This window comes from Chlamydophila parapsittaci (genome assembly GCF_006385615.1).
Lineage (GTDB): Bacteria > Chlamydiota > Chlamydiia > Chlamydiales > Chlamydiaceae > Chlamydia > Chlamydia psittaci.
This window is the reverse complement of the sequence record NZ_CP041038.1, coordinates 461371-922743: the sequence shown is the minus strand read 5'-3', so window position 1 is coordinate 922743 and position 461373 is coordinate 461371. Positions and strand designations below refer to the sequence as shown.

Sequence of the window (461373 nt, the reverse complement as noted above, 5' to 3'; positions counted from 1 at the left end):
ACGGAGGATATCAAGCCTCTATCGGAATCAACTATCCTGACGAAGCTTCTATAGGACTCGCTTTTGGTCAGCTCTATGGTCAAGTAAAGAGTAAACCTTACGATACACATAGCACAGAGCAAATCAGCTTATTCGCTTTCTTCGGGAAGTTTCCTGTAGCTACAGAAAATACGGCAACGAGTATCTCCTGGGAAGCCGCTTATGGTTACACAGTAAACCATATGAAAACAAATTACCTAAACCCTATCACCCAAAAAACGAGAAAATCTAAAGGACGTTGGCACAATAACACCTATTATGCCTCGGTATCTGTAGAACATCCGTTCTTAACCTGGTGCACACTCACACGTAAAGTGGCTCGTGACTTTGATTTCTCAGGGTTCATATCCGCAGAATTTATGGGTGGTTGGCAAAATGCATTTGCAGAACAAGGATATCTGCCAAGGAGTTTCTCCCGAGGTCGTGGTCATAACATCACACTACCTATAGGATTCACTTCAGAATGGCATACACCATTTAAGAAAGCTCCTTCAACACTCACATTAAAACTCGCTTACAAGCCAGATATTTATCGTGTGAATCCTCATAACGTAGTCACCATTCTAGCGAACAACGAAAGCATTCCTATATCAGGAGCGCATATCACTCGTAATGGATTCTATCTACAGATTCATGACAGTGTAGAGCTTTCCGAATATACAACAGGATTCTTAGACTACGTCTTTGACTCCAAGAAATCTTTCGCAAGCCATCGTGTCATCACAGGTTTGCAAGGAAAATTCTAAATCAACTACCGAGAGAAATTTTCTTTGCCCTAGGGGAATTTCTCTCCTTTCCTTTAACAACTCCTTCTGTACACCATCCTCCACCTCAGAATCCTATCCCAAGCGTTTTCCAAAGAAACGTTCTCTGCATCTAGACACGTCAATCAACATCTGAAAGCCCTCTCAGCACTATAATAGCGAATCGTCTGAAACGAAAATAACGATAAGCTGCAATCAATATAAATCTAAAGTGGCAAATACTTTTAAACTCATCGATATACACAATTTAAAAAACTTTTAATAAACAATGCTGCTTAGAACAAACAAAATATAATCTATATATTCCCAAAATGTTTGATTATCTGTAGATTGTTTAAGAGAAATCCCCCAAAACTCACACGACCCTCTCAGCACGACTATCCACAACACGATTATCTAAGGGGATTACGTTGATAATTTACATAAGCCCTAAGAGAACGACATGAAATCCACAATTACAAAATACTTAACATCTATTAGTCTGACTTTTGCATTATGCACTAATCTATACGCTGATGATGCCTCTCAAACTTCCGAAATCCAAGAAAATCAAGATACACAAATACAAATCGATCACAAAAGTGATTCCGTAAGCAATATCTTCTGGCAATCTACTTATGCAACCATGTGTGGAATGAATGCTGGTAGAGTATCTGTAGACTCTCTGAGCGATCGTGCTTTTAATATTGAAGGTGGTGCTTTAGGTCTCTGTCTTTACCAAAAAGATGACATAGAAAAGCGCGGATTCCATATGGATGGGACCGGATTCTACACAGGAATCTCTGCAGAAGCAGCTTCTCGATATAAAGTTGGCTTTCATTTTGTAGCTCAGAATACTCATGCCATGGCAAACGCTAGTCATAATGAAGTCACAACAGATTACCTATCTTTAGGAAGTCAATGGCAAATCAACTGTTTCCAAGGGAAACTCATCCTAGTAGGAAATTATCTCTATACCCTGGGAAATCATCAGATAAATCCTACGGATAGTCAGCGTGTAGAAGATTGTTGTGATGCCTTTGAAAGTCAAACAATAGGAAACTCACTTTCCTGTTACTTCCCTATAAAAGCTAAAACAAATCATCGCCTCACTGTCACTCCTTTTGTCTGCTATCAAGCGTTTTCCTCTAGGCTAAACAAAATCCAAGAACAAAGCACTTACCTACAGACTTTATTAGCATCTGATGTTTTTCTTGATGTGAGCTTACCCTTCGGATTACATAATGCTCTCGTCTTCCACGGATGTTGTCCATCAGTTTGGGAACTACAAGTTGCGTATAAACCTACCGTCTTCCGCACAGTACCTGTCGTTGACTCGATAGTCGTTGCAGATAACAGCTCTTGGACTTCTTCACCTATAGACGTAAGCTACCACGCATTTTCTATAAATTTCAGAAATAATATCCAACTACTGAAACACCTGCATATCAACTGCAATTATCAGTGTGATATCTCCTCGTCTACATGTAACCATTATCTACTTGCTGGAGGAAAACTCTCCTTCTAAAGTCTCTACAGACTCTAAAAAAGACAGAATCTTTAGCCTGTATTGAAAAATACGAATGCAGGCTGTCTAAAAAAGTTTGTTTTGCGGAAAAACAAACTTTTTTTATTTGCTTGAATGCTATCCCCCATGAATAAGGCACCGTTCTTGATAACAAGAGCTGATTCAAAGTGCCGAGATCTTTCCACACGATACTGAAAAGTACAGATTATCATAGCTCTATAAAAAACTAGACAATCTTACATTCATTGCAGTATAGGGAGAATATGTGTGGTCTCTGATCTTTGTTGTCCCAGTATGTGCCCCTATCGTCGTTCTTTATTTTACTTGATCAGTTTTAGTCTTTGCTCGTACGAGCTCATTTGCCTTGCTAAGGATAAAACCATCCCCTCTTCCTATACCGTCTCCAAATCTGGCTACAGCCATCCGTTGTCACCATTTTTTGGAATTGACGGGAGTATCTATACGCCTCCGGCAAACTATGGCCTTCTCCATAATGCGGAGATGGACATAGATATCTCAAACCAAAAGTATTTTTACATTAACTACCAATACTTCCAAGACAATGGAGGCGCGGTCACAGCTAAAACTCTAAACATCTCCAAGAATACCGGGCCTCTAGTATTTCGAGAAAACACTACTAACAACAATGGCGGAGCTATATTCTCTACAAATTGTAATATTACAGATAATAAACAACAGTGTTGCTTTATCAATAATGCGACTACTGTAATCAGCTCACCATCTAATAAATCTGGAGGTGCTATCCAGTGCTCACAACTCAGCATCTCTAATAATCAAGGCCCCTGTAAGTTCATAAATAATGTTAGCATGCAACAGGGGGGGGCTATTTCTTCTAACAACGTACAGATTACTGATAATTACGGCCCGATCATTTTAATCAGTAATAAATGTACTATGAACCAAAGTAAAGGGGGGGGCATCTATGGTGAGAATTGTTATATTACGTCGAATCATGCTCCTATAACATTTATGGACAATCAATCTGGTTGTAGTGGGGGGATTTTTTCAGAAGAGGATTGTAATATTTCATACAACTCCGAAATTATCAAGTTCCTCTATAACTCAAGCCTATACCAAGACAAAATAGGGAAGGAAACTGGGGGTGGGGCCATTTTTTGTACTTCCTGTACCATTACCAATAACCTTAAAGGAGTTATTTTTGAAAATAACGATTCAAAACGCAGTGCAGGAGCCATATTAGCTCAGAATCTGACCATCCAAGATAATGGTCCCGTATTATTTTTAAACAACACGGCCAGATGGGGGGCGGCTCTCCAAAGTCATGGAGACGCACCCAAGTTTTATCTATCAGCAGATTACGGAGATATTGTATTCAAAAGAAATATATCGTCAAAACCTGGGACAGTTTATAGAAATGCCCTCCACTCAACCCCTAATATGAATCTGAAAATAGGGGCTAGACAAGGTTATGAAGTCAAATTCTATGACACTATTGAAAACGAACATCCTAGCACATCAGTTGTCATATTTAATCCAGAAAATTACCATTTAGGAACGGTTTTATTCTCAGGAGCGGATCTCTCTCCAGATGAAACTAATGAAAGAAGCTATTACAGCTTCCTAAGAAATACATATCAAATCGCCCACGGAGTAGTTGCTGTAGAAGATAAAGCTGGTTTAGGAATTTATAAAATCTCGCAAGAGGAAGGTATTTTACGCCTAGGCAATAATGCAGTAATTAGAACCTTAAAAACCGGTACCAGTTCTGATTCGAACAATGAGACATCTGTTGGTTCTGTTCTAAGCTTTACTAAACTAGCTTTAAACCTGCCTTCTATTCTTGTTCAAGGTGCGAATGCTCCAAAAATTTGGATGTATCCCAATAACCAGACAAGCAATGGAAGTACAACATACGTTGAAGACAATAACCCAACAATAACCCTTTCCGGCCCCCTGCTTCTCCTTGATAGCGATAATCAAGACCCTTACGATTCTCTAGATCTTTCCAGTGGCATCACACGTGTCCCTCTGCTCTATCTTTGTGATAACGAAAACAAAAAGATTAATATTGAAAATCTAGATATCCAAGCCATGAATGAGACACATCACTATGGTTACCAAGGTATCTGGTCTCCATATTGGGAAGAATATACAACTGAAGCAAATAACACATCTCCTGAAACAGCAAACACAAGCCATAGATACCTCTACACAGATTGGACACCCACAGGATACATTCCCAATCCCATATATCGCGGAGATCTTGTTGCTAATGCTCTTTGGCAATCCGCCTATAATGTTACAACAGGCTTACACACTTTAGAACACTTCCCTCACAAAATACCAAATAGAGAAATTTCTGGAGGCGGTTTAGGTGCCTATGTCTTACAAAAAACACGCAACTCCCAACAAGGATTCCAGCTATTCTCCAAAGGTTACTCTACAGAAATCGCAGGATCTACAGAAACACATCATAATTTCGCTTTGAGTTTCGCTCAATTCTACAGCGAAATAAGAGAAGCTAAATTCAAAAATAAGGTCTCCTCTAATTGTTACTTTGCTGGAGCACAAGTACAGATCCCTCTATTTGATGAGAATATTCTCACTTCTGCTTCTCTAGGTTATGTCTATTCTCATAGTCATGTAAAAACAAAAAACCCAACACTCAAGACAACTTCAGAAGGGCATTTTCATGGCCATACTATAGGAAGTGAAATCTGCTGTATGCTTCCCGAAAGTGACATATCTCATCTACAGTTCCGGCCTTTCATAAAAGCTCTTGGCATTCATGCTATACAAGAAAGTTTTAAAGAAACTGGAGAACAAATCCGTAGTTTTGAAATAAAACACCCTTTAATCAATGTGACTCTTCCTATAGGAATCTCTTGTCAGACACAACATGAAGCCAATCTAAAAACTGATTGGAAGTTCCAACTTGCTTATACCCCAACCATCTACAGACAAAAACCTGAAATTCTTACTACACGATGGATAAGTAAAGGCTCATGGACAACTTCTGGAACGCCTGTCGATTACCATGCAGGTTCTATAGCTATAAACAACACCACAAGCCTCTTTGACAGAATAAGCTTGAGCATCAATTATCGTGGTGATTTTTCTAAATCTACATTATGCAACTTCTTAAACATAACAAGTGAACTACAATTTTAGACCTAGAAAATAAGTATCTCTATGGAAATTAAATCATCTACTCTCTTTAGCACTTGTCTTCTTACTTCGCTCTTATCTTACTTACCACTATTCTCAGAAGTCGATCTAAAAGATATAGATGCTTTAACTGCCCAACTTCTCGGATATGAACAACTTTTTGATCCAGGAATATTCTCTGATATCCTGGAATCACAAAACACTCTAAATGGTTCGAGATTTTCTTCTGATGCCTGTATTATTGAGAATTACAATAACATTGTCTGTACGAAACAAATAACTAATTCAAGCGGAGCTGTTTTCAATACATCATCTCTTACTTTAAGAAACAATACCGGCGATATAAAATTTATCTATAATATTGCAAATAATAAAGGCGGTGTTATCTATACTACAGCAAGCTGTAGTATTCGTGAGAATTCATCGACACAATACTTCATTGGTAACCAAGCTATTTCTATCGAATATGCTGAAGACCTAGGTACTAACTTTGGTGGATCTATATGCTGCAACGGGTTTGAATTAACCAAAAATTCTGGTCCCATTTGCTTTGCCTATAATAAAGCAAGAGTAAAAGGCGGCGCCATATCTTCAGATTCTTCATTAAAAATAAGCGAAAATTCTGCGCCGATTTTATTCTTAAATAATCGTTCTTTTTTTCATGCAAAGAACTTACGTTCAGCAATCACAAAAGCTATAGGCGGAGCCTTATCCTGTACAAATTGTGAGATCTCAGCAAACTCCGCCCCGTTGTACTTAATTGCTAACTCTTCCCCTCTTGGAGGAGCCTGTTATGTCGAGCAAACCTGTACAATTAAAAACAATACGGATTTGATTCTCTTCGCGAATAACTTTAGTTCATGTGTATATTCTCGATCAGATATTAGCTCCGGGGGAGCTATTACTTGTGCACAATTAACAATAGAAGATAATCCTGGATCTATTTCCTTTAATAACAACTCTGCAGACCTTAACGGTGGAGCTATATATTGTAGTCAGTTAATGATAAACAATAGCGGCCCTATTCAATTTACTAATAATCAAAGTACATGGGGCGGAGCTATACTCATTAAACAAAACGGATCTTGCACTATATCAGCAGATCATGGCGATATTCTCTTCACCAATAACTCTGGTATTAAATCCTCGGTATCACATAGAAATGCAATACATTGCACTGAAAACATAACACTAAAAATTGGTGCTAAGAAAAACTATGCTGTGAGATTCTATGATCCTATTGAATGCATCTACTCAGCGAGGAGTATTATCTTCAATGAGCAAGAAGATCAGCAAGGGACTGTTCTCTTTTCATCCAAGTTTCTTCCTTCTTCTGTAACAGAAGAAAAGAGTTATACTAGCTATATATCCAACCCTATAGAAATCAAAAACGGTGTCTTGGCTATTGAAGACGGCGCTCATGCAGCTGTTTATAAAATTACTCAAGGCAAAAGTATTTTACGTCTCGGCAATAACGCAGTTATCCAAACTAAAGCGGCAACTACAACTCGAACAGTATCCCAAGACGATCCAGCAGAAACAGAAGCTGAGGATGGAGCGGTTCTCAGTATCCTCCCTCAACCATCGGCACTACCACGATCTCTAACAGCACCAAAGCAATCAGAACCTAGTCTACTATCCGTGGGTGCTGAATTCCAAATTAAGAGTCTTGCTTTAAACCTTCCTTCGCTTTTACAAAAAGGTGCTAAAGCTCCAAAAATTTGGATTTATCCTGTAGCGGTTTCTACAAATGGTACAACCTCGTACCAGGAAGACGCAAGTTCCTCAGCGACAATTTCAGGACCCCTGCTTCTCTTGGATAGCGAGAATCAAGATCCTTACGATTCTCTAGATCTCTCCAGTGGCATTACACGTATCCCTCTCCTCTATCTTTGCGATAACGCAACTCCGAAAATTACAACTACAGATTTGGATATCCAGGCTATTAACGAAAAACAGCATTATGGCTATCAAGGAGTCTGGTCTCCGTATTGGGAAGAATATACAACTGAAACAAAGGGAACGTCTCCCGACACCACAAATACAAACCACAGATACCTTTATGCAGATTGGACGCCTACCGGCTACATCCCTAATCCAAAATATATAACCCCTCTGATTGCCAATGCTCTCTGGGGGGCGTTTTATACTACCCTTTCAGGACTACGTACGCTAACTTCTGCAATAACTGAGCCTAACTATTTCGCAATGGGCGGCCAAGGCTTAGTCATGGCTACCCACCAAGCACATCGCTTAGGTATACCGGGATTCCGCATGAAATCTGCAGGATATTCCGTAGGAACAACAGCAACAACAACAAATAACCATAGAATCTCTTTAGCCTTCGTTCAACAATCCGCTCATATAAAAGAAAAAGATTCGAAAAATAAGCTCTCTTCAAACAATTACTTCGGAGGCTTGCTCATACAGCTGCCTTGGTTAGATGAGAGTATAATTACATCTGCATCTCTAGCCTATAATTACGGATCCCATACAGCAAAACATTTCTATATCGAGGACAACAAAAAGTCCGAAGGAGATTTCTATACACACAGCATTGCAGGAAGCGTTAACTGCATCCTAAATCTCATGAACAAAGACTTTGCAATAACTCCATTTATAGAAGTTCTTGCATTTAGAGCGACTTTATCTAGCTTCGTAGAACAGGGTGATTTCCCCAGAGCATTCACCTTAAAGCGGCCGTTAACCAACATTTCCCTAGCCTTGGGATTCATGATACAATGGACGCGTAATGCCTACCTACCAACGATCTGGCAAGCGCAACTCGCGTATCAACCCGTGGTATTAAAACATTACCCTAAAGTATTAACAACACTACTTGTAAGTAATGGAACATGGCCTTCCTTAGGGACGCCAACCTCACGACATGCTTTTGCATACAAAGTAGAAAACGAAACTATGATTTTCCCCTATCTGAAAATCTTTCTCAACTATCAAGGAGATCTCTCCTCTTCTACTTTCTCTCATTACCTAAAAGCAGGCAGTGCATTAACCTTTTAGAAATAAAAAAATAAGGCTATAGAATTTGTTCTATAGCCTTATTAAGATCCTTATTTACGTTTACCTTTCCATACATTACTCATACCACTTTGCAGCCGGCGTACCAATTGCATGACCCGATTATTTCCATAAGGACTTGGTGGTGGTGTTTCAAGAGGAGGTAATAGCGGTAAAGGTCGATTTTCCGCAGCGTAACGTCTTCGCCCTTCTTCAAGACCAAAATCTGCAGAACTCGCAGTTGTCCACATCCCTTCGCGAATCCTATCGTTCTCCTCAATTAACCTATCGATATACGATGCTGAGTAAACAGCTGATAAAGCATGACCAAATCCAGGAGTTACGCCAAAAACACCATCTCGCGCAGAATTTGGTATCATATAACCGTTCTCATCTGATTCACTCGGGGTTGAATACGATCTAGGAATATCATATAGACCCGGAGCACCTCTTGGAACTTCATATAGAGGAGAAGTTCGTGGTGTATCGTATATAGACTCTTCCTGAGGAGAGTCTTGTAGCCCACTCATATCTTCATAAATCACACTATCTTCCTCTAAAGGCAGATCGCCAATTCCTCTAGGACGCATCGTTTGATAGAACGAATTCTCCTGCATTTTTGGCATAAAATCTTTAGCAGGAATCTCTTCATAAAGACCTTCTTCTTCTAGTCGCTCTGCTTCTTCACCGAATCCATCCCCAACACGAGTCATGTAGACAACTTCAGGAATTCCGTCTGCCCAAGCCTCTACTACACTCCTAGGGATAACACAATTATCCCCAGATGAATCTGAACTACTCGAATCGGTATACTGCGTAAGCAACTCTCCTACTCCTGGAGAGACATCATCCTCATCGATGAGTAATTGATAATCACTATCTTTTAAAGTTCCGCGACGCCTTACAAATTCTCCTAATGCTCTTAGTCCATTTCTCACTAAACGAGATAAACCAATTAAACTATTCCTAATCACAATAAAGAGGTTTTTGATTCCTAAGATGAGCTTATCAAGAGCTCCGCGAATTCGTTCTCTTAAATCGGGTGTGACATTTTCTGAAATCCCTGCATCAAACGTGGCACGCATACTCTGCGCTTCATCTAAGACTCTCCGTACTTCAGGGCTGAGCTCACCTAAAACACTATCAGCGTCATGTCCCGTATCTATCATACTCACAAGATCTTCTTCAGGAGTTCGGGATAAATCCTGATAATTATCTACAAGTATAGACTCTCCAAGTTGATCCACATGTTTTGCCGAAGCTGTCTCATCAAAAGAACCATCTAGTAAGTTGTATCTATCAGAAGGCAACTCCGCTCCTGCAGACACCATCTCTTGGATATAGCCTTGATATGTGTCCACATATTGCGCAAATAGAGTACGCTCGCTTTCATTATCCGTTTCATCCATCATCTTAGTGAATCGTTCCACCATATCTTGTAATTCACTAAGACTCAAACCGACTCGACCATCGACAGGAGTTTCTTGTTGTTTATTGGTGTAATCCCACCAACCACGAACACGCTTTGCTAATCCGTGATTTTTGGAAGTCTTCGATGACGATTCTGCATCTGAAGAATGTTCTATATCTACCAAATCCCCGACTACAGCATCTCCTTCTATATCTGCAACATCTGTATCTCCTGAATCGATCCCTAAGCCCTCGCCTTGAGATTGAAAATGGGTGTGTACAGCTCTAGCCTCGGGGAGACGTTTACCATATTTTTTATAACCAGGAATTTCGGGAGAGGAAATCGTTGTAACAGATTCCTTGCTGGTTTTCTTTCCGAATATTCCCTTTACGGCATCCCACATACGTCCGAAGAACCCAGATTTTTGGCCTCCTTTTTGCGAAACAGATGATCTCGCTTCGACCTCTTCAGGGTTGTGTACTTGAAAACCACTTTGCATGAGCATATGAGCTCTTTCTTCTATTGAGCTAGGGCCGTGTTCTCCAGATTCACTTCCATAAACTATATCATGCCCTCCGAATTTACTCGACTCAGAACGCTTATCATCATCGCTATCAGGAGGAGGGATGTTGCTCGGTCCTCCTCTACCTCCAATTCCACTTACCCCCGCCATATGTATGCCTCTTTTAATATTAAAGATAAAAAATGAATTATTATTATTTTAATTTTATCAATATTTAATTATTAAAATAATAAATAGATAAATTTTATTATAAATAGAAGAGAATGACCCACTTATACATAGATAGAAACTCGGGGGAAGGATACGCAAACTCTATCTAGATAAGATGTAGATAAGTCTCTAGTTACCAAAAGCATTGGCAAAAGTATCGTCATTCCCATCTCTATCCAAATCTATATCGTCGAAGTTCGCATCGACGATAAGATCTTCTGTAGAAATTTGCATTTTTCTGGAGATATCGCTTAAGTAGTTTCTGCGTGAGTATAAACGCTCTCTTAACGTCACCAGATGATTGTACAGCCATGTTGTGAACTTTTGTAAATACATAGCCGCTCCTATGACCATCAAAGTTGATCCTATAGCCAATACTCCAGCCATAATCGGAGCTAAAGCAGGAATAAGAGTAAGAAGCATAATCCCTACCCCAGCGATGACAAAAATCCCAGCGACAATCACGCTGTTTACACCGCGGCCTTTTTCAAAATTTGCGATTTCTTCACGGATAGCACGATCTGTCTCAAGGATCGTATCTTTTCCAACACGTAACCAAGCTTTATTCAGCTCTGCTTTAGAAAAACCTATGCCCCCCATGAGCTGTTTTTTAAATTGAGATTTTGCTTTGGCTTCTTTCCAACGGGCTTTAGCAATATGTAATCGGGCCTTGCATTGAAAGACATTATACACCAAGCCCGAAGAGGCCATGGGTAAAACAGTAGAAGCTACCGAAGATCCTACAGTAGCAACAAGGAGAACTTGTAATGCGGGCATGCTGACAAATCCTGCAGAAACAACAGCGGCTAACCCAGCAAGCACTAGCAAAACAGAAAGAGCAAAAATCACTTTTTGTCTGGGAGTTAAAGATAAACGCTTATCTATTTCCTCAGCAGTAATTCTCTGATCTGCGACAATCTTTTCCGTTTTTATGAAAGTCGAGGTCTTCTCTTCTATTTCTATCTCTTTCTTAGTGATTTTTTCTAACGACTCTTCAACAACCTCGTGAGTTCTAAGATCTTCATCACGAATATTCTTCAACCCTGTATCCAGGAAAAGGGCTTGATTCTTTTGAGAGTCTAAAAAATTCTTCCACTTTCCGATGCTACTGTGGAGTAACGTTTGTAAAACTAAGCCTATTCCTATGGAAATAAAAGGAGGAGCAAGCACAATCAATGCTGTGGCAGCAGGCGCTCCTCCTAAAACTACAGTACCTACAATAGCAAGAGCGATCCCTAAAGCTGCAAAGCCAACACCTACGACTAAAAGACTCAGGCTAATACGGTGTAACTTCTTAGCCTCTTGCATAATTTCTATACGTGTTAAAGGCTCTCCGGAAGCCGCCTTTTCAGAACGTGCAAATTTGATGTATAGGTAATGTGCTATGCTTGTAAAACCTGATTGGCTCCCCTTAGAGTAGGCCGCTCCTCCCAAATTCCCAACAACGCTACCGTAACCTCCAGGAATAAAATGAGCTCCTACCTTCATAGCTAATCCTAATCCAGTAAATCCGATTCCTATACCTGCAGCACTTTTTATCCTTTGTTTCTCAGACATTTTAGGAGCAAAAAGATCACGCACCTTATTGACGATGTTTTTCATCACAGAAAAACCACCTAGAGAAACTCCAGCTAAAGCTATTGCCAATACAATACTCTGAGGAACTCCAGGAGCAATGCAAGTTAAAGCCACAACAACAATAACCATAGCTAACCCAAAGACCATCAATCCTGCTAATAACCCTACAGAATGAGAGAAACTCCTTTTATCTGCTACTTCATCAGGATGCAAAGCCTCATGTATAGGGGAGCCTACCTTTTTATACTGAGATACTTGAGAGAGACCTCGGGGCCCTAAAATCTCCAAACTTTTGTGATCATCGCCAGGAACTCTAGAAATCGACATAAATTAAAAAATAAAAAATAAAATTCACTATTAATTAATTATAATCACAAATCTAGATATCAAACATTGATCAATTTCTTAAATAAATCACAACAAAAATAAGCAAAATTATTTAAATATAATTAAACAAGAGATTGTTTATTTACAAAACGAACATAAAAAATCAAAGTTGCTAGAGGGGGCAGCTCGATATCCACCCCCCAAGAGACATGCTGATCTATGCAAAGAACTGGCTGACGGTTGCCTTTCCCTGAACCCCCAAAGCAAATATCATCGCTATTAAAAAGGAGTTGGCAGGTATTTATGTCCTGACAATGTAGAACGTAAGAAGGAAAATATCCCGAACTAAAATGGTGGATACACAGTAAAGCGCTACTACGATTTTCTCCTGCAAATCTGTAGTAAGCTATAACATTATTTTCAGTATCTTTGAAGTCTACCCAATGGAAAGACTCCTGCTTACCATCTCCTTTCCAAAAATAAGGAAGGTCACAATATAAAGCATTCATCCGTGCTACACACCTGTGTAAACAAGCGTGATAGGAGTTATCTAACAGATGCCAATCTAAAGAGCTATCCGGAGCCCATTCTTTTCCTTGAGCAAATTCCCCACCCATAAACAGCAGTTTCTTGCCCGGCTGGCATATGTGATAGCTTAACAGCAAACGCATATGGGCAAACTTTGTCCATGGATTATCACCAGGCATTTTTTGTAAAAGGCTACCTTTACCATGGACAACCTCATCATGAGAAAGAGGAAGGAGGTACCTTTCGTTAAAGGCATACCAAAGGCTAAAGGTCAGATCATTATGGTGATACGAACGGAACATAGGATCGACCTGAATATAACGAAAGGTATCGTGCATCCAACCTAAGTTCCATTTATAATCGAACCCTAACCCTCCTTGGGCGACCGGCTTGGTCACGTTCGGGAAATCTGTAGATTCCTCAGCAAATGTCCATACCCCGGGGAATTCCCTATGCACTACAGAATTCAAGTGTTTCAAGAACTCGATAGCATCGAGATTCTCTCTACCTCCATAGATGTTGGGGGACCACTCTCCTTCTTGACGGCCATAATCTAAATACAACATCGAGGTTACAGCATCGACACGTAAACCATCTATGTGCATTTTATCTAACCAAAATAGAGCGCTGCCTAAAAGGAAATTCACGACTTCATTGCAGCGATAATCAAAAGTATACGTATGCCAATGGGGGTGTAATGGCTCTTTATGTTCTATAGATTCATACAGGGCTTCTCCGTCAAAATGAGCTAAAGCAAAGCCATCCGTGGGGAAGTGCCCAGGCACCCAATCTAAAATCACCCCGATATTTTCACTATGAAGGTGGTCTACAAAAAACTGAAAATCTTCAGGTGATCCATACCGAAATGTAGGTGCGTAGTATCCTGTTACTTGGTATCCCCAAGATTCATTTAAAGGATGTTCTGTAACTGGCAACAGCTCAACGTGCGTATAATGCATCTCTTTGCAATAGGCAGCGAGTTTCTTTGCTAACTCTCGGTATCCTAAAGGTTTACCCTCATGCCACTGCCATGAACCTACATGCACCTCATAAATTGCTAAAGGCTGGTCTTCTCTGTTTTTACGTTTTTCCATCCACTGGGCGTCATGCCATGTATAGCGATCACTATGCACAACGCGAGATACTGCATGAGGAGGAGCATCAAAACTTTTCCCATAAGGGTCAGTTTTGATAAGCACCTCTCCGGAAGCGCTAACAATTTCCCATTTATACAGGGTTCCTTCTTCAAGACCTGGGATAAATAATTCCCAAACTCCTAAATCAGAGACTTTGCGCAAAGGATTAACAAGACCATTCCAAAAATTAAAATCACCGACAACAGATACGCGTTGTGCATGTGGAGCCCAAACCACAAAAAGCACCCCGGAAATTCCCTGAACATCATAGGGAATCGCTCCCATACGTTCGTAAATCTTATAGTGCGTACCTTGATGAAATAAAAAAGAATCTACTTCTCCCCACAAAGGAGAAAACGCATAAGGATCGTGAGCTAATAGGCCATTTTGATGATAGATACGATAATCCTGAGGGAGAGTCCCCTTAGGAGCAGTTAGAGAAAATATCCCCGAATGATGGTGTTGTGCATGCGCTATATTTCCCTGCAGTTCGACAACTACAGAATGGGCCCCAGGACGAAAGAGAATGATTCTATCCTGTGAGGAGTTTTCAGAAACAATCCCTAAAAACTTATGAGGATTACTCTGCCTTCCAGAAATTAATAAGGACACGTCTTCAGAGTTGACAATCCTTTCGACCATGGAAAAACTATCTTATTTACGGAAACAATCCCATAAATACGTAGTTTGGTTTTTTATCTCCATACTTTCTCCTAGAGAAACTGTAGAAGAGCTCACCAACTGTTTCTTTTCCCATTGGCGTAAACGACAACTAGATAACTCTGAAGAAAAACACAAAAGAAGCTCGGCTGTTTCCTCAGCGTGTAAACACACACGCCGTACTGTCTTCTTACTCCATTCTAATGAAATTTTTCCAATTCCCTTAAGGTGCACATGGATCAGCCTCCCACAAGGAAATTCTGGAGGTAATGAAGGAAGAATCTCCACAATTTCTTTATCCCGCATAATAAAGAGATCGCGCAACATGGCTAAACTGTAACTAAATAAAGAGAACGGTACCTTTTCTAGCACATCCTTGTTTGGCATCTCTTTAAGAATCCCCTGGTATTCTGTATCATAAATCCTAGGTAAGAGATTCTCGGAAAAGCCTGCCAAATATAACGAAGATAGCGCAGAATAAATTTCTGTTTTTTTTCTTTCTTGAATCTTTTGGTATGCAGTAACGAGAAGTTTTCCACTCCCCTTGTTCAAACATTCTGCATCTTGTACATCTGTGGGAACAAGAGCACTTAACCGCAACCATAAAGGAAGGATCTCTTTTAAATCTCTACGACAGCGTATTTTATGTAGATCTGCATGTTTATGCACGCCTAAAGAAAGTAACGGCTCTGCAGAATCTGCAAAAGGTAAGAGCCCTTTCAAAGAATCGACTTTTTTCCCAGAGGGAAGAATGTAGTATTTGTATTGTTCACAAACAACAGCAAGACCTCCACGATGCAAATCCTGAAATACAGCAAAGCGCTTTAAAGGTCCCTGAGCATCTACATAACCCTCATCAAGAAGTTCATGCGAAGCCGAAAATATGCGCCATACTGTAGGAAATACTTGAGCATACAATGCCGATCCGGGAATAGGGAGGCACATTCCAGGAATTAACGTATATGGTCTAAAACTCTGTGTTATTTTAATCATACACGTTTTCCTTTTAGAACATCTTCTTCGACACTCTCGATACGTACATCGATTAATGTATTCACAGAAACCTCAGAAGGATCTGCAGGGAAACCTACCATATCAAAGTATGAAGAATGGCCGTAGGCAAATCCTCCATCAACTCTTTCAACAAGTACCGAAAGCGTATCTCCTATACGGCGCATCTGCTCCCTATGGGCCACCTCTCGAGCTACATGAGCAAGATGCTTCTTCCGTTCGTTAATTACAGATACGGGCAGTTGAGAAGAAAAGGTATAGGATTTTGTTCGTTCTCTAGGGCTAAAAGGAAAAATATGGACTTTAATAAAACCCACGTCTTCTACAATGCGCAAAGTCTCTTCAAAATCCTGATCTGTTTCCCCAGGGAAGCCCACGATGACATCTGTTGTGAAAGCATATTGAGGATCTACAGAACGTAAAGCATCTACACAATCTAAAAAATCTCCCCGTGAATACTTCCGATTCATCCTTTTTAAAATCGCATTAGAACCTGATTGCAAAACAAGATGCGAAGAATGACACGTATGCTTTCCTGATAATAATATATCACGGAGGTCGTCCTGAACATCCTCGGGATCTATAGAAGAAATCCGTATTCTTTCTATACCTGGGATCTCGTCTACCTGACTAATAAGATAAGCTAAAGATTTTCCCTGATCTTGATAATCACCAACATTAATCCCAGCAATCACAACTTCACGATACCCCTGAGTAACGAGACCAGAAATCTCCTCAAGAATTTCCTGAACGGGACGGGAACGCGACCTCCCGCGTAAGTAAGGGATAATACAATAGGAACAAAACGAGTTGCACCCATCCTGAACTTTGATAAAAGCTCGGGATTTCCCTGAAAAACTACGAATGCGAAATTCTGGAAGATCTTGAATCGAGGGGAAGATCTTTTCCATTAACAGGTGCTTTTCTTTGTTAGAAACGAGAAGACATTGTCTGTCTAAAGAATTAAAAAATTCCTTATCAGCCTCTCCTAAACAACCAGTAACAACTAAAAAAGCATCGGGATTTTGTCGACAAACTTGACGTACAGCGTGACGTCCCGAGCTTTCTGCGGATCCGGTAACTGCACAGGTATTCACAATACAAAGATCACATGGAACTTCAGGATCTGTGATTTCGCGGTATCCTAAGAAGTTTAACTGATCGCGGTAACTCTGAATTTCATATTGATTTACACGACACCCTAAACAAACAAGTTTAAATGTTCCCTTTACTTCTATAACTGTCATAGGTTTCTAATGAAATCTGAAAAAAAACACGAAGACAGTATTCTAAAGTATCCCTACTTTTCCTCACTAATAAAGATTCTCTTTTTTCTTATTGGCTTGTAAAGGAATTCTCTAAACGAAAAACTCATCTTCCATTTGCTTTTGAGAAGAACGTTTACGCGCAATAAACGGCCCGTAGCGTTTTTCCAGCTCTTGGGGTAAATAAGCTTCTACAATTAAAATATCATCTTTACGACGATGCGATAAGACCAAACCTGCATCATACAGCTCTGTAAACTTGCCATAATCCTTATAAGAAAATTTTAATGTAACTTCAGGAAAGCCTTCAGTAATGACATCAGTCATTGCCTCAAGAAGATTTTGAATTCCCTCTCCGGTTTTGGCAGAGATGAGTACAGCACGTGGTGAGAGCAAACGAAGTTTGGTAGATGCCTTACCATGGGGAAGCGCATCGATCTTATTTAACACTGTGATGATTTTAGGATGGTCTACCCCTAATTCTTTCAAAATCTCTTTTGTAGTTTCTATATGCTCAAAAGCTAAGGGATGCGAAGCATCCACAACATGAAGTAAAACATCTTCATGTAACGCAGCTTCTAAAGTACTTTTAAATGCTGCAACAAGAGTATGGGGCAATTTCCGGATAAACCCCACGGTATCTGTAACAAGAACACGTTGCCCACTAGGAAGAACACACCTACGTGTTTTAGGATCTAAAGTCGCAAAAAGTTTGTCCTCAACGTAAGTTTCCGCAGAAGTTAAAAGATTCAACAGAGTACTTTTCCCAGAATTGGTATAACCAATCAAAGCAAACGAAGGAATCCCCCGTTTCTCTTTAGCCTTACGCCGCTCTTTTCTTTGCTTTTCTACCGACTTAAGATCCAAAGTTAATTTGTGAATTCTTTCACGAATCATCCTTCTATCTAGTTCGATTTGCTTCTCCCCTTCTCCCTTAACAAATCCTCCGCCACTACCACCTCCGGATTTTTGACGCGATAGGTGACCCCACATCCTTTTTAAACGAGGGAGAAGGTAACGTGCTCGTGCTAATTCTACCTGAAGTCCCGCTTCTGCAGTAAACGCTCGATTAGCAAAAATCTCTAAGATTAACTCTGTACGATCTAAAACCACGAGTCCTAAACGCTTTTCTAGATTCCTCTGCTGAGATGCGGTGATTTCTTCATCAACAATCAATGTGCCAATCGTAGGAAATACTTTTAAAATCTCTTCGATTTCTAAAAGCTTGCCTTCATTTAGATATGTTGAAGAAGATGAGGATCGCAAAATCCATGAACGTGTTTCTAAAACCGTAATATCACAAGATTCTGCAAGAGAAACGAGCTCTTCACTATGTTCTTCCACACGCTGTTGCTCCTCTTTCCCTGAGTAACAAGCAACTGCCAATGCTTGAGAAGGATCCTGCTCTTCACGGGGAAGAGAAAAACGCCATCCTAAAGCACTCTCTCGACTCTTTTTCTCTTCTTTTCTCTTTTTTTTCATTGTCTACCTAACGAACGACCAAGAAACTTCCATACCATCATAAGCCCACAACTTATTGGGATAATCTACCAGCTCTTTTTGCAGGTGATGGCTAATATGCGTAAAAATTAATTTTTTTGCGCCTACAAGAGAAGCGAAGTCCTCTGCTTGACTCATAGTCAAATGTGCATGACCTAGTCCAGCAAACGCCTGAGGAGGCCGCGTAGAAGAAACCGAGAGAATCAGAGTATCCACTCCAGAAAGATAACTAAAAATCTTATGATCATACCGATTCATATCAGTAAGGTACGCAAGATTTCCAAAACGGTACCCCATAACCTCGCAGGACTTCTGATGATAGGTAACATAGGTAAAAGGGAGGTCCAAAAATGTACTCTCGCCATAATCTTCGTTTAAAATAGTAAAATTTAAAGCAGCAGAAAGCGAGGCATCTCTATCTGGAGGCAAAACAAGATGCTCACGCGCCTTGCAAAGATATTTATAGGTAAAAGAGGAAAGAACGACAGGGAGAGACTGCTGATGGAGTACATACCAAACACGCAAATCATCCATACCCCCTATATGATCATAATGAGGATGGGTGAGAAATACACCATCAAGTTTCTCAATATTATTTTCCAACATTTGCTGACGGAAATCGGGACCGACGTCGATAAGAATATGCTTCCCCGCCCATTCAATCAGCACGGAAGAACGCAAACGCCGTATGTGTTTTCCCTTGCACATCTCACAGGGACAAAAAGCAACGGGAATCCCTTCGGGATTTCCTGAACCTAAAAAGGTTAATTTACCTGATGAAACATCTCCGCGTACACCTTTTTCCACAGACAATCCCAAAACATGCGTAAAAATGAAATTGTAACTATCTCGAAAATTAAGAAAAAGAAGAAGCGGATTCTGTAGTGAGAAGTTCAGGAATAGGTAAGGGAAGAACAGTTGGATGAAACGGCGGAGCCGCTAATATAGGATCTAATAAGTGGCACGAAGGAGGAAATTCTGTAAGTACCACATATTTTTCTGTACCAGCTTGTACATGCACCAACTCACAATGTTGCACATAATGTTGTGAAAGATCTAACCATTCCCGTACACGAGCCTTTGAAAAGTAACTGAAAATGGCTCCTATCAAACATAGGATCAAACCCACTCCTAATAAAATTGCTGGGAAAAACCAATGATGCACGCCGGGGATTACCGGGGAAGCAACAATGACACCAAGAGTAACTCCGGCAAAAAATAGTATACCCGCGCCGATAAAATTCAACAAAGCACAGATATCTAGGTTGCGGATCCGGAAATATACGCTTTTCATCTTTTCCTGTGTGCGAACAGCCTCTTCATCCTTAGGGTACAACCCCCATAACGTTGTTATTGGCCCGGAAGAACACATGCCGTTGATCAAATGACTCTGACATCGCAAAACAGGAGCAATACCACTAGCCTTCCCATCACTACCGACAACAAGAACAGAAACTTCTCTGGGTTGCACTACCCCTTTGCAACAAGAACAATAAAAATGCGTGTTTTCATAGTCCGGGTTATCCTTGAAACCAGGGCAACAGGGAGATGATCCAAACATATCCGGCACCTTAAAATAATTAGAAAGAAAATAACAAAAGGAATAGAAAAGATCAAATTATAAAAGTGTATAAAAACAAACGCATTCTTATATAACAGAAAATAATCTGATCTATTTAAAATACTGATCGAAAAATAGAGAGAAAGAGTCTTCTTAATAAAAAGGTGTTAAAAACCCTGTTTATCTAATCCCCATTTTTTTTCTAATTTTAGGATAGTTCCATCAGCTTGCAGCTCATCCAAAGCGTTTTGAACTTCTTTCACGTGCTCAGGACGATCTTTCGCTATACCTAAGCCGCACCCTAAAACCCACTGATCTTCAGGTAGATCTACGGTTGTCGTATATAAATCAGGAAACTCTTTTAGTACCACACGAGCAACAGAAGGCTCAAGAACAGCTATTGGGGATTTCTTACAACCCACCTCCATTAGAACCTCTAAAGTGCTATCAAAAGAACGCACACAGACTCCTGGCAAAGATAACAGGTAATCCTCATGGAAAGTTCCCGTTTGTACAGCCACCGAAGAATATTTAGATAAAGGAAGAACAGTATCTTTATTTACAGGCTGTTTAGATACAACAGTGAGCTCACGGACGCCCTCTCCATGATAAGGAAGCATAGCAATTTCTTTTTGACGCGATTGCGTAATTGACATCCCTGCCAAAATCGCATCTATGCGATGTTTCTTTAGATTGAGAATCAATGCATCAAAAGAGAACTCCACAACCTTCAATTCTTTACCAAGTTGTCGGCTAATCGCTTCCGCAAGATCTATATCAAAACCAATGGTATTTCCGTTTTCATCAATAAATTCAAAGGGGGGATAGGTAGCATTCGTACCTACTATCCAAATTTTATCTCTCTTAACAGAAGAACTGCAACCTACTAAGAATAAACAACACCCGAAAAACAAGATTCGAAGGTAAGAAATCAACTGTTTCATAAAAACTATGCTATAATAACTAAAAGTATGGTATACTTTACATACACAATAATAAATCATCAAACTCGAAATATGATTTTAAATTAATTGACATCGAAAGCGAGTAAGTATGTGACCATATAAAAAAATTCAATTATGAGCTCATCTTCTTTACCCCCCCCTTCCTGCCCTACTCCAGGAAGAAATAATCTTTATCATTTACAAGTCAATCCACAGGATCCCTTGTGTATTAGAGCCTTGAGGCTAGTTGCCTATGTGCTGTTGCATATCATTACTTTGGGTCTCCTGCTGCTCTTTCACTACTGTACTCGTCACACAGCACAAGTGACCCCACAACCTATAATTCCTGTTGTACCACAGACTCCCAGGTCCCAACTCCCTCTACCACAATTGCCTAGAACGCCTGTCGCGGGCTCACCTGCATATCTTGAATCTTTACGAAGAAGAGCTCCATTACAACCGCCTCAACATCCTACTCCCCCAGCTCCTGTAAATCTCCCTGCGGCTACACCTATCCCAACAGGGACAACACAACCGCGTCCACAGCCGATCACTCCTCCTCCTGCTGCACCTACCCCACCCCCTCAGCCCAAAACAGAAACTCTACGACTACCTCAAGTACAACAAAGACCTCTACTCCCAGGATTACCTAGTCTATCTGAAATTATTGGGCGCATACAAAGCTTAGGGGTGTTACCACAAGGTGTGGATAATAAATCTTTAGAAGCTATGGTTCATTTTAATGAACAAGGGTTAGCTCCTAACAATGCGCGTTTAACGATTACCTCTGCGCAAATCCTTAATCCTCTATTCATTGCTACCTATCCTAAAAACATTCGCTCGACATTCCATTTAATGATGCATGATCTTGAAACTGTCGTCCGCACAGGTAATCCTCAAAATGAACACACTCGCGTCTCTCGTTTGCTGTTATCCCAGTTAACCCACCTGAATGACAACTATTACTCTGTTGATGTTCCTGGAGACGGCAACTGCTTTTACCGTTCTTTCCACATAGGGTGGATGTGTTCATTAATGCGTTCAGGAGATCCGCAAGCATTCGAGAAGGAAGCTCAGCGTATTATGGGATTACCTTTTGCCCAGTCATCGGCGAGAAATCTTTTACTTACGGAACAGATGGCTACGGTGATTAGACAATGCCAGGACTACAACAATGTGAAAGATCTGTACGATAACATTCTTCTTTCCCCCATACACACACCTAAAGCAATTTCTTATTTACGTAACCTGGCTCTTTACACTTTAGATGAAGCACGTTTAACCAATCTGGGAGGGGAACAGAACGTTCGAGCTTTAATCTTAGGTCAGATGACCGATGCTCCGGAGATGTTAGCAGAAGCTCTGAAAAATATCATTCAAACAGAGCCTTCGAGCCCAATTTTACAACATATCTTCCGAGGCGACGTATTGCCTATAACGGGAGCTGCAAATCAATTAGAGTTGGTTTTAGAGTTCTTATCGCACACGCTCCTCAGCCATCAAAAAATCCAACAGCTACCTCAGGAAAAACAGCAAGAAGAAACTCTTTTTCAAACAACGTTAGATGAGTTACTCAATACGGTGAGTGCTACCCTAACTGCTGGAGATCTAACCGAGGAAAATACTCTCCCGATCATCACCTCGCTCCCTGTAGAAATTCAAGGACATTACCAGAAATTCACTCAATCCCTAATGAGAGCAAGGCCGGATCAACAGATCCCTACCCCTGTAGCTTTCCTTGCTTTCCTACTCTCTCATCCTTCATGTGCAACAAACAATACGGTATGTAATGATTTCTTAACACATGCAAAAACTACATTAGCAGGGATTATAGGCAATAACTTAGACTTAGAGCACGCTCTAAATTGGCAAGGAGAAGTAGCAGATATTCTTAATACAAAACTGCAAGCTTCTTGGGCTCAAAAACAAGCAGGAAGCTTGATTGAAGTGGCTCTCTCGCTTTGTGATGGGTTTAGATCTTCGAATATGATTGTACAATTAGGTCACACCTACAGGCTCATCGCTAAATTGATGCAAGCTACGCCACAAAATACTCCTGTAGAAGAATTACGCAGATCTTTAGACACAATTTTATCTCATATCCAACATAATCCTAATCAAGTAGCTTCCTATACAGAAATGATGAATTCTGAGATATTTAGGGGATTGGAATTAGAAGCTTCTACAAATGCTAAGGATAAAGTTTATGCGGAGGGGATAAAAATGTTCTTCTTCCTTTTACAATATCCTTCCTTACTTACCAATCGCGTAACAGCGAATGCAGCAAAGAAAATCATGTTGTTGTACCAACCGCATTTACAACAAGCTTTAAGGAATAAGCCCAACACGTACCGTGTATTGTCTTTGGGAGGAAGTATTTTTGGTGCCTTCTGCTGGCATCCCCCTGCATGTGGAGATACTATCACTACACAAACCATTGAATCCTTATTATCCTTCCTATCTAGAGATCCTTGTGCTTTGTCTCTTTGCCCCAACATGAGAACTAAGTTCTTCCAAATCATGGATTCAGGAAATGCCGAGCAAACGACCGCGTTACTTCAGGATACACGAACAGCCCACCCTCTCTTATGGGAACAATTTATTTATCAAATGGATGTCGTGGGTCATAGAACCACCCCACAAAGAACGATTACACCGTTTAGTCAGTCCGTTCCCAACGACGTTTTACTTTACAGCTTTTTGCAAACGAACGCACAGCTGTTAGATGAGAATACAGAGTTGGCAAGTAGACTCAAGACCTATGCAATGGAACAAACTATCCGAATAAAAACGGACATAACAGAACATCTCGATATGTGGACGACATTGTTCTGGTCAAATATTGACAGACTAACTACGTATAACAACTTACAACGTGCTTTCCTCTTCTCTTTAGTACGTAGGAACAACCCACATCCTGAGGCGTATCAATCCCTTATTCATGATTTAAACACTATAGATATCCGAGAGCTTATGCACACATTTAACTCTGTAAACACTCAGGCAGAAGATGAGCATATTAGTGCGATTTCTTCAGCTTTAGGTTCATTAGCTCTTTGCCAATACCTAGGAGATGCGAGTTTAACACAAACCGTAAGACAACTCAGTCCGTTAGCGGCGACTCAAGGATTTTTCCAAACGGACTATGTTCCGGAGCAACAGGCTAAGATTTTTGTATTACGTGCAAACAACCACTACAACTGTTTGTTACCTAAAGATGCTCATGACACATCAAGAGTAACAAACCAAGGAGATGCGCAAAACCAACCATAACTCAAAGGATGCTTTCTTATTCTTACGACTACCTATCCTCTCCCACACACGTTAAAACAATCTGCTAAGGATCCGAATTTTCTTCTTTCCCTATCTTCTGATATCGTCATAGGGAAAGGAGAGCCTCTTCTTATAGCAGGCCCCTGCACTCTAGAAAGCTACGAGCATACTGTGACTATCGGTCTTGCTGCCAAAGCAGCAGGAGCTACAGTACTGCGAGGATCGATAAGAAAACCTAGAACAAGCCCCTTCACTTTTCAAGGCTGGGGGAAAGAAAAGGTGATTTGGCATAAAGAAGCTCAGCGTATTCACGGCCTACTTACGGAAACCGAAGTCTTAGATGTTCGTGATGTAGAAATTACAGCAGAAAACGTGGATTTTCTTCGTATCGGAGCAAGGAATATGCAAAACTTTGTCCTGCTTCAAGAAGTCAGCAAAAGTCATCGTCCTGTTATTCTTAAACGTCACCCTTCCGCAACTATAGAAGAGTGGCTATCCTCTGCAGAATATCTTCTGAACTCTCCCTCCTGTCCTGGTGTCATTCTTTGTGAACGCGGTATACGCACTTTTGAAACGTCCACACGGTATACCCTAGACCTGAACACTGTGGCTTTACTTAAAGAAGTGAGTCCTCTTCCCGTGATTGTAGATCCTTCTCATGCCGCGGGGAAACGCTCTTTAGTGCCTCCTTTAGCAAAAGCTGCTATGGCGGCGGGTGCTGATGGCTTAATGATAGAAATACATGAGTCTCCAGAAAAAGCTCTCTGTGATGGGAAACAACACATCACACCTGAAGAACTTAGTGATCTATTCGCATCCATAAGAGAGACGTACTCTATCTGCCAAGGAAGCCATAGATAGGAATTTTCCTCTGCAAAATCACAACCACGAAAAAACGTGGAGGTGATCTTAAGGGCTACTTTACAATTAAAAATAACTAATCAATGAAAATATAAAAATCTTTAATAACGATTCGTTAAATTTATTTTAAAAAATTATATTGCAAAGTTTTGCATGTTTAACTATTTGATTATCAAATAACAATGAAGGAATAAGAGTATTTTCTTCATGGAGGTATATGGTAAAACAAACATGCAAACTCTACCTTTTACAATGTCTATTTTATGCTTTATACTGGCTAATTTATTATTGTAGAAAAATACTCCAAGGCATCCCTAACCATCCCGACGAACCTTTATTCCAAGCCTTCTTATCTTCTTTTATAGAACTCCTTTCTAGTTTAAAACACCTTCCGAATCCTGATTCAAGACAAGCTTAACTACGCAACTCACCTTCTTGTGAAAACAAGAAGGTGAGCACAGACACCAGGTGTACAGAAAAAGATCATCGAAAACAGAGAATCAGACTTTCTCTTCAGAAGGCTTTCCGATGTACACGTATAAAATTTCGATAAAAATAAACGCTGTAAGAGAGCTTAACCAAGCGATGACATCCCTAGAGAAAGGCACGGTGATGAAATATCCACTAATATACACGCTTCCTCCGGTGAGCACTGCTGCCCAAGCTGCAGGAGTGCTAGCTTGATAGCGAGTGAGAAGAGCCGCGCCTAGAGGAACGGAAAGGCAACACACGGATAGGCCGTAGCTTAGCATCAACAAGTCCACAATATTGCTAAAGCCTAAAGCAGCAACGGGAGCGAATACCGCAATCATGCCAATCAAGTAACGGTAGTTTAACGAAGATAGTTGAGGCACTTCTTCACTAATTAGATGAGCAGCAGCACTAATCAAAGAATCTGCTGTAGACAGTATGGCCACACCAATGGCTGCTGCCATAATAGCGGCTAATGATGGTCCGCTTACATAAGCTACGGTATCGATGAGGACACAGCCGGGAGAAACTCCTAATTTTGCTCCCAGAGAACCTAAAAATAATGGGATAAGATTAAACAAAAGGATGACGATCCCGGCAAAGATGGCTGCCCATTGGAGTCTGCGCGGTGATGAGGCCGCGACACAACGTTGTGCCATATCCTGCTCGACAATCATAAAGATCATAGGCATGAAAATCCATCCGGGAAGCTTGCTTGTGGGTAGGGACTCAAAAACAGAGTTCGATAAGATGGGAGTAAACTGAGATGCGCCGTACCAAACAGAAACAGCACAAGTCAGCACAGCAATCAGGAGAAATCCCGCCTGCACGATATCTGTTCTGACAACACCACAAAATCCTCCTGTAGAAGTATAGAATACTAAGGTGATCCAAAAAATGGCGGTGAGATATTTGCCGTAAGTGAACACGCCGAATAGCTTATCCAAAGCAACTATCTGCGCTACAAGAATAAAAAACAAAGATAGAGCTGAAAGAAGAAAAGCCATTTTTCGTAGCTTTTTTGATTTATACACGCTCTCGAAAAGCGTCACTACGGTAGCAATCGATCCCAACGCTAATTTCTTTCCTGGCCCGACACCAAGAAATATCAAACCTAAAGCCACACCTAAAGGATACAAGATCACTGCATAACCGTAACGTGCAGCTTCTTCAGCTGCGCCAAGTAGTACCCCACCGCCAATTTGTGTAGCGATAAACGTCATCGTTAAAGAAAACGTTTTTAAGCTCCTTCCTGCTAGGAAATACCCCTCACGATCCTGAACTGTAGAGCTGCCTCGACGACCTATACATAAACACAAGGCCTGAATGCCAAGCAAACAACATAAAAATAATCCAAAATTCATTGCAAAACTCTTAACTGTAAACATACCTAGGCCGAAGAAAAACTCTCGAGGCAGATAACGTTAACCCCTATCCTCGGCAAAAAATTTACTTGGAAAACAGTGAGATTCGATGGAGATAGCGACCAGAATAACAGAAACTTAAAGAGAACAAGGAGGCGCGAAGCATTTTCAAAGACAAAGGTTGTGTGAGCATAGTGAAAACATCCCTGCACTTTAAACTTTTCTGCTAGGTTAAAATAAGTCTTCTTAAAAATCTATAAAAACTACCAAAATTCTTTTTTTATATTAAAATTTTTTAGAAAACTCCTTTTTATTTTAAAAAGAAACTAACAAACAAAACAAATTAACTATGACAAATAAAAATACTGAAAAGAAGTCTATTATCTATTTAAAAAAATTTATTTATAACCTGGTCCACTTTGTTGATGAATTTTTCGCCGCCTTGGAGACATATTCTTCATCTTTATTATCTAAAGAGGAATGTGAGCAAGCGCTATCTGCACTCATTGAAGAATTAGAAAAGTACAAAATGCATTTAGATCAGCTGGTGATTGACCCAGAGCATCCACTCAACAATTTAGTCAAACTCAAGGAAACAGATCTACTTAAATAGAGCAAATAAAGCCCCTGCGGCTGCACAACGCAGCGAAGGGGTTTCATGGGAACAACATTCCAGAAGGAAATCCACGCCCTCGAGATTTTCCGAAAAAGCGATACCTTCTAAAATAGCAAGTTTATCTTGCCAACGACTTTCAGGATAGAGCTCTATAGCTTGATGCAAAGATTCGCTATTTTTTTTCTGACACAACCTAGCTAACGTGGACTCTAACTTAGAAGCAAAACTTTTATCCGCAGTCCATATCTGCGCCGTGTGTTCATCCCCTTCTTCCCAGAATACTCCTGAAAAAAAACTCCAGCCATGTTGTTGCCGATTAGAAAGAAAATCTCCCGTCACTTTTTTGACTTTACTATATTTTGCTACCGCAAGCAAACGGATCAGCTTTCTCCCTATCTCTCTTTTTACCATATCAAAATAGAGAGGCAGAGAAGCACTTTTAGGGTTCCATTGTGAACTCCAAAGAAACTGTTCGATCGCCCAACACATCTCAGGATCACTGATAAAATCCGCTATAACATCACCAGCTCTTTCCACATGCGTACGACTGACAAGCAGTAAAATCGCGAGATTTGCTGCGGCCTTCCTGGAGACCACACGATGCAGATACTTATCAGCAAGATCTTTTCCGCCTATGCCTAAAGAACATACGGCAGCAGATGCTGACTCACAAATCGAGGCGAGAGGAGAAAGTAAACCTTGCACTAGCAAATCTTCCCCTAAAGGATCTCCTTGAAGATAGAGAAGAGCTGCTGCCTGTAGACGGACTTTAGGGAAGGGAGACGTTTGAGCCATGGCGTGCACTTGATCAGCAATTTTTTTTGATTCACAGCTCACCTCGCGTCCACAAGATAAGGCTGCGCGTAATGCCGATTCTTGAACTTCCGGGTACTGAATAGATAATAAATCTAGGAGCACGCTCTCCTCTTTTTCTTCTCCCAAATGATGCAAGAGTTCGCAGGCAAATAAAGCCTGATCCATATCTTCGTGTACTCTAGATTTAGACAGCCCATGTGGGGTCAGCATGAGAGAAGCTTTCCACGCCTCCCGACGTTCCTCACCATCGACAAGTTTGTTATTTGCACGTTCTTGAAGATAAGGAAGGAGTTCTTCAATATCTAAAATCGCAGCAATTTGGTAGGCCATCATACGCACCTGCATAGAATCATCGTGGCGCGCAATTTTACAGACAGCATCTTTTAAACTCTGAGATCCATACTGCAAGACGACCTGTAGGCCCAGGGTACGCACAATCACGCTATCATCAGACAGACTCGCTAGAACAAGAGGGACTAAACGAAAGTCTCTAGCTAAGCCTATAGACAGTATACTCACTGCGCGTACCGTCATTGAAGGATGGCGCATACCATCCGAAAGCACTTGTTGAGCAAAATCTTCTAAGGTATCGCGATCTTTAGCTAGTTGCGGGTAGCATTGACGAGCTTTAGTAAACTCTCGATTCCAGGAGTCGTAATCCTTCCCTTGGGCTAAGGCTTTTAGAGCAAGTCGGGTTTCGGAAAGTGAACATTCGGAAGAGGACAAAAGGGCCTGAGCTTCCTGAATAGCTCGAGGGAAATCACCAATAAGCAAATGCTGACGCAAAGATTGGGATCCATGAGCCACATGAGCTAAAGAGTAAAAAAAAATTACGCAATAGCCCCCAAAGAACTTCCACCTAAAAGATGAATATGTAAATGGAATACGCTCTGTCCCCCGTCAGTACCATTATTGATTACAACACGATATCCCTCAGCAATACCGAAAGCTTCCGCTAATTGCTGAATAATTTTTCCTGCTTCAGCAAGTAAAGAAAAATCCTCATCCTGCATATCTTGTAATTTTTCTATGTGCTTTTTAGGAATAACCAAGAGATGAACAGGAGCCTGGGGGAAACGATCTTTTATAGCTATAAAATTTTCATTTTCAAAAACTTTTTCGCAATCTATCGCGCCTTCTATAATCTTTTCAAAAACGGTCATACTAATCCTCGATTTTCTAACACCAACCGCAAGGCGCGCCGACAATGTTCTTTGCTATCCCAAACAGACAAAAACAATCCCTTATGGCAAAAAATGGCTCCAGGAATACCACTGATTTCTTCGAGCTCTTTGCCCAGCAGTCCTGCCCAACTTTCTGGGAAGGGCACACGTACTTCCATACGCCTATCTAAAGTGGGAGGGATTCCCCTAAGAATCCATTGATCACAAGCAGGGAAACACACAAATGCTGCAGGGTGTTGCTCACCACCTAAAAAAAAGAAATTTTCTTGCCATGCCAACGGACGATCAAAAAATAAACAAAATTCATCTTTTTCCATGGCAGATCGGACAACATCTCTACACATGCGATCGTAGCGAAACTTATTTCTCAAACGTTTCAATAAGTCGATCGTAAATTTTAAAGAGAAAAAGAAATCCGCATCCGAAGCATTTCTCCCTTCTTCAGGATTGTAGATTTTAATGATATCAGAAAAAGAACAAAAGCCTTCTTTCGAAAAAAACCTTCCATTATCTTGTTCATCGATACCATGAATTAACGTATGATTTAGAAAATGATATTCTTCTAGATCGATAAGTCGTTGTTCCTTAAGATAATCCAATACCATTCCTGCGCTACTCCAGGGTCCTTCATAGGCTACCTGGTGGTGATCGAATCTTTTTTGCTCTGGAGAATAGACCCCACCGACATCACATACATATTCGCACTCGGCGAGCTTTTCAGAATTTCGCGTACGGACGATCTTATCTTCATCAACAAGGTCGAACAAAATAAGTAAAGCACACGCTGTAACCTCATCAGCATGAAAAGAACCGTCGTGTGTACCAACGCTTCTTGGAATTCGCATATTTCCCATCCTTCTTAAAAACCCTCCATTGTATCCAGAGAAAAATAATTCTCAATCGCAAAGACATTTCTTTGCATTTTCTTAAAAATCTTTTTCATCTAAAACAAGACTCTCAAGCTATAAAAGCCTATTTTTTTGGAGGATATATGTATAACTTATTCCACAGGAACCACGACGCCATTTCTCCTGATGGGTACCTTACGTCTCCCTTGCATATGCTATCGCCGAATACATACGAGGGGGAAATAGAAATACTACATATCCCCGAGTACTTCTTGGGTTTCCATTTACCTAAGCATTGCTTACATCTCAATCTAAAAAGCTCACTAGCACAACTGGGAGTGGATGCAAAAATTAAAGAAATAGAATTAAGTAAAGAATGTTCCCGAGCACGTTTACTTCTACAAATTAGCAGTCATGACCCTGTCGCTTCTGTGATGCTCACCCTATTAGAACCTGGGGATTACATTGCAAAATTATTCGCTGCCGATGACCGTCGACTCGTACGCTCCCCCCAATACCTAGAAAGAATGCTCAAACATACCGATAAAGCAGGAATGCCTTTGTTATGTTTTGGGAAGAAATTAGAACATCTCATTTCTTTAGATGTTATTGATGACCGTCTAGTCGTGACCCTGCCGACTCTTCCTGGTGTCATTCACTATGATCATAAGATCTACGGCCTCCTTCCTTTAATAGGAAAAGCCTTAGGCCAGCCAAACATGAGAGTACGCAATTTCCTATCCCTGTACCAACATAAAATAGAACGTGAGAAGCTGCCCCTACGTGATCGTATTTTACTGATAAAAACGGAGCCTTTACATATCCGTACGGTATTTGCTCGTGTTGTCGACTCCCTCCTTCCCCAGGGAGTACAACATACAGCAGCAAATATTTTAGAGCCTACCACACAAGAATCCGGAGATATTTACGAATTTTATGGATCTTCCACAGTTCCCGTCGAAACGATTCCTTTAGAATTCTTCACTATAGAACCGTATAAAGAACACTCTTTCTTCTGTTATCGAGATTTCCTACAATCCTCCCTAGAATCCGAGCAATGTCTTTTCAACATTTTTGAAACGGCACCAGGTACCCAAGAAAAAGCGGCCACATTTATTTCCAAAGGTAGTGAAATTCTCGAGTTATCACACAACTCTTGGTTGATAGGATCCGCCAAATCCCTACATGACAAAAAACATCCATATCCCGAAAACCTACAAGAATACATCGAAGAACAACCCTGCTTCCCCTTCCTACATGCTATGGAAACAGGACACATTACCAGCCAGGGCGTACTGTTCTCTCGTTATTTCCCTTCTTCGTGTCTCAAAGGGATGTTGCTTTCCTATCATGTCAACTACTGTCTGAAACAAATCTATTTTCAAGTACCCTCCTACAATTATGGCGAGTATTTTTCCGAGCATGACCGCACTTTACTTATGGATTTATACTTTGCTGGGATCCCTACGTTCTGGGTAGACCAAGTCTCTAAACACGTATTACAATACGTCAAACGTCGTGGAAAAGATTCAGGAATGTTCGTGCCTATAACACGCACCCACGAATTTCGCTCTGCTTACTTTATTGGCATCCACGGCTCTTGCATGATTGCAGAGGGGTATAAAGAAGATCTCAAGGAATTATTACAAGGCATACACAATCTTATCCAAACCCTCCCTATTCCTGGATTTACTCCTCCTACCCCCTTAGCCATCATCACCGGAGGCGGACCCGGAGCCATGGCCATAGGCAACGAGGTGGCCACAGAGCTCAACCTTCTGTCTTGTGGCAACGTTATAGATTTCGAACAGTCCCCAATGAAATACCAAGATAGCAATCCCTACATACAAGCGAAAATGACCTACAGGCTCTCCTCTTTAATTCAACGTCAAGAGCACTTCCATGTGGATCTCGCTTTATTTGTCACTGGAGGTATGGGAACAGATTTTGAGTTTTGTCTTGAGCTTGTCAGTATAAAAACAGGGAAAAAACCTCCTGTTCCTATATTCTTAATCGGTCCTGCTGCCTATTGGAGAGAGAAAGTGACCCCCATCTACCAAACCAATTGCACAACGGGAACTAACCGAGGTTCGGAGTGGGTAAGCAATTGCGTATTTTGTATTTCTTCCCCTCAAGCTGGTATAGAAATTTTCCAAAGATATATCGACAACACGTTGCCTATAGGTCCCGAATATCCTCCTTATCCCGAGGGATTTTTAGAGGTATGACTAGAAGCCGTAGGTTAAGCGAAAGCCGTAATAATTACACGGCTCTCGCACAAACTGTCCTTCTTTAGAAAACCCTTGATGGTATTCGACAAATGCACGGATTTTTCTGCCCACATCACGAAATTTTGACCACTCCATACCTAAGATATAGGTCTGATCTATGCCAAAATGCTGTTCTTCCCAGAAACGAAAATGCATAGCGAAAATCGGCTGAGCATGTAAATTCCCCTCGCGCAATCCAAAAGGACGTAATTCTGCTCCTGCTTCTATGTATAAAGGGCGTTCAGGAAAAGTCAAATCTCTACTGATAATGTAACCGACTCCCCCGTACAGACGTATCTGCGGGTTATAGTGCAAGGAAGCAAACACATCGATGCCCTCGTCACTGAGGTTAAATCTTGGGAAATCCGGATGCGTTAAAAGAAATTCATCTCCCAAATGTGAAGACAGATGCCAAAGGCGTAAACGAAAACTCCATTTATCAACAGCGAATCCCAACAAACCGGCGACGAAAAAGTCCGAGTTGACCATGCAGGAATCCGGATGATCTAAATCAAAAACGGAAAAAACTCCCCCTTGAAGGCCAATATCTAAATCCCCATGGAAACGAGAAACATCGAAAAGGCGCAGCAAAATAAAGTCGCCACCAAAAATCGCAGAACCTACGCGGTTCCCGATAACCTTCTCATTAAAACGAATGCCGGCACTATTTGTCACCTGGCGAGGATCGGCAATTAACGGTGCAAAGAGTATGGTATTTTGTGGTAACCAGAGACCTTCTTTACCACAGACAATTTCCGCTCCTAAAACCTTCTGCTTGGGTAATATAGGACGATCTTCTCTATACCCCTTACAACACTCTTGATAGGAGCGAGTACAAATTTCTACAGAAGCAATAAACGGTAAATCTTTGATAAAATCTATAATCGCATGAGAAAGTACCGTATCGACAGGAAGGGAGAATACATAAGCAACGTTATCCTCAACAACCACTTGGGTGCAGCTATCTAAAAAATGCATATCTACGAGAGCTTGTACATACCCCGTAAGATAACAACCATTTTCGGATTCTTGAATATTTTCAGGTAGTTGATCCGACCGATGAACAGCTTTTTTAAAGCTCTCACAATCAGGACAACGCCCAACTTCCTGAGCTCCTGCAGTTACACAAGATGAAAAATAGCCAATAAATACTAAACTGCATAGACAGCAGCCATATCGTAACAGTCTTCCCATGGTATCCACAATCTATAGAAAGAGATGATTTATTTAGCAACACCTCACACATAGATTAAGAAAAATCCCTGTAGATACACGTTTTCTTCCGAAATACCTTGAGAAGAATATATGCTTAATAACCAGAAATATTAGAACACAAATTCATTAAATTAAAAAACAGAAGGACAAAAATAGAGGAATAATTATAAAGAGAAGTACGAGTTTGGAATACTTACATCGTAGGAAAAGCCCGCCTGCGAACCCTCTATCACTCCTAAGCTTGTGATTCTAAATGTCAATTTAGTCGTCACGTAAAAAGAAAACTTTCCCTTTCCCATCCAGTTACCCCAGTGAACTGGGTGGGACCTTTTTAATATAAAAAAAACTGCACCTTACAATATGAAGATGCAGTTCTTCTATGCAAAATAAAGCATCAGATCAAACCGAAAATCTATTGTTCGAGATTCTTCCCTTCCTGGTCTGCCCAACGAACGCCTCCCTTCTTACCGGTTTTAGGAGTTCCAGGTTGTTTCAGGATTCCCTTGGTCTTTTGGTCGGCTATACGTTGAGATTTTCTCTCCCCCTCTGGAGAACTCGCCCGAGGAAGTTTCACCCGATCTCTACCAGCTATTGCCCCTAAATCTGGGCTAAAAGTACCCCGATCCTCAGCAGAGGGTACCTCAGTTTTCGCCCGCTTCAAAGGACTTTCTGTAACATCCGATTTACCAGCACCTAGGCCCCTCTTACCTCCAGCAGCTATCTTCCCGACTCTCGCCACAGCTTCTTTAGCTAAAACTTTCATCTGTGACTTCTGTGGAGTTCCCTGGGACTCTTTCTTACCCTTGACAGCTCCTTTCTGCCCCCCTATCTTATTTTGGATCTTGCTTTTGACTTGGCTTGCCGTTTGTGCAAGAATTTTTCCAGCTTTGGAGGCAACTTGACTGATCGCCCGGCTAGCTTTAGCTCCGCTAGCTTTAATTCTTTCACCAATTTGTCCCACTCGACTCGCAGCCTTCTGAGCTTTTTCACTGCCCCGCTTACTTACCTTGGATTCGAGATATCCTTGACACCCACGCTCACCTTTACGGCCGCGAATCGCTCCCCTTCTTGTGAACTTTCCCCCCACGCCACGGAGAGGATCACTCTTGGCTCCTCCTTCTGCGGGACCTTGTGATGGTCCAGGAACTGAACTCCCATAAGGGTTAATCGGATTCATAATTTAACCTAAAATAATTAATTCCTTTTAATTAATTATAAAACTTTATTTGAAAATAAACTCAAACTAAAAGACATAAACAAGAGTGCATTTATATTAAAATAAAGAAATCTTTATTGTTTTGTAAAAGGCGGAGGGAACTTCTGCACTAGAGCGCCTTAGGAGACCACCAGCTTTTGTATAGAAAGAATAGAAAGGTATATAAAAAAAGCAGGGCCTTTCTTAAGATGTCTACCATATGCTACAGATAACGAAACAACCGCAATGCGAAGAAATACAAACTTTTCCAATTTAGAAGCCAACTATCTGTTCTCTGGTATTCGTCAAAAAATCCAAGCTTTCCGTAAACAACACCCCGAAGCTTCTATTATAGACCTATCTATAGGGGATACCTCCTACCCACTACACACATCAGTTATTCACACCTTTACGCAATCTGTAGAGAAGTTAGGAAATCCGAAAACGTATCGTGGATACGGTCCAGAATTGGGGTTACCTGCGTTGAGGGAAAAACTCTCAGAAGTGTTTTATCATGGTCAAGTTTCCCCTGAAGAGATTTTTATCTCTGAGGGAGCCAAAATGGATATTTTCCGTATATTTTCTTTATTTGGTCCGGGGAAAACTATCGCCGTGCAAGACCCCTCGTACCCTGTCTATATTGATACTGCTCTGCTCACAGGAAGCCGTAAAATCATCAAGCTTCCCTGTACAAAAGAAACGCATTTTTTTCCTGAAATTCCTCAAGACGAAGCGATAGATATTTTCTGTATATGCTCTCCCAATAATCCTACAGGCACGGTATTGAATAGAGAACAACTTAAAGAACTTGTTGACTACGCAAATGCTCAGGGGAGCATAATCTTGTTCGATGCCGCCTATAGCGCGTTTATTTCTGATCCTACCTTACCCACAAGCATTTTTGACATCCCCGGAGCGCGTTCTTGTGCTATAGAAGTCAACTCCTTTTCGAAGTCTTTAGGTTTTGCAGGAGTACGTTTGGGATGGAATGTCGTTCCTAAGGATCTTCAATATAACGATGGTCTCCCCGTAATTCGCGATTGGGAACGTCTGCTATTTACCACATTTAATGGGGTATGTTTACCAGTGCAAGAATCTGCTATCGCAGGAGTTTCTCTATTCCCGAACTTAGAGGCAATCTCACATTACCGCTACAATAGTTCTCTTTTACGTGAAGCACTACAAAAAGCCGACTTTTCAGTATACGGTGGTGAGCAAGCTCCGTACCTCTGGGTGGAAGTCCCTGGGCATATCCCTGATGAAGATGTCTTTGATTTCTTCTTACACCACTATCATATTGCGATTACTCCCGGTAAAGGATTCGGCTCGTGTGGAAAAGGGTATGTGCGCTTTTCTTCTTTAGGGAAAACAGAAGATATTGTTGCAGCTTGCCAACGTTTAACTCTAACATCTGTGTATGATACAATGGTGTTGTCCCTATGATTCTTCGTAAAATTGCTCAATATATTTTTTTCCTTTCCATTATCTGCTCCTTTATTTCTGTAGTTGTCTCCTCACCGAATCCTGAGCAAGGCTCTCCCAAAGTCGCCGTGTTCTTATCTTTCTCTCACTCCATACTCGAAGATTGTAGTCAAAGTTGCATAGAGGTTTTAAAAACATTCGACAACTCTCCCGAAGTGGTTGTCGTTAATGCCGAAGATAGTGTAGTCAAAGCCAGGAAACTCGCGCGCACATTGCACAGCGATCAAAATATCGTTGCTATTGTTACCCTAGGCTCGATAGCAACAAAAATCATGAGCCAAATCGAAACAAAAAAGCCGATTATCTATGCTGCAGTTCCTGAAGGAGAGACTCTAGTTTTCCCCAAAAAACAAACGAATATCTACGGTGTTAACGATTCCTTAGATATCAACCAATGTTGTTTTGCTATACAAGCTGTAAGAACAAACGCCGAGTCATTAGTATATCTACAACCTGCTGAGCCTTTTCCATCCGCTCTACAACAAGAAATTGAGAAAAAACTCCACGCTTCAGGGATTTCTGTTACAGAAATTAGCGTAACACCAGCAAATTTCAAAACTCGTATTCAACAAGCCATCGACAAACGTCCCTCTGCCATTTTTATTCCTTTCTCGTCGCTAGCTCATAAACTCGGCACCGCATTCATTGAAGACATCCTTAAAGAAAAAATCCCTATCATTACCGATGACTTCTCTTTAGTCGCTGAAGGAGCCTGCGTCGCTTGTGGCGTAGATTTTAAAAAATCCGGCAGACAAGCGGCTCAAATGGTTTACCACCTACTGAACCAACAGCAAGATATCGAAGGATTAAAAAAAATTATCGCCGAGCCGCTACCACAAACAACAACATTTAATGAAGATGTTATCCGTCGTTTAGGTTTGAAAATCAACAGAACAGAACGCAAACAATTCCGTTCTATAATCTTTAAAGATAATAAAGATAAAAAAGCCGCGGTAAAAAGCGATAAACCAGACACGGATAAAAACTATAGCCCTGCGTAAAATCCCTTTTCTCTCCACTGAAAGACAATCGATTCCGTAGACTTCGGTAAGAGGATTCTTTTTTTCCTGGAAGTATCTCCAGAAATTAACGTGATGTCACGCTTAGGCAAAGACAATGCTTTGGCTAACAAAGCAATAACTGCTTCGTTAGCCTTACCTTTTTCTGGGACCTCAGTAACACGTATTTTTAATACCTCGCCTTCAAATCCCACAATTGTATTTTGTTTAGACTTTGGGGTGACCTTCACCTCTAAAATCCAATATTCTTGATGCAAAAGGTTACTCCTGAGATATGACAAGATGGCCGCCAGTTTCACTTGCCCAGGCAGCTAAAGAATGTAGACAAATTCTAGGAGCCCAGTCATGCTTTAACACTGCTTGGGAAAATCCCGGACCTGCAACATCATACTTTTCCTTTTCAAAATGCTTGGCAACGCGACAACGATCTAAATGAATAAAAGGTTGGCTACTCACAAATAAAATCCGTTCCGAGCCGTCTCCATGATACGCACGAAGTACTTTTAATGTATCATGACGCGTTCCATACTTCTGACCTTCTGCAGGCTCAGCAACTAAAAACTCTACTTCAATACCTCCTGAAGGATCTCTCCAAGAAGAAGGAACAACCATCTGCGTCCAAACAAAGCGAGCAATTTCATCTTCTGACGAAGGAAGCTTATGCTCGGCAGGATTCCAGCTTTCTTCTACAGGAAATGGGTTGTGACGATGATCGTAAAATTGATCCGCATCTTCGACTTTGGCATAACGCTCTCTTCTCCCAGATAGGAAAATGATCTTTTGGAAACGCACGCCTCGATGCCATTCTCGAACAAGAAAATCCAAACGCTGACGAATCGTAGCGAGCGTGCCACCAAACACAACAGCACTACCATAAGTAGCTGCATAAGCAGGAACAACCTGTGTCATGCGCAATAAAGAAAGATCATTATAAAAAGCATGATCATCCTTTACGGGTAAAGAATCAAAGTGGGCAGCCATACGCTGCTCCCGAGTCAAAAATAAATGCTTGGTTTCCTCGACTAATTCCTCGGGAGTTTCCACTTCAGGTAAATCACAAAGTTCTAAAAGATGACTTACGATGGGAAGATACTTTTTAGGAGAACAGCAGGAAGTCGGTTTATCTGCAAAGGGACAACACCCCGTAATGAGCAGAAACACGAACCCGAAACACACTAACAGTGAGCGTTTTCTTTGGATATTCATAAATAAAGATGTCCTAAACAATCTATAGTAACAAGGGTGAACATACTAAAGAATTTCAAAAAAAACAACTTTCAAACAGATTGTTATCATCCTTATTTATTTAATTTTAAAAGTCATCAAGATACATTTTATTATTCTTTTCATCTTGATTATGAACATTTTGTGTATCTATAGTATTGTCTTCAGGACGCCGGATCATCTCCTCATCTGATAAATCTCCCCTTCCAGAAACCGAAGCTCTTAAAGAAGATGTATTTTCACGAGATGCAACACTTCCTGAAGTCGATGCAAAGGGATTTTCAAATTGAGGATTTTTCTCATTCTTAGCCACAGAAGAAGATCTCTGGCCACCTCGAAGTTTCTTGCCAATCCACAATAGGAAAAAGAGCAGTTTGTCATAAAGAGTGTGAAACATCTGTACTAAGGTGTTCCATAACGTTTTCAGCCTATTGATTATGGCCTGAAAGCCAGAAGCTCCCGCCTCTGTCGCCGCTTGAATAAACTCTTCTTCTGTAGGAATCACCAGTTTTTCTAAAGCAATACGCTGATTTTGAATTGCTAAAGCTAACTTCGGCACCGCACCCGAGGAATCAATTGTCCAACCTTCGTCTCTACGGATCAATCCCAGTTTCTCTAGATACGCACGTACACGATCACTCTGATCTCCAAAAGTATCATGAAACTTCTCTAAAGACATAGACCTCAACCCACGGTGCACGTATCCTAAGGTAGCTAATAACCTATGAGATAAACTCTCTAACTCGTTTACCTTACCATTCAATGAGGCGAGTTCGCGACGCATGTCAAGATACATCTCGTCTAAATCCAGACCTTTACTAAGTTGAGATCTTTTAACCACCTGCTTTGCATCCAGTTGTACTTTCTGAAAATCCTCGATCCTTTTCTTGAGATCATCAACTAACACCCTACTATCTTGAACTCCAGTAAATAAGCTGGCCACAGCTTCGTCAATTTTATCAGAATCTTCCCTATCCAGGCTATCTTCATAAAAATCCGTGACTGATTCTGCAGATAAAGCCGCCGCCTCCGGTGAATTGGGAGATAAACTCGAAGGAGCACCTCCAGCAATGACGGAACCAGCAACAGTCTGTATATCCGAGATCGCAGCATCTATATTCGCCAACTCACCAATAGATAAAACCTCGATACTCAACCCTGTCTCAGTAACACCACTTTCTGCTTCCTCTTGCTCTTTCGAAGTATCCGTTTGACCCAAACAAGTATGGAGATCTTCCGGGAGGGGATTAGGATTTTGACTGGGATTTCCACTTACTGATGCCATAGAATTACCAAACAAAAATAAAAAAAATCTTATTTTTAATTAATTATATTTATATCTAATTGCGTATTTATTTTTTAAAAACAAAAGTTCGGTGTAAATAATTTTAACTAAAGCCAATGTGTTACTGTTAACTCTAGTAATTGATCAAGAAAAGACGCTGTGTTAAGATTGGCGGTTCGTCAAGACCAACATATTTCGGTAAAGAACGTACTATCTACTTCGGTGTCTACCGGTTAAAAACCAAAAATCCACGGCTGTCACTCCTTATGAAAACTTCCCAGCTTTTTTACAAAACTTCTAAAAATGCCAATAAAGAAGCCTCCGTTTTGTCTTACGAGCTATTGGAAAAAGCTGGTTACATTTTCAAGACAGCAAAAGGAATATATACGTACACTCCACTGTTTTGGCGCGTCGCCCTCAAAATGATGGATATAATTCGTGAAGAACTTAATGCTATTGGCGGTCAAGAACTGGTTCTTCCTATCCTGCATCCTGCGGAACTTTGGCAAAAAACAGGACGCTGGGAAGCCTTCCGCTCAGAGGGTCTTCTCTATACCGTGAAAGATAGAGAAGATAAGGTATTTTGTCTTGCCCCCACCCACGAAGAAATCGTCTCCATGTTTGTTTCCCAATGGCTATCGGGAAGAAAACAATTGCCCATCCACCTGTATCAAATTGCGACAAAATTCCGAGACGAGATTCGACCAAGATTCGGCTTAATGCGGGCTAAAGAATTCCTCATGGAGGATAGTTACACATTCTCGGATTCCCCCGAACAAATGAATGAACAATATGCTAAGCTCAGACAAGCCTACCAAAATATCTTCGATAGATTAGAAATCCAATACGTGATTGTCGAAGCTGACGGAGGAAAAATCGGTAAAGGAAAGTCTGAGGAGTTTCATGTTCTCAGCTCTTTAGGAGAAGACACCCTTTGCGTTAGCGGTCATTACGGAGCGAATATCGAAGCCGCAGTTGCCCAGCCTCCGCACTATACTTACGATAAAGACTACCTACCTATAGAAGAAGTAGACACACCTGATGTACGCACAATAGAAAATCTCCAAGACTTTTTCTCCGTTCCCCCCTACCGGATCATGAAAACTCTCGTAGTGAAACTCTCCTATGGAGAAAAAGAGAAATTCACAGCTATAGGCATCCGGGGGGATCGACAAATCAACCTCACTAAAATAGGTTCCAAACTTAATGCGGATGCCTGTTCTCTCGCTTCAGATGAGGAAATACAGAAACATCTGGGAGTAGAAAAAGGATTTATCGGTCCTTTAAACTGTCCTATAGACTTCTATGCTGATGAAACAACGCAATGCATGACGAACTTCATCTGCGCAGGAAACGTCAAAGACAAACATTACAAAAACGTCAATTGGGATCGCGATATTCCTCGCCCCGAATATGCAGACTTTCTCCTTGCTGAAGCCGGAGATCTCTGCCCAGCAAACAATCACGCCCCCTACGAAATTTTTGAGGGAGTAGAGGTAGCCCATATTTTCAACCTAGGCACACGCTATACAGAGTGCTTTGACGTTGTCTTCCAAGATGAGCAAGGCAAACCACAATCCTGTTGGATGGGAACTTACGGCATTGGTATCGGCAGAACCTTAGCGGCATGCATAGAACAACTTGCGGATGATCGGGGTATCGTCTGGCCTAAAGCTATCGCTCCTTTCGATATCTCCATTCTCTACAATGGAGGCGATGCCGCCTGCGAAGAAGCCGCTGAAAAAATCTATAAAGAATTACAAGGCTACGGCTACGCTCCCCTATTAGACGATCGCAATGAAAGACTTGGGTTTAAATTAAAAGATAGCGATCTTATTGGGATTCCATATAAACTCATTCTCGGAAAAACTTTCCTTAACTCAGGGATGTTAGAAATCGAATCTCGATCCATAGAAAAGTTTTCTGTTGAACCGAAAGATTTTGTCCATTGGTGCAAGAAACATCTTCCCAACCCTCGGGTTTTTTCCCCTATTCCCTAGAGATAAGTTAGCATTCTTTGAGGTTGAGTGCCAAATATCCTTGACCTCTGGAAACCATTTCTCTATAATGGTCTCCAGCGAACATAGTACTTATATTGGAAATCAGGTATGTCTAAGTCGTGGATCTCGAAACGAGAATCTAAGCTTCTTTACATTCTCTTAACAACGACAGAGCTGTATTTAAAAACAGGTCAACCCGTCGGATCAAAAACTCTGAAGGAATACGAGTGTTCAAATTTAAGCACTGCAACTATCCGCAATTATTTCGCAGAATTAGAAGCTGAAGGTTTCCTAAAGAAAAATCACGTCTCGGGAGGAAGAATTCCCACAGATTTAGCCTTTCGTTATTATGTAGACCACTGTGCGGATTCTCTGCAGGATGATCTTCCCGAAACTACCATCCACCTGTTAAACCAACTCCCTGAAGAAAGTCAAAACATTGTTAAAGATTTACAAAAGGCATCCGAACTCTTAGGAGAAGCTTTACAGTTACCTACATGTTTCTCTTCTCCGAGATTCGAAAACGACTCTGTAACCAATATCCAACTCTCTTTGGTAGACGAACAACGCGTTGTGGTTATTCTATCTACCGAATTTGGGCAGATATTTACAGATACCCTCTGGTTAGCGGAAACATCCAACTACGCGTCTTTAAAGCGTATTGAAACGTTTCTTCAAAATTACCTGCGTAAACAGCCTCCCTCAGAGACCCTCTCTCAAAAAGAAGAAGATCTTGGGATGGCCCTCTATAACGAAGTCGTAGTCCGCTACCTCACACGTTACTGCAATTTCAGCGAAGAAGATTTATACCAAACAGGATTATCTAAACTTCTGAGATACGACGCCTTCAAAGACCCCGATATGCTAGCTCTAGGGTTATCATTTTTCGAGAATCGTCGCCATATGTGCAAACTTTTAGATATTGGTATGCACAGAGACCGCCCCACGGCATTTATTGGAAGCGAGCTTTCCGATATTTTTGGTACTCCTAATCCCCATTGTGCTGTTATCACGACTCCTTACTACATGAATCGCACTCCATTAGGGGCTTTTGGCGTGTTGGGACCCATAAATCTTCCCTATAAGGAGATTTATAAAACCCTCACCATATTAGCAGATAAAGTTAAAGAAAGCCTGACGCAAAGTTTTTATAAATTTAAATTATCCTTCAGGAGACCTTGCCCCTCCGATCCTAAACTCTCCAAAGAACCTACGTTGTTAGCAAGGTACTCTTCTATAAAACTCTTACCCCCTAAGGAGACGTTATGACAGATTCCTCTAACGCACACGAGGCAGAAAACCCAACAGTTCCTACCCCCGATAACGAGATTCAGGATCTCCAACAAGAAATCGCTACACTAAAAGCTGAACTAAAAGAAAAAAATGATAAATACTTGATGGTTCTTGCGGAATCAGAAAATGCTCGAAAACGCATGCAGAAAGAACGTCAAGAGATGATGCAATATGCTGTAGAAAATGCTCTCATAGATTTTTTGGTTCCTATCGAAAGTATGGAAAAAGCTTTAGGTTTTGCCTCACAGATGTCGGATGAGGTTAAAAATTGGGCCCTAGGATTTAATATGATCCTACAACAATTTAAACAGGTATTTGAAGAGAACGGCATCGTAGAATACTCTTCTGTAGGACAAAAATTTAATCCATTTTTACATGAAGCAGTAGAAACAGAAGAGACGACAAAAGTCCCTGAGGGTACCATCGTAGAGGAATTTTCTAAAGGCTACAAAATCGGAGATCGTCCTATACGCGTTGCGAAAGTCAAAGTATCCAAAGTACCCGCACCCCAAGGGACAGAAGCAGAAATAGAAAACAACAACGAATAAACCCCCTAGAAATTAGGTAAGAATTATGAGCGAACAAAAAAAATCTAGTAAAATCATAGGGATAGACTTAGGAACCACAAACTCCTGCGTATCCGTAATGGAAGGTGGGCAAGCGAAAGTCATCGTCTCTTCAGAAGGAACACGTACAACACCATCGATCGTGGCATTCAAAGGAAACGAAACCTTAGTCGGAATTCCTGCAAAAAGACAAGCAGTCACCAATCCTGCCAAAACCCTCGCTTCTACAAAACGTTTCATCGGAAGAAAATATTCTGAAGTGGAATCAGAAATTAAAACAGTTCCCTACCAAGTGGCTTCAGGATCTAATGGTGATGTTGTCTTCCCTATTGATGGGAAACAGTTCACACCCGAAGAAATCGGTGCTCAAGTTCTTATAAAAATGAAAGAGACCGCAGAAGCTTATCTAGGAGAGCCTGTCACAGAAGCGGTGATTACTGTTCCCGCCTACTTCAATGACTCACAAAGAGCTTCTACAAAAGATGCTGGGCGTATCGCCGGCCTAGATGTCAAACGTATCATTCCTGAACCTACAGCTGCAGCTCTTGCCTACGGGATTGATAAAGCCGGGGATAAAAAAATCGCCGTTTTCGATCTTGGAGGAGGAACTTTTGATATCTCTATTTTAGAAATTGGCGACGGTGTGTTCGAAGTGCTCTCTACAAATGGGGATACCCACCTAGGCGGAGACGACTTTGATGAAGTCATCATTAAATGGATGATCGAAGAATTCCAAAAACAAGAAGGCATCGATCTCAGCAAAGACAACATGGCTCTTCAAAGACTCAAAGATGCTGCTGAAAAAGCAAAAATCGAACTTTCTGGCATGTCTTCCACAGAAATTAACCAACCGTTCATCACTATGGATGCTAACGGACCTAAACACCTAACCTTAACACTCACACGTGCCCACTTTGAAAAGCTCGCATCTAACCTCATTGAACGTACAAAAGCTCCATGCCAAAAAGCTTTGGCAGACGCTAAACTTTCCGCAAGCGATATCGATGACGTATTGCTCGTTGGAGGTATGTCCAGAATGCCTGCAGTACAAGAAGTGGTAAAATCTATTTTCGGTAAAGAACCAAATAAAGGAGTTAACCCTGATGAGGTTGTTGCTATTGGAGCGGCAATTCAAGGGGGTGTGCTCGGCGGCGAAGTGAAAGACGTTTTACTACTCGACGTAATTCCTCTTTCCTTAGGTATCGAAACTCTCGGAGGTGTTATGACTCCCCTTGTAGAGAGAAATACCACGATCCCTACACAGAAAAAACAAATTTTCTCCACAGCTGCCGATAACCAACCCGCAGTAACTATTGTTGTCTTACAAGGGGAACGTCCTATGGCAAAAGACAACAAAGAAATTGGAAGATTTGATCTTACAGATATCCCACCCGCACCTCGAGGACATCCTCAAATCGAAGTGACCTTTGATATCGATGCGAATGGTATTCTTCACGTATCTGCAAAAGATGCTGCTAGTGGCCGTGAGCAAAAAATTCGTATCGAAGCAAGCTCTGGATTAAAAGAAGATGAAATCCAAAGAATGATCAACGATGCGGAGAAAAATAAAGAAGAAGATAAAAAACGCCGCGAAGCTTCTGACGTAAGAAACGAAGCTGACAGTATGATCTTCAGAGCGGAAAAGGCGATCAGCGATTACAAAGAGAATATACCCGAATCTCTAACAAAAGAAATCGAAGAGCGCATAGAAAAAGTACGCTCAGCTCTTAAAGAAGATGCGCCTACAGAGAAAATCAAAGAAGCTTCTGACGAACTGAGTCGTCATATGCAAAAGATCGGAGAAGCTATGCAGTCGCAATCCGCATCAGCTGCAGCAAACGCTCAAGGTGGGCCAAACATCAATACAGAAGATCTGAAAAAACATAGTTTCAGTACGAAACCACCAGCAGGAAACTCTTCAAGTGCTAACAACGAAAACATTGAAGAGGCCGATGTGGAAATCGTAGATAAACCTAACGATTAATATCCTGAAAATCTTATCTTTGGTTCCCTATTTCTCTAAGAGGGATAGGGAGTTTCCTTTTTAATCCTATCCATAAAAATATCTTTAAATTAAAAACATCCAACAAAGGCTAGGTGAACCCATGAAAATCATAATACCAGAGGTGGAGCAGAGTTGGTGAAGAGAATCAGAAAAAAACGACCGCAAAGCTTTAGAAGAAACTCGAAACAAATATTCATTTCCGGCGTCCTATTTGTTCATGCGAAAAAAGGTTTCGGGTTTGTAACACCCGACCACCCGGAAGAATATCCTTTTGATATTTTTATTCCCGCAAGAGACCTTAAAGGAGCCTTAGATGGAGATCACGTTGTCGTCTCTCTTTTCCCCAATTCTAAAGAAGGAGAAAAAAGAAAAGGTGGTATTCACCAAGTCATCTCTCGAGGAAAAACTGTTCTTGTAGGAACAATAACCTCGCTCATTGACGCCTCAACGGCATTCGTCTGTGTTAATGCTTTAGGCCCAGAAATCCCCGTAAAAGCAAAACTTATTCCTAAACGAACGTATAAAATCGGCGATCGTTTACTCCTCAGCACTCCTGTATGGAACGCAAAACCTGAATCCAAAGAACCTCCTCCATTAGAAGTGCTCGAATTTATCGGGAATATCTCCAACGCTAAGTCCGATTTTCCCTGTATAAAAGCTGAATACGGAATTAAAGAAGAATTCCCAGAAGCCGTTATCGAAGAAACTCACCATTTCTCACAAAAACACATTAGCCAAGCACTACGATCACGAAAAGATCTTCGCGATCTCTTGTGCTTTACTATCGACTCCATAACTGCAAAAGACTTCGATGATGCCGTATCCTTAACCTATGACAATAACGACAATTACATCCTGGGTGTCCATATTGCGGATGTCTCCCACTACGTCACACCCCACTCCGCTCTAGACCAAGAAGCAAGTAAAAGGTGCAACTCTATCTACTTTCCCGGGAAAGTGATTCCTATGCTTCCCCCCGCTCTTTCGGATAATCTTTGCAGCTTAAAACCTAACGTCGATCGACTCGCCGTTTCTGTGTTCATGACCTTTACGAAATCCGGTCACTTATCCGATTATGAAATATTCCGTAGTGTCATCCGTAGTAAATACCGCATGACCTATGATGAAGTGGACGAGATTGTAGAAAATAAACAACCCCACCCCATAGCAAAAACTCTTCTCGCTATGGCAGAACTCAGCGAAAAATTCTCCGATATCCGAGAAAAACGTGGGTGCATACGTCTTGTTCTTCCTTCATTCACCATGTCTCTAGATAACCTACAAGAACCTGTTACCCTTATAGAAACACGACAAACACTATCACATAAACTCATCGAAGAGTTTATGCTCAAAGCTAATGAAGTCGTTGCTTACCATATTTCCCACCAAGGCGTTTCTCTTCCATTTAGAATCCACGAATCTCCGAATGATGAGAGTTTGCTCTCCTTCCAAGAGATCGCCAAAGCTATGGGTTTTGATATTATCATGACCCCAGCTCAAGAACCGGATTTCCAATATCTATTACAAGAGAGCTCCGCAGGACATCCTCTAGAACCCATTCTACATTCACAATTTGTTCGTAGTATGAAAACCGCCTCGTACTCAACCGAAAATAAAGGTCACTATGGTCTCAAATTGGATTTCTACACCCACTTCACTAGCCCAATCCGTCGCTATATCGATCTTATTGTTCACCGACTCCTTTTCCACCCCATGTCTATAGAAGAAACACGCCTAGAACATATTGTAAGAGCATGCTCTACTCAAGAGCGTATAGCCGCAAAAGCTGAAATTGCTTTTGAAAACCTTAAAAAAAACCGTTTTCTACATAAGTTCTTAAAAGAACAACCAGACACAATTTATCAAGGTTACATCATCACAATCACTCCCGAAGGTCTCTCATTTACCGTTCCGGAATTCTGCCAAGAAGGCTTTATTCCCTCCGCACAGTTACCTAAAGAATTCTCGTTGAAAAAGAAAACATCCCCCGATGATCTACCTCCTAAAATGCGCCCAGGAGCCCCCATACAAGTCAAACTCTCCGAAGTCAATCTCCTCAATCAAGTGATTACTTGGTCATTGGTAACAAAAACACCAAACACAGTAAAAAAACAACCCACGAGTACGAAAAAAACTCAAGATAAGAAACCAAGAACTCGAAGAAAAAGGAATACAGAATAATGCTTCCAGAGAGCTTCTTCTTAAACGATGATGTTCTGTATTTAGCCAAAGAACTCCTAGGTCATGTTCTCGTCACTCACCTAGAAGGACAAAGAACATTAGGAATTATCATAGAAACCGAAGCTTATCGTGGGCCTGAGGATAAAGCCTGTCGTGCCTACAACTATAGAAAAACACAAAGAAACCTCCCTATGTATAGCCGTGGGGGTATTGCGTATATCTACCGCTGCTATGGCATGCATTCCCTGTTTAATGTCGTAACCGGACATCAAGATCTTCCCCATGCCGTACTGATTCGCGCTATCCTTCCCTACGAAGGCGAAGATATCATGGTCCTAAGACGCCAATGGCAAAATAAACCCAAACACCTCCTCACTAACGGACCAGGAAAAGTCTGCCAAGCTCTCAACCTCACCCTAGAATACAACAGCATTCCCTTTCCTCTCCCCAAATCCACATTAGCAGAAAGAAATTTTCAGGAACAATTACCCAAAAACCACGTATAGGCATAGACTATGCTCAAGAATCCCGCGATCTTCCTTGGAGGTTCCTACTCAACATAAAAGAGTAAAAAATTTTTTTAGAAAAAAGCGCTGCAAATTGTTAAAAAAATTAAATATAAGGAGTATAAGTACTCTAGTTACTGAAATTACAGAAAAAATCTAATAAAATACTCAGGAGTCATATCATCAACTCTACTCGTATGTTAGATGCAACTCAGACTAGCAATTTCCTAACACAACAATAGCGATTTATGAAAAAACACTTTATTACAGGCCTGGTTATTCTTCTCCCCTTAGCAATCACTCTTGCTATTGTCGGGATGATCATGAATTTCCTTACTCAACCATTCGTTGGCCTTGTCTCAGGATTTTTCGAACGTATTAGTTTTTATTCCAAACATAAAGCCCTGCTGAAATTCGTTTTACAAATCATCTTGCTCTTTGGCTTATTCTTCGCTACCGTCCTTTTAGGATTTCTTGCCCGCTTGATGATCTTTAAATCCCTACTCTCAATCTATGATAAAATCCTTCACAAAATCCCTATCATAAAAACTGTTTATAAAGCTGCTCAACAAGTCATGACAACTATCTTTGGATCTCAATCTGGATCCTTTAAACAAGTTGTTATGGTCCCCTTCCCTAACGCAGAAACACGCTGCATCGGCCTAGTTGCAGGAGATGCACCAAATATTTGCTCCGATGATCCCCTCAACCCCATGATCACCGTGTTCATCCCCACAACACCGAACCCCACTTCCGGTTTTCTCACCCTATTTAAAAAATCTGATATCACTTTTTTGGATATGAAAATCGAAGACGCTTTCAAATATATTATCTCCTGTGGCGTGCTAACTTCAGGATCCAATACCTCCTGCTCCCCTATTGCCGAAGCTTTAAGCCAGAATCCCCAGGGATAAATGGGTCATTCTATTGAAAAAAAACGCTTCTTTGATTATTCTTTTTCTTAATTATAAGTCTCCGGCCTTCTTCTCAAATACTTCGGGGAATTAAAAAGTTAAATATCGAGTTATCTTATGACACGCATGAGTAAACAAGCTCGTCGAAGAGCAATGAATCCAAAAAAACGTAAACCTGTTTATGCCATTGCTCGTCCACAACCTGCTCCAAGAATCGCTTATAAAGCACACAAAAACGTTGTAAACAGCGAAAGCGTTTTTATTCCGCAAATTAGTTAATTACTAGAGTACCAGTTATGTCACGACATCGTAGTTACGGTAAATCCATTAAAGGAGAAACTAAAAGAAACGTTCTCAAGCGTTTTGAACGGATAGATCTTTTGCGTAAGTTAGGCCGTTGGAATGATGCCACAGCAAAAAAAGCTACCGGGCTTCCTAAGACTCCTGTAATAAAATAAACAGTTTGCGCTCTCATCTTGAAAAAGGTTCCTTTACAAGTTTGTGTTTCTAACAAGCAATGTGATGTCCCTATTCGGATACAATCAGTAAAAAAGTTGGTTCTTTGCTGCTTGCAATACTGGAAAGTTTCCACAGATCAAGTGTATGTTTACTTTTTAGATGATGAAGCTTTAGCCAAGCTCCATGATGAGGTATTTTCAGATCCTTCATTAACGGATACGATTACACTACCTATAGATCCTCCGGGAAGTACTTCTCGTCCTCACATTCTTGGCGAAGCTTTCATTAGTCCTAAAGCAGCAATACGTTTTTTACAAGACCGTGCTGAGGATTCAGACCTCCTATACGAAGAAATTTCTCGCTATGTTGTCCATTCTCTCTTACATATGCTCGGATATGATGACCAAACTCCCGAAGAAAGAAAAAAAATGAGAGGTAAAGAAAATCAAGCGCTATGTATGTTGAGAGAAAAACACGCGCTTTTATCAGATTAAAATGCTTTATTCCCTACTCGCAATTACTACCCTCTTTCTTTTATTCTCCACGGGACTGTCTCAAAAATCTATCAAAACACAAGAAAACGATGACAAACTGCAGCGAGAACCCAGCCAGTCGAATACCCCCGCTCTCCTCGCTTCCGTATTACTCAGTTTTTATGGAATTCTAGGCGTTTCCATCTACTCCCAATACACATGGAACACCAGAAGTCTATCTTTGGTTTTCTGGGCAACGTATATACTTGCTGCCCCCCTGGCTTACGGCTGTCTTCCCTATTGTATAAAACTTCACAAGGGAACAAGCTCAGTTCTGTGTTTTATCTCCTCATTACTCCAGGCATTTTTTCGCCCCCTCCAACGTTATATTCATCACGGTGAGGAGCATCCTAAAACATGTAACTCAGAAATGGAAAATCAACTCTCTGAAGCCGTATCGTCATTTGATAAGTTGATTGTTCGAGAAATCATGATCCCCAAGGTAGACATCTTCGCTATTCAAGAAGACACCCCAATTCGTAACGCTTTTCCCGCAATCATAGAAGAAGGGTATAGCCGCATTCCTCTATACAAGAAAAACATTGATAATATCACCGGAGTACTCCTGGTCAAAGATCTACTCGCTGTCTATCCTAAATCTGTAGACTCTTCACTACCAGTCTCTTCAGTTGCCAAACCTCCCTTATATGCTCCTGAAATTAAAAAGGTTTCCTCTTTACTCCAAGAATTCCGTCAAAAACATCGCCACTTAGCAATCATAGTCAACGAATATGGCATTACTGAGGGAATCGTCAGCATGGAAGATATCATTGAAGAAATTTTCGGAGAAATTGCCGATGAATATGATGTTCAAGAAGATATTCCCTATAAAAAAGTTGGGAACTCTTGGATCGTAGATGGGCGTATGAACATCTCCGATGCCGAAGAATACTTTAATCTAAAGATTCACCATGAAAATAGCTACGACACACTAGGAGGACACGTTTTTCATAAAGTCGGTGCTGTTCCACAAAAAGGGATGAAAATCCATCACGAAAACTTTGATATCGAGATTATCACCTGCTCAGAACGCAGCGTAGGTAAACTCAAAATCACTCCAAGAAAAAAGAAGTTCTCTCCTTCGTAAACTCCTACAATATACAGAGAAACAAAAGAATAGAAAAATCTCTTTGCAAAAAACCTATAGATTTACCAGAGTTAGGTCTTGAGAAATCACCATAGGTTTGGGAGCATTATTGATAATGAATAACATCCAAAAAGAAGAGCACGGAACCACTGCTGTCTTACATCTTCAAGGAAAACTTGACGGGATCTCTTCTCCGGAAGTACAAGAAAACATCTCACAATCCCTATCTTCAGGAATCAAAAATATCGTTCTTGATTGCACAAACTTAGATTATATGTCCAGTGCGGGCATTCGTGTCCTTTTACAAAGTTACCACCAAGTAGGAAAACACTCAGGGAAAATCGTTCTTACTTGCGTTCCGAAAACAATAGAACAAACTCTATATGTTACCGGATTCCTTTCATATTTTAAAATGTTCAACACTGTGCAGGAAGCATTACAAGCATTAAGCAAAGACGAAGATTGAGAAAAACATTTTCCTCGTGTATGCTAATCCCTTTAGTTGATTCCAACCCGCTATGTTGTACTATGCGCAGATCTGTTTGTTATGTTAATCCTTCCGTAGCTAGAGCTGGGCAAATATCCACATGGAAGTTTCTTTACTCTTTAGTCGACTACCTCCCCGAAGGAACAAAACTCAAATTTGACTTAGGCTGTCAAGGTAGACCTATAGACTGGGAAATTCCCTCCACAGATCTCCAACAACCACGGAATACTATCTACTTAGAAACACCTAAAGGGGATATTCTTCCTGCTGTAGCCATTCCTATCCCCAATAGTCCTGTTCCACAGTATGAATTTACCCTTCCCTACGAACTAGAAGCTGGAGAAACTCTCACGATTGTTCTCGGGCCCTCCCCCGATTACCCACAAACAGATGAAGCAGGAAACGGAGCACAACTATTTACTCAACGCCGTAAGCCATTCTATCTCTATGTAGATCCTGAAGGCAAAGGGAACTATGACGAACCAGATATCTTTTCCATGGATATTCGTGGTAACGTTCTTAAACATATTCAAATTTTTACCCCCTCTTACGTCGTAAAAAATAAACGTTTTGATATTACCGTACGCTTTGAAGATGAGTTTAACAATCTCACCAACTTTTCCCCAGAAAATACACGTATCGAACTCTCTTACGAGCACCTCAGAGAAAACCTAAATTGGCAATTATTCATTCCTGAAACTGGATTCGTTATTCTTCCCAATCTCTATTTCAATGAACCTGGGATCTACAGAATCCAATTGAAAAATCTTTTAACCAATGAGCTCTTCGTCTCTGCTCCTATAAAATGTTTTTCTGACACTGCGCCAAACCTTATGTGGGGTCTGCTGCACGGAGAATCAGAACGCGTGGATTCTGAAGAAAACATCGAAGCGTGTTTGCGACACTTCAGAGACGATTGCGCATTAAACTTTTATGCATCGTCATCTTTTGAAAATCAGGAAGGATTAACTCCTGATCTTTGGAAAATGATCAACCAAACTATCGGAGATTTTAACGAAGAAGACCGCTTCGTTTCCTTATCAGGCGTACAGTACTGTGGAGAACCTGGAGAAGAAGGCATTCGACAAATTCTCTATATCAAAGAAAATAAATCTTGCTCTAAACAGAAAGATTGCAAGATTGCTTCTTTATCGAAACTCTATAAAAGTGCTTCGACTCACGAGATTATTTCGATACCATGTTTTACCGCTTCAAAACATTACGGTTTTGATTTTAACAATTTCCATCCGGAATTTGAACGTGTTGTCGAAATTTATAACTCCTGGGGTTGTTCAGAAAGAACAGAAAAAGAAGGGAATCTTTTCCCCATCAAAGGAAGTGATTCTGAAGTAGAATCCGGGACATTAGTGGAAGCGTTGAAACGCAACCTACGCTTTGGTTTTGTTGCTGGAGGTTTGGATGATCGCGGTATCTATAGCAAGTTCTTCGATGCTAACCAACAGCAATATACTCCAGGTCTGACTGCGATTATATGTAATAAATACAGTCGAGAATCTCTCGTAGAAGCGTTATATCAACGTCATTGCTATGCAACTACGGGGCCAAGAATCATCGTCAGCTTTAACATTACCTCAGCTCCTATGGGGTCTGAGTTATCAACAACTACCAAGCCTGGCCTTGCTGTAAATCGTCATATTTCAGGATATGTTGCAGGAACGGCTCAACTCAAAACTGTTGAGATTATCCGTAATGGGGAAGTCATTAAAACCTTCTTCCCTGAGAGTAGTAACCTAGATTATGAATATGACGATATGGAACCTCTATCTGAAGTCACTCTTAAAGACCCCAAAGGAAAGATTCCTTTTGCCTTCTATTATCTAAGAGTAACTCAAGTAGACCAGTCTATGGCATGGAGTTCGCCTATTTGGGTAGATCTCCATTAATATTACCGATTTTTCTCTAAGGCTGGTCTTCTTATGATGACTCTTTTTCTTGTTATTTGCTGTGCTACAGCATTATTGGGAGTAGGCATAGTCATTTTACTCATAGGTTCTTATCTCTTAGGAAGACCTTTATCTAAAGGTTGTGGAAAATCAGACTGTTGCCGTAAAAAAGCATGCAATAAACAAACTGAATCTGATTCTACAACCAAGGCATCACTCCATGACGATAACACCCCCTCGCATTCTGCCTAAAAATTCTTGGATGAAACATTTATTCGATGATTACACGGAAGGAGTTCGTCTTTCTAGAGAAGATGCTCTGCGTCTACTCCTCTTAGAAGATGAAAGTGACCAGCGTGCTTTATGGGCTTTTGCTAATGCAGTACGTCAAAAGTATGTAGGAGATGTTGTCTACTACTCCTCCACATTTTATTTATATCCTACTAACTTCTGTGAATTCAATTGCACGTTTTGTGCTTTTTACGCGAAACCAGGAGATGCTAAAGGCTGGTTTCATACACCTGACCAACTCATAGAAAAAATCCGGGAATTAGAAGTTCCGATTACAGAAACACATATTGTGGGAGGATGCTTTCCAGATTGTAATTTAGACTACTACACAGAACTGTTTAGCAAAATTAAAACAAACTTCCCTCACATCCATATTAAAGCACTTACAGGAATAGAATATGCCTACTTGGCTAACCTGAACAATATTCCTGTTGCTGAGGTATTAAAAATCCTAAAAAATGCAGGATTAGATTCGATTCCCGGAGGAGGATTCGATATTCTGGTTGATGAAATACGTCAAAAACTCGCTCCAGGGCGTTTATCTTCTCAAGAGTTCTTAGAAATTCATAGAACCGCACATGGTCTGGATATCCCCACTAACAGTACAATGTTATGCTACCATAGGGAACGCCCCGAAGATATCGTCACACATATGGATAAATTACGGAACCTTCAAGATGATACTTTAGGCTTTAAAAACTTTATATTATTGAAGTTCGCAACAGAAAATAATGCTCTAGGGAAAAGACTACGCAAATTAGGAACTTCTCATCACATCCCCCCTGCATCTATCATTGCGGTTGCAAGACTCTTCCTGGACAATTTCAGAAACATAAAAGCCTTGTGGAATTACTTAGGAATCGAGCAAGCTTTACACTTGCTATCTTGTGGAGCTAACGATTTATCCTCCACACATATTGGAGAAAAGGTGTTTCAAATGGCCTCTTCTAACCAAAATATAAAAATGGATATTGAGGGAATGGCAAGCCTCATAAAAAAACTAGGACGCATACCATGTCTGACAAATTCGAAAGACGTTTAACTTTAGGTTGTGTAAGCTACATCAACGCTTTCCCTTTTTCTTTAGAGCTTGCAAAAAGAGACGATATTCTCCTTCATACTGCACCGCCATCCGATTTACTCGAGAAACTTCTTAATGGGGACTTACAATTTGCTCTTACCTCTACAGTAGGGTTATTAACCCATCCATTAGGAACAGTTCCTGGATTCGGTATAGCTGCATATAAGAAAATCCTCAGCGTAAATCTGTACGCAGCTCCTACGTTTTTCACCTCTGAAAAACCCCGTATTGCTGCTACAAAAGAAAGCCGCTCTTCAATAATGCTATTCCATATCCTCTGCCGACATTTATGGAACACTCCTATGCCGGAAATTATCCAACTTCCATCTGATGATGTTATAGAAAAAGCAGAAAATTATGACGGTCTCCTCTTAATTGGCGATAAAGCCTTACACCATCCTCACATTCCAGGGTTTGCAACATACGATCTTGCTCAGGGATGGTATGAACTTACCCAACTTCCTTTTGTCTTTGCTGTTGTTCTTTCTAATCATCCTGAAGGTAGCCATAGAATCCAAGAAGCTCTAGAAAACTCTCTAAGCCATTTTGAAGCCCATCCCGAAGCAGCGATAGCAAAAGCTGTAGAACGTACGCAGCTTTCTGAAGTTGTGATCAGGGATTACTACTCCTTATGCCGTTATCGACTAAAAGAAGAAGATTACGAAGGCATAGAAAAATTCCGAGAATATCATGCTACTATCTACCAACAAGCCTAACCTACAGGAGATGTTTGATTCTCTAGCTCCTAAATACGATAAGATAAATTCTATCTTATCTTTAGGAATGCATCATTTATGGAATCGTACGTTTTCAAAAATGTTGGGAAAGTCTGATCACCTGATAGATCTTTGTTCTGGCACAGGAAAGGTTGCCTATAGGTATATCCGTGATTACCCAGGATCGAAAGCAACTCTCGTGGATTTTTCAGCAAACATGCTTCATATAGCCAAACAACGCTACCCTTCAGCTCCTTTTACTTTTATAGAAGGGGATATTGCTCAACTTCCTATAAATGAGGAGTCGCAAACACTTGCATCCATGGCCTACGGATTAAGAAATCTCCCTAAACCTAAAGACATCCTAGAAAATATCCATCGTATGTTAAAACCCCAAGGGACTCTAGGGATTTTGGAGCTTACCTCTCCTCCCCATAGTCATCCCCTATATCTAGTACACCGACTATACTTAAAATCTATCGTTCCATGGGTAGGGAAACTGTACTCTAAACATACACAAGCTTATGCATACCTAGCAGAAAGCATTAGAAAACTACCTAGCGATCACGACCTAGAACAACTCTTCAGTGGGGCTAAATTCCAAATAAGAAAAAAAAGGAAGCTAGCTTTCGGAGCTGCAACTATTTGGATACTTAAAAAGATCTAAACCGTTAGGATTTCTTACGACCGCGTTTAGCAGAAGTTTTACTGCTCTTAGGTGCCGGCTTCTCGTCATCACTATCGTCGTCGTCATCCCCGAAGAAATCCCCTGTAGATAGGGAGTCATAACCCAATTTCGCCGAAAGTTCTTTCAACGAAGCAAATCTCTCAGAAAGATTTGCAAGATTTAACTGATCTTCAACACGGCCAGAACCACGCAAATTAGCTAAGAATTCTTCTTCAGTGTCAAATTTCTCAGAAAATGTAATCGAAGATGCCGAAGTAATCTCCGGAAGGAAAAGGAAACGTCGCGCTACCGCTGGTACCTTTGTGTAAATATCACTCGATATTGTAGTCTCAGATTCCACTTTCGCTGACTGTTTCGGAGGACGCCCCCGCTTAGGACGAGGATTCAATGCTTCATTAGAGTAATAGACCTTAGCCTTGTTCACCAACAACTGACGCGCTTGCGCAAGTTCTTTGGATACTTTAGTATCAAAAAGATGAATTTTAAATTGTTCTAAAATATGCTTTGAAAAGTCTAAATCTTCTTCGAAGACAAAATGAAATTTATTATTACGTAACCACTCAATAATACGTATACGAGAACGCTCTACATAAAATTGCTGCCACTTCTCCAACTCAGATTCATGATCGTAGATACACTCTAAAAACTGCTCACGAGCATTTTTAGACTGCAAAATTTCAAGAAATTTTTCCTTTGTATCAATATCATAAATTTTTTCATTGATAAACGTTTCCATGATTTTCTTTACTTCATAGAACGTTAACTTAGGAATTAGACAATAGCGTTCTGCATTCACCTCTAGTTCTTCATAAATCTTATCTAGATCTTCTTGATCCTTATCTAAATCAATGTAGAGAATGAACCCTTCAACTCGGTCTAAATAAAAATCCCTCTCGTCATCCGACTTAGAGAATGCATCCATAAGACGCAAGGCGCGTAATAAAAGAGGATTTTGTGGTACAGGATACGTAGTCATAAATCAAGAGTATAAAAGAATTGGAGTTAGAGGGCAAGAGATCTATCCTTAAAAAAACCTCTGATCTCTCTTCCTTCCTTTAACCATTTTTGAATCTATTTTTATTCAAATTCAATAGAAAAATTAGAAAAACTCTAGTAAGACCTTTCTTTATCCACAGGGCCCTCAAGATACACACGATCGCCCTCTAAAGAAATTTTAATCAAAATATCACCCCAGGTCCATATAGGTATTTGGGTATTGGATAAACCGTAACGTTGTGCTACAACCAACGCCGCTGCAGTAGCTCCCGTACCACAAGCTAAAGACTCTCTTTCCAAACCACGTTCATAAGTGCGTAGTTGAAATTCTCCGGTTTGTATCTCCTGGATAAAGTTAACATTAGTCCCTTGAGGTAAAAAGTCTTCGTGGCAACGTAGAAAACTCCCCCACAAATCTACAGGAACACAAGATACATCTTCGACAAAAACAACAAGATGCGGCACCCCTGTATGGATACTAAAAACTTCTCTAGGAACTCCAGGAAGTGTGTGTGAAAGGGTGTGACAAGTGTAGTTCCAATCCGGAAGCGTCATATCTACAACAACCCGCTCCCAAGAATGAAACCTCCCAGAATACCTACCCGAATCTGTCTCTACAGAGATGTGATCTTTTTTCAATACCTCAGACAAATGAGCTACAACACAACGAAGACCGTTGCCACACATGTGAGGACGAGAACCGTCATCATTAAAAATAATAAGTTTAGCATCAGCAGTGGAAGAAGGAAGAACAAGCAAAAACCCATCTACTTGATATTCCTTACATAGACTAGGAATTATTGTAATATCGGGACAAGTTTCACTTAGGATAAAGCGATTCCCTGCCCCAGAATATAAGCTTGGCTTATAAATCATTGAATGAGAAGAGGATGCCATCTAATAAACCAAAATCCTTGGCTTCGTCTGCTGTCATCCAAGTGTCTCGATCGATGGCCTTTTCAATCACTTCTCGAGACTGCCCGGTCGCCTCTAAATACACATCAACTATACGTTTCTTCGTTTTTAAGATTTCACGAGCATGAATATCTAAATCGGTAGCTTGTCCAGTGATTGGCCCGCCTATAGATGGCTGGTGAATCATGATACGCGAATGAGGAGTGGCGAAACGACGTCCTGGAGCTGCACATAAACTTAATACCGATCCCATAGAAGCAGCTAATCCTGTAACTACAGTAGTCACTGGGGATGTCATCATTTTTATCTGATCCCACACTGCAAATCCTGCGTCTACCGAACCTCCAGGGCTATTAATTACGAATACTATAGGTTGACCAGGATTGGTAAGTTCTAAATACCATAACTTCTTAATAGCATCTGCTGCGCTCTTATCCGTTACAGGCTCAGAAAAAAATACCCGACGGGCATCTAAGATTTTTCTCTCTATAACATCTCGTAACTTATTCTCTACTTCCCCATCAGCCATAGAACAACATATCTCCTAACTAAACTAAAGTTTCCAGATCGATTTCAGGATAAAGCGGGAACCGAGATAATAAGTCTGCGACTCGAGCTCTTGCTTCTTCAGCAATGTTTTCTGGAAGCTCTCCTTCACTTTTACTAAAACTATCATTAGCATTACGTCTCAAAGTAATATTTCGCAATACTTTCACAATAATATTCGCAACTTCTTCCATCTCATCACTGCCCATACCGAGAGTTGTTAAAGCAGGTGTTCCCAAACGTATCCCTGAGGTGTCCCACTTCCCTACAGCATCCGATGGTATGGTATTGCGATTCACAGCAATACCTACAGAACTTAATATGTCCTCACCAATACGTCCGGATATCCCTAGAGAAGTTAGATCTATAATTAACATGTGGTTATCTGTACCGCCAGTAAGCAAGCGTAACCCCTGTTTTTGAAAATGCTCGGCTAAAGTTCTCGCGTTGTCCACAACCTGATGCGCGTACTTTTTAAAGTCCACAGTTAGCGCTTCTTTTAACGCAACAGCCTTGGCTGCAATAACATGCGGCAAAGGCCCTCCCATCATCAAAGGACAAGCGCGATTAATCACTGCATCATATTCTTTGGATGCTAAAACTAAACCTCCACGAGGTCCTCGCAAAGTCTTATGAGTTGTCGTAGTAATAATGTCAGCAAACGGAATCGGATTTTCCTCTTCGATAAATACACCGCCAGCAACCAGACCAGCAAAATGCGCCATATCTACCCATAAAACAGCTCCACAATCATCAGCTATTTGTTTTAGGGTGGAAAAATTCAATCTTCTGGAATATGAAGAATACCCAGCAATGAGTACCGTAGGTTTATATGTTCGTACTAAACGTGCTATCTCCGAATAATCGAAACACTCCGTCTTTTTATTCACTTCATAAGGCACACAACGCATCAACTTGGACATAATATTTAAACGTACAGTTCCATGGGTTAAATGCCCTCCGGAGTTCAGCGAAGGTCCTAAACAGACGCGAGAACCTATCTCAGCTTTTAATTCCGTATATTCTTTATCCGTAAGATCATTAATCGTTTTATATCCCAAACGCTTAACGGCAGGCCCTTGAATTTTCTGAGTAATAATTGCCATGACGGCTAATAAATTCGCATCTGCACCCGAATGTGGTTGTACAAAAGCACTTTCCGCTCCGAAAAGTTCTTTAGCCGTTTCCACACATTCCCACTCGATAGCATCTACATTCTCACAACAAGAATAGAACCGCTTAAAGGGGCTCCCCTCGCAATACTTATCTGTAAGCAAGTTCCCCATAGCAAGCTGAACTGAAATAGAAGCATAATTCTCAGAAGCAATCATCTTTAAGCGTGAACGCTGACTCTTCAATTCATCTATAATGCTTTTCCCAATCGAAGGAAAAGAATGTAAAAGATGATCTAATGCAGCTAAGTATGCGGTAGAAGCTAGATCCTGCCCCTTCTTCCCCGAAGCATTTTCTAAAAATTTATGCAACAATGAAGCCATTGCCGAACCTCTATTATCAACTCTACGAATGAAAAACTATAATACAAAGCGAAGCTCTCTGCGTCTAACCTAAGAAAAGTCAAAAACTCTTACGATTTTTTCATTAGGGAAAAAGCTAAGATCCAAAAATGGACATCCTAGCTTGCACATCGAAAAATGTCAATCAGCTCCTCATACAACCTAAATACGGCTAAAAACAAGTAGTATACGTTGATGTGGACTCTGTAATTATCGGAACGATTTTCTAGATGCAAAACAAACTCCCCCTATTTAAACTACACTTATGGGATACATTCTAGAAAAAGAGGATGCGATGACCCTATACCTAGGATTAAATCAAGAAACAGCAAACAGATACTACGCCCGCTTTGTTCCGATTCTTGAGATTGTTCCCTTTGCAAGAAGCTCTCCTCAACTACGCTACGCTCAGCGTTACCTAGAGAAAACTTCTCATGTCCTGCTCACAAGCCCCTCGTCAACATCACTATTTATCTCTAGAATGCGTAGAAAAAATTCCAAAAAGACATTATCTACCAAACATTACCTGTGTTTAGGAGAAATCACAGCACGTCGCCTTACAAAGCTTCTCCCCAAAGCCCGCTATTCCTTAGCGACCGTGGAAACAGGAGAGGGTGTCATCCCCCTGATCGCCTCTTTACCTAAACACGCTCGTATCCTCTACCCACACTCCGTCTTGTCGCGTCCTGTAATTAAAGATTTTTTACAAAAAGAGCGCCGAAGCTTTTTTGCCTATGCCCACTATACCATTCGAGAACGTCAATTTCCCCTCTCTGTATTCAAGCAATGCAGCCGTGTCATTTTAACCAGCCCCTCTGGAGTTAGGGCGTATGCTAGGCTCTTCCCCGAGCTCCCGAGGAGAATACACATCTGCCAAGGCCCCATCACACTTAAAGAATTTAAGAAAATGTACAATCATCCTGGGGAACTTCTGCAAAAAAATAGCCTTACCGAAAGCTGATGACAAAAAATTGTTTCTACAAGTAAAATCTCTCAGAGTTTAAGCTTTTATTCTACAGTATCCTGCATGCTAATTTCAGCAACATCAGCACAAAGTTCCGCATGCCAAGAACCTCTGAACTTATTTTCTAAAGGAAGTGTTGGGAGAAGCCAACTTACGCATGTTGTTGTCCACTGCATCATTCAAGTCATCATTCTCATCACGCTAATTACCGGGATCACGGTTGTAGGCTGCTGCGTCCACCCTCTGTTTTTTGTTTTTCTATTAGCCATTACGCCAGTATATATCTCCCTTAGGCTCTTAAGTGGTGTTAAACTTAGGGAATTATTTATCACCCTTCGGGTTTATCCCGCTGAAAATCAGCTTCTTAATATAACTATGTTACAAAGTAAAAAAGAAGAAGAATAAAACGTCTAGAAAAAGCCATATATTTTTTATAAAATTAATTATCAAAACTAAAGATAATTATAATTTATGGCTAACACGAACCCCTTACACAACCAAAGTACCACAGAGGTAAGTCCCCTATTCTCACCAAGAGAAGTCTCCACAAAAAAATGGGATAAGATATTGAAAATCACTTCTTTATCTATTCTCGGTACACTAACGATTGGGACCGGAGTAGCAGGGATTACCTTAGCTACTGTTTTGGGCATGCCCGTCCTGGCTTTACTAGCGGTATCCTCAGTGCTGTTAGCTATAGTTACCGTAGGGGCGTACAAATACTTCCAACAAAAAGCCGATGGAGATTGGTCCGGAGCTCTAGACCAATCCTTCAGAACACTCCCAGAGTCATCTGCACAAGCGAACTTCTTAGTCAGTCCGGGAGCCCGCCTATCTTTCCATCAAAACAAGCACAATCCCGGGGTAAAACTCGGTATTCAGGAGAGCACCACACCAGGATTTACCATCAAATTCCTTGCGCTCCCCAGATCCAACACGTTCAAAACAGTCACAAGTCAAAGCGGAATCGCATTCAATGCTCTCCTTCCTGCTGCACAGACGTTAATCTCCCAAAACTCAAATCAATCTCGACTATTCTTTAGAGAACTCCTAAGTCTTGGGCAAACTAGCCAATGGAGTGCCGCTCAGTACCAAGGAGACACATCGATTAAGCTCCCCTTCGGGCCTACTGAAGTGCGCTCGACAAAATTAAGCATCAAAGACAGCCCGACTATGACACATCCTAAAAAAGAAAGTTTCCCAGAATACATAGGACATGTTCGTGGGCCACGGCTTGAAGAGTTCTCTGGGGAAGATGACGAAGTCGCACACGACTATTATAACCGAGCACTTTTTGCCTATGAGAACTGTTTAGAAGAGGCGATCAACCAAGGCTGCTCGATTATTTCCGTTCCTCTGTTCTCGTCGGTTTACGAAGCAGAGCATGGAAATGAACAGCCGACACCCAATAGAAATTATTCATGGATTTTGGATTGTCATCAGCTGTGTAAGAAAGCATTAATTGAAGCTGTTGATAAAACCGCTCGCTCTAATCCCCATTCTTTAAGACTCCTCGTGCTCTTACAAGATCCCTTTGCCCCGCTCGCTTAAAGTAGAGAGTAAAAAGAGGAGAATTCCTTATCAGGATCCTCTCCTCTTCTGTGTAAATATATTATTTTAAAAAGAACCTTTTATTTTTTTCTAACGTCATTACCCTACTGTTAGATTTGAATACAACAACCTTGTGAACTCCGTATTTAGGAAAGAAAAGTGTGAGAGTTTTGAAGTAGGGAATCACCTTATGATCAGCGGACAAATGTAAATCATCTTTCAAACTCGTTCTTGAGCTAGGACTGGTAAAAATTCATTTACATACTAGACGCGGTGGTGAAACTTTTCGCCCATCTTAAGTTGCTGTTCCTTAGGAATTTCTTTTATTGAAAAAAACGTTCTTTACTTCTTGCGAAAAAAGCAGTAAACTTGCTTTCTTCTTCAGATGTATTCATTCCTAAATTCTATGATTTCGCATCCGTATTTAGGACCACTAAGCCAAGCAAGGAATAGTTTTCATGCATGAAGCACTCCAGAGTATTTTAGCCATTCAAGAGCTCGATATTAAAATGATTCGCTTAATGCGAGTCAAGAAAGAGCATCAGAAAGAGCTCGCTAAAGTCCAATCTCTTAAATCTGACATTCGTCGAAAAGTTCAGGAGAAAGAGTTGGAGATGGAAAACCTAAAGAATCAGATTAAAGAAGGCGAGAATCGGATTCAAGAGATTTCTGATCAAATTAACAAATTAGAAAGTCAACAAGCAGCTGTGAAAAAGATGGATGAGTTTAATGCACTCACCCAAGAAATGACAGCAGCAAATAAAGAGCGCCGTGCGTTAGAGCACCAACTTAGTGACCTTATGGACAAACAGGCGGGAAGTGAGGACCTGATTGTCTCTTTAAAAGAAAGTCTCACCTCAACAGAGAACAGTAGTTTCGCTATCGAAAAAGAAATCTGCGAAAGTATTAAAAAGATCAACGAAGAAGGCAGAGCCCTACTGCAGCAACGTAGTGAATTAAAAGAAACTACGGATCCAGAAATGTTCCTTATTTACGAACGTTTATTAAACAACAAAAAAGATCGTGTTGTTGTTCCAATAGATAATCGTGTCTGTAGCGGTTGTCATATTGTTCTTACTCCCCAGCACGAAAACTTAGTCCGTAAAAAAGATCGACTTATTTTCTGCGAACATTGTTCTAGAATTTTATATTGGCGAGAAGCAGACGCTCTTGCTAACGACAGCTCTGCAGCAAAACGTCGTCGCAGACGTGCCGCTGTATAAACAAGTCCATCGGAAGAGAAAGGCAACCGCTTTTTGTACCTTTACTAAGGTATATTAAGAGGAAAGTCTGGACTTCATAAGAAAAGATACTGGAGAAACTCCAGGGGCCGTAAGGCTACGGAAAGTGCAACAGAAAACATTCCGCTATAAAAGGGTCTTTTTATAGACAGGCTGAAAATTCCTATTTTAAGAATAGGAGCTATTAAGGTGACTTAGTAGACGTGCAAACCCTATCTGAAGCAAGAGAAAAAGTTTTTGTTTCTGCATAATGAGGAATGGTATTCCTCATGAACTTTTTCATAATCGCTTGAGGGATATAGTAATATATCCCCTAGATGAATGGTTGCCCTCAAGATGGGTTTTCTCATCTTGTAGACAGAATCCAGCTTACCCTCTCTTCCGATATTTTTATCTTTTAGATGAGACCTGCTTTTGCCAGGGTATGCATCTGAAGCAATCCCACCACATACTTCTGATCCTTAGCATCTACAACAGGTAAAATGGTCACAGGACTCCCTGTTTCCATCATTTGTAGGCCAAGAAGCACATCAGCATCTTCACTAATCACTCGAGGATTGGGTGTCATGACATCTTTAAGTCTCTGAGAGAGAATATCGCCTCCATGACGAGTTAATGATCTACGTAAATCTCCATCTGTGAAGATTCCTAATATTTCAAACTTCTCATTTACTATACACACACAGCCACAACCATAAGAAGAAAAGATATCCAAAGAATCTGCGATTGTATCCTCTGGAGAACAAAAAGGAACTTCTGTTTTTGGGAACATATAATCCCGAATTTTTCCAATAACCTTGAGACCAATCTGACCGCCTGGATGATTCTTTCCATAATCAGCGAGAGAGATTTGCCTACTACGTAATAAGGTAATAGCTAGAAGATCACCAAAAAGTAGTTGGCATGTTGTTGATGTTGTAGGAACAAGATTAAAAGGATCTAATTCTTCGATCATAGGTAAGATAACTACGTGATCACAAAGAACTGCTAAACTCGAATACGTAGCGGAGGTAATTCCTGCAATGAATACTCCCCGCTCTTTTAAATAAGGAATACATTCTAAAAGCTCGCGAGTTTCTCCACTTTTAGAAAAAAGACAGACGATATCTCCAGGACGGACAACGCCAAGATCCCCATGCAGGAGATCTCCAGAAGCTAAGAAAAGAGCGCGCTCTCCAAAAGACTGTAAAGTAGCAACGATTTTCCTTGCGATACAACCACTTTTTCCTACACCAGAAAAAAATATGGAACCTTGATGATTTAATATCTTCTCAGCTAATACCCAAGTATCCTCACACTGAAAAGTATCAAAAAAACGTTCTAAAGATTCCCTTTGCTTACTGACAATATCTTGGCATAGATCAATGGATGTTGTGGGAGAGCGCATCCCTTTAGTCCTCAGAAAAAATCGTAGTGTGTTAGCTCATCGTAACAGACTCTAACCGATTTTTCAATGAGGTTAAAAATTCACTACCGTAAATACCATCCAATACCCTGTGGTCAAACGTGAGGGTAACATAGACCATTTTGCGAATAGCTAAAGAATCGTCATCACGCACAACAACACGTTTTTGTATCGTTCCTATTCCTAAAATAGCTACTTCCGGATAACGAATTATTGGCATGCCAATTAAAGCTCCCGTCATACCGAAATTAGTAACGGTGACACTACCATCTTGAGTTTCTGAAGGATCAAGTTTATTTGCCCGAGCTCTTGCAGAAAGATCAGCGAGAGTTTTCGCAATGCTTACTAAACCACGATCCTGACAATTATGAATAACAGGAACAACAACGCCCTCTTTATTCAAATTAACAGCAACACCCACATTGATTGATTTCTTCACAACAATTGTATCGCCGTCTAAAGATCCATTCAATAACGGGAACTGCTCCAAAGCCTTGGCTAAACACTGGATAATGAAACTAGTAATTGTGAGTTTCACACCATGCGTTGCAAAAAATCTATCCTTCTCTTCAGCAATTAAATTCATCAAATCTGTGACATCAATATCCACAATAAGAGAAGCATGAGGCACTTCATCTGAAGATTTAGATAACGAGGAAGCTATAGCTCTACGTAGTGGAGACATGGGAATGCGATTTTCATTCGCATTCGCAATATTTGGGCACGAAGGTTGGCGCATTTCAAGGATATAGTTTTCTAAATCCCTACGAGTGACGCGCCCATCATTTCCTGTTCCAGAAATCTGTTGTAGTTGCTGGAGAGAAACACCTTCACGGTGTGCCAAACTAAGAACTGCCGGAGAAAACCATGCCGAATTCTTCCCAGAATCTTGAGGACACGAAGCATTGGGTGACAGTTCTTCGACAACGACCTCTTCCTCGACAGCAGACTCCGTATCTATTAAGGCTATCACTTCTTCGGCAGCAACTTCATCACCTTCTTTTACGAGACAGCGAATTAATTTCCCTGCTTTAGGAGAGGCTAACTCCGTAGCAATCTTGTCAGTAGATACTTCAATTACAGGCTCATCTTTTGCAACGTTCTCTCCCACCTGCTTGAGCCAACGAACTACCAACCCTCCAGAACCAGTCTCTCCTATTTTCGGAAATCGAAATTCAAACATGCGTAAACTCTCCTACACTGTCTCTGTACTCTCTTCTTTCAAAGCTACCTTTTCTTTCAAAGATACCTTTTTCTCCTCCAAAGGTGTGGACAACTCACCTTCTCCGGAAGCCACATAAACAGCGACCACAGCATCTCCGAGGATGTTCATAGGAGTTCCTATGATGTCTCGCAACCTATCAATACCTGCTAAAACAGCAATTCCTTGAATAGGCAACCCTACAGAGGCTAATACAGACCCCAGAGTAATCATTCCGCCCCCGGGGACGCCTGCACTACCCACCGCAGAGAAAGTCGCTGCGATAACGATTAATAACAAACTACTGAAAGGTAATGGACAGTTATAGGCCTGAGCAATAAATACTGCTGCCATACCTTGAAATATCGCAGTACCATTCATATTGACAGTAGCACCTAAAGGCAAAACAAAACCAGAAACTTCCGAAGAAACTCCAAGATTTTTAGATACGCAACGCATAGTCACAGGCAGTGTTGCCGAACTACTCGAAGTGGATATTGCACAAGATATGGCATCCATCATTGCAGAAAGGAATTTAGAGAAGGACATCTTGCAGCCCATCCGGATGATACCACCAAAAACAAGCACAGCATGAAATAGACAGGCAAGATAATAGGCAAAAATAAATTTCCCTAATTGCCAGAGAATAACCAAACCGTGACTTCCCGAAATCCATGCCATACTTGCCCCGACACCATAAGGCGCAAAGGTCATGATCATATTGATCATGCGCAACATAATTTCAGAAAAACCTTCAATAAATTTAGCTACAGGACGTCCTTGTTCTCCAGAAAGACGCATAGCTATTCCTAAGAAAATAGCAAACACGATGATTTGTAAAATATTTCCTTCAACGAAAGATCTGACAGGATTTGAAGGAAAAATTTGAGAAATCAAAGACAAGAAATACGTACTACTTCTCTCAGGAGCCACTATGTGCGTTTCAGTGACATTCTGCGATAGGTCACAGCCCTCTCCAGGACTGAAAAATTGAGCAAAACATAAGCCTATAATAATCGCTAGACATGTTGTCCCTAAATATAGGGCGACGCTTTTCATTCCTATGCGCCCCAGCTTCTTCATATCACTAATAGAAGCGATACCCAACACCATGGAACAAAATACCAGAGGGTAGACAACCATGCTCAATAGGTTTAAGAAAATATCTCCTATAGGTTTAAAAAAGATCGCTTTATCTTCTAAAATTAAACCTAGGGTAACCCCAACAAATAATCCTATAAAGATTTTCATCCATAGTTTCATTAGTTACCTCTTACCATTATGTATCCGATCTATTTTATCCAGTAAGGCGGCTGTAGCACCCTCCTGATCGGTAAAATCAAATTCCATTTGAACCTTACCAATCGGAAGAATCCCCGGCTCGTGAATCAAATTTCCGAGCTTTATGCCATCCTTTTCTGTGCACAATAACCCCTCTCCCTGACGCATAGCGATCTTTGAAGAGAAGTAGTGCAATTCTTTTTTCGTTATTCCTGCGTGGTCAGGCAACAAATACGTTCCTAATATTTTCACTCCGGCACGTTTTAACATATCAAGAAAGCCCTGCGGGAATCCTAGACCACAGAACACACCGGCGGCTAGCCCAGACAGGCTATCCAAAGAAAGTTTCTCCCCTCGCGAATCCCAAAGTACTTGAGAAATGTGTGGTTCAACAAAAATTTTTGGTGATGTACACCAAGTATGCAAAAGCTTCTGGCTCTCTAAACAACAAGAACCATTAACTATGATAAAATCGGCCTCTTGCAATCTTTTAGGAGAATCTCGGAGTCGCCCTCGAGGGAAAAAAGCTCCTCCTCCTAAAGGATCTTGACCGTTAACTACAACAATTTCCACGTCTTTGTGTAGTTTGTTATTTTGGAAACCATCATCCAAAATCAAAATATCAAAATCTTTAGCGGCTTCTTTAGCCGTAAGTCTACGATCTTTGTGCACAAAAACAGCACCCTTGGAGAGTTTCTCCGCCATAAGTAACGGTTCGTCTCCTACATAAGCAGCGTTATGTATCTCAGGATCGACTATAGTGAACTTTCTCTGACCACTACATTTTCCTTTATATCCGCGAGAAAGAATAGCACAGGAATACCCTCGCGTTTTTAGAACTTCAGCTAACCATAATACCGTAGGTGTCTTACCCGAACCACCGAGAACAATATTTCCCACACTAATTACGGTAGAAGACACGCGATAAGGAGCTGAACAAAATAACTTTCGTCGAAAGCTTATGGTGCCGGCGAATATCCAAGAAAGTATCTTCCCAAAACACCCCCAACCCAGGATCTTTCCCAAGCTAATAGCTACGGTTAAGCGGCGATAAAAAATAAAAAAGGGCGAAGGAAAGCGCGTTTTCATCGAACTTCGTTATAACTCACTGATCATCCACTCAGAAAATTATGATTGTTTAAAACCACAATCTCCGCCGCATCCTGGAATCATCTAGCATCTCATAAAAAACATTAAGAATCAAGTTTACATAGGAAAATTAAAAAAATTTTATATATAATTAATCATATCTATTTTTTAATTTATTCCTTTTCTCGTGATAAACAAAGTAAACTATTTTTGATTTTGTAAACGATGTTTTCTTTTGATTATCTACTAGACTAGGCTTCCCAACGTTGCCGAATAACTTCGTAAGCAACTGCAGATACGGCCGTAGATAAATTTAAAGAATCAGCTTGACCTAGCATGGGTAAGGAGATTTTTGAGAAATTTCCCTTGAGCCAAGATGCAGTGAGTCCGTCTTTTTCAGAACCAAAAACCAAAACTAGCGGTTGATTGTAATTTTCACAAAAATACATGGTTTTTGCTCTAGGGGAGGTGACAAAGGCTTGCCATTTTTCCTCAAGAATGACTTGCAATACCTGATCCAAAGTGGCAGACCAAATAGGTAAGGTAAATACAGTACCTAATGAAGAACGAATAACATTAGGATTATACACATCGACGACAGGATCGCATAAAATTACTCCATCCGCCCCTACCCCATCGGCTATTCTAAGTATCGCCCCCACATTCCCAGGCTTTTCAACCTGTTCTATAATCAAATAAAACGGTAGAGGATTTCTCTTCTGAGCTAAAAACTCTTCTCGAGACCACCACCGTTTCTTCATAACAGCAATAAAATTGTCGTGATGTTCTTTATAGGAAAGTTTGGAAAGAGTTTCTTCTAAACAGTAGACCTTTTCTATAGGGAGTTTTTGGATGGCATTCAAAAAAGATTGTTCTTTTTCTGAGACGCGCGTTCCACAAAAGATCCGTTCACACTCATATCCCGAGTCTAGAGCTTTTTGAATCTCTCGAAAACCCTCTAAAAGAAAGACGGGGCCTTTACGAGAGCGGTTATGTTTTAACGCGACAGCTTCTTTTACCTTAGGGTTATTTTTTCCTATAAACTCCATTTAGCAAACACTCCTGAGGGTAAAGCTTGATCTCCTGAGCCGCAAAAGCTTTCTCCTGAGGACCAAAACTGTTTATCTAAAGCAAAGGCACGTATAGCTAAACTCTGCAAAAAAGCAGGAGTATGGCCGGGAGTATGAGAAGTGATCAAAACATAAGAAGAAGAATCTGAAAGTAATTTTGAGCACAAAACTAATAATGAAAAGAAATCCCTATCGATTTTAAAAATCTCTCCATTAGGTCCCCGGCCATAGGTGGGAGGATCGAGCAAAATGATATCGTACTTTTTCCCTTTACGTATTTCTTTTTGCAAAAAAGAAAACACATCTTCAACAACCCAAAATATCCTTTTCTCGGGCAGGGCATTGTTTTCTACATTCTTTTGCGCCCACTTTATCGCGGGTTTTGAAGCATCTACATGACAAACCTTCGCTCCACACTTTGCAGCAAATATCGATGTGGAACCGGTATAAGCAAATAAATTTAACACCCGGCATGAAGAATGCCGTTCTATGCTCAATTTCAATTCCGGCCAAAATCCACTATGCTCTGGGAAAATCCCTATATGACCGAAAGAGGTGAGCTTTAGCGTGCAATCCACAATGTCAAGGTTTATGCGCCAACTTTCAGGAATAGAGGCTGCACAACGCCATTGTCCCTCCTCTCCTGATCTTACATATTCCGCATGCGCCTTTTTCCATAAGGACGGTGTGGTCTTCGGCCAAATTGCCGTACACGAGGGGCGGATAAGAGTTATGGGGCCAAAGCTTTCTAACTTTTTCCCTTCACCGCTATCTAGTAACTTATAAGTCATATATTTGTTTATTTATCGAGAGTATAAACGCCTTAACGTATCCACTTGTGTTTTGGTCGCCATATCCGGCTCTATATTTACTTTGGATCCTTCTCGTTTATATCCCAAGGTCGTTCGAGATAATGTTTCGGGGATCAATCCAACCGAACACACATCCTCTTCTACAGTAACAAGAGTCAGGCTAATGCCATCTATAGAAATAAATCCTTTTTCAAAAAGGTATATAGATAAGGAACTTGGCACACGGAAATAATACCGATTTTTCTCTATAAGCACAATCTCTCCGACACCACAAACATGACCAGAGACCATATGCCCACCAATTTCATCGCTCCCTTTTAAAGATCGTTCAACATTTACACGATCACCTACTACCTTCTCCCCTATTGTAGTACAGGAAAGAGTTTCGGGAATAATGTCGAAAAACATTTTACCACCCTCTTCAAGTTTAACTACAGTAAGACAGACACCATCGATGGCAACACTACAGCCGATTTCAAGTCCTGAAATACATGAGGAAGAAACTTCCACGCCTATAGTTAAACCTTCATCTCTCGGCTCTATACTAAATATTTGACCGAGTTCTTGCACTATTCCAGAAAACATTCTTAAATCCTGAGCATCTAGTATTTACAATAAAACAGCTTTTCGACAAAATGCTGTCGTTTCGCAAAGGTAGCGAAACTATATCAAGCAATCTGTCTTTCGCGGTTTTTAATTTTATAAATTAGGAAAAAAAATTTGCAACTTATAGTCGCATAGATTTATTCTGCACTAAAATTATTATTTTCTTAGACTACCTTAACCTTAGGAGGTAGCTCCTGTGCAGTGTCCTTTTTGCAATCATGGGGAATTAAAAGTCATAGATTCAAGAAATGCACCAGAGGCTAACGCGATTAAACGCCGAAGAGAATGCTTAAATTGTGGACAAAGGTTTACAACCTTTGAAACCGTTGAGTTAACTCTGCAGGTGCTAAAACGTGATGGTCGTTACGAGAATTTCCAGGAATCAAAACTAATTAATGGATTAAATGCCGCCTCTAGTCATACACGTATAGGTCAAGATCAAGTGCACGCAATAGCCTCTAACGTAAAATCTGAGTTATTAGGCAAACAAAATAGGGAAATCTCTACCAAAGAAATTGGCGAACTAGTAATGAAATATCTAAAAAAGGCAGACATGATTGCTTACATTAGATTTGCTTGCGTCTACAGAAGATTCAAAGATGTTGGCGAATTAATGGAGGTTTTGCTATCTGCAACTCCGGATATGGAAAAATAGTTATTATTTTAGGTTAAGGAGAAAAAACTATGCCGTTGTCTGAGGACGAAATAGCCAATTTTAAACAAAGGCTTCTAGAGATGAAATATAAGCTGTCTCACACGCTAGAAGGAAATGCTCAAGAAGTCAAAAAACCTAACGAAGCTACTGGATATTCTCAACACCAAGCTGATCAGGGTACCGATACTTTCGATAGAACAATCAGCTTAGAAGTAACAACGAAAGAGTATGAGTTATTAAGACAAATTAATCGAGCTTTAGAAAAAATCGAAGAGTCTTCCTACGGTATCTGTGATGTCAGTGGCGAAGAAATTCCTTTGGCTCGGTTAATGGCAATCCCCTATGCTACAATGACGGTCAAAGCTCAATCACAGTTTGAGAAAGGCCTACTTTATGGAAACTAACCCCAATGTCTAGTCGCTCCCGATCTACTTTCCTTGCTATTTCATTTTTTGTCCTTATGGATTGGGTGACTAAATTAGCTGTTTTGCTGTATCGAGGGAACCTGCCTGATGCTAACCCCATACTATATCAATATAGTTGGGGAAAGCTGCTGTTTTGCATTTGCCCTACTTTTAACGAGGGCGCAGCTTTTGGGTTATTTTCAAAATATAAATATTTCTTATTCTTTATACGTATAATAATTATTTTATCTATTCTCGCCTTCCTTTTCTTGAGAAAGAAAACCACCTCCCTTTCTCTCCGTTTTGCCCTAATTCTCCTGTGTTCTGGAGCTATTGGCAACGTGGGAGATATTGTATTCTACAGACATGTCGTAGACTTTATTTCTATTGGTTATAAGCGTTGGTTTTTCCCAACATTTAATTTCGCCGATATTTTTATCTCTTTAGGAACTTTAATCTTCATATATGAGCTTTATTTTCCTACTAAACAAAAGATAAAATAGAGATAATAGTTTCCCTATCTTCTTAATGAAGAGCTATGTTTAAAACATTTAAAAAAATTTTTTACAATGAATGCAATCCTGTCTTTACTCGCAGCTTTTGATGACTTCTTTTGGTCCTATGTGGCTTTCCTTATGATTCTCTTATTGGGGATAAGCTTTTCATGGAAATCTCGTTTTGCTCAATTCACTAAGTTTCCACAATTCTGCAGGCTATTTTATCAATACTCTCAGGGGACGTCTAAAAATAAGACAGAAGAACGAGGGGTGCATCCGTTAAAGGTATTTTTTGCATCTGCAAGTGGGAATATCGGTATTGGTAACGTTGTAGGGATTGTTACAGCTGCATGTATTGGTGGTCCTGGAGCATTGTTCTGGGTTTGGATCGCTGGAATTTTAGGTTCTATAGTCAAATACTCTGAAGTGTATTTAGGGATTAAGTTTCGTAAAGTAGACAACGAGGGTGTTTATCAGGGTGGGCCGATGTACTTCCTGGATAAAGCCTATGGAACAAAAGTCATACCGATTATTGTCGCTGTTTTACTCTGTATTTATGGTGTAGAGATTTATCAATTCTCTGTTATTGCTGACACCATTTCTCACTGCTGGAGCATTCCGAAATTATTTACTATTTTTGGTCTGCTATTTCTTGTTCTCTACGCAGTTCAAGGAGGATTACAGCGTATTGGGAAAATCTGTGCTTGTGTGCTCCCATTTTTCCTTACTCTATACTGTCTGTTATCCCTATATATACTTGTGAAAGAGTTTCACCAGCTGCCTTCCCTATTTTCTGCAGTATTTTCATCAGCATTTACAGGACATGGTGCCATCGGAGGGTTTGCAGGATGTACTTTAGCCACGACTATCCACCAAGGGATCTCTAGAGCGGCTTATTCTGGAGACATCGGTATTGGATTTGACTCCATTATTCAAAGTGAAAGTTCTGTAAAAAAACCAGAAACGCAAGCTCAGCTCAGCATTATAGGTCTTGCTATAGACAATCTTATCTGTACTCTAAGCTTACTGATGGTCCTTGCATCCGGGTCTTGGTCTTTGGGTCTCGACAACGCTTCTCAAGCTGTGGAGCACGCCTTAGCGACCTACTTCCCTCTGGTAAAGATTCTACTCCCCACCTTCTTTTTCGTGACAGGCTATACAACGATTATTTCGTATTTCCTCGTAGGGAAAAAATGTGCAAAGTTTCTTTACGGAAAGGGAGGATCGAAAATCTACACGATTTACGGAGCTACGATATTGCCGGCATTTTGCTTTCTCTCTCAAAATACCGCTTTGTTGGTCATGTCGGTATCGGGAGCCCTCCTCCTATGCTTCAACCTATTTGGGGTCTTCCTAATGAGAAAAGAGGTAGAATTCCCAAGGTCGGATAAAGCTATAGAGATCCCCTCCTCCGCAGAATAAGCATTTCCGGGGGAGCCTACCCCCTGCTTTTTTCCGTATCGCTCTCATTACCAACTTCATATCCCTAATTCTTATTAGGGATTTTCTTTTCTTTATCTTTAACTTATTTATTAGAAAGTATTTTCTTTAATTTTTTTTAAAATAAACAGAAAATAAAAAGTGAAATTAAATAATAAAAAATAAAATTGTTTGTTCGCTTTATATGAATACTTACCTCACGGGAGCAATTATTTTCTGTTGCATCTTGCTATCAACGTGCATGGTAACAGTGTTCGTTTTAACTATTAGCTTGTTACACAGGCTGAATAAGATAGTTAAAAATATCAGTAAGATCACGACGATTTTAAATTTTGAAGCTAAGATCCTAGCGCCTTTATTGTTAGGGAAAAAGCTGATTTTCGGTTGGTTACGCAAACGCAACAAGCATTTACCAAAAGATATTGAAGATTTCATCAGTGAGGGAAGTAAAAGCAACTGGATGGGAAAGATCTGCCGAGGAGCAAAGTGGGCAGCTGTTGCCATGCTCGTTTGGTGCATGTTCCGCAAAAAAGATTAATCTGTCTTAGGGGGAAGAAGGTATGTTTAGAAATCACAAGCACAATAAGAAAACTTGTAAGCGTTGGCGTTGGCTCAGAGGTGTAATCTTCGGAGGGTTTATCGCGACATTGCTTACCTGTTTATTCACTCCGAAAAGTGGTGTGCAGTTAAGAAAGAAACTCTCAAGAGTAAAAACCTCAGGAACAAAAAAAGGCAAAACCCTGTTTAAACATTCTAAAGAACATACGAAAGCCTTTGCACAACAAACAAAAGCCTTAGCGAAAAATCTCACTAAAGAAATCAAGGATTTCACAAAGGCAATGATCGAAGAAACGAAAGATTAATTTCTCTTTGTCCATCCCCCCTATAGCCTCTAAAGAGAATGCTCTCAGTATCTTTAGAGGCATATTCTCAAGACAGTTAAAAAAAATACAATAGACTTTAACTATTCCGTACTGATTAACGTACGCTTGGATCAATTTTTTATTTCCGTGTATTTATTTTATTCTTCTATGTAAGTTAGATCTCTTACTCTAGACTGCGAAACGACTAGGATTCTGAAACATGAAGCAGACGTTCTTTTGGAAATGCATATTTCTTTCTTCACTCGCACAAGTTACTCAGTTATCAGCTACAGAAGTAGTTCTTCCTTTATCTGGAATACACACAGGTGAAGATCCTGAATTATTTACGATGTTAACGACATCGCCTCAAGGAACCCACTACACACTACGTGGTGAGTTTACTCTGAAAGATTTTCTAGGTCTCAGTATCCATAAACCTGGAGGAGCCTTCCGAAACTTAGAAGGAAATCTGACATTTACAGGGAGCTCTCCCTTAGCTGTATTAAACTTCACGAATTTACAACTAGGGAGTCAGGGTGCTGGTGTATTTTCTAAATCCCTTCTTAACTTCGAAAATTTAAAAACCATACGCGTGCAAAACAATCAAAGTACCGGAGGAGTGATTGCTTCTAGGCAAGATATGTTTTTCACCAAAAACACACAACTCCTCTTTGAAAACAATGTGAGCTATGGTCCTGGAGGGGCGATCCTCCTTACAGGAACTCAACCAAACCGCGTAGTGTTTAGTGAGCAACGTGGAGTGATTTCCTTTATCAATAACCAAGCAGAAGTAGTGAAAAATATCTCCCATTCAGGAAATGGTGGGGCTATCAGTAGCGAAGTCGCTGGATCTGCTATTCTCTTCGATGGAAATCAGGAGATTCTCTTTCAGAAGAACCAGGCAAAATTTGGTGGTGGAATTTACAACTCCCAAGGATCTGTAGAGTTTAGTAAGAATAGAAATACAATTACCTTCACAGAAAATCAAGCTTTAGAATCTGGGGGCGCTATTTATGCGAATCTGTGCAGTATAAATAAACAATCTGCTCCGATGTGCTTCAGAAAAAATCATGCTAACCACCTTGGCGGTGCTATTCATTCCCATCAGACGATCGTGAAAAATAATGACGCTGCTATTCTCTTTAGCCAAAACTCCGCAGAAGGAGGTGGGGCTATAACTGCGATAAGTTGTCACCTTATAGCTTCCCAACCCATTATCTTTTCTGAAAATTCTGCAGGGAATCTTGGAGGTGGTGCTATTTATTTAAGTGGGCCGCAACCTCAACTCTATTTACATGCACAAGCAGGAGACATTATATTTACAGGCAATGTTGCTAAGATATCTACCAAGCACTCTTCAGTCATAAATAATAATGCGATTACGATCAAAGGTTCCCCTGAAAACATTCGGCTCATTGCCAACGAAAACCAATCCATTATTTTCTATGATCCGTTTCTTGCGACGTCACAAAGCTCACATCCTATAAATATCAACTCCGTGGATAATATTTTTCACTGTGGTTCTGTGATTTTCTCTGGAGAGAAACTCCCTCTAGATCGCCAAGATAAAACGAATAAGACGTCTATCTTTAACCAACCTGTCTATCTGCATAATGGGACTCTGTCCATTACAGGTGGTGCTATTCTTGCTGTTCAGGAATTCAAGCAATTCGGTGGAGTATTAAATCTTAGCCCTGGATCGATGTTAACAAGTTACAACAGTTCAGGCAAAGATGTCGTCATTTCCAACATTAGTTTTGGTTTAGATGCTGCCCACTCGCATCTTCCTGCTGAGATCCGCTCAGGAAATTCCGAAATCAAACTATCGGGATCTCCGCAAATTCATGATCCTGACAATATATTCTATGACAACCATAGTTTGGCATCCCAGCCCTACCAGATGGAAATCATTTTCAAATCTGACAAAAACATTCATACGGAGAAATTTGTCCCTGAAGAAATCGCCGTGCAACAAAATACCTATGGCTATCAAGGGGTATGGAAATTTAACTGGTCTGAAGAAGATTCAAAAAGACACAAAACATTAAGAGCATTATGGATCCCTACCGGGACGTTCGTGTTAAATCCCGAAAAGGAAGGTTCTTTGGTTCCATCTTCTGTATGGTCAACATTTACAGGGATGCGTGCTTCCAACGATGCTGTTCTGGATAACTACCTAAATAATAATACGCTGCTTCCCATAAAGCATATCTGTATTTTCGGTGGTATTGTCTCTAGTATTATGGAGCAAAGTACTGATAACTATAAGAACTTCTCTACGACACAAGCGGGTCATAATCTTGGGATTAAGCTCCCATTTTCTCCAAATACTGTTGTTTGTGCTACATTTTCGCAACTCCACGGTTCCAGTTCTCAAAATAACATTCCGGGGAAAAGTCATTCGCACATGTTGATGGGTACGGTGGCAGCTTTTAAAAACTGGAAAGCATTATCGTTTCGTTCTTCTGTAAGCTATGCGGAAGAGTCTCATGTTATGAAACATCGGTTTTCTAAAAAGGATATCACCCGTGGGTCGTGGAAAAACCAAGGAGTTCGGGGCAGTGTAGGTTTATCTTATGCCTACCCTAAGGGAATTCGCTGTCTTAAAATCACACCTTTTGTCAATCTTGAATATACTACAATTAACCAAAATCCTTTCATAGAAACAGGATACGATCCTCGGTATTTTGCTTCTTCACGGTTGAATAACCTTGCTCTTCCTACAGGGGTCTCTCTAGAACTACGTTTATTCGGAGCCAAATATTCCCTTCTATCAGAATTTAGCATGGCCTATATTAAGGACTTATTCAGAGAAGATCCTTTAACTACAGCTTCATTAATCCTGAATCAGCATTCTTGGAAAGTTGGCAGTGTCTTTATGGGACAAGAAGCACTCAACCTGAAATTCCGCACCACCTTCAAATGTAAACTGGCTAGGGCATATTTAGGAATCTCAACCATGCAACGCGAAGGGAACACCTTCTCTGGCGACGCTTTTGGTGGTATATCTCTAAATTTTTAATTTTTCCTTGACTATGAACGTTGTCAGAGATTACGAATAGCATGCGTCAAGGTATTATAGATGAGCTCTTGTCTCCCTAAAGCTCATTTCTAATATCTTGATCTTTCTTGCTCTCTTTTATTATCCCTTGCCTAATTTGCCTTTCTGATTTATCTAACACATATCTAGACAGTGAATATTCGCAGTAGGTTTTTGTTCTATGAAGTGGCTATCAGCTACAGCTGTTTTTGCTGCCGTACTCCCCTCGATTACAGTATTTAGTGAACCTCTTTCGAAAGAATTAAACTCCAGCTACAGAGGATCGGGATTAAGTGCTTCGGATTCTTCATCAAAGAATTTCACGCAGCAAACAAAAGATGACAGCGGAACAACATACACCATCACTGGGGACGTCTCTTTCACAAATTTCACGAATATTCCTGAAGCTAAATCGACTCGAGTAGTAGAACCTGCTCCTACTCCTCCTCCTTCTCCTGCTCCTGATACACAGAGTAGTGCCAACTCAAGCAAACAAAAGAGCGAGAGTAAGCTAAGCACTTCAATAGGATATGAGAGTGCTTTTACACAACCTCAAGAACAGTTGTATCATAGCCCAGATGACCAGAATGTTACATCATTTGCTTCGCATGTGTTAGATGGGGATCAGGGAATTTTCGATATAGGGAAATTCACAGATGAAAAACCTAACTCTCTAGGTTTCTCATTATCTTCAGCATCTTCTCCTGCCGTTACTACCTCCACAACAGATGCGTCTACTTCTACTCCTGCTCCTAAAGGCGGGGGTGCGTTTTACAATGACAAAACTGGTCCTATAACATTCATTACACATGCAGGAAACCCAGGATCCTTATCCTGCACCCTGATTAGAATGACAGGACAAGGTGGAGCTATATACTCCAAAGGTCCTATATCTTTTGATGGCTTAGAAAACCTTACATTCCAGGATGATCTATCCCAACAAGCGGGTGGTGCTTTATTTACCGACTCCACACTGACAATTAGGAATATCCTTAACTCTATTGCATTTACAAATAACGCGGCTCGCGTTCCTATTCCTCTGATTCCTGTTCTACCACAACCAGCAGCTGAATCTGGAATTGGCGGTTTAGTTCCTCCTAAATTCAAGGAAACGCATCTCTTCCCTAGATACTTCTCTCAAGAAGCAGCAGTAAAAGAGGAAGGAACTCAAACACCTACATTCCCCACCTACACGACAGAAACTGCAGGGAATGGAGGTGCCATTTTTGCTAAAGGCGCTATTGTCATCTCTACTTACAAAGATATGACTTTCCGAGGAAACTCTGCAGAATTTCCTCTGATTATTGATGTAATTAAAGAAAAAATTGATGCGCAGAAAAAAGCAGCAGCATTACCCTCAGCTTCTGAAAGGGTTCAAGCCTCTGCACAGGTGGCTAAACAGCAACCACAAGAAGCTCCTCCTGTGATTAAAGGCTCTGGAGGCGCCATTTTTGGCTTGGATACCATTACCATTCGTGATGGCTCTGAAGACACCCTCTTTATATTAAATACTGCTACCGGAGCTGGAGGTGCCATTTATGGAGATAAGGACATCTCCCTAAATAACATTGCGAACTTAAGGTTCCAAAGCAACTCCGCAGATACGCGAGGCGGAGCAATTTATTCAAAAGGGAATCTTACAATACAAGATTCCACCATACTCACACAATTTAATGCGAACAACGGGAAAACAGGTGGTGGAGCTATCTATTCCCTAGGGGACGTAACCCTAACTAACCTTTCTCAAGTCCGTTTTGGTGTTAACAAGGCTGGAAACTACGATCTCAAAATTACTATTCCAGATACAGAAGCATCCGCTGCCCAAGCACTGCCTTCCTCAGTAGCAAAACAATCAGCTCCCGTACCTATCGTACCTCCTTTAGGGAAAGGCGGCGGTGTCTACGTCGAGAAAGCTCTCACAGTTTCTAATATTACTTCTATTTTAGAGTTTATCAATAACCAAGCCACAGATCATGGTGGAGGTGTGTACGTCAAAGGAGCGTTAAATTGTAGCAATTCTCATAGAATACAATTTACCACAAACACCTCAAAGGAATCTGGGGGTGGGCTGTATTGCGAAAGCGATGTGACCTTTACCAACCTCACAGGAAAAACACTCTTTCAAGGCAACACAGCCGAAGAAAATGGTGGGGGTATCTGTCTAGCTGACCAAAAATCTCTAAACTTATCCAACCTAGAGAACTTTTGTTTAGTGGACAATACCACCAAAAAAAGTGGTGGTGGAGCATACATTCCTAAAGCACTTTCCTTTACCTTCTCTAATCCGGATACTGTCTCTTCTACAACACCCGGTATAGTTCCTGTCTTTGGAAGTGCTGTGATCACTGGCAACACAGCCACAGAAAATGGTGGCGGTGTATACACAGCTCAAGCTTCATTAACTAACCTTAAATCAATCGATATCGGTCAAAACTCTGCTAAAAATGGAGCTGGACTGTGCACCACAAACATTCCATCAGTAGTTGCTGCAGGAATAGCAGCACAATCTGCTGAAGATTTAGACTTTAAGGTTGATTATGTCGTTACAGCCAATGTAACAAAAAACACTGCTACAGAAAGTGGTGGGGGCGTTTATGGGGGAAAAGGAAAGATCTCTCGTCTAGACCACCTAAATATTACTGGAAACTCTGCAGGAAAATCCGGTGGTGGGCTGTATTTCACAGAAACACTGACTCTTGAAGGTATAGAAATTTCAAATATTTCAGATAATACTGCCAAAGAATCCGGTGGAGCTATCTATGCCAAAGCACTTACCTGCACTAACTTCCCTGATGGACTAACTGTAAGCAATAACAAAGCGCAAGTTACCTCAACTACTAGATCAGAACAACGAGCATCCAGTGTTCCTACTGCTATCACAGGTGGAGCTTTCTATGCTGAAACGTTGACCATAGAAAAGTTGCACGGAAGTTGTGCCTTCTCTGGGAACAAAGTCATTGATGATAACAAAACAGCAAGTCCTGAAGATCCTGCTGATCCTAATATTCAAGGTGGGGCCATCTATGCTAAGACGAGCTTCACACTTAAAAATAGCTCAGGTAGTTTAACCTTCTCAGGAAACTCGGCAACAACAAAACGATCTACTACAACAGGACAAATAGCCGGTGGAGCGATTTATTCTCCTAAAGTAATAATTCAAAATTGTTCACAACCCATAAGCTTTGTAGGCAATTCTGCTTTATGCACTCCAGCAGAACAGCCTGCTGACGAAGGTCTTGCAAAGACTGGCACGCCAAAGGCAACCTTTGGTGGAGCCATTGCAGGAACAACCAGCATTACATTTACAGGGAACCAAGCACTATTTTTCAAAGAGAACTCTGCAGATAACGGCTCAGCTATTGGTTGTAAAAACGGTTCCAATGGCACAGTAACGTTCTCTGACCCTGTGTTCTGCTCCTTTGAAGGGAATATAGCGAAAAACCGTGGGACTATCTACGCAGATACGTTATCTATTCCTCAAGGATACATGAACTTCTCGAACAATAACTCTGCGAACGACGGTAGTGCAATTTACTTCACAAAAAAGGCAGACATCACAGCAGCGGCTTCTATTCTGTTCCTAGATAACAAGGTCACTCTAGCTCAAACTCCCACGCTACAACGCTCTCAGATTAAAAACCTAGGTGCAGCGATCTATGGGGAAGGAAATGGCAGCTCTGACGCTATATTAAATCTTACGGCCCTAGGCGGTAGCATTACATTTAAAAATAACCAATGCGCACCTAATGGCGAAAAATCCAATCTATCTTTTTGCAGTATTACAGGAAAAGTTAAACTCACTCTTAACGCTGCTGCAAATCAATCGATTAATTTCTATGATGCTGTAAGAACTCAAACAGTTAACTCTTCTGGTAATAACTACGAAACTCTGGATATTAATAAAACATCAAATGGAGATAATCCTCCCAAGTACACAGGAACGGTATTATTTTCTTCAGAATACCATGAGAATAAATCGGTCATTCCCCAAAAGGTTGTCTTACATGACGGGACCTTAATCTTAGGGAAAAATACAGAGTTAAATGTGGTGTCCTTCGATCAAAAAGCTGGATCTTCACTTGTGATGGGACCAGGAGCGGTACTTTCTACTCAGCAAAAGACTGGAGGATCGGGGGCAACTGGAGGCATAGCGATCAACAACCTCACTATTGATTTTAGTAATATTGTCTCAGAAGATGGAACAGCCACCCCTCCTGCGTTAAAATTAGGTGTAACTCCTGCAGCGGCAGCAGCAGGACCTAGAGCTCGTATGGCAAAGAATGACTTGCTACCACGAGCAGATGTACCCGATCCAGATGTAACTAAAGAAAAAGTCTATTTAACAGGCACAATTACTCTTATCGACCCTGCGGGAACTTTTTACCAAAATCCTTACTTAAGCGAAGATCGTCAGATTGAGTTACTTAAGCTCCCAGATAGTAGCAAAGTGGATATCTCTGACTTAACTCTAGAAGGAGATACCAAACCTCTAAAAGGGTATATTGGCTCTTGGACACTAGGAGCAGGCGATCAAAACGGAACGCTCAAAGCCAATTGGAAGTTTGAGGAGTACCGCCGCTGGATCTACATCCCTAGAGACAACTACTTCTACGTGAACTCTATCCTAGGTTCTCAAAACTCCCTCGTTGCTGTAAAGCAGGGTATTGTGAACAACATGCTGAATAATGCACGTTTTGATGATGCAGCTTACAATAACCTTTGGTTATGTGGTATAGGCTCGTTCTTGCAAAAAGAACAAGGAGAAGAATCCAGATCCTTCTCCTATCATAGCCGAGGGTATTCATTGGCTATCGATGCTAAACCACGCCCTGAGTTTATCCTTGGAGCCTCGTTTAGCCAGGTGTTCGGTCACTCGCAATCAGAAAAAGCTGTAGATAATTACAAGCATAAAGGTTCTGACCACTCCTTCCAAGGGACATTATACACTGGAAAATCTTTCTATTTGCCTTATAGACGTACGCAATCCCCTCAACCTATATTGCTGCAAGGGGTCATGACCTATGGCTATATGAAGCATGATACAACTACCTATTACCCATCCATTCATGAGCGCAATCTTGGAAATTGGGAAGATCTTGGTTGGTTGTTTGATATCCGTATGATTCTCGACTTAAAAGAGCCTTCACAAAACTCTACAACAAGATTTTCTTTCTACTCTGAAGCAGAGTACACAGGAGTACGTCAAAAGCAATTTACAGAGCTGGACTATGATCCTAGAACATTCGACTCCTTCGCTTATAGAAATCTTTCTATACCTTTAGGTTTCGTGTTTGAAGGTGCATTAATGCAATATGATATTCTTATGTATAACAAATTATCCCTTGCTTATGTACCTGTGATTTACAGAAACAAGCCTAAATGTAATTACAGAGTGAACTCTACAGGACAAACTGGGCAAGTGTGTGGTGTCATTCCAACCAGAAACACTGGAAGAGCGGAATATAGCTCACAACTCTATCTTGGCTCTTACTGGACGTTATATGGTACATACACTGTAGAAGCAGGCATGTCTTCATTAGTCCAGATGGCCAACTGCGGTGCACGTATGATATTCTAAGTCACCAGCTCAAAGAAAGCGCGCTTTTTGTAGAGAACATGTTGTGTAATTGAGAATCTAGATCGAGGTTCTACAATTACACAACTCAACAAGACTCAGTTCTCTATTTGATGTAGCGTTTATCGATCGTAGTATTGACGCATCCTACTAAAGTCAGAAGCACACAACTCGTCAAGGAGATAAGCCTTAAACAATCCGGGGCCTTCACAGCACTCACGAGCCAGCATGCCGCACAGAGTGAAGTATTTTATACCTAATTTCGTGGCTTCAAAAGAATCGTCTATGACCGATCTGAACGCAGCGAGTACTTCGGTTAAAGAACATCCCATGCCCACAACATAAGACATGAACGGATCGCCAAGTTCTACAGTTGTATGACGCTGCCCGTCAGTAATAAAATCTATAGCTCCGGAAACAGCAATAGCGCAACCGCACAAACATTCTTTCGCTAGAGCGATGGCCTCATCTTTAGCGTCTTGGATAGAGTGAGTAGAGTCTACACCACGTGTTTTCATCGTGACATCCCCGAAAGAAAGGATCTCACTAGCATTTCCTCGAACGATTGTCGCGTGGGTCAGTAAGTGATGAGACACCTCTGTTCTAATCTTTGTAGCTACTGCAGCCACAGGATCAAAAATCATAGGTTTATTTTGTCTTACAGCCAGGTCTACAGTTCTGTACGCTCGTTGAATAAATAAATGATCGAGAGTGCCGATGTTAATATACACGGCCGAACTCAACTCTATTAACTCTTCCAACTCTAAATCGGACACGCTCATAATAGGCGACGCTCCGATGGCTAGAAAACAGTTCGCTAGGAAATCCATAGAAACGTAATTCGTAATGTTTAAAATTACGGGCCTTTCCTTTCTTAAGCGTTGCAACGCTTCTTGCATGCGTTCTAGCATCTCAGTCCTCGATCAACAATTTCCCGTAGGGCTTTCGTTACTGAGCTAGGGTTTTGTGCGCTATGGAATACTCCTATAGCTGCTATACCTGCAGCGCCAGCGTCAATGACTTTAGATGCGTTGCTTTCGTTAATACCACCGATAGCGACAATAGGATGCTCACAAAGAGAAACCGCTTGTTCTAAACCAGAGAAACCCCAAAGATTCGTTGCATCGGGTTTATTCTGCGTAGCAAACATGGCACGCAATCCCAAATAATCAATAGGCAGAGTATTCGCATTGAGCAGTTGATCCAGGGTATTGACATTCCACCCGATGATTTTATCAGAACCTAGAAGCTCCCTAGCCTCGATAACATCACCGTCTGTCTGTCCTAAGTGGACACCTGTAGCATCCAAATCTAAACACGCCGACACGCTGTCACTGACAATTAAAGGTATCTCCAAAGGATCTAAAATAGACTTTAATGCTTCTCCAAAACCCAACAACTCTCTGTATGAAAGTTCCTTTTCATGCAATTGTACCGAGGTCACTCCAGATTGTACACAAGCACAAACGAAATCGAGATACTCCTCTACCGAAATCTGTTGTTTATTGGTGATGAGAATCAGTTTGAAAAAGTTTTCTTCCAAAGGTTTTCCCCCTACATATGCACACGTTTACGCAAGAGAGAAGAGGTTATGAACTATCCCTAAAGAAAACCCTTAAGAACAAAAATGAACGCAACTCTCTTGGCAAGTATTAACTCGAGCAGGTTCTAAGAACTTTTTTCATCTAAACAGCAAAGATGCATACGTTTAGAGGTTCTAGAGAATTAAAAAATTAGGATAAGTTAAAGTAAATATCCTTGTTATACAAGAATAAAAAATACGTAGGGACATTTCTCAACTTTTATTTTTACTTAACAAATTGATGTGGTTCAGGGGAAAAACAAGCTTTCGGCAAACTGGCGGAGAGAGTGGGATTCGAACCCACGGTACGCGTTAACGCACACACGCTTTCCAAGCGTGCTCCTTAAGCCACTCGGACATCTCTCCAGAAAGCCAGATTAAGGATATTCTGTAGCAATAGCTCGCTTCGAAGATATCTCAATATATCCATTTTTATCAAGATTCGTCTGAATACAAGGGATTTTAAAAAAATCAACCAAGCGACTTTGAATTCACTCTTTATTAAAATTACTGGTCAATAGGATAATGATCGAATTCATTAATCTAACTAAATCATGTATAGAATATTCCTCTTTCTTTTGTTCTTCTTTTCTTGTTCTCCTATCTTTGGAGACTCTAAATCAGAAGAAAAACACGTACTTGTGAGTATAGCCCCGTATAAATTTTTAGTTGAACAGATAGCAGGGAACACCTGCAAGGTATGTTCTATAGTGACCAATAACTATGATCCGCATACCTATGAGTTATCCCCTAGGCACATGGAAAAAATTGTGCGTGCGCAACTATGGTTTCGTATGGGAGAAAATTTTGAGAAGTCTTGTGAAAAAAATATTTCCTGCCCTCAAGTAGATCTGACAAAAAATATTGAAATCATTTCTGAGCATACAGGATGTACTCACCAATTTCACAGCTTCGATACCCATACTTGGCTAAGCCCGAAAAATCTAAAAATACAAGTCATGGCGATCACAGAAGCTCTCTGTCTACATTTCCCGGAGCACACCGCACTATATCGAAGTAACGGAACCAAGCTACTCGAAACCTTAGAAAACTTAGATGTAGAAATTCAAGAAATCACAGCAGCTGCTAAGCAGCGGCATATTTTAGTTGCACACGGAGCTTTTGCTTATTTCTGTAGGGATTACAACTTTTTCCAACACGTCGTTGAGAAAAGTAACCACATGGAGCCCTCACCTAAAGATGTTGTCCGTGCTGCTCAGAGTATTCGCAAGCATGGAATTTCCTCTATGATTTTACTCCGTCATGCTGGGAAGCGCAGTAGTGCTATGCTAGCAGAACGCTTTCATATGGCTACAGTAAGCTTAGATCCGTATGAAGAAAACGTGATAAATAATCTAAAAACTATAGCAACAACTTTTGCTAATTTATGACAGTACAAATACTCGTTAAGGATCTTTCATTTCGCTATAGCCCGAAAAGCTCTTGGATTATCAATAACGTGTCCTTCACAGTTCATGAAGGGGACTTTGTTGGCATTATAGGCCCGAACGGTGGGGGGAAAACAACCCTAGCCCTACTGTTGTTAGGCTTATTGCAACCTACTACAGGAACATTAAACACATTTCCTTCATGTGCAAAAAAATCTGAGCTTACCATTGGATGGGTTCCGCAGCACTTCTCTTATGATTTTTCTTTTCCTATTTCTGTAAAAGAGGTGGTTCTTTCTGGAAGGTTATCTTTTCTACGTTGGCATGGGAAATATTCGAAACACGATCATGCACTTGCTGAACAAGCTCTCGAAACTGTGGATCTTTTACATCACAAAGATACGTGTTTTTCTCATCTATCTGGAGGGCAAATACAGAGGGTACTGTTAGCTAGAGCTCTGTCCTCACAACCTAAACTCCTTATTCTAGACGAACCCACAGCAAATATAGATCCAGAAAACCAACAACGCATTCTACAAATTCTCAAGGAGCTGAATACTCAATGTACTATCCTCATGATCACTCATGATTTGCATCATACAACCAGTAATTTCAATAAAGTATTTTACATGAGCAGAACTTTAACAACGCTAACGAATATGCCAACAATACCCCAAGAGTTCTGTTGTGACTCCTTCGAAAAAAAGGCTGATCTATGATTTCTTTTTTTAATCATATCCTACCTTCTCTACTTTTTCCTTCTTTACTGGCGGCTTTAGGAGCCTCCATTGCTGGCGGTGTTGTAGGAACATACATCGTAGTCAAACGTATTGTTTCCATTAGTGGCAGTATCTCCCACTCTATTTTAGGAGGGATTGGCCTTACCCTATGGATTCAGTACCGATTGCATATTGAGTTTCCCCCTATGTATGGTGCCATTATCGGAGCGATTATCCTCGCACTCTGTATTGGGAAAATCCATCTCAAATATCAAGAAAGAGAAGACGCTCTTATTGCCATGATTTGGTCTGTAGGTATGGCTATTGGTATTATCTTCATTTCGCAACTTCCTGCTTTTAACTCAGAATTAGTCAATTTCCTTTTTGGCAATATTCTTTGGGTAACCACCCAAGATCTCTTTAGACTAGGAATTTTAGACGTTATTGTTCTTACAATTGTAGTACTCTGCCACACCCGTTTTCTTTCTTTATGTTTCGATGAGAAATATATGATGCTTAGCCGGTATTCTGTACAAACGTGGTACTTCCTGCTGCTTATCCTAGCAGCAATTACTATCGTCATGTTGATTTACATTATGGGCGTAATTTTAATGCTAAGCATGCTAGTTCTGCCTATATCGATAGCTTGCAGGTTTTCCTATAAAATGATCCAGATTATGATGATTTCTGTTCTCTTGAACATCTTATGCTCATTTTCCGGGATTATGATTGCCTATGCTTTAGATTTCCCTGCAGGACCAACAATTGCGATCTTGATGGGGATGGTTTACACGGCGAGTTTATTTGTGAAAAGACTATTTAGTAAGTCGACTCCCTCTCCAGTAAGTCCGGATACTAATACAAACTGCTCAGAGGGAAAGAGTTTTTGAAAACTTTCTAGACGTTCTTGCCTTTCATCGGGAAGGAGATCATCAATCTTGTTTAAAGCTATGATCCTATTTTTATCTGCGAGATCGGCTCTATAATGTACAAGCTCATCCATAAGAATACGTAGGTCTTCTTCTGGGGAGGATCGCTCACATCCGCAAATATCAATAACAAACAACAATAATCTGGTACGTTCAATGTGTCTCAAGAAATCGAGCCCTAAGCCACGATTTTGGTGAGCGCCCTCTATGATCCCAGGAATATCTGCTATAATCCAGGGTTTCTGGTAGAGTTTTTCCTGGCAGGGAACCAGCCCCAATACAGGCTGAAGTGTAGTGAATGGATAAGCGCCTACCTTGACTTCGGTTCTTGCAAGAGTGTTGAATAATGTAGATTTTCCTGCATTAGGGAAGCCCACAAGGCCAATGTCGGCGATAAGCTTGAGCTCGAGTTCAACCTGGCGGATTTCTCCAGGCTTACCGGGAGTTGCTTTCGTAGGAGCACGGTTTGTGGACGTTTTGAAAAACGTATTCCCCTTACCTCCTTTACCTCCACGACAAACAACTAAACGCTCTCCACTTTTAGCAAAGTCGTGTAGAATTTCTTTAGTTTCTACATCTCTGAGTAAAGTTCCTTCGGGAACGATTAAGACGAGGTCTTTACCGTTCTTCCCAGAACGGTTATTTGTGGCTCCTGGTCGCCCGTCTTCAGCTTTTAAAAAGCGTATATTTCTATAGGATTCAAAAGAGTACACATGTGTAGCCGATTCTATAATGATAGATCCACCGACACCACCGTTACCGCCATAGGGACCGCCTTTTGGCAGATATTTTTCCTTTCTCCAAGCGACAACACCGTTACCGCCTTTTCCAGCACGCAACTCTATGGTAATCTGATCTAAAAACATTGTGTATTTATCCCCTAAATCGCAGACGCTGTTAAAAATAGAAAAGCCCCATTTTATGCATCAGCAAAAAATAGAGCTTCCTAAACAAACTTAATTTTTGAAGAGTCTGGTAAGACTTATTCTGGAAGAACAGAAATATATGTACGATCTGTCTTTCTAGTGACAACAATACCATCGATTAAAGCGAATAGAGTGTCATCACGACCTCTACCTACATTTTTCGAAGGATGCCACTTAGTGCCTCTTTGTCTTACAAGAATACTTCCTGTGGAAACCCTTTGTCCTGCGCCCACTTTCATACCGAGACGCTTTGACTCTGAATCGCGACCGTTACGGCTTGCTCCCTGACCTTTCTTATGTGCCATTTCAAAATCCTTTAGTTTTCCACTAGTCGATTACATCACTAGATTGCTAATTTTTACCCTAAGATAGTTCTGACGGTGACCGATCTTACGGTGATAATTTTTACGTCTTTTATACTTATAGGCGATGACTTTCTCTCCACGAACTCGAGATAACAATTCGCCTTTTACTACAGCATTCTTTACTGTAGGAGTCCCTAAAGAAACTTTAGACCCATCAAAAGTAAACAACACTTGATCGAAAACAACTTCTTGTCCTTCGGAAACACCGTCTAATAATTCGACGTCAATTATGTCTCCTTCAGAAACCTGATATTGCTTGCTTCCGGTCTGAATTATTGCGTAAGACTTCATTAAATCTTCCCTTATGATTCTTTATTCTGTGATCAGGACTCAATACTGCTAAATACTTTAACAAACCGTGAAATTATAAAAAATACAAAGTCCTGAATTTTAGTTTTTCAAGAAAAACTAGCCACATTGAATTTTAACCGAGTATGGCCGGAGCCGGGGTCGAACCGACGACACAAGGATCTTCAATCCTCTGCTCTACCAACTGAGCTATCCAGCCATTTTCAGTAGGTTATCATAGGGAAATATTCGCTTTAAAGCAATGATATTTCTAAGAACATGAACTCTAATCAAAGAGTTTACGAAAAAGTGAGGTCAGAACGCTAGGGTATTAGTTAGAGTAGCTTTCAGCGATATGAGGAGCGGACAAGGTTCTAGAATTTGGTTTGCTACAACAATGGAGTGCAAATGTATAGAGAAGTTTCAAGATTAGAGTCAGGATACCTAGACCACAAAACTCCATTAATCCTGTGACAGTGTATACAAATACTTTCTTTGCACTATCCTCTCTGAGATTAACTGACCACACACTCACCAGTTTAATCAATCCCACGATAGAACCGACGAATGGAAATGCTGCCAGTAAAGAATTTCTACAAGCTATTGGTTTTGTAAGATCCCAGTCACAAGAAATATCCCAAATGCCTTCATCATCTCTAGGGAACATCATGTGGACATTTCTGGGTAATCCACTGATCCTTTGATCGAATTCTTCACTTGTTTGGTATCCAATCTTCATGGATAAAGCCCATATTAAAAATAAAAACTGTAATATAATTAACGATTTGAACTTAAAAAACAAATTGTTTTTTAATTAAAATTCTAGATTTATTGAAATAATGTTTTCATCCCGAGTTAATTTTGTTTAATAGAATAATTTTATATATGTATAGGTGCGTGAATTCTAGTGATTTTGTATAGTGCTCAAAGAGATTTTCAACTGTATTAAAATCTTGAAGATTAGGTATGCGTAAATTCCTTAGATTCAAGATGGTTGTTTCTCAATAAAAGAACATTAAAAACGGTACAATAAGTATGAACGCAGAAAATGACTCTTCCTTGCCTAAACCGCAGTGGATTTACCGTGTAGGAATCGGGCAAGATAGCCATCGTTTCCTCTCTGAAAGTTCTGCAAAACCCTGTATTTTAGCTGGAGTTATCTTTGAAAATAGTCCCGGTTTCCAAGCAAATTCGGACGGAGACATTATTTTCCATGCTATTTGCAACGCTATTTCTTCTGTCACTCATAGAATCATACTAGGAGAAGTTGCTGACGAGCTTTTCCATACTCGTGGGATTACAGACAGTAGCGTGTATTTATCTGAAGCTATAAAATCTTTGAAATCGAACCAAATGATTTCTCATGTGGCCATTACTATTGAGGGGAATCGCCCAAAATTCCTCCCAAAACTCTCTGCAATGCGACAAAGTATTGCTTCAGCCTTGAACATTCCCTTAGGATCTGTAGGCATTACTGCGACTTCAGGAGAGGGATTAAGTGATTTTGGTTGCGGCGATGGTGTTCAATGTTTTTGTATACTGACAATTATGGAGTACTGCGGTTAATACACATCAGCAACATAACGGTGCTCTTCCTTTAATTGGGAGAGCTTATTCTTTCCTAGGATATCTGCTAGAGTTTTTTTTATTTCGTTTCCTAATACCTTACTTCCACATACAAAGAAGTAGGCGCCCTCTTCATAAGCTTGGAGAACAAGGTCTGCTTGTTGTTTGAGTAGATCTTGCACATAAAGTTTATGATCGCCGTCACGAGAAAAGGCGAGAAATAGCTTTAAAAACTCATTTTCGACGGCTTTTTTCCAGAAATCTTGGTAATAGAAATTTGCTTTTTCGAAACGTTCTCCAAAAAAGAGCATGTTCATACCAGCATCGTTATTGTAGATACGTTGTTGTACGAACGCTTTATAAGGAGCGATTCCTGTTCCTGACCCAATCATGACAATAGGTTTATTTTGTATATCATCTGTAATAGTAAAGTGTTTGGTTGGTTGTACAAACACATTACAGCTCTTGCCTAACTCTAATTCCTTACACAAAAAGAAAGAACAGACACCGTAGCGTTGCTCATATTCTCCTGAATAATTCACAAGTCTGACCAAGAGTTCGATTTGATTCTCATTAGGATGAGGAGCTGAAGCTATAGAATAAAATCGTGGCAATAAGGGCAAAACACTCTCTACAAACAATTCCACAGGAATATGGGGTTTGTATTTTTGTATTGCATCGTAGAAAGTCATCGTCTCTTCTAGATCAGGGAAAAAAGACTTCAGCTTTGGGGGTAATTTATTTACATTCGTATGACATCTCAAGAAATCATAGAGGGAAATCTGAGAAGATGCTCGAGATTGTATTAGTTGTTTTGGAGAATAACTTAGACACTCAAGGATCTTCTCAACAACATGCACGGGATTCTTTGGAAATACACCAAGAGAATCCCCTACCTTATAGGACAGATTAGAGCCTGTTGTGTTAAAGAGCAATTGATAAACGTGGCCTGCATCAGAAGAAGCAATAGCAGAATCGCAACAAGAAATGAGCTCCCTTGAGAGAAGAGATACTCTCTGAGCTTTAAATTTCTCTAACAAATGCATAGCCGAGTCAGATGAATTTATGCAGCTTTGATTTTAATATCAACTCCTGCTGGAAGAGCTAACATTTTTAAAGCATCTATAGTTTTTCCTGTAGGATCTAGGATATCTATCAAACGCTTATGAGTACGAATTTCAAACTGCTCTCTAGATTTTTTATCTACGTGAGGAGAACGCAGCACGGTGTACACTTCCCTCTTTGTAGGCAACGGAATAGGACCTGCTACACGAGCGCCTGTTCTTTTAGCAGTCTCAACAATATCTGCAGTTGATCGATCTAGTTGCCCTTGATCAAATCCTTTCAGACGAATACGGATTTTCTGTTTTTGCTGCTTCATATATTCCTTACTTCTTAACAATCTCTTCTTGAATTTTTTGAGGAACCTTAGCAAAGAAGGCAGGTTCCATTGTTGATGTTGCTCTTCCGGAAGTCAAGGATCTTAAAGATGTTGTGTACCCAAACATTTCACTGAGGGGTACTTCGGCATTTACTTGTGCCATACCTCGAGAAGATTCTTGACCTAAGATTTTTCCGCGACGACGATTTAAGTCCCCAATAACGTCTCCTAGATGATCTTCAGGAGTAATTACTGCAATTTTCATAATAGGTTCTAGAATGACTGGAGCAGCTTTTCTACAAGCTTCTTTAACTGCCATTGAACCACATATCTTAAACGCCATCTCACTAGAATCCACTTCGTGATATGACCCGAATACAATGTTCACTTTAACATCAACCAAACCATAGCCGGCAAGAACGCCTGTATTTAACCCTTCTTCCACACCTTTGATAACGGCTGGGATATATTCTTTAGGAATGACGCCGCCAACAATTTTACTGACAACTTCATTTCCTTTTCCTGGTTCATTTGGTTCAATCTCGAGGCAAACGTGAGCGTATTGACCACGACCACCAGACTGTTTTACATACTTTGTTTCACTGCTGCTATTTGTAGTAATCGTTTCTTTATAAGATACTTGCGGTTTGCCAACGTTAGCTTCTACTTTAAATTCGCGGATCATACGATCACGAAGAATATCTAAATGTAGCTCACCCATTCCGGAGATAATTGTCTGTCCAGTTTCTTCATTTGAACTTACACGGAAAGTGGGGTCCTCTTCGGAAAGAGCACTTAATGCTTGAGCTAACTTCTCTCTATCTCCTTTGGACTTTGGCTCAATAGCCATGTCAATCACAGGCTCAGGGATTTCGATACGTTCAAGAACAATTTCTTGATTTTCTTCGCAAAGTGTATCCCCTGTTACTGAATATTTTAATCCTACGCAAGCTCCAATATCACCGACTGTGAATTCGTCTCTATCTGTTCTCTCATTCGCGTGCATTTCCAATAAACGAGAGATACGCTCTTTCTTATCTTTAGTAGAATTCAGGATTGCTGAACCTTTTTTAAGAGTACCAGAGTAAATACGAATAAAGGTAATACGACCGACGTAAGGATCCGTCATGATTTTAAACGCAAGAGCGGCTAGAGGCCCGTCTTTTCTAGGTTCTAGGCAGACTTCTTCGTTATTTTTTAGGTTAATTCCATGAATTGTTCCGCGGTCTTTAGGAGATGGCAACCACTTGACGATAACATTAAGGAGTTGTTGCACCCCTTTGTTTTTAAAAGCGGTTCCGCACAATACAGGGTTAATTTTATTTTCAATAACCCCTTTCCTCATAACGCTATGAATTTCTTCTTCTGTAATCGAATCTGGATCCTCAAGAACCTTCATCATGAAAGCTTCGTTGCTCTCATCTACTGTAGCAAGCTCTTCGAGAAGAGCGTAGCGAAGTTTGGCACACTTTTCTTTAAGTTCTTCAGGAATTTCACGCTCTTCCCACTTAGCACCTAGAGTTTCATCTAGGAAGTAAAGAGCTTTTTGAGAAATAAGATCGACCATCCCGACAAATTGACTCTCTGAGCCGATAGGACAGTGCACAGCAACAGCGTTAGCACCAAGCTTCTCTTTCATGGATTCTACGGCTGCAAAGTAATCAGCACCCATACGATCCATCTTGTTTACAAAAGCGATCCGAGGAACACCGTATTTATTCGCCTGTCTCCATACAGTCTCGGACTGAGGCTCAACTCCTGACACTGCATCAAACACAGCTACAGCACCGTCTAGAACGCGTAGAGATCGTTCTACCTCAATGGTAAAATCGACGTGGCCTGGAGTGTCAATAATATTAATTTTGCAGTCTAACCAAAAAACAGTTGTTGCAGCAGAGGTAATAGTAATACCTCTTTCTTGTTCCTGCTCCATCCAGTCCATGGTGGCGCCGCCTTCATGAACCTCACCTATTTTATGAGTCCTTCCGGCGTAATAAAGAATTCTTTCTGTAGTTGTCGTTTTTCCCGCATCGATATGTGCCATGATACCGATGTTTCTGATCTTGCTTAAATCGAATTCTTGATCACTCATGAACTTGTTACGCCTCTTTCGAACCGAGATTAAATATTATTTTACCACTTATAATGAGCAAACGCTTTATTTGCTTCAGCCATACGATGAGTATCTTCACGCTTCTTGATAGTAGCTCCTTGCTTATTGAAACAGTCAACAAGCTCGGTAGCCAATCCTACCTCCATGGATTTCCCTGGCTTTGCCCTAGCAAATTTAATAATCCATTGCATAGCCAAGCAATCCCTACGACCTGCCGCAACTTCTACAGGAACCTGATATGTAGCCCCTCCAACACGACGAGACCGAACTTCAAGCAAAGGCTTTGCATTTTCTAAGGCTTCTTCAAAAGCTTCTAAAACATTCTCAGCGCCTATTTTCTTAGCAAATCTTTCCAAAGCGTTATAAACAATTTTTCTAGCGACGCTTTTTTTGCCGTGCATCATAACTTTATTAATGAATCTTTCCAGAGTCACACTTCCATAGATAGGATCTGCTGGGATGACTTTTTTCTCAGCGGCATGTCGTCTTGACATATAAATTAACCTCTAACTTCTCATTCCTAAATAAAGAATAGTCCTACTTAGGACGCTTTGCTCCGTATCGAGAACGGCTTTGTTTTCTATTTTTGACAGCAGCGCAATCTAGGGCTCCGCGAACGATGTGATAACGGACACCAGGTAAATCTTTAACCCTGCCACCTTGAACCAACACGATGCTGTGCTCTTGCAAATTATGGCCCTCACCACCAATGTAGGCGATGACTTCTTGACCATTAGACAAACGCACCCAAGCAACTTTACGTAAAGCTGAGTTCGGCTTTTTAGGAGTCTTTGTCTTTACTTGTAGACATACACCACGTCGTTGTGGGCATGTCTGCAAGGCTGGAGATTTCTTTCTAGACGCGCTAGATTGACGCTTTTTACGTATTAATTGATTAATGGTTGGCATGTATCCTTCTCAATTCAACCTAACTACTATAAGGGGGAAAATATAGAGTAAGGATCCCTTTGTTTGCAAGGGCTTATTTTTAGAAGAGAATTAGAGTATAATCATCTGATATTCAAAAAAATTATTCTAATATGGAAAAGTTATTTTTCAGTTTTAGAATTACAAAAACAGCTTCCTGAGCTTGTGGAGAAGAAATTAGGCATTTTCTAGTAAGAGATCCCCTGCATGAAAACAGTAATCCATTACATTATCGTTGATATAACCAAAGAGAAACGCGAAAATGATTTGTTGTAATTCCTGTGTGGAGGAATACAGGGTTTCTTTACCATGTTGGATAAAATAGATTTGCGACTTCTCTTCCGCTATGTTTTGTACAAACACCGTCGGAATCATACGGGAAAGCAGGCGTCTACCTAAAATGGTGTTAGACATCCCTGTTAACGACTGCGTTGACTCTTCTGATAAAAAGAGAACGTCTATATAGGGAAACAAGGACCAAACGCGGTCTCTATATTGATGGACGATATGAGGATTATTAAGATCGAGTAGGATTTTGTGGTTGAGACTGCCCGCTTTTTTCAAAAAACTTTCTATGTAGCAACCATAAATTAATAATTCGCTATCAATCAAAGTATATCCCAGATCCGGGGATAAAGATAGTCCTGCCAGGGATTGGGGCGTTTCGTCAAGAAAGTAGCAGAAGGTATCTTCTTGATTTGGGCAACGAAGAATAAGTCGGAGATGATCCCATGCATTCAGTGCTGGCCCATATTCTGCCTGTTTTGAGTAATTAAGATAAGGCGGCTTATTAAGTAAACTTCTACAACCTAGATTAGCTAGCTGATCTTCCGTAAGGCTTAGAGGTTCTTTCCTTGTTACTGTGATCGGATTGTCGGGAAAGGTTTCTCTGTACATCAAAAAAATCTTTTTTACATCTGAGCTATTTATATTTTGTATCTCACCTACTTTCACATCACATTTTTCAATAAATTCCTTAGGAGTTTCGAGGATAACATCGACAAATGGGCTGCCGAGCACAGTAAGAGATTTAGGTGCTATCCAGGGGAAAACTTCAGAGCAGGCAACAGGAGCAGCTCGCCCTGTTAAAAAAGAAATTATCAATATGAAAAAACAAAGATAATACATAAAAGCATCTAAGTCACAACAATAGATTGAAAACTTTTATTTAAGTGTTTTCTTATCCTATTTGTTTTATAATATTTTCTTTTTAAGTCCAAGGAAACCTATGACTACGGAAATTCCGGCAAGTTTTTTACATGGGCATTTTCAACAGCGGGTGCATGATTCTTCACGTAATGTTGTGATGATTGCAATGGCTACGGTATTCTTTATTCTTGCTTTGCTTTTATCGGGATTAAGTTTCCTACCGCAAGCGACACTCCCCTTTTCAGGGGCCTATTTTATCATAGGTTCTTTCCTAGTTTTCATTGCAATAGGGATATTATTGATCAATGCGCTTTGTGATATAAAAAATTTTTTATGCGCTCCATCCCCGGCATCTTAAGAAAGAATATTTTTCTTACCAACCTGTTTATTCTGAATAAGTTTTTCTTCGGAGCAAAAATCTTCGCTCAAGCCTGAGCATTTTATGTCGATGTTACAAGTATCCACGATCAACAAAGATATTTGTAATGATAAAAATACTACGTCTTTGCGCTCTTGTTTTAACATGCCTTCCTAGTTTCTCTTTTGCATCTGAATTACTTCATGAAGAAGACATACGAAAAACTGTTGATAAGCTGATTGAGTATCATGTTGATATTCAAGATATATCTTCGGATATTTTAGTACGTTCCTTACTAGGTTACTCTCAATCTTTTGATCCCCATAAAGCTTATCTTACAGAACAAGAGGTAAATAATTTTATCTATTCTGCAGATATTAAAAAACGCCTGTTAAAAAACTATAAAACGAACAATTTCTCTATTTATCAGAATTTGAATCGTGTAATTAAAGAAAGCATTGTTCGAGCACGTCAATGGCGAGCTGAATGGTTATCCAATCCTGAAGCTTTGGTGAAGGAAGCTTCTTCCCATCCTCTTATAAAGAAACCTAACCACTGGACACGCTCTATCGAAGAGGCAAAGGAGAGGCAGCGTTCATTACTCCTCTCTTATATTTCTGTGTATTTATCGGATAGTTCCAAAGATAGGTACCTAGGGAAGGAAGCTTCTTTAACCCAACTCTGTGTACGTCAACTTGAAGCATATGAGAATCCTTATTTAGGGATTAATGATTATGGGGAACCTATGTTACCTGAAGAGGAATCCCATCACTTCCATGTTCGTGTAGTGAAAGCTATGGCCCATAGTTTAGATGCGCACACCACGTATTTTAGTAAGGAAGAAGCTCTAGCCATGCGTATTCAATTAGAAAAGGGTATGTGTGGGATTGGCGTTATCTTAAAAGAAGATATTGATGGGGTGATTGTAAAAGAGATTATTCCTGGGGGACCTGCGGAAAAAACAGGAGAATTGCATGTTGATGATGTGATTTATCGTGTTGATGGTAGAAGCATAGACAACCTTCCCTTTAGAGCTGTGTTAGATTGTCTTAGAGGCTCTCAGGGTTCTGAAGTGATCTTAGACGTCCGTAGTAAAGACCAAAATCGTACAGTGAAGTTAAAACGCGAAAAAATCAGTATAGATGATCGTCGTGTTGATGTTTCTTATGAAGCTTATGGTGATGGGATCATTGGGAAGATTACGCTGCATTCTTTCTACGAAGGGGAAAATCAGATTTCAAGTGAACAAGATCTAAAACGTGCAATTCAAAGCTTACAGGAAAAGAACCTTCTAGGTTTAGTTTTAGATATCCGAGAAAACACAGGAGGTTTTCTCTCACAAGCCATTAAAGTCTCTGGTTTATTTATGACTAATGGTGTGGTTGTTGTATCACGTTATGCAGATGGGAGTATCAAGCGTTACCGTACGGTTTCTCCGAAAAAATTCTATGACGGTCCCTTAACCATTCTTGTTTCGAAAAGTTCTGCATCTGCAGCTGAAATTGTTGCGCAAACATTACAAGATTATGGTTTAGCTATCATTGTTGGTGATGAGCAAACTTATGGGAAAGGCACAATTCAACATCAAACGATTACAGCAGATGCGGGTACGGAGGGCTTTTTTAAAGTTACTGTGGGGAAATACTATTCGCCTTCTGGGAAATCGACACAACTTCGTGGTGTACGCTCCGACATCCATGTAGCTTCTCGCTATTTCGCAGAGCCTTTAGGAGAACGTTATTTAGAACACCCTCTACCTTCGGATAGTTGTGACAATGTCATGAATGATAATTTAGGGGATCTAGATTCCCACATGCGTCCTTGGTTTCAAAAATACTACATACCGAATCTACAGAAAGAAGAGACTGTTTGGAGAGAGATGCTACCTCAGCTTACTGAGAACAGTCGACAGAGATTGAGTGAAAATAAGAACTATAAAATCTTCTTAGAAGAAGTAAAAGATCCTTCAGAAGCTCTTCGTCCTTTTGGAAGCAACGACTTACAAATGGAAGAATCTGTGAACATTTTAAAAGACATGATCCTTTTAAGAGATCGTAAAGCGGCTGTTTCTTTAGGAGGTTAAACACCTCCTAAATGTCTAAGATATTAAAAATGCCTATGTCTTTATTTTCCTATGATGCTGAAGCACTTGTCGACTCAGAACTATTCATAGTAAAAATCGTATTTGATTGGTTAATCTGACCATCATCTAAAATATCTTCAGTTGTTGCCAATAGACGTTTGCATAGACGCCATTTTTCTGGGGTACAAGGTTTTTCCGTAAACACTGAGGTTGCTAGCAACTTAACCAAACCAATAACTGTAGGGATCAAGAATAAGAAAGCATTTTTCCCCAATTGCCCTTGCAATACAAATGTTAAAGCTAAACCAGCTATAAGTAAGATAATTCCCAGTACGATCATAGTAATTTGGAATGCTCTTGATTTGACGATTTTTGATGATTTTACAGGGTTGATTATGTGTATTCTACACCAACCTAGTATAGAATTAATCAAAGTTACCTGTACCTCTTCATCCTGTATTACCTGACCTAATCCAGGTTGGATTAAGTTGGTAATATCGTTACCCACACTATTTGTACTTTCATCTGCCATACGAAAACTCCTTCTCTAAACACATTAAGACAAAAGAGTTTAACCTAGCCAGGTATTAATTAAAATTTTTAATTTAATTTTTGCAATTTCCCAGGATGGGTCTACAGAAAATCGTTACGGTGACAAAGAGAAACAAAAAAGCCGTCCTAGACAACTCTAGGACGGCCTTTTTTCGTTTACAAATCTTTTAAAATAAGCAACGTAAAAGATTAATAAACGTGCGTATTTTCTGTATCAGCAACGGGTACCGTTAAAGTATCTGAAGAAAGAATAGCCTCTCCTCGTGCATCTCCAGGGGCAATCCCTTTTAATGTTACAGAAAACTCTACGGATTCCTTAGAGCCTAATTTAGGCAGAGCATCGAATACGACTGTATTTCCTGTAATGGTTCCTTTTGTTGGGCCTGAAGAAGAAACGGGTTGCAGCTCCTTAGAAAACTTCAGGATTAATGAAACGTTAGTATCTTCTGCAGAACCACGGTTTGTTACACAAATACGGTATACAGTATTTTCTCCTACGCAAATAGGATCATTGGTATCGATTACGCACATATGAGTAGCTGCTAGACCTTTCCAATGGGTTGTAGCTTCTGCACAAGAAGTGCAAGTTCCACAATCGGAGTTTGTTTTGACAACAACTTGATTTGTGAATTTACCTGGGCTTTGTGCTTTAGCAACAACTTTAAATTGTAGAGTCTCTCCTGGGCACATCTCTTTGATGCACCATACAGCTTTGTTACAGCGGATTTCAGCTCCATCGGCTTCTAAAATTGTAGCTCCTGAAGGTGCGGTATCTTCTACAACGACATCGTAAAGTTTAAGATCACCTGGGTTGGACACAACGATAGTGTATTCTACAGGCTTACATACATAAGACCAGTCAGCTCCAGAGATATTGACTTGTACGCAGGGTTCGTTAACTACAGTAGTTACGTTCGCGGAACATTTATGTCCTCCGCAGTAAGATACAGTAGCTACGTTAGTAATTTTTCCTCTTTTTTGCGGGCAAAACTCCACAGCGAAGCATTTAGAATCCCCGGGACGCATATCTCCTAAGTTAAAGGAAAGAACGCGTTGTCCTGAAGCGTGAGTATAGCCATCGGGAACAGGGTTATCGACGACAACATTACGGGCTATAGCAGAACCTGTGTTGCAAACTTCGATTTTGTAACAAACTGGGCAACGTAAGCAAGCACACTCAGGGCCTTCTTGCTTAATACAAATAGCTGGTTGTCCGCATTTGGTATAAGAGCGAAGTTCTGGGCAAGCGCATACAGTAGCCGCGGTGAAGCAACAACCTTCTTTAAGAGGTTTTACCCAAACGGTAATTTTGCATTTTTCACCTTGACCTAAGCGATCAATTGTCCAGATTAATTTGCTATCTGAGGTTGGTGTTGTCGCAGGATCACTGCTGACAAACTCAACTTCGCAAGGAAGCTGTTGAGTGATCACAACATTAACGCAATCTTTTTTACCTACAGCAAGAATTTCAATAGGATAAGGAGATCCTACTGTTGCATATTCAGGTACAGCTTGGCTAATTTCCACGTTACAGTCATCGTTAACACGGACACAATACATTTTGCCGTAGCAAGATTCTTGTGTAGTATCGACGGATTGGCACTGACCACCTTCGCAGGGATAAAATTCTTTATCACAGAAAGCACCGGTATGTTTTTGTTCTTGTCTTTGATTTTTGTTACGACCAAATCTAACTTTCTTAGCTGTTGCTTGTAAAACATTGTCATTTGAGTTTTCGGTACTGGCAATGAATCTTGTAGCAAGAGACTCTGCAGCAGCGGCCTCTATCTTCCCGCTGGCAAATGAACTCGCCATACTAGTTAGCGCGAGGACCGTAACTACTCGTCTGATGAGTTTGGACATAGGGATCTCCTATCGCGTGTGTTATTTTTTCTTCTGCCATCGGGTAGAAAGTTGTGAACTCTTACCCTCAACATTTAAGTTTATTTTTCATAAAGGCAGTTAGCAGGGAAATACTTTACCTCCTAACTACCTAACCAATTTAAGTAAACAGATAAGAACTGTTACCTATTGTTTGCATCTACCGTCTAGAGATGTACAACCTTTAGCTTGAGGTCCTTGAACTCCTGAATTGCACTCAGAGCCGCATGGCTTGGAGCAAGAAGGTGTATAGGTACCACAAGGGCTACAGCCTTTATCTTTCTTGTTGCCACAAGGATTGCATGGCCTAGGTGCACAAGGATCTTCAAAGCAGCAATCTACAATACGGCAACAACTAGTCAAGCCAAGAGCACCACAAAATACTGTAGCTAGTAAAACAGCTTTCTTCATAAGTTTATAACTCCTTTCTAATTAGAAAACTTAACGTGCTTGATTCCTTATTAAAAACCCTTTCAATTTTTAATAATTAATAAAGCACTTTCCCATAAGCAATATTACAATAGAAAATAAAAATTTTATCAATTCTTTTTTCTATTTTATATTTTTTCTTAAACTAATTGTTTTACCGGTAGAAAAAAACAAAACTAAGGTTAAACTAACGCGATTGGTTAAAGACAGTTGTATAGCGACAACTGTGTGATAAAGAAAGCCTGAAGAACTTGATTATAAGCCACTTGCTCAGGTCATTGTGATGAAGAAGAACTTTTTTTCTCCCCTTAAATCATTCATATTCATAGATGTATGATTTTATTATAAAAGTCCTACTGATAATTAATAGATAATAAAAAGAAAATTATTCTAACATTTAAACAAATAGGGAGTTGAGAAATGAGAAGATTTTCTTTTGTATATGGTATTTTCTTTTTATCTCTCTTTGTATCTAGCTGTTCCTACGCTCCCCCTCCTCGTAGCTATATTCTTGCACAAAGACGGGTCCCTCTAATTAAGCAAGCGAATTCCCTAGACTTTTCTGTAGCCAAGTCCATTTTCCATGCCTCTTACCCACAAAACATCTAGTTCTGTTGGGTAAAATCTCATTTGTGAGTGATGGCTAAGTAAAAAGTCTTAAAACTCGAAAATCTTACTTTCTAGATCTTCTTCTTTCAGAACTTTATCGATGGTCGTTTGGATTTTCTTAGGTACGCCTCCAAGGAGATTTTGCGCATGAACCAAACGGGCGCGTGTACGAGGTTTTCCTAATAACTCCATAGAGTCAAATAAAGGTAATCCCTGCTTCTTTCCTGTAATCGCTACATAAAGTAAAGAGATAACGACCTTCTTATGGTCTACTTGGAAAGCTGATGACAGCCATTTTGACCCTTGATAAAACAGGTCTTTTACCCATAGATCGGATTTTTCTAAGTATTTGACATAACTATAAAGAAGAATAGCCGCCTTCTCCTGAGAAATCGTTGTGGGTAACAGCTCCTCTTTTGAATATTCGGGGAGAACGGAAAAGAAAAATCCGGTAAATCCGATGAACTCGGCAAGAGTGGTAATGCGAGACTGACAGAGTGGGAGAATTTTCAAGAAAAACTCATCATTGATCAGCCAATCTTTTAGCTTAGCTAATAGGCTTTCCGACGACCCTTCATGAGTGAGGTAATGCTTATTCATCCAATCTAGTTTTCGGGTATCGAAAACTGCTCCCGACTTTCCAATACGTCGAGGGTCAAAGTTTGCGATAAGCTTCTCTAGAGAATAGATCTCCTCATCCCCCTTCATGCTGTACCCCATCAGGGTAAGAAAGTTCATGAAGGCTTCTTTGATGTAACCAGCGTCTCGGTAATAGAAGATGGACGTAGGATTTTTTCTTTTAGAAAGTTTTGTCCCGTCAGGATTAAGAAGTAGTGGCATGTGGAGGAAAGTAGGAGCTTTCCAACCAAAAGCTTCGTAAAGAAGCTGGTGCTTAGGAGTAGAACTCAGCCACTCCTCTCCACGCAGGACATGAGTGATGCCCATGAGATGATCATCGACGACATTAGCAAAGTGGTATGTAGGGAAGCCATCGGATTTGATCAAAACCTGATCATCTACGTCTGCCCAGGGGAAAACCACCCTACCCTTGCAGTAATCGTCAAGAACGCATTCCCCGGTAAGGGGAACTTTCAAACGAATAGTGTATGGTTGTCCTTCTCGAGTACGAGCGTCTACCTCCTCAGAGGAAAGATAGCGGTACCTGCGATCATAGCCTCCGCGATATCCTAGAGTGGTGGCTACAGCTCGCATTTCCTCAAGTTCTTTAGGTGTAGCAAAACACTTGTAAGCGTAGTCTGTTTTTAAAAGGAGTTCAGCATATTTTCTATAGATTTCAGTACGTTCTGACTGCCTATAGGGGCCGTAGGGGCCGCCTATATCGGGTCCTTCATCCCACTGAATCCCGCACCACTGCAGCGCGGAGAAAATATTTTTTTCATAATCATCACGGCTACGTGTTTGATCCGTATCTTCGATTCTTAGGATCATCTTCCCATTGAATCGTTTTGCAAAGATTGCATTAAACAAAGCCATATAGGCTGTCCCTACGTGGGGATCCCCTGTAGGCGACGGCGCAACTCTAACACGTACGTTTTCCCAAGCCATTCTCATTTAATCCTAAGACGAAAGAGACTTGATACCTTGAACCTAGTTATTTCTTCAAGAGAAATCCTTCTCTAGGTTGTCTCAACAAAATTAGAGACGAAAAAAACAAACTCTGCATCCCTAATCAAGCTACAGAGTTTTTATGAAAAATCACGCAGACCTGATTTATCTACATCTAAACAGAAAAATTAAAAAAACACGAGATGTTAATAAGGCGAAAGAGATAAAAGCAGTGGCTAAGAAGCAGAAGAAGACAAATTATGAACTAGTTGTTCTCAAACGGGAGAGTCTCGGAAGAAACTGTTTCTTCTGGTTTCGCTGTAGCATGCTCAACAACTGCAACGCCTTTAACTTTCTTTGCTGTTTGCTTATTTAAATACTCGCTTTTGTATCTATCGATCTCTGATTGGCTAATAACCCAAGCAGCGCCTTTACGCTCTCCTCGCATAGTCCCTGTACGTGTAGCATAGTATACTTTTTGCACAGGAATCCCTAACATATCTGCGACTTGGTTCACAGAATAACAACCCTTATCATTATCAAAGAGTAGTTCACCTTGATAAAGCGACTTCTTTCGTGAATACCGATTACGTTTGTAGTCTTCCAAATCTTTCAGATCGATTTCCCACCGGGTTGTTTTAGAAGCCTTTAGTTTCTTTTGTTTGATTGCTACATAAATCGCTTGACGTGTTACATTATGCAATTTTGCAGCTTGTGTAATAGAAACCATCTCGGTTCCTTCCTGTTCCTTAATTTGCTGCGCATCTTCTCTGTCGTCTACATCGAAACAGCTTCCATGTTGTATGCATTCCATATGTTAGCAAACCTCCCCCTCAACATATTGTAAAATTAAAACAACCTTAATAGTTAGTAGTTCTTCCTTGTTTTTTAGAAATTTTTAAATAAGCATTTTCCTAAGAAAAGCTTTATTAATCAAGTTTTTTTGTTAATGCAAAGTTGATGTTTTTGGTTTAAAACTTAATAAAACCAAACTACTCTGTCTTTTATTAATATTTCTTAACATTAAAACAGGGAGGTTTTAACAAAATGAGTCCACCTGAACGCAGGCCGCTCCTCCCGAATATCTCACAGGGAAGCGATTTTAAAAAGCTGTGTGATTTCATTTTGATCTTTCCAAGTCAAAAGTTTTTATTTATTTAGAAAACTAGTTCAACTACTGAAAATTAAGTAGACAGACCAGAAATAACCAGATTGTATCATAATAATTTCAATCCTCTATTTTAAATATGATAAAGTATCTGAAGCACCTTTTATCAGGCTTTGACTGCTTTATGCGAGCATTAGCACCTTAATTTTGAAGACAAATCTAGGGTAGGGACAACAGTGCCATAGAGAACCTTTTACGTAAAAGATTCTCTATGCAGGAACAAATACGTTTTCGTGTAGTTGAAGTTAGCTAGCATCAACTGTTGTTTCGGTTAGTTAAGTCTTCCGAATTAAAATGATCCTTAATGTGTTCAGCAATCTGTTGTATAGTGCTCTTACATAGGGGACCTAGATGACGTAGAAAATATTCTCCTACAGGGATCTTCCTACCAGGAAGAACAGGGGCGTTGGGATCTAAAAATGGTGCTGCAAAACAGTTATCCCTGGTGAACACGCCATCCCCCATTAATTGTAATTCGAAATCTACTCCATGTATAAATAATTCTGGGCAAACAAGAGACTCGCTTAACTTCGCAGAGTTTATCTCCCAGCCTAACAACTTAATCGTCAACGCTCCTAGTTTCCCTACCCATTGAAGGGCAATTGATGAAACCGACTTTGGTCCACGATCTTTGACGACAAACCAGTGAACACCGTCGCTTCCATCAGTGACTTCGTTACTTAAAGCTTGAGCCTGTACTAGGGTACCTAAAGAATAGCCGTAGGCAATAACTTGCGTGGCTTTTGGCCCCTCAGCGTGATCGCGAAGATAATGCACACAAGCTCGGTAAGATTTACCTAAAGATTGAGGTGAAATATGCCCTTTACTATGCATAACTCCTGGGTAGTTAAATACCAAAACATTGGATTGAGCTTGTTTGGCGATATCTAGCATCCAATCATCGCGATAATGAAGAATCGTTCTATTTTCAAAACACTCACCATTCCCTAAAGAGACAAGCATCCACCTATCTGTTCTGGCCTCTGGGAAGGTGATTTTCATAGCATCAATAAATAAATCATCACATTGAATAGGCACACGTGTCACAGAACTTGCATAGCCCTCGTTTACCCAACAGTTCGTTTGGATCTGAAAGGCCTTCTGTAATAACTTTCTGGGATAACACAGAGGCACGACGAAAGCCCCACCTGCAGCAGGAAGCAAAATGTTCTGGCATATCTTTCCCAACACCCAAAGTAAACCTAGGGGAATGAATAAAATAACTCGAATAATGAACTTAACTACAGCACTAATAACATCAAGTAACTTGTAAATCACAGGACTACAGGCCCTTCTCTGATATGCCTTAAGAGCAGGTTCGGAAGAAAATATAAGGATTTCAGGTTTGGGGCTCATCGTACACAACGAATTACCTGTAACAGATGGTTGAGTGACTGAAAACATGTCTACTGACGAGTATAAAAGTTAAAAGCGGATATTTTAAAAAAAATGTGGAATAAAACAAAGAAAATGTTCCTATTCATGTACTTAAATTAAATATTTCTTTTTAAGAAGAACGAATTTAAAATAAAAATTATGAAAAAACTTTGCTTTAATTATCTTTAGAATTCCATAAAAAACCCGGGAAAATTACTCAGGACAACTACTCTTCTACCTGCCTAGAATCCCCTGATCTCTTCGTCTCTTGTTACGGGGTAATAAGTTAGAAAATGTTTACTTTGGATTATATTCAGAGATATGTTCGCTGACACAAATATCAGGGGAAACAAACTTAGAGAGGTCCTGCCTTCAATAAAATTGGGTGAATCATTTAAAACTAGGCTAGAGAAAAACTCAAGAAAAAAGTATTATGAAATCTGAAAAACGCGGTGCAGAAGTTTAATGTTCAAAAGATTAAAACTTTGCTGTTGTGTCCTTGTAATTGAGTGGAAGAATATGAAAATCACGCACTAACAAATGGATGACTCCTCCGTTAGCAGATTGGGATAAACGTGGTGTATAGGCAAGTTCTAAAGGTTGATTCCAACTTGCTTTTAAAGCGCCGATTCTATCACCTAATCCAAAAGCTATGCCTTCCAAGTTTCTTTCTCCGTAATTCAGGTAGAGTTTCAGATGATTACCTGGCAATAACTTTGGGTAACGCACCTGATGTACTATGGTATAAAATATGGGTACGGGATTGCCTTTACCAAAAGGTTCGAACAGATCGATGGAAGAGAGTAAATCGTGATCGATCTCATCAAAATCTGCTCGGGCATCTAGGGGAAGGGTAACTACGGCTTTTTCCTTTTTTAATGATGAATTCACAAGATGAATGAACTTTTTCCTAAAAGCTTCTATTTGGTCTTCATTAATGATAATGCCTGCGGCAAAATCGTGTCCCCCATAAGATATGAACATAGGGGAGCACTTTTGTAATATGCCAAGAAGGGGGAAAGACCCTATTGTTCTTAACGATCCTTTCCCTACCCCTCCCTGATTAGAAATAATAGCTACGGGCTTATTATATGCTTTAGCTAGGCGTGCTGAAATAATTGGAATGACTCTTGAATGCCAATCTTGTGATGATAGTACGATAGCTGCTTGTTTAACGATATCGGGCTGATTTTTTAAGATTTTTTGTACATCATGAAAGACGTCTGCTTCTATTTTTTGGCGTTCTCTATTTATCTTGTCGAGATATTGAATGATGTCATCAGCGACTTCTGGATCTTTGGTAAGCAGCAACTCCACGCCTTTAGAAGCGTCGGCAAGTCTTCCTAAACTATTCAGTTTCGGAGAGATTTTCAAAACAATATCTGTAGAGGTAACTTCTGAAGGATTTACTCCTGAAAAAATGCATAATTTATGTAGTCCTAACCGTGACCCTTTAGCAATTTCTTTAATACCGTGGCGTACCATGGTACGATTCTCTCCTAAAAGGGTCCCGACATCTGTCACTGTCCCTAGAGTTACTAAATCTAATAAATGCTTAATGTCTAATTTGAGTTTTGGATTGTTTTTCTGTAACGCGTTAACAACACCACGGGCGAGTTTAAAAGCGACGCCTACACCAGTGAGATCTTTATTTGGATAAGTATGATCTCTGAGCTTTGGATTTAATGTTGCTATGCAATGAGGGATTTTACCTGTAGGCATATGATGATCTGTAACAATGACATCAATGCCTTGCTTATTGATATCACTGACTTCTTTCCCTGCAGTAATCCCGCAATCTACGGTAATCAGCAAAGTGACGCCTTCTTCCTTCATCTTGGCAATCAACAGAGAAGGTTCGCCATAATGTTTCAGGAATGCTCCTAAAAAACAATAGCTAACCTTCATTTCTATAGATCTCAAAAACTCTACAAGAAGAGCCACGCCTGTTATCCCATCAACATCACTATCTCCATAGACCATGACATGCTCACCACGTTCTTTTGCGAGAAGCAAACGTTGTACAGCTTTTGACATGTCGAGTAAAAGTTCGGGATCATGCAGGTTGGATAGATGTACATAAAGAAAATCACGAACTTCATCTACCGTTTGAAATCCTCGAGAAATAAAAGTCTGTGCAGCAACCGGATGAAGATGTAACTCCTTTATAATAGAAGAAAGTAGAGCGGGATCGTACTTAGGATATATCCAAGTAGGATTAGATACAGAAGAATTATCTTTACTTGCCATAGATGTTCGCGTCGTAAAAGCTCTTTAAAAATCTATCTTTCTAAAGAGCATTTTCTCATCCTTCTGAACCAAAAACAACAATAACTCCTGGTTATTGTTGTTTTCTTTCCTCTTTACGAACCATAAATAGAAGAAGAGGCGGTGCTATGTATAGAGATGATAGTGTACCTAAGAGAATACCTATTGTCATGATGAAAGCAAAGTTAAAGATTGATCCTCCACCAACAAATAATAATATTAACAAGACCGATAGCGTTGTTGCTGTGGTCATTACCGTTCTTCCTAGAGTTTTTTGTAGTGCGTCGTTAATTAAGATCGGCATAGGTGTAAATAATTTTTCCTGACGATCTTCACGAATACGATCAAATATGATGAGGGTATTATTTAATGAATACCCCAACACTGTCATTAAAGCGCCTATGGCTTGTAAATCAATTTGTATTTTTTGCAAGAAGAAGTGCGTAGCGACTAATACGGCACAAGTAGCAAGAAGATCGTGAATCAAAGCACAAATAGCACTAAATGCATAACGCCATTCGAAACGCAGGCTAACATACAGTAATATGATTAATAAGGCACCTACCAATGCTATGCAAGCTTGTTGTCGCATCTTATTAGAAAACTGACCGCTAACTTTAGACCAGAAATTCTGAACATCTTTGAGATTTTCAGAAGAGATATCGATCCCCGTATCGGAAAGTAGATTCATCACGATAGATAGGTTAGGATCTGTCGCTTCCATAGCGGGTCTTTCTGGGGTCTGCACTCGTGTTAGTGCGTTCTGACTAAAATAAATTTTTATCTTATCAGAAGAACCAAAAGTTTTGATTCTAAAGTCTCTAGGAGATATCCCTACTTGCTTAAATTTATCTCCCAATTTGCTGCGGACATTTGTCACATCTACCGATTTCTGATCAGCGATATTCAAGGTAAGGGCATAACCACCTTTGAAATCCATACCTAAAACAGAATTCCAAGCGCCAAAACCTAAAGCCACACACCCTAAGGCAATCACGCTTCCGGAGATCATCCAGAGTCTTTTGCACTCTTTCAAGAAATCATGCTTGATGCCGATGAATTTATTCATCATGTGTAGCTGTGTTTCTTGGGTTTTATTCATCCACACCATGAAGAAGAACTTCGTCATAAATAAGGCTGTAAACATTGAGGAGAAAATTCCCAAGATTAAAGTAAGAGCAAACCCTTTAATCGGCCCTGTATCTAAAACTAAAAGAAGTAACGAAGCCAATACAGTCGTGAGATTGGAGTCAAAAATCGCTCCGAAAGCCTTCTTATACCCAGCTTCTACAGATTGAGTAAGACTTCGAGACAGTAAATACTCTTCTCGAATTCTTTCGAAAACAAGGACGTTAGCATCTACAGCCATTCCCATAGCAAGGACAATTCCTGCCAATCCAGTGAGGGTTAGTGGTGCATCGAGATATTGTAAAGCTGCCCAAATTAATAGAAGATTGAGAATAACAGCTCCGGAAGCAATGACACCGCCGAACTTGTAATAAACACTCATTAAAATGATCAAAACAGCAAGGCCAAGGCATACTGAAATGATTCCCTGTGTACGCTGCTGTTTTCCTAATTCAGGAGAGATAACTTCTTCACTTAACACTTCAGGAACAAAAGACATAGATCCTGATTTTAAATCTGTAGCTAAGCGGTTCACCTCACGATGGGAAAACTTCCCGGAGACGCTCGCTTGATCTTTCAAAGGAGCATTTAACACAGGATCACTAACTACGTAACCGTCAAGTACAACAGCCATTCTCCACCCTCTACCTGAAGAATACTGACCATTCTCAGTTCCACTGATACCTTCCTGACAGTAAGTAGAAGTCCATGCATGGAAACTTTCTCTCGGAGAAACATCGTAGGCTTTTTGAGCTATTCCAGTATCTTTTACGGAGAAATTTAAAATGTACCCTTCGCCTACAGCAAATTCTGGCCGAATATTTTTTAACGAAGCACCATCTAAAGCATAGTTACGGAAAACAATCATTAAGGGGTTTGCCTTTCCCTCAACATCTTTTTCTATAGCGATCATTGAATAAGTAGTATCTAAATGCGATGAAGAAATCTCGCTATCCATGTTTGGGAAAGCAAGACCTTCCTGTTGCAGTTTGGCTACTGCTTCTTGAACACTGGAGGGTAAGCGGGAATCTGGATTGTTAAAAATATAACTCGCGAGCTTATTCACTGCTTCCGGGGAAGTAGCGTCTTGACTTTGTGCTGTAAACCATAAATAGTCTAAAAACCTTTGGACTTCATAACGGAGAGCAGAGTAGGGGGAGAACTTTTCATTTACTACGTGGAAAGTCATTTGAGAAGTTCCCAAAATTTCCTCGGAAGAAATTTTGGTAGATCCAGGAACACTTAAATGTACGTTATCCCCTTCTCTGCGTATTTCTACTTCTGAAACTCCCAGCCTATTTAAACGCGCGTAAAGCTCATCAGAAACCTTAAGAATCCCTTCCTTACCTGTTAACTGCTTCCCTTGATGATCCTTGAAGGCCAAGCGGATCTGTTTCCCACCGATAAAATCAATCCCTAGACGAAGGACACTATCTCCTCGAGAGTATTTGCGTAGGTTAAGTTTAAGATTTTCAACAAAAGCGCTTCGGTGAGGTACAGCAGCACGTATACGCTGTTGAGGGTCCATAGAACAACTGGACTGTTTGTATTGTTCGTGCCAACGTACCCACTCTTCTTGACGGCGCTTTTCAATACGATTTAGGGTATCTAAACGATCGCGAATATCGCGCACTTCAAGACTAGCAGTTTCACCTTCATTGGCAACGACAAAATTTTCTCCCCAAACATCGAAGTACCTTTGTAAAGGCTGTCGGATTTCTAGAACCTCATCCTCTCCGAGACTCCAGGGAATGGCATCTGTATGAGCAAAACAATTGTATAAGTTGTGTAAATCCTTCTCGAAAATCTTAGAATCTTCTCCTTCTCCTTGCTCATATTTCGCAGCGACGGAGCGTAATCCCTTAAGAACTACATAGATAGATCCCTTAGAAAAATGCGAACAACTTTTCTCTGGTGAGAAAATAAAACAACCGAAAGCATCGCTTTCTCTAGGCAAACGACAATGTATGGGGAAATGTTCGCGAATAAGATCGCAAGATTGTGCTGGGGGCCTGTTCAAAGCTAGTGTAGCTAAATGCTCGACTATCCCCTGATAGATACGTTGTCCATGCAGCACGATTTTTCCGCTCGCATCTTTATCACTGAGATTAAACGCAAATCCTTGCGCAGATTCTTGAGCAGGTCGTTGAAGCTTATGAGACAATCTTTGTTTTTCTTTTGCCAACCACGAATCAAAATCTAGGCGCTGTTCTGCAGACAACTCATCACGTTTAGCAAGCACATTAGGATCGAGACAAAACACGAGTTTTCTTTCTTTAGGAGAAAAATCTACGGAAGAAAAGAATGGAGATAGTGTGCTGCAATCTAAAGAATTATCCACTATGCGCGTAAACGCTTTTTTCCATCTTGGCGATCTCAACTTCAAATTTTGATGTACGGATTGTAAAATAGATCGATGTTGTTCTGAAAGATCAGAATGCGTTGATACATTTTCCAATCGTGATAAAAATGCAGAGTAATCCTTCTCAGAAGAGAAGAAGTAATTCAGTAGCGCTGGAGTCCTGGAATTCGGAAGAATTTCTAAACCCACTGAAAGGTTCTCTGCTAACTGCACTACCTTAGCTATAGATGCTGTATTCCAAATCGAGGTATAACCGCAGGAACAAGAATGAGCAGGAGCTGGAGTAATCAAATGAAGAGCAGCGTTTAAAATTTCCTTTCCTGGTTCTGCATCTTCTCGATTGTAGGGAACAAAAGAAAAATCGTTTTCTGTTAAAGCCGTAGTTAAGGCGCCGGTAACTTGAACAACCCCGCCATCTTTATTGTCGTACCCTAAAACGTATAAACGCGAGGATTTTATAGGAACCGTGGGTTCGCCATAAATCATATTTTCAAGGAACGTATAGGCATCTGCATTATCTTTGAAGTGAACATTCACCACACCCGGGATACTGGGATGCTGTACAATATGTCCGCGTAATTTCAATGCAGAGAGCACAGAAGAAACTCTGGGAATAATGTCGCTACGTACTTCAGCCACTTGATTCGTTAACTTACGTACGATTTGTTGAGCTTCTTTCTCATCGACTTTTTTATTTAGTGGTCGTGAGTAATACAGACATGTGGGCAACACATAGTATAGAGCTAATCCAAAAACAAAAATAATAATACTTAAATTGCGTCCAAATCTCTGTTTCATTGCGTGGCTCTTTTAAAATAGCGAATATTTTGAATAGAAATACTAATGAACCAAAATACCAATTGAAAATAATATCGTCAAATGAAGACCTGTTTAGAAATTTAAACAGATAATTTGTTACGAAGAAAACATTACATTCCTAAGGTTATAACTTATAAATTGGTATCATCTCTTTTAGTTATGATTTCTTATAAACTTAAATTTCGTAAAAAATCAATCTACCCCAAGAGACTATCTCTAGGGTAGATTAAATCACATGACACCAGGAAGAACTTGAAGGAGAAAAATCTGAGAAAGATAAACTTTCTCTACTTGGGAACATCACATTAGTATCCACGGATCTTAATGGAGCCACGCTTTCAGGATCAACAAGAGCTATAGTTATTGGAAGTTTGGACTTACTTTCGGGGAGTATTGTGTCCAATGCTAAAGATTCTACAGCTTGAAGAAAAGCTGTTTTAGACAGAGTTTTTGTAGCATGTAGAGCCTCTGGACTTAGACCTTTTACAACTCCCAAAGGAGAAACTAAAAGGCAAATCCCTTCCCTACTCACCACACGAGAAACTGCGACTCTTTCTATTGCTGCTTTGAAAGCTTCAATATATGTTTCTGTATATACTGGGAGCAAAGAAGCGCACTCATGAGCTTCACCCTGTCGCAATCCGGGAATATGCGTATACAGCACTTCTTGAGGCGTAGGCCCTGGAGCGCAATCTGGCCATGGAGCAGAAACGATTTTTTCCTCAGAATACGAAGTTCTCAAAAAGCTTGTAACATCCTCTAGCATAGACTTGGGTAGTTGAAAGACTTCTTGATATTGAGTTTCGGCTGCTAACTGATCGTGTCGAATTGCGTCTAAATCTAATTCCTGAATTAAAATCGTCCCGTTCTTTTTTGCAGATCTTTTTTCTAAAATTTTCTTTAGATTATCCTTAGTTCCTTCGCAGATATAAATATTTCTATTTACTTGATGACAGTATACACCTGGAGACAGAAAACGCCACTTCCACAATAAAGAAAGGTATTCTCTCTCTGTTATCGAAGAAACGTTATGTTTGCGATAACGTAATTTTGGAATTTCTATGCGCGTCCATGCTCTTCCATATTGGCAATACGCAATGATAAACAAGAGAATTCCGAGGATTAATAATCCGATACAAGGGAAAAAGGTCTGACACATACTCGCAGCCAGTATACTACAGGAAAACGCTGCTGTTCCTAAAACAGCAAAAATTCCCGAAACAACCTTTTTAGCTGCGTGGCGAGCAGTAGGAATGTAATGAACATTGCCTTTTTCTTTTGTACACATAAACGCAAGTTTCGGAACATACCCAAAACATATTCTAGGCAATTTCATTTAAAATACCTTACAAGTCTCTAGTATTAGTCTCATAACTGAAAACAACTATTTCTAAAACGCAATTAAAGTATAACAAATCAAAGAAATAAAAAACCTCTAGTAACTTTATGTTAAAAAATTTCTTGTCATTTTATAATTATTTTAATTGTAAACATCCTTTACATATAGGTCTCAGGGTGTTTGTTCTACAACAAGAACGTAGAACACAAAAATTCCCTAACCGTATTTTTAGGAAATATGTTGACACCTGCCTTCGGTATTTCTCTATTTTGCAAATGAAAAAATTCACTCCCTCCCTCTAAATTCCCAACATATTGTACTTGCTCGAAATACATAGAGATCTTCATTAAAATGATCTCTGCAAGGTCTTATTGTGCTTTTCAATATCTTCCGATTCAAGAATGTCAACTTGTCAAGATATGATGTTTCTTCTACTATGCCTCTCGGAGGTTTTAACTTTTTGAATTATTTTCAGATGTTTTACATCCCGAAGAAAATGCAAAAACTCTTAAGCTATTACTTTGGCTTAAGAAGAGGTTTAGCTGCTATTGTTCAGTCATAACGTATACTTCCACAACTAATGATGTAGATATGTCTCTCACCTTAAAACAGGCGGATCAAGCTAGTCTATCCATGCAGTCTCTACCGAAGCATGTTGCCATCATTATGGACGGAAATCGGCGTTGGTATCAGCAACATCAAACGCAGTGCTCTGTTAAGCGTTCTTCTGGGCATTACTACGGAGCTAAGGTTTTACCCAAGATTATTGAGTCTGCTTTTTCCTTGGGTATAGAGGTCCTCACATTATTTGCCTTCTCTACGGAGAATTTTCTAAGATCAGCTGAAGAAGTTGCTGAGCTTTTTTCACTCTTCCATTCGCAACTAGATGAACAGCTTCCCTACCTTATTGAAAATAAGATCCGGCTACGTTGCATAGGAAATTTGTTAGCCCTACCTCATTACTTGCAGAAACAAATTTCCAAAGTAGCGGAGGAGACTCAGGGACATGGGATTAGGGAGCTTGTGTTAGCTATTAACTATGGTGGGAAAGATGAGCTGGTACGCGCATTTAAAAAACTACATCATGATTTAGTAAATAAAAAAATATCCTTAGACTCAGTTTCTGAAGAGTTAATCCGCTTGTATTTAGACACTTCAGAAATTCCCGATCCGGATTTATTAATTCGCACTGGTGGCGAAATGCGTGTCAGTAATTTCCTCTTATGGCAAATAGCATATACAGAGCTATATGTAACCGATGTTTTATGGCCGGATTTTAAACCTTATCATCTTCTAGATGCCATTAAAGCTTACCAACACAGATCACGACGAGGAGGCAAATAGCCATGTTGAAATTGAATAAGTTCAAAACTCCCTTCTATGGAGATCTTTTTCAACGAGTTGTTGTACATTCGTTGGTTCTTACATTTTTAGTACTGCTTCTTTATAGTTCTTTATTCCCTTTGACATCGTTCGCTTTAGGGTTTATCTCAGCGCTTTGTGGTGCTGTAGGGACGTATGAATACGGGACTATGGCGAAGGTAAAGATGCATTATGCATTCCGTTTATATAGTGCTATTGGATCTTTTATTTTTGTTTTAACCAGCTTTATTGCGATTCGCTGGCATCATGTACTTCCTGAATTTGTTTCAACCCTCCCCTGGTGTTTCCTATTTGTTTGGATCGTTATTAACGTCTTTAGATCAAGAAAAAATACCTGTGGGCCCTTAGAAACCTCAGGAATCACCTTATTTTCTATGCTATACGTGGGTATTCCTATACGTCTGTTCTTGTATATCCTGTATGGTTTCATTCATACTAAGGAACCCTTTTTAGGGGTTTGGTGGGCAAGTTTCCTCATTGCCACAACAAAAGGAGCTGATATCTTCGGATATTTCTTCGGAAAAGCATTTGGTCAAAAGAAAATTACGCCTGAAATCAGTCCTCACAAGACGATTGTTGGTTTCGTCTCTGGATGTCTTGGAGCGACTTTAATTAGTATAGCATTCTTCTTACAAATTCCTGCGCGGTTTGCTGATTTTATCACTATGCCCAGTATCTTGATTGCTTTGGGTGTGATTCTTGGAATTAGCGGATTTTTTGGCGATATTATAGAATCTATTTTTAAACGTGATGCTAAAATTAAAAATAGCAACCAATTAAAAGCAGTAGGAGGCACTTTAGATACTTTAGATTCTCTTCTACTTTCTACACCTATTGTGTATATTCTACTTTTGATTACGCAAAAATCTATGTTTCTCAGATGATTATTACAATAGATGGCCCCTCAGGGACAGGGAAAAGCACAATAGCAAAGGCTCTTGCAAAGGACTTAAACTTCAACTACTGCAATACAGGGGCAATGTACCGTACCCTGGCCTACACACACTTGTGTGAACCATGGAAACATCTCTCGATTCAAGAACTTATTGACAACCCCCCATTTTCTTTTTCATTTGTTTCTGGGCAGCCCTTGGAAGCTTTTTTAGAAGGAAATCTTCTATCTGTAGAGCTAGGGACTCAAGAAGTTGCCAATGCGGCTTCAAAATTATCTCAACTGCCTGAAGTACGTCTTTTCATGCACAAACTGCAAAGAAAATATGCTGAATTAGGTAATTGTGTTTTTGAAGGAAGAGATATGGGTTCTAAGGTATTCCCTAATGCTGATGTAAAGATCTTTCTCACTGCGAGTGCTGAAGTGCGCGCTGCGCGAAGATTAAAAGATCTTCCCAATGATTCTATTTCAAAAGAAGCTTTATATGCTCAACTAGTGAAACGTGATGAAACAGATAGCCAACGCACTCTCGATCCTCTAGTTATTCCGGAAGGAGCTGTTGTTTTAGATTCTTCAGATTTGACAATAAGCCAAGTTCTAGAGAAAATTTCAGCTTTAATTTCTCCGAAATTGCCATGATATTTACAGTTTGTAAATTTCTTACTCGAGTTGCCTTTACCCTACTCTATAGACATAAAGTTTACGGAGTAAAAAAGAATCTTGTTAAAGGAGCGGCTATTATTGCTGCAAACCACAATTCTTATTTGGATCCCGTAGCTTTGCACTTATCTGTTCGTGGGTGTTTGTATCACTTAGCGCGTTCTACATTATTTAGTAATCGGTTTACTGGGTGGTTGTATAAAGAATGGGGATGTTACCCTGTCAAAAAAGGGGGAGGAAATGCTGCAGCTTGTAAAGCTGCTTTCGAAATTTTAAAAAAGAACAAAAAGCTCATTATTTATCCTGAAGGTGAGCGGAGCCCAACGGGAGAGCTACTTCCTGGAAAAGTTGGTGTTGGTTTAATAGCGATCAAAGCTTGCGTTCCCGTTATTCCTGTATATATTGGTGGGACCTATGATATTTTCAATCGCTATCAAAAATTTCCTAAAATTTGGAAAACCGTTACCTGTGTTTTTGGCACACCACTAACTTTTGACGATTTGATTAATAATGAGACCCTAAGTTCCAAAGAAACTTACCAAATAGCCACAGATAGGATCATGAGCAAAATAGCAGAGCTAAAAACTTGGTATGAAAATGGTTGTATTGGAGAGGTTCCTTAAATGACTCTTCTTTCCTATCTTTCCTCTTTATGTCGAGAAGCGATTCTATCTGCATTCCCTCAAATAGAAACCATCTCTCCTGACATCACGCAATCAACAAAAGAGCTTTTCGGCCATTACCAATGTAATGATGCGATGAAGCTTGCCCGCACATTAAAAATGCCTCCTAGAGCTATTGCGGAATCTATAGTGAATCACATCTCCAAAAATAGTTTCTCTTCTATAGAAATTGCAGGTGCTGGATTTATTAACTTCACATTTTCAAAAGAATTTCTCAACCTGAGTTTACAGTCATATTCTCAGGATCTATCTTCAGGATTTCGTGTTAAAGATCCTAAAAAAGTCGTTATAGACTTTTCTTCTCCAAACATTGCTAAGGACATGCACGTAGGCCATCTACGTTCTACAATTATCGGTGATTGTTTAGCTCGTATATTTACTTTTGTGGGTAATGACGTGTTAAGATTGAATCACATTGGTGATTGGGGAACAGCGTTTGGCATGCTTATTACTTATCTTCAGGAGGAATCCTCTGAAGATATCGAAAATCTTGAAGATCTAACGATTTTATACAAGAAAGCACACGCTCGTTTTGCTGAAGATGCAGAATTCAAGAAACGATCACAAACAAATGTTGTGGCATTGCAATCAGGAGACCCCAAAGCACGAAAACTTTGGGAACGCATATGCGAAATTTCTGAACGAGCGTTTCAAAAGATTTACAATATTTTAGACATTAGCATAGAGAAACGTGGGGAATCTTTCTATAATCCTTTCCTTCCTGAGATTATCAAAGACTTAGAAAAGAAAAATCTCATCACAATTTCCGATAATGCAAAATGTGTTTTTCATGAGGGTTTTTCTATCCCTCTTATGGTACAAAAAAGTGATGGTGGCTACAACTATGCCACTACTGATTTAGCTGCTATGCGTTATCGCGTAGAGCACGACCATGCGGATAAAATTATTATTGTTACCGACATGGGACAATCCTTACATTTTCAACTTCTTGAGGCTACGGCATTAGCTGCTGGCTACCTTCCCAATAAAGAAGTCTTCTCTCATGTAGGTTTTGGCCTTGTTCTTGATTCTGAAGGGAAAAAGTTCAAAACTCGTTCTGGAGAAAATATTAAACTTCAGGAATTGTTAGACATGGCTATAGATCAAGCTGTGGCTACTTTAAAAAAGCACCGCCCAGAGATGTCTGAGGCAGAAATTGCGGAACGAGCTCCTGTTCTTGGTATTAATGCTATCAAATATGCTGATCTTTCCTCTCATCGTGTTAGCGACTATGTCTTCTCTTTTGAGAAGATGCTGCGTTTTGAAGGAAATACAGCGATGTTTATTCTTTATGGTTATGTACGTATCCAAGGAATAAAACGGCGGTTAGGTATTGAAAAACTTAGCTTAGAGTCTACGGCTGATATTCAAGAGCCTTCCGAAGAAGCGTTAGCTTTAGCCTTACTACGCTTCCCAGAAGCTATTGATCTCACTCTTAAAGAGCTCTGCCCTCACTTCCTAACAGACTATCTTTATATGCTTACAAACAAGTTTCATGCTTTTTTCAGAGACTGCCATATTGAAGGATCTCCTCATCAAAAAGCACGTCTTTATCTTTGTGCTCTTGTTGAAAAGACCCTAGCTACGGGCATGCATCTGTTAGGGTTACAAACTTTGGATAGATTGTAAGTTTAGAACGCTACGGGATCTAAGGACAACAAGTGGATCTTTGCTCCTAAAGAGTTCAGTTTGTCCACCCAATTGTAATATCCCCGATCTAACAACTGGGTATTTCTGATTAAAGAAGGTCCACCCTCTGCAATGAGAGCTGCCATAATATAGGCAAATCCTGCACGCAAATCGGGAATAACCAGTTCAGAAGCTTTCAATGGTGTCGCTCCGTGAATGACAGCACTATGGGGAAAATTTCCGGTTGCATAACGACAAGCCTTTGAGCTTAAACACTGGTAGAACAGCTCGCAATTCGCTCCCATTTGCTGTAAACCGCGTAAATACCCTAGCCGATTCTCATGCACGGTTTCATGAATCACAGAAGATCCTTCTGCCTGAGAGAGAAGAACTGAAAAAGGTTGTTGCCAATCTGTAAGGAATCCAGGATGTACATCGGTTTCTAATACAACACCACCTTTTAATGGTTCGTTATAAAAGAATTCGATTCCTGTTTCTGTCACTGAGAACCCTCCTCCTATAGACCTTAAGGTTTTAAGAAAAGGAATCATCAGATATTGCTCGGCATTTTCTACAAAAATGCGCCCGCCGGTAAGCACGGCAGCCATACCAAATGAAGCCGCTTCTATCTTATCGGGGATCACCCAGTGATCTACTTCGTAAAAATCATCACAACCAAAAATTTCTATCGTCTTATCATTATCTGTAGTGATCTCCACTCCTGCTTTTTGCAAAAACAAAATAAGATCCAAGATTTCTACTTCTAAAGCAGCGTTCTTGATGATCGTTCTTCCCTGAGCGCGAACAGAAGCTAATATCAAATTCTCAGTAGCTCCTACAGAAGGGTAAGGAAGAGTAATGTACGCTCCGACAAGACCTTGAGGAGCAGCAGCTTGATATCCATGTCCGTCATAGACAACCTTTGCCCCTAGCCGTTCTAAACCCTCAAAATGAAAATTTAGAGTCCTTTCCCCTATAGCATCTCCCCCGACACAGGGGACAATAACGCCTTCCGGACAGCGAGCTAGTAGAGCTCCTAATAATAAAATAGGAATACGATTCACCCGAGAAAACTGTGCGGACACTTCGGACATGCGAATCTCAGGTGTATGAATCTCTATGACTTCTGCTTGTTTATCCCAATGTATTATAGAACCTAAAGAACGGCACAATTCAACAGTTAAACGTACATCTCCTATATCAGGGACATTACGTAAAATGCATTTGCGATCCGATAATAATGACGCAACGAGTAACTTGGTTGTCGAGTTTTTGGCCCCAGATACCCGCACAGAACCTTCTAACACACAACCACCAAAAACTTCAGCTGCTGCCATTTCTTACTCCTCATTGTCGCTTTCTCTTCATCTTAAAGAAACGTTAACTCCACCCAAAGTTATTTTTCCATGCAAACTTTTCATTTTTTTTAACGAATCTCTCTAATTTACAATAGTTAAAATTATTAAAACGAAAGTTAGTTTAATTATTTAAATAAAACTAGAGATATTAATAAATAATTTGTTTTACAATCTAATTAAAATAGAGTTTTTTTATTTAGTTGTTAAATCATGTCGAGTCCAATTAATAATCAGTCTATCACGAATGTCACAACTACTACGACCACAACTCCTGTAGTAACGACTTCAACAACCTTCGGGGGACATGTTGTCTCTACCACGGGGACTGAAGCTGCGGAAACAACATCGCAGACTGTGAATACAGCAGCAGGGCAAGCCGTATCTCAAGCAGAGTCCGACTCGGGAGCCGTAGTTTTTACAACTGAAAGAAATGTATCAACAACATCTCCCTCTACAGGAAACGTTGGGACAACTGCTACGGCAGCAAACTTATTAGGGTCTCAGATTCTTGGAGTTGGAAGATCTAGAAGCGACAGTACATCCAGTAGTGATAGCGATGCCTTATCTGATATTTCAAGCGCACCTTCATCACAACACTCTGGAGACGTTGGCAGTACAGAAGATCTTTCAAGTACTTCAGGAGATGTAGACTTAGGAGACTTAGAAGGACTTCGAGGAACAGAAGCCGCCGACGGAGCAGAGAGACCTGATGGTCCTGGTGGTCTACCGAGCATGGCGCTACCTAAATATGATCCTACTGATAAAGCCTCTATTATCAGGTTCTTATCCACCCCTTCTGTACAGGCGAAATTACAGACAAAAGCTGGTCACATCGTGTATATGGATGAGGCTCGCGGAAGTTTTATTTTCGTAAGAAACGGTGATTGGAGTACCGCAGAATCCATAGCGGTAACTAACGGAAAAACGAAGGAACCGATTACAGACATTAAAGATCTAGAAATGTGTATTGCTAAGTTTTGTGTAGGCTACGAAACTATGCATGCAGATTGGACAAACAACATCCAGCCGCGCATAGCAGGACAAACCGGAGAAACCGGTCATTATGATCACCTGCTTATGAGCATGAAATTTAAAACCACAGTTCTCTACGGCCCATGGAATGCTAAAGAATCGAGTAGCAACTATACACCGTCTGTATGGCGTCGAGGAACTAAATGTGAATCTGGAGCCATCTGGGGTGATGTTGGTGGTCTGAAAGGAATTAACTGGAATAACGTACAAAGACCAAACGAGGGCACTGTATTCTCTCGAGAAACTTCCTCCCCCACGCAACAGCAACCCCAACCTGTTGCCTATCCTCAACCTGTTATCAATGTTAACTTGGGAGGCATCAGTACTAGTGTAAACGTAACTGGTGGAACAACAACGACTACCGTTAACTCAACAACTACGCAACCTACAGACACCTCTGAAGCTGGTGTGGATAATGACCAAAATGTAGAAGAAGCAAACTTTGACGATGTAGAAACAGAAAGTACCAGCACTCAAGACGATACGGATATTCACTTCGAGGATGAAGGTAATGGCTTCGATAGCTTGGAACCAGCTCCTCCTGCGCCTCCTGGGCCTCCTGGACCACCACCACCAATTCAAGGAGGTGTGAATATTACAGGAATGCCAAAAGACAGCTTGCAGCAAGTTCTGCAAAATGTTCGTCAACATTTAGATACGGTCTATGATCAAAATGGCGAACACCACGAAGGAAACCAAGATTTGGGTACTGTTGTCAGAACATCGGAAAATGGCACCTACAGACCTACAGTATTGTTAAATAATGACCAAGGTGGGGGCGGAGGAGTCCAAAGACGAGAATCTAATGACAACGAAGGTAACGAATTAGGAAATATCTTGGGTCGTGTCCGTGAGCACTTAGATGTTGTTTATCCTGAGGGCAGTAAAGGAGAGGCTATTTCTGTAAATCAAAATCTAGGTGAGGTAATTCGAGACGTTGAAGCAGGCAAGACTCCAAAGCCTACGCAACCTGAAGGTATATTCGTTGCAACACGAGTGAATATAGACGAAGGTGGAACGATCGTTAGCAGCAACTCCAGAACAGAGACTGGATCACCCACCAGAACAGAGACGGGATCACGCACAAGTAATTTAATGGGAGCTACATCTGGAGATGGCCCTGGAGGTTTAGAACATTTACTACCTCAGCTACGAGCCCATCTGGATGAATCGTTTGATGCTCAAGGGAACCTCATTACTCCTCAAAAAACAAACGTAGGTAACCTGATTAAAGCCTTCCAAGAGCGAACAGGATCCGGGGGTATTGTTGCACCAATGCCTGCCCAAACTACGGTAATCGCAAGCAGACCTGTCCAACAACAATCTGCAACAATTTCCGTACTTCCGCAAGCGCAAACAGCTGAGACAGTCGCTCCTCAAGGGGCTCCCGATCTCCATGGAGCTGCTCGAGATGTTGCAAGTAGTTTATCTAACTTATTAGAGACTGCGACTCCCTCTGTGGGCAGAGAAGTATCGACCCCAGCTCCACAACAACAGGTAGCCTTGTCGACTCCTGTAGCAGGATCTAGACAAACAGCAACTTTGACAAAAGGAGATGCTTCTTCAGGCATTCCCGAAGCAGCTAAAAACGTCACACAAGCGTTAAGTAGTGTTGCTAAAAAAATTCAGATGTTCGAACAGGGATCACGACTACTACAAGAAGCTATGGACAGCGCCGGTACTGAATCTACGCAAGGGAAACAGCTAGCTGATGCGGCAAGAAACCTGACCACACAGTTATCCAAAACGTTATCTCAAGCTACGGGATCTCCTCCCCCACCACCGCAACGACGCTCGTAGACGATAGACAGCTAAGGCTTTTCTCTAATCTAGAAAAGCCTTAGGCCATGTTATGGTATACTTCATCAACATCATCGATCTTCTCTAGCCATTCAATCAAAGCAAGATTTGCTTCACCATCTTGTTCATCACAATCTACGAGACGTAAAGGAACATAAATCAGCTTTTCCTCAGAGCATGTCACACCTAGAGCAATTAACTTCTCTTTTACAGAGGCTAATTCTACAGGGTCACAGAGCACAAGGAAATGCTCATCATCATCATTATCAAGATCTTCAGCTCCTACATCAATGACATAAGATAGTAATGCAGCCTCATCTATTGAACTCTTAGGAACGTAACATGCTCCCTTACGCACAAAGTTATAAAGAACGCTGCCTGGTTCAACCAGAGATCCCCCTCGCTTATTCACAGCTATGCGCATATCAGAGGCAGTACGATTTTTATTATCGGTCATCGCTTCCACGATAATCCCCACACCTCCATGACCATAAAGCTCATAAGTCACATTTTCAAAATTCTTCTGATCTGCAGAAGTGGCTTTCTTGAGGTTTCTTTCAATATTTTCACTGGGGATATTTTGATCTTTTGCTTTTTGTATGACCACACGTAAACGCGCGTTTGTTTTAGGATCAGGACCTCCCATTTTCACAGCTGCCATTAACTCTTTTATCGTTCGGGAAAAGATTTTCCCTCTTTTATGATCCGCTCGTTCTTTACGGTATTTTGTATTTGCCCACTTACTATGTCCTGCCATCTTTCTTACCTATTCTTGATTTATATCCTTGCAACAATACGTAAATATTTGCTTTTTCCCACGCTATGGCACTTTCATATAACGGAAAACGCTTCTCACATTCTTTAAATTTCTTCCCATGAAAAATCGTTCTTCCAGAACGAGAATACTCACGAGGAACTACGCTATGGACCATTTCATGGTAAATAATATATTGCATAAAAAATAACGGAATATCATCACGATCTAAAGAACGGTGTATGCGTATCAACTTTTCTTCCTCATGATACGATCCTAAAACTACCCTAAACGCATTACCTGACCGTGCACGACCAAACCACCCGATTTTTAAATTCAAAGAGCCTTCAAATAATCTCAAATTTAAATCTTGGTATATTTTCTCTAAATCATACACTTCCCCTGGAGTATAATCGACAGGAATAGAAGATCTTATAAGCTGAGGACGGCCTATTTTTGACAGATTCATAGAACAAGATTTAAAGCTAAGAAATGCTCGAAAAAATTTTTTAAGAAGTTTACGAATTTTCTGAAACGACATGCAACACTAGGACGTGCTAATATGTTCTAGCAAAATCACCTAAAGTTGTTTTTCCATGATAATTTTTGCAAGATACCCTATCTCATCTTTATAAAAATGCTTTTGTCTTCCCACCTCAATAAAACCAAAACGTTTGTACAATGCTATCGCCGGGTTTTCTTCATACACCTCTAAATAAAGAATCTCTAAGTGAAAACGTGTCTTTGCTAAGTGGCAAAGATTATTCAATAACGCCGTTCCTACACCTTTATTCCGATAAGGTTCACCAACAATAATAGAAACTAATGCGTGATGAGATACTTTAATATAAGGGTTTAAAATAAGAGTAGCTACTCCAGCAACTTCGCCTTCATACACAGCTGTCAAGCTGCTATGATAACGATAAAAACCTACCCAAAAGTTTACGCTATCATGAATTTCTGCTTCCGTCTTTAAGGGAAACCCGCGAAGTATCTTAGGATCATTTAACCATTGCCGCATGTACACAGCATCACTAGGAAGTGTATAACGTATATCTAATCCAGGGACTCCTGTGTCTTTGTTCTCTGTCATGAGATTTCTCCATACTCTGCTAAATACGCTTTGACGAAATCGTCTAGCAATTCTCCGTCCATCATAGCCTGAACATTACCAGTCTCATGTCCTGTGCGTACATCCTTGACCAGAGTATAAGGCTGAAAAACATAATTACGAATTTGCGAACCCCAAGCAATTTCTTTTTTATTTTTTCTATCAATAAGCTGCTTTTCTAAACGTTCTTGAAGAATTTGTTGATACATTCTTGCGCGTAGCATCTTCATACAACTCTCGCGGTTCTGGATTTGACTACGCTCACGCTGACAAGAAACCATGATTCCTGTCGGTATATGAGTAATTCTTACCGCAGAATCGGTAACGTTGACATGTTGTCCCCCAGCCCCTGAAGAGCGGAAGGTATCTATGCGTAAATCATTCGGACGGATATCTATCTCTATCTCATCATCAATCTCAGGATATACATCTACCGAAGCGAAACTGGTATGACGTTTCGCATTACTATCAAAAGGAGAAATACGCACAAGCCTATGCACACCTCGCTCAGCCTTAGCATAGCCGTAAGCATAGTCTCCGGAAAACTTTACAGTAACGTGCTTAATCCCTGCGACATCGCCTTCTTGACGGTCTATAACCTCTACTTTCCACTGATGTTGTGCAGCCCAACGACAATACATCCTAAAAAGCATTTCTACCCAATCACAGGATTCTGTACCACCAGCACCAGCATTAATTGTTAAGAAACAAGGGTTCTTATCGACTTCTCCAGAAAGCAAACGCTGAGTTTCCCACTCTGAAAGGATATTCTCACAAATAGCGAATTCTTTTTCTAAATCTTCTCGAAGTTCAGGATCTGCAGAAACATCGCCATCATTTAAGAAAAACGCTAAATTATCCACTCTGACTTTGAACTCTTCATAATGGGAAATCTGTCGTTTTAACGATGCGATGCGTTCGGAGACTTTCCCTGCACTCGTGACGTCTTGCCAAAAGTCTTCTTTTAAGGTCTGTTCTTCTAAAATGGAAAGCTCTTGTCTCTTACCTTCAAGGTCAAAGAGACCTCCCGGCTAATGCCAACCCAGTCAACAGGCCTTCTAACCGTTTATCTAAACTTTCATACATTGCACTACTCTCAAAAAGGCTGAATATTAGAATTCTAGAGAAGCAAAAACAATAAAGTCAACGTGTCCTGCCGCCTAGAATTTTTCTACAATTTCTTTCTTGGTTACCTCGTATTCCTTGCTTTCCCCGAACCCACTCCAGATTGGCATCTAAAGCCTTAATAACGAGTTGTAGAGGAGTGAATTCTGTTTTTTTGTTTTGACGAGAAACCTCCCTGAAAGATAAAAAAGTTGCGATGAAGAGCTTGTGTCTCTTCGTACCACCTTTACTAGGAGTAACCGATGAGTCAAAAAAACAAAAACTCTGCTTTTATGAACCCTGTCAATATCACCTCCGACTTAGCAGCTATCGTTGGCAAGGGCCCCATGCCCCGCACCGAAATTGTAAAAAAAGTATGGGACTATATCAAAAAACGTAATCTACAAGACCCCAAGAATAAAAGAAATATTCTTCCCGACGAAGCCCTAGCTAAAGTCTTCGGTTCTAAGAACCCTATCGATATGTTTCAAATGACAAAAGCTCTCTCCTCTCATATCGTAAAATAAAATCAAGAGTTGGCTCTCTTTCAGGATCCTCGTCCTCTAGGGCGAGGAGAAAATGTGTATATAGTGTTACTGTGGTCTTAGCTTCTTTATCTTTAGCTGTTGGAATTCCTCTAGCTACCTTCTCATGGGCAAATTTTATAGAGCCGAATTGGTTACAAACATCCTGGTTAACGTGGAAGCTACCTAAAAAGTACTCTCATCTTCATGGATTGCGCATAGCTCAAATTTCTGATTTACATTTTCATAAATTCGTTCCCAAAAAATTCCTTAAAAAGGTTTCTTTAAAACTCGCCAAATTTGCTCCCGACATTCTCGTATTTTCTGGAGATTTTCTTTGTCGAGCACAAATCGAAGACCGCCCGCGACTGGAAGCTTTTTTAAATACTTTACATGCCCCTTTAGGGACATTTGCTGTTCTTGGAAATCACGACTACCAAGCATACATCTCCCGCAATAGCCAAGGGAAAATCGATGTGATTTCGATGGAAAATAGCCAACCGTTAAAAAGAGCTTTCGTTTCAATAAGCCAAGGGCTTTTTGGTTCTAGAAGCTATGAATACGCCCCAAGTCTTGAAAAGCAAGAACCTAATACAGAACTTTTACATTTATTAAAAAATACTCCTATTCGCCTACTGCATAATGAAAGTCTTCAAATTCCCGATATGTTAAACATCGTGGGATTAGGAGATCTTTTTGCTAAACAATTTGACCCTGAAAAAGCGTTTTTCCACTATAATCCAACCCTGCCTGGCATTATTCTCTCTCATAATCCTGATACTGTGTACCAACTCTTAGATTATCCTGGTGATCTTATATTCTCTGGACATACTCATGGACCCCAAATTTCTATCCCATGGCCGAAGTTCGCTAATAGGATTATGAATAAAACTTCGGGATTAGAAAATCCTGATCTTGCGCGAGGGCACTTCTTCTTTTCAGAAGGGAAAAAGCAATTATATGTAAATCGTGGGCTTGGAGGGTTTAAAAGGTTACGCTTTTGCTCTCCTCCTGAAATTTGTTGTATACGGTGCGTATATGGATCCTAAGTGTTCTTTGATTTTACTTAGTGGGGGTAAAGGAGAACGGTTTGGAGCAAATCAACCTAAGCAATACCTGCCTTTTCAAGGGGAACCTCTCGTCCTCCATGCATTAAAAATGGCTCTGCGCATCCCCGAAATCTCAGAAATTATTGTTGTTTGCGATGTAAACTACGAAAGTATTTTTGAAGGTTATCCCGTAAAATTCGCAAGACCAGGGACACGTCGTCAAGATTCGGTATTTTCTGGACTACAACAAGTTTCGCATCCTTGGGTTTTAGTCCACGATGGTGTCCGGCCTTTTATCTATCCCGATGAAGTCAGAGAACTGATCACAACAGCATATCAAACAGGAGCCGCAACGTTAGTCTCTAGCGTTCCCTACACTATCAAACAACGTAATCCTGTAAAAACTTTAGACCGAGATGCGTTATCTCTTGTCCATACGCCTCAATGCATCAAGACACAAATACTCTTAGAAGGCCTTGAACTGGCCAATAAAGAGAGAATTACTCTTGTTGATGATACCCAAGCTGCAGAACTTCTCAACGTACCTGTTGCTTTAGTATTCAATAAACATCCCCAGATAAAAGTTACTTATCCAGAAGACCTAACCTTAGCTCATGCTTTGTTATGACACAAGTCGTTCTACTCTTAGCCTACCAGGGAACTGCCTATGCTGGATGGCAAAGACAACCTAATGATCTCTCCGTCCAAGAAGTTATAGAAAATTCCTTAACAAAGGTTGTGGGGAAGCGTATTCATGTGACCTCTTCTGGTCGTACCGACGCAGGAGTCCATGCCTTTGGTCAAGTTGCTCATTTTCCCCAACCTGACCATCCACGATTTTCACAAGCTTCAGGCATAAAAAAAATGCTTAATGCTCTTTTGCCCAAAGATATAGTGATTCGCGACGTTGTTCTTGGAGACGATACATTCCACTCACGATTTTCAGCTATCGCTAAAGAATACCGTTATTTACTAACAAGATCTCCTAAGCCCCTTCCCTGGGAACGTTATTTTTCCTATTATCCACGACATCATCTAAGAACAGATCTTATGCAAGAAGGGGCTAAGTACCTCATAGGAACTCATGATTTCGCTTCTTTTGCAAATCATGGACGTGACTATACGTCAACTATACGCACGTTATTCAACTTAGACATTGTAGATAATGGAGAGACAGTAACCATCATCTGTAAAGGCAATGGATTTTTGTATAAAATGGTAAGGAATATTGTGGGATCTCTATTAGATATTAGTAGAGGAAAATATCCTCCTGAATACATTCAAGAGATATTAATACAGAAAAATCGTAGAAAAGGGCCGCCAGCAGCTCCCAGCTATGCCCTATCTTTATACCACGTATGTTACCCTAAACCTTATCATTGGTTTTGTACTCCAGAGTGCAACATCAACTCTTTAAAAGAAGAAAAATAATAAAAATCTTTATCACAGAAATCTTTGTGACTGTCTCGAGACAATGGCATAATAGCATTCACAGCGATCAGCGTTGCTGGTATGCCTGAAAGGGCGCGTAAGCCTTTCACACTATCTTCAAAACCCACCACCTTTTCTCCTTCTTTAGCAAAAGCCTGATAGGCATATTGATAGCTGTCAGGATACGGCTTAGGCCGGTCATAGTCTTCTCGTGTAACCCAAAATTGAAACTGATTCAGAATGGGTATGACCTCACAAAAACGCTGGGTCAGCACATGTGACGAATTTGTCACTACTCCAATAGTTTTGTTCTCAGCTAATAGGAACCGTAAAAAATCTTCTACACCGGGAAGTAGGGAAGGAACTTCAGTTTGTATTAACTCTTTATAGATACGTTCGCGATCATAAAAACACTGTGGGAAAAAAGACTCAGTATTAGGGAAAAGCTCCAAAAACTTCTGTTTGAAAACTTCTCTTCCTAACATTGAAAATAAATAATATGTAGAGAAATCCATAGCGGTATCGAGTCCGCGTTCTCTACACGCTGTTAAAAATGCTTTGTAGTATAAAGGTTCGGTATCAAGGACCAAACCATCAAAATCAAAAAAGAACACCTGATAATCATGGATATTCATGGTTACCTTAACTCATATCACCTTGTATTTTTCACTAACTACATATAACAAATCTAAAACATAGTTAAATAAGTTGAGAAGTTAGGCTATACTTTCTTAAAACAACTACGTGGAATTCTACCCCATGCTTAGGATTCTTATTAAGATAAGTTTTGGATTATTATTATTTCCTCTAATCTGTGCGTGTTCTCCTGCCACAAAAACATCACATAGGCACATACGCGCAGGACGAATTACATCACAACAGGGGCACTCTGTCATTATGTACCCAGAAATACAAGACTCCCCCTTACCGAAATACCACTGGCCGACTCCACAACAAGCGGTAATTACTGCTTACTCATTTCATTGCCACGGCTCCTTAGGTGCTAAGGAAACAGAACAGGAAACTCTCTATGACTGCGATGGATTAAATCATAGTTTATGCAAAAAATTTTCTATACATCCAAGAATCATCGACATTACACGTCTATTACACAAACAGTACCCATTATCTATAGTGGAAGGATTCTGTTGTCATAAACATTTCCGTTTTTTAACAGCTTCCGGGAAATCGCTATCTACCAAGCATCTCTCTGGGAATGCCGCTCTTTTGTTTACAGAGAAAGATATCCATCTGGAGACACTCAGCTCGATCTTAAGCCCTCTTTATAAAAAAAAATCCATCTATCCCTGCTCTATAGATTTCACTACTACGAAGACCACTGTCGGGAATGAGGAATTCCTCATTACCCTAATACCAAAGGATACAGGGAACTACTTATCCATAGAAATGTTGTATGATCTAGAAACAACAAGGCCTATAGAAGTCCCTCCATCTTCCCTAACTTAAGAGATTTCCCTTGCGCTTATTAGAAAAGAAAACGTACAGTGTAGGCTCACTTTGTGCCGGCGTGGCGGAATGGTAGACGCGGTAGACTCAAAATCTACTCTTAGCAATAAGGTGTTGGTTCGAGTCCAATCGCCGGCATAAGTTTTTTCTGAGTTTTTTCAGGTTGCTAATAAATTCGTTAGTAGTTTTTTTTAAGAAAAGCTACGTGCCGAACCGGTTGCTTCCTATGAAAGAACAAGCTCTCCTACTTCTCCTCAAAAAAAAGAAAGGCTTTTTCTTAGCTATTCTTGATCTTACAGAAACTGAGACTTCGCTCACTCCTATAGAACTGGAAAAAGTATTGCAGCAGAAAAAAACCCTCCTATCTTGTATAGACAAGGTGGATAACGAAATTAAAGAATTTCGGCATAGTTTCACTTCGATACTTCCCCAAGAGATTCAAGATGAGCTCTCCGATATTCGAGGCATCATCACAAGAATCTTGGATACGGATAAGCTCAATTATCTACAGAGAAAAAAAGAGTTAGGGATTTATGAGCAACAACGATTGTAAGTCATGTTCTTCGACGCAGGAGCTGATGGAGATCAAATCTCGCATCACACAATCGTATAAAGAAGCAGACACAATTCTCACAGCGATTCCCGATGGCATTATCCTCATCTCCGAAGTAGGCAATATCCTCATTTGCAATTCACAAGCTCGAGAAATTCTCGGTATTCCTGACGAACTGGAAATACTACACAAACCCTTCACTGACTTTTTCCCAGAAACTTTCTTTGGATTTTCCCTAAATGAAGCTCTCGTATCTCTTCCTTCGCCAAAAACTCTACGCCTAACCTTATCAAAAAACGATCAGGACCGCGATGTAGAGATATTCGTAAGAAAAAATCCTTTGAACGGTTTCCTCTTCTTATTAATTCGAGATCGTTCTGAATATAAACAATTAGAAAATGTTATCGAAAGATATAAAAATATTGCAGAGTTAGGGAAAATGACGGCAACCTTAGCACATGAAATTCGCAATCCTCTGAGTGGTATTGCTGGATTTGCCTCCCTATTAAAAGAAGAACTCCCCTCTCCACGTCATCAACGCATGTTAGCCTCTATCATTGATGGAACTCGTTCTCTGAATACACTAGTTTCATCCATGCTAGAATACACGAAATCACAGCCACTCAATCTCAAGGCTATAGACTTACAAGAATTTTTCTCTTCACTGATCCCTCTATTATCGATTACATTCCCCTTCTGTACATTCGAACGTGAAACTTCGACCTCTATAGTCCGTTCTATAGATCCTGATAGAATGAATAGCGTAGTATGGAATCTTGTAAAAAATGCTGCAGAAGCAACGGAATCTCCGATCACGTTGACATTACACAAATCAGGTGATATTTCCGTAACCAATCCAGGGCAGCTCCCTCAAGAGATTTTGGATAAGTTGTTTATTCCTTTTTTCACAACAAAAGCTCAGGGAAATGGTTTGGGGCTAGCAGAAGCCTTAAAGATCATGCGTTTGCATGGCGGTGATATTCACGTAGAGAATGCAAACGCGTATATCACTTTTACTTTAAAACTTCCCTAATCCCAAAATAGATCCTTATAGATCAGCCGGAGGCGTCCAGGTAGTCGGTGAATATTTCTCGGTTAGCATGCCGGTGTAAACGTTAGAAGAAATTGTACGTACCACACTCTCTCTGATATCGCTCATCTCTAAAATCATCGGGCCATTTAGACTACTTCTTGCTTCTAGTAGCCCCTCTACGATTCTTATGAATCGACTCCAAGTAATATTCCCAGTATTTTCAAAATTGAGATCCCCTAAAGGATTTGCTGCCCCCGGTGTGGTTCCTTCACTATGGCCGATACTTCCTAAAACTAGAGGCACCCCACCAGAGAAGTTAGACACAATCTTGAAGAACTGTTCTTCTTCCTCAGACAAATTATGCAATATGCCCCCAGTTCCCTTGTGCATTTTCTGCAATAGGGAGAATAGGAACCCTGACCACTCTAAATAGTTGTTGAAAATCTGGAGATTGGTCACATAGCTATAGCAAGTAGATAACCATTTAGAAAGAGCTCCGGAAGCATCACGAATTTCAGAGAACTCGCTCGCTAACTGATCGAACAGTTCATGGGCACTCGCTTTCTCACCAGCTTCCTGAACCAGATTCCTAGCTCTTTGTGAGACACTTTCTATTTGTTCTATAGTGAAGTGTCCTAACAGAGCGAAGAACCATTCACGCAAGCAACGCTGTTCTATAACAACACGTTTTTGCTCATCACTAGCATCAACAGGAAGTTCCGCTTCTAAATACACGCCGGGACGTAGGCTTCTACAAGAGATTCCTCCCCCCAAGTTGCCAAAGAATCTTGGAGATGTGAAAGCCAACATTTCCATGACATCTCCTGCACATTGTATCTCAGACTTACTTCGCTGCTTAATATGGGAAGATAAGACAATTAACTGAGAGCCTAACATCCGTAAAGCTCCTTCATGACTGTGCTCACCTATTCTCTGTGCATCTTTAAGAAGACTTTCTAATTGATTATTTTCTAATCTCAAGCGCGAGGTCTCTTCCAGATGGTGTAAATGACGCTCGTGCATCTCCTGTTGTAATTTAGTAATCTCCTCTTGCAAGCTCTCTTTCTCTTGAGCATGAAGAGAACGTAAACCTTGCAGCTCTTGAATCAGTTTCTCTTTTTCTTGTTTGTTTTTCTGTAGCAGACCAATGTTGATACGATTTTGCTCAACAGCTTCTAACATACGCGCATTGAGACTCAGCTTTTCTTGTTCTAATCTATCAATCTCAGGTCGTAAGACATTCACAGCATGTTTTAAATTCATTTCATTTGTTAAAGCATGCTGTAAACTTTCGAGATTCTCCTCATTCTGAACAACTAAACCACGCAATTCCTCAGCTTCCATTTTAAGAGCGGTGTTTTCCTCATCTCTGGAAAGCATCTCTTCTTTGATTGCAACGTAGCGTAGTTCCGTATTCGTTAACTCTGTACGTACAATAGCCAGTTCCTCAGACACGTTCATCCGCTCATTGACAACAGTCTCTAAATCTATTGTTAATCTTCGGATTTCCTTTTGAAGAGCTTCAATCTGTGCATCAGAACCAGGATTACTCTCGGTGGTTAAAACAAGCTCTCGTAACTCGTCATTTTCCCTCCGTAGACGTTGTTGTTCTTCTTTGTGTTTTTGAAGATCAACTGTTAACGCCTGTATCTGGTGATTTAACACCTTCTCTCTTTGTTCTAAAGCCGCAAATTCTAAGGAACGTCTTTCACTTTCTTGAATCCCCAAAGTGATCCGGTTATTCACCTCAATAGCTTCCTCAAGAAGCCCCCTATATTTTATAACCTGCTCTTCCAGATCCTGGACAACTTGTTCTTTAACCGTTAATGCATTGCGATACCGTTCGATATCCTGTTGCGTATATTCTCCACCAAAAGGACGATTGCGTAGTCTTTCCACTTCCTCATGTAGTGCTTCCACTTCCTGAGTAAGCGCTAAAAGAGTCGCTTCTTTCTCACGTAAATTATTTGTTAACTGATGTATGTTTCCTGAAGAACGTAGGAACCTTTCTCTGTATTCACTATTAAATGTGATCCGCTCAGCTCTAGAATCGACAACCGCCTCAATATCCTTATCTAAATCAATACGTCTGCTTGTCAATTCTTCTTCTTGCTTAGCTAAAGAAATGAGAGCCTCATAAATCAGAGAAAGCCGGGTGAGTAAAGTATGGCGCTCCTGCAGCAAAGGCTGAAGACCGCTGACCAACCCTGCATGTTGTTGACCGCCACTCGAGTTCTGTGCAATTTGGTCCTCTAATAATCTAATGTTTTGATTAAGAACACCTAAAGTAGATTGTAGATCTACAAGAGCCTCTGTTTGATTGGCTTTTTCAATTCCAGTGTCAGCGAGCTGTTGAATTAATAAATTCCTTTCTTGATGTAAGATCAGTAAACGTTCATCGGGGTTCGCCTCAACCGTTCCTCGTATATGATGATTGTAAGAACGATATAAAAGCTCAAGCTCATCACTAATACGCTCTTGCATTTCACGGAATGCGGATAAATCACAAAAAACAGGGTACCTGTTTTTTGTGCTAGAAGATAAGAGACGGTATAAAGCCACTTCCTTCCTACGCAAATCTCTATCGAATTTTGCTAAAAGTGCCTCTCTTTCTTGAATGATTAATTCTGCATTGCCATTAGGGTCAAAACCGTTTATAGCTAAACTACGCGCATTGGTCGTGGCTAACAACCCATGAAGCTGTGTTTGTAAGTCCCGAATGTTGACTTGTTGTGTGGTTATTTTTTTACTCGGCTGCAGTGATGCATGCAGTAACAAACTCGTGACTAGTAAAACACTACCAATAGCGATAAATACTATACCCAAAACTATGGGGGTAGTTGGCAGTAAAGTAAGTACTAAAACTCCAGCACAAACGGTAAGCAGAGATAAACAGAATAATCCGATACAAGAGGCTCTCTGACATTTTTCTTTCCAGGAGGATGATACTTCGCCTCTCTCTAAAGGAGTTAAGTCTGAAAATAAAGATAAACGAGAACCCAAAGTTTCTGGATGTGACGAAGAAGCTGAGGTGTTTGGTATTAAAGAAGTCATACTAAAAACGCCCTAATTAAAAGTAAATGGAAAAATTTTACAACCCTAAACAACTATAAATCAATTCAAAAAGATTTATTTGTAAGAAATAGATATAAAAATAAAACTAGTTCCTTTACGAAGATTTATTTAATTCGGTAATAAGAATTCTTAACTTAGAAACTCATAAACGCCTGATGACTATAGAAAAAGTATTGATCGTGGATGACGAGCCTCTGTTAAGAGACTTTCTTTCGGAGCTTCTTCTAACCAGAGGACTCTCTCCGTTTACTGCTGATAACGTGAAACAAGGCTGTCATAAGATCAAAACAGAGAAGTATGACCTCATTATTTCAGATATGAACATGCCTGATGGGACAGGCATGGATATCATCAAAACCTCTAAAGAATTTGCGCCCCATACACCTGTTCTAGTGATCACGGCGTACGGAACAATCGAAAATGCTGTAAAAGCCATGCATCATGGGGCATTTAACTACCTCACAAAACCCTTCTCATCGGAAGCCTTGTTTGCTTTCATAGCCAAGGCTGAGGAATTACAAAACCTTGTAAACGAGAATCTTTTGCTAAAATCGCAAATTTCCTCAGAATCTCATCCTCTAATCGCTGAGAGCCCCGCAATGAAGGATTTACTATCTAAAGCAAGAAAAGCCGCGGATAGCTCTGCTAACATTTTTATTCATGGCGAATCTGGCTGTGGGAAAGAAGTCCTTTCGTTTTTTATTCATAGAAATTCCCCTAGAGCTTCCTGCCCCTACATCAAGGTGAATTGCGCTGCCATTCCGGAAACATTGTTAGAATCCGAGTTTTTTGGTCATGAAAAAGGCGCTTTTACAGGAGCCGCAGGAAAAAAGGCAGGGCGTTTTGAGCTCGCACACACCGGGACCCTTTTACTAGACGAGATCACGGAAGTGCCTATCAATCTTCAAGCCAAGCTACTCAGAGCGATTCAGGAGAAAGAATTTGAACACCTTGGAGGAACGAAAACCTTATCGGTAGATGTGCGTATCCTCGCTACATCTAATCGCAACCTTAAAGAAGCTGTAGATCAAAAAATTTTCCGACAAGATTTGTTTTATCGTCTTAACGTGATTCCCCTGTACCTCCCTCCCCTAAGAGAAAGAAAAGATGATATTCTTCCTTTATCACAGTACTTCCTAGAGAAATTCTGTAGGTTAAATAATAAACCAATGAAAACACTTTCGGAAAGCGCCAAATCTGCTCTTCTCGACTATCCTTGGCCCGGGAATATCCGCGAACTCTCCAATGTATTGGAGAGGGCGGTCATCCTAGAAAGTCCCACCCACCTGACCGAGACTATGCTCGCTTTATCCTAACAATAGGGAACGCTGTCCTGGGGAGTTTTTCTTGAGTTTCTGAGGAACTTCTGCTAAGCTCTCCAACCTCAAAGGCCTCCGATCCCGCACGTCAGGAAGTCTTAGGCACCGATAGCTCAATTGGATAGAGTACCTGGCTTCGGACCAGGTGGTTAGAGGTTCGATCCCTCTTCGGTGCGTTAAAAGTTTTTAGAATAAAGGTTTGCCCTCTTATAATAACAGATAGGAGAATCTCTTTTTCTTTTTCTGATTTTTCATCTCCATATGTTGTATCAATCTTTCCACCATAAGGAGACGGCATGCACACCCCTCAGCGTCGAGCAACCCAACAAAAAAAAGCTCCAAAACATGAGGTTGTCAACCTAGAAATTACAGGCAAGTCCTTTCACGTATCTCAACCACTACGCCAGCTCATCATTGAAAAGAGTAGTCAGCTACCTCCACTAGACGCGATTCACATAGTGTTAACCTCTCATAAAGAAAAACAAGGGACGGAAGTACATCTTACCGGTATGAGAAGGAAAGAGACATTCCAGGTAAAAACACAACATAACAATCCCTATAGTGCAGTCATTGCCGCTTTCAAAAAAATCCGTACGTTAGCAAATAAACACCAGAAAATCCGCCAAGACAAGAAGAAACACGATAAAGGCCTATCTAAAAAAGAAGAGCAAATCCTTGAGCTTGAAGAGGATATTCATCTCTATGATGATCTATTACCTTTGGAAACTATGGATGCCTGGGACTCTCTAAAATATTATGGTTATATTCCCGGATCGGCAAAAAAAGTTCTCTGTAGAAAGAAAATTCATCTCCCTATTCTTTCTGAAGATGAGGCGATTAAGAAATTCGAAACTTCCCACAATAAAGTGCTAGTCTTCCTAAACGAAAAAGAGCATAAGATTCAGTTAATCCACAAACAAAACGATGACAATTATGTCCTCATCGAACCAATTATCGCACCAGGATTCCACATCTTTTGATGATCAGGTCACGACGAACACAGATTCTCTCACCATCTTTGACCCGATACGGTATAAAATCTTGGCATCCACACCTGAAGAAAAGGTACGTCAAGAGCTCATTACTTGTCTCGTTGAGGAATTGCACTACCCGCCGTCCCTAATTATTGTCGAAAAAGGTCTGAAGACTTTATTTCCTCTTCTTTCTCGTAAGGAGATACGCCTGCCTCGACGTCGTCCCGATCTCTTGGTGATCACACCAGCAACATATACGGATGCCGAGGGGAAAACCTACAACTTAGGAGAGCCTCGCCCCCTGCTGTTGATTGAATGCAAAGCACGGGTGATTAACCAACAAACACTCAACCAATTATTAAGCTACAACTATATTATCGGATCTCCATGCATCTCTGTTGTTTGCTATAAAAAACAACAAACAGGATTTCTCAATCCCAAAACACACACTTTAGATTTTTATCCAGGACTACCGTGCTATTCCCAACTGATCTCCTACTATCTGACGCTAAACTCTGTACAACCTATAAACTAAAGATATGCACACCCTGACACCGGCAATTACTCTCAAAACTCTTCCTCAAGGGAAACACCATTGCATAACTACAATATTTTCCCCCCTAGGACTTCTTACATTTTTTGCAAAGCAAGGGCAATCTTTATACTATGATTTTCGAGAGGCTCTCATTCCGCTTTCCTTAGGGGTCTACAGCCTTGATCATTCTCCGCCAAAAATGCGCAAACTACTCTTTGCGGAAGTAAAAAATACCTTTACAGCAATCAAATCTGAACTTCCCCTATTACAAGCTGCAGGGAAAATGACACAAAGTATTTTAGGATCACAGTGGCAAGAAAAACCCTCTCAAGAACTTTTTTCTCTTTTTTTAAATTTTCTCCATCGCTTACCGGAAAGTAAAAATCCCGAAATGTTTGCAGCGACTTTCCTACTCAAACTTTTACAATATGAAGGCATCCTCGATCTCTCAACAACATGTGCAGCATGTAAAAAAACTATTCTGTCTGGATCTTTTTATCGTCATAAAGGGAGGAAATTCTGCATAGAACACAGCCCAGAATCTGCTGTGATGATAGAAAACGAAGAAGAGAAAATCCTTCACGCACTCGTGCATGCAAAGAGATTTCAAGATCTTCTACATCTATCAAATTTCCATTTGGAATTTTCAGAAAAGATTACCCTCATGTTTGATAGTGTTTTTCATGAAGATAAACATAAGAAATTACCGCAGAGTAATGGTTCCGCCTGAACTACTCTGCACTTCAAAGACTAGGGTCACAGGAGCAATCCCCACTAAAGAATTATGATAAGTTTTTCTCCAAATTCCTCGACCACGTTTCTCGAAATCCCCTTCCAACACCACCTTTCCTTTTGTAGACACTTTAGTATGAACAATCACACCGACATTCTTCGGTAAAGTCAACGTGAGGGGTTCTACTTCGTTACTCAAGGAGATAGTCGCGTTGCTCTCCCATTTACCACGAAAATCTAAGTCCATTTTACATGAGGAGCAAGAGATCATTAAAGAGGTTAACTTGGGATATCTCCCTGTTAACTTGGCTCTTAAAAATCCAAAGGACCCGTTATAAACAATAGATTCTAATTTTGGGAAATCTCCAGACACATCAAAATGCACACGCTTCTTACGTTGCGCATGAATTTCCATAGTTTCCATATCCGGAAACTCTCCAGAAAAATTAAACCGATCTATATGAAATTTTTCATCTTCAGAGATGTAATGCTCGGAACAAACGGGGAGACTGCATGAGGTGATAAACGAAAATACAAATAGAAAAATAGAAAGAAACCGCAAGGTTTATACCCCAAAATCGAAACTATACTCACTATGAAAATTCAAGATAAAGAAATCAAGGAGAAGAGTCCTATTGGCCACTTCCATTGCGAAAGAGGGGACTCGAACCCCTAAGGAAAGCTCCACTACCACCTCAAGATAGCGCGTATACCAATTCCGCCACTTCCGCAAAAAAAGATAGCTTAACGAGGGGATCCCCTTTACCTCAAGAAAAAAAATGTTTCCGACTGAGTAAAAATGCAGTACATTAGAGGAAGCTTGAACAACAACTGTTAGGAATCATGCGTTGTACTGCCCATTGCACAGCTTCGTCTTATAATTTACACGTGCTCTTTCATTTACTGAAAACTCGCTTCCCTACGGTTTTATCTAGAGAGTACGTTTTAGTATCTTCCGAAAATCCTGAAGAATGTGACAAAATTGCTGTATTTTTCCCTTTTGGTGTGGCTGTTTTCTGGGGTTGGGAGGAGTCTGAAGAAATTAAAATTCTTCAATCTATCGTTACAGCTTCTCCCGAGATCCTCCCCCAACCGGAAATAGACTGCTACAACTTTCATTACGGGGAAAAATTGCAAATACGTAGAGATAGACTCATCCTAGCAGATTCGCAACTCAATACAAAATTAGCCATATCTTTTGGTCTTGCTCAGTCAGTAAAACTGACGATATTTGAAGCGACCATCTATAAAACTATAGAGAATTCTAAACGCCTTCCCCAAGATCTAGCCACAAAAGGGAAAATTTCTATGCCAAGGAAGGCTATTGCCAAAAAAATAGGCAAACTTTTTTTAGACAAAGCCTCTGTCAATCTCCATTCGGATATTCTTGATGAACCCGACTTTTTCTGGGAGCATCCAGAAACACAACCCATCTATATTGACGTTCTTAACTGCTTAGATATTAACGCAAGAATCAATGTTCTCAATCATAGATTAACCATTCTTGGAGATGTCCTCGAAATCTTAAATGACCAACTCAATCACCAACATTCCTCCTCACTAGAGTGGACGATCATTTGGCTAATTATGCTAGAAGTTTCTGTAGCTTTACTGAAAGATGTATTCAATGTCATTTAAACAACTGCTATACAACCTACCTACACACCTCTGCTGTGGTCTCATCCATCTTTACAGATGGACAATTTCTCCTCTATTAGGAAGCCCTTGTAGGTTTTTCCCCACCTGTTCGCAGTACGCTTTACAGGCGTTAAAACATCATAAGTGTATTCGAGGGCTCTGGTTGACAATAAAAAGAATAGGAAAATGTGGGCCCTGGCACCCAGGGGGAATCGATCTTGTCCCTATGACGACTTTGGAGGAAGCTTTAGATGTTTCCCAGGTAACAAACGATGATGACTCAGGTGATTCACACGCATGATGTCTTCAATAGTTACGCCAAAACGGCGTGCGATTAACCATAAAGAATCCCCCTCTTTTACAACATAGTCTTCGTAAACAATAGGTTCCTCTGTCGCGCACGCCTCAGCCTTCTCGGCTTCAACAATAAAAGAACGCGGTGTCTCGACAATCCGATGAATAAAATCCTGAGTATAAGGAGATTCCTTAGGGAGAAGAGCAACAAAGGTTTTCAAATCCTCATCCGTAAATGTATGCAACACCCAATCTGCATCATAAACCAGAAGCAATAAAGCAGCTAGAGGTTCGCCGACACTTGTATAGGTCAATAAAACTTTTTGTCGTTGTTCAGGGGAAATGGCTGTTGCTCGATAATTCTCATTACATAAGGAAAAAAACATCGCCTCCCCATTACGTATAACCATTCTTGCTAAGGAAGCCACGGAAGATACACGCTCTTCAGCACCACAAAGTAATGTGCGAAAATACAGAAATTCTGGGGTGTGACAAAAATGGTACAAACAATCTTCGTCAACGGCCCCCTGCTCTAAATGTGTAGAAATCGCCCTAAACAACCCTCGTGTAGTGAAAGGATAGCGCTCGCGAGATAAGTAATGTCGTACTAAACCGTACTCTTTCTCATCAATATTCGGAAGCAACCATGTTTTCCCCTGACTACGCAACTGAGTGAATGTCAAAGGATGAGAAAGAGCTCCTCCCACATCGACATCATAAGCATGAATAGCGACACTCAACGCCCACAACTTTAATGGTCTCCCGTAGAGCAAATGATCCTCATCCAACAAGCGATACAATTCCTCAAAAGACGCTTCAGATAACCTCTCCAAAAAATCTTCGGGGATTTTTTGTACTCGACAGTTCTTAGCTACTAAAGGACCTGAAAATAACCGCAGTTTATAAATGTCCTTTCTGAAAATAGTTGAGTAAAACAAAAGTAAAAAAACAATATTTAATACTGCGCTTAAAACTAAAGCTTGCTTCAGCCACCGAATCGTTTTTCGCCAAGTCATTAAAGATCACCTCTGAAAGCCGAGCCCCTCTCTAAGCATTAAAATACTTGCCACTATACACTCCTCCTCGTAAAATCTGTCACAAAAATGTCTCACCTTTACTATTCATGCGCGTTTCTTTATCCTCATTACAAAGATTTTTTTCTTCTCCCCTGTCTATCAAACAAATTATAGAAGCTTGTGATCATATAGGTATCGAAACTGAAATAGAAACACTTCTCAGTAACTCATTCTCTTCCATTATCACAGCAAAGATTATACAAACTCTCCCCCATCCCAATGCGGATAAACTCGTAGTGGCTACCCTTTTTGACGGAAAGCAAGAACATCAAGTCGTCTGTGGAGCTCCTAATTGTCGTCCTGATATCATAGTTCCTTTAGCTCTTCCAGGAGCAAAACTCCACGATCACGAAGGGAATCCTTATACAATAAAAAAATCTAAATTGCGTGGTATAGAATCCCAAGGTATGTGCTGTGGCGCTGATGAATTAGGATTTTCTCGTCTCCAAAAAACAGAAAGGGGATTATTTGAATTTCCTACAAACACTCCCTTAGGAGAAAGTGCCTGTGCCCTACTTGCCGATACATGGATTGAATTCTCTCTGACTCCGAATCTTGGCCACTGCGCCTCCCTTTTAGGTCTTGCTAGAGAAATTGCGCATGTCACCCATGTCGACCTTATTCTACCTCAGGAGTTTGCATTTTCTCCTTTAGAAATAATTACCAAAGACAGCCCTTCTCATGACACGAGTATTTGTCCCTTTTTCTGCTGCGTAAAAATTTCTGGAGTATGTGGGGAAACCTCTCCTCAAGAGCTACAACAGGCTCTCAGCCAACTCAAACAGAAATCTATTAATACCATTGTAGACATCACGAATTACATCATGTTGGCTTTGGGGCAACCTCTCCACGTCTACGACGCAAAAACTGTAGATATCGACTCCTTACACGCTGAAAAAGCACAAGAACAACATGGTCTAAAACTCTTAAATAATGAAGAGGTTCTGATCCCACAAGGAACAGCGATTATCTGTGATAAAAACCATACCGTAGGTTTAGCAGGTGTCATGGGAAGTGGGGATTCTTCCTTCAACGAAACAACTACAGACATTATTTTAGAAGCTGCGTATTTTCTTCCCAAGGCTATCCGCGCCTCTCAAACGCGTATTCCCCTGCATTCTGAAGCTGCCTACCGCTTTACACGAGGTACCGATCCGGATCATGTTCTGCCTTCTCTCTACGCAGCCATCCACTACATACAAAAGCTTTTCCCCAAAGCTAAGGTTGCTCCTATTCATGTTTTAGGTTCTATACCACCATCTCCTACTCTAACCTTACGCACGGAAATGGTAGAACGCGTGCTTGGAGTCCCTCTTAGTCATTCTCAAGTACATGAAGAACTTGCCTCTTTAGGCTTTACTGTGACTTCCCAAGACCAAGGGAGCCTCTCTGTGCAGGTGCCTGCGTATCGTCATGACATCCGTGAGGAAATCGATCTTGTTGAAGAGATTTGCAGAACGCAGCCATGGAAAACAGAGAAGAAAAAAGCTCCTGCCACTTATAGCCCTCTATATGCGTTTAAACGAGAAATTGTCGACTTCTTAGCACAATCTGGGTTGCAACAATTTTTCACCTGCGACCTTTTGGATATGGAGACTGCAGCCTTACATAGGCAAGAAACGGATTATATTGCACTGCAAGGCTCTAAACACGCTACTGTACTACGAGATTCTTTGCTGCCTGGACTATTAAAAAGTACAGCAACAAATTTAAATAGACAAGCTCCCTACGCACATGCTTTTGAGTTAGGGACGATTTACACTAAGAAAAATGCCCAATATCAAGAAACGCAAAGTTTAGGTATCATCCTATCAGGGGAAGCAGAAGAACTCTCTTGGGTATTTCATGAGCGTGTTTTGTCTTTCTATTCAATAAAAGGATGGCTAGAGAGATTATTCCGCCATTTCCATATTTCTTCGAAGACTTACACAATTCGTCCCAGTGAACACCCGAATTTTCATCCCTATCAGCAAGCGGAGCTCTATCTTCACAAGCATCTGTTAGGACGCTTTGGGACATTACATCCTCAGCTATGTAAAAAAGCTCACATCAAGCATCCTGTATTCTTTGCAGAGCTCTCGGTGGACTCTCTTTTACATACACAAAAGAAAGCTATAGCTCGCTACCAGCCGTACCCTATTTACCCTTCTTCATTCAGGGATATCACACTGACCGTTGATGAGTCTGTCCCAGCAGATGCATTAAGGAAGAAACTTTTAAGTTTCCCTTCTAAATGGCTTGAAAGTGTTTCCATTATCAGTATATACCAAAATAAGAACCCTACCGCACAAAATAAAAATGTTTCCCTACGTCTTTTATTCCAAGACAAGGAAAGAACATTATCTAATCAAGAAATAGAAGAAGAACATGAGCGTTTACTTGCTATGCTTAATGAGCAACTAGACGATACAAAAGGAACAATCGATTCATGAAACAGCTGCTTTTTTGCATTTGCGCACTCTCTTTTTCATGCTTTACCTATGGGTCTACTCTAAAACAAGATCCTTCGGTGATGAAGGAGACTTTCCGAAATAATTACGGAATTATCGTATCAGGAAGAGATTGGGTGAAGCGGGGCTGTGATGGAACAATCACTAAAGTTTTAAAAGACGGATCGACTCTTTATGAAACTTACGTTCAAGGTCTTCTTCACGGCGAGATCACAATCACCTTCCCCCATTCTACAACGCTATCGGTAATCAAAACCTATGACCAGGGAAGGCTTGTTTCTCATAAAACATTCTTTTCTAATGGTCTCCCATCTCAAGAAGAAGTCTTCCAAGAAGATGGATCTCTTACTGTGACTCGCTGGCCAGATAATAAAAATAACGACACCATCACAGAACCATATTTTATTGAAACTACCTATCAAGGACGGGTAATTGAAGGCAGCTATTCTTCTTTTAACGGGAAATACACCTCAACTATCCGGAATGGAGAAGGCGTTCGTTCGAACTTCTCTCCAAATAATGTGCTGCTTTACGAAGAAACATTCAACGATGGGGTGATGGTAAAAAGAACCACCTTTTATGCTACCAGAGATCCGGAAACGATTACCCATTATGTGAATGGCCAGCCTCATGGTTTACGTTTAACTTATCTTCCTGGGGGGATCCCAAACACTATTGAAGAGTGGCGCTATGGCTACCAAGACGGAACAACAACAGTGTTTAAAAACGGTTGTAAAGCTGCAGAGATTCCTTTTGTAAAAGGAGCTAAGGAAGGATATGAATTACGCTATAACGAAGAAGAAGTCATAGCGGAAGAAGTGTCTTGGAGAAATAACTTGCCTCATGGTATGAGGAAAATCTACGCTGCCGGTGTATATAAATGTGAATGGTATCACCGTGGACGCCTAGTCTCAAAAACAAAATTCGAGAGACTCAATAATGCGGGATAATGTAGTTTTCCATGTCCGAAAATCTTTACTTAGTTTCTGATGATTCTAAATTTTCTCTATCGCAAGCCTGTTCTCAAGGCTTGCAGCTAGCCAAATATCCTCCCTTACAAGTCATCGTTCATTTTCAAAACAATGCCGTTGTAAAAACTGAGTTATCGGTATCTCCGGTATTTTCTTGTTTATTTTTAGGTCCCGGCTCTCATAAAGCTATGGAAGAAATCGTTTTACTATGTGCGAAATACTCTCAGAAAATAGACATGCCACGTTCTTCTTACATCAATACATCGATTCTAAAGAAACAACAAGAAATGATACTCAACTATGTGGCTACGATTCCTTTCGGGCAAACGCGCACCTATGGAGATATTGCTCAATCAACAGACACTCACCCTCGTACAGTAGGAGCAGTGTGTAAGCAGAATCCTTTTCTTTTGTTTTTCCCCTGCCACAGAGTCATAGGAAGTCATGGCGAACGCCATTACTGTGCAGGAAAACAGATCCAAGATATCCTCCTCAATTTTGAGGGGTCTATAAGTTAGTCTTGTAATTTAGGATCTAGAGCGTCTCGAATACCATCTCCTATTAATGCTATAGCAATAAGCAAAGCGGTAAGCATAATGGCAGGAGGCCAAAGAATACAGCTTTCCGAAGGAAAAGCTGTCACTCCTTCTTTCATAAGATTTCCCCAAGACGCAGAGCTTTCCTCTCCGAGACCTAAAAATGTCAACCCCGCCTCACAGCTAATCATTGCCATCATAGAAAACGGTAGTAGGGAAATCACCGGGACAATCGCATTAGGAAGTATCTGATGTACCATAATGTGATAATGGCTGTAACACATATTTGTCGCCGCTAACACATAGGACATATTGCGTTGTTTTAAGGTTTCTATTCTGATGTATCTGCTAAATCCTGTCCAACCGAAACATCCAAGTAAGATTGTATCTAAAAATAAGGATTTTTTCTGCGTTATAGACACCACGAGCATCAAAATAAACAACATGGGCATGGTTTCCCAAATCTCAGTAAATCTAGAAAGAACCATATCCGTAGTTCCGCCAAAATACCCAGAAACTAAACCAATAACCGTACCAATAAACAAAGCAATGGCAACGGAGATCCCTCCGACAACTATAGCAATACGAATCCCGAAAATTAAAGAGGCTAAAAGATCTTTGCGATTAATTCGTGTGCGCTGCCACCAACGTATGTACTTATTCATCTCATGAGAACCTCCCGCATCATCTTCCCAATGGAAAGAACTCAGCAACGGGTTGATAAGAATGTGGAGTTTTTCAGATTCTTCGTTAATCCACGCACGTTTATCTTGAATAAAGTTAATCGCGCTATGGATTTTATTGTATTCCTCAAGAACTCGACGTGTACTTAATAGGTGCTTACGGAAAGGTTCCGCTTCTTCTTCTATCGAAGAATACGCTGAACGTAATCTCTCATTATGATCTTTATTATACAAAGCTAGGTTCAGATCATGTTCGACTCGAGTGAGCGCCATAAGAAAAGGACGGTACTCATCTATTGCCTTATACCAAGTTTGTAATGCTGATTCGTAAGAAGCGTGCAACTTGTCTAGTCTTTGTTGTAAACGCTCCAAACATACCTGCTCATTTTTCATCTGTGAGTAGTACAGCGTGGGCATTGGTGAACCTTTGTACCCCTCATACGCCACACAATACTTCTGTAATTTCTCGTGCTGTAATTTACGGTATTTTGACTTTATCAAAATCCCCAACTGCTCGTACTTACTCATGTATGTCTTTTCTAATTCCCAAGTACGCAAATCTTTAGGAAGTAAAACGATATTTTCTGTTCTGCTATTGGCAATTTGCGAAAGGATTTTCTCTGCTCGCAATTTTTTCAGATTTTCATCTCCAGTGGGATCTTGAATATTCCCTTGGTATACAAAGATAAATCCTAATACTTGAGCAAGAGTTAAAATCCCAAGAAGAGCCCTACGAGCTCTTCTCTTAAAGAGCTTACAGGCTATAAAGAACAACGGCAGAGTTGCCATCAAAACATTAAAAAACAGATCTATAGCCTTAGTATAAAAACCTGGGAACCATAAATATCTAAATAAAGGGAAATATAGAGACCCTTCCCATTGAACTACAATAGGTTTACTACTCGCAAATAGAGGCGCATATACACCTACAAGTACTAATGCGATAACAAACTTCCATGACAGAGAGGCAAGGAAATTCTTATGGTATGCCTGAAAGAATCGGCGATAAAAAGAAGTCAGGGATTCCATTTTAAACCCTCTTACCTCCTAGTTGTACCCTCGGATCTAATAGCACGTAGCAAATATCCCCTATTAAATAACCTAATAGGGATAGAGCGGATCCAACGAGGACAGAAAACAACACCACATTATGATCTCGATTTAAAATGGCCTGATAGAAAAATCTCCCAAACCCATCTATATCAAACAGGGTTTCTACAACTAAAGCCCCTCCCAATATAGCGCCTAAAGACGAAGCTAGTGAAGTAATCAAGGAAGAAGCTGCATTCTTTCCTACGTGCTTGACAAGAATATCATAACGAGACACACCACGAGCTCGTGCAGCACAAACATAGTCTTCTCCTAGGATTTCTAAAAAAACCGATCTACTTAACCGTGACTGAGAAGCAAATGCCCCATAACTTACAGCACAAAAAGGAAGAAAGCTATGAGCTAAGGTATCTAAAATCTTCCCCCAAGAACTCAACTGATTGAAAATTTCCGGAGAGGATTTTAAGCCACTGTATGGCATAGGAATAGAGGTAAATGGGATGGTTTTATTAATTACGAAATTATCAATAATCCAAGGAACAGCCACAAAGACAGGAACAGAGAATAGAAACAGGAAGATAAAATTCAGTGTATGATCGATCCAACGGTTTCTATTTAACGCCATAAGCATGCCAAATACTTGACATAAGATAAACACTAGGATCATAGGGAAAACTGATAGCGTTAACGAAGAACGCAAACGTTTAACCACTTCAGAAACTACCGTTTTATGTGGATCATTACGTAAGGTTCCGAAATCCAAACGTAAAACACGCGACATATAGCGAGCAAAACGTGTTTCTAAAAAAAAGGTCTTCCAAGAAAAGTGTCTATAGGCAAAGGCTTCCATGCCTCCTTCCTGACGGAACCACTCCTTTAAAGAATCTACCTTAATCCCAATATCTTCTTCAGAAAGAAGCTTCACAAGCATAGCATTGCTTTTGGACACTCTTTCATTATACGCATATTGTTCTGGGGATAAGCCTGAGCCAACTATTCCCTGACGGATAGCTCCACGAATGAATAAGTCTGCGGCAACATGACGATAGGAAGGTGTTTTTGTATTGTCGTTAGCTTCAAATAATAATACGGGCAGAAGAAATTTTGCCCTATCACCCCAATAAATCTTTAATTTAGAAAAAGATTGCTTCTTGATGAAGCAATCGACGATTTCTTCTATCCCGCTCTTGACTTTAGCGTGTGAAATTGCAGGACGCGTATTAAAAAAAATGGGTAGAGTTAAGCCATAATGCTCGCGAAACTGTAAATAGCGATCAGGACCTTTGTATGTACGGATCTTATCCGACTTCCCTGGATCTCCAAAGGAATCCACGGATTGCTCTTCGATAACGTCTCCTGGAGCTGCGTTCAATATAATGAAATTAATGGAAATAATGGCAAACAGCGTCAGAGGAATTAATATCAGACGTTTCAAGATATACTTAAGCACTCTTCCTCCTTCCTGTCTAACCAAACCATATGAAGATTCACCATTTCGTCTTGAGCGTCAGGGATTAAATCTGTTCTCTGTTTGGGGACAAAGACGTTTTTCACGTAATCTTTATAGAGTAAAGAAAAAGTACGGGAGTATAAGAAAGCATAAGGAGATTCTTCATGAATAACTTCATGAAAACGATGGTATAGATCTACGCGTTTATTGGCGTCATATTCATAGCTAAGTTCATCTATAATTTTATCAGCTTCAGGATTATGGAAACCAACGACATTAGCTGAGCCTTTTTCCATTGCCCCCTCCGAATGCCAAAGGGCTCGAGGATCCTCGGGAGGCGATCCTAGACACCAGCCTGTAAGCAAAGCATCGAAATTCTTTTCTTCAAATGCTTGGGATAGGTCAGCGGTATCTAATCCTAATAAACTACACTCAATACCTATCTCTTTACACACGGTAGCTACATATTCTGCAATCGTGCGGCCGGTGACACTTTTGACATAGTAACAAAGGCGGAAACGAAAAGGAATCACCACGCCATCTATGACTTTTTCTCGGATACCATCGCCGTCAATATCTATCCATCCCTCTTCTTCTAAAATACGCGCAGCCTCTTCTGGAGAATAATGCCAGCCTTCGATTTTTTGATTATAGGCAGGAGAAAAAGGCGAGAAGGGCCCGCTAATGACATGCGCTCGACCATCTAAACACTCTTCTATAATCCTATCACGATCTATGAGCATATTCATAGCGCGTCGCACTTGACGGTTCTCAAAAAATAATGAGTAACAATTCCAACCAATGTACGCGTACGAACGATCTGGGTAGATCATCTCACGAATAGCTTCGCCTCGGGAAGCTTGATTTTTATAGGCCGGAGTTTTCATGAAACTCACGAGATTATCCACGTGATTTGGTGGTAAATAAGCCAAGTCTAGTTTCCCTGATTTGAAGTCCTGAAATAGTGAGTCTGAGTTATCTTTAATATAAACATAACGCTTCTCAATTAGAGCTTCTTTAGGGTTATAGTGGTGAGGATTCCTCGTGAAGATCAGTTTTTCATCATCCATTCCAGAAAAATAAAATGCGCCGCAGCTCACAATATAGTTCATAGACCAGTGTGAGGAGAAGTTTTGCGCCCATACCGAATCTTTACGATAGGTGTCAGGATCAGAGTCATTTTTAATGATCTTCTCTCCATTAGCAAAATACTGATAAACGAAACGTGGAAGGGGTTTTAAAGATAAAGTATTAAAGAAAGCGGAGTAGAGCACTTTCTTCTCCTCTTTGCCCTCTTCATTTACAAGAGTATGAGCTTTCCAGCGCACTATAAATTTTAAATCATTTTCTACTTGGATAGAGACGATATCTTCGAGGTATGAACGCAAAGCTACGGCACGCATCTCTGCAATATACGGATTCATCACGGCATCGTAATAAAATTTGAAATCATAAGCCGTGACAGGGTGTGGCTGCATGAAATGCTCGGCTAGCTGTACATGTTTAGGGAAACGCAAGGGATCAACGGGGACCCAAAATACATTAGGACGTAAATAAATATGAAACTCACGATCACCAGAGTCGTCTGAGGCCATGCGTTCTTCTATTTTTAAGGCCAGACCTGGGGCAAATTCTTCGTGTTTCCCTACATGAGTATTGGCTAACCCAGGAACACATAAATCATACATTTTTACGACATAATCATACCCGTTAAAAGGGCTCAAATTGTCTGGTTTCCCCACATGAGCGGTACGTAAAACGCCTTTAGGAACAAAATCCTCTCCGATAAGTTCCGTTAAAGTTGTTTCCATGTAAGGGTCTGGGGAAAGTAGATTAGGATAACGCGGATCTCCGACTTCTACAAAAGCAGAACACGTAGTTGCTGATAAGGAAGAAGAACATGATGGATTTAGAGATCGCGTAGCATGATTTTGCTTCACGATGCTGAGTAATTCTTGGATGTCTTCTTGTACATCTCGAACATTCATTTTGATTAACTTGATGTCTTTTTCAAGCAAATCAGACGACCAGTATAACAAAACCAAAGAGGCAACGACTACACACTTTAAAATTTTGTCTATTACACACCGTTTATTCATATAAAACAGATCCTCTGCCAAAGACTGCAGCACTCTGACAGTTCCTGAAAAACATGTCTTTCAGCCTTTAAGCTTTTCAAGACTCCACCACCCGGCTATTATAGCAAACTCTAACAAAATCAGCTAAAATTTTTGAGATAACAAGCTCTATCAAAACAACAAAAAAATTATTTACTTTCTTTAAAAAACGTAAAAAGCACCCAAGATTTACTTATAAAAACTCTTTCTTTTTCTAGATCCATACCATTGCGTTGCCTTGGATACTATCGCAAAAATCTAGTAAATTTTTTCTTATAATCTATGCATTACATGGCCATCAGGATGGAGCAAAAGTGTAGTGCAGTACACATTAGGCACAAAATACGTTACCGTTTACTGACTTTCTATCTTTCCTTCTTCAAAGTTTAAAATACATTCCCAATTAGGTTTTACAAATTAAAGTTTCCGATATTAAACATGCATCAAATAAAAAACCTAAACATATTACTTTATCTGATCTTAAACAAAACGAACGATCTTTTTGAAAAGGTTGTAAATAATCTTCTTTATTAATGCAATAATTTAATACATATGGAAACCAGATGCGTAATAGACTATGAGATCCTATTCCTCTTTTAAAAATTTTAAAATAAAACGGATTGTGGATGTGAATTTATTCTATTTTTCATGACCTAGGGGGGCAGTAGGATATGCATAGGGTGAGAATGGGGTTGAGATCCCCATCAAGGGCTACCCACCTGTAGAAAACAGTCTTGCAAATCTATACCAGGCAATTTGACACTTATTAAACGGAAACGGGACACTCAAGGACTTATTAAGTTGTCTTAAATTGAATATGAGCAAGTGAAAAAGACTTTAGGCGAAGTCGTTTAAGAGGATGTCACAACGAGAAACAGGGGCGTCCCCCTGTTTCATCAACACAAGTAGAACTCTTACTGATGATGCTCGACAGTGTGATTATCACTTTTTTTGTTTTCAGATTCAGAATCTTGATCACCATTCTCGCTTACTTTTACCTCATCATTTTCATCAGCGAAAATAGTCGTTCCATAAGTACATGAAGAAGCTAAAAGAAGCGCTAAGATTAATTTTTTCATTTCTATTCTCCTTGTTGTATACGCCAAACAAAACACCCCCCTACCATATCTAGAAAAACTAAAAATATGGGGGAAGTTAATACTGGCATAAAGGTTTCTAGAGATTCTATGAAAAAATAAGAATAATGCGCAATGAAAAAACCCTAACGCTTCGATGCGTATTGATATACTTTTCACTATTGTAAAAATACATTCCGCATGATCTTATAAACGCAACCGGGAGATTTTACCTAAGCTTTATTGATTCTTAGGAAAAGCTTTCAGGGGCTATTTCAAAGGCATTTGTGCCTGTAGTACCCATGACCATGCACATAGACAATCTCTTGTTCGACTGATTCCGTTGTAGAATGCGCGTGCTCATAAATTTGCACCTCATCAGAGAACATCGTGGTCCCACAAGTACATCCAGAAGCCAACAAAAAACTGAAAATGAAGTTTTTCATTTCTATGCTCCTTGTTGTATACGCCAAACAAAACATCCTCTTACCCTATCTAGAAAACTAAAAACAGAGAGCGGAGAGTCAGGTTGATATAAAAACCGCTGGGTATTTTACGAAGAACAAGTATAACGAACAATTTAAAAAACTACATTCTTCTCATGATAGCTCTAGAAAAGATAAGCTGCATTCTTGAAAAGTGCGCTGCGTATCTATGCATCCCCCTTGCCCTTTTAGGTCGTTTTTCCTACCTATAGACCGTAAAAGCATGACGGACTGTCAATCTTTGGAAATCTCTGCATAGCAAGTCAGAAAATGTATAAACTCAAAAATCATTTCACATCTTCGAAATCTCTAGGGAATGTGAGGAGAAGTCTGATGGACATGGATAGACGGGTCTATACCTGTGGTAATAAAAAGGATCCTCTTAGAAAGTAACCTTGAGCTAAGAAGATCCTTATATCTGTGTTCTACTCTAAACACGTGCAGCAGGCAATCTTGGAAAGTTTTCTAGTCTTCCCAACACTCTACTCTAGAGCAAGACCCCCCTGTACAGCTGTCCCCTTCTTTATCTTCGTCTGCGTAAGCACTTCTATCCTTAGATACTTCTTCGAAACTGTATACGCGTGGTGTCGCACAAGAAGTGAGTAAAAGTAGGGCTAGAATGAGTTTTTTCATTGTATTCTCTTTATTTTAAGTTCGGTTGATTGTACGTGTACTCTATTCTATAGCAAGTAGAATAAGCAAAAAAGAGTATCTCTATTCTTCTTTTTGTTGTGGCAATAGGTAGATACCGTAAAGAAGTATCAGAATACCTAAAAGTAAAGAAAATATCGCCACAGGAATAGGCATCAACCCCAATGACACACATCCTTGAATAAACATCTCAGAAATGGCACAAGACGTAAAGGCAAGATAGACTGCTCCGGATCCGCATAATGCCAATATCAGACCGAAAATCGCCACGGCGCTGGCGATTTCATAACGTGTGCGAACAGAAAAGCGTGCACGCCAAGAGACACTCATCCGATCACAAAGACCACTGCGTATCATTGTATTATTACTTACATCAATACTTTTCATAAATAAGATGCTCTATAAACAAGTAGAACTATTATAAATAACAAGAACAAAAATCAATAACTATTATATTCTATACCATAGAATTTGATTAGTTTTCTTGACTTCTTGTAATCTCTTTTCTTTAATTCCTCATATATACGTAGGCCTTTTGCGTTCATCCCCTGTTGAAAATAAAGGATCCCGAGCTTAGTCATCGTCTCTACGTCTGCAGGTTTTAGCTTGAGAATCATCTCATATTCTTGAATCTCTTCCAAGGGCATTTGCAAGTCATGATAACTATAAGCTAATTGGGTGTGGACCCAGGCATTTCCTGGGGCATACTCATTTAAAATTTTAAATTCTTCTATAGCACGCTGAGCCGTTGCAAAAAATTTTTCCTGAACATCTTCTCCATATCTTCCCGGAGGAACCCAGTAACTCACATCAAATTCGGGATATTTTCTAGGATCTGCGTACAATCCAGAGAGAGCCACATAAGCATCTGCTAAGGATACATGAGCTCCTAAATCTACAGGAATAGATTGTACGACTTTAATGTAGGCCTCTATGGATTTTTGTAATAAGCATTCTCTGAACAAAAAGTAGTCTTTCCAAAAACAAAAACAGCTGAATTTTCTCATGAAGTCATGCTTAGGAAGAAAACTTAGCACACTAGATAAGAGTGTGTACTCTTGATTTTGTAAATCTATAGCGAGTTTGGTTGCTGAGGAAGCTAAATGTGTTTGCTCTTCAACAATGTTATGCTTCCCCTTAAATAAAGTCTGAGCATTTCTTAAATAGTCAGTTGCTAGATTTTCAAAAAAATCTGGTTTCCCGGACAGTATGTACAAACGAACAACAAGACAGACAAATAAGGTAAGAAAAAAACACGCCAAGCAAAATGCTGGAACAATAGTTTTCCCAGAAAACAGAAAAAAATAGAGGAAGACTCCCAACTCCACACCCATTAATAATAAACATCCAAATAACAATAAGCTGTGTCGAATAAGATATTGGCGTAATTTTTGGTGTGTTTTTTTACATAAAGCTTCTAGAGTTGGGAGAGCATTATTTAACTTCATGTATTTTACAAACTCATCTTAATTTTATGGGAAAGTATGCAACTAATTGTTTTAATGCAATAGCTCCAATATTATTAAATAATAAAGCTTGTTATGGTTTCAACTTATCTACTCGCAAATTTTGGCGGTCCGCGTCATTCTAACGATATTGAAGTTTTTTTAACTTCATTACTTACTGATCGTGATGTTACCGGAGGATTCCTTCCTTCCTTCATTCACAAACGATTATTTTCCTTTATTGCTAAAAAACGTACACCTAAGGTTCTCCCTCAATACAATTGTATCGGTGGATTTTCTCCCATATATGAAGATACAGAGGCTCTTGCCAAAACTCTATCTTCACATTTAGACGCTCCTGTAATTACCTTTCACCGCTATTTACCAGACACCCATCAACAGACAATACAACAGTTAAAAACTCTAGGGGATCGTCCTGTTGTTGGCGTTCCTTTATTTCCACATTTCACGTATGCTGTTACAGGAAGTATTGTGCGATTTATCCACAAGCATCTACCTTCACTGAATATCTCTTGGGTAGCGCATTTTGGGAGTCACCCTCAGTTTATTTCGTGTATGATTGATCATATTCTGGAATTTTTACAATCTCACGACATTCCTACTAATGACTGCTGTCTATTATTTTCTGCCCATGGGCTTCCTATGAGATATGTGAATCAAGGTGACCCGTACAAGGTACAATGTGAGAAATCCTTCGCAGCCATTTCTGAAAGATTACCCGATATAGAAACCGTTCTGTGTTATCAATCTAAATTCGGTCCTGGCAAGTGGTTAACACCATCAACAAAAGAGGTATGCAAAACACTCAAGACGAATAAAAAACACGTTCTTATTGTGCCTTTTGGATTTACATCAGATCATATAGAAACTCTGTACGAAATAGAAAAAGAATACATTTCCATTCTTATAGATAGAAAATACCAAGCTCTACGGATCCCTGCGATTTACCAATCTCCTCAATGGGTCCAATCATTAGCAACAATTATTCAAAGTACTCGGCATGTAGAGAAAAACAGCTTAATAAAGTCGTGATGTCCTAAGGAAGACGGTATTGCTGTTTGATGGTTTGGTACTTGCCTGACCGAATGCTTTTTACTAATCCCATATTGAAACCTTCCAACAAGTTATTCTTCTCACCACGAAGAACTACTAATCTTAGGCCGTCTTGATTCAAAGGCTGGGAAATAATTTTTAAGCGTCCTTTATATGCAGTGTCTATCAATGCTGTAACTTCTATAATAGGAGCTAGCAAAGCATCATAACATCCGGAAGATAAAGCTTCTAAAGCTATGGGGACGTGTTGATAAGGTGTCAAAACTGCATCAAGGATATCTTGGCCGACAAGTATAGAGGCATCAAATTTATATACCCCAATAAGTTTACCACGCAAGTCCTGGATAGATTTGTAGGGAGATCCTTCAGCAACAACAAGTACCGGACCTGTTAGCAGTATCGGTTCAGAAAACTGATAATGATCCAGCATCTCTGCTGTCGGTAGTATCGATGTGAAAGCTCCGGCAGTCTTTTCGTCATCAAGATTTTCAAAAAGATGAATCCAATCTTGATTTATAACATTAATATTCAGGTTCTCACGGTAATTGATCTCGGATACAAGATCATTCAAGAAAGCGTTGATATTTGCTGTGTAAATTCCAAATTGTTTGGGGAACCAAGTAGTATCTCTTCCTACTAATAATTCTTTCTTTTCTCTAGAACAACCTAAGAAAACCAAAGGAAGGAAACACACAAGAGCTAGGAAATACAGTTTTAAGGAATTCTTGATTTTCACGCTAACTCACGCCTCGGATTCCAGACTTATTTTTCGCATCATATTCTACACAAGAAATTTTATCCAGCATGCTCTCCAAGATAAATTTTGAATAAAACTTTTCGAAAGAACGGCTTAAAGGCTAAAAAATCTGTTTATCAAAACAGAAAACATACTAGCTGTTTAATGTTAAGCATTTTATAGAGAAATTTTTCATAATGCTAATTAGAACTATCTTCGAGAAAATATTCTGATAAATATGTTCCCCCCAGTTTCCTACTACGTTTTAGCGTTAGGCCTTCAACAAGAATAGGTTCCACAGAAGCATTTTCTAAAAATACGTACCCGTGTTTATCTAAAATCCCACCTACAACAATATCGCGCAATACTGCAGCAATATAGCTATCTTCAAGATTATAGGGAGGATCTATGTAAATGAGGTCAAAAGACATGTGCTTTTTGGCTAACCGTTGAATTGCTGATCTTGCCTCTTGTTTTATAATTGTAATCGGCAAATTAGGATTCAAAAGTTGGCTATTTGCGCGAATTAATCGGACAGATTGTGCAGAAGAATCTACAAAAGTTACCGAAGAAGCCCCGCGACTTAAGGCTTCAAACCCGACAGATCCGACTCCAGCAAAAAGGTCGAGAAATATAGCGTCCTCAACATAGGCAGAACAAATGTTAAACACGGCTTCTTTTACCACGCCACAAGTAGGACGCACTGAAGGATTAGAGAAAGTTTTTAAAGACTTTCCTTTGTATTTACCAGCAAGAATTTTCAAATTATAACCTGAGGAATAAAATCTATATAATCAGCAGCCACGAGTTTATATTCTATAGTACGAATGTTTCCAAATCCCTCTAAGGGGGTACGTACTTTATGCATATGACCAAACAGACAATGAGAAACTCTTCCATCAGCTTCTAGCATCTGTGAGACAGGTCCTGCAGATCCATCACTACTGATGGGTGGATAATGTGTCATAACAATAATTTGCTCGATATCCTTAGGGACAGCGTCTAAAGCTCTTTGCAATCTTCCCAGTTCTCTTAAGAAAATTTTCTCGTCTTTCTCGCTATATTCCCGAGCTTGTTCAGGAAGTGGAGATTGGAAACATTGTGAAGCTATTCTTATAGTGGGGCTATCCCAAAGTCTTACACCTACAACAGCCATGTTCGGTTGTATGATGGAAAAACCTTGAGCTAGATAGTATAAATTTTCAGGAAGTGCTTGCGCTATTTTAGTTCCTGATGCAGAACTCCAATAATCATGATTCCCACGAATCATGTACTTAGTTCCTGGAAGAGATCCTAGAAAGGAGAAGTCTTCTTTCGCTTCTTCAAGATGCATTGCCCAAGAAATGTCTCCCGGAAGCAAAACTATGTCCTCGGGTGCGACTGTCTTTTGCCATCTTTCACGGATTTTTTCGTGATAGGAAACCCAAGGCTGACCAAAAACTTCCATGGTCTTTTCTGGGACTCCGATAGCCAAATGTAAATCCGCTATAGCATATATCCGCATAAATCAAGGCAATCCGTGCACTATCAATATAAGGGGGATATTCTACTGGATATCGTGCTAAAATCTCGATAGAGAAAAACAGGGGAAGTCGTTTACTAATTATAAAGATCTTCCATCAAAAGATATAATTATTAGGAATTCTCGTTCCCCGAGGAATGATAATAATACCGTCCCTAACAACTAGCTTCCCATCTGGAGAATCATAATCTTTATATCCTTTAATATTCGTCAATTTCACTCCGTTGCCGATCCTACAGTTCTCATCAATAATTGTTTTATAAATCTCACAATTATCGCCTATACCTAAAGGAGTCTGCAACGTGTTCCCATAGCGGTCATTCCCCATAACAACAGAATGGTCGATAACAGAATTTTTTCCTATCACGCCACGAATTCCCACAACACTATGAGATACCTTACTAGAATCGATAACTGCACCTTCACAAAGCAAAGAATTCGAAATCATAGAATCAGAAACTATAGTCCCAGGGAGGTGATGATTTTTACTATAGATCATTCCTCTATCGTCGTAACAGTTCAATCCACGAACTTGAGGTTTTGGCCTTTGAGTTAAAGCGATATTTGCTTCGTAATAAGATTCGATGGTACCGATATCCGTCCAATACCCATCATAAAGAAAGGTTTTTACAGTTCCTCGTTTTATTTGTGCTTGAATAAGATGCTTACCAAAGTCATCACCTTGCTCTTCTAGGAGTAGTTGGAACAGACTTTCTCTTCGAAAAAGGTAGATGCCCATATTCCCTAAAAAATTGCCGTGTTGAGGATCTAGCTTATGTCTACGACAATCTGTTGGCGAGAGACGGAAACGCTTTAGGATCTCTTCTTCCTGAGGTTTTTCATAGAAATCTAAAAGATTTCCATCTTTATCTATTTGTAAAACCCCCATTCTCGAGGCATCTTTTTCTTGTATTGGCTGAGCAACGATTACCATGTCTGACTGTGCATACAAAGCGTAATCTACTATCCTACGGAAATCCATATTGTATAGTTGATCTCCGGACAAGACTAGAAAATACTCTATCTCTGTATCTTCCAGATAGAGAAGATTTTGACGGATAGCATCTGCAGTCCCCTTATACCACACTTGACTCCCATCTCGGACCTCAGGAGCAAGGAGATGTATCTGATCTTGAAGTACACCGTGGTAAAAATAGGTCTTCATGAGGTGCTGTTGTAAAGTATAGGTAAGATACTGACCTATCACAAAAATCTTAGAAAATCCCGAAGCTATAGCGTGTGAAATAGGCACATCGATTAATTTATACCTACCCCCAAAAGATACAGTTGGTTTACAACGCCAACATGTGAGAGGAGATAGTCTTCTTCCTTCTCCACCGCATAAAACAATAACACCAACCTTATCTCGATAAAAATGAGAAACTTGATAACTTGAGGGATAGCCCTGAAAATCATTTTCTATCATTTGCCCTGCCTTCTGTAATTCTAATTTTAAATTAGAATCAAATAAAAAGACTACACAAACTAACTAGAATATAATTATATTAAATTAATAACAAAACCAAGCTTTTGTTATTTAACAGAATAAAAACGCATAATATTATAAACTTTCTAAAAGTGCAGAAGCTATGGCTGCGTCCGCTTCTTTCAATTCGCATTTGTCAAGTAAAGACCGGACTAATTCTCCAAGAGTAAATACTGATCGTAATTTTATCCCTGCATCTTTTAAGGCATCAGCTCCCCCGACCTGTCGATCTAGAAAAACCAAAGATTCTCGAATATTTAAACCTTCATCTTCTAAGGCCTTAGCAGTTTCTAAAATTGACTGACCTGAAGCGACAACATCGTTAATTACTAAGCATGTTTGTCCAGGAGAAAACAGTCCTTCAACTTTTATTCTATCTGTTTGGTTCGGATGTTTTAGTTCTTTCCTCCTCAATACCATAGAGATATTGTATTTCAGAGATATGCAAGTAGCTAAAGCAAGAGCAGTGTAAGGGACACCACATAATAAGCTACTATTAAAAGAAGGGCGTAGGCGCCAAATCAAAGAAGCTATAGTTTGTAAAACACTGGGACAAGAAATAACTAGACGCATATCGACATAAATCGGAGTTTTTTGACCATCGGATAGATTGAAGTCACCGAATTGTATTGCTCCTATACGATATAGGTTAATCACAGCATGATCACGAAGTTGCTTTTCTTCAAAGCTCATCATTACCCAGTATCCTCTCGTTTTTTTGACAAAATACAAAAACTCTCATTATAAGCACAAAGATATGCTTATTCGTTTATTTTTTGGTATTCCCCTATCTAAGAGACTAGAGAAAATTCATGAGTATCCCTTAACTGTGGCTATCTTTCAAAGAAAAGAATACTTAGGAATCTATAGTCCTGCGCAAGCTTCTCTACCAGTTGCAAAACTCCATACATATTACCAACAAGCTCAGGAAATTCTAGGAAGAGTATTACAAGAAAAATATCTCACTGGGGAAGAGACTCCCCTGCTAGTTTTTCCTGATATTCTCATTGGCAAATAAGTCTCATCTAAAAAACTATTTCGCAGTTCGTACTTTATTGCCGATCACACCAATAGAGCAATTCTCTTTGATACGAACAAAGACCATGAAACTATTTAATTGATAAAGATCAATCACCTTAGGATCTGCCAAATCATCAATGTGATTCGAGCAGGGGCATGTGGAGAATAAGATCTACAATCTTATAGCTAAGACTGTAGGCTTCAGGATTCTCACCTAACATGTAGGTGGTTCTAAAAATATAGAGACGGCGTGACCTTTCAGCCTATTCTTTTAGAGAAAGTAAAAACTCTGCGTTACTATTTGTCTTTTTTAATCTACCTAACAACAGATGCATAGCGTCAATAGCAGTAAGATCAGCAATTGCCTGTCGGAAAAGGTAAACTTTTTCTAATTCACTAGGGTGATAGAGTAATTCTTCTTTTCTTGTACCACTCTTAATAAGATCAATAGCAGGGTAAGTTCTTCGATCAGAAAGGCGACGATCTAGTACCAGTTCCATATTTCCTGTACCTTTGAACTCCTCGAAAATGACTTCATCCATTCTAGAACCAGTATCTATCAACGCTGTAGCTAAAATGGTTAACGATCCGCCACCTTCGATATTTCTTGCTGCTCCGAAAAATCTCTTAGGTTTATGTAGAGCACTCGCGTCTACGCCTCCTGTTAAGATCTTCCCAGAATGTGGTTGCACGGTATTGTAAGCTCGCGCTAAACGTGTAATAGAATCGAGAAGAATCACTACATCCTTTCCGTGTTCAACTAGACGTCGAGCCTTTTCTATAACCATTTCTGCAACTTGAATATGTCTTTCAGGCTGCTCATCAAACGTAGAAGCAACAACTTCACCACGCACCTGTCGAATCATATCGGTAACTTCTTCTGGGCGCTCGTCAATTAACAAAACAATGAGAACAATATCAGGATTATTTACTGCAATAGCGTGGGCTATGCTCTGTAAAATTACTGTCTTTCCAGAACGTGGAGGAGCTACAATAAGTCCCCGTTGCCCTTTCCCTATGGGCGCCGTAAGATCTAACACCCGTTCAGCGAGGTGCTCCTTCCCCATTTCCATAACAATTCTTTCATTGGGGTATAGAGGGGTCAAGTTTTCGAATAAAACTCGTTCCTTAGCTTTGTCTGGGGTAGATCCATTAATCTTATCTACCTTTAATAAGGCAAAATACTTTTCCTTCTCTTTTGGAGAACGTATGGTGCCTATAATTGTGTCTCCCTTCTTTAAATCAAATCTGCGAATCTGAGCTGGGGAAACATAAATATCTTCAGCAGAAGGGAGATAGTTATAAGTAGGTGATCTTAAAAAGCCAAACCCATCAGGAAGAACTTCCAAAACCCCTTCCCCGATTAAAAGCTCATCTGAACGTTCAGACTTTGCTTTAACGATCTCAAATACCACTTGAGATTTAGTGAGAGACCCGATGTTCTTCACTCCATATTGACGAGCCAATACATTAAGCTCTTCAATTCCCATCCTTTGCAATTTGGCAATTTTTGTAATAGTTACAGGTTGATTTTCATTCACTACATCCGCAACTACTGCACATTCTCCCGCAAAAGACTTCTCTTGCAACCCAGGACACGCATGTTTTCTATTCTCTTTGACCTTTGGCAAGACTTCTGAAGAACGTTCTTCTTTCATAATGCTCCCTTTAAAGCGTAAAAATATTCTTCAACTTTATGACGTAACTCTTCTTTAGTGCCGTTATTTTCTATAATAATATCGGCGTGCATCATTTTTTCCTCATGAGAAGAAAACCGTGCACATCTCTGATAAAAATTTAAATCAGAACAATTAGTTTTTTTGGTAAACCTTTCCCTACGAATATTCTCATCAGCTGTAATTAGAATTACACGATCAAACCATCTCGCATAATGTATTTCGTACAACAAAGGCACCTCAGCAATGAACAGAGGGTACTTTCGCTCTTTAGCGACTTGACAATACTGCTCTTCAATAATTCGACAAACTTCAGGATGTAAAATAGCTTCTAAAGCTTGCAGCAGATCTAAATTACCAAAAACTTTGTCTGCTATGACTTTTCTATCAAATGTATTGTCAATAACAACTTCTGGCCCCAGGAGATCTATAACGCGACGACCTATATGCGAGTGAGGAACAAGGAAACTATGCGAAACTTTATCAGCACTAATTACATAGGCTCCCAACTCTTGAAAAACCCTACACGCCTCAGTCTTTCCCGAAGAGAGATCCCCTGTAATAGAAACTTTTAGCAATTCTAACATTCTGCCCAATTTTTTCCAATTAAGATATTCACAACTAATGGGACAGATAAAATCATTGCTGATTCCATTATATCTCGCACTAAAGTTTGCACTTCTTCTTTTTCTTCCTCAGGGACTTCAAAGATCAATTCATCATGTATTTGTAACAGCATACGGCTTCTTAATTTGCGTTTTTCCAGCGCATCAGCAAGCTGTAGCATAGCTAATTTTATCAATTCAGCTGCGCTACCTTGGATGCGGGTGTTAACGGCAAGACGACCAGAAGCAGCACGAGAGTTAGAAAACTCTGTCCAATTATCAATTATTCTTTCTCGTCCCAGCAACGTCTTTACACGCAAATTTTCACAAGCTTGACTTATCGTTTCATCAATAAAACGAGCTACTGCAGGATAACGATCAAAGTATGCATCTATTAACTTCTGAGCTTCAGAAACACTGATTTTTAGAATCTTAGAAAGTCCATAAGCTTGTTGCCCATAGATAATACCAAAATTTACAGTTTTTGCTTGCATGCGCTGTTGCTTGGTGACTTCTTCTAAAGGCACATGAAATACCTGAGAAGCTGTAAATGTGTGCACATCTTCCCGCGACTCGAACGCTAACTTCAACGACTCATCTTGACTCAAATGCGCCAGGAATCTTAACTCAATTTGAGAATAATCTGCAGATAAAAAATAATTATTCTGACGCGTATCACGGAACGCTTTTCTTAACAATCTACCTCGCTCAGAGCGTATAGGAATATTCTGTAAATTTGGATCCTGACAAGCTAATCTACCTGTTACTGTTCCCATCTGATTAAATGTTGGGTGTATCCTAGAAGTATGAGGATCTATTTGCCTAGGTAAAGCTTTAACATAGGTAGAGAGTAACTTCTCAATAGCTCTAAATGCTAAAATTTTTTCAACAATTTCGTGTTCTCCTAATAAGGCTTCCAAAACTTCTGCCTTAGTAGACCGGGCTTTATCTATAGGCGTCAGGCCCAATTTATTATATAAAACATCCGACAACTGCTTAGGAGATTTAATATTAAAAGAAGCTCCAGCTAATGTGTAGATATCATCAGTAAGAATAGCTAATTCCTCTGACAAAGTTCTCTCAAGCTCTTGAAGATCCTCCACATCGAGTGGCATCCCATTTCTTTCAATAGTAAATAGGACGTTTTCTAGGGGCATTTCCATGTTGAAAAATAGATCTTCGACTCCTTTTATTTTTAATTCTTCTAACAGTGATTTTTTTATTTTAGGCAGATGAGAAACAAACTCTCCAAAATATTCGGCAGGTTTGGCAGGAGATTTCAATATAGGGAGACTTAACTGTCCCCATTCCTTTCCATACTTACCTGCAGACTCCATTAACCCGTGATCAACAAGAAGTGTTTGGTAAGAAATCTTAGCTCCACCGTTGATCAAATGTTCCGCCAAGGCTAAATCCAGGGTGATATTATCAATGTGAATACCAGCATTTTTCAACGCGTGATGATCTCTTTTGATATTATAACCATAAAATTCAGTATCTTTTCTTTTAAAGAAATCTTTCAATGGCGTGATAACATCGTCTTGAGCATGTTCTATATCAACGTAATAAACTTGTTCATCGCAGGCTAAAGCGACTCCCATTAATGTAAGAGAGGGAAGAAAATTCCCCTTATACCCCACAGAAAAAGCGACACTCTTTCCCTGTAAAGTAGACAAAACACGCACTAATGGCTGACTACTATTAATTATCTCCACGTCTATGTTGGAGGTTTCCTCGACTGGTTGCACTAAGGTTTTAAACCCATGACGCATGTAGAAGGTATTGATTTCTTCCTGACGCACCTGATGTAGAGGAAACTCAAATCCACTTATACTCATAGGAAGAGGTATATTGTTATTTAATACAGCGAGGTCTTTGCTTAATAACAATACATCTTTTTGCTCGGAGATCATTTTATGAGTGGAACCTGTCAATTCATCAAGATGTTCCAAAATACCTTCAACAGAATGATATTTTTGTAACAGAGCTGTAGCTTTTTTAGGTCCACAACCGGATACTCCAGGAATATTATCCGAGGTATCCCCCACCAAAGCGAGATAATCGGCTATTCTACTCGGGGGGACGCCATAGATATCTACAACACCATTTTCATCGATAGGAGGCTTATCTTTCCAAGGATTCAAAGCAACAACGTTCGGACCTACAAGTTGAAGCAGATCTTTATCTGCAGTACATAGGCAAACTTCATATCCCTCTGCAACTGCTTGCTTTGTGATACTCGCTATAACATCATCAGCTTCGACGCCTTCTATTTCTAAATAACGTAACCCGAGTAAATTACAATATTCTTTAACTATAGGGATTTGTTGGTGGAGATTTTCATCTTTTTTCTCCCGATGAATTTTGTAATCAGCATAAATTTCTCTACGACTTTGTTTGTTGTTTGGACCATCAAACACAGCAACCATATGATTAGGAGAGAATTCTTTGATTAATTTATTAATAGAACGAATAAAGCCAAAAACAGCCTGAGTTCCTTCTCCTGAAGAATTTTTCATATCAGGGAGAGCAAAATATGCTCTAAAAACAAATCCTGAAGCATCTAAAATAAAGATCTTTCTCACTAATTCTCTCCGCCCTATGAATCAGAATCACGAATCTAAGTAGTAAAATGTACTTATGGAATTATCTAAACTTGGGAGTAACTCATGTTGAATCTTTCCTGTGATTACAGGGCTGTTCGTTATTGATGACATAACTTTCTTCAACCAGCCATCACTGCCTAAACCGATCACACGGTAGTTATTTTCAATTTTGCAATCGGCTACTAAATCTTGTAACACTTGTTGTTTAGTTACATTCGCCACATCAATGTAACCTTCTTCTAAAGCTTTTTCGGGTGAATATAAACGGGCGCCTAACACACTCACAAGCTTATCTTTAGTTAATCGTGGACGATTGGTTACCACAACATCAACAAATTGACCATAAAGATAATCTATAATTTCTTGACGAATTTCACGATCTTTAGCTGTCCACTCTGTATAAGGATTCATAGGAGCTTTATCTTTCCCAGCTATAAGCAAATCGCTTTGCACACCATAACGAGATAAACCTTCTTTTACATTAAAATATGGTCCTGAAAGCACTCCTACAGACCCTATTAAAGAAGACGATGTAGAATAAATTTTATCCGCAGCACAAGCAACATAATAACCACCGGAAGCACAAAGACCGTTTACAAAAACGTAAACAGGACATTGAGTACGCTGCTTCCAAAACTGGATTATTGAATATACTCGAGAAATTTCGAATACCTCGCCTCCAGGGCAGTCCATATCAATGATTATCCCCTTCACTCTGTCTTTGTATGGTGCGGAATCTAATGTTGTAATCGCATCTTGAATGATTTTTGCTGTATGTTTGCTAGAAGCGATAACATCCTTCATTTCCAATACAGCAATAATCGGGGCATCTTTGCCTATATCTTTGACCTCTCCCTTAGCGTCAGGCATATTCACAAATTGCGCGTCATTCATTCCAGCGGTAGAAACAACCAACATTAAAGTAACAAAGATGGCAAGAACTACACCTAGAGATAAACCTAGGATTGATAGGAAGCCCTTAGACACAAAATGCCAAAACGTTTTCATAAACACCCGTAACGTCAAAAATTTATAGAACAAATATAATAAAGTATGTGAGGGAAGTCTTAAAGATCAAAAAAAATATGAATAAAAAGGGCGTAAACGCCCTTTAAATTATAGCGTAGCTACTTCTTCTTGATTAGAATTTTCTCCAGTAGTCTTACTGATAGCCACATCTGATACCATGGGATCTGCATCTAAACTCGCAGCAACAGCAGCAGCTTCTTTAATGTTGTACTCTCTTCCTATGAAAGCAACAACAGCTATCCAAACAATCATAATTAAAAGAAGTACTACAGCAATCACATTGAGACTTGCTGCAACAGATGAAAAGATAATCAAAAGCCCCTGATAAATCAACGAGCCTCCTGATTTCCCTATCCGAGATACAACGCCGTCAATAGCAGCCTTACCAAAGTTCTTCTGATCATTAGGCAAGGGAACAAAAGCCATTTCCTTAGTTTGATCAAAGAATGTGAATTTAGCGGCACGAGAAAATACGTTTTGCATACCACCTATCCACGCAGCTATCACCATAGGCGCCGTATTGAAAAGACCACCAAAGATCATAACATCTCTCTTCACAGCAAATATAGCTCCAAAGAACAAAACGCCTGTGACCAACATAACTATTGGTGTAGTCAATGCTCCTACTGTCCAACCCCACTTCCGGATACTTTGTCCAGTAAGGAAAATAGCCGCCAAGACGGAGACAATCCCTATCAAAGTAGTAATCCTACTCATATAGCTATTGAATTCAACATGGGAACTATAGATTTGGCTAACTTGATCTTTCCAAACAACTTCGAATAGGTGAATAACAAGGTTGTAGGATAAAACTATAATCGCAAGACCTAACAAGTATCGAGAACGAATAAGGTAAAGGAAAAGATTCTTCGCTTTAGCTTTCGTCTTTTTCTTAGCCTTTGCACTCGCTACACTCTCTTCAACTTGCGACAGTTCTTCTGTTACAGGTTCTGAAGATGAATAAGCTGAGAAATTATAGGTATGTTTTGTGAGAAGGTGAACTTTTCTATACAGCCAGATCATACTTAATCCAGCTAAAACGATTAACATGGTGAGGTTTAGCATAACCTCGTGCCACTTATCCTTTACGAAAGGAAAAACAAAGAACGTGTGTTTTCCCATCCAATAGGAAATCTCTCCGGCAAATACGGAAGATAGATTTAACCCCGTATTAATTAATGCGTAAAACCGTCCTGCTTCCTTTATACTAGTTACTTCATTAGCTAACCCCCAAAAGAGGGTTGAAAGAATTACCGAACTCCACAGTTCTGACATGACATAGTAGAGGCTATAGCTCCAATAGCGAATCATGACAATAAACCCACGAAGTCCTTGTGGCAGTAATTCTTGTAATCTATCCGCAACAGAATGCAAGTGTATAGCATCCCCCATCGGATAAATAACTACGGCAAATAAGAAAAAGAAACCTAGAAAAGTGCCTATGAAGGAATAAAAAACGGTGTCTCTTGGACACCGATTACTTAACCAACCGTAAACCATAGTAACGATAACGGCTCCGGGCACTATCCCCCAAACTTTCAAGAACGGTATAACTTCCGCACCCGCGTCAGACCCTACCACCACTAAAGTATCTTTCATACTTTTCAGGAGGCAATAATTAAATCCTACGAAAAAGGCTAGCCAGAAAAGAGGAATAAATTTTGGAAATTCTGATCGATATATGGGGCAGAAGTACGCCCGCAGTCTTGAAAAGGGTTTCATCTCTGATGACTGCATAAACTCCTTCCCAAAATTATAGAGCATAAAGATTTGTAAACAGATGGTAAATCATGCCTAAAAGACTTTGAACCTATACAGTTCTTATAATACTTGTTGCTGAGCAAACGGCAAGGCATATTTAAAAGACTACAACAAAATGTAAAGGACCATTGTAGCTAAACACAGCCTAAAACACAAGCTGTTCCTTCGAGATTCTTTTTCCCTTGCTTAAAGAAAAGAATTACCATGACCCCTAGTGAATACACTGTTTTCGGTAATCTATTACTCTCTCTAGAAAGTACAGAAACCCAAGGACAATCAGTGGCGCTAGCCCGATTACAGGAATCTGCACACCTGCGGTGACCCCAAGTAAAATAATAAATTGAACTACTGTGAAAATCTTCCCAAAAAAGAGAGCTCGGTAATCGTATCCCCTCCATCCTCCAACAACAGAAAGGTAAATTGCAAATAAGACAAGAAATATATCTCTAGCAAAAATAAGGAGGAGGTGCTCAGGAGAAAGAGATCTTTCCCAATAAAGGATAGCTACACAGACAAACACAAAGAATTTATCAGTAAGAGGATCCAACATGGAACCAAAGCGACTAGTAGCTTTGTAGCGACGAGCAAGATAACCATCTAACACATCACTGGCCATGGCCCCCAAAATGATTAATAGACGTAGATGAATCTTTTCTTGGTAGAAGAATAGAGCTAGCCATACACGTGATAGAGAAAGTAAGTTACAAAATTGTCTCATGATTTTGGCTAACGCGATCTTTATTAAGGAATCTTATAAATAATCTAAAAGAGCTTATTATAGGATAAGCCAACTCTACAGGCAAGAAGAGAGTTCTTTTCCTTAATGGCTACCTGCTAGATTACCTTACATGGATACCTATTTGATATTTTAGAAAATTTTTAAAGAAAAAGAGCAACTAGTCAATTTTATTACAAACTCTGTTGAAAAAAACGGAAAGAGAGGGATTCGAACCCTCGGTACCCTTTAGGGGTACGCGTCCTTAGCAGGGACGTACTTTCGACCACTCAGTCATCTTTCCTTAAATCAAGGAGTATATAGAGTTCCCTAGTGAAAAACCTTACCGTCCTCCTGTTCAATAAAGTAGAATAATTCCTATCTTTAATGAAAGCAAGTTAACTTTTAGGCCAGGGTTTCTGGCTTATCTTTTACATCTCATAGAAAAGAGCGGAATAAACTCCAGCTCCGTTCTAAAAGAAGAGGCTTATTCTATTGTAAGCTAGTATTAGTGATCTAGTAATTTCTATCGCGTATTTTCCACTTCCTCTAAACACTTAACGGAAACTTTATTGGTTTCGTAACCTTTATAACTTGAGCATATATTTTCGATATCCTAACCTGATCTCTAACAATGCCTGCACTTAGATCATGTCATAAAAAATCATGTCAACTCAAATAGAAAAGACTCCTCCCCCCACCCTACCTAGCCCACCTAATTCTAAAGAATCAGAAATGATTGTCCTAGGTTGCATGTTAACAGGAGTTAACTACCTTAACTTAGCAGCTAACCAGCTTAATGAAGATGATTTTTACTATCTTGAACATAAAATCATTTTCCGAGTTCTTCAGGATGCCTTTAAACATGATAAACCCATAGATGTGCATCTCGCTGGAGAAGAACTTAAAAGAAAAAATCAACTCGCGGTAATCGGAGGTCCTAGCTACCTAATCACCTTAGCAGATTTTGCAGGAACAGCAGCCTATATTGAAGAATATATCCAGATCATTCTTTCTAAATCGATTTTAAGAAAAATGATCCAAACGGCTAAGGAAATAGAGAAAAAAGCTATAGAGGAACCAAAAGACGTTGCTGTTGCTTTAGATGAGGCTCAAAATGCTTTATTTAAAATCAGTCAAACAACCTCTCTCTCGCAATACGTTCTCGTTGCTGATAAACTACAAGGTTTGACCTCTTCTCAAGACAAACCTTTCCTTATACAACTACAAGAGAAGCAAGAGTTTTTTCAACAATACGCTCAAAGTGGCGATGCTTTACCTATCTCTGGTATTCCTACACATTTCATTGATCTCGACAAAATGATTAATGGTTTTTCTCCATCGAATTTAATGATTCTTGCAGCCCGACCTGCTATGGGGAAAACTGCTCTTGCTTTAAATATCGCAGAAAACATGTGTTTTCAAAATCAGCTTCCCATAGGAATTTTTTCTCTAGAGATGACTGTAGATCAGCTAATTCACAGAATCATATGCTCTCGATCTGAAGTAGAATCTAGAAAAATCAATGTTGGTGACTTATCCGGACAAGATTTTCAACGTATTGTTTCTGTTGTAAACGAAATGCAACAACACACCTTACTTATAGATGATCAACCCGGATTAAAAGTGACGGATCTTCGTGCTCGAGCTAGAAGAATGAAAGAAAGTTACGATATTCAATTCTTGATTATTGACTACCTACAGCTTCTTTCCGGATCAGGGACTTTACGTTCTGTAGAAAGTCGTCAAACTGAGATCTCTGAGATTTCAAGAATGCTAAAGACTTTGGCAAGAGAGTTAAATATCCCTATTCTCTGTTTATCACAGCTATCGAGAAAAGTAGAAGACAGAACTAACCACAGACCTATGATGAGTGACCTCAGGGAAAGTGGAAGTATCGAACAAGATTCCGACTTAGTTATGTTCTTATTGCGTAGGGAATACTATGATCCAAATGATAAACCTGGAACAGCTGAACTGATAGTGGCGAAAAATCGTCATGGCTCCATAGGTTCTGTGCCTTTAGTTTTCGAAAAAGAACTTGCAAGATTTAGAAACTACGCGGCTTTTGAATTTAACGGTTAAAACAAAAGTTTTTATAATTTTAGCTTAGTATATTTTATAAAAATTCCAATCTAGGAATATTAAATAAACTTGTTCTATTTCTTTGGCCAGCCAGGATAAAATCGTTAGTGGACCACAAAATATCTTTGTAGTAACATTTTTCCTGTTGTTTCCTGTGAGGAAAATAGATGCCGCAAACCTAAGATTTGCTTAGTGTGTTGAGATTGCGGATAAGTACAACAGAGAAACACAGTGTGCTTAATTAACTTTAGGTATCCAAGGAATGGTTGTAGTTTGAATCCAACCATTCTAGCGATTTTTTCCTAAATTGAGAAAAAATCTTATCACACACATATTCATACGCTAACAATAAAAAAAGACTATGTCATCTGTTAAGAAAAAACGAAGACTTAAAATCGCTAAACATAAGCGTAATAAAAGACGCCGAAGAGACCGTCATAAAAATAAATAATTGCTAGTTTATGTGGACTCACCCAATTAATTACGATGTCATTGTAGTTGGAGCTGGGCACGCAGGTTGCGAGGCTGCATTTTGTTCTGCAAAAATGGGAGCCTCCGTACTCATTCTATCTTCAAACTTAGATACTATTGCTAAGTTAAGTTGTAACCCTGCTGTTGGTGGTATCGGGAAGGGGCATATTGTGCGAGAAATCGATGCTCTGGGCGGTATCATGGCAGAGGTTACTGATCAGTCTGGGATACAATTTCGTATCTTGAATCAGACCAAAGGTCCTGCTGTCCGTGCGCCAAGAGCTCAAGTTGATAAGCAAATGTATCATATTCATATGAAACGCTTATTAGAGAGCTGTCCTGGCCTACATATCATGCAAGGTACAGTTGAGTCTTTGCTCGACAATGAGAACGTTATTCAAGGCGTCACAACAAAAGAAGGCATTGCTTACCTGGGGAAAACAGTTATTCTGTCTTCCGGGACGTTTATGCGTGGTTTAATTCATATTGGGGATCTTAATTTCCCTGGAGGACGTCTTGGAGATCCTGCAGCAACAGGATTATCACTAGCATTAAAAGAACGTGGTTTCCCAATCAGCAGATTAAAGACAGGCACGCCTCCGCGTTTGCTGGCTTCCTCTATAGATTTTTCTGTAACTGAAGAACAACCCGGAGATCCAGGCGTAGGCTTTGTACATAGAAGTGAGCCGTTTGTCCCTCCCTTACCTCAAGTATCGTGTTACATTACCCACACTACAGAAAAAACTAAGGAGATTATTGCGGCCAACATTCACCGCTCAGCTCTTTATGGAGGACGCATTGAAGGCATAGGCCCACGATACTGTCCATCGATTGAGGATAAAATTGTAAAATTTGCTGATAAAGAGCGTCATCATATCTTCATAGAACCTGAAGGAATTCATACTCAGGAAGTCTACGTAAACGGTCTGTCTACATCTATGCCTTTTGATGTACAGTACGACATGATCCGTTCAGTCCGTGGGTTAGAAAACGCGATCATCACTCGTCCTGCTTATGCTATTGAATATGATTATGTTCATGGAAATGTTATTTACCCTACCCTAGAAAGTAAGCTAATAGAAGGCTTATTTTTATGCGGACAGATCAATGGAACAACAGGATATGAAGAGGCTGCGGCTCAAGGGTTGATCGCTGGGATTAACGCAGTCAACAAAGTACTAAAAAAACCTGCGTTTGTTCCTTCGCGGCAAGAATCTTATATTGGAGTTATGTTAGATGACCTGACAACTCAAATATTGGACGAACCTTACCGTATGTTCACAGGAAGAGCAGAACATCGCCTTCTTCTAAGGCAAGATAACGCCTGCTTACGTTTGTCTCACTACGGTCATGATTTAGGATTGTTAAGCAAAGAGCGTTACGAGATTTTTGAACATCAAAAACAAATTATAGAAGAAGAGAAACTCCGTTTAAGCAAGACATTTAAAAAGTATGGGAATTCTGTTGTTTCCTTAGCGAAGGCTCTATGCCGTCCAGAAGTATCCTACGACGCGCTTAAAGAAGCATTCCCTGAAGACGTTCGGGACTACGGTTCTACGCTTAACGCTTCATTAGAAATGGAAATTAAGTACGCAGGATACATAGATCGTCAGAAAGCTTTGATTCATAGTCTATCAAAATCAGAGAATATGATTATTCCTGAAGATATAGACTACCAAAGTATTTCTTCTTTAAGTTTAGAAGCTAGAGAAAAGCTAGCGAAATTTACCCCAAGAACTATAGGGTCTGCATCAAGAATATCAGGAATCGCCTGTGCTGATATTCAAGTGTTGATGGTTGCTGTAAAAAAACATGCTCACCAATAAATGTATTTTCTTAAATCTGTCCGGGAAAACTATCTTTGAGCAACTGCAAATAGAAGAAGCCCTTCTTCGCAATTCCAAAGAAAACTTTTGTATTATTAATTTTAATACGCCGGAAGCTGTGGTCCTCGGCATTTCCAGGCAGCCTAGTGAAGACCTTTATATCTCCGAATTACGATCTGATAATATACCTATAATTAAGCGCTACAGCGGTGGCGGCACAGTATTTATCGATAACAACAGTTTATTCGTAACTTGGATTATGAATTCCTCCCAACATATGGTGCATTCTCAAGATCTAATGCAATGGTCTTACGGTATCTATGCTCCTATTTTCCCAAAGACATTTGCCTTACATGAGAATGATTATACCCTGGGAGAAAAAAAAATTGCGGGTAATGCTCAATATATCCAGAAATCTCGTTGGGTCCACCATACGACATTTCTCTGGGATATGGATATAAATAAACTCTCACGTTATTTACCAATACCCCAAAAGCAACCAGCATACAGAAAACAACGTCTACACCAAGATTTTCTGACAACTATTCGTCCGTGGTTCCCTACTAAAGAAAGTTTTTTCAATAAACTAAAAACCTCTGCAAGTAGTCGTTTTATCTGGGAAACTCTTTCAGAAAATGAACTGAAAGAAATCTTAGAAAAACCACACAGGAAATCCACAATCTTACTGTAAAATTATTTCTGACTAAGCAGCAGAATTCACTATTTCGACTTTGCTGAAGAAATAGTTAATTTCTATAGCAGCGTTTTCCAAACTATCAGAACCATGAACTGCATTAATTCCTATAGACTCACCAAATTGAGCGCGGATAGTTCCTTGAGCGGCTTCTTGAGGATTTGTCGCCCCCATAATTTCTCTATTACGAGCTACAGCATTATCACCTTCAAGAACCATAACCACTACAGGACCAGAAATCATAAAATCTACTAACTCTTGGAAAAATGGACGCGATTTATGAACAGCGTAAAAGCCTTCTGCTTCTTTCACTGATAAATGCAACATTTTCATAGCAGCTATGCGAAATCCTGATTTTTCAAAGATAGCAATAATCTCACCAATATGAGCCTTACTAACAGAATCAGGTTTGATAATTGATAGCGTTTGTTCCATGTATATATAATCTCCTTAAACAACATGTAGTAAATGGTGGAGGAAATTATACCACTATCTCCAGGAAAGTCTAGCTCTTGTTCAAACCTTGTAAATTCTTCTTTAGAGCAATAGGAAGAATTTCTGCTATTGACGCATGATCCGGGAGCTCGCTCATAGCTTCGGCGATCATTCTCTCTGCTGAGGATTTTGGATAGCCTAATGCTGCTAAAGCTTGTATTCCCTCTTCCATACAAGAAGGTTTTGCTGGTCCCCAAGAAGCGGTGATTTGCGAATCTAAAGGGAGTAAGTCTGCAAGCTTTTGCTTCAAATCCACCATAAGTTTCTCAGCTGTTTTCTTCCCTATACCCGGAACAGAAGCTATAGCTTTGATATCCTCAGCACGAGCTATAGAACACAATTTGCTAAGAGAAAATGTATTTAAAATCGCTAAACCTGTCTTAGGTCCCACTCCTGAAAATGAAATTAACATACGGAAACACTCGCGTTCTCCACGAGTATTAAATCCATAGAGAACATGCTCAGTTTCACGAACAACAGTATAAGTATAGACTATAAGCTCGCGGTGTAGTTGACTTGACAATTCCATAAGCCATCTATCAGGAGCAAAAATACTAAACCCCAGTCCCTGACTTTCAATTACCATAGTTCCTGAACTGATATAAGTAAGCACACCACGAATATAGTCGTACATCACCGAACTCCCAAACAAGTATACGCAGAAGTATGCGCGTGGCATATCGCTAATGCAAATGCATCTGCAATATCCTCACAATTCGAATTTAAAACATCAGGAATATTCAAAATCTTGCTAACCATAAGTTGCACTTGCTGTTTACTTGCATTTCCCTTACCTACAACAGCTCTCTTAGCCACATTGGGCGTATATTCAAAAACGGGGATATCGCGTAAAGCAGCAGCTAAAACGAGTACTCCTCGTCCCATGCCTAACTTTATAGCACTTTGAGGATTCTTATGAACATATTGGGTTTCAAGTACAACGGCATCGGGAGTGACATTATCTAATACTCCAGATAGTGTTTGGAAAAGCTGCTTATAACGTTGTGTTAATGAATCTTTGGAAGATAATCGAATAGCTCCATAACTATGGGCTCGGATCTTGTAACGCTGCTCAACAAGGATAATTGCATACCCAGAAACTAAGGTTCCAGGATCTATCCCCATAATCAATTGCGTCATAAACAGGTCCGTGTGCAGGCTTCTAAAAAGTTCCCCTAATGGGAGGTGTAGAGTTTATTCTATGTGAGTTATATATAATTACAACTAGAAATTCTTACGTAAGATTTCTAAGAACCACATTGTGATTCTTGAGTACATTGATTACAGTCCAAATCTCTTCCTAGAAGCCGTTTTAAATGAGACACATTCAAAACATCCTCAAGCCCCAACTGCTTACTAAGAGTCTGTATATGGCAGTGTTGCTCTTCAACAAGGTCTTGTAACAGGGCGATCTCTTTCTTCTTCTGAACTAATTCATCGTGGATCTGTACGACCCTTTGCGCTTCTACATGTGTAGAATCAGAATTTCTGTAGTATTGCAGCTCGAGATTTAACCTTGCGATTTCTTCTTGATACTTTGTAGTTTGATCCTCTTGTAACGGACATTCTGCATGCCTTTGTTCAAACATATCTGTTTCAGGAATCTTAGATAAGGTTACTTTGTCTAGCTGTTCCTCGAGGATCTTAATTTTATGTTCATAGCAGAGACGCCGTCCTTCACTAATCTCTGTTTGTTGAACACTTTCTACCAAATCTCGTTTCAACTCATCAATGATATCATTTTGGTGACGAACTTGTTGCAACTTCTCAGAAAGGCGATGTTGTAACCAATTGTTTTCATTTTTCAACTTCTCAATTTCAGAACTTCTCATCTCATCTCGAGATGCAAATTCTTTCTCTAAAGCTGAAAATCGATACTTCCATTCAGAATGCATATCTTGCTCATTAGGAAGGACTGCTTGCTCAACTTCTGATTTATTGGACAGAAGTTGTTCACTCATTTTGCTACAAATGTCTGCTAAAGCAGTACATGCGTATTCCCATTCCATAATGTCTGCATCTTTCCATCGACAGAGCAACAGAAGCATAGATCTCGAATATATGTCGTAATGATTTGAAGAAGAACAGGTGGAGTTGCTAGACCACATAGAAGTTAGATGCAGCTTAATTGCCAATAAGAGCCGCCGCAAAGGATACCTCTAAGATATTAATTAGATTTTTCTGGCTTATAACACAGGATAGAGTTCTTGTCTCAACTTCACAGCCAAGAAAAAGAAATCAGAAAAATCCAAAAAATCTAAGTTTATATTTCCTAGTGTGAACACAAAACTTTAGAGTGTCATAAAAAATTCAGTGAGGATAAAAAATCCGATCACTTTCTTTATATGCAAAAATGAACGCGTAGACTTGAGTTAAGATCTAAACAAAAAGAAAAGTTGCTCAGAACAAGACTCGAACTTGCACGGGCTTGCGCCCAAGGGATTTTAAGTCCCTAGTGTCTACCATTCCACCATCTGAGCAATAATGAAGAGTCGCATCAATTATTCACTAAATAAATGAAAAGACTCGAATTGTAACTTCTGGAATCCTTCGCTTGAAAGAAAAAACCAAAAATATAACTCAGGATCTTACCAAATGCTACTTTCTAGATCAATGGTTTTCAAAGAGAAGACGAGTAAAAATATTCTCAAGAATCGTTACTCATCTTCTGTTGGGAAAGAAGAGGGCAAAGACTGTTCGCAAGCGTTTGCTGTCTCTATTTCTTCTTCAGGGAAAATAATTGTCTGATCACCTGACAATAAAGCATTGATTACGTCGGAACTTTCAGTAACTAATGCTTGTAGAGACTCATCCAAATCCGCTGAGGTCGCTGTAGGATCAGAGACGGCTTGAGAAATGATCTCAGAAATTAATTTCGCTGGAGGAGGCAATAATGAAAACTTCTTCTGCTCACCCAATTTATTTTCCTGAGATTCTTCCCAAAGTTCTTCCGTAACAGTATCAATAATCTCTTGAGATGATCCTACTACTTCTGATACTTCCTTATTAGTTTTTTTACGCCCTTGCTTTTTCTTCTCTTTCCATTTATCTCCTTTATGCTCCTTTTTCTCTTTTCTAGTTGTAGAATGAGGAGCAGGTGCAGCAGGAGTTTCTTGAGGAGTTTCAACTGCAACGGTTTCCGAAGTGTTTTCTTCCACAACTGCTACAGGAGCTGCTTTAGGTAATTTAATTAAAGCTTCTCGGCCCCCTGCAATTTTAATACCACGATCTAAACCTACAGCTTTAAGATTGATCTTAGTATCTCGGACTTCCATCACTTCATAATCGCCAGCAGGAACGATAAAAGGTTTGCTGTGATCACAATTGCGGAAAAAACACGTATTCCCTAAAGAGATCACTTCAACTGCTTCAACAACAAAAGGATCTTGAGAAAGCTGCTTAGTGTTGCGAATTGACAGTTTGTATCCTTCCCTCGAAGTAATGACAGTTTCAATAACTGGATCTCTTGTAAAATACACGAATTTAACCTTTTATTTAGAGTTCTTTGCTACATACTCTAATAAATCAACTATGCGGGTTGCATATCCTATCTCATTATCATACCAAGCAACTAGTTTGAAAAAGCGATCAGTTAACGCTATTCCTGCGCCAGCATCAAATATAGAAGAATATTCACATCCTATAAAATCAGAAGAAACTACTTCTTGATCTGTATAACCTAAAATCCCACTTAAATGCGTTTCTGAAGCTTCTTTAACAACCTTACATATTTCTTCATATGTGGTTGATTTCTGTAATCTTACAGTAAGGTCAACTACAGAAACATCAGCTACAGGGACTCGAAACGCCATTCCAGTTAATTTATTCTTGAGTTCAGGCAAACATAGAGCAACAGCTTTCGCAGCTCCAGTAGAAGCAGGAATGATATTTTGAAAAGCGCCTCTACCGCCTCTCCAATCTTTTTTTGAAGGACCGTCTACAACGCTTTGTGTGGCTGTAGCGGCGTGCACGGTGGTCATTAACCCTTCTTCTATACCAAAACTATCCAATAAAACCTTAGCTAAAGGAGCAAGACAATTTGTAGTACATGAAGCATTAGAAATAACTAAATCTTTTTCAGGATCAAATTTATGTTCATTTACTCCCATTACAAATGTAGGGACATCACCTTTTGCAGGAGCTGTAATCAAAACACGTTTAGCACCAGAAGCGAGATGCTTTTCTGCATCTTCTTTTTTAGTGAACAAACCTGTGCTTTCAATGACAACGTCTACACCTAAATCCTTCCAAGGAAGCTTTTGAACGTCAGATTGAGCCAGCAATTGGATTTTACGGCCATCGACAACAAGACAGCCGTTTTCATGAGATACTTCTGCTGGGAAACGGCCGTGAGTAGAATCGTGTTTAAATAGGTATGTTAACGCCTCTCCCGGGACAAGATCATTGACAGCTACAACTTCGATAGAAGAATTTCTTTTCAAAAGTTGTCTTAAAACCAATCTTCCTATCCGACCAAAACCGTTAATTACAACCTTCATCGCTATTCCCCAGTAGTCAGTATTACAAAAAAAACAGTCTAATTAGCTAAAAATTCTATAATACACTTTCGTGCATTATCACCAACTCTATTTTGCATTTTCAAAATACGAGTGTAGCCACCATTTCTAGAGACAAAACGAGAACCTAATTCATCGAATAGCTTATTGATCACCTTACGGTCTACGTTATAAACCGACAAGTCACCACCTTTAGCTTGACGAGCTTCTTTGCTTGTCAACTTATTGTATCGAATCATTAGCCTAGCAACAGCTAAACGTCTTGCAGCCAATGTATTTTTCTTAGCCAAAGTAATCATCTTATCCGCATGACGACGTAACTCTTTTGCTTTAGGCAAAGTAGTTTCTATTCTTTCTTGGTGGATTAGAGATTTTAACATGTTAGCTAACATACAACGATTATGCGCAGAAGTACGACCAACTCTAAATTTCTTTCTAGCGTGTTGCATATACTTAATTATCCCTTACCGTTTTTAGACCGAATCTTATCGGCATACCACTTCATTTTTTCTTTTACGTTGTCTAAACCAACGCCGAACTGGCTAAGATCCATTCCCAATTCTAACTTCATTTCTTTTAACTTGTTCTTAATCTCACAAAGAGACTTTTTACCAAAGTTTCTGAACTGTAGCAAGCGAGGTTCTGGCATAATAACCAACTCACCTATGGTTTCAATGTTTGCATTAGACAAACAATTTGTGGATCTTACAGATAGTTCGATCTCATTAATACCTAAAACTAACTTATGAAGAATATCGTCTTTGTTTTCTTTTTCGATAGAAATGGCTTCTTCAAAGACTATCTTCTTCTCATCCATTTTTTCAAAAATGGAGAAATGTTTTGTTAAAATTTGTGTAGAAAAGGCTAAAGCTTCTTTAGGAGATACTCTACCATCTGTTTCTACATGCAAAATCAAACGATCGAAATCTGTATCTTGACCTACACGAGTATCTTCTACAAAGTAATTAACCAAGACGACGGGTGAGAAAGCTGCATCTAAAACAATTTCATTTACACCCTTATCTTCAAGAACAATTCTTTCAGATGTAGTATAACCTCTGCCAAAAGCAACTCTCAAAGTAATATCTAGTTGCATAGGCTGTGTCACAGTGAAAATCACGTGATCGGGGTTAACGGATTCAAACCCACCTTCTTGCAACAAATCAGCCAATGTAACAGCCTTTTGACCACCACAGGCAGCCAAATCAGAGGCGTCTATAGAAACTTTAGACTTTAATAATTGAGTACAACGACCATTTTCACTGTCTTGGAAAGGATATTTCTTTAATAAAGCTCCTTTCAAATTCAAGATGATATTTGTTACATCTTCTATAATTCCGTTAATTGCCATGTACTCATGAAGCACACCAGTCATAGAGAAAGAAATAATTGCAGGAGCTTCCAAGCCTATGAGCAAAGCTCTTCTCAAAGCATTACCTAAAGTATGACCCATACCTCTTTCTAAAGGCTCTGCTATAAAACTCGCCTGCTTATCAACCGATCCCCCGCTACCTTCTACAGCCATCATTTTGACTGACTCTGGCAATTCAAATTTATCGTAAAGTAAATTTTGTGAACAATCCGACATCCCTTTCTCCTCCCCTAAAACTACACTCTGCGCCTTTTTCTTGGCCGACAACCATTGTGAGGAACAGGAGTTTCGTCACGGATGACAGAAACAACTAAACCAGCGGCTATGAGAGCGCGGACTGCAGATTCTCTACCAGCTCCGGTGCCTTTTAAACACACTTCGACTTCCTTGAGGCCAGAATTCATAGCAATTTTTGCAGCGTCTTGTGCGGCCACCGTTGCAGCAAAAGCAGACGACTTACGAGATCCGGAATATCCAACTTTTCCAGCTGAAGCCCAAGAGATAGTATTCCCTGCAGGATCTGTTATAGACACAATCGTATTGTTGAAGGTAGCCTTAACATGAACAACGCCTGAAGGAATATTCTTTAACTGTTTTCTTTTTACGCCTTTTTTCTGCGCTTGATGTTTAACCAAAACACGTTCTCCTAAAAAAATTATTTCTTCTTACCTGCGACCGTTTTACGCTTACCTTTACGCGTGCGAGAATTTGTTTTCGTTCTCTGTCCTCTTACAGGCAATGAAAGACGATGTCTTTGCCCACGATAAGCGTGAATAGAGATCAATCTTTTAATGTCTGACTGCACACGACGTCGCAAGTCCCCTTCAACTACATAATCTGATTGCAGGAGAGAATTGAGGCGGCCTATTTCCTCCTCCGTCAATTCAGCAGCCCTAGCTTCAGGATTTAATTGCAACTTTGCAATAATCTCTTCAGAAAGAGCTGGCCCTATCCCATAAATATATGTAAGACTTATTTTTAGTTTTTTCTTCGCAGGAATATCAATTCCAATGATGCGTGGCATACGCAGGGCCTCCCTTAAAGTAGTATAAGCATCTTAGGTCAAAAATTGTTATTTTTCAATGCCTTCCTTTGGAACGATCTTTTTTCAAAAAACTATCGTACCGACGCATAAGTAAAAAGGCATCCACTTGTTTCATCGTATCCAAAACCACACCAACCACGATCAACATTGCTGTACCGCCCAAAAAATAACTCACATTAGTATCTACATTAAGAACGCGTCCCAAAATAGATGGCAAAATGGCAATAACAGCTAAGAACACTGCTCCTAATAAAGTAACGCGGTTCATGGTATATTCCAAATACGTTTGTGTAGGCTTCCCTTGTCGAATTCCAGGAATAAAGGCATTATTCTTTTTCATTTCGGAAGCAATTTGTTCTGGATGGAACTGTGTTGCCGTCCAAAAATACGTAAAGAATATTATAAGCAGAACGTAACATGAAGAATACACCCAGCTACCTGGGGATAACATCATAGCGACTCGCTTAAGCCACGAAGAATCCGAAGACATGAATTGTCCTATAGTCGCAGGAAACATTAGCAAAGACGAAGCAAAGATAACAGGTATAACGCCTGCATAGTTGACCTTTAACGGCAAATAGGACCCTCCTCCAGGGATTTCTCTCCTACCAATTACTCTACGTGCGTATTGCACGGGAATTTTTCTCACACCTTCTATAATCAATATCGTTGTGACAAGAACAAATACAAAAATCAAGCACAGCAACAAGAGTGAGAATAAACCTAATTGAGAAGGATCTTGCGAACCAAGGTTTAGCTTATTGACTATGGATCCCAAAACAGATGGAAACGAAGCTAAAATTCCAAGGCTAATAATTAAGCTAACACCATTCCCAATACCCTTATCAGAAATCTGTTCGCCTATCCACATGAGCAACAACGTTCCTGTTGTCATAACAATAACTGTTGTCAAATAGAATATCCAAGGAGCTCCGAATAACTTAGATGACAACAAAGTTGGAAGAACAATACCAGGAATCGCCATGTTCATTTTTAAAGCAAACTTAGCGAAAAGTAGTGATTGTATAAATGCTAAGCCAACTGTAAATAAACGAGTTAATCTACCTATCTTTCTTTTGCCTTGATCAGGGCTTTCCCTCATTTCCCTCTGTATAGATGGCATAAATACTAAGAGAAGTTGCACTATAATAGACGCTGAAATGTAGGGGACTACACCTAATGCAATAACCGTCATTTGAGCAAAGGCTCCTCCAGAAAAAATATCAGCTAACTGAAATAAATTCTGGCTAGAGCCTAGTAATTGTTTGAAATAGGCTACAGCACGTTCTCCGTTAATTCCTGGAACAGGAATGAACACGCCAATCCGGCAGGCCGCAAGCAAAGCAAATGTAAAAAATAACTTTTGCCTTAACTCAGCAATGGAAAATATCTGTCGTAAAGTTGTCATAGTCGGGCCTGAAAATTCTTATCTTTAAGCAACACCAATAAGGTTTCGTACTCCTTGAGACAATACTACATTAGCGTCCTTCCAGATAAACGTTTTTTCTAATTCGCCTTTAACGATCACTTTTACTCTAATCGCATGCTTATCTATGGCTTTTTTCTGTTTCAAAGCTTCCAAGGTAATTTCTTCTCCCTCGTTGAACAAAACGTTCAAACGTTGAGTCGTGATTTCTTCTACACATTTATCAAAACGTGCATGAGAAAATCCTCTCGTAGGGACTCTTCTATAAAGAGGAACTCCGCCCCCTTCATAACCAAAGCGACGTTTATAACCAGAACGGCTTCCGTCACCTTTATGGCCTCGGCAACTTGTCTTACCATGACCAGAACTAGGCCCACGACCTAATAGTTTTGTTCCTCTCTTACGCGGTGAAGGATCTTGTAACGATTCTAATTTAATCATGTGTCACTTTTCTCCTTGTTAAAACGTCTTTCCTGCTAGAAAGACTCAAGAGAGCTTTAAAAGCAGCCTTTACTTGGTTCATAGGGTTATTTGAGCCCAAACTTTTAGCAACAATATTTTTAACCCCAGCCATTTCCAAAATCAAACGAATTCTAGAACCTGCAACAATTCCAGTTCCTGGCTTAGCAGGCTTCAAAAGCAATTGAGCTCCGTCCTGATCAACTAGAACTTCATGAGGAATAGAGTCACCTTCCAAAGATTCAATGGTGATTAGATTTTTTCTAGCAGCTTCTCCGCCTTTACGGATAGCATCTGTTAACTCATTAGCTTTGGCAAAACCGTAGCCCAAGCGTCCTTTACCGTCACCCACCAAAATAAGCGCGGAAAAACTAAACTTACGACCGCCCTTGACTACTTTTGAACAACGATTGACAACAAGAACTTTCTCCTCTAGCTGATCTTCTTTGTGAGAATTCTTTGATAACGTCATCTCTTTAAACCTTCATTAAAACTGTAACCCGCCTTCCCTAGCACCGTCAGCAACCATGGCAATAATTCCATGATACTTGAAAGGGCCGCGATCGAAAACAACTCGATCTACTTGAAGACTTTTTCCCATCTCGGCAATTTGAACTCCTAACGCTTTAGCAACGCCTTGATTCTTTTTAACTAATCCGGAAGCCTTACTTGATTTGGCTATAGTTGAGACAGAAGCCAAAGTTTTGCCAATAGAGTCATCAATTAATTGTACATAGATATGCTTGTTAGTTTTCACAACAGACAAGCGAGGCTTCGAAGAAGAGCCTCTCAAGACTTTACGCACTCTTAAAGCCCTACAAATCTTTTTTTCAGACTTCTTGAATAACGAATTTTCCATAACTTAACTCTGCCTTGCTATACTATTTTTTACCTGTTTTTGCCGCTTTTCCAGCCTTACGACGGACATACTCGTTTTCATAGCGGATACCCTTACCTTTATAGGGTTCAGGTTTACGTTTAGCACGGATATTAGCAGCGAATTCCCCAACTAGCTGTTTATTTATCCCCTTCACAGATATTATAGTATTCTTCTCAACACTAACTTGAATATCTGAAGGAATAGGAATCTTCGTCGGATGAGAAACCCCTATAGACAAATCTAAAATAGATCCCTGAACGGAAGCTCTAAAGCCAACCCCAATCATTTCCAAACGTTTCTCGAATCCTACACTAACTCCTTGAACCATATTGGAAATTAATGCCCAAAATAAACCTTGCATGCGACTTGGCCTGTCAACCACATGAGGGGCAGGGTGAACAAAAATCTCCTTACCTTTTATGTCGATGAGTACTTCTGGAGCCAATACCTGTTTTAAAGAGCCCTTAGGACCTTTTACTAAGATTTCATTATTTTGAATGGAGACCTCTACTCCTTGAGGGAGCACAATAGGGTCTCGAGCTTTACGAGACATTCCTTACCGTCCTATAAATTCTTTTATCCTGTTACCAAACTAAACAGAGTAGTTCACCACCAATATTTTTAGCCCGAGCTGTTGACCCGTCCAAAACTCCTTGCGATGTGGAAAGAACGGAAATACCCATATTTCCGAAAATATAAGGAATTTTCGCTGCAGGGACATAAACCCTTCTAGAGGGCTTAGAAACCCGCTTTAATTGGCGTATCACAGGCTTACGGTCATTAGTATATTGTAAAAAAATACGCATTGTACGTTTACGATGCTCTTCTTTTACCAAATAATGTGCTAAAAATCCGTGTTGTTTCAGAATTTTTACAATTGCTTCACGCATTTTGCTGTGTTCTAAATCTACGTATAAATGCTCTGCCTTCAAAGCATTTCGGATTCTTGTTAATAAATCGGCTATAGTATCACTTGTCATGCCCATACTGATCTTATATCTCCCCTATTGAGCCTTCTTAAAGCGCAAACCCATCAACTCTAAAAGAGTGGTGCATTCTACATCTGTTTTTGCTGTAGTTACCCAGGTAATATTCATTCCTTGGGTTCTCTTAACGCGATCTAAATCCACTTCAGGGAAAATCTGTTGATCGTCCAGTCCTAATGAATAACATCCGCGTCCATCTCCTTTACTTGAGAAACCACGAAAGTCGCGAATTCTAGGAGAGACAATGTGACAAAAACGATCCATAAAATCGTACATACGTTGGCCACGTAGTGTTACTTTTGCTCCTATGCCTTGTCCTTCACGAAGCTTGAAGCCGGCGATAGAATTTCTAGCCTTTGTCACCAAAGGTTTTTGTCCAGAAATCATAGAAAGTTCTTCTAAGTGAGCTTGGAAAAGATTTTTATCTTTAGCAGCTTCTGCAAGACCCATGCTTATTACAATTTTTTTAAGAACAGGGATTTGCATGGTATTGCTATATCCAAACTTTTCTTGGAGGGTCTTTCGGATCTTTTCGGTATATAGTTTTTTTAACCTGCTCATATTAACCTTTTCTCTCTTTCACAGAACGATATAGTTTGGAGGTACCATCAGGAGATTTATTCCATAACTCTCGTCCATTCTCAGTAACTTTGACAGAAAGTTTTGCTGGAGCTCCGTCTATACTTAAACGAATGTTAGAAATATGTATCGGAGCTTCAATACTAATCCTTTTACCTTTTGGATTTTCTTGACTACGCTTGATATTTTTCGTACGAACGTTGACTCCTTCAACGACCACTTTATTTTTTTCTCTGAGACAAGATAAAACTTTACCTTGTTTGCCTTTGTCGTTCCCGGCTAGCACATAAACAGTGTCGCCAACACAAACACTACGTCTTTTCATATCTTTTCTTATCCTTAAATCACCTCAGGGGCCAAAGAACTAATTTTCACAAAGCCACGATCGCGGATTTCTCGAGCTATCGGACCAAAAATTCGTGTTCCTTTGGGATTTCCTTTATCATCGATAATTACACAGCTATTAGTATCGAATTTCAAAGAAGAACCATCTTTTCTAAGAATATTGCGGCGTGTCCTAACTATTACAGCTTTAACCACATCACCCTTTTTTACAGAGCTGTCAGGCTCAACATCTCTAACAGAACATACAATGACATCACCCACTGTAGCGTAACGTCTTCGAGAACCGCCTAAAACTTTAAAACACTTTACTCTTTTAGCCCCAGTATTATCGGCAACTTTTAACTGACTTTCTTGCTGAATCATAACTGCATCTACCCAATGTTGCTAATCTACCAAACTAACTTACACGCTCAACAACACGCCATCTTTTTAATTTAGACAGAGGTCGTGTTTCTTGAATTTTCACTTTATCGCCTTCAGAAACACCCAGACCATCATGAGCATAAAACTTCTTAGAGTCTCTAACAACTTTGGCATACTGAGGATGAGAATATATCCTTTCAACTCGAACAACTACGGTTTTATCCATTTTTGACGAGACAACAACACCAATTTTGGTTTTTCTAAGGCCTCTTACTTCACTAGCCATCGACTTTTCCTTCTTTTTCTTGTTTGACCGTCATAGATCGAGCTATGGTTTTCTTATACATAGAGAACAAGTGCGTCTTTACTGCTTTATTTTGCAAAGCGGCTTCAGCTCTTAAAGAAAAAAGAGCTTTCTTATTTTCATGGATAAACGCGTCCAACTCAGATAGACTTTTCTGTCTAAGCTCAGCTAATAAATTCTTCTTTACTGACATATAAACTTATACCCTTTCAACCCGCTTAACAAAACGTGTTCTTATTCCCAATTTTGCTGCAGCTCTTCTTAAAGCGTCTTGAGCATCTTCTCTTGAAACATTAGCCACTTCAAAAAGAATTCTCCCTGGGCGAACTACTGCTACCCAATGATCTGGGGCACCTTTACCTTTACCCATACGAGTTTCTGCAGGCTTTTTAGTTACGCTTTTATCTGGGAAAATACGAATCCAAACTTTTCCCCTACGTTTTAAATGTCTATTGATAGCAACCCTGCAAGCTTCTATTTGCCGACTAGTTACCCATCCTCTTTCTAAGGTCTGCATTCCAAATTCGCCAAAGTCAACAAAAGTAGCCCCCTTGCTTAGGCCTGCAAATTGACCTTTTTGCTGTTTGCGAAATTTTGTTCGTTTAGGCATCAACATAATAATTCACACTCTCTTATTTACAGCTACTGTACAACTGGAGCAGCAGCACCAACATTGGAACTAGCTGTAGAGACTTTTTCCCCAAGATTAATCCAAACTTTTACGCCGATAATTCCGTAAGTAGTTGCTGCAGATGCTGTGGCGTAATCAATATCAGCTCTCAACGTATGTAGAGGAACACGACCGTTTTTATACCATTCAGAACGAGCAATTTCAGCTCCTGCTAATCTTCCAGAAACCTGTATTTTAACACCTACAGCTCCTGCATCCATAACAGACTGCATAGCTTTTTTCATTGCACGTCGGAAAGAAACACGGCGTTCAATTTGTTTAGCAATATTGTCTGCAACTAACTTTGCATTTAATTCGGGACGCTTAATTTCTGCGATTTCTACCCAAACTTCTTTACCAGTAAGCTTTCTTAGCTCTTCTTTTAGAAGATCTACTTCAGCGCCTTTTTTCCCGATAACTAGTCCTGGACGAGCTGTCTGGATTGTAACTTCAATCTTACCGCTCATACGTCTCACAACAAAGCCCGCAGCCCCTTGACAAGAAGGTTTTTTTCTTAAGAATTCTCGAATTTTCACATCTTCAATAAGAAATTTACCAAACTCTTGTTTGTTTCCGTACCAAAGAGAGCGCCACTTCTTGGTAACACCTGTACGAAAACCGATTGGACATCCTTTCTGACCCATAACTTCTCCTACCGCTCCTTCTCACCAACAACAACAGTTAAGTGACTAGTGCGTTTTAAAATTGGGGATCGTCCTCCCCGACTTTTTGATTTAGCTCGCTTATATACAGGGCCTGCATCCACTCTGACTTCGATAACGTTTAATTGTTCACGTTTTACATTGTCATGAAGCTCAGCATTAGCTACAGCGCTATCCAAAACTTTCTTTAGACATCTTCCAGCTTTCAACTGAGAAAAACTCAACTGCTGCTGAGCTTCCGTAACACTTAAATTTCTCATAAGCCCAGCGGCTAGTCGGGCTTTGCGAGGCTGAACCCGTATGTAGCGGGCGGTCGCTTTAAACATGACTTGTCTCCTTTAGACTTACCCTTTCTTCACGGGATGACTTTTAAATATTCTTGTTGGAGAGAATTCTCCCAACTTGTGCCCTACCATAGTTTCCGAAACAAAAACTGTTAGAAACTTTTTCCCGTTATGAACTTCAAATGTGTGGCCTATCATTTCAGGGGTAATCATAGAACGACGAGACCAGGTTTTAATTGGAGTTTTTTTCTCCAATAAGTTCATAGCACGTACTTTTTTTATCAGGCTGTGATCAACAAAAGGACCCTTTCTTAACGATCTACTCATAATCCCTATTTCCTACGATCTTTAACTATCCACTTATTGCTTTTACGCTTATCACGAGTTTTTAATCCTTTCGTGACTTTACCCCAAGGAGTACGAGGAATGTAACCATTATGACGGCCTTCACCACCTCCATGAGGGTGATCAACAGGGTTCATAGCAGTACCGCGAACAGTTGGACGAATACCTTTCCAACGTTTTCTTCCTGCTTTACCATCAACACATAAGTTGTGATCTGAATTAGAAACTTCGCCAATAGTGGCTCTACAACCTTCATTTAACATGCGAAATTCGCCTGAAGGCATTTTCAATGTAACATATCCTGGAGTTTTAGCAATAACCTGAGCAGCTAAACCTGCAGATCTTACTAATTTCCCTCCAGAATGGGGTCGCATCTCAATATTATGAACAGTTGACCCTAAAGGCATGCTTTTTAAAGTCATGCAACAACCCAATTTGAAAGGGCTGCCTTCTCCTGAGATCACTAGATCTCCTCTTTTTATGCCTTTTGGAGCAAGTATGTAACGTTTTTCTCCATCAGCATAACTCAATAAAGCAATGTAGGCAGAACGATTTGGATCGTACTCAACAGAAACTACCTTAGCTTCAATACCATCTTTATTGCGCTTAAAGTCGATAACTCGATACAGGCGCTTAGCTCCTCCACCACGATGACGACAGGAAATGTGACCTAAATTATCACGACCGCCAGAACTCTTTTTGAAAAATGAAAGCTTCTTATTTGGTCGAACGCTTTTTCTAGTTTTTTTCCCTGACAACTCTCCCTGTGTGGTCAGTTCATCAAAAGCCGGAAGAACCAACTGTCTAGTCCCTGGAGTTACTGGCTTAAACTTTTTAAACATGTTTTTCTTCCCTCTAATAGATTACCCGATAGAATGGCCTTCATAGAAGGTCACAACTGCCTTCTTAAATCCAGCAGTCTTTCCTTTTCGCTTTCCGCGAAACATTCGGGCTGGCTGAGGCTTCACACATATCGTGTTTACACTTTTAACTTTTACTTTTTTATCCGCATAAATAGATTCCAAAGCTTGAGCAATTAAAGGCTTAATAGCGTTACAATCTACGATAAACGTATATTTCGGATGCTTACAATAGCTACCTTTCTTTTTGCCCTCACCATTCCCAAGGCTCAAACCTTCTAGTGTTTTAGCCTTCTCGGTTACATAATGCCGTTTGATTACATCATAAGGATCTTTCATGTCCTAAAATTCCCTTTTAATCTTTCATTCCAGAAATAAGATGCCCGGAGAGTCTATTAAGAGCCTTTTCGGAAATCACTATATTGCGGGCAGAGACTAGGTCATATCCATTGATATTCATTCCATACGTAAAACCGCGCACAGCAGGCAAATTACGCAAGCTTAGTCTTAAACTTTCGTTATTTTGAGCGTGCTCTAAATCATCGATGAAAAGCACCCCGCGACATTCCACATTACAGGATTTTAAAAATCTCAAAGCTTCTTTTGTCTTTGGAGAAGTTAAACTGTTTGTGAACACACTGTCATCAGCTACAATCAAACGATTCGTTTGAATCTTTTGAGATAGCAATAAACGAATTGCTGCTCTTTTCTCTTTTCTATTAATACGAACGTGTTGATCAAATTTAGGCTTGGGGCCGAAAACAATGCCCCCTCCTCGAAACTGAGGAGACGCTAAACACCCTTGACGAGCATTTCCCGTACCTTTTTGTCTAAAAGGCTTTTTAGTAGAATGGCTTACTTCTGAACGATTTCTCGTACATGCGGACCACTGTCTCTTGTTAGCACGAATCGCCACAAGATAGTCCTTCACTAACTGAAGTCCACTTCCTTCCTGAGCAAAAAAGGAATCTGGCAATTCTACCTCTCCTGCCTTATTCCCAAAAAAATCAAACTTTGATAATAAAACCATTAGGACCTCTTCTGCATTACCCTTTTGCTCTGGAAGAACGTCTGACGACAACAACAGAACCTCTAGGACCAGGAATTGCTCCCTTCACTAGCAAAACTTTTTTCTCTAAATCTACTTTTATCACTTCTAAATTCTTAACGGTTACGTTCACAGTACCCATATGGCTAGGACGCTTACTTCCTGGAAAGCATCGTCCAGGAGTTGATCGCATTCCTATAGAACCGGCATGACGATGGAATCCTGAGCCGTGACTTTGAGGACCTCCACGGAATCCGAATCTTTTCATGACCCCTTGAAATCCTTTACCTTTAGAAACACCGCTAATATCTACGGAAGAAACACTTTCAAAGACTTCCAAACCAAACTCGCTTCCTAAAGAAACTTCATTAACAGCTTCTTCCGAAAGACGAACTTCCTTCAACGAACGAAAAACACGAGAACCGGACTTTTTAAAATGTCCGAGACTAGGTTTATTCACACGTTTTTGCAATGTTTTTTCTGGGACATTGATTTCATTGGCGCCCATTTGAATAGCGTTGTAACCATCTGTTGAATCAACTTTTATCTGAGTAACAACATTGGAACTCATGCTAATTACTGAACACGCAACTAGATTTCCATCTTTGTCGAAGACATGAATCATGCCTTCCTTTTTTCCCATTAAGCTAAGCTGAGATCGCATATATAATTACCCACTAATACAATGGTTGTTCGCGCTCAAGCGAGAGCAACCAGGCAAATCGTTATAGCATTTTTGTTCGTAGAATTCCCTAAAAAGAAAAGGAGCCTTTTCCTTAAGAAAATAAAGGGACAGGTTATCAGAGGGAGAAGATTTTTACAATAAGAAAAAACGGGAATGCCTTAATGAGAGAAAGATAAAAAGTTCTTATAAAATCTTAGTTTGCTAATAAATAAAAAAATCGCTTCTAGGTTTTCTAGAAGCGATTTACAATATTGCCAGAATTGACAAATCTTTTTCTTACGAATGAGCCCATGCATTGTAGAGACCGATACCACTAGAAATGGCAACAGCTCCTGATGTTACGGCCAATCGAACTGAAGCGGTGCTTGGGAAAGGAATTAATTTGACGATATCGGCTATTAATTCAAATGCTTTTTCTAAAATCGATAGTATAGCTTTTTTAACAACCGCAAGATGCGACTCTCTTAATTCTCTAGACACTTGATTATAAACATCGGAATTCAAAGTCTCGTTGACTCTAGCATCTTCTAATCCCGCAGAAGCACGTTGATATGCACGGTTTTCATACATTAAGGAAGCAGCTCCCCCGATAACGCTAGCAGCGTGGTTAGCTGTCATCATGTAGGTTACGGCATCGCCAAATCCTGCTTTCACTTCCTTAGGAAGGAAAGATTTATGTGCGAGCTTGTTTGCTAACATAACCGGACGGCATACGCCGAATGTTGCAACATATGTAGCTGCACCGATTGCAGAACATCCCTCTTTAACCGCGGCTAATGCATGATCGCCCTTAGTCAGGTAGATTTTGTTATAAGGCAATCCTTTCTCGGCGCTGCCAAGATCGTATTGAGATTCTGCAGTGAAACATTTTTTGACGTGTGCGAAGCAATTCTTTGAAGAGTTAACACAACCGGGGATTGCACCGTTAAACACGTTACTTAAAGCCACAACAGATCTTGTTGTACTTAAAGTTCCAGCAACATTTTTAGCTATCTCAAGAGAAGCTCCGGTAGTTCCTGAACTCTCAATAACGCCACAACTAAATTCAGAAACTGATTTAACGAATTTAAAGGCTTTATCTAAATTTTTAGTACTGCCAACAAAACGAGCTAAATGATTATCTCCTCTAGTAAAAAATAGTTTTACGCAATTACCAGCTGCACCTCTGCCAGTTCTTTGCATTGCTGTTTGCATAAACACATTTCGGCCTCCCATAGCAAGAGCAGCCACTTGTGGAGTTACAGATGCCATATTCACCTCCCTAAAATTAAAAGGTTTTTTTAGCAAAATAAAGATTTTAAGCCCCAATTATAACATAAAAGCACCTTAATTAAAGTGAATTATATTGACTAAAATCGAAATTAATAAATTAAGTTAAATGATAATTTTAATTTATGCCCAGAAAGGCCATTCAAAAAACTTTTTGAATTCATCACCCCTTTGCCTTCAGGTTGGATTTCTCTTAGGCAAATGGCACCTTCAGCACACGCAACAAGCAGCTCTTGTTGATCTGACAAGATAATATCCCCAGGCTTGCCATAACCCCCCTTACTAGAAGCAAGAGAGGCTTTACGAACAACTAAACGCCTTTCTGGTTTATCTTGATAAGAATAGAGCGTCCAAGCTCCAGGAGCTGGAGTGACACCCCGTATTTGAGCATACACCTTTTCTGCAGGACGATCCCAAAGAATAAACCCTTCTTCTTTTGATAGCTTTGGAGCTATCGAGGCTTTAGATGCATCCTGTGGTGTATGAGTGATTGTTCCATCAGAGATTTGTTGTAAAGTTTTTATTAAGATTTCCCCGCCTTGACTAGCCAAAGCTTCGGCCAGCTCTCCTGCTGTCATATCAGGTCCTACCGGGATAACAGATACGTTGGCAATATCTCCGGTATCCATACCTGCATCCATACGAATTACAGTATTTCCTGACTGTGTGACACCGTCCATAATACAACGCTGTATAGGAGCGGCTCCACGGTAAGCTGGTAATAGGCCTGCATGCAAATTATAACAGCCATATTTTGGAATATCCAAAACCGTTTGCCTTAAAATAGCTCCGTAAGCAACCACAATAAAAACATCTGCCTCAAAATCTCGCAACTGTTCGATAAATTGTGGATCTGAAGCCTTTTCTGGCTGTAAAAGAGGAATATTCTTAGATAAAGCTAACGTTTTAACAGGAGAAGGTATAAGTTGGGACGAACGTTTTTGCGGTTTATCTACACGAGTAACAACAGCGATAACATTGACTTCATGATGTAATAAATCTGCTAAAACTGTGGCAGCAAACTGTGGCGTGCCGAAATAAACAACCTTAAGACTCAACAAGAGCTCCTTCTTTATCTACGCTCTCCTCTTGGAAAGCCTCTTTAGCAGCTCCACGCTCGATTCCACGCTTACTCGGATTCTGACAAAAATGAATAAATTTTTGGACTTCGGGAATATGGCCGTACTCTTCTTGAGCCTCTAGTAGAGCTTCAAAGAAGCTGTCTTCGGAACGATAAACTTTCTTAAACACCTTGATCAAAGCCAAACGTGTTTCAAAACTTACTTGTCGTCTCTGTAAACCAACTTTATTGATTCCGCCTAACTGATAGGGGTTCCCTGTGCCTATAGTATAGGGAGGAACATCTCTTCGAACGCCACTTAAAGCTCCGACCATAGCATGTGCACCAATACGAACAAACTGATGGACACCAACCATACCACCAATAATAGCGTAATCTTCTACCACAACATGACCAGCCAACTGCGCATGGTTACTTAAGACTACATAATTACCAATTGTACAATTATGAGCTACATGAGCCCAAGGCATGATAAGACAATTATTTCCTATAGAAACTGTTGTTCCTTCAAATGTAGAAGAGGTAATAATAGCGAATTCTCGAATTTCACAATTTTCCCCTATAGTAACATAGGTCTTTTCACCCTGATATTTTAAATCCTGAGGTTTGTTACCGATCATAGCGGACGGCCAGATCGTTGTACCTCTGCCTATAGTTGTGTGTCCATCGATATAAGCATACGATTTGACAACTACATCATCACAAAGGGTCACCGTAGATTTAATAACAACATACGGCTCAATAACAACATTCCTTCCGATTTTAGCCCCGGGTTCGATAATTGCTGTTGGGTGAATGTTCGTCATACGTCTCCGTTAATCTAAAGATTTCTTGTCTACAAGAGCAAAGCTTAGTTCTCCCTCAGCAGCAACCTGAGAACCCACACAAGCTCGTGCCGAAGCTTTCCCTCCCTTCGACGAAATCAATGAAAATTCAGCGCTTAATGTAAGAATGTCGCCGGGCTTAACTGCCTGACGAAACTTCGCTTTTTGTATCCCTAAAAACAAAGCCAATCTTTTATTTCTGTCATTTTCTAAAACTAAGCCCAGCAAAACTCCGGCTGCTTGCGCTAAAGATTCTAATATTAATACTCCAGGCATGATAGGCGCTTCAGGGAAATGCCCTACAAAAAAAGGCTCGTTTATTGTTACATTTTTCTGTGCAACAATGGACCGCTTCTCTAAATCATAAGACAACACCTTATCCACAAGCAAAAAAGGATAACGATGTGGGAGTAAGTTTAATAATTCTCGTAATTTAATTACAGGCGACTCTTTCATTTAACACTCGTTTCTTAGGGTTGTAACGCTTCTAAAATCTTTCTACCCAAAGCAATGTTTGAAGAATGTCCCGATCCCACAGCAACAATATGAGCAACAAAAGGTCTGCCTACTAAAGATAGATCACCTATCAAATCTAAAATTTTATGCCTTACAGGCTCATCTGAAAACCGCAACTGGCCGAGACTAATCACACCGTCATCTTTAAACACCACAGCATTTTCTAAACATCCGCCTCCTATCAATCCCCTCTCCATTAAAAAACATAGCTCATTGTATAGAGCAAATGTTCGACAAGGAGCTATTTCCTTACGAAAAGATTCTTCTGTTATAACAAAAGAACGGTACTGCGTCCCTATGGTAGGACTTTGAGGATAATGTAGAGTGTAAGAAATCTTCAGCTCATCACAAGGAAATGCAGCAAGAAAAGTATCCTGAGCTTGATAGTACACAGGCTGCGACAGCCTAGCAATAGAGACCTTATCATTCTGTGTACAAACCCCAGCATCATCTATTAACTGCATAAAAACATGAGAACTTCCATCCCCGATGGGGATTTCTTCTTCATCACAACGGATTATCACATTGTCAATGTTACTCGAACGCAAAGCAGCCATGAGATGTTCAACAGTAGCAATAATGGAATCTCCTGAGGACAAGGTCGTACTGCGGCCTGTATTACATACATGAGGGAGTAATGCGGGGATATGTTCCCCTAAGAGATCGGAACGGCAAAAGACTATTCCAGTGTTTTCTTTAGCAGGTTCTAAAGTTATAGTCGCGGACTTTCCAAAGTGAATTCCCACACCTGAATAACGTACTTCGCGCCTTAACGTTCTTTGAGCTCGTTCTAACATGCAAAAACCTGACAAAGAGTGTTCGTATATTATCCTTTTTCTTTTTTAGCAAGCAAGCGATATCCGAAATAACATCCCATGTATCCTATAGACAACAAAGAGAGTAAAATCATAGGAAGATCTCCCCATAATGCATACAAAGTAGAATAATTTTGAAGAGGAAGAGCTACTTGTAATACTCCTGGGGATGCTTTTCTAGAACGTGTTTCATAGGGCAACATTTTTATGATCCTTCCTAAGGCATCTGCTGCAACAGTAACTCCGGTATGACAAGAACGCACGCAAGGCGTGCCCAACTCTTGATTTCGCAAAATTCCATGATGAAAATGCACTTGTGGGAGTCTTGACGAAGGATACCATCCATCGTTAGTCAAGTTTACAAGCAGCTTAGCGCCTTCTTTCTTATAGTTACGTAATAAGGATCCGAAAGTCTCCTCATAACAAATAGACACGCCCATTTTAGGTAAGCTATTGATCTCAATTACTCCGGAACGTGTTCCGGGGAGACGCTGACAGGATAATGCATATTCAGGGAAATATTTCTTACATACTGCCCAGCCGAGTTTGCCTCCAGGGATGTATTCTCCTCCAGGCACTAAGACACGTTTATCATATCCAACTAGCTCGCCGTGTTGAGAGATACATTCTGCTGAGTTGTAGAGGTGTAGTGTAGATTCTCGTTCTTCCCAACGTTCTAATCCTATAAGAATCGGACAATCAAAATGGTTGGAAAGAGCCTGCATCCAATCTATATTTGCGAGTAGCACATCTTGATGTTTAAAGTGTGTCAAAGGCGAGAGGATGATTTCACTATCATCGTAAGGATAAATCTTTCTATCTCTTCCAAAAGGGACCGAAACCTCAGGGAAAATCAGAAGATCTACGGGTTTTCGTACAATAGAAGAAAGACTAATTAATCTTTGCCACGCCATAGCTGGCGAGCTTGACCACGACCCTTCCAAAAGAGTGGATGAGGCAGGTTGTACGACAGCGACATGCAGAGTCTCTTCATTTGAAAAAGTAGTTTTGAGATATTCGTAATGTAATCCGCCCAACATATAGGGAACGAGTAAACATCCCAACCATGCAAATCGAGCAAACTGCTTTTTCAATAACACTTGATAAAAACTTATTCCTGTAGCGACTACAAAGAAACTCTCTCCAGACCAACCGAAAAAACCGCCAAACTGTCGTCCGTAGGCATTCGCAGTAATAGGCCATCCTAAGTAGTCCAGAGACATTCCTGAGCAAAAATAGTAGAATCTTACCATTTCGATGGCAATCCACAAGCCTGGTAAACACCAGAGAATTTTGCCATGGTTTTTACGTACTACATAGAATAATAGAGAAGAAAAAGCAGTGAATAGTAGGGCGAGTGAGCTAGTTAATACACCCCAAACGATGTAAATAAATTTCCCTACATATAAATCGGAAAGCATCCAAGAAAAATGCACGCCATGTATGGTGGCAGACCAAAGGAATAATAAACCTGTTAGATATTTCCAAGAAAGATACGGTGGTTTTTGTGGCTCTAAGCTATACCACAAAAGTCCGTAACCTATAGCACTTCCTAATAAAGAGAAAAACCAGCTCAAATCAGGCTGAGCGCAAGCTATGAGAATCCAGGAACAAAAAAAACTAAGAATTCTGAACAAAACGTTCCTATCTATTCATATTCAACCGAGATTGTCTACGCTGATCAGCTTCATGATAGCGACGTTTTTCTTCTGGGGTTTCAGGAACAACCTGATGAACAGGAGTTGGGGCGTTATTCTCATCTACAGAAACAAAGGTAAAATAGGCAGAAGTAATATGACGCCTTTCTTGTTTATAGATATTTTCTGCCCACACTTTAACCCCAACTTCTAACGAAGTTTTCCACGTGCGATTAACAGCGGCCTTACAAATTAGATTCTCTCCCATATATGCAGGAGCATAGAAACACAGAGCGTCAACAAAAGCTGTGACGCAAATTCTTTCGGCATGCCTTTCAGCAACTACAAGAGCTAAACGATCTAACAAACTCATTAACAAACCACCAAATACAGTGTTATTTGCGTTTAGATCGTTCGGGAAAATTTTATAGATATGACCGTCTATACAACTAAAAGATACGGGCTTTTTCTTAAGCATTAAAAATTCCCCTAGGCAGAGACAACGCTCTCTACTTTTTGTTGGATAGTATCTTGAGGTCTAAAGAAAATCAAGAGATTACTTGAAGAGTAGTTTTTATTTTTTTACTAGCTGGAATTCCAAAGATTTCAAATAAACTTTTACAAAGTAAAAGTGTTTTACAATCCAATAAATGGGTTATTGACTTGCGTAAAACCTATACCTTTTTGTCGATGTTTGATCTCGTGTCGTATAGAAAAGAGCAAATCGGGATCAAAATCCATTTTAGATGCCCACTGCAAATAGGAAAGGGGAATTTCAGAGAAACAACGTCCTTTATGTTTTCCTAAAGGCATATATTTCATCTTTATCGGTTTTGATAGCATTTGCTTGAGTTGTTCTATCGTGCGGAAACGCTTACAGAAGTGTTTAAAAATACTGATATTGATCTCCACATCTTTCATAGCGCGATGATTACCATCATAGGGAACATTGAAGTGTACAGCTAAGGCTTCCAAAGAATTATTCGGGCTGTCTCCATATTCTTTAGCCAATCTCAAGGTGTCGATAACGTAATACTTAGATAAGAAGCTCTCTCCTATCCTTTCTGCTTCTTGACTCAATACCTGGAGATCAAATCCTACGCTATGGCCTACGATATAGTCTCCCTCTTTCAGAAAAGACTTAATCTTTGGGAATACTTCAGCAATCCTAGGCTGATCTTTTAACATCGCGTCAGAAATATGATGTATTCTCTGTGATTCTGCTGAAATTACACGGTCAGGATTGATTAACGTCTCCATAGAATCGATCACACGATCGAAAGTGAAACGTATCGCAGCAAATTCAATAATACGATCTTTCTTTACATCCAACCCAGTCATCTCACAATCTAGGCAAACAAAAACTGTATCTTTTAGTAAAGTCATGATCCTATTTTATTCCTTCAGCAATTTTAACAATATCGATGGCGGGGCATCTATGCTAACTTCTCTTTGCTCAGTGGTTAGCAGATGAATCTGCACCTGTATCATCTCTCGAAATTGCGGCAACGTTATACTTTCTGGCCATTCCACGCATAGAACATCATCCTCGTCAGCATCTTGAAAAAGATCTGTTTGATTTTCCTTAGCGGCATCTATCCGATAAAAATCATAATGGCAGATTCTTCGTGGTTCATTACCATACACATGCAAAAGAGAAAATGAGGGGCTAGCAACTTCTTGAGCTAAAGCATCTCCTAAATACCCTTGTACAACACCGCGCACAAATTCTGTTTTCCCTGAACCATAATCACCGAACAATAACAAAACAACTCCTTGAGGAAGTATTTTGCCAAGTTCGGCACCTATATCTACAGTTTCTTGAGAAGAATTAGTTACTCTTCTGTATCTACCCATTGACTAATATACACATGAAAGGCTGTATCATCCGCCAAGCTTTCGATAAACTCAGCAATTTTGTCTTCCACGAGAGCATCTTGTAGTAAAGATAAGAAAGTACCTTCCAATTGAAACTTGTTTTGATTTTGTACTTCTTCCAACGTCATCGGACGCAAGTATGAAGAGGTAAAGTCTTCTATAAGTGCTGGTAAACTGTGGAAAAGCTTTCCCGTGATAGCAGAAGCAAAAACAGTTTTAACAATTGGCTCTTTAGGAGGAGCGATATACTCTTTGATCATATTTGGGTCATCGGACACAAGGAAACGCTTTACGCGCACACCACTTTGACGCTCTGTGTTTTGAGGACAGGATGACAGCCAATCGTAAATAGCATCTTGAGGATCAGCATACACGTTATCGGCAAATACTTTCCCAGTGAAAGGACATATATAGATTCTTTTTGTCTGTTCGTTAACTTCTGGTTTCCCAGAGCAAATTTGTATCTCTGTTTCGCGCCAAACCTTTTTATCTTCCTCGAGAATTCGAATGGCATCTTCTGGAGTTTTAAAAATTATTTTGTCGCGGACAAAAACCACAGGATTTATATTTAAAGCTTGTTCTAGGTAAAATAGATACGTAGCCAACAATTCTGGTGCTTTTTGTTTTCCCAAAAACTGGAGAAGTTTCTGTTTGATACTTCCAGAAATATTCATGCTCATCCCTTTTTCAGCTAATGAAGCAAATTAAAAGTTTTCCTGGTTTACTGAAGAAATTTTATTTTCTAAAGCAATAAACTCAAGAATAGTTTAGCACTGTTTCACATTAAATCAATCATACTAGCATAACACGAGAATTATGTTGAACATAAAGCTACTAGCCATTGCGAGAATTAAAAAGATAAATTGATGATTCGCAATAAAGCGAAGAGTAGTGTTACTGAAGGATACTTTTAAGACTATGGCTGGGGCATTTTATTGAACGTATCGCAATGAAACTAGAACAACCCAAGAACACCATTGGGAAATCGTGTTTATTATTTAGAATTTTAAAGCTATGACGTCAATATTCTTAAGTTAAATACCCACATCATAGCTTGTTTGTTATTGCAAATGTGTTAACAAGAGTTATTCAATATCCAAAGAACTGTTTATTTTTATCCTCTGTGAACACATCCTCTAGGATCTACTGTTGTAAGTCCCGGAACTTTGATTTACCGTACACAAGCATCTAAAATAGATAAACAGCAGCCTAAACATCAACTAGAAGTATGTATCTTATTTAATCCTCTACTTTAAATGTTTTATCGAACATATCAAAAGCTTCCTGAAGCTTTGGATGTTCGCCTGCATGTTCCTTTAGGAAAAGCTTGATCTTTTCTAGATTTTGAAAAAATTGTTTCATATTCTCAGAAGTTGTATGTTGTTCCGTTTCCATAACATTCCTCGAAAATTTTTAATCTTAAAACTGTCTATAACAGTCTCTCAAAGCATTTCAAATCAAATGATTAAACACAATTAGAAGATCTTAACAGATATGAATAACCCGAACAGGGATGTCTGAAGGTTCTTTGAATACGCATATCTTTCCTAGGCATAGTTCAACACCCTCAGATCCTCAATAAAGGATCTTGAGAATCGATAGGAAATGTCTCTGCTTTTTCTTTGAAAAAGTTTCTGAATTGTGTTTTTTTTAACCTATGTCTACAATCTGCCTTCATGCAGCTATGGCGGAACCGGTAGACGCGCTAGATTCAGGTTCTAGTGAGCTTAGGCTCATGGAAGTTCAAGTCTTCTTAGCTGCATATAGAATTCAAAACGAATACCCTGAACTTATTGGAGAATTATGGTCAAAGTTGTATCCGCTGAAAATTTCAATTCCTTCATTTCCTCGGGCCTAGTGCTTATAGATTTTTTTGCTGAATGGTGTGGTCCTTGCAAAATGCTCACTCCCGTATTAGAGAGTCTTGCAGCAGAGGTACCTTCGGTACTCATTGGGAAAGTAAATATTGATGACAGTCCTGCTCCAGCAGAACAGTACGGAGTTTCTTCAATCCCAACTTTAATTTTATTCAAAGACGGAAAAGAAGTAGACCGTTCAGTTGGATTAAAAGATAAGGATGCATTAATTAAAATGATTAATCAGCACTCTTAATTTCCAGTACGGATACACGCACTTTGATTATTTTGTCGAACTGCTTCAAAAAGTACTACACCCACGGTGGTTGCCAAGTTTAAAGATCTGATTCCAGGTTTCATAGGCAAGTAATACGTGTGGTTGTGGTACTTTTTTAATACTTCTTCCGGCAAACCTTTGGACTCAGAGCCAAACACGTACACGCCATCCATAGGGAGAAAAACATCACCGTAGTATTGTGTGCCTTTAGTTGAAAGACAGAAGACCTTATCTTCATCGACACCTGACAACACTTCATCTAAGGAATCAACAACAGACAGATTGACCTTATCCCAGTAATCCATCCCCGCGCGTTTAACAAATTTATCTAATAAAGAAAACCCTAGGGGCCTCACTAAAATCAATTCAGCACCTAGAGCTATACAAGTCCTTCCTATATTCCCCGTGTTTTGGGGAATATCAGGCTGATAAAGAACTACCTTCATGAAGCTGTGTTTTTGTCCTCTATATCTGGTAATGCTACAGTATCTTCTGTAGTTTCAATTAAATTAATTTCGAAAATCAACAAAGAGTTGGGAGGCAATTGGCCAGAAGTTCCGTAGGCAAGGTCGGGGTGAATGTAGAGAATACGAGTTTCACCTTCCTTCATTCCCTGCATTCCTAAAGAAAATCCTGGAATTGTTTGTGCTAAAGGAAGAAGAATAGGCTCTTTATTAGCTTCAGAGCTGCTGAAGACTTGACCATTGATAAAACTCCCTTTGTAATGAAGGAGTGCTGAAGGTTTTCCTGATATAGCTTTCCCGGTTCCTTCTTTAACGATACGGTACTGTAATTTACCAACTTGTACTTCTACGACACCTGCATTCTTCTTATTTTCTTGTAAGAATTTTTCAGCTAGGGAGAGGTTCTCTTTTGCTTTTTTCTCGAAAACCAATTGTTGTATTTCTGCCATTTTCTCCTCATATTCGGATTCAGTTAAAGGTGCGCTTTTACATTCTAATTCAGCCTGCAATCCTTTAGCAACTTCAGCGATATCCATGACGATATCCTCTGATTTGTGTAATTGTCGTGCTAACAAATGACCAAAAGTACGCGATATCTGTTGATTTACAGAAAGTTGTGAATCACTGGCAGTGCTTTCCTCCTCAACTTGTGTTTTAGAGTTCTCATTTGGAGTACTCTGATTACAGGAAGCAATGGAAAAGGACACAACCATTGTTATTATAATTAAATACCATTGTTTTTTCATATTTTCTCTCCTATGGTTGTAGCCTAGACACTCACATGGTATGGCGCCATGCACCTAAAATAGGTATAAAATTATTTAAGAAGTTACCTTAATATTTAGCTCTTTTAATTGGGAAGTCATAATTTTCGAAGGAGCATCCATCATCAAATCTGCAGCTTTCTGAGTTTTTGGGAAAGCTATGACTTCTCTAATACCTTCTGCCCCCGTTAATACCATCATAATACGATCTAAACCTAAAGCAATTCCTAAATGTGGAGGCGTCCCAAAACTCAGAGCATCGATAAAGAAGCCGAATTTTTCTTTTATACTCTCTGGTGATAACTCTAAAATAGAAAATATTTTATTTTGTAAATCTGCGTTATGGATACGTTGTGACCCTGAAGCGATTTCATATCCGTTAAGAACTAGGTCATAACTGGAAGATCGTACCGATAAAGGATCTTTGTCCAACAAAGGAATATCCTCATCTAAAGGTGAGGTGAATGGATGATGCTCTGAGCATATTTTCCCATCTTCTTTAGCAAATAAAGGAAAATCTGTGATCCAAACACAGTTGTATTGCGATTCATTGTACAAGTTGCGCTCTTTAGCTATCAATCTACGTAAATGATCTAAAGATTGATTGGCCACATCTTCTGGAGCCGCTATCAAAAGTAGGATATCATTATCTTCAGCCCCAAAATCAGCAAACATTGCTTGAAATACTGCTTCAGAAGCAAATTTCGCTACATTAGAAGCGATACCATTCTCTTGTTTCTTAATCCAAACCAATCCCATAGCACCGTAACGCTTGACAAATTCCGTGTAAACATCAAGCTGCTTACGAGAAATATCTGCTCCACCAGGCACACAAAAACCTTTTATTGTGCCTCCTTGAGCAAGCTGATCTAAAAATATAGAGAAGGAAAACTCTTTTGCATGTTCCCGACAATCATGAAGCTGCAAACCAAATCGCAGATCTGGTTTATCTGTACCATATAAATCTTTAGCTTCTTGATATGTCATTCTCGGTAATGGGAGGTCGATTTTAATTCCTTGAACAGCAAACATCTCTACTACTAACTGTTCAATTATAGGGAAAAGATCATTAGGAGTAGCGAAACTCATTTCAATATCAATCTGAGCAAATTCGGGCTGACGGTCAGCTCGAAGATCTTCATCTCTGAAACAAGTGGCTATTTGGAAATACCGATCGAGCCCTCCCACCATAAGAATTTGTTTAAACAATTGTGGCGACTGAGGCAAAGCATAAAAACTTCCGGGATATATCCTAGAAGGGACAAGATAGTCTCGAGCTCCTTCGGGAGTAGATTTACCTAAAATTGGCGTGACTACCTCGGTAAAACCCTGTTTATCCATATACTGACGACAAGCCATCATCACTTTATGACGACAGACTAATCGATCTAAAATTTGGCCTCTACGCATATCTAGATAACGGTACTCTAGACGCAACTCTTCATTAACGTGAATATGATCATCTGATATAGAAAAAGGAAGGTTTTTGGCTTTCGATAAGATCTCTACTTTTTCAATATCTACCTCAATCTCCCCTGTGGCTAAATTCGCATTTTCCATGCCTTCTAAACGTCGGCATACCGTTCCCTCTATGGATAAAACCCACTCTGAACGTACAGAATCAACTAACTGGTGTAATTCAGGTTTTTCGTCCTCACGACACACTATCTGTGTGATACCAAAACGATCTCGCAAGTCTATAAAAACGACTCCCCCGTGATTACGATAACGATGTACCCATCCAGATACACGGACACGTTCTCCTACATTGCTTAGGGATAATTCATTACAACGATGTGTTCTGTATTTCATATAGCAACCTTTGCTCTACCTCTTGCTTTGAACCAGAGAACTCTTTGTGCAAAGACATATTTTTAACTGTCAATTGCTCTGAAACCAACTCTCTTTCTCCCACGGGACAAACAAAAGTGGCTTTCTCCGCATCTGCTATTTTTAAAGCAGTTTTTAATTTCTTATGTGTCCAATCCACTTCTGTAGGGATGCCTAAGCTACGTAAGTGCTGTGCCCAAACAAAACAAAAAGAGTCGGCTTGCGGCTCAACCGGGATCAAACGCAATTTGTGAGAGGATAGCGGTGTGAAATTCCCTTGAGCCAATAAAGTCTGAATCACTCTCTCTAAACCAATTCCAAAACCACAAGCAGGAGTTGATAGCCCTCCAGAAGAAGCAATTAGGCCGTCATAGCGCCCTCCTCCTCCCAAAGCATAGGAATGACCTCCATATGTCGTGACAGCTTCAAAAACTACATCAGTATAGTAATCTAAACCACGCACAAGCCTTGGGTTAATATCATATGAAATGTTTAAATCCCTTAAAGCAGAAAGAATTTCATCAAAATATTTGTGATCATCATCAGAAATATAGTCAAGAATGGGTGGTGCAGATTTGATAATCTCTTGATCTTCTGGCTCTTTAGAATCCAATATCCTCAATAGATTTGTATTAAACCGTTCTTTACTTAACGAAGATAAAGAACTTAAATGATCATGGAAGTATTCTCGCAAAATCTTATCGTAGCGTTTGCGTGTGGCCTCTCCACCTAAAAAGTTCAATTGAACTTGCATGTGTTGCAAACCCACAGCAGAATAAAAATGCCAAAGTAAAGCAAGAATTTCAGCATCGCGAAGAGGATGACGTACCCCTAGAGCTTCTACCCCAAACTGATGATGCTGACGATACCTTCCTGACTGCTGCCTTTCATAACGGAACATAGGCAGAATATAATAAAACTTATTGTCATCACGTTGATTCATAGGGTTATCTATGAACGAGCGCACGATGGGGGCAGTCCCTTCAGGACGCAATGTCAATGACCGTCCTTTCTTATCCAGAAAGGTATACATTTCTTTTTTTACAATGTCACTTTGTTCTCCGACATGTAAAAAGACTTCCGACTTTTCAAAAACAGGCGTACGAATTTCTGAAAACCCGTATAAACTACATACGTCATGAATCACATCCTCGACCCGATGCCATAGAGAAGTGTTTCTCCACATATGTTTCGCATCCGTAATGTAAGGGAATATATCGAACACCCCTTTGGGCAAAGCTACTTTCACCGTATGTCTTTAATTTAATTGAACAACTTTAAGAGTAGAATATCCAAAATTCGGATAAAGAGCAAAATTAAACCCTTCCTATGTGAGAGTCAAGAGATTCACCGAATAGAGGTTCTAAGACCTCTTGACGAGGAAACTCACATTCGCCAATATATGTTTGTAATATTTTTTTCCAAATTTTTGTCTCGTAAGAACGCGCTTCTTTATTGTCTCCAGCTCCAATAGGTGCCAAAAACAAACTAATAAATACGACGCTCATTCTCTTCATAACAAGACTCTTGGAGCTCAGGTACCACCTTCCAACAATGAAGATGAAATACGCTAAAGCAAACTTCAATATTATTACATACATCAATCTATACTAAAATAAGTAACTGAAAACTACAATTAATCAATGTTTACAGGCACTACAAGATGTTATTACCTTCTTGTTTTTTCATTGCTCATATGCTAACCTCAGGTCTTCTCTGTTCCACTGAAACTATATTAAATATTTAAATATGAGATCTTATAATGAATATTTGGACCAAATTCTTTCAGCCTCCCAAGCACATTAAAGAACTTGATGATCCAGAATTAGTCAAAAAACAATACAAGTATTGGAGAATCCGCATCTTCTATAGCATGTTTATAGGGTATGTCTTCTATTATTTCACAAGGAAGAGTTTTACCTTTGCCATGCCAACACTAATGACAGATCTTGGCTTTGATAAAGCGCAGCTGGGGATCATCGGAAGTACTTTATACATCAGTTACGGTATTAGCAAATTTGTTAGCGGTGTGATATCTGACCAGTCTAATCCTCGTTATTTTATGGCGCTGGGTTTAATTGTTACAGGATTCACTAATATCTTCTTCGGGATGTCTTCCTCTATCCTGTTATTTGCATTATGGTGGGGGCTTAACGGTTGGTTTCAAGGTTGGGGCTGGCCTCCATGTGCCCGTTTACTAACTCACTGGTATTCAAAATCTGAGAGAGGAACTTGGTGGAGTGTATGGAGCACTTCGCACAATATTGGTGGAGCGTTAATTCCTATTCTTACAGGATTTGCTATTGATTGCTGTGGTTGGCGCGGAGCTATGTTTATCCCTGGTGTACTATGTATTCTCATGGGATTAGTTTTAATTAATCGCCTTCGTGACACGCCCCAATCCCTAGGTCTTCCCTCTATTGAAAAATTCCGAAAAAAGCAGGAAGCGCAAAAACACGAAGAAACCACTGCGGATATTTTAGAAGAAGAAGCAGAAAAAGAGCTTTCTACTAGAGAAATCCTCTTGACTTATGTTCTGAAAAACAAGTGGATTTGGTTATTGTCCTTTGCTTCATTTTTCATTTATGTTGTCCGCATGGCTGTAAATGATTGGAGCGCTTTATTCTTGATCGAAACAAAGCGTTACGTAGCTGTTAAAGCGAATTTCTGTGTTTCTCTATTTGAGATTGGCGGACTTTTCGGCATGTTAATTGCTGGATGGTTATCTGATAAAATTTCCAAAGGCAAACGCGGTCCTATGAATGTTGTGTTTTCTTTAGGATTGCTATTCTCGATTTTAAGCATGTGGTACAGCCGTAATCAAGATATGTGGTGGTTAGATGGCTCCCTTCTCTTTATTATTGGCTTTTTCTTATTTGGTCCTCAAATGATGATAGGATTAGCAGCTGCTGAGCTATCACATAAAAAAGCTGCAGGTACTGCTAGCGGCTTTGCAGGATGGTTTGCTTATTTCGGAGCAGCGTTTGCAGGTTATCCATTAGGAAAAATAGCTCAAGATTGGGGTTGGAGAGGTTTCTTTATTGCCCTTCTAGGCTGTGCTTTACTTGCTTTGGTTTTATTCCTTCCTACATGGAATGCCTCAGAGAGAAGTTTACAAACTAGAAAATAACGCGGGTTGACACGAAGGTTACTTGTGACTTGGATACCTCTTCATTGTCATTCTCAATACTCTATTCTAGATGCTACAAGCTCTATTAAGAGCTTTGTAGCAAAAGCAAAAGAGTATCAAATTCCTTCCTTAGCGTTAACAGATCATGGGAATCTCTACGGAGCGATTGAGTTTTACAAAGAGTGCCAACAAAACGATATTAAGCCTATTATTGGCTGTGAAATCTACGTCGCTCCTTCATCACGTTTTGATAAAAAGAAAGAGAAAAAAAGCCGCGTTGCCAATCACCTCATTCTGTTATGTAAAAACGAACTAGGCTATCGTAATCTTTGTCTATTATCTTCCTTAGCTTTTACTGAAGGGTTTTATTATTTTCCTAGAATAGACAGGGACCTTCTTAGCCAACATGCTGAGGGGTTAATTTGTTTATCCGCGTGTCTTTCTGGTTCTGTAGCACAAGCGGCATTAGAATCAGAAGAGGCTCTAGAAAAAGATCTCCGCTGGTATCAAAATTTATTCGGGGAAGATTTTTACAGTGAAATCCAACTGCATAAAATGTCTGAGGAGAAAATAGCTTCTCTGGGTGAAGAATGGTTGAAACATGAGTATTATCAGTTTATTGATTCCCAAACAAAGGTAAATCAAGCTGTATTAGATGCAAGTAAACGTTTAGGCATTCGATCGGTAGCTACAAACGATATTCACTATATTCATGCTGATGATTGGTTAGCTCATGAGATTCTCCTCAATGTCCAACTAGGAGAAACCATAAGGATAGCAAAGCAGAATACCTATATCCCCAACCCCAAGAGAAAAACTTTCCGTAGTAGGGAATATTATTTTAAATCCCCTGAAGAAATGGCAATGTTATTTGCCGATCATCCTGAAACGATTACTAATACTTTAGAAGTTGCTGATAAGTGCAACCTAGAATTAAATCTTTCAAGCAAACACTACCCTATTTATGTTCCTGATTTTTTAAAAGATAAGCCAAACTATACTGAAGAAGAGCGTTACGCAGCTTCTTCAGCTTTTCTTCGAGAACTTTGTGAAAAAGGCTTGTCCACAAAATACACTCCAGAAAAGCTTGCTCATATCTCAAAAAAATTCCCTGATCGCGATCCCTTAGAATTAGTCAAAGAACGCTTAGAAATGGAAATGTCTATCATCATTCCTAAAGGGATGTGTGACTACCTACTGATCGTTTGGGACATCATCTATTGGGCAAAAGATAATGGTATTCCTGTAGGTCCTGGTCGTGGTTCTGGAGCAGGCTCTGTTATGTTATTCCTATTGGGAATCACAGAAATAGAACCTATTCGTTTTGACTTATTCTTTGAGAGATTCATTAACCCAGAAAGGTTATCCTATCCTGATATCGATATCGATATCTGTATGGCAGGACGTGAACGCGTTATTAACTATGCAATAGAACGTCATGGGAAAGATAACGTTGCCCAGATCATTACTTTTGGAACTATGAAAGCCAAAATGGCTGTAAAAGATGTGGGTAGAACTTTAGATGTTGCCCTTTCTAAGGTTAACCACATTGCCAAGCATATTCCAGAGCTGAATACTACGTTAGCAAAAGCCTTAGAAACAGACCCTCACCTAAACGAATTGTATACCAACGATGCTGAAGCGGCTCAAGTTATCGACATGGCAATGCGTCTAGAAGGATCTATCCGCAATACAGGAGTGCATGCTGCTGGAGTGATCATCTGTGGAGATCGCCTAACGAATCACATACCCATTTGTATTTCTAAAGACTCTACCATGATCACCACACAATTTTCCATGAAGCCGGTGGAAAGTGTAGGCATGCTTAAAGTAGACTTCTTAGGATTAAAAACCCTAACTAGTATCCACATAGCCATTCGTGCAATCGAAAAGAAAACGGGAAAGTTATTAGAGATGGCATCTCTACCCCTAGATGACAAAACGACATTTGCTCTTTTGCATCAAGGGAAGACTATGGGTATATTCCAAATGGAATCCAAAGGAATGCAGGAATTAGCAAAAAATCTCCGTCCTGATTCTTTTGAAGAAATCATAGCGATAGGTGCTTTGTATCGTCCAGGTCCTATGGACATGATTCCCTCATTCATCAACCGAAAGCACGGGAAAGAGATCATAGAATATGATCACCCCTTGATGGAGAGCATTCTCAAAGAAACCTATGGGATTATGGTTTATCAAGAGCAAGTTATGCAAATTGCCGGCTCTTTAGCAAGCTACTCCTTGGGAGAGGGTGATGTCTTACGTCGTGCTATGGGGAAAAAAGACATCGATCAAATGCTCAAAGAGCGAACAAGATTTTGTGAACGAGCATGCAAAAATGGTATTGATGCTGATCTAGCAACGACTATTTTTGATAAAATGGAAAAGTTTGCTTCTTATGGATTTAATAAATCTCATGCGGCTGCTTATGGGTTAATCACTTATACAACTGCATATCTCAAAGCGAACTATCCTAGAGAATGGTTGGCAGCTCTTCTTACCAGTGATTCTGACGATATTGAAAAGGTAGGGAAACTGATCCATGAAGCGCATAGCATGGATATCTGTATCCTTCCTCCTGATATCAATGAATCCGGAACTGATTTTGTTGCTACAGATAAGAGCATTCGTTTTGCTATGGGGGCCATCCGAGGTATAGGGAAGGGCCTTGTAGAAAGTATTATAGAAGAGAGAGAGAAACACGGTCCTTATCAAAGTATTCAAGATTTTATTCAACGCTCTGATTTAAAAAAAGTTACTAAAAAACATACAGAAAACTTAATTGATGCGGGATGTTTTGATGTTTTTGAACCAGATAGAGACGTCGCTCAAGCAACTTTAGAATCCCTATACGATAGTATATCTAAAGAAAAGAAAGAGGCAGCTACTGGTGTCATGACCTTCTTTTCTTTAAATACTATGAATCAAAAACATCCTATCACCTTAACTCCTGCAGCTGATGTTGTCCGTAGATCAAAAAAAGAAATACTTAAGAAGGAAAAAGAACTTTTAGGGATCTACCTTACTGAGCACCCCATGGATGCTGTTAAAGATATTTTACCTCGGCTTTCGGTGGTAAGTCCTGGAGAATTTGACAATCTCCCTCATGGAGCAGTAATTCGGACAATATTTATTATTGATAAGGTAACGACACGGATTTCCTCAAAAGGCCAAAGAAAATTTGCTTTATTACGTGTTAGCGATGGCGTAGATTCTTATGAACTGCCGATATGGCCAGAAATGTATGCTGAGCAGCAAGAGCTTCTAGAAGAAGATCGTTTAATTTACGCTATTTTATCTATTGATAAACGTAGCGAATCTCTACGCTTATCTTGCCGATGGATGAGAGACCTGTCTCTTATTAATGAAGATCTCATTCAAGAATGCGACGATATGTTTGATAAAATCAAAAGTCAAATGCAGAAAATGTCGTATTTAAATTTAGAAACTAATAAAGACGCGAATCAGAGGAAAACATCAACCATGTCAAAGTCTACTGATCACAAGTCTCAGGTGCCCACAGTTAAGCTATCTTTAGATCTTGAGCAACTACGCCATAGCCACTTATGTACGTTAAAACAAATCATTCGCAAATATCCTGGATCTCGCGCACTCTCTCTAGTTTTTACCAAAAATAATGAACGTGTAGCCTCTATCTCTCCGGACTCTGATTATTTTGTCGCTGAAGATACTAGTGGTCTTCAAAAAGATTTGGAAAATTCCCAACTTCCTGTTCGATTCATTGCTGTTTAAATATCCTGATATGGCTTACCTGTGACTGCATTAATATACTCTATACGGATACTATTATCTGCAGCAACCAGTGACACCTTATATACAGGCACATAAACAACCACCTTATCTAATATGAGGAAGTTATCTCCGAAAATCATTTCAGCAAGGTTACTGATACGATCTTCTGAAAACTGTGGGGATACAATAGAGGACCCTCGAGGTTTTCTTAGCCATACTGGAGACGACTGGATCGTTGTTGTACAACCTTTAATTGGTTGAAGTTGTTGGAAATGGCTACCTATTTGACTTCCCATAGAGAAAATCAATTTCTTTTTTTGACAGGCTCGGATGACTTTATCTGCTCGGATATTTTTCATAGATAAAGCGTGAGTTAGAGATTCCTTAGACGCTGCTCCTCCCAGATTTGCCAAAGCTTGCATAACATTTACGTCTTGCTTGCCAGCTTTTAGCATCAAGCACTCTCTAAATCCTTTAGAACAATTCCATGTCCCGGTATTCAGGACCATTTCACCATTCGCTAAACTCCAAAGGATATCTCCTTCCTGGCTCACCATGGTTTTCTTAACAACATCTTCTCGGGAGAAACGCACATGCATCAATGTATGAGGGACAAAAATCAACTCTACAGTAGCCTTACCCTCTTGATGTTCAGGAAAGAAAGTCAAGACTTGCTCTGGAGAAAGTTTTCTCTCAAAAACTCGTAACTTCTCAAATCCAGACACCTTGCGGACAAACCTGCAGCTTTTTTCAAAAACATCCATGCTATAATTTGTGGTTACTTGCATGGCTTTATGTGCACAAGGCACATTGTCCCATAAAAAAACTCCACAAAAAAGAGATGCAACAAAAGTACCAAAGTACAAAACTAACTTTTTCATAAAAAACCTTTTTATTTATTTTACTAAATAAAAAAATGTTTTATCAAACAAAAAAAATTATATTTTGTAAATAAAACAAAAACAACGGATTTGACAAATTCTCTTTTTCTTTTCTATGATAACGTTTTGTTATCGTAGCTTCATGCCGGATTTATGAAATCTGTTTTACAGTTTGTTGTTTTGTTACTACTTTTATCTTCTGGCTGCTATGCCAGACCGATTTCTTTTGAGCCTTTTTCTGGCAAATTATCTCCTCAAAAGTTTACACCTAAGTACTCTCCGCAAGAATATCTTTCCGAAGGAAAGCGCTATTTAGAACAACAACGTTATCGCAAAGCCTTTCTTTGCTTTGGCATGATTACACACCACTTCCCACAAGATCCGTTATATTCTGAAGCTTTATACTTAACGGGAGTTTGTTACTTTAAAAATGATCAACCAGATTTAGCTGAAAAAGTTTTTTCCGCGTATTTACAACTTCCTGACGCTGATTACTCTGAAGAATTGTTTTTAATGAAATATGCTATAGCAAAGAGCTTCGCTCAAGGAAAACGTAAACACGTATTCCTTTTAGAAGGGTTTCCTAAACTTGCGAATGCCGACGCGGATGCTTTACGTATTTATGACGAGATCCTCACGGCTTTCCCTAATAAAGATCTAGGAGCTCAGGCTTTGTATCTTAAAGGGGACCTTCTTGTGACTAAAAAAGATCTTCCCGAAGCGATTAAGACATTTAAGAAGCTAACATTACAATTTTCTGCTCATCCTTTATCTCCAAAATCTTTTGTGCGTCTTTCAGAGATTTATCTTATGCAGGCACAAAAAGAACCTCATAACTTGCAGTATTTAAACCTTGCAAAGATTAATGAAGAAGCTATAGGCAAGCAGCACCCTAATCATCCTTTAAATAGCGTTGTTGCTGCGAATGTACGCGCTATGTGTGAGCGTTATGCTTCAGGGCTATACTCTACAGGAAGATTTTATGAGAAAAAGAAGAAGCCTCATGCAGCAAGTATCTATTATGCTACCGCTATAGAAAACTATCCTGAGTCATCTTTAGTAGCTAAGTGTCATAAACGACTAAATAGAATAACAAAGCATTCTTCTTAGTTTTAAGATATTTTCTATGCGTATTGTACTTTTTTTGCTGTTTTCTTGTTTGTCCGGTTTAGGACTATCTTCTTGCTCTGGATATTCTATTTTACGTTCTTCAGGTACTTTATCAGATTTAGGACGTTCAATACTCTCTGAAGGCATTTATCTTTCTCCTATTGATAAGGACTCTCTAGGGCAATTGACATCAGCTCTCATGTATGAATTAGGGAAGCGTTCTCTCCCTGTACGCAATGGAGAAAGTTGCGCTCGCTACCTGCTCAAAGTGCAACTCTTGAATGAGGTTGACGAGAATACAGGTTTTACGTATGCCCCAAATAAAATTGGTGATAAAACCCCCAGACATTTTATTGTTTCTAGCGAGGGGCGCTTATCCTTGTCTGCGAAAGTACAACTTATTGACAGACATTCGGGACAAGTCATAGTCGATGACTGTATAGCAAAAAAATCAGTCTCTTTTGATTTTGAACCCGATTTAGGCGTAGTGAATGCTCATCAGTTTGCCTTAGGTCAATTTGAAATGCATAATGAGGCTATTAAGAGCGCCTGGCGTGTGCTGTACGCTCATTTAGCTGAGACTATAGTTCAACAGGTATATTATGACCTCTTCTGATGGAGAAGCAGTCTTCCCGGCACTCCTTAGTGAACTTCACAATATGCTAGACTTCGTTAAAGGGACAGAACAACTCAAAACATTCCCAAAAGAAAAGCTTTTAAAATTAGAGTTAGCTTGTGAAGAGTTACTAGTGAATATCATCTCCTATGCATACCAAGAAGCGCCAACTCCAGGATCTATAATCATCTGTTGCAATGGAGACAAAGACGCCTTGCATGTCACCATTAAAGATCACGGCCCTTCTTTTAATCCTCTAACTGCAGCTATTGATATTCAAGATCACTTACCTTTAGATCAGCGAAAACTCGGTGGGTTAGGAATTTTCTTAGCAAAAAACTCGGTGGATGAATTTCAGTATGAAAGGCACGAGGATGCGAATATTGTACATCTGAAAATCCACAATCATTAGTCAATCTTGATTAAAACGGAAAGAGCGTAACATACTTTCGGTATCTTTGATATCCTGGAGATATATCTGAAGTGCTTCGAGAATCAACCTGGATTGGTTATACTCTCCGGAAGCCTGAAATGCCAGTTCTGGAGTATAGTCTCCTTTAGAATGGTATAAAGCAATATATCCTCGAGTGACTGGTTCTCCTTGAACTATCTCTGGGACTAACCAAACAGCAAAATCTGCATTAAATAAAGTGAGTTTATCTGCGGATTCTGCAATGATGAAATTACTCATAGGAAGCTCTTTAATAGAGTCCATTTTAAGTTCAGACGCAGAATGAGACAGGACATCGGCTATATCCATAAAGCCCTCAGGAAACGCCGTTTCTTTGTTATAAATAGAACGACGGTAAAAATCCTCTAAAAAATCCAAACTCATAACGTTTTCCCTCTCATTTATGGTAATTCTTTATTTTAAGAGGCGTCAAGAGCTTTCTCGGACTTGCTTGAAGATTCCTATCTAAGTAACAAGCTATCAAAACCCCTAAGATGATAAGAGTTTTTTTTAGATTTGCCTTGCTTCCTTTCCTGGTAGGATTGTTTACACATCCTTTGTATGGACACATAGTATTTCCTGAAACACGAGGAAATGCAGTGGCGGTTGTGCATGCAGAAACAGGTAAAGTACTTTATGCTAAGGATATAGATAAAAGAATCTATCCTGCGAGCATGACCAAAATCGCGACCGCACTATTTATCCTGAAAAAGCACCCAGATGTTTTAAATCGCTTTATTATAGTAAAGCCGGACGCCATAGCTTCAATCACTCCTCAAGCAAAAAAACAATCAGGATACCGCAGTCCTCCGCATTGGCTAGAGACTGATGGTGTAACAATACAGCTACAAAATAAAGAAGAGGTATCCGGCTGGGATCTATTCCATGCGTTATTGATTTGCTCAGCCAATGATGCGGCTAATGCTCTGGCTATCGCGTGCTCAGGATCTGTCGTAGAGTTTATGAAACAACTCAATGATTTCTTGAGGGAAATTGGTTGCGCCCATACCCATTTTAATAATCCTCATGGCCTACATCACCCCAATCACTACACAACAGCAGGTGATTTAACACGTATTATGCGCGAGGGATTAAAAGAGCCGTTATTCCGTCAGGTTATCCGAACGACCAACTACAAAATGGCTCCTACGAATCTCAGCCAAGAGAGAATTCTCAATCTTACAAATAAGCTGATCCTTCCCGGATCTACTTATTACTACCCTCCTGCTTTAGGGGGAAAAACAGGAACAACAAAAGATGCAGGGAAAAACCTCGTCTTTGCAGCGAAAAAACATGGTCGATCTATTATCACTATAGCTACTGGTTACTCTGTTATGAGCGAACTTTATGAAGATGTTATCGCTTTATGCGAAGGCGTTTTCAATGAGCAACCGCTACGAAGGTACCTCATTCCTCCTACAGAAAAATATACCCTACGTCTCGGCCTCTTAGGGAAAATCTCTATTCCTCTACCTCATGGAGTCTATTATGATTTCTATGCTTCTGAGGGTGAGGAGCCTAAAACACTCTCTTTTGTTCCTCATGCAACAAAACTCCCTATTCACAAGGGAGATCTTCTCGGGCATTGGGTATTTCGCAATATTTCTGGGGAAAGAGTCCGTGCTGAACCTTTATATGCGGCGGATGCCATTCATCCCTCTATTGGACAGAAAATCCGTTTGTATACTAAGCGTGTAATGACTTCATATAGAACGTATATTGTTCTAACACTCGTTCTGCTTTACTATAGGAAAACTCGAGTACACCGGCGCAAATCCTCTCGATATTACCTATAATACAACTCTTTCTTTTAGCTTATGAAAAACCTGATTTTTGCATAAACTACTCGGGTAGATTATTGTAATAACAAGGAATACCATGTATAAATACCTCGTTTGCGGCTTATTTGCTTTTATCTTTCTGCCTATAGTCGGATCTGGGGAGGAAAGTTCTAAGGTTCCCGTATCTACTACGTTATGTATTTCTAGAAACGAGGATCGAGAATCATCTTCTTGGTACTTTTGGAAAGATCCAAAAGTAGTGAGAGAAGAACAACATGTTCACTTTCTAAAACAGGTAATTCTTGCATTAAAGCGACCAGAAATTTGGAATGATCCGTTAAATCTTCTGCATATTTTGTTGCAATTTGACAAATTTCCAGAGGCATCGGGAGAATGTCATAACTTATTGTTAGTCATTATCAAACATAGAGTTATGGTACTCACCATGAACATGGAATAAGAGATAAGCACGCAACTCTATACAGAAACTTGGCTGCGCTTACGAACAAAGTGAGCCGAGAAAAAGCCGTCTCCGCTTTCTGGTGAAAGAGTGGTGTGCATACGATGTGCTTCTTCCCACCCCAAAGAGTTCATAAAAGCGACTTGCTTTTCATTTTCTTCGGACAAGAGAGAACAGGTAATATAGACAAGCTTACCTCCGGGTTTGACGTAACGGACAGCGTCTCTAAGGATCTTTCTTTGCACACATGAGAATGTCGTGAGTAGTTTCCTAGAAAACTGGCTTTTCTTTTCCGGATGACGACGGTATACCCCCGTTCCTGTACAAGGAGCATCAACAACTACAATAGAAAAGCTATTTTTTCTGAGATGTTGCTCGCCTATAGAGAAATTTCTAAATCCTGCTCTACGTAAACGCTGTTTTGCCTCTTCCAAAATATCCTTTCGGCTATCGTGTAAAACAACATGATGCGCCCTCTCAGCAAAAATCAGACTTTTCCCACCAGCTCCGGCACAAAAATCTAAAATACGATCCTTTTTGCTTATCGGAATATCTAGAGTAATTTTTTGTGAAGATTCATCTTGGACTTCAAATAAACCATGATGAAATGCTGCGCTATGCTGCAAGGGATAACGCTTAGCAAAACGCAGTGCCCCGGGTACGGATCCCAGCTCACTAGGATATTCTAAACACTTTTGTAGATCTTCCACTGAGGTTCTTCGTGTGTTCACACGAATAGTACAGGGAGCTTCCTTAAGAAAAATCTCCGCGAGTTCCTTAGCGCGTTCTTGGCCGTAATCTTCTGTCAAACATGTAGCAAGATCATCAGAGACAGAATACTTTACCGGCCAAGGGAGGTCGTGATATTTCTCAATATCATCTAAAGCTCCTTCTTCTACTTTAGCCACTAAAGTTTCTGGAGTTATCTCCTGATTATCTCGTTGAATCAGAGCTTCTAACAGCCGCCGATGACGAAGAATAGCGAACACACGAGCACTGATCCACTGACGATCTTTAGAGCCTAAAGAACGGTGTTGTTTAAAATATAGAGCTACACGATTAACCTCACCAATAGGTGTGGTATACAGCTCATTGAGTAGTGTGTATAAATGATGTAGACGAAAAGGAACCATGGAGGAAAGTATACATTGTTGTGCGTTATTTTCCTTTGAAAAAACTGTAAAAGAAAAAATAACTAGAGCGCTCTCATCTCCAGAGTCGAGAACACTCCCCACAACAGCATAAAAAATATTAGAATTTTTTAAATATACACAAGATTTGCTGCCAAAGCGTTGGTTCTGGTGTGTAATAGTTAATACTTTTTTTCAATAAAGAATAGACCTTTTCATCGAAATCTAAAAGCCAGCGCATAAGCAGCATCTGCATCATTTTCAACCATAGTCCAGGGCTACAGTCACGAATGCTATACATTCTTCCGATTTGCTCTGGAGTCGCTTCATTGACAACTGTAGCTGCAGTTTTTAGATCTTCTGATACGATACGCCGAAGAATTTCTGCAAGGAATCCTTGAGCAGCGTTTGCTTCCTTCGGGGAAAATTCTGCGACCTCTTGCCAGGTATTCACCATAGCTTTCCCTTGTGGAGTGAATAATAGAGAACCTACCAATGAGTTAGTCAACATATCAGAAAGAGAGTTTGTGATGACTCCCCCGATGACTGCTTGGAAATCTTCTCGACTTAGTGCGTAGAGATTTTTGAGTTCTGACAATAACTTAAAGCTTCTTTCTGACAAAGTCTGCAAGGGAGCAGCTTTCTCAGCAACGAATTGATCTAGCAGTTCTAAGCTTAAGGGAAGATAAGTTGCCTGGCTCTCTAAAAATGTCATTAAAGCTTCCATAATCACTTGAGAAGAAGACTCTGCAGTCATGATCTCTTTTACAGACAAGCGTACATCAGCGCTCTCGGAACGGACTTCCACATCATGGGTAAAATCTTCCCAGGAAGAAAAATTCGTTTTCTCTTTTGCAAATACGGCGCTTGCTACATTGGAAACTTTATTTAAAGGACGTTGGCGTTCTAGGAAAATGATATTCTTTAACTTTAGGAGCTTTTTGACGATGCTCGTCTTTCTTTCAAAAGTATCTTTGCGAAATATCTTATAGAGAATACGAGTGTAAGGCAGTTCCTGACGTAGGCGCATATCGATAATAGAAAGAAGTCTTCCTGACAGAGCGTACGAAATTAATGAGCGGGAAAAAAGCTCTTGAATAACTTTTTGGATGGTCTCTTTCATCGCATCCTGATCCGAAGAAAGAGCGGTGTTTATAGGCCAAGTTTCTAAAAGACGTTGTTTTTTATTATAAACAAGAATCCGAGACTCATCACGAATAGCGAGTTCGATAACACGCAAATAATAGTCTGTAGAAAATCGCAAATCTAACATCATAGGAGAACAAAGCCCTAACGTTTTTCTTACTTATTCTCTAGAGGAAATATTATTGCATTATTTTTTATTCGAAGAAAATAGATTCCCTAGAGCTGTTGGTCTATGCCTGAAGATTTTCTAGGATGTATTCCAATATAATCTATGTACTTTCCCTTACTTTGTTTGATAAGAAAAGAAAAAGTTGCGTATCATATCGTTAAGTTTTTGCTCATATTCTCTAGGATTACCTCGGTAATCCTCTTCTAAAGAAGGTAGATTCGCTTCAACAATATTGCTTACCAAATCATAATTGACGATAGGAGTGCCCTGATCCATATGTTCGGTATCACTTGTCCATAAGTTGAGATATTCAGCCAGTAACGTTGTATGAGTGTAACGCAAAGAAGCAAGAATTTGTCTGACTATGACTGTTTCTTCATATCCTTGACTGGCGAGTACATCGAGGCGAGAGGCTAAATCTAAAACAAGTGTGTAATCAGAAGCAGCATCAGCTTGCGCCAATGTCTCTATAGCCTCTTTGCACTTGACTTTCTCATTGTAGGGCAGAGTAGATAGTTTTGTGATACCTCGAACTGTAGCTAGGGAGTCTAGCATCTGCTCTCCTTTCATAATATCATAAAGAGATGATACGATCACCCCGGCTTCCACAGAGCTTGCCATAGGGGCTGTTCCCAATGCTGTTAAGGGACTATAGGCAGTATTTCCTAATTTATAGAAGATTTCTTTTTCTGCTGACCATTTACAAGCCATACGCAACATCAAGGCCAACGCCACAGTGACTTCTGGTCCTTCGGGATCTATACCACAAAAATCAATAGAAGATTCTGCTTGTTTTCCGCAGATACTGAAGCACATTTTCTCAAAAATTTTTAAGAAAAATTGTCTTATGGACGCGCAACATCCTGCGGTAGTTTTGGGGGCAGCTTTAGCTTCCGTGATAGCTTCTTCCGGCAATTCTGTTTCATTAAACAGTGCCTCGTAACTTTTAGAACAAGACCGACCTCTCGAAAAACGAAGTGTTCCTAGTCTAGTATACCATAGCCTGTGAACTGCTTGACGAATTCTAGATAGTATATTTCTAAAAAATCCCTCTTGAGTCTCTGAATGTACCCTGCCCTGCAAATCACTATTCATTCCTTCGGAAGCATTCGCTTCGGGGATACCGTGTTCGGCATACTGTTCGTCTAATATAGAACCTACGTGGTCGGAGATACGCTCTTCTAAATCACGATCCTCCCCCTCACCTTCTACTGAAAATTCCTTATCTGTGAATAGATCTTTCCAAGGAGGCTCTACATCTCCGCCACCTGAAATTGGTGCTCCCATAGCTAACCCTTACTTAATCCTCTGATACACTGAAAACATCATAAGCTAAGATCGAAGTTGTTTTTACATAAGCTTCCGAGCTTAATAATTTCATTAGATCTAGAGCTCCTGTATTCCAATGCCGCTCTACTCGAACTGAAATAGGATCGTATTTCCCAACATTAGCAGAGGCAAATCTATTCGCTATCATTCTCATAGTGATTTCTCCCTTACCAGCAAATGAAGACCAAAACTTTTTCATACCGTTAGGGTTAATCTCTCTTAGAGAATTTAAATCACGAGCTAGAGATTGCAAAGTGTCTTGCCAGTCATATGTTTCCCCCGGCTCTCCGTACTCACTTGTAATCTGATCAATATAATTAACAAAATCCTCGTTAGGATCTAACTTCGGCCCCTCTAAACCCATACGTACCAACACCAGAAGGAGTACAGATTCTCCATCTTGTCTTTGTTCTTTCTCTCCTAGGTCCCATATAGATCGAGATAACGAAATAGCAGTCTTTAGGGGAAATTCATGAATTCCGGGTCGCAAGACACTCATTTCCTGTTGTGCTTCTAGGCGTGCCTGGCCCAACCTAGATGTTACTGTCTGTAAACAGGCAAGTTTATAGGCTATCGGCTCCTGTTCTTCGTGATTTGTCCAGCGTTCTTTAATTTGGTCGGATAACTTTGCTAATTGTTCTTGTTTTGTCTTGTAGTGTGCTTCTAGTTCTGCTTTTAATTTATCTGCTATTCCAGAGGAAATTTCTTGAGAACTCCTGCTCGCAGCTGAGTCATTAGAATCTACGCTAGACATGGAAGACGTACTGCCTTGAGGTTGTTGTAATTTTAGTTTTGTTGGTCGTTCTGATGGAGGTTGAGGAGCTTTACGTTTGAGAGGCCGTGTAGCACTACTTCCTGAAGAAACTGAAGATGTGCTGGATTTCATGAGTGAGGAGGCGAGACCAACACCTCTCGGTGATGTTTTTACAGATCGAGAAGTTGGTGGTGGTGGTGGCGGGGTATTGGGACGCTTTGGCCCTGAAGCGAGATCTGGCACCTTGGGAATATCTACTTTAATTCCTTGCTTATAACCTTTCTTTTGTAATCCTCTAGCGGCACCCTCTGTCGATCTTGCGCTATCCAAAGAACTCGAGCTAGTGCTCTTTTCTTTAGACTCACCAAGACCAAAAGATGAGAAACTCATTGTCTCAGCTTCGCTGTCACTGATATCCATAGATGAGGCAAAAGAAGATACAGAAGATCGGCGACTACTCACTTCGGGTGGTGTAGGAGTAGATGCTCGGGAATTTGCTCTTGAGGAAGAACTACCAAATATACTGGAGAAGAAATTCCTGACGGCAGAGGTCACTCTTGATAAGAAGCCAGAGCTTTCACGGGTATTATTTTGGGTAGAAATGTTATGGGATCCTACTACTCCGGATGAGCTGTTCCCAGCATCTTGAACATCTTCGTGCTGATTATGGGCTCCGGAAATCCATAGATCATTATTATTATTACGACTGTGACCGCTTGGATTAATTCCCATAGCTTTTCTCCATAATAGTTTCACTATTTATAATTATAATTTTAAAATTAAATTTAATTAATACGCATGCTTTTATTTAAAAAGAAACAAAAATCAACATAATTAATTAACAATAAATAAAATTAAGAATTAATTAGGAAATAAACGCTAAAACTTTGTAAACGTGCATCTTAAGACTTTGATCGATGCAAGATAGGCTGGAGATTGAAGTTGAGATGAAACGTCGCCTAACTCTTACTAATCAATGAGTTAGGCAATAGTTTCACTTTAATAATAAAGTGAAATACTATTCTAAATTATATGAAGAAACATAAAGATCTGTTTTTGTAAAGAATCTCATTTTTACAAATAGTAACAGAGAAATTCAGCGAGAAATAGCTGATGAAGATTTAAGCATAAAGCTGGACTCAGCTTTATGCTATTAAAAAGAAACCGTATTGAAGCGTCTTAAAAACAAGAGCTTGCAAAAGTTTAATCTTGTGATGGAGACAGAACTTCGGTTCCTGGTAAAAAGCCTTTCTCTAGGAATTCTAGAGAAGCACCACCACCTGTAGATACATGTGAGACTTGTGCTGTGCATCCAGCCAAAGCAACAACAGCAGCAGCATCCCCACCCCCCACTACTGTAATTGCAGAAGGATGTCGTGCTAAACAATTAGCAATAGCCATGGACCCCTGATCAAAAGGAGGAACTTCATAAACACCCACAGGGCCATTCCAAAATACGGTTGATGAGGCATCAATGATTTTACAAAATTCTTGAATAGTTTTTGTTCCTATATCCAGGCCTTCAAGATCTTTAGGGATCCCCTGATCTATAGAGACTTCATTCCAAGAAACTGCGGGAGCACAGGCCTTGGCAACCTTCACATCTATAGGAAGAACGATACGCACATTACGCTGCTCTGCAATTTTCAGAACACGACGCGCGAGTTCTATGCCAGATTCTTCAACTAAAGAATTCCCCACAGATTTTCCTAATGCTTTTAGAAAAGTAAAACCCATGCCTCCTGCTAAAAGTAGGTTATCCACTTGAGAGAGTAGGGCTTCTATGACGCCGATTTTTGAAGATACTTTAGAACCACCCAGAATCGCAGTAAAGGGACGCTTAGGAGAAATTAATAGGTGCTGTCCTAAAAACTCGAGTTCTTTTTCCATAAGAAGACCTGCCGCCGATCGCCCTGGAACAGCTTGGGGAACCGTGTACACAGAGGCATGTTTTCTGTGTGAAGTTCCAAAAGCATCATTCACATAAAAATCTCCATAGGAGGAAAGTTCTGCAGCAAAAGCAGGATAGTCTTCAGGATGTTCTTCTCCTGGATGGAAACGAAGATTCTCTAATAACAACACGCGTCCTGGAGAGATTTGTGCTACTGCCTGACGGGCAACTTCTCCTACGCAATCGGGAGCTAAAGGCACATGATGGCCTAGGTAACCTTCTAAAACTTCAACAACAGGCTGGAGAGAATATTTTTCTTCGAAACCATTTCCTTGAGGGCGACCCAGATGACTCATTAAAATTACAGCAGCGCGCTTTTGCAATAGATAATTAATTGTCGGCATCGCACTACGAATGCGGATATCATCAAGAATCTTCCCATCTTTTATAGGAACATTAAAATCTACACGAACTAAAACCTTTTTTTCTTCTGGGGAGAGGTCCCTGACTGTCAATCTATCCATATACCTTGAGAAACTATCTAAGATGATTTCCCTATTTTTACTGGAAGAGCGCTCTTAAAGCAAAGAAAAATAGAATAGAGAGAACTGCTCCTGCTGGAAGAGTGATAAACCACGACATGATAATGTCTTTAATAATATTTAAATTAATCGCATGGATACCCCGAGCTAAGCCTATACCTAAGACAGCTCCGACAACTACATGTGTTGTTGATATGGGTAAACCTATAGCTGAAGCTAAAGCAATGGTCACAGCAGAACTTAAACCTACAGAAAACCCTCTTGAAGGTGTGAGTTCTGTAATCTTACACCCTACGGTTTCAATTACTCGCCATCCCCAAATAGATAACCCTATGATCAATCCCACACCACCAAACGCCATAAGACCGATTAACGTATAGGAAGAATATACTTGAGGATATACCTGTCGTAAAACTCCAGCAACCGGAGCTATGGCATTAGCAACGTCATTAGATCCGTGAGCAAAAGCCATAAAACATGCGATAATAATTTGTAAGTAAGCAAAGATTCTTTCTACGATGAGATACTTTCTACCGTAGTTTCCTCCGCATGTTTTTAAACGACAAAGTAAACTCCCTGATTTAGGCGAAGCAGAAATAAAAGAACAGTGTGGCGTATGCACATATTTAAACATAATTGCATAAGCAATACTCCCGACTAAGAACACTAATGCCAAAGCCCAGGGTAAAGGAATCAACCGGGTGACTACCCCTCCGCAAACAATAATAATCCCTAAAACGACGAAGACAAAAGCAGCAAGAAAAGGAGCTATGCGAATCATTGCTCCTACGGGGTCATTCTTATAAAGAATATTCCTACGTATAAAAGAGAAGATTGTATAGGCAATGCATCCCCCCATTAATGGAGAGATGACCCAACTAACTAAAATCGCCCCTATAGATCCCCAGTAAATCACTGTTCCTTTTCCAAGGACGAGACCAAAACCTATCACCGCTCCAACTATAGAATGGGTTGTAGAGACCGGCCATCCAAAATAGGAGGCCAATTGTAGCCAAACTCCTGTAGCTAACAAGGCTCCTGTCATCCCATAAACGTACTCCCCAGAAGCTATTAAAGGATCTGAAACAGAAACAATATGACTTTCTATGGTTCCTGCTACACGATCTCCTAGAAATAACGCTCCTAAAAATTCAAAAATAGCGGCAATGACTACAGCTTGTCGTAGTGTTAATACTCCGGATCCTACACTGGGGCCAACAGCATTAGCAACATCGTTAGCTCCTATATTCCAAGAGGTGTAGAAACCACATAAGAGAACAAAAATGAGTAAGGCAAGCATGAAATATTACTTTTCTTCCAGCGTCATGTTAACTCGATGAGCAAGCTTCTCCGCACTATCGGATATGCCCGCTGCACGTTTAATTACCTGCAGCCATAAATAAAACTCTTTTTCAGAAATGGTAAATTCATCGGAAAAGAATATTTGCATGATCTCTCGTTGAATGACATCACACTCGTGTTCTGCTTTCGCCACACGACTTACTAGGAAACGAGCCTTATCAGCTTTACGTCCTCCGAAAGAGCTTTCTAGTAATTTATTGAATTCTTGTATGACCGTCATAGTAAGATCAAAAGTCTCGACACTTTTATGTAAGAACTGAAAAAAGATCTTCTCAAACTCCGGATAAAAACGGAGCTTTCTCACCGTAAGCAAAATAGCGACATCCTCAGAAACATCAGCTATGCTATCTTGTATAGAAATAATTTCCAGTAACCCTGCCCGAGATATAGGCATAAATAAGCCTACAGGAAGGTGATTCCGCATATCATTTTTTATACAATCTGCTTGATATTCCTTATCAGAAATACTTTTAGCTATTGTTTGTACCTGTTTGTAATCCCCGTCACGCAAAGCTGTGAAGATCGGCACCATTTGCTGAACGCAAAATGCTACAACTTCTAAATGTGCCTGCAATGGGGCAAAAGGAGACTGTCCAAACAGACGAGCAAGGGTTTGCATAAGAATACCTTTTTAGTAATAATAACGAGCTTTAATGATCTTGTAAATGACTTATGACTCATCCACCTATCTTACAAGTTAAGGATCTATCGGTAAGTCTGCATAAACGTCGGGAACATTACCCTATTGTTGAGTCATTGTCTTTTGATCTGCATAAAGGGAAGACGTTAGCGATTATTGGGGAATCCGGTTCAGGGAAATCGGTAACAGCTCAAGCGCTTATGCAGTTATTACCCTCCCCGCTATTTTCTACATCAGGGGAAATATTGTTCCATGGGAAGAACCTATTAAAAGCCCCTCGAGGTATCTTACGTTCTATCTTTGGAACAAAGATTTCTATGATTTTTCAAAATCCTCACTCTTCATTAAACCCTGTTTTTACAATAGAACAACAATTCCAAGAGCTGATCCGCACACACTTACACCTACCTACTAAAGAGGGAAAAAATAAAATTATTCAAGCTCTTACAGATACAGGATTTCATAATCCCGAACTCTGTTTAAAGCTCTATCCGCATCAGCTCTCCGGAGGGATGCTTCAAAGAGTTTCTATTGCTATGGCTTTACTTACCTCTCCGGAAATTCTCATTGCCGATGAGCCAACAACAGCTCTTGATGTTTCTGTTCAATACCAGATCTTACAATTACTCAAAGGCTTACAAGAAAAACTAGGAATGGCCTTGCTTATCATTACCCACAATATGGGCGTCGTTGCTGAAACTGCGGATAACGTACTTGTTCTCTATGCAGGCAGACTAGCCGAGTGTGCTCCAGTAAAGGATATTTTTCATAATCCTTGTCATCCTTATACTCAAGATTTACTTGCTTCTCGTCCTTCATTGCAAAGTGAAACATTTACGACAATTCCTGGGCAACCTCCCCACTACAGTGCCCTGCCTTCCGGATGCTGCTACTACCCCAGATGCTCAAAAGCTTTTGGAAAATGTAAAGTAGAATCTCCAGAAGCTCAGCACGTGACAAAAGGACATAAAGTAAGGTGCTGGTTATATGAATGACCCCTTAGTACAAGCGAATCAACTAAAAAAATATTACTATAAGCGGACCAGCTGGTTTCGAAAAAAAACCATAGCCACGCGTGCTATTGATAATGTTTCTTTTTCTATACCTTCGGGAAAGATTGTAGGACTAATTGGGGAATCAGGATCAGGGAAAACCACATTAGCCCTAGCCCTATCTGGGCTGCTATCGTTAACATCGGGTTATTTATCTTTCGACAATACTCCAATTAATCTCCATTCTCGACATGACTTAAAAAAACTACGCTCTCACGTGCGTATGGTTTTCCAAAATCCCAAAGCCTCTTTAAATCCTAGAAAAACGATTTTCGACAGCTTAGGTCACGCCCTTATCCATCATCGGATCATTACAAAAGATAAACTCCATTCTGTAATTGGAGAAACTTTAGAACGTGTAGGATTATCTGCTGATTATTTTTATTATTATCCGCATCAGCTCTCCGGAGGTCAGCAACAGCGCGTATCTATAGCCCGAGCATTGCTAGGAGCTCCTAAGCTTATCATATGTGATGAGGTAGTTTCTGCTTTAGATCTATCCATGCAAGCGCAGATTTTGAATATGCTCGCTAAATTACAAAAAGAACTCCAGATGAGTTACCTGTTTATTTCCCATGATTTAGCTGTTGTACGATCTTTTTGCTCAGAAGTGATCATCATGTATAAAGGAAAAATTGTTGAATCGGGAGCGACGGAAGATATTTTCTTAAACCCTAAACATCCTTATACCCAAATGCTGCTGAATTCGCAGTTACCTGACTTACCGGAAAATCGCAGCATTGAGCATAAACTAAAATCTTTTCAAAAAAATTCATCGGAGAATCCCTCACCGACAGGATGTGTCTTCTATAATCGCTGTCCTAAACGACAAAAAACCTGCCTTCAAGGACCTATCCCAGAACAAACAGAAGGGGATAAACATACATACCTCTGTATTCTTTAAAAGATGGCTAAAAAAGACCTGAGGCTCTTTTTCCTACGATTTCTTCAACAGCAATTCTTCTAACTGTTTGAGTTGTTCTTCATCTTGAACATGCAGTGACACACTATAATGAGAACCTTGAGATTTGACTGTGACTTTATAACCCAAAGACTGGCTAAGACGTTCTTGCATTTCATGATAGTGTGAAGATGTAGCACACGCCTTTACTTGCTCTTTAGAAGCGCGTGTTGTTACCACTTCTCCAGACAACAGCTTCTTTGCTTCTTGTTCAGCTTCTCGGACAGCAAGACGTTGTGAGATGATCTTTTCAGCAAGAATTTCTCGCAGATTAGGGTCTTCAAGGGTAAGAATGACTTTAGCATGACCTAAAGTTATCTCTCCAAGGTAAAGGCTTTTTTGAATAGACTCAGATAGAGAAAAAAGACGTAGGTAATTTGCTACTGTGGAGCGTTTTTTCCCTACTCTTAAAGCCACCTTATCTTGAGTTAATCCAAAAACATTGATGAGCTTTTTGAAAGCCTCTGCCATTTCCATAGGGCTGAGATTGACACGTTGGATATTTTCGATAAGAGTAGCTTCTGCAGCTATATCGTCTGCAACCACTTGTTTGAGAACAACAGGTATCGTAGTGTATCCAGCAAGTTGTAAAGCCCTCCAGCGGCGCTCTCCTGCGATTAATTCATAATATAAAACTCTATCCCCACTACGAATTTCACGCACAACAGGAGGGTGAATTAAACCTACGGATTTTAACGATGCAACTAATTCCTGAAGTTCAGATTCGGAAAACACTCGACGAGGTTGAAAAGGACTTACCCGAATGTTGTCGATAGCCACTTCTATTATTGTATCTGTATTGATAACTCCGCTCACAAATTACCTTCGCTATTTTCCTATTATCTCTGAAACATTTTCAGTGGCATAGAGATGCTATTTATCCCAACGTATTTTAAGTAAAAATAGTATCACAGAAGTTTTTCTATCAAAAGAGCTTGTAGAAGTGAAGTGCTTTTTTTAGTGTTTTCCACTGTTAGAGCATCTTAAATCAAGGAGTTTACGAAAAAAATTTTTCCAGATACACTAAGGATATCAAGCGCTTTACACCCTAAAATCATGAAGAATTTACTATCCTTAGTATGGAAAAGGGTTTATTCCTATTCGTTTACCCTCACATTCCTAATTATCCTATCCATATTTCTCACGGGAAAGATCGTGTATAATCTTCAAAAAAATGATCGCGAAAAACACGAAAGTATTCTTCTTCTCACCAAAACCGCGGAATCTGCCGTTTTTCAAGGATTCATACCTCCTAAAACCGCTCTGCCGATGTTAGAACATGCTTACCGTATGGGTGGAGACTCTGCAAAACCTTACGCTGGTTTTCTATCTTCATGTTTTTATATCCACAATGAACCTTTACGCGGCGCATATTATGCAGGGCTTGCCTTTGGAAGCGGATCGCATTTTCGCATGCCTTCACCCGCTCAGGTACTACTCAAAGAAATTGCAGATGCTCAAGCTGCTGAAGACTATCAAACAGCTTTAGAAAAATCTTCTCAGCTTCTTCAATTCGCTGCATCTTCCGAAGATTATCCGACGTTACGCTTCCTTACTCTATTAAGAATTATAGAAATCAAAGAAATCTTAAATCAAGACACCTCCATAGATTTCGAAGAACTCAAAGCACTGCCGTTGTTCAAAGAATTCGAACAATTCTATAAAGATGGAGAGTGGACATTAACTAAACGTTTTGGCAAAAAACACTAACTGCCTATTTATACCAAGGATTCGTATGCCTTCTTCTGTAGACACTCAAGAACTTTCTAATGCTACAACGGAATCGACGACTGCTACACAAACTATAACAGAACCTTCCCCTCAACATCCCCCGAAAGTTCTCTCTGGATCCTTAGTTATCTATCCCTCTGAGGATAACAAACCGGCATCTTAAGGCAGATGTATGCTGATTGTTTTAGCTTTCCGCCAGGTTTTCTTTTCTAAACAACCACACTTATTAGAAAAACTACTCCGGTATTTATTACTTCTTAAACAGTCTTATCCCTTAGTGCTCCCCGGAGAACCAATCAAAAAGTTATCCCTTATGATAACTTTTGATTACGCCTCTGTAGATTTCTATGCTCATATCTTCCCTTTCCTACAGACTCATCATATTCCAGCTGTTGTTGGCATTGCTTGGAGATATGTTGCTGAAAATTCTGCTCAAACTCTTCCTCTTTCCTATCGTTTAGCCCCTAGTGAAACCTTGGCCTTCCAAGACGAAGTATTTGCAAAACATCAACCATTTTGCTCACAACAGGAGTTACAGGCACTCGCTGATTCTCCTTTGATACGACTAGCTTCATCAGGATTCGCTATTCGAAATTTACAAAATACACCGCCCTATCTCGCTACAGAAATCTTTCTATCAAAATATTCTATAGAAAAAGCCTTGGGGCAAAACCCTGTAGGGTTTTTCTACCCTTTTGGCAAATATGATCACATATGCGAACAAACAGTAAGGAAGTACTATCCTTTTTCTTTTGTTTTAGGTGATATCATAAATATGAAAAACAAGAACCACAGGATTTATCGTCTAGATATGACGCGAGCTGCGTACACATTGCCTAGACCTATCCATAACCCACACTATGTCAAAAACTGGCTAATAGATAGATGTCAACAAATGCGCTTACGTTGGTACCCTTATGCTAAAGAACCCATCGCATTTCAAGGAAGCTCCTCTCAATAAGAACTATACGCGCACCTTATTCAAAATAGAACGTAAAGCCGACAAGAAAGTATCCATATCTTCCTTATCATTATATAATCCCAGGGACACTCTAAGAACATGACCCAAATTCCATCGGGTCATAGCAGGTTGTGCACATTGATGCCCTGTACGGACGGCTATCCCTTGAAGATCCAATAAGCAACCTATATCGAAAGGATGCGCACCTTCCACCTTGAAACTTATCAAAGCTCCACGAGTGTGATCTACCTCTGGACCTAATATCTGCATACCCGAAATTGTCATCAATTCGTTGTACAGATACTGCGTCAACTCTTTTTCTTTCTGATATGCGGAGTCTGGTAAAGATTGTAAGTAATCTATAGCTGCTCCTAATCCTAAAATAGAAGCGATAGGCGGTGTTCCTGCCTCAAATTTTAACGGTGCAGGAAGATATTCTGGATGCTCACTATCATAAATGGAGAGCATATCGCCTCCACCTTCTACAGGAGGAAGCTTTTCTAACAATTCCTTCTTCCCATACAATACCCCTACACCTGTAGGCGCATACATTTTATGCCCTGAAAAAGCATAGAAATCTACATCCCAATCAACAACATCTACAGAGGCATGAGCTACTCCCTGGGCTCCGTCCACAGCTACATACGCACCGTATTTATGAGCGAGACTGGCTATTTCCTTTAGAGGTTGGATACACCCCGTAACGTTATTCACGTGGGCTATGCTTACAAAAACAGCTCCCGCTTTAAGCAAGGCTTCTAAGTGCTCTAAATCTATATAACCTGAATTGTCAACAGCAACCTTTTTAACACAAGATCCACGCCTACGACAGGCCAATTCCCATGACAATACATTCGCATGATGCTCTACTTCAGAAACCAACACCACACCACCTTCAGGAATGAAAGCGTCATTTGCAGATATGGCTAATAGATTCAATGCTGCTGTAGTTCCCCGAGTAAAAATGATCTCTTCATCATATGCAGCTTGTATCCATTCGCGCACTTTCCCACGCACAGCGTTATAATTTTCCGTCGTAGCCTTCGAAGAAGTATAGACATTACGATTTACGGTAGCATAGGTAGTACTGTAAAAATCTGTAATTGCGTCTATTACTTTCTTAGGTTTATGCGTAGTAGCAGCAGAGTCAAGATAAATGTAGGACTCCCCTTGAAGCTTTTTATTATAAAAAATAGGAAAGTCTTCTTTTATCCTACACACCATCTATAGAATACTCCTTAGTAATTTCTTGAGATTGCATTTGCTCGGATAGTTTAGGGAAAGCCTCTTGACCAGGTTCTATAGATAAAAATCCTTGAACTAGTTTTTTTTGCGCTTCCTCTCGCGTCATTCCTCGCGATTGCATATAAAATATCTGTTGAGGATCTAATGGCCCTACAGCAGCTCCGTGAGAAGCTTTGACATCATCCGTAAGAATTTCTAATCTTGGAAAGGTTGTTACACAAGCATCGTCACTAAGCAATAGAGTGTCATGTTTTTGATAAGCATCGGAAAACATTCCCTGGGTTGTGATGTGGATACCTCCCTCAAAAAGAAAATGACCTGAAGACAATATCGATTTGATATTCTGTCTTGATGTTGTCCTCTCAGCGTCATGATACATCAGATTTCTTACCCAAGTCTTTTTTGGAGATAGGGTAGAAACTAAAGATTCCCCATGAGCGCCATCTCCTATCATGGAAAAGGTATTGTCAAACCATCCGTAACCACTGACATGTTCTTGCAGATGTTGATGTATAGAACAAGCTCCTTGCGCCTCGATAGTCGCCATATGCGCCCAACTTATCCTCTCTTCACTAATGTACTTAGGCTGCATCGTCAAAGAGAGTTCTGCGCCTTCAGATACAAATACCTCGGTCAAACCATTTACAATAGCAAAACTTTCAGCAACACCGCTTTCTCTCTCAGTATGATGAAATATAAATACGCGACAGCTAGAATGCTTCCCTACAATCACAATAATCCTTGGAGAGTAGATGACCTTATCACTTCTAGAAGTCGGAGAACATATATGACGTATACATATAGGCTCACTCACCTGAAATTCTTCGGGAATATAAATAACCACGCCTTCTTCTTGAGCACATACAGAATTAAGAAATGCTAGAGGATGCATATCCAGGGTGTATTTTTTGATAAATGTAGAAAAAATAGACCGGGCTTCTTTTAATGTCATCGATAAGACTCCCTCAGGCAGTTGAGAAAGTGATGACTCATATTTGCCGTTAATTAAAATGCATTCACAAGACAAAGAGTTCTCATGATGTAACCAGTGTTGTTTTGCTGTTTCCGACCCCCCATTGGCAATATGGTAGTCTTCAGGAGACTGTGCCAAATTCTTAAACCATGGGTAACTACGAAAAATGGCTTTGAAAGACTCTAACTGAGAGTATTTCTCATAGTATGCTTGTGCCGCTTGATGAATAGGAGAGTCCTTAACTATAGGAAAGGTATGCTCCAAAAAACCTAACATATTTACCCCCAAGAAGAGCATGCCAAGACTTCGTGATAACTCTTTTCTTCTAACTCCCGCATTAACGAAACCCCTCCTGAACAGGCTATCTTGCCTTCTAAAAGAATATGTACGTGGTCAGGCTCAAGAAGACTGCCCAACTTAGGGTTATGTGTAACTATGCAGATGGCACTTTTAGGATGAAGTTCGCGATATTTCTCAATGGTTTTACATATGAATCTTAAAGCATCAACGTCCAACCCGGAATCAGGCTCATCTAACAGTATCATTTCCGGTTCTAGAACAAGCATTTGCCAAATTTCGTTTTTCTTTCTCTCTCCTCCGGAAAACCCTTCGTTGATATTTCTTTGTAAGAAATGCTGAAAGGATGCGAATTCATAAGTCTCCGATACAGAGGACAATAACATATCGAATTCAGCTTCTGCCATCTCTTCTTCTTGCCGAGAACGCCTACAAGCATTGTAAGCATCTTTTAGAAAAAGTTTATTATTCACCCCAGGAATTTCTGGGGGTTGTTGGAATCCTATAAACAATCCCATATGAGCTCGCTCTTCAGGCGCTTTTTCTAAAAGATCCTGACCCAATAAGCTTATTTCTCCAGAAATGATAGATAAACTATCATCTCCTGACAACACTTTCGCGAAGGTAGATTTTCCTGCTCCATTAGGGCCCATAATTATATGTAATTCCCCCGGATGAATATGCAAATTTAAATAATCCAGGATTTTAACATCCTCACAACATACGTGTAAGTTTTGTATATGTAGCATCAACTACCCCACGCTATTTTCCAACTTAACAAACAATAATTTTGAAGCCTCTCGAGCAAACTCTAAAGGTAACTGTTCGATAATTTCACGGCAAAAACCGTGGACCACTAAACTCACAGCCTCTTCAGCATTTAACCCTCTACTACGCAAATACATTAATTGATCTGCTCGCAATTTCGATGTTGTAGCCTCATGTTCAACAGACGATTGGGAGTTTTCTACAGAAATTCTAGGATCCGTATACGCTCCACATGCCCGGCCAATCAGCATCGAATCACATTGTGTGTGATTACGACTTCCAACAGCTCCTTCAGAAATAGAAACAAGACTCCTAAAGGTGTTATGCGACTCCTCTGAAGAAATTCCTTTAGAAACTATTGTAGAAGTTGTTTTTTCCCCCACATGAATCATCTTCGTCCCAGTATCAGCTTGCATTTTTCCATTTGTTAAAGCGATAGAGTAAAACTCTCCTACACTTTCTTTCCCCCTCAAAATGCAACTAGGATACTTCCAAGTGATTGCCGCTCCAACTTCAACCTGAGACCAAGAGATCTTTGATTTGTAACCCGCACACAACCCGCGCTTCGTTACAAAATTATAAATTCCACCCTTGCCAGTTTTCCTATCTCCAGAAAACCAATTTTGCACGGTAGAATAACGCACAACCGCTCGTTCATGCGCCACTAATTCTACAACAGCTGCATGCAGCTGATGTGAAGAATACGATGGAGCTGTACACCCTTCAAGATAACTCACAAAAGAATCATCCTCAGCAATAATTAATGTACGCTCAAACTGCCCCGATTCTTTGTCATTAATCCTAAAATACGTAGATATCTCCATAGGACAACGCACGCCCTTAGGAACATAGACAAAAGAACCGTCACTAAATACTGCAGCATTCAAAGCCGCGAAATAGTTGTCCCTATAAGAAACAACCGACCCTAAATATTTTTTTACTAACTCCGGATATTCTCGAATCGCTTCATTCATCGAGCAAAAAATCACACCCGCTTCATCCAGAGCTTCCTTAAATGTTGTTCCTATAGACACCGAATCAAAAACTAAATCCACAGCAACATTTTGAACGTTTAACAAACGCTTTTGCTCATCTAGAGGAATCCCCAATTTCTTAAAGGTCTCTAAAATTTCAGGATCAGCTTCTTCCAAACGCCCTAAAGGATTTTTCTGCTTTGGAGCAGAAAAATAGACTATACTGTCATAATCTATCGTAGGATAGGACAGTCTAGCCCATATAGGCTCTTGTAACTTTTTCCAATGCTGATAGGCTTTTAAACGGAAATCTAAAATGAAAGAAGACTCGTTGCGCAGCTGAGAGATTTTTATTATTGTCTCTTCGCTTAGCCCCCGAGTTAACCCCCCTGACTCTATAGGTGTGACGAAACCATAAGGATAATCCTCATGATTATGTAAAAAATCTTCTATAGATTGGCTCATAATGCCCAGCCTCTGCGCTCGTAATATTATTGTGTAAAACTTCACAAGGGCTTAGCCAGATTAACAAATTGTCCATATTTTTCGAAGCATTAAAGAAAGCGTGAAGGAAAAAGCAAAGCTTTAACTTTCACACTTGTTTAGAAAAGAATGTTGACAAAGACCATTCTTTGTAGAGATCACACTACGTACTAAACAAGACGTAAGATCTTGAAGCACAAAATTATTTTAAGTATTCTTTATTTTTATCCCAAAAGTTTCTTCTACTCCATGATTTTTTCTAGCTCAACAAGCTCTAAAAGAGTTAAAAAGATTTACTGTAAAGCAGTTGAGTTTTACGGGAAGACATCCAACTTAGGCTCATATTGCCCAGAAGATACTGTTTTTTGTAGCAAAGGAGCAAATGTCGAGTCTTTCGTAGTTAAAAAGGAGAGTTCCTTTTCCGCTTTTTCAAACTGCCCTTCCATATGATAAAGATAACCAAGAAGATAGTGTGAACGCTCGTGTTCTAGGTTAATACCAAGCGCACGATGGAAAGCATCTGATGCTTGGCGATTCTGCTTAAGATCCATGTAGGCAAGTCCAACATAAAAGTGTGCGTCAGCATCTTCTTCATTTAAGAAAAGAGCCTCCTGGAAAGCTTTTAAAGCTAATCGTGTTTTATCTAAAGTGAGATAACATAAACCAAGATTATAATGACCGTCAGACAAGTCAGGACGTAACTGCACAACCCTTTCGTAAGCTTCTGTGGCTTTATCCCACTGTTTGTGACGTGAGAGTAAATACCCCAATTTTATCCAAGCTTTCCAATATAAAGGATTCTTTCTTACCGTAGTCTCTAACAAAGCAATGGCTTCTTGCTCATTGTTCATATCCGTTAAAACAACAGCTTTATTGTACAAACTTTGTGGGTTCCAAGGGTCTAACTCTAAGATTTTATCAAAACACTCTATAGCTTCAGTATACTTACCTAAACGATGGTATACACCACCTAAGCTAAACCAACATTCTGCATCATCTGGATGTAAAACAATATAGGCACGATATTGCTCTACAGCTTCTTCACAACGATTATCCCGATCTAAAGCTACCCCATAGCAATAACGTAAATAGCTATCCGCAGGTTCCGACTCTAATCCCTTTGTGCACCAAGTCAATGCCTCTGCAGTTCTTCCTGACTCTAAAGCAATAATGCCCAAATAACAATAGGCTAGTGCTGCTGTAGGATCTAGCTCTAAAGTTTCTTTTAGCCTTTGTTCTGCCTGTTCATACTCCCCGCTCAAAAAAAAGTTAATTCCTGAGCAGAGAAATTCTTTCGCTAGATGTTTCGCAGCTTCTTCCATGAATCTTTCTCCTGGCACACAAGTTTGTTAACCTCGTGTTTTACAGGAGCAAAAAGCGTGCCAATCCTCAGTTCATAGCTGAAAATTTTTCTTTTTTTCTTATAGTCTCCCACTTTTCGATCATCTTGACGGCTATGGGAGCTGCGTCTCGTCCAAACTCACCGAGACGTAAATAGACAATAACAACAATATCCGGATGCATAAGTTCCTCATCTGAAAAACCAACTGCAGCAAACCACACGTGCTTCATTTTCATAGTGCCGTATTGCCGATCCAAACCTACACGAACTATCGATTCCGCAGTGCTTGTCTTTCCAATGATACGAGTTAATAGTTCAGGACTAAACTGATCCCGAATACTGCGTGTTGTTCCATAATTTCCCCATATCACGTTATGCATACCGGATTTAAATAACTCCGTGATACAGTCGGGCATAAACACATCTCTTTTCTTCATGGGAGGGGTCGGGGAAAATTCTTCACCATCCCATTCTCCTAAAACTAAACTAGGAACACACACAGTCCCTCCATTCACCAGAGCTGCCATCATGACAGCAGTTTGTAAAGGAGTCACAATAAGAGTATGCTGCCCTATAGCTGTGGCGTACAATCCCGAACGATTATACGCCACATCTTGGGGAACCGCTCCGGCATACTCTCCAAGCAAGCCTACCCCCGTTTTCTCCCCAAATCCAAATAAAGCCGCTGCATGACATAAATCTTCAGGATCGGAGAGATACTCTCCTACAAGCAAAGAAAAATAGGGGTTGCTGGACATTTCTAAAGCAGAAATAAGATCAATACGCCCACGACCAGAGTAATCATTCTTCGGTAAAATCCCTCCACGATAAAATGAAGGAATAGGCGTGCCATCTTTAAAAAAACCTACATGAGGCTTAGCACTAGCATACCCAAAAGATTTCCTATCGATAATGACTAGTAATTGAGATAAATAGTCCACATCAACATTACCCCGCATCACTTCTTGAGACAGCACAGAATACGCAGAAACCAGTTTAAAAATAGATCCTAAAGTTGCTGCCTGCCCAAAAGCATGAGATCGCAAATACCCATAACCATAAGTAGGATAAAATGCTGCAGCAAGATCTTGTTCCTTTTGAGGAACATTTCTAGTCAGCATCGGAGCATAGTTACCATATAGCGGTCTCTGCAGCTCTGAAAACTCTCTAAACGAGACAAACAAACGTAGCAAATCTATAGAAGAATCTGAGAATTTTTGTTTCAAAAACTCGTAATGTTCGTACCAAGGCAATGCCTGATGCGCCCCATTTTCTAATTCTCTTTTCCATACAGAAAGAGCTTCATAGTAAGCTTTTTGGTTCTCTATATCTCCTTGCCCAGAAAGTAAATAAGCTAAAAACCTATCAAGATAACAACGACGAAAATCTTGGTATTGTGCACGTTGCTCTTCCACTAAGTAATCCACATAAGGTGTGGGATAACGCTGCTTCCTCTCGTTTTCTTCTTTACGTTTCACCTCTAAAAACTTGGCAAAATAGAGTTTCCGCCATTCTTTAAAATCAACTTCAGTGAAAATGTCCTCTACTATCTTGGAAAACGCACTACGCAAAGCTACGTAATGTCCCTGGCACTCAAAAAACTCGGATAAAGAAAAAGAAGCTACCGATGCTAGTAGCTCGGGATCAATTTTAGAAGGATCCACAACCAACTGAAAGAGATCTACAAGTAAAAGTTTGTCATAATTCGCTGGAAGTTCCGCAAAAAAGGGCTCTAGCTCTTGCTTTATCTCCTCTATTTCTTGTTCATGTGCCTTATGACAACGTGCTATCCATTGCTGCTGCTTTATGGAAATCACTCGGCCGATAGCAATATGCTCCTGCTCAACAGGAAACACTGCATCAAAAATAGAAGAACAAGAACAATGCCCTTCAGAATAAGAAAATACCTCTAGTAATCGCTCCATAGCATGCTGGATCTTAACAGCATTATGCACAGTGCCGTAACGTTGTATAACAGACTTGACCTCCGAGGTATTCGGCAAAATAAAATCTAAGAAATAATCAAAAGTCAGCGAAAGCTCCTCATCATAACATAAGCCTGTAAGAGAACTTCTTCTTTCTCGACACAACGACACTTTTCTATCATACACCTCTGCAATATGTTCGGTGTTTTCCAACCAACGATACACCGCAGATCTAGCTTCAGAATCCGCATCCCGCATGTCGATAAAATCGTTATTATGGTACCGCGGAGAAGATGCCATAGCCAAGATTTGGCCATTATTCGGATCTAAAGCAATAATTGCTCCCCCCTTAATCCAAGGAAATAAAGGAGGTAAAAACTGTTGCTTTTTCAAAGATTGTGCCGAACGGAATTGTTCGGTTTTTTCATGATCTAAAAGTAAAGCATCTGCGAACGCTTGCAACTCTGCAGACAATGTAAGTTGTAACTTCTTCCCAGAAATGGCTTCTACTTCATGAAGACCTTGGATAAAATTACCACGACGATCTACAAGAACTGTTTTTTTCCCTAATTGTCCTCTTAAACTCCCGTCGCAATAGGCTTCTATGCCCACCTTCCCAACCAAGGCATTTAAACTATATGCATTGTTCTCTAAAGAATTTAATAAAGAACGCACTTGATCTATACTTGCTAGACCTTCAGGAAACTTCGGATTCTCACCCTCTTCATATGCTCGAACACATTCCCGCAACTTGCTTAACTCATGTGTCACTCTCTTATATTCTTGAGCACTAATCGGTCCTATATAACCTAAAATATCCGATGCCGTCTTCCCCATAGGATAATACCGACGTACTGACGGTTCGACATGTAAGCCCGGCCAATGTTTCATCATCATTTTCAATCTTAAATATGTACGCTCAGAAACATTGGTCTGAACTACGTAGGGTATAGAACCTAATACAGAGGCTTTCGCATGAATATTATCTTCTATTGTATCTTTATCTAGATGTAACTCTTGAGCAAGAAGTTGCGCCAAACGTGCAATATAGTTTTTCCTAACAGGAATGAGCTCTCTAGTTCCATCTGCACGAGCACGCCATGCTCTAGTAGGCAAATCACGAATGGCACTATAAGCAACACTCACATCGTATTGCATTTTATTTTCTGCCAATACTTTACCGAAACGATCACAAATAGTGGCACGTTCTATAAACTCAGGAATCACCCTCTTCTGCGGTTTATAAGCCTCTTCTAACTTTTGATCATGTTCAACGACAGCAAGATGCCACAAACGTACAGCAATTATTGCTAAAGCAACAATGATTCCTGACAATAACCTGTTTGTCTTTTCTGGAACAGTAAGGTAGGAACGACGCTTCTTCGGAGATCTCATAAAACAAATAGTAGGGTCTCACCCATTGTCTGGCAAGTGCTTCCACTGGTTACAAACTGCGTTTTACAAGATACAAATCAGCAAAAAAAACACACAGGAATCTTGAAAACAGAAAATTGTTACAAATAAAACATAGAAATGAAAAATGCCAAAAACTCTCACGCTTTGTTTAACAATTTTGCTTTATCTTATTTACAAAAATAAAGAATAAAGCGTAATGATTCAAATATAAGAAAGCCTTGTTACACTCTTCCATGAGGGTAATTCCAACTTATTCTAAGTGGCATAAGAAATAAAAATGTGTACAAAAATCTAATAGCTCTCTTATTAGCAAGTATAAGGAGTTATTGCTTGAAATCTGTGCCTGAAAACAGTCTTTTTTCTTATCGTCTTTACTATAATAAGAAAAGTTTGTTATGTTTTCGAATAATGAACTGTATGTTCATGCTTAAGGCTGTTTTCACTTGCAAGACACTCCTCAAAGCCATTAATTGCCTACAGGATATCTTGTCTGGCTTTAACTTGGACGTGGTGCCGCCAGAAGAGCAAATTAGAATAGCGAGCACAAAAAGAAAAGATACTAAGCATAATCTTTAGAGGTGAGTATGAAAAAACTCTTGAAATCGGCATTATTATTTGCCGCTACGGGTTCCGCTCTCTCCTTACAAGCCTTGCCTGTAGGGAACCCAGCTGAACCAAGTTTATTAATCGATGGCACTATGTGGGAAGGTGCTTCAGGTGATCCTTGCGATCCTTGCTCTACTTGGTGTGATGCTATCAGCATCCGCGCAGGATACTACGGAGATTATGTTTTCGATCGTGTATTAAAAGTTGATGTGAATAAAACTTTCAGCGGCATTGGCAAGAAACCCACAGGATCCTCTCCAAATGACTTTAAAAATGCTGAAGATAGACCCAACGTCGCTTATGGCAGACATTTGCAAGACTCCGAATGGTTTACAAATGCAGCTTTCTTAGCGTTAAATATCTGGGATCGTTTTGATATTTTCTGCACATTAGGCGCTTCTAATGGGTACTTCAAAGCTAGTTCTGCGGCATTCAATCTCGTTGGTTTGATTGGTGTTAAAGGAAACTCCTTAACAAATGACCAACTTCCCAACGTAGCCATCACTCAAGGCGTTGTTGAGTTTTACACAGATACAACGTTCTCTTGGAGCGTAGGTGCACGTGGAGCTCTATGGGAATGTGGTTGCGCAACTTTAGGAGCTGAATTCCAATACGCTCAATCTAATCCTAAAATTGAAATGTTGAATGTAATCTCCAGCCCAGCACAATTTGTGGTTCACAAGCCTAGAGGATACAAGGGAACGTCCGCCAACTTTCCTTTACCTGCAAATGCAGGCACAGAGGCTGCTACGGATACTAAATCTGCAACACTCAAATATCATGAATGGCAAGTTGGTCTAGCACTCTCTTACAGATTGAACATGTTAGTTCCTTACATTGGCGTAAACTGGTCACGAGCAACTTTTGATGCCGACACTATCCGCATCGCTCAACCTAAATTGGCCTCTGCTGTTATGAACTTGACCACATGGAACCCAACCCTTTTAGGGGAAGCCACAATCCTTGATACTTCCAATAAATTCAGTGACTTCTTACAAATCGCTTCGATTCAGATCAACAAAATGAAGTCTAGAAAAGCTTGCGGTTTAGCTATTGGTGCAACGTTAATCGACGCCGACAAATGGTCAATCACTGGTGAAGCACGCTTAATCAATGAAAGAGCTGCTCACATGAATGCTCAATTCAGATTCTAAGGATTTAGTTTATACTATCCTAACTTTTTGTCCCGCTATCAGAACCCAGGAGTCTCTGGGTTCTGATTTTTTTTGCTCACATCCTTTTGTATAGCTTAATACCTCTTTTTTAAAATCCATTCGCACAAGAATTCACTGATTATCTAAAATTTTCTAGAAGCTTGAAACCTAGAGATTACAACCTTGCGTAAAAAGCATTATTAAACTAACATCTCTATTCTTAGCACGCGCCCGTAGCTCAATGGTAGAGCTGTAGCCTTCCAAGCTACCGGTGTCAGTTCGATTCTGATCGGGCGCTTTCTGAACACCACCAAGACTGAAATCTTGACATCGGTTCAAGATGCCATTGTTAACATATTCAAGAAATAGAGGTACAAAGCTTGGAAGAACAACCACTGTGCAATCTTTCAGTTAAAGACTTAATGGAAGCGGGGGCTCATTTTGGGCACCAAACCCGAAGATGGAATCCAAAGATGAAACTTTACATCTTTGAAGAAAAAAATGGTCTTTACATTATCAATTTAGCAAAAACTCTTTATCAATTACGCAAAGCTCTCCCAAAAGTTTGTAAGGTTATTAAAGAAAATAAACCTATTCTCTTCGTAGGAACGAAAAAACAAGCCAAGTGTGTCATTAAAGAAGCTGCTATTGAAGCTGGCGAATACTTTGTTGCTGAGCGTTGGTTAGGCGGCATGTTGACTAACATGACGACTATTAGAAACTCCATCAAAACGTTAGATAAGATCGAAAAAGACCTGACTCAAAATAGTTCTTACCTTACGAAAAAGGAAATCGCCCTACTCGCTAAACGTCATCAAAAATTATTGAAGAACCTTGAAGGTGTTCGCTACCTGAAGAAAGCTCCTGGTCTTGTTATCGTTGTTGATCCTAGTTATGAAAAGATTGCTGTTGCAGAAGCTAAAAAGCTCGGCATCCCCGTATTGGCTTTAGTAGATACCAACTGTGACCCAACTCCTATCGACTATGTGATTCCTTGCAATGACGATTCTTTAAAAAGCATTCGCTTAATTATTAGCACAATTAAAGATAGCATCATTGATACTAAGAAAAAACTTGGCATTGAGATTGTCTCTCCAATTAAAACTCTAGACATACAAGATAGCGAAGATACGGACGTCTATGCAACCGATGAGGACAATCGTCAAGAAGATCTATTAGCAAAAAAATATGACAGTAATGAGGCTAACTAATGAGCAACTTTTCTATGGAAACCCTCAAACTCTTAAGACAGCAGACCGGTGTGGGGTTAACCAAGTGTAAAGAAGCTTTAGCCGAGTGCAATGGAAATCTTGAAGAAGCTGTAGTTTACTTACGTAAATTAGGTCTTGCCTCAGCTAGTAAAAAAGAACACAGGGAAACGAAAGAAGGCGTTATCGTAGCAAAAAGCGATTCTCGCGGCACTGCTGTCGTTGAAGTTAACGTGGAAACAGACTTCGTAGCTAATAATGCCGTCTTTCGAACTTTCGTTGATGGCCTTGTTGAAGACGTCTTAAACCATAAAGTAGATAATGTTGATACATTGCTACAACTCACCTCATCGCAAGATGCTTCTCTTACAGTAGATGAGTTACGTGCTGTAACCATGCAAACCGTCGGAGAAAATATCCGCATCAACAGAATTAAGTATTTGCCAAAAACAACTAATGAAAGTGTGGGCATTTACTCTCATGGTAATGGGAAAATCGTTTCTGTCACTGTTCTTTCTGGAATTTCTGATGAAGAAAGCCTCGCGAAAGATATTTCGATGCACATCGTAGCAGCTCAACCTCTGTTCTTAAATAAAGAAAGTGTCCCCGAAGATGCTCTAGCAAGAGAAAAAGAAGTTATTTCTTCTCAAATACAAGGAAAACCCCAAGCAGTTATTGATAAAATCATCAGTGGCAAGTTGGGCACATTCTTCCAAGATGTTTGTCTACTAGAACAGGCTTTCATTAAAAACCCTGATATCTCTATTCAAGGTTTGATTAATGAGGCCAGCAAAACTACTAGCCACTCCGTCGAAGTGAAGGAATTCATTATATGGAAAATAGGAGCCTAATAAGCGAGAGGAAATATGTCTAAGCGAATAACACGAGTCTTATTTAAGATATCCGGAGAATCTCTCTCTACAGATAGCGGGAATCGAATTGATGAAGTTCGTTTATCCAGATTGGTAGCGGAATTGCGTGCTGTACGCAATTGTGATATTGAAACAGCTCTTGTTATAGGCGGAGGCAATATCCTTAGAGGCCTTGCTCAACAAAAAGAATTACAAATTAATCGCGTGTCTGCTGACCAAATGGGGATGCTAGCCACTTTAATTAATGGTATGGCTGTGGCAGACGCTTTAAAAGCTGACGACATCCCTTGTTTATTAACTTCTACACTGTCTTGTCCTCAACTAGCAGACTTATACACCCCTCAAAAGTCTGAAGAAGCTTTAAACCAAGGGAAAATTGTAATTTGCACAACGGGAGCAGGGTCTCCTTACTTAACAACTGATACAGGAGCAGCTTTGCGTGCTTGTGAGTTAAAAGTGGACATTCTGCTCAAAGCTACTATGCATGTGGATGGCGTGTATAACAAAGATCCTCGATCATTCAGCGATGCTGTAAAATATGATCGGATTAGCTTTAAAGATTTCCTATCTCAAGGATTAGGCGTTATGGACGCTTCTGCTGTATCTTTATGCATGGACTCTAATATTCCTATTCGTGTCTTTAGCTTTGTTAAACACTCTCTAGAGCAAGCGATCTTTGATGAGAATATTGGAACATTAATTGGTGAGGAAGCTACACATGTCCATTCTAGCTGATACTGAAAAGAAAATGGCCGCTGCTTTAGAATTTTTCACTAAAGAAGTCCGTTCATTTAGAACAGGGAAAGCTAATCCTGCTTTAGTAGAAACAGTTACTGTAGATGTATATGGCACTACGATGAGGTTATCTGATTTAGCCTCTATTTCTGTAGCTGATACACGCCAGTTAGTAATTTCCCCCTACGATGCCAATAACGTCTCTGCTATATCTAAAGGTATTATTGCTGCAAATTTAAATTTGCAACCTGATGTAGAAGGATCCATAGTACGTATTAAAATTCCTGAGCCTACAGCAGAATACCGAAACGAAGTTATTAAGCAGTTGCGTCGTAAATCTGAAGAAGCAAAAGTCGCTATTCGCAATATCCGTAGGGAATCTAACGATAAGTTAAAAAAAGATTCTGATTTAACAGAAGACGCTGTTAAGGGAATGGAGAAAAAAATCCAGGAATTAACAGATAAGTTTTGTAAGCAGATCGACGAAATGACCAAGCAAAAAGAAGCTGATCTTTCATCGATTTGATAAGCTTTACTTTTTGTGAGTAATCTTTATCTACTTCTCTTTCTTTGGTTTTTCATGCAAAACTAGGAGAGGAAAAGATTGCTCTAAAGGAGTAGAACTAGTAATATTGTAGTTGTCTTGGCCCCATCGTCTAGCCTGGCCCAGGACATCGGATTTTCATTCCGGTAACAGGGGTTCGAATCCCCTTGGGGTCAAAATGTAAAATAGCCAAGTAAACTTCGGGCCTTTAGCTCAGCGGTTAGAGCACCTCACTTTTAATGAGGGGGTCGAAGGTTCAAATCCTTCAAGGCCCAATTGATTATTCTTGGTTCTTTTATATTTCTTAAAAAAACCTTTTTCTCCTTTGTCTCTTTTTTGTTATTGGTATCGGGTATTAGTATTTGGCTTTAATGGTTGATCTTCATGGCAACTTCTAAACCCCACCTATGTTACCATTGTCAAAAGCCGGCAACAATTTGTTATACTGAAGTAGATAAGGATAAGATTTTACGCTCTTATGTATGTGATTCTTGTCCGTGTCCTGGTCATTACTACAGCCGTGACAACATTGTGTTAGGTGCTTCTGGGGCTGCTGTAACTTTAGAATGTGGCAATTGTAAAACCGTATGGAAGCCGACTGCTGATGAAAATCAGCTATTTGGTTGTCACTTATGTTACACAAACTTTAAAACACAACTTATAGCCAAACTCATACATACTAAAGCTATTTGTTCATCGGCGACTGCGGACAATAGTCGAGGTGGTTTGCATATTGGTCGTTCCCCTGGAGAAGCGGCGAGTATGAACCCCCTCCTGAAATTAATAGCGTTAAACGAGGCTCTTCAGGATACGCTAGCTCGTGAAGATTATGAGCAAGCTGCTGTAATACGAGATCAGATTAATCATTTAAAAAATCAGAATTCGCATGATTCTTCCCAATGACTTACTTCTTAATTTTGCTAGTCAGAAAGACGCCCCTCCTGTAAATAAAACCTGGCCTATAACGACGTTCTCACTATCTAGGAATCTTTCCATAGCGAAGTTTCTGCCCTGCTTATCTAGGGAGAAAAAACAAGAAATTTTAGAAGTTATAGCTTCACATTTTAACCATATTAAAGGTTTTGATGAGTTTCTAGTTTTACCTCTTAAAGATGCACCTTCCTGGCAAAAAGAGTTTCTCATTGAGCATTTTTTATTTCCCCATGATCTTACAGGCAACCCTGAAGGCGAAGCCCTTATTGTAAACCGCTCTGGAAATATTCTAGCGGCTATAAATTTCCGCGATCACTTGATTCTCCATGCTATAGATTTTACATCAGAACCCGAAAAAGCCTTAGATCAGCTTGTGCGGTTAGATAGTTATCTGAATGAAAAGTTAGCATTTGCTTTTTCCCCTGATTTTGGTTTTCTAACGACAAATCCTCGAGAATGCGGTACAGGATTAAAAAGTCAGAGTTTCCTACATGCTCCAGCATTGGTTTATTCTCGAGAATTGTCTGAGATTATTGACGAGGATACAGAGGTTGCTTGCTCTGGAATTTTACCAGGAACTCCAGAATATATTGGGAATATTGTAGTTTTATCGAATAAATGTTCTTTGGGGCTTACTGAAGAACAAATCTTATCCTCGCTCAGAATATGGTCTTCGAAAGTTGCTGTTGCCGAAGCTTCCGCAAAAAAGAAGCATGCTGAGCAAAATCCTGGAGAATTAAAAAATCATATTTTACGTGCCCTAGGATTGCTTACACACTCCTATCATTTAGATCTTCAAGAAACGTTAGATGCGTTGAGTTGGATCCAATTAGGGATTAGCTTAGGATGGATTCAAGGCTCCGACAACAGTTCCATTTGGAATCCTGTGTTCTGGCAGGCGCGTCGTGGGCACTTAGCGCTTACAAAACAACCTGAAGATAATAAGAATTTACAAAAAGAAGTTATCTCACAGTTACGTGCAGATGTGTTAAAGAAACTTGCCGAAGGCTTATCTGCTAATGGCTTTTAATACCCTCCTATAACCGCAATATGCAGCAAGGAGGGCAGCAAAACTTTTTCCCCCTAAAGCCTAAATTAAAAGCCCCGACTTTGCCTTTTAAAATTAATATAAAAAAGCTTTGAGGAGGTTCTTCCTTCAAACCCTCGCCTCTTAGGACATGTCAGCCTGCCCTCCCCCTATGTACGTGTTTTTGAAATGAATAGAGAAAATAAGGATTCCTCAGCGCACTTCATAAATAAAAGCTTTCTTTAAAGGAAAAGGTTAAGAAATAGCCGTAAAATAAAGAGGGTGTGAATTTGATTCACATTATGAAATAGACCCGATCTTTATAAGTTCTTACTTCTTATGCTTTTCCTTTAAGGAACAAAACAAAAGGTAAGCATTTGTTTTATTTTTGTAAATATTTTTTACCATGTTTGCCCAAAGCCGGGATCGAACCGACGACCTACGCGTTACGAATGCGTTGCTCTACCAACTGAGCTATTTAGGCAAAAAAAATAAGAAAAATCAGTATAGAATTGGGGAACAAAAAAGCCAAGAAAACAACAATCATACGGCCGACGATGCTTTCTTGGCTTTCCCCCTGAAATGCAACAGAGTGAGAAGCTATTCCATGGCGCAGAATATCATCTTACCTTTTCTATATAACATTTATTGGGCTTCTATTTCTAGCATTTTAAAATCACTTTCTGCTTGTAGTGCTGGGGGGTGTTGACATTCAGGAGCATGTCGTGGCGCCACCTGCATCGAGCCTTCATCAGCTTCCCAATTGTATCTATAACCTTCTTTGTTGGTTAATTTTGTTCCCTCTTCAAAACTACTAATAACCTTAGGTTTAATGAACATCATTATGTTGCGTTTTTGCCTTTGATCTATTGTTCTGCTGAATAAACCTCGGATCAAAGGTATGGAGTTTAAAAGAGGTACTCCAGTAACAATTTTCGTAGTTTTATCTCTGATGTGACCACTCATGACTAAGAAACAACCATCAGGGACTTGCAAGCGTGTGGCAGCGTATGTTTTATCTGTTACCGGTGTAAGCGTTCCTTGAGCAGAGTGTAACTCGGAAATCGTTTGTTCTATTTGTAAGGTAACAACGTTATTTGGTGCTACTGTTGAAGCAACAACAAGATTCACACCGATATCTTCATATTCGATATTTTGTGTAACTGTTCCTGTTTCTTGAATAATGGTACTGGTTGTTTGGAACGGTATAGTCTGTCCAACAAAGAATGATGCTTGTTGCGTATCCTGAGCCATAATTCTTGGGTTGAGAACTATAACAGTATCGCCATCTTGATCTAAGGCACTGAGGAGTCCCCCTAGGGTTAGAAAAGATTTTCCCTTATGGCTGAGTACGTTTCCTATGATCCCCAAACCAAATGCGGAAGATGCATACATCATATCGCTAATACCTGCTAGCTGACCAGGCGTAGGTAAAGGGATATCTCCTGGAGAAGGTTTTGCAGGAGGTACTGTAGATTTTGTAGGATTAGCAAGACCAGTATTGCTTAACAATCCTGAAGCATAAGCAACTTTCCCTTGTTCATCACCGAGAGCCACCCATTGAACTCCGAAATCCCAAGACTTTTCTAAACTTGTCTCCAAGATCAAAACTTCAATGTATACTTGCTTTGGAGGTAGATCCAAGCCATTGAGTAAGCTGACTACTTTATCTACGTTTGCTTGATTTCCAATCACAACGATGGAATTATTCACATCCAACCATTGAATACTATTCAATGTGTTGATGAAATCTTCATCCATAGCTGTTGTGACATAGAGATTATAACCGATGTCTTGAATTGCTTGAGCAATAGCTGCGCCATTTTGATACTTCAGCTTATACATGAAAAAGCGCAAGCTTTTCGGATTCGCAGCTCCTGATGATCCGAGGGCTGCTGCAGGACTAGTGACATCATCTAATGTATGAGCCATTTCTGGAACATCTAATGATTTGAGTAGTTGTATTGCCTTGTTTGTTAAACGAGGGGAGGAAACTACAAAAATCTTATTTGTTCCTGGCTGTATGAAAATCTGAAAAGCTTCATCCTCTGCCATAGCGCCAAGAACATCTTGGCAATAGCTCACTAATGAAGCAGGGTTTGCATAGTGGACTTCATACTCAGACATATCTACGGATGTACCGGGACTATCTAGAGCTGCTAGTAATTCTCCTACTTTCTCTACATTGCCAGCAATATCAGAAACGATTACATGACGTGTTGCTTCTGAAGCGCTTACTATAGCATCATGGGAGAGCAAAGGCTGAATAATATTTACAGCTGATGTAGGATGTACACTATATAAACGGAATACACGAGTAACTACAACAGCTTCACAATTATCTTTTGCAGAGCCATCAGTAACTACCGTAGACAACTTGGAAAGACGTGGGTTGCGATAAATCAGGACGTTATTTCCTTGTTCTACAACTTTCAAGTCATGCATTTTTAAGACTTGTAAAAGGATTGTAGAGAGATCGTCTACAGATGTAGGATCATGAGAAACAATCGTTACATTGAAATTTAAATCATTACTATCGAAAACAAAGTTGGTTCCAGAGATCTTACTAACAAACTGTAATAACTCAAGAACAGAGATGTCTTCGAAATTTACAGTATAACCATTGTCTTTCAGGTCTTCACAAGTAATTTGTTTCCCTTTTAATAGCGTGGGCTCTTCTTCTTTTGTTGAATCGGGCTGTATGGCTATTTTATCAATAGAGGGTTGTTTATCTGGTGATTTCGTTTTTAACGAGTGCGGAGATCCAGAGTTATGGTCTACTTTAAAGCCTTCTTCTTGGGCACTCTTTTTGTCACTTTCTTCTACCAGTTTTTTAACACTGAAGTTTATTGCATTTACAGCGCGTTTAGCGTAAGCGCGCTTATCTTCCCAAATACGTTCTTCTTCGCTTTTCGCTTCAATAGCTTCAGTTTTTTCTTCTTGTTTAGGAAGGAACCTCGGGGTCTTTTTTGCACCAGTTTGTGTATAGCGATTATCTTGAAGGCGTTTTTTTACTTCAGGCTTAGCAAATGGTGAACCTTCAGAAAATCCTGGAGAAAATGTCTGCGTAGATTTTTTAAAATGCCGTGGTTGATTGGTTGGGAAATTTTTAACTACGGCTTGCTTATCAGATTTTTTTGCTGATGTTTTATTTACTATATTTTTAGGACAGGCAGCAACTAAGCTTTTCTCGTCAGTTTGGGAGTTTTTAACTCGAGATCTTGGCTCGTCATTTGGAGGTTTTTGAGAATTCACACCAAGCAAAACCAGGTCAAAGAAAAATAGAATAGAAAGTACTCCCATTTTTCCTTTTTTCTTATTTATGACCTGTAAGATCTTTCTTCCAATGTTCGACGTCACTATTTTCACCGGATTCTTTTTAAGCTGATAAGTGTTGAGGGACAAAGATTTCCGTCATGATTTTCTAATATCCCGAACTGTACGCTCTCTATTGGGCAGAATATAGCTGTTTGTCCTCTATCTTTCAACTCTGTGAATAAAGGACTATTTAAAGATGACATGGAATCGTCTGCCTGTAAGGTATGTAATACTGCTCCATCACCTATTTCCCATGCAACCTTGGTTTCCTGAATTTGTAAAGAACTAATTTTCCCTAAACCTAAGGATGAAGTAGTAAAATTCTGAGGAACCTTTCCTTGTTTTTTTAACCAGAAACTAGTTTTCCCACAAGTAATCCAAGAAAGTTCCTTTTTTTCTTTGGGAATAGTAACGCAAACTAAAGAAATTTCCGTTGTATCAATAGGAACATTGATCCGCATTAGCTCACTATGCATTTTTCGCATCGTACTTCTAATGTTATCTTCATGGCCCCACTGACTTACGAAGGTTTTTATAATAGTTAATACTAAAGTTGCATTTCCTGAAAGACTATAACAAAACCACAACCGGAAAGTATCCTGACTCATATAAGCTTCGTAGTATACATGAGGATGTGTTGGGTATCCTTGCTCATATATAGAAACGGATAAGAAGTCGGGGACAACAATTTCTGTAGGAGATAACCAAAATCTCTGCTGATACAGCTGCTCATTAACCTGTGCTGTATAATCTTTATTACGATAATCTTTCTGAAGGTCTTGGCTGTACCGATATCGATGTAAATGACTCATGAATTCTTTCATAGATCCGTAACGATCTTTAGGAGAAGGTTGCAAGGCCTTCGCTAAAATCTTACTCACTCTATCCGGAATCAATGATAAAATGACCTTACCTAGAGCTAGGTTTCCCGAGATCAATTCATAAGCAATTAAACCTAGAGAGTAGATTTCTGATTTTTCAGAAACTTTATCTCCTTGACGTTGTTCAGGGCTCATATATGAAGGCGTTCCTAAACAAGCAGGATGAGAAGCATGTTCTGTAGAAGAACAAACAGCAAGTCCAAAATCTATGAGTTTGATTTGCCCTTGAGAATTAATCAGGATATTTTCGGGTTTGATATCCCTATGGAGTATACCACGGCTATGCAGATATTCTATAGCCTGGCCAATATGTAACACTATATCAATAGCCTTGGATAAAGGAATTAGATGGGTGAGGATATACTGTCTAAGAGACACGCCTTGTATATATTCCATGGCTATATACAGACCTTCTCTACACTGTCCATATTGATATAACTTAACAATATGGGGATGTGAGACTTGTTCAATAATTCGTGCTTCTTTTAAAAAGTTATGAACTCTGCGCGTATCAGCAACTAAAGGCGGTTCAAGCACTTTAATAGCTGCAGATTGTAGAGTTTCAGAATGCAAACCCTGGTACACCGCGCTTCCTTCTTTCTTACTCAGGATTTTCTTGATGTGGTAAGCACCTATTGCCTGATTCAGAGGAAGTATTTCGGATTGACAATCCATAAGAGACAATTATACGTTTAGACTTCCAGAACTCGAATTCCTAAAACATCTCCTAAAGATACTATTTCTCCTCTTCCAACTTTTGCGCCATTGAGGACTAAATCCACGCCTCGAGAAGGGTGGATCCCATTGAGATTTAGAATACTGCCTTGAGAGAGATTTAAAAACTCTTCAACAGTTAATGAGTATCGAGAAGCTTCTGCTACTAGCTTATAGTTGCCTGGCAAAGGTACTGCAGGCAAAGCTTCCGGAGTTTCTTCCGTAGGTGCTTCTTGTGACAAACTTGGATAGCTAGTGATTTTAAATTCTCCAGATGTTTGATCAACAAAACGACCTCCAAAGAACTGATGTCCTTGGATAGTAAGCAAGCCTCCACTTTCTTCTGTATCAGGATCATACAAACAACTGTCTAACAAGATAAAGCTTCCATGCTCAACTTGTTGCCATTCTTCCTGAGTTAATTGGCAATAGCCAATTTCTACAGACATAGTTAAAGGTGTAGGATCTAACTGATGAATATCGAAACTTTGATTTGAAGCTGAAAGGAAATCCTTACAGCTGTCACATGTTGCTTCTGGGAAAAGTAAACGGAAACGCATAGTTTTTCCGTCTAATCCGCAGTTGACATCTACAGCCTGATACGAGCCTTGTAAGTCTTTAGTGGAAAACCGAGCATCGCCGACAACTCTAACAGATAGAGAAGGTATCCAAGCGAGCTCCTGGAGCAACTTACACAGCTCTGCCGAGAAATAGTAATGAAAACCTAAAAGCTTATCCTTCTCATAAAAATAGGAAGCCAAACTAGAATCATTAAATACAGCAACCATGAAAGACTGAAGATCAGCTTCTGAGGTAACAAAGAAAAATGTCCCTGATGTCAAGGGCTGGGCTAAGAAAGACTGTACTAGAAAGTGTGTGCCAAAATCTTGAACAGCCTGAGCAGCAGTTAGGGAACCTCGAGGTTGAATAGTCAGATTCGCATCTTCTAGACGGAATTTTTCTTTCAACCTATTTTGGCAAAGTTCTTTAGGGAACGGAGGAAGAGAAATCACCTCGTCCGTTTTCACTAAAGAACTTAGAAAATCGTGTCTAGATTTTAACCAACTAGCGCTAGGTTCCGCTGCTACTGTCATGAGAAATCACCTTTATAAACGTGCTTCTTCAACTTTATATTGGTTTTGTTCTTGATCTTGCTGCTGCTGCTGATCTTTTCCTTCTTGATCCTTCTCTTCATCTCTTTGATGTATTGTCGCAGCAATCATATGTAAAGGTGTCTGTACTTCTTCGATAGTTGGCAATTGTACAATACTTGTTCCAACTGTTAATTCTGTCAAATTCAAACGAAGATTTTTTAATGATTCTACCAAACCAGCAAGCTGAGAAGGATTATTCGAAATCAGATTTACTGCCTCTGTGAGCTGAACATCATCCATAAAATTGGAAAATTTTACAGAAAGATCCGTTCCAGACTGTACTAACGTTAAATTCGCGCCAGCAAAAACTTCAGGAACATTGCCTTCAGCATCTAAAACTAATTCTACTAACTGCTGACCGTTTACATCAGCAACTATCATAGATTCTACAGTACTAGCAATCACATCTTGGACCCACTGCAAATCTGCACTAGCAACTGCGACTGTAGTGCTTTCCACAACAACCTCACTGGACACAGAAGGAGCAATATCTACGAATGCCATTCCTGCTGTAGGGTTATCATAAGCCATGAAATTTTGTCCTTCTTCTTTCTCTTCTTCTTTAGAAGATACTCCGGAGGTTTTCTCTTCTACATGCTTATCATCAGCACCACGAGCTTCTTGACGAGAACTTTTGTTAGCAGTTTTGTCCTGACGATCATTTTTCGATTGTTGACGGCCTTCCAAAGAAAAGACTTTAACATCGCGGTTATCTTTAGGCTCTGGGCCTACTTCTTGTTGTATTGAGTGGCGATCTGTCTTGCAATTGTACAAAGACTCGGATGTTTTATTTAATTCCATGAACTAGATTCCCCCGATTCACGTTGTTTTTTTTTGCGCAGCTGATAAAGTAGCTGTCCCATTTCATCTTGCTCTTTTTCAATTTCTCGCGCTTCTTCTTTTAGAGCTTCTTTCATCCACTCTTCTTTATGTAAACGCGTCTTTTCTTCTTCTTTTCGCCGTTTGGCTAAATTAACTTCTGCTTTTTCCAGCTCTTTAGATGCTGCTAAAACGTTTTCTTTTTGCTTATTTACTTTTTCTTCTTCTTCAGCAAGCTGTACGGCAACAACTTTAATATAAGCTTTTCTTTGTAAAACTGCATCACTCGTTGTGCCTTCATCTAACAACTCTCTGAGTTGCTGAATTTTTTGCATATAGTGATTTTTTACTTTATCACGAGCAGCTTCGATTTCTCGCAATTTTTCTTGTTCTATTTCTAAAAGCCGTCGCTTTTCCTTAACGACTTTTTCTGCTCTATCAACACGATCTCTTTTAATTGCTAGAACAGGTTCTAACGGGTATTTAGGCACGGCATTTTACCCTGAATATCTTATCGGAAAATGGCTCGAAGTTGTTGCGAGGCTTCCTCATAATTTGTTTTTTCATGAATATCTTGCTTTAAGAATCTGTTCAATTTATCGATGTGATCTATAGCAAAATCTACTTCACGATCGGACCCTCGGCGGTATTCTCCAATACGTATAAGCATTTCGTTTGCCTTATACTTTGCCAGCACCTCTCGGGCTTTTCCTATGATGCGTCTTTGTTCCTCAGGAACAATAGCTGTTAGCAATCGGCTTATTGATGCTAAAACATCAATAGCGGGATAGTGATATGCCTGAGCTAAAGCATTAGACAAGACAACATGACCATCAAGAATCGATTTAACTTCATCAGCGACCGGTTCATTCATATCATCCCCGGCAACAAGTACAGTATAAAATGCTGTAATTGTTCCTTTATCAGAAGCTCCGGAACGTTCTAATAACCTAGGTAAAGTGGAAAATACAGAAGGCGTGTATCCTCCTCGAGCTGGAGGTTCTCCGGCAGCCAAACCTACTTCTCTGAGAGCTCGGGCAAATCGGGTTACAGAATCCATCATCAAAACTACAGTTTTACCCTGATCACGGAAATACTCTGCTATAGCAGTCCCTACATAAGCAGCATTTAACCGCAACTGTGATGATTGATCTGAAGTAGAGACGACGATCACCGATCGTTTCATTCCTTCTTCTCCAAGATCTCCCTCGATAAACTCACGAACCTCTCGGCCCCGCTCTCCTATGAGAGCAATCACATTGACATCTGCTTCTTCAGCGTTTCTAGCGATCATTCCTAGGAGCGACGATTTACCAACCCCAGCACCAGCAAAAATTCCTATACGCTGACCTCTGGCGACTGTGAGCATACCGTCGATACACCGCACACCTGTGGATAAAATTGTCCTTAATTTTTCTCTATGCAATGGATCTGGAGGGGCGCGAAAAACAGGATAGGTTTCGTTAACATCAACTAAAGGACCTTTGATTTCGGAGTCGATAGGTTCTCCCAGACCATTTAATACACGACCTAAAAGACCATTACCTGCACGAATATACAAAGGCATACCTGTGGGAATAACCTCTGAAGAAGGGCTGACTCCAGTAAGTTCTCCTAACGGCGATAAAAAAGCGAAATTTTGTGTGAAGCCGACGACTTCAGTAACAAGCGGCTCCATACCATAACGTTTAACTAAGCATACCTCCCCAACGCGTACATTGGGAACGACTGCTTTAATTAACATACCGACGACTTCAGTTATACGACCGACAACGGTAGTCAAGTGCACGTCGTTCAATTGCGACATGAGGGTATCGAAATCTGTCGTCAACTCGTCCATGTTAACCTAATTGTGTGGTCATTATCGTCTTTATACTACTTACCGTAGTTCCTACGATACTAGCAAAGAGTTCTGCTCTTTGCGTTGCTCTTTGAACAGCATACTGTACTTTTAAAAAGTCTGCTAAATTTTCCCGTTCTCCATTCCTATCTGAGAAGTATAGAAGGGCTCTATTTAACACTTCTTCTCCAGAAGACACCCAATTGACCATCTTACGAGCAACGGATTCGTGTTCTTCTTCTGTTTTGTTTTGTAAGTTTTGTTGGGTATGCTCAGCTATATCATTCAGATCCCCATTGATTAAATCAATGATGACACTGACAGCTTCAAAATGCTCTTGCGATAGTTTATTCTGATCTTGTTGTAGAGTGGATTGTGCATCCCATAAACGCTCTTTTAAGTTGTTTATTTGCTCTTTCAGCTCTTCCGAATCTAAAGCCTCTTCTAATTCAGGATCGATAATGTTAGAATTTCTATCTTGCATCATCGCCATAGGGTTAGGCTTGACATCCTCGATATTTTTATTCAAGGAGTCTGCTGCCATCCCTAAAGAAAATGCAGGAACCTCCTTATTTAACTCACTTGCTAAAGGAGTTCCTAAAGGCTTCTGTATAGAAGCTGTTTCTTTCTCAGAGTCTAACTTTGGGAAAAGCTGCAAAGGATCTATCATAAGACAACAACCAGGCGTTTTTTATATTTAGGACGGAATAAGGTTAACTTAAAGGTCCTCCGCTTTTAGCTACTAAGTTATCATGCCAGTCTAAAACGGATTGTGCTAGAATTCTTGTAGATTCCACTTCGCAATTTTCCAACACTTGATCTGCTAACTTTAAGCAATTTTCCAAGCTTTCACGACGCACTTCGAAAGAGCTTCCTTGATGTAATACAATCATCATATGTGTTAGAGAAAGGAAAGACTTAATGCTCCAGTTATCCACTTCTTTTTGTGCTAAAGCGTTTAATCGTTCTTCTGCAGCAAAAATTTCCATTTTATGCAGGTCTATTAGTGCTAATCCTAATTCATAACCATAATGGTCAGGATTTAAGACTTGTAGAGATTGAAAAAGCTTTTTTGCACTTTCTTCGTCGCCTTGTTTAATGGCCAACATACCAGCTTCAAACAACAACGCAAAATCTGCTTTAAATAATTCCAAATCTGCCATGATCCTTCTCTTAATTTATTAACTTCCTTTAACAGCTCTTGCCATAGTGATCATCTCTGTGTTCACTGCTGTCAAGATGTTGGATACAGCTTCCATATACTGTGATAAAATTTGCATACGGAATTGCAAATTAAACATCGTACCTAAGTCGACTGTACCTTGCGTTGAGGTCTCTAATTCCGTTAGATATTGTTGCACACCTTGGACGTACTTACATACGCCATTAAGCATGTCATTAAAATTAAAAGCTGAGCAACTGCTACCACTACTCATAAATTCTCCACTTATCTAGTCTGTTAAACCATTTTGCGGTTGATCCGCCCGAGAACTTTCTGAAGGGCTAGATATCCTGCTAATAATATTTGTTGCTTCTCAAAAGAGGCTTTATCAGAACCTTCTCGAAGAGAAACATGCAATTTTTGCACTTTATCCTGTACATTAGCTTTGATCTCCTGAGCTTTGCTCAGATCCTGCATATCTTTCTCTAAATCAAATAGCTGATGAGAAGACTTATCTTCTTTAGCAGCTGTATTTTCCATATTAAACATAGTATTTCTTCCTAAATGCAATAGAATTAATAAGCCTTAACATTAGCTATTTATTGTACTCGATTTTATATTTCAACCCTTCCTTCTCTAAAAATATACAGTGTGGTTGTATGCTTGTGACTGTCATTCCATCGATAACATCACCACGGGTCAAAATTCTACCATTGACTACAACGTTAATGCTCACGTCACCATATTTTGAATATCCGGTTACGCGATAACGGCTAGGATACCGTAAATTTAAATCTATAATCCCTTCTTCAACAGGTAACAAAACCACGAAGTTTTTCACCAGACGTACTCCGGGAAGTGTGGAGATCTCCTGAACAACAGAACGGAACTTATCTCCATCCTCATGATTTACATAACCTGTAAGAACCACTTCTCCATTAACAAAAGCGACGTGAATATTTGCAAAGCCTGCTTGCAAAAGTTGGCCTGCGATCGCTTTCAACATTTGTGATTCTATAATTACCTTATTCTCAAGCAAAGAAAGATAGTTAAAATGTACATTGAGATAATCAGAGAGACAGACAGCCTGTTCTTCTGTTTTTAGATATCCCGTTATAACAAATTCTCCAGGTTGTGGGGAGTGCATGCTTACACCCTTGAACTCTGGTTTTTTAGACAACAATATATTGATTTCTTGCCAAACGGCTTCATCATCGATAACGTTGTCATCTATAGATTTGATGAAAGACAAAGCATCCATTTTATAGAGAAGCTCACTTTTATCAATACTATTTTTTACGTGTCCTATCAAAAAGAGCTGGCCATTGTTTTTATTAAATGTGTAGCGGACCGTGGGGAAAGCATTAACCACACGTTCTATATCTTCTTGATAATCTATATTTTCTATAGGAATGACTTCTTTCGTATGGAATAGAGATGCGGTGCCTATACCGAACAGTATAGCAAGCCCTCCTATGAATAATGTAAGAATAAACGAACCTGTAGGCAACGTAGCGCGCTTACGTTTTTCTTCTTCTTCTTGAGCTGCTTGCTGAGCAATTTCTTCAGGATCTTGAGGACGACCGAATAATCCGTAATCTTCCGGAGCAAATGATGCTACAATAGTATCAGCAGGGGCTAAATGGTCTATGAGTAAAAATAAAGTTGTTCCTAAAGCAACAACTTGATTGGCGCTTAATGTGGAGCTGTTCTCGATTTTCTTTCCTTCGATAATCACGCCATTTTTACTACCGAGATCTTCTAGCATCATAGAACCATCGTTGCTTACGATGATCTTTGCATGACGATGGGATACGCTAAGGTCATTAAAGACAATGTCTGCAGAGGCGGGATCACTTCCTAGAATATAAGATTTCCCAGTGTCTAAATGGAATTCCGCACCGATATTCGCTCCGGCCAAGACTTTTAATAAAAAGCGTGAAGGTTGAGACAGGTCTACAGAAACATTTTTTTGCGCAATCTCATCTATTTCTGCAGGAAAAATTCCCTGATCAAATCTAAAGAGATCTTGTACATTAAATGGAGACAAGACTTCAGCTTTTTCTGTTTTCTTGCTTTCCTGCTCCTCTTCTCCTTCGGACTTCTCTTCAGTTTCTTCTTCTGTGTCTGTTTTTTCTTTAGGAGCTTCTTGATCGTTAGGGGATTGTTCTACACCCTGAACATCCTCAGGTTGAGTTTCCTGAGGGTTGGCCTCTTGGCCTTGGGAAATTCCCTCTTTTTCTTCTGACGGTTCTGCAGAAGTAGGAGTGTCTTTGACAGGCTCACCTTCTTTGGGCTGGCCACCTTTTGTCGACTGATCCTGCGCAGCAGGATCGGAATCTGGCAACGGGGGCTGATTTTGACTAGGCAAAGCTCCGTTTTCTTCCATAGTAGCATGTTGGGTTTCAGTATTTTTTACATCCTGCGCTGCGGATGTTGTATTTTTTGATCCGGCCGCGGGCAGCGTATCCATATCGAGTTTTTGACCGGAAGTTTCCTTCTCTGACTTTGCAGAAGCTAGGAAAGCTTCAGCGAGTTCTTTATCTTTATCGGTAGGAGAAGTATCGGAAGAATCTTGCTGTTTTGAAGAAGGTTGTTTTGGCTCATCCTGTGCAGGCGCGCTGTTCTTCTTCGTTTTCTTTTTAGTATCGGCAGGCTCAGGCGAGACATTAGTCGTATTTTCTGAAGAAAAATCGAAATCGTAAACAACATCATCAGGATCAAACTCCTGCGTGAAAAAAGAATATTGATTACTTCCGAACGTGATGACATCTGCGTCATGTATCGGTGTTGCCTCTGTGATTTCTTTTCCATTTACAGTAACAGGATAGGAAGTATCTAGATTTGTAATAAAGTAGAAGTCATCTTCTCTTGTGATAACGACCTGAGTATTTGCAAGCTTAGGATCCTCTAACTGAATATCGCTAGACGCTGCGTCCTTTCCTATCGACCAACTTGTTCCTTGTTCAAGAACCAGAACAAATCCTGACAAAGGGCCTTTATCAATAATTAACCGTGCACCCATGCTTTTCTACCCCTGTTGCCTATTGTCCTTGTTGTGCTTTGTTTAGTCCCAAATCTTCTAGCCAGGTTTCAGAAAAATTCATGAAACTCTCTACGTAGCGCGCAAAGTCTTCATATGAAACTTCTTCGGGAATTCTACGTGTCATGACAATATGGCCTTCGGAATCCAATCCTAAAGCGCTACCTCCTGTTTCTCTACCAAACAAGTTCGCTACCATCATTTGTAAGTATGCTTTATTGGTATCCGAAGAAGGAGGTAATTCCCCTAAGAAAGCATTAAGTACAATTTCGTTATCTGCATTTTGTAATACACGTATCTTGACGAGATCGCTTATAGGCAAGACATAGGCTCCATCCGCATCGAATTCGAGGGTTGACGTTATACCAATATACGTGGCAAAATTTTTTATCAATTTTTCCAACATGCACGCTCTTCCTAATACAGGAACGGCTGTCTCTTCTTCAAAAATTTAGACAACCTCTTTTCTAGACTTGGCTTTTTCAGCCTTTAAATTGAGTTATGCCAATACAAACTTTAAAAATAAAAACGATTTCTTGTTTTTATAAACAATCTCATGTTCGTTTTCTTGTTCATCTTTTTCACTATAAAGAACAAAAGACCTAAGAAAAATCGGGATGATTTTTATTGCAATTGTTATCAACTACAATCTGCCAGTACTAGACCACACTTGCATACAAATTCATCGGAGTTAACGATGAAAGCCTAGAGTATTTTCGATAGCTGTATATGTCAAGAGATGAATTAGACGCTAAAGAATCAACAGCTTAGGACGAGAAGCTCGAACCTGGCTCGAAGGTATATGTGAGCTCTTTTTTTCATAAACTTCCCATTGTTTTCTTGCTGCTAGAGCTAAAAATGGTTTTTCTTTATTTGTACATTGCTTACTAATTTGAAGTTTTTTCTGCACACGCTCGCTAATAAAATCCATATCCAAACATATGATATCTTTCGGACTTTCCGCCAAAGTAAAGGTACGCGGAACATTAAAATCAAAAATCACACGGCTGGGGACGCTGGCCAAACTTTCTAAAGATAACCCAGAAAAATCTTTAGCCGATTCCGATGATCCGAAGAAAATGACGTCATAGGGTTCCCTAAAAGAAAGTTGACTACGAGCCACTGTATCGTATGGTATGGAAATATTTTTTCGAGAGCAAAAAATTAGATTTCGGTAACCTTTCGCACTCAACCCCTTTGCGATCTTCCGATTAATATCGGAGTAACCGATAAATAAAAGTTTGTCTTTTGTTGATTTACCATGCAAGTCTAGAGTTTCTTCAACGACAGATTCAATCGTTACAACAGGATGAGATAAAGACACTTGGGAACGAAAATCCTTTCCTTCTTTTAAAGCCTTCTGAAATAGAAAATGTAGAGCAAAGGGTAATTCTCGATCTGTTTTTGCTTTTATATACGCGCGTTTCACTTGGCCTTGTATTTCGGTCTCTCCAGAAATTAAGCTATCCATACCACTAGTCACGGTGAATAAATGAGTGAAACACGCAAGTCCTTGATAACAATAAGGACGTGCTCCTAAAGAAGAAATCTGCGACAGCAATTTTGATTGAACATGACGATTACTTTTAGAAAAATAGTAAATTTCCGCTCTATGACATGTCAGCAATAAAACGAAAGATCCGTCATCACCGAAAAAACGCTGAGAAAAAAAAGAATCAGCTTCGAAATCCTTTAAGATATTAATTACTGCTTCCCTTTCTTTTAAAGCAGCCTCTCGATAGCTAATTCCAACAACTCCTAGGACCATAAGCACGTTGCAATAAGTTTTCCGCTTATCCTCTAACCATGAGAAAAATAATAGAGAATAGAGAACGAAAGTAATCTAGGTGTATAGCCCAAGACAAAATTAGATGCCATCTATTTATCCACTCTCCCTCAGCATTTACTCGCTAGATTAGAAAAATAAACAAGCATTGCCTGAGTCTAAATGCAAGATGCAAAATATAGAGTTTCCAGACTCTATGGTGTTATTTTTAATCGATGAACCAGTACAGCATTTCAGAAAATATAGTCTAACATCAAGATACTATCTTCTTTAATGATTAAATTATAAAAATCATTCGAAAATATTAAAAATATAAAAAGCATAAACTTTAATCTAAAAATTATGTCTATCTTGATTGAGAAAAAGAAATGTCGTAATCTGACAAATTCTCTGAGAGAAGGGCTTAGATCTCTATGGGTTTAATAGTACACCATGCTAGTGTTGAGAAATACTCGCAGCACTGTTATGGCCAGCTATGAAGTTTGAATACAAACATCACGCAGAAGAATTCTAACACAACTCTTTTCCTCTAGAATATAGCAAGAAGAATAGAAAAATATGGCAACATATACTGAAGCTAGTGTGGTTTCTCTAGCCTCCTTAGAACACATCCGCCTACGAGCCGGCATGTATATAGGAAGATTAGGAGACGGCTCTCAAGTTGAAGATGGTATCTATACCTTATTTAAAGAGGTGGTGGATAACGCGATTGATGAATTCATCATGGGTTATGGGAAAACTATTTCCATTTTTACTGATGACTCTACCATCACTGTACGTGATTCTGGACGAGGGATTCCCCTAGGGAAAATGATCGACTGTGTTTCGAAAATCAACACGGGAGCAAAGTACACTCAAGATGTCTTTCATTTTTCTGTAGGATTAAATGGTGTTGGATTAAAAGCGGTAAATGCACTTTCTGAGAAATTTACCGTACGTTCTGTACGGAAGAAAAAATACCACTACGCCACATTTTACAAAGGAGTTCTGCAAGATTCGCGACAAGGATCTACGAAAGATCCTGATGGAACAGAAATTACCTTTTCTCCAGACCCAACGATTTTCACCAATTTTGCTTTCAATGATGAGTTTTTAAGAAAAAAAATTCGTCGTTACACCTACTTGCACCCTGGCCTTGAGATTATTTGTAATAACGAAGTGTTCATCTCGCAACAAGGTCTTCTTGATCTATTTAAAGAAGAAATTCCAGAAAAAACACTCTATCCCCCTATTGCTTTCCAAAATTCTGAGTTATCGTTTTTATTTTCACATTTAGAAACGCACAGCGAGCGGTATTTTTCTTTTGTTAACGGTCAAGAAACTCTAGATGGAGGATCTCATCTAGCAGCTTTTAAAGAGGCCGTTGTTAAAGGTATCAATGAGTACTTTGGAAAGAATTTTACAAGCAATGATATCCGTGAAGGGATTGTAGGCTGTATTGCTATAAAAATTGCTTCGCCCATTTTTGAATCCCAAACAAAAAATAAACTTGGGAATACACAAATTCGCTCAGGAATCATCAAGGAAGTCAAAAGCGCGATTATTCAAGAGCTGAAAAAAAACAAATCTCGCTCAGATCTTCTTCTAGAAAAGATTAAGCTAAATGAAAAAACACGAAAAAACATCCAATTCATAAAGCAGGATCTTAAAGACAAGCAGAAGAAACTCCATTATAAAATTCCGAAACTTCGTGATTGTAAGTTCCACTATAATGAGCGTTCTCTGTATGGTGAGGCATCATCTATTTTTGTGACAGAAGGAGAGTCTGCTTCTGCATCCATTTTATCCTCAAGAAATCCGCTAACGCAAGCTGTGTTTTCTCTTCGAGGGAAACCTATGAACGTTTTTTCTTTAGAAGAAGAAAAAATGTACAAAAACGATGAGTTGTTTTACCTAGCCACAGCATTAGGCATTACAAAAAATAGCACGCAACACTTGCGTTATAACAAAATCATCCTTGCCACCGATGCTGATGTGGATGGCATGCACATCCGGAATCTATTAATTACATTCTTTTTAAAGACTTTCTTGTCCGTTGTTGAAAACCAGCACCTGTTTATTTTAGAGACGCCTCTATTTAAAGTTCGTTATAAAGATACGACACTATATTGCTACTCAGATCAGGAAAAGACTCAGGCAATACAGAAATTAGGGAAAAAAGAAGCTCATATAGAAGTCACGCGATTTAAAGGGTTAGGAGAAATCTCTCCTAAAGAATTTAAAACCTTTATTGGTGCGGATATGCGCCTGACTCCTGTAACAATTAGTTCATTAGAATCTTTAGATTCCCTTTTACAATTTTACATGGGGAAAAACACTAAAGAACGAAAACAATTTATTATGGATAACCTGATTACCAACTTATAATTTATGCATGATGTTTCAGAACTTTTTAAAACACATTTTATGCATTACGCATCTTATGTGATTTTAGAAAGAGCCATTCCTCATATCCTTGACGGCCTTAAACCCGTCCAAAGACGCTTACTTTGGACATTGTTTTGTATGGACGACGGCAAAATGCACAAAGTTGCCAATATTGCCGGTAGAACTATGGCACTACATCCCCATGGGGATGCTCCAATTGTCGAAGCTCTTGTTGTGCTAGCAAATAAAGGGTACCTTATCGATATGCAAGGGAACTTTGGGAATCCTCTAACAGGAGACCCTCATGCAGCAGCGAGATATATCGAAGCACGTCTTAGCCCTCTAGCTAAAGAAATCTTATTCAATACTGATTTGATGTCTTTTCATGATTCCTATGACGGAAGAGATAAGGAGCCTGATATCCTTCCTGCTAAGCTTCCCTTACTTTTGTTACATGGTGTTGAAGGGATTGCTGTAGGGATGACGACAAAAATCTTCCCGCACAACCTTTGTGAGCTTATAGAAGCACAAATTGCTATTTTAAATAATCGTGCTTTTACCTTGCTCCCTGATTTCTATTCTGGAGGTGTTATGGATGCCTCGGAATATCAAGATGGCTTAGGCTCAATAACCATGCGCGCGTCTATTCAAACTGTGGATCAAAAAACCCTAATCATAAAAGAAATTTGCCCCTCCACTACAACAGAAACCCTAATCCGCTCTATAGAAAACGCAGCTAAACGCGGCGTGATCAAAATTGATTCCATTCAAGATTTCTCAACAGACCAACCCCACATAGAAATAAAACTTCCTAAAGGAGTCTATCCTAAGGATATTATCGAACCTTTATTCCAACATACGGAATGTCAAGTCGTGTTAACCTCGAGACCCACAGCGATTTATAATAATAAACCTATTGAGACTTCTGTCTCTGAAATTTTAAAACTCCACACAGAAGTCTTGGAAGGCTATCTCCAAAAAGAACTGCAGATACTCCATGATGAGTTAGCGCAAGAACATTACTATAAATCTCTGGAATATATTTTCATTAAACACCGTCTGTACGATACGGTCAGGGAAAACCTCTCTAAGTTAAAAAATAAGGTGTCTCAAGAAGATCTCCATGAAGCTGTTTTGACGGCTTTAGCACCTTTTCTCTCTAGCTTACCTGAAATCCCAAGTAAACAAGCAACAGGGCAACTGGCTTCCTTAGCAATTAAGAAAATTCTCTGCTTTAATGAAAACAGCTACACCAAAGATCTCACAACAATAGAGAAAAAACAAGCTGCGGTAAAAAAAGATCTCAGCAACATGAAAAAGTTCACTATCAAATATCTCAAAGGCCTTTTAGCAAAATACGGTGATCTCGGGAAAAGAAAGACTCAAGTTCTATCTTTTTCTAAACAAAAGAAATCCATTCTTAAACAACAAACTTTAGTGTAATCAAAAACAATAAATTTCTATTTTTTGAAACTTTTTATTTTATGATTATAGAAAATAAGTTCTCTACTTAGTAAAATGCATAATTAAGCTAGCCACCAAGGTCTATAGGATTATGGAACCACGTTACATCAACATCAAAAAAGCTGAGACTCAGGAAATTGCGCCAGTAAAAGAGACGCCAACTCCTGAATATCTATCACCCACGAACACGACCTTCGAAGGTCCTGTACGTACCTTGGATCAGCTAAGATTAGCTCTTATTCAGAAAATGGGAGAAGAAAAAGGGAAAGAGATGTATGACCAGTTCATTCAATCTATTCTGATTTCTTCGTTTGGCAACATCCATAAAGAAATGGATCGTGCTCAAAAAGCCTCTAAAAAAATGCGTTCTATTTATAAAGAGTAGTATGGGAATCTCCTACTTTTTAGCCCTACCCTTAAGCGAAAAAGACCTCTCATATTTTCTAAACTCTGCAAAACGTTGGGCTCCATTTTTAAACCAGGATCTCTATCTTTCTCTGATTTCTTACAATGCTACTGCCTATCTTGCTAAAGAAATCTCTTCTTTCCCCTGTACTCTTGAACAATGGCAAAAAGCTGTGAATCACGTATCTAGCCTTCTTACCCATACATTCTTATGTTCATCCGTTGATTCCCTTGTTTTCCTGGCCTGTCCGCAATTTAAACAAATTGAACTCACAGTTCCTGCTAACTAAAATTTTAAATTTAAATAGCGCGTCAACTGTATTCTTCTTGTTTGGCCATCTATCTTGATACAAAAATATCTGAAAACAACAACAGCCCAATTAATTAAGTATTTTTTCTAATATGTATTTACAAGGATCTATTTTCGCTTTTCCCTAGAACCATAAGCTTCTTTATTTTAAAATGTTTTAATAAAAACTGCTCATTGCAATGAAATCAAATACTCCCCTTCTTTTTATTGTTAATGAAACAAATCGAGATCGGTTAGATAAGTTTTTAGTTTCGCAAAACCCAAAATATTCTCGAGCTTTTTATCAACAGCACATTTTAGATAAACGGGTTACAATTAATGAGCAAATACAGACAAAAGTTTCCACCCAACTGGCTCCTGGAGACATAGTCTCTATTACCATTGAGGAAAAAGAAGAACTTTCAGAACTCTTACCTGAAGCCATCCCCCTAGAGAAAATCTATGAAGATGAAATGATTCTCGTTATAAATAAACCTAGGGACATGGTGGTACATCCAGCTCCTGGACACACTAGAGGTACGGTTGTTCATGCTCTACTGCATGAAATTGGAGAGCGTCTCAAACAAGAGTTCCCTGAAGAGCCGTGGAGACCTGGTATCATCCATAGATTGGACAAAGATACTTCAGGTTTACTCATCACTGCAAAAACCCGCCAAGCAAAAATGATTTACAGTGAGTTATTTGCGACAAAACAGTTAAAAAAGAGCTATTTAGCGATTTGTGTAGGGAAGCCATCTGCCTCTATAATCCACACCAAATTAGCCAGGCATCACACTAAACGCAAAGAAATGGCGGTTTCCTCTATAGGGAAAGAAGCTATTACTCGTTGCGAGGTACTTGCTTACAACGGGAAATTAAGTTTAGTGCTCCTGTATCCAGAAACAGGACGAACTCATCAACTTAGAGTTCACATGAAACATCTATCTACCCCAATTTTAGGCGATCCAGTTTATGGATCAGCTTCTGCCAACTCATGTTATGGTCTTGACAAACAACAATTACACGCCTATAGCGTGAATTTTATCCACCCTCAGACGCATAAACATCTAAACCTAACAACAGAATTGCCCCGGGATATGAAGATCTTGATAATAAAAGAGTTTCATAATAGTAAAACTGTTATTAACAAACAATTATTTGAATCAACCATAAAATAAATTTGATCGTTAATTAAGTTTGATTATTTTAACAGACCAATTAAAATTAAATTAATTCGAGTTCGATTTTTTACCGTTCTCCCGCAGATAACGCGAATTTAGTTATAGGATTACTTTATGAAAGACTTTTTAAGTTACATTATCAAAAACCTTGTGGACCGCCCTGAGGAAGTACACATTAAAGAAGTTCAAGGCACTCACACCATTATTTACGAATTAACCGTTGCGAAACCTGATATTGGTAAAATTATTGGAAAAGAGGGCCGCACCATCAAAGCTATTCGTACTCTTCTGGTATCTGTAGCTAGTAGAAATAATGTAAAAGTTAGCTTAGAAATTATGGAAGATAAATAGTTATAGAGTCTTCCCCCTTTAGATAGACTTTCTATAATATTTTATACTCGCCAGATGTATTCCGTTTCCGCCTGCGGAAACTCCGCAGGCAAAAAGAAGGGAGACTTTTCTTCTATTTGACAGCTTTTCAACTTTAAAGAGTTCGGACCGAGCAGGATTCGAACCTGCGACCATTCGCTTAGAAGGCGAATGCTCTATCCACTGAGCTATCGGTCCAGATCTATTGAGAGATGTCAAACCTTGGCCAAAGATATTGACCTCGGCCTAGGCAAAGGGATAATTCATGCTATAGTATAAATCTATGTCTAAAAAAGTCAATTTAAGACTCGGCCCTCCTATTCCCTTGTGTTCCTCGAAGAGCGTTCTATCCTTAAAATCGTGAGTAGACTTGTTTAAAATAAAGCTCTATAGTGGCTTTTTAATGAAAGAAAAAGAGGGCGTACGATGTTCTCAGATAAGATGATCCTGATCGCTGGGCCTTGTGTAATAGAGGAAGAAGAAACTACATTAGAAATCGCCTCAAAAATCCAAGAAATAGTAGCTCCCTATACCGATCACATCCACTGGATTTTCAAAAGTAGCTATGACAAAGCAAACCGTTCTTCTATAAATTCTTATCGTGGTCCCGGGTTACAAGAGGGGTTGAGAATCTTATCCAAAGTTAAACAAACTTTTGGCGTAGAAATCCTTACTGATGTGCACTCACCGGAAGAAGCACGTGCAGCAGCAGAGGTTTGTGATATTCTTCAGATCCCTGCATTTCTATGTCGCCAAACGGATCTTCTCGTTGCTGCTGCTGAAACACATGCGGTTATTAACATTAAAAAAGGGCAATTTCTCTCTCCCTGGGATATGCAAGGCCCTGTAGACAAAGTCCTTTCTACCGGAAATTCCAAGATTATTTTAACAGAACGCGGCTGTTCTTTTGGCTACAATAATCTTGTTTCGGATATGCGTTCTATTGCTGTTCTCTCAAAGATGGGCTTCCCTGTAGTTTTTGATGGGACGCATTCTGTGCAGCTTCCTGGAGGGTTAAAAACCCATAGTGGTGGACAAACAGAGTTTATACCTACGTTGACACGAGCTGCTCTAGCTGCAGGAGCTCATGGTTTATTCATAGAAACGCATATGAATCCTGCTATAGCAAAAAGTGATGCTGCGTCTATGTTATCCTTAAAGACTTTTGAAGCTCTCCTTCCGATATGGAATCAGCTGTATCAATGTGTACGTTCATTTGAGATGGCTGCAGTATGACCAAATTTTTGTTCTACGGCTTGTTCTGCTCATTAGCGATACTTGGGATTGCCTGTACAACAATCGTTGCTATAATCAAAGTAGATAGCATTTGCGATGTCTCTTGCATGAACAAGCATTTTGAAAAGGCGCCTCCTTTTCTAAAGATAAAAAAACTTGGGGTACACAAACAGATCACTTCTCCTGACCGGCAGTTTTTTAACTGCCATGTGGATAAATCTTGTATGGAACTGCATCTCTCTGATGCAAATTATGCTTGTAAAGAGGTTCTGTCTAAACTTTCTGGTCATATCCATACCCAAGACTTAGACAAACTTATGACATTTCAGGGCAACGGTGGGCTGTTAAATTACCAAGACTGCTCCTTAAATATTTATGATTGTCGCTTTCATGTAGATCCTATCCACCCTGATCCCCAGGCTCCTGAGGAACGAGCTGTAGGAGGCATGAAAACTTTGTCCCTATCTTTATTGAGAAAATGAGTTTTTTATGCCGATACTTTCCGTATGTAATTTAGTAAAAAAGTATAACAAAAAACCCGTGACTAACGACGTCTCATTTGAAGTAAATGCGGGGGAAGTGGTTGGTCTACTAGGTCCTAATGGCGCAGGGAAAACAACTGCATTTTACCTTACTGTAGGTTTAATCCGTCCAGATTCCGGGAAGATCATATTCAAAAATACGGATGTGACTAAAAGAACTATGGACTATCGAGCAAGATTGGGAATTGGGTATCTAGCTCAAGAGCCCACGGTATTTAAGGATCTGACAGTAAAAGAAAACTTAATTTGTATCCTAGAAATTATCTACAAAGCAAGAAAACAACAATCCCATCTTCTAGATACATTGATTGATGATTTACAACTGGCCTCTTGCATCAATAAAAAAGCCGGAACACTCTCTGGGGGAGAACGACGGAGATTAGAAATCGCCTGCGTATTAGCTTTAAATCCTAGTGTTCTTTTACTTGACGAGCCATTTGCAAACGTTGATCCTCTCGTCATTCAAAATGTAAAATACCTAATCAAAATTCTTTCCAGTCGAGGTATTGGCATTCTTATTACAGACCATAATGCCAAAGAATTACTTTCCATAGCTGATCGGTGCTATCTCATTATTGATGGAAAGATCTTCTTCGAAGGTTCTTCCTCACAAATGATAGCCAACCCTATGGTAAAGCAGCACTACCTTGGCGATTCATTCTCTTATTAGTCTAACAAATCCTCGTCTGTAAGCACTTCTTTCGCTATCGCTTTGATCGTAGTTAATCCTTCAGGGAATCCTATATCACACAACAGCGTGTTGACATACTCTAGCTCTGTACGCAGCTGATCATTAATGAATTCTAAACGAGCTAATTCTTGTTGCATCTGTGGCGTGGCCATAACTCCCTCCCTTCTATTTCTTCCTTTCACAAGAAAATAAGGAGCGAAAATCATGCCAAACCCTGGTTGTCTATAAGAAAAATCTTATAAATTAACAAACCCTTAGCCCATCAAACTTCTTGCCAAACTCAGATACATCTGATTTAACACCTGTAAAGACGTCGCGACAACGGTCCATTCTTGCTGCATAGACGTTAGGTGCATTTGTAACTCTAGCTGGTAGTTCTGTCCCATGTCGGCATAAGACTGCTGATCTGATTGTATAGTAGCTTGTAATGGGAACATCCCCCCACTGATAGCATTACCTGACAACCCAGATACTAACGCATCTTCTAAAATCTCCAGTCGTGCCTGCCATTGTTCTTCTCCACCGGTAACTCGAAACGTTCCAGCAACACTACCTTCACTCACACTTAAAGGAGCTAAATAGTTTTGTAACAAGACTAAAGATCCTGATATCGCATTCAAATTATCTCTATAGTTATTTAAAGAATCGATGATGCGTGTACGTTGCTCATTCGAAATTTTGGAATCTTCAGTGACTCTTTTTACCTGCTCATCCAATACTATTTCTGCATCTTGCGTACTTTTAAGATAGGCAGCTGCTTTTTTTCGTTCTGTTTCTAATTTATTTCTCGCGCTATCCGCAGTTCCAGGAAATACATCTTTTCCTTTCTCTCCTACAGCAGGTTGCTGACCCACATAACTGGCAAAATTGAAATATGTAGCCGCGTTCACATACTCGGAAATAGCGTCTATCATCGCATTTCCAACTGACGATCCGAGGTTGCTATAGTAAAGCTGATCGTAAATACCATTTAAAAAACCCACTTCCTTAGGCATATAACGATCGATTAATACCGAAGCCACGGCTGAAGGTAATGCCATAGCTTGCAGCTCATTAGATTGTGCATATAGTTGATCCTTATAGAGCTCTGCCTTTAAAGCTTGATAATCCTTAAGTTGCCCCCGGGATTCATCTATCTTAGATTGGAGTTGTGCTATTTGTACTCCAGCTAATGCTTTAAATGTGAAATAAGCTCTAGCCGTAGTTTCGGCATACCTGTTTGCAGCGTTTGTTATGTTGGGTAAAAATCCTATGTTTCCACGATTTAAAAGTTGGGGGTTGATTTTTACGCTGCCATTTTGTTGTGAATAAATTGTATAAGTTTCTTCTCCCCCATTAACAGTATTACCCGGTTTAAACTGCCCAGTTGCTGATACAATGTTCTCCATTGTCGTCTTAATGGAATCAGCTATACTGAGTTTGGAACCCTCCAATTCTTTCGCTGCTTCTTTTATGACAGCACCAACGTCTTGCATAGATGCAGAGGTATTCATAGCTAATACAGTTGAAGCAACAAAATACGCCCATATAGCGCCTATATAATCAGGAGCCTTAAACGTTGATAATGTGTTTAAAGCGTTATTAACCAATTGTTGTTGTTCAGCTGTTAGATCATCAAATCTAGAATTAATTGCGCGGACAGTTTGTAATGCTCCGGCCATAGCAGCGCTGCTAATCTCCGTAGTTACTTGTCCTAAGTTAATAAGAGCAAATACCCCCATTAAGGAAGTTATCAAACTAGATATCTGATCAAAAATCGCCTCTTGATGACTATTTACGAAAATAGTTGCATCAACAACGACATCAAAAGAATCTACAGCAGCTACCTGATCTTTGTATAAATACGAGATCTGCGAACATAGATTGATTTTATCGTTTCTCGATAAGGCAGATACATTAATAGTATCTGCTAATTGGTCTCCAACTTGATCTATACGATCAAATTTGTCTTGATCATAGGTGTGTACTGAGGTTTGTAGATTTTCTAATTCTTGTTGTAGTTCTAAGAAAATGCTGTACTCTTCTTCTGTTAACTTCCCTTTGACTACATTGAGAATATCTTTTAATCCCTCAATACGACCATCTGCAAAAACTTGAGCTAATTGATCTGCATTACCATATTGTACTGAGAGATCATTTATAAAATCGGTTTTCTGACCACCTGTAAACAGAGAAGATGTTTGCACCGTATCAAAAATCTTCTTGGGTAAACTATATAGAGATTCAAAATCAGCGTTTGTTAAATTCGTCCCAAGGGCAGCCAAACGATCAACCTCTGTTTGAATTTTCAAAAGAGCTGCTTTATCTAACTCTTCTTGTGAGGGTGGCTCTGGTTCTTTTTCCACCTTTTCGATTGAAGAGCGCACACCCCCGTCTCTTGGAAGTAAGGTTGGCTTACCAGCCAGTTTCGCTGTGGCTCCCACAATCTTATCCACTACTTTTTTGACCTTTTCTAATAAGTTGTGGGCCCACTGTTGTTTAGTCGCATTATAGAAAGGGTCATCTGTAGGTAAGCTGTCACTACTACCTACAGCAGAAGTCGTAGCTACAACGGCAATCGAGGCGTGTAAATCTGATAAAGGCTTACGATGAACAGCTGAAGTTCTACTCTCCTTATTAATCGTCCGATCTTCTATTTCAAACTTATGCAGTTTGTCTATTAACTGCCGGTACTTTTCATCAGATTGTTGATCTAAAATACAGAGCAATCTCTGCACTACATAACGCTCAAATTCAGTCTTTTCGTAATGAAAAATGCTTTCTAATAACTGGTGGCGTTGTTGTATTGACTCTGCGCAAGATATTACAGGCCATTTTTTATAATGTGCTGAAACAGAGTAACTATTAATGATATCCATACGGAGAACAGTCTTGTTAACTTTTATTTTTAATAAAATTAACATGAAAACTATTTTTATAATTAATCAAAAATAAATCGTTTTTCTTAAAAACAAAAATAACAATGTTATAGGAAGAATAAAAATTTTTAATCAAAAAGTAGCATAGAAAAAAAGTTTTTAAAATAAGAAAATAAAAAGAAAAATTATAAAAATAATTTCTATGTCTTCTTTCTATATACAAAACAGACCGAAAACAGTTTCAGGTGATGGTTTATTTAATATTAAATTAGACCACAAATTTTCTAATTTTAATCCTAAAGCTCAGCCTGCTATAGACATAGAAACATTAAATTCTGGATTGTACGCCTTAAAACGTTTAGCATCTATTATAGAAGCAGGAAATATCCACGCTTCTATGTTGTTAAACCCTAACAATACTATATTCCCCTCTCCTCCTATAGCGCCTAAACCTCATTCAGTAAAGCTCATAGGTTCAGCCCAAAGTACTGCAGAAGCTATTGCCGGGATTCAAGGTACAACAGCTGTAACTCTTGTCCCGCTCATTCTTGATGGCTTACAGACGTTCATCGAGTCTACTTCCGAAGTTAATTTGGCACAGATATCTTCCATTATTCTATCTATTGCCTTAATCACACCTCTGAAAGATAAACCTAGTTTAAGTCTGGATGAGCAAAAAAAGGTGTTTAGTAATTGCTATCAACCTCAGAAGAAAGACATTCTGAACCAAATCAAAAAAGAACAAGCTACTGAAATTCAGAAAGGAAAAGACGCCCTATCAGAAAAACTCACATCTGCAGGAGCAACCGAAGAAGAAATTCAGAAAGCCCTTAAAGAATACGAGGATAAATTTACATCTGACTTTTTTGATGCTCACGTTGAAAAGCAGTACATGACGTACCGATCTACCATTGGTGGAGCAACCTCCAAAATGATGAATGATATCAAAGCTCTGGCAGTATCAGTCCCTAAGCCTAATAAAGATAATGTCAATAGTGTTAATGGCATGGTAATGCTACATGCTATTTTTAACGGTCTCACAGATGCTGTTAATAAGGAGCCTGCGCTTGGTGGTGAAGAAGAAGTTATTAAAACCCAACTCACTCTCAGTGGTTATCTCTCTAAAGAATCATTAACTGAAGAAGAGTTACAAGTTATTTATACAGCATCGCAACTTCCGAGTAAAACAACTCTGGATGCCTATTTAAAACCTAGGGATGCTGCAATATACCGTGAGGGTATTACAGCTGCATATCAATCCGCTGTACAAAATCTGACCTCAGTTCGTTCTGACATAGAAAATGAAAAACAGACTCTAGAAAATCAACTAGCGACGTTCCAACAAGCGGTAAGCTGCTTTACATCCTGGGTAAATGGGTCTAAAACTATCACTGAAGCCAAAGAATACACCTCTGAGATTATCACAGCGGCAATGGAAGCTAGCGCGGGGTTGAATAGTCTATCCCAAATGCAAGCAAATCTACAAGAAAGCGAAAAAACGATTTTTACTAATTATGTTCCTAAATATCTCGATCTTACTATAGGAAATGAAACTAAAGTTACTCAATTTATTGCAAAGATAGACTCTTTTCAGGAAATTTCAGAATACACTTTAAATAATGCCGTAACTAGTGACGTAACAGTCAAGACTGTCCTAAAACAAAAAGCCGAGGCTATTAAGAATAACCCTTTTTACTCTACAGTTAGTCAACAAATTACAACAATAGCTAACAATGCATTAACTAACTATATTCAAGACAACGGTGGTTATCAAATTCCAAAATTCAATGAGTTTGTTCAGACAGAATTAAAGTCTGTTACTAGTAGCTCAAACGGTTTCTCTGAGCAAGCAGCTACAGTATTACACGGCTTTAAAACAGCAGCTGATTCTCACATTACACAACTCCAACAACAAATTGCAGCTTTAGAAAAAAAATACACCGATTTAAACCCTGCAAATGCGAGTTTCACTGACGAACGCAAAATAGCTGTTGAAAGTTGGTTAAATTCTGAGAGCCTGGGTTCTGCCTTTATTTATCTCATATTAAACTCTCAATTGCCGAAGCAATCTGCATTCTTAAATCCTTTAATCGAAGAAATTAATTTTAATAACCTTGCTGCAAATGCGATTAATGATCTCTTAAAAATCACTAACCACTTTTCTACAACTTCTGTTTACTACAACCTTTCCTCCTATCTCATCCAAAGTAAAGAAGGAGAGAATCTATTTTGCGGTGACTATTTTGAAACTTGCTTAGCCTTATCTAGGGAAAAAGAATATATTGCTCGGGATACAGATCGTTGTCGACGGGCTCAAGCATTTGTGAACGCTTTACTGGAAAAAATCAAACAACTCGAAGGGATTTCTTCATCTCAACAATCCGAGATGCTTGATGCCACCTCCAACTACATGTACTCACTGTCCATTACATTTAATCAACTTAATGTTTTGAACGCACTCTTATCCAATCTTAAAATTACACCTGAGAAAAACGGTGAGGATTACAAAAAAACCGTTTTTAAAATAGAGGGTCCTAAAGATTGGATCCCAACTTTAGCTAGCTTAGAAGGTTTTATTTCCAATGGGTTCCCTCACAGCACACCTACCGGAGGATTAGGACCTTTATTCACTCAGATTCAATCTGACCAACAAAACTACACTACTCAAGGACAGACACAGCAGTTAAACCTGCAAAATCAGATGACTAACGTACAACAAGAATGGACGTTGGTATCGACATCGATGCAGGTGCTTAACCAAATCCTTTCGAAGCTAGTAGGTGAAATTTACCCTAATTAGATAACTTATTGAAGTAGGGAACTTCTAGAAGAGGTTCCCTTCTTTTTCCCATACATTCCGTTGTATATCTGCCTATCTTCTCATCATCAAATTATCAGAGTTCTACTGACCTCATTTAAGCATAAAAAAACCTGCTCTGAACAATACAGAACAGGCTTTTGAAGAAATCATTGTTCTTAGAAAATACTATTTTACTGTAGGTATCCGGAAAACAGGGAGGCTATGTTGACTAGTACTTGCTGGATAAACAGAGGCTGTCTCTCAAACGCAGCTTCTTTTGCTTCTGCAAGTCTTTTAGATCCTCTAGTAAACTCATCCTCAAGTTTTGTAATAAACTTCCGCGTCGCATCATTAGAAAGCTGGACATAAGGATAACCTGATTGTGGAGCTTTCGTGATTGCGGACGTAAGCTTTTGCTTAATCTCCTCTTCATTTGCTTGTGGATTACTTTGTAATACACCTAGCAATGTCTGTAATGCGTTTACAGAAGCATAAACATCTCCAAGAGTATGGCTATTGCCAGCTATCGTTCTTGCGAACCTTTGTGCAGCAGAGTCGTTGTCACGAGGTTGCGTTTCTGTTCTAGACACTGTTTGCGTTAATGCTGGCGTAGAAGTACGATTTAAAACTTCACGATTAGCAGCGCTGCTACGTGAATATACATCATTTAGAGATTGATAAGCTCCATAACCGGCAGATAGCGAATCTGCGTAAGATTTAGAGCTAGCAGATGCAGAACTGGTTTTGTAAAGCTGCTTTACAGCTGAACCACCCTGATTTGCAGATGCTATAGGAGCTCCTGTAGAAATCGAAGCCGCTGTTGTTATAGCACCTAGAGCATTCGTCAAACCTTCTTGTCCTGAAGCACCTTGGAGAGCTTCTTGTAAAGCTTGTTGTATTTCTTGTAGTTGTGTTGTAGCTTCTGCGTCCGCAGGGTTTACTTGGGTTGTTAAATCTGTTACTTGAGCTAAAACTTCTTCTAACGGTGCTGTAAAATCAGGATTTTGGGCGTGGAAGTTATCAATCATGTTTCTAAAACCTTGCATGATGATCGCTGCTGTCTCGTTGTCAACATCAGCAAGTAACATCGATACCCTAACTTCCCCTAAGGTAGTACCACGGTTCTGAGAAGTTCCCACACTACCAGGAGCTCCAGGTCCACCGATAGGAATGTCACCACCACCACTAGGTTGAATTTTTTCGATATCCGCCGCTGCCTTTTGTTGTTCTTTCTGAGCAGCTTTAACTATCGGAGAATTTGGAGCCAAATCAAGAGCGGCATCTATCGCAGATTTTGCATCCGTTATTATGTTTTTAGAGGCTTCTATGTTTGAAGGACTGTTATTCGCTTGAGCTTGACCGACAGCGGTAATACTGTTTTTCCCAGCACTATGAGCTGCCATTATAGCGTCTGCTAATTTAGTGATTTCTTCTGAGGATGTGTTAATTTTAGTTTCCGTATCCTTTACTAGGGGGTAGTTCTCTCCTGTAATACCTAATTTCTGCAACTCTTCAATAAGAGCTGCCGCAGCAGCTTTGTTAGCTTCTACCTGTCCAGCAGCTCCTGTAACCTGATCGATAGATGAAGTGGTCTTTATTGCATCTAAAAGCTTTTGGTTTTCTTCAAGAATCCCCCCGAGCTTATTGATTGTATCAATAATGGGCTGTTTATCTGCTAGTGCTTTTGTATATGATGCTGCCTCGGCTTTTTGTTCGTCAGTTGAGGCTAATTTTTCCATGTATTTGACAGCATCTTGGAGTTGTTGTAGTGCTGTCTTAAACTGTTCATAGGTTGTTGCTGATTTCAGAGCATTCTCGGCATTCGTCGCCTGAGTCTTGGCCTCATCAAAATCCTGAGGCACAGACTTTCCTGTGAACAAAGCAGAAATCTTATTAAAAAAGTTGACTAAAGCATTTCTTGCTGAAGATAGAAAACTCAGTCGTCCCAAAGTATTTACTGAAGGATGAGACGATCCGTTTTTACCTTCGACTCCGGCTATGGATTCAGCTTCTGAGCTGCGGTTTGCTGCGCTAGCCTGCATACCTAAAGTAGATAAGTCTGCAGGAGCAATGTTTTTAGATTCGTCTATAGGACCAACAGGATTAACCATAATAACAAAAAACTTATAAAATCTTTTCTTTATTATAAAAGATAAAAAAAAAGCTCACATCTTTTAATTAGATATGAGCTCTTTTTAAAGATTTTATTAAAAATCTGATTAAAATGCGGAAATTAACCCAAGATCGAATTTCCTATAGGTGAAGTCACTCCCTAGGCGGTTATCTGCCGGTTTGGAGTAAGCCCCATAAGCTCTGAAAGATAAAGAATCTGTGATTCCATACATAAAGAGATAAGAAGCACCTTTATAATTCGTAAATCCATTAGCTTCTTTAGGATCGTAATTTCCAGCTATTGCTTGAGCAAACCAATACTTCAGCTGATTTCCTCGGCCGATACCAGATACATCGATTTCAGGAACTGCTAAAGCTTCGACATATTCATAACGTATAGTTGCTGACCAATCTCCAGCTTTTCTTAACCTTCCGACAGTTCCTCCAACAAACCAAGCTTTGTTTTGCTTTTCATTTAAGGTTGTTGCAGTTGCTTTTGCTAATGTATTTATTAAATAGGCTCCATAAACATACAAAGGTTTTGTCTTTCCGCGGAACCAAGGTAAATCGGAGTATTTTCCTACTAACCATTGCCAGACGCAGTACTTATATTTCAGATTTGTAGCGACAGATCCTACTGATGTTTTTGCAGGGTCTGGAGCTTCTGCAGGAGAGAAGGAGTTCCAATCTATAACACTACACTTTACCGAGAAGTTCCCAGGAAGTTTATTTACAATTCCTTCAACAACCCAGGCATAATGTTTTTTCGACATATTGACCACGAAGGGTCCGCCATGAATAATCACATTATAAGGAAAGCGTTCGCTTAAGCGTCGTGCTGCATAAAGATGGACACCATCAAAGTTACTATTAAATTGTACTTCTGATTCAAAAATACTACCTAAAGAAGAACGTCCGATTTCCATGAAGACGTCGGTACGAGTTTGAGAATCTCGATAGAAACGGTACCCCAAGAATGCTCTGTCTATATCCATACCGGCAGCTGAAGATTCTCCCCCTGCAATTGCTGCCCAACTCATTTCTGATGTTAGCCATGTTTTATCGGCGTTGTAATCCACATAAAGTTTAAATTCGCTACGATAGCGGTTTACTGGCAAGGGCTTATACTTATCTGGTTGAGCAGGAGGTGTTTTTATATCTTCCCTAGCATGGATCCACTTAGCACGCACATCTCCGGCTAATCTTAAGACTCCTCCTCGTTTTCTTGTTTCTACGAAACCTCGAGTATCTAAATATGCCTTCACATCTTCTAAACTAATAAATGTTTGAGAATTGTTCTTGCTTTGCATGCTAGAAGGTGTATTTGCAAACCCTTGAGACACTACTGTCGATAGGGTCAGGCACACCAACCATGGATAAATATATTTTTTCATAGTTTCCTTAGCGTCGATTTAATTATTCAATGTAAGAAGATCGAAAAAATGGTTACTTGGACAACCCTAACGAAACAGTTGCTAATAAGAAAGGAGGAAACAACTCGCTAATTTTGACTATCTTGCACAACGGAAGAGCTATGCAAAGAGCCTCGGCGTCCTTTCCAATATTGAAAAGATGTTAAGTTTACAAGATCTTCTACTCGAAGCAGTTTTGCAAAACCAAACAAAAAAGCCAAGAAAATGACACTTTCAGAGAAAAAAGCAGCGCTTTGCGCTACAAAAGATGATAACGACCAGGCTAGTGGTGTGTAGGGCTCAAGGAAAACCACATAAGTAGTATGTGTAAGAATATTAGTCCCTAGGGTAACGATGAAGGCTAAACTCGTGACACCAACAACCTTTATAGAACGTTTAAAAGTAATCCACATTAAACCTGAATACGCAGGATGTTTTTTTGATGCACATTGCCAGAGGAAGTATAACTGAACCCAGGAAACAAGAGATGTGGCGTAGGCTAGGCCTGAAACGTGTTTTATCAACCAACAACCAAAAATCACATTGAGCACCATGTTTGCTATAGCAGCAAAGATACCTATGACTAGGGGTATGGTGTAATGACGACGTGCATAAAAGAGTACAGAGATCAGCGGTATGAGAGCCATAGGAATGATACTCCCGCTATAGCCACGTAAAACTTGCACAATTGCGTGAACAGCACTTGTTGGGAACAAACCGTGTTCATACAACACACGCACGCCAGGAAGAGCAAGAAGCAACAAACCTACAGTCATGATGACCATCACAGATACAGTCAGGTTCAAAGCAAACTTCATAAGTTCGTAGCCTTCTTCATTATTATCTTCTTGAACACAACGAGAGATGGCAGGCAAGAGCACAGTAAAGACTCCAAGACCAAACAAATGTACAGGCAGTTGCTGGATGCGTATCGAGTACATTAAGTATAACGGACCGACTTCATGTATATAGCGTGCTAAACACATATCGGTTAAAAGATTGATCTGAAACACACCCATGGACAGTAATCCCAAAGACAATGGCGCAATCAAAGCTTTTATACTATCACGTTCCTTAGGTGGGGTTGTTGCTGTCCCCAGAAACTTATTCACGCCAGGTAGGGTGACAGACCACTCTAAAACAAACCCGATAACAAGAACGACAGATAGTCCTATAATCCGTTGTCTTGGATCACTATGTCTTGCGAGAAATACAGTAAGAATCCACAGAACATTGACAACAGCAGGAGCTAAACCCACACTGAGAAATCTTTTTTCACAATGAAGTAAGGCAGAATTTACCGTATACATCATCAGGAAGATCCCTGATGGCAGAAGAATCATAGTTAACAGTAAGGCATCGGCAAGGTTCCCTTGGGCATGATACAGCCATATCCCTAAGCCGATTTCTATAATTAATGTGAAAGCGCAAGCGTTATAACAGAAAAATCGAGAGAAACTCTTAAAGAAAAATGCGGCACGGCTTGTATCTTGTGCTCGTAGAAATTCAAAGTGGGGAATAAAAGCCAGTCCTAAAATGGGTCCTCCGAGGATTTTTCTTAAAAAGAAAATCGTTCTGAATGCCAACCAGAAAGCTGCCACTAAAGGATCTGCTCCAAAATACGCTGCCATCACAATTTCGCGTAACATTCCTGTTACACGACTAAAAAAGGTTCCTGACAATAAATTAAAAAGTGAGCTGGCTACTGATCCCTGGCCGTCTTTTTTATTCATTAAAAAGTCTTACTCCCTTAATACTTAATTTATCCATAGCAGATAGAGATTTTTGGAGCATTAAAATGCAGGTATTTCCGCCTCCCCAAGTCCCTTTATTAGGTGCGCATACATCCACCGCAGGAGGACTTCAAAACGCCATTTACGAAGGGCATGAAATTGGGGCTTCCACCGTTCAAATGTTTACAGCCAATCAAAGACAGTGGCGTAGACGCCCTCTCAATGATGGTTTAATAAATTCGTTCAAAACAGCTCTTGAAGAGACTTCTCTATCTTATATTATGAGCCACGCTGGCTATTTAATTAATCCTGGGGCTCCTAATCCAGAAATCCTAGAAAAAAGCCGTATTTGCATACAGCAAGAGATCCAAGATTGTCTATCTTTAGGAATTACCTTTGTTAACTTCCACCCAGGAGCAGCTGTCAATGACACTAAAGAAGCTTGCTTAGATAGGATTGTTTCAAGTTTTTCCTTGGTTGAGCCTCTATTCGAAGACTCCCCGCCTCTTGTTGTTCTTTTGGAAACTACTGCAGGACAAGGTACACTTGTCGGCAGTACTTTTGAAGAACTTGGTTACCTCATAGACAAACTTAAGCATAAAATCCCGGTAGGAGTTTGCATAGATACTTGTCATATCTTTGCTTCTGGTTATGATATTACCTCTCCAGAGTCTTGGAAGCAAGTGCTCAAAAATTTTGATGATGCGATAGGCTTGTCATATTTAAGAGCCTTTCATCTTAATGACTCCATGTTTCCTCTGGGGAAACACAAGGATCGTCACGCGCCCCTTGGAGAAGGAGATATAGGGATGGAAAGTTTTAAATTTCTTATGACTGACGAACAAACACGGATGATCCCCAAATATTTAGAGACTCCTGGAGGTCCAGACTTATGGACAAAGGAAATTCGGCAGTTGAAAAGCTTTCAGAAATAAAAAATCAAAAGCGCCAACTATAAAAGAATAGTTGACGCCTCTCTTTTTGGAAGAAAGAAACTTTCTTTTATGTTCTATGAGATAGGAACTCACAAACAACAGAAACATCTACAGGTAGAGGAAGTTGAGCCTCTATTTGATCTTGCTCTGGAGAAACTAAAAGTTCGCCCTTAAAATTGCTTTTATCTACAGAGATGTAGGAAGGGAAAGAACTTTCATCTTTATTTTCCAAAGACTCTTTAACCGACTGTAACTTTCTTGATTTTTCTTTTAAAGAAACTTGCATACCAGGACGTAGGAAGAAAGATCTTCTATCGACTTTTTTCCCATTCACCAATACATGACCATGAGCAACCAATTGTTGAGCTGCAAAAATAGTTTTTGCAAACCCCATGCGATACACCATATTGTCAAGACGGCACTCAAATCTTTCTAAGAACATCTTGGTGACGCTGCCCTGCTTGTTGACAACTTCCTTGAAAGCTTTAACTAGTTGCTTTTCTAGGATCATGCCATAACAAGCTTTTAGCTTTTGCTTTTCCTCTAGCTGAAGACCGTAGTCAGACTTTTTCTTTCTCTGCATACCGTGCTGACCTGGAGGATGGGGCTTTTTGAGCAGAGGGTTTCGGCTTCTTCCAAAAATATTCGCTCCAAAACGCCTTGCTATTCTATTTTTAGGGCCACAATATCGAGCCATGTATTTTAGTCCTTTATTTAGTCCTTAGAAATTATTCACGCCTCCCTGGCCTGTTTTAGACAAAGGTAGCGGCACTGCTTTCGGTATAACCTGGAAGATTTTCCTCGCTAATAAAGAAAACGATTACTCATCCACTTGACAAAATACCAAAGAGCATTTTAGTTCCAATCCTAATTTTCTACAATGGAATTATTTCCGAGAATATGCTAGGGTATTTCTCATGAAAAAGAATTATTACGCTTTAGCTTATTATTATTTGACTCGTGTAGATAATCCTCAACAGGAAATTGCGTTGCACAAGGAACTATTTAAAAATTTAGATGTTTCTTGTCGTATCTACATATCTGAACAAGGGATTAATGGCCAGTTTAGCGGTTATCAACCCGACGCAGAGTACTACATGAACTGGCTAAGACAGCGTCCTGGATTTTCAAATGTAAAATTTAAAATCCATCACATTGAAGAAAATATTTTCCCTCGTGTAACTGTAAAATATCGCAAAGAGCTTGTAGCTCTTGGTTGCGACGTAGATTTGTCTAATCAAGGGAAGCATATTTCTCCTCAAGAGTGGCATGAGAAGCTCGAGGAGAATCGCTGTCTAGTTTTAGATGTAAGAAATAATTACGAATGGAAAATAGGGCATTTTGAAAATGCTGTTCTTCCAGACATTCGGACTTTTCGGGAATTTCCTGATTATGCTGAACGGTTGTCTAAGGAACACGACCCAGCTACCACCCCTGTGATGATGTATTGTACTGGTGGAATACGTTGTGAGCTGTACTCTTCCCTCCTTTTAGAAAAAGGTTTTAAAGAAGTGTATCAACTGGATGGTGGTGTGATCGCTTATGGTCAGGCTGTAGGCACAGGTAAATGGCGAGGCAAGCTATTCGTATTTGATGATCGTTTAGCTGTACCTATTGATGAAGCAGATACCGACGTTGCTCCTATCGCCTCGTGCTCACATTGTGAGACTCCCTGTGACACCTACTACAACTGTGCGAATACAGACTGTAATAATTTATTCATTTGTTGTAAGGATTGTATCCATTCAACAAAAGGATGTTGTTCTCAAGAGTGTTCTCAAGCACCTCGGATTCGCTCCTTTTCCCCTTGTAGAGGAAACAAGCCTTTCCGCCGTATGCATCTATGTGAAGTACAGAAAGAGAAGGAAGAAGCTGCCAGCTGCTGCTGTCTACACTAGGATGTGCTAAATATTTTCCTTGGACTAAGTTTCATCGGCTTGGTTCAAGGATAGACTATACCTATTTCTTCGGTAAGATGCTTTCTTGGATACCAAATGAATAGTTCTCATACTAATTCCCTGTTCCAACACCACCTTAGAAAATATTTCAATATTCTCTTCTTTACCTAGACATATCACACACAAATCCGGTTGCTTTTTCAACAACATGTGTAAGCGTTTAGCTTGCAAAACTGCCCAAGCCTCTTTCATACTTCGATCGCTTGTTTCATGAAGATCGCATATGACTGTAGGAACACAGTACGAAATTAATCTAGTTGTCCAACCAGGTTGTAGTTTTTGATCTAGTATCACCACAGTCGTGCGTACAGTTTTTGGTAGCATGGCTAATACACGCCGGACTTCTCGATAAGAGTGGGTGGGCACCAAATAGCAAACAGGTATGAGTGATTTTGGAAGCTTAAGATAACTTCCTAGTTGTTTTGTTAATACAGCACTGAGTACTAAACGATATACCAACTCTTTCCAAATCCATAGAATCCACAAGCCGAGGCAGAAAATGAGGATTCCCATGTATAGGAAGCTCGTCTCTGGTGGCAAACTCAATCCGGATCCCAAAATCCTGACAACTGCTGCTGCGATTAATACACCGACAAAATCCAAGAAATTATTTGCTGCAAGAATTTGCCCGCGCTTATGTTCAGGACTTGCATATTGTATATAGGCGTGTAGAGGAACTTGATATACCCCACCTAAGAATCCTAACAGTAATAGGAAGAACATCACCCCAACTAAAGAACAGGAAACAGCATAAAGTCCCATAAAGGCAAAGCCTAACCCTAAGGTCATGACAGGCACATACCCCAACTTAATATCTTTTCCTGAAATCCATCCTGTAATATAGGAACCCACTCCAACGCCCAAAGCTACAATAGGAAATAGATAACCTCCGTAATGCTTAGGATAACCTAAAGTAAACTCTACAAAAGGAATGATTTCGACTTGTACATAAGCTCCAACCAGAAGAAAAAGAGCGACTAAGAAAATAGAGAGGGTTAGGTAATGTACATGACGTGTATCTTTAAAGATTTCCCAGAGATCTTTAAAGCTAGCATAAGTAATTTTTTGACTACGATTTTTAAAGTTACTTGAACGTATGCCTAAGGAAACAAAAGTACTTACGATCGAAGAAACCACGCAAAACGACGTTGAAAGAACATAGCAGTTAATTGGAAGGTTCTTTGTAAGATCGACAAGTAAAGGAGCAAAACAAGATCCTAAGATACTTCCAGTATAAGTTACTGCGGTCATGATTCCATTAGCTCTAGATAAATAATCTAGAGGTAACATCTCTGGGAGAATCCCCATCTTTGCAGGACCAAAAATAGCCGTATGACTAGCCATGAGGATCAAAACTGCATACCCGCCGACGACAGAATGGATATAGAAAAAGTATAAGCCCAGTGAAGTACAAACAATTTCAATAAGACGTGTGGCTAAGATAATGTTTCGTTTCTGATATCTATCTGATAAACTTCCTGCCAAAGGTGCTAGCAAAAGAAACGGTAAAGCGAAACACAAACTTACGTAAGATAGTATCTTTGCATTCTCTGTTAAACTTTTTCCTTCAAGCAGAAAAAAGACTAAAAGAAACTTGTAAAGATTATCATTTAGTATCGTAAGAAAATGCGTTATTACTAAGGCACGAAAAGATTTTTTCTGTATTGATATATCCATGAATGCGACCAAACATAGTCAGGCAATTTTTAGCAACTCCCCCATTCATCTATTAGCTAAACTTGCAGAAGATCTATTTTCTACTTATCAACAGCCATTTACTAAAAGGTGGATTCTTGTTGCCAATACAGAAATAGGGCACTGGCTACGTAGAGAACTTACTAATGCTACGAGTAACCACGTTTTTATGGGGTCGACTATTTTCTCTTCTTCTGACTCCCTTGTCAAACATTTATTCACTGAAGTTTGTCATGAAAAACCTTTAATTCCTGACTATATAACACTTCCTCTATTTATATACGATCTACTAAAGACTTCCGAAGCAACTCCTGATATTTTACAAAACACATCTTTTCTTTCGGAGCCTTCTTATAGCTCAACAAAGCATCTGGCATCTATTTTTAAAAAATTCTATACATTCTCGCAAGCACCTTCAGAAAATAGTCGTTATCATAAAGATCTTTTTTCTCAGTTAGAGAAGCACTTTACGCCTATGGGGAAGGTGTTCGCTTCCATACTATCTTCTATAAAAGCTAAAAAACAAAACCGTTCCTTACACATCTTTGGTTATTCTCATTTACCAAAGCATTTTGCGACTTTTTTTACGGGGTTGAGTTATTTTTTCCCTGTATATTTTTACTGTTTTTCACCAAGTCGCGAATATTTTGGTGATTTATTATCAGACAAATCAATTGATTTCTTATGGCGTCAACTTATAGATCAACCCAACAGAGACGCTTGGCAACACTATGTTTTAGCGGATAGGCAAGCATTGCTTGCCAATCTTTCTCACAAATCGCAAGCATCTCAAAATTTCTTTTTAGACAAGGAAATACATTATTCCGAGGTTTTCATTCCTCCTCAAGAAACGACATCTTTAGGAGTTGTGCAAAGTAACCTATTGCACTTAAAACCAAATTCTCATGAAAACATTGTAGACAAAAAGCAAACTATAACTATTAGCAAAGCCTTAAGTCCATCTAGGGAGGTACAAGAAGCGTTCTCAAAAATCTCTACGTTATTGCATCAAGGTGTACGCCCAGAAGAAATTTTTATTTTATCTTCTCAACTAGAAATCTATGAGGTGTATTTAAAAGCAGTGTTTTCCCCTCATCTACCTCTATACTTCTGCAATAACACCTCTTCACACGCGGAAGACTTAAAGGAAAAACTCTTACTCTTATCATCCATTTTACAGACGCAGGGAAATCTATACCGTCTATTACAACTTCTTACACACCCCCAACTACAAAATCCTATAGATCCGAGTAAAACTCCCTATCTTTTGAAGAAACTCTCCAGTGAGTGGGAAAAACTGTATAAAGGGGATGGAACACATTTACAACATCTGGGGGATAACATTCTGAATGCCTATCCCTTTGTTGAAGAGTGTGGTAAAGTAAGTCAGGTAGAACTCTGGGAGCGCATTCTTCCTCTACTGTACGATCTACAAAAATTCTTAAATCTTTATGCGTCGAACCCTATCAAATCTTACGAAGAACACTGTAATCACATTCTCTCTTTCTTGGAATCTATCTTTATCCTATCTCCAGAAGAGTTATCTTTTATAACATCTCTTAGAAATGCTCTCTTCCCCACCTTTTCTTCGTCAGAATGTTCTTTGAATTTCTTTACAGACTTTTGTTTGGATTTCTTCTCTTGCTTTTGTGCGAATAGCCCCGTTTATGATAAGCCTGGCCCTTATGTCGGAACATTGGGAGATTTAAGTCTTCTACCTAAAGGCTACACGTTTATTCTCGGAGCAAATAAGCGAAAACAGGCCATTGATTTACTAGATCTCGTTGATGCCTCAACTGAAGAAGAACTGGTGTTTTCATCTTCAGAAGATGAAGAAAACTTTCATTTCCTTCAGACGATAGTTTCTACTAAACATGAACTTCATATTAGTTATCTATCTTCTGCGCACAATCCTGCGTTACCCAGTGCTTATATTAATTATCTTCAAGAGGCTCTACAGCTACCTGTTTCTCATCTGCCTACAAAAGCGTATACACCTTCGTTATTTGCCAAAACAACCCTTGTACACACCTCTCAAGAGCATCACTACAAGTTAGCGCAAGCATTTTGTTCTAAGAAAGACCCCCTACCTTCTTTATTTCACACTCCAGATACGACGCCAGACCTTCCCGACCATGTATCTGTTTCTCAAATTATAAAAGCAATTTTCTCACCTTTAGACTTCTTCTTACAGTCTAATTACCAGATTTCTCTAAGATCTCCTACTGTACTAGAATCTAGAGAGAAGCTGTTTCCTACAAAAAAACAAATCATGCTGTTTTGGGAAAATCACCTCTCTAACACATCTGAAGATAGCACGTATAATTACCTATCTTCCTTTTCTAAGGACATTTTTACTTACTACGACGATCTAATATCCCAATGGCTGAACAATGTTCGCTTAAATGCCCTTACAGCACCATATACTGTGCTTTTTTCTTCATTATTATTTCATGATCATCTTGCGGATCAAGATAAGGTTCTCTCACCTGTTGCAATAACTTTGAATAACTCTGAGCTTTATCTACACGGGAATTTTTCTGGAGTATTCTCTAAAGGTATATATCTCTGTTCCATTGACCCTACAGCTAAGACAAGAAAAACTGTAAGGAAAACAAAATCTATTCTAGAGAACTCTTCTGACATGAAAAATTACTTAAAGGCTTACATTGCTATAGCAATGTTACAAAAATCTGGCGTGCTTTCAGAAGACGCTGTTATCAGAAACATCCTTTCTCAAGATGTTTTTGAAGATCTTCCTCTTCCTTTTTCTAATCCTGACGATTATCTGCACCAGGTTCTTCGTGTGTACCAAATGATGAGAGATTTTCCGATTCCTTTAATTTCTTCTGATTGTTGGAAGTTTTTAGACAATTCCGAGAAGTTTCATGAAGCTATACGTACAGCTATTGAAGCTGATGCTAATAATCCCTCTTTATCGACTTTTTGGAAATTTCATAACCGAGACTATAAAGAACAGTTCACAGTAAGTGAAGAACAACGTCTACAGATTCTTTCTTTGTTTAAGGGTACGCATGAAACCGTTTGATATTTTTCATCCTGAAACATCTATCCAAGGGAAATATTTTCTAGAAGCTTCTGCGGGCACTGGAAAGACATTTACCATCGAACAAATTGTTTTACGTGCTCTTTTAGAAGGTTCTGTTTCCCATGTTGAAAATATTCTTGTTGTAACATTTACGAATGCCGCTACTAATGAGTTAAAACTTAGGATTCAAGAGAACCTCAAACAAGCTGCATCGCAGTTAAAATCTGCCATTACACACCCCGAGCACCCTTTGCCTCCTTACTTATCCCCTCCCTGTGATGTAAAGCAGCTTTACATGCAGGTGCGTAATGCTTTAGCTTCGATAGATCGTATGGCAATTTTTACCATCCACGGGTTTTGTAATTACGTTTTGCAACAGCATTTTCCAGAAATGCAAATCTCGCAAAAAAACTCGGCTCTTACGCACTCACAAGCGGTTTTACATCATATTCGTAAGTATTTATCCCAAGATCTTTGGGAGAACGTCTTATTTCCTGAACAATTTTACTTACTTGCGGCACGCTATAACTCTAATTCCAAACACACATCTTTTTTGACAGATAAGTTACTTTCAAGTTACACAGTCCAGACTTTTGATCACCTACCATCTAAAAGCACCACCACATCCTTATTAAACACTTGGCATAGCTCTATTCGATCTAAAATCAAAGATATCCCTAAAGAAAACTTCTTAGAACAAGCTCTTAAATATACGGAGAGTTTCAAAAAACAGCCTTTCTCTATAACTGAGGACCTTCTATCTTTTGTAGATCATTTATATTCTTCAGAAACATCAGTGCGCCTGCTTTCTTTTTCTAAGATAGCAGAAACTTTCCATCCCAAAAATCGTTTAGCACGTTATCAACCTTGTCACGCTTTTAGCTATATAGAAGAAACATCATGGTTTCAAGATACCGAGCAATTTTGCAATGTAGACAGTATTTTCAACACCTTGCTTCACGACTTACAATTGTATTTAAAAAACCACTACACTTGGTGGCTATCTCCAGATGAAAGCATTGTCACACTAGAAGAGCTGCTGCGCTCTTCTCAAGCTGAAGAAGTGATAAAATCCCTAAGAAAGCGATTCCAGCTCATATTAATCGATGAATTTCAAGATACGGATAGGAAACAATGGAATATTTTTGCAAAACTATTTGCTCACAATGATTTCTCTGGATCCCTATTTCTAATAGGTGATCCCAAACAATCGATTTATGAATGGAGAAATGCTGATCTCGTTACCTATTTAAAAGCAAAATCTACATTTCCTAAAACGTCACAGCTGCATCTTATCAACAACTACCGTTCTACACCACAGTTGATGCAGGCCATCAATATTCTCTTCTGTAAATGTTCTCCTTTTCTAGAAATTCCTGGTTATGAACCTATAGAATATCATTCCTTAACCCCACAGAGTTCAGAGTATTTTGATAACTCCCAACATGCGCCTATTCACTTCTTTTCTTATGACAATGTTCTTGACCAAGCTGCGTGGATATCTCAAACAGCTTCACATTTACAAGCTACTCATGGAATCTCTTTTGGACGCATGGCAATTTTAGTATCGGATTCGGCTCAAGCATTCGATTTAATAACCCACTGCAGTATTCCTGTATCATTTTCTAAAAATAAATCGATATTTCATCTTACTGAAACATATCTATTAACCATAGCTTGGCTAGAGGCTATCCTCTATCCAGAAAACTATGAAAAAATACAAAGGGTTTTACTGAGTAGCCTATTTCGACATGACCTCACCGATATTCTAGAGAAAAAAGAACACTACTCCTCTTATTTTTTCTCTCTACGCAGTTATATTTTTGATCATGGGCTTTTAGCTACATTTTATCATTTCATGACTCTTCATGGAGAAGCTTTACTCAAAACTCCTCAAGGAGACCTGACTTTCCAAGAAATGGAAAGGCTTTGTGCATACTTAGGAACGCTTTCTTCACAACCTCAACACCAACTTCTCTATTTGCAATATTTCTCAGAGACAGGACGTTGGGAAGAAAACCTGTCGTTTTCATCTTATTCCGAAGACACAGAAATCCTAAAAATCACTACAATTCACGCATCTAAGGGATTGGAATATGATGTTGTTTTTTGCCCAGGACTAGATAAATCAAAAAAAAATAAAAGTTCTTCAGAATGGATAAGAGAAATGTACGTAGCGTGTACTCGAGCTAAAAAACAACTCTTTATCCCTTTCCAAACTTCTTTAAATTCAAGACGCAATACCGCTCTTACAAACTATGTAAAGCAGGAGGGATCGTATGCATCTATCCTCGATCTCGCCCAAAATTTATCCAAAGAGCATCCCTCCTTATTTTCTTTATCAACCACACACAGACAGGATCCATCCACTGAGCCTATTTATCACCTTACCCCACCTTCAACTTTTGTGTTATCGCCCTATCCTACAAAACAGATTTTCTCTTTCTCCTCTGTAAAAACGATGTTAGATAACGAAGTGCTTGTAGATAGTGACATTGAGAACCCTTCGATCTCTTCAGCACTTCCTAGAGGAAGAAAAACGGGTATTATCATTCATAAAATCCTAGAGAATATATCTCCAAATTTTAAAATTCCCATTTCTAAAATCTTAACTACAGTCTCACACTTCGTGAAAAACACTCATTTAGAGGGTTATGAAGAAATGATCGCACAAAAGCTTTTCTCAACTATTTCTTCACCGCTATCTTTTACCTCCGCATCCTTTGCCTTAAAAGATGTCTGCCCTGACAAAATACTTAGTGAAGAAGCCTTTCTCTTTTCTAATAAAGAACAGTTGTGGCAGGGAGCAATTGACCTATTTTTCGAGTATAATGGCAAGTATTACATTATAGATTGGAAAACATCCTTCTTAGGAGAAACTACCTCAAAATATTCTCAAGAAAATCTCTTTGCTTACATCAAAGAGCATAACCTGGATTATCAAGGTGCCATTTACATCCATGCAGCAAAACGCTTTTTACAACAATTTGATATTACCAGTGACGTAGAAATGGGATTTGTATTTATTCGAGGTATCGATTCTGAAGGAAACGGCTTTTTGTGCTTACCAAACTACAAAACATCTAATCCCACAATAGACCAAAAATATCCGGTCTATCATTAGGGTTAAATTCCATAGCAGGAAGAATCAAAACAGAAGAGAGATTCATTAAATCTGCAGCAAGTGATTTAGCCTCTATTTTATAGGAGCATGCGCCCTCTCGGGGTAGACACACTTTAGTAATTTCAGCAACTAATAATCCTGGGGGGAAGACACCATCTAGTCCAGTTGTAACTAAAAGATCCCCAACACGCAAACCCTTACCATCAGAAAAACAAAATCCTTCCCCATGTAAAGTTAGAGTTTCATCTTTCCACAAAGGACCGCCTTTTCCTGATAATGTACCTCGCAAAAGTAAGGTATTTTCATCACCGCATTGTATAGATATGTTGAGCTCGTCTAGCTGATAGATTTTTTCATATTTATCTTTTTCTAGAATGTAAGCATCAGAAAGGCGTTCTATTTGCTTACTAAGATCTTGAATCCGATCTTTTACTAACCATGCTTGTATTCCTCCGCGAACAGCGATCACTGAAGGTTGCATACCTACATCAGTAATCAAACGTATTCGGGACTGCTTTTCTCCAACATAATCTACAAGACCGATCAGCACCTTCCCAGAAAGCACTGAGGAGTTTTTTTGTATGTTATGTTCACTACCTACATCTACCCAACAAGAACTTCCCCAATGGGAGGGATCTCGGTAAATCACACGACTCGTTATTAACTTACGAAAATAAGGCGATAGAATCTCTGGAAACAAAGGAGGCGTATGATAAGCAACCTCATAAGCTTGTAAACGCTCTTCTAAAATAGCAATGCGATCTTTTAAGATGATGTTCTCAGTATCTTGGATAGAACAACTTGTGGAAGAAACCTCAGCGTGATTCATAAAAACACGCGAATACCAAACCACGAAACGTTTTTGGATATTTTCATAAAACGGTTTTGGCAAACTCCACAACAAAGTAATACTCAATGCTATCACCACGTAGACATATACTCTGTTCTTTCTATGTCGACGGTAAAACACAGATCCTGTTGTTTTTATTGCAGAATGATGTTCTTCCGGATTTTTAATCTCTCGCATATTTCTTCATGTTTTCGTTTCAACACAAGATTCATTCCCCACAGACTCTACCTGAAACTCTATTGAGTTTATGTAGCTGTTCTGTGCTTAACTTATCGTTTTATGATATTCGCAGATAAAACAAAACATAAGGAAAACTTCAATGTGCAATTAATTAAAAATACGCGCAGATAGTTATCTGCGCTATCGTTATGAGGATTTTTAATCAAAAAAGGAGAATCATGTTATAGAAAACTCGGCACACTAAGCTTGTTGATATGCCTCAGCAAAACTCTGAACTACATGATCGATGTTATTATCGGTGATCCCGTTGAGATTAAACCTGGCTCCACTTGTTGTGTAGATGCCTTTTTCTAATCTTAAAAATAAGACTTGTTCTAAAGAAAATCCTGGGTAACCAAAAAATCCTTTCTGAGAGAGGATAAAGTCAAAAGAATGACCAATATGATTGCGCATAGCCTGAACAAATCGAATTCGTGTTTTCTCTAAAGAACAACGAATCGTTTCTAATTCTGCCAACCATTCTGTTTTCAAAGAAGCATCTGATAAAATTGTAGAAACAATTTTAGCTCCATGTCTAGGAGGCGAAGAATATTCTCCTCGTATTTTTTCTTCGAGACAGCTGGAAATCTTATCTAAATCATCAGTGACCCTACTGTATGCAGCAAAATAGCCTACACGCTCCCCATAAAGAGAAAAATTCTTACTTGCGCATGCAGCTACAAATACAGTGTGTCCTGAATCTATAAAAATCTTTATAGGTTTTCTATCTTTTTCGATACCCGAACCAAACCCTAAATACGCCGTATCAAAAAAAGGCAGCAGCTGGCGTTCTTTCATCAGCTCTGCAAGACGTGTCCACATGTTCTCATTAAGATCCATTCCTGTAGGATTATGACAACAACATTGCAAAAGCACTAAAGAGTTCTTGGGAGCTGATTGTAATACAGACATCATCTCATCAAAAACTAGTGTTTTACTTGCTGAACTATAGTAAGGGTATTTTAGAACATCTAAACCTTGTTGAGCGAATATTCTCAAATGGTTTCCCCACGTCTGTTCGGGAATGTATACTGCACCAGAAGGATTGGTCATGGAAAAAATCTTCGCGCCTAAATGCAGGGCTCCCGTTCCTCCAAGGGCTTGGGCGCCAACAACAAAACTAGGATTTACATCATCGCCAAAAACAAGACTCTCCATTTGTTGATTAAAAGACAACAACCCACTAATAGGTAAGTACCCCTTATTCATCTCGTTTTCTAATAATAAAAATTGTGCCTTACGGACACTCGAAAAGCCACCATAAGCCTTGTTAGGATCTTCATAAGAACCTATAACAAGGTTGACCTTATCCTCTCGCTCGTCTTCTAAAAATAGTTTTTGCAAACCCAAAATAGAATCGGGAGCAAACGTGGGTAATTGATTAAAAAAACTCATACCAAAGAAATTCCTTCGTATTATAACAAAGATTGATTCTAAACCTTATCTCATGATAATTTTATCTACTTGGGGTATTAGCTCAATTGGTAGAGCGCAACAATGGCATTGTTGAGGTCAGCGGTTCGATTCCGCTATACTCCATTTCCTTTATGCATCCCAAATAGATTGTATTCGGCTAATCTTATATTTCTTTCCTTGAAACTGTAGACTAGCTCCAACGCTCTTGTTGAGCATTTCTTGAGCAAGCTTAGATTTTAAAGATAAAATATAGTTGTCAGGATCAGCGTCCCAAGGACCGAGGATGGAATATGTAATAAGATTTCCCTGTTCATCTTCTAAAGAAACCTTACAACCGACGCCTACCGTATCAGTAAAAACAATATCCTTAGTTAATATTCTAGCTCGATTTACCTCTTCAGAAAGCACACGGATTTCTTCTTGTAAACGTGCTCGTTTTTCCAAAGCAAATTTATACTCAGAGTTCTCCCTAAGGTCCCCTAAAGCTCTTGCGTCCTCTATTTCTTTGGCGTTATCCACCATTTCCTTACCCACAAGAGATTGCAGCTTGTTTTTCATTTTCGTAAAGCTTTCTGGAGTTGTCCAAAGAATATCTTCTTCCACAGCCACAGTGTTTTTCTTCAAATCAGGTTGTACAACCTCAGCAACGCTTTGTAAAACACTAAGATCACTAGAGGAAAATTGACTGCATTTTGTAGAGAGCAACAAAATCTCTTTCAAATAAGACAAAGGAGCTCCCTCGATCATATTACGAATAACTAAGTAACGGTCACTCACAAGGAAGTTGTAAATCTTTTTGCCCAACTCTTTCTGAGGCGTTGAAGCAATATGATACATAAACACCATAGCAGCTTCTAAAAACAATCTTTCGATTTCTTTATCATTTGGATCAAAAAGACCATCATCGTGCGAACCAAACTTTAAGAAAAACCAGACAAAAACCTCTGGGTACATCATAGGATGCTCTATAAACCCAAGAAGCTTTTCCTTAATCTTCTGGCAACACGACTCCTCTCCTTTTAACACTTTAAAACTCAGTTCTCTAAGAGCTGGAAACGTTGTCGAGAAAAAGATCTTCATAAAGACATTTTCCCAAACTGGAGAATGCTTCTTTATTAACATTAAGAAAGCTTTCTGTAAGGCTGCTATAGAAATGGCATTGACTATGGAGATAATCCCTTCTTCAGAAAGCGAAGCTATATATTTACTGTCTAACTTATTAGATTTTTCACCTAAAAAATCAGAAAGTAACAAATCCCTTTGGATTTCTAAAGATTGGTTATCTTCTATAGGAAGTGTTTGTAAAACATTGAGTATGATTTCCCTGTTTTCGGGTTTCTTTAATTCACTATGCAAATCTCTAATGAATTGATAAATCTCTATAATCTTTCCCTGAGTCTCTTCGATTTGAGAAAGTCGAGTTTCTAACTGAGAAATTAAAGAATCCCCTCCAGGATTGTATCTATAAGGATCTTTTATGGTTTTAGGGGCTACAATACGAGTGTTCTTCTTAATTTTACTCTTAGTTGCTTGCCACCAACGATTCCAGTCCGCCTCGGGAATAACTAAATCTACAAGTTCATCCTTGATCTCTTTCGCTGTTTTTGGACCTAAATCCTTAAGTAGAATTTCTATAACCTCGGAAGGATGATCTTTAGCATAAGCCTCAAAACCATCCGGATCTCCAAATCTTCGTGATAGAAAATGATCTTTATCTAAAGGAATCAAACTTTTAAAGGCCGTTTCAAAGGAGATATCCTTAGCCATCACAACCCCTTCAAACTCAATGAGAACCTTTTGTTGAAGAAAGGAAACACTCATGACCTCTCCAACTCCCCATCCCCCAGAATGAAAGACGAAATTTCCCTCATTCAAGTGCATTAAGAAGTCAAAACGGCTTAAACTATACTGAAACTCGCGACCATCACGAAGACCAACCACTCTTAAAGCCTCATTAAAATTTTCCCTACCATGATACTTCCTATTTACATAATCAATAGCAGCATCATAAAACGGCTTAGCGTTAGTGTTTTGTATATCCAAAACCAATCTAAGAACCTGATCTTTTTCTTTTCCCTCAGGTATTCTCTCCCATAAAGGAAGGACAGAGTCTGATATCTTGCCAAACAAAGGGGCTAAAGATGAGTGTTTTACCTTCTCTAAGATCTGAACAAGCTCGGCCCCTCTCACCACATCGTTAAAACAATATTCTTCCCACAAATTAAAGAAACTTGAGGGTTGCTCTTCGTCTATTAAGACTTGCAACTTTTCTAGATAGTCCACGATGTCTCCCGTTTTTAACGGGAAATATACGCTTAACTATAAAAAAGAGCAATATCACAACACAAAAATAATAATATTTATTTTATAATAAATTAAAATCCATGGTGTATTAATGAATAGTAACTCTGCGCAAAAAATAATAGATTCTATAAAACAAATACTTGCTCTTTATAATATAGACTTCGATCCTTCCTTCGGTGCAGCTTTATCTTCTGACTCTGAAGTAGATTACGAATATTTGATGGAAAAAACCCAAGAAAAAATCCAAGAGCTAGACAAACGTTCTCAGGAAATCCTTCAACAAACAGGGATGACTAGAGAACAAATGGAAGTGTTTGCTAATAACCCAGATAACTTCTCTCCAGAAGAATGGTTAGCGTTAGAAAACATCCGGTCTTCATGTAACGAGTATAAAAAAGAAACAGAAGCTCTGATTAATGAAGTTACCAAGGAATTAGGAGGAGAAACTCCCCAACCTAATTCTAGTAATAAAACAAAAACTACTTCATCTAAAAAAAATAAGAAAAAAAACTGGATTCCCTTATAAAAACGCCTATAATCCCTAAAGTATGAAAATTGCGATTACTCGGGGTTTAGATCTATCTTTGCAAGGGTCTCCTAAAGAGTCTGGGTTTTTAAAAAGAATCGACCCTGCTCTAGTTTCTGTAGACCTGCGCCCATATTCTGCCTTAACTTTAAAGCTTAAGGTAGAACAGGGTCAGGCTATTTCTTCAGGATCACCGGTTGCAGAATATAAAAACTTCCCGGGAGTGTTTATTACATCTCCCGTTTCTGGAACTGTACAAGAAATACGTAGAGGAGATAAGCGGTCTCTTTTAGATGTAGTTATCAAAAAAAACCCAGGGCAAAATCTAACAGAATACTCTTACGATTTATCCAAATTATCACGACAAGAACTGTTAGAAATCTTTAAAAAAGAAGGGCTATTCGCGCTTTTTAAACAACGTCCCTTTGATATTCCAGCCTTACCTACGCATCATCCTAGGGATGTCTTCATCAACTTAGCTGATAACCGTCCTTTCACTCCATCTACAGAAAAACATCTTTCCGTCTTTTCTTCCAGAGAAGAAGGATTTTACGTTTTCAATGTAGGAGTTCGAGCTATAGCCAAACTTTTTGGTTTATGCCCACATATTATTTCTACTGATAGACTAGCGATTCCTGAAAAAGACTTAAAATCCATCGCACATTTACATAAAATCACAGGGCCTTATCCTTCTGGGTCTCCCTCTACACACATTCACTACATAGCACCTATTACTAGTGAAAAGGATGTGGTTTTCACCATATCTTTCCAGGAAGTCTTAGCTATAGGACACTTATTCTTAAAAGGAAGAATTCTCAATGAGCAGGTAGTAGCCCTAGCTGGATCGGGTTTAAAACCTTCGTTAAGACGCTATGTGATTACTACTAGAGGTGCTGATTTCCAAAGCTTACTTCCCTTAGATGAGATCGCATCTGATCAGGTATCTCTAATTTCTGGAGATCCTTTAACTGGAAGACTTTGCGACAAGGAACATCTTCCTTGTCTCGGTATGAGAGATGCTACTATCTCTGTTATCCCTAATCCCCAAAAGCGGCAAGCTTTTAACTTTCTAAGGTTAGGTATTAATAAACCTACACTGACAAGGACCTATCTTTCCGGATTTTTAAAAAGAAAACACACCTACATGGATCCGAATACCAACCTCCACGGAGAAACACGCCCCATCATAGATACCGAAATTTATGATAAAGTTATGGCGATGAAAATCCCTGTTGTACCTTTAATTAAGTCTGTCATTACCAAAAACTTCGAATTAGCGTGCATGTTAGGGTTCTTAGAAGTGTGTCCTGAAGATTTTGCTCTTCCGACCTTCATAGATCCATCAAAAACAGAAATGCTCACGATAATCAAAGAAGCTCTAAAGCATTACGCAAAAGAAACAGGGATATTAAACCCAGAAAATACCGCAGATACAGAATAAAGTTCTTCGAAGAACTTACACTCTCGAAGAAGCTATCATTTCTAAAATTAACGGAGTTGCGTAAGAAATGATCATGTCGGCTCCTGCGCGTTTTATCGCTATCAAAGATTCATACACTATCTTTTCTCTATCCAACCACCCCATAGTAGAAGCTGCTGCTATCATAGCATATTCACCACTGACTTGATAGGCTGCTAAGGGTAATGTTGTACTATTTTTCACTCGATGCAACACATCAAGATATAATCCTGCGGGTTTTATCATGAGCATATCAGCGCCCTCTTGCTCATCTAAAGAACACTCTAGTAAAGCTTCTAAAACATTTTTAGGATTCATCTGATAATTGCGTTTATCTCCTGATTGCAAATGAGATCCTAAAGCATCTCGAAAAGGATTATACAAAGCAGAAGCATACTTAACGCTATAAGAGAGAATTAAGGTTTGAGTCCATCCTGCTTGATCTAACTTCGAGCGGATATGAGCTACCCTGCCGTCCATCATATCACTCGGAGCTACAACATCAGCGCCCATCTCAGCATGCAACGTAGCTATGTTACCGAATATACGCACGCTCTCATCATTCAATACTTCCCCACGATCAATAATACCGTCATGACCATGAGTGGTATAAGGATCTAAAGCAATGTCGCTGATTACACACAAGTTAGGAAAAGCTTTTTTTACTTCATAGATGCTCTTACATAGAATATTTTTAGGATTAGAAGAGTATGAACCGTAAGCATCTTTAAGATGACTCGGAATGACGGGAAAAAGAATCACAGCTCTTAACCCCAAAGAACACAACCTTTCGATCTCTTTTAAAAGAAGATCTATACTCCATCTATACACACCTGTAAGACTTTCTATTTCCTCACGTATGTTTTTTCCTTCCTTAACAAAAAAAGGACAGATGAAATCCTGAGGTAATAAAGAAGTTTCAGATACCAAATCACGAATTGCCTCAGTTCTTCTATTTCTACGAGGTCGTCGACTCAACGCTAATGAGCTCATTTTTACATTCCTTCAACACTTTCCACAACTTCTGAAAAAGATAGAGTATTTATATAAATATTACTTCTTCTTCTTTAGGGGGTGTGGAAACTGTTTAAAACTCGGTTTATAGAGGGAAAACAACGTGGTTAACATGTTTAAAACTTTGTTAAAACATTGTTCAGTTTGTAAATAAATCGAGATTTTGCATGTTTGTGAACACAAGATCAACCATTTTTCAACAGGATTTTTAAGTAAAAACGTTTTGGTTTTTTTCTAATCCATGTGGCAGTCTTTTTAATTTTTGAGGTTTTTCATGTTGAGCAGAGATGATGAGTTTTCTTCAGAACAAAGGAAGAGTTTGTCTCATTTCGTTACCAACCTAGAAACAAACATTTTTGCTTTGAAGAATCTTCCTGAAGTGGTGAAAGGAGCCTTATTTTCTAAATATTCTCGGTCCACATTGGGTTTACGTTCTTTACTTTTAAAGGAGTTCTTAGAAGGTGAAGGGGGCGATTTCTTAGATAGTTCCGGAGTGGATTTTGAAGTCGGAATACATAAAGCAGCTGATTTTTATAGACGAGTTCTTGATGGGTTTGGAGATGATTCTATAGGTGAATTAGGTGGTGCTCATCTTGCTATAGAAAGTGTTTCTATGCTTGCTGCAAAGATACTAGAAGATGCTCGTATAGGAGGGTCTCCTTTAGAAAAGTCTTCTAGATACGTGTATTTCGATCAAAAAGTGAAAGGGGAGTATTTATATTACCGCGACCCTATTTTAATGACCTCGGCCTTTAAAGACGTGTTTTTGGGGACGTGTGATTTCTTGTTTGATACGTATGCGGATTTGATTCCAAAAGTACGTACTTATTTTGAAAAGATCTATCCGAAGGAATCCGAAGTATCTCAGTCTGCATATACCATTTCTTTAAGAGCTAAAGTTTTAGATTGTTTGCGGGGACTTCTTCCTGCTGCAACCCTAACGAATTTAGGATTCTTTGGTAATGGAAGATTCTGGCAGACCTTATTGCATAAAATTCAGGGACACAATCTCACGGAAATTAGACAAATTGGCGAGTCTTCTTTAACCGAACTCATGAAAATCATTCCCTCTTTTGTTAGCCGTGCAGAATCACACCACCACCACCATCAAGCTATGCTAAGCTATCGACAAACTCTCAGAGAACAATTAACGAGCTTGGCTGAGAAATTTAGTGGGGGATCGCATCCGTCTAAACAAACGGGAGTACGCTTAGTTTATGGAGATCCTGAAGGCATATATAAAGTAGCTGCAGGATTCCTTTTTCCTTATTCAGAACATACCTACGAAGAGCTTATCAATATCTGTAAATCTATGCCTAGAGAAGATCTGATCCGTGTTTTAGAAGCAGGATCTTCATCTAGAGAAAATCGTAGACATAAATCTCCACGAGGGTTGGAGTGTTTAGAATTCGGATTTGATATCACTGCGGATTTTGGAGCTTATAGAGATCTTCAAAGACATCGAATTCTGACTCAAGAACGTCAATTACTCACGACAAATCTCGGCTACCACATTCCTGAGCAGTTGTTAGACACCCCTATGGAAAAAGATTTTAGAGAAGCTATGGAAAAAGCTGAAGAAGCTTACAACCAAATTTCTTTAGAGTTTCCAGAAGAAGCTCAGTATGTCGTTCCTCTAGCTTACAACATACGTTGGTTTTTCCATATCAACGGAAGGGCATTACAGTGGCTTTGCGAACTACGTTCACAAGTACAAGGACATGAAAATTATAGAAAAATAGCCATAGACATGGTTAAAGAGGTCATCAGGTTTGATCCCGTATACGAATCATTTTTTAAATTTGTAGATTATTCCGAATGTGATTTGGGTAGGATAAAACAAGAATCGCGTAAAAGATCTTTTTAGCAACTTCTTAAATATAATCTTTACGTTTACAGGAACCTTAGAGGTTGGTATTTTTATTGCTTTCGAAGGCGAAGGTCATAAAATGAAAAACCTTATCGATAATAACTTAGTGAGATTTAAAAATATTTCCAAAACTAAGCAAGGAATTTTTGTGAACTTCAAAGTCAGAGGAGAAAAAGGAGGAGCATCTTTTACAGCTTCTATAGCAGTAGACATAGAATCCGCTGATGTCTCGGCAGGGGATACTTTAGAAACTATTATTGAAAGGTGTGCTCAGATAGGCGTTGCAGAATTTAAAAAATGTGAGTTCCAGTTTGAAGGAATAACCTGTTTGTAAACTAGTATTTCCTGGGTGTAGCGCAGCCTGGTAGCGCACTTGCATGGGGTGCAAGGGGGCGGAGGTTCAAATCCTCTCACCCAGATTTTTACATACGCATTAGTAATCTCGAATACCCACATATTCTATAAGCATTTCTAATTCTGAAGTGTCTTTTAACCCGTGTTGCTTAAGATGGTTTATTAAGCTAAAGCACTGGTCTTTGGAGCTCTTTAAAAGGTCTTTGGCAGCATCCACACCAAATAATAACGCGTAATTTAGCCCTACATCTTGATCATCTTGATGTATATCCAAAATATCATCTTTTATTTGAAAAAGCAGACCAAAGGTTTGAGAGAATTCTCGTACTTGTGGAACACATTCGGGTGTTCCTCCTCCAAACAACCAACCGGAGACACAAGCGATTTCAAACAGGGCTCCTGTTTTTTTATGAATGATAGATTGCACATGTTCAGGACCCTCATTATTGAAGAACATATCTTCATATTGTCCTCCTAAAACACCGTGGACGCCAAAATTTTTATCGGTGATATCAGAAATCATATCATAAGCATAATCTACTTCTTTAGAATCGACACCTGCTGATTTGAGTTTTTTTGCATTTAAACGAATTCGCGAATATGCAGCAGGAATCAAAGCATAAGATGCTAATAAAGCAGAAGCTTCATCGAAAGCTTTATGTACTGTAGGACGCCCACGACGCTCATCATCATCATCCATACAAGGAAGATCATCAGCGATTAACGTGGAGGTATGGATGAATTCTATAGCTAATGCAGAATCTAAAACATCTCTACCCATATCGAGACCTTTAGCAATCATACATACTAACATAGGGCGAATGCGTTTACCACCGCTTGTTAACGCATATTCTACAGGCGCTCGTATAGAGAATCCTTTAGGACCAAACTCATCTAAAGAATCCTCTATACCAGTTTCTATCATTACGCGGTAAGCTTCGAAAATATCCATAAAGACCATAGAATTTGCCTTAAACTAGATAACTTTTCCGGGATAAATTGTTGTATGAGCTGGAATACAATGCCCAGGATTAATAACAGTGTTGCAACCTACAGAAACGTTTTTACCAAGAAAGGCACCTACTTTTCTTAGTTTGGTATCCACACGACCTTCAGCGCAATTCACAGAAATGTTTTTCCCATCAAGGCGAAAATTCGCACAACGCACACCTGCACCGAGATTGACTTCTGAACCTAATACAGAATCTCCAATATAAGCGAAATGACCAGCTTTGGCATAATGACCAAAATAGGCTTTTTTTACTTCTGTACAGTGTCCAATAACACAACCTGTGCCTGTGATCACACTCCCTCGTATATAAGCTCCGTGACGGACTTCTGTTTGTGGGCCTATGATGCAAGGACCTACAATATAGGCTCCAGACTCTACATAAGCTCCTTCAGCAATTTCTATGCTTTCTATATTTTTTAAAAAAGCTCCAGATTCTACAGTTCCATGAATTCCTGAGAACACATGCGTGGATAATTTTCTATCTATTAATGCTAAAATATCCCAAGTATAATACGCTTCTGTAATGAGTTCAGGAAAAGAAAAATCTTCGGGGGAAAATAAAACAGATGCAAGTATCATGGCAGGTCATAGCTTTTTAGGATATTGTCTAGTTATGACGATTTAGTGACAAGGAGTAATCAAAAGCCGTTAGAAGGATAGGGAGGTGTGGGTTCTTCGCTTGATTCTGGAGGCAGGTTATCATTTTCTGAAAATAAATAACCAACACCGCGAATTGTAGAAATTTTAGAACCATAAGGCCCAAGTTTTTTTCTTAAAGAAGCGATATGTACATCGACATTTCTAGCTATAATTTCTTTGGTGTTCCCTTTTATTTCCTCAAGCAGGTGTTTTCTTAAACACAACTGACCACGATTCATAAGTAGTTTTTTTAATATTCCAGCTTCTGAAGGAGTTAGATGGGTGGTTCCTTGAGGTGATTCTATAGAAAGATTTAAAAGATGGAATGTTCGATCACCAAAAGATATGGATTCAGGAATGGCATGTTCGAAATGATGATGATTGCGTAAAAAAGCACGAATAACAGCATCTATAACTTTAACTGTTATAGGGCGAAGTAGATAACCGCTCGCACCGTTATTCAGAATTTTTACAATAGCCTCTTCTTCAAATACATCAAATAATACAACTAAATCTGTTTCTGAAGAAATTTTACTAGAAAACATAGCTTCGGGGAGAAGTAAGTATTCACAGAAAATTAAATCAGCTTCAGGAGTGTCAGTAAGCGTAGAAGAGACAACAATGTTATACTCTACATTCTGAGCAAACTCTTTTAGTTGTAAAGATATACTACTGTCTTCGGTAACAAATAATATAATTTTATCCGTAAGCATGAGCAAACAAGGTAGGCTATATTATTTGAGTAACTAATACAAAATCTTTTATTTTTCAAAGACCCTTTACAATTTTTTAATTTTTTTCTGATTAAAAATAATTTTGCATAAAGACAACCCTGTATATATAATTTAACTTTAACACGTTAAAAATTAATTAAAAACGACGGTTTCGAAAAGCCGGCAGAGGCTCTGATGGTTCGCTATATCCTGTTTTGCGCATTTTTTCTTTCATGCTTTGCCATGGGAGGGGGGCTTTATTTTTTATGTTCCTCGCACAACCCTTCAGTGACATCATCAGAAAGCACACAAGCTGCTACACTATGGGTTAATGGTCAAAAAGAACAAGTAGAGTCTTTTTTACAACGCTTGCTCCCGAGTCAACAACGCCAGTGTCTTCTTTGTTTCCAAGGATTTATTCTGCAAAAGCAGAAAAACATGAGCCAGTCAGAGAAAGTCTTTTCTAAGATTTATAACGAAGTAGAAAAAACGCAATTCTTATTTAAAGAAGAGGTGATAGGAGGGCGTATTCTCAATGCTTTTTTCTCTGAGAATATAGAACAAATGGAGGTGTTCGTTGATACTTTGTATCAGCAGTTTCCCAAGTCTCATTATCTTCCTTTGTTTGAGTTTCTTTTAAATTATAAGCAAAGACATTTTGATAAAGCTTTACACGCATTATCAGTATGGAGGAATCAAGTAAAAGATACCGAATTTTCATTATTAGATTTAAACATACAGCAACTGGTTTCCGACTTCTTTTTAGGTAATATAGAAGCTCATTGCTTGATAGAACTCGGGGAATTTTCTTCAGGAAGAACTATTCTTCATCGTACCATCGAAAAGTTACTAAAAAGAGAATGTGATTGGAATTCTGAAATTTACGATTATGCTGTTTTAATGCTTAGTAGAAGTTACTTTTTAGAATTAAAACAGTCGAATTTTTGTAGGATTTATCCAGATTACTATGAGATGATTCTTTTTTATAAGAAGAAAGTTCACGCTGTGGATCAAAGATCCTACGAAAAATTTATTCCTCAAGAAGAATTATTTTCGATGCTTGTAGAACATCTTTTTATTGTTCCTCAAGAACGTCTATCTCCTTTAATGCAGATAATTAAGAATTGGGAACGTTTTTACTTTGATCCTAAATATGATTTGGTAATCCAACCGTTAGTAGAGAAGTTTTTTTCGCATCCTGAACAGGTTACTCAGATATGTAACTCAATTGTTTCTTTTGAGATAGAATCGCTTAAGAAACGTCTTGTAGATACCTTTGGAACCATTCTATCAGCAAATGTACAAAAGGTACAAACCACAAAAGCTCAACAAACACTCTCAGTGTTAAAAATTTTAGATGCGGGTTTATGGGTAAGCGAGAAGTTGATCATCTCTCCCGAGTCTCTTAAAGATATTATTGCTAATGATGATCTAAGTTACACTAATCTAAGAAAGTATCTCAATCTTTGGGAGGAGATACAGTCTTATGACATAGATAGACAACAGCTTGTGCATTATTTAATGAAAGAAGCTAAGCAGTTATGGCATCAGGGAAATTGTGATGATAAAGCTTTGAATTTGCTCCACCTCATTTTACAGTTTACCGACTATGATATAGAAAGTGAGAACCTTGTTTTTCTATTTATCAAGCAAGCGTATAAGCAAATGTTGTCGGGACATGCGATTACACGTTTACTGAAGTTAGAGGATTTCATCACAGATGAGGGATTAACTCCTATCACCATATGTGAAGAGGAGATAGCAAATTTTTTAGCCGATGCAGAATTCTTATACATTCAAGGTGAGTATCATAAATGTTATTTTTATAGCTTATGGCTTACCAAAATTGCCCCCTCACCATTAACCTATCGTTTGTTAGGATTATGCCTGTTTGAAAATAAGAGTTATTTAGAAGCTTGGGATTGTCTAAATGCTTTACCCTCGAATGAGCGTTTGTATGATTCTAAAGTTCAGAAAGCACTAGCATTATGCCAAAAACATCTACCCAAAGATCTCGAAACGAGTTATAAAAAGGGGTAAAATGCATAGAGTTCATGCTTTCGTTAAGCCCGGATGTTTCTCACCTTCTTTATGATGTAGTTCAACAACAGATTGTTCTACCTTTGGACCTAGCTTTTGCGAAGCGCCATATCTCTCCAGAATCAAAAAAAGCGTTTGCATTTCTGGCTATTTCTTCTGCTCTTTGGCGTTGTGGTTATCCCTTTCTTAGTATAGAAAATGAGCGTTTATTCCCTTCAGTATCCGGAATTTCTGAAAAGCTGTTTTATGAATATTTTCAGGCTCTTCCTCACGATGTTTTGTCGTCGTTGTTTGTGATAGAAAATAATAAAATTTATTTAAAATCTTTATATACAGTTCGTGAGAAACTTTTTAAAAAACTCTCTTTGTTGTCACAAGCTTCTAATCGGTACAGCCTGACTACAACAACTCTGTCGAGTTTATCTCAGGAGCAAAATGAGGTTTTTCACAAAGCTGTTAACAGTTGTTTTTCTTTGATCTGTGGTGGGCCGGGAACAGGGAAGACATTTCTTGCTGTACAGATAATCATCGCGTTAATTAAGCAGTATCCTAAAATCCGTATTGCTATAGTCTCTCCTACAGGAAAAGCAACCTCTCATATCCGTCACATACTCTCTAAACATCATATTTCTGAGTCTAGTGTCACAATCCAAACAATACACCGATTCTTGCAAGAACATGCGTATCACCAGTGCGCTTCTTTTGATTTATTATTAGTTGATGAGGGGTCTATGGTGACATTTAGTCTTCTGCATAGCCTAGTCAACACTTTATCAGGGGAAAATAAACACGGGAAAATCATTGCTGATAATTTAATTATATTGGGAGATGAGAATCAGCTCCCCCCCATAGGTGTTGGCGCCGGAAATCCTCTTCAAGATTTGATAGCACGTTTCCCTGAAAGAGCTCTACATCTTCATGTTTCTCACAGAGCTAAAACAAATAGAGTTCAAAATTTTGCTAGAGCTGTTTTAGAAAGACAAGCCATTCCTTTTACCCCTTTGCCTCCTATGCTCACTGCACTTTCTATGATTAAAGAGGCGTTTATAAATACCCCCTCATCTCAAACACAATTGTGTGTTTTAACTCCTATGCGACATGGTCCTTGGGGATACCTACGCTTAAATGAACTGCTCTTTCATGAAATACAAAAAACACATCCAGAGTTACCCATTCCTATTATGATAACAGAACGTTATGAAGCTTGGGGGCTATTTAATGGTGATACGGGGCACCTTTGCCCAAAGACGCAAAAGTTATTTTTTTCTCACTCTCGCTTTATCGATGCCAAAGAGTTTTCTTATTATACCTATAACTACGCTATGTCAGTGCATAAAAGTCAGGGAAGTGAGTACGAGGACGTCATTGTTATTATCCCTAAAGGGTGTGAAACTTTTGACATTTCTATTCTTTACACAGCGATCACACGTGCAAAGAACAACATAGATGTGTGGGCTGATCGAGAGACGTTGTATAAGATCATAAAAAAACCCCATAAGTATACTTATGGGGTAGATCGTCTTCTTTAGAAACAGATCTTATAAACTCATAGAATCTTGAACAAAGTTTAGAACGGCAGACATCAGGAAGAAAGAACCAATAATGAGAGCAGATTGAGGTCCTAACAACGCAGGAGCAAAATTAGCAAATAAACAAAGAATATCCGCGACTAAATCGACAAAATTGCACAGTAAGGAGAAGAATTTCTCTCTTAATGTTACACGACGTTGGACAAGATCTTCGTAAGAAGGATCAAAGTCTGTTGAGCGTAAAGTAGAGACGATGCTGACAACGTCATCAACAGCGCCGCAAGCAGAACTAATAGCGGATAAGCCGGTAGAAATACCGCCTAAACCTTTCGCATGTTTTGCTAAATTTACAAGTTTCAAATCAGAGAGTAAGCAAGCGCTTCCTGTCGCTTTAGAAGCTAAGCGAGTCACTTTGCTTGCAATAGCAAGAGGCGATCTTAGTATACGACTGGAAACAATTTCTACTTCCCCATTGGGTTTTTGTATATTTTTGGTAACTATTTTGACACTTCCGGTAGCAGAGTCTACTTCATAGAACATAGCACCTGTTAATAACTGAGAGACCAGGGTTACTGTATCTACACAGCTGTTTAATCCTACAGCTATTCCACACGCATTTTCTAATGAGGTAAGTCGCATTAGAGTGTTGGTGTTCTCTGGATTTAGGGATGCTTTAGCAATCATTGTAGAGGAACCTAAAATTCCAAACACATCTCCCAGAAGACTAATACTATTATGAAGTTTCGTAGCATTTAGTCGAATCTGATCACAACACGTTGTTAAGTCGGGACAAAGAGGAATGTTAGATAGAGTGGGACAACATCTACTAAAGCAGGAAGTAGTCATAATTACCTATAAATTAAAATTATATTTTTGCATTAGCTCGTAGGGTAGCACGTGATTTGATACGAGCGGCTTTATTTTGTTTAAAAATGCCCCTTTTTACAGCTTTGTCAGCTACGCTGTAGACTAACTGTAATCCAGAAGCAATGGTTGTCTGATCACCAGCTTTTAAGGCTGCTTCAAATTTCTTCATCATTGTCTTTGCTTTTGACTTAAAACTTTGATTGATCAAATAACGTTTTTGCGAAGTTATAATACGCTTTTCTGCAGAAGGCCGCTTTTTTGGACCGCCCTTTTTAGTTGTTTTCTTGGGTGCCATTGTTACTCCAAAAACAAGTCTTTTTTATTTGAAAGAGTCAACCTGTCTTAACATTTCAGTTAAGATTTGATAAGTGAGGTACTATGTTACAATAAGGGGGCGATTGTAAAAGAAAGAACAATAAAAAGAAATAAAAACAGAGGAAATGGACTGTATTTTATGGGAGAGATAAATAAACTTTTATGCAAACATAAAAAATAGAATTAATCGCATGGTTTTTTCTAAAAAGACTCGAAAAGTAAAGCTAACTTTATGAGTTCATGAGAAAAGGATGAGAATTTTTATGTTGTTTGTGAAAAAATTTTTTCACCCAATAGCTCGGTATCATAACTACCTCTTCCCTATAGTTGCATTTCTTCTTCCCCTCGTTTGTCTACCTTTTTTGTCTGATTCTCAAAAAAAATATAGCTACTTTGTTTTTTCTATTATTTCCTTGGTTGGATGGTTTTTCTCTATCGGACTTAGAGAAAAGCAGTTAAAAACAGCAGCGGGTCAACTTTTACAGACTAAAATTCGTAAAATTATTGAGAAAGATGAGGGGTTAAGAAAAATCTGTGAGTCAGTTGAAGAACGCCAATACGAAAGTCAACAATTGAGGTCACAGAATCAGAAACTCCTGAATCAACTACTTCACGTTCGTGGAGTATTTATGAAAACCAAGGCAGATATGCAGAAATTGGAGGGGTTAGTCGCTCATTTAAGGGAAGAGAACCAATGTCTGCAGTTACAATTAGATGCCTTATCTCAAGAGTGCCGTGAAAAGGAAGAAGAAAGTCGGGAACTCAATCGAGAACTTGCTGAAGCTTTAGCTTATCAGCAAGTACTTAATGAAGAGTACCAGGCAACTTTTACAGAACAGCACAACATGTTGGATGTGCGACAAGTCTACATTGGAAAGTTGGAATCCAAGGTGCAGGATTTAATGTGTGAAATTCGCAACTTGCTCCAGCTGGAATCTAATATGGTAGAAAATCTACCCAGAAATGCTAAAGCGAGTTCGCAAGAATTGCCCAAGCAACTTCTTTCGGAGTTAAAAAAAATCGCTTTTAAAATGGAAAATATAGAAGTAGCGTCTTCTTTAACGGCTTCTCGTTATATACGATCTGAATCTTCTGTGCACAACTACTCCTTGGAATGTCGTCAGTTGTTTGATAGTCTTAGAGAAGAAAATCTTGGAATGCTTTTTGTGTATACTCCGCAATCACAAAGGGCAGTTTTCGCCAATTCTTTATTTAAAACTTGGACGGGATACGGGGTAGAAGATTTTTTAAAAATGGATGAAGATGTCGTTGTTTCTGGTTTACCTCAATGGGAAGCAGATCTTCGTCTTTATGATCGGAAAGAGCGATCAGGAAAAATAATAATCAAAACAAAAAACCATGGTCAAATTCCTTTTTACTATTGTTTAACTGTTTTAAATAAAGGCCCACTACACAATCATGTTTTGGGTGTTCTTTATCCGGTGCGTATAGATGCTCTTCGTGGATAGACCTATCATCGACCATGCTTATTAAAAATCCCTAGATTTCCTATCTTTCTTTGGCTAAACTGTTACCCAAAGGCTAGGGCCCTATTATTTTGTTGCAACCCAATAATTAAATGCTCATGAATACACAAAATGGCCAGGCTATGGAAGCGGCTCATGAAGAAGAAGCTCAGAAAAAGTTAGAAGAACTCGTTTCTCTTGCTAAGGATCAGGGCTTTATTACTTACGAGGAGATCAATGAGATTCTTCCCATGTCTTTCGATACGCCTGAACAAATCGATCAGGTGCTGATTTTCCTTACGGGAATGGATATTCAAGTCCTGAACCAAGCAGATGTAGAACGACAAAAGGAAAGAAAAAAAGAAGCCAAAGAGCTAGAGGGCTTAGCCAAGCGTACAGAGGGGACTCCTGATGACCCTGTGCGTATGTATTTAAAAGAAATGGGAACTGTTCCTCTATTAACTAGAGAGGAAGAGGTTGAAATTTCTAAAAGAATAGAAAAAGCTCAAGTTCAAATTGAACGGATTATCTTACGTTTTCGTTATTCTTCAAAAGAAGCTATTTCTATTGCGCAATACCTCATCAATGGAAAAGAACGTTTTGATAAAATTATTTCAGAAAAAGAAGTCGAAGACAAAGCTCACTTCTTAAAGCTGCTTCCTAAGTTAATTAGTTTGCTTAAGGAAGAAGATGCATATCTAGAGTCTTTGCTGTTGGCTTTAAAACAAAATAATTTATCGAAAGAAGAGACTGCGAAATTAAACGACGATTTAGAAAAGTGTCGTATTCGTACGCAAGCTTATCTGCGTTGTTTCCATTGTCGTCACAATGTTACCGAAGATTTCGGTGAGGTTGTCTTTAAAGCATATGATTCTTTCTTACAATTGGAACAGCAAATCAATGATTTGAAGGTTCGAGCAGAAAGAAATAAGTTTGCAGCAGCAAAATTAGACGCTGCTAAGCGTAGATTATACAAGCGAGAAGTTGCAGCAGGAAGAACTCTGGAAGAGTTCAAAAAAGACGTGCGTATGCTGCAGCGTTGGATGGACAAGAGCCAGGAAGCTAAAAAAGAAATGGTTGAGTCCAACCTTCGTTTAGTGATTTCCATAGCTAAAAAATATACAAACCGCGGCCTTTCCTTCTTAGATTTGATTCAAGAGGGGAATATGGGCTTGATGAAAGCTGTAGAAAAATTTGAATATCGCAGAGGATATAAATTTTCTACTTATGCCACATGGTGGATTCGTCAAGCTGTTACACGTGCTATTGCAGATCAGGCACGAACCATCCGTATTCCTGTGCACATGATTGAAACTATAAACAAAGTTCTTCGTGGTGCTAAGAAATTAATGATGGAAACGGGCAAAGAGCCTACACCAGAGGAATTGGCCGAAGAGTTAGGATTAACCCCTGATCGGGTGCGGGAAATTTATAAAATTGCTCAGCATCCAATTTCTTTACAAGCAGAGGTTGGTGAGGGAGGCGAAAGCTCCTTTGGCGACTTTTTGGAAGATACTGGTGTGGAGTCTCCAGCAGAGGCCACAGGCTATTCTATGCTTAAAGATAAAATGAAAGAGGTGTTAAAAACCCTTACGGATCGTGAACGTTTTGTTTTGATTCATCGTTTTGGTCTTTTGGATGGCAAGCCTAAAACACTAGAAGAGGTGGGTTCAGCATTTAATGTGACTCGAGAGCGTATTCGTCAGATTGAAGCTAAGGCTTTGAGAAAAATGCGTCACCCGATTCGTTCAAAACAATTGCGAGCTTTCCTCGATCTTTTAGAAGAAGAAAAAATCACGGGTAAAGCAAAGAATATCAAGGGAAAATAACTCGAATCATTTTATAACTTTTAGGTGTCGCCGCAGAATCGCATCAACTCATTATTCCAGATTTTCGTGTATGGGTGCGTCTTGGATGTTCTCCAGAGGAGCGTTATTTTAAGCAGCCCATTTTAGTTTCTGTCGTCCTTTCTTTCTTTAAAGAGCCCTCTGTTTGTGTTTCAGATGATCTTGGGGATGCATGCTGTTATGTTGAAATCACTTCTTTAATAGAAGAAGTAGCCTCTAGTAAGCCTTGTGCTTTAGTAGAGCACTTATCTAAGATTTTAATGGATGCTTTAGAAGCAAAGTTAAAAGACAAGGTTTCTAAAATAGATTTAGAAGTGCGTAAAGAACGCCCTCCTGTTCCTAACTTACTGAAGCCCATTTGTTTTAAGATAAGTAGGGAAATTTCACTATGATAACCAAGCATTTTATTTGTTTATCTCTAGGTTCCAATCTAGGAAACCGTTTTGAAAATTTTCGTAGAGCATTTTCTCTTTTAAAAGAGTTGGGCATAGAAGATTTACAAAGTTCCATAATTTTGGAGACAAAGGCTTTATTGTTGCCCGACTCACCAAAAGAATGGGACTTGCCTTTTTTTAATTCCGTACTTATTGGAAGGACTGCACTATCTCCAAAGGAGTTATTGTCAGGGATCAAACATATAGAACGTAAGCTTGGTAGAGATCCTAATGCCTTACCTTGGTCTCCTAGGATTCTGGATGTGGATATTCTGTTATATGGTGATGAAAATTACCAACAGGATGACATCATCATACCTCATCATAGGATTTTAGAAAGACCGTTCTTACTTTCTCTTGTGGCATCGTTATGCCCTACTAGAAAACTCCATCAACCAGATTCTGAATTTCACTTAAAAACGTTTGGAGAAATAGCCCATTGTCTACCTTGTCCTCAGGAGATTATTCTGAATAGCTTTTCTCCTACTACTTTTTTAATGGGCATAGTGAATGTTACGGATAACTCCATTTCTGACGGGGGATTATATATTGATCCTTCTAAAGCTGTTGCTCATGCAGAGCGATTATTTGCTCAAGGGGCTTCCGTAATAGACTTTGGTGCGCAAGCAACTAACCCTAAAATTAAGCAGTTGATTGACGTAGATCAAGAGTGGGCCCGTTTAGAGCCGGTACTCAAGCTTTTAGCGGAAAAATGGTCAGGATGTATGCAATATCCAGACGTTTCCTTGGATACATTTTATCCTGAGATTATTAAGAGAGCTTTAGAAATTTATCCAATTCGATGGATAAATGATGTTTCTGGCGGCTCTAAAGAAATGGCTGAGATTGCCAGAGATGCGAATTTATTATTAGTTATCAATCATTCGTGTTCTCTTCCTCCACGTCCTGATAAAACGTTAGCTTTTACCACATGTGCTTCAGACCAGTTGCTAAGCTGGGGAAAGCAGCAAATTGAAGCTTTTGTTGCTTTGGGATTGAGCAAAGATCAAATTATTTTTGACCCAGGAATAGGTTTCGGAACGACTCCCATACAAGCATTGAATGTATTACACAGAATGGAAAAATTCCGAGAGCTTGGTTGCGCTACGTTGGTAGGGCACTCAAGGAAATCGTGTTTCTCTTTGTTGGGGAAATATGATGCTAAAGATCGTGATTGGGAAACTGTGAGCTTATCGGTTTTGTTACAACAGCAAGGCGTGAATTACTTACGTGTTCATGATGTTGAAGCAAACCACAGGGTCTTATCCGCAGCAGCATGGCCTGGGGTTTATGTGTAAAATACTCGGTATAGTTGCTTGTGACCCCCGGGGAGTCATGGGAAAGCAAGGAAAGCTTCCGTGGAACTATCCTGAAGATATCGAATTTTTTTCCAAAACTATAGGAAATCATGTCCTAATCATGGGGAGAAAGACTTTTGAGGGTCTTCCTGATAAGTATAAGAAGAACCGGAAGATTATTGTCTTTTCCAGGGATTATCATGAAAGTTTCGAGAATGTAATCTGGGTATCTTCTTTAGAGGAATTTAGACGTTTAGAACAACTTTCTTCTATTTTTCTTATTGGCGGAGGAGAATTGTTTTCTTTATTTTTAGAAAATCGGATGGTGGATGGGTGTTTCATAACTCATATTCACAAGTGTTATGAGGGTGATGTTTTCTTCCCTCTATCTTTAATCAAAGGGTGGAGGAAAACTGTTTTAGATGAGAAAGAGAACTTAACATTTTGTTTTTATGAAAATTTCGCCGATTGTCACTCGTAGAGTTCATGTTCATGATGATATTTACGAAATTTTAGAGGAGTCTCTTCCGCAGTTGGCGGAGAATTCGATCATTGCTTTATCTTCAAAAGTTTTGAGTCTTTGTGAAGGTGCTGTTGTTGATGTAAAAACAACAACTAAGGAAGCATTAATTAAAAAAGAATCAGAGGCTTATATTTATTCCGAGCTTCATGATATGTATCTCACTAAGAAGCAAGGAATTTTGATTCCTTCATCGGGGATTGATGAATCCAATGCTCAGGATTACTATGTTTTATATCCGCGAGATTTATTAGCTTCAACAAATGCTTTAGGCCTATGGTTGAAGGATAGATATCGCTTAGAAAATTTAGGAGTGATCATAGTAGATAGCCATACGACACCTATGCGTCGAGGTGTTTTAGGATTAGGATTATGTTGGTATGGATTTTCTCCTCTATACAGCTATATAGGGAAGCCTGATTGTTTTGGCCGTCCCCTACGTATGACGCAAATTAATCTTTTAGATGCTTTAGCAGTTTCTGCTGTACTTTGTATGGGAGAGGGAAATGAACATACTCCTATAGCGCTTATAGAAGATGCGCCAAAAATTACTTTTCATTCTTTGCCTACGCTACAGTCCGATTTATCCGCATTAGATATTAATGAAAAAGAGGATTTATACGGTCCTTTGCTTCGTTCTGTAGCTTGGGAGTCTACATAATTTTAACTTTTGGGAGACGTTAATGAAACCTTGTTTGGATTTACTAGATAAAAATATCAATCAAAAACACATGTTAAACCATACTTTCTATATGAAATGGTCTAAGGGAGAGTTAACAAAAGATCAGCTAAAAGCATACGCAAAGGATTACTATCTTCATATTAAAGCTTTCCCTCGTTATATTTCAGCAATTCATAGCCGCTGTGATAATTTAGAAGCACGTAAGCTACTTCTTGAAAACCTTATGGACGAAGAAGCTGGAAACCCTAATCATATAGGTCTATGGAAAAATTTTGCTTATGCTTTAGGTGTTACTGAAGAAGAGTTAGAAAATCACGTTCCTAGTGCAGCAGCTCAAAAGAAAGTAGACACATTTTTACGCTGGTGCTCTGGAGATTCATTATCAGCTGGTATTTCGGCTTTATATACTTATGAAAGCCAAATTCCTGCAGTTGCAGAGTCAAAAATTTCTGGATTAAAGCAATATTTTGGTTTTACTTCTCCTGAAGGGTACGAGTACTTCTCAGTACATAAAGATGTTGATGTAAAACATGCTCGTGAGGAAAAAGTGTTAATCGAAACACTACTTAACAATGATTGTAATAAGATATTACAAGCTTCTCGAGAAGTCTGTGATGCTTTGTATGAGTTTTTAGATGGTTTCTTAGATGAGAAAGATTCTTGCTCAACAATTTCTCCCGCTTCTTCGACCACTTCAGATTCACAACCTTCTTCATGTGGTTGTCATTGCCGTCATTAATTAGCGGTTTCTCCTTCTCTTGATATGTAATCAAGAGAAGGGGATGAAAAAATTTAAGCTACAGGTTGTACAACAGGTTCTTCTTTTTTCTCTTCAACTGTAGTTTTTGAGGAAGCAGTTACTTCAAAGATACGTTTTTCTAATTCTTCGAGTAACTTCTTATTTTTCTTGAGTTCTTCACGAACAGCTTCTCTTCCTTGTCCTAATTTACGATCTTGATAGTTAAACCAGGATCCTTTTTTCTCTACGATATTATATTCTACAGCTAGATCTAAAATGCATCCTGCTGAAGAGATACCTTCGTTAAAGAGAATATCAAATTCTGCTGTTCTGAATGGAGGTGCGAGTTTATTTTTAGCAACTTTTACTTTGATCCGGTTTCCAAGATCGAAGCTTTCATTACCTTTGATCGCTCCTATACGACGAATATCCATACGTATTGATGAGTAGAATTTTAAAGCGCGTCCGCCTGTTGTTGTTTCGGGATTGCCGAAACTTACACCTATTTTCTCGCGGATTTGATTAATGAATATCGCGCAGGTTTGACTACGTGCTAATGTTGCTGTCAGCTTACGTAATGCTTGAGACATCATACGTGCTTGTAATCCTACATGTACATCGCCAATATCGCCTTCGAGTTCACTTTTAGGAACCAAAGCAGCTACAGAGTCTATGACGATAACATCCACAGCTCCTGATCTTGCTAGTAACTCAGCTATACTTAAAGCATCCTCACCACAATCTGGTTGGGAGATCATAAGATCATTGATATTCGCTCCTATAAGGGAAGCATAACTAGGATCTAAAGCGTGTTCTGCATCGATGTAAGCAGCAACGCCTCCCATTTTTTGCGCATTGGCCACAATGTGGGTAGCGAGCGTGGTTTTCCCCGAAGATTCAGGGCCAAAGATCTCCACAATCCTGCCTTTTGGAACACCTCCGATGCCTAATGCTAAATCTAAAGATAAGGCCCCCGTTTTTATAGTAGAGATCTCATGAGATGCGGAGTGCTTCCCTAGACTCATAATAGATCCAGAGCCAAATTGTTTTTCAATATAGGCAATTGCTGCTTCTAGTGCTTTTTTACGATCAGGTACATTCATTTAAATAGGTGCTCCTTTTTTCCACACTGTCTATGCAATAGTCTTGCATTTTGGACTTTGAGAGAAGAATGGGTAAGCTTCTTCTCATAACTTAGCTAAGAGATGTCAGAGTGGTGATTTTTGATGATAGATGTATGCTTGGCTTTTCTTTTGATTTTTATGGATAACCCAATTTTTCACACCAGTCAAGATAGAAAGCAGTTGTAAATGTAACATTTTCTGTATCTGTAGGTTTGTTGCAATTATTAGGTAAAAGATTTTTCGTAGTTCACCTTGACAGTGGATTGTCATCATACACAGAGGGTGTGTTATTGACAATTCACAGATTTTTCAATGTGAAGACAAAGGTCTTGGTCATGAGGGAGTAAAAAATCTCTAGAAAGTATTTGTACACATGTTTCTGAGAACAATATTAAGCTAAAAATAGTTGAGATAAGGGAATATCATGAGATTCCCGAGGGAGAATAGGAGTTTTTTGTTCTCTAAATCCTACGCCTATAGAGATCAGGTGTGGGTAGTTTGCTAACCAACGATCATGACAACCACCACCATAGCCCAGACGGTAGTTATCGTTATCAAAAGCTAAACCTGGAACAAGAACATGTGTGATGTCTTGTGGTGAGATACAGTGTAAATTGAACTCAGAGATACGCAAGGGGTGTACTATCTTTGAGAGAGTGTTTAGGGAAGAAACCAGGACAGGTGTCAGTTCATGATTATCTATTTTAGGTAGTGCTAGGGAGAAGTCTTCGATCAGAATCTGATTGGCCAAATTTATGTTAATTTCTGATCGAAAAGGAACAAAGGAAAGAACACAACTTCCTTTGGGTAGTAGACGAACAAATGCAGCTATTGCTTGAGAAGCTTGTGATAACCGAGGTTCTTGTATAGATTGTCGTAGCGAAGAAAAAAATTCTCGTTGTTTGTTTTTGTCGGTAGTTACGGAAGTATCCATAGCTAATTAACTAAGGGTTTGCCATCTTGATAGGGGATTTTTTTAGTAATCGTTCCTGAAGATGTGAAAAACACTGCTGTGCCACAACCTTTATCTATCTTAGAATAAGGATGTCGATCCCCAGGGCGGAAATACTCGCCTTTTACAAGCAACTCGTTGTCATATTCTTCGGTAGCCATGATCTGCCCCTCAGGATAATACAACGTTAACAGACCTGATTTTTTATTATTTATCAATTCTTTACAGCTTTCTAAAGATCCGTTGGGATACCAGGTCTTTACGGGGCCTTGTAAAATGCCGTGATTCCAAGTTAAAAGGAGTTTAGATTTTCCAGAATCGGGATAGAAAAATAGCTCTTCACCATGTTTTACGCCTTCAGATAATGTGTAGGTTTGCAGAACTTGATTGCCGAGACTATCAAATACAGTCACGTTTCCATGAGGCTCCCCACGGACGAACACCCGTGTTTCTACGATAGAATGTTTTCCATAGATCGCTTGTGTTCCGTTGCCGTTGGTGATTTCAGAAAATATTTGATGAGTTTCAGGGTCTAGGTAATAGCCTTTTAACAATAGACCGTTATCGTATTCTTCTTCCGAGAGCACAGTATTAGAGCGTTCTTCATAGCGTATGGATACACTGTGCTTTTCTCCATCTTGATATGTCTGTTTTTTTAGTAGAAATCCTTCAGATGTATACGTGAGGAAATCACCGTGAGCGCGGCCTTTGTGATAAGAGCACTCTTTCCAAACCTGACCATTAGAATGGTAGTAATATGAGGTTCCTTGGAGTAAACCCTTGTCATAATTAATAGCAGCTTCCAGTATGCCTTCGTCATTGTGCGCGAGAGTCGTTCCATGGAATAACCATCCTGATTCTGCTGAAGGATGCAGATCTGCAATTCCTCCTATGACCTCTGCTTGGATTTTGATTTTTCCATTACTATGCCATTCTCGATAACGTCCACAAGCACGGTTATTCACGCACTCAAGATACTGTTTTAATTGTCCGTTGGGGTGGTATGTTGTCAAACAAGAGACATTTTCTCCTCGTGCGTTTTTATACATACGCATGACTTTTTGATAAGGTTGAGGAGAGAGAAAATCTACTTTAGAGTATTTTTTCAGCTTCTCTTTAGAGCAAATTGTCTCCGATAAGCCATTCCTATCGATGATGTTAATTCCTGTGAGTGTGAGTTTCTCATAAGTTCCAGAGGCATACCCTGGAGTCATACAAGCACAACATAGAAGAAACAAACATAAAAATTTTCTTATAACCATCGACTTATAGCCTCAGCATTTATAGACCACACCTGATTGTTTAATGGTGTAGTATGTTTTGTCATTTCCCAATGTGTAAAGAAGGCCAAAGGTGCCTTAGGGTTATTGGCATCAAATAGATAGAAAAGTTCTTCAACATTATCACTATCAGCTTCTACGGGATTTTCCAGACGTAATGATATCAGATCATCGGCAATCTGTCCGATAAACCATATCACCTGATTGTTTGATGAGAGAAACATTTGTTTCCTGCACCACACTTCTTTACTCTGAGAAATCAAGGAATTTTCTTTGAGGGAGGCTAACCGGTCTTGCTCCCTACCTAATAGGCGAATTTGCTTACTTGCTTGGAGGAGTTCTTGGGGCTGGATATTTTTATGACGTCGTTTGAGGTGTTCATTCTTGTTCTTAATTAGGTCGAATTGATCTTTCATCAACTTTAAGGTAAGAATGTGCGAGTTTAGAGATTCCCAACGCTTTGTTGTCCGGGCATGTTTATAGACAATCCCTATAACAGGAAGGCAGCTAACTAAACTCAAAGCAATAAGAGCACAAATTAAAGACCATTTTTTCATAGGACTTCCTGGGAAACTATAGTGAATTGTAACTCAAAAGTGCGTCCGCTAGACGATGTCTGCATGATGTTAGAGAGTTTAGGGTGCATAGATATTTTGCGGAGGAATTCGGATACGTCTTCGGGATTTCCTTCTCCCTTGACAGAGATATTTGCTTTGTAGGGTAGGGTAGGATTTTGCTGCGAAGGAAACGATACCAAGGAATAACAGAAGTACGAAAGTTTCACGGAGGGGGTATTCTGCGACATCGAAGAAAGAAACAGCATAGTTTCTTTGCTTGTGGGAATTGTTGGGAGATAGGGATACTCGGAGTGAGAATTCGAAGATACAGCAGTACGCAGAGCTTCTTCTAAACCACAAAGAGATTTAGGGATTTTTGGAGTTTCCGGACACGCTAAAGCAAAGTGTTCCCGCACGCGGTGAGAAAGAGATGCCAGTTTTAAAGTAGAACCTATACCTACGATTGCTGAGGATAGCAATGCCAGTTTCCCTATAACCAGAGCGGAGCGTTTAAACCAATGCTTTTGAGATTCCGCGCAGTTAAACACGGGGTTGTAGGGTAAGACAAGAGTCCTTTTTGAGACACCGTGATATGCTGTGATAATAGCATCACCGTAATTTGCCCATTCTTCTTCCTCCAAACCAAAGGTTGTCGTTTGGCAGGCAATCAAAGGGAGAGAGAGTTTATTTTCTAAAGATTTTTTTAATCCTTCAGGAATATGTACGGTGTGAATAGCTGATAGTTCTATAGAAGGATACGTTTCTTTTACGTAATCTAGCGTTGTTACAATATTCTCGCAGTTGTCCTGGGCGTTACCAAATGACCTAGAGACTAAAACCGAGCCATTTTGGACAAAAAGGCATGAGGTCTCAGAAGAACCCGTGTAAACTAAGAAATACGCAGGAAGAGCTTTTAAGGGGGTCTGCTGCACAAAAGAGAAGATGTCTGCAGGTTGGCAAGATAGTCTATCAGGAAAAATACGCGCTTTATGTAGAAGGGCTACCTCACGTTCTGCTCTGGCTTTTTGAGTTACCCAAAGGGTAACAGGAGTTTCTCCCGACTCATTTCTTTTCCCCAACTGAGGAGCAACAACTAACGAATTCCAAGGGAAGGGTGCGTTGGTTTCTAGATCTGTTAAAGCTATTTTTAAAATATTATTTTTATTTCTTAATGAAGACAGCGAACTTCTAATTAAACTATCGGTTCCTCTTAACGAAAATGTGACAGATGATGTTAAGTATTTTTTTGGAGGCAACCATTCTTGATCTTTAGAAATCTGCTCGCAATGGGAAACTATCCATCCTTTACATGTTTTCTGCAAAATTGCTATTTTAATAGTGTGGTTTGCATCTAGGGCGACCCCTATGTGGTATATGGGCAGTTTAAAATCCATAGTACGGTGTTCTTAAAAAATAAAGGTAACCATTTTAAAGAATAAATGGCTGTTTTTCAAGAAAAACACATATTAATTGTTTATAAAGGGGAAAGGAATGTTATCTTATTTTTTGAAAGCAGCTATTAATGTTTATAGTTTTTTAATCTTAGTGTATATTCTTGCCTCTTGGGTTCCTGAATGCCACAATGCAAAATGGTATCAATACGTATATAAATTTGTAGAGCCTTATCTAGCTTTATTTAGAAGATTTATTCCGCGGATTGGCTTTATTGATATTAGCCCTTTAATTGCTCTACTCTGCTTAGAGGCTGTTCCTTTTATTGTGTTACGAACCCTAAGGTTTGTTATTCTTAATATTTTTCAGTCTCCATGGCTTCTTCAATACGTATAGGAAATATTTTATTAAAATCTCCTGTAGTTTACGCGCCTCTCGCAGGTTTTTCAGATTATCCTTACCGGAAAATGTCATCATTTTACGGTCCTCCCGCGCTAATGTTTTGTGAGATGGTTAAGGTTGAGGGTTTACACTACTCTCCTTCACGCACTCTCAAGCTTTTAGAGTACTCTGAATCTATGCGCCCCATTGGGGGACAACTTTGTGGTAGTAAGCCTGAAATGGCGGGAGAAGCTGCCAAGGTTTTGGAAGGTCTAGGCTTTGATTTAATCGACTTAAATTGTGGTTGTCCTACAGACAGGATCACAAAAGATGGCAGTGGGTCAGGATTGTTAAAATCTCCAGAACTTATTGGGAAAATTTTGGAGAAGATCATAGAGGCGGTCTCTATTCCTGTTACTGTAAAAATACGTTCCGGGTGGGACTGCAACAATATTAATGTTGAAGAAACAGTACGTATTATAAGAGATGCTGGCGCAAGCGCTGTTTTTGTGCACGGAAGAACACGAGCTCAAGGTTATGTTGGCCCTAGTAATCTTGAATACATAGCGCGAGCGAAAGCTGCCGCCGGTAAGGATTTGCCTGTATTTGGGAATGGGGATATTTTTTCTCCAGAAGCAGCTAAGCTGATGATGGACTCTACGCAGTGCGATGGTGTACTTGTTGCCCGCGGTACTATGGGAGCTCCTTGGATAGTAAGACAAATAGAAAGTTATCTTGCGAGCGGAACATATCAAAAAGTGCCTTTTTCTAAGAGAAAACAGGCTTTTATTCAGCATTTGCAGTGGGTCGAGGAATACTATCAAAGTGAAGCAAAGTTTCTTTCTGAAACGCGGAAACTTTGTGGCCACTATTTAATATCCGCTTCTAAAGTGCGTTTCCTTCGCTCAGCTTTATCTAAAGCTACATCAGTGCAAGAAGTTTATCAGCTGATTGATAACTATGAAGAAGCTGATGATGAGCACGAGGATTAATCAGATTTGAATAAATGCTGATTGAGTAGTTTTGGCAATTGGAACATATCTACAGGTTCCGGGCCAATAATTGCTTCAAACTTCTCGTCGGGCAGCAACATCTTTTTATTCTCAGGGGATTGTAGATTATGGTCCTTGATGTATTGCCAGACTTTCTTTGTGGCTTCTCCACGTCCTACAGGTTCCGGGCCAATCATCAGAGCTAGTTGAGGAGATGGTGTAAGTAAAGCTCCTGCTTTAGGGGTTTTTGGAGTCTTTCCTTCGCTTTTCTTTTTTTTAGCAGTTGTTTTAGTCGTTTTGCTGCTGGATTTTGTAGTGGCTTTTTTCTTCCCTGTGGTTTTCTTTTCGTAGGGTGTTTTTGCAGTTCCTGTGTACTTTGTAATAACAGCATCTATAGTGTTGCCTATCACACTGCAGTCAGGATATTCTGAGCAAGAATAGAATGTTTTATTGTAACGAGAACGTTTCTTTAAAATTTTCCCTGAGCAACCAATGGCAGGACAAGGAATAGCTTCTTCTTGTTCTACTTCCTCACCTTTCTTATGAATGGAAATCGTTCCACGGCATTGAGGATAGTTGAAGCATCCTAAAAATGTTCCAAAACGTCCGTGGCGGACTTTCATCTCCCCACCGCAAACAGGGCAGGGGCTATTCCAAGGTGTATCAACAGCATAATCGTCTTTGTTGAAAGCAAGTTCTTCTTCAGAAGTTTTAAAATCACACTCAGGGTATTCTGAACATCCGTAAAAATAACGATTTTTTGCCCAGATTTTAACAAGTTTTCCTTTGTGACATGCGGAACATTCGATATCGGTTATCACGCGAGGGATAACAGCTTCTTTTTCTGCAGTAGTGACTACAGGAAGAAATTGGTCCCAAAATTCTTTAAGAAGTAATTTCCAAGACTTTTTATTATCAGCAATAAGCTCTAGCTCATCTTCCATAAGAGCTGTAAAACCTATGTCCATAATCCGAGGAAAGTTGGTCTCAAGAAATTGCGAGATAATTTTCCCGAGTTCTGTAGGGCGTAACCGCTGATTTTCCTTAATAGTATACTCACGACTTTGAATTTTATTCATAATCGTTGCGTATGTAGAGGGGCGGCCAATGCCGGATTTTTCTAACTCTTTTACTAAAGAAGCTTCTGTAAACCTCGGTAGGGGTTTTGTAAAAGCTTGTTCTGCTGAAACCTTTTCCTTATCTAAAACGTCCTGGGCGTGTAGTTGAGGAAGCGATAGATTTTCTTCTTCGGTTGTATCATCATCCAGCTTTTCTTCGTATACCGCGAGAAAACCTTTAAATTTCAATAATGATCCAGAAGCACGCAAATCTATTTTTACATTCGTTGAAATCGTCATTGCTAATGTATCATAAATCGCAGGATTCATCTGGGAAGCAACAAAACGTTTCCAAATAAGAGAATAAAGCTTGAGTTGATCATCGGAGAGTTTCCCTTCAAGCTTATCGGGAGATAAATGGATGTCTGTAGGGCGAATAGCTTCATGGGCGTCTTGAGTCATCTTTTTTGTCGTGTAGACATTAGGAGACTTCGGAAGGTATTCTTGCCCAAATGTGTTGTGTATATAATCTCTGACGTTATTTAATGCCTCAGGATCAATACGTACAGAATCTGTACGCATATAAGTAATTAATCCTGTAGCATCTTCGTTATCTAACTCGACACCTTCATATAATGTCTGAGCTACTGACATCGTTTTAGAAGAAGAAAATCTGAAATGACGACTTGCTTCTTGTTGCAAGGTGGATGTAATAAATGGTGGCGCGGCATTACGTCGTTTTTCTTTCGCTTCTACGCGAGTCACTCTATAGGAAGCGTCTTCTAACAGATCAACATAATGTTGAGCTTGAGTTTCAGAGTTAATTAATAAAATTTCATCTTCGGTTTTCCCCTTAGGGAGTTCTTTTTCCCACTTTTTCCCGTCAGCAGAATATAGGTGGGCCCAGAATGTCTTAGATGTTTTAGGGTCTTGGAGGAAAACACGCACATTCCAATATTCGGTAGGTACAAAGGCTTCGATAGCTTTTTCACGATCAACGACAAGCTTGAGTGCTACGGATTGCACGCGTCCTGCAGATATACCCGATCTTTGTTGTAGCTTACGACTTAAAATAGGAGAAATTTTATAACCAACGATACGATCTAACAGGCGACGAGCTTGTTGAGCATTTACTAAAGCCATATCGATTTCTCGAGGATGCTTTAGAGCTTCATTAACAGCACCTTTGGTAATTGCATTGAAGGATATCCTTTGGATATGCGTATTTTCAGGAAGCTGATTTGCAATATGCCAGGCAATCGCTTCTCCTTCTCGGTCCGGGTCAGGAGAGAGATAGACAATATCACAACTGGAGGCTAATTTACAAATTTGACTGATAACTTCTTGTTTATCAGGAAGAACTTGATAGTCAGGTTCGAAATCATGTTCGATATCGATACCAAATTCCTTGGCGGGAAGGTCAACAACATGTCCTAGTGAGGAAGCAAAAATAAAACCTTTCCCTAAGAGTTTTTGCAAGGTTTTAATTTTAGCGGGAGATTCCACTACGATTAAGGATTTTTTCATTTATATTAAATGGCGAACTCCGCATTTTACTTGGAGTAAAACCGCCTCTCCTTTTTTATTGTTTTTATTCCCTATCTAAAAAAAATCCTCATGCAAGCAACGATTATTTAATGCAAGCTTTCACTACTGATACGTATTTCAGCTCACTTTAAATAACGGACAAACTAGAAACTTTGACAATAACCTGCTTATATGAAGAGGAAATCTTCAAAATAAAGAAGGGTTATAAATAGGTAATTTTATTTTTTCTCTTAGAAGAAAAAATCGCTGACTATAGAGACTTTCATGTCTCTATAATTTCTATGATTTGTAAAGCTTGATCTTCATATAAACATATAAAAACCGCAAAACTCAAATTCTTCAATAGAGATTAAACCAGAGGGCCTGGCATGTCCTAATCGTTATTCAGTATGAAGTAGATTCTTTTCAAGGGAATAATGTAGTACTTAAGAAATGTAGCTCTATACGAAAACTTTAATAAGAATAATTCTTGTTTTTGAAAGATGAGATGATAAGAAGCAAATCATTACATCTAATGAGAATATTTACTCAAAAAATGCTTACTGTTGATTTGTTAAAGTTTTTGATTTTAACAACGGATAAGAAGAAATTCTGATAGCATGAGTATCTTAGAAATATGGAACTAAAACGTGGAAAAGTTTGAGTTTTTAATTCCTCCAAAAACTTTGGAAGATGACCTCCTGGATTTGAACAAACAAGGAATACTCGCTGGGCCTGAAGAATTAAAACTGCCTTTTTTATATCGCGCTCAAGATATTATTGATAACGCTCCTGATTATCCCACAGCATTCCCTCCGAGATTACAAGAGATTTTTGATATTAATCCTACACATTTAGAAGTCATATATTCTAATGAAGGAATGGATGTTTGGGAGGCTGGGTGCACATGGATAACCAATAACCATGTCACCATACAGCTGCGCAAACATCTACGTAAAGCTGCACGTTGGTTTTATATGTATTCTAAAGAAGAAATTCTTTCTCATGAAGCCGTACATGCAGCACGTATGAAGTTTTATGAACCTATGTTTGAAGAGGTTTTAGCTTATCAAACCTCGCCAAAAGTTTGGAGACGCTTTTTAGGACCGTTATTTCGTTCCCCAGGAGAGAGCTATTGCTTATTTTTCTTTGTTCTTTCTGGGTTAGGGTTAGCTTTATGGTCTCCTTTAGCAGGTCTTGCCTGTATTCTTTCTACACCTGTGTATTTCGGAACAAGATTATTGATTGTACAGAGCTATTTTCGTCGTGCTATGAAGAAAATCCGCAAAATGCTGGGGATTCCTCCTTTATGGGTAATGCTAAGACTTACAGATGCTGAGATTCGTATGTTTGCAACACAACCTATTCCGGTTCTTGAAAAATACGCTAGAGAACAGAAATTAGAAAGCGTTCGCTGGCAGCAAATCTATGTAGCGTACTTTACCTAATTGCTAAAATGTAAAACCGCTTTACATTTGTGAATGTACTTTTCTTTTATGCGCAGGGAGAATTTTTAATTGTGTTCGGTATTTAGCTACCGTACGACGGGCACATTGGATGCCCTGTTGTGAGATACGTTTGCTAATATCAGCGTCAGACAAAGGTGTTGTTTCAGAGGTTACCCATTGATGAATCCATTGTAATATAGTTTCTTTGGATTGAGAATCACTAGTACTTACAGGACGAGGGAAGAGGTGTTTCAGAGGTATGATACCTATAGGGCCTGCCAAGGTTTTATTTTCTATAGCACGAAATATCGTAGATTCATGATAGGGCAATTCTTCCGATAGATTTTTTACAGACAACGGCTTAGGGCAGGATGTTTTGCCCAAGAGAAAGTTTTCTTGATGAGGAAGGATTTTCTCAACAATCGAAAACAATGTTTGTTCTCGTTTTCTTAAGTTTTTAATCAGCCATTTAGCAGAAAGAATTTGCTGTGTGAGGGTCTTTTTTTCCTCTCTAGGTAACTGTTCATAAATGTGAAATACTTCGCTATTCAGTTTTATAGGAGGTAGTCCTTTGGAACTGATTTGAATCTCCCAAACCCGATCTTTTTTAGCGACATAGACGTCAGGAAGCGCGGGTTGTATATTGGAGGAGGACGCATATCCTTTGGCAGGGCACCACGGGATTGTGGTTAATGCATTTTTAAGAGCATGTCTTAAGTCTGCAGGGGAGCAGTGACATTTCTTTGCTATACGGAGGAAGTCACAGTTAATCAAAAGAGAGTAGTGCTCTTTGATAATCTTGTAAGCAAGGGTGTGTGGGGAGCCTTCTAAATGGAGAAGCCAATAATCTTGTAGAGATGGAGAAGCAATACCTAGAGGATGGAAATATTGAATCGTTTTCCATACTTTATTCACGGCCTCTAGAGACACTTCAAGTTGTAGCGAGAGTTCTTCAGGAGAAGAAAGAAACAAACCTTGATCTGAGAGATTTCCTATAATGTGTTGAGCAATAAGCAGATCTTCAGGACGATCAAAAGTTTGTTGCACCTGTGTGAGAAGATGGGAAAATAAAGATTCAGGACGAGAATAGGAAGCATCCACGGAAGGGAATGAAGAACATGTGGACCATTCTTCCTCTTCTAGAGAAGAGATATCGAAAAATGGGTTATGAATGATTTGTTGAAGTATATAGGAGGAGAGTTCTGTAATCGGAGATTGTAACATTTGCAATCCCTGCTGCATACGCAGCGAGGGAAGGTAGTTAAGAGAAAGCTTTTGATGGTGCTGAAACATACCTAATGTACTTGAATCAAGTAATCTCTAGGGATTTCCTTAAGAAAACGACTCGGTTTCATGACACGCACTGTGCCCCAAAGAAAACGAGTTTGTGCTGCTGTTAAGTAAAGGAGATCTTGGGCTCTAGTGATTCCTACGTAACATAGACGTCGTTCTTCTTCAAGATTTTCATAACTACCTTTAGAGTTTGCATGAGGGAAGAGGTTCTCTTCCAATCCTACAACAAAAGCTATGCGGAATTCTAAACCCTTACCATTGTGAATTGTCATGAGATTTACACGATCTGCAACGAGTTCCGTGTCATCAGTAGAACTTTTTAAAGCAAGATCATCTAGGAAATTTTCTAAGGTTCCATCTGTATTTTGCTGTTCCCACTCAAAAGTTTTTGAAGCGAGTTCGTCAAGATTGCTTTTCCGATCTTCAAAAGTATCAGGATCTTCCTTTAATACTTGGAAATATCCAGTGATGCGTATTGTAGCGACAACAAACTCATTAAGAGGAAGGGTTGCATAAGCATGTTCGAGTTGTTGGAAAATACTGAGATACTCCCTCAAACCTTCTTGTTGTTTCTTAGAGAGTTTCACATCTTGAGTTTTTAAAACGTTGTTACATGCTTCTAAAATCGGCAAATTATTTGTGAGAGCATACTCAATTAAAGAGGAAATCGTAGAAGGACCTAGCCCTCTTTTAGGAAGATTGACTGTCCTATCAAAAGCAACAACGTCGGATTTCGCAGTGAACATTCTTAAAAAAGCCAAGATATCTTGAATTTCTTTGCGTTTGTAAAATGAAAGACCGCCAAGAATTTCATAGGGAATACGTCTACGTAATAAAGCGTCTTCGAAAGTTCTAGATTGGAAGTTTGTCCTATAAAAAATGCAGATATCGCTAAGGGGAATCTGAGATCTTCTATGCAGACGGCTGATTTCATCAGCTACAAATTCGGCTTCTTCTTTATCTGTTTTCCCTAAGAATACACGGATTTTTTCTCCAGGGCCTTTTACGCTGCGTAGGTCTTTCTTCAATCGTGAAGCGTTGTTTTGAATTAGAGCATTGGCAGCATTAAGAATATTTCCGTAACTCCGGTAGTTATCTTCTAAGCGAAGAACAAGGGCTCGAGGATAATCTTTTTCAAAGTTTAAAATATTATGAATATTTGCCCCGCGCCAAGAGTAAATCGATTGGTCGGGATCTCCCACTGCAAATATATTTTGATGTTTCCCAGCTATTGTCTGAGCTATTTTATATTGTGCGTGGTTCGTATCTTGATACTCGTCAATTAAAAGAGCCTTCCATAATTCACTGTATTCTTTTCTGACCTCAGGAAACTCCTGAAATAGTCGTACTGTAAGAAATAACAAATCATCAAAATCTAAAGCATTGGCTTCATGTAAACGTTGCTGATATTCTTTATAAATAGAAACCACGGGATCTATATATTCTTCGGGATCCAGGTCCTCAGGGGAAAGCAAACGGTTTTTTGCTTGTGAGATATGATATTGTATGGAACTGCTTAGAGTTTTCTTTAAATTAAATTTCTGTAAACATTGTTTGAGCAGTTTGTCAGTATCGCTTTGATCATAGATAATAAAATTATTTTCTCTATTTAGTGCTTGTATAGACCTGCGTAAAATAAATACCCCTAAGCTGTGGAATGTACATACCATAGGAATGTCAGAACCATGAGCTTGAGGGCATAAATGTAAAATACGTTCTTTAAGTTCTTTCGCTGCTTTATTAGTAAAAGTTACTGCAAGGATCTCTTTAGGGGCGATACCTTCGTTAATGAGATGAAGGATGCGGCAAGTTACCACACGAGTTTTTCCTGCTCCGGCTCCAGCGAGAACTAAAATCGGACTTAGTGGTGAAGTTACTGCTGCGACTTGTGCTTCGTTTAATTCTGAAGTAAGCATAGTGGTATCCTAATTTAATAGCTTCTGACTGAAAAAAAATCAGGATCCCTGAAGCTAAAATAATCTAAGAAGGTTAATATATTTTTATTTTCAAATAATAAAAGTAGGCGGTTTATGCAGAATGCCTTTACTATAGACCAGCTTCCTTTGTCTTGGCAAGAGCAGCTTGAAAATGAATGGTCTCAACCCTACATGTATAAGCTTAGGGAATTTTTACAGTCCGAGTATTCGCAGAAAACCATCTACCCTGCAAAAGACAATATCTTTACTGCATTAAAAAGCACACCTTTTGATTCTGTGCGTGTTGTTATTCTTGGTCAAGATCCTTATCCTGGAGAAGGACAAGCACACGGATTAAGTTTTAGTGTTCCTCAAGGTGTGCGCTTGCCTCCTTCTCTTGTGAATATCTTTAAAGAATTACACACAGACTTGGGAGTACAAAATACCACGGGATGTTTACAGGCCTGGGCGAATCAAGGGATCTTATTGTTAAATACTATATTGACTGTGCGTGCCGGCTCTCCTTTTTCCCATGCGGGTCGGGGATGGGAACAGTTTACTGATGCAATTGTTACCAAACTCATAGAAAACCGATCTCATGTTATTTTTGTTTTATGGGGGAATGCTGCAAGGAAGAAATGTGATTTGCTGTTTCGTTCCACACATAAACATGCAATTTTAGCATCTGCGCATCCCTCCCCTTTATCGGCACATCGTGGCTTTTTTGGTTGTTCGCACTTTTCAAAAATTAACTACCTGCTTAAAAAGCTGAATAAGCCCATGATTAATTGGAAGCTCCCATGAATGAAGGTATTCAAACGGTTTCTTTTAACAAGACCCACCGACTTACAGCGAAATCTACAGTGAGTTTAGAAATGCCTGTAGCTACACAGAAACTTCAAGGAAAAGAAGGCATGCCAGCAGCGGCAAGTTTAGAAGCAGATTTTTTAAGAGCAGAAGCTATACTTGCAGAGATGCGAGAAATCCGCGGCTGCTTAGAACATTCATTGGAAATGTTAATTCCTAGAGACTAGCTGTTTCTCTAACAGGTCTTGTAAATAAGGAGCGAGCTTTTGTAAAGCTTTAGCTCTGTGAGAGACTTGATTTTTTATATCTTCGGAAAGTTCAGCGAACGTCTGTTTGTAGTCATATTTTAAAAATAAAGAGTCATAACCAAAACCCGAAGAGCCTTTTTCTTGATGGCTAATATAGCCTTCACAAATCCCACGAGTCTTAAAGAATTTTCCTTCAGGCGAAGCAAGCACAATGCAACATTCAAAATAAGCAGAACGATCTACGATGCTTTCTAAAGATTGCATTTCTTGCAGAAGTTTTTTTCTGTGGTCTTTATCACAAGCATCTTCTCCGGCAAAAGTCGCTGATAGCTTGCCAGGAAGCCCATTTAATGCAGGGACCATAAGCATAGTGTCATCCGCGATTACCCAAGAGTTCAGTTCTCTTGCTGCGTGGAGACCTTTTGCTAGAGCGTTTTCTTCGGGAAGACAACCTACTTCTTTAGGAGAGCGGTAGTTAGGGAAATCCGTTAATGAGAAAATGTCAAAGCTTCCTAATTGTTTTAAAAAAGTCTTGGTTTCTCGTATTTTATAACCGTGGGAGCTAGCAATCACTATCTTCATGGGTTTCTCCTTAGCAAAAGGGAAAGAGCAAATAACTAACAGTTTCTGTCTCGTGTAGAATTACATTAGTAATTTTGTCGATTGTAGTGCCTTTCGCGATTATATTACAAAATAATCGAAATAGGCGCACCTACACAACTATTAGCAAGGTTGCATAAAGTTATCTTTTTTGCTAGCAGTACTTAACCAACATGCAAACTATCAAAATGTTATTTTTATAATCAGATAGGTTTTATGAGACTCATACGCTCATTTTTAATTTTATTATGTTTATTTCCTTGCTTAGGGTTCCCTCAAGTGTCAGTGGGACTAGATCGTATTTTTAACGATGAGCCGTATCTTTCTTGGATTCGTGATAAGAAAATAACATTAATATCTCACAATGCTGCTATTAACCATGAGGGGAAAGATTCCCTCTCTGCTTTTCTAGAACATCGTGATCTATGTTCTTTGAATGTTCTCTGTACTTTAGAACATGGATATTATGGAACTGCACCGGCAGAAACTCCTGGAACAGCTCCGAAGGTTCAGGGATTACACATAGTTTCATTATATGGTGTTAAAGAGGTTCCTGAGCATGCTGTACAGGGGAGTGATGTTTTAATATATGATGTGCAGGATATAGGAGTGCGTTCGTATACTTTCATCACTTCCTTGCTTCATCTGGTGCGTGCAGCACAAAAGTACAAAAAACACCTCATCATTTTAGATCGCCCGAATCCTATGGGCGGTAAGATAATAGATGGCCCTATGCCGATATCTCAATCGGAGTATGCTCCTGAAATTCCCTATTGTTACGGAATGACTCCTGGAGAATTAGCACTTTTTTATAAAGCGAAATACGCCCCCTATGCTGATGTGTCGGTAGTTCCTATGCAGGGATGGAAGCGCTCTATGACATTTTCGCAGACAGGATTAAATTGGATTCCTACTAGTCCACAAATTCCTGATGCGCAAACGGCATTTTTTTATGCAGCAACAGGAATTATCGGAGCCTTGTCTATATCCAGTATTGGCATAGGCTATACCCTTCCTTTTCGATTGATTGGTGCTCCTTGGATGGATGGGAATCTTGTTGCTAAAAAACTAAATGAAGCGCGCTTGCCGGGAATCACATTTTATCCTTTTTGTTACGAACCTTTTTTTGGCAAATATAAAATGGAGCTTTGCTCAGGTGTTTTGCTTGTATTAGATAAACCTGGAGAGTTTCTTCCTATGGAAACGCAAATTACAATTTTAGGAACTTTGAAAACTCTTTATCCTAAACAAGTGGAGAATGCCTTTAACGCTTTAGAGAAAATTCCTTTGCGAAAAAACTCTATATATCGTTGTTTAGGCGAAGAAACATTTCTGCATATCTGCCAGAAAGAACGCTATATTATTTGGCCGTTAAAAAAGTTGTGTACTGAGGGGAGAACAAAGTTCCAAAGTACACGTAAGCCTTTCTTAATAGCTGATTATGGTGAAGAAGAGTAATTTTTTCTCTTGATTCCACTGTTTGACAGGAATTTTTGTTGTTTCTATAAGCGACCTTATAGGGTCGCCTTATCCCTGGAATCTAGGGAGACATAGAAAGAACGTGTCTAAAATATTCAAGAATCGATTAGAAGGGCTTAGCGCGTTAAATCGGGGGGTGCGTGCTTTAGCTAAAGCTGTAATTGCAACTTTAGGGCCACAAGGGTCTTGTGTTGTTATCAAAAAAGATCGCGTGTCTCCTTATGTCACAAAACACGGTGCTTCTATAGCTAAAGAAGTGACTTTGACGGATGCTTTCGAACATACGGGTTTGAAGCTTGCTAAAGAAGCCGCGTTGCAAACAGAAATCCAGGTGGGAGATGGATCTACTACCGCAGTTGTATTGATAGATGCGTTATTTTCGTCAGGATTGAAAGGGGTTGCTGTCGGGTTAGACCCTTTAGAGATCAAACAAGGAATTCATCTTGCTGGGGAGATGCTGGATAAGGAGCTTACTAAGCTCGTAATTGAAGCAGATCCAAAAGAAGATGTATTACAAATAGCGACAACATCTGCAAATAACGACCCTTTGATAGGAAGACTTATATCTGATGCTATAGCAACTGTAGGTATAGAAGGTGTTATCTCTATAAAAGAGGGAACGAATAAAGAGACGACGCTAAAAGCAACTACTGATGTGGGTTTGAATGCTGGATATTTATCCCCGTATTTTGTCACCCATCCAGAGACTATGGAAGTGGTCTATGAAAATGCTTCCATCTTGTTGTGCAATCAGACGTTATCTTGTTTAAATCAAGCATTTATTCATTTTTTAGATCAGACTTTTCAGACGAGTAAAAATCCTTTAATTATCATTGCTGAAGATTTTGATCCTCAGCTTCTTTCTATTTTAATTGTTAATAAGCTTAAGGGGGAGCTCCCCATATGTGCTATAAAAGCTCCTGGTTTCGGTAATCAACGTAAGGAAATCCTTGAAGATATTGCCATTTTAACAGGGGCAACTGTTGTAGGGGATCTATTGGGAATTTCTTTGGAAGAAGGAAGCCCAAGTATTCTTGGTTCCGTTGGGAAGATCGTCATTACACAAAATACAACCCTTTTATCGGAAGGAAAAGGCAATCAGGAAAGAAGAGAACAGCATATAGATTATTTACGCCGAGCCATTGCTCATAGTAGTTCCGAAATGGATACTGAAGATTTAGAAAAGCGTTTAGCCAGATTTGTTGGAGGGCTTGCTCAAATACATTTAGGAGCAACTACAGAAAACGAATATCGAGAAAAGAAAATCTGTTTAGAAAGTGCTTTAAAAGCAACAAAAGCAGCTTTTAAAGAAGGATGCCTTCCTGGAGGTGGAACAGCGTTAGCTCGTGCCGCATCTGTTGTAAAAATCCCAGAGCAATTACCGGCTGGGGTGATGTTTGGCTGTAAGTGTATGTTGCAATCAGCAGAAGCTCCTCTGAGGATCTTGGCAAGAAATTCCGGGAAAGTTCCAGACGCTGTAGTTGCGACAGTCTTAGAACATGCCGATCCTTATTTTGGATACAATTGTGTTCATGATACCTTTGAAAATTTAATTTCAGCAGGGGTTTTAGATCCTCTGACAGTGATTAAATATATTTTAAAGCATTCGATTTCTATTTCCTGCTTACTTTTGACTAGTTCATTTTTTATCGTGGACTCTTCCAAGGAATTGCAAGATCCTCAATTTCCGGAAACTTCTCTCCCGGATGATCTCTAGCGGTAAATAAATTTTATACAACGCCTGATGAGAATATCTTTTTTGTTTAGAGCGATCTTTTTTCAAAGATAGAGGAGAAAGACTTGATCATTTGGCTGAACTTGACTACACTTTTCATCGAAAGAGCTGTGCACCAGTAGCTCAGTGGATAGAGTACCTGGCTACGAACCAGGTGGTCAGAGGTTCAAGTCCTCTCTGGTGCGAAGCATAATTTAAAAAATAGGGTGGTAAAGTGGGATCGTTATTTATTGGGAAAGCTGCCCCAGATTTTTCTGTACAAGCAGTCGTTGACGGCGAAGTAAAAAACATCTCTTTGAAAGATTATCGTGGTAAATACGTTATTCTTTTCTTTTATCCTAAAGACTTTACTTATGTTTGTCCTACAGAGTTACATGCTTTTCAAGATTCTTTAGAAGAGTTTGAAAATCGCGGAGCTCAAGTTATTGGCTGTTCTGTTGATGATCTCGACACACACCAGCGTTGGTTAAAAACTGACAAAAAAGCTGGTGGAGTTAAAGGTATCACCTATCCTCTAATTTCCGACACTACTCATGAGCTTTCTAAGCTTTATAGTGTTTTAGACTCCCAGTCAGGGTTATCCTTCCGTGGGTCATTCTTGATTGATAAGGAAGGTATCATCAGACATATGGTAGTAAATGACCTTCCTTTAGGTCGTTCTATAGATGAAGAGCTTCGGGTGTTAGATGCTTTGATTTTCTTTGAAAGTCATGGGTTAGTATGTCCTGCAAATTGGCAGCAAGGACAGAAAGCTATGGCTCCTAATGAAGAAGGTCTAAAAGAATATTTCGGAACTATCGACTAGAAAATCTTATTAAAGGTTAACAAATCGTAGAGGTCTTGCTCGAAAAATAAAAGAAAACTTTTATATTTTCGGCAGAGAGATTTAGAGGCTTCTATGATGTGTTGATCACCAACACCAGGAAGACCCATAGCGATAATGTTTTTTAGAGTAGTTTGGGTATTTAAGAAGTGAAGTCCAAAAAAGTAGCTGTCTATACAATACCCTTCCTCTTTTACTCGGAAGTAGAGCACGTTATAGTTGTACATTAGTGCTTGTATTGCTAAGGCTATTCCTGATTTGGTTGTTGCAGATCCGTTGCCTAAGTGGTCATAAAGCTCTGCTGTACTACGACATAAATAGGCGGTATCGTAGCTTCCTTTTTCTGCTTCACCAAATAAAGCAATCGTCAATTTCATTGAATTATAGATAAATCGGACTTTATTTCCGATCCTACAAAAGAATTTGTTTATTATCTACAGTGAGAATTAGATATTAGTTATGCAAAAACAGATGCTTATTTCTTATTCTCTGGTAAACAAAGCTTTTGATTGGCGTAAATAATATCAGAATTCAATTTATTAAGTTTTTTTAATTCTGCTACGGGAACTTTATATTTCGCAGCAATTTTACCTAGGGTTTCTCCAGGTTTTACAACATGGATGTGAGCAGGAATCTCTTCACTAAGATCCGTATATGCTTCGGGAGAAGTTCCATCAACCAGGGCAAGAAGAGAACGTCGTAAGAGACGGATATCTTGAGAAAGAGTCTTGTGATCTTTTTGTATTTCTTGGAGTTTGTTGTGTAAGGTAGATTGGATATCTTTTACAGATGCTGTCAGCACCGCAACGGTTTTGGCTAGCGTTTTGTGCTCAATTTCTAATTGTTGGATTTGTTTTGTGAGAGATTCCGGTTTTGCAGAAGAAAGTCTTTGTATTTTGCTATCTTGTTCATCTATGCGATCTGTAAGCATTTGAATTTCTGCTTCGTGGCATAACAATTTTGCAGAAGCATCTTCTATCTCTGCCAGCACAGTTTGTATGGCAGGAGGTTTCCCCGCTGCGTGTGTAGGCAAAGTCAATCCTAAGCAGCACCAGAATCCGTAATAGAAAAAATGTTTATAACTAACGTGCATGGATTTTAAATTCTGTACGACGATTTTGTTGCCAAGCAAGTTCATTATGACCCAGGTTTATCGGCTGTTCTTTTCCATAAGATACGGTGAATAGCCGGTCTGCTGAAATCCCCTGTTTAATTAAGTGTTGCTTAACAGCATTGGCGCGGCGAGCTCCCAAAGCTAGGTTATACGATGCAGCTCCGCGCTCATCAGTATGACCCTCTATGTACAGTGTCATTTTTGGAGATTTCTGCATTTGACGAACAAGACTAGATAAAATAGCTAAGTTTTCTTCACCTTTGATCGTGTAGCTGTCCGTTGCGAAAGTAATATTACGGAAAGCCATGGACTGACTGCTTGTTTTATATAACTGTTCTTCTTTGGAATCATAGGCATCCGCAAAGTGTTGATTCATCTCTTCATCGGTGTAGAGAGGAACAAAAGCGAAATTTTGTTTTCTTCTTCTAGGATGTTGACAATCTTCGCAAATAGTATCCCAATCACCACAAGGATAAGAGCATGAAGGTAGGGCGAAAAGAGTAAGTAGTAAACAACTCAGAACGCTTAGGTATTTCTTTTTCATAAGATTCTCTTTATTGGTTATCAGGGAAACCTCCCCAAGAAGGAAAACGTTTTTCCCCTAATCCTATAACAATTTTCTTAGTTTTTTGGGTAATCAGACTTAATAAATAAAGTTCTGACTCTCCTGAGTTCCCTGCACTATACACAAGATGCTGACTATCCACGGCCCATGAAGGCCCTTCCTTGTCTACAGGGGTTGTTGTTAGTTGATAATCTTTCCCAGTAGCCAGATCATATAGGCAAATCTGCCGAACACCCTTAATCACAGAGCAAAAGGCTATTTTTTTACCATCAGGAGACCATGAAGGGCAACTGCTATTTCTATATTTTTTGGTTAATAATCGGGGAGATTGAATTTCTGGGTCTATTTGAAGGATGTATAAACGTGGTCTACCATCTTTATTGGAAACCAAAACTAACTTAGAGCCATCAGGACTAAAAGAAGGGTTACCTTGTGTTCCAAAAGTTTCATTAAGGACTCTACGGGGTTTCCCCATAGCGCCTTTTGATAGGGAAAAACTCTGAAGAAATAAATCCGGATTTCCATACGAATCCGAAATAAAAGCTAATAGCTTTTTCTTAGGAGAAAAAGCTGGCATAAACTGATTCCCTTGTAAATGCAGAACCTTTTTCCCCGTAGTGTTCTCTAAAGAACCTAAGAAAATCTTCGGAATGCCAAATTTATAGGAAACATACAGGTAGGGATTCTTGCTCCCTATATTCATCCAATTAGGAGTAATAGATAAGGAGTTTTCTTGTGTAAGGGGGCGCAAATTCCCTCCATCATAATCTACAGACCAAAGCTCGCCTTGTTTTAATTCACTATCTTTAGGATTTTTACTTAGAGAAAAAATGATTTTCCCCGAGCTGATTCCAGGAACACTTGTAAGGGCATAATGAATCTTATCAGCAGCTTCATGTATTTTCTGACGGTTAGAAGCGTTATCTTCTGTAAGCACCAGAGAGTGCATGGGTTGATAATTTTGAGTCCCTCTGGATAAGGTAAATGTGATTTCTGGATAATGGGAAACAATAGCTATATTAAAAGGTGCTGAGGAAGTCCCGGTTTGAACAAGAGAAGGTTGAAGACGATCACCAAGAGCTAAATCATTAATGAAGGTAGTACACAATGAGCGTAAGTATTTTTGTTGTGGCGCATCGTTAGAGCCGATCTTTAACTCTATATGTATGGGTAAACGAGATATCTCAGAACGCACAGAGACTTCTAAGTCTTTAGCATAGAGGGAGATCATCCCAAAAATCAGGAAAGCACTGACTAACATACGTCGTAACATTCCAACAACCCCTACTATGTTAAGACTCATTACTCAGCAGTTTAATATGAAAAACGATATTTTTCGAGATTTTGTATTTATCTAAGAATTTTTTAAAAGGAATTGCGTGGATGCGCATAAGAATGAGTTCTTTTTCGGATTCGCTAATTTCAGATAATAAAACACAATCCTGAATCCGTCCTTGAGGCGTTAATACAAGTTTTAATCTCACTTCTCCAGAAAAAGGAAGAGTCATGTGCTCACGGAGCAATTGGCATAATTCTTCATCTTGTGTTGTTGCTAAAGTTGTTTGTACTGCGAGTTGTTTATTTGTAGGAACAGTGATATCGGCGAGCCGAGCATTACTGTCATCAAGATGTTTTGAGAGTGTTTTTGTCAGGTCTGCAATTGCTTTGAGTTTGGCTTCTTTTCCTATGCTTTTGTTTGCTGTGGGGTGATTTTCTCCCTTGGGTTGTGGTTTCGGCTTTTCTTTAGGTTTATTGGGGACACAAGGTTTTTGAATATCCTCAGTTTTTTTCTTTTCGACAGGCGGTTTTACGCTCGGTTTCTGAGGAGATGGCTCAATATCGCGTTTATCTGTATGTTCTTTTAGGGTGGGTTGAGGCGTTGTTACAGTTGCTACACTAGGCAAAGGTTCTCTTAAAGCAACAATTTTTTCTTTAAATGGTACAGGTTTAGTCGGTGGTTTGTTTACGGGAGAATATGAAAGGAGAGCTATACACGCTCCGTGGAAAATGATGGCAAAAAGGCTATAAGGAAGAGCTTTTTTCATAATTAGCTTTTTAAAGCTATATGGAGTTCGTGAAATCCTGCTGATTCTATCGTAGTTTTTACTTCTTGGTATAATCTAAAAGGTGTATCGCCATCTTGTAGCAGCAAAGGCACTTGATTTGGGTGTTGCTGATGTAAAAGGGCGAGTTGCGTTTTTAGTTCTCCTAAAGAAAGAGCTTGATCATTGAGAGTGATCGTATGATCTGCTAATACCTTGATTGTTGTTGATAGCGCATCTTCTTTTGCAAGAACCTTATGATTTTGTGTTCCAGGGGCTAAAGCTATAGAATCGATACGTATTAACGGCATGGCTATCATAAACGCCATTAAAATAACAAAAACAATGTCAATCAATGGAGTCAGATTAACATTAGGATCTTCTTCAGTATCTTCAACGATAATACGTTTCATAAATTTGTCTGACGATACTTGACTTCTATAGAATTTAACAGCAAATACGCTGTCTGCTCTATTTCTAGAATTAACCGAGAAGAATGAGCTTTAAGATAATTAAACCCTATTAAAGAGGGAATAGCAACAAACAATCCTACAATTGTCGTTCCTAAAGCTGTTGCAAGCCCTTCCATCATGGCTGTTCCTCCAACTTCTCCTGAACTGATATGCGAAAAAGCTGTTAAAATACCCCAAACTGTTCCTAAAAGGCCTAAAAAGGGCGCTAGACTAATTGTTGTGGCAGGGATAAAGTTATTTTCGTGCATAAGTGCACGATATTTTGGCATAACGGCTCCAAGTAGGGTCTCTAAGGATTGTATATCCTCAACGGATAATACCGGGCCGTGATCTGGTGCCTGCTGACGATTTTTATCAAGAAGTTCTAAAGTTCCCCGTTTAATAGTGAAATATAAGTCAGCAAAGGGGTTTAACTCCGGGTGAATTTCTAAGGACAGGGGAGCATGACGATTCTTTATCAAGAAGTCTTTAAGAGATTTTCCTGATTTCAGAAATTTTTTTTGAATAGCAAGCTTTTGATGTAGTACTGTCCAAGTGCAAAGGGAAAGAATCAGTAGACTGAAGAATATCCCCTTACCGAAAAGGTCAGCTTCTGTGTAAGCCTGGATAATGGGATTATGGGTGAATTGCAACATAGAGTATAAAATTCTTTACATAATGAGGGGATCGTACAAAAGACGATCCTATCAAAATTCTGGTATAGAGCCAAGTAGGTTTTGTTAAAGAGATTTACAAAAGCATTAGTAAAAACAAAATTATAAATAGTGTATAATTATCTACCTGATTTAGAAATAGTTGGAGTTATTTTGAATAAAATCAAAAAGCATTTTCAAACTATATTGGTAGCATTTCTATTTTCTGTGCCTGCCTTTACTGGGTATGGTCAGAAACTGCGTGCTGCAGAGCCTATTGTAGAGACGGCTTCACCAGGTGCTACTCTCATTTCTGAGGGATCCCACATTCCTAAAGGCGGAATATTCAGATTAGGGATTAAGATAGCGGCTCCTAAGGGAAGCCATATTTATTGGAAGAATCCTGGCGAAGTGGGTAGTCCATTGAGAATTAATTGGAATTTGCCCAAGGGATTCATAGTTGAAGAAGAGCATTGGCCAACTCCTAAAGTTTTTGAGGAGGAGGGCACGACATTCTTTGGTTATGACGATCATGCTTTTATAGTTGCAGATATTCGTGCTCCTGAGAGTTTAGATAATCAAGAATCTGTGGTGTTAAAAGCGCATGTTGAATGGTTGGCTTGTGGAGAGAGTTGTGTCCCGGGAAATGTTGATCTAGAATTATCCCTACCTTATCGTGACGGCGATGTGATCTTATATCCTGAAAGAACTGCAGAGTTCGCTCAAACTTTACAAACACAACCCCGTCTATTGGAAGATCAGACAATTACTTTGGGACGTAGTCAAGATGGCGAGATCATTTTAAATATTTCCGGACAGAAAAACCGTGCTGAGAAGGCTTGGTTTATTTCAGAGAAGGCCGATAAGATTTTCGCTTATTCTGAAGAAGCGATTAGTGAAGATTCAGGAACAGCTTGGAAACTGAAGATAAAAACCATTTCAGGAGTTCAGAAAAATCAGGAGTTGCAAGGGATTCTATTGCTTACAGATAAAACGGGTAGCGAGGTGGAATCGTTCGCAGTTCGTGGTCAAATTAGTGAATCGGAATCGGGAACATCCGCGTTATGGAATTATGTCACGATTATTGCCATGGCGTTCCTCGGGGGACTTCTTCTTAATATTATGCCCTGTGTTTTGCCTTTAGTTACTCTTAAAGTTTACGGATTAATTAAATCTGCTGGCGAGCACCGCTCATCCGTAATTATCAATGGCTTATGCTTCACTTTAGGTGTAGTGGGCTGTTTCTGGGGGTTAGCAGGGGTTGCTTCTCTTTTAAAAATGTTAGGGCATAACATTGGTTGGGGCTTCCAGCTTCAAGAGCCTATGTTTGTCGCGACCTTGGTTATAGTGTTCTTCTTGTTTGCCTTGAGTTCTCTAGGCTTATTTGAAATGGGCACGATGTTTGCTTCTCTTGGAGGGAAACTCCAATCCACAGAGTCTGGAGGCTCTAAAAATAAAGCTGTAGGAGCTGTATTTAACGGAGTGTTAGCAACATTAGTAACTACACCATGTACAGGACCTTTTTTAGGTTCTATACTAGGTTTGGTGATGTCTTTATCGTTCATTAAGCAATTGATGATATTTACATCGATAGGCCTAGGAATGGCATTGCCATATCTTGTATTTTCTATCTTTCCTAAGATGCTCTCCGTTCTTCCTAAACCTGGAAGTTGGATGAGTACGTTTAAGCAGCTTACTGGGTTTATGTTATTAGGTACGGTAACTTGGTTAGCGTGGATCTTTGGTTCAGAAACAAGTACTACAGCGTTAATTATCCTCCTTGCAGGATTATGGCTTGCAGGTATAGGCGCTTGGATTTTAGGGAAATGGGGTACGCCAGTTTCTCCTAAGAAACACAGGGTGATTGCTTCAACATTATTTTTAGGATGTGTTGCAGGAGCTCTATCTTTAAGTTTTGTTGCTTCAAAGAATTTTGTCGAAGCAACAGAAACTGTAGCTGTTCAGGAGAATAACGTTTGGCAACCGTTTTCAGCTACGAAACTTGCTCAATTGCGTAAGGAAGGACAAGCGGTGTTTGTGAACTTTACAGCTAAGTGGTGTTTAACTTGTCAGATGAATAAACCTGTATTGTATGCAAGTGCTGTACAAGAGATGTTTAAAAAACATGGAGTGGTTACTTTAGAAGCGGATTGGACACGTAAGGATCCAGGGATTACCGAAGAGCTGGCACGTTTAGGTCGTGCAAGTGTTCCTTCTTATGTCTACTATCCTGCGGATCAGTCTGATCCTATAGTGCTTCCTGAGAAGATAACACAATCCATTCTCGAAGATATGGTGTTTTCGAAAAATTAACCTATCAGGATAACACAATCTATTTGGGGTGTATTGATTCAAATACACCCTTTTTTTGTCTTTAATTTCTAAGAAAAAATTCTGCGGAAACCGATTCTTTTGAAGATATTTCATGAGGAGATGTATGATCACTCATTTCCTGATGCCAAGATTTTAAGGAGAAGAGGTTATGGATTTAGCAGATGCTCACTTACATCTTTCAGATGAGGCTTTCGTTGAGGATGCTGATGACGTGATTCGTCGTGCACAAGATTCTGGGATATCTCTCCTTGTTAATGTAACCACAACTATAGACGAGCTTGATACATCGTTTCGTTATGCAGAACGTTTTCCTGATGTGCGTTTTTGTCATGTTGCTGGAACTCCTCCTCAAGATGCTCATACAGATATAGAGGAACATTTTCACTATTTCCAAGGCTTTGCCCAAGCAGGGAAATTAGCAGCTATTGGTGAGGTAGGTTTAGATTATTGTTTTGCTGAAGATGGCCCTGCCCAAGAACGTCAAAAGGAAGTATTGAAGAAATACTTATCCCTTGCTTTAGATTCTGAATTACCTCTTGTGGTGCACTGTCGTGGTGCTTTTGATGATTTTTTCCAGATGATCGATCTATATTATCATCATGATGAACGCTCTTGTCCCGGTATGCTCCATTGTTTTACAGGTACACTACATGATGCTGAGGAATTACTTTCTCGTGGATGGTATATCTCCATTAGCGGGATTGTTTCATTTAAAAATGCTGAAGATCTCCGTTCTGTAGTTGCTCAAATTCCTCTTGAGCATTTGTTAATAGAAACGGACGCTCCTTTTCTCACTCCTACTCCACATCGGGGAAAGAGAAATGAACCTGCTTACATAACGCATACGATAGAAACGATAGCGCATCTTCATGGTATGACTCCTCAGGAGCTTGCGGATATAGCACGAAGGAATGTTTTGCGATTCTTGGAGGGAAGAAAAAAAGGTTAGTCTATCTCTGATTTGTCAGTAAAAATAACTTCACATAATTCTACTTAAGCTTCTATGGTTGCTAAAAAAAGAAATTGTGAAATAAAGGCTTATGATGAACGAAAAGGAAGCATGTTCTGGGGCCGCTCAGAGGTCATGGAAGTACTACACTAGCTTTGTTTTACGTTGTGTTCATTCTTTAGCAGGAGTCGCATTTACGTTATTTCTTTGTGAGCATATGTTTACCAATATGCTTGCTTCTTCTTATTTTAAGGAAGGTAGTGGTTTCGTTCAGTTGGTAAGTAAATTTCATCAGATTCCTGGTCTTAAGATCATAGAAATCGTTTTTTTGGCCTTGCCGTTTACTTGTCACGCTGTCATAGGCATCATCTATCTTTTTCAAGCACAAACTAACTCAGGAGCTTCTGACGGCAGAAAACCCGCTTTAATTTATGCGAGGAATCTTGCCTATACTTGGCAAAGAAGAACTGCTTGGATTTTACTTTTCGGTCTTATTTTTCATGTGGTTCAGTTTCGTTTTCTTCGTTATCCTGTTCATGTAGAACTGCATGGGCAAACATACTATGTTGTCGATATTGACCCTTCGCGGTATGCAGCAATAGTTCGTGGCACTAAAGGATTTTTCACTATTAATTTTTCAGCGCCTCAATTTGAAACGATTCGTTTAGACAAAGAGGATCTTGACGGCAGCGCGGTTTCTCAATTATTAGAGAAAAAAGCGTATCTCCTGACTCCTAATGTTGGGACTGCTTTTCTTTATGTTGTTCGGGATTCTTTAGGGTCCTTATGGATGGCAATTTTTTACACTATTCTTGTGATTTCTGCAGCTTTTCATGGGTTTAATGGTCTCTGGACATTTTGTTCAAGGTGGGGTGTCGTCATATCTTTACGTTCTCAAACTCGTTTACGTAATGTATGTTATTTTGCCATGGTCATAGTGGCAGCCATGGGCATTAGTGTGATTTGGAATTTGTATATCATGGCATAAGATTATGAAAGCACAAGGTTGTAAAGTTATCGTAGTCGGTGGCGGTTTAGCAGGGTTGTCAGCAGCCATGAAACTGGCGGATTTCGGTATAGTTGTTGATCTCGTGTCATTGACAAAAGTAAAAAGATCTCACTCTGTATGTGCTCAGGGAGGCATAAATGCTGCTCTGAATCTTAAGCATGAGGAGCAAGATTCTCCCTATATACATGCTTACGATACGATAAAGGGAGGAGATTTCTTAGCAGATCAACCGCCTGTTTTGGAGATGTGTTTAGCGGCGCCTAGGATTATCCGTATGTTGGATAATTTTGGATGTCCTTTTAATCGTACACCTAATGGTGATTTGGATGTACGTAGATTTGGAGGGACGCTGTATCATCGTACAGTATTTTGTGGGGCTTCTACTGGCCAACAGCTTATGTATACTTTAGATGAGCAGGTGCGACGTCGTGAGAGTCAGGGACGTGTGAATAAATTTGAGAATCATGAATTTATAAGATTGATTACCAATAATGCAGGTAGAGCCTGTGGTATTGTATTAATGAATTTATTCAATAATCGCTTAGAAGTTCTGAAAGGTGATGCTGTAATTTTTGCTACAGGCGGTCCTGGGGTTATTTTTAAGATGTCTACGAATTCGACATTTTGTACAGGAGCGGCAAACGGACGCTTGTTCCTTCAAGGTATGACTTATGCAAACCCAGAATTCATACAAATCCATCCTACGGCTATTCCTGGTATTGATAAATTGCGATTAATATCAGAGTCTGTTCGAGGTGAGGGAGGGCGTGTTTGGGTCCCTGGAGATTCTTCCAAGACGATAATTTTCCCTGATGGCTCGCGGCGCCCTTGTGGAGAAACAGGAAAACCCTGGTATTTCTTAGAAGACATGTATCCTGCTTATGGGAACCTAGTCAGCCGTGATGTCGGTGCTCGTGCTATTCTACAGGTCTGTGAAGCAGGATTAGGAATAGACGGTCGTATGGAAGTTTTCTTAGATGTTACGCATTTGCCAGCTTCTACACGACATAAGTTGGAAGTTGTTCTTGATATTTACAGGAAGTTTACTGGAGAAGACCCTGATAAAGTGCCGATGAGAATTTTCCCTGCTGTGCACTATTCTATGGGTGGTGCTTGGGTAGATTGGCCTGCTGCTGATGATCCTGATCGTGATAGCCGTTATCGGCAGATGACGAATATCCCTGGATGCTTTAATTGTGGTGAATCGGATTTCCAATATCATGGTGCGAATCGTCTAGGTGCGAATTCTTTATTATCCTGTCTCTATGCGGGATTAGTCGCTGGAGAAGAAGCTGCACGTTTTATTACAGCTTTTGGCTCTTGTCTAACAACTTCTACAGATTTTTCAGATGCACTCCAGCAAGAGAAAGAAGAAAACGCTCTTTTACTTTCTAGAAGTGGGGGAGAGAATATCTTTGTCTTGCATGAAGAGATTGCCAATGTCATGGTGAGAAATGTCACTGTGAAACGTAATAACAAAGACCTGAAGAACACATTAGAACAGCTAAAAGAATTCAGAGAAAGACTGCAAAAAGTTTCTGTACATGATTCTTCGCAGTTTGCTAATAAGACCTTTCATTTCGTACGGCAGATGGGTCCTATGCTAGAGTTGGCGTTAGCAATTACTAAAGGCGCATTGTTACGAGACGAGTTTCGAGGTTCTCACTATAAAGAAGAGTTTCCTAAACGTGATGACGAACACTGGTTAAAAACGACATTGGCTTCATATTCTCCTGAGGAACCTGTGATTACTTACAAGCCTGTTGATACGCGTCATGTGCAACCTACGTTAAGAGATTATACCAAATCTTCAACGGGGGAAATCAAGCTTGCTAATGTCCCAGAAACTATTCGTTTGCCCATATAAATAAAGAGAGTCTTATGGATATTCCTGAAACTTTTATATTGAAAATTTATCGGGGGACCCCGGGGAAGCAATATTGGGAAAGTTTTGAATTGACCTTACATCCAGGAGAGAATGTCATCAGTGCTCTTATGGAAATTGAAAAATATCCTGTAAATACCCTTGGGGAAACTGTAAATCCTGTGGTATGGGAACAAGGATGCTTGGAAGAAGTTTGTGGTTCTTGTTCGTTATTGGTGAATGGTGTTCCTCGTCAGGCATGTACAGCACTCATTGAAGAGTATATAAGAGAGACGGGATCTCGAGAGATCGTTTTAGCTCCTCTAACGAAGTTCCCATTAATTCGAGATCTTATAGTCGATCGATCCATCATGTTTGATAATTTACAGAAGATACAGGGTTGGGTAGCTGCTGATGTTGATGGGGAGCACAGTGGGGTCAAGGTATCTCAGGAAGAGCAAGAGCTTATGTATGCCTTGTCTATGTGTATGACATGCGGGTGTTGCACGGAAGCCTGCCCTCAAATTAATGAGCACAATGATTTTATAGGCCCAGCAGCTATTGCTCAAGCACGTTTGTTTAATACTTATCCTGGGGATAAGCATTCTAAGAAGCGCTTACGTACGCTTATGGGTAAAAAAGGTATAGAAGGTTGTGGGCAAGCCCACAACTGTGTTCGCGTGTGTCCGAAAAAACTTCCGTTAACAGAGAGTATTTCTGCAATGGGGAGAGAAATTTCTAAACACTCCCTAAAATCTTTATTTCGTTCGATTTTTAAAAGAAAGAAAAAATCTTGTGACGAAGATTAGAAAAATCCTTTCGGCATACGGCTGCGGTATCCTGGAGGGGAGGGCATACCATAGTCTATAGGATTTGCATAGAGTATCCAGGGTTGTGTTACGGACAGAAGTTTGTCTATGTTTTCCAGAGGATACCCTTGTAAACCAGCATAGTTAAACTGCCAAAGGTCGATTTCTTGAGTTCCTGGGTGAAGGATAAATCCGAAATAGCTGTATGCCCAATTACTATCTCCAAAGAGAAGAGGAGCAGGATAAGCAAGATTATGATGACGCATTGCTGTTGCTAATCTCAGAAAGATATCTTCTTCGAAATACATTCGCTGGTAACTTTCCATCATTAATCCCTTAAAGAGATGACGAATTTCTCCCGAAGACAATAGAGAAAAGTTTGGAATGAATTGGTTTATGAGCGTGTTGAATTTTTCATAGGTGATTCTCGATGAGATCCCTAGATAGGAACTCAGATTATCTAAAACCTCAGGGAGCTGTTGATCTGAGGTATAGGGAACATCTTGCACAATTTGGTGAGCTAAACGTCGTTGGTATAGAGCAGAGATTTTTTCAGATTTAGGGAAGTTTTCTTTTAGAAATCTTACAGATTTTTCATAGAGCTCAGGAAGGGATAAAGAATGATCGGAACAAAAATCATGAAAATCATAAGTGAGATTCTGTAGGCTATATTTTGAGCAGAATCTTTCTATAAATGTATAGATCCCTTGTTGATTTAGTATAGTGTTTGTTAGGAAATCTTGGTGATTCTTTACCCAGACATCACGTAACCAAGTGTAGCTGTACCAATCATTATTCCATGCTTCACGAAATAGAGGCGACCCCGCAATTATAGAAAAAACGTGCGTGGGAGATGAAGCGATTAAAGAATGCGCCCCATCTTCTAAATAGCTTTTTATTGCATAGGGAAGATCTTTCAAAGCATCTGAGAAGAAAGCCGCTAATTCATGAGCAGTTTCAGGATGTTTTTCAACACGTGTCAGTTCTTCGGGATTCTCGAAGTAATCCTTTAATAGAGTTTCTACTGTTCCTCCAGAAACATAGACCCAGGGGGTGTGGGAAATCTTGTCTAAGTTATCAAGAACTGAAGGAGGAACTACCGAATTATGTCTTTTAAGAATGCGAGTTATCGCTCCTTCTTGGAAAGAGTTTTTATGAATACCAGAGACAATGTAATGGATAAGAGCTGAAACTTCTTTTTCTAGTCCTAAAACACCATGTTTTCCAAGAAGATCTACTTCTGTTGAGGAAAAGAACTCTGATACAAAGCTGACAAACTCGTTAATTGAATAGATAGCTGACCAGGTGTTAGGGTGGCTTCTCCCGTGGGTAAATAGTATGCGAAATCCTGCAGGGGAATCAGTATAAAGGTGAGAGAATTCTTGGATAAAGGCATCATAAGAACTACGGAAATATTGAGGGATAGTCTTGGTGTAGAAGGAGAGTAAGAAATTCGGAAGAGCAAAAAGTTTCTTTGCCTTTTCTTGAGCGGTATCCCAATTATAAAGAGCGGTGTTTAGCTCCTGGCGAAAGCGCATGTGATCCATAATCAAGATCTTATTATCTTGCTCATTGAGTGGATTTCTCATGCGACTTTCTATATATTCTAGTTGAGCACGAGCTTCATTATATGTCTGTTCGCATTGTTGTATCAGATCACGAGTCTTCTCGACTTCTTCTTGAGCGAAAGTTTGGATAATACGCGCTAAGCTATTAGGATCATCAGCGTCCCATCCTAAGGCTACGCGAATGTGATTTAGAGTTGAGGTATCATTAGCGTCAGCGAGGGTAGCTAACGTATATTCCCAAGATTTTAGTAATGGATTTTGCGTATCGCTTATAAAAGCAGATTTAGCTAGTTCATAAGCAGAAAGATAACTATAGACTCTCTGTATTTGAGAGAGCTTATGAGAATGCTCAATAGAGAAAAATGTTTGTTCTTTGCTGTAGAATCCTTCCTGAAATAGAGTTGCTCGTACAGATTGCTCAGTAATTTGGTAGTGGTGCAGTAGTGTACGCTGAATGATTTCATTAGCTGTTAAAGTGTCATCGACATGCTGAAGCTTACTCATTAGGTATTCATGAGCAAGGATTTGCTGCAAACGAACTTCTGGATCATCTAAGATGTCGATGACGCCAGCTGCGGCAAATGCTTTTTGTAAACCTGGAGATGCAGAAAGTTTAGCAATAGGGTCTGGGTATAGATCTAATACTCTTAGTGGTTTAAATAGTTCGCCAATACAGCCTGACAAATTCATAGGTACCGAGATTTCTCGCGTGCCGATGATTCTTGTAAGTTTTCCTGAGGTGAGCAAATCATCGATATCTTTTATGAACAGAGAGGGGTATTCTTGATGAACGAGAATAGCAAAAGCTGTTGCAAAACACGAACCCACATCTTGACGTAAATAGGAAAACATTGCTGTGAGTGCCGCCTGACGTACATGAATAGGAGTGAGCTCGATCTCTGTAGGGAGAGCTAGGGTATTACGGATAAGATCTTGAATGACTCTATAAGAGGGAACAAAAAGTTTTTTGATCCTTTCTCTAATTTCAGGTTCTTGTTTGATGGATTGAAGCATTTTTAATAAGTGTTCTCTAGGTTTAGCTTCATTATGTCTATGAGGACCTAGAGGATAGAGACAGTTTGTCAGGTGCTCGATCGCTGAAACCACTTTTGTAATATCGATTTCCCCGTTTTCTGCAAGGATATAACGTGCTGCGTTTCTTGCGATGGTAAGGTTTTTTGCCGCTAGGGGAGACTGGAGAGCAGTCGTTTGATAAGCACGAAATAGATCGTCATTTTCTGAGCAGAAAATCTCTTCTAACTCATTATGCTTTTGCTTAAGAACTAATGAATCAAAAACAAAAAAATCCAGTCGTGACATAGGAAATACGAGGAAAACTTTGGGCTTTTTCTACCTCTTATCACGAATTCTAGGTTTCTGTCAGTAAGCGATTCCCTAAAGAAAATATCAGAATAAGGTCACTGTACAACAGTAAGAGTACTAGTGCTCACAGGATGAGAAAGATGGAATGCAACAAGAGCAAAAAACCTTCTTAAGGGTATCGGAAAGAAGTTTTTATCATTTTGTAAGAAAAGGCGTACATGACTAACATGTTCCGTTTGAATTTTTGATCTGATGAGTATAAGGAATGAATATACACGAACATCTAAAGTTTTACTGCCCGACCATTGCACAGTTTGGGCAAAATCATAAAGCTACATTATCAAAAATCAGTAAGAGCTCTGTAGTGTTTGTGATTATTGGTATAGCTGTAGTTGTTATCTGTCTTGCTGTCACCTCTCCAGCATTTGTCATCATTGTCTCTGGAGCTGTACTCCTGGGTGTTCTTGCTCTTATGGTTTCAGGGGTACTCTTATGGTTAGGCAAGGGACCTAAAGAACCTGGAAGTGAAAGTATAACTATTACAAATCTTCATTTAGATGAAAGATAAGAAGCTTAGAGTTCCATCTATTTGTGATTGAGTTTCTTTATTTAGCATATCTGTAAGAGTTTCTATAAAGTTGTCTGAATTTAGAGGTGCTAAAGGATCTCTAATCAAATCTTCAATAGGTAAGCGCAAGAGGTATTCTGTAAGTTCTTTATTTCCTGTGATACACACTAGGATATCCCCGGGGTGTATGTTTTGGACTGAGGGCGAGATAAGACGAGAAAATGTGTCTTGTCTTTTTAAAAAGGCTACAGGAGGTGTTTCCCCTGCTGATAAGATAGATAAATTTCTATCAGTTGAGCAGTAGCGAATAAATGTCATAGAGATAGTGGCCTCATCGCCTTCCGTGGTTTGCTCAAACGCTTTGAAAGTATTGGAGCAAATGTTTTCTAAAGAAGAAGAAAGGTTCGCATAGGCAAGAAATAAACTTCGTGCTGATAGGGCATAAAGATAAGACGGCAATCCTATATCACCAGCAAGGCCTATAACACCTAGGAAACTTTGCTCAGGAATTGAGGTTTTCCATCCGTAAAAATGACCAGATCTTTGCATGCCTTGGAGATGTTTCGAAATAAAAGAAACATGAGGAAACTCGGGGAAATGAGGACTGAGTAATGCTTCTTGCAGCGAAGAAAGAATAGCTAATTCTTTTTGTAGCTTGTCTCCAGAAAGACGTTCGATTTCTGCTTTTTCTCTAGAGTTGAGTAACAATAGCAATGTGCAGTTAAAAATGTTTCCTAATTCATTAATTTCATATCCGTAGGGCTGGGGTTCGTAACGGATATTATGATTTCCCCTCCATGCCGCTTCCATGCATGTGGTAAGTTCCTGAATAGGTTGATTTAATCGTTTGTTAATTTTAGAAAGGATCCATCCCATTAAGATAAAAGCTAGAAAATAAAAGAAAATTACATTTAGAGGGAGACGGATAGCCTTAATAATAAACCAAGAGAGAGGAATAATAGATAGGGTGTAAGTTCCTTGAATGGGAAGCTTGTTCAAAACAAGCCCTAGATAGCGTTTATTGTGTATTTTTACGCTTATCAGTTTTTGTTCGTGAAGGATTTTTGGTGCGACTTCAAGAGGGATGGCTTGTTTTCTCGCAGTGATTTTAGGGAGATCTGCAATATCTAATGAAAATACTTCTGAGGAGAATTTAGGAGATGATGCAAAGAGAACCTCGCCGTATTTATTTAGAAGGCAGATGTCTTCATCTTTTAAGTGTAGGGATTTAAACAGGTCTTTTTGTAAGAAATCCATAGGGTAGAAGCTAACAAGCAATCCCGCGCTTGTTGGTGAATTCCATACTTCGATATCTTCAGTAATCACTAGATAGTTTGTAGAATGCGTATTTGATCCTGAGGGAACAGTAATGATGCATGCCTTTCCTACAGACATGCTCAGCTTCTTTTTTATTTCAGGATGCTCTTTTAAATAGTAGATAAACGGATCGTGGGGATTTTTTGTTTTTATATTTCCCTGTACTAGAGGAATAAGACACAGCGAGAAATCCATGTTGGATAAGGCGAACATCTCGTTATAAGCTTGAGAATAGAAATCTTCTGAAGATGAGGAATAGGCTTTTAGTGCTAACGTATTTGCTAGACGTTTCAGGAAAACTTTATGGATGGTAAGTTTTTTTTCAAATTCTAAGCTAAAATTTGTCGCATGGGTATGGAGGTTTTCCATGAGATTGCTTTTTGCTGCTGAAAAAGAAAATAGGGATAGGACGACCAGATTCAAAATTAAAGGAATCGGAATTACCAAAAAAAGAAACAACAAAATGCGTTTGGTAAAAGTTTGTTTCATAAGTCCGATATTTTAAGGATCAGTAAGGTAATATCATCGTGTTGATGGCAATTCCCTACGAAAGTTTTCACAGATAGTATTAAAGAATGCATAGCATCTTCAGCGCTTTTACCCACTAAGGTTTTTACAACGTTTTTCAGTCGTTCTTCTCCAAACATTTCTAAAGCTTTATTATGAGCTTCTGTAATTCCATCTGAATACAAGATAATTAGGGATCCTGGATCAGGCTTAAAGCTTGCCATGGGGATATCAGGAATATCGGGAAGGAATCCTAAAGCCATACCACGATGGGATAGGAAAGAAACGGCGCCGTTCGGAGACAGATAACAGGCAGGATTGTGACCACAGGAATAAAACTCTACAATTCCTGTTTTGTAATTGTAACTATAGACACATAGTGTGACGAACATCCCTGAATCCGCAGTATTTTGGTAAAATAGCGAAGCAGTTTGTTTTATAGCTTCTTTTATTGAAGGCATCTGCGAGAGAAACGAGCGTAGCATGTTCTTAAGAAATAGAGAGTATCCGCAGGCATGGACACCCTTCCCAGAAGCATCAGCAACAATTAAAAATAGTTTGGCATGATCGCCTTCACCAACGATAAAGACATCGAAAAAATCCCCGCCTACAGTAATAGCGGGGATGTAAGCTTTTGCGAGTTCAGTGTTTGGATAATTAGGAAGCGTATTAGGAAGGAGTCTTTGTTGTGCTTGTTCTCCTAGATGTAGTGCATTTTGAGCACTTTCTTTTATTTCATAATTTTTTTCAGCCAGGCTTTGTTGTTGGTTTAAACTTTCCACCATGGCGTTAAAAATATGCCCTAGCCTATTGATCTCAAACCCTAGAGAATCATCCTTATAGGGTGCGTGGATGTTTTCCCTAGTTTGTATGATGACTGTGGCAAGTTTGCGAATGGGCTGAGAGAGCCGTTTCGCAACGAGATAGGCAATAATACTTCCTAATACAACACATAGAAAATACGCGAAATAGATTAACGTGCGTTTCCAAAATGTGGCAAAGAGCTCAGCTTTTATTCCGTATGAAAGTACGCTCAGGTCCATATTAGGAACATGGGCAAGGTAGCTCCATGTTTCATTTTTCCCATTTTTAAAAGAAAAAAAGTTGGGTTCTATAGATAGTGGGGATAGAGGAATCGGCTTTAAAGAAATATTTTTTGGACAGGTGCTTTTGTCCATGAAAGTGTCACAAAATTGTTTTTCAGTAAGGTTAGGGTAGATAGCACGTAAGTTTAAATCGGGATCAGATGCTTTTAAAATGATCCCTTCTTTAGATAAAAGAGCCGTTTTTACATTAAAGTATGCTTGGGTATTTACAAGGATATCCTCAAGAAATTTTTCAGTGTTATGAGTTGTATAAAGAATCCCTAGAAGTTCATGAGTGTCATTGTCAAAAATATTTGCCTGCATGACTGAGAATACTTCATGATTGTTCTCAGACTGTTTGAATGTTGCTGAAAAGTCTGTTTGGGTAGAAATGTCGAGTTTATTTTGGTAATTTTCTCCAAGACGTTGAGGAATACTAGAGGCAACAACGATTTTCTCCCCATTGGGGAACAACTTAATTAAAGAAATCTCATCATATGATGAGCTAAACATCCGTTGCATTTCGTTGCTAAGTTCAACGTTAGGGATCGAGGGAATTCCTTCATCGAGATCTAAGACTTCTGAAAATAGAGCTAAAACATCAGCATTAAGTGGGACAATTTGCATGAGGGTATCCACTTTAAACGTAGCATTTTCTTTAAATGCTAAGGTAACTGATGAAACTGTAGTATGGTATTGTCTGAGGTTAAGTAAAACGATATTAATCCCTAAGGGAATTAATATCGCTGCTACGCATGCTAACCACAAACGATAGCCTATTGTTTTTGTAAAAGGGATCATCTACATCAAATTAGTAGTTGCAAGACAGCATTTTAGAAGATCATGGAGATCTAAAAATGCTTCTTTATTGCCTATTTTCTTTATTTTTTAAGTATATAAGAAATTTTGCTTAAGCAGACATCTACTATTTACTATAGATAAGGAGTTTTTCTATCTTTAGAATGGTTCTTAAGAATAGAACCATCAGTTTAATCATTGGGAAGTTTAAAGAGGTAATCGCTTTCTAGAAATCACAAGAAAGCGATCGTCCCGACTCTATTCTCCAGAAAATGGGTTAGAGTCTTTGAATAAACCTTCAGAACCTAGTTCTTCTTCTATTGCCATAAGTCTATTGTACTTGGCAATGCGTTCCGAACGTGATAGGGATCCAGTTTTAATTTGCCCTGTATTGAAGGCCACAGCAAGATCTGCAATTGTTGTGTCCTCAGTTTCTCCGGATCTATGAGAAAGAATAGTCGTGTATCCTTGACTATGGGCAAGCTGTATAGCTTCTGAAGTTTCTGTTAATGTGCCGATTTGATTAGGTTTAATTAGCACAGCGTTAGCAAGGCCTTTGCTTATACCGTCTGCTATCAACTCTGGATTGGTTACGAAGAGGTCATCACCTACAATCTGTATACTTTCTCCGAGTTCTGCGGTTAGCAATTCCCAACCATCAAAATCTTCTTCCGCAAGCCCATCTTCTATAGAGTCAATAGGATAACGATCACAAAGATCGGCGAGTATGCTGACTTGTTCTTGAGAGTTTTTCCCTTCGTAAGTTTTTGTTTTTGTATCGTAGAAAGAAGATGCAGCACAGTCAAGAGCTAAAGAGATCTCCTCGCCAGGCTGGAAACCTGCTTTTTCAATAGCTAGTAAAAGAAGGTCTAAAGCTTCAGAGTTAGATGTTAAGTTTGGAGCAAATCCGCCTTCATCTCCAACTCCTGTAGCGAGATGTCTATCGTTGAGCAGTTTTTTCAACGCATGGAAAACATCAGCACCCATACGCACAGCTTCTTTTAGAGAATGTGCACCTATAGGGCGAATCATAAATTCTTGAAATTGAAGACCATTGTCTGCATGCATGCCGCCATTAATGAGATTCATCATAGGACAGGGAAGAATATGAGCGAAACATCCCCCCACGTAACGGTAAAAAGATCGTCCTAAAGTTGCGGCTGCTGCTTTTGCAGCTGCTAAGGATACCCCTAAGATAGCATTCGCTCCTAATTTCTCTTTATTTGGTGTGCCATCTGCTTCTACCATAATAGAGTCTATAAGGATTTGATCAAATATGCTGACTCCTTGCAAAACAGGAAGCAGAACTTCTTTCACGTTTTTTAAGGCTTGTAAAACACCTTTCCCTTGGTATCGAGAGGTATCTTGATCGCGAAGCTCTAAAGCTTCTTTAATTCCTGTGGAGGCTCCCGAAGGCACACAAGCTTCTCCGAAAGTGCCTGCGTCTGTAATTACTTTAACATATAGTGTGGGATATCCTCTGGAATCTAAAATTTCTCTGGCTTGGATATCGGAAATGACAACTTCTAGCATGAGTCTTTAATCTCTTTTGTCAAGGGGTTGGAAACTAGCTCCCAAAGACCTATTTAACACAATATGAGCATACGGATCATATGATCACAATGAGGTTGCGGGGAGATTAAGGCAATATTAGGTTCTGATTTTACAAAAAGCAAGTAGATTTCCTTTTGGTTTTTCTTAATGTTCTATGAGAGATAAAGAAGTTGTTCTTTAGCAGCTTTCATTTTATCACGATATTTAGCAGCTTCATCAAATCTGAATGCGTTGGCAGCTTGCTGCATGAGATTTTCGTATTTTTTTATGAGCTTTTCTAATTCTTGTGTAGATAAAGGTTGTTGAGGGGTATCTTGAACTTCCTTTTTCCCTCCTTGCGGAATAGGATTGGCAAAGATCGCTTTGATAATGGGTTTTGGTGTAATTTTATTTGCTTTATTGTATTCCAACTGTATTTGCCGACGACGTTCTGTTTCTTTTAAGGTTTGTTCTATAGAGAGAGTTTTGTGGTCAGCATAAAAAATGACTTTTCCGTCCACATTCCTTGCTGCTCTTCCACAAAACTGTATTAAGGACGAAGTGCTACGTAGAAAACCTTCTTTATCGGCATCGAGAATAGCGACTAGAGAAACTTCAGGAAGATCTAATCCTTCACGGAGTAAGTTTACTCCTATGAGCACGTCAATATTCCCTAAACGCAAGTCAGAGAGGATACGGGTGCGCTCTGCTGTTTCTATTCCAGAATGCAAATAGGCAGCAGCGATATCTAATTCTGAAAGGAAAGCTGCAATATCTTCGGCAAGCTTTTTGGTGATGGAGATGACTAGAATCTTTGCCTGAGATTTAGATAAGTGTTTACGAATTTCTTCTAGGAGATCGTCTACTTGTCCTGTTGCCGGACGGATTTCTGGAATAGGATCAGGAATTCCTGTAGGGCGGATAATTTGTTCAACAATATGACCTTGACTTTCGTTGAGTTCTGTCTCTCCAGGAGTTGCAGATACATAAATAACATTATGGAAATATTTCCTAGCTTCTTCATAGGTCAGAGGACGGTTGTCATAAGCAGAGGGAAGACGAAAACCGTATTCGACTAAAGATTCTTTCCTAGAACGGTCCCCGCGATACATAGCGCGTATCTGAGGTAGTGTTTGGTGTGATTCATCAATAACTAGTAAAAAGTCATCGGGGAAATAATCTAATAGGCAGGCGGGAGGAGCTCCTGGAGGACTTTTTGTAAAGTGGCGAGAATAGTTTTCTATTCCTTTACAAAATCCGGTTTCTTTGATCATTTCGATGTCATGCGTAGTTCTATGAAATAAGCGATCTTGTTCTATAGGACGATCTTGGAAGAATGCTAAACGTTCTTCTAGCTCTTCGCGTATAGAGCGTATTGCTTGTTCACGAACAGCTTCAGGTGTGACATAGTGTGATCCCGGATATAAAATAATTGAGGTTACCGATTCCATGGGAATCATAGTGAGAGGATCGCTGTATTCTATAGAAGATAATGTGTCATTGGAAAATTCTAAACGAATTGCGAGATCGCTCTCATAAGCAGGGAAAATATCGATCACACTACCGCGTTCGCGAAAAGTTGAGCGTTGCGCTACTGAGGAAGCTTGATAATTCATTTTTACAAGCTGAGAGGCAAGTATTGCTCTTGGATATTCCCTTCCTACTTTGAGTTCTAATGCCATGGAAGTGTAGTTTTCGGGAGAGCCAATACCGTAAATACACGATACAGAAGAAACAATTAAAGTATCTCTGCGCTCTAGAATAGATCGCGTTGCGGATAAACGCAGTTTATCGATTTCACTGTTGATTAAGAGACTTTTTTCTATGTAGGTATCATTACGAGCAATATATGCTTCGGGCTGGTAGTAATCGTAGTAGGAGATAAAATATTCAACAGCATTATTAGGGAAGAATTCTTTGAATTCTTGATACAACTGTGCAGCTAATGTTTTATTATGTGCTAATACTAGTGTAGGGCGATTGACATTAGCAACCACATTAGCAATGGTAAATGTTTTTCCTGATCCTGTAGTACCTAACAACACCTGAGATGGAGTGTGATTACGTACGCCTTGAGTAAGCTTAGCAATAGCTTCGGGCTGATCTCCACAAGGCGAAAAAGCAGCTCGTAATTCAAAGGTCATAGGAGTGTATAACAATTAAGGGAGTAAACGAGAACGCCATTTATGGCTTAACCCTAAGGTGTCACGAACTTCTTCCATAGTTTCTTTTGCTAGAGCACGCATTTTTTCTGTGCCCATTTGCAATGCGTCTTGAAGAGCGTGAGGTTTTGCAAGTAGTTCGGCACGTTTTTCTTTAAAAGGTTGTAAAAAGAGAATAAGTTCTTCGGCAAGGCGTGCCTTTACCTCAACATCTTTTATACATCCTTGACGGTAACGTGTTTTAAATTCTTCAACTTCTTCTTTATTAGGATTGAAAATATCGTGATAGATGAATAAAGGGTTCCCTTCGACTCGCCCTGGGATCGTAGCATGAATCCGATTTGGGTCGGTATACATTTTTCTGATCTTGTCTTTGATGGTTGCATCATCATCAGAAAGATAGATTGCGTTGTTTGCGGATTTGCTCATTTTCCCTTGACCGTCAATGCCGACTAAAGAGGTAAGCTCTCCTTGTAAAGTCTCTGGTTCGGGGAAGATTTCTCCATATAAACGATTAAAATTCCGAGCAATATCACGAGTGAGTTCTATATGGGCCTCATTATCTTTACCTACGGGAACGAGTTGTGCTTTGGCAAGAAGAATATCCGCGCTCTGTAAAACTGGATAACCCACCAATCCAAGGGACAAACCACCCTCTTCTATAGAAGCATTCTTTGCCATTTCCTTAAGACTCGGAATCCCCATGATGCGGTTAATCGAAATTAACATAGAAAACAGTAGGTGGAGTTCGTAGATTTCAGGAATGGCTGACTGTAAATAGATCGTAGATTTATTCGGATCAATCCCCACACTTAACCAGTCTGCAAGAACTTCATAAATATGGTTATCCACATCTAGAACTTGTTCTTTACGTACTCTGGTTGTAAGAGTGTGGAGATCCGCAACGATGAAAAAGCAATCGTACGCTGGGTTGTTCTGTAAGTCTAAACGATTTTTTATAGATCCTACCCAGTGACCTAAATGCAGTTTGCCTGTTGGTCGATCACCGGTGAGTACGCGCTTTTTTTTGTTCATATAATTTTATTTTACTGAAGAGATTTTTCTAGTTCTTCGAAGTGGTTCTTCAATGATACGATATCTTCTTGAATTTCTAGGAGATTTTTCTCTCCTACAGGATTTTTTTGTGCTTCCAAAAGCCGTGCTAATAGATGGCGAATCAAATGGCAGGTGTTTTGTACATCTGTCATGATTAGAAATTCTTGACCGTCTACTCTCGACAAACGATTTAAAAACACGCAACGTTCTTGCTGAGAGATCATATCCGATGTGATGAAGTTAATAAATTCACCACGTTCGTGAACGTCTTTAGCAACACGAATCAACATCATGAACTCGGCTATTAAGCTTTGAGATGCTTGTTTTTGTTCTGTAGGAAGATCATGGATGAGTTTCCCATTAATGAGCATTTCAAAAAAGAAATTCGCTATTTCCTGTTGGCCATTAGAGCAGTTAAAAACAACATTTTGAAATTCTCGGAATGTTGTGTAGCCAATAGCAGTGGCAAAAATTCTTTTTAAATTTCCTTCAAGAATAAGAAAAACATTATCTTCTAGTTCCAGTGTTTTTGATTTCGCTGCCATATTTAGACCTTTGTATTGGGAATGAAATTACTTTTAACTTTTTGAAGCTTTTTTATCAATTTTTCAAGGGCAGCCTGATCCTCAGGAGACAATTCTGAGCATTTTTTTAATAATTCTGAGCCTTTGGAAAGCATAGATAGTGCTTGTTTTGCTAAGCATATCTGACGACGATCTGTAGAAATTAGAGGAAATTCCCTTCTGATAATATCTAGGAGTTCTCCTTTACTTTCTCCGCGGTAATTTCGGATAATAGCTTCTTTTTTTTCTTGGGACCCTTGGCGAGAGGCTAATGTGTAAATCGCCTGCCTTGGCATTTTCTCGGCTTCTATTTTCAAGGATTCAGGAAGAGTAGAAAAGAGTTCATAATACACGAGAAAATTATACGGAGTTTGACGGTTGCCATAGGTAAGTAGTAGCCAAGCTGAAAAAGCTCCTTCTCGGTAAGTTTTTAGTAAATCACGTACTTTTTTTATACGTTCGCCGTGCAACAGTACTGCTTGATGGTGGATTTGTTTGATTTGAGCAGAGAGATTACAAAGACTTTTGAAATCTTCTTCGGAAATCTGATCATCGAAAGTGTAATGCTGCAATAATTGGCGGAATTTTTCTTCTTCTTTTGGGGATAATTTTACATCGGAAAATCTGCTTAAGAAAGGGGAGTGCTCGCCTTCCATACGTTTGCGTGTAAGCGTTTCCATTTTATCTTGTGTATTTTTCTTGAAACGGCTTTCCAACAACGTTTTTAGATTTCCCATAGGATTACATATCCCTCAGTAAAATTAACAGTTCTTTGGTTAGATTGAGGTAATCTTCGGAAGCCCGTGCTGAAGGCGCGGTAGCAAAGACAGGTTTCCCATGAATAGCAGCTTCAGAAATCGTAATGTCTCGACGAATCTTAGTATTTAAGAGTCTTCCAGGGAATGTCTTATGGATTAAGTCAGTGAAAGCAGCGTTATTTTTACCACGATAATTCCAGAAGGAAAGAGCAACTCCAAGGATACTTAGGGGATGACGTGACGAAATGCCTTGAATAAATGATGACAATCTTTCTAGACCCTTCACACTGTAAAATTCAGGAGTAGCACAAATTAACGCATATTGTGCTGCAATTAATGCGGACTCGGTAAGCCAGCATAAAGAGGGAGGAGTGTCAATGATCACATAGTCATAGTCATTTTCTACAGAGGTGAGAATATGTTTTAGACGTTCGTGAGAATAACGATCAGCGGCTAAATTTCCCGAAACCTCTATACGCTCTAACCAAGTGTCAGCAGGAATTAAATCTAATCCTGTATCTTCGATAGGGCGAATCACTTCACGAATATTTTTTTCACCCTGAAGAACGACAGCTAAGCTGTCGTAACAATCAGGGTCAAGACCCAGTCCTGAAGTAAGATTTGCTTGAGCATCAAAATCAATTAGGAGCACGCGAGCGTTGTGGTATTGCGCTAACGCTGCGCCTAAATGTAAAGTTGTCGATGTTTTAGCTGTTCCACCTTTAAAGCTATTGACAGCGATGGTTTTCATTGGAGATGCTCGTCCTTGGATCTGGGTTTTCTACAATAGTGGAGTTAAACTCAAAGAGTTCTTTTCTTCAAGTATAGTATTTATGAATTTGTCCTCTGTCATATCATTTAAGACTCGGTTATCTCGGGTACGTATTGCTAAGGTATTTTGCTCAATTTCCCGATCTCCCAAAGTCACCATATAGTTGACTTGCATATTTTGTGCGTTCCGTATTTTTTTACTTACAGATTCATTAGAATCGTCCACTGTAACTATCAAGCCTAATTTCTGCCACGCTGTAGCCAGTTTTTGAGCTCGAGGTTGATGACGGTCTGCCACAGTAATTAATCTGATATGTTCAGGACTGAGCCATAAGGGGAACCTTCCTTTGAAATGCTCTATAAGAATACCTAAGAATCTTTCAATGGAACCAAACAAAGCACGATGCAACATAACTGGAGTGCTTTTTTCTCCCTGAGCATTTGTGTATTCTAACTCAAATCGTTCGGGTAGGAACATATCGAGTTGGATTGTTCCACATTGCCACGTACGTTGGATGGCGTCCTTCACATGAATGTCAATTTTCGGTCCGTAAAAAGCTCCGTCTCCAGGATTAATAATAAAAGGAGTGTTTGAATTGATCAGCGCGCGCTCCAGAGCTGCTGTTGCTAGCTCCCAGAGTTCATCGCTTCCAATTGTTGCTTTTTCTGGGCGTGTTGACAACTCTAAATGATACTCGAGTCCAAATGTGGAGTATAATTCAGAAACTAAGTGTAAAATATTTAATGTTTCTTCTTCTACTTGTTCAGGTGTGAGAAATACGTGAGCATCATCTTGATGGAATGCGCGTACTCGCATAAGCCCTGAAAGAGCTCCAGAGACCTCGTAGCGATGCACGTGACCAATCTCTGCAATTCTTAAGGGAAATTGCTTATAGCTATGTAGGCGTGTTTTATAATACAGCATACATCCAGGGCAATTCATGGGCTTAATTGCGTAGTCTTCGTCATCGATCTTTAGAGTATACATATTTTCTCTGTAGTTACTCCAATGTCCAGAAACTTCCCAAAGGCTACGGTTCATAAGCTGAGGAGTTTGGATTTCCTTATATCCCGCAAGTTGATGTAAGCGTTTCCAATACCCTATAAGAGCATCCCATATAATCATGCCTCGCGGATGGAAAAAAGGCATTCCTGCTGAACACTCCTGTTGAGAAAACAGATCGAGTTTAGTTCCTAAAACGCGGTGATCACGTTGTTTTGCCTCTTCCAACTGGTGTAGATGTTCTTTTAATTCTTTTGTCGTAGGGAAAGCCACACCGTAGATTCTTACTAAAGATTCTCTTTGAGGACCCCCCCTCCAATAGGCTGCTGATGTGCGTAAAAGCTTAAAAGCTTTTACAGGGGCAGTAGAGGGCAAGTGGGGGCCTCGACAGAGATCCATAAATTCCCCTTGGGAGTAGGCAGTAATGCTCTCTCCTTCTGGGAGCTCTTGTATGAGTTCTACTTTAAAAGGATTGTTGGCGAATTCGTTTAGGGCCTCTTGTTTGTTATTAAATGTTTTTTTCTGCACAGCAAATTTTGCTTCAGATATTTGGCCCATCATATTTTCAATCATTAAGAAGTCGTCTTCACTGATAGACAGGTTGGCGAAATCATAATAAAATCCCTGATCGATAACAGGTCCTATAGTAGGGATAGCGTCTGGCCATAAACGTAGTATAGCCTGAGCGAGAATGTGAGCAGAAGTATGTAAAAAAATTTCTCGTCCTTCTGGATCTGTAAAGGTAACAAATCTTAAGGTATCTCCTTCGTTTAGGGTTGTAGACAGATCTTTAATTTGATCGTTTATGACAACGCCAGCAAAGTAATGAGAATTTTTTATTTTGCTCGCGAAATCAGCAGCTGTAGCGCCCTCAGGCAGCTCATAAGTTTCATTGTTGCAAATTACGCGGATCATCTTCTCTCCATTAAGAGTTTTTCTAAGTCTGTTATTGTAACGTTTTTCTGGATCAAAGCAAGGGAGTTTTCTTAAAAAACTGTGTATTTATGTGGGGGAGTCCTGAGTTTTTTTAAGAGGTGTTTAATGATAAAAGTATATTTGAGTTGGAGCCAAAGTTTTATTCTTTTATAATAGGATATTTTCTATTCCAGAAACTACTTCTTCATGTCTATTTTTCTAGTATTTTTTACTGCTTTTATTTGGTCCTCATCTTTTGCTTTTAGCAAATTAGCCATGGAGGCTTCGGCTCCTTTATTTGTTACAGGCAGTCGCATGCTGATTGCTGGTTTGGTGTTGGTGGGAATCGTATTATGGAAAAAAGGGTCGTTAAAACTACCAAAACAGGCGTATGTTCCCGTTTTGATTTTATCAATCGTTGGGTTTTATCTAACGAATGTTTGTGAATTTCTAGGTTTACAGAACTTATCTTCTTCAAAGGCGTGTTTTATCTACGGACTTTCGCCGTTTATTTCTGCATTGTTTTCTTATATTCAGTTGCGAGAGACTGTAACATTAAAGAAGTTGGGGGGATTGAGCCTGGGGCTATTTGGTTATCTTTCTTACCTATTCTTTGGGGGTAGTGACACAAGTACGTGGAGCTGGCAGTTAGGGATTCCTGAAATTTTATTATTACTTGCTACGTGTTTTTCTGCTTTTGGATGGACGTTGTTAAGAAAGATAGAAAAGAACTCCTCTTTGTCAGTAATGGCAATCAATGCTTACGCTATGCTTGTTTCCGGAGTTTTATCTTTAGGACACTCTATGGTTGTTGAAACTTGGAACCCTATTCCTGTAAGTAATGGCATTCTCTTTGCTCAAGCAATTTTCTTCCTTATCCTGTTTTCTAATCTCATTAGCTACAATTTGTATGCTAGGTTGTTGAGGAAATATTCCTCAACGTTCCTTTCTTTCTGTAATCTTGTTATGCCTTTATTTTCCGCATTCTATGGCTGGGTGCTTTTAGGGGAAAGCCTGTCGGGAGCACTACTTCTTGCTGTGGTGTTTATGGTTGTAGGTTGTCGTTTAATCTATCATGAAGAATTTCGCCAGGGCTATATAGTTTCTTAATGTAAAGCAGATTTACATAAAAGGGCTCAATATGCATTTGAGCCCTTTGGATTATCTTAAGAAGACAAGCTATATTAGCTAAAGATCGCAGAAGTTGTTTGTGTTTGAGAATCAGCTATATTTTGCAGAGTTTGCAAAGCAGAGTTGAAGCTTTGTTGTGACTGCTCTTGAAGCTGTTGAGCTTGTCCTGCATATTGGCTCTGAATAGAAGACAATTGTTTCAATTCTTCAGCATGAGCTTCCGCCATACCTGCTTGTTTTTGGTGGTGAGCAATCTCAGCACCCATAACGCCCCCAACGATCCCATCAATACCTGCGGTAAGTGCGTGAACCATCTGAGACATTTGCATAGATGTAGAAAGGGCTCTACCAGCGAAAGCTGCAGCACGACCCCCCTGAGTTTTGACTACGTTCATACCTCGGGCAATTTTGTCTTTCCATCCTGGGGTATTTAAAGCTTTACCAAATAGGCCGCCGCTTTTTCCTGCAGCACCTGCTGTAGCTTTTGCAGCAGCACTGGCCATGTCGTCTGCCAATCCTGCGGCTGCTTTTGCTGCGCCTTGAGCCGCAGAACCCGCAGCAGTGGACGCCGCTGATGTTGCTGTTTTAGCTGCTGTGCTCGCGGCATCTGTAGCCATTTTTGAAGCTTGAGATGCTGCAGAGCTGGCTGCGGATCCAGTAGCACCCGCGGTTTCTTTTGCAAAAGCTGCTGATTTTAATCCCCCTAAGCTTTTTGCTGCAGACAGGATACCCCCACCGACGGCAACAGCAAAACCTACGATATTTACAATACCCGAGATCATGCTTTGTTTAGCTTGAGCTTCTGTAGCCGCAGCTTGGTGATTCGCTTGAGTTCGAATAGCGTTTCCGATTTCTGGAGCCATAGCTACTTGGTTTTGGATAGCCTGGTTTTGTTGTTGGAACTGTGAAGACCAGGATTTTGCACTCGCTTGTGCCAGTAGTGTCATAATTAATCCCAAGAGGGCAAGAGTTCCCATCCCTTTTTTAATCACAACCCCATTGACTTCTGTATTCGCGGGAGTGGGAAGCTGTGGGAGCTCGTAGTTATTTTGTTGAAGTCCTTTGGGACCTTTTACAGCTTGAGCTGTAACAGTGCTCGAGGCACTGGATACTGATGTAGAAGATGAGGATTTTTCCGATTTGTCAGTTTTAGAACTTTTTGATGTTTGCGAAGTGGCTTCTTTTTTAGAAGTTCCCTGAGCTTGAGTTTCCTGAATTAGATCCTCAAAACCTGCGGCGACCTCTTCTTGCGCACCTTGTGTATTCCCTGTTTTACCTTGTCCTTGAGCTTTAGCGGCTGCTAGACTGGCATTTTGTGCAAGCTGAGCAGCTAATGAAGGATCAGTATTGTTATTTCCACTAACTCCTGATGTCATAGCAAAAATGTCCCCTTAATAAATAATTTTTATACTGCTGCTGCTAAGCCTGAGCTAATAGCTTGGAAGGCTTTAGCAATTTGAGCACCCAATTTAGTTGCTTGTTGCTGCATTTCGTTAGCACTGTCAGTTTGTTTCGCGGCGATTTTACTTGCTTGTTGCCAAAACATAGTGAACATCTTCATCATTTCTGATTGTGCGGTGAGCATTCCTGTTTTTTTCTGTATATCGGCAAGTTCGGTTTGTAATTCGGATAATTTAAGATCCCCAATACCTTTAACTAAAGCTGGCACAGCTACAACCAAACCCATCCCTGCAGCTACCCATTTGTTTCCTAAAGCATTGATGACTTTAGATAGTCTAGGGAAGGATTTAGAAAGAGCTTTTTGTCCTGTTTGGAAGATCTTAGACATGTTTTTCATAAGAGTCTTCACAGCTGCTTTCACAGCTTGTTTGATAATTTGTTTAATCCCTTGTTTTACGGCTGCTTTTACAGCTTCCATGATGGCCTGCTTAACAGCTTGTACAATAGCGGTTTTTATGGCTTGCATCACTGCTTGCACAGTCACTTGTGTAGCTACAGTTGTTGCTACAGAAGTTGCGGCGGCAGCACCTGCGGTAGCCCCAGCAGTTGCGGCAGCTGCCGCTGCAGTGGCTCCAGCTGCAGCAGTTCCTATAAGACCCAAACCACAGGTGAATAAGGCCGCAACAACCGAGACTACAGTGATTGTTACTGAAACAGCTATCATCACAGTGTTTACTGTCTCGAGAGTCTTGTTGCTTCCTGCCTTATTTTGAATCTCTTGCATTTTTTGGTATTCTTCGCGTTCTGCGTCGATCTTGAGTCCCTGAGATTCCAAAGATAAGCGGTTCATGGTTGAAGCTTGCGCTTGCGTACTTTGATAATCAGAAAGAGCAGAAGCCGTTGCTTCTCCAAGGGCGGCGATAGCTTTTGCTAGAGCCATGCTAATTTCCATAACTTCCTGTCTAGGGGTTATGGAGGGCTTAGGAAGATCAGGAGTCTCCAATGCTTGAATTGCAGATTTCGATGTTCCGTTGACAGCAGAAGCTACTAATGCTTGGATTTCTTGTAATTGTGAAGAATTCACAGAAGATAAAGAGGAGAGAGTGGTCTCTAATGTTTTGTTAGCCTCTTCAATAGTAGACTGCAGGTTTACAGCCTGGAAAGCAGAAGCTCCAGCGGCTTGGTTAGCTCCAGCTGCAGCTTCTGCGGATACTGTCTCTTGTCCTGCGGCAATTCCTTGTCCTGCCATCAGATTCTCGGAAGATTGTGCTTCAGCAACAGCCCCAGTTTTTTCCTTTCCTTGAGTTCCAGCGATACTAGAATCGCTTTGCATTTCAGCGTTTTTCCCCTGACGAGTATGCTGAATTTGCTTAGTTTCATTACCAGCAAGTTTATCTGGATTGGGTACTGCTTGTGGTGTAGAAGCTAGTACCTGAGCCAGGATATTTTTCTGATTGGAACTATCTGGACCTGAGGTAGAAAGAGACATCTTCTAATTACCCTATGTTATCTAAATTTATTGTAAAGCTAACGTCTATCAGAGATATGTTTGTTTACTGTTGAAGATAAGTTCTTCAAACCATGAAGTACTGAAGCGAGATCTTTAGCAAACTTCGCATCTTCTTTAGGATTGTTAAACAAGCCTTCGGTTAAACTCTCGATAGGTAGAGAATCCAAAGTGCCGTTTAGAGCCGCCATCATCTGAGCTAGTTGTTTTTCATCTTGAATCCCAGAAAATGTCTGCGCCAAAGGTAAATCTTCATAGATCGAGGAAACTAAATTCTCTAAGTTTGAGATAGCTTGTTCTTGTTTGTCTGTTCCCTTAGAAACTAAGGCTGGAGAGGTGTTCGTGTGTTTTGTAGATGTCTTTTTAGCTGTAGTCGTAGTTTTTTTTGTTTTTCTAACTTTTTTATTCATATTGGAGTTCTCCTAACCCTAGGTTAATTTTTTTCCCCGGAGTTTTTTTTTGCCGGCGTTTTTGATTTAGCAGAGGTAGTTTTTTTCTTTTTTGGAGTTGTGTCTTCGCTTTTCCCTTTGAGAGAATCTTTCATGATGTTGCAGCGTTCTTTTAGAATTCTGTACTCGGGTTTGTTAGCACAGATATCAATAGTGATGTCTAAGAAATCTCTAGATTCTTCGGTTTGGTCGATCTTCATCAAGCTGTCGGCGATGTAATAGGGAGGGATAGGGTTATTGGGCTCCGCATCAAAAGCAAGGAAGAAGCCAAAGGCCGCTTCATTGTACATTTTGAGTTGATGATAACATGAGCTTAAGCCTAGGATGTACTTGTAGCACTGAGGTTTTGAGGCTGTAAGGATTTGGAAAAGACCAATAGCTTCATTGTATTTCCCTTGGGAGTAAAAGCTGTACGCTATGGTATAGATCTCTTCTAATAAAACGTCGGACAGCCCTAGGATTTGCTGGAGAGTTAATCCGGCATCAAGTCCCTGTAAAATCCCCATTAAAGCTTGTTTTGTTTCTTCTTCTGTTGGGGCAGGATATTTCTGTTCTAAATCATTAGCCTTAGCTTTTTTTTGTGCAGCAAGCTCAGCGAGTCGGCTACGTGTTTTTTTATTAAACGAGGCTGATGGCTTTTTAGAATTATTTGAAGTAGGCTTGCTCATTAATATAATTCCTAAAATTAAAATTATTTAATTCATAAATCAATTTTAAAATTAATTTTTCTGAAAAGACAAGTTATTAATTAGATATAATTTAAGGTCTTTACAGATAATTATTTGATAAGTTGTTCTTATTTTGTCTTTTACGGATTATAAAAATTACGTGTCTTGACATTAGTTTTTGGGTATTTTACTTTTTGCTTTCGCAAGATCCTTTATTAGAATTTTCTATGGCTACACGACCCCTTATCCAACTACTCGATACAGTTACCATCAATCAGATAGCTGCGGGAGAGGTGATTGAAAATGCGATATCTGTTGTTAAAGAGTTGGTAGAGAATGCTTTAGATGCTGGAGCTGATGAGATAGAGGTAGAAACACTTGGGGGAGGTCAGGGCCTTATTGTTGTTAAAGACAATGGCTGTGGGATGAGCTCTGAGGAGGTGACCTTAGCTCTTAAGCGTCATGCTACCTCAAAGATAGAAGAATTTTCTGATGTGTTTTCATTATCAAGTTTTGGCTTTCGAGGTGAAGCTCTCCCCGCAATAGCATCGATTTCTAAAATGGAGATTCTTTCCTGTCCTAAAGGAGGAGAAGGGTCTAGAACAATAATCCACGGCGGAGAAGTGATTGCTGCAGAGGCAAAGCCACGTCAGCTAGGGACCACTATTTCAGTAGATTCTTTATTTTATAACGTTCCTGTACGTCGAGGGTTTCAAAAAAGCCCTCAAACGGATCGGATAGCTATGAGAAAGCTGTTAGAAAATAGGATTTTATCCATAGAGGGTGTGGGTTGGTCTTGGATTAGCGAAAGACAGCAGGAATTTCATATACTTAAGCATCAAGGCCTTGCCGAGCGTGTAGCGTTTGTTATGGGTGAGGGTTTTATGAAGGAGGCTTTGAGAGTCGATAGGGTAGAGGAACCTATACGTATTGTAGGTTTTTTAGGTTCCCCGTGTTTCCATCGCCCCACGCGTTTAGGACAGCGGATTTTTATCAATGACCGTCCTGTAGATTCTGCGCTGATATCTAAGCAAATCAGCGAGGCGTATGCTATGCTCTTGCCTCCACAAAGGTATCCTGTCTTCGTTTTAAAACTTTATCTTCCTCCAAAGTGGTGTGATTTCAATGTGCATCCTCAAAAAACAGAAGTCAGAATTCTTAAGGAAGACTTTGTTAGAGAATTCCTTTCAGAGTCTATAGGGGAGGTGTTAGCACGCTCTCAAGAATCTTCAATTTCTGAAAAAACGTCCTTTACTTTGCCTACGCTGCGATTTTTTGATGAGCAGCTTCCCGAGGCGCCTGTAGAAGAGCCTCGAGAGCCTATGAGCTTACCCGTGACACGATTAGCAACACCTTCCATACGATCTGTCTCTTTCCCTGATTGCCAGCAGGAGATTCCTTCTATAGACACACAGACAGAAATCGTTTGGGGGGAATCTCAAGAAGTGCGTTTTTTAACTTCATTAGGGAAAATAGTTCTTGCAGAGGACTCTGAAGGAGTTCATGCTATTTTTACAGAAGCTGCACGTAAACATTTGTTTTACCTATCTTTGATAGAAAGCCAACAAGAACACTACAAGAGCCAGTTTTTTTTGGTTCCGTTATGTTTGGAGGTTACACCTCAAGAGAGGGCTTTTCTTTTATCTCACATCGAAGAGTTTAAACAGCTGGGAATAGAAATCTCTCAAATGGGCCCTTGTGTGTTTGCTATTGAAAGTGCTCCGACGTTTATAGGTGAAGAAGAGTTAAAATCTTGGATACTCTCTTTAGCAGCAGGAAGTCATACAAAAGTTGATAAAAAGGCAATGGCTCTTTTGATCAAAGAGTCTTTAACTCAAACCATATTTTGTAAAACACTACGAACATTCGATATTTCTTGGCTATCTTTGCTCTGGCAGATAGGCAAGCCAGAAAAGGCGTTTGATGGGACGCTCATACGTCGATTAATTTTAGACGAAGATTTTATTAAGGAGTAAATTATGTTCCAAGATCGTATTGAAAGAGCTCAAGCGGCTCTCGTAGATTATGGTATTGATGGATTTATCGTAGAAAGAAGCGAGGATCTTGCATATTTTTTAGATGATAAAGTGACCACAGGAACTCTTCTTATAGGGAAAAATGAAGTCATATTTTTTGTCTATCGCATGGATAAAGATCTCTATGCTGATCTTCAAGGTCCTTCTCTTGTGTTTTGTGATAGAAACATAGCAGAATTTCTCCTTCCTTATCTTGAGACAACAAAATATCAAACTTTAGGTTTTGATAGTTTTCATACTTCATTTCATAGGTATCAAGAAAGAGAAAACGCCTCATGTTCTTGGGTGCCGATTAGCCTGTTTACAGAAAAATTGCGTAGCATAAAGTCTGCAGATGAAATTGAGAAGATGCGTCAGGCGGCGGCTCTCGGTTCTGAAGGTTATGATTATGTTCTCTCTGTGCTGCAAGAGGGCATAACAGAGAAAGAAGTTGTCAAACTTCTTCGTATATTTTGGGCAAAGGCTGGTGCTGAAGGCCCATCGTTTTCTCCTATTGTTGCTTTTGGTCATCATTCTGCCTTTCCTCACGCAGTTCCTACCGATAGGGCCCTGCGTAAAGGAGATATCGTTCTTATTGATATAGGAGTTTTGTATCAGGGATATTGTTCAGATATGTCCCGCACAGTAGCGTGGGGACGCCCTGATTCTCGTCTTGTGGAAAGTTATCCTGCAGTAGTGGAGGCACAGCAAGAGGCGATGAAACTCTGTCGAGCAGGAGCTCTATGTCTAGATATTCACGAAGAGGCCGCTCGCATTCTTAGGAAATATGACCTCGAGGACTATTTTTGCCACGGCGTAGGCCATGGTGTGGGAAGAAATATTCACGAATATCCTGTACTCTCTCCAAAATCCGGTACAACTACTTTAGAGACAGGAATGACCGTTACAGTTGAGCCTGGAGTGTACTTCCCGGGGATTGGCGGTATACGCATTGAAGACACCGTGTTGATAGATGGGAATAAAAATTTTAGTTTAACCAGTCGGCCTGTATCTACAGAGTTAGTTTGCTTATAAAAGTATTCTCTCTTTGTTTAGTTGTTTTTTAATGTTAAATACAGATGCTTTTGTTTGTATAAATTGATTTTTTTTCTCTAATCGGTTATCTTTTAACTTTATTTTTAGTTTGTTTCTAGTATGCACCAGCTTTTTTCGATCGGATACAGCCTGCTGAGTATCGCTGCTTTGCTTTGGATGGTGTGTGGTGTTCCTGATCATTTGGAAAATTTATATAATATTTCTTTGAATTTTGATGGTGCGAAAGAGAAACAAGACATGTTCCCCCAGGCTCAAAATGTCTCTAAAGGGATTTGGTTTTTGGATTTCCCGGAACTTAGGGAAAAGTTACCAGACCTTAGACAAGAGCTTGTGTTTTTAGGAAGCAACAAACGCCCTGACGCATGTGGCGGTAAGTTTTTTTTGGAATTAGCTACCTCTAAGGATACTTATGTTGCTAGAGCCAATGAAAAAATTTACTTACAGGTTGTCCCTTCTCCTGAAGGAGGGATGTTTACCTTTAGCCCTGAAGGAAAGCCTACAGACTTATGGTTAGAGTGCCGTCCTTTGAGCATGGATAACCGTATAGAGGTAAAAGTCCGTTTAATGGGTGTAAATAGAGAGATGGTTACCTCTCCTAAAGAAAGAGAAACCCTGTTTTTAAATGCTCCTGTTCGGGGGATGGAATCTTGGGAAATTGGTGGTGTTCGTGTGGATGCAAGTTTCCCTGTGAAACAAAAGATTCGTCGTATAGGCAGTGACAAGTTCCTTCTTATGCACGGTGGCCCAGATTACGCTGATAAAGCTGTTAAAGAACGCGTAGATTTTGTGTCTTTGTCTGATGAGAACTACAGTCGTTATCTCGCTGTTGGTGACATTTTACTTTGGAATGGAAATTGTTGGCAGACGTGCGGGGAATTTCGCGGCGAGAGTTCTGAAGTGCCTCTTTTAGAGGTGAAGAAGATAGATGAGAAAGTCATGGTCATAGAGGTATGGAATGTCGGGGGAACAGCCCGGCAGTCTATGAGTTTGGTAAAAACGATGAGTTCTCCTATAGAGGTTGCCGAGATTATTAAGGAATTTGAATTTGTTGGGATGCGTTCTTGGTCCCGTCCTATCATACAGGCTGGCGGGCAGAGAATGATTCTTTCTCCTGATGATTGGGTGGTATACACAGGAAAGTCTTGGGAAAAGATCACACGAAAAGAACAGCTAGAAGATTACCTTTCAGGAAAGACTCAAGGGCCGTTATTGGTTTTTGATAAGTTAGAAAAAGACTCGAGAGAGTTTGTTTTGCGTGCTCATGTATTTAATGCGCAAAGGACTTTAGTAGAGGCTGTGACACTGCCGTTAAAGCAAAGTTTTGATTCTGGTCATTCGACTTCTAAAGAAGAGGTTATTCCCGGAAGACAAGCTCTTGTGGGCAGCGAAGGCACCAATCGTGGGGGATCATAAATGCGTTTTTGGCGTACTCCTTTAGTTTATTTCTTGGGATTGTCGGGTTTAGCTTGTTGCACTCCCGGCCTAGCTCTAACCGTTGCGGAAAAAGCCGCTTCTTTAGAAAAATCCAAAGATTCTATAGATAATTCCCCAGGTTTGGCTTCATTCAACGCAGACATGAAGGAATATAACCTTCAGTTAAAGAGTCTTTATGAAGAGGCCGCTGCTTTACGTGCATCAGGTTGTGAAGATGAAGCTCGATGGAAAGAGCTTTTAAATAAGCTCACGGATGTAAAAAATCACATTAAGCGTATCGAAAATCTTTGGTCTGCGGAAATTCGTGAACGAGGAGAAAATCCCGACGATTATGCTTTGTGGCATCACCCCGAGGCTACGATTTATAATTTGGTTTCAGACTATGGTGAGGATAATGTAATTTATCTGGTGCCTCAAGACATCGGTTCAATCAAAGTTTCTTCATTATCAAAATTCACTGTTCCCAAAGAGGGTTTTGAAGAATGCTTGACGCAGTTGCTCTCTCGTCTTGGAATTGGCATACGCCAGATCAGCCCGTGGATTAAAGAGCTCTATACAACGCGCAAGGAGGGGTGTGGAGTTGCTGGTGTTTTCTCTTCTAGGAAGGATTTAGACTTACTCCCTTCTACCTCCTACATTGGTTATGTATTAAATTCTAAGAATATTGATGTACGTGCGGATCAGCATATTTTAAGAAAGTTTGCTAATCTTGATACCATGCATATTGATGCGTTTGGAGGGAAGTTGTGGGTTTTTGGCTCTGTTGGAGAAATTCATGAGCTGCTTAAAATCTACGACTTTATTCAAGAAGATAGTGTGCGTCAGGAATATCGCGTTGTTCCTTTAACCAAGATAGAAGCTTCCGAAATGATTTCTATACTTAAAGCGGCATTTCGAGAAGATATTACCAGAGAGGGTGATGAAGAAGGACTTGGGCTTAAAGTTGTTCCTCTGCAACATCAAGGGCGTTCTTTATTTTTAAGTGGCACCGCAGCTTTAGTACATCAAGCGATAGATTTGATTAAGGATCTTGAAGAAGGCATAGAGAATCCTACAGATAAAACAGTCTTTTGGTATAGCGTTAAGCACTCCGATCCTCAAGAATTAGCGGTCTTATTATCACAAGTACACGATGTGTTCTCTGGTAAGGAGGGAGGGATCCCTTCATCTTCTGAAGCTATCCTTCGGGAAGCTGCCTCTACAATAAGTATCGATACCACTTCAGTGGGTTCTGTAAAAGAGGGGTCTGTAAAATATGGAAATTTTATAGCAGATTCTAAAACAGGAACTTTGATCATGGTTGTAGAGAAAGAAGCTCTGCCCAGAATCAAAATGCTATTAAAAAAGCTCGACGTTCCTAAAAAAATGGTGCGTATAGAGGTTTTGCTGTTTGAAAGAAAGCTTTCTAGCCAACGTAAGGCTGGATTAAATCTTTTACGCCTGGGAGAAGAAGTTTGTAAAAAATCCTCTTCTGCTATCTCTTGGACAAGCTCAGGGATTTTAGAGTTTCTTTTTAAAGGGAATACAGGGGCTTCTTTAGTTCCTGGTTATGATCTTGCCTATCAGTTTCTCATGGCTCAAGAAGATGTGCGTATCAATGCCAGCCCTTCTGTAGTTACCATGAACCAAACGCCTGCAAGAATAGCGATTGTAGAAGAGATGTCCATAGCTGTTTCTGCGGATAAAGAAAAAGCCCAGTACAACCGTGCGCAATATGGTATCATGATCAAAATGCTTCCTGTAATCAATGTGGGGGATGAAGACGGGAAAAGCTATATTACTTTAGAGACAGACATCACTTTTGACACAACTGGGAAAAATGCTAACGAGCGTCCTGATGTCACGCGACGTAATATTACCAACAAGGTACGTATTCCTGATGGAGAGACAGTAATCATCGGAGGATTGCGTTGTAAGCACGCTTCGGATTCTCAAGATGGCATTCCATTTCTTGGGGAGATCCCTGGTGTAGGGAAGCTGTTTGGTATGAACTCTACAGCAGATAGCCAAACAGAAATGTTTGTATTTATTACACCGAAAATTTTAGATAATCCTATAGAAAAAAAAGAACGCCATGAAGAAGCGATTCTTTCTTCACGTCCTGGAGAAAATACAGAATTTCGCCAGGCATTGCTTGCTGGAGAAGAAGCTGCCAAGGCGGCTCATAAAAAATTAGAACTCATTTCTGCTATAGAATTACCCGCGTCTCAAGTACAGGGGCTAGAGTACGATGGGCGGTAAGTCTTTACTCTCTCAAGAGCTTCTTAATGCTCTACCCTATAGCTTTCTAAAAAAACACTGTTTACTGCCATTAGAAGAGCAGGAAAACGGCATAAAGATGGCTTATGCAAGCTCTACCTCTCTTATGGCGAAAGATGAGGTGCAGCTGCTTATAAAGAAGCCTGTGCTTTTTATCCTTAAGGATGAAACAGAGATCTTAAAAAGTTTACAAAAGATCTATTCGAATTTAGAAGGGAAGGCTTCTGACATGCTGTTAAGCATGAAAGAAGGGGAAATCTCTCAAGTAAGTGAAGAGGAAGATCTTTTAGAAAATACAGATGCTGTTCCTGTAGTGCGTTTTTTAAATCTCATTTTAAAAGAAGCTATAGAAGAGCGTACCTCGGATATTCATTTTGAACCTTTGGAAGATTCTTTGCGCATACGCTATCGTATCGATGGAGTCTTACACGATCGTCTTTCTCCGCCTGCACATCTACGTTCGGCTTTGATCACTAGGATTAAAGTTTTGGCAAAGATGGACATAGCAGAGCATCGTCTGCCGCAAGATGGAAGAATAAAAATCCAAATAGGTGGCCAGGAAATTGACATGCGTGTGAGTACGGTTCCTGTGATCCATGGAGAGCGCGTTGTCCTGAGGATTTTAGATAAGCGTAATGTGATTCTCGATATCTCTGGATTGCACATGCCTAAGAATATCGAAAAGTCTTTTAAAGAGGTCATTGCTGTTCCTGAGGGTATCCTCTTAGTGACAGGACCCACAGGAAGCGGAAAAACCACAACTTTGTATAGTGTGATACAGCATCTTTCCGGTCCTTTTGCCAACATTATGACCATAGAAGATCCTCCTGAATACAAGTTGGCAGGAATAGCTCAGATTGCTGTGAAGCCTAAAATCGGTTTGTCTTTTGCATGTGGCTTAAGACATTTGCTTCGTCAGGATCCTGATGTTTTAATGGTTGGGGAGATTCGTGATCAGGAGACAGCAGAAATAGCGATACAAGCGGCACTCACGGGGCACCTTGTTGTTAGTACATTGCATACTAACGACGCAATTTCTGCGATCCCCCGCCTTTTAGATATGGGAGTAGAACCCTATTTACTTTCGGCAACAATTCTCGGTGTTGTAGCGCAAAGGTTGGTAAGGAAAATTTGTCCCAACTGTAAGGAGCGTTGTGCAGCAAGTGTTCAGGAACAGGCATTTCTACACTCTATAGGTATTGATGCCGATGTGCCGTTATATTTTGGAAAGGGATGTGCTCAGTGTTTCCGTTCAGGATATAAGGGTCGTCAGGGAATTTACGAATTCTTACATCCTGATGCAGCCTTGCGTTCAGAAATAGCTATGCACAAGCCCTATCATGTGTTGCGAGAATATGCCGAACAGAAAGGATTTCAACCTTTATTACAACATGGTGTTGCTCTAGCTCTTTCAGGAGAGACGACTTTGTCGGAAGTGTTCCGTGTTACGAAACGGTATGATTAAGGAGGGGGATAAAGATATGCCAAGATATCGCTACACCTACCTTAATGCTAAAGAGCGGCGTAAACAAGACTGGATAGAAGCACTACATCTTCAAGAAGCGAGAGAAAAACTTGCTCAACAGGGTGTACAACTTTTGTCTATTCGAGAAGTTCCTCCTCGTCGTGTACGATTAAAAAATAGTGAATTGATCATTTTCTCAAGACAAATGCTACTTCTTCTTCGTTCGGGGTTGCCTTTATACGAAACGCTATCTTCACTTCGAGATCAATATCAAGGACAGGCGCTGTCCGGCTTGCTGACAGTGTTTATGGAAAACCTTCGTGGAGGAGGATCATTGTCACAGGCAATGGCAATGTATCCAGGGATTTTTGACAATTTTTATCGCAGTGCTGTTCTTGCTGGAGAAAGTGTAGGCAACCTAGAAGGGTGTTTGCAAAACATCATCATAGTTTTAGAAGAACGTGAGCAAATGACTAAAAAGCTCACAGCGGCGCTGAGCTATCCGATAGTTTTGTTAGTATTTTCTCTAGTTGTGATTCTCTTTTTCCTTACAGGGGTGATTCCTTCGTTGAAAGAGACATTTGAAAATATGGAGCCCAACACGCTGACTTCTATAGTATTCGGTCTTAGCGATTTCGTGTGTAAATACAAGTATCTTATACTAGGTCTTTTGGGATCGGGAATAGTGAGCATCATAGCTACACGACGCAAACCCTTCTGGAAAAGATGGTGCGAGAGCGCTTTATTTTCTATGCCTGGAGTGAAGAATTTCTTTGTCAAATTGGGATTTAGTAGGTTCTGCTCTGTAGTTTCGGCGATTCTTCGTGGTGGTGGAACCTTGATAGAGGGATTAGAGCTTGGCTGTGGAGCCGTTCCCTATGACGTACTACGTGAAGATATGCGACAAATGATACACGCTGTCATAGAAGGGAGTTCTCTAAGCAAAGAGTTGGCAAAAAGACCCTGGGTGCCGAAATTAGCCTTGGGGATGGTTGCTTTGGGGGAGGAATCCGGAGATCTTGCTGATGTTCTCGGCCATGTCGCCCATATTTATAATGAAGATATTCAAAAAACACTCACCTGGATAACCTCGTGGTGCCAGCCAGTGATTCTTGTGTTTCTTGGGGGAATTATCGGGATAATTATGTTGGCAATCCTTATCCCATTAACAAGCAATATTCAAATTTTATAGACAAACGGGACAGAAGTTATGAAAAAACAAAAACGTAAACAATCCATCACATTGATTGAAATGATGGTTGTGATCACATTGATCGGGATTGTTGGTGGAGCTTTAGCTTTTAATATGCGCGGTAGCATTCAAAAAGGAAAAGCTTTCCAATCGGAGCAAAACTGTGCCAAGGTGTACGACATCTTAATGATGGAATATGCCACAGGAGGATCTTCTTTAAAAGAGATCGTAGACCGTAAAGAATCCGTTCTTGAAGGAGCTGCATGGTGTAAAGAAGGGAAAAAATTATTGAAAGACGCCTGGGGTGAAGAAATCATTGTGAAGATCAATGACAAAGGTGATGACTTGATAGTTTTTTCACAGCGAGCAGCAGGAACAAATAGAAAGGATGGGTAGAGTTGACTATGGCACTACGTAAAAAGAAGATAAAGCGGAGTTTTCTGCTTATCGAGGTATTGATGTCACTGTCATTAGTTTGTCTAGTGCTGATGCCTTGTATTCGTTTTTACTGTGGGGTGCATAGATCTATCCAAGATGATGTGATCAATCTACAGTTGCCCGCTGTGATTGATTATTGTTTTTTTGCCGTTGAAGATAATATGCGAGAGCAAATGCTCAATGGAAATTTCCCTACATCAGGTTTGGGTGAGCTCTCCTGTGTTGTTTATACAAGCCAAGGGAATGGGATACGGGTTCCTTATGTGTATTCTATAGAAATTCGCAAAGGAATGCGTGTAGAGACGAACACGGTAAAAGCTTGTTTTGCCGATGTCATCGTTGAGATTTTCCCTAATCAAAAATATACAACATCGGTGCAACGAAGTGTATGCGTAGTAGTATAAACGTTATAAAAAAACAGAAAAGGTCCTTCCTTCTTATGGAGGTTTTGGTATCCATCACCTTATTCGCTGTGCTATTCAGTGTTTTAGGGTTTTGGCAAAGGCACATGTTTTGCTCTACCAAACGCGATGAGAAGGTATATAAAACCTTTTTACAGGAAAACTACGCGTATAAGCAACTGCGGACTTTATTCCGCGCTACATCTCAAATAGAAGAGGTCCCGGGAGCGCTGTGTTCTGTAGTTTTTGATCGTGGAGTATACCGGGATCCTGATCTTGCCGGAGAAGTCGGGGGCTCTCTATACTATCATAAAGAGGAGGGAAGACTAGAACTTCACATACGTAGTTTAAGAAATCACGGTAAGGTAGAAACCTCTTTACTTTTAGATAACGTCTCCCAAGTGGCTATTGTTCCTCGGGGTAGTGATCCAGAGCTTCCTGAGAGGATGCAAATGGTCATCCATCGCCATTTTCCTAAGAGTACTGAGCGCGTGTTGACATATCAATTTGCCTTGGGGAAATAACGATGCAGTCTTACATTTTCACTTTACTCTGCCTGGCTTCTTTAGTTTCTATGGTGTCTTTTGATGCTGTAAATGCAAGAAAACGTTCCGTTTATGCGCGGATGGTAGAAAATAGTGAAAATCTCTTTACGGCACAACGCTCCGCCTGTGCAGAGGTAGAATATCAGGAAAAAGCTAAAAAAATCTCTGCCGTGGAAAAGATTTCTAGAGATGCCGAAACGTCTTCTCCAAAAAAGACAGCCAAGGTAGCGACCACGAAAAAACGTAAATACCGCCTTCTAAAAGTTCCTTTTTCACGACCACCTAACAACTCTAGGTTTAATTTATATGCTCTTCTGCAAGAGTCTCCAGAGGATTACGCGGATTCAGTATCCTGGCATGCACTATTTATACGCCTGTTGCGACGTGTTTATGTGGATACAGGATGCGTGCCTCCAGGTTCAGAGTACGCAGTTACGAAAGCTTTGCTAAATAAAAAAGAGGAGATTCTGCAAGGGGGGAAAAAATTTGGGGCTGATGTCATTGAAACTCTGACATTGCCCTCGCAAGAGGCTGAGATTCTGTATACTATGCTGCGAGGCACTAAAACGATCCAACCTCTACTTAATTTTCTTCATTATGAAGAGAAACCTCAAGGGATGATCAAGTTGAACTTGATATTTGCTGATCCCCTACTCTTAGAAGCCATTATAGATCACCCTGTGGCTTATCGCGAGCTGGAAGCTCTCCGAGGGGGAATTTGGGAAAGTGTAAAACGGCAAGAACAATCTATTCAAGAGCATGGAGAAGCTGCTGCTTTAGAGCTGTTTAAAACACGCACGGATTTTCGTATGGAGTTAAGAGATAAGACTCAGATTCTTCTTTCGCAATACGATCTGCTTCCTTTGCTGAATAAAAAGATTTTTGATTTCACCTTAGGAAATGCCGGAGACTATCTCTATCTCATTGATCCAGAAACAGGAGCTGTTTCTCGATGTCGCTGTTCCCCAAAGAGTAATAAATTATAATTAAAAATTTCTTATTTATCTTTAAATATTTTTTTTGATAATTGAGTATTATAAGTATTTTTAAATAAAAAAAGATTTTTAAAGGTAAGGCTATGGCAGATGAGACACCAAAAGAAAACTCTTCTTCAAAAGAGTCGTCCTCTCAGTTTGAGTCTTTGAAGCGTAAGGTGAAGGATTTGCATGCCAATCCTAAAGTAGGAAGAATGAAGAGGTTCTTTTCTCATCACGCTCGAGAAGCCATCAGTGGAGCGCTAGTTCTATTTGGTATTATTACCGATTTTGTCTCTTGGGTAGGTGGATTATTTGTCGCCTGCGGAGTGGTTTTAGGTTTTTATTCTGAAATTCGCGCGGTTTTGAAAAATCTTCAGAGCTATTATGCGAAGAACGGCCCCGCAAAGAATGCTCTTCTTTGTGGCTTGTTGTTGTTCTTCTTTTTGAATGTTTTCCCTTTTACACTCTGGTTTTTAGTCCTATGTTTGATTCTGATTTTACTAGGGGACAATAAGGGCAATGATTCTTCTCAGAAACCTCTATAAATTTATAGAGTCTTAGCGAAATAAGCTGCTGGAATTTCGTGGCTTTTTCGCTGCATATTTTTTCAATATAGATAGTTTAGATGGTTCTCCCTAAAGGACTTTAGGGTTGGATCCGAGAAGCATGATCGGTGTTTCTTTAAACCATGCTAGTGTGAAGTAGTCGATTTGTTTGACTATGAACCACCAAGCAAGAGTCAGGAATAATAGACCCATGAATGCTTTCAAGGCAGAAAGGAGATAAATAACCTGCACTTGTGGAGCCATTCTATTAATAATTCCTAAGAACAAGTCAGACATGAGCATAGCTACAGCTGCTGGAGCACTAAGCTGAATCGTCATAATAAGACATAGCTGGCACATTTTAATTAAGGCAACCCAAATAGGAGCATCTAGAGACATCATCTCCATAGGGAGAAATTTATGAATAGGAATGACCTCTAGAGATTGTAGTAAAATCGTTAAGACAATTCTATGTCCGCCTGATAACCAGAACACTATAGTCACAAAATAGTGATAGAAGATCCCATGAGGTGAGGTTTGCTCAATAGAAATTAACGATGTCGCTCCTTCTAAACCCTGAATACCTTGTTGGTTAGTGATAAAGGATCCTGCAGATTGTGCAGCATAAAAAGGAAAAGAAAGAATAAAACCGATTAACGTACCAATACAGATCTCTTTGACAATGAGAATATAGAACATATCGTCGTCAAGATAATTGGCTATATGGGTGCTCATCAGTACTTTAGGAAAGATGATGGCGACCCAGGAAAGCGCAATGCCAATTTTAATTGGTGCGGGGAAGAGTTTTCCTCCAAGGAAGGGAACTATAGCAAATATAGGCAGTAACCTAGACAAAAGCAGCAAAAAGACACTCCAAACATAGGCTGGAGGCTTTTGCAAAATGTAATCAAGGTATTTAGAATCAAAAACAGAAACAAGCTCTGGTAAAGAGATTGCCATAGCTGTTTATTTCCATTTATAAAAGTTTTGGAAGATTTGAGAAGCAAAACGGAAAATCATATTGCTTAGCCATCCCCCGGAAATCATCAAGGTGCCAAAAATAACAACGAGCTTAATTGCAAAGGCAAATGTTTGTTCTTGAATTTGTGTTGCTGCTTGGAAAATTGCAACCATGATACCAACAATAGAGGCAAGGATAATAGGAGGCGCAGAGATAATCAAAATCAGTAACAGTGACTGATATGAATACTCAAAGAGCATGGATTTAAAGCTTGCGGCAAGTGCTATCACGGCATATCCCTATTTAAAGCTAATCATGAGACCTTGAAGTAATAACGTCCAACCATCCACCATCACAACAAGAAGTAATTTTAAAGGTAGCGAAATAGATAATGGCGAAAGCATCATCATTTGCATAGCTACCAACACGTTGGCTGTTACCAAATCTATTACAAAGAACGGTAGGTAAATGAGAACGCCTATTTCAAAAGCATTTTTAATCTGCCCCATAATAAAAGCAGGAATGACAATCACAAAATCCGAAGCAGTCATATGTTCTCGGATTTCTGGGGGAAATGTTTTTTGAGAAATCTTATAAAAACTTTGGATCTGACTTTTTGGCGTATTGCGTATTAAAAATGACCGTAACGGTTCTTTGGATTTATTTAGTGCGACAAAAACTGTTTCTGCTCCTTCTGCTGAGAATAAATCTCTAGGGATCGCATTTCCTTGAATTTCTTTCCTAGCGTCGTTGTACATAGCAACTCCGGTAGGGAACATCACATAAATAGAAAGAATTAAGGCTATCCCGTTAAGGACCTGGCTGGGGGGAGTTTGCTGTACACCCAAAGCGTTTCTTAACAGAACTAGAGTAATGATAATTTTCAAATATGATGTGAGCAGCATCATCAGGAACGGTGATAATGCAAGGAAAATTAAGATGACTGCTTGAGTAGTCAGATCAGGATAGGTATCGGAAAAACTTCCTTCGGACAGGTGTCCCCGAGGAAGAACATCATCAGCTGTGACTCTTTCTCGAAATGTAGGTTGCGGGTAAGTTTTTTTTACTTCAGGTTGTTGAGAAACAACAGGCAACTCTGTAGGTTTAGGGGAGTTACAACGAGACGAACAAGAGGTATCGTATAATCCGTTATCTGCAAGACACCACGGTGCGATCAAGATAAACATACACAGGAAAGTACGAAAAATGAAACGCATGATGTCAAATACCTTTATTCTTGCTTGTCCTGAGCGTCATCAGCAGGCACTTCTTGCTTAAGTTGAGCTTCATCTACAGGATTTTGTTGTTTTAGTATAGTAGAGAACGCTTTTTCTAAAGCAGCTAATTGTACATCCAACTGAGCATTTACTATACCTGCTTCTGTTTCTATGACACAACCTCCTTGTGTCACATCCGCTTTAGGAGCAATGATCAATGTATCAGCATACTCAACGATTTTTTTCAACTCAGGACGATTTTGCTCAACAAGTGCAAGATCTTTGGGGTTTACGTGGATGATAATTTTTTTATGTTGAGTGAGTTCTTTTAATGCTTTAGCAATAATAGAAACAATGGCTTCTGGATGAATTTCTAATTCTTTACCAAGAATCTTTTTTACACTAGCAATCGCTAAAGGAACAAGAGCTTCTTTAACTTTATTACGAAGACTATGAGTTTCTTTTTCTAAATAGGCAAGTTGAGAATTCCATTGTTCACAGCCTTCTTTAAAACCTTGCTCTTTTGCATTTTTACGTAATACTTCACATTCTTCTTTTGTTTCCCTAGTGTAAGATTCACTATCTTCTTTTGTTTTTTCTAAGAGTTCTTTAGCGTCAAGCAGAGCTGAAAAAGCCTCCGGAGCAAGGACTTTTTTATTCGGTACGACTTCGTCATGTTTAAAAATTAGACTAAAAAACTTCATTCATTTAACAGCGCACAAAACCCTAAGATTTTTTAATATTTAGAGAGGAAACGCTGCTCCTTCTTTTCGTTGTTTTCATTCCTTATTATTAACGCTCAACTCATATGCAAGGAAAAAAGAGAAAGTCTCCATTATTGTTTGTTCATGCTCTGAGTTTTGGAGATCTTACTGTACTAAGATCTTAATGCATAATTCTAACTGGCTCTTAAAATAGTCTCGGTGGGGATGTTCATAGGATTTTCGTAGAGCTTGTTCGAAAATATACCCCCGACCAATATCCAATCTACGTAGAAAATACCAAAGGAAAGAGGCATCTTCTTTTGCCAAGGCTATAGCAAGAAATTGGAGGCCTTGTTTGTGAATAAAATTACGGAAATCATTATCATTATCCCAAGAGACAAGAAATTCTGTCGTTTCGAGATGTTTCATAGGGTGCGATTGGCAATAAGACAAAAATAGTTGCTCTGTAGGAGATAGGATCTTATGCACGCGATCGATAATTACTTTATCCACAATGTTGCGTAGTTCTTTTGCTATAGCAAACAATCCTAAGCAGTTAATCAACGTCATCTTTGTCGTTCCGGAATAATACAGCATAGCATTGAACGGCGAAGCTGGAAGAAATATCTCTTCGATAATCCCTGGAGGACGGATTTTTTTGCTCAACATATCTAGTAGGTAAAACGCACCAAAATTAGAGCATCGTTGTTTAGCAATAGAAATTCCTGGAAGCAAGGGAAGCAATTCTTGAACTAAAGAATCAGGAAGCCATGAGAGGAGTTGCCGTTGTATGACTTCTGGAAAATCTTTAATGGCAACGCTAATCCATGAAGGATGAATTGTTGCCAACCAACACATAGTGAAGGATAAAGAACTGAGAGGGATATCCTCATGATGCGTAGGTGAAACCAAGAGATCCTCTGGCAAAAAATTTGCAAGATCGTCTTCTTTGGAATACTTCATTAAGATGTTCAACGTTCCAAAAGTGTTGGCGGTCACTAGACACCCTCATTTTCTTCGTTTCCTTCTGTTGCCTCTGGTGCATTGTCTTTAGGACCTTCTGTATCCTCTGGATTAGGTTGAGCTTGTCCTTCTTTTTTCTCTCCAGCACCTTCTTCGGGTTTCTTAGTCTCTAGGGCAACTTTAGAATAGGGAGCTGGATCGAAGAACCCTTTTGCTCCACCTAAGGAAAGAATCAATGTATGTGTTTTCCAAATTACCCAAAGTAATCCACAAGAGATGATGAATAGGGTAAGTATTAAGAAGTAAAAGATTAAACGGAATTTGCCTAGTGAGGATTTTGCTAGGATGATGCCCCATACGGAGACATAATCAATTTCATCGGTCAATCCCCAAGGGCCATTAATCGTAATATCACTATAGGAGGCTCGGTCACTAATTACAGAAACGTTTTCTGTAGACAGCCCTGGAACAGCACTGGCAACCAAGCGTTTAATTTTAGAGACCATAATGCTATTAGGGTTATCTAAAACTCCACGATGCTTAATGTAAACTGATGCTGTTAAAGGAAGATTATCTTCAGCTTCTGTGGTGAAGGAAATTTGTACACTCGCGTCAACAATCCCGTCCATTTTTCTAATGGTAGAGGCCATTTGCTCAGAAAGACCTTCTTGGTACCGGATCTTTTCTTGCATTTCTGATGGGACAAGACCTTGTTTGGCGAATAGATCTAAGAGGCTTGTGCCTTTCATTCTAGGAAGACCAGCCTGATTTAAAATTGCTAATGCTTCTGTAATTTGCTCTGCAGGAACAGAAATATCCCATAGTTGTTCTGAAGAGGCTCCTCCTGTAGAAGCAGCAGCCTGTGGTTGCTTTTGTGCGGCGACACCTTTGCTAACAAGAAGAACGACAATCTCATTAGCTTCTCTTCCTGGAAGCCCATGAACGATGAGCGATCTGCTGTTACAACTTGTACAGCAAAATAAGGTCATTATAAAGAATAAGCAACAAGAAATAGAACTACGAAACATAACCCACGCATACCTTTTTACTCACCATAACAAAAGGGGGGATTAGTGCCAATCGTGAACATTAAACATTAAATATGTTTTTGATTTCTATCAACATGAGATCACAAAAGTTCTTTAATATGTAGTTATAGCTGTACAAATTTAGATCTACAAAAGCCTTTTAAAAACGCAAGCGCTTTTAAGAAAGTGAAGCAGAAATGCACATGAGTTCTAGCTTTTTGCTCTTGCAGATTGTTTATTTGCTATATCGTTTAAAACAATATCAGCATTGAAGCTGGATCTTACGAAAGGCCCTGCATAAACAAAGAGGCCTAAAGATTCTCCTACTCTCCGGTAGTAATCAAAAGTCTCAGGAGTCACATAGCTTTTTACTGGTATGTGTAATCTTGAAGGACGTAAATACTGTCCTATGGTGACGATACTTACACCATGATTTGCAAGATCCTTTAATGTTTGTTTTACTTCGCTTTCTTGTTCTCCGAGACCTACCATGATTCCTGATTTGATTTTAAGATCTGGGAGGTATAACGCAGCTTGCTCTAACATAAATAAAGAACGCCGGTACGTGGCTTTATGTCGCACCATAGGCGTGAGACGTTCGACAGTTTCAACGTTGTGATTATAAATGGTTAATCCTGAATCTAGCAGGGTATGCAAAGCATCGACATTTCCTTGGAAGTCGGAAGCAAGCATTTCTATAGTAGATTCAGGGAGCTCTTGATGAAGAGTATCAATAATACGTACTAAACAACTCGCCCCTCCATCTTCTAGGTCATCGCGAGCTACCATAGTTAATACGATATGCTTAAGCTGAAGGATCTTTGCTGATTCTGCTATTTTTCTAGGTTCATCAGGATCTGGAGGTAGGGGTTTCTTTGTGAAATCGATATTACAAAATCCACAACGTCGAGTACAAGCATCTCCTAAAGCTAAGTACGTTGCTGTTTTTCTTGACCAGCAGCGAGTACGATTAGGGCAAAGTGCTTCCTCGCATACCGTAGCCATGCCAGTACGTTTTATAGTTTTGTCGGTATAGTCAAAGACAGAGCCTTTAGGTAAAACTTGCCTTAACCATTTAGGGAAACGTTCTGAGAGACGCTTGCCTTGTTGGGGTTTTTGTATTTCGTTAGGAGTATCATTCATAGTCTTTGAGGAGGTAAATGAAGAGGGTGATTTGTTGCTAATAACGCATTCTCAGCCCAAACTTCAGCAAGTGTTGGATGAGCGTGTATAGTTTCATAGATACAAGGTAATGTCAGTTCATTACGTACAGCAAGGGTCATTTCTGCAATTAATGATGCTGCGTGTGGACCGACAACATAAGCACCTAGAATCTGTTGTGTAGTCTCGTGGCTGATGATAGCTGCAAAACCGTCAGCCTCTGCCATGGCAACAGCTTTCCCAATAGCTTTGAAAGGAAACTTTGTTAGTTTCGCAGGAATGCCTTGTTGTTGTGCGGCTTCTAAAGAAAGACCTACCATAGCAACTTCGGGGAAGGTGAAAATGACTGCAGGCACTGCAGAATAATCCATAATTTCATTATGACCTGCAGCATTTTTCCCTGCGACAATCCCCTGATGAGAGGCAACATGAGCAAGTAACCATTTTCCTGTGATATCTCCAATAGCGAAAATATTCGTGACATTGGTTCTCATAGTCTCATCTACAGGGATAACACCACGGTCATCGCGAATGACCCCTGCGTTATCTAAACCTATATCCGTAGTGTTGAATTGACGTCCGATCGCGACGAGAACATAATCATATTCTTCTGTTTGTTCGTTTACAGTGAGTCTTACACGATCTCCAATATCTTCAAGTGCATTGATAGAAGCTTTCGTGATGATGCGGATTCCTTGCCGTGAGAATTTGTCGAACATCGTTTTGGAAATATCCGCGTTATTTACCGAAAGGATCTGATCAGCGACTTCTATGATAGTGATTTCTACTCCTAAAGTATTAAATAGGGAGGCAAATTCACAACCAATGACACCACCACCGATAATAGCGAGTTTTTTAGGCAGTTCTGTAAGGTTTAAAATGCCCGTAGAACATAGAATGCGAGATGAAAATGGCACACCGGGGAAAGGACGAGATTCTGAACCTGTAGCTATGATAATATACTTACTTTTAATTACCGAAGTATCTTGACCTTTTACTCTTGCCTCTGTGGATGAGATTAGCGATCCTCGACCATTCAATACAGTAATTTTATTACTTCGTATTAGACCTTCTAATCCTTGACGTATTCCATTGATGACCGAATTTTTTCTTTGAACCATTGCAGGATAGTCTACGGAATAGCCGTCAATATGTATCCCAAATTGCTTTGCATGTTTAATTTGAGAAACAATTCCTGCACCTACTAATAGGGCTTTAGATGGAATACAACCACGATTTAAACATGTCCCTCCGGCTTGTTGTTCTTCAATAAGTGCTGTCTTTAATCCTTGTTGCGCAGCAGTAATTGCTGCAACATAACCGCCAGGTCCAGCACCAATAACAACACAGTCAAAATCTGTACTCATATTTTATTCCCAATTCTCGTAAGTATCGAAATTTAAAAGTCCTTAAGAAGATGTTTTTTAAGACGCTAGGTCTTAGTATTATTTTATGAGGAGCTTTTTGCTTATTCTAGATCTAAAGATTAATTTTCAGCATTGATTTTTTCCCAATAGAAATTATAATTTAAGTTATGTACTGTAATTATCTGTAATGCGTACAAATTGACATAGAAGAAACTTTCTGTTTCTTTGTATTAAGCCCTAGGTTGGGGAAGGTAGGTTGCCATGCCATTTGCTAAAGAAGCAGAGATGCAGCGCACGTGTTGGAAGTGTGAAGGTAGCGTATCCATGCACATGCCCCAGTGTCCGTATTGCAGTGCATTCCTTCAAGATCCTCCAGTAGCTTCAGGAGGATTTTCTTCATGTCACATTTCTTTCCCAGAAGGCTCTGCAAAGGGAGAATCTGAAGATCTTTTTGCTGTTTCTTCAGAAGATTGGGAAGCTGTTCTTAGTGATCAAAATACTTTCCAAAAGCCTACCGAACAATCTGAATCTGATTGGAGTTGGTTACAGCATTGGCCACTTGTTGCGCTATTTTTAGGAGCAGGGCTTCTTGTCTTTGCTATGGTTATCCTGTTATTTGCTACGGATGCTGGACTGACTTTGACGTGGCCTAAAAATCGTGCCTATATTTATGGACTTTTAGGCGCTGTATTTACTTATCGGGGCTACTTAAAGCTTTCTCAGTAAATTTTTGCAATTTTCCCTAATTTTAGAATAGAGATGCTTCATCTTCTTCTGAAGTGTTGCTTATAGTATCGACTCCACCATGTTCGTCTTTGTATGATAGAATGGTAATGAGGTCTTCTCGATTTAACATGTGGAGAATGTTCGAATCTTGAGTAGAAATCACCTTGTCTAATAGACGAATTTTCTTTTCAATCAGGTAGTGGATACGTTCTTCTAACGTATCCTCAGTCATGAGTTTATAAATAAATACAGTATTTTTCTGTCCTATTCTATGAACACGATCCAAAGCTTGATTTTCTTTGGCAGGGTTCCACCAACGGTCGTACATAATGACGACATTTCCAGCAGTGAGGTTAATTCCTGTTCCTGCTGCGAGTAACGAACCTACGAATACGCGACACTCTGGATCTGTAGTGAAGTATTCTATTTCCTCTTTTCTATTTAAGGATTTCCCTTGAATAGAGGCATATTTCACCCCGATCTCTTCAAGATACAACATGATAATGCGAATCATGTGAATGTATTGTGAAAAGACAACAACCTTATAGCCTGATGATAATGAATCATGGAGAAGACGTACAAAAGCCTCCCATTTCCCTGACTCGTGTTCTCTGTATTTATCAGGATTTTTAAAGAAAATCGCAGGATGGTTACAAATTTGTTTTAAGTGATTCAACAATGCAAATACGTGGAGGTAGTTGACTGTTTGTTCTTCTGGAGATTCCAGTTGTTGAATTTGCGCTTTTTCTCTTTTCAATGTAGATAGATACAACTTCTTCTGTTCTGGAGACAAAGTGCAAGGAATAATCGACTCTACTTTTTCAGGGAGCTCAGGAAGAACAAGTTTTTTCGTTCTTCTTAAGATGAAAGGCCGCGTTAATTTTAATAACAAATCCTGAGAAGGGATAATTTCATCATCTACTTCAGCAGTATGCTTTTTTGTGAAGAGCTTTTTAAATAAAGCATCTGATGGGAGGTAGTTGGGGAGAATGATATCTAAGAGACCCTTAAACTCTAGAAGGTTATTTTCTATAGGGGTACCTGTTAAACCCAATTTCATTTGGGAGTCCAATCGACAAAGAATCTTGTGAATTTGGCTATTTTTGTTTTTAGCCATATGAATTTCATCGAATACCGTGACGGTAAATGAAAGCTTGTAAAACTTGGCGTAATTTTGCCTTAGAGTGCCATATGAGGTGATAATCACATCGGCAGGAGGCAGATGTTCAGGTTTATTCGGACCATGAAAAGAAAAAATACTTACTGTAGGCAAATGCGTTGCTAATGTGTGTTCCCAGTGAGGAAGAACACTTGTTGGACAAACAACAAGAAACTTGGGACGTTCTGTAGGTTCTGCAGATTGGAAAACAATATCTAATAGAGCTGTAGCTTGGTGTGTTTTCCCTAATCCCATCTCATCACAAAGTAATCCAGATAGACGGTGGTTGTACAAGAACCATAACCATAATAAGCCGCTGTTTTGGTACGGGCGCAGCTTGTGATCCGTAGAGAACAGGCTTTGTGGAATAGGAGGAAGACATGCCGCTTTAAGTTGTGAGAAGAAAGCTAGATCAGATTCACTGGCTTGAATTTTTTCATGCGTAGATAACGGAGCTAAAGCATCCAATTTAAAAATATCAGTGACTGTCGCTATTACGGTGTTTTCAGGGATGAGACACTTTTGAGAAGCAATGAATTGTTTTAAAAATTGGAATAGGCAGTGTTGGAAATTTAAGAAACCTGCCTTAGTAAAAGCAAAAGCTCTTTTATTTTTTAGGGCTTGTAGTACCGTACCTAAAGGTATAGAACCGATGTTTGTTTTGAGTTCTAACTGCAAATGCAAAGGAGAGGATGGGTGAGGACGTGTTATGGATCGTATGACAAGCTCAAAAGTTTCAGGTAGGCGAAGCTGAGGATCTACAAATACAAGCTTATCGTTTTGGAAATTCTGATTAATAAAGTCAGGGACTTGTTCTGGAGGAATTTTCTTTGGTAGAGAACATAATGACTGTAAAGGAGTTGGAAGTAAGTTAAATCCAAGATTTTCTCGATAAAGGAAAACGCCAAATAATCGACAATTTTCTTCTTCGAGTCCTTGAAATACTGGTTTTAAATATAACCCAGACCCCTTAGTTTCTTTATGTACTTCAAAAAAGAGATTTTTTAATGGTGGTGTAGGAGCAAAGAAGTTAGGAATAGTCCTTAACACAACCTCATGCTTCATGATGAAGCTAGGAATTTGGTCGGCCTCTACGATTAAACCATCTTGAATCTCTAGATCAGCTTTTCTTTGTAAGAAGAAGCCTTGCCCTGAGTAATATGTCCAAGGACCATAATGAATGTCGATAGAAGCAGGATTACCTGTATTGTAATGGAATAACAGAACGCCTTGTTGTGTAATGTTATAGGTGAGTTGCCCTTCAGGAACTTGGTTAGTAAATACTTCGAATCCTGGTTCTCGAATTAACGAACCCTCGTTATTTAAAAACTCTTCAACTTGATCTGCTTTAATAATAAATGAAACTTGAGGAGAGAGTAGTCCCTCTATTGTGAATAGTCCTCTTTCGGGTACATAGCAAAAATCCGGGTAGATTAATTCCCCATTTTCTAAATCGCCAGGGGACTCTAAATATGCTGAAAAAGATAAAGAAGAATCCCTTAAGAAATGGATAGAGTAGCGGATAGGGCGTTTCTCAGCGTCATAATGTAGTAGAGAGAGTATCTGTTTTTTCAATGTTGCGGGAAGCAGGGAAAGTACATAGATGGAAACAGAAGTTTCTTGTGGAGGCAAAATTACCAGTTGAGATCCTGCTACATAGCCGACGGAACCCAGTTTTGTTACAGTCTGATTTTTATCATCCTGTTGTACAGGGTTGATTGTGAAATATATTTTAGATTCTTCAGGAGCGACACGCACTTTTGTGACGGAGAAATCTTGGTAATTTCCAGGAAGAGACGTTTGTGCGAAATTGATCTTAGGAAATAGGGATTCTAAAGTAGCGAAATCAAGAATTTCTCCTTTTAGAGAGATCCCTTCCCATTGTAGAGAAAATTGCGTAGGGAATCCTTGATTGTTTTCAATAAGGTCTAACTTTGCTCCTGCTTCAGCGAAGAAAAAGAGGCGTTTTGCTATACGATATAGGGCAGATTGTAGGAAGGTTTTCTCTGTAGCGATGTTAGGTTCTGCAGATTGATGGACGATAGGCAACCATTCTGTAAAAGCTTCGGGAGACAGTGCGGAAATCTCTAAAGAGACATGAGAAGATGCTATAGAATAGTGTTTATCACCATCGGCGTGTAGCCGCGCTCCTTCTGTGAATAACTTAAGGAATAGCGCATACCAGAAAGATAAGTTAAATTTATGGTGTAGGGGCAACCATCCGTGTGCATCATAAGCAGAGAAGAACGCTGTCATCAAATGAACACAACAATCCCCATCAGGGCAACTGCATGAGGCAAAGGTCAGATTGTCAATGTTACTGAATTTTAACGTGCTGACCCAATCTCCATGAGGAGAATCTTCATCAGGAATTCGGATATTGTAACAATCTCCAGAAAAATCTAAAGCAATGTCGTGGCGATTCGTAGCGAGGTAATCCATCGCTGTTTGACGAAAGCCAGCTAAAGCGTTTAAAACCATAACTTTATGCTAGTTAGCAAATACAAGCGTTAACTCAACTCACCAACCGTAAAACGATTGTAAGAGAGAGGGTTAAATAAAACAAAGCTTGGACGTGTCGGAAATTCCACAACTTATAAGCAATACTTCCGCAAGTCAAAGCGATTAATGCAGGATAACTTAGCTGTAGTAAAGGTAATAGAAGGAGACTGATATTTTCGAAGTTTAAAATAGAAATTAGGTATGAGGGTATCAGAGTGAAAATTACTGCATTAGAGTACGTCATTCTTTTTGATGAGATGATGCGGGCTAAAAAGTCAGCAAAGATCCCAACTAAAGCTATCTCTGTCGTTAAGCAAGCTACAAACACACATACACCGGTTAATAAACTATTTGGTCCGAGAGCAATAGCAGAAATTCTTCCTAGAATTTGTCCTTTACTTACATGGGCTAGCAAGCCTGCGTGCCGAGAAGCACACAACGCAAATCCTAGATAAATTAATCCAAGAAGTGCTGCAGCTAAAGCAAAAGCTAAACCTAAAGTGCGTTTGTCTTTTTTATTGATTTTTTGAAAGTTTAAAGGTGTTTCATCACTAGCCTCTCCATTTTCTAGCAGTTGCCTTATAGAAATTACAACAATAGAGCAAAAGAAGAAGGCTGCAAGAAGGTCCATAGTATTGAAGCCCTCTATAATTCCTGCTGACCATGCTTGTTTGGAGCTTACTGATTCCATAAAGCTAGGATTTGCAGGAATGATTAATCCTTTAAAGATTATCCAAATGAGAGTCACTAACATCACTGGGAAAAATACAGAACCCAACCATTGGATAAGTTTACTGAGTTTGCAAGCAAATAGATAAATCAAAATACAACAAATCAAACTAAAAATAGGAAGATTAGGAATGAATGTTGTTTTTGAATCCGATAGAGATACTAAAGTGGCATGCGAAACAGCGATCGCTCTAGGTATCCCTCCAAAAGGACCTATCAAACATAAAATTGCTATGATGAAAAACATTCCGGGCATTTTTCCAATGGAAGAAAAAAAAGCTTTATAATCTCCGGAATACAATAACATACTGAATAAGCCCAGTAAGGGAACGCAGACAGCACTGAGGATCATGCCGAAACAAGCAAGCCAAGGATGAGCGTGGTAATGATAACCCAAGGCTAGTGGGAATACTATATTGCCTGCTCCAAAGAACATGGCGAAAATAGAGCCTCCTATCGACCAAACAGAGAGCTCTTTTTTAGAACTAGCCCTATTAGAAGCGTTTTTATTCATTATATTAAAAAATTGCGATATCGAGGTAGTAAGTAGGTGCCCAGTCTAAAAGATTTCTACGTTAGAAAGCAAAGTAAATTTCATTCACGACATATACAGAGGAAAAACTTTATACGAAACTCTTTCTATTTTTAAAAACAGAACATATTATTTCTTAAGGGGTTTTGTTTGTTTTTTTTTCATAAGATCTTCTGGTTAAATACGCACATATTTTGCATTTGTTTGTGTCGTGGTAGAGAGCAGGGCAGTACTCTCTGGCGTAATAGATGAGTTGTAAATGGAGTTTTGGAGAATTAGATTCTCCGAAAAAAAGAACGAGATCTTTTTCCGCTGCTGAAGGACTTCGTTTATTAGAGATTCCCCAACGTTGGGATAATCTTAAGATATGCGTATCTACGGGAAAGGTCGGTATTTTATAAATAATTCCTAAAAAAACAGATGCAGTTTTCCTTCCCACTCCTGGCAATTGTGTTAGTAGCTCTAGAGAAGCCGGGGGTTCCCCAGTGTATTTTTCTAACAATATCTTCGCTAAATTATGTAAGTAGGCAGCTTTTCTCCTGCCGAGGCCGCAAGGCGAGATTAGGGAGTATAAGTTTTCTAAGGGCAGTTGCACTAAAGTCTGCGCATCAGGAGCCAGGGAGAACAACCTGGGGGTTACAGCATTTACAGCTTTATCGGTAGAATTTCCTGAAAGTAAAATAGCAACAAGGAGTTGAAACGGAGTTCTCCACCCCGTTAATGACGGTTGTGGATCAGGGAAGAGCTCGTCTAAAGTGGAAAGAATAAAATTTTTAATGCAATCTCTATTTCCCAATACAAAACCTGCTAAAAATTTCTCCCAGTATCGTTTCGTTAATTTCAGATCCAGAAAGATTCCCTGTAGTCTGAAGAGCTTGTCTTAATTCTAAAGCAATGAACTCAGGGGGGAATTGATGCTGCAGTCCTTCCTGAGCTGAGAGCAAATATGTGCGCATCTGTTGTAGTATTGTATGATGGCGCGAAGAAACAAGAAAGACTTTTGCATTCTTGCCCAACTGTTGTTTTTGCATCCATTTTTGGATAAATTGTTTGAGCTCAAAAATACCTTCCCCTGTTTTTGCTGAGACAGCTAATTGGGGCAAGGTAGTTTCAATATGAGGGGGTGTTCCAAGATCGGATTTGTTCCAAAGAAGGAGGGAGGGTTTTCGCATTAAGATTTCTGGAAGAGGTGGTGGAGGTTGAGTGACATCCATAACCCAAAGAATTGCCTCGGACTCTTCCATAGCAGCAAGTGCCCGCTCAATACCTTCTTGTTCTATAGGATTATTGGTTTCTCGTTGTCCTGCAGAGTCGATAAGTCGAATACGTTTCCCTTGTAACATCCAGGTTTCTTCTAATATATCTCTTGTAGTTCCGGGGATATCCGTAACGATGGCGCGATTTTTATTAGTTAGAGCGTTAAGAAGAGAAGATTTTCCTGCATTAGGGTGGCCTGCCAATATAATACTCGTTCCTTGAGCAATCTTTTGCCCTTGATCAAAACTAGCAATGAGGTCTTCGATGATCAAAATCGCCTCATTTAGTCGATGCAGCGGTTCCTCCATATCTGGCTGTTCTTCTTCGGGGAAATCCGCAAGAACTTCAATAAAGGCTAGAGACTCGATAATCAACGAAGAAATTTGTTGAACTTTCTTTGAGAAGTGTCCTTGGAAATGGTTCTGCGCTATATGAAAGGCGTCTAAACTATCAGCAGCAATAATATTTTGAATAGCTTCTGCTTGAATAAGATCAATTTTTCCATTGAGAAATGCGCGTTGAGAAAATTCTCCAGGGAGAGCAGGGCGAGCTCCTTCGGCTATCAAAGCTGCTAAGATTTGGGAGCAGGAAAAATAGCCTCCATGACACTGGAGTTCGATCACATCTTCCCCCGTGAATGAACGCGGAGCTCGCATGATTAATAAAAGAGTTTGATCGATCTGCTGGCCATTGTAACTTACCGTGCCTAGATGTGCTGTGTGGGAAGAAAAAGACGGTACGGACCCGGAGAAAATTTTGTCTGTGATTTGAATAGCTTCTGGTCCCGATACACGGACAATGGCAATACTTCCTTCTCCGGGAGGTGTGGCTATGGCAGCAATAGTATCGTTTTTAATCATGAAAATGGATGAAAATAAAACTAACTTGAGAGTTAGGATATCAGGTTCTCCATTAAAGATGTAGGCAGGTTTTTTAACGATTTCTATTTAATTAGTTTGGAATATTTTTAATAACTTTCTATAGTCGCCTGTTTTGATCTCATAGGTCGAGGACAAGTGAAGAAACTGCAGTATATTGATCGTTTAACTAATCAAAGAGTGACGGAATTTGTATGTTATGAAAAAACTATGACGTTTCTATATAGCTCTAAATTAGGAAAAAGACTCTCCACGCTATTATCTAGATCTCCAATCCTGTCACGTATCTATGGTTGGATTCAAAAACGTTCTTGGACACGTAGAAAAATCCCCGGATTTGTAAAGAAAAATCATATCAACACAAAAGACTTCAAAAAATCTCTTTCCGAGTTTTCCTCTTTCAATGATTTTTTTACTAGAGAGCTCCTCCCTGAAGCGCGACCAATTGCTCAAGGAGACAATATCTGTGTGACGCCTGTAGATGGTGCCTATCTGATTTACCCGAACATAGCGGAATTTGGAGAATTCGTTGTTAAATCGAAGCGCTTTTCTCTTTCAAAACTTTTAGGAGACCCTAAACTTGTTGAAAAATATGCTTCCGGCAGTGTGGTTTTTGCCCGTTTAGCCCTTTTTGACTACCATCGTTTCCACTTTCCAGTAGATTGTTTGCCGGGGCCAACGCGCATTATCAACGGGTATTTATTTTCTGTACATCCGATGGCGTTAAAAGATAATTTTAATATTTTTTGTGAAAATAAGCGTACACTAACTGAGCTGAAAACGGAGGCTTTTGGAGATGTACTTTACCTAGAAGTAGGGGCATTAAATGTTGGCTCTATTATTCAAACCTACAAACCTGGGGAAAAGTATTCTAAAGGTGATGAGAAAGGCTTTTTTGAGATAGGCGGATCTACTGTTATTGTGTTGTTTCAGCCGGGATCTGTGCAATTTGACGCAGATTTATTGAAAAATTCGCGCATGGGATTGGAAACGCGTTGCCTTATGGGACAATCTTTAGGGCGTTCTTTGAGAGAATAATTTTAAAGACTTTAAAGGTTTTTTTTGGTATTGCAAAGAGAGAGAAAAGAGAGAGTTGGCGAATTATGTGGCTAGTCATCCTATGGGCTTTAGTTGCAAGTTTGACAACAGCTTTAGTTTTTAAAGTCTATTGTCACGTTTCCCGTTTCCGTCGTTACGCAGTTCAGGTGATTCGAGAAGTTCATCTGAGCATGGAGCTGAAGGAATGGTCTGTCGCAGAACAAAAACTCTTACCCATCTTAAAAAAACGTTGTTACCGTCGTCAGTGTTTATTTGACTACATGCGTATTCTTCGCAATTTGAGTCGTTTTGACGAGGTAGAAAAACTATTAGACGAAGCACGAAGGTTAAATTTACGTGGGCCTCAATTTTTGTTAGAGATTGCCTACAAAGCGTACCGTCATGGTGCGTATAAAGAATCGTGTCACGCCTTTTCTTTAGTTTCGAAAGAGATATTTGAAGAACAAGATGCCGCGAAGTATGCATCAGCTTTAGTGCATGTCGGGGACTTAGATGCTGCGTGTAGTGTAATTGAACCGTGGATTTCTCCGCTATCCCATCAAGAGACCTACATTACTGTTGGAGATATTTATTTTATATCTAAGCGGTACCAAGACGCTATAGAGTTTTATAATCGTGCCTATACTTTAGGTCCGTGCCCTTTAAAAGTTATCTATAATTTGGCTCACTCTTCTCGTATTTGTGGTAATTATTTAGAAGCTGGGAAGCTATTTCGCAAGTTATTGTCAGAGCCGGCTTATAGAGAGGAGTCTCTATTCAACATCGGTTTATGTGAACAAAAACAAGGGCGATCTAAAAAAGCTCTGCTTATTTATCAAAGCAGTGATTTGTGGTCCCGAGGAGATGCTTTGTTGATGAAGCACGCTGCTTTAGCAGCTATGGATCAAGGTGATCACCATCTAGCTGAATATTGCTGGGGTTTAGCATTTCAATGTTGTACATATGCTGAGGATTGGCAATGTAGTTTGGGTTACGGCTTTAGTTTATGTTGTTTAAAGAAATATTCTGATGCTGAGAAGATGTACCTTAAAGTGATTCAGAAGTTCCCTGATTGTCCTACGGCATGCAAAGCTTTAGCCTGGCTGTCAGGAGTTGGATATGCATCAATAGTGACAGCAGAAGCTGGTTTAGAGTACGCAAAAAAGGCTGTACAGCTCAATCATTCCTCAGAAACTTTAGAATTATTGAGTGCTTGTGAGGCTCGTTCAGGGAATTTTGACACTGCTTATGAAATACAAGCATTTTTGTCAGGTCAAGATGTGTCTTTGCAGCAAAAGAAGCGTCGTTCGCAAATTATGCGTAATTTACGCCGAAAGCTACCTTTGAATCATCAGCATGTTGTAGAAGTAGATACGCTACTTGCTGCTTAAATTCTTTTTTTATTTCTCTATCTTTATGATAAAAGTTTTTTGCCTCCTTTTCTGGAGAAAGAAGAATATAAGAGAGGGAACTTTTGTTCCTTTTATTCACCATAATCGAGTATGGTATTAGCAGATGAGTTTTCGTAGGAATTAATAGATTATTTTCCAAGCAATTATATTAAATTAAGCGACGTATGTTAGATTTTCTTAAACGTTTCTTTGGATCTTCTCAAGAGCGCACCTTAAAAAAATTTCAAAAACTTGTGGATAAGGTAAACCTCTATGATGAGATGCTAGCTCCTTTGTCTGATGAGGAGTTACGTAATAAAACAGTAGAGTTAAAAAAGCGTTATCAGGAAGGCGAATCCTTAGATGATATGCTTCCCGAGGCTTATGCCGTAGTTAAAAACGTGTGCAGGCGTTTAACAGGAACTCCTGTAGAAGTATCAGGTTATCATCAAAATTGGGACATGGTTCCCTATGATGTGCAAGTTCTTGGTGCTATAGCTATGCACAAGGGCTTTATAACTGAGATGCAGACAGGAGAGGGGAAAACTCTCACTGCTGTTATGCCTCTATATTTAAATGCATTAACAGGCAAGCCTGTGCATTTAGTCACAGTTAATGATTATCTTGCTCAAAGGGACTGTGAGTGGGTTGGCTCTATATTGCGTTGGTTAGGTTTAACTACCGGAGTATTGATATCTGGATCTCCTTTAGAAAAAAGAAAAGAAATTTATCGTTGTGACGTTGTCTACGGTACAGCATCAGAGTTCGGGTTTGATTATCTCAGAGATAATTCTATAGCAACTTCTGTTGATGAGCAGGTCGGTCGTGGGTTTTATTTTGCTATTATCGATGAAGTGGATTCAATTTTAATTGATGAAGCTAGAACCCCTTTAATTATTTCTGGGCCCGGGGAAAAACATAATCCTGTTTATTTCGAACTTAAAGATAAAGTTGCTGACCTCGTTCAGTTACAAAGGGAGTTATGTAACCAGTTAGCTCTTGAAGCGAGACGGGGACTAGAATTGTTCTTGGATATGGATATCCTCCCTAAGGATAAAAAAGTTATTGAAGCTATCTCTGAGTTTTGTCGTAGCTTATGGTTGGTTAGTAAGGGAATGCCTTTAAACCGTGTTTTGCGTAGAGTACGCGAACACCCTGATTTGCGAGCAATGATAGATAAATGGGATACTTATTATCATGCTGAGCAAAATAAAGAAGAGAGTTTAGAGAAGCTATCTCAGCTTTATATCATTGTTGATGAACATAATAATGATTTTGAATTGACAGATCGTGGCATGCAACAGTGGGTGGATAAGGCTGGAGGTTCTGCTGAAGATTTTGTCATGATGGACATGGGGTATGAATATGCTCTTATAGATAGTGACGATTCGTTATCTCCGACAGACAAAATCAATAGAAAAATAGCAATTTCCGAAGAAGATACCAGGAGAAAAGCTCGAGCTCATGGCTTGCGCCAACTATTAAGAGCGCATCTTCTTATGGAACGCGATGTGGATTATATTGTTCGTAATGATCAAATTGTCATCATTGACGAACATACAGGCCGCCCACAACCAGGTCGTCGTTTTTCCGAAGGACTGCATCAAGCAATAGAAGCAAAAGAACATGTTACTATCCGTAAGGAATCACAAACTTTTGCTACAGTTACCTTACAGAATTTCTTCCGTCTGTATGAAAAACTCGCGGGTATGACGGGAACAGCGATTACTGAGTCTAAAGAGTTTAAAGAGATTTATAATCTATACGTATTGCAGGTTCCTACGTTTAAAGCATGTTTGCGTGTAGACCATAATGACGAATTTTATATGACAGAGCGTGAAAAGTACCACGCGATTGTTAAGGAGATTGCCCGTATACATGCAGTGGGGAACCCCATTCTCATAGGAACGGAGTCTGTAGAGGTTTCTGAGAAGCTTTCTCGTATTTTGAGACAAAATCGTATAGAACATACAGTTTTAAATGCGAAAAACCATGCTCAAGAAGCAGAGATTATTGCAGCAGCAGGAAAGCTAGGAGCTGTGACGGTAGCCACCAATATGGCTGGTCGTGGTACAGATATTAAGCTGGATGAAGAAGCTGTAGTTGTTGGAGGTCTTCATGTTATTGGTACGAGTCGGCACCAGTCACGCCGTATTGATAGGCAGTTACGTGGGCGTTGTGCACGTTTAGGAGATCCTGGTTCGGCTAAATTTTTCCTATCTTTTGAAGATCGTTTGATGCGTTTATTTGCATCTCCCAAGTTAAATGCGTTGATTCGTCATTTCCGTCCTCCTGAAGGAGAGGCTATGTCGGATCCTATGTTCAATAAGCTCATTGAAACAGCACAGAAACGGGTTGAGGCAAGAAACTATACTATTCGAAAGCATACTCTTGAATATGACGATGTTATGAATAAGCAAAGGCAGACGATCTATGCTTTTCGTAATGATGTTCTACGCTCTGAAGATATCTTTAGTTTAGCTAAGGAATCCATATATCATGTTGCATTGATGATCGCTTCGTTGATCATGAGCGGTGATCATCCTAAAGGGAATTCTCTTCCTAAGCTAGAAGAATGGATGAACTATTCTTTCCCTCTGCAGTTGAATATTGAAGAATTGAAAAGATTGAATTCTATAGATGCCATTGCAGAACAGGTGGCTGATGATCTTATAGAAGTTCTTCAGAATAAGTTTGCTTCTATGGTGCAGGAAATTACAGAAGCAGCTGGGGATGAAGTAGATGCTCAGGGTATCTGTAAAGATATTATACGCTCGGTCATGATTATGCATATCGATGAGCAATGGAAAATTCATCTTGTAGATATGGATTTATTACGTAGTGAAGTAGGTTTACGTACTGTCGGTCAGAAAGACCCTCTTATCGAATTTAAACATGAGTCGTTCTTACTATTCGAAAGTCTTATTCGCGATATTCGTATTGCTATTGTAAAGCATATGTTCCGTTTAGAGTTGACGATGACTAGAGAACAACGGCCTCAAAATGTCGTGCCTGTTGTTGCCACATCTTTCCAAAATGATGAAAATTTCGGTCCTTTGGAACTCACAGTTATCAGTGATTCTGACGATGAATAAAAGGAACTTTAGGGCTGGGCTAGCTTCCAGCCTTTTCCCTTACGTTATTGATGTACAGTTTTAAATAAATACGGACCACTCGGACCAGGATTGTGTGTCGTGGTGGCGTATCCAAAATGTTCTGTGATTATCCCCAATCAGAAATTGTACATGATGATCGCGATTGCGTGTTGTCATGCAAATGATAATGTTGCTTAATGATTCCGATCCTTTCGGAAAATCTTTGGGGGCATTCACAAATGTTTCTACATTTGTAGTGAGAAGGAAGTCTGATTCTAATAAAGAGTTAAAATCGTAAGTTTTGCTTTCGATAGTTTTTGGAGGAATATTGAACCACAGGTCCCATGTCCCGTTGAGACAACTACGCGTGTAGGCGTGATTGTCTTCACTAATGTAAAATTGGCGTATTACGCCTTTAAGGATCGATTCTCCAAGCACGATAAGGAGATCACCATTTTCTTTCTCTTCTTCAACATAAACACCTGTCTCTTGGTATTTGTCTAAGGAGAAAGCCTCTTCTGATTGGTAAAGAAGCTGATCAAGTGAATGGTGGTAATCAGCTTCTGACATATCGTAACGATCATGGTTCATGGTTAAAGTCTCCAAGAAATAATTAATTTGTTATTATTATTTTTTTAATAATAATATTTCATTTTTTAAACAAATTAATTTGTTCTTTTCGTTTTTTCTTTAAATTCTAAATCAAAAGGAACACCGTATAAATTAAATGCTGATTTTAAAGTATTTTTTAAATAACACTCGTAATGTTTAGTTAATAAGGACTTCGCATTAATAAATAGTAAGAACTGGAAGGGTGTCGCTGTTTTATGAATAGCATAGTACACACGTAGTCTTCTTCCGTTAATGACTTGGGGATGATGTTTCTGTAGAGCTAGGGCGAGTGTTTTATTCACTACCGGTGTGGGGACTTTACTTGATACTGTTGTATGGAGTTCATCAATCGATGAGAAGATCTGACGTAGGTTGCGTTTTGTCGCCGCAGATATGCAAAGGATCTTCGATTGACCAATATACATATCTGTAGCACGTAGGTCGCGAATGTAATGTTCCATCCGCACGCCTTCAATCAAATCCCATTTGTTCACAAGAATGATGTGGGGCTTTTTCTGTTTAGATATCAGAGAAAGAATACGTTTATCATAAGAAGATAGGTGATGCGTAGCATCAATGACGAGTAAGCAAATATCGGCACGCGCTATAGCTTTTTCTGTTCTGGAAGAAGAGATCCATTCTATAGAATTTTTCACGCTTTTCATTTTTCTCAGACCTGCGGTGTCTATAAATAGATACGACCGGTCATTATGAGAATAAAGAATATCGATATTGTCACGAGTAGTTCCAGGGACATTATCAATGATGCAACGCTCTTCATTTAATAGTGCGTTAATGATCGAGGACTTCCCGACGTTAGGACGACCTATAAGAGCAATTTTTAGGGGTTTATCCTCCACTGAAGACACGGAAAAGTCGGAGTCTTCGTTTTCGTAATCGGCTAGAAACTCTTCGGTTTCTAAAGACTCCACGACAGGAACTTCTTCCTCATGAATTTCTTCTACAGGCTCCTCAACAACTTCAGGAACATTAGCGAGAGTTTTAATTCTGTGTATAAGATTATCGATATGTTTATCGTGACTTGCGGATACAGCAAGAATATCAGAGATTCCTATTTTATATAGTTCGTGAATACGGTATTCGTCTTTGAGTGTATCTGCTTTATTTGCGACGAGGATCAAAGGTTTTTTTAAGCAAAGAAGTTGTTTCGCAATCTCTGCATCTAATTCTGTAATCCCGCAGCGGATATCAATGACAAGCAGTAAGATATCCGCTTCGTTTGCTCCAGCTAAAGCTTGCTTGTAAATATGTTTTTGGAAGTGATCTTCAGAATCTTTGTCTACTCCTCCAGTATCGATGACTTGTACAGGGATTCCCCATCCACGTATCTCTCCGTATAGTCGGTCTCGTGTCGTTCCTTCTTGTGAGTTGACTATAGCTAAAGATCGTTTGCACATGCGATTGAAAAGAGAAGATTTCCCTACATTGGGTCTTCCTAAAATAGCAATCCGTAGCATGATAAGCTCAATTAATCTAAGTTTTGAATAATTATAGAGAAAATAATAAGAGCTAAAAAATTAAATCTAAAGAAATAAAATCGATTGAGTGTTTAAGGGAAAAGTTTATTTTGTGATATTTCTTACTTCCAGAAACCTTTTTCCTTAAGCAGGGTTAAAATTTTTTCTTTATCATGGCATTCGTTTTCTATAGAAAGTGTCTCAGCTTCTTTCAATAGATCTCCGAGTAGTCTGCCTGGTGCAATCCCTCTAGAGATGAGATCAGGAGCAGAAACTAAGGGAGATGCCGTTTTGATTCTGACAATGAATTGTTCTAAGCGTTCTTCTAGTTCCTGAACGCGGGCGATGAAATTTTGTTGTTTAGAAGGATCTTTTTGGGTTGCTGAAAATAGAGATAGAAATAGATTTGCTGTCGGAGAAGCTAGAAAGTGTGCCCAGAAAACACGATTATTACTGACATTCTGGAACTGAGGAAGTGCTTGATACCACAGTTGTATTAGTTTCAAATCTTTGTTTGATACTCGTAAACGAGTAAAAGCCACGCAAGCAGCTTCTTCGCTCACACCTTGAAATAGAGGAAGTAGAAAGCAAATTTCAGGGAAATCTAGAGGATTCAGTCTTTTAGCGAATTCGATACTTGTGCGCAGTAAGCTCGGAGGAATATCCCGAAGCTCGGGGAAAATTACAGTGATGATTTTCAGTCGTATCAGTAAGGATAAAGCTTCATAAGGATTTTTTTTCAGCATTTTCTTAAGTTCCTGCCAGATTCTTTCTGGAGATAAGGAACATACCAACGAAGGGGCTTCCTTAATAATGGCACGTTCTGTGGCAGGATCTAAAGTAAATCCTAAAGAGGAACTAAAACGTATAGCACGTAATATACGGAGTTTATCTTCGGAGAAACGTAATTTAGGATGACCGATCGCACGTATTACACGCTTTTCGAGATCTCTTCTTCCTTCAACAAGATCAAAGAGCTTTTCTTCAAAGGGATCGTAATACATCCCGTTTATTGTAAAATCACGGCGTAAAGCATCTTCTTTCATTGATGAAAATATCACACGTTCGGGATGCCGTCCGTCTTGATAATTTTCATCACTACGAAATGTTGCTACTTCGAATAAGCGGTTATTTTCTTTAACAACGATGATACCGAAAGCGGCTCCTAACGCTAGTGTGTCAGGAAAGATAGTAGAAACAATAACAGGAGGAGCGCTAGTGGCGATGTCAATTTCTTCTATGGGTTTGCCCATGAGCATATCGCGAACGCAACCACCAACAAAATATGCTTGGTAGCCGGCATTACGCAACTTCAGGAGAATCTTTTTTGCAGCTTCTAGGGCGATTGTTGTCATTACATCCCTAAATAAAGAAGAAGAGAAATTTAAGCTATAGCTTCTGGAGCTCTTCTGATAATCACCGGAGCTTTATTCTCTAAGATCGTGTCTTCTTGAATCCTTATAGCTTCTACTGTAGGATCAGAAGGGATCTCAAACATCAGATCTCGGAGTAAGTTTTCTAAAATCATACCTAAAGCTCTGGCTCCAGTTTTTGCCAGCTTTGCTTTTTTTGCTATAGCATATAGAGCTTCTTTTTCGAATATCAACTTTACATTTTCTTCTGAGAATAACTCGATATACTGCTTCACAATTGCATTTGTGGGCTCAGTAAGAATAGCAACGAGTTCATCCAAGGAAAGCTCTTCGCAGTTCACAATACAATTGAATCGACCAACAAATTCAGGAATCATACCAAAAGCGATAAGATCTTCTGTTTCTACTTTTGTGAGTAGGTGATCACGGTCCTTTTGAGAGAAATCCCCGAGGTCATCAGAGAAACCTATTGTCGTTTTTCCTAAGCGTTTGGCGATAATCTTATCTAAATTAACGAAAGCACCACCAACTATGAAAAGAATGTTCTCTGTATTTACACGGATGTACTCTTGATTAGGATGTTTACGTCCTCCTTTAGGGGGGACATTTGCGGTAGTACCTTCTATAATTTTTAATAGAGCCTGTTGTACACCTTCGCCGGAAACATCTCGGGTAATGGAAACATTCGCTGTAGTTCTACCGATTTTATCAATTTCGTCGATGTAAATGATTCCCCGTTCTGCTCTTGCAACGTCATAATCAGCAGCTTGTAATAGTCTTAGAACGATGTTTTCCACATCTTCACCGACATAGCCCGCTTCAGTAAGCGTGGTTGCATCAGCAATTGTGAAAGGCACATCTAAGATTTTTGCTAAAGTTTTAGCAATAAGGGTTTTTCCTGATCCTGTAGGGCCTAAAAGCAAAACATTGGACTTTCCATAGCTGACGTGTTTGTTGTTTAACAAAGCACGTATGCGTTTGTAGTGATTATATACAGCGACAGCAATGGTTTTCTTTGCTCTTTCTTGACCGACAACATACTTATCAATATGTTTTTTGATCTCTTTCGGAGTAAGCACTTGAAGATCTGGATGCTGAGGTGCTGTCTCTGTGGATGCTCCTGAGGATGATGTAGACGTTGGCTTTTTATCTAAAATCCCTGAGCACAACTTAATACAGTAATCACAAATATAGACAGAGGGACCTGCTATCAGTTTTTCTACATCTTTTTCAGAACGCCCACAAAAAGAGCAGATAGTGAGATTTTTTTTGTTCATAATGACTCTCTAGGAGATGGTGTCCTTATCTTTCGTGTCTTTTGCTGAAGAGACCACTTTATCAATTAAACCATAGGAGATTGCGTCTTCAGCTCCCATAAAGAAATCCCTTTCAGAATCTTCTATGATTTTTTCTACAGGTTGTCCGGTGCACTCGGAAAGAATGTTTGCAAGGTGTTTTTTTAATGTTAAGATTTCTGCAGCTTGTAACTGAATGTCAGCAGAAGTCCCGATAATTCCTCCTGAAGGCTGGTGGATCATCATCCGACTGTGAGGTAGAGCATAACGCTTACCTTTAGTCCCTGCAGAAAGTAGTAAAGCTCCCATAGAAGCCGCTTGACCTATGCAATAAGTATTTACATCACAACCTAAGAAACGAATAGTATCATAGATAGCCAATCCAGCTGTGATATACCCTCCTGGGGAGTTAATGAAAACTTTAATATCCTTTTTAGGATCTTCGGACATGAGGAAAAGTAGTTGTGCTATGACGGTATTCGCGAGGGGCTCTGTAATTTCTTGGCCAATCATTACAATGCGATCTTTTAAAAGACGCGAGTAAATATCCATGGCACGCTCGCCACGACCTGTATCCTCGACCACATAAGGCACCAATGTCATTTGCATTTCCTCTCAAAATAGTTTCTTTCCCGCATACATACTCAGACGCGGAAAAGCAATTCCAACAATACACATATTCATTTTTTTGTGCTGTTTTGCTTGAAAACAAGCCTACACATTAAAATGTTGAATTCTATGTTTAAGACTTTCTTGGGTCAAGTGTTTTCCTCTAGCTCGATTATGCAGAGGGCGCTGTCGCTGATTCCTTTGCTTTGGATAGAACTTTTTCCATAGCTTTATGGTAAGTTAAGCGATCACGAGCTGCCATCACTAATTCTTGTAAAGCTTCTTGAGAGATATCTCGAGGAGGCTGCATGCCATAGCGTTCTCTAGAACATACATCCATCATGTATTGAAGCTCTTCACGACTGATCACAAGCTTTTCATCATTGAAAATCTTATTGGCTAGGAAAAACAGTTTTAAAGTTTTTTTAGCTTCTAATTCAGCTTCTTTTAGTAAATCTGATTTTTTATTTTCCAGTTCTTCGTCAGAACAATATTGAATCAATCGAGCGTTGAGTAGTTTTTCTCTGGTTAGCATAGCTAAACGATCTTCTAACATAGATGTTGGAAGGTCGAAATCGATAATGCTTGCCAATGCATTTTCTGCCTCAGCAAAGCGCTGTTGGTGTTGTCTATCTTTTGCTTGATTTTCTAATTGAATGCGTAGCTTTTTCTTTAAATCTTCTAGGGATTCAGCTTGTAACTGACGAGCTTTGTCATCATCAAGCTCAGGAGCAACAACTTCAATAACTGCGTTAACAGTAAAGGTTAAAACATCTCCATTGAGGAACGATTGGATTTCTGGGGATGAGATAACTTCAGTTACACGGTGACCTGCAGAAATGCCTAGAAACTTAGTTTTGAAAGCATCGGTCATTTCTTCTTCACAAAGTTTGAAATATTTATTTTCAAAAATTGGTGTAGGGACGCCTTCTTCATTTTGTTTGGATACATGAAGAGACAATGAGATGAAGTCGCCTTCTTGAGAAGTGCGAGTTACAGGAGTTTTAGTTGCGAAGAAATAGGAAATATTAAGTAAGCCTTTTTCCATTTCTTCATCAGTAATATCTTTTACAGCTGGTTCTTCTGATAAGGATAGTTTATCCCAAGGAATATCAGAAATCGTTGGAAAGGCCTCGTAAGTAAAGTTTACTTGACCACCTTCATTTATATCAGCTTTTGTTACCGAAGTCGATTTGATAGCTTGTGGGGAAAGAGGTCTTCGGTCTCCCACAGAGCCTAAAGCCTGATAGGCCGATTGAATGAGTAGTTGATTTAATTCTCTAGTGACCTGGCTAGGGTAGCGAGAAACGATAATGCCGTCTGGAGCTTTACCTTTACGAAACCCTGGCAAAACGACATCTTTCTTTATCTTTTTTATAGCCTGTTTATGAAGCTTATCTAAGAGTTGAGGTGTGGTTTTTACTTCAGCAGAAACAACGCACCCAGGTTGTTCTTCTAAATTAACAGAAAATTGTTCGTTAGAAAAATTTCGCGACACAAGACTACCCTTTGAAGCTTTTCTGGAAGGAAAAGCGGGTGATGAGGCTTGAACTCACGACCTTCACGTTGGCAACGTGGCGCTCTACCACTGAGCTACACCCGCAAGAAAAGCAACATTCTAGATATTTGATGAGTTTTTATCAACGACTAGTCAATTATAAGAGTAATAGTTAGTGCAAAAAAGCAGGTGAAAATACAAGAGAAAAGGCCTGCTAAAATTTTTCATTGATTTAGCATGGGTAAACAGGTACAAGTAAGCTGATTCAATCAGAACTCTATAATTTAGAGGAGAAATGCTCAATTTTCGCAAATTACGAAGGGATTTTACAGCTAACATTTTGCAAGATGGCAAGGAACTTTTTGACCAAGGAGCTGTGATTAATGCGAAAATCCTGTCTATGAATGGAGAATCAGTCTGCATAGGAGCGCAGGTTCGAGGGCTATATGACAACGTATATGAATGTGAAATAGAAGTTGATCGATCGAAATCTGATACCATAGATTCTAACTGTGACTGTTCTTATAACTATGATTGTCAGCATATAGTAGCGCTGCTGTTTTATTTAGAAAGGTATTTCAATGAAATGGTAGTGGCTTATTCTCAAGAAGCTAACTTAGAGACGAATCAAGAGATAAACGAAGACGTTAAAAAAGAACTTCAGGAAACTTTTGTCGCTGCTGCAAATAGAGAAGAAGAAAGAAAAGACCGTGCTCATCAAAAAGAAATCTTAAGTGAGTACATTCATGCGGCTAATGTATTAAGCGCAAATCCATTTTTCCTTCCTCAGGAATATCTCGAGAAGAATTCTGCAGAGCTTGCTGTTTTATTTGTTGCTTCCAATGATGAAGTATTTCGTCCGAATCAGCATGTAGAATTTCAATTAGTGTTACGTCTTCCTGGGCGTTCTAAACCATTTTACATTTCAAATATTAAAACATTTCTGGAAGGAGTGTTGTATCAAGAACCTATTATCTTGAACGGACGGCACTTCTTTTTCACCATGCAATCGTTTAATGCTTCTGATCGTAAGCTTATAGATTTGCTGATTCGTTATGTTCGTTATGCTAACCAACCGCCTGAAGAGAAATTGTTAAAATCTGCGTACCTTACATTAACCTCTTTAGGTGTCATTTTAGCCAAGATGTATGAACACCAAATGGCGGATCGTGGAGGTTGTCAATCTGGAGAGAAAGAAAGTTTCTCGGGAATATTCTGTGGGAATCTTGAGGAGCCTTTATATTGGTCAGTGACTCCAGCTAAGATGAAGTTTGATTTAGACTTTTTCGATACTCCGTACAAAGCATTATTAATGACACCATTGATCCTTGTGGATGATGACACCCTTCAGCCGGAGCAAGCGATTCTTTTGGAATCGAATGTTCCTGGTATTATCCATAACAATGTATACCACCATTTTGCTCCTCAGATTCGGCGTGCGCACTTACGTTCTTTCTCGAAGTTGCGTGATGTTACTATACCAGAAGCTTTATTTGGTTCTTTCCGCGAAAATGCTCTTCCTGTGTTTAAGGAATATGCAGAGGTTTCTAATGTCGAAGTTCTGAATTCATTTGTCACTCTTCCTTATGTTGAGGATGTCCGAGGTGAATGCAACATCAGTTACTTGGATGGAGAGTTAGAGGCAAAGTTGTATTTCATTTATGATGATCTCAGGGTTCCTGCTGTTCCTTTCTCTTTGCAATTTGATGAGATCCGCGCGTTTATTCGTGAAGATGGGATTCTAGCAAGGAATCTTGTTGAAGAGCGCAAGATAATAGACGAGGTCTTTTCTGGTTTTATCTATGACGAGCGAGACGGGGCTTTTCATGTAAAAAGTGAAAAGAAAATTGTTGAGTTTATGACGGAAACTATTCCTAATAACCAACACAGGATCACATTTAATTGTCCTGAAACCCTTTCTGATCAGTTTATTTATGATGAAACTGTCTTTGATCTTGCTTTCAGAGAAGGTTCTGAAGTCAATACTTATGAAGCAGAACTGAAAGTAAACGGTTACTTGAAAGGAATCAGCCTAGACCTACTTTGGGATTGCATAAGCGCTAAAAAACGTTTCTTAGAGCTACCGAAGAAAGGGCGTCATGTTAAGACGCGCAGAGGTAGAGCTTCAGGTTCTACAAAACTTCCTTGTATTTTGGTTTTAGACCTAGAGAAGATATCTCCAGTTATTCAGATCTTTAATGAAATCGGTTTTAAAGTTCTGGATGATTTTGTAGAGAAGTGTCCTTTATGGAGTTTAACGGGGATTTCTCCGGAGCTTTTCAAAGGTCTTCCTGTTAACTTTAAAATGACGAAAAAGTTGGCAGAAATACAAAAACAAATTCGTGGAGAAGTTGATTTTAAATTCCAAGAGATTCCTCAGCAGATACAGGCAACATTGCGTAGTTATCAAACTGAAGGGATTCATTGGTTAGAACGTCTTAGAAAGATGCATCTCAATGGTATTCTTGCCGATGACATGGGGCTTGGAAAGACTTTACAAGCAATTATTGCGATTACGCAAAGTAAGTTAGAGAAGGGCAAGGGATGTTCGTTAATTGTCTGTCCAACATCTTTGGTATACAACTGGAAAGAAGAGTTCCGTAAATTTAATCCAGAATTTAAGACTGTGATTATTGATGGTGTCCCTTCATATAGACGTAGACAGTTGGCTAATTTGTCGGATTATGATGTGGCCATTACCTCGTATAACCTATTACAAAAGGATATCGATGTATATAAGGATTTTGTCTTTGATTATGTAGTTTTAGATGAAGCCCATCATATTAAGAACCGTACAACGCGTAATGCGAAATCTGTAAAAATGATTCGTTCGGGGCATAGATTAATTCTCACGGGTACTCCGATTGAAAATTCTTTGGAAGAGTTGTGGAGTTTATTCGATTTCTTGATGCCTGGCTTATTAAGCAGTTACGATCGCTTTGTTGGTAAATACATCCGTACGGGCAACTACATGGGGAATAAGACCGACAATATGGTGGCTTTGAAGAAGAAGGTAGCGCCATTTATTCTTCGTCGTATGAAAGAAGATGTATTGGAAGATTTGCCTCCTGTTTCGGAGATTTTGTATCACTGTCATCTTACAGATTCGCAGAAAGAACTCTATCATTCTTACGCAGCTTCAGCTAAGAAAGAGCTTTCTCGTTTGGTGAAACAAGAAGGTTTTGATCGTATTCATATTCACGTTCTTGCCACACTGACTCGTTTAAAACAGATCTGTTGTCACCCTGCGATTTTTGCAAAAGACGTTCCTGAGCCAGGAGATTCTGCAAAGTATGACTTACTGATGGATCTTCTTTCTTCTCTTGTGGAGACAGGACATAAAACGGTTCTCTTTAGTCAGTATACCAAGATGTTGAGTATCATCAAAAAGGACTTAGAGGCTCGTGGAGTTCGTTTTGTTTATTTGGATGGTTCCACCAAGAACAGATTGGAAATCGTGAACCAGTTTAACGAGGATCCTGGATTATTAGTCTTCTTGATTTCTTTAAAAGCAGGGGGAACAGGGTTGAACCTTGTTGGTGCAGATACAGTAATTCACTATGATATGTGGTGGAATCCTGCTGTAGAAAATCAAGCGACGGATCGTGTCCATCGTATAGGGCAGAATCGTTCGGTGTCTTCGTATAAGTTAGTTACGTTAAATACAATCGAAGAAAAAATTCTAACGCTGCAAAATAGGAAAAAGAGCCTTGTAAAGAAAGTGATCAACTCTGATGATGAAGTCGTTTCCAAGTTGACTTGGGAAGAAGTACTAGAATTGCTACAGATATGATGCTATGAGCCCACATCGAAGCTTATTTAAAATTAAAAATCTGTCTAATCGCTTGTACAACAAGACTCTAGGTCGTTTTGATAAAGTTTTTAACTTTTTTTCTGGTAATGTTGGCATCGATTTAGGAACAGCGAACACTTTAGTTTATGTTCGTGGCCGTGGTATTGTGCTCAGTGAGCCTTCTGTAGTTGCTGTAGATGCTCAAACTCACACGGTTCTTGCTGTTGGTCATAAAGCTAAGGCTATGTTGGGGAAGACCCCGCGTAAGATCATGGCTGTTCGTCCTATGAAAGACGGTGTGATTGCAGATTTTGAAATAGCGGAAGGAATGTTAAAAGCGTTAATTAAGCGTGTGACTCCTTCTCGCAGCATGTTTCGTCCAAGAATTTTAATCGCTGTGCCTTCTGGGATTACCGGAGTGGAAAAGCGAGCTGTTGAAGACTCAGCTTTACATGCTGGAGCTCAGGAAGTCATTTTGATAGAAGAGCCAATGGCAGCAGCTATTGGCGTAGATCTTCCTGTTCATGAGCCTGCCGCGAGTATGATTATTGATATTGGTGGAGGAACCACCGAGATCGCGATCATCTCTTTAGGGGGGATAGTAGAGTCGCGTTCTTTACGTATTGCTGGTGATGAGTTTGATGAGTGTATTATCAATTACATGCGTCGTACTTATAACCTTATGATTGGCCCGCGTACTGCTGAAGAAATTAAGATTACTATTGGTTCTGCGTATCCTTTAGGAGATCATGAACTTGAAATGGAAGTTCGTGGCCGTGATCAAGTTGCGGGGTTACCTATTACGAAAAGGATTAATTCTGTAGAAATTCGTGAATGTTTAGCAGAGCCTATCCAACAAATTATTGAATGCGTCCGTTTAACTTTAGAGAAATGTCCACCTGAGCTTTCTGCGGATTTAGTTGAACGTGGAATGGTATTAGCTGGTGGCGGGGCTTTAATCAAAGGTCTCGACAAGGCTTTGAGTAAAAACACGGGACTTTCTGTAATTACGGCACCTCATCCTTTACTTGCTGTGTGTTTAGGCACAGGTAAGGCTTTAGAACACTTAGATCAATTCAAGAAACGCAAAGGGAATATGGTATGACCAGTGTATGGAGTGAAGCAATTCAGCATAAAGGTTTAAAACAATGGATCCAAGAAGTTGCTGAATTAGTAACTCCTAAGGACATACGTATATGCAATGGCTCTGATTCTGAATATGCTGAAATCTATGGCATAATGCAAAAATCTGGAATCGCTGTTCCATTAAATCCTGATCTACATCCGAATTGTTTTCTCGTGCGCTCTTCTCCTGAAGACGTTGCTCGTGTTGAACAGTTTACTTTTATTTGTACGAAAGAACAGAAAGATGCTGGTCCGACGAATAACTGGCGTGATCCTGAAGAGATGCGTCAGGAGTTACATGGTCTATTCCGTGGCTGTATGCGCGGAAGAACACTATATGTAGTTCCTTTTTGCATGGGACCTTTAAATTCTCCATTTTCCCTTATTGGTGTTGAAATTACTGATTCTCCTTATGTTGTGTGTTCTATGAAGATCATGACCCGTATGGGAGAAGAAGTATTAAAGTCTCTAGGAACATCCGGGTCTTTTCATAAATGTTTGCATAGCGTGGGTGTTCCTTTGGCGCCCGGGGAAAAAGACTTAGCATGGCCTTGTAATCCTAAGCATATGCGTATCGTCCATTTCCAAGATGATAGTAGTGTGATGTCATTTGGTAGTGGTTATGGAGGCAATGCTTTACTTGGAAAGAAATGTGTTGCTTTGCGTTTAGCTTCATATATAGCTCGTTCGCAAGGTTGGCTTGCTGAGCATATGTTAATTATAGGCGTGACCAACCCTGAAGGTCAGAAGAAGTATTTTGCAGCGTCTTTCCCGAGTGCTTGTGGTAAGACTAATTTAGCAATGTTAAAGCCTAAGATATTAGGATGGAAAGTCGAGTGTGTTGGTGATGATATTGCTTGGATACGTCCTGGCCCAGACGGAAGGCTATATGCTGTAAATCCTGAATTTGGTTTTTTTGGTGTTGCTCCGGGAACATCAGCAACTACAAATCCTAATGCCTTAGCCACTTGCAAGTCGAATTCGATATTTACCAATGTTGCTTTGACTCCTAATGGAGATGTTTGGTGGGAAGGACTTACAAGTCAACCTCCTGAAGGCCTTGTAGATTGGCATGGGAAACCTTGGCAACCAGGAGGAGCTCCTGCTGCACATCCGAATTCTAGATTTACTACGCCAGTGCAACAGTGTCCTGTTTTAGACCCTCAATGGAATAATCCGGAAGGGGTGCCGATAGAGGCAATTATTTTTGGCGGTCGTCGTTCTGAAACTATACCTTTGGTTTATGAAGCTTTAAGTTGGCAACATGGGGTCACGATCGGTGCGAGTATGTCTTCTGCAACTACCGCAGCTATTGTTGGCGAGCAGGGTAAGTTACGTCATGATCCTTTTGCAATGTTGCCTTTCTGTGGTTACAACATGGCGCACTATTTTGATCATTGGTTATCTTTTGCTTCTAACCCAAGTTTAAAATTACCAAAGATTTATGGTGTGAACTGGTTCCGTAAGGATAAGAACGGTAATTTTATCTGGCCTGGATTTAGTGATAACCTTCGTGTGTTAGAGTGGATTTTCCGCAGAACAAATGGTGAGGAGTCGATCGCTAAGAAAACACCTATCGGGTATTTACCAGAAGAGTCTTCATTAAACTTAGAAGGGTTGAACTTATCTACGCAATCTCTACAGGATCTACTATCTGTGGATGTTCCTGGATGGCTCAAGGAGGTTGCCAATGTGCGTGAGTATTGTAAGATCTTTGGAGCTGACCTTCCTCAAACAATCACGGATGAATTATTCAGAATAGAAAACGAATTAAAATAATTAAATAATCAAAGTTATTTGTTATTTATGTTTTAGTTCAAGCGACAATTATTTTTATTTTTGAAATATTTTTTTTATTTTAAAATTAGAAAAATAATTGATCTATTCTGGATAAATAACAGTGACGATACAACCTTCTTATATCACGTTTAATCGCAATGTGACTGCGGCACTACTTGGTGATCAGGTAGATATGACGACGCCGTTTTCTAGTGCCGTCTTTCTTTTTCAAGAATTAGATCAAAAAGCTAGAGGATTAAAACACGCTCTTGGTTTGTTACAAGAGACAGAATCTCAATTCCCTGTTCCAGAAATGTCTTCGGGGTTTGTAGAGGATATTGCTTTTGATAATTTCTCTGATGGGAAAATTGCTCTTCCTAAAGTTGCTTCAGATTCCACTACAGTTGAAGGTATCCTTCAAAATCCAAATCTTGCTGCTGCAAAAGTTTATATAGAAGGGCTTGAAAAGAATTTTGAAGATTGGGTCAAACCTGTAGATGAAGGTGGACTCTTTGATTCTACAGAAGCTGAGAAAGCTATAGTTAGAGAATATCAAGTAAAGCTCAGTACTTTAAAACAGGCATTTACTACAGGAAACCCTACAGAAGAGCAGTATAATTCATTGTATGCTCTGTCTAAAGAGTTTGTGGCTGCAATAGAGAAATTAGAAGGGAAAGAAGCTCCGCCAAAAAGTAAAGTGATTCATTTTTGGCAGAACATGATGGTAATTTATAACGCCATGGTTTCTTTAGCCTATCCCGTATCTGAAGAACTAAACGTAAAGCTTGCTATATGTTCATTAAATATCGATGAAGCAAACCAAGTCATCGAGCTTATGCGCCAGTTTTCAAGTTCTCTCAAAGACTTACTCAACCCTGTTTGGGATGTCTCCTCAACTGCATCAGATTTAAGTGGTTCAGGTTATAACGCTATGCAAGGCGGTATGACACGTAGCTATATAATCCTTGGTGGGGTCTATCGTATGCTTATGGATAAGTATGCGGGTAGTGTTACAAATCCTATGCCTGAGGGTGTCAAAGATGGGTTGGCTACTTTTATAAAGTCGATGAAGAATCTGAAAATCAACGAACAAGTTCAATTAGTGAACTTCTTGAGTTTACAGTATTCTTATTTAGCTTGTGCGTCTCAGTATGGCATACAATCTACTTCTCAAGAACAAAATTATAAAGATGCGCTTACAAAGGAAAAAAATTATTGGCAAGAACGTAGTGTGCCTGATTTTGACGTAGGAGGATTGCCTATGTCTACCTTTGTTACTAATCTCCAGACAGATTATCAAGGGGTAAAATTATTTAATAATAGTACAACTAATCTTAATCCAGAGTTTTTCCTGAATAGTATTGAGTTGATGACTAAATCTACTACATCAGTAATGACGCGTTCGGATTATCAGCGTGTTGTCGATGCAATGAATGCTGGGATTAAACAAATTCAAGTGCAGATTAATCAATGGACTCAAGAATCCACCAAGCTGATGGCTCAGAAAGCTTCTATGGATCCTACGCAGTTGAATTACTTTAAAAGTATGTCTGAAGGTAAAGATATTTTCGTCAAGACTGCTCCGATACAAATGGTTTATTCTTCTTTACTTTTAGATAAGTATTTACCGAATCAGCAGCAAGTATTGGAGACTTTAGGGGTGCAGATGACATTCTCTAATAAAGCTGCTAAGTATATGAATCAAATAATTCATCATGTTACGAATTTCCAAACCGCGGATGTCTACTATTCTCTTGCGATATATTTACGTCAGATGAACCTTCAAGCGCTTACTGATGCCAAAGGTAAAGCAGAGAGTGTCTTGAGTAAGGAAAAAATTCGTTGTCAAAGTGATATTGCGCGTTGTCAGAGAGCAAAAGGTGAACTTACACAGATTTTAGAAAGTATCAATGGAGATAGAGAGTTAACAGCTTCTCAAGCACAAGAGCTGCGTCAGACTATTTCTGGATATCAATTTCAATTCGATGCCTTGATTCGAAATCTAGGAAATTTGTCTATTTTCCTAAATAATATGCAATTTCAACCTGTAGATAATCCTAACGATATAGATAAAGCTTTTAAGATCCTGGTAAATAGCAAGGAGTCTGAGGATTGGCCTCGTTTTCTGGCATCTTTTGAAAGTTTTGTTATTGAAGGTGGTGAAAATGGTGTTGTCCCCGGTGGAGAACAGCAGATTTTGCAGAGTTTAGAAGCTGCCCAGTTGAATTTTACAACTTTTAACCAAAACCAACAGTTAGCTCTGCAGTTAGAGTCTTCCGCAATTCAACAAGAGTGGACTATGGTTAGTGCTGCTCTAGCATTAATGAATCAGATATTTGCGAAGTTAACACGTAGATTGAAATAGGAGCAGTTATGAGAAACTCCCCGATACAAAGTTATCAACAGCCCCATCAGATTTTTGAAGGTCCAAAATTTGCAGAGCGTCGTGTATCACCTGCAGAAGTTGCTGCTGATTATACAAAAATGAATGAGGTAGCTTCGCATCTAAAAATCATGCAAGATTTACTCAAGGAAGCGAGTGAATTGGGATTGCGTAGGGAATTTGTCTCATCTTTAAATCGTGATTTTTTAGATACGGGCTTTGAGATTGCGGTGATGCAGACAGTATTGACAGAAAAAGAGAATAAGGAGCTACGCAAGCAAGCAAATAAGATTTTCCAAGAGCATTTAGAAAGGACATCGCCACAGGCTTTGACGACAGCTCCTGAGCTTGCTCCTGTCGAGGGTTCTATAGTCAATAAGATGCCTTTTCAATCGGCATTTGCTTATATTCTTTTAGATAAATATATTCCTGCTCAAGAGACAGCTTTATATGCTTTAGGAAGGGAGCTGAACCTTTCAGGATATGCTCAGAACCTGTTTAGTCCGCTTTTAGAAGTTATTAAGACTTTCAACTCTGCTCCTATTATTTATAATTTAGGATCGTACATCTCTCAGACATCAGGAACCGCAAATTTTAAATTTGGCTATCAGATGATAGTAGATCGCTATGAAGAGGAGCGTCTGCAGTTAAGAAATGATATTAAAAGCGCTGAGAACGCTCAGGCTCTACTGAAGCAAATTTCTAAAAACATTCAGGGGAATGACACGCTTGCTGATGATCAGAAAAAACAACTTCAGGATATCGTTAGCGGGTATGACAGTGAGTTAGTGATTATGTTAACACAGATGAAAAATCTGATGTTGAATCTGAACTCGCTTATTTTCATGCCTGGGAATAATGAGTATGAAGCTTCTTACAAGATTATGGGGTCGGATTTTTCTATAATTACATTGCAAGATTTAGAGCATAAGGTTGTTGATGGCGAGATAGATGTCGCTACAGGAACAGCCAAAGGAGGCTTACTTAATTTCTTTAATACTTGCCTTGCTGACGTACAAAATTATGGAGACCTTGCGCAAACACACCAACTCATGTTGGAACTTCAGATGCGAGCTATGCAGCAAGAGTGGAGTTTAGTTGCAGCATCATTGAAACTGATGCATAACGTGTATCGTACGTTAATTAGTTCTTATTAGAATTGGAGACCTGCGGTTATATTTATGGCGCGTTGGCAACCCCAACGACCTTCAACATTATAGAAAAAGTTGTCAGATGCGCAGCAGGTAGCCCCGCAGCAAAAGTTTACTCGGTGGAAGTTATTGATTTTGCGAACTTTAAATTTCAAGTTGGTGAATTGGCTTTCCAAACGTGTGAAACTATCCGCAGGGGCTTGCCTTGAAGCATTCCCTACAGAAGCGGAAATATAAGGAAGAATGTAATCGTTGACATAGGTGGTAATGCCGATGTTTGCCGACCATTCTTTGTAGCTTATTTTCCCTTTAGAGTCTTCGAAGTACACTTCAGGGTTTGCTTGACTATTCACAACAATGTAGTTGACTGGACAGGCTGCATGACGATAATCTGCACCAATCCCTATGAAAGAAATGCCATCTTTCCAAAGGATCTTTTTCAAACTTAGATCCCAAACGAAACCATAATTACTTTGAACTTCTACTAAGCCGTCGGTGACTTGTGATTCGGAGGCTAGAGGAGAAGAGGTATAGTCTCGGTAAGCGTTAAGGGGAAGACGGTAGTATTGTTTTAAGCCGCCGATTTTTACATCAAAACTAATATCTAAAAGTGGGATAGCTGCTGGGGAGGTGTCTTGGATAGCTACTGAAGCAAAGACACAGCTAGAGCTAACTTTAGAATCGTTTAAATCAAAATCGAAGTCTTTTGTTGTTGAGGTAACTGTAGGTGAGGGACCTGTATTCATTGTGCTTACTGAGGTCACTACGGGAACATTACTTATTCGTGCACTTTCTGAAAAAACATAATCACCAGAAAATCCTATTTTTAAGCTTCCGGTCAGTGCTGCAAAGAGGTTGTAGCTATTGCAGATTTCGAAAGCACACATTCCCTTTTGTTCAGGATTAATATTAGGAATTACAGGACTTGCAGGATTCCCCGATGGCATAGCATTAAGGGTAGAGGAGGAGAACATTCCTGATAAAGCTAGGAGAGAGAGTGATGCTAAACGTAGGTGCTTTTTCAGCTTGCTATTCATTTAGTAGATGACCTTATTTACTATGCGTTATAAATTCATCTTTAACAAATGGTAAAAAAATGTACAAATGAAAACTCAGTAGGATGAGGCTTCTATCTAAGGAGATGAGCTAATAGAGCGTATCTCCATGTTTAAAGATATTCTTCCTTAGTATTTCTTTGTAAGAGTGCAGCAATACCTTCTTTGATATCTAGATTCTCGTATAAAACGCGGTAGATTCCTGTAGTTATCGGCATATCGATTTTGTGATGTTTAGCAATTTGATATGCTGAAAGGGCTGTATACGCACCTTCCACAACCATGCCGATTTCTGCTTTTGCTTGTTCAAGGGTTAATCCCTGAGCTATTAGCTTCCCAAACCTGGTATTTCTACTTAGTGAAGAAAAACAGGTAGTACAAAGATCTCCAAGACCTGCTAAGCCATTGAGAGTATCGGGGCGGCAGTCCATGATCGTGGCAAATTTGCGTATTTCATGAAGACCACGAGTTACCAATCCTGACTTAGCATTATCTCCAAATTGGAACCCATCAGAAATTCCACAGGCAATCGCTATGATATTTTTCAGAGCACCACCGAGAGCTACGCCTTTAAGATCACTATTGGGATACACACGAAACTTCGGAGTGAGAAAAGCATTATGTATTTTTTTCAAGGTGTCAGGGTCATACGCACTGATCACAACTGAACAAGGACAGCCTTTAAGGACTTCTCGTGCTATAGAAGGCCCACTGAGATAACCGAGATATCGGGAAGCCTTACTACCGAAAATCTCGACAACGATTTCACTGAGGAGGAGTCCGGTATGCTGCTCAATACCTTTAGAGGTAATGACAAAAGGAACGTTGAGGTCGGTAATTGTTTTTAGCTGTTCAGATACCGGGCGTATTCCTGCTGAAGAGACTGCTTCCACAATCATAGAAGCGCCGTCTACCGCCTCTACCATATCTGTAGTGAATGACAAATTCGGATGGATAGGAATATCAGGAGCCTGAGGATGCCGATGCTCAGTTTGTAGTTGCGCAACTAATTCAGGATTACGCGCCCATCCTACTACACGATAACCCTTATTCGCTAATAAGGAAGCAAGGCAAAATCCCCAAATGCCCATACCTAAGTAGGCAATTTTCTCTTTCATGAGGCCTCAAAAAATGGTTCCTCGAAAAACGCTTTATTTTCCCAATGTAGGGAAGTAGAGGTCGAAGGATAATAGAAATCGGCTTCTAATTCAAATGTTGTGTTTGGAGAAAGTTTTTTCCCAGTAACTTTATGGAAGATTTGACGTTCTCTAGCGGAAAGAGCTTCTCGGACGGTAGCAGGACTATGGTTGCCTTCAAGATTTTTTAGTGGTGCGAAACATTCTTGACGTGGGTATACAAGAGTTTGGCAACGTTCGCTATAGCAAAAGAGGTCGAAGATAAATTCTTCGAATTTCCAAGAGTTTTTCTCTGAGGAATATAGCCCTAACTGTTTTGCATGTTTATGAGCTTTATATAGGGGGAGTTCACGCAAGGCCGCATGGGCAATGAAATCCATAGATAAGCAATAGAGACCGATATTGGCTAAGCAATACTTGAGCGTGCCATCCGCGTTTGTGGCAAATCTTTCATTTTGGGGTATTTCAGAATATTCAATGACTGAAGTTTTCCCAGAATCATTAGATTGTACTAAGATTCCCACATCTTCAATAGCAGTTTGTCGTAAAGCAGCTTTAATGGTGACCTCGTTATTTTCCATACCATGGAATCCACAAAGTTCTACATCAAAAGGTAGGGCTAGAGGATTATCGATAGGGATAACGCTAACCATTTCAATTCCTGCTTTCTTCCATTTTTCCCATAACCCTGAGGTATAGAGAAGAGTTGCTAGGCAACCATTTCCGTTAGGCCCTAAGGATAGAGTGTCAGTATCCTCAAGGAACAAATCTCCCGATAAGGATAATAAAGGCCAAAGGGGTTGGCAGAAAAAGTCTACTTGGTTGGGATCAAGATGGAAATAATCATTAGATTCGAAATAGGAACGCGTCTGACGATTATTTAGAGGTGATGTCATAAAAGCTAAAGGCAAAGGTTGATTTGCCAATTTACTTGCTGCACAGACTTTTTCAGCAACAAGCTGGAATAAGGGCTTCTTTTTGATAGGAGATACAGGGAACAAGCCTTTAGGCCCGTCACATTTCAATCGAGATCCTTGGCCTCCAGCGAGAACAACACAAGCGACTTTCTTTTCCTTTAGAAGCCTTGTCCCTACTTGAGTTCTTTCAGGATCTTCTCCTGAAGAAGCGAAAGATGTTAAGGGATGAAAATTTTTTAGGATAGGTCTTGGAGAAGTGATAAGTTGTTGTTGTTTACGGAAAAGGTCTATGTCTATAGATGAAATTTGGTGATAGAGACGCTGTTGTTGTTTTTGAGAAAGGGACGACCACGAATCTAATAAATGCTCCTGATTAATAGACTTGAGTTTTTCTGTTAGTGAAGACATTTCCACGACAGACGGGAAGGTTACAGAGTCGGTCATTACAGTTAGCCTTGCGTTCCTATCTCTTGATATTTAGAATACTTATTATTCTTGATCTTTTCGATGATTTTTCTACGGTTAATTAATTCTAGTAATTTACTTTGATGCTCTTGTAGGCGATTACAGGAGATATCGTGTTGTTTATAAATAGAGACTTGTAATGTTTGCAAGTGTTCTAAAAGTGAATTGTAATGTTCGATGTTATTTCGGTATAAAAACCGCTCTTTCCTGGTTTTAGAAACTAGCGTCATGCGTTCTTTTATATTAACAAGCTCTTGAGATAGATAATGCTTTTCACTTTTAAAGTGTCGTACTTTTAATGAAGAATGATACATTTCTATTTTGGCTAGGGTAGATAAAGCTACTAATTTCTTATTCAAGATTTACCAAAGCCTCCAACTCTTTCAAGGTATTTTCCAACTGACAGTAACTGGACAACGGTTGGGAAAGGAAGTTTTTTATGCTAGGAAGGATTTTTACAGCATCATCGAGATCTTTATCGTGTCCGGGACTGTAGGCTCCTAAATGGATAATATCTAAAGCTTCCTGATATGTCTTTAGTAAGCTACGGAGCTTTTCCGCAGCTGCATAGTGGTGAGGAAGGGCAAGTTTTTTCGCTGATCTTGATAGGCTAAGAAGAATATCAATAGGGGGAGACGCTAGGGCTTTCCCCTGATGAGTAAGGAAGAAATGCCCATCTAAAAGAGATTTAAGATAATCAGTAAAAATATCGGGGTGGTTGGGATAGTATAAAATAGCATAAAGAGCTGTTATAGAACCACGTTCGTTATTCCCAGCACGTTCTGTAAATTCGGAAACATGATGGAAAACAGAAGCAGCATAATGGTGTGCTGCTAGCGTTTCTCCTGTTGCCAACGCAACTTCTTGAAGTGCGGCTATCCATCGTGATAGAGAGTCCATAATAAATAGCACATCATGTCCTTGATCTCGAAAATATTCCGCTATAGTCATGGCAGCACGTCCTGAAATTACTTTAGTCGGTGCTGTTTCATGTGCGGGAGAAGCAACAATGATTGTTCGATGATGTTTTAATCCTGAAGCATGCTGTTCTATATACTCACGGACTTCGCGTCCTCTTTCGCCAATAAGGGCAATAACATTAATAGTAGATTTTGATCCTGATGCTATGGCAGATAATAGTGAAGATTTTCCACTTCCGGGTTCTGAAAATACTCCGATGCGCTGTCCTTTCCCCAAGGTTAAAAATGCGTCGATTGCCTTAATTCCTGTAGGGAAAATTTCTTGAATAGGTTGTCGTGACATGGGAGACGGAGGCGGGGAAATCAACGGTTTTATCTGTGTTTTTGGGAGACTTTCTTTGTTATCCAAAGGATTCCCAAATCCATCAATCACGCGGCCAAGAAGATGATCTGAGAGGTGTAGTGATGGTGGGCGACGTAAGGGAAGTACTTCCGAACCTAAAGCAACATGGTACATAGGAGATAGGGACATGAGCAATGTTGTTTGGTTATGGAAACCGATAACTTCAGCAAGGATGTCGGGATGTTTTGGCGTGCAGATGCGGCAGAGTTCTCCGAGACACGCAGAAAGTCCCTGAACTTCTAAGAGATTTCCAGAAACTCTAGAAAGAAGTCCACACGTACGGTAAGGCTGCCAATAGTGAAGTTGGGATTTTTCGTAGTTTAAATGTGTCATACTGTTAAAACAGAAAGTAAATGATCTAGTTCTTCTCCTATTTCTTGTCTTAGGATTCCTGAGGGAATCTCCATTTTATAGCTGGATTTTTTGCAAGAGATGTCAGGGAGAAACTCCGCATGTTTAATCATGGGGATTTCATGCGTTGCTATCCAATCATTTAGTTTCTTATGGTCTTCAGGATGAAGGAAAATCTTTACGGGTGATAAAGATCTCAAGGAGGTATGTTGTTGTAGAGCCGAAGAAATCAACAGGGCAAGTTCTTCAACATTATCTAATTTTTTATAGAGGAATTTTTCGCAGGTAAGGATAGCGAGTTCTAAAAGGTCAGGTTTCAGTTGTTGAGGGATTTTCTCTATTTCCGAGAGCATACGGATCGATAGTTTTCGGAATATCTGAATTAGAGATAAGAGTTCTTGAAATGCCTTATCATATCCCGAGGCTTCTCCTTCTGAAAAACCTTGGGAGAATCCTGCGTCCCAGTCTGTAGTTTTTTCTGGGGAATCTTCAGTATCTGAAAGCGAACCAGGGGATTGAGACATCGTCACAAGATATACCTAATTCTTAATGTTTATAATTTCAGTACTTGGTGTTTTACATCTTCAGGCAAATGTTTGAAGATCTCGTCGGCTTTTTTGGGATCCAAATACGAGAGAATTAACCTGATTTTTTCAGGAGACTCTTTTTTTAGTATCTCTACCAGCTTTGTAATATTTATGCCTTGTTTTATTTTTTTCGATTCTGAGGGAATACGTTCGTAAGCATAGAAAGCAAGATAGAAGCTTGCCAAAGCAATGATCCCTAAACTAGAAAGTAAAATTGTTCCTCCAACGAGGAGCTTATAGGAAAGGCGATCTTTCTTTATGGTTTGTGAGAAAGGGAATTTCTCAATGACAATAGGTTGGGTAGGCCCACAGATTTTCTTGAGATGTTCTTCTGCATGAAGCAAAAATGTTTCTCTTTTTTCTTTTGGGAACTTTGCTAGGTATTTCTCATTAATTGTTAGCTGGATTCCTGGAGTATCGTTTGCTAGGCACGCTAGAGCAAAGTGTTCTTTAGGAAAAATTTTCCCTAAGTATTGCTCGCATGCAGATAGTAACAGAGAATTTGTAGAGAACTCCCCTGGAGAATACGTATTTCCTAGATTATCTGATAAGGTAATGTGCTCTTTGGTTAATCCAGGCAGGCTACTGGATAAGTAGTCAGTAATGGACTGTAATAGAGATAATGAAAATAGTTCATTTTTATGGGAGGAGAGAATCACCGATACTTGAGGAACAATATGTGGATCGTCTTCCGTAGGAAGAGATAAAGCTACAGTAGCATGAGCTACTGGTTGAAACATAGTGAGGTCTTTTTCTAGCTGTTCTTTTTTTGCTAAGGATTCTAATAATTTAGGATTTGCTACTTGGCTAAGCTTAAACCACCCCGAGGTTTTTTTTTCAGGTGGTGGGGGAAAATCAGGAGATTTAGAAGAGTTGTTCCCAAAAAAGATCGCACACCCTAAAGCTGAAAAAACAAGTAAAAAGCCTAAGGGAGAGATGCCTAATGAAGCAACTTTCTTTTTCAGGAATTGGAAAAACACAACAATCCTCAGGAAAAAAATAATGAAATCATTATAGTGTTATTAACATTTCATTATTCTTTATCAAAAGATACGAATTATTGACAATTCACGAACTTTAAAAGTTAATTAGTTTCGTCGGAGTATTGAGACATAGAAAAGTCTAAAGAGGCCTCATTTACTTTAATTTGCAATTCAGAATAAACGTAGGCTCGTAAAAGTTGGCCTATAGAATTCAATGTAGATCCTATAGCAGAAAAACATCCAGAACAATTTCCTGCATAGGCAATTGTTACGACATTTTCTTCAAGTTTTTCAATGAGTACACTACCACCATCAAGAGCTACGTAGGGAGAAATTTTATCTTCAGTGATTGTACGTAGAGCGTGTAGTCGTGATTCTATGGACAGAGCTTCCCATGCTTCTTTAGTATAAGGATTAGCATCTTCGATCTCTGAAGGTAAGAACGATTCTTTGAGAGGAAGAGAACCATCCTCAAGAGGAATTTCCATGCATTGTTCTGCAGCGATATCTAAAGCATCGATGATACAGTGGTACAGAGAAGAGCTGTTTTCTGGGAGAGCAGGTTTGTCAGGATGAGAGCGCAGTTCAATGTCGATAGAGTTGACAGTAAGATTATAGGCTTGCGCGTAGGTTTTGCCAGTAACTAAATTACAAGTAGTTTCGGCAAGGACAAGTAAAAAGGGATGGCCAAAATATTGAAATTTAGCATCAATAATTTTCCCATTTACCTTATCTATTAGCCAATAGAATATTACGTAATTCCCCATGAGACGATGCCCTTGACTGCCGATAATCAGATGGGCTCCTTTACTTTCCGCATCTTCAGCTGAAAATGTTCCCTCACAGTAAAACTTATGGAACTTCTTCATAACTTTTGGAGATACGTTTGCCCAAGAGGCGACAGGTTGAAATGGAATTGTCATATAGAGCTCGCAATTGCTGATTTTAGGTGGGCAATACCCTCGTGGATAACGTGCCCTAAGGTAGTAAACTGCTCATCTTTCGTTCTCTCTGTAAAAGAAAAATGTAGGGTACTATGACAGAGGAAAGGCGATACACCACAATTTTGTAAGATTTGAGATATAGGTTGGAAGCGTTCGTAACCCAGCCCTGGATAGATGCCTTGTTGGTGCAGGAAGAACGCTAAACTCTCCGCAGGGATATCTCCTATAGCGGCAAGCATGACATTGGGAAGTTTATTTTCTAATTCTGGGAAAAGAAATTGTACGTCAGGACAAGCTGCTTGAAGTTCTTTTGTCAGTTTGCTTCTGAGAGTTATCGATCGTAAGATGAGTGAGGACAAAGAAGATGCGCGTTCTTGACAAGCAGTTTTCATAGCTGCTACAGAACCTAAACACAAAGTTCCTGGAGAGTTAGAAGGTAACCATAAATCAAAAAACTTACTCAGGGATTTTTTAATAAACATGCCTCCGATGTTTCCAATGCCTCCTAAAGCTAGAGAAGAAAATGTTAGAATATCGGAATTCAGCATTTCTGGAGTTATGGTTGCACGCCCTAAAATATCAGAGAGATCTAAATGCAAGACAACGCCCCGATCCTGACATAAGGGTTGTAATGTTTCTATAGGTTCGATCAGCCCTGTGATGCCGTTAGCTGCAGATAATGAAAATAATAATGTACGCGGTGTTAATGCCTCTGTAAGTTGTTCTGGAGAGAGTCTTCCCGAAGAGTTGATCGTTACCCAATCATAAGTAGTTCCCAAACCCTGGCGGCGGCAAATCGCGTCGACATGATATTGCTGTTCATGAGAAGAGATGAGAAGATGATTCCTCCCCTGGAAAAAAGTCAGATTTTCTAATAATGCCGCTACAATAATCATAACAGCATGGGGGAAATGTGGGAGGAAATGAAACGTATGAGTTTCTTTAGAACAACCGACAAGCTTGCGGGCAGCCTCTTCAGTTTCATTCAGGAGCTTTATTGCTGAAGAAGGTATCAAAGAAAAGGGATCAGCATAGGTTTCAAAGCTTTCCCTTACTGAAGTAGAAGGAGGAATCGCTTGTTGGTTGTTTAACCAAATGGTTCTGGGTGTCGTTCGAATGTGTGACCGGTCCATAAATACACTATGGGTTTTCCTGTGGGTAACTCCAAAGAGATTACCTCTTCTTCACTTAATTTTTCTATATCCATGATGAGTGAACGTAATGAATTTCCATGTGCAGACACAAACACATTTTTTGAATTTTGTAACAAAGGGAAAATAGTTTCATGAAAATAGGGGATAGTGCGTTGCCCAGTATCGTAAAGACTTTCGCCTTTAGGAGGGGCAGTCTTATAACTACGTCTCCACAATTTTACCTGCTCCTCTCCAAATTGCTCAGCGGTTTCTTTTTTATTTTTTCCTTGGAGCTCTCCGTACATTCTTTCATTTAGTGCACTGGAACGGTAAAGCGGGATCATGTGGTTTGCTTCATCACTATAGATCTTGCTCATGTGCTTGTGTTGAGGATCATCATGAACAATGTAAGGGATTTTTTTAGAATTGTGATGTGTCATAGCAAGCAATGCCGTCATTAAACTCCTCACAAGAGAGGAGGTAAAGATACAATCTATGGGGAGGTCTTTGATTGCCTCGCCTGCAAGCATTGCTTCGTCAATACCTTTTTGACTCAGGGGGATATCCACCCATCCTGTAAAAAGGTTTTTTTCATTCCAGACGGATTTTCCGTGTCGTAATAAGATAAGAAAGGCCATGGCTTCCTGAGTAATGAGATTAAGAAAACTAGCATAGGAACAAAAAAACTTTTGTCTAGAAGAAAGATTTTTTCCAGACAATATTTTTTTATAATAAAGAATGGTAGACCTCTATTGCTATTCTTCGGCACAATATATGTCTCGAATGGAGAATATTATGGGAAAAGTTCGTCTTAATAAGTTTTTAGCTTCTTCAGGTGTTGCATCGCGGAGAAAGTGCGATGAGATCATTTTTTCAGGACATGTAACTGTAAATGGTCGGGTAGCGCCAGGCCCTTTCGTATTAGTGGATGAAGAGACGGATACAGTGAAGGTCGATGGTCGTCGAGTAGGCATGACCAAGAAGGTCTATTTTATGGTACATAAGCCCTTGGGATATTTGTGTTCTTCAGAGAGAAAGTTTCCAGGTGATAAGTTAGTTATCGATTTATTTTCCCACCTTCCTTATCGAGTATTTACTGTTGGTAGGTTAGACAAGGAGACCTCGGGGTTGATTTTAGTCACGAATGATGGGGAATTTTCTAATAAGATCATTCACCCTTCTTTTGGCATTACAAAAGAGTATTTGCTTAAAGTCAGTCGTGATGTTACTGCAAAAAATCTTGAGGATCTTATGGAAGGTACGGTCATAGATGGCAAGAGAGTCAGACCTGTTTCTGTAGAGAAAATCCGTCGAGGAACTCTTAAGATTATTGTAAATGAAGGGAAAAAACACGAAATCCGTTTATTTGCTGAGGCTGCAGGGTTGTCGATTTTAGAGCTTTCTCGTATTCGTATCGGGAGTTTTGTTCTCGGTGGTCTGCGTTACGGGGAATATCGCGAGCTTACTGATGCTGAGATTCTTACCTACATGTAGAGCTCAGTTGCTTTTTTATCATGTGTCAGCGATATATAACCTATGATAGGATTCGTCTTTGTAGTGATTTTTAGCGTGCTCTTGGGTGCTTTTCTTGGAGCCTATTGTCAGTTATACTATCTTGTGAAGAATATTATGATTTCTTGGGAGTGTTTGCTTTCTCACGCCATTGCCAAGCGTCAAGCTCTCCTCTCACTAGCTTCTTTAGGTAATATCAAAATATCGCGGTTATCTCAGGAAACAGAGTTTTTATTGAGTCATCACCGGGTTCCCTGGAGAGATTTTTTAAAATACGGCTACGATATTCTTTTTGCTTTTCAAGAGATGGAAGAAACCTTACCTCAGATTGTTCATGAGATTTTAGAAACTCTAGGTGAGCATCACCAACAAGAAACAGCAGTCCAATTTATAGAAGATTTCTGGGCTAGAGATAATTTATTTGCTTTTGAGACAGCTGCTTATGAACAAGCTGTGGAGAAATATTTGAAACAAAGATCGCGACCTTCATTATGGGTAGCTTCGAGAGTATTTCGTTTTTTAGATTTACCCGTGATTCATTTCTCTCGCTAGGATCTTTGGGAATCTTTGCATGATACGCTTCTGAACACGTTCGACAAGCATATTTCGGATCTCTTCAAGGTCTATAGTATGCTTTAGAAGTAGAGAGAGAGAGGTGGCCGGTTGCTCTATAGAGGCGAGGTCTTCCTTGGAACTATTACCATTGATCCCTATCCCTAAAATAATGCCTAAGTAACCTTGGGATGGTAGAGTTTCACTAAGAACACCACAGAGCTTTTCACCATTTACCAAAACATCATTAGGCCATTTTATGGTTCCGTTTGTGATGCCTAAATCCTGAATGACTTCGAGTACTGCTTCTGTCCCTAAACGAAATAATAAGCTCGCATCAATATCAAGTTCAGTAATGAAAAAGCACAGTGATAGGGCGAGGTCTTTATCTGAAGATACCCAAGACCTATTAAATTTCCCCTTTCCATCGGTTTGTTTTTTGGTGGAAACAACAGTAAGAGCAAAAGGATTCCACACATGCATGAATTGTTTTGCTGTTACATTTGTAGATGGAGTTTCTGCAATTTCATAATAAATAACTTTCATTGGAAGTATCCCACTCTTAAGCTATAAAGAGCATTATGAGAAACACTAGATATTTCAGCTATGTCAATTCTTGGGTGTTTGTGGTCATCATTGTATTAATGATGATCAGTGTGGTAGTGATTTCCTCTATGGATCCATCTACGATACTTGTAACCTCGTCAAAAGGATTGCTAACAAATAAAAGTATCATGCAGATACGCCATTTTGCTTTAGGATGGGTAGCCTTTTTCTTATGCATGTACCTGGATTACCATAAACTAAGAAATTGGGCATGGTGTCTCTATATTCTCATGCTTTTGAGCCTGATAGGTTTATTTTTTGTTCCTGCGGTACAAAATGTCCACAGATGGTACAAAATCCCTGTGATTGGTTTAAGTGTTCAACCTTCTGAATATGCTAAGCTGATTGTTGTCATCATGCTTAGCTACACATTAGATATACGTAAATCTGTCATTTCTTCGAAGACCACAGCTTTACTGGCTTGTATCATTGTGGGAATCCCTTTTGTACTGATTCTGAAGGAACCAGATCTAGGAACAGCTTTAGTTTTATGCCCCGTTGCTTTGGCTATTTTTTATCTAGGAAATATCCACCCCTTATTTGTAAAAATTAGCACTATCATTGCTGGCGCGGGTATGCTTTGTTCCTTGTTGATTTTCTCAGGGATAATTTCTCATGAAAAGGTAAAACCTTATGCACTCAAGGTTATCAAGGAATACCAATATGAAAGATTAAGCCCTTCAAATCACCATCAACGTGCATCTTTAATTTCTATTGGATTAGGAGGTGTTAAGGGACGCGGATGGAAATCTGGAGAATTTGCCGGGAGGGGATGGTTGCCTTATGGATATACAGATTCCGTGTTTTCTGCTTTAGGAGAAGAGTTCGGGTTGATCGGCCTTTTCTTTGCCTTATGGATGTTTTATTGTTTGATTTGTTTCGGTTGCCGAACAGTTGCTGTGGCTGTCGATAGTTTTGGTAGATTATTAGCAGCAGGGATCACTGTACATATTTCTATGCACGTTTTAATTAATATTAGCATGATGTGCGGGTTAATGCCCATTACTGGAGTTCCTCTCGTGTTAGTTTCCTACGGAGGATCTTCAGTAATTTCGACTATGGCTTCACTGGGTATTCTACAGAGTATCTATAGCCGTAGATTCTCAAAATACTAAGAACTATTTCAGCAAGCGCAAAGCATTAAGCCCTACAACAATGGTGCTCCCCTCATGGAGAATCACTGCTAACCATAAGGGAATGATCCCCAAAGATGCTGGCCAAGAAACAAGAAGAATAATAGCCAGGGCTAATCCCAAGTTTTGGGTAACGATCCTTCGTGTTTGCTTAGATTTCCTGATAATCCATGGTAGTAGGGAAATCGCATCATGAAGGAGAACTATATCAGCAGCTTCTATGGCGGTCGCACTTCCTGCTTCTCCCATAGCGACACCTACTGTTGCTTGTGCAAGAGCAGGAGCGTCATTGATCCCATCCCCAACCATGAGAATATGACGTTGCTTCGCAAGTTCACGTACTTTTTCTAATTTGTCATCGGGAGATAAATCTGCAAATACTTCAGAGATCCCCAAAATCTTAGCAGTATTTTCTGCACTAATTTGATGGTCTCCTGTCAACATGCTAATAGTATACCCTTCGTCTCGAAGCTCCTTGACAATTTTCCCGGCATCAGGACGTGGTGTGTCTTTAAAATAAAAGAGAGCATAACAACCTTGCAAATAAGCAAGAGAGCATATTTCTCCGCGTTGTCGTGCAGTGTGTATACGCTCTTCTAATTCTTGAACGTAATCTTGGGGAATTTTTTGTAATGCGGTATCGACTCTCCCTACGAATGCTTCCTTACCTGCAAAAAGTCCCCGTACACCTTGTCCTGGAATCATACAGTATTCTTCTGCAGGACGTGAGGAAACATTATTTTTTATGAGATAGGAAACAATCGCTTGAGCTATAGGATGCATGGAAGATTGTTCTAAAGCTAAAATAGAAGGGAAGAAATCAGGATTTTCCTCACCGAAAGTATCACAACCTATGCAGGTAAGTTCTCCCGTTGTGAGCGTCCCTGTTTTATCCATAACAATAGAATTACAGGAAGCTAAACGGTCTAAAACGACACCACCTTTAAGAAGAACACCATGTTTTGCACAAGCATTTACAGCACTGAGATAGGCAATAGGAATAGCGATAATTAATGCGCAGGGAGATGCCGCTATGAGAAACGCTAAAGCACGATAAAACGCACTATTAGGCCCTAAGAAAGGAATCGAGGTAAATAAAGGGACTAAAACAGCTATAGAGGTAGAGATAGCAAAAATTGTCAACGCATACACCGAAGAATACTTGTCTAGACGTTGTTGTAAACGTGGTTTCGATTTCTGCGCTTGAATAACTAAATTGATAATATGAGAAATGGTTGAGTCCGCACCCGTTTTCAAAACCTTAAGATCAAAACTTCCCTCGAGATTATGTGCCCCCGCAGGAACTATAGAGCCGACCTGACAAGATTTAGGGATTTTTTCCCCAGTAAGATGCATAAGATTGATCGAGGAAGATCCGTGAATGATTTCTCCATCTAAAGGAACAATCTCGCCACTTTTCACTCGAATGATTTTCCCAACTTCTACATGATTTACCGGAATTTTCTCTAAGTTCCCATCTTCCCGAACTACCCAAGCTATTGTAGGAGCTAGATGTTTCAAAGATGCTAATGTTCCCTTTGCTTTCCCGGATACCATTTGCCCTAAAGCTTCAGAAATAGCAAATAAAACAAGAAGTAAAGATCCTTCTAAAGCTCCACCAATGAAAATAGATCCGAAAGCTGCTGACGTCATTAAGATGTCAATATTTACCGTCTTATTACGAATATCATCTAAAGACTTTATTAACGCTGGAGTTCCTGCAAGAAAGAAGGTAAAAACGACAAACAAATTGGAAATGTCTATAACGTGAAACCAATAGAACACTAATGCACATAAATACGTTCCTAAGGAAACACACGCCGATTTTAAAGATAAATTACGACTAAGTAACCGGCTCTTTTTAGATAACATCGGACTATTGTCCTCGGTCATCCCCGACTCAAAAAAATTATTTAGATTTTCTGGTGAAAATGGAGAAGAGAATAGTTGTGAAAACATTATGATACCTAGGATCTATAAAAATTTTACACAAGTGCAAACAATACTTATCGAGGTAATGAAAATACCTAAAACCCATACAACTTCTGTAATCATATGATTACCTAATATTTTTGCTTTAGTAGCAGAGAGTGCTGTAATGAGGATGCCAGATAGTACGGCGGCTACTGTATAACTAGAACAGAGAATTAAGGGTAGGAAGAGAATTATGCCTAGAAGGCCTCCTAGCATACGTGTCCCGCCCTGTTTTAAAGGATGAGGGAAATTCTCCATAGAGATGTGAAGCTCTTCGCGAATCATCGTATCAAGAAGAAGAGTAGAGTCCGAGCAAACATAATCTACCATTTCTTCAAGGAGAGGAGACTTAAATCCTTGATTTTTAAAGATCACACTTAACTCTAGGCGTTCTTGTTCGGGATGGTTTTCGATTTCTTCTTTTTCTTGTAACATAAACCGATGAGAAAGCTCCATGTAAGACCAGGCTTTTTTTGCTTTCAAACATCCACGATAAAAAATCCATCCTAGTCCTAACGAAAACAGAATCTCGGCTTGTGTCGCTTGAGAAATAGGAAGAAGGAACGCCAGAGTTCTAATGAAAAATAAAAAGACTCCTGTGGATAGAGCATCACTTGCTAGGTGATAGAAAAAACCTTTTATTGTTCTATGAGGTTCGCCAAGGCAGACTCCATGCTGATCTCTAACAATTTTGATGTGTTCTTCAGGGGTTGCATTTTTGAAGTGAGCATAATCGGTATTCATTGACTTTATCCATCCGGTATACGGTTTAGATTGCCTTAGGTTTTTTTCATGTTTGCAATATAGATTCTACTCTTGTGGTAATAAGATTTCTTGATTCCCTAAGTAGGGGCGTAAAACTTCAGGAATAATCACAGAACCGTCTTCTTGTTGGTTATTTTCTAAAATAGCCACGAATAAACGTGGTGTCGCTAAACCAGAACCATTAAGGGTGTGGACAAAGTGCATTTTTCCGTGGTTATCCTTATAACGCGTTTCTGAACGACGGGATTGGAAATCAGTACATTGCGAAATAGAAGAAACTTCATAGTAAGACTGTTGCCCAGGTAGCCAAACCTCAGCATCTATAGTTTTTGATGCTGTGAAAGACATGTCTCCTGTGGAGAGCAAAGATAGCCGATAGGGGAGTTTTAATTCTGTAAGAATATCTTCAACAACAGAGAGCATTTTGTCATATGCCTGATCTGCTTGATCTGGGGTAGTAAAGGCAAACATCTCCACTTTATGGAATTGGTGTACACGAACGAGTCCTCGTTCATGCGCTCCTGCAGCACCCGCCTCTCTACGAAAACATGGCGTAAATGCCGCATAGTATATGGGGAGGTCCTTCTCACTAAAAATTTCTTGAGAATGGAAGCCGTTAAGAACAACCTCTGCTGTAGGAATAAGATATAGAGATTGATCTCCATCTTCTACCCGGTAATACTGACCATCGAATTTAGGAATTTGTCCTGAGCCAAAAAGGATGTCATGTTTTACGAGAAGAGGAGGTAACCATAACTGAAACCCGTGTTCTCTTTGCTTATTCAATAAATAGGTTAACAAGGCCCATTCTAAACATACTCCTTGGTTTTTATATGCAGGCCAACCTGATCCCGAAGTTTTCGCAGGAAGTTTAAAATCTAAAATTTGTAATTTTTGGTTGAGCTCTACGTGATGTTTAGGAGTAAAAGAGAATGTAGGTAATGAACCTACTTGTTTAATTACCTGATTCCCCGTTTTGTCAGGGCATACAGGGACATCTTCATCAGGATAGTTCGGAAGACGTACGAGTAAGTCTTGTAAAGTCGATTCCTTTTGCTCAAGTAAGGGTTCAAGATTGGCTAGGTCTTGAGCAATTTTTTCCACGCTATCGATCAGAGAAGACGCATCCTCTCCTTGAGCTTTAGCTTTATGGATCTGATTTGACAAAAGTTTTCTTTGAGATTGTAATGCTTCTGTTTGTGTCTTGAGATTGCGGACTTCTTTATCTAAATCAAGAATAGGCTGAAGAGAAATAAGAGGATCTTTCTTACGAAGACGGGCTTCACATTCTTCAGGTGCCTTGCGTATTAATTTTATATCCAACATCCTTATGTCTCTTTAATTACCTTTTTCTCACAAAGACAAAGTATATGGAAGATTTTTCTGAGCAACAACTATTTTTTATGCGAAGAGCTATAGAATTAGGAGAAAAGGGAGCATTTTCTTCACAACCGAATCCCTGGGTGGGTTGTGTGATCGTAAAAAATGGTCGGATAATAGGAGAGGGATATCATGAGAAAGCAGGTCAGCCTCATGCGGAAGAAAAAGCAATACGCTCTGCTTCAGAATCCATTGAGGGTAGCGAAGTCTATGTAACTCTTGAACCGTGCTGCCACTATGGGAACACTCCTCCTTGCGTGAACTTATTAATCAAATATAAAGTTGCTGCAGTTTATGTTGCCTTATTAGATCCCGATTCTCGTGTCTCAGGTAGGGGAATAGCGAGTTTAAGAAAAGCGGGTATTTGTGTTTATGAAGGTTTAGGAAAAGAAGAAGCAGAGCGCTCTTTAAAGTCTTATCTATACCAACGTACACATGGGAAACCTTGGGTGGTAATTAAAAGTGCTGCGACTTTAGATGGTCAAGTTGCAGATAAAGACGGACAATCACAATGGATTACCTGCCCCGAAGCCCGCGCTGATGTTGGGAAACTCCGAGCCTGTTCTCAAGCTATTATTGTAGGTTCTAAAACTGTTTTAAAAGATAACCCCTTGTTAACAGCTAGAAAACCTTCCGGTGAACTCTATCCTTGTCAACCTTTGCGCGTGGTTGTGGATAGTAAAGGTGTGATCCCCCCAGAGGCAAATATCTTTCATAGTACCGGGAAATCCCTCTATGTCACGACCGCACAGTCTTCAAAAGATCATAGAAAAAAAATAGAAGACCTGGGCGTGGATCTCCTAGTTACAGAATCTAAAGATTCTAAAGTAAATTTACATGAATTAATGACATATTTATCTACTACACATACCTTGCAAGTTCTTGTTGAAGGCGGGGCAGTTTTACATACTTCGTTTTTGAAAGAACGTTTAGCAAATGCTCTTGTCCTTTACTTAGGACCTAAAATTTTAGGAGATCAACGCAAACCTATTTTTGGGGATCTAGGTTTATACCTGCATTCTTCTCAAAAAATTGTGCCTACATTTTCTGAAATTCTAGGAAATTCTTTAAAAACTTCTTGGGAAGTCATCGTATAGAGAAAACGGGGAAGAGATTGCAGTGAATAGGGATTTCCATTAGCATTCCTAGAGAGTAGGTGTCTGTAATTTGGAGGAACGTTGGTGATAAAATTCAATAATGATGCTCGTGCCTCTTGTTTTGTCCCTGTAGAAAAAGCTATTGCAGATATCGCTGAGGGTAAATTTGTTATTGTTGTTGATGAGACTTCAAGGGAGAATGAGGGAGATCTTATCATAGCGGGCGAGAAAATGACCGTTGAAAAAATGACTTTTCTCCTTAAATATACGACGGGAATTATCTGTGCTGCTTTAGATTCTGAGAGAGTAAAACAATTAGACCTCCCCCCTATGGTTAAAGATAACCGTTGTCGCTACCGTACGGCATTTACAGTTTCGGTAGATGCTGCTAAAGGCGTAACTACAGGCGTGTCTGCAGCAGATAGAACAAGAGTAGTTGAACTGCTATCTGACCCTAATAGTGTTCCTGAGGATTTTGTTCGTCCGGGGCATTTCTTTCCTTTAATGGCGACGCCGGGAGGCGTATTAAAACGAGCCGGTCATACAGAAGCTGCTTTAGATCTCATGCGTTTAGCCAATATGCAGGCTTGTGGGATCCTTTCGGAGCTTGTCAATGAAGACCACACGATGATGCGTCTTCCGCAAATTGTAGAATTTGCTATGAAGCATAAAATCTCGGTCATATCTACGTCTGATTTGGTAGCCTACCGAATGTTATCCGAAAGGCTCGTGGTTCCTATTTCTTCAGCTCGTCTTCCTACAGAATATGGGGATTTTAATATTCATGTTTACGAGTCCGTGCTTGATGGCATCCAACATATTGCTTTGGTGAAAGGTGATGTGCAAGGGAAGGAGAATGTACTTGTGCGAGTACATTCTGAATGCCTTACTGGTGATATCATGGGGTCCATACGTTGTGATTGTGGCCACCAATTGCGCTCTGCTATGGAATATATTGGATTAGAGGGTGAAGGTGTTATTGTTTATCTACGCGGACAAGAGGGACGTGGTATTGGATTAGGTCATAAAGTTCGAGCCTACGCTTTACAAGATCGTGGGTATGATACTGTCGATGCTAACTTAGAAATTGGCTTCCCTATAGATTCTAGAGAATATGGAATCGGGGCTCAGATTTTAGTTGATCTAGGATTGACAAAGATCAAATTGATTACCCATAATCCCCACAAATATTACGGCCTTCAGGGATATGGGTTAGAAATTGTTGATAGAATAGCTCTTCCCATCAATATCTCTGAAGAAAATGAATGTTACCTCCGCACAAAAAAAGAGCGTATGGGACATTGGATAGACTTTCCTTCTTATAAAGAAGAAGTGAACACAAGATAATTCTAGGATTATATGAAAACATTTAAAGGGATAGCCTCGGCAAAAGATATGCGCGTGGCTATCGTTGGCGCCTGTTTTAACGGGCCTATAGCTGATGCTTTGGTTTCTGGAGCAGCACAGACTTTTCTTGAGCTCGGTGGAGCAGAGGATATGCTCACCATAGTACGCGTTCCAGGGTCTTTTGAGATCCCTTGTACGTTGAAGAAACTCCTTACTTCAGGCATAGAGTATCACGCTATAGTCGCTTGTGGAGTGCTCATTAAGGGAGAAACTACTCATTACGATCACATAGCAGATCAAGTGTCAGCAAGAATTAGTGAGTTATCTGTAGAATATAATCTACCCATTACCTTTTCTGTTATCACAGCCCCTTGTGTAGATTCTGCATGGCAACGAGCGGGAATCAAAGGATCTCACTTAGGAGTATCTGGGATGAAGACAGCTCTAGAGATGGCGGATCTTTTTAAGAAGTTGTAAGTACATAGCGTTACGCTTTAAAGTGTAACGCTAACTGAACCATTCAAATGCACACGTACAGCAATATTTTCTGAGAAAATATCTAGACCCCCACAAGAAATTGTCGTTTCTGAGAAATCCAAAACAGTCGTTTGATCAAGCAATTGTTTTTTCAACATATCCTTCTGAACACGCAAGCTTTTCACGACTAAAGATAGCGCTGTCGAGTAAACCTGACGCAAGCGGCTTTCAGGGCTTGATGTTGCTGTTCCATGGTTTGCTTGTAGTAAACCGGTAATTAGATTTGGGAGACCGCGTATTTCTAGAGGAATGTGTTCCCCTTGTACTGTGTAAAAGCTATTGATCAAGGTTTCTGACTCATCAATAGGAAGATTTTTATAACTCCAGGTAAGAGCGCTAGTTTCTGCAGGAGAAAGTTCCATAAGTGTGGCTAAACGCACTAAAGTCATATCACTACGAGAAGACCCTTCAAAGCCTAAACGATTCGCCCTGTAAGTGAAATAACGAGAAAAAGCTTCTTCTACAGTTGCATGCTGCTGCAACATAGATAATAAAGGAGCAAAGTTATAGTAAAATTCTTGAGAGCAATTGTGCTCACCACAGATATCCAGAGAATATAGATATAAATCTAAAATTACCAACGGACGTTTTATCCTACCTACAGATAAAAGCTGAGGATTAGGGGCAGTTGTCAGGTTAAACAGAGAGTCGTAATCAGCTAAGCGACGTAATGCAACAAGAACTTCTTTTTGTTCTGGAGATAGACGTGAATACGAAGGACAGAGTTCTGGAAATGCTTGTAATACATGTAAAGCTTTTGCATAAAAAGCATCAACTCGGGTCTCTGAAAAGTAAGGTTTAAAGTTTGCTACAGCCTTTGCAGAACAACCCAGATGTTTTAAAACAATGGCTGTCTCCAAAATTTTTAGAGTATTATCAAAATGCTTCGGAGAATTTAAGAAATAAATCAGTTGCCTATGAGCAGTTTGGAATTGCTTAAAGGTAATACTATTTTCTGCAGGTTGTAATTGACAAAGCTGAGCATAGGATTGACGTGAACCCTGGATTAACAGGTGTAGGTAAATCAAACTACGTATAGCAATATCAAAAGCTGGGATCTTCTTATCAAATAAAGATAAGGAATAGGTCGTTTTCGATGTCGTCGCTATGTTTGCCGCAGCCGAGGGCTCTGTCAGCCAAAGTAATTCTGGGTATTGGCGCAGCTTGTGTTCAATCCATGAATCGGATCCTATTTTTCCTTTACCAGAAGATAAGTTTGTTTGGAGCGTCACCGATGAAGCCGGAGCTCCAACAGACATGTAAGGAAAACTTAAAAGACAAGCTACTAAACAGGCGCAGCTTCGAATTATAAGGATTTTTAACATAAGATCCCCTGGCGTCTAATTGTTTTGTTAATTTCCCTTAATAAAGGGCACTAACTAAATGCCACATGTTGATAACAAAATGGCCAATAACAAATCAACCCGAGAAACTCAAGAATCAATTCCCTGAAGGAGCAGAGAATACAGGTTCTTATGATGTTAAAGATCTTAATATTAAAAAATAAATAACTAAAAGCCGCCTATTTTAATGTATTTATGATATAATGTTATAAATTTTAATTTAAAAATTAACTAAAGCAATGAAAAAATACATCTATAAGTACAGTTTTGGCGGTTTGATATTGCTCTTGAGTTTGAGTAGTTGCTGCTTGAACCCTTATGGATCTAAGCAGCGCGTAAAAAACTCGAGGGACATAAATAACGAATCTGTTATACTCACGAGAAGTGAAAAGAAGCCGTCCCGTCGTTCGCGAAGATTATTTGCTCGACGTAGTCAATCTAAGAAGGATACGCAGAAAGTGCAAGCTAACTTTAAGAAATACGAAGATCAGTTATCGGATCAAGACAAAAGAGATATCTCTTTCGTTGTTTCTGCTGCTGCTGAAAAATCTTCTATATCGTTAGCTATGTCTCAGAGTGAGATTAAGAGCGCTTTAAACCGCATCAGAGAACTTCACCCTCTAGCTTTAATGAAGCTTCTAGCTGAAAACCCTTCATTAATTGAAGGTATGAAGAAAATGCAAGGTCGCGATTGGATTTGGAATATGTTTATGTCCGAATTAAGTGACGTATTTTCTCAAGCTGCTTCTCAGGGTGTTATTACTGAAGAAGATATCTCTGCTTTTGCCTCCACCTTAGGATTAGATTCCGGGACCGTTGCCTCAATAGTGCAAGGGGAAAGGTGGCCTGAGCTTGTAGATATTGTGATATCTCAACCTTCTTAAGCTCTCTACAACGAAGCTTCCTTTCCCCTAAGCCAGGAGAGGAAGCTACAAGCTAATTTGCTGTGATCTTCCGTTAAAAGAACACTATTAGCAATAAAGAGAGAGACAAATGTTACATTTCCTAGAACAATTAAATAATTTCTGCATTTCCTTTTGTGTGTTCCCCACGATTCTATTTCTTGGTGGATTATTAACATGGAAATTACGGGGCTTGCAATTTACTGGGTTAAAGCTTGGCTTTAATCTAATGTTGAAAAATAAACAGGAAAATCTGTCTACTGAAAATGGTACAGTGTCTCGTTACGAAGCTGTAGCTGGTATTCTTGCTGGGAATTTTGGTACTGGAAATATCGCCGGCATGGCTGTTGCTATTGCTTGTGGAGGGCCTGGAGCTTTAGTCTGGATCTGGGTAGCCGCTCTTTTAGGTGCCATTGTTCAATACTCAGGGTCCTTTTTAGGCGTCAAATATCGTAAATTGTGTAGACAATCCGGCAAGTTTATCGGTGGACCCACGGGATGCCTCGCCTATGGCTTGGGAAGTAAATTCCTCGCCGGTCTTTTTTGTATATTCACAATTATTACAGCATTCTCTGCAGGAAATTTTGCACAAATTAATTGCATAGTCCCTCTTTGTGTTGAGAGTGTGCCTTTGAAATTTCTTGTAGGAATTCTTCTTGCATTAACAATTGTCCCCGTACTCATAGGGGGAAATAGCCGTATTTTAAGATTCTCAGCCCGCGTGATTCCTTTTATAGCAGGTTTTTACGCCATTTCTTGTCTGATTATTCTTATACAGCATAGTTCGATGATCATTCCCGCGCTAAAACTTATCGTTTCGTCTTCTTTAGGAATAAAAGCAACAGTTGCAGGCTTGGGAGGCTATACAGTCACGCAAGTTATCTCAACTGGAATGAGTCGTGCGATTATGGCTACGGATTGTGGTAGTGGTATGGTGTCTATTCTACAATCCGATTCTCAGAGCAAGAATCCAGTGATTGATGGTCTGGTTACGCTTTTACCCCCCGTCATCGTTATGATAGTTTGCTCTATCACTACACTTGTTCTTATTGTTTCTGGTGCGTATATCTCGGGACAAGAGGGGACGCTGATGGTGTTAAACGCCTTTAAATCAAGCTTAGGTTCTATTGGAGGGCTTGTTGTCATTCTCGCCATGGCCTTGTTTGGTTATACGACGGTCCTGACTTGGTTTGCTTGCGCAGAAAAAAGTTTAGAATATATGATCCCAGGAAAACGAGCCAATTCCTGGTTAAAGATCCTGTTTATCGCGGTTATACCTTTCGGAGGCATAGTAGATATGCGATTGATCTGGAGCCTTTCTGACACAGGGTTTGCGGGTATGGTGATTCTAAATTCTATAGCCTTGGTAGCTTTGTTTAAGGATGTGTTGTCCACACATCGAGAAGTTGCCTTACTTAGACTGGAGGAAGATGCTCAACCCACTGTTTTGCAAAATCTAGATATCTAACTGGAGACGAATTATGCAATTACTCTCACCGGCATTTGATTACGGGAAAGCAATTCCAAAAAAATATACATGTCAAGGCGCTGGGATCTCACCACCCCTAATATTTAAAGATGTTCCTAAAGAAGCAAAAAGTATTGCGTTGATTATGGAAGATCCCGATGTGCCCAAAAATTTACGAGAAGATGGTCTATGGATTCATTGGATAGTATATAACCTCTCTCCAATGATAACCGAACTAGCAGAAGGCGCAAATATTTACGCTGTTCAAGGATTGAATACTTCAGGAAAAGCTTGCTATGAAGGACCCTGCCCACCAGATAGACAGCATCGGTATTATCTCTCCAGCTATGCTCTAGATACCATTTTACCTGCAGAGGAAAATGTGACCAAAGATCAGCTTCTTGAAGTCATGGAAGGTCATATTATAGATACCGCGGAGCTCATGGGAACATACGACAAGAGTTAACCACCTACTCTTCTTCGGGAATAAACTCTTCACGTTTTTTCCTATGCTTCCAATATAGCGGGCCATAGTGGTAACATAACTCTTCGCCCGCTTCAATTGCTTGAATCGTTCTAATAATCACATGAAATAGTCCATCCTGGAATACCCCGATGGCCTCTACGTTAGGCTTGTCACTATGATTAATAAAACGAGTGAAATTTCCTTGATGTCCACTATCGATAGTAAAATAACGCCATAGCCATAAGGATAAGGGATAACGAAAACAGTAGTCGTTCTCATCCAACCAAATAGCCTGACGGCGACGTAATATCCCTGTATACTCTCCAATATATGTCCACGCAGGGATCCTCTCTCGAGCAAAGACTCCGTAACCAATATAGGAATTGATCCAACAAATGGCTATAGGAGGCATAGGAGGCATGGTTAAGTCTTGCTTGTGAAGCTGTCCTAGCCATTTTGCTAAGGGAGATATACACTGTTTTTTCTTAGCCTTGTGACAGAGCTTACGGACTTGTTCTTCTACTTTCCAATCTGCAAAAGTAAGAAAGGGAAGAAATTTGAAATTCAGTAACTGCGAAGCTCTATCCATACTATAGCAAGTGCTCTTTTCCCAGTTATGATCTAGAGAAATGTATAGAGTCTGGTGTGAAGTATGTTCTAATTTCATGCGGTTATTAAAGAGCTAAAGTAAATAGGATCAGTCACTTCATGACTTTCTACAACGACAGGAGCAATAGAAGTAATATTTTCTATAGCAGAAGATACCGTAGATAGCGCGAGTTCAGGTGTATTAGATTCACTAGAGAGGTGAGCAAGGTAGATTTTTTTTATTTTGGGAGTGAGAACTTTTTGTAATAATTCCGCACACTCATGATTTGATAGATGGCCAAGCTTACTAAGAACACGTTTTTTATAAATGTCGGGGCGAGAAGATTGTCGGACAAGTTCAGGATCATGGTTGGCTTCTATAAGTAGATAATCACAGTCGTAAAGTTCATGAATAATCCATGAAGTTCCCCAACCTAAGTCTGTACAAAAACCTAATTTCTCATCACGGTAATGAAAGATAAATCCTACAGGATCTACAGCATCATGAGGAACATTAAATGTTTGGATTTTTAAATCATGGAAAGAAAATGTTGTCCCTGTAGAAAAAATCTTAAACGTCGGATGAACATCTAATAATTGACAAAGGTTACGTGCCGTTTCAAGATTGCAAATAACCGGAGTGTTATAAGTCTTTATAAAACTTTTAATTCCAGAAATATGATCAGAATGCTCGTGAGATACAAAAATAGCCTGAATATCTTCAGGATGCACGTTCATCGATAGGAGTTCACGTGTCACAAGTTGCTTGCTAATACCTAAATCTATCAGAATTTTAGAGGATTCCGTTCCTAAATAGGCACAGTTCCCCTTCGAACCTGAGGCTAAAGGGAAAAAACCTTCCATAAACTCATCCTTCTTGAGGAGGTATTTGTATTAAGATTTGACGAGGTTTGGCACCTTCAGAAGGACCTATAATTCGCGCGTCTTCAAGCTGGTCTATTAAACTTGCCGCTCTAGCATAACCAATTTTAAGTTTTCTTTGTAAGAAAGTCGTAGAGGCATTGCCTGTTTGAAGAATTAATGTTTTTGCTTGATTATATAAAGGATCTCTATCTGTTACATCATCCCCACCGCAGTCTTCATAAGTATCAAATGAAGGAATAACGTATTTTGTAGGGAAACGAGAACACAGATCTTTAATCACCTTGTTGATATCTTCATCACAAATGTAAGCTCCTTGAGCACGCACAGCTCCAAAAGAAGAAGGAGAAACGACTAACATATCCCCATTCCCCATCAGGTTTTCAGCACCTGGTTCATCTATGATGATTTGACTATTTACCTTGTTAGCAACTTTAAATGCTATGCGTGAAGGGAAGTTCGCTTTAATTAACCCAGTAATAACATCGCGAGAAGGCCTTTGTGTAGCGAGGATTAAATGAATCCCAACGGCTCTTGCCATCTGGGCTAAGCGAATAATAGGTGTTTCTATATCTTGAGAAGAAGAAAGTAAAAGATCAGATAGCTCGTCTATGATCCCTACAAGGAAAGGCATTTTTTCTGGTATTTCTTTATCAAAAGAAGACTCTATCTCGATATTGCGTTGACGAGAATTAAAAGCTTGAATGTTACGAAGGCCTAAGAATCTTAAAATTTCGTAACGAAGTTCCATTTCTTTAACAAGCCAAACTAAAGCACTATGCGCATCTCGTGATTCTGTAATTACAGGAGTTAACATATGAGGAAGCTGTGAATACCCAGTAAGCTCTACTTTTTTGGGATCAACAATCACAAGTTTGATATCGGAAGGTAGTGTTGTCATGATAAGAGACATGACGATTGTATTGATACAAACAGATTTCCCAGACCCGGTGGTTCCTGCAATAATCAAGTGGGGCATTGTGGCCAAGTCTGCCCAGAAATTATCACCATTAGCTTTTTTCCCAAGTAAAAGAGGAACCTGTAATTTATGATTTTGTTTTTGGTAATCTTCCAATAAATCACGGAAGTTTACTGGCTGAGGATAGGGATTAGGAATTTCAATACCAACAGCAGCCTTCCCAGGAATCGGAGCAATAATACGAATACTCGAGGCTTGTAAGTTCAACGCAATGTCATTTTCTAATGCCTTAATTTTTTGAACTTTTACACCGGTATGAGGTTGTACTTCAAATGCAGCTAATGTAGGTCCAAAACAAATATTGCCAATATCAGCTTCTATTCCAAAACTTTCTAAAGTTTGCTGTAAGATCACACCCTTTTTTTGTAATTCTTCACGCAAGGATTCAGGTTTAGAATTATCACTCTTACTTAATAGATGATACTGAGGTAACTCAGAATTGCCCTCGCCAAATGTAGATAGGTTTAAAGGAAGTTTTTCTACTTTATTAACCGATGGAGATCGGGTTTGAGGTAGTACATTAATCTTTGAATTTTTCTGCACCGTATTTTGTGGTTTGAGGAACGGAGATACAATGCGTTTTTCAGGATGTGGAGCTAAAAAAAGAGTCGCTTTTTCTGAAGCTTGAGACGGTATTTGTACATCATCTAATAAATCCCGTTTCTCTATAGGTAAGGAGACAATGGGAGTTGGTGGTTTCTTTGCACTGTTTCTCACTATAGGAGAAGAGGGAACTTTAATCGATGGCTTAGGAAGATAATTTTGTTTGTTAGTTAGTCTTTTTAAAATGCTTTTGCAAATGTTCCAGCAGGCTTGAAATTTGTTTTTGAGAAATTTTTGCAGGATTTTTTTTTTAATTAAAACTATCCCACCACAAAGATAAAAAATAGAAAAACACAGTATGAATGAAAAGATTAGGCACGTCCCGACAGAACCTATCAAATGTTTTAAGCAGAAGGATTGCCCCGTATACAGAATGTAAAAAGGAATACCTCCTAAATAGGAAACAGGAGGATTGATTCCTAAAACGAACTTAGGAAGACGTGTATCTAAAACATGCGGCAATGTCTGAATAGGAGACAACATGGATAACAAAACAGAAGAACATACAGGAAGCGCAGCAAATGCTAATGCTTTACGATGTAAGATTTTAGACGGTGTTTTTCTCATGTTCAGGAAAGACAACCATAAAAAATATGGAGGGATAAGAAAAGATGCAGCTCCAAAGCAGTACAAAAGAAAAGAACTTAAAGACCAGCCCAACAATCCTATCCAGTTTTGTGTACAAGGCTGGGTATTATGAAAACTCCATAGACTCAGACCTGAAAAACAAGCCAAAAATAGATAAGCGCTCGCCCTAACCGCAAAAGGTATCGAAGGGAATAGGACTGATTTAGATTTCTGACGCTCTCTTACCATGATAGACACAAGGTGTTTAGTAGAGTGAGAATTTATTCTAATACTTGGTTATATCAAGAATGGCAAAAGAAACAAAGAAGATAAAGAAGGGCGAACGACGGGGTTTGAACCCGCGACCTTCGGAACCACAATCCGACGCTCTAACCAACTGAGCTACGTTCGCCATAAGCTATGAAAGCTAAAGAGAAATATTATCTCGACGATAATATTTATCCAAGACAAAAAGCCTGTGAATGCAAACATAATGCAATCGTTAAAGTTCATTGTACTCATTGATACGGTTTTTCTCATAAGTTTCCTAGTCGCATAGGCCAAAGAAACTTCCCTAATATTAGAAATAACAGCACTTCGTCTTTTTAGCCGTTCGCGAACACCTCATGCACATTTCTCAAATTTAAATTTCACTCTAAACATCGCAATACTTCCATTAAGGAAGGAGATTCCAACTGTTTTACCCAATATTTAGAAGAGAAGGTTGCTCAGGTACGTCTAAGAAACCAGCGCGTTTAATTAAGGGATGAAGATGTAAAGATCTACCATACTCGAATCAAAAAAAATTATAATAAAATGCGTTCAAACAGGATTCAGGATTGTATTAGTGGTAAATAGAATTTCAATAGGCTTGTGTAAGCACAGCAACAGGTAGCATTCGAACATAAAAAACGAAAAAAATGAAAAAAAACGAAATGTATTTTTCTGGCTCTGAGCATGTTGTGGAGCCTAAAATTCAATTAAGAAAAATCGCGGTGAGAAAAAAAGAACACCAAAATATGTTGCATAAATAAATGCCGTTTATATAAGATATTGATTTCTTCTTCACCGCGATAAGCGAAAGAGGAAAGAGTCCACACTTCGATGTGGGCGTGCAAAATGAGAGATCGACATCGTCGAACTTCTCTTCTTAACAATGCAAATGAGATAGAATGCAAGCCAGTAAAAAAATGCTTGTTCGGATTTTAAAAATCCGTTAATTTTTAAATTTATTTTTTCTGAGAATTTGATCTTGGTTCAGATTGAACGCTGGCGGCGTGGATGAGGCATGCAAGTCGAACGGAATAATGACTTCGGTTATTATTTAGTGGCGGAAGGGTTAGTAATACATAGATAATCTGTCCTCAACTTGGGAATAACGGTTGGAAACGACCGCTAATACCGAATGTGGTATGTTTAGGCATCTAAAACATATTAAAGAAGGGGATCTTCGGACCTTTCGGTTGAGGGAGAGTCTATGGGATATCAGCTTGTTGGTGGGGTAATGGCCTACCAAGGCTTTGACGTCTAGGCGGATTGAGAGATTGACCGCCAACACTGGGACTGAGACACTGCCCAGACTTCTACGGAAGGCTGCAGTCGAGAATCTTTCGCAATGGACGAAAGTCTGACGAAGCGACGCCGCGTGTGTGATGAAGGCTCTAGGGTTGTAAAGCACTTTCGCTTGGGAATAAGAGAGATTGGCTAATATCCAATCGATTTGAGCGTACCAGGTAAAGAAGCACCGGCTAACTCCGTGCCAGCAGCTGCGGTAATACGGAGGGTGCTAGCGTTAATCGGATTTATTGGGCGTAAAGGGCGTGTAGGCGGAAAGGAAAGTTAGATGTTAAATCTTGGGGCTCAACCCCAAGCCAGCATCTAATACTATCTTTCTAGAGGGTGGATGGAGAAAAGGGAATTCCACGTGTAGCGGTGAAATGCGTAGATATGTGGAAGAACACCAGTGGCGAAGGCGCTTTTCTAATTTACACCTGACGCTAAGGCGCGAAAGCAAGGGGAGCAAACAGGATTAGATACCCTGGTAGTCCTTGCCGTAAACGATGCATACTTGATGTGGATAGTCTCAACCCTATCCGTGTCGTAGCTAACGCGTTAAGTATGCCGCCTGAGGAGTACACTCGCAAGGGTGAAACTCAAAAGAATTGACGGGGGCCCGCACAAGCAGTGGAGCATGTGGTTTAATTCGATGCAACGCGAAGAACCTTACCTGGGCTTGACATGTATTTGACCGCGGCAGAAATGTCGTTTTCCGCAAGGACAGATACACAGGTGCTGCATGGCTGTCGTCAGCTCGTGCCGTGAGGTGTTGGGTTAAGTCCCGCAACGAGCGCAACCCTTATCGTTAGTTGCCAGCACTTAGGGTGGGAACTCTAACGAGACTGCCTGGGTTAACCAGGAGGAAGGCGAGGATGACGTCAAGTCAGCATGGCCCTTATGCCCAGGGCTACACACGTGCTACAATGGCCAGTACAGAAGGTAGCAATATCGTGAGATGGAGCAAATCCTCAAAGCTGGCCCCAGTTCGGATTGTAGTCTGCAACTCGACTACATGAAGTCGGAATTGCTAGTAATGGCGTGTCAGCTATAACGCCGTGAATACGTTCCCGGGCCTTGTACACACCGCCCGTCACATCATGGGAGTTGGTTTTGCCTTAAGTCGTTGACTCAACCTGCAAAGGAGAGAGGCGCCCAAGGTGAGGCTGATGACTGGGATGAAGTCGTAACAAGGTAGCCCTACCGGAAGGTGGGGCTGGATCACCTCCTTTTAAGGATAAGGATAACTGTCTTAGGACGGTTTGACTAGGTTGGGCAAGCGTTTTTTTAATCTTGTATTCTATTTCTTTTGCATTGTTAAGCGTTGTTTCCAAAACATTTAGTTTACGATCAAGTATGTTATGTAAATAATATGGTAACAAGTAAATTCACATATAATAATAGACGTTTAAGAATATATGTCTTTAGGTGAAGTTAACTTGCATGGATCAATAATTTACAGACCAAGTTATTAAGAGCTATTGGTGGATGCCTTGGCATTGACAGGCGATGAAGGATGCGTTTACCTGCAGTAATCTTCGGCGAGCTGGTATAAAGCTATGACCCGGAGGTCTCCGAATGGGGCAACCCGGTAGATTAATCATCTACCATTATACGTTGAATACATAGACGTATAAGGCGACACCTGCTGAACTGAAACATCTTAGTAAGCAGAGGAAAATAAATCAAAGAGATTCCCTGAGTAGCGGCGAGCGAAAGGGGAGAAGACCAAACCACATTTTTAATGTGGGGTTGTAGGGTCGATAACATGGGATCTTAAGTTTTAGTTGAATACTTCTGGAAAGTAGAACGATACAGGGTGATAGTCCCGTAGACGAAAAAACAAGAGACTCTATTCGATACCTGAGTAGGGCTAGACACGTGAAACCTAGTCTGAATCTGGGGAGACCACTCTCCAAGTCTAAATACTAGTCAATGACCTATAGTGAACCAGTACTGTGAAGGAAAGGTGAAAAGAACCCTTGTTAAGGGAGTGAAATAGAACCTGAAACCAGTAGCTTATAAGCGGTCGAAGACCTATAACTTCTTAGGAAGTCATGGTTGACGGCGTGCCTTTTGCATGATGAGCCAGGGAGTTAAGTTAAACGGCGAGGTTAAGGGATCTACATTCCGGAGCCGAAGCGAAAGCGAGTTTTAAAAGAGCGTTTAGTCGTTTGATTTAGACACGAAACCAAGTGAGCTATTTATGACCAGGTTGAAGCATGGGTAAGACCTTGTGGAGGACCGAACCAGTACATGTTGAAAAATGTTTGGATGAGTTGTGAATAGGGGTGAAAGGCCAATCAAACTTGGAGATATCTTGTTCTCTCCGAAATAACTTTAGGGTTAGCCTCGGATATTAAGCTTTTGGGGGTAGAGCACTGAATTCTAGCGGGGGCCTACCGGCTTACCAACGGAAATCAAACTCCGAATACCAAAAGCGAGTCCGGGAGATAGACAGCGGGGGCTAAGCTTCGTTGTCGAGAGGGGAACAGCCCAGACCGCCGATTAAGGTCCCAAATTTTATGCTAAGTGAGTAAGGAAGTGATGATTCTAAGACAGTTGGAATGTTGGCTTAGAGGCAGCAATCATTTAAAGAGTGCGTAACAGCTCACCAATCGAGAATCATTGCGCCAATAATAATCGGGGCTCAAGCATAAAACCGAAATCGCGGGTGTATATTTATATATACGCGGTAGGAGAGCGTAGTATTCAGCAGTGAAGGTATACCGTAAGGAGTGCTGGAGCGGATACTAGTGAAGATCCATGGCATAAGTAACGATAAAGGAAGTGAAAATCTTCCTCGCCGTAAGCACAAGGTTTCCAGGGTCAAGCTCGTCTTCCCTGGGTTAGTCGGCCCCTAAGTCGAGGCACAAATGCGTAGACGATGGAGCAACAGGTTAAATATTCCTGTACCACCTAAAACTTTAGCAATGGAATGACGGAGTACGTTAAGCACGCGGACGATTGGAAATGTCCGTATCACAATGAGACCGGTTAGTAGGCAAATCCGCTAACATAAGGTTAGGTTGTGGTTAAGGGAAATCTTCGGAGGAACTGATAGTGTGGCGCAAGGCTTTCAAGAAATAATTTCTAGCTGTTGATGGTGACCGTACCTAAACCGACACAGGTGTGCGAGATGAGTATTCTAAGGCGCGCGAGATAACTTTCGTTAAGGAACTCGGCAAATTATCCCCGTAACTTCGGAAGAAGGGGAGCCTCTTAGGGTGATTGCCTTTACGGCATGAGCTCCGGGGGGCCGCAGAGAAATGGCCCAGGCGACTGTTTAACAAAAACACAGCACTATGCAAACCTCTAAGGGGAAGTATATGGTGTGACGCCTGCCCAATGCCAAAAGGTTAAAGGGATATGTCAGCCGCAAGGCAAAGCATTGAACCCAAGCCCTGGTGAATGGCCGCCGTAACTATAACGGTGCTAAGGTAGCGAAATTCCTTGTCGGGTAAGTTCCGACCTGCACGAATGGTGTAACGATCTGGGCACTGTCTCAACGAAAGACTCGGTGAAATTGTAGTAGCAGTGAAGATGCTGTTTACCCGCAAAAGGACGAAAAGACCCCGTGAACCTTTACTGTACTTTGGTATTGATTCTTGATTTGTTATGTGTAGCATAGCCAGGAGACTGAGAACACTCTTCGTCAGGAGAGTGGGAGTCATCGTTGAAATACTGGTCTTAACAAGTTGGGAATCTAACATAATTCCATGAATCTGGAATATGGACATTGCCAGACGGGCAGTTTTACTGGGGCGGTATCCTCCTAAAAAGTAACGGAGGAGCCCAAAGCTTATTTCATCGTGGTTGGCAATCACGAGTAGAGCGTAAAGGTATAAAATAGGTTGACTGCAAGACCTACAAGTCAAGCAGAGACGAAAGTCGGGCTTAGTGATCCGGCGGTGGAAAGTGGAATCGCCGTCGCTTAACGGATAAAAGGTACTCCGGGGATAACAGGCTGATCGCCACCAAGAGTTCATATCGACGTGGCGGTTTGGCACCTCGATGTCGGCTCATCGCATCCTGGGGCTGGAGAAGGTCCCAAGGGTTTGGCTGTTCGCCAATTAAAGCGGTACGCGAGCTGGGTTCAAAACGTCGTGAGACAGTTTGGTCTCTATCCTTTGTGGGCGCAGGATACTTGAAAGGAGCTGTTCCTAGTACGAGAGGACCGGAATGGACGAACCAATGGTGTGTCGGTTGTTTTGCCAAAAGCATAGCCGAGTAGCTACGTTCGGAAAGGATAAGCATTGAAAGCATCTAAATGCCAAGCCTCCCTTAAGATAAGGTATCCCTATGAGACTCCATATAGACTATGTGGTTGATAGGTTGGGTGTGTACGCACAGTAATGTGTTTAGCTAACCAATACTAATAAGTCCATTGACTTGGTTTTTATCATATAAAAAGCTCAATAGGCTTTTTTGTTGAAATAAATCGATCAATGTAAGTTGATACTAAAGACTCTCTTAAGCGTCTATTAGTATACGTGAATGTTACGTTACAAGAATTTGCTTGGTGATAATGGAAAAAGGGACACACCTGATACCATTCCGAACTCAGAAGTTAAGCCTTTTATCGCCGATGGTACTATACACAAGAGTATGGGAGAGTAGGTCGTCGCCAAGCTTTCAGTTATTTTTTGACTCGTAAACTGAGTTTTTATAAGGAGAATAGAAATATTCTCCTTTTTTTTTATTTAAATGCTTTGATTGAAAAATAATGTTTCCTTGTCTGACTGATTTCTGGTGAAATAATCAATTTCACTTTTCTGAGGTTATTGAATAAGAAGATCCAATCTATTTAGGTAAATGTATTCAGATACCCCGTTACAGGGTATTTTTAGTTTCTCTTAAGGAACTAGTTCCTAAAGATTATTATTCTTTCTTTTATTTAACGAACCTCAAATAAATTATATTCTCTACTTTGTTTTAGAGATGTTTGTAAGATTTTGTTTATTTTTATTTGACTAATTGTTTGTTGGATTTCAAAGGTTTTCCCGCCTTAATGAACTAAACGTCTGAAAACATGCTATTAATATCGTGTTTACCCCTATACATTCTGTTTATTCTGGTTACTTTGTACCAAGATCTGGTTATTCTGAAGAAAATCAAGAATCGAATGAGTCTCAAACATGTATCTTGAGAATCTCACAACCTACTATAGTTACCCCCCCCCCCCCGAAACGCATACCTTACCTCTTGTAGGCTCTTTAGAAGGCAGTCCTTCAGTATCAGAAGGTACTCAAGGAGATAGTGTTTACTCATTTATTCATGGGAACCGCGACGAACGATCCAGAAATACGCACCCTGTTCCTATTTTTCAAACGATATGTGAAAGTGGTGAATCCACGCCAGTCTCCACACCTTTAGTTGGAGTAGGGTATACCAACGGCAGCCAGTCAGGATACTATAGAGCCCAAAATGAAACTATACATCTTAGCCAGTTGTTGGGTGGAAGAGAGGTTATAGGTATCTATAATAGAGAAGGGATCGGATCTTCATTTTTCTTTAGAAGATCTCAACAAGGAATGACTCCTATTTGTGAAGCTATTCTAGACGTTTGGGATAGCTTTTTTGCTTCTCATCCTCCAGGGAGCACTTTTATTCATTATTTTTTTGGAAACGGTGCTAGATATGTTCAAGAGGCAATTCGAAATACAAAACATGCGGACAACATTGTTTTAGTTGGCATTTGTCCTTCAGACTACGTAGAACATACTAGATCTTTTTATTATCGTGTTTGGGGAGATGTATTTTCGTGCTTAGACTACCGAGGATTTCTACGATCTAGAGTCGTAACACTGCCTTATTCTTCAGGAAGTTTAGGAATTACTTGGATCCATTTTACTGATCCTGCCTTTAATAATGCTATTGTGGCTACATTTATGCAAATAGCAGGAGTGAGTGCTGTTTCTCAAAACTTAGTACAAGGGGATAGAGTTGAGATTACAGAAATATCGCCATTAGGTGGTTCAAATCCAAGTGATCAAGAGAGAAATAGTGGAATAATAGGACATAATATCCAAGGGGTGATTGTATCGCGTACTTCAAGCCCTAATGTATTCTCTAGAATACAAACTCTACTCGGTATGGCTGACACCGTTATTCAAGTTGAAGAGAGCGTATTACCTCCCGAAAGTTTGTTAGATCGACTTGGAGAAGTCGCTCTTAATATCCTGAGAATTTCAGATGCACTATCGATTTTTTGGCTTATTCCCATTGAGACAGAAGAAGACGGCTTGGTATTAGCCATCAGTACAGTATTTTTTGGTATGGATGGATTGTGTAGCTGCTTTTTAATGCTAACCAGCCCTCGCTCTAGAAGAGAAAGATATCGTAATGTGCGTATTTTATTTCTGTGCTACCGCGTGTTTTTCCCTCTTGGGAACCTATTAGATTTGCTCAATAATATCCGTATGGCATCGCGTGATACGATTACAGAGTGCGAATCCGCTTTATATGGTGTCATTACTCTCTTGGGATGGACGTTACTAGGTAGAGATATTTTAGAGTATGCTCTCCCAGGACTTCGAGATACATTATGCAGACGATGCTTAAGATGGTTTGGAGATAGTACGGAAGATCAACGGCACTTATCTAGTAGAATAACAAGGATAGGGCGTGAGAATGTTCATAGATACTATAGGATGACGAGTATCGTGAGCACAGCAGTATATGGTATTTTCTTTGCTCTTATAGGAGGGATGGCCACTTTTGGGGGTTTAGAAATCAGTGAATCTTGTCGGTATAATGAAACGTCAAACACAACAGACGAAATTATTCCAGATGATCACACGACTGTTTGGGAAGGATTTACTAACGGCCGAGCCTATGCGATTAGCCAAGCTACGCATATGGTGTTTAGCTTTCTCGCTACGATAATATACATTGCGTCTTTAGTCCGAATGCTGAGAACGCGTAATCGATAAAATCTTGAGAATATCTATAGCGAGAAAACATATACTAAGTAACTAGCTACCAAAATCATCGAGAATTATAGAAGATCTTTCAACCCCATAATTTTCGAGTAATTTCAGGATACTACTGTTGTGTAGTGGTGGACCACATACATAGTATAGATAATCTTCAGGATTGCTAAGTTTGCTGAGTTGACCAACCTCAAAAGCTTGGAATAAGAAATTCGTTTTCTCAGGATCATCCTTATCCCAACCTGCTGCAATATCTTCAGGAAGAGGCTCCGATAACACTAAATGGTAATGGAAGTTAGGAAAATCCTTATCTAATTTTTCATATTCTTCTTGATAGATATTTTCTTTTAGAGAGCGAGCTCCGTACCACAGAGTGATCTCTCTTGTAGAATGTTTATCCAACAAAAGATCTAAAATATGACTTCTACCAAATGAAGATCCCGCACCACCTATTAGGAAAATTAACGGGCGGTTGTTTTCTTTCATGAAAGATTCGCCATAAGGACCAGATACAGTAATCTTGTCCCCAGGTTGTAGCGAGAAGATATAGGATGAGCATACTCCCCAGGGGATACTTGGATTAGGCGCATTGTTAATAAAAGGAGGTGTCGCAATACGGACATTGAATTTAATAATCGGTAGTTCTGCAGGATAGGATGCTAGAGAATATGCTTTATTAGCAGAATCTGGCTCTAAAAGGCTGTTATCTATAATCCGGCCAAATAAATTAAAACGTTCCCAATCACTATGATATTCGGGAGCCATAGTTTGCTTCCAATCGGAAGTATTCGTTTTATATGCAGGAACACGAATTTGTAGATAGCCCCCAGGTTTAAAGGGAATAGGATGAGCAGGATCAATAGAAACAACAAGCTCTTTTATAAAGGTTGCTACGTTATCGTTAGAAACGACCGTACCTTCCCAAGAAGAAGCATGTAAATAACGTTCCTCGATTTCCAAACACATGTCGTGTTGGACTTTGGTTTGGCAGGAAAGACGCCAGCCTTGTTCTAGCTGTTGTTTGGAAAAAGTTGCGCGGTCTGTTTCTAGTGGCTGGTCGGCGTTTTTAACAATTTTTACCTTACATTGTTTACAAGTGGCCTTACCTCCACATGGAGAAGGAACCGGAATACCCGAATCTAACAGAGAAGATAATAAGGTACGGCCGCTATCTACAGTTTTTGTAAGGGAGTCGTCATCATTAATTTTTAGCTTGCAAGGATGAATTTTAACTAGAAATTTACGAGCAATAAGAATGATTCCAGAAAGTATCAAACCTATAACACAAAATACTACACTAGCAATGCTGATAAAATATAGGCCTGAAAGCCAAGTCATGATCCTAAAAATCCTCGACTTCGTGAATAGCTTATGGTGTCAAGTTATAACTTGGCTTATAAAAAATCAATGTAGATTTCTCTAATATCGTATCCAGTAAATGTCTATATCTTAAAGCTTATGCTTTAGTCCCATCTGGCTTCAGAATTTCAGAAATAGCTGCTTTCAGTATCTCGATTTTTCCAGAGGTGATACTCAAAATTACGGTGTGTTCTCGGATTTCATCAATAGTTCCTAAAATCCCCATGGCAGTAACTTTGTCGCCTTTTGCAAGTTCATTTTTGCGTTTTTCCATCGCTTTTCTGCGTTTTTGTTCTGGGCGCCATAAAATGAAGTAAAAGAACAAAATAGCAATGCCAAGCATTACAGCGGGTTGAGCAAAAGTACTTTTTACTTGAGAGCCGTCTTCATCTGCTAAGAGAGAGGATGAGCTCAAAAGAAATAAAAAACACGTGAATAAACGAGATAACATTAAACCACCTTTACTTCGGTTATTTCAAGGAAAGGTTAACACAACAGGAAGCGTGCGTTCAATGCTTTTCCTAGAGGTTGCCTTCTCTTTCTAATAAAATAATATTTTCTAAATGCGGAGAATGAGGAAATTGATCTAAAGGCTGTACTTTCTTTATACGGTAACCTGCAGAAATTAAGCTACAACACTCCTCAAACTGTATTTTTGGGTTACATGAGATATAAATGATTTTTTTAGGAGAGATTCTGATTAAGTATTTCAGTACTTTGTTTTGCATACCACAGCGTGGAGGATCAATGATAGCAACGTCAGGAGCAGGATGATCTTGATGCCGTTTACAGAAAGTTTTTACATCTTCTAGATGTACTTCAATGAGACTTTCTTTTTTGTTTATTAAGATATTTTCTTTTGCGGAATCTACAGCGTCAGGGACAATTTCTACTCCTATAACTTTTTTTACATATTTAGAAAGCATAATCCCTATAGTTCCCGCACCACAATAGAGATCTAAGAGTGTTTCGGATCCTTGTGGATCCATAAACTCTTTGGCAATTTCTATGATTTTTGCTCCCTGGAGAGTTTGTGGTTGAAAGAAGCTTCTCGGCCGCACATGAAATACCGCGGAATTTCCATCTTTAGGTAAGCTTAACTTTTGTTTAATAAATGCTTCTCCGTAAAGTAGGTTAGAGCGGAAGTAGGTAGGAACGCTTTTCGCGCTGACGCGTTCTTCCCATACAATAGAAACAATGGGAAGATCGGAATGTATCAGCATATTTTTCCATTCTTCAATAATCTTTTTATCGACGGCATATTCTTCTCTTGCAGATGTTGTGAGAATGACCATGAGCGTGTGTTCAGGGCTGCCAATGCGTACAGTTAAGGTGCACAGAGAGCCTTTATTGAAGGGAGGATAGTAAGCTGTAATCTCAGGATGATGTTTCCACCATGTGCGTGTGATCTCTAGAATATCCATTGCATGTTCATGAATCATAAGACATTCTGTAATGGGAATGCCTTGTTTCGGTTTTGTAGGCGTAATGAATCCTAGACTTTTCTCACCCTCTTTAGTTTGGAAAAAAGAAAATTCCATTTTATTTCTTCCCCGCAAAAGAGGATAGCATGGAATGATAGGTAGAATATCTGAAGCAGGGAAAATAGGAGCAAAGAGCTCGTGTAAGATACGTTCTTTAGCTTTTAAAGAATCGGAGTAGGCAGAGTGAGGCGAGGAACACCCGCCGCAAATGCCAAAGTGTTTACAATTGGCGACTGTAAGCATGGTCTATTTGTAAGGGCTCTAATTTTAGAATCGAATTTTATGTGAAAAATTCACGTGCCTGCGAGATAGAATTACTCTGCGTCCACTCAGCAGTTAAAAATTACTGCAGAATTTTATCATAACGAAGCGTTTCTAGGGATAATCTTTTGAAATTAAGAGAAAAAGAAAATGAGGGCAAGTTATAAAATATAATTACCCTCTAAAAACCAAGACAAGGAAAAAACTACTTTCTTAGGGAGCGAGATTTAGAGCTTTTTTTAGCTTTTGCTTTAGCTGGAATCTTTTTTGCAGGGGCTTTAGCTTTAGGGGCAGCTTTAGCTTGTACTTTTGGCTTAGCTTTTGCTTTAGGCTTAGATGCTGCTTTTTTAGTGGCAGCAGCCTTTTTCGCTTTTGTCGCAGGCTTGCGAGTCATCAAGCCAGACTTTTCAGCTTTGATTGATTCTTTTCTATATACTTTAGCAACTTTTTCTAGCTTGATAGAGTCTGTACGTACTCGTTGAGCTGCTGCTTTATTTCCTCTTTCGGCCTTGTCTAAGTCACGTTGGATACTTTCCAACAGATCTCTCATTTTTTTTGCCGTATCTTTTAGCGCCATGAAAAGCGTCCTCTAGTTGTTGTTTTAAACTATTTTTACTTGTTTTAGTTTGTAATTAGTTTGTTTGTTCAAATTCATGCAACAATTTTTTTAGAGAAAAGAAAAACAGAGAATCACTACTAGTTTTTAATTTTTCATACTTCTTTGTTTATCAGTAGGTTAGTTGGCATCAGCTTAATATCTTTTTTTTAAAGAAGAGCTTGTACATTTTCATGTGCGCGTTTTCTTTTTGTGTTTTGTAGGTAGTTTAGAGGTTCTGTAGACATTTAATTTATAAAAAACTCCAAACAGAACATTCTTTTTTAGTAATAGAGTCTTCTACTATACTTTTGGTTCACCTATAGTTTGTTTTTTTTGAACTATTGTGATTTTTTCTAATTCCTGCCAGTACTATGGTAGAGAGATATCTATCATGAAAGTATATCACCATCCGTTACTACGCATTTTTCAGTTTTTTTTAATTGTGAGTGTAGGGAGTGTTTGGGCTGCTCCAACTCAGCAATTGCCTTTTGGTCATTACTGTGCAGACGTGTATACAGCATTGAAGTCTGGAAATGGTTGTGATGAAGTTTTCTCAGCATTTGTAGAGCGTATTATTTTTGAAAAAACAGCATTGTCTCCTAGAGATTGGGAAACTATAGCGGCGTTAACGCGTCAGTATGTACAGGTCAGAATCAAACAAGAAGATAGAGCCACCAGTAAAGAGATCATCAGAAAGTTATTGTCCGTAGTGACAATGCCTTCTCACATTAGGTCGGCAATACGTCTTGCTTGGCAGAAATTAAATCCTGATGGGGTTTCTTTAAGGGATTTGATAACGCAAT

405 protein-coding genes, 18 tRNA genes, 3 rRNA genes, 1 other RNA gene and 1 pseudogene (2 of these 428 cut by a window edge) are annotated in these 461373 nt (G+C 39.6%); 181 read left to right on the top strand and 247 right to left on the bottom strand.

Features of this window, described 5'->3' with window-relative positions:
- The 4 genes from FI836_RS04125 to FI836_RS04110 all read left to right on the top strand — a co-directional run.
- Nucleotides 1–785 carry the 3' end of a polymorphic outer membrane protein middle domain-containing protein gene (locus FI836_RS04125; RefSeq protein ID WP_014943731.1) on the top strand. It extends 2170 nt beyond the left edge of the window, so only the last 785 of its 2955 coding nucleotides appear in the window; its start codon lies off the left edge, out of view; the stop codon is at nt 783–785.
- 460 nt (nt 786–1245) lie between these two features.
- Nucleotides 1246–2310, top strand: coding sequence for an autotransporter outer membrane beta-barrel domain-containing protein (locus FI836_RS04120; protein WP_014943730.1), 1065 nt, complete (start codon nt 1246–1248; stop codon nt 2308–2310).
- Between the two features lie 267 nt (nt 2311–2577).
- Complete coding sequence (locus tag FI836_RS04115; protein WP_014943729.1) at nt 2578–5463, top strand: polymorphic outer membrane protein middle domain-containing protein; 2886 nt, start codon at nt 2578–2580, stop codon at nt 5461–5463.
- Between the two features lie 21 nt (nt 5464–5484).
- Nucleotides 5485–8481 carry a polymorphic outer membrane protein middle domain-containing protein gene (locus tag FI836_RS04110; protein ID WP_139934584.1) on the top strand — a complete coding sequence of 999 codons (2997 nt, stop codon included), beginning with the start codon at nt 5485–5487 and terminating at the stop codon, nt 8479–8481.
- A 50-nt stretch (nt 8482–8531) separates the two neighbouring features.
- Here the strand turns inward: FI836_RS04110 and FI836_RS04105 are convergent, their stop codons facing one another.
- The 9 genes from FI836_RS04105 to FI836_RS04065 all read right to left on the bottom strand — a co-directional run bounded on the left by FI836_RS04105 (nt 8532) and on the right by FI836_RS04065 (nt 21132).
- Entirely contained in the window at nt 8532–10562 is a 2031-nt protein-coding gene (locus FI836_RS04105) for a hypothetical protein (RefSeq protein ID WP_139934583.1), read from the bottom strand.
- Nucleotides 10563–10751: 189 nt separating this feature from the next.
- Entirely contained in the window at nt 10752–12527 is a 1776-nt protein-coding gene (locus tag FI836_RS04100; protein ID WP_014943726.1) for a hypothetical protein, read from the bottom strand.
- Nucleotides 12528–12649: 122 nt separating this feature from the next.
- A complete protein-coding gene (gene glgB / locus FI836_RS04095; RefSeq protein WP_006342947.1) occupies nt 12650–14833 on the bottom strand; it encodes a 1,4-alpha-glucan branching protein GlgB in 2184 nt (727 codons plus the stop codon).
- 12 nt (nt 14834–14845) lie between these two features.
- Complete coding sequence (locus FI836_RS04090) at nt 14846–15844, bottom strand: hypothetical protein (RefSeq protein ID WP_139934582.1); 999 nt, start codon at nt 15842–15844, stop codon at nt 14846–14848.
- Nucleotides 15841–17109 (bottom strand): tRNA (N(6)-L-threonylcarbamoyladenosine(37)-C(2))-methylthiotransferase MtaB, encoded by a 1269-nt coding sequence (mtaB, locus tag FI836_RS04085; RefSeq protein ID WP_014943725.1) that lies wholly within the window; start codon nt 17107–17109, stop codon nt 15841–15843. Before mtaB ends, FI836_RS04090 begins: the two co-directional genes overlap by 4 nt.
- Before the next feature lie 111 nt (nt 17110–17220).
- Nucleotides 17221–18609 carry a GTPase HflX gene (gene hflX, locus FI836_RS04080; RefSeq protein ID WP_014943724.1) on the bottom strand — a complete coding sequence of 463 codons (1389 nt, stop codon included), beginning with the start codon at nt 18607–18609 and terminating at the stop codon, nt 17221–17223.
- A gap of 3 nt (nt 18610–18612) precedes the next feature.
- Nucleotides 18613–19434, bottom strand: coding sequence for an MBL fold metallo-hydrolase (locus FI836_RS04075; RefSeq protein ID WP_014943723.1), 822 nt, complete (start codon nt 19432–19434; stop codon nt 18613–18615).
- A gap of 49 nt (nt 19435–19483) precedes the next feature.
- On the bottom strand, nt 19484–20188 hold the full coding sequence (locus FI836_RS04070) for a membrane protein (protein ID WP_014943722.1): 705 nt from the start codon (nt 20186–20188) through the stop codon (nt 19484–19486).
- Between the two features lie 167 nt (nt 20189–20355).
- A complete protein-coding gene (locus FI836_RS04065; RefSeq protein WP_006342940.1) occupies nt 20356–21132 on the bottom strand; it encodes a transporter substrate-binding domain-containing protein in 777 nt (258 codons plus the stop codon).
- Nucleotides 21133–21267: 135 nt separating this feature from the next.
- On the opposite strand from FI836_RS04065, the gene FI836_RS04060 reads away from it, so the two are divergent.
- The 3 genes from FI836_RS04060 to FI836_RS04050 all read left to right on the top strand — a co-directional run bounded on the left by FI836_RS04060 (nt 21268) and on the right by FI836_RS04050 (nt 25684).
- Nucleotides 21268–24405: a membrane protein gene (locus FI836_RS04060; RefSeq protein WP_014943721.1), complete on the top strand. Its 3138-nt coding sequence runs from the start codon at nt 21268–21270 to the stop codon at nt 24403–24405.
- A gap of 18 nt (nt 24406–24423) precedes the next feature.
- The gene (gene aroF / locus FI836_RS04055) at nt 24424–25266 is read left to right on the top strand and encodes a 3-deoxy-7-phosphoheptulonate synthase (protein WP_028444368.1); all 843 of its coding nucleotides are present in this window, start codon (nt 24424–24426) and stop codon (nt 25264–25266) included.
- A gap of 217 nt (nt 25267–25483) precedes the next feature.
- Nucleotides 25484–25684 carry a hypothetical protein gene (locus FI836_RS04050; protein WP_006342937.1) on the top strand — a complete coding sequence of 67 codons (201 nt, stop codon included), beginning with the start codon at nt 25484–25486 and terminating at the stop codon, nt 25682–25684.
- Between the two features lie 82 nt (nt 25685–25766).
- On the opposite strand, the gene FI836_RS04045 is transcribed toward FI836_RS04050, so the two are convergent.
- Nucleotides 25767–27101 (bottom strand): sodium:solute symporter family protein, encoded by a 1335-nt coding sequence (locus FI836_RS04045; protein WP_139934581.1) that lies wholly within the window; start codon nt 27099–27101, stop codon nt 25767–25769.
- 349 nt (nt 27102–27450) lie between these two features.
- Here FI836_RS04045 and FI836_RS04040 point away from each other — a divergent pair, with 349 nt between their 5' ends.
- A complete protein-coding gene (locus FI836_RS04040; protein ID WP_139414202.1) occupies nt 27451–27714 on the top strand; it encodes a hypothetical protein in 264 nt (87 codons plus the stop codon).
- On the opposite strand, the gene FI836_RS04035 is transcribed toward FI836_RS04040, so the two are convergent.
- From FI836_RS04035 to FI836_RS04025, 3 genes are read right to left on the bottom strand one after another with little or no spacing between them, the layout of a single operon-like run.
- Nucleotides 27703–29319 carry a HEAT repeat domain-containing protein gene (locus FI836_RS04035; protein ID WP_139415305.1) on the bottom strand — a complete coding sequence of 539 codons (1617 nt, stop codon included), beginning with the start codon at nt 29317–29319 and terminating at the stop codon, nt 27703–27705. The two genes, FI836_RS04040 and FI836_RS04035, sit on opposite strands and share 12 nt — an antisense overlap.
- Before the next feature lie 44 nt (nt 29320–29363).
- The gene (locus tag FI836_RS04030; protein ID WP_139414795.1) at nt 29364–29696 is read right to left on the bottom strand and encodes a histidine triad nucleotide-binding protein; all 333 of its coding nucleotides are present in this window, start codon (nt 29694–29696) and stop codon (nt 29364–29366) included.
- Nucleotides 29693–30562 carry an MYG1 family protein gene (locus FI836_RS04025; RefSeq protein WP_139414796.1) on the bottom strand — a complete coding sequence of 290 codons (870 nt, stop codon included), beginning with the start codon at nt 30560–30562 and terminating at the stop codon, nt 29693–29695. Before FI836_RS04025 ends, FI836_RS04030 begins: the two co-directional genes overlap by 4 nt.
- 146 nt (nt 30563–30708) lie before the next feature.
- Here FI836_RS04025 and FI836_RS04015 point away from each other — a divergent pair, with 146 nt between their 5' ends.
- Complete coding sequence (locus FI836_RS04015) at nt 30709–32793, top strand: LOG family protein (protein ID WP_139414797.1); 2085 nt, start codon at nt 30709–30711, stop codon at nt 32791–32793.
- On the opposite strand, the gene FI836_RS04010 is transcribed toward FI836_RS04015, so the two are convergent.
- Both FI836_RS04010 and FI836_RS04005 read right to left on the bottom strand, forming a co-directional pair.
- Nucleotides 32794–34029 (bottom strand): DUF1207 domain-containing protein, encoded by a 1236-nt coding sequence (locus tag FI836_RS04010; protein WP_172600162.1) that lies wholly within the window; start codon nt 34027–34029, stop codon nt 32794–32796.
- A gap of 433 nt (nt 34030–34462) precedes the next feature.
- Nucleotides 34463–35227 carry a hypothetical protein gene (locus FI836_RS04005; RefSeq protein WP_139414799.1) on the bottom strand — a complete coding sequence of 255 codons (765 nt, stop codon included), beginning with the start codon at nt 35225–35227 and terminating at the stop codon, nt 34463–34465.
- Between the two features lie 264 nt (nt 35228–35491).
- Between FI836_RS04005 and FI836_RS04000 the strand changes: the two genes are divergently transcribed.
- Both FI836_RS04000 and FI836_RS03995 read left to right on the top strand, forming a co-directional pair.
- Entirely contained in the window at nt 35492–36688 is a 1197-nt protein-coding gene (locus FI836_RS04000) for an LL-diaminopimelate aminotransferase (protein WP_011096931.1), read from the top strand.
- A complete protein-coding gene (locus FI836_RS03995) occupies nt 36685–37728 on the top strand; it encodes an ABC transporter substrate-binding protein (protein WP_139414800.1) in 1044 nt (347 codons plus the stop codon). Before FI836_RS04000 ends, FI836_RS03995 begins: the two co-directional genes overlap by 4 nt.
- Here FI836_RS03995 and FI836_RS03990 read toward each other — a convergent pair.
- The 3 genes from FI836_RS03990 to FI836_RS03980 form a co-directional block, all read right to left on the bottom strand.
- A complete protein-coding gene (locus tag FI836_RS03990; protein WP_139414801.1) occupies nt 37713–38003 on the bottom strand; it encodes a DUF167 domain-containing protein in 291 nt (96 codons plus the stop codon). The genes FI836_RS03995 and FI836_RS03990 overlap by 16 nt on opposite strands.
- 4 nt (nt 38004–38007) lie before the next feature.
- Nucleotides 38008–38952: a hypothetical protein gene (locus tag FI836_RS03985; protein ID WP_045071765.1), complete on the bottom strand. Its 945-nt coding sequence runs from the start codon at nt 38950–38952 to the stop codon at nt 38008–38010.
- 106 nt (nt 38953–39058) lie between these two features.
- On the bottom strand, nt 39059–40255 hold the full coding sequence (locus FI836_RS03980) for a CT392 family protein (protein ID WP_139414802.1): 1197 nt from the start codon (nt 40253–40255) through the stop codon (nt 39059–39061).
- Between the two features lie 266 nt (nt 40256–40521).
- Here FI836_RS03980 and FI836_RS03975 point away from each other — a divergent pair, with 266 nt between their 5' ends.
- From FI836_RS03975 to ubiE, 17 genes and pseudogenes are all read left to right on the top strand, one after another.
- Nucleotides 40522–42255, top strand: a complete 1734-nt coding sequence (locus tag FI836_RS03975) for a proline--tRNA ligase (RefSeq protein WP_139414803.1) — start codon at nt 40522–40524, stop codon at nt 42253–42255.
- Nucleotides 42256–42363: 108 nt separating this feature from the next.
- The gene (gene hrcA / locus FI836_RS03970; protein ID WP_139414804.1) at nt 42364–43524 is read left to right on the top strand and encodes a heat-inducible transcriptional repressor HrcA; all 1161 of its coding nucleotides are present in this window, start codon (nt 42364–42366) and stop codon (nt 43522–43524) included.
- A complete protein-coding gene (locus FI836_RS03965; protein WP_139414805.1) occupies nt 43521–44096 on the top strand; it encodes a nucleotide exchange factor GrpE in 576 nt (191 codons plus the stop codon). Before hrcA ends, FI836_RS03965 begins: the two co-directional genes overlap by 4 nt.
- A gap of 25 nt (nt 44097–44121) precedes the next feature.
- Nucleotides 44122–46098, top strand: a complete 1977-nt coding sequence (dnaK, locus tag FI836_RS03960) for a molecular chaperone DnaK (RefSeq protein WP_139414806.1) — start codon at nt 44122–44124, stop codon at nt 46096–46098.
- A gap of 165 nt (nt 46099–46263) precedes the next feature.
- Complete coding sequence (locus tag FI836_RS03955) at nt 46264–48300, top strand: ribonuclease R family protein (RefSeq protein WP_412674034.1); 2037 nt, start codon at nt 46264–46266, stop codon at nt 48298–48300.
- Nucleotides 48300–48871 (top strand): annotated as a pseudogene (locus tag FI836_RS03950) (DNA-3-methyladenine glycosylase). Before FI836_RS03955 ends, FI836_RS03950 begins: the two are co-directional and overlap by 1 nt.
- Nucleotides 48872–49054: 183 nt before the next feature.
- Nucleotides 49055–49720, top strand: coding sequence for a DUF502 domain-containing protein (locus tag FI836_RS03945; protein ID WP_006342916.1), 666 nt, complete (start codon nt 49055–49057; stop codon nt 49718–49720).
- A 117-nt stretch (nt 49721–49837) separates the two neighbouring features.
- Entirely contained in the window at nt 49838–49999 is a 162-nt protein-coding gene (locus FI836_RS03940) for a hypothetical protein (RefSeq protein WP_006342915.1), read from the top strand.
- A gap of 17 nt (nt 50000–50016) precedes the next feature.
- Nucleotides 50017–50178 carry a small basic protein gene (locus FI836_RS03935; RefSeq protein ID WP_006342914.1) on the top strand — a complete coding sequence of 54 codons (162 nt, stop codon included), beginning with the start codon at nt 50017–50019 and terminating at the stop codon, nt 50176–50178.
- 18 nt (nt 50179–50196) lie between these two features.
- Nucleotides 50197–50673, top strand: a complete 477-nt coding sequence (ybeY, locus tag FI836_RS03930; RefSeq protein ID WP_006342913.1) for an rRNA maturation RNase YbeY — start codon at nt 50197–50199, stop codon at nt 50671–50673.
- Nucleotide 50674: 1 nt separating this feature from the next.
- Nucleotides 50675–51799, top strand: coding sequence for a hemolysin family protein (locus FI836_RS03925; protein ID WP_006342912.1), 1125 nt, complete (start codon nt 50675–50677; stop codon nt 51797–51799).
- A gap of 115 nt (nt 51800–51914) precedes the next feature.
- Nucleotides 51915–52265: an anti-sigma factor antagonist gene (locus FI836_RS03920; RefSeq protein ID WP_006342911.1), complete on the top strand. Its 351-nt coding sequence runs from the start codon at nt 51915–51917 to the stop codon at nt 52263–52265.
- Between the two features lie 62 nt (nt 52266–52327).
- Nucleotides 52328–54190 carry a DUF3604 domain-containing protein gene (locus tag FI836_RS03915; RefSeq protein WP_006342910.1) on the top strand — a complete coding sequence of 621 codons (1863 nt, stop codon included), beginning with the start codon at nt 52328–52330 and terminating at the stop codon, nt 54188–54190.
- A 33-nt stretch (nt 54191–54223) separates the two neighbouring features.
- Nucleotides 54224–54442 carry a hypothetical protein gene (locus FI836_RS03910; protein WP_014943710.1) on the top strand — a complete coding sequence of 73 codons (219 nt, stop codon included), beginning with the start codon at nt 54224–54226 and terminating at the stop codon, nt 54440–54442.
- Nucleotides 54411–55523 (top strand): CofH family radical SAM protein, encoded by a 1113-nt coding sequence (locus tag FI836_RS03905; protein ID WP_014944478.1) that lies wholly within the window; start codon nt 54411–54413, stop codon nt 55521–55523. Before FI836_RS03910 ends, FI836_RS03905 begins: the two co-directional genes overlap by 32 nt.
- On the top strand, nt 55496–56278 hold the full coding sequence (locus FI836_RS03900) for a menaquinone biosynthesis protein (protein WP_006342907.1): 783 nt from the start codon (nt 55496–55498) through the stop codon (nt 56276–56278). Before FI836_RS03905 ends, FI836_RS03900 begins: the two co-directional genes overlap by 28 nt.
- On the top strand, nt 56253–56945 hold the full coding sequence (gene ubiE, locus FI836_RS03895; RefSeq protein WP_013462609.1) for a bifunctional demethylmenaquinone methyltransferase/2-methoxy-6-polyprenyl-1,4-benzoquinol methylase UbiE: 693 nt from the start codon (nt 56253–56255) through the stop codon (nt 56943–56945). Before FI836_RS03900 ends, ubiE begins: the two co-directional genes overlap by 26 nt.
- A gap of 4 nt (nt 56946–56949) precedes the next feature.
- On the opposite strand, the gene FI836_RS03890 is transcribed toward ubiE, so the two are convergent.
- The 4 genes from FI836_RS03890 to FI836_RS03875 form a co-directional block, all read right to left on the bottom strand.
- Nucleotides 56950–57942 carry a UPF0158 family protein gene (locus tag FI836_RS03890; protein WP_006342905.1) on the bottom strand — a complete coding sequence of 331 codons (993 nt, stop codon included), beginning with the start codon at nt 57940–57942 and terminating at the stop codon, nt 56950–56952.
- Between the two features lie 134 nt (nt 57943–58076).
- Nucleotides 58077–58859: a bifunctional diaminopimelate epimerase/glutamate racemase gene (gene dapF / locus FI836_RS03885; RefSeq protein WP_014943708.1), complete on the bottom strand. Its 783-nt coding sequence runs from the start codon at nt 58857–58859 to the stop codon at nt 58077–58079.
- The gene (locus FI836_RS03880) at nt 58828–59406 is read right to left on the bottom strand and encodes an ATP-dependent Clp protease proteolytic subunit (RefSeq protein ID WP_006343884.1); all 579 of its coding nucleotides are present in this window, start codon (nt 59404–59406) and stop codon (nt 58828–58830) included. The genes dapF and FI836_RS03880 overlap by 32 nt, the downstream gene beginning before the upstream one ends.
- A gap of 19 nt (nt 59407–59425) precedes the next feature.
- Complete coding sequence (locus FI836_RS03875; protein WP_014943707.1) at nt 59426–60919, bottom strand: glycine hydroxymethyltransferase; 1494 nt, start codon at nt 60917–60919, stop codon at nt 59426–59428.
- A gap of 313 nt (nt 60920–61232) precedes the next feature.
- Between FI836_RS03875 and FI836_RS03870 the strand changes: the two genes are divergently transcribed.
- The 5 genes from FI836_RS03870 (at nt 61233) to rnpB (ending at nt 65081) form a co-directional block, all read left to right on the top strand.
- Nucleotides 61233–61898, top strand: coding sequence for a uroporphyrinogen-III synthase (locus FI836_RS03870; protein WP_014944476.1), 666 nt, complete (start codon nt 61233–61235; stop codon nt 61896–61898).
- A gap of 66 nt (nt 61899–61964) precedes the next feature.
- Nucleotides 61965–62306 (top strand): hypothetical protein, encoded by a 342-nt coding sequence (locus FI836_RS05330; protein ID WP_041460072.1) that lies wholly within the window; start codon nt 61965–61967, stop codon nt 62304–62306.
- Nucleotides 62307–62372: 66 nt separating this feature from the next.
- On the top strand, nt 62373–63452 hold the full coding sequence (locus FI836_RS03860) for a membrane protein (protein WP_014943704.1): 1080 nt from the start codon (nt 62373–62375) through the stop codon (nt 63450–63452).
- 458 nt (nt 63453–63910) lie between these two features.
- Nucleotides 63911–64675, top strand: coding sequence for a zinc ribbon domain regulatory protein CdsZ (gene cdsZ, locus FI836_RS03855; protein ID WP_006342898.1), 765 nt, complete (start codon nt 63911–63913; stop codon nt 64673–64675).
- A gap of 10 nt (nt 64676–64685) precedes the next feature.
- Nucleotides 64686–65081: RNase P RNA component class A (gene rnpB / locus FI836_RS03850), an RNA gene on the top strand.
- 9 nt (nt 65082–65090) lie between these two features.
- Here the strand turns inward: rnpB and FI836_RS03845 are convergent.
- The 7 genes from FI836_RS03845 to FI836_RS03815 form a co-directional block, all read right to left on the bottom strand.
- On the bottom strand, nt 65091–66080 hold the full coding sequence (locus FI836_RS03845; RefSeq protein WP_014943702.1) for a KpsF/GutQ family sugar-phosphate isomerase: 990 nt from the start codon (nt 66078–66080) through the stop codon (nt 65091–65093).
- Between the two features lie 31 nt (nt 66081–66111).
- A complete protein-coding gene (locus tag FI836_RS03840; protein WP_006342896.1) occupies nt 66112–67281 on the bottom strand; it encodes a dihydrolipoamide acetyltransferase family protein in 1170 nt (389 codons plus the stop codon).
- Nucleotides 67282–67293: 12 nt separating this feature from the next.
- A complete protein-coding gene (locus FI836_RS03835; protein WP_006342895.1) occupies nt 67294–68562 on the bottom strand; it encodes a dicarboxylate/amino acid:cation symporter in 1269 nt (422 codons plus the stop codon).
- A 3-nt stretch (nt 68563–68565) separates the two neighbouring features.
- On the bottom strand, nt 68566–69669 hold the full coding sequence (gene lpxK / locus FI836_RS03830; protein ID WP_014943701.1) for a tetraacyldisaccharide 4'-kinase: 1104 nt from the start codon (nt 69667–69669) through the stop codon (nt 68566–68568).
- A 251-nt stretch (nt 69670–69920) separates the two neighbouring features.
- A complete protein-coding gene (locus FI836_RS03825) occupies nt 69921–70718 on the bottom strand; it encodes an RNA methyltransferase (RefSeq protein WP_006342893.1) in 798 nt (265 codons plus the stop codon).
- The gene (locus FI836_RS03820) at nt 70706–71530 is read right to left on the bottom strand and encodes a class I SAM-dependent methyltransferase (RefSeq protein WP_014943700.1); all 825 of its coding nucleotides are present in this window, start codon (nt 71528–71530) and stop codon (nt 70706–70708) included. The genes FI836_RS03825 and FI836_RS03820 overlap by 13 nt, the downstream gene beginning before the upstream one ends.
- 12 nt (nt 71531–71542) lie before the next feature.
- Entirely contained in the window at nt 71543–72136 is a 594-nt protein-coding gene (locus tag FI836_RS03815; protein WP_006342891.1) for a riboflavin synthase, read from the bottom strand.
- Nucleotides 72137–72353: 217 nt separating this feature from the next.
- Here FI836_RS03815 and nrdR point away from each other — a divergent pair, with 217 nt between their 5' ends.
- From nrdR to FI836_RS03775, 8 genes are all read left to right on the top strand, one after another.
- Nucleotides 72354–72812 (top strand): transcriptional regulator NrdR, encoded by a 459-nt coding sequence (nrdR, locus tag FI836_RS03810; protein ID WP_006342890.1) that lies wholly within the window; start codon nt 72354–72356, stop codon nt 72810–72812.
- A 29-nt stretch (nt 72813–72841) separates the two neighbouring features.
- A complete protein-coding gene (locus FI836_RS03805; protein WP_006342889.1) occupies nt 72842–73216 on the top strand; it encodes a TraR/DksA family transcriptional regulator in 375 nt (124 codons plus the stop codon).
- Between the two features lie 5 nt (nt 73217–73221).
- The gene (lspA, locus tag FI836_RS03800; RefSeq protein WP_006342888.1) at nt 73222–73719 is read left to right on the top strand and encodes a signal peptidase II; all 498 of its coding nucleotides are present in this window, start codon (nt 73222–73224) and stop codon (nt 73717–73719) included.
- A 66-nt stretch (nt 73720–73785) separates the two neighbouring features.
- Complete coding sequence (locus FI836_RS03795; RefSeq protein ID WP_006342887.1) at nt 73786–75135, top strand: amino acid carrier protein; 1350 nt, start codon at nt 73786–73788, stop codon at nt 75133–75135.
- A gap of 202 nt (nt 75136–75337) precedes the next feature.
- Nucleotides 75338–75691 carry a hypothetical protein gene (locus FI836_RS03790; RefSeq protein WP_013462607.1) on the top strand — a complete coding sequence of 118 codons (354 nt, stop codon included), beginning with the start codon at nt 75338–75340 and terminating at the stop codon, nt 75689–75691.
- 22 nt (nt 75692–75713) lie between these two features.
- Complete coding sequence (locus tag FI836_RS03785) at nt 75714–76016, top strand: YtxH domain-containing protein (RefSeq protein ID WP_006342885.1); 303 nt, start codon at nt 75714–75716, stop codon at nt 76014–76016.
- Between the two features lie 220 nt (nt 76017–76236).
- Nucleotides 76237–79038 carry a polymorphic outer membrane protein middle domain-containing protein gene (locus FI836_RS03780; protein WP_014944473.1) on the top strand — a complete coding sequence of 934 codons (2802 nt, stop codon included), beginning with the start codon at nt 76237–76239 and terminating at the stop codon, nt 79036–79038.
- 199 nt (nt 79039–79237) lie between these two features.
- Nucleotides 79238–84634, top strand: a complete 5397-nt coding sequence (locus tag FI836_RS03775) for a polymorphic outer membrane protein middle domain-containing protein (protein WP_014943698.1) — start codon at nt 79238–79240, stop codon at nt 84632–84634.
- Nucleotides 84635–84753: 119 nt separating this feature from the next.
- Here FI836_RS03775 and thiM read toward each other — a convergent pair whose 3' ends face one another.
- The 3 genes from thiM to FI836_RS03760 form a co-directional block, all read right to left on the bottom strand.
- Nucleotides 84754–85542: a hydroxyethylthiazole kinase gene (gene thiM, locus FI836_RS03770; protein ID WP_014943697.1), complete on the bottom strand. Its 789-nt coding sequence runs from the start codon at nt 85540–85542 to the stop codon at nt 84754–84756.
- Nucleotides 85536–86174, bottom strand: a complete 639-nt coding sequence (gene thiE, locus FI836_RS03765; RefSeq protein ID WP_014943696.1) for a thiamine phosphate synthase — start codon at nt 86172–86174, stop codon at nt 85536–85538. Before thiE ends, thiM begins: the two co-directional genes overlap by 7 nt.
- Nucleotides 86175–86489: 315 nt before the next feature.
- A tRNA-Ser gene (locus tag FI836_RS03760) sits at nt 86490–86579 on the bottom strand.
- A gap of 188 nt (nt 86580–86767) precedes the next feature.
- On the opposite strand from FI836_RS03760, the gene FI836_RS03755 reads away from it, so the two are divergent.
- From FI836_RS03755 to FI836_RS03745, 3 genes are read left to right on the top strand one after another with little or no spacing between them, the layout of a single operon-like run.
- Entirely contained in the window at nt 86768–87604 is an 837-nt protein-coding gene (locus FI836_RS03755; RefSeq protein WP_014943695.1) for a metal ABC transporter solute-binding protein, Zn/Mn family, read from the top strand.
- Nucleotides 87601–88320, top strand: coding sequence for a metal ABC transporter ATP-binding protein (locus tag FI836_RS03750; protein ID WP_006342879.1), 720 nt, complete (start codon nt 87601–87603; stop codon nt 88318–88320). The genes FI836_RS03755 and FI836_RS03750 overlap by 4 nt, the downstream gene beginning before the upstream one ends.
- Nucleotides 88317–89210, top strand: coding sequence for a metal ABC transporter permease (locus FI836_RS03745; protein ID WP_020351617.1), 894 nt, complete (start codon nt 88317–88319; stop codon nt 89208–89210). Before FI836_RS03750 ends, FI836_RS03745 begins: the two co-directional genes overlap by 4 nt.
- Here the strand turns inward: FI836_RS03745 and obgE are convergent.
- The 5 genes from obgE to FI836_RS03720 form a co-directional block, all read right to left on the bottom strand.
- Nucleotides 89108–90115: a GTPase ObgE gene (gene obgE / locus FI836_RS03740; RefSeq protein WP_006342877.1), complete on the bottom strand. Its 1008-nt coding sequence runs from the start codon at nt 90113–90115 to the stop codon at nt 89108–89110. The genes FI836_RS03745 and obgE overlap by 103 nt on opposite strands.
- 116 nt (nt 90116–90231) lie before the next feature.
- Nucleotides 90232–90480 carry a 50S ribosomal protein L27 gene (rpmA, locus tag FI836_RS03735; protein WP_006342876.1) on the bottom strand — a complete coding sequence of 83 codons (249 nt, stop codon included), beginning with the start codon at nt 90478–90480 and terminating at the stop codon, nt 90232–90234.
- 30 nt (nt 90481–90510) lie between these two features.
- Nucleotides 90511–90831 (bottom strand): 50S ribosomal protein L21, encoded by a 321-nt coding sequence (gene rplU / locus FI836_RS03730; protein ID WP_006342875.1) that lies wholly within the window; start codon nt 90829–90831, stop codon nt 90511–90513.
- A gap of 144 nt (nt 90832–90975) precedes the next feature.
- Nucleotides 90976–91048, bottom strand: a tRNA-Phe gene (locus FI836_RS03725).
- A 111-nt stretch (nt 91049–91159) separates the two neighbouring features.
- Complete coding sequence (locus FI836_RS03720; protein ID WP_013747328.1) at nt 91160–91567, bottom strand: hypothetical protein; 408 nt, start codon at nt 91565–91567, stop codon at nt 91160–91162.
- Between the two features lie 296 nt (nt 91568–91863).
- Between FI836_RS03720 and ispF the strand changes: the two genes are divergently transcribed.
- Nucleotides 91864–92394, top strand: a complete 531-nt coding sequence (ispF, locus tag FI836_RS03715; RefSeq protein WP_013462606.1) for a 2-C-methyl-D-erythritol 2,4-cyclodiphosphate synthase — start codon at nt 91864–91866, stop codon at nt 92392–92394.
- Here ispF and FI836_RS03710 read toward each other — a convergent pair.
- The 6 genes from FI836_RS03710 to FI836_RS03685 all read right to left on the bottom strand — a co-directional run bounded on the left by FI836_RS03710 (nt 92391) and on the right by FI836_RS03685 (nt 97943).
- Entirely contained in the window at nt 92391–93440 is a 1050-nt protein-coding gene (locus FI836_RS03710) for a sulfite reductase flavoprotein subunit alpha (protein WP_014943693.1), read from the bottom strand. The two genes, ispF and FI836_RS03710, sit on opposite strands and share 4 nt — an antisense overlap.
- 17 nt (nt 93441–93457) lie before the next feature.
- A complete protein-coding gene (gene rpsJ / locus FI836_RS03705; RefSeq protein WP_006342871.1) occupies nt 93458–93775 on the bottom strand; it encodes a 30S ribosomal protein S10 in 318 nt (105 codons plus the stop codon).
- Nucleotides 93776–93782: 7 nt separating this feature from the next.
- Entirely contained in the window at nt 93783–95867 is a 2085-nt protein-coding gene (fusA, locus tag FI836_RS03700; protein ID WP_006342870.1) for an elongation factor G, read from the bottom strand.
- A gap of 41 nt (nt 95868–95908) precedes the next feature.
- Complete coding sequence (gene rpsG, locus FI836_RS03695) at nt 95909–96382, bottom strand: 30S ribosomal protein S7 (protein ID WP_014943692.1); 474 nt, start codon at nt 96380–96382, stop codon at nt 95909–95911.
- Nucleotides 96383–96425: 43 nt separating this feature from the next.
- Nucleotides 96426–96797 carry a 30S ribosomal protein S12 gene (gene rpsL / locus FI836_RS03690; protein ID WP_139934580.1) on the bottom strand — a complete coding sequence of 124 codons (372 nt, stop codon included), beginning with the start codon at nt 96795–96797 and terminating at the stop codon, nt 96426–96428.
- A 195-nt stretch (nt 96798–96992) separates the two neighbouring features.
- A complete protein-coding gene (locus FI836_RS03685) occupies nt 96993–97943 on the bottom strand; it encodes a hypothetical protein (RefSeq protein ID WP_006342866.1) in 951 nt (316 codons plus the stop codon).
- Between the two features lie 100 nt (nt 97944–98043).
- Here FI836_RS03685 and FI836_RS03680 point away from each other — a divergent pair, with 100 nt between their 5' ends.
- Together FI836_RS03680 and tsp are read left to right on the top strand one after the other, a co-directional pair.
- Nucleotides 98044–98322, top strand: a complete 279-nt coding sequence (locus tag FI836_RS03680) for a hypothetical protein (RefSeq protein WP_006342865.1) — start codon at nt 98044–98046, stop codon at nt 98320–98322.
- A 127-nt stretch (nt 98323–98449) separates the two neighbouring features.
- On the top strand, nt 98450–100405 hold the full coding sequence (tsp, locus tag FI836_RS03675; RefSeq protein WP_014943691.1) for a tail-specific protease Tsp: 1956 nt from the start codon (nt 98450–98452) through the stop codon (nt 100403–100405).
- Nucleotides 100406–100454: 49 nt separating this feature from the next.
- On the opposite strand, the gene FI836_RS03670 is transcribed toward tsp, so the two are convergent.
- From FI836_RS03670 to FI836_RS03660, 3 genes are all read right to left on the bottom strand, one after another.
- Nucleotides 100455–100937, bottom strand: a complete 483-nt coding sequence (locus FI836_RS03670; RefSeq protein WP_014943690.1) for a cysteine-rich outer membrane protein — start codon at nt 100935–100937, stop codon at nt 100455–100457.
- Nucleotides 100938–101146: 209 nt separating this feature from the next.
- Complete coding sequence (gene omcB / locus FI836_RS03665) at nt 101147–102820, bottom strand: outer membrane complex protein OmcB (RefSeq protein WP_014943689.1); 1674 nt, start codon at nt 102818–102820, stop codon at nt 101147–101149.
- A 165-nt stretch (nt 102821–102985) separates the two neighbouring features.
- Nucleotides 102986–103249, bottom strand: coding sequence for a small cysteine-rich outer membrane protein (locus FI836_RS03660; RefSeq protein WP_014944472.1), 264 nt, complete (start codon nt 103247–103249; stop codon nt 102986–102988).
- A 438-nt stretch (nt 103250–103687) separates the two neighbouring features.
- On the opposite strand from FI836_RS03660, the gene FI836_RS05400 reads away from it, so the two are divergent.
- Entirely contained in the window at nt 103688–103876 is a 189-nt protein-coding gene (locus FI836_RS05400; protein ID WP_014943687.1) for a hypothetical protein, read from the top strand.
- Between the two features lie 48 nt (nt 103877–103924).
- On the opposite strand, the gene gltX is transcribed toward FI836_RS05400, so the two are convergent.
- The 6 genes from gltX to FI836_RS03625 form a co-directional block, all read right to left on the bottom strand.
- Nucleotides 103925–105442, bottom strand: a complete 1518-nt coding sequence (gltX, locus tag FI836_RS03650) for a glutamate--tRNA ligase (protein ID WP_014943686.1) — start codon at nt 105440–105442, stop codon at nt 103925–103927.
- A gap of 265 nt (nt 105443–105707) precedes the next feature.
- Entirely contained in the window at nt 105708–106256 is a 549-nt protein-coding gene (locus FI836_RS03645) for a helix-turn-helix domain-containing protein (RefSeq protein ID WP_014943685.1), read from the bottom strand.
- Nucleotides 106257–106865: 609 nt separating this feature from the next.
- Nucleotides 106866–107966 (bottom strand): CPn0927/CPn0928 family alpha/beta hydrolase fold protein, encoded by a 1101-nt coding sequence (locus tag FI836_RS03640; protein WP_181146657.1) that lies wholly within the window; start codon nt 107964–107966, stop codon nt 106866–106868.
- A 498-nt stretch (nt 107967–108464) separates the two neighbouring features.
- Complete coding sequence (recJ, locus tag FI836_RS03635) at nt 108465–110237, bottom strand: single-stranded-DNA-specific exonuclease RecJ (RefSeq protein WP_014943683.1); 1773 nt, start codon at nt 110235–110237, stop codon at nt 108465–108467.
- 91 nt (nt 110238–110328) lie between these two features.
- Nucleotides 110329–114543, bottom strand: a complete 4215-nt coding sequence (locus tag FI836_RS03630) for a protein translocase subunit SecDF (protein WP_014943682.1) — start codon at nt 114541–114543, stop codon at nt 110329–110331.
- A gap of 247 nt (nt 114544–114790) precedes the next feature.
- Entirely contained in the window at nt 114791–115900 is a 1110-nt protein-coding gene (locus tag FI836_RS03625; RefSeq protein ID WP_006342853.1) for a hypothetical protein, read from the bottom strand.
- A gap of 594 nt (nt 115901–116494) precedes the next feature.
- Here FI836_RS03625 and FI836_RS03620 point away from each other — a divergent pair.
- Genes FI836_RS03620 through argS form a run of 5 tightly spaced genes read left to right on the top strand, consistent with a single transcriptional unit; the run spans nt 116495 to nt 121150 of the window.
- A complete protein-coding gene (locus FI836_RS03620) occupies nt 116495–117247 on the top strand; it encodes an isoprenyl transferase (RefSeq protein WP_013462601.1) in 753 nt (250 codons plus the stop codon).
- Between the two features lie 2 nt (nt 117248–117249).
- Complete coding sequence (locus tag FI836_RS03615) at nt 117250–118170, top strand: phosphatidate cytidylyltransferase (RefSeq protein WP_006342850.1); 921 nt, start codon at nt 117250–117252, stop codon at nt 118168–118170.
- Nucleotides 118167–118817, top strand: coding sequence for a (d)CMP kinase (gene cmk, locus FI836_RS03610; protein WP_006342849.1), 651 nt, complete (start codon nt 118167–118169; stop codon nt 118815–118817). Before FI836_RS03615 ends, cmk begins: the two co-directional genes overlap by 4 nt.
- A complete protein-coding gene (locus FI836_RS03605) occupies nt 118814–119461 on the top strand; it encodes a lysophospholipid acyltransferase family protein (protein WP_006342848.1) in 648 nt (215 codons plus the stop codon). The genes cmk and FI836_RS03605 overlap by 4 nt, the downstream gene beginning before the upstream one ends.
- The gene (gene argS / locus FI836_RS03600; RefSeq protein ID WP_006342847.1) at nt 119462–121150 is read left to right on the top strand and encodes an arginine--tRNA ligase; all 1689 of its coding nucleotides are present in this window, start codon (nt 119462–119464) and stop codon (nt 121148–121150) included.
- Nucleotides 121151–121152: 2 nt separating this feature from the next.
- Here argS and murA read toward each other — a convergent pair whose 3' ends face one another.
- Entirely contained in the window at nt 121153–122487 is a 1335-nt protein-coding gene (murA, locus tag FI836_RS03595; protein ID WP_006342846.1) for a UDP-N-acetylglucosamine 1-carboxyvinyltransferase, read from the bottom strand.
- 231 nt (nt 122488–122718) lie between these two features.
- Between murA and tarP the strand changes: the two genes are divergently transcribed.
- A complete protein-coding gene (gene tarP, locus FI836_RS03590; RefSeq protein WP_139934578.1) occupies nt 122719–125340 on the top strand; it encodes a type III secretion system actin-recruiting effector Tarp in 2622 nt (873 codons plus the stop codon).
- Between the two features lie 40 nt (nt 125341–125380).
- Here the strand turns inward: tarP and FI836_RS03585 are convergent, their stop codons facing one another.
- The 4 genes from FI836_RS03585 to prfB form a co-directional block, all read right to left on the bottom strand.
- Nucleotides 125381–126097, bottom strand: coding sequence for a YebC/PmpR family DNA-binding transcriptional regulator (locus FI836_RS03585; RefSeq protein WP_006342844.1), 717 nt, complete (start codon nt 126095–126097; stop codon nt 125381–125383).
- A complete protein-coding gene (locus tag FI836_RS03580; RefSeq protein WP_006342843.1) occupies nt 126084–126635 on the bottom strand; it encodes a hypothetical protein in 552 nt (183 codons plus the stop codon). Before FI836_RS03580 ends, FI836_RS03585 begins: the two co-directional genes overlap by 14 nt.
- A 39-nt stretch (nt 126636–126674) precedes the next feature.
- On the bottom strand, nt 126675–127187 hold the full coding sequence (locus tag FI836_RS03575) for a GNAT family N-acetyltransferase (RefSeq protein ID WP_006342842.1): 513 nt from the start codon (nt 127185–127187) through the stop codon (nt 126675–126677).
- Nucleotides 127184–128291 (bottom strand): peptide chain release factor 2 gene (gene prfB / locus FI836_RS03570; RefSeq protein ID WP_013462600.1). Its coding sequence is split into 2 segments (ribosomal slippage): nt 127184–128221 and nt 128223–128291, totalling 1107 coding nucleotides; the frame shifts between segments, so codons are not numbered across the junction. The genes FI836_RS03575 and prfB overlap by 4 nt, the downstream gene beginning before the upstream one ends.
- Nucleotides 128292–128572: 281 nt before the next feature.
- Here prfB and FI836_RS03565 point away from each other — a divergent pair.
- The 4 genes from FI836_RS03565 to truA all read left to right on the top strand — a co-directional run bounded on the left by FI836_RS03565 (nt 128573) and on the right by truA (nt 131313).
- A complete protein-coding gene (locus FI836_RS03565; RefSeq protein WP_006342840.1) occupies nt 128573–128836 on the top strand; it encodes an SWIB/MDM2 domain-containing protein in 264 nt (87 codons plus the stop codon).
- A 71-nt stretch (nt 128837–128907) separates the two neighbouring features.
- Nucleotides 128908–129882: a UDP-2,3-diacylglucosamine diphosphatase LpxG gene (lpxG, locus tag FI836_RS03560; RefSeq protein ID WP_006342839.1), complete on the top strand. Its 975-nt coding sequence runs from the start codon at nt 128908–128910 to the stop codon at nt 129880–129882.
- On the top strand, nt 129872–130510 hold the full coding sequence (gene ispD, locus FI836_RS03555) for a 2-C-methyl-D-erythritol 4-phosphate cytidylyltransferase (RefSeq protein WP_006342838.1): 639 nt from the start codon (nt 129872–129874) through the stop codon (nt 130508–130510). Before lpxG ends, ispD begins: the two co-directional genes overlap by 11 nt.
- The gene (gene truA, locus FI836_RS03550; RefSeq protein ID WP_006342837.1) at nt 130507–131313 is read left to right on the top strand and encodes a tRNA pseudouridine(38-40) synthase TruA; all 807 of its coding nucleotides are present in this window, start codon (nt 130507–130509) and stop codon (nt 131311–131313) included. The genes ispD and truA overlap by 4 nt, the downstream gene beginning before the upstream one ends.
- On the opposite strand, the gene FI836_RS03545 is transcribed toward truA, so the two are convergent.
- Complete coding sequence (locus FI836_RS03545; protein ID WP_013462599.1) at nt 131259–131948, bottom strand: HAD family hydrolase; 690 nt, start codon at nt 131946–131948, stop codon at nt 131259–131261. The genes truA and FI836_RS03545 overlap by 55 nt on opposite strands.
- A gap of 124 nt (nt 131949–132072) precedes the next feature.
- Between FI836_RS03545 and FI836_RS03540 the strand changes: the two genes are divergently transcribed.
- The 4 genes from FI836_RS03540 (at nt 132073) to FI836_RS03525 (ending at nt 134366) form a co-directional block, all read left to right on the top strand.
- Nucleotides 132073–132780 carry a hypothetical protein gene (locus FI836_RS03540; protein WP_013462598.1) on the top strand — a complete coding sequence of 236 codons (708 nt, stop codon included), beginning with the start codon at nt 132073–132075 and terminating at the stop codon, nt 132778–132780.
- 55 nt (nt 132781–132835) lie between these two features.
- Nucleotides 132836–132918: transfer RNA gene (locus tag FI836_RS03535), tRNA-Leu, on the top strand.
- 88 nt (nt 132919–133006) lie between these two features.
- Nucleotides 133007–133333 (top strand): hypothetical protein, encoded by a 327-nt coding sequence (locus tag FI836_RS03530; RefSeq protein ID WP_014943679.1) that lies wholly within the window; start codon nt 133007–133009, stop codon nt 133331–133333.
- A 25-nt stretch (nt 133334–133358) separates the two neighbouring features.
- Nucleotides 133359–134366 carry a two-component system sensor histidine kinase NtrB gene (locus FI836_RS03525; RefSeq protein ID WP_014943678.1) on the top strand — a complete coding sequence of 336 codons (1008 nt, stop codon included), beginning with the start codon at nt 133359–133361 and terminating at the stop codon, nt 134364–134366.
- Between the two features lie 15 nt (nt 134367–134381).
- On the opposite strand, the gene FI836_RS03520 is transcribed toward FI836_RS03525, so the two are convergent.
- On the bottom strand, nt 134382–137420 hold the full coding sequence (locus FI836_RS03520; protein WP_014943677.1) for a membrane protein: 3039 nt from the start codon (nt 137418–137420) through the stop codon (nt 134382–134384).
- A 176-nt stretch (nt 137421–137596) separates the two neighbouring features.
- Between FI836_RS03520 and FI836_RS03515 the strand changes: the two genes are divergently transcribed.
- The 5 genes from FI836_RS03515 to recO all read left to right on the top strand — a co-directional run bounded on the left by FI836_RS03515 (nt 137597) and on the right by recO (nt 140999).
- The gene (locus FI836_RS03515) at nt 137597–138757 is read left to right on the top strand and encodes a sigma-54-dependent transcriptional regulator (RefSeq protein WP_014943676.1); all 1161 of its coding nucleotides are present in this window, start codon (nt 137597–137599) and stop codon (nt 138755–138757) included.
- Nucleotides 138758–138862: 105 nt separating this feature from the next.
- Nucleotides 138863–138936 (top strand) — tRNA-Arg (locus FI836_RS03510).
- Between the two features lie 120 nt (nt 138937–139056).
- Complete coding sequence (locus FI836_RS03505; RefSeq protein WP_014943674.1) at nt 139057–139740, top strand: HPF/RaiA family ribosome-associated protein; 684 nt, start codon at nt 139057–139059, stop codon at nt 139738–139740.
- A complete protein-coding gene (locus FI836_RS03500) occupies nt 139694–140269 on the top strand; it encodes a type I restriction enzyme HsdR N-terminal domain-containing protein (RefSeq protein WP_014943673.1) in 576 nt (191 codons plus the stop codon). The genes FI836_RS03505 and FI836_RS03500 overlap by 47 nt, the downstream gene beginning before the upstream one ends.
- 4 nt (nt 140270–140273) lie before the next feature.
- Nucleotides 140274–140999 carry a DNA repair protein RecO gene (gene recO, locus FI836_RS03495; RefSeq protein WP_014943672.1) on the top strand — a complete coding sequence of 242 codons (726 nt, stop codon included), beginning with the start codon at nt 140274–140276 and terminating at the stop codon, nt 140997–140999.
- Here recO and FI836_RS03490 read toward each other — a convergent pair.
- Both FI836_RS03490 and FI836_RS03485 read right to left on the bottom strand, forming a co-directional pair.
- Complete coding sequence (locus FI836_RS03490; RefSeq protein WP_014943671.1) at nt 140973–141563, bottom strand: hypothetical protein; 591 nt, start codon at nt 141561–141563, stop codon at nt 140973–140975. The two genes, recO and FI836_RS03490, sit on opposite strands and share 27 nt — an antisense overlap.
- A gap of 87 nt (nt 141564–141650) precedes the next feature.
- Nucleotides 141651–141732: transfer RNA gene (locus FI836_RS03485), tRNA-Leu, on the bottom strand.
- A gap of 112 nt (nt 141733–141844) precedes the next feature.
- Here FI836_RS03485 and FI836_RS03480 point away from each other — a divergent pair.
- Nucleotides 141845–142639: an RMD1 family protein gene (locus FI836_RS03480; RefSeq protein WP_139934577.1), complete on the top strand. Its 795-nt coding sequence runs from the start codon at nt 141845–141847 to the stop codon at nt 142637–142639.
- Nucleotides 142629–142940 (top strand): membrane protein insertion efficiency factor YidD, encoded by a 312-nt coding sequence (yidD, locus tag FI836_RS03475; RefSeq protein WP_080588271.1) that lies wholly within the window; start codon nt 142629–142631, stop codon nt 142938–142940. Before FI836_RS03480 ends, yidD begins: the two co-directional genes overlap by 11 nt.
- Here the strand turns inward: yidD and FI836_RS03470 are convergent.
- Complete coding sequence (locus FI836_RS03470; protein ID WP_014943670.1) at nt 142864–143949, bottom strand: LysM peptidoglycan-binding domain-containing protein; 1086 nt, start codon at nt 143947–143949, stop codon at nt 142864–142866. The two genes, yidD and FI836_RS03470, sit on opposite strands and share 77 nt — an antisense overlap.
- Before the next feature lie 107 nt (nt 143950–144056).
- Between FI836_RS03470 and pheT the strand changes: the two genes are divergently transcribed.
- From pheT to FI836_RS03455, 3 genes are read left to right on the top strand one after another with little or no spacing between them, the layout of a single operon-like run.
- Nucleotides 144057–146441 (top strand): phenylalanine--tRNA ligase subunit beta, encoded by a 2385-nt coding sequence (gene pheT / locus FI836_RS03465; RefSeq protein WP_014943669.1) that lies wholly within the window; start codon nt 144057–144059, stop codon nt 146439–146441.
- Entirely contained in the window at nt 146438–147409 is a 972-nt protein-coding gene (locus FI836_RS03460) for a toxin-antitoxin system YwqK family antitoxin (protein ID WP_014943668.1), read from the top strand. The genes pheT and FI836_RS03460 overlap by 4 nt, the downstream gene beginning before the upstream one ends.
- An 11-nt stretch (nt 147410–147420) precedes the next feature.
- The gene (locus FI836_RS03455) at nt 147421–147948 is read left to right on the top strand and encodes an MGMT family protein (protein ID WP_139934576.1); all 528 of its coding nucleotides are present in this window, start codon (nt 147421–147423) and stop codon (nt 147946–147948) included.
- Here the strand turns inward: FI836_RS03455 and FI836_RS03450 are convergent.
- From FI836_RS03450 to FI836_RS03425, 8 genes are all read right to left on the bottom strand, one after another.
- Nucleotides 147945–149678 (bottom strand): ABC transporter permease, encoded by a 1734-nt coding sequence (locus FI836_RS03450; protein ID WP_014943666.1) that lies wholly within the window; start codon nt 149676–149678, stop codon nt 147945–147947. The genes FI836_RS03455 and FI836_RS03450 overlap by 4 nt on opposite strands.
- Before the next feature lies 1 nt (nt 149679).
- Entirely contained in the window at nt 149680–151149 is a 1470-nt protein-coding gene (locus tag FI836_RS03445) for an ABC transporter permease (RefSeq protein WP_014943665.1), read from the bottom strand.
- Nucleotides 151131–153248 carry an ABC transporter substrate-binding protein gene (locus tag FI836_RS03440; RefSeq protein ID WP_041460085.1) on the bottom strand — a complete coding sequence of 706 codons (2118 nt, stop codon included), beginning with the start codon at nt 153246–153248 and terminating at the stop codon, nt 151131–151133. The genes FI836_RS03445 and FI836_RS03440 overlap by 19 nt, the downstream gene beginning before the upstream one ends.
- Before the next feature lie 932 nt (nt 153249–154180).
- Nucleotides 154181–154345: a hypothetical protein gene (locus FI836_RS05230; protein ID WP_014943663.1), complete on the bottom strand. Its 165-nt coding sequence runs from the start codon at nt 154343–154345 to the stop codon at nt 154181–154183.
- A gap of 272 nt (nt 154346–154617) precedes the next feature.
- Nucleotides 154618–154788 (bottom strand): hypothetical protein, encoded by a 171-nt coding sequence (locus tag FI836_RS05225; protein WP_172600736.1) that lies wholly within the window; start codon nt 154786–154788, stop codon nt 154618–154620.
- A 504-nt stretch (nt 154789–155292) separates the two neighbouring features.
- Nucleotides 155293–155460 carry a hypothetical protein gene (locus FI836_RS05220; RefSeq protein ID WP_014943660.1) on the bottom strand — a complete coding sequence of 56 codons (168 nt, stop codon included), beginning with the start codon at nt 155458–155460 and terminating at the stop codon, nt 155293–155295.
- A gap of 81 nt (nt 155461–155541) precedes the next feature.
- Nucleotides 155542–155865, bottom strand: coding sequence for a hypothetical protein (locus tag FI836_RS03430; RefSeq protein ID WP_006343805.1), 324 nt, complete (start codon nt 155863–155865; stop codon nt 155542–155544).
- A 53-nt stretch (nt 155866–155918) separates the two neighbouring features.
- On the bottom strand, nt 155919–156926 hold the full coding sequence (locus FI836_RS03425) for a tetratricopeptide repeat protein (protein WP_006342814.1): 1008 nt from the start codon (nt 156924–156926) through the stop codon (nt 155919–155921).
- 93 nt (nt 156927–157019) lie between these two features.
- Between FI836_RS03425 and hemH the strand changes: the two genes are divergently transcribed.
- On the top strand, nt 157020–157976 hold the full coding sequence (gene hemH, locus FI836_RS03420; protein ID WP_014943658.1) for a ferrochelatase: 957 nt from the start codon (nt 157020–157022) through the stop codon (nt 157974–157976).
- A 4-nt stretch (nt 157977–157980) separates the two neighbouring features.
- Here hemH and FI836_RS03415 read toward each other — a convergent pair whose 3' ends face one another.
- From FI836_RS03415 to FI836_RS03395, 5 genes are all read right to left on the bottom strand, one after another.
- A complete protein-coding gene (locus FI836_RS03415; protein ID WP_014943657.1) occupies nt 157981–158733 on the bottom strand; it encodes a transporter substrate-binding domain-containing protein in 753 nt (250 codons plus the stop codon).
- Nucleotides 158734–158933: 200 nt separating this feature from the next.
- A complete protein-coding gene (gene rsmD / locus FI836_RS03410; RefSeq protein WP_006342811.1) occupies nt 158934–159497 on the bottom strand; it encodes a 16S rRNA (guanine(966)-N(2))-methyltransferase RsmD in 564 nt (187 codons plus the stop codon).
- The gene (locus tag FI836_RS03405) at nt 159494–160237 is read right to left on the bottom strand and encodes a metallophosphoesterase (RefSeq protein WP_014943656.1); all 744 of its coding nucleotides are present in this window, start codon (nt 160235–160237) and stop codon (nt 159494–159496) included. The genes rsmD and FI836_RS03405 overlap by 4 nt, the downstream gene beginning before the upstream one ends.
- 115 nt (nt 160238–160352) lie before the next feature.
- Nucleotides 160353–161681 (bottom strand): glucose-1-phosphate adenylyltransferase, encoded by a 1329-nt coding sequence (glgC, locus tag FI836_RS03400; protein ID WP_006342809.1) that lies wholly within the window; start codon nt 161679–161681, stop codon nt 160353–160355.
- A 135-nt stretch (nt 161682–161816) separates the two neighbouring features.
- Nucleotides 161817–162437, bottom strand: coding sequence for an orotate phosphoribosyltransferase (locus FI836_RS03395; RefSeq protein ID WP_013747321.1), 621 nt, complete (start codon nt 162435–162437; stop codon nt 161817–161819).
- Nucleotides 162438–162498: 61 nt separating this feature from the next.
- Between FI836_RS03395 and FI836_RS03390 the strand changes: the two genes are divergently transcribed.
- Nucleotides 162499–162759 carry a hypothetical protein gene (locus FI836_RS03390; protein WP_006342807.1) on the top strand — a complete coding sequence of 87 codons (261 nt, stop codon included), beginning with the start codon at nt 162499–162501 and terminating at the stop codon, nt 162757–162759.
- A gap of 265 nt (nt 162760–163024) precedes the next feature.
- On the opposite strand, the gene rho is transcribed toward FI836_RS03390, so the two are convergent.
- The 7 genes from rho to FI836_RS03355 form a co-directional block, all read right to left on the bottom strand.
- Entirely contained in the window at nt 163025–164419 is a 1395-nt protein-coding gene (gene rho / locus FI836_RS03385; RefSeq protein WP_006342805.1) for a transcription termination factor Rho, read from the bottom strand.
- Nucleotides 164416–165024, bottom strand: a complete 609-nt coding sequence (gene coaE, locus FI836_RS03380) for a dephospho-CoA kinase (protein ID WP_006342804.1) — start codon at nt 165022–165024, stop codon at nt 164416–164418. The genes rho and coaE overlap by 4 nt, the downstream gene beginning before the upstream one ends.
- The gene (polA, locus tag FI836_RS03375) at nt 165018–167627 is read right to left on the bottom strand and encodes a DNA polymerase I (RefSeq protein ID WP_139934575.1); all 2610 of its coding nucleotides are present in this window, start codon (nt 167625–167627) and stop codon (nt 165018–165020) included. Before polA ends, coaE begins: the two co-directional genes overlap by 7 nt.
- 27 nt (nt 167628–167654) lie before the next feature.
- Nucleotides 167655–168656 (bottom strand): S49 family peptidase, encoded by a 1002-nt coding sequence (locus FI836_RS03370; protein WP_006342802.1) that lies wholly within the window; start codon nt 168654–168656, stop codon nt 167655–167657.
- 108 nt (nt 168657–168764) lie between these two features.
- A complete protein-coding gene (npt2, locus tag FI836_RS03365; protein ID WP_006342801.1) occupies nt 168765–170414 on the bottom strand; it encodes an NTP/H+ exchange transporter Npt2 in 1650 nt (549 codons plus the stop codon).
- A gap of 235 nt (nt 170415–170649) precedes the next feature.
- The gene (locus FI836_RS03360) at nt 170650–171156 is read right to left on the bottom strand and encodes a CDP-alcohol phosphatidyltransferase family protein (RefSeq protein WP_006342800.1); all 507 of its coding nucleotides are present in this window, start codon (nt 171154–171156) and stop codon (nt 170650–170652) included.
- Between the two features lie 213 nt (nt 171157–171369).
- Nucleotides 171370–171457 (bottom strand) — tRNA-Ser (locus FI836_RS03355).
- 362 nt (nt 171458–171819) lie between these two features.
- Here FI836_RS03355 and dnaB point away from each other — a divergent pair.
- The 4 genes from dnaB to FI836_RS03330 all read left to right on the top strand — a co-directional run bounded on the left by dnaB (nt 171820) and on the right by FI836_RS03330 (nt 176226).
- Nucleotides 171820–173238 carry a replicative DNA helicase gene (gene dnaB / locus FI836_RS03350; RefSeq protein ID WP_006342799.1) on the top strand — a complete coding sequence of 473 codons (1419 nt, stop codon included), beginning with the start codon at nt 171820–171822 and terminating at the stop codon, nt 173236–173238.
- Between the two features lie 361 nt (nt 173239–173599).
- Complete coding sequence (locus FI836_RS05415) at nt 173600–173689, top strand: AURKAIP1/COX24 domain-containing protein (RefSeq protein WP_072667724.1); 90 nt, start codon at nt 173600–173602, stop codon at nt 173687–173689.
- A 10-nt stretch (nt 173690–173699) separates the two neighbouring features.
- On the top strand, nt 173700–175535 hold the full coding sequence (gene mnmG / locus FI836_RS03335) for a tRNA uridine-5-carboxymethylaminomethyl(34) synthesis enzyme MnmG (RefSeq protein WP_006342798.1): 1836 nt from the start codon (nt 173700–173702) through the stop codon (nt 175533–175535).
- Nucleotides 175522–176226: a lipoate--protein ligase family protein gene (locus tag FI836_RS03330; protein WP_006342797.1), complete on the top strand. Its 705-nt coding sequence runs from the start codon at nt 175522–175524 to the stop codon at nt 176224–176226. Before mnmG ends, FI836_RS03330 begins: the two co-directional genes overlap by 14 nt.
- A gap of 12 nt (nt 176227–176238) precedes the next feature.
- Here the strand turns inward: FI836_RS03330 and ndk are convergent, their stop codons facing one another.
- From ndk to FI836_RS05215, 41 genes are all read right to left on the bottom strand, one after another.
- Nucleotides 176239–176664 (bottom strand): nucleoside-diphosphate kinase, encoded by a 426-nt coding sequence (gene ndk, locus FI836_RS03325; protein ID WP_006342796.1) that lies wholly within the window; start codon nt 176662–176664, stop codon nt 176239–176241.
- A gap of 70 nt (nt 176665–176734) precedes the next feature.
- A complete protein-coding gene (gene ruvA / locus FI836_RS03320; protein ID WP_014943653.1) occupies nt 176735–177358 on the bottom strand; it encodes a Holliday junction branch migration protein RuvA in 624 nt (207 codons plus the stop codon).
- Complete coding sequence (gene ruvC, locus FI836_RS03315; protein ID WP_006342794.1) at nt 177358–177864, bottom strand: crossover junction endodeoxyribonuclease RuvC; 507 nt, start codon at nt 177862–177864, stop codon at nt 177358–177360. The genes ruvA and ruvC overlap by 1 nt, the downstream gene beginning before the upstream one ends.
- A gap of 107 nt (nt 177865–177971) precedes the next feature.
- Nucleotides 177972–178733, bottom strand: coding sequence for a hypothetical protein (locus tag FI836_RS03310; RefSeq protein WP_014943652.1), 762 nt, complete (start codon nt 178731–178733; stop codon nt 177972–177974).
- Nucleotides 178734–179121: 388 nt separating this feature from the next.
- Nucleotides 179122–179204: transfer RNA gene (locus tag FI836_RS03305), tRNA-Leu, on the bottom strand.
- Nucleotides 179205–179381: 177 nt separating this feature from the next.
- Complete coding sequence (gene grgA / locus FI836_RS03300; RefSeq protein WP_006342792.1) at nt 179382–180203, bottom strand: GrgA family transcription factor; 822 nt, start codon at nt 180201–180203, stop codon at nt 179382–179384.
- A gap of 12 nt (nt 180204–180215) precedes the next feature.
- A complete protein-coding gene (gene gap / locus FI836_RS03295; RefSeq protein ID WP_006342791.1) occupies nt 180216–181223 on the bottom strand; it encodes a type I glyceraldehyde-3-phosphate dehydrogenase in 1008 nt (335 codons plus the stop codon).
- A gap of 38 nt (nt 181224–181261) precedes the next feature.
- Complete coding sequence (rplQ, locus tag FI836_RS03290) at nt 181262–181690, bottom strand: 50S ribosomal protein L17 (RefSeq protein ID WP_006342790.1); 429 nt, start codon at nt 181688–181690, stop codon at nt 181262–181264.
- Between the two features lie 8 nt (nt 181691–181698).
- Nucleotides 181699–182829 (bottom strand): DNA-directed RNA polymerase subunit alpha, encoded by a 1131-nt coding sequence (locus FI836_RS03285; RefSeq protein ID WP_013462588.1) that lies wholly within the window; start codon nt 182827–182829, stop codon nt 181699–181701.
- 20 nt (nt 182830–182849) lie between these two features.
- Nucleotides 182850–183248 (bottom strand): 30S ribosomal protein S11, encoded by a 399-nt coding sequence (gene rpsK, locus FI836_RS03280; protein WP_006342788.1) that lies wholly within the window; start codon nt 183246–183248, stop codon nt 182850–182852.
- A gap of 20 nt (nt 183249–183268) precedes the next feature.
- Entirely contained in the window at nt 183269–183637 is a 369-nt protein-coding gene (rpsM, locus tag FI836_RS03275) for a 30S ribosomal protein S13 (RefSeq protein WP_006342787.1), read from the bottom strand.
- Between the two features lie 55 nt (nt 183638–183692).
- On the bottom strand, nt 183693–185066 hold the full coding sequence (gene secY / locus FI836_RS03270) for a preprotein translocase subunit SecY (RefSeq protein ID WP_014943651.1): 1374 nt from the start codon (nt 185064–185066) through the stop codon (nt 183693–183695).
- A gap of 24 nt (nt 185067–185090) precedes the next feature.
- A complete protein-coding gene (gene rplO, locus FI836_RS03265; RefSeq protein WP_014943650.1) occupies nt 185091–185525 on the bottom strand; it encodes a 50S ribosomal protein L15 in 435 nt (144 codons plus the stop codon).
- The gene (rpsE, locus tag FI836_RS03260) at nt 185518–186015 is read right to left on the bottom strand and encodes a 30S ribosomal protein S5 (RefSeq protein ID WP_006342784.1); all 498 of its coding nucleotides are present in this window, start codon (nt 186013–186015) and stop codon (nt 185518–185520) included. Before rpsE ends, rplO begins: the two co-directional genes overlap by 8 nt.
- A gap of 15 nt (nt 186016–186030) precedes the next feature.
- Complete coding sequence (gene rplR, locus FI836_RS03255; protein ID WP_014943649.1) at nt 186031–186402, bottom strand: 50S ribosomal protein L18; 372 nt, start codon at nt 186400–186402, stop codon at nt 186031–186033.
- Nucleotides 186403–186424: 22 nt separating this feature from the next.
- Nucleotides 186425–186976, bottom strand: coding sequence for a 50S ribosomal protein L6 (rplF, locus tag FI836_RS03250; protein ID WP_006342782.1), 552 nt, complete (start codon nt 186974–186976; stop codon nt 186425–186427).
- Nucleotides 186977–187007: 31 nt separating this feature from the next.
- On the bottom strand, nt 187008–187409 hold the full coding sequence (gene rpsH / locus FI836_RS03245) for a 30S ribosomal protein S8 (RefSeq protein ID WP_014943648.1): 402 nt from the start codon (nt 187407–187409) through the stop codon (nt 187008–187010).
- 18 nt (nt 187410–187427) lie between these two features.
- Nucleotides 187428–187970 carry a 50S ribosomal protein L5 gene (rplE, locus tag FI836_RS03240; RefSeq protein WP_139934574.1) on the bottom strand — a complete coding sequence of 181 codons (543 nt, stop codon included), beginning with the start codon at nt 187968–187970 and terminating at the stop codon, nt 187428–187430.
- A gap of 1 nt (nt 187971) precedes the next feature.
- Entirely contained in the window at nt 187972–188313 is a 342-nt protein-coding gene (rplX, locus tag FI836_RS03235) for a 50S ribosomal protein L24 (protein ID WP_006342779.1), read from the bottom strand.
- A 14-nt stretch (nt 188314–188327) separates the two neighbouring features.
- On the bottom strand, nt 188328–188696 hold the full coding sequence (gene rplN, locus FI836_RS03230) for a 50S ribosomal protein L14 (protein ID WP_006342778.1): 369 nt from the start codon (nt 188694–188696) through the stop codon (nt 188328–188330).
- A gap of 34 nt (nt 188697–188730) precedes the next feature.
- Nucleotides 188731–188982, bottom strand: coding sequence for a 30S ribosomal protein S17 (gene rpsQ, locus FI836_RS03225; RefSeq protein WP_006342777.1), 252 nt, complete (start codon nt 188980–188982; stop codon nt 188731–188733).
- Complete coding sequence (rpmC, locus tag FI836_RS03220) at nt 188975–189193, bottom strand: 50S ribosomal protein L29 (protein WP_006342776.1); 219 nt, start codon at nt 189191–189193, stop codon at nt 188975–188977. Before rpmC ends, rpsQ begins: the two co-directional genes overlap by 8 nt.
- 6 nt (nt 189194–189199) lie before the next feature.
- Entirely contained in the window at nt 189200–189616 is a 417-nt protein-coding gene (rplP, locus tag FI836_RS03215) for a 50S ribosomal protein L16 (RefSeq protein WP_006342775.1), read from the bottom strand.
- 26 nt (nt 189617–189642) lie between these two features.
- Nucleotides 189643–190314: a 30S ribosomal protein S3 gene (rpsC, locus tag FI836_RS03210; RefSeq protein ID WP_006342774.1), complete on the bottom strand. Its 672-nt coding sequence runs from the start codon at nt 190312–190314 to the stop codon at nt 189643–189645.
- Nucleotides 190315–190322: 8 nt separating this feature from the next.
- On the bottom strand, nt 190323–190658 hold the full coding sequence (gene rplV, locus FI836_RS03205) for a 50S ribosomal protein L22 (protein ID WP_013462587.1): 336 nt from the start codon (nt 190656–190658) through the stop codon (nt 190323–190325).
- A gap of 18 nt (nt 190659–190676) precedes the next feature.
- Nucleotides 190677–190943 carry a 30S ribosomal protein S19 gene (gene rpsS / locus FI836_RS03200; RefSeq protein ID WP_006342772.1) on the bottom strand — a complete coding sequence of 89 codons (267 nt, stop codon included), beginning with the start codon at nt 190941–190943 and terminating at the stop codon, nt 190677–190679.
- Between the two features lie 5 nt (nt 190944–190948).
- Entirely contained in the window at nt 190949–191803 is an 855-nt protein-coding gene (gene rplB, locus FI836_RS03195; RefSeq protein ID WP_014943647.1) for a 50S ribosomal protein L2, read from the bottom strand.
- Between the two features lie 21 nt (nt 191804–191824).
- On the bottom strand, nt 191825–192160 hold the full coding sequence (locus FI836_RS03190; protein WP_014943646.1) for a 50S ribosomal protein L23: 336 nt from the start codon (nt 192158–192160) through the stop codon (nt 191825–191827).
- 16 nt (nt 192161–192176) lie between these two features.
- Nucleotides 192177–192851 (bottom strand): 50S ribosomal protein L4, encoded by a 675-nt coding sequence (rplD, locus tag FI836_RS03185; protein WP_006342769.1) that lies wholly within the window; start codon nt 192849–192851, stop codon nt 192177–192179.
- A gap of 16 nt (nt 192852–192867) precedes the next feature.
- Complete coding sequence (rplC, locus tag FI836_RS03180) at nt 192868–193533, bottom strand: 50S ribosomal protein L3 (protein ID WP_013462586.1); 666 nt, start codon at nt 193531–193533, stop codon at nt 192868–192870.
- A gap of 297 nt (nt 193534–193830) precedes the next feature.
- Nucleotides 193831–194805: a CT529 family inclusion membrane protein gene (locus tag FI836_RS03175; RefSeq protein WP_139934573.1), complete on the bottom strand. Its 975-nt coding sequence runs from the start codon at nt 194803–194805 to the stop codon at nt 193831–193833.
- A 110-nt stretch (nt 194806–194915) separates the two neighbouring features.
- A complete protein-coding gene (fmt, locus tag FI836_RS03170; RefSeq protein WP_014943645.1) occupies nt 194916–195881 on the bottom strand; it encodes a methionyl-tRNA formyltransferase in 966 nt (321 codons plus the stop codon).
- Nucleotides 195871–196710 carry an acyl-ACP--UDP-N-acetylglucosamine O-acyltransferase gene (gene lpxA, locus FI836_RS03165; RefSeq protein WP_006342765.1) on the bottom strand — a complete coding sequence of 280 codons (840 nt, stop codon included), beginning with the start codon at nt 196708–196710 and terminating at the stop codon, nt 195871–195873. The genes fmt and lpxA overlap by 11 nt, the downstream gene beginning before the upstream one ends.
- A gap of 9 nt (nt 196711–196719) precedes the next feature.
- Nucleotides 196720–197184, bottom strand: coding sequence for a 3-hydroxyacyl-ACP dehydratase FabZ (gene fabZ / locus FI836_RS03160; RefSeq protein WP_006342764.1), 465 nt, complete (start codon nt 197182–197184; stop codon nt 196720–196722).
- Between the two features lie 14 nt (nt 197185–197198).
- Nucleotides 197199–198041 (bottom strand): UDP-3-O-acyl-N-acetylglucosamine deacetylase, encoded by an 843-nt coding sequence (lpxC, locus tag FI836_RS03155; protein ID WP_006342763.1) that lies wholly within the window; start codon nt 198039–198041, stop codon nt 197199–197201.
- A gap of 29 nt (nt 198042–198070) precedes the next feature.
- Complete coding sequence (gene lnt / locus FI836_RS03150) at nt 198071–199696, bottom strand: apolipoprotein N-acyltransferase (protein ID WP_014943644.1); 1626 nt, start codon at nt 199694–199696, stop codon at nt 198071–198073.
- A gap of 7 nt (nt 199697–199703) precedes the next feature.
- The gene (locus FI836_RS03145) at nt 199704–200174 is read right to left on the bottom strand and encodes an acyl-CoA thioesterase (RefSeq protein WP_006342761.1); all 471 of its coding nucleotides are present in this window, start codon (nt 200172–200174) and stop codon (nt 199704–199706) included.
- Between the two features lie 158 nt (nt 200175–200332).
- Nucleotides 200333–201082 carry a putative quorum-sensing-regulated virulence factor gene (locus tag FI836_RS03140; RefSeq protein ID WP_006342760.1) on the bottom strand — a complete coding sequence of 250 codons (750 nt, stop codon included), beginning with the start codon at nt 201080–201082 and terminating at the stop codon, nt 200333–200335.
- A 9-nt stretch (nt 201083–201091) separates the two neighbouring features.
- The gene (gene tsaE / locus FI836_RS03135) at nt 201092–201553 is read right to left on the bottom strand and encodes a tRNA (adenosine(37)-N6)-threonylcarbamoyltransferase complex ATPase subunit type 1 TsaE (RefSeq protein ID WP_006342759.1); all 462 of its coding nucleotides are present in this window, start codon (nt 201551–201553) and stop codon (nt 201092–201094) included.
- Nucleotides 201532–202248 (bottom strand): DUF2709 domain-containing protein, encoded by a 717-nt coding sequence (locus FI836_RS03130; protein ID WP_006342758.1) that lies wholly within the window; start codon nt 202246–202248, stop codon nt 201532–201534. The genes tsaE and FI836_RS03130 overlap by 22 nt, the downstream gene beginning before the upstream one ends.
- Nucleotides 202249–202813: 565 nt before the next feature.
- Entirely contained in the window at nt 202814–202969 is a 156-nt protein-coding gene (locus FI836_RS05215; protein WP_006342757.1) for a hypothetical protein, read from the bottom strand.
- A gap of 283 nt (nt 202970–203252) precedes the next feature.
- Here FI836_RS05215 and FI836_RS03125 point away from each other — a divergent pair.
- Nucleotides 203253–203336, top strand: a tRNA-Leu gene (locus FI836_RS03125).
- A 41-nt stretch (nt 203337–203377) separates the two neighbouring features.
- Nucleotides 203378–203686 (top strand): thioredoxin, encoded by a 309-nt coding sequence (gene trxA, locus FI836_RS03120; protein WP_006342756.1) that lies wholly within the window; start codon nt 203378–203380, stop codon nt 203684–203686.
- On the opposite strand, the gene FI836_RS03115 is transcribed toward trxA, so the two are convergent.
- The 5 genes from FI836_RS03115 to FI836_RS03095 all read right to left on the bottom strand — a co-directional run bounded on the left by FI836_RS03115 (nt 203683) and on the right by FI836_RS03095 (nt 208282).
- Nucleotides 203683–204153 carry a tRNA (cytidine(34)-2'-O)-methyltransferase gene (locus FI836_RS03115; RefSeq protein WP_006342755.1) on the bottom strand — a complete coding sequence of 157 codons (471 nt, stop codon included), beginning with the start codon at nt 204151–204153 and terminating at the stop codon, nt 203683–203685. The genes trxA and FI836_RS03115 overlap by 4 nt on opposite strands.
- Nucleotides 204150–204917 (bottom strand): FKBP-type peptidyl-prolyl cis-trans isomerase, encoded by a 768-nt coding sequence (locus tag FI836_RS03110; protein ID WP_006342754.1) that lies wholly within the window; start codon nt 204915–204917, stop codon nt 204150–204152. Before FI836_RS03110 ends, FI836_RS03115 begins: the two co-directional genes overlap by 4 nt.
- Nucleotides 204918–204992: 75 nt before the next feature.
- Nucleotides 204993–206747, bottom strand: a complete 1755-nt coding sequence (gene aspS, locus FI836_RS03105) for an aspartate--tRNA ligase (RefSeq protein WP_006342753.1) — start codon at nt 206745–206747, stop codon at nt 204993–204995.
- Nucleotides 206722–208014, bottom strand: a complete 1293-nt coding sequence (gene hisS / locus FI836_RS03100; protein WP_013462585.1) for a histidine--tRNA ligase — start codon at nt 208012–208014, stop codon at nt 206722–206724. The genes aspS and hisS overlap by 26 nt, the downstream gene beginning before the upstream one ends.
- 67 nt (nt 208015–208081) lie before the next feature.
- Nucleotides 208082–208282, bottom strand: coding sequence for a hypothetical protein (locus FI836_RS03095; protein WP_014943643.1), 201 nt, complete (start codon nt 208280–208282; stop codon nt 208082–208084).
- A gap of 245 nt (nt 208283–208527) precedes the next feature.
- Here FI836_RS03095 and pgtP point away from each other — a divergent pair, with 245 nt between their 5' ends.
- Nucleotides 208528–209895, top strand: coding sequence for an MFS transporter (gene pgtP / locus FI836_RS03090; protein WP_006342750.1), 1368 nt, complete (start codon nt 208528–208530; stop codon nt 209893–209895).
- Nucleotides 209896–209919: 24 nt separating this feature from the next.
- Complete coding sequence (gene dnaE / locus FI836_RS03085; RefSeq protein WP_014943642.1) at nt 209920–213648, top strand: DNA polymerase III subunit alpha; 3729 nt, start codon at nt 209920–209922, stop codon at nt 213646–213648.
- Here the strand turns inward: dnaE and FI836_RS03080 are convergent.
- Nucleotides 213645–214529, bottom strand: coding sequence for a hypothetical protein (locus FI836_RS03080; RefSeq protein WP_014943641.1), 885 nt, complete (start codon nt 214527–214529; stop codon nt 213645–213647). The genes dnaE and FI836_RS03080 overlap by 4 nt on opposite strands.
- Before the next feature lie 153 nt (nt 214530–214682).
- Between FI836_RS03080 and FI836_RS03075 the strand changes: the two genes are divergently transcribed.
- Genes FI836_RS03075 through FI836_RS03065 form a run of 3 tightly spaced genes read left to right on the top strand, consistent with a single transcriptional unit; the run spans nt 214683 to nt 216667 of the window.
- Complete coding sequence (locus FI836_RS03075) at nt 214683–215639, top strand: tetratricopeptide repeat protein (RefSeq protein ID WP_006342747.1); 957 nt, start codon at nt 214683–214685, stop codon at nt 215637–215639.
- Nucleotides 215640–215655: 16 nt separating this feature from the next.
- Nucleotides 215656–216255, top strand: a complete 600-nt coding sequence (locus FI836_RS03070; RefSeq protein ID WP_006342746.1) for an LPS assembly lipoprotein LptE — start codon at nt 215656–215658, stop codon at nt 216253–216255.
- Nucleotides 216242–216667 (top strand): ATP-binding protein, encoded by a 426-nt coding sequence (locus FI836_RS03065; RefSeq protein ID WP_006342745.1) that lies wholly within the window; start codon nt 216242–216244, stop codon nt 216665–216667. The genes FI836_RS03070 and FI836_RS03065 overlap by 14 nt, the downstream gene beginning before the upstream one ends.
- On the opposite strand, the gene FI836_RS03060 is transcribed toward FI836_RS03065, so the two are convergent.
- The gene (locus FI836_RS03060; protein ID WP_014943640.1) at nt 216668–217090 is read right to left on the bottom strand and encodes a hypothetical protein; all 423 of its coding nucleotides are present in this window, start codon (nt 217088–217090) and stop codon (nt 216668–216670) included.
- A 110-nt stretch (nt 217091–217200) separates the two neighbouring features.
- On the opposite strand from FI836_RS03060, the gene FI836_RS03055 reads away from it, so the two are divergent.
- Entirely contained in the window at nt 217201–218502 is a 1302-nt protein-coding gene (locus FI836_RS03055) for a D-alanyl-D-alanine carboxypeptidase family protein (protein ID WP_015385937.1), read from the top strand.
- Nucleotides 218503–218584: 82 nt separating this feature from the next.
- Nucleotides 218585–218947, top strand: coding sequence for a hypothetical protein (locus FI836_RS03050; RefSeq protein WP_006342742.1), 363 nt, complete (start codon nt 218585–218587; stop codon nt 218945–218947).
- 17 nt (nt 218948–218964) lie between these two features.
- Here FI836_RS03050 and FI836_RS03045 read toward each other — a convergent pair whose 3' ends face one another.
- The 7 genes from FI836_RS03045 to FI836_RS03015 form a co-directional block, all read right to left on the bottom strand.
- Entirely contained in the window at nt 218965–220080 is a 1116-nt protein-coding gene (locus FI836_RS03045; protein WP_041460084.1) for an RsmB/NOP family class I SAM-dependent RNA methyltransferase, read from the bottom strand.
- Between the two features lie 118 nt (nt 220081–220198).
- Nucleotides 220199–221353: a hypothetical protein gene (locus FI836_RS03040; protein ID WP_006342740.1), complete on the bottom strand. Its 1155-nt coding sequence runs from the start codon at nt 221351–221353 to the stop codon at nt 220199–220201.
- A 153-nt stretch (nt 221354–221506) separates the two neighbouring features.
- Nucleotides 221507–222679 (bottom strand): TmeB family type III secretion system effector, encoded by a 1173-nt coding sequence (locus tag FI836_RS03035; RefSeq protein ID WP_014943636.1) that lies wholly within the window; start codon nt 222677–222679, stop codon nt 221507–221509.
- A gap of 13 nt (nt 222680–222692) precedes the next feature.
- Nucleotides 222693–224207, bottom strand: coding sequence for a SemD/SinC family type III secretion system effector (semD, locus tag FI836_RS03030; RefSeq protein ID WP_014943635.1), 1515 nt, complete (start codon nt 224205–224207; stop codon nt 222693–222695).
- 471 nt (nt 224208–224678) lie between these two features.
- Nucleotides 224679–225890, bottom strand: coding sequence for a phosphoglycerate kinase (locus tag FI836_RS03025; protein ID WP_041460069.1), 1212 nt, complete (start codon nt 225888–225890; stop codon nt 224679–224681).
- 37 nt (nt 225891–225927) lie between these two features.
- Entirely contained in the window at nt 225928–227208 is a 1281-nt protein-coding gene (locus FI836_RS03020) for an inorganic phosphate transporter (RefSeq protein ID WP_014943633.1), read from the bottom strand.
- A gap of 6 nt (nt 227209–227214) precedes the next feature.
- Nucleotides 227215–227889 carry a TIGR00153 family protein gene (locus FI836_RS03015; protein WP_006342735.1) on the bottom strand — a complete coding sequence of 225 codons (675 nt, stop codon included), beginning with the start codon at nt 227887–227889 and terminating at the stop codon, nt 227215–227217.
- Between the two features lie 53 nt (nt 227890–227942).
- On the opposite strand from FI836_RS03015, the gene FI836_RS03010 reads away from it, so the two are divergent.
- Both FI836_RS03010 and FI836_RS03005 read left to right on the top strand, forming a co-directional pair.
- A complete protein-coding gene (locus FI836_RS03010; RefSeq protein ID WP_014944452.1) occupies nt 227943–228905 on the top strand; it encodes an ABC transporter ATP-binding protein in 963 nt (320 codons plus the stop codon).
- On the top strand, nt 228898–229866 hold the full coding sequence (locus FI836_RS03005; protein WP_006342733.1) for an oligopeptide/dipeptide ABC transporter ATP-binding protein: 969 nt from the start codon (nt 228898–228900) through the stop codon (nt 229864–229866). The genes FI836_RS03010 and FI836_RS03005 overlap by 8 nt, the downstream gene beginning before the upstream one ends.
- 33 nt (nt 229867–229899) lie before the next feature.
- On the opposite strand, the gene FI836_RS03000 is transcribed toward FI836_RS03005, so the two are convergent.
- Nucleotides 229900–230739, bottom strand: coding sequence for a ParB/RepB/Spo0J family partition protein (locus tag FI836_RS03000; protein ID WP_014943631.1), 840 nt, complete (start codon nt 230737–230739; stop codon nt 229900–229902).
- 240 nt (nt 230740–230979) lie between these two features.
- On the opposite strand from FI836_RS03000, the gene FI836_RS02995 reads away from it, so the two are divergent.
- Genes FI836_RS02995 through FI836_RS02990 form a run of 3 tightly spaced genes read left to right on the top strand, consistent with a single transcriptional unit; the run spans nt 230980 to nt 232615 of the window.
- On the top strand, nt 230980–231633 hold the full coding sequence (locus FI836_RS02995) for a hypothetical protein (protein WP_013462581.1): 654 nt from the start codon (nt 230980–230982) through the stop codon (nt 231631–231633).
- Between the two features lie 25 nt (nt 231634–231658).
- Entirely contained in the window at nt 231659–231817 is a 159-nt protein-coding gene (locus tag FI836_RS05210) for a hypothetical protein (RefSeq protein WP_014943310.1), read from the top strand.
- 9 nt (nt 231818–231826) lie between these two features.
- The gene (locus tag FI836_RS02990) at nt 231827–232615 is read left to right on the top strand and encodes a polysaccharide deacetylase family protein (RefSeq protein WP_006342730.1); all 789 of its coding nucleotides are present in this window, start codon (nt 231827–231829) and stop codon (nt 232613–232615) included.
- 3 nt (nt 232616–232618) lie between these two features.
- Here FI836_RS02990 and FI836_RS02985 read toward each other — a convergent pair whose 3' ends face one another.
- The 6 genes from FI836_RS02985 to FI836_RS02960 form a co-directional block, all read right to left on the bottom strand.
- Entirely contained in the window at nt 232619–233839 is a 1221-nt protein-coding gene (locus FI836_RS02985; RefSeq protein WP_014943630.1) for a SufS family cysteine desulfurase, read from the bottom strand.
- The gene (locus FI836_RS02980) at nt 233829–235109 is read right to left on the bottom strand and encodes a SufB/SufD family protein (RefSeq protein WP_014943629.1); all 1281 of its coding nucleotides are present in this window, start codon (nt 235107–235109) and stop codon (nt 233829–233831) included. Before FI836_RS02980 ends, FI836_RS02985 begins: the two co-directional genes overlap by 11 nt.
- A gap of 2 nt (nt 235110–235111) precedes the next feature.
- Nucleotides 235112–235879 (bottom strand): Fe-S cluster assembly ATPase SufC, encoded by a 768-nt coding sequence (gene sufC / locus FI836_RS02975; RefSeq protein ID WP_014944451.1) that lies wholly within the window; start codon nt 235877–235879, stop codon nt 235112–235114.
- A gap of 3 nt (nt 235880–235882) precedes the next feature.
- Nucleotides 235883–237337 carry a Fe-S cluster assembly protein SufB gene (sufB, locus tag FI836_RS02970; RefSeq protein WP_014943627.1) on the bottom strand — a complete coding sequence of 485 codons (1455 nt, stop codon included), beginning with the start codon at nt 237335–237337 and terminating at the stop codon, nt 235883–235885.
- A 332-nt stretch (nt 237338–237669) separates the two neighbouring features.
- The gene (locus FI836_RS02965) at nt 237670–238677 is read right to left on the bottom strand and encodes a tetratricopeptide repeat protein (protein WP_014943626.1); all 1008 of its coding nucleotides are present in this window, start codon (nt 238675–238677) and stop codon (nt 237670–237672) included.
- Between the two features lie 67 nt (nt 238678–238744).
- Nucleotides 238745–242017 (bottom strand): penicillin-binding transpeptidase domain-containing protein, encoded by a 3273-nt coding sequence (locus FI836_RS02960; protein ID WP_139934572.1) that lies wholly within the window; start codon nt 242015–242017, stop codon nt 238745–238747.
- Nucleotides 242018–242622: 605 nt separating this feature from the next.
- On the opposite strand from FI836_RS02960, the gene FI836_RS02955 reads away from it, so the two are divergent.
- The 10 genes from FI836_RS02955 (at nt 242623) to FI836_RS02910 (ending at nt 249120) form a co-directional block, all read left to right on the top strand.
- Nucleotides 242623–243798, top strand: coding sequence for a porin (locus tag FI836_RS02955; RefSeq protein ID WP_139934571.1), 1176 nt, complete (start codon nt 242623–242625; stop codon nt 243796–243798).
- A 227-nt stretch (nt 243799–244025) separates the two neighbouring features.
- A tRNA-Gly gene (locus FI836_RS02950) sits at nt 244026–244096 on the top strand.
- A 124-nt stretch (nt 244097–244220) separates the two neighbouring features.
- Nucleotides 244221–245009, top strand: coding sequence for a 30S ribosomal protein S2 (gene rpsB, locus FI836_RS02945; protein ID WP_234885812.1), 789 nt, complete (start codon nt 244221–244223; stop codon nt 245007–245009).
- Entirely contained in the window at nt 245009–245857 is an 849-nt protein-coding gene (gene tsf, locus FI836_RS02940) for a translation elongation factor Ts (protein WP_139934570.1), read from the top strand. The genes rpsB and tsf overlap by 1 nt, the downstream gene beginning before the upstream one ends.
- A gap of 15 nt (nt 245858–245872) precedes the next feature.
- Nucleotides 245873–246613, top strand: a complete 741-nt coding sequence (gene pyrH, locus FI836_RS02935; RefSeq protein WP_033887546.1) for a UMP kinase — start codon at nt 245873–245875, stop codon at nt 246611–246613.
- Nucleotides 246597–247139 carry a ribosome recycling factor gene (gene frr, locus FI836_RS02930; RefSeq protein ID WP_006342719.1) on the top strand — a complete coding sequence of 181 codons (543 nt, stop codon included), beginning with the start codon at nt 246597–246599 and terminating at the stop codon, nt 247137–247139. Before pyrH ends, frr begins: the two co-directional genes overlap by 17 nt.
- A gap of 119 nt (nt 247140–247258) precedes the next feature.
- Nucleotides 247259–247333, top strand: a tRNA-Glu gene (locus FI836_RS02925).
- A gap of 26 nt (nt 247334–247359) precedes the next feature.
- Nucleotides 247360–247432: transfer RNA gene (locus FI836_RS02920), tRNA-Lys, on the top strand.
- A gap of 109 nt (nt 247433–247541) precedes the next feature.
- Complete coding sequence (locus FI836_RS02915; protein WP_006342718.1) at nt 247542–248060, top strand: UvrB/UvrC motif-containing protein; 519 nt, start codon at nt 247542–247544, stop codon at nt 248058–248060.
- A complete protein-coding gene (locus tag FI836_RS02910) occupies nt 248044–249120 on the top strand; it encodes a protein arginine kinase (protein ID WP_006342717.1) in 1077 nt (358 codons plus the stop codon). The genes FI836_RS02915 and FI836_RS02910 overlap by 17 nt, the downstream gene beginning before the upstream one ends.
- Before the next feature lie 408 nt (nt 249121–249528).
- On the opposite strand, the gene FI836_RS02905 is transcribed toward FI836_RS02910, so the two are convergent.
- The 14 genes from FI836_RS02905 to FI836_RS02840 form a co-directional block, all read right to left on the bottom strand.
- Nucleotides 249529–249601, bottom strand: a tRNA-Thr gene (locus FI836_RS02905).
- Nucleotides 249602–249762: 161 nt separating this feature from the next.
- Nucleotides 249763–252486, bottom strand: coding sequence for a secretin N-terminal domain-containing protein (locus FI836_RS02900; RefSeq protein WP_033887545.1), 2724 nt, complete (start codon nt 252484–252486; stop codon nt 249763–249765).
- Nucleotides 252483–253991, bottom strand: a complete 1509-nt coding sequence (locus FI836_RS02895) for a serine/threonine protein kinase (RefSeq protein ID WP_013462579.1) — start codon at nt 253989–253991, stop codon at nt 252483–252485. Before FI836_RS02895 ends, FI836_RS02900 begins: the two co-directional genes overlap by 4 nt.
- A 17-nt stretch (nt 253992–254008) precedes the next feature.
- Nucleotides 254009–255124 (bottom strand): type III secretion system cytoplasmic ring protein SctQ, encoded by a 1116-nt coding sequence (gene sctQ, locus FI836_RS02890; RefSeq protein ID WP_014943619.1) that lies wholly within the window; start codon nt 255122–255124, stop codon nt 254009–254011.
- A 12-nt stretch (nt 255125–255136) separates the two neighbouring features.
- Nucleotides 255137–255985: a DUF5421 family protein gene (locus FI836_RS02885; RefSeq protein WP_006342712.1), complete on the bottom strand. Its 849-nt coding sequence runs from the start codon at nt 255983–255985 to the stop codon at nt 255137–255139.
- Nucleotides 255976–256494: a hypothetical protein gene (locus FI836_RS02880; RefSeq protein ID WP_006342711.1), complete on the bottom strand. Its 519-nt coding sequence runs from the start codon at nt 256492–256494 to the stop codon at nt 255976–255978. The genes FI836_RS02885 and FI836_RS02880 overlap by 10 nt, the downstream gene beginning before the upstream one ends.
- A 20-nt stretch (nt 256495–256514) precedes the next feature.
- The gene (gene sctN, locus FI836_RS02875; protein ID WP_013462577.1) at nt 256515–257843 is read right to left on the bottom strand and encodes a type III secretion system ATPase SctN; all 1329 of its coding nucleotides are present in this window, start codon (nt 257841–257843) and stop codon (nt 256515–256517) included.
- 1 nt (nt 257844) lies between these two features.
- Nucleotides 257845–258513, bottom strand: coding sequence for a hypothetical protein (locus tag FI836_RS02870; protein ID WP_006342709.1), 669 nt, complete (start codon nt 258511–258513; stop codon nt 257845–257847).
- A 43-nt stretch (nt 258514–258556) separates the two neighbouring features.
- Nucleotides 258557–259006: a hypothetical protein gene (locus FI836_RS02865; RefSeq protein WP_006342708.1), complete on the bottom strand. Its 450-nt coding sequence runs from the start codon at nt 259004–259006 to the stop codon at nt 258557–258559.
- Nucleotides 259007–259024: 18 nt separating this feature from the next.
- Nucleotides 259025–259279, bottom strand: coding sequence for a type III secretion system protein CdsF (cdsF, locus tag FI836_RS02860; RefSeq protein WP_006343709.1), 255 nt, complete (start codon nt 259277–259279; stop codon nt 259025–259027).
- A gap of 23 nt (nt 259280–259302) precedes the next feature.
- Nucleotides 259303–259554 carry a DUF5398 family protein gene (locus FI836_RS02855; protein WP_006342706.1) on the bottom strand — a complete coding sequence of 84 codons (252 nt, stop codon included), beginning with the start codon at nt 259552–259554 and terminating at the stop codon, nt 259303–259305.
- 46 nt (nt 259555–259600) lie between these two features.
- The gene (gene sctD / locus FI836_RS02850) at nt 259601–262030 is read right to left on the bottom strand and encodes a type III secretion system inner membrane ring subunit SctD (protein WP_014943618.1); all 2430 of its coding nucleotides are present in this window, start codon (nt 262028–262030) and stop codon (nt 259601–259603) included.
- A 19-nt stretch (nt 262031–262049) separates the two neighbouring features.
- A complete protein-coding gene (locus FI836_RS02845) occupies nt 262050–262454 on the bottom strand; it encodes a CesT family type III secretion system chaperone (protein ID WP_014943617.1) in 405 nt (134 codons plus the stop codon).
- Between the two features lie 345 nt (nt 262455–262799).
- The gene (locus tag FI836_RS02840; protein WP_014943616.1) at nt 262800–263816 is read right to left on the bottom strand and encodes a glutamyl-tRNA reductase; all 1017 of its coding nucleotides are present in this window, start codon (nt 263814–263816) and stop codon (nt 262800–262802) included.
- Between the two features lie 576 nt (nt 263817–264392).
- On the opposite strand from FI836_RS02840, the gene FI836_RS02835 reads away from it, so the two are divergent.
- The 6 genes from FI836_RS02835 to FI836_RS02810 all read left to right on the top strand — a co-directional run bounded on the left by FI836_RS02835 (nt 264393) and on the right by FI836_RS02810 (nt 269891).
- Entirely contained in the window at nt 264393–266201 is a 1809-nt protein-coding gene (locus FI836_RS02835) for a DNA topoisomerase IV subunit B (protein WP_014943615.1), read from the top strand.
- Between the two features lie 3 nt (nt 266202–266204).
- The gene (locus tag FI836_RS02830; protein ID WP_014943614.1) at nt 266205–267644 is read left to right on the top strand and encodes a DNA gyrase subunit A; all 1440 of its coding nucleotides are present in this window, start codon (nt 266205–266207) and stop codon (nt 267642–267644) included.
- Nucleotides 267645–267756: 112 nt separating this feature from the next.
- Entirely contained in the window at nt 267757–268050 is a 294-nt protein-coding gene (locus FI836_RS02825) for a hypothetical protein (protein ID WP_006342700.1), read from the top strand.
- A 1-nt stretch (nt 268051) separates the two neighbouring features.
- Nucleotides 268052–268360 carry a hypothetical protein gene (locus FI836_RS02820; protein WP_006342699.1) on the top strand — a complete coding sequence of 103 codons (309 nt, stop codon included), beginning with the start codon at nt 268052–268054 and terminating at the stop codon, nt 268358–268360.
- A gap of 199 nt (nt 268361–268559) precedes the next feature.
- Nucleotides 268560–269537, top strand: coding sequence for an RluA family pseudouridine synthase (locus FI836_RS02815; RefSeq protein ID WP_006342698.1), 978 nt, complete (start codon nt 268560–268562; stop codon nt 269535–269537).
- A gap of 117 nt (nt 269538–269654) precedes the next feature.
- On the top strand, nt 269655–269891 hold the full coding sequence (locus FI836_RS02810) for a KH domain-containing protein (RefSeq protein WP_006342697.1): 237 nt from the start codon (nt 269655–269657) through the stop codon (nt 269889–269891).
- 143 nt (nt 269892–270034) lie between these two features.
- Here FI836_RS02810 and FI836_RS02805 read toward each other — a convergent pair.
- Nucleotides 270035–270107: transfer RNA gene (locus tag FI836_RS02805), tRNA-Arg, on the bottom strand.
- A 228-nt stretch (nt 270108–270335) separates the two neighbouring features.
- Here FI836_RS02805 and kdsA point away from each other — a divergent pair.
- Genes kdsA through lptB form a run of 3 tightly spaced genes read left to right on the top strand, consistent with a single transcriptional unit; the run spans nt 270336 to nt 272357 of the window.
- Entirely contained in the window at nt 270336–271145 is an 810-nt protein-coding gene (kdsA, locus tag FI836_RS02800; protein ID WP_006342696.1) for a 3-deoxy-8-phosphooctulonate synthase, read from the top strand.
- Nucleotides 271142–271627, top strand: a complete 486-nt coding sequence (locus FI836_RS02795) for a DUF1137 domain-containing protein (RefSeq protein WP_006342695.1) — start codon at nt 271142–271144, stop codon at nt 271625–271627. The genes kdsA and FI836_RS02795 overlap by 4 nt, the downstream gene beginning before the upstream one ends.
- Nucleotides 271628–271634: 7 nt before the next feature.
- Nucleotides 271635–272357, top strand: a complete 723-nt coding sequence (gene lptB / locus FI836_RS02790) for an LPS export ABC transporter ATP-binding protein (RefSeq protein ID WP_006342694.1) — start codon at nt 271635–271637, stop codon at nt 272355–272357.
- Here the strand turns inward: lptB and FI836_RS02785 are convergent.
- On the bottom strand, nt 272354–272530 hold the full coding sequence (locus FI836_RS02785; RefSeq protein ID WP_234885805.1) for a hypothetical protein: 177 nt from the start codon (nt 272528–272530) through the stop codon (nt 272354–272356). The two genes, lptB and FI836_RS02785, sit on opposite strands and share 4 nt — an antisense overlap.
- 102 nt (nt 272531–272632) lie before the next feature.
- Nucleotides 272633–275236, bottom strand: coding sequence for a CT620/CT621 family type III secretion system effector (locus tag FI836_RS02780; RefSeq protein WP_014943612.1), 2604 nt, complete (start codon nt 275234–275236; stop codon nt 272633–272635).
- 202 nt (nt 275237–275438) lie between these two features.
- On the opposite strand from FI836_RS02780, the gene FI836_RS02770 reads away from it, so the two are divergent.
- Nucleotides 275439–278036, top strand: a complete 2598-nt coding sequence (locus FI836_RS02770; RefSeq protein ID WP_139934569.1) for a CT620/CT621 family type III secretion system effector — start codon at nt 275439–275441, stop codon at nt 278034–278036.
- A gap of 191 nt (nt 278037–278227) precedes the next feature.
- Here the strand turns inward: FI836_RS02770 and FI836_RS02765 are convergent, their stop codons facing one another.
- The 3 genes from FI836_RS02765 to FI836_RS02755 all read right to left on the bottom strand — a co-directional run bounded on the left by FI836_RS02765 (nt 278228) and on the right by FI836_RS02755 (nt 283293).
- Nucleotides 278228–280147, bottom strand: a complete 1920-nt coding sequence (locus tag FI836_RS02765; RefSeq protein ID WP_014943610.1) for a hypothetical protein — start codon at nt 280145–280147, stop codon at nt 278228–278230.
- A 108-nt stretch (nt 280148–280255) separates the two neighbouring features.
- Nucleotides 280256–281542 (bottom strand): hypothetical protein, encoded by a 1287-nt coding sequence (locus tag FI836_RS02760; protein ID WP_006342689.1) that lies wholly within the window; start codon nt 281540–281542, stop codon nt 280256–280258.
- A gap of 107 nt (nt 281543–281649) precedes the next feature.
- A complete protein-coding gene (locus tag FI836_RS02755; protein WP_006342688.1) occupies nt 281650–283293 on the bottom strand; it encodes a lipid II flippase MurJ in 1644 nt (547 codons plus the stop codon).
- A gap of 65 nt (nt 283294–283358) precedes the next feature.
- On the opposite strand from FI836_RS02755, the gene FI836_RS02750 reads away from it, so the two are divergent.
- Nucleotides 283359–284228, top strand: coding sequence for a deoxyribonuclease IV (locus FI836_RS02750; protein ID WP_013462573.1), 870 nt, complete (start codon nt 283359–283361; stop codon nt 284226–284228).
- Between the two features lie 67 nt (nt 284229–284295).
- Here the strand turns inward: FI836_RS02750 and rpsD are convergent, their stop codons facing one another.
- Nucleotides 284296–284925 carry a 30S ribosomal protein S4 gene (gene rpsD / locus FI836_RS02745; RefSeq protein ID WP_006342686.1) on the bottom strand — a complete coding sequence of 210 codons (630 nt, stop codon included), beginning with the start codon at nt 284923–284925 and terminating at the stop codon, nt 284296–284298.
- Between the two features lie 220 nt (nt 284926–285145).
- Here rpsD and trhO point away from each other — a divergent pair, with 220 nt between their 5' ends.
- The gene (trhO, locus tag FI836_RS02740) at nt 285146–286126 is read left to right on the top strand and encodes an oxygen-dependent tRNA uridine(34) hydroxylase TrhO (protein ID WP_014943609.1); all 981 of its coding nucleotides are present in this window, start codon (nt 285146–285148) and stop codon (nt 286124–286126) included.
- Nucleotides 286127–286150: 24 nt separating this feature from the next.
- Here trhO and FI836_RS02735 read toward each other — a convergent pair whose 3' ends face one another.
- Nucleotides 286151–287863 (bottom strand): MFS transporter, encoded by a 1713-nt coding sequence (locus FI836_RS02735; protein WP_014944439.1) that lies wholly within the window; start codon nt 287861–287863, stop codon nt 286151–286153.
- Here FI836_RS02735 and FI836_RS02730 point away from each other — a divergent pair.
- Together FI836_RS02730 and recB are read left to right on the top strand one after the other, a co-directional pair.
- Nucleotides 287862–290930, top strand: a complete 3069-nt coding sequence (locus FI836_RS02730) for an exodeoxyribonuclease V subunit gamma (protein ID WP_014944438.1) — start codon at nt 287862–287864, stop codon at nt 290928–290930. The two genes, FI836_RS02735 and FI836_RS02730, sit on opposite strands and share 2 nt — an antisense overlap.
- Nucleotides 290917–294054 (top strand): exodeoxyribonuclease V subunit beta, encoded by a 3138-nt coding sequence (recB, locus tag FI836_RS02725; RefSeq protein ID WP_020338202.1) that lies wholly within the window; start codon nt 290917–290919, stop codon nt 294052–294054. The genes FI836_RS02730 and recB overlap by 14 nt, the downstream gene beginning before the upstream one ends.
- Here the strand turns inward: recB and FI836_RS02720 are convergent.
- On the bottom strand, nt 294014–295081 hold the full coding sequence (locus tag FI836_RS02720; protein ID WP_006342680.1) for a rod shape-determining protein MreC: 1068 nt from the start codon (nt 295079–295081) through the stop codon (nt 294014–294016). The genes recB and FI836_RS02720 overlap by 41 nt on opposite strands.
- 243 nt (nt 295082–295324) lie before the next feature.
- Entirely contained in the window at nt 295325–296518 is a 1194-nt protein-coding gene (locus tag FI836_RS02715; RefSeq protein WP_006342679.1) for an amino acid aminotransferase, read from the bottom strand.
- A gap of 71 nt (nt 296519–296589) precedes the next feature.
- Between FI836_RS02715 and FI836_RS02710 the strand changes: the two genes are divergently transcribed.
- Nucleotides 296590–296662: transfer RNA gene (locus FI836_RS02710), tRNA-Ala, on the top strand.
- A 6-nt stretch (nt 296663–296668) separates the two neighbouring features.
- Here the strand turns inward: FI836_RS02710 and FI836_RS02705 are convergent.
- A complete protein-coding gene (locus tag FI836_RS02705) occupies nt 296669–298822 on the bottom strand; it encodes a GreA/GreB family elongation factor (RefSeq protein WP_014943602.1) in 2154 nt (717 codons plus the stop codon).
- 112 nt (nt 298823–298934) lie between these two features.
- Between FI836_RS02705 and FI836_RS02700 the strand changes: the two genes are divergently transcribed.
- Together FI836_RS02700 and FI836_RS02695 are read left to right on the top strand one after the other, a co-directional pair.
- Nucleotides 298935–299369, top strand: coding sequence for a hypothetical protein (locus FI836_RS02700; protein ID WP_014943601.1), 435 nt, complete (start codon nt 298935–298937; stop codon nt 299367–299369).
- A 22-nt stretch (nt 299370–299391) separates the two neighbouring features.
- Entirely contained in the window at nt 299392–300810 is a 1419-nt protein-coding gene (locus tag FI836_RS02695; protein ID WP_014943600.1) for a Na(+)-translocating NADH-quinone reductase subunit A, read from the top strand.
- Nucleotides 300811–300825: 15 nt separating this feature from the next.
- Here the strand turns inward: FI836_RS02695 and hemB are convergent, their stop codons facing one another.
- Complete coding sequence (gene hemB, locus FI836_RS02690; RefSeq protein WP_006342675.1) at nt 300826–301821, bottom strand: porphobilinogen synthase; 996 nt, start codon at nt 301819–301821, stop codon at nt 300826–300828.
- A gap of 295 nt (nt 301822–302116) precedes the next feature.
- Here hemB and FI836_RS02685 point away from each other — a divergent pair, with 295 nt between their 5' ends.
- The 3 genes from FI836_RS02685 (at nt 302117) to FI836_RS02675 (ending at nt 304131) form a co-directional block, all read left to right on the top strand.
- The gene (locus tag FI836_RS02685; protein ID WP_006343671.1) at nt 302117–303709 is read left to right on the top strand and encodes an FAD-dependent thymidylate synthase; all 1593 of its coding nucleotides are present in this window, start codon (nt 302117–302119) and stop codon (nt 303707–303709) included.
- 82 nt (nt 303710–303791) lie between these two features.
- The gene (locus FI836_RS02680; RefSeq protein ID WP_006343670.1) at nt 303792–304046 is read left to right on the top strand and encodes a hypothetical protein; all 255 of its coding nucleotides are present in this window, start codon (nt 303792–303794) and stop codon (nt 304044–304046) included.
- A gap of 11 nt (nt 304047–304057) precedes the next feature.
- Nucleotides 304058–304131 (top strand) — tRNA-Pro (locus FI836_RS02675).
- Between the two features lie 14 nt (nt 304132–304145).
- On the opposite strand, the gene FI836_RS02670 is transcribed toward FI836_RS02675, so the two are convergent.
- Genes FI836_RS02670 through FI836_RS02660 form a run of 3 tightly spaced genes read right to left on the bottom strand, consistent with a single transcriptional unit; the run spans nt 304146 to nt 306430 of the window.
- A complete protein-coding gene (locus tag FI836_RS02670) occupies nt 304146–305027 on the bottom strand; it encodes a polyprenyl synthetase family protein (protein ID WP_014944089.1) in 882 nt (293 codons plus the stop codon).
- Between the two features lie 15 nt (nt 305028–305042).
- Nucleotides 305043–305657 (bottom strand): transferase, encoded by a 615-nt coding sequence (locus FI836_RS02665; protein ID WP_006343668.1) that lies wholly within the window; start codon nt 305655–305657, stop codon nt 305043–305045.
- 59 nt (nt 305658–305716) lie between these two features.
- The gene (locus tag FI836_RS02660; RefSeq protein ID WP_014944088.1) at nt 305717–306430 is read right to left on the bottom strand and encodes a response regulator transcription factor; all 714 of its coding nucleotides are present in this window, start codon (nt 306428–306430) and stop codon (nt 305717–305719) included.
- Between the two features lie 195 nt (nt 306431–306625).
- Between FI836_RS02660 and FI836_RS02655 the strand changes: the two genes are divergently transcribed.
- Nucleotides 306626–308470 (top strand): DUF1347 family protein, encoded by a 1845-nt coding sequence (locus FI836_RS02655; RefSeq protein ID WP_006343666.1) that lies wholly within the window; start codon nt 306626–306628, stop codon nt 308468–308470.
- A 14-nt stretch (nt 308471–308484) separates the two neighbouring features.
- Nucleotides 308485–309999 carry an exodeoxyribonuclease V subunit alpha gene (gene recD, locus FI836_RS02650; protein ID WP_014944087.1) on the top strand — a complete coding sequence of 505 codons (1515 nt, stop codon included), beginning with the start codon at nt 308485–308487 and terminating at the stop codon, nt 309997–309999.
- Nucleotides 310000–310008: 9 nt separating this feature from the next.
- Here the strand turns inward: recD and FI836_RS02645 are convergent, their stop codons facing one another.
- Both FI836_RS02645 and rpsT read right to left on the bottom strand, forming a co-directional pair.
- On the bottom strand, nt 310009–310683 hold the full coding sequence (locus tag FI836_RS02645; RefSeq protein WP_014944086.1) for a hypothetical protein: 675 nt from the start codon (nt 310681–310683) through the stop codon (nt 310009–310011).
- A 181-nt stretch (nt 310684–310864) separates the two neighbouring features.
- On the bottom strand, nt 310865–311161 hold the full coding sequence (gene rpsT / locus FI836_RS02640) for a 30S ribosomal protein S20 (RefSeq protein WP_013462764.1): 297 nt from the start codon (nt 311159–311161) through the stop codon (nt 310865–310867).
- A gap of 283 nt (nt 311162–311444) precedes the next feature.
- On the opposite strand from rpsT, the gene FI836_RS02635 reads away from it, so the two are divergent.
- The 7 genes from FI836_RS02635 (at nt 311445) to FI836_RS02605 (ending at nt 318167) form a co-directional block, all read left to right on the top strand.
- Entirely contained in the window at nt 311445–312650 is a 1206-nt protein-coding gene (locus tag FI836_RS02635) for a hypothetical protein (protein ID WP_006343662.1), read from the top strand.
- Nucleotides 312651–312760: 110 nt separating this feature from the next.
- Entirely contained in the window at nt 312761–314476 is a 1716-nt protein-coding gene (locus FI836_RS02630; RefSeq protein ID WP_006343661.1) for an RNA polymerase sigma factor, read from the top strand.
- Nucleotides 314477–314526: 50 nt separating this feature from the next.
- Complete coding sequence (folB, locus tag FI836_RS02625) at nt 314527–314886, top strand: dihydroneopterin aldolase (protein WP_028444378.1); 360 nt, start codon at nt 314527–314529, stop codon at nt 314884–314886.
- Nucleotides 314883–316226: a dihydropteroate synthase gene (folP, locus tag FI836_RS02620; protein WP_006343659.1), complete on the top strand. Its 1344-nt coding sequence runs from the start codon at nt 314883–314885 to the stop codon at nt 316224–316226. Before folB ends, folP begins: the two co-directional genes overlap by 4 nt.
- Entirely contained in the window at nt 316219–316707 is a 489-nt protein-coding gene (locus tag FI836_RS02615; RefSeq protein ID WP_015065829.1) for a dihydrofolate reductase, read from the top strand. Before folP ends, FI836_RS02615 begins: the two co-directional genes overlap by 8 nt.
- Entirely contained in the window at nt 316679–317407 is a 729-nt protein-coding gene (locus tag FI836_RS02610) for a putative folate metabolism gamma-glutamate ligase (protein ID WP_014944083.1), read from the top strand. Before FI836_RS02615 ends, FI836_RS02610 begins: the two co-directional genes overlap by 29 nt.
- Before the next feature lie 22 nt (nt 317408–317429).
- The gene (locus tag FI836_RS02605) at nt 317430–318167 is read left to right on the top strand and encodes a CADD family putative folate metabolism protein (RefSeq protein ID WP_013462762.1); all 738 of its coding nucleotides are present in this window, start codon (nt 317430–317432) and stop codon (nt 318165–318167) included.
- 53 nt (nt 318168–318220) lie between these two features.
- On the opposite strand, the gene recA is transcribed toward FI836_RS02605, so the two are convergent.
- The 5 genes from recA to FI836_RS02580 form a co-directional block, all read right to left on the bottom strand.
- Nucleotides 318221–319270: a recombinase RecA gene (gene recA / locus FI836_RS02600; protein WP_006343655.1), complete on the bottom strand. Its 1050-nt coding sequence runs from the start codon at nt 319268–319270 to the stop codon at nt 318221–318223.
- 412 nt (nt 319271–319682) lie between these two features.
- Complete coding sequence (locus tag FI836_RS02595; protein WP_014944082.1) at nt 319683–320225, bottom strand: 5-formyltetrahydrofolate cyclo-ligase; 543 nt, start codon at nt 320223–320225, stop codon at nt 319683–319685.
- A gap of 2 nt (nt 320226–320227) precedes the next feature.
- On the bottom strand, nt 320228–321505 hold the full coding sequence (locus FI836_RS02590; protein WP_033887528.1) for a toxin-antitoxin system YwqK family antitoxin: 1278 nt from the start codon (nt 321503–321505) through the stop codon (nt 320228–320230).
- Nucleotides 321496–322080 (bottom strand): hypothetical protein, encoded by a 585-nt coding sequence (locus FI836_RS02585; protein WP_006343652.1) that lies wholly within the window; start codon nt 322078–322080, stop codon nt 321496–321498. Before FI836_RS02585 ends, FI836_RS02590 begins: the two co-directional genes overlap by 10 nt.
- Nucleotides 322077–323474 (bottom strand): hypothetical protein, encoded by a 1398-nt coding sequence (locus FI836_RS02580; protein WP_006343651.1) that lies wholly within the window; start codon nt 323472–323474, stop codon nt 322077–322079. The genes FI836_RS02585 and FI836_RS02580 overlap by 4 nt, the downstream gene beginning before the upstream one ends.
- Before the next feature lie 97 nt (nt 323475–323571).
- On the opposite strand from FI836_RS02580, the gene FI836_RS02575 reads away from it, so the two are divergent.
- Nucleotides 323572–323868, top strand: coding sequence for a YggT family protein (locus FI836_RS02575; RefSeq protein ID WP_013462761.1), 297 nt, complete (start codon nt 323572–323574; stop codon nt 323866–323868).
- Nucleotides 323847–324845 carry a tRNA dihydrouridine synthase DusB gene (gene dusB / locus FI836_RS02570; RefSeq protein WP_006343650.1) on the top strand — a complete coding sequence of 333 codons (999 nt, stop codon included), beginning with the start codon at nt 323847–323849 and terminating at the stop codon, nt 324843–324845. The genes FI836_RS02575 and dusB overlap by 22 nt, the downstream gene beginning before the upstream one ends.
- Here the strand turns inward: dusB and topA are convergent.
- A complete protein-coding gene (gene topA, locus FI836_RS02565) occupies nt 324842–327430 on the bottom strand; it encodes a type I DNA topoisomerase (RefSeq protein ID WP_006343649.1) in 2589 nt (862 codons plus the stop codon). The genes dusB and topA overlap by 4 nt on opposite strands.
- 650 nt (nt 327431–328080) lie before the next feature.
- Between topA and FI836_RS02560 the strand changes: the two genes are divergently transcribed.
- Nucleotides 328081–328878, top strand: coding sequence for a hypothetical protein (locus FI836_RS02560; RefSeq protein WP_014944080.1), 798 nt, complete (start codon nt 328081–328083; stop codon nt 328876–328878).
- A 21-nt stretch (nt 328879–328899) separates the two neighbouring features.
- Here FI836_RS02560 and rpoN read toward each other — a convergent pair whose 3' ends face one another.
- Nucleotides 328900–330171, bottom strand: a complete 1272-nt coding sequence (gene rpoN, locus FI836_RS02555) for an RNA polymerase factor sigma-54 (RefSeq protein WP_014944079.1) — start codon at nt 330169–330171, stop codon at nt 328900–328902.
- 2 nt (nt 330172–330173) lie between these two features.
- Entirely contained in the window at nt 330174–332087 is a 1914-nt protein-coding gene (locus FI836_RS02550) for an ATP-dependent helicase (protein WP_006343646.1), read from the bottom strand.
- 114 nt (nt 332088–332201) lie between these two features.
- Here FI836_RS02550 and ung point away from each other — a divergent pair, with 114 nt between their 5' ends.
- Together ung and FI836_RS02540 are read left to right on the top strand one after the other, a co-directional pair.
- Nucleotides 332202–332891 (top strand): uracil-DNA glycosylase, encoded by a 690-nt coding sequence (ung, locus tag FI836_RS02545; RefSeq protein WP_014944078.1) that lies wholly within the window; start codon nt 332202–332204, stop codon nt 332889–332891.
- Nucleotides 332888–333121, top strand: a complete 234-nt coding sequence (locus tag FI836_RS02540; protein ID WP_006343644.1) for a hypothetical protein — start codon at nt 332888–332890, stop codon at nt 333119–333121. The genes ung and FI836_RS02540 overlap by 4 nt, the downstream gene beginning before the upstream one ends.
- Here the strand turns inward: FI836_RS02540 and rdgB are convergent.
- On the bottom strand, nt 333104–333724 hold the full coding sequence (gene rdgB / locus FI836_RS02535) for an RdgB/HAM1 family non-canonical purine NTP pyrophosphatase (RefSeq protein WP_006343643.1): 621 nt from the start codon (nt 333722–333724) through the stop codon (nt 333104–333106). The genes FI836_RS02540 and rdgB overlap by 18 nt on opposite strands.
- 234 nt (nt 333725–333958) lie before the next feature.
- On the opposite strand from rdgB, the gene FI836_RS02530 reads away from it, so the two are divergent.
- From FI836_RS02530 to FI836_RS02515, 4 genes are all read left to right on the top strand, one after another.
- The gene (locus tag FI836_RS02530) at nt 333959–335200 is read left to right on the top strand and encodes a DUF1343 domain-containing protein (protein ID WP_014944077.1); all 1242 of its coding nucleotides are present in this window, start codon (nt 333959–333961) and stop codon (nt 335198–335200) included.
- Nucleotides 335201–335303: 103 nt separating this feature from the next.
- Entirely contained in the window at nt 335304–336938 is a 1635-nt protein-coding gene (locus tag FI836_RS02525; protein ID WP_014944631.1) for a molecular chaperone GroEL, read from the top strand.
- A 130-nt stretch (nt 336939–337068) separates the two neighbouring features.
- Nucleotides 337069–337141: transfer RNA gene (locus tag FI836_RS02520), tRNA-Arg, on the top strand.
- A 29-nt stretch (nt 337142–337170) separates the two neighbouring features.
- Nucleotides 337171–337761 carry a peroxiredoxin gene (locus FI836_RS02515; protein WP_006343640.1) on the top strand — a complete coding sequence of 197 codons (591 nt, stop codon included), beginning with the start codon at nt 337171–337173 and terminating at the stop codon, nt 337759–337761.
- Here FI836_RS02515 and FI836_RS02510 read toward each other — a convergent pair.
- From FI836_RS02510 to FI836_RS02480, 7 genes are all read right to left on the bottom strand, one after another.
- A complete protein-coding gene (locus FI836_RS02510) occupies nt 337758–338156 on the bottom strand; it encodes a hypothetical protein (RefSeq protein WP_006343639.1) in 399 nt (132 codons plus the stop codon). The genes FI836_RS02515 and FI836_RS02510 overlap by 4 nt on opposite strands.
- 98 nt (nt 338157–338254) lie before the next feature.
- Entirely contained in the window at nt 338255–338872 is a 618-nt protein-coding gene (locus tag FI836_RS02505) for a LysM peptidoglycan-binding domain-containing protein (protein WP_032742175.1), read from the bottom strand.
- Nucleotides 338862–339437, bottom strand: coding sequence for an OmpA family protein (locus FI836_RS02500; RefSeq protein ID WP_006343637.1), 576 nt, complete (start codon nt 339435–339437; stop codon nt 338862–338864). The genes FI836_RS02505 and FI836_RS02500 overlap by 11 nt, the downstream gene beginning before the upstream one ends.
- Nucleotides 339438–339447: 10 nt before the next feature.
- A complete protein-coding gene (gene tolB / locus FI836_RS02495) occupies nt 339448–340731 on the bottom strand; it encodes a Tol-Pal system protein TolB (protein WP_014944074.1) in 1284 nt (427 codons plus the stop codon).
- A gap of 19 nt (nt 340732–340750) precedes the next feature.
- A complete protein-coding gene (locus FI836_RS02490; protein WP_014944073.1) occupies nt 340751–341503 on the bottom strand; it encodes an inclusion-associated protein in 753 nt (250 codons plus the stop codon).
- A gap of 2 nt (nt 341504–341505) precedes the next feature.
- Nucleotides 341506–341913 (bottom strand): ExbD/TolR family protein, encoded by a 408-nt coding sequence (locus FI836_RS02485; RefSeq protein ID WP_006343634.1) that lies wholly within the window; start codon nt 341911–341913, stop codon nt 341506–341508.
- Nucleotides 341910–342608 (bottom strand): MotA/TolQ/ExbB proton channel family protein, encoded by a 699-nt coding sequence (locus tag FI836_RS02480; RefSeq protein WP_006343633.1) that lies wholly within the window; start codon nt 342606–342608, stop codon nt 341910–341912. Before FI836_RS02480 ends, FI836_RS02485 begins: the two co-directional genes overlap by 4 nt.
- 171 nt (nt 342609–342779) lie before the next feature.
- Between FI836_RS02480 and FI836_RS02475 the strand changes: the two genes are divergently transcribed.
- The 5 genes from FI836_RS02475 to sdhB all read left to right on the top strand — a co-directional run bounded on the left by FI836_RS02475 (nt 342780) and on the right by sdhB (nt 349570).
- Nucleotides 342780–344918, top strand: a complete 2139-nt coding sequence (locus FI836_RS02475; RefSeq protein WP_006343632.1) for a protein-disulfide reductase DsbD family protein — start codon at nt 342780–342782, stop codon at nt 344916–344918.
- Between the two features lie 169 nt (nt 344919–345087).
- On the top strand, nt 345088–345888 hold the full coding sequence (locus FI836_RS02470) for a TatD family hydrolase (protein ID WP_014944072.1): 801 nt from the start codon (nt 345088–345090) through the stop codon (nt 345886–345888).
- A 94-nt stretch (nt 345889–345982) separates the two neighbouring features.
- Entirely contained in the window at nt 345983–346876 is an 894-nt protein-coding gene (locus FI836_RS02465) for a succinate dehydrogenase cytochrome b558 subunit (RefSeq protein ID WP_006343630.1), read from the top strand.
- A 4-nt stretch (nt 346877–346880) separates the two neighbouring features.
- Nucleotides 346881–348764, top strand: coding sequence for a succinate dehydrogenase flavoprotein subunit (sdhA, locus tag FI836_RS02460; protein WP_006343629.1), 1884 nt, complete (start codon nt 346881–346883; stop codon nt 348762–348764).
- 14 nt (nt 348765–348778) lie between these two features.
- Nucleotides 348779–349570 carry a succinate dehydrogenase iron-sulfur subunit gene (sdhB, locus tag FI836_RS02455; RefSeq protein WP_013462758.1) on the top strand — a complete coding sequence of 264 codons (792 nt, stop codon included), beginning with the start codon at nt 348779–348781 and terminating at the stop codon, nt 349568–349570.
- On the opposite strand, the gene FI836_RS02450 is transcribed toward sdhB, so the two are convergent.
- A complete protein-coding gene (locus tag FI836_RS02450; RefSeq protein ID WP_014944071.1) occupies nt 349567–352458 on the bottom strand; it encodes a hypothetical protein in 2892 nt (963 codons plus the stop codon). The two genes, sdhB and FI836_RS02450, sit on opposite strands and share 4 nt — an antisense overlap.
- A 268-nt stretch (nt 352459–352726) precedes the next feature.
- On the opposite strand from FI836_RS02450, the gene FI836_RS02445 reads away from it, so the two are divergent.
- Nucleotides 352727–353029: a hypothetical protein gene (locus FI836_RS02445; protein WP_014518446.1), complete on the top strand. Its 303-nt coding sequence runs from the start codon at nt 352727–352729 to the stop codon at nt 353027–353029.
- On the opposite strand, the gene FI836_RS02440 is transcribed toward FI836_RS02445, so the two are convergent.
- From FI836_RS02440 to thrS, 9 genes are all read right to left on the bottom strand, one after another.
- Entirely contained in the window at nt 353015–354835 is a 1821-nt protein-coding gene (locus FI836_RS02440) for a SpoIIE family protein phosphatase (protein ID WP_014944070.1), read from the bottom strand. The two genes, FI836_RS02445 and FI836_RS02440, sit on opposite strands and share 15 nt — an antisense overlap.
- Complete coding sequence (locus tag FI836_RS02435; protein ID WP_014944069.1) at nt 354832–356739, bottom strand: PP2C family protein-serine/threonine phosphatase; 1908 nt, start codon at nt 356737–356739, stop codon at nt 354832–354834. Before FI836_RS02435 ends, FI836_RS02440 begins: the two co-directional genes overlap by 4 nt.
- A 255-nt stretch (nt 356740–356994) precedes the next feature.
- On the bottom strand, nt 356995–358269 hold the full coding sequence (gene eno / locus FI836_RS02430) for a phosphopyruvate hydratase (protein WP_014944068.1): 1275 nt from the start codon (nt 358267–358269) through the stop codon (nt 356995–356997).
- A gap of 173 nt (nt 358270–358442) precedes the next feature.
- On the bottom strand, nt 358443–360413 hold the full coding sequence (gene uvrB, locus FI836_RS02425) for an excinuclease ABC subunit UvrB (RefSeq protein ID WP_014944067.1): 1971 nt from the start codon (nt 360411–360413) through the stop codon (nt 358443–358445).
- Between the two features lie 15 nt (nt 360414–360428).
- Nucleotides 360429–361466 carry a tryptophan--tRNA ligase gene (gene trpS, locus FI836_RS02420; RefSeq protein WP_014944066.1) on the bottom strand — a complete coding sequence of 346 codons (1038 nt, stop codon included), beginning with the start codon at nt 361464–361466 and terminating at the stop codon, nt 360429–360431.
- A gap of 11 nt (nt 361467–361477) precedes the next feature.
- Nucleotides 361478–362032 (bottom strand): DUF5414 family protein, encoded by a 555-nt coding sequence (locus FI836_RS02415; protein ID WP_006343620.1) that lies wholly within the window; start codon nt 362030–362032, stop codon nt 361478–361480.
- Nucleotides 362033–362034: 2 nt separating this feature from the next.
- Entirely contained in the window at nt 362035–362787 is a 753-nt protein-coding gene (locus FI836_RS02410) for a pGP6-D family virulence protein (RefSeq protein WP_006343619.1), read from the bottom strand.
- Nucleotides 362788–362791: 4 nt separating this feature from the next.
- Complete coding sequence (locus FI836_RS02405; protein WP_006343618.1) at nt 362792–363559, bottom strand: ParA family protein; 768 nt, start codon at nt 363557–363559, stop codon at nt 362792–362794.
- A gap of 30 nt (nt 363560–363589) precedes the next feature.
- Nucleotides 363590–365497 (bottom strand): threonine--tRNA ligase, encoded by a 1908-nt coding sequence (gene thrS, locus FI836_RS02400; RefSeq protein ID WP_139934568.1) that lies wholly within the window; start codon nt 365495–365497, stop codon nt 363590–363592.
- A 207-nt stretch (nt 365498–365704) separates the two neighbouring features.
- On the opposite strand from thrS, the gene FI836_RS02395 reads away from it, so the two are divergent.
- Nucleotides 365705–366607 carry a DMT family transporter gene (locus FI836_RS02395; protein ID WP_014944064.1) on the top strand — a complete coding sequence of 301 codons (903 nt, stop codon included), beginning with the start codon at nt 365705–365707 and terminating at the stop codon, nt 366605–366607.
- A gap of 74 nt (nt 366608–366681) precedes the next feature.
- Here FI836_RS02395 and sctE read toward each other — a convergent pair whose 3' ends face one another.
- From sctE to FI836_RS02375, 4 genes are read right to left on the bottom strand one after another with little or no spacing between them, the layout of a single operon-like run.
- Nucleotides 366682–368004, bottom strand: a complete 1323-nt coding sequence (gene sctE, locus FI836_RS02390; protein WP_013747405.1) for a type III secretion system translocon subunit SctE — start codon at nt 368002–368004, stop codon at nt 366682–366684.
- Between the two features lie 29 nt (nt 368005–368033).
- Nucleotides 368034–369518 carry a type III secretion system membrane protein gene (locus FI836_RS02385; protein ID WP_006343613.1) on the bottom strand — a complete coding sequence of 495 codons (1485 nt, stop codon included), beginning with the start codon at nt 369516–369518 and terminating at the stop codon, nt 368034–368036.
- A 38-nt stretch (nt 369519–369556) separates the two neighbouring features.
- On the bottom strand, nt 369557–369946 hold the full coding sequence (locus tag FI836_RS02380) for a hypothetical protein (protein ID WP_006343612.1): 390 nt from the start codon (nt 369944–369946) through the stop codon (nt 369557–369559).
- 23 nt (nt 369947–369969) lie between these two features.
- Nucleotides 369970–370653 (bottom strand): SycD/LcrH family type III secretion system chaperone, encoded by a 684-nt coding sequence (locus tag FI836_RS02375; protein WP_014944063.1) that lies wholly within the window; start codon nt 370651–370653, stop codon nt 369970–369972.
- Nucleotides 370654–370880: 227 nt separating this feature from the next.
- On the opposite strand from FI836_RS02375, the gene mutL reads away from it, so the two are divergent.
- From mutL to FI836_RS02320, 11 genes are all read left to right on the top strand, one after another.
- Nucleotides 370881–372629, top strand: coding sequence for a DNA mismatch repair endonuclease MutL (mutL, locus tag FI836_RS02370; RefSeq protein WP_006343610.1), 1749 nt, complete (start codon nt 370881–370883; stop codon nt 372627–372629).
- Nucleotides 372630–372632: 3 nt separating this feature from the next.
- Nucleotides 372633–373703 (top strand): M24 family metallopeptidase, encoded by a 1071-nt coding sequence (locus FI836_RS02365; RefSeq protein WP_006343609.1) that lies wholly within the window; start codon nt 372633–372635, stop codon nt 373701–373703.
- 120 nt (nt 373704–373823) lie between these two features.
- Nucleotides 373824–375137 carry a hypothetical protein gene (locus FI836_RS02360; protein ID WP_013462754.1) on the top strand — a complete coding sequence of 438 codons (1314 nt, stop codon included), beginning with the start codon at nt 373824–373826 and terminating at the stop codon, nt 375135–375137.
- Nucleotides 375138–377399 carry a secretin N-terminal domain-containing protein gene (locus FI836_RS02355; protein WP_006343607.1) on the top strand — a complete coding sequence of 754 codons (2262 nt, stop codon included), beginning with the start codon at nt 375138–375140 and terminating at the stop codon, nt 377397–377399.
- On the top strand, nt 377389–378882 hold the full coding sequence (locus FI836_RS02350) for a GspE/PulE family protein (protein WP_014944058.1): 1494 nt from the start codon (nt 377389–377391) through the stop codon (nt 378880–378882). Before FI836_RS02355 ends, FI836_RS02350 begins: the two co-directional genes overlap by 11 nt.
- Before the next feature lie 16 nt (nt 378883–378898).
- Nucleotides 378899–380074, top strand: coding sequence for a type II secretion system F family protein (locus FI836_RS02345; RefSeq protein WP_006343605.1), 1176 nt, complete (start codon nt 378899–378901; stop codon nt 380072–380074).
- A gap of 18 nt (nt 380075–380092) precedes the next feature.
- Nucleotides 380093–380470, top strand: a complete 378-nt coding sequence (locus tag FI836_RS02340) for a type II secretion system protein (RefSeq protein ID WP_006343604.1) — start codon at nt 380093–380095, stop codon at nt 380468–380470.
- Nucleotides 380471–380478: 8 nt separating this feature from the next.
- Entirely contained in the window at nt 380479–380916 is a 438-nt protein-coding gene (locus tag FI836_RS02335; protein ID WP_015065821.1) for a hypothetical protein, read from the top strand.
- Between the two features lie 35 nt (nt 380917–380951).
- Nucleotides 380952–381437 carry a DUF1494 domain-containing protein gene (locus FI836_RS02330; protein WP_006343602.1) on the top strand — a complete coding sequence of 162 codons (486 nt, stop codon included), beginning with the start codon at nt 380952–380954 and terminating at the stop codon, nt 381435–381437.
- A gap of 2 nt (nt 381438–381439) precedes the next feature.
- Complete coding sequence (locus FI836_RS02325; RefSeq protein WP_014944055.1) at nt 381440–382444, top strand: hypothetical protein; 1005 nt, start codon at nt 381440–381442, stop codon at nt 382442–382444.
- 92 nt (nt 382445–382536) lie between these two features.
- On the top strand, nt 382537–382980 hold the full coding sequence (locus tag FI836_RS02320; protein ID WP_014944054.1) for a hypothetical protein: 444 nt from the start codon (nt 382537–382539) through the stop codon (nt 382978–382980).
- Nucleotides 382981–383070: 90 nt separating this feature from the next.
- Here the strand turns inward: FI836_RS02320 and FI836_RS02315 are convergent, their stop codons facing one another.
- From FI836_RS02315 to lpdA, 8 genes are all read right to left on the bottom strand, one after another.
- Nucleotides 383071–383940: an EscT/YscT/HrcT family type III secretion system export apparatus protein gene (locus tag FI836_RS02315; RefSeq protein WP_006343599.1), complete on the bottom strand. Its 870-nt coding sequence runs from the start codon at nt 383938–383940 to the stop codon at nt 383071–383073.
- Between the two features lie 6 nt (nt 383941–383946).
- On the bottom strand, nt 383947–384231 hold the full coding sequence (gene sctS / locus FI836_RS02310; RefSeq protein WP_006343598.1) for a type III secretion system export apparatus subunit SctS: 285 nt from the start codon (nt 384229–384231) through the stop codon (nt 383947–383949).
- 9 nt (nt 384232–384240) lie between these two features.
- Nucleotides 384241–385158 (bottom strand): type III secretion system export apparatus subunit SctR, encoded by a 918-nt coding sequence (sctR, locus tag FI836_RS02305; protein ID WP_014944051.1) that lies wholly within the window; start codon nt 385156–385158, stop codon nt 384241–384243.
- A gap of 14 nt (nt 385159–385172) precedes the next feature.
- Complete coding sequence (locus FI836_RS02300) at nt 385173–385862, bottom strand: HrpE/YscL family type III secretion apparatus protein (RefSeq protein WP_014944050.1); 690 nt, start codon at nt 385860–385862, stop codon at nt 385173–385175.
- Nucleotides 385863–386027: 165 nt separating this feature from the next.
- Nucleotides 386028–386861: a hypothetical protein gene (locus FI836_RS02295; RefSeq protein WP_006343595.1), complete on the bottom strand. Its 834-nt coding sequence runs from the start codon at nt 386859–386861 to the stop codon at nt 386028–386030.
- Entirely contained in the window at nt 386861–387853 is a 993-nt protein-coding gene (sctJ, locus tag FI836_RS02290; protein ID WP_006343594.1) for a type III secretion system inner membrane ring lipoprotein SctJ, read from the bottom strand. Before sctJ ends, FI836_RS02295 begins: the two co-directional genes overlap by 1 nt.
- A gap of 210 nt (nt 387854–388063) precedes the next feature.
- Entirely contained in the window at nt 388064–388996 is a 933-nt protein-coding gene (gene lipA, locus FI836_RS02285; RefSeq protein ID WP_006343593.1) for a lipoyl synthase, read from the bottom strand.
- Nucleotides 388993–390381, bottom strand: coding sequence for a dihydrolipoyl dehydrogenase (lpdA, locus tag FI836_RS02280; RefSeq protein WP_014944049.1), 1389 nt, complete (start codon nt 390379–390381; stop codon nt 388993–388995). The genes lipA and lpdA overlap by 4 nt, the downstream gene beginning before the upstream one ends.
- Before the next feature lie 261 nt (nt 390382–390642).
- Between lpdA and FI836_RS02275 the strand changes: the two genes are divergently transcribed.
- Nucleotides 390643–391107, top strand: coding sequence for a phage holin family protein (locus FI836_RS02275; RefSeq protein ID WP_014944048.1), 465 nt, complete (start codon nt 390643–390645; stop codon nt 391105–391107).
- Nucleotides 391108–391129: 22 nt separating this feature from the next.
- Here the strand turns inward: FI836_RS02275 and FI836_RS02270 are convergent, their stop codons facing one another.
- The 4 genes from FI836_RS02270 to mnmE form a co-directional block, all read right to left on the bottom strand.
- Nucleotides 391130–394747 carry a DEAD/DEAH box helicase gene (locus FI836_RS02270; protein ID WP_014944047.1) on the bottom strand — a complete coding sequence of 1206 codons (3618 nt, stop codon included), beginning with the start codon at nt 394745–394747 and terminating at the stop codon, nt 391130–391132.
- A 34-nt stretch (nt 394748–394781) separates the two neighbouring features.
- A complete protein-coding gene (gene brnQ, locus FI836_RS02265; protein ID WP_013462751.1) occupies nt 394782–396011 on the bottom strand; it encodes a branched-chain amino acid transport system II carrier protein in 1230 nt (409 codons plus the stop codon).
- 154 nt (nt 396012–396165) lie between these two features.
- On the bottom strand, nt 396166–396825 hold the full coding sequence (locus FI836_RS02260) for an endonuclease III domain-containing protein (protein WP_006343587.1): 660 nt from the start codon (nt 396823–396825) through the stop codon (nt 396166–396168).
- A complete protein-coding gene (gene mnmE, locus FI836_RS02255) occupies nt 396815–398146 on the bottom strand; it encodes a tRNA uridine-5-carboxymethylaminomethyl(34) synthesis GTPase MnmE (protein ID WP_014944046.1) in 1332 nt (443 codons plus the stop codon). Before mnmE ends, FI836_RS02260 begins: the two co-directional genes overlap by 11 nt.
- A 156-nt stretch (nt 398147–398302) precedes the next feature.
- Between mnmE and FI836_RS02250 the strand changes: the two genes are divergently transcribed.
- The 3 genes from FI836_RS02250 to secA all read left to right on the top strand — a co-directional run bounded on the left by FI836_RS02250 (nt 398303) and on the right by secA (nt 403688).
- Nucleotides 398303–399202: a phosphatidylserine decarboxylase gene (locus tag FI836_RS02250; protein ID WP_014944045.1), complete on the top strand. Its 900-nt coding sequence runs from the start codon at nt 398303–398305 to the stop codon at nt 399200–399202.
- Between the two features lie 65 nt (nt 399203–399267).
- Nucleotides 399268–400593, top strand: a complete 1326-nt coding sequence (locus tag FI836_RS02245; RefSeq protein ID WP_006343584.1) for a tetratricopeptide repeat protein — start codon at nt 399268–399270, stop codon at nt 400591–400593.
- A gap of 185 nt (nt 400594–400778) precedes the next feature.
- Nucleotides 400779–403688 (top strand): preprotein translocase subunit SecA, encoded by a 2910-nt coding sequence (gene secA / locus FI836_RS02235; protein ID WP_014944044.1) that lies wholly within the window; start codon nt 400779–400781, stop codon nt 403686–403688.
- A 60-nt stretch (nt 403689–403748) separates the two neighbouring features.
- Here the strand turns inward: secA and FI836_RS02230 are convergent, their stop codons facing one another.
- The 7 genes from FI836_RS02230 to FI836_RS02200 all read right to left on the bottom strand — a co-directional run bounded on the left by FI836_RS02230 (nt 403749) and on the right by FI836_RS02200 (nt 410658).
- Nucleotides 403749–404279: a hypothetical protein gene (locus FI836_RS02230; protein WP_014944043.1), complete on the bottom strand. Its 531-nt coding sequence runs from the start codon at nt 404277–404279 to the stop codon at nt 403749–403751.
- 74 nt (nt 404280–404353) lie between these two features.
- Nucleotides 404354–405778, bottom strand: coding sequence for a ribosome biogenesis GTPase Der (gene der / locus FI836_RS02225; RefSeq protein ID WP_014944042.1), 1425 nt, complete (start codon nt 405776–405778; stop codon nt 404354–404356).
- A 122-nt stretch (nt 405779–405900) separates the two neighbouring features.
- A complete protein-coding gene (locus FI836_RS02220; RefSeq protein WP_014944041.1) occupies nt 405901–407133 on the bottom strand; it encodes a CCA tRNA nucleotidyltransferase in 1233 nt (410 codons plus the stop codon).
- A gap of 29 nt (nt 407134–407162) precedes the next feature.
- Nucleotides 407163–408428, bottom strand: a complete 1266-nt coding sequence (gene clpX / locus FI836_RS02215; protein ID WP_006343579.1) for an ATP-dependent Clp protease ATP-binding subunit ClpX — start codon at nt 408426–408428, stop codon at nt 407163–407165.
- Nucleotides 408429–408437: 9 nt separating this feature from the next.
- Nucleotides 408438–409049: an ATP-dependent Clp protease proteolytic subunit gene (locus FI836_RS02210; RefSeq protein ID WP_006343578.1), complete on the bottom strand. Its 612-nt coding sequence runs from the start codon at nt 409047–409049 to the stop codon at nt 408438–408440.
- 178 nt (nt 409050–409227) lie between these two features.
- Nucleotides 409228–410553, bottom strand: coding sequence for a trigger factor (tig, locus tag FI836_RS02205; RefSeq protein ID WP_006343577.1), 1326 nt, complete (start codon nt 410551–410553; stop codon nt 409228–409230).
- Nucleotides 410554–410586: 33 nt separating this feature from the next.
- Nucleotides 410587–410658, bottom strand: a tRNA-Gly gene (locus FI836_RS02200).
- 190 nt (nt 410659–410848) lie between these two features.
- On the opposite strand from FI836_RS02200, the gene FI836_RS02195 reads away from it, so the two are divergent.
- From FI836_RS02195 to FI836_RS02175, 5 genes are all read left to right on the top strand, one after another.
- The gene (locus tag FI836_RS02195; protein WP_006343576.1) at nt 410849–414346 is read left to right on the top strand and encodes a DEAD/DEAH box helicase; all 3498 of its coding nucleotides are present in this window, start codon (nt 410849–410851) and stop codon (nt 414344–414346) included.
- Nucleotides 414347–414350: 4 nt separating this feature from the next.
- The gene (locus tag FI836_RS02190) at nt 414351–415451 is read left to right on the top strand and encodes a rod shape-determining protein (protein ID WP_006343575.1); all 1101 of its coding nucleotides are present in this window, start codon (nt 414351–414353) and stop codon (nt 415449–415451) included.
- A complete protein-coding gene (locus FI836_RS02185) occupies nt 415448–417250 on the top strand; it encodes a phosphoenolpyruvate carboxykinase (GTP) (RefSeq protein ID WP_006343574.1) in 1803 nt (600 codons plus the stop codon). The genes FI836_RS02190 and FI836_RS02185 overlap by 4 nt, the downstream gene beginning before the upstream one ends.
- Before the next feature lie 121 nt (nt 417251–417371).
- A complete protein-coding gene (locus tag FI836_RS02180; RefSeq protein WP_014944038.1) occupies nt 417372–419615 on the top strand; it encodes a CT620/CT621 family type III secretion system effector in 2244 nt (747 codons plus the stop codon).
- Between the two features lie 8 nt (nt 419616–419623).
- Complete coding sequence (locus FI836_RS02175; RefSeq protein WP_014944037.1) at nt 419624–420790, top strand: CT620/CT621 family type III secretion system effector; 1167 nt, start codon at nt 419624–419626, stop codon at nt 420788–420790.
- Here FI836_RS02175 and FI836_RS02170 read toward each other — a convergent pair.
- The 10 genes from FI836_RS02170 to FI836_RS02125 all read right to left on the bottom strand — a co-directional run bounded on the left by FI836_RS02170 (nt 420787) and on the right by FI836_RS02125 (nt 430316).
- Nucleotides 420787–421821: a membrane protein gene (locus FI836_RS02170; RefSeq protein ID WP_006343571.1), complete on the bottom strand. Its 1035-nt coding sequence runs from the start codon at nt 421819–421821 to the stop codon at nt 420787–420789. The genes FI836_RS02175 and FI836_RS02170 overlap by 4 nt on opposite strands.
- Before the next feature lie 131 nt (nt 421822–421952).
- The gene (locus FI836_RS02165; RefSeq protein WP_006343570.1) at nt 421953–422957 is read right to left on the bottom strand and encodes an NAD(P)H-dependent glycerol-3-phosphate dehydrogenase; all 1005 of its coding nucleotides are present in this window, start codon (nt 422955–422957) and stop codon (nt 421953–421955) included.
- On the bottom strand, nt 422954–424336 hold the full coding sequence (locus FI836_RS02160) for a UTP--glucose-1-phosphate uridylyltransferase (protein ID WP_014944036.1): 1383 nt from the start codon (nt 424334–424336) through the stop codon (nt 422954–422956). The genes FI836_RS02165 and FI836_RS02160 overlap by 4 nt, the downstream gene beginning before the upstream one ends.
- Before the next feature lie 5 nt (nt 424337–424341).
- Nucleotides 424342–424716 (bottom strand): hypothetical protein, encoded by a 375-nt coding sequence (locus FI836_RS02155; RefSeq protein ID WP_006343568.1) that lies wholly within the window; start codon nt 424714–424716, stop codon nt 424342–424344.
- Complete coding sequence (locus tag FI836_RS02150; protein ID WP_006343567.1) at nt 424709–426013, bottom strand: FliI/YscN family ATPase; 1305 nt, start codon at nt 426011–426013, stop codon at nt 424709–424711. The genes FI836_RS02155 and FI836_RS02150 overlap by 8 nt, the downstream gene beginning before the upstream one ends.
- Nucleotides 426010–426555, bottom strand: a complete 546-nt coding sequence (locus tag FI836_RS02145) for a FliH/SctL family protein (RefSeq protein ID WP_006343566.1) — start codon at nt 426553–426555, stop codon at nt 426010–426012. Before FI836_RS02145 ends, FI836_RS02150 begins: the two co-directional genes overlap by 4 nt.
- Nucleotides 426556–426584: 29 nt before the next feature.
- Nucleotides 426585–427598: a type III secretion system protein gene (locus FI836_RS02140; protein ID WP_006343565.1), complete on the bottom strand. Its 1014-nt coding sequence runs from the start codon at nt 427596–427598 to the stop codon at nt 426585–426587.
- A 104-nt stretch (nt 427599–427702) separates the two neighbouring features.
- Nucleotides 427703–428524: a NifU family protein gene (locus tag FI836_RS02135; protein WP_014944034.1), complete on the bottom strand. Its 822-nt coding sequence runs from the start codon at nt 428522–428524 to the stop codon at nt 427703–427705.
- The gene (locus FI836_RS02130) at nt 428521–429678 is read right to left on the bottom strand and encodes an aminotransferase class V-fold PLP-dependent enzyme (RefSeq protein WP_006343563.1); all 1158 of its coding nucleotides are present in this window, start codon (nt 429676–429678) and stop codon (nt 428521–428523) included. The genes FI836_RS02135 and FI836_RS02130 overlap by 4 nt, the downstream gene beginning before the upstream one ends.
- Nucleotides 429633–430316: a 2,3-bisphosphoglycerate-dependent phosphoglycerate mutase gene (locus tag FI836_RS02125; RefSeq protein ID WP_006343562.1), complete on the bottom strand. Its 684-nt coding sequence runs from the start codon at nt 430314–430316 to the stop codon at nt 429633–429635. Before FI836_RS02125 ends, FI836_RS02130 begins: the two co-directional genes overlap by 46 nt.
- Before the next feature lie 157 nt (nt 430317–430473).
- Here FI836_RS02125 and FI836_RS02120 point away from each other — a divergent pair, with 157 nt between their 5' ends.
- Together FI836_RS02120 and FI836_RS02115 are read left to right on the top strand one after the other, a co-directional pair.
- Nucleotides 430474–431172: a pseudouridine synthase gene (locus FI836_RS02120; protein WP_006343561.1), complete on the top strand. Its 699-nt coding sequence runs from the start codon at nt 430474–430476 to the stop codon at nt 431170–431172.
- A gap of 42 nt (nt 431173–431214) precedes the next feature.
- Nucleotides 431215–431742 (top strand): hypothetical protein, encoded by a 528-nt coding sequence (locus FI836_RS02115; RefSeq protein ID WP_006343560.1) that lies wholly within the window; start codon nt 431215–431217, stop codon nt 431740–431742.
- Here FI836_RS02115 and FI836_RS02110 read toward each other — a convergent pair.
- Nucleotides 431716–432288: a biotin--[acetyl-CoA-carboxylase] ligase gene (locus FI836_RS02110; protein ID WP_006343559.1), complete on the bottom strand. Its 573-nt coding sequence runs from the start codon at nt 432286–432288 to the stop codon at nt 431716–431718. The two genes, FI836_RS02115 and FI836_RS02110, sit on opposite strands and share 27 nt — an antisense overlap.
- Before the next feature lie 35 nt (nt 432289–432323).
- On the opposite strand from FI836_RS02110, the gene FI836_RS02105 reads away from it, so the two are divergent.
- Entirely contained in the window at nt 432324–433463 is a 1140-nt protein-coding gene (locus FI836_RS02105) for an FtsW/RodA/SpoVE family cell cycle protein (RefSeq protein ID WP_006343558.1), read from the top strand.
- A 3-nt stretch (nt 433464–433466) separates the two neighbouring features.
- Here the strand turns inward: FI836_RS02105 and FI836_RS02100 are convergent, their stop codons facing one another.
- The 3 genes from FI836_RS02100 to serS all read right to left on the bottom strand — a co-directional run bounded on the left by FI836_RS02100 (nt 433467) and on the right by serS (nt 437546).
- Nucleotides 433467–435440 (bottom strand): cation-translocating P-type ATPase, encoded by a 1974-nt coding sequence (locus tag FI836_RS02100; protein WP_006343557.1) that lies wholly within the window; start codon nt 435438–435440, stop codon nt 433467–433469.
- Nucleotides 435441–435455: 15 nt separating this feature from the next.
- Nucleotides 435456–436199 (bottom strand): VIT1/CCC1 transporter family protein, encoded by a 744-nt coding sequence (locus tag FI836_RS02095; RefSeq protein ID WP_006343556.1) that lies wholly within the window; start codon nt 436197–436199, stop codon nt 435456–435458.
- A 66-nt stretch (nt 436200–436265) separates the two neighbouring features.
- Nucleotides 436266–437546: a serine--tRNA ligase gene (gene serS / locus FI836_RS02090; protein ID WP_014944033.1), complete on the bottom strand. Its 1281-nt coding sequence runs from the start codon at nt 437544–437546 to the stop codon at nt 436266–436268.
- 44 nt (nt 437547–437590) lie between these two features.
- Between serS and ribD the strand changes: the two genes are divergently transcribed.
- The 3 genes from ribD to ribH all read left to right on the top strand — a co-directional run bounded on the left by ribD (nt 437591) and on the right by ribH (nt 440521).
- Nucleotides 437591–438697, top strand: a complete 1107-nt coding sequence (gene ribD, locus FI836_RS02085; protein ID WP_014944032.1) for a bifunctional diaminohydroxyphosphoribosylaminopyrimidine deaminase/5-amino-6-(5-phosphoribosylamino)uracil reductase RibD — start codon at nt 437591–437593, stop codon at nt 438695–438697.
- Between the two features lie 84 nt (nt 438698–438781).
- Nucleotides 438782–440044: a bifunctional 3,4-dihydroxy-2-butanone-4-phosphate synthase/GTP cyclohydrolase II gene (locus tag FI836_RS02080; protein WP_006343553.1), complete on the top strand. Its 1263-nt coding sequence runs from the start codon at nt 438782–438784 to the stop codon at nt 440042–440044.
- A gap of 12 nt (nt 440045–440056) precedes the next feature.
- The gene (ribH, locus tag FI836_RS02075) at nt 440057–440521 is read left to right on the top strand and encodes a 6,7-dimethyl-8-ribityllumazine synthase (protein WP_006343552.1); all 465 of its coding nucleotides are present in this window, start codon (nt 440057–440059) and stop codon (nt 440519–440521) included.
- Between the two features lie 17 nt (nt 440522–440538).
- On the opposite strand, the gene FI836_RS02070 is transcribed toward ribH, so the two are convergent.
- Nucleotides 440539–441906, bottom strand: coding sequence for a hypothetical protein (locus tag FI836_RS02070; protein WP_014944617.1), 1368 nt, complete (start codon nt 441904–441906; stop codon nt 440539–440541).
- 257 nt (nt 441907–442163) lie between these two features.
- Between FI836_RS02070 and FI836_RS02065 the strand changes: the two genes are divergently transcribed.
- The 3 genes from FI836_RS02065 to FI836_RS02055 all read left to right on the top strand — a co-directional run bounded on the left by FI836_RS02065 (nt 442164) and on the right by FI836_RS02055 (nt 444760).
- Nucleotides 442164–442808 (top strand): hypothetical protein, encoded by a 645-nt coding sequence (locus FI836_RS02065; protein WP_015065814.1) that lies wholly within the window; start codon nt 442164–442166, stop codon nt 442806–442808.
- A 109-nt stretch (nt 442809–442917) separates the two neighbouring features.
- Complete coding sequence (locus FI836_RS02060; RefSeq protein WP_014944029.1) at nt 442918–444294, top strand: alanine/glycine:cation symporter family protein; 1377 nt, start codon at nt 442918–442920, stop codon at nt 444292–444294.
- 13 nt (nt 444295–444307) lie between these two features.
- Nucleotides 444308–444760, top strand: a complete 453-nt coding sequence (locus FI836_RS02055) for a YbhB/YbcL family Raf kinase inhibitor-like protein (RefSeq protein WP_006343547.1) — start codon at nt 444308–444310, stop codon at nt 444758–444760.
- 4 nt (nt 444761–444764) lie between these two features.
- On the opposite strand, the gene FI836_RS02050 is transcribed toward FI836_RS02055, so the two are convergent.
- The 4 genes from FI836_RS02050 to FI836_RS02035 all read right to left on the bottom strand — a co-directional run bounded on the left by FI836_RS02050 (nt 444765) and on the right by FI836_RS02035 (nt 448791).
- Nucleotides 444765–445427, bottom strand: a complete 663-nt coding sequence (locus FI836_RS02050) for an SET domain-containing protein (protein ID WP_013462747.1) — start codon at nt 445425–445427, stop codon at nt 444765–444767.
- A complete protein-coding gene (locus FI836_RS02045; protein WP_006343545.1) occupies nt 445424–446212 on the bottom strand; it encodes an MBL fold metallo-hydrolase in 789 nt (262 codons plus the stop codon). Before FI836_RS02045 ends, FI836_RS02050 begins: the two co-directional genes overlap by 4 nt.
- 4 nt (nt 446213–446216) lie before the next feature.
- Complete coding sequence (locus FI836_RS02040) at nt 446217–448628, bottom strand: FtsK/SpoIIIE family DNA translocase (RefSeq protein ID WP_014518435.1); 2412 nt, start codon at nt 448626–448628, stop codon at nt 446217–446219.
- Between the two features lie 89 nt (nt 448629–448717).
- A tRNA-His gene (locus FI836_RS02035) sits at nt 448718–448791 on the bottom strand.
- Nucleotides 448792–449613: 822 nt separating this feature from the next.
- Here FI836_RS02035 and FI836_RS02030 point away from each other — a divergent pair.
- The 4 genes from FI836_RS02030 (at nt 449614) to FI836_RS02015 (ending at nt 456868) form a co-directional block, all read left to right on the top strand.
- A 16S ribosomal RNA gene (locus FI836_RS02030) occupies nt 449614–451165 on the top strand.
- Between the two features lie 229 nt (nt 451166–451394).
- Nucleotides 451395–454333, top strand: a 23S ribosomal RNA gene (locus FI836_RS02025).
- Nucleotides 454334–454451: 118 nt separating this feature from the next.
- A 5S ribosomal RNA gene (gene rrf / locus FI836_RS02020) occupies nt 454452–454566 on the top strand.
- Together the 16S, 23S and 5S rRNA genes form the textbook arrangement of a ribosomal RNA operon.
- 505 nt (nt 454567–455071) lie before the next feature.
- Nucleotides 455072–456868 (top strand): DUF687 domain-containing protein, encoded by a 1797-nt coding sequence (locus tag FI836_RS02015; RefSeq protein WP_014944027.1) that lies wholly within the window; start codon nt 455072–455074, stop codon nt 456866–456868.
- 42 nt (nt 456869–456910) lie between these two features.
- Here FI836_RS02015 and nqrF read toward each other — a convergent pair whose 3' ends face one another.
- From nqrF to hctA, 4 genes are all read right to left on the bottom strand, one after another.
- Nucleotides 456911–458206: an NADH:ubiquinone reductase (Na(+)-transporting) subunit F gene (nqrF, locus tag FI836_RS02010; RefSeq protein WP_014944026.1), complete on the bottom strand. Its 1296-nt coding sequence runs from the start codon at nt 458204–458206 to the stop codon at nt 456911–456913.
- Between the two features lie 118 nt (nt 458207–458324).
- Nucleotides 458325–458678, bottom strand: a complete 354-nt coding sequence (gene yajC / locus FI836_RS02005) for a preprotein translocase subunit YajC (RefSeq protein ID WP_006343541.1) — start codon at nt 458676–458678, stop codon at nt 458325–458327.
- A gap of 70 nt (nt 458679–458748) precedes the next feature.
- The gene (rlmD, locus tag FI836_RS02000; protein WP_139934567.1) at nt 458749–459954 is read right to left on the bottom strand and encodes a 23S rRNA (uracil(1939)-C(5))-methyltransferase RlmD; all 1206 of its coding nucleotides are present in this window, start codon (nt 459952–459954) and stop codon (nt 458749–458751) included.
- Nucleotides 459955–460177: 223 nt separating this feature from the next.
- On the bottom strand, nt 460178–460549 hold the full coding sequence (gene hctA / locus FI836_RS01995) for a histone H1-like protein HctA (RefSeq protein WP_006343539.1): 372 nt from the start codon (nt 460547–460549) through the stop codon (nt 460178–460180).
- Nucleotides 460550–460961: 412 nt separating this feature from the next.
- On the opposite strand from hctA, the gene FI836_RS01990 reads away from it, so the two are divergent.
- On the top strand, nt 460962–461373 hold the beginning of the coding sequence (locus tag FI836_RS01990; protein WP_032742350.1) for a hypothetical protein. 2093 nt of this gene lie beyond the right edge of the window; 412 of the gene's 2505 nt are visible here — the first part of the coding sequence; it begins with the start codon at nt 460962–460964; its stop codon lies off the right edge, out of view.

What these genes read in the sequence shown, in the direction of transcription:
- FI836_RS03480 (WP_139934577.1), top strand. Translation starts at nt 141,845, where the DNA reads ATGCGTTGTACTGCCCATTGCACAGCTTCGTCTTATAATTTACACGTG.
- FI836_RS03870 (WP_014944476.1), top strand. Translation starts at nt 61,233, where the DNA reads ATGACCCTATACCTAGGATTAAATCAAGAAACAGCAAACAGATACTAC.
- FI836_RS02325 (WP_014944055.1), top strand. Translation starts at nt 381,440, where the DNA reads ATGCAGTCTTACATTTTCACTTTACTCTGCCTGGCTTCTTTAGTTTCT.
- thrS (WP_139934568.1), bottom strand. Translation starts at nt 365,497, where the DNA reads ATGATCCGCGTAATTTGCAACAATGAAACTTATGAGCTGCCTGAGGGC.
- FI836_RS02785 (WP_234885805.1), bottom strand. Translation starts at nt 272,530, where the DNA reads ATGGCCACGCCACAGATGCAACAAGAATTAGCTCGTTTAGAATTCATT.
- FI836_RS02335 (WP_015065821.1), top strand. Translation starts at nt 380,479, where the DNA reads ATGGCACTACGTAAAAAGAAGATAAAGCGGAGTTTTCTGCTTATCGAG.
- FI836_RS04025 (WP_139414796.1), bottom strand. Translation starts at nt 30,562, where the DNA reads ATGCGAATTCCAAGAAGCGTTGGTACACACGACGGTTCTTTTCATGCT.
- FI836_RS02870 (WP_006342709.1), bottom strand. Translation starts at nt 258,513, where the DNA reads ATGATAGATCCTTTGCAGCTTTTCCCAAAGTTAGACTCTGAGAAAGAA.
- FI836_RS03640 (WP_181146657.1), bottom strand. Translation starts at nt 107,966, where the DNA reads ATGAGCCCCAAACCTGAAATCCTTATATTTTCTTCCGAACCTGCTCTT.
- pgtP (WP_006342750.1), top strand. Translation starts at nt 208,528, where the DNA reads ATGAATATTTGGACCAAATTCTTTCAGCCTCCCAAGCACATTAAAGAA.
- FI836_RS03430 (WP_006343805.1), bottom strand. Translation starts at nt 155,865, where the DNA reads ATGAAAAGTATTGATGTAAGTAATAATACAATGATACGCAGTGGTCTT.
- gap (WP_006342791.1), bottom strand. Translation starts at nt 181,223, where the DNA reads ATGAAGGTTGTAATTAACGGTTTTGGTCGGATAGGAAGATTGGTTTTA.
- FI836_RS02105 (WP_006343558.1), top strand. Translation starts at nt 432,324, where the DNA reads ATGAGAAACACTAGATATTTCAGCTATGTCAATTCTTGGGTGTTTGTG.
- FI836_RS02575 (WP_013462761.1), top strand. Translation starts at nt 323,572, where the DNA reads ATGTTATCTTATTTTTTGAAAGCAGCTATTAATGTTTATAGTTTTTTA.
- FI836_RS02270 (WP_014944047.1), bottom strand. Translation starts at nt 394,747, where the DNA reads ATGGTTTTAAACGCTTTAGCTGGCTTTCGTCAAACAGCGATGGATTAC.
- FI836_RS02040 (WP_014518435.1), bottom strand. Translation starts at nt 448,628, where the DNA reads ATGGTAAGAGAGCGTCAGAAATCTAAATCAGTCCTATTCCCTTCGATA.
- FI836_RS02955 (WP_139934571.1), top strand. Translation starts at nt 242,623, where the DNA reads ATGAAAAAACTCTTGAAATCGGCATTATTATTTGCCGCTACGGGTTCC.
- FI836_RS02440 (WP_014944070.1), bottom strand. Translation starts at nt 354,835, where the DNA reads ATGAAACAAACTTTTACCAAACGCATTTTGTTGTTTCTTTTTTTGGTA.
- rpsE (WP_006342784.1), bottom strand. Translation starts at nt 186,015, where the DNA reads ATGACGTTATCAAAGAATTCTCACAAAGAAGATCAGCTAGAGGAGAAA.
- rho (WP_006342805.1), bottom strand. Translation starts at nt 164,419, where the DNA reads ATGAAAGAAGAACGTTCTTCAGAAGTCTTGCCAAAGGTCAAAGAGAAT.
- FI836_RS03755 (WP_014943695.1), top strand. Translation starts at nt 86,768, where the DNA reads ATGTATAGAATATTCCTCTTTCTTTTGTTCTTCTTTTCTTGTTCTCCT.
- FI836_RS03615 (WP_006342850.1), top strand. Translation starts at nt 117,250, where the DNA reads ATGTTGAAATTGAATAAGTTCAAAACTCCCTTCTATGGAGATCTTTTT.
- FI836_RS03115 (WP_006342755.1), bottom strand. Translation starts at nt 204,153, where the DNA reads ATGAAGGTAGTTCTTTATCAGCCTGATATTCCCCAAAACACGGGGAAT.
- FI836_RS02480 (WP_006343633.1), bottom strand. Translation starts at nt 342,608, where the DNA reads ATGTTGCAATTCACCCATAATCCCATTATCCAGGCTTACACAGAAGCT.
- ispF (WP_013462606.1), top strand. Translation starts at nt 91,864, where the DNA reads ATGAACGCAGAAAATGACTCTTCCTTGCCTAAACCGCAGTGGATTTAC.
- FI836_RS02645 (WP_014944086.1), bottom strand. Translation starts at nt 310,683, where the DNA reads ATGATTGCTAAAGCATCCCTAAATCCAGAGAACACCAACACTCTAATG.
- FI836_RS02605 (WP_013462762.1), top strand. Translation starts at nt 317,430, where the DNA reads ATGAAACCTTGTTTGGATTTACTAGATAAAAATATCAATCAAAAACAC.
- FI836_RS03450 (WP_014943666.1), bottom strand. Translation starts at nt 149,678, where the DNA reads ATGGAATCCCTGACTTCTTTTTATCGCCGATTCTTTCAGGCATACCAT.
- FI836_RS03190 (WP_014943646.1), bottom strand. Translation starts at nt 192,160, where the DNA reads ATGAAAGATCCTTATGATGTAATCAAACGGCATTATGTAACCGAGAAG.
- FI836_RS02170 (WP_006343571.1), bottom strand. Translation starts at nt 421,821, where the DNA reads ATGAATAGCAAGCTGAAAAAGCACCTACGTTTAGCATCACTCTCTCTC.
- FI836_RS03440 (WP_041460085.1), bottom strand. Translation starts at nt 153,248, where the DNA reads ATGAATAAACGGTGTGTAATAGACAAAATTTTAAAGTGTGTAGTCGTT.
- FI836_RS02060 (WP_014944029.1), top strand. Translation starts at nt 442,918, where the DNA reads ATGTTACATTTCCTAGAACAATTAAATAATTTCTGCATTTCCTTTTGT.
- rplB (WP_014943647.1), bottom strand. Translation starts at nt 191,803, where the DNA reads ATGTTTAAAAAGTTTAAGCCAGTAACTCCAGGGACTAGACAGTTGGTT.
- FI836_RS03360 (WP_006342800.1), bottom strand. Translation starts at nt 171,156, where the DNA reads ATGAGACAATTTTGTAACTTACTTTCTCTATCACGTGTATGGCTAGCT.
- rplN (WP_006342778.1), bottom strand. Translation starts at nt 188,696, where the DNA reads ATGATTCAGCAAGAAAGTCAGTTAAAAGTTGCCGATAATACTGGGGCT.
- coaE (WP_006342804.1), bottom strand. Translation starts at nt 165,024, where the DNA reads ATGTTAGAATTGCTAAAAGTTTCTATTACAGGGGATCTCTCTTCGGGA.
- FI836_RS03285 (WP_013462588.1), bottom strand. Translation starts at nt 182,829, where the DNA reads ATGTCGGATTGTTCACAAAATTTACTTTACGATAAATTTGAATTGCCA.
- FI836_RS02755 (WP_006342688.1), bottom strand. Translation starts at nt 283,293, where the DNA reads ATGAATAAAAAAGACGGCCAGGGATCAGTAGCCAGCTCACTTTTTAAT.
- FI836_RS02345 (WP_006343605.1), top strand. Translation starts at nt 378,899, where the DNA reads ATGCCAAGATATCGCTACACCTACCTTAATGCTAAAGAGCGGCGTAAA.
- sdhA (WP_006343629.1), top strand. Translation starts at nt 346,881, where the DNA reads ATGAAAGCACAAGGTTGTAAAGTTATCGTAGTCGGTGGCGGTTTAGCA.
- FI836_RS02365 (WP_006343609.1), top strand. Translation starts at nt 372,633, where the DNA reads ATGTTCCAAGATCGTATTGAAAGAGCTCAAGCGGCTCTCGTAGATTAT.
- FI836_RS02125 (WP_006343562.1), bottom strand. Translation starts at nt 430,316, where the DNA reads ATGGCCTTTCTTATCTTATTACGACACGGAAAATCCGTCTGGAATGAA.
- rpsB (WP_234885812.1), top strand. Translation starts at nt 244,221, where the DNA reads ATGGAAGCGGGGGCTCATTTTGGGCACCAAACCCGAAGATGGAATCCA.
- FI836_RS04105 (WP_139934583.1), bottom strand. Translation starts at nt 10,562, where the DNA reads ATGGCGGGGGTAAGTGGAATTGGAGGTAGAGGAGGACCGAGCAACATC.
- rpsG (WP_014943692.1), bottom strand. Translation starts at nt 96,382, where the DNA reads ATGTCAAGACGACATGCCGCTGAGAAAAAAGTCATCCCAGCAGATCCT.
- FI836_RS02245 (WP_006343584.1), top strand. Translation starts at nt 399,268, where the DNA reads ATGTGGCTAGTCATCCTATGGGCTTTAGTTGCAAGTTTGACAACAGCT.
- FI836_RS02580 (WP_006343651.1), bottom strand. Translation starts at nt 323,474, where the DNA reads ATGGATTTTAAACTGCCCATATACCACATAGGGGTCGCCCTAGATGCA.
- rplR (WP_014943649.1), bottom strand. Translation starts at nt 186,402, where the DNA reads ATGGAAAATTCGTTATTCAAGAAGTCTGAAAAAAAGATTTGTAGGGCT.
- brnQ (WP_013462751.1), bottom strand. Translation starts at nt 396,011, where the DNA reads ATGAATAAAAACGCTTCTAATAGGGCTAGTTCTAAAAAAGAGCTCTCT.
- FI836_RS04030 (WP_139414795.1), bottom strand. Translation starts at nt 29,696, where the DNA reads ATGACCGTTTTTGAAAAGATTATAGAAGGCGCGATAGATTGCGAAAAA.
- FI836_RS05225 (WP_172600736.1), bottom strand. Translation starts at nt 154,788, where the DNA reads ATGAAAAACTTCATTTTCAGTTTTTTGTTGGCTTCTGGATGTACTTGT.
- FI836_RS03095 (WP_014943643.1), bottom strand. Translation starts at nt 208,282, where the DNA reads ATGAAGAGAATGAGCGTCGTATTTATTAGTTTGTTTTTGGCACCTATT.
- rpsQ (WP_006342777.1), bottom strand. Translation starts at nt 188,982, where the DNA reads ATGGCTAGTGAAGTAAGAGGCCTTAGAAAAACCAAAATTGGTGTTGTT.
- FI836_RS05210 (WP_014943310.1), top strand. Translation starts at nt 231,659, where the DNA reads ATGCCTTCTTCTGTAGACACTCAAGAACTTTCTAATGCTACAACGGAA.
- FI836_RS03905 (WP_014944478.1), top strand. Translation starts at nt 54,411, where the DNA reads ATGACGATAACACCCCCTCGCATTCTGCCTAAAAATTCTTGGATGAAA.
- FI836_RS02275 (WP_014944048.1), top strand. Translation starts at nt 390,643, where the DNA reads ATGCCATTTGCTAAAGAAGCAGAGATGCAGCGCACGTGTTGGAAGTGT.
- FI836_RS03825 (WP_006342893.1), bottom strand. Translation starts at nt 70,718, where the DNA reads ATGGAGTTTATAGGAAAAAATAACCCTAAGGTAAAAGAAGCTGTCGCG.
- FI836_RS02540 (WP_006343644.1), top strand. Translation starts at nt 332,888, where the DNA reads ATGAATGAAGGTATTCAAACGGTTTCTTTTAACAAGACCCACCGACTT.
- FI836_RS03010 (WP_014944452.1), top strand. Translation starts at nt 227,943, where the DNA reads ATGACTCATCCACCTATCTTACAAGTTAAGGATCTATCGGTAAGTCTG.
- rplV (WP_013462587.1), bottom strand. Translation starts at nt 190,658, where the DNA reads ATGTTTAAAGCGACCGCCCGCTACATACGGGTTCAGCCTCGCAAAGCC.
- FI836_RS03050 (WP_006342742.1), top strand. Translation starts at nt 218,585, where the DNA reads ATGTATAAATACCTCGTTTGCGGCTTATTTGCTTTTATCTTTCTGCCT.
- FI836_RS02385 (WP_006343613.1), bottom strand. Translation starts at nt 369,518, where the DNA reads ATGTCTCTTTCTACCTCAGGTCCAGATAGTTCCAATCAGAAAAATATC.
- FI836_RS04070 (WP_014943722.1), bottom strand. Translation starts at nt 20,188, where the DNA reads ATGTTTGGATCATCTCCCTGTTGCCCTGGTTTCAAGGATAACCCGGAC.
- FI836_RS02160 (WP_014944036.1), bottom strand. Translation starts at nt 424,336, where the DNA reads ATGACCGACTCTGTAACCTTCCCGTCTGTCGTGGAAATGTCTTCACTA.
- sufC (WP_014944451.1), bottom strand. Translation starts at nt 235,879, where the DNA reads ATGCTACATATACAAAACTTACACGTATGTTGTGAGGATGTTAAAATC.
- FI836_RS02855 (WP_006342706.1), bottom strand. Translation starts at nt 259,554, where the DNA reads ATGTTTAATATGGAAAATACAGCTGCTAAAGAAGATAAGTCTTCTCAT.
- FI836_RS02175 (WP_014944037.1), top strand. Translation starts at nt 419,624, where the DNA reads ATGAGAAACTCCCCGATACAAAGTTATCAACAGCCCCATCAGATTTTT.
- FI836_RS03750 (WP_006342879.1), top strand. Translation starts at nt 87,601, where the DNA reads ATGACAGTACAAATACTCGTTAAGGATCTTTCATTTCGCTATAGCCCG.
- FI836_RS02685 (WP_006343671.1), top strand. Translation starts at nt 302,117, where the DNA reads ATGTTGAGCAGAGATGATGAGTTTTCTTCAGAACAAAGGAAGAGTTTG.
- FI836_RS03075 (WP_006342747.1), top strand. Translation starts at nt 214,683, where the DNA reads ATGAAATCTGTTTTACAGTTTGTTGTTTTGTTACTACTTTTATCTTCT.
- FI836_RS05215 (WP_006342757.1), bottom strand. Translation starts at nt 202,969, where the DNA reads ATGGAAACGGAACAACATACAACTTCTGAGAATATGAAACAATTTTTT.
- FI836_RS04040 (WP_139414202.1), top strand. Translation starts at nt 27,451, where the DNA reads ATGACAAATAAAAATACTGAAAAGAAGTCTATTATCTATTTAAAAAAA.
- FI836_RS02700 (WP_014943601.1), top strand. Translation starts at nt 298,935, where the DNA reads ATGAATAGTAACTCTGCGCAAAAAATAATAGATTCTATAAAACAAATA.
- ribH (WP_006343552.1), top strand. Translation starts at nt 440,057, where the DNA reads ATGAAAACATTTAAAGGGATAGCCTCGGCAAAAGATATGCGCGTGGCT.
- FI836_RS02145 (WP_006343566.1), bottom strand. Translation starts at nt 426,555, where the DNA reads ATGTCTCAATCCCCTGGTTCGCTTTCAGATACTGAAGATTCCCCAGAA.
- dapF (WP_014943708.1), bottom strand. Translation starts at nt 58,859, where the DNA reads ATGGCATCCTCTTCTCATTCAATGATTTATAAGCCAAGCTTATATTCT.
- FI836_RS02670 (WP_014944089.1), bottom strand. Translation starts at nt 305,027, where the DNA reads ATGGTCTTTATGGATATTTTCGAAGCTTACCGCGTAATGATAGAAACT.
- FI836_RS03820 (WP_014943700.1), bottom strand. Translation starts at nt 71,530, where the DNA reads ATGACTTATAAGTTACTAGATAGCGGTGAAGGGAAAAAGTTAGAAAGC.
- lpdA (WP_014944049.1), bottom strand. Translation starts at nt 390,381, where the DNA reads ATGAGTACAGATTTTGACTGTGTTGTTATTGGTGCTGGACCTGGCGGT.
- pheT (WP_014943669.1), top strand. Translation starts at nt 144,057, where the DNA reads ATGCGCGTTTCTTTATCCTCATTACAAAGATTTTTTTCTTCTCCCCTG.
- FI836_RS02780 (WP_014943612.1), bottom strand. Translation starts at nt 275,236, where the DNA reads ATGGATATCATTAATAGTTACTCTGTTTCAGCACATTATAAAAAATGG.
- FI836_RS03035 (WP_014943636.1), bottom strand. Translation starts at nt 222,679, where the DNA reads ATGGGAGCACCAATTTCAGGTGGCGGAGATGTAGAGCCTCCTTGGAAA.
- semD (WP_014943635.1), bottom strand. Translation starts at nt 224,207, where the DNA reads ATGGGAATTAATCCAAGCGGTCACAGTCGTAATAATAATAATGATCTA.
- lpxA (WP_006342765.1), bottom strand. Translation starts at nt 196,710, where the DNA reads ATGACGAACATTCACCCAACAGCAATTATCGAACCCGGGGCTAAAATC.
- FI836_RS02630 (WP_006343661.1), top strand. Translation starts at nt 312,761, where the DNA reads ATGCTCATGAATACACAAAATGGCCAGGCTATGGAAGCGGCTCATGAA.
- FI836_RS05330 (WP_041460072.1), top strand. Translation starts at nt 61,965, where the DNA reads ATGCTAATTTCAGCAACATCAGCACAAAGTTCCGCATGCCAAGAACCT.
- dusB (WP_006343650.1), top strand. Translation starts at nt 323,847, where the DNA reads ATGGCTTCTTCAATACGTATAGGAAATATTTTATTAAAATCTCCTGTA.
- FI836_RS03390 (WP_006342807.1), top strand. Translation starts at nt 162,499, where the DNA reads ATGCTTATTCGTTTATTTTTTGGTATTCCCCTATCTAAGAGACTAGAG.
- FI836_RS02230 (WP_014944043.1), bottom strand. Translation starts at nt 404,279, where the DNA reads ATGAACCATGATCGTTACGATATGTCAGAAGCTGATTACCACCATTCA.
- FI836_RS02810 (WP_006342697.1), top strand. Translation starts at nt 269,655, where the DNA reads ATGAAAGACTTTTTAAGTTACATTATCAAAAACCTTGTGGACCGCCCT.
- cdsZ (WP_006342898.1), top strand. Translation starts at nt 63,911, where the DNA reads ATGCATGAAGCACTCCAGAGTATTTTAGCCATTCAAGAGCTCGATATT.
- sufB (WP_014943627.1), bottom strand. Translation starts at nt 237,337, where the DNA reads ATGAGCCAATCTATAGAAGATTTTTTACATAATCATGAGGATTATCCT.
- FI836_RS02590 (WP_033887528.1), bottom strand. Translation starts at nt 321,505, where the DNA reads ATGGTTATAAGAAAATTTTTATGTTTGTTTCTTCTATGTTGTGCTTGT.
- FI836_RS02835 (WP_014943615.1), top strand. Translation starts at nt 264,393, where the DNA reads ATGGCAACATATACTGAAGCTAGTGTGGTTTCTCTAGCCTCCTTAGAA.
- FI836_RS02615 (WP_015065829.1), top strand. Translation starts at nt 316,219, where the DNA reads ATGTGTAAAATACTCGGTATAGTTGCTTGTGACCCCCGGGGAGTCATG.
- lptB (WP_006342694.1), top strand. Translation starts at nt 271,635, where the DNA reads ATGCCGATACTTTCCGTATGTAATTTAGTAAAAAAGTATAACAAAAAA.
- FI836_RS03515 (WP_014943676.1), top strand. Translation starts at nt 137,597, where the DNA reads ATGACTATAGAAAAAGTATTGATCGTGGATGACGAGCCTCTGTTAAGA.
- FI836_RS03585 (WP_006342844.1), bottom strand. Translation starts at nt 126,097, where the DNA reads ATGGCAGGACATAGTAAGTGGGCAAATACAAAATACCGTAAAGAACGA.
- FI836_RS03045 (WP_041460084.1), bottom strand. Translation starts at nt 220,080, where the DNA reads ATGGTTCCTTTTCGTCTACATCATTTATACACACTACTCAATGAGCTG.
- mnmE (WP_014944046.1), bottom strand. Translation starts at nt 398,146, where the DNA reads ATGATTAAAAACGATACTATTGCTGCCATAGCCACACCTCCCGGAGAA.
- FI836_RS02730 (WP_014944438.1), top strand. Translation starts at nt 287,862, where the DNA reads ATGAATGCGACCAAACATAGTCAGGCAATTTTTAGCAACTCCCCCATT.
- FI836_RS02190 (WP_006343575.1), top strand. Translation starts at nt 414,351, where the DNA reads ATGAGCCCACATCGAAGCTTATTTAAAATTAAAAATCTGTCTAATCGC.
- FI836_RS02055 (WP_006343547.1), top strand. Translation starts at nt 444,308, where the DNA reads ATGCAATTACTCTCACCGGCATTTGATTACGGGAAAGCAATTCCAAAA.
- FI836_RS02045 (WP_006343545.1), bottom strand. Translation starts at nt 446,212, where the DNA reads ATGGAAGGTTTTTTCCCTTTAGCCTCAGGTTCGAAGGGGAACTGTGCC.
- FI836_RS02665 (WP_006343668.1), bottom strand. Translation starts at nt 305,657, where the DNA reads ATGATACTTGCATCTGTTTTATTTTCCCCCGAAGATTTTTCTTTTCCT.
- hflX (WP_014943724.1), bottom strand. Translation starts at nt 18,609, where the DNA reads ATGAAAAAAAAGAGAAAAGAAGAGAAAAAGAGTCGAGAGAGTGCTTTA.
- FI836_RS02485 (WP_006343634.1), bottom strand. Translation starts at nt 341,913, where the DNA reads ATGAAACGTATTATCGTTGAAGATACTGAAGAAGATCCTAATGTTAAT.
- FI836_RS02840 (WP_014943616.1), bottom strand. Translation starts at nt 263,816, where the DNA reads ATGGTCCTAGGAGTTGTTGGAATTAGCTATCGAGAGGCTGCTTTAAAA.
- secY (WP_014943651.1), bottom strand. Translation starts at nt 185,066, where the DNA reads ATGACAACTTTACGACAGATATTTTCCATTGCTGAGTTAAGGCAAAAG.
- rpsH (WP_014943648.1), bottom strand. Translation starts at nt 187,409, where the DNA reads ATGGGCATGACAAGTGATACTATAGCCGATTTATTAACAAGAATCCGA.
- rplQ (WP_006342790.1), bottom strand. Translation starts at nt 181,690, where the DNA reads ATGCAACACGCTAGAAAGAAATTTAGAGTTGGTCGTACTTCTGCGCAT.
- FI836_RS02530 (WP_014944077.1), top strand. Translation starts at nt 333,959, where the DNA reads ATGAGACTCATACGCTCATTTTTAATTTTATTATGTTTATTTCCTTGC.
- FI836_RS02965 (WP_014943626.1), bottom strand. Translation starts at nt 238,677, where the DNA reads ATGGAAGAAGCTGCGAAACATCTAGCGAAAGAATTTCTCTGCTCAGGA.
- argS (WP_006342847.1), top strand. Translation starts at nt 119,462, where the DNA reads ATGACTCTTCTTTCCTATCTTTCCTCTTTATGTCGAGAAGCGATTCTA.
- ruvA (WP_014943653.1), bottom strand. Translation starts at nt 177,358, where the DNA reads ATGTACGACTATATTCGTGGTGTGCTTACTTATATCAGTTCAGGAACT.
- FI836_RS02815 (WP_006342698.1), top strand. Translation starts at nt 268,560, where the DNA reads ATGAAATCAAATACTCCCCTTCTTTTTATTGTTAATGAAACAAATCGA.
- mtaB (WP_014943725.1), bottom strand. Translation starts at nt 17,109, where the DNA reads ATGACAGTTATAGAAGTAAAGGGAACATTTAAACTTGTTTGTTTAGGG.
- FI836_RS02830 (WP_014943614.1), top strand. Translation starts at nt 266,205, where the DNA reads ATGCATGATGTTTCAGAACTTTTTAAAACACATTTTATGCATTACGCA.
- FI836_RS02990 (WP_006342730.1), top strand. Translation starts at nt 231,827, where the DNA reads ATGCTGATTGTTTTAGCTTTCCGCCAGGTTTTCTTTTCTAAACAACCA.
- clpX (WP_006343579.1), bottom strand. Translation starts at nt 408,428, where the DNA reads ATGAACAAAAAAAATCTCACTATCTGCTCTTTTTGTGGGCGTTCTGAA.
- FI836_RS05415 (WP_072667724.1), top strand. Translation starts at nt 173,600, where the DNA reads ATGTCATCTGTTAAGAAAAAACGAAGACTTAAAATCGCTAAACATAAG.
- trxA (WP_006342756.1), top strand. Translation starts at nt 203,378, where the DNA reads ATGGTCAAAGTTGTATCCGCTGAAAATTTCAATTCCTTCATTTCCTCG.
- FI836_RS02405 (WP_006343618.1), bottom strand. Translation starts at nt 363,559, where the DNA reads ATGAAAACCATCGCTGTCAATAGCTTTAAAGGTGGAACAGCTAAAACA.
- FI836_RS03005 (WP_006342733.1), top strand. Translation starts at nt 228,898, where the DNA reads ATGAATGACCCCTTAGTACAAGCGAATCAACTAAAAAAATATTACTAT.
- rplU (WP_006342875.1), bottom strand. Translation starts at nt 90,831, where the DNA reads ATGAAGTCTTACGCAATAATTCAGACCGGAAGCAAGCAATATCAGGTT.
- FI836_RS03685 (WP_006342866.1), bottom strand. Translation starts at nt 97,943, where the DNA reads ATGTATTATCTTTGTTTTTTCATATTGATAATTTCTTTTTTAACAGGG.
- FI836_RS03060 (WP_014943640.1), bottom strand. Translation starts at nt 217,090, where the DNA reads ATGAGTTTGGATTTTTTAGAGGATTTTTACCGTCGTTCTATTTATAAC.
- FI836_RS03995 (WP_139414800.1), top strand. Translation starts at nt 36,685, where the DNA reads ATGATTCTTCGTAAAATTGCTCAATATATTTTTTTCCTTTCCATTATC.
- recO (WP_014943672.1), top strand. Translation starts at nt 140,274, where the DNA reads ATGCACACCCTGACACCGGCAATTACTCTCAAAACTCTTCCTCAAGGG.
- FI836_RS03835 (WP_006342895.1), bottom strand. Translation starts at nt 68,562, where the DNA reads ATGAAACTATGGATGAAAATCTTTATAGGATTATTTGTTGGGGTTACC.
- FI836_RS02505 (WP_032742175.1), bottom strand. Translation starts at nt 338,872, where the DNA reads ATGCACGTTAGTTATAAACATTTTTTCTATTACGGATTCTGGTGCTGC.
- rpsT (WP_013462764.1), bottom strand. Translation starts at nt 311,161, where the DNA reads ATGGCACCCAAGAAAACAACTAAAAAGGGCGGTCCAAAAAAGCGGCCT.
- FI836_RS03890 (WP_006342905.1), bottom strand. Translation starts at nt 57,942, where the DNA reads ATGACTACGTATCCTGTACCACAAAATCCTCTTTTATTACGCGCCTTG.
- FI836_RS03975 (WP_139414803.1), top strand. Translation starts at nt 40,522, where the DNA reads ATGAAAACTTCCCAGCTTTTTTACAAAACTTCTAAAAATGCCAATAAA.
- FI836_RS02960 (WP_139934572.1), bottom strand. Translation starts at nt 242,017, where the DNA reads ATGAGATCTCCGAAGAAGCGTCGTTCCTACCTTACTGTTCCAGAAAAG.
- sctN (WP_013462577.1), bottom strand. Translation starts at nt 257,843, where the DNA reads ATGGACGAGTTGACGACAGATTTCGATACCCTCATGTCGCAATTGAAC.
- FI836_RS04120 (WP_014943730.1), top strand. Translation starts at nt 1,246, where the DNA reads ATGAAATCCACAATTACAAAATACTTAACATCTATTAGTCTGACTTTT.
- FI836_RS03910 (WP_014943710.1), top strand. Translation starts at nt 54,224, where the DNA reads ATGATGACTCTTTTTCTTGTTATTTGCTGTGCTACAGCATTATTGGGA.
- FI836_RS03575 (WP_006342842.1), bottom strand. Translation starts at nt 127,187, where the DNA reads ATGACAGAGAACAAAGACACAGGAGTCCCTGGATTAGATATACGTTAT.
- FI836_RS02585 (WP_006343652.1), bottom strand. Translation starts at nt 322,080, where the DNA reads ATGAAAAAATGGTCTTTAATTTGTGCTCTTATTGCTTTGAGTTTAGTT.
- FI836_RS03620 (WP_013462601.1), top strand. Translation starts at nt 116,495, where the DNA reads ATGTCTCTCACCTTAAAACAGGCGGATCAAGCTAGTCTATCCATGCAG.
- FI836_RS02510 (WP_006343639.1), bottom strand. Translation starts at nt 338,156, where the DNA reads ATGAAATTGACGATTGCTTTATTTGGTGAAGCAGAAAAAGGAAGCTAC.
- tolB (WP_014944074.1), bottom strand. Translation starts at nt 340,731, where the DNA reads ATGTTACGACGTATGTTAGTCAGTGCTTTCCTGATTTTTGGGATGATC.
- FI836_RS02100 (WP_006343557.1), bottom strand. Translation starts at nt 435,440, where the DNA reads ATGTTTTCACAACTATTCTCTTCTCCATTTTCACCAGAAAATCTAAAT.
- FI836_RS03175 (WP_139934573.1), bottom strand. Translation starts at nt 194,805, where the DNA reads ATGGCATCTGTAACTCCACAAGTGGCTGCTCTTGCTATGGGAGGCCGA.
- FI836_RS05400 (WP_014943687.1), top strand. Translation starts at nt 103,688, where the DNA reads ATGAGAAGATTTTCTTTTGTATATGGTATTTTCTTTTTATCTCTCTTT.
- FI836_RS03645 (WP_014943685.1), bottom strand. Translation starts at nt 106,256, where the DNA reads ATGGAATGCATACAACATGGAAGCTGTTTCGATGTAGACGACAGAGAA.
- FI836_RS03900 (WP_006342907.1), top strand. Translation starts at nt 55,496, where the DNA reads ATGTCTGACAAATTCGAAAGACGTTTAACTTTAGGTTGTGTAAGCTAC.
- FI836_RS02380 (WP_006343612.1), bottom strand. Translation starts at nt 369,946, where the DNA reads ATGAATAAAAAAGTTAGAAAAACAAAAAAAACTACGACTACAGCTAAA.
- FI836_RS03630 (WP_014943682.1), bottom strand. Translation starts at nt 114,543, where the DNA reads ATGAAACAGAGATTTGGACGCAATTTAAGTATTATTATTTTTGTTTTT.
- sctQ (WP_014943619.1), bottom strand. Translation starts at nt 255,124, where the DNA reads ATGACAGTAGCAGCGGAACCTAGCGCTAGTTGGTTAAAATCTAGACAC.
- rplD (WP_006342769.1), bottom strand. Translation starts at nt 192,851, where the DNA reads ATGGTTTTATTATCAAAGTTTGATTTTTTTGGGAATAAGGCAGGAGAG.
- FI836_RS03505 (WP_014943674.1), top strand. Translation starts at nt 139,057, where the DNA reads ATGCACACCCCTCAGCGTCGAGCAACCCAACAAAAAAAAGCTCCAAAA.
- FI836_RS03625 (WP_006342853.1), bottom strand. Translation starts at nt 115,900, where the DNA reads ATGAAATTGCCTAGAATATGTTTTGGGTATGTTCCGAAACTTGCGTTT.
- FI836_RS02995 (WP_013462581.1), top strand. Translation starts at nt 230,980, where the DNA reads ATGAAGAATTTACTATCCTTAGTATGGAAAAGGGTTTATTCCTATTCG.
- thiM (WP_014943697.1), bottom strand. Translation starts at nt 85,542, where the DNA reads ATGCTAGAACGCATGCAAGAAGCGTTGCAACGCTTAAGAAAGGAAAGG.
- FI836_RS03880 (WP_006343884.1), bottom strand. Translation starts at nt 59,406, where the DNA reads ATGGCTGATGGGGAAGTAGAGAATAAGTTACGAGATGTTATAGAGAGA.
- aspS (WP_006342753.1), bottom strand. Translation starts at nt 206,747, where the DNA reads ATGAAATACAGAACACATCGTTGTAATGAATTATCCCTAAGCAATGTA.
- FI836_RS03660 (WP_014944472.1), bottom strand. Translation starts at nt 103,249, where the DNA reads ATGAAGAAAGCTGTTTTACTAGCTACAGTATTTTGTGGTGCTCTTGGC.
- FI836_RS02410 (WP_006343619.1), bottom strand. Translation starts at nt 362,787, where the DNA reads ATGGGAAATCTAAAAACGTTGTTGGAAAGCCGTTTCAAGAAAAATACA.
- FI836_RS03965 (WP_139414805.1), top strand. Translation starts at nt 43,521, where the DNA reads ATGACAGATTCCTCTAACGCACACGAGGCAGAAAACCCAACAGTTCCT.
- FI836_RS03935 (WP_006342914.1), top strand. Translation starts at nt 50,017, where the DNA reads ATGTCACGACATCGTAGTTACGGTAAATCCATTAAAGGAGAAACTAAA.
- FI836_RS02110 (WP_006343559.1), bottom strand. Translation starts at nt 432,288, where the DNA reads ATGAAAGTTATTTATTATGAAATTGCAGAAACTCCATCTACAAATGTA.
- rpsJ (WP_006342871.1), bottom strand. Translation starts at nt 93,775, where the DNA reads ATGAAGCAGCAAAAACAGAAAATCCGTATTCGTCTGAAAGGATTTGAT.
- FI836_RS02845 (WP_014943617.1), bottom strand. Translation starts at nt 262,454, where the DNA reads ATGTTGGAAAAATTGATAAAAAATTTTGCCACGTATATTGGTATAACG.
- FI836_RS03915 (WP_006342910.1), top strand. Translation starts at nt 52,328, where the DNA reads ATGCGCAGATCTGTTTGTTATGTTAATCCTTCCGTAGCTAGAGCTGGG.
- FI836_RS02680 (WP_006343670.1), top strand. Translation starts at nt 303,792, where the DNA reads ATGAAAAACCTTATCGATAATAACTTAGTGAGATTTAAAAATATTTCC.
- FI836_RS02070 (WP_014944617.1), bottom strand. Translation starts at nt 441,906, where the DNA reads ATGTTAAAAATCCTTATAATTCGAAGCTGCGCCTGTTTAGTAGCTTGT.
- FI836_RS02395 (WP_014944064.1), top strand. Translation starts at nt 365,705, where the DNA reads ATGTCTATTTTTCTAGTATTTTTTACTGCTTTTATTTGGTCCTCATCT.
- npt2 (WP_006342801.1), bottom strand. Translation starts at nt 170,414, where the DNA reads ATGCAGTCATCAGAGATGAAACCCTTTTCAAGACTGCGGGCGTACTTC.
- FI836_RS02210 (WP_006343578.1), bottom strand. Translation starts at nt 409,049, where the DNA reads ATGACATTGGTGCCTTATGTGGTCGAGGATACAGGTCGTGGCGAGCGT.
- nqrF (WP_014944026.1), bottom strand. Translation starts at nt 458,206, where the DNA reads ATGACTTGGCTTTCAGGCCTATATTTTATCAGCATTGCTAGTGTAGTA.
- serS (WP_014944033.1), bottom strand. Translation starts at nt 437,546, where the DNA reads ATGTTGGATATAAAATTAATACGCAAGGCACCTGAAGAATGTGAAGCC.
- FI836_RS02115 (WP_006343560.1), top strand. Translation starts at nt 431,215, where the DNA reads ATGATAGGATTCGTCTTTGTAGTGATTTTTAGCGTGCTCTTGGGTGCT.
- sctR (WP_014944051.1), bottom strand. Translation starts at nt 385,158, where the DNA reads ATGCGTTTCATTTTTCGTACTTTCCTGTGTATGTTTATCTTGATCGCA.
- FI836_RS04100 (WP_014943726.1), bottom strand. Translation starts at nt 12,527, where the DNA reads ATGTCGATTTCTAGAGTTCCTGGCGATGATCACAAAAGTTTGGAGATT.
- FI836_RS03065 (WP_006342745.1), top strand. Translation starts at nt 216,242, where the DNA reads ATGACCTCTTCTGATGGAGAAGCAGTCTTCCCGGCACTCCTTAGTGAA.
- dnaK (WP_139414806.1), top strand. Translation starts at nt 44,122, where the DNA reads ATGAGCGAACAAAAAAAATCTAGTAAAATCATAGGGATAGACTTAGGA.
- FI836_RS02445 (WP_014518446.1), top strand. Translation starts at nt 352,727, where the DNA reads ATGAATATACACGAACATCTAAAGTTTTACTGCCCGACCATTGCACAG.
- FI836_RS03145 (WP_006342761.1), bottom strand. Translation starts at nt 200,174, where the DNA reads ATGCTTAAGAAAAAGCCCGTATCTTTTAGTTGTATAGACGGTCATATC.
- FI836_RS02050 (WP_013462747.1), bottom strand. Translation starts at nt 445,427, where the DNA reads ATGAAATTAGAACATACTTCACACCAGACTCTATACATTTCTCTAGAT.
- FI836_RS03500 (WP_014943673.1), top strand. Translation starts at nt 139,694, where the DNA reads ATGTCCTCATCGAACCAATTATCGCACCAGGATTCCACATCTTTTGAT.
- rplP (WP_006342775.1), bottom strand. Translation starts at nt 189,616, where the DNA reads ATGTTGATGCCTAAACGAACAAAATTTCGCAAACAGCAAAAAGGTCAA.
- FI836_RS02550 (WP_006343646.1), bottom strand. Translation starts at nt 332,087, where the DNA reads ATGCTTACTTCAGAATTAAACGAAGCACAAGTCGCAGCAGTAACTTCA.
- FI836_RS02820 (WP_006342699.1), top strand. Translation starts at nt 268,052, where the DNA reads ATGGGAATCTCCTACTTTTTAGCCCTACCCTTAAGCGAAAAAGACCTC.
- recB (WP_020338202.1), top strand. Translation starts at nt 290,917, where the DNA reads ATGAAACCGTTTGATATTTTTCATCCTGAAACATCTATCCAAGGGAAA.
- ispD (WP_006342838.1), top strand. Translation starts at nt 129,872, where the DNA reads ATGGATCCTAAGTGTTCTTTGATTTTACTTAGTGGGGGTAAAGGAGAA.
- FI836_RS05230 (WP_014943663.1), bottom strand. Translation starts at nt 154,345, where the DNA reads ATGAAAAAATTAATCTTAGCGCTTCTTTTAGCTTCTTCATGTACTTAT.
- rlmD (WP_139934567.1), bottom strand. Translation starts at nt 459,954, where the DNA reads ATGCTTACAGTCGCCAATTGTAAACACTTTGGCATTTGCGGCGGGTGT.
- tarP (WP_139934578.1), top strand. Translation starts at nt 122,719, where the DNA reads ATGTCGAGTCCAATTAATAATCAGTCTATCACGAATGTCACAACTACT.
- pyrH (WP_033887546.1), top strand. Translation starts at nt 245,873, where the DNA reads ATGTCTAAGCGAATAACACGAGTCTTATTTAAGATATCCGGAGAATCT.
- FI836_RS03455 (WP_139934576.1), top strand. Translation starts at nt 147,421, where the DNA reads ATGTCCGAAAATCTTTACTTAGTTTCTGATGATTCTAAATTTTCTCTA.
- FI836_RS03920 (WP_006342911.1), top strand. Translation starts at nt 51,915, where the DNA reads ATGAATAACATCCAAAAAGAAGAGCACGGAACCACTGCTGTCTTACAT.
- FI836_RS02375 (WP_014944063.1), bottom strand. Translation starts at nt 370,653, where the DNA reads ATGAGCAAGCCTACTTCAAATAATTCTAAAAAGCCATCAGCCTCGTTT.
- FI836_RS02910 (WP_006342717.1), top strand. Translation starts at nt 248,044, where the DNA reads ATGATTCTTCCCAATGACTTACTTCTTAATTTTGCTAGTCAGAAAGAC.
- FI836_RS02655 (WP_006343666.1), top strand. Translation starts at nt 306,626, where the DNA reads ATGGTTCGCTATATCCTGTTTTGCGCATTTTTTCTTTCATGCTTTGCC.
- FI836_RS02735 (WP_014944439.1), bottom strand. Translation starts at nt 287,863, where the DNA reads ATGGATATATCAATACAGAAAAAATCTTTTCGTGCCTTAGTAATAACG.
- rplF (WP_006342782.1), bottom strand. Translation starts at nt 186,976, where the DNA reads ATGTCTCGTAAAGCTCGAGACCCTATTGTGCTCCCTCAAGGAGTAGAG.
- FI836_RS03945 (WP_006342916.1), top strand. Translation starts at nt 49,055, where the DNA reads ATGAAAAAACACTTTATTACAGGCCTGGTTATTCTTCTCCCCTTAGCA.
- FI836_RS03580 (WP_006342843.1), bottom strand. Translation starts at nt 126,635, where the DNA reads ATGTCGTTTCAGAAAATTCGTAAACTTCTTAAAAAATTTTTTCGAGCA.
- FI836_RS02500 (WP_006343637.1), bottom strand. Translation starts at nt 339,437, where the DNA reads ATGAAAAAGAAATACCTAAGCGTTCTGAGTTGTTTACTACTTACTCTT.
- FI836_RS03140 (WP_006342760.1), bottom strand. Translation starts at nt 201,082, where the DNA reads ATGACTTTACTAAAAGATACAGTTTTTGTTTGCCTAGATTGTGAGATG.
- FI836_RS02320 (WP_014944054.1), top strand. Translation starts at nt 382,537, where the DNA reads ATGGCAGATGAGACACCAAAAGAAAACTCTTCTTCAAAAGAGTCGTCC.
- FI836_RS04045 (WP_139934581.1), bottom strand. Translation starts at nt 27,101, where the DNA reads ATGAATTTTGGATTATTTTTATGTTGTTTGCTTGGCATTCAGGCCTTG.
- FI836_RS05220 (WP_014943660.1), bottom strand. Translation starts at nt 155,460, where the DNA reads ATGAAAAAACTCATTCTAGCCCTACTTTTACTCACTTCTTGTGCGACA.
- fusA (WP_006342870.1), bottom strand. Translation starts at nt 95,867, where the DNA reads ATGAGTGATCAAGAATTCGATTTAAGCAAGATCAGAAACATCGGTATC.
- FI836_RS03370 (WP_006342802.1), bottom strand. Translation starts at nt 168,656, where the DNA reads ATGAAAACGTTTTGGCATTTTGTGTCTAAGGGCTTCCTATCAATCCTA.
- FI836_RS02120 (WP_006343561.1), top strand. Translation starts at nt 430,474, where the DNA reads ATGGGAAAAGTTCGTCTTAATAAGTTTTTAGCTTCTTCAGGTGTTGCA.
- FI836_RS02130 (WP_006343563.1), bottom strand. Translation starts at nt 429,678, where the DNA reads ATGGACCGGTCACACATTCGAACGACACCCAGAACCATTTGGTTAAAC.
- rplC (WP_013462586.1), bottom strand. Translation starts at nt 193,533, where the DNA reads ATGCGATCTCAGCTTAGCTTAATGGGAAAAAAGGAAGGCATGATTCAT.
- ndk (WP_006342796.1), bottom strand. Translation starts at nt 176,664, where the DNA reads ATGGAACAAACGCTATCAATTATCAAACCTGATTCTGTTAGTAAGGCT.
- FI836_RS02065 (WP_015065814.1), top strand. Translation starts at nt 442,164, where the DNA reads ATGAAAAAATACATCTATAAGTACAGTTTTGGCGGTTTGATATTGCTC.
- FI836_RS02450 (WP_014944071.1), bottom strand. Translation starts at nt 352,458, where the DNA reads ATGTCACGACTGGATTTTTTTGTTTTTGATTCATTAGTTCTTAAGCAA.
- hrcA (WP_139414804.1), top strand. Translation starts at nt 42,364, where the DNA reads ATGTCTAAGTCGTGGATCTCGAAACGAGAATCTAAGCTTCTTTACATT.
- fabZ (WP_006342764.1), bottom strand. Translation starts at nt 197,184, where the DNA reads ATGAAAGAGTCGCCTGTAATTAAATTACGAGAATTATTAAACTTACTC.
- FI836_RS02195 (WP_006343576.1), top strand. Translation starts at nt 410,849, where the DNA reads ATGCTCAATTTTCGCAAATTACGAAGGGATTTTACAGCTAACATTTTG.
- tsp (WP_014943691.1), top strand. Translation starts at nt 98,450, where the DNA reads ATGATAAAAATACTACGTCTTTGCGCTCTTGTTTTAACATGCCTTCCT.
- yajC (WP_006343541.1), bottom strand. Translation starts at nt 458,678, where the DNA reads ATGTTATCTCGTTTATTCACGTGTTTTTTATTTCTTTTGAGCTCATCC.
- FI836_RS03720 (WP_013747328.1), bottom strand. Translation starts at nt 91,567, where the DNA reads ATGAAGATTGGATACCAAACAAGTGAAGAATTCGATCAAAGGATCAGT.
- sdhB (WP_013462758.1), top strand. Translation starts at nt 348,779, where the DNA reads ATGGATATTCCTGAAACTTTTATATTGAAAATTTATCGGGGGACCCCG.
- FI836_RS04060 (WP_014943721.1), top strand. Translation starts at nt 21,268, where the DNA reads ATGAGCTCATCTTCTTTACCCCCCCCTTCCTGCCCTACTCCAGGAAGA.
- FI836_RS02220 (WP_014944041.1), bottom strand. Translation starts at nt 407,133, where the DNA reads ATGACAACAATCGCCCTAGAAGCTGCAAAAAAGATTCTCCTGAAGTTG.
- FI836_RS02300 (WP_014944050.1), bottom strand. Translation starts at nt 385,862, where the DNA reads ATGAAGTTTTTTAGTCTAATTTTTAAACATGACGAAGTCGTACCGAAT.
- FI836_RS03530 (WP_014943679.1), top strand. Translation starts at nt 133,007, where the DNA reads ATGAAAGAACAAGCTCTCCTACTTCTCCTCAAAAAAAAGAAAGGCTTT.
- FI836_RS03040 (WP_006342740.1), bottom strand. Translation starts at nt 221,353, where the DNA reads ATGATGTTAGATTTGCGATTTTCTACAGACTATTATTTGCGTGTTATC.
- FI836_RS03980 (WP_139414802.1), bottom strand. Translation starts at nt 40,255, where the DNA reads ATGGCATCAGTAAGTGGAAATCCCAGTCAAAATCCTAATCCCCTCCCG.
- FI836_RS04090 (WP_139934582.1), bottom strand. Translation starts at nt 15,844, where the DNA reads ATGATTAAAATAACACAGAGTTTTAGACCATATACGTTAATTCCTGGA.
- FI836_RS02355 (WP_006343607.1), top strand. Translation starts at nt 375,138, where the DNA reads ATGCGTTTTTGGCGTACTCCTTTAGTTTATTTCTTGGGATTGTCGGGT.
- FI836_RS03130 (WP_006342758.1), bottom strand. Translation starts at nt 202,248, where the DNA reads ATGAATATTTCTGGAAGTATCAAACAGAAACTTCTCCAGTTTTTGGGA.
- FI836_RS03020 (WP_014943633.1), bottom strand. Translation starts at nt 227,208, where the DNA reads ATGCTTGCCTTACTCATTTTTGTTCTCTTATGTGGTTTCTACACCTCT.
- FI836_RS03940 (WP_006342915.1), top strand. Translation starts at nt 49,838, where the DNA reads ATGACACGCATGAGTAAACAAGCTCGTCGAAGAGCAATGAATCCAAAA.
- FI836_RS02885 (WP_006342712.1), bottom strand. Translation starts at nt 255,985, where the DNA reads ATGGAATTAAATAAAACATCCGAGTCTTTGTACAATTGCAAGACAGAT.
- FI836_RS02985 (WP_014943630.1), bottom strand. Translation starts at nt 233,839, where the DNA reads ATGGTGTGTAGGATAAAAGAAGACTTTCCTATTTTTTATAATAAAAAG.
- FI836_RS02915 (WP_006342718.1), top strand. Translation starts at nt 247,542, where the DNA reads ATGGCAACTTCTAAACCCCACCTATGTTACCATTGTCAAAAGCCGGCA.
- FI836_RS03790 (WP_013462607.1), top strand. Translation starts at nt 75,338, where the DNA reads ATGAATACTTACCTCACGGGAGCAATTATTTTCTGTTGCATCTTGCTA.
- lpxK (WP_014943701.1), bottom strand. Translation starts at nt 69,669, where the DNA reads ATGAAAACGCGCTTTCCTTCGCCCTTTTTTATTTTTTATCGCCGCTTA.
- gltX (WP_014943686.1), bottom strand. Translation starts at nt 105,442, where the DNA reads ATGGCTTGGGAAAACGTACGTGTTAGAGTTGCGCCGTCGCCTACAGGG.
- rdgB (WP_006343643.1), bottom strand. Translation starts at nt 333,724, where the DNA reads ATGAAGATAGTGATTGCTAGCTCCCACGGTTATAAAATACGAGAAACC.
- FI836_RS03525 (WP_014943678.1), top strand. Translation starts at nt 133,359, where the DNA reads ATGGAGATCAAATCTCGCATCACACAATCGTATAAAGAAGCAGACACA.
- murA (WP_006342846.1), bottom strand. Translation starts at nt 122,487, where the DNA reads ATGGCAGCAGCTGAAGTTTTTGGTGGTTGTGTGTTAGAAGGTTCTGTG.
- FI836_RS03080 (WP_014943641.1), bottom strand. Translation starts at nt 214,529, where the DNA reads ATGAAAAAGTTAGTTTTGTACTTTGGTACTTTTGTTGCATCTCTTTTT.
- recD (WP_014944087.1), top strand. Translation starts at nt 308,485, where the DNA reads ATGCTTTCGTTAAGCCCGGATGTTTCTCACCTTCTTTATGATGTAGTT.
- ruvC (WP_006342794.1), bottom strand. Translation starts at nt 177,864, where the DNA reads ATGACGCAATTGATTATGGGGATAGATCCTGGAACCTTAGTTTCTGGG.
- FI836_RS03330 (WP_006342797.1), top strand. Translation starts at nt 175,522, where the DNA reads ATGCTCACCAATAAATGTATTTTCTTAAATCTGTCCGGGAAAACTATC.
- FI836_RS02315 (WP_006343599.1), bottom strand. Translation starts at nt 383,940, where the DNA reads ATGGCAATCTCTTTACCAGAGCTTGTTTCTGTTTTTGATTCTAAATAC.
- FI836_RS04050 (WP_006342937.1), top strand. Translation starts at nt 25,484, where the DNA reads ATGGTAAAACAAACATGCAAACTCTACCTTTTACAATGTCTATTTTAT.
- cdsF (WP_006343709.1), bottom strand. Translation starts at nt 259,279, where the DNA reads ATGAGTAGTGGTAGCAGTTGCTCAGCTTTTAATTTTAATGACATGCTT.
- FI836_RS02470 (WP_014944072.1), top strand. Translation starts at nt 345,088, where the DNA reads ATGGATTTAGCAGATGCTCACTTACATCTTTCAGATGAGGCTTTCGTT.
- FI836_RS03565 (WP_006342840.1), top strand. Translation starts at nt 128,573, where the DNA reads ATGAGTCAAAAAAACAAAAACTCTGCTTTTATGAACCCTGTCAATATC.
- FI836_RS02765 (WP_014943610.1), bottom strand. Translation starts at nt 280,147, where the DNA reads ATGGTTAATCCTGTTGGTCCTATAGACGAATCTAAAAACATTGCTCCT.
- ribD (WP_014944032.1), top strand. Translation starts at nt 437,591, where the DNA reads ATGGAAGATTTTTCTGAGCAACAACTATTTTTTATGCGAAGAGCTATA.
- FI836_RS03805 (WP_006342889.1), top strand. Translation starts at nt 72,842, where the DNA reads ATGCCGTTGTCTGAGGACGAAATAGCCAATTTTAAACAAAGGCTTCTA.
- FI836_RS02350 (WP_014944058.1), top strand. Translation starts at nt 377,389, where the DNA reads ATGGGCGGTAAGTCTTTACTCTCTCAAGAGCTTCTTAATGCTCTACCC.
- FI836_RS03775 (WP_014943698.1), top strand. Translation starts at nt 79,238, where the DNA reads ATGAAGTGGCTATCAGCTACAGCTGTTTTTGCTGCCGTACTCCCCTCG.
- FI836_RS03310 (WP_014943652.1), bottom strand. Translation starts at nt 178,733, where the DNA reads ATGGAATGGGAATACGCATGTACTGCTTTAGCAGACATTTGTAGCAAA.
- FI836_RS03785 (WP_006342885.1), top strand. Translation starts at nt 75,714, where the DNA reads ATGTTTAGAAATCACAAGCACAATAAGAAAACTTGTAAGCGTTGGCGT.
- tsf (WP_139934570.1), top strand. Translation starts at nt 245,009, where the DNA reads ATGAGCAACTTTTCTATGGAAACCCTCAAACTCTTAAGACAGCAGACC.
- FI836_RS03815 (WP_006342891.1), bottom strand. Translation starts at nt 72,136, where the DNA reads ATGTTTTCTGGAATAGTGCAAGAACTCGGTCAAATATTTAGTATAGAG.
- der (WP_014944042.1), bottom strand. Translation starts at nt 405,778, where the DNA reads ATGCTACGGATTGCTATTTTAGGAAGACCCAATGTAGGGAAATCTTCT.
- FI836_RS03545 (WP_013462599.1), bottom strand. Translation starts at nt 131,948, where the DNA reads ATGAATATCCATGATTATCAGGTGTTCTTTTTTGATTTTGATGGTTTG.
- FI836_RS02340 (WP_006343604.1), top strand. Translation starts at nt 380,093, where the DNA reads ATGAAAAAACAAAAACGTAAACAATCCATCACATTGATTGAAATGATG.
- FI836_RS04015 (WP_139414797.1), top strand. Translation starts at nt 30,709, where the DNA reads ATGTATAACTTATTCCACAGGAACCACGACGCCATTTCTCCTGATGGG.
- truA (WP_006342837.1), top strand. Translation starts at nt 130,507, where the DNA reads ATGACACAAGTCGTTCTACTCTTAGCCTACCAGGGAACTGCCTATGCT.
- FI836_RS04010 (WP_172600162.1), bottom strand. Translation starts at nt 34,029, where the DNA reads ATGGGAAGACTGTTACGATATGGCTGCTGTCTATGCAGTTTAGTATTT.
- dnaB (WP_006342799.1), top strand. Translation starts at nt 171,820, where the DNA reads ATGTCAACTCAAATAGAAAAGACTCCTCCCCCCACCCTACCTAGCCCA.
- FI836_RS03985 (WP_045071765.1), bottom strand. Translation starts at nt 38,952, where the DNA reads ATGAATATCCAAAGAAAACGCTCACTGTTAGTGTGTTTCGGGTTCGTG.
- rpoN (WP_014944079.1), bottom strand. Translation starts at nt 330,171, where the DNA reads ATGTTTCAGCACCATCAAAAGCTTTCTCTTAACTACCTTCCCTCGCTG.
- rpmA (WP_006342876.1), bottom strand. Translation starts at nt 90,480, where the DNA reads ATGGCACATAAGAAAGGTCAGGGAGCAAGCCGTAACGGTCGCGATTCA.
- FI836_RS02610 (WP_014944083.1), top strand. Translation starts at nt 316,679, where the DNA reads ATGAAAATTTCGCCGATTGTCACTCGTAGAGTTCATGTTCATGATGAT.
- FI836_RS02980 (WP_014943629.1), bottom strand. Translation starts at nt 235,109, where the DNA reads ATGTTAGGTTTTTTGGAGCATACCTTTCCTATAGTTAAGGACTCTCCT.
- obgE (WP_006342877.1), bottom strand. Translation starts at nt 90,115, where the DNA reads ATGTTTTTAGATCAGATTACCATAGAGTTGCGTGCTGGAAAAGGCGGT.
- FI836_RS02465 (WP_006343630.1), top strand. Translation starts at nt 345,983, where the DNA reads ATGAACGAAAAGGAAGCATGTTCTGGGGCCGCTCAGAGGTCATGGAAG.
- FI836_RS03710 (WP_014943693.1), bottom strand. Translation starts at nt 93,440, where the DNA reads ATGCATTTGTTAGAGAAATTTAAAGCTCAGAGAGTATCTCTTCTCTCA.
- FI836_RS02150 (WP_006343567.1), bottom strand. Translation starts at nt 426,013, where the DNA reads ATGACACATTTAAACTACGAAAAATCCCAACTTCACTATTGGCAGCCT.
- FI836_RS04000 (WP_011096931.1), top strand. Translation starts at nt 35,492, where the DNA reads ATGCGAAGAAATACAAACTTTTCCAATTTAGAAGCCAACTATCTGTTC.
- sctE (WP_013747405.1), bottom strand. Translation starts at nt 368,004, where the DNA reads ATGACATCAGGAGTTAGTGGAAATAACAATACTGATCCTTCATTAGCT.
- lspA (WP_006342888.1), top strand. Translation starts at nt 73,222, where the DNA reads ATGTCTAGTCGCTCCCGATCTACTTTCCTTGCTATTTCATTTTTTGTC.
- lpxC (WP_006342763.1), bottom strand. Translation starts at nt 198,041, where the DNA reads ATGTTAGAACGAGCTCAAAGAACGTTAAGGCGCGAAGTACGTTATTCA.
- trhO (WP_014943609.1), top strand. Translation starts at nt 285,146, where the DNA reads ATGAAAAAGAATTATTACGCTTTAGCTTATTATTATTTGACTCGTGTA.
- FI836_RS03055 (WP_015385937.1), top strand. Translation starts at nt 217,201, where the DNA reads ATGATAAGAGTTTTTTTTAGATTTGCCTTGCTTCCTTTCCTGGTAGGA.
- FI836_RS02865 (WP_006342708.1), bottom strand. Translation starts at nt 259,006, where the DNA reads ATGGCAGATTTGGAATTATTTAAAGCAGATTTTGCGTTGTTGTTTGAA.
- tsaE (WP_006342759.1), bottom strand. Translation starts at nt 201,553, where the DNA reads ATGGGTAGATACAGAAGAGTAACTAATTCTTCTCAAGAAACTGTAGAT.
- frr (WP_006342719.1), top strand. Translation starts at nt 246,597, where the DNA reads ATGTCCATTCTAGCTGATACTGAAAAGAAAATGGCCGCTGCTTTAGAA.
- uvrB (WP_014944067.1), bottom strand. Translation starts at nt 360,413, where the DNA reads ATGACCTTTGAATTACGAGCTGCTTTTTCGCCTTGTGGAGATCAGCCC.
- folP (WP_006343659.1), top strand. Translation starts at nt 314,883, where the DNA reads ATGATAACCAAGCATTTTATTTGTTTATCTCTAGGTTCCAATCTAGGA.
- FI836_RS03470 (WP_014943670.1), bottom strand. Translation starts at nt 143,949, where the DNA reads ATGACTTGGCGAAAAACGATTCGGTGGCTGAAGCAAGCTTTAGTTTTA.
- FI836_RS02435 (WP_014944069.1), bottom strand. Translation starts at nt 356,739, where the DNA reads ATGATCCCTTTTACAAAAACAATAGGCTATCGTTTGTGGTTAGCATGC.
- recA (WP_006343655.1), bottom strand. Translation starts at nt 319,270, where the DNA reads ATGAATGTACCTGATCGTAAAAAAGCACTAGAAGCAGCAATTGCCTAT.
- rpsS (WP_006342772.1), bottom strand. Translation starts at nt 190,943, where the DNA reads ATGAGTAGATCGTTAAGAAAGGGTCCTTTTGTTGATCACAGCCTGATA.
- FI836_RS02360 (WP_013462754.1), top strand. Translation starts at nt 373,824, where the DNA reads ATGCACCAGCTTTTTTCGATCGGATACAGCCTGCTGAGTATCGCTGCT.
- FI836_RS02825 (WP_006342700.1), top strand. Translation starts at nt 267,757, where the DNA reads ATGGAACCACGTTACATCAACATCAAAAAAGCTGAGACTCAGGAAATT.
- FI836_RS02695 (WP_014943600.1), top strand. Translation starts at nt 299,392, where the DNA reads ATGAAAATTGCGATTACTCGGGGTTTAGATCTATCTTTGCAAGGGTCT.
- recJ (WP_014943683.1), bottom strand. Translation starts at nt 110,237, where the DNA reads ATGGCAAGTAAAGATAATTCTTCTGTATCTAATCCTACTTGGATATAT.
- rplE (WP_139934574.1), bottom strand. Translation starts at nt 187,970, where the DNA reads ATGAGCAGGTTAAAAAAACTATATACCGAAAAGATCCGAAAGACCCTC.
- trpS (WP_014944066.1), bottom strand. Translation starts at nt 361,466, where the DNA reads ATGAACAAAAAAAAGCGCGTACTCACCGGTGATCGACCAACAGGCAAA.
- FI836_RS03840 (WP_006342896.1), bottom strand. Translation starts at nt 67,281, where the DNA reads ATGTTTGAATTTCGATTTCCGAAAATAGGAGAGACTGGTTCTGGAGGG.
- rpsM (WP_006342787.1), bottom strand. Translation starts at nt 183,637, where the DNA reads ATGCCACGCATCATTGGAATTGATATTCCTGCGAAGAAAAAACTAAAA.
- rpsD (WP_006342686.1), bottom strand. Translation starts at nt 284,925, where the DNA reads ATGGCTCGATATTGTGGCCCTAAAAATAGAATAGCAAGGCGTTTTGGA.
- FI836_RS03015 (WP_006342735.1), bottom strand. Translation starts at nt 227,889, where the DNA reads ATGCAAACCCTTGCTCGTCTGTTTGGACAGTCTCCTTTTGCCCCATTG.
- rpsC (WP_006342774.1), bottom strand. Translation starts at nt 190,314, where the DNA reads ATGGGTCAGAAAGGATGTCCAATCGGTTTTCGTACAGGTGTTACCAAG.
- FI836_RS02330 (WP_006343602.1), top strand. Translation starts at nt 380,952, where the DNA reads ATGGAGGTTTTGGTATCCATCACCTTATTCGCTGTGCTATTCAGTGTT.
- rplX (WP_006342779.1), bottom strand. Translation starts at nt 188,313, where the DNA reads ATGAAAAGACGTAGTGTTTGTGTTGGCGACACTGTTTATGTGCTAGCC.
- ubiE (WP_013462609.1), top strand. Translation starts at nt 56,253, where the DNA reads ATGCTACTATCTACCAACAAGCCTAACCTACAGGAGATGTTTGATTCT.
- lipA (WP_006343593.1), bottom strand. Translation starts at nt 388,996, where the DNA reads ATGAATGATACTCCTAACGAAATACAAAAACCCCAACAAGGCAAGCGT.
- FI836_RS03110 (WP_006342754.1), bottom strand. Translation starts at nt 204,917, where the DNA reads ATGAAAAAACAATGGTATTTAATTATAATAACAATGGTTGTGTCCTTT.
- FI836_RS02715 (WP_006342679.1), bottom strand. Translation starts at nt 296,518, where the DNA reads ATGAGTTTTTTTAATCAATTACCCACGTTTGCTCCCGATTCTATTTTG.
- yidD (WP_080588271.1), top strand. Translation starts at nt 142,629, where the DNA reads ATGTCATTTAAACAACTGCTATACAACCTACCTACACACCTCTGCTGT.
- FI836_RS02135 (WP_014944034.1), bottom strand. Translation starts at nt 428,524, where the DNA reads ATGACAATTCCATTTCAACCTGTCGCCTCTTGGGCAAACGTATCTCCA.
- FI836_RS03860 (WP_014943704.1), top strand. Translation starts at nt 62,373, where the DNA reads ATGGCTAACACGAACCCCTTACACAACCAAAGTACCACAGAGGTAAGT.
- FI836_RS02015 (WP_014944027.1), top strand. Translation starts at nt 455,072, where the DNA reads ATGTATCTTGAGAATCTCACAACCTACTATAGTTACCCCCCCCCCCCC.
- FI836_RS02660 (WP_014944088.1), bottom strand. Translation starts at nt 306,430, where the DNA reads ATGCTTACGGATAAAATTATATTATTTGTTACCGAAGACAGTAGTATA.
- FI836_RS03795 (WP_006342887.1), top strand. Translation starts at nt 73,786, where the DNA reads ATGAATGCAATCCTGTCTTTACTCGCAGCTTTTGATGACTTCTTTTGG.
- mutL (WP_006343610.1), top strand. Translation starts at nt 370,881, where the DNA reads ATGGCTACACGACCCCTTATCCAACTACTCGATACAGTTACCATCAAT.
- FI836_RS03025 (WP_041460069.1), bottom strand. Translation starts at nt 225,890, where the DNA reads ATGGATAGATTGACAGTCAGGGACCTCTCCCCAGAAGAAAAAAAGGTT.
- FI836_RS02635 (WP_006343662.1), top strand. Translation starts at nt 311,445, where the DNA reads ATGTTGTTTGTGAAAAAATTTTTTCACCCAATAGCTCGGTATCATAAC.
- FI836_RS02165 (WP_006343570.1), bottom strand. Translation starts at nt 422,957, where the DNA reads ATGAAAGAGAAAATTGCCTACTTAGGTATGGGCATTTGGGGATTTTGC.
- cmk (WP_006342849.1), top strand. Translation starts at nt 118,167, where the DNA reads ATGATTATTACAATAGATGGCCCCTCAGGGACAGGGAAAAGCACAATA.
- rpsL (WP_139934580.1), bottom strand. Translation starts at nt 96,797, where the DNA reads ATGCCAACCATTAATCAATTAATACGTAAAAAGCGTCAATCTAGCGCG.
- glgC (WP_006342809.1), bottom strand. Translation starts at nt 161,681, where the DNA reads ATGATAGAAAATGATTTTCAGGGCTATCCCTCAAGTTATCAAGTTTCT.
- FI836_RS03460 (WP_014943668.1), top strand. Translation starts at nt 146,438, where the DNA reads ATGAAACAGCTGCTTTTTTGCATTTGCGCACTCTCTTTTTCATGCTTT.
- hctA (WP_006343539.1), bottom strand. Translation starts at nt 460,549, where the DNA reads ATGGCGCTAAAAGATACGGCAAAAAAAATGAGAGATCTGTTGGAAAGT.
- secA (WP_014944044.1), top strand. Translation starts at nt 400,779, where the DNA reads ATGTTAGATTTTCTTAAACGTTTCTTTGGATCTTCTCAAGAGCGCACC.
- FI836_RS04065 (WP_006342940.1), bottom strand. Translation starts at nt 21,132, where the DNA reads ATGAAACAGTTGATTTCTTACCTTCGAATCTTGTTTTTCGGGTGTTGT.
- FI836_RS03670 (WP_014943690.1), bottom strand. Translation starts at nt 100,937, where the DNA reads ATGGCAGATGAAAGTACAAATAGTGTGGGTAACGATATTACCAACTTA.
- FI836_RS02185 (WP_006343574.1), top strand. Translation starts at nt 415,448, where the DNA reads ATGACCAGTGTATGGAGTGAAGCAATTCAGCATAAAGGTTTAAAACAA.
- FI836_RS03395 (WP_013747321.1), bottom strand. Translation starts at nt 162,437, where the DNA reads ATGATGAGCTTTGAAGAAAAGCAACTTCGTGATCATGCTGTGATTAAC.
- FI836_RS03680 (WP_006342865.1), top strand. Translation starts at nt 98,044, where the DNA reads ATGACTACGGAAATTCCGGCAAGTTTTTTACATGGGCATTTTCAACAG.
- FI836_RS02770 (WP_139934569.1), top strand. Translation starts at nt 275,439, where the DNA reads ATGTCTTCTTTCTATATACAAAACAGACCGAAAACAGTTTCAGGTGAT.
- FI836_RS03425 (WP_006342814.1), bottom strand. Translation starts at nt 156,926, where the DNA reads ATGAAGTTAAATAATGCTCTCCCAACTCTAGAAGCTTTATGTAAAAAA.
- FI836_RS03520 (WP_014943677.1), bottom strand. Translation starts at nt 137,420, where the DNA reads ATGACTTCTTTAATACCAAACACCTCAGCTTCTTCGTCACATCCAGAA.
- FI836_RS02095 (WP_006343556.1), bottom strand. Translation starts at nt 436,199, where the DNA reads ATGAATACCGATTATGCTCACTTCAAAAATGCAACCCCTGAAGAACAC.
- omcB (WP_014943689.1), bottom strand. Translation starts at nt 102,820, where the DNA reads ATGTCCAAACTCATCAGACGAGTAGTTACGGTCCTCGCGCTAACTAGT.
- FI836_RS03605 (WP_006342848.1), top strand. Translation starts at nt 118,814, where the DNA reads ATGATATTTACAGTTTGTAAATTTCTTACTCGAGTTGCCTTTACCCTA.
- FI836_RS03845 (WP_014943702.1), bottom strand. Translation starts at nt 66,080, where the DNA reads ATGCGCTCTCCCACAACATCCATTGATCTATGCCAAGATATTGTCAGT.
- sctD (WP_014943618.1), bottom strand. Translation starts at nt 262,030, where the DNA reads ATGGGTGCACGGTTAATTATTGATAAAGGCCCTTTGTCAGGATTTGTT.
- sctJ (WP_006343594.1), bottom strand. Translation starts at nt 387,853, where the DNA reads ATGTTTCGTAGTTCTATTTCTTGTTGCTTATTCTTTATAATGACCTTA.
- hemH (WP_014943658.1), top strand. Translation starts at nt 157,020, where the DNA reads ATGGTTTCAACTTATCTACTCGCAAATTTTGGCGGTCCGCGTCATTCT.
- mnmG (WP_006342798.1), top strand. Translation starts at nt 173,700, where the DNA reads ATGTGGACTCACCCAATTAATTACGATGTCATTGTAGTTGGAGCTGGG.
- hemB (WP_006342675.1), bottom strand. Translation starts at nt 301,821, where the DNA reads ATGAGCTCATTAGCGTTGAGTCGACGACCTCGTAGAAATAGAAGAACT.
- ung (WP_014944078.1), top strand. Translation starts at nt 332,202, where the DNA reads ATGCAGAATGCCTTTACTATAGACCAGCTTCCTTTGTCTTGGCAAGAG.
- FI836_RS02760 (WP_006342689.1), bottom strand. Translation starts at nt 281,542, where the DNA reads ATGAAAAAATATATTTATCCATGGTTGGTGTGCCTGACCCTATCGACA.
- FI836_RS02795 (WP_006342695.1), top strand. Translation starts at nt 271,142, where the DNA reads ATGACCAAATTTTTGTTCTACGGCTTGTTCTGCTCATTAGCGATACTT.
- FI836_RS02720 (WP_006342680.1), bottom strand. Translation starts at nt 295,081, where the DNA reads ATGCGAGAGATTAAAAATCCGGAAGAACATCATTCTGCAATAAAAACA.
- topA (WP_006343649.1), bottom strand. Translation starts at nt 327,430, where the DNA reads ATGAAAAAATCCTTAATCGTAGTGGAATCTCCCGCTAAAATTAAAACC.
- FI836_RS04005 (WP_139414799.1), bottom strand. Translation starts at nt 35,227, where the DNA reads ATGAATCCGATTAACCCTTATGGGAGTTCAGTTCCTGGACCATCACAA.
- FI836_RS03875 (WP_014943707.1), bottom strand. Translation starts at nt 60,919, where the DNA reads ATGGCTTCATTGTTGCATAAATTTTTAGAAAATGCTTCGGGGAAGAAG.
- kdsA (WP_006342696.1), top strand. Translation starts at nt 270,336, where the DNA reads ATGTTCTCAGATAAGATGATCCTGATCGCTGGGCCTTGTGTAATAGAG.
- glgB (WP_006342947.1), bottom strand. Translation starts at nt 14,833, where the DNA reads ATGGTCGAAAGGATTGTCAACTCTGAAGACGTGTCCTTATTAATTTCT.
- FI836_RS03925 (WP_006342912.1), top strand. Translation starts at nt 50,675, where the DNA reads ATGCTTTATTCCCTACTCGCAATTACTACCCTCTTTCTTTTATTCTCC.
- FI836_RS04110 (WP_139934584.1), top strand. Translation starts at nt 5,485, where the DNA reads ATGGAAATTAAATCATCTACTCTCTTTAGCACTTGTCTTCTTACTTCG.
- FI836_RS03540 (WP_013462598.1), top strand. Translation starts at nt 132,073, where the DNA reads ATGCTTAGGATTCTTATTAAGATAAGTTTTGGATTATTATTATTTCCT.
- FI836_RS03070 (WP_006342746.1), top strand. Translation starts at nt 215,656, where the DNA reads ATGCGTATTGTACTTTTTTTGCTGTTTTCTTGTTTGTCCGGTTTAGGA.
- rplO (WP_014943650.1), bottom strand. Translation starts at nt 185,525, where the DNA reads ATGATTAAATTAGAATCGTTACAAGATCCTTCACCGCGTAAGAGAGGA.
- rpmC (WP_006342776.1), bottom strand. Translation starts at nt 189,193, where the DNA reads ATGTCAGTAAAGAAGAATTTATTAGCTGAGCTTAGACAGAAAAGTCTA.
- FI836_RS03405 (WP_014943656.1), bottom strand. Translation starts at nt 160,237, where the DNA reads ATGCGGATATATGCTATAGCGGATTTACATTTGGCTATCGGAGTCCCA.
- FI836_RS02415 (WP_006343620.1), bottom strand. Translation starts at nt 362,032, where the DNA reads ATGGCAGCGAAATCAAAAACACTGGAACTAGAAGATAATGTTTTTCTT.
- FI836_RS02895 (WP_013462579.1), bottom strand. Translation starts at nt 253,991, where the DNA reads ATGGATTGTCAATCCGAAATACTTCCTCTGAATCAGGCAATAGGTGCT.
- FI836_RS03745 (WP_020351617.1), top strand. Translation starts at nt 88,317, where the DNA reads ATGATTTCTTTTTTTAATCATATCCTACCTTCTCTACTTTTTCCTTCT.
- FI836_RS02595 (WP_014944082.1), bottom strand. Translation starts at nt 320,225, where the DNA reads ATGGATACTTCCGTAACTACCGACAAAAACAAACAACGAGAATTTTTT.
- FI836_RS02490 (WP_014944073.1), bottom strand. Translation starts at nt 341,503, where the DNA reads ATGAAAAAAGCTCTTCCTTATAGCCTTTTTGCCATCATTTTCCACGGA.
- FI836_RS02750 (WP_013462573.1), top strand. Translation starts at nt 283,359, where the DNA reads ATGCAGGTATTTCCGCCTCCCCAAGTCCCTTTATTAGGTGCGCATACA.
- eno (WP_014944068.1), bottom strand. Translation starts at nt 358,269, where the DNA reads ATGCTAGAAGTTGTCATTTCCGATATCCAAGCCAGAGAAATTTTAGAT.
- FI836_RS03780 (WP_014944473.1), top strand. Translation starts at nt 76,237, where the DNA reads ATGAAGCAGACGTTCTTTTGGAAATGCATATTTCTTTCTTCACTCGCA.